The 461373-nt window shown below is 38.6% G+C and carries 408 protein-coding genes, 4 tRNA genes, 6 rRNA genes, 4 pseudogenes and 1 riboswitch (2 of these 423 only partly in view); of the genes and pseudogenes, 270 read left to right on the forward strand and 152 right to left on the reverse strand.

Translation table 11 applies throughout. From position 1 onward, the window contains the following. Both LKF16_RS07820 and LKF16_RS07825 read right to left on the reverse strand, forming a co-directional pair. Positions 1-81: the beginning of an alpha/beta hydrolase gene (locus LKF16_RS07820; RefSeq protein WP_291470237.1), read on the reverse strand. 777 nt of this gene lie to the left of the window's left edge; 81 of the gene's 858 nt are visible here — the first part of the coding sequence; it begins with the start codon at positions 79-81; its stop codon lies beyond the left edge, outside the window. Between the two features lie 13 nt (positions 82-94). Beyond that, positions 95-1132: an NAD-dependent epimerase/dehydratase family protein gene (locus LKF16_RS07825; protein WP_291470238.1), complete on the reverse strand. Its 1038-nt coding sequence runs from the start codon at positions 1130-1132 to the stop codon at positions 95-97. A 188-nt stretch (positions 1133-1320) separates the two neighbouring features. On the opposite strand from LKF16_RS07825, the gene LKF16_RS07830 reads away from it, so the two are divergent. From LKF16_RS07830 to LKF16_RS07845, 4 genes are read left to right on the forward strand one after another with little or no spacing between them, the layout of a single operon-like run. Next, positions 1321-2208 (forward strand): ABC transporter ATP-binding protein, encoded by an 888-nt coding sequence (locus LKF16_RS07830; protein ID WP_291470239.1) that lies wholly within the window; start codon positions 1321-1323, stop codon positions 2206-2208. Then, positions 2205-3062: an ABC transporter permease gene (locus LKF16_RS07835; RefSeq protein WP_291470240.1), complete on the forward strand. Its 858-nt coding sequence runs from the start codon at positions 2205-2207 to the stop codon at positions 3060-3062. Before LKF16_RS07830 ends, LKF16_RS07835 begins: the two co-directional genes overlap by 4 nt. A 9-nt stretch (positions 3063-3071) precedes the next feature. Further along, complete coding sequence (locus tag LKF16_RS07840) at positions 3072-3530, forward strand: LytTR family DNA-binding domain-containing protein (protein ID WP_291470242.1); 459 nt, start codon at positions 3072-3074, stop codon at positions 3528-3530. A gap of 2 nt (positions 3531-3532) precedes the next feature. Then, on the forward strand, positions 3533-3928 hold the full coding sequence (locus tag LKF16_RS07845; protein WP_291470244.1) for a DUF3021 domain-containing protein: 396 nt from the start codon (positions 3533-3535) through the stop codon (positions 3926-3928). Between the two features lie 198 nt (positions 3929-4126). On the opposite strand, the gene LKF16_RS07850 is transcribed toward LKF16_RS07845, so the two are convergent. The 5 genes from LKF16_RS07850 to LKF16_RS07870 all read right to left on the reverse strand — a co-directional run bounded on the left by LKF16_RS07850 (position 4127) and on the right by LKF16_RS07870 (position 9819). Next, complete coding sequence (locus LKF16_RS07850) at positions 4127-4777, reverse strand: nitroreductase family protein (protein ID WP_291470246.1); 651 nt, start codon at positions 4775-4777, stop codon at positions 4127-4129. A gap of 135 nt (positions 4778-4912) precedes the next feature. Further along, positions 4913-5338, reverse strand: coding sequence for a MarR family winged helix-turn-helix transcriptional regulator (locus tag LKF16_RS07855; protein WP_291470248.1), 426 nt, complete (start codon positions 5336-5338; stop codon positions 4913-4915). Positions 5339-5463: 125 nt separating this feature from the next. Continuing rightward, entirely contained in the window at positions 5464-7065 is a 1602-nt protein-coding gene (locus tag LKF16_RS07860) for a cation:proton antiporter (RefSeq protein WP_291470250.1), read from the reverse strand. A gap of 128 nt (positions 7066-7193) precedes the next feature. Beyond that, positions 7194-8615 (reverse strand): NAD-dependent succinate-semialdehyde dehydrogenase, encoded by a 1422-nt coding sequence (locus tag LKF16_RS07865; protein WP_291470251.1) that lies wholly within the window; start codon positions 8613-8615, stop codon positions 7194-7196. A gap of 361 nt (positions 8616-8976) precedes the next feature. Continuing rightward, entirely contained in the window at positions 8977-9819 is an 843-nt protein-coding gene (locus LKF16_RS07870; protein ID WP_291470252.1) for an aldo/keto reductase, read from the reverse strand. A 180-nt stretch (positions 9820-9999) separates the two neighbouring features. On the opposite strand from LKF16_RS07870, the gene LKF16_RS07875 reads away from it, so the two are divergent. Both LKF16_RS07875 and LKF16_RS07880 read left to right on the forward strand, forming a co-directional pair. Next, positions 10000-10353 carry a winged helix-turn-helix transcriptional regulator gene (locus tag LKF16_RS07875; RefSeq protein WP_291470254.1) on the forward strand — a complete coding sequence of 118 codons (354 nt, stop codon included), beginning with the start codon at positions 10000-10002 and terminating at the stop codon, positions 10351-10353. A 119-nt stretch (positions 10354-10472) separates the two neighbouring features. Next, positions 10473-11378, forward strand: a complete 906-nt coding sequence (locus tag LKF16_RS07880; RefSeq protein WP_291470256.1) for a PhzF family isomerase — start codon at positions 10473-10475, stop codon at positions 11376-11378. A gap of 169 nt (positions 11379-11547) precedes the next feature. On the opposite strand, the gene mmuM is transcribed toward LKF16_RS07880, so the two are convergent. Then, positions 11548-12501, reverse strand: coding sequence for a homocysteine S-methyltransferase (gene mmuM, locus LKF16_RS07885; protein ID WP_291470258.1), 954 nt, complete (start codon positions 12499-12501; stop codon positions 11548-11550). Positions 12502-12621: 120 nt separating this feature from the next. On the opposite strand from mmuM, the gene LKF16_RS07890 reads away from it, so the two are divergent. Continuing rightward, entirely contained in the window at positions 12622-14019 is a 1398-nt protein-coding gene (locus tag LKF16_RS07890) for an amino acid permease (protein WP_291470260.1), read from the forward strand. Positions 14020-14099: 80 nt separating this feature from the next. Here the strand turns inward: LKF16_RS07890 and LKF16_RS07895 are convergent, their stop codons facing one another. The 8 genes from LKF16_RS07895 to LKF16_RS07930 all read right to left on the reverse strand — a co-directional run bounded on the left by LKF16_RS07895 (position 14100) and on the right by LKF16_RS07930 (position 21694). Continuing rightward, positions 14100-14957 carry an aldo/keto reductase gene (locus LKF16_RS07895; RefSeq protein WP_291470262.1) on the reverse strand — a complete coding sequence of 286 codons (858 nt, stop codon included), beginning with the start codon at positions 14955-14957 and terminating at the stop codon, positions 14100-14102. A 12-nt stretch (positions 14958-14969) separates the two neighbouring features. Next, a complete protein-coding gene (locus LKF16_RS07900) occupies positions 14970-15569 on the reverse strand; it encodes an NAD(P)H-binding protein (RefSeq protein WP_291470264.1) in 600 nt (199 codons plus the stop codon). 20 nt (positions 15570-15589) lie between these two features. Continuing rightward, on the reverse strand, positions 15590-16030 hold the full coding sequence (locus LKF16_RS07905; RefSeq protein ID WP_291470267.1) for a nuclear transport factor 2 family protein: 441 nt from the start codon (positions 16028-16030) through the stop codon (positions 15590-15592). A 137-nt stretch (positions 16031-16167) separates the two neighbouring features. Continuing rightward, positions 16168-17622: an MFS transporter gene (locus LKF16_RS07910; RefSeq protein WP_291470269.1), complete on the reverse strand. Its 1455-nt coding sequence runs from the start codon at positions 17620-17622 to the stop codon at positions 16168-16170. 15 nt (positions 17623-17637) lie between these two features. Then, a complete protein-coding gene (locus tag LKF16_RS07915; protein ID WP_291470270.1) occupies positions 17638-18015 on the reverse strand; it encodes a nuclear transport factor 2 family protein in 378 nt (125 codons plus the stop codon). Positions 18016-18200: 185 nt separating this feature from the next. Continuing rightward, entirely contained in the window at positions 18201-18785 is a 585-nt protein-coding gene (locus tag LKF16_RS07920) for a TetR/AcrR family transcriptional regulator (RefSeq protein WP_291470272.1), read from the reverse strand. A gap of 130 nt (positions 18786-18915) precedes the next feature. Then, positions 18916-19191 (reverse strand): metal-sensitive transcriptional regulator, encoded by a 276-nt coding sequence (locus tag LKF16_RS07925; RefSeq protein ID WP_291470275.1) that lies wholly within the window; start codon positions 19189-19191, stop codon positions 18916-18918. Positions 19192-19213: 22 nt separating this feature from the next. Next, a complete protein-coding gene (locus LKF16_RS07930; protein ID WP_291470277.1) occupies positions 19214-21694 on the reverse strand; it encodes an FAD-dependent oxidoreductase in 2481 nt (826 codons plus the stop codon). A 256-nt stretch (positions 21695-21950) separates the two neighbouring features. Here LKF16_RS07930 and LKF16_RS07935 point away from each other — a divergent pair, with 256 nt between their 5' ends. Next, complete coding sequence (locus tag LKF16_RS07935) at positions 21951-22232, forward strand: putative quinol monooxygenase (protein ID WP_291470279.1); 282 nt, start codon at positions 21951-21953, stop codon at positions 22230-22232. A gap of 59 nt (positions 22233-22291) precedes the next feature. Here LKF16_RS07935 and LKF16_RS07940 read toward each other — a convergent pair whose 3' ends face one another. Further along, positions 22292-23956 carry an FAD-dependent oxidoreductase gene (locus LKF16_RS07940; RefSeq protein WP_291470280.1) on the reverse strand — a complete coding sequence of 555 codons (1665 nt, stop codon included), beginning with the start codon at positions 23954-23956 and terminating at the stop codon, positions 22292-22294. Between the two features lie 133 nt (positions 23957-24089). On the opposite strand from LKF16_RS07940, the gene LKF16_RS07945 reads away from it, so the two are divergent. The 7 genes from LKF16_RS07945 to spxB all read left to right on the forward strand — a co-directional run bounded on the left by LKF16_RS07945 (position 24090) and on the right by spxB (position 32292). Continuing rightward, complete coding sequence (locus LKF16_RS07945) at positions 24090-25028, forward strand: DMT family transporter (RefSeq protein WP_291470281.1); 939 nt, start codon at positions 24090-24092, stop codon at positions 25026-25028. 227 nt (positions 25029-25255) lie between these two features. Beyond that, a complete protein-coding gene (locus LKF16_RS07950) occupies positions 25256-26620 on the forward strand; it encodes a Na+/H+ antiporter NhaC family protein (RefSeq protein WP_291470282.1) in 1365 nt (454 codons plus the stop codon). 73 nt (positions 26621-26693) lie between these two features. Then, entirely contained in the window at positions 26694-27842 is a 1149-nt protein-coding gene (locus LKF16_RS07955) for an acyl-CoA dehydrogenase family protein (RefSeq protein WP_291470284.1), read from the forward strand. Between the two features lie 43 nt (positions 27843-27885). Beyond that, entirely contained in the window at positions 27886-28704 is an 819-nt protein-coding gene (locus LKF16_RS07960; protein ID WP_291470285.1) for a phosphate/phosphite/phosphonate ABC transporter substrate-binding protein, read from the forward strand. 4 nt (positions 28705-28708) lie between these two features. Further along, positions 28709-29899 (forward strand): cobalamin-independent methionine synthase II family protein, encoded by a 1191-nt coding sequence (locus tag LKF16_RS07965; RefSeq protein WP_291470287.1) that lies wholly within the window; start codon positions 28709-28711, stop codon positions 29897-29899. 7 nt (positions 29900-29906) lie between these two features. Continuing rightward, positions 29907-30377, forward strand: coding sequence for a hypothetical protein (locus LKF16_RS07970; RefSeq protein ID WP_291470288.1), 471 nt, complete (start codon positions 29907-29909; stop codon positions 30375-30377). Positions 30378-30531: 154 nt separating this feature from the next. Beyond that, positions 30532-32292 carry a pyruvate oxidase gene (gene spxB / locus LKF16_RS07975; RefSeq protein WP_291470289.1) on the forward strand — a complete coding sequence of 587 codons (1761 nt, stop codon included), beginning with the start codon at positions 30532-30534 and terminating at the stop codon, positions 32290-32292. A gap of 82 nt (positions 32293-32374) precedes the next feature. Here the strand turns inward: spxB and LKF16_RS07980 are convergent, their stop codons facing one another. From LKF16_RS07980 to rpmH, 6 genes are all read right to left on the reverse strand, one after another. Next, a complete protein-coding gene (locus LKF16_RS07980; RefSeq protein ID WP_291470291.1) occupies positions 32375-32956 on the reverse strand; it encodes an SLAP domain-containing protein in 582 nt (193 codons plus the stop codon). Positions 32957-33079: 123 nt separating this feature from the next. Beyond that, positions 33080-34984 (reverse strand): tRNA uridine-5-carboxymethylaminomethyl(34) synthesis enzyme MnmG, encoded by a 1905-nt coding sequence (gene mnmG, locus LKF16_RS07985; protein WP_291470293.1) that lies wholly within the window; start codon positions 34982-34984, stop codon positions 33080-33082. A 19-nt stretch (positions 34985-35003) separates the two neighbouring features. After that, complete coding sequence (gene mnmE / locus LKF16_RS07990) at positions 35004-36392, reverse strand: tRNA uridine-5-carboxymethylaminomethyl(34) synthesis GTPase MnmE (RefSeq protein ID WP_291470295.1); 1389 nt, start codon at positions 36390-36392, stop codon at positions 35004-35006. A 417-nt stretch (positions 36393-36809) separates the two neighbouring features. Next, on the reverse strand, positions 36810-37649 hold the full coding sequence (locus LKF16_RS07995; protein ID WP_291470297.1) for a YidC/Oxa1 family membrane protein insertase: 840 nt from the start codon (positions 37647-37649) through the stop codon (positions 36810-36812). 28 nt (positions 37650-37677) lie between these two features. Further along, positions 37678-38022, reverse strand: coding sequence for a ribonuclease P protein component (gene rnpA / locus LKF16_RS08000; RefSeq protein ID WP_291470299.1), 345 nt, complete (start codon positions 38020-38022; stop codon positions 37678-37680). A 70-nt stretch (positions 38023-38092) separates the two neighbouring features. Then, positions 38093-38233: a 50S ribosomal protein L34 gene (gene rpmH / locus LKF16_RS08005; protein ID WP_025085419.1), complete on the reverse strand. Its 141-nt coding sequence runs from the start codon at positions 38231-38233 to the stop codon at positions 38093-38095. 509 nt (positions 38234-38742) lie between these two features. On the opposite strand from rpmH, the gene dnaA reads away from it, so the two are divergent. The 13 genes from dnaA to LKF16_RS08070 all read left to right on the forward strand — a co-directional run bounded on the left by dnaA (position 38743) and on the right by LKF16_RS08070 (position 54516). Continuing rightward, positions 38743-40125: a chromosomal replication initiator protein DnaA gene (gene dnaA, locus LKF16_RS08010; protein WP_434735164.1), complete on the forward strand. Its 1383-nt coding sequence runs from the start codon at positions 38743-38745 to the stop codon at positions 40123-40125. 159 nt (positions 40126-40284) lie between these two features. After that, positions 40285-41421, forward strand: a complete 1137-nt coding sequence (gene dnaN / locus LKF16_RS08015) for a DNA polymerase III subunit beta (protein ID WP_291470322.1) — start codon at positions 40285-40287, stop codon at positions 41419-41421. A 376-nt stretch (positions 41422-41797) separates the two neighbouring features. Beyond that, entirely contained in the window at positions 41798-42007 is a 210-nt protein-coding gene (gene yaaA, locus LKF16_RS08020; RefSeq protein WP_291470323.1) for a S4 domain-containing protein YaaA, read from the forward strand. Between the two features lie 6 nt (positions 42008-42013). After that, positions 42014-43135: a DNA replication/repair protein RecF gene (gene recF, locus LKF16_RS08025; protein ID WP_291470325.1), complete on the forward strand. Its 1122-nt coding sequence runs from the start codon at positions 42014-42016 to the stop codon at positions 43133-43135. Next, a complete protein-coding gene (gene gyrB / locus LKF16_RS08030) occupies positions 43135-45087 on the forward strand; it encodes a DNA topoisomerase (ATP-hydrolyzing) subunit B (protein WP_291470327.1) in 1953 nt (650 codons plus the stop codon). Before recF ends, gyrB begins: the two co-directional genes overlap by 1 nt. Before the next feature lie 21 nt (positions 45088-45108). Continuing rightward, complete coding sequence (gene gyrA / locus LKF16_RS08035; protein WP_291470329.1) at positions 45109-47688, forward strand: DNA gyrase subunit A; 2580 nt, start codon at positions 45109-45111, stop codon at positions 47686-47688. Between the two features lie 204 nt (positions 47689-47892). Beyond that, complete coding sequence (gene rpsF, locus LKF16_RS08040) at positions 47893-48183, forward strand: 30S ribosomal protein S6 (protein ID WP_291470331.1); 291 nt, start codon at positions 47893-47895, stop codon at positions 48181-48183. A 36-nt stretch (positions 48184-48219) separates the two neighbouring features. Continuing rightward, positions 48220-48789 (forward strand): single-stranded DNA-binding protein, encoded by a 570-nt coding sequence (gene ssb, locus LKF16_RS08045; RefSeq protein WP_291470333.1) that lies wholly within the window; start codon positions 48220-48222, stop codon positions 48787-48789. A 21-nt stretch (positions 48790-48810) separates the two neighbouring features. Further along, on the forward strand, positions 48811-49047 hold the full coding sequence (rpsR, locus tag LKF16_RS08050) for a 30S ribosomal protein S18 (RefSeq protein ID WP_057738857.1): 237 nt from the start codon (positions 48811-48813) through the stop codon (positions 49045-49047). Positions 49048-49337: 290 nt separating this feature from the next. After that, on the forward strand, positions 49338-51359 hold the full coding sequence (locus LKF16_RS08055) for a DHH family phosphoesterase (RefSeq protein ID WP_291470338.1): 2022 nt from the start codon (positions 49338-49340) through the stop codon (positions 51357-51359). A gap of 14 nt (positions 51360-51373) precedes the next feature. After that, complete coding sequence (gene rplI, locus LKF16_RS08060) at positions 51374-51829, forward strand: 50S ribosomal protein L9 (protein ID WP_291470340.1); 456 nt, start codon at positions 51374-51376, stop codon at positions 51827-51829. 7 nt (positions 51830-51836) lie between these two features. Beyond that, positions 51837-53213, forward strand: a complete 1377-nt coding sequence (gene dnaB, locus LKF16_RS08065; RefSeq protein WP_291470342.1) for a replicative DNA helicase — start codon at positions 51837-51839, stop codon at positions 53211-53213. A gap of 19 nt (positions 53214-53232) precedes the next feature. Next, on the forward strand, positions 53233-54516 hold the full coding sequence (locus LKF16_RS08070; RefSeq protein ID WP_291470344.1) for an adenylosuccinate synthase: 1284 nt from the start codon (positions 53233-53235) through the stop codon (positions 54514-54516). Between the two features lie 52 nt (positions 54517-54568). On the opposite strand, the gene LKF16_RS08075 is transcribed toward LKF16_RS08070, so the two are convergent. Beyond that, positions 54569-55495 carry a hypothetical protein gene (locus LKF16_RS08075; protein ID WP_291470346.1) on the reverse strand — a complete coding sequence of 309 codons (927 nt, stop codon included), beginning with the start codon at positions 55493-55495 and terminating at the stop codon, positions 54569-54571. Between the two features lie 75 nt (positions 55496-55570). On the opposite strand from LKF16_RS08075, the gene LKF16_RS08080 reads away from it, so the two are divergent. Both LKF16_RS08080 and LKF16_RS08085 read left to right on the forward strand, forming a co-directional pair. After that, the gene (locus LKF16_RS08080; protein ID WP_291470348.1) at positions 55571-56869 is read left to right on the forward strand and encodes a hypothetical protein; all 1299 of its coding nucleotides are present in this window, start codon (positions 55571-55573) and stop codon (positions 56867-56869) included. A gap of 8 nt (positions 56870-56877) precedes the next feature. Beyond that, a complete protein-coding gene (locus LKF16_RS08085) occupies positions 56878-59502 on the forward strand; it encodes a transglycosylase domain-containing protein (RefSeq protein WP_291470350.1) in 2625 nt (874 codons plus the stop codon). A 27-nt stretch (positions 59503-59529) separates the two neighbouring features. Here LKF16_RS08085 and LKF16_RS08090 read toward each other — a convergent pair whose 3' ends face one another. Both LKF16_RS08090 and LKF16_RS08095 read right to left on the reverse strand, forming a co-directional pair. Then, positions 59530-59979: a threonine/serine exporter family protein gene (locus tag LKF16_RS08090; RefSeq protein ID WP_291470352.1), complete on the reverse strand. Its 450-nt coding sequence runs from the start codon at positions 59977-59979 to the stop codon at positions 59530-59532. A 9-nt stretch (positions 59980-59988) separates the two neighbouring features. Then, the gene (locus LKF16_RS08095; protein WP_291470354.1) at positions 59989-60747 is read right to left on the reverse strand and encodes a threonine/serine exporter family protein; all 759 of its coding nucleotides are present in this window, start codon (positions 60745-60747) and stop codon (positions 59989-59991) included. A gap of 247 nt (positions 60748-60994) precedes the next feature. Between LKF16_RS08095 and LKF16_RS08100 the strand changes: the two genes are divergently transcribed. From LKF16_RS08100 to LKF16_RS08205, 22 genes are all read left to right on the forward strand, one after another. Beyond that, positions 60995-62152: an LCP family glycopolymer transferase gene (locus LKF16_RS08100; protein ID WP_291470357.1), complete on the forward strand. Its 1158-nt coding sequence runs from the start codon at positions 60995-60997 to the stop codon at positions 62150-62152. A gap of 64 nt (positions 62153-62216) precedes the next feature. Then, positions 62217-63758 carry an ABC-F family ATP-binding cassette domain-containing protein gene (locus LKF16_RS08105; RefSeq protein WP_291470358.1) on the forward strand — a complete coding sequence of 514 codons (1542 nt, stop codon included), beginning with the start codon at positions 62217-62219 and terminating at the stop codon, positions 63756-63758. 332 nt (positions 63759-64090) lie between these two features. Next, positions 64091-65664: ribosomal RNA gene (locus tag LKF16_RS08110) — 16S ribosomal RNA — on the forward strand. Between the two features lie 85 nt (positions 65665-65749). Then, positions 65750-65824 (forward strand) — tRNA-Ile (locus LKF16_RS08115). Positions 65825-65855: 31 nt separating this feature from the next. Beyond that, a tRNA-Ala gene (locus tag LKF16_RS08120) sits at positions 65856-65928 on the forward strand. A gap of 137 nt (positions 65929-66065) precedes the next feature. Further along, positions 66066-68983: ribosomal RNA gene (locus tag LKF16_RS08125) — 23S ribosomal RNA — on the forward strand. Positions 68984-69058: 75 nt separating this feature from the next. Continuing rightward, positions 69059-69175, forward strand: a 5S ribosomal RNA gene (rrf, locus tag LKF16_RS08130). Together the 16S, 23S and 5S rRNA genes with 2 tRNA genes alongside form the textbook arrangement of a ribosomal RNA operon. A 178-nt stretch (positions 69176-69353) precedes the next feature. Further along, entirely contained in the window at positions 69354-70505 is a 1152-nt protein-coding gene (locus tag LKF16_RS08135) for a transposase (protein ID WP_291711006.1), read from the forward strand. Between the two features lie 706 nt (positions 70506-71211). Next, positions 71212-72785: ribosomal RNA gene (locus LKF16_RS08140) — 16S ribosomal RNA — on the forward strand. A gap of 85 nt (positions 72786-72870) precedes the next feature. After that, positions 72871-72945 (forward strand) — tRNA-Ile (locus tag LKF16_RS08145). A 31-nt stretch (positions 72946-72976) separates the two neighbouring features. Next, positions 72977-73049, forward strand: a tRNA-Ala gene (locus LKF16_RS08150). Positions 73050-73186: 137 nt separating this feature from the next. Continuing rightward, positions 73187-76104: ribosomal RNA gene (locus LKF16_RS08155) — 23S ribosomal RNA — on the forward strand. Between the two features lie 75 nt (positions 76105-76179). Further along, positions 76180-76296, forward strand: a 5S ribosomal RNA gene (rrf, locus tag LKF16_RS08160). Between the two features lie 3495 nt (positions 76297-79791). Beyond that, complete coding sequence (locus tag LKF16_RS08165) at positions 79792-80841, forward strand: hypothetical protein (RefSeq protein WP_291470387.1); 1050 nt, start codon at positions 79792-79794, stop codon at positions 80839-80841. 285 nt (positions 80842-81126) lie between these two features. Further along, a complete protein-coding gene (locus tag LKF16_RS08170; protein WP_291470388.1) occupies positions 81127-83754 on the forward strand; it encodes a hypothetical protein in 2628 nt (875 codons plus the stop codon). 27 nt (positions 83755-83781) lie between these two features. Beyond that, complete coding sequence (locus LKF16_RS08175) at positions 83782-98688, forward strand: hypothetical protein (protein ID WP_291470389.1); 14907 nt, start codon at positions 83782-83784, stop codon at positions 98686-98688. 496 nt (positions 98689-99184) lie between these two features. Then, positions 99185-100801, forward strand: a complete 1617-nt coding sequence (locus LKF16_RS08180; protein ID WP_291470390.1) for a helix-turn-helix domain-containing protein — start codon at positions 99185-99187, stop codon at positions 100799-100801. 236 nt (positions 100802-101037) lie between these two features. Continuing rightward, positions 101038-102231 carry an MFS transporter gene (locus tag LKF16_RS08185; RefSeq protein ID WP_291470392.1) on the forward strand — a complete coding sequence of 398 codons (1194 nt, stop codon included), beginning with the start codon at positions 101038-101040 and terminating at the stop codon, positions 102229-102231. A 9-nt stretch (positions 102232-102240) separates the two neighbouring features. Next, the gene (locus tag LKF16_RS08190) at positions 102241-103146 is read left to right on the forward strand and encodes an alpha/beta hydrolase (protein WP_291470394.1); all 906 of its coding nucleotides are present in this window, start codon (positions 102241-102243) and stop codon (positions 103144-103146) included. 9 nt (positions 103147-103155) lie between these two features. Continuing rightward, positions 103156-103632 (forward strand): hypothetical protein, encoded by a 477-nt coding sequence (locus LKF16_RS08195; RefSeq protein ID WP_291470396.1) that lies wholly within the window; start codon positions 103156-103158, stop codon positions 103630-103632. After that, a complete protein-coding gene (locus LKF16_RS08200; RefSeq protein ID WP_291470398.1) occupies positions 103633-104478 on the forward strand; it encodes a sulfite exporter TauE/SafE family protein in 846 nt (281 codons plus the stop codon). Next, positions 104478-104837, forward strand: coding sequence for a DUF1634 domain-containing protein (locus LKF16_RS08205; RefSeq protein WP_291470401.1), 360 nt, complete (start codon positions 104478-104480; stop codon positions 104835-104837). The genes LKF16_RS08200 and LKF16_RS08205 overlap by 1 nt, the downstream gene beginning before the upstream one ends. Positions 104838-105000: 163 nt before the next feature. Here LKF16_RS08205 and LKF16_RS08210 read toward each other — a convergent pair whose 3' ends face one another. Both LKF16_RS08210 and LKF16_RS08215 read right to left on the reverse strand, forming a co-directional pair. Further along, positions 105001-105381: a hypothetical protein gene (locus LKF16_RS08210; protein WP_291470404.1), complete on the reverse strand. Its 381-nt coding sequence runs from the start codon at positions 105379-105381 to the stop codon at positions 105001-105003. Positions 105382-105412: 31 nt separating this feature from the next. After that, positions 105413-105799, reverse strand: coding sequence for a hypothetical protein (locus tag LKF16_RS08215; protein ID WP_291470406.1), 387 nt, complete (start codon positions 105797-105799; stop codon positions 105413-105415). A 176-nt stretch (positions 105800-105975) separates the two neighbouring features. On the opposite strand from LKF16_RS08215, the gene LKF16_RS08220 reads away from it, so the two are divergent. The 8 genes from LKF16_RS08220 (at position 105976) to LKF16_RS08255 (ending at position 110507) form a co-directional block, all read left to right on the forward strand. After that, the gene (locus tag LKF16_RS08220; protein WP_291470408.1) at positions 105976-106602 is read left to right on the forward strand and encodes a matrixin family metalloprotease; all 627 of its coding nucleotides are present in this window, start codon (positions 105976-105978) and stop codon (positions 106600-106602) included. A gap of 291 nt (positions 106603-106893) precedes the next feature. Then, the gene (locus LKF16_RS08225) at positions 106894-107172 is read left to right on the forward strand and encodes a WXG100 family type VII secretion target (protein WP_291471068.1); all 279 of its coding nucleotides are present in this window, start codon (positions 106894-106896) and stop codon (positions 107170-107172) included. Between the two features lie 68 nt (positions 107173-107240). Further along, entirely contained in the window at positions 107241-107558 is a 318-nt protein-coding gene (locus tag LKF16_RS08230) for a hypothetical protein (protein WP_291470410.1), read from the forward strand. After that, the gene (locus tag LKF16_RS08235) at positions 107555-107833 is read left to right on the forward strand and encodes a hypothetical protein (RefSeq protein WP_291470411.1); all 279 of its coding nucleotides are present in this window, start codon (positions 107555-107557) and stop codon (positions 107831-107833) included. Before LKF16_RS08230 ends, LKF16_RS08235 begins: the two co-directional genes overlap by 4 nt. 16 nt (positions 107834-107849) lie before the next feature. Continuing rightward, positions 107850-109271: a hypothetical protein gene (locus LKF16_RS08240; protein WP_291470413.1), complete on the forward strand. Its 1422-nt coding sequence runs from the start codon at positions 107850-107852 to the stop codon at positions 109269-109271. Beyond that, a complete protein-coding gene (locus LKF16_RS08245; protein WP_291470415.1) occupies positions 109268-109936 on the forward strand; it encodes a hypothetical protein in 669 nt (222 codons plus the stop codon). Before LKF16_RS08240 ends, LKF16_RS08245 begins: the two co-directional genes overlap by 4 nt. Positions 109937-109951: 15 nt before the next feature. Continuing rightward, the gene (locus tag LKF16_RS08250; protein WP_291470416.1) at positions 109952-110173 is read left to right on the forward strand and encodes a hypothetical protein; all 222 of its coding nucleotides are present in this window, start codon (positions 109952-109954) and stop codon (positions 110171-110173) included. Beyond that, positions 110139-110507, forward strand: coding sequence for a class A sortase (locus tag LKF16_RS08255; protein WP_291471070.1), 369 nt, complete (start codon positions 110139-110141; stop codon positions 110505-110507). The genes LKF16_RS08250 and LKF16_RS08255 overlap by 35 nt, the downstream gene beginning before the upstream one ends. An 816-nt stretch (positions 110508-111323) precedes the next feature. Here the strand turns inward: LKF16_RS08255 and LKF16_RS08260 are convergent. Beyond that, positions 111324-111638 (reverse strand): hypothetical protein, encoded by a 315-nt coding sequence (locus LKF16_RS08260; RefSeq protein WP_291470418.1) that lies wholly within the window; start codon positions 111636-111638, stop codon positions 111324-111326. Between the two features lie 350 nt (positions 111639-111988). On the opposite strand from LKF16_RS08260, the gene LKF16_RS08265 reads away from it, so the two are divergent. The 3 genes from LKF16_RS08265 to LKF16_RS08275 are packed head-to-tail and all read left to right on the forward strand — an operon-like array spanning position 111989 to position 115987. Then, complete coding sequence (locus tag LKF16_RS08265) at positions 111989-114361, forward strand: ATP-dependent DNA helicase (RefSeq protein ID WP_291470419.1); 2373 nt, start codon at positions 111989-111991, stop codon at positions 114359-114361. Next, the gene (locus LKF16_RS08270) at positions 114351-115067 is read left to right on the forward strand and encodes a hypothetical protein (protein ID WP_291470420.1); all 717 of its coding nucleotides are present in this window, start codon (positions 114351-114353) and stop codon (positions 115065-115067) included. The genes LKF16_RS08265 and LKF16_RS08270 overlap by 11 nt, the downstream gene beginning before the upstream one ends. Beyond that, positions 115064-115987: a sce7725 family protein gene (locus tag LKF16_RS08275; RefSeq protein ID WP_291470421.1), complete on the forward strand. Its 924-nt coding sequence runs from the start codon at positions 115064-115066 to the stop codon at positions 115985-115987. The genes LKF16_RS08270 and LKF16_RS08275 overlap by 4 nt, the downstream gene beginning before the upstream one ends. Before the next feature lie 1281 nt (positions 115988-117268). Here LKF16_RS08275 and LKF16_RS08280 read toward each other — a convergent pair. From LKF16_RS08280 to nrdH, 11 genes are all read right to left on the reverse strand, one after another. Next, positions 117269-119617 carry a hypothetical protein gene (locus LKF16_RS08280; protein ID WP_291470423.1) on the reverse strand — a complete coding sequence of 783 codons (2349 nt, stop codon included), beginning with the start codon at positions 119615-119617 and terminating at the stop codon, positions 117269-117271. Positions 119618-119896: 279 nt separating this feature from the next. Further along, complete coding sequence (locus tag LKF16_RS08285; RefSeq protein ID WP_291470425.1) at positions 119897-121909, reverse strand: Ig-like domain-containing protein; 2013 nt, start codon at positions 121907-121909, stop codon at positions 119897-119899. 161 nt (positions 121910-122070) lie between these two features. Beyond that, positions 122071-124209, reverse strand: coding sequence for a hypothetical protein (locus LKF16_RS08290; protein ID WP_291470426.1), 2139 nt, complete (start codon positions 124207-124209; stop codon positions 122071-122073). Between the two features lie 390 nt (positions 124210-124599). Beyond that, a complete protein-coding gene (locus LKF16_RS08295; RefSeq protein WP_291470428.1) occupies positions 124600-125637 on the reverse strand; it encodes an alpha/beta hydrolase in 1038 nt (345 codons plus the stop codon). Positions 125638-125776: 139 nt separating this feature from the next. After that, the gene (locus tag LKF16_RS08300) at positions 125777-127975 is read right to left on the reverse strand and encodes a glycoside hydrolase family 65 protein (RefSeq protein ID WP_291470430.1); all 2199 of its coding nucleotides are present in this window, start codon (positions 127973-127975) and stop codon (positions 125777-125779) included. A 195-nt stretch (positions 127976-128170) separates the two neighbouring features. Then, positions 128171-129025 (reverse strand): AraC family transcriptional regulator, encoded by an 855-nt coding sequence (locus tag LKF16_RS08305; RefSeq protein ID WP_291470432.1) that lies wholly within the window; start codon positions 129023-129025, stop codon positions 128171-128173. A 219-nt stretch (positions 129026-129244) separates the two neighbouring features. Further along, positions 129245-130267 (reverse strand): alpha/beta hydrolase, encoded by a 1023-nt coding sequence (locus tag LKF16_RS08310; protein WP_291470434.1) that lies wholly within the window; start codon positions 130265-130267, stop codon positions 129245-129247. A gap of 213 nt (positions 130268-130480) precedes the next feature. Continuing rightward, on the reverse strand, positions 130481-131458 hold the full coding sequence (nrdF, locus tag LKF16_RS08315; protein WP_291470436.1) for a class 1b ribonucleoside-diphosphate reductase subunit beta: 978 nt from the start codon (positions 131456-131458) through the stop codon (positions 130481-130483). A gap of 75 nt (positions 131459-131533) precedes the next feature. Continuing rightward, positions 131534-133699, reverse strand: coding sequence for a class 1b ribonucleoside-diphosphate reductase subunit alpha (gene nrdE / locus LKF16_RS08320; protein ID WP_291470438.1), 2166 nt, complete (start codon positions 133697-133699; stop codon positions 131534-131536). Beyond that, the gene (gene nrdI, locus LKF16_RS08325) at positions 133686-134060 is read right to left on the reverse strand and encodes a class Ib ribonucleoside-diphosphate reductase assembly flavoprotein NrdI (protein WP_291470440.1); all 375 of its coding nucleotides are present in this window, start codon (positions 134058-134060) and stop codon (positions 133686-133688) included. The genes nrdE and nrdI overlap by 14 nt, the downstream gene beginning before the upstream one ends. A 4-nt stretch (positions 134061-134064) precedes the next feature. Then, entirely contained in the window at positions 134065-134295 is a 231-nt protein-coding gene (gene nrdH / locus LKF16_RS08330; RefSeq protein ID WP_010624751.1) for a glutaredoxin-like protein NrdH, read from the reverse strand. A 263-nt stretch (positions 134296-134558) separates the two neighbouring features. Between nrdH and LKF16_RS08335 the strand changes: the two genes are divergently transcribed. Further along, positions 134559-135185, forward strand: coding sequence for an LVIS_2131 family protein (locus tag LKF16_RS08335; protein ID WP_291470444.1), 627 nt, complete (start codon positions 134559-134561; stop codon positions 135183-135185). Positions 135186-135280: 95 nt separating this feature from the next. Here the strand turns inward: LKF16_RS08335 and LKF16_RS08340 are convergent, their stop codons facing one another. Next, on the reverse strand, positions 135281-135490 hold the full coding sequence (locus LKF16_RS08340; protein ID WP_291470446.1) for a DUF2187 domain-containing protein: 210 nt from the start codon (positions 135488-135490) through the stop codon (positions 135281-135283). A gap of 90 nt (positions 135491-135580) precedes the next feature. Here LKF16_RS08340 and LKF16_RS08345 point away from each other — a divergent pair, with 90 nt between their 5' ends. The 3 genes from LKF16_RS08345 (at position 135581) to LKF16_RS08355 (ending at position 138497) form a co-directional block, all read left to right on the forward strand. After that, positions 135581-136132 carry a guanylate kinase gene (locus LKF16_RS08345; protein ID WP_291470448.1) on the forward strand — a complete coding sequence of 184 codons (552 nt, stop codon included), beginning with the start codon at positions 135581-135583 and terminating at the stop codon, positions 136130-136132. A gap of 216 nt (positions 136133-136348) precedes the next feature. Beyond that, positions 136349-137077, forward strand: coding sequence for a C40 family peptidase (locus LKF16_RS08350; RefSeq protein WP_291470450.1), 729 nt, complete (start codon positions 136349-136351; stop codon positions 137075-137077). A 772-nt stretch (positions 137078-137849) separates the two neighbouring features. After that, positions 137850-138497 carry a DNA-3-methyladenine glycosylase gene (locus tag LKF16_RS08355; protein ID WP_291470452.1) on the forward strand — a complete coding sequence of 216 codons (648 nt, stop codon included), beginning with the start codon at positions 137850-137852 and terminating at the stop codon, positions 138495-138497. Here LKF16_RS08355 and LKF16_RS08360 read toward each other — a convergent pair. Further along, positions 138494-139462: an agmatine deiminase family protein gene (locus LKF16_RS08360; RefSeq protein ID WP_291470454.1), complete on the reverse strand. Its 969-nt coding sequence runs from the start codon at positions 139460-139462 to the stop codon at positions 138494-138496. The two genes, LKF16_RS08355 and LKF16_RS08360, sit on opposite strands and share 4 nt — an antisense overlap. Before the next feature lie 188 nt (positions 139463-139650). On the opposite strand from LKF16_RS08360, the gene LKF16_RS08365 reads away from it, so the two are divergent. Continuing rightward, positions 139651-139878, forward strand: a complete 228-nt coding sequence (locus LKF16_RS08365) for a hypothetical protein (protein WP_291470456.1) — start codon at positions 139651-139653, stop codon at positions 139876-139878. A gap of 50 nt (positions 139879-139928) precedes the next feature. On the opposite strand, the gene LKF16_RS08370 is transcribed toward LKF16_RS08365, so the two are convergent. Together LKF16_RS08370 and LKF16_RS08375 are read right to left on the reverse strand one after the other, a co-directional pair. After that, the gene (locus tag LKF16_RS08370; protein WP_291470458.1) at positions 139929-141254 is read right to left on the reverse strand and encodes an MFS transporter; all 1326 of its coding nucleotides are present in this window, start codon (positions 141252-141254) and stop codon (positions 139929-139931) included. A gap of 3 nt (positions 141255-141257) precedes the next feature. After that, positions 141258-141770 (reverse strand): DUF1440 domain-containing protein, encoded by a 513-nt coding sequence (locus tag LKF16_RS08375; protein WP_291470460.1) that lies wholly within the window; start codon positions 141768-141770, stop codon positions 141258-141260. Positions 141771-142539: 769 nt separating this feature from the next. On the opposite strand from LKF16_RS08375, the gene LKF16_RS08380 reads away from it, so the two are divergent. The 7 genes from LKF16_RS08380 to LKF16_RS08410 all read left to right on the forward strand — a co-directional run bounded on the left by LKF16_RS08380 (position 142540) and on the right by LKF16_RS08410 (position 149165). Beyond that, entirely contained in the window at positions 142540-143961 is a 1422-nt protein-coding gene (locus LKF16_RS08380; protein ID WP_291470462.1) for an MmgE/PrpD family protein, read from the forward strand. Further along, positions 143961-144494 carry a GNAT family N-acetyltransferase gene (locus tag LKF16_RS08385; RefSeq protein ID WP_291470464.1) on the forward strand — a complete coding sequence of 178 codons (534 nt, stop codon included), beginning with the start codon at positions 143961-143963 and terminating at the stop codon, positions 144492-144494. The genes LKF16_RS08380 and LKF16_RS08385 overlap by 1 nt, the downstream gene beginning before the upstream one ends. 19 nt (positions 144495-144513) lie before the next feature. After that, positions 144514-145257, forward strand: coding sequence for an amino acid ABC transporter permease (locus LKF16_RS08390; protein WP_291470466.1), 744 nt, complete (start codon positions 144514-144516; stop codon positions 145255-145257). Beyond that, the gene (locus LKF16_RS08395; RefSeq protein WP_291470468.1) at positions 145190-145930 is read left to right on the forward strand and encodes an amino acid ABC transporter ATP-binding protein; all 741 of its coding nucleotides are present in this window, start codon (positions 145190-145192) and stop codon (positions 145928-145930) included. The genes LKF16_RS08390 and LKF16_RS08395 overlap by 68 nt, the downstream gene beginning before the upstream one ends. Positions 145931-145957: 27 nt before the next feature. Then, entirely contained in the window at positions 145958-147337 is a 1380-nt protein-coding gene (locus tag LKF16_RS08400; protein ID WP_291470469.1) for a class-II fumarase/aspartase family protein, read from the forward strand. Positions 147338-147349: 12 nt separating this feature from the next. Beyond that, positions 147350-148129, forward strand: coding sequence for a transporter substrate-binding domain-containing protein (locus LKF16_RS08405; RefSeq protein ID WP_291470470.1), 780 nt, complete (start codon positions 147350-147352; stop codon positions 148127-148129). A 67-nt stretch (positions 148130-148196) separates the two neighbouring features. Next, complete coding sequence (locus LKF16_RS08410) at positions 148197-149165, forward strand: 2-hydroxyacid dehydrogenase family protein (protein ID WP_291470472.1); 969 nt, start codon at positions 148197-148199, stop codon at positions 149163-149165. A 35-nt stretch (positions 149166-149200) separates the two neighbouring features. On the opposite strand, the gene LKF16_RS08415 is transcribed toward LKF16_RS08410, so the two are convergent. Further along, positions 149201-150604 (reverse strand): aminotransferase-like domain-containing protein, encoded by a 1404-nt coding sequence (locus LKF16_RS08415; RefSeq protein WP_291470474.1) that lies wholly within the window; start codon positions 150602-150604, stop codon positions 149201-149203. Positions 150605-150721: 117 nt separating this feature from the next. On the opposite strand from LKF16_RS08415, the gene thiD reads away from it, so the two are divergent. The 4 genes from thiD to LKF16_RS08435 all read left to right on the forward strand — a co-directional run bounded on the left by thiD (position 150722) and on the right by LKF16_RS08435 (position 154041). Further along, positions 150722-151531 carry a bifunctional hydroxymethylpyrimidine kinase/phosphomethylpyrimidine kinase gene (gene thiD, locus LKF16_RS08420; protein ID WP_291470475.1) on the forward strand — a complete coding sequence of 270 codons (810 nt, stop codon included), beginning with the start codon at positions 150722-150724 and terminating at the stop codon, positions 151529-151531. Next, on the forward strand, positions 151512-152018 hold the full coding sequence (locus LKF16_RS08425; RefSeq protein ID WP_291470477.1) for an ECF transporter S component: 507 nt from the start codon (positions 151512-151514) through the stop codon (positions 152016-152018). The genes thiD and LKF16_RS08425 overlap by 20 nt, the downstream gene beginning before the upstream one ends. 6 nt (positions 152019-152024) lie before the next feature. Next, the gene (locus tag LKF16_RS08430; RefSeq protein ID WP_291470479.1) at positions 152025-152603 is read left to right on the forward strand and encodes a TIGR01440 family protein; all 579 of its coding nucleotides are present in this window, start codon (positions 152025-152027) and stop codon (positions 152601-152603) included. A gap of 211 nt (positions 152604-152814) precedes the next feature. Next, the gene (locus LKF16_RS08435) at positions 152815-154041 is read left to right on the forward strand and encodes a hypothetical protein (protein ID WP_291470481.1); all 1227 of its coding nucleotides are present in this window, start codon (positions 152815-152817) and stop codon (positions 154039-154041) included. 214 nt (positions 154042-154255) lie between these two features. Here the strand turns inward: LKF16_RS08435 and LKF16_RS08440 are convergent, their stop codons facing one another. The 7 genes from LKF16_RS08440 to hflX all read right to left on the reverse strand — a co-directional run bounded on the left by LKF16_RS08440 (position 154256) and on the right by hflX (position 162354). Next, a complete protein-coding gene (locus LKF16_RS08440; protein ID WP_291470483.1) occupies positions 154256-155221 on the reverse strand; it encodes a hypothetical protein in 966 nt (321 codons plus the stop codon). Positions 155222-155331: 110 nt separating this feature from the next. Then, positions 155332-156255 carry an ABC transporter ATP-binding protein gene (locus LKF16_RS08445; RefSeq protein WP_291470485.1) on the reverse strand — a complete coding sequence of 308 codons (924 nt, stop codon included), beginning with the start codon at positions 156253-156255 and terminating at the stop codon, positions 155332-155334. Beyond that, positions 156255-157304 (reverse strand): ABC transporter ATP-binding protein, encoded by a 1050-nt coding sequence (locus LKF16_RS08450; protein WP_291470487.1) that lies wholly within the window; start codon positions 157302-157304, stop codon positions 156255-156257. Before LKF16_RS08450 ends, LKF16_RS08445 begins: the two co-directional genes overlap by 1 nt. Positions 157305-157315: 11 nt before the next feature. Further along, a complete protein-coding gene (locus LKF16_RS08455; protein ID WP_291470489.1) occupies positions 157316-158338 on the reverse strand; it encodes an ABC transporter permease in 1023 nt (340 codons plus the stop codon). After that, the gene (gene opp3b / locus LKF16_RS08460; protein ID WP_291470491.1) at positions 158338-159270 is read right to left on the reverse strand and encodes an oligopeptide ABC transporter permease; all 933 of its coding nucleotides are present in this window, start codon (positions 159268-159270) and stop codon (positions 158338-158340) included. Before opp3b ends, LKF16_RS08455 begins: the two co-directional genes overlap by 1 nt. A 20-nt stretch (positions 159271-159290) precedes the next feature. After that, positions 159291-160925 carry a peptide ABC transporter substrate-binding protein gene (locus tag LKF16_RS08465; protein WP_291470492.1) on the reverse strand — a complete coding sequence of 545 codons (1635 nt, stop codon included), beginning with the start codon at positions 160923-160925 and terminating at the stop codon, positions 159291-159293. Positions 160926-161067: 142 nt separating this feature from the next. After that, entirely contained in the window at positions 161068-162354 is a 1287-nt protein-coding gene (hflX, locus tag LKF16_RS08470; RefSeq protein WP_291470494.1) for a GTPase HflX, read from the reverse strand. A gap of 287 nt (positions 162355-162641) precedes the next feature. On the opposite strand from hflX, the gene LKF16_RS08475 reads away from it, so the two are divergent. The 3 genes from LKF16_RS08475 to LKF16_RS08485 all read left to right on the forward strand — a co-directional run bounded on the left by LKF16_RS08475 (position 162642) and on the right by LKF16_RS08485 (position 164486). Next, the gene (locus tag LKF16_RS08475; RefSeq protein ID WP_291470496.1) at positions 162642-163307 is read left to right on the forward strand and encodes an HAD family hydrolase; all 666 of its coding nucleotides are present in this window, start codon (positions 162642-162644) and stop codon (positions 163305-163307) included. A 67-nt stretch (positions 163308-163374) separates the two neighbouring features. Then, complete coding sequence (locus tag LKF16_RS08480) at positions 163375-164040, forward strand: HAD-IA family hydrolase (protein ID WP_291470498.1); 666 nt, start codon at positions 163375-163377, stop codon at positions 164038-164040. A 50-nt stretch (positions 164041-164090) separates the two neighbouring features. Next, entirely contained in the window at positions 164091-164486 is a 396-nt protein-coding gene (locus LKF16_RS08485) for a tautomerase family protein (RefSeq protein WP_291470500.1), read from the forward strand. On the opposite strand, the gene LKF16_RS08490 is transcribed toward LKF16_RS08485, so the two are convergent. Continuing rightward, complete coding sequence (locus LKF16_RS08490; RefSeq protein ID WP_291470502.1) at positions 164483-164995, reverse strand: acyl-CoA thioesterase; 513 nt, start codon at positions 164993-164995, stop codon at positions 164483-164485. The two genes, LKF16_RS08485 and LKF16_RS08490, sit on opposite strands and share 4 nt — an antisense overlap. Positions 164996-165149: 154 nt before the next feature. On the opposite strand from LKF16_RS08490, the gene LKF16_RS08495 reads away from it, so the two are divergent. Together LKF16_RS08495 and LKF16_RS08500 are read left to right on the forward strand one after the other, a co-directional pair. Next, positions 165150-166280 carry a glycerol dehydrogenase gene (locus LKF16_RS08495; RefSeq protein WP_291470504.1) on the forward strand — a complete coding sequence of 377 codons (1131 nt, stop codon included), beginning with the start codon at positions 165150-165152 and terminating at the stop codon, positions 166278-166280. 59 nt (positions 166281-166339) lie between these two features. Continuing rightward, complete coding sequence (locus LKF16_RS08500) at positions 166340-167332, forward strand: dihydroxyacetone kinase subunit DhaK (protein WP_291470506.1); 993 nt, start codon at positions 166340-166342, stop codon at positions 167330-167332. Here the strand turns inward: LKF16_RS08500 and dhaS are convergent, their stop codons facing one another. Then, positions 167333-167890: a dihydroxyacetone kinase transcriptional activator DhaS gene (dhaS, locus tag LKF16_RS08505; protein WP_291470508.1), complete on the reverse strand. Its 558-nt coding sequence runs from the start codon at positions 167888-167890 to the stop codon at positions 167333-167335. Positions 167891-168187: 297 nt separating this feature from the next. On the opposite strand from dhaS, the gene dhaL reads away from it, so the two are divergent. Continuing rightward, entirely contained in the window at positions 168188-168784 is a 597-nt protein-coding gene (dhaL, locus tag LKF16_RS08510; protein WP_291470510.1) for a dihydroxyacetone kinase subunit DhaL, read from the forward strand. Between the two features lie 11 nt (positions 168785-168795). Further along, positions 168796-169788, forward strand: coding sequence for a dihydroxyacetone kinase subunit DhaK (gene dhaK / locus LKF16_RS08515; RefSeq protein WP_291470512.1), 993 nt, complete (start codon positions 168796-168798; stop codon positions 169786-169788). A 24-nt stretch (positions 169789-169812) separates the two neighbouring features. Here dhaK and LKF16_RS08520 read toward each other — a convergent pair whose 3' ends face one another. The 3 genes from LKF16_RS08520 to LKF16_RS08530 all read right to left on the reverse strand — a co-directional run bounded on the left by LKF16_RS08520 (position 169813) and on the right by LKF16_RS08530 (position 172401). Further along, positions 169813-170367, reverse strand: a complete 555-nt coding sequence (locus LKF16_RS08520) for a bifunctional transcriptional activator/DNA repair enzyme AdaA (RefSeq protein ID WP_291470514.1) — start codon at positions 170365-170367, stop codon at positions 169813-169815. 11 nt (positions 170368-170378) lie between these two features. Beyond that, entirely contained in the window at positions 170379-170903 is a 525-nt protein-coding gene (locus LKF16_RS08525) for a methylated-DNA--[protein]-cysteine S-methyltransferase (RefSeq protein ID WP_291470515.1), read from the reverse strand. 112 nt (positions 170904-171015) lie between these two features. Continuing rightward, positions 171016-172401 (reverse strand): APC family permease, encoded by a 1386-nt coding sequence (locus tag LKF16_RS08530; RefSeq protein WP_363305570.1) that lies wholly within the window; start codon positions 172399-172401, stop codon positions 171016-171018. A gap of 1374 nt (positions 172402-173775) precedes the next feature. Between LKF16_RS08530 and LKF16_RS08535 the strand changes: the two genes are divergently transcribed. The 15 genes from LKF16_RS08535 (at position 173776) to LKF16_RS08605 (ending at position 194853) form a co-directional block, all read left to right on the forward strand. Continuing rightward, positions 173776-174528, forward strand: a complete 753-nt coding sequence (locus LKF16_RS08535) for an ABC transporter ATP-binding protein (protein WP_291470519.1) — start codon at positions 173776-173778, stop codon at positions 174526-174528. Between the two features lie 11 nt (positions 174529-174539). Further along, positions 174540-176327, forward strand: coding sequence for an FtsX-like permease family protein (locus LKF16_RS08540; protein ID WP_291470520.1), 1788 nt, complete (start codon positions 174540-174542; stop codon positions 176325-176327). 327 nt (positions 176328-176654) lie between these two features. After that, the gene (locus tag LKF16_RS08545) at positions 176655-177392 is read left to right on the forward strand and encodes an amino acid ABC transporter ATP-binding protein (RefSeq protein ID WP_291470522.1); all 738 of its coding nucleotides are present in this window, start codon (positions 176655-176657) and stop codon (positions 177390-177392) included. 20 nt (positions 177393-177412) lie between these two features. Then, a complete protein-coding gene (locus LKF16_RS08550) occupies positions 177413-178237 on the forward strand; it encodes a glutamate ABC transporter substrate-binding protein (protein ID WP_291470524.1) in 825 nt (274 codons plus the stop codon). Further along, complete coding sequence (locus LKF16_RS08555) at positions 178237-178875, forward strand: amino acid ABC transporter permease (RefSeq protein WP_291470526.1); 639 nt, start codon at positions 178237-178239, stop codon at positions 178873-178875. Before LKF16_RS08550 ends, LKF16_RS08555 begins: the two co-directional genes overlap by 1 nt. 16 nt (positions 178876-178891) lie before the next feature. Then, positions 178892-179545, forward strand: a complete 654-nt coding sequence (locus tag LKF16_RS08560; protein WP_291470528.1) for an amino acid ABC transporter permease — start codon at positions 178892-178894, stop codon at positions 179543-179545. A 315-nt stretch (positions 179546-179860) separates the two neighbouring features. Continuing rightward, positions 179861-181246 (forward strand): Na+/H+ antiporter NhaC, encoded by a 1386-nt coding sequence (gene nhaC / locus LKF16_RS08565; protein WP_291470530.1) that lies wholly within the window; start codon positions 179861-179863, stop codon positions 181244-181246. Positions 181247-182010: 764 nt separating this feature from the next. After that, on the forward strand, positions 182011-182949 hold the full coding sequence (locus tag LKF16_RS08570; protein ID WP_291470532.1) for an Abi family protein: 939 nt from the start codon (positions 182011-182013) through the stop codon (positions 182947-182949). A 300-nt stretch (positions 182950-183249) separates the two neighbouring features. After that, positions 183250-184212, forward strand: coding sequence for a hypothetical protein (locus LKF16_RS08575; RefSeq protein ID WP_291470534.1), 963 nt, complete (start codon positions 183250-183252; stop codon positions 184210-184212). Between the two features lie 513 nt (positions 184213-184725). Beyond that, positions 184726-185691, forward strand: coding sequence for a hypothetical protein (locus LKF16_RS08580; protein ID WP_291470536.1), 966 nt, complete (start codon positions 184726-184728; stop codon positions 185689-185691). Between the two features lie 24 nt (positions 185692-185715). Next, positions 185716-188577, forward strand: a complete 2862-nt coding sequence (locus tag LKF16_RS08585) for a glycoside hydrolase family 3 protein (RefSeq protein ID WP_291470538.1) — start codon at positions 185716-185718, stop codon at positions 188575-188577. 435 nt (positions 188578-189012) lie between these two features. Next, entirely contained in the window at positions 189013-190059 is a 1047-nt protein-coding gene (locus LKF16_RS08590) for a hypothetical protein (protein ID WP_291470540.1), read from the forward strand. Between the two features lie 589 nt (positions 190060-190648). Then, positions 190649-191110: a phage tail protein gene (locus LKF16_RS08595; protein WP_291470541.1), complete on the forward strand. Its 462-nt coding sequence runs from the start codon at positions 190649-190651 to the stop codon at positions 191108-191110. 87 nt (positions 191111-191197) lie between these two features. Further along, positions 191198-191734, forward strand: coding sequence for a TetR/AcrR family transcriptional regulator (locus tag LKF16_RS08600; RefSeq protein ID WP_291470543.1), 537 nt, complete (start codon positions 191198-191200; stop codon positions 191732-191734). A gap of 239 nt (positions 191735-191973) precedes the next feature. Beyond that, positions 191974-194853 carry a glycoside hydrolase family 3 protein gene (locus tag LKF16_RS08605; protein WP_291470544.1) on the forward strand — a complete coding sequence of 960 codons (2880 nt, stop codon included), beginning with the start codon at positions 191974-191976 and terminating at the stop codon, positions 194851-194853. A gap of 407 nt (positions 194854-195260) precedes the next feature. On the opposite strand, the gene LKF16_RS08610 is transcribed toward LKF16_RS08605, so the two are convergent. The 3 genes from LKF16_RS08610 to LKF16_RS08620 all read right to left on the reverse strand — a co-directional run bounded on the left by LKF16_RS08610 (position 195261) and on the right by LKF16_RS08620 (position 199369). Further along, complete coding sequence (locus tag LKF16_RS08610) at positions 195261-196052, reverse strand: alpha/beta hydrolase (protein ID WP_291470546.1); 792 nt, start codon at positions 196050-196052, stop codon at positions 195261-195263. Between the two features lie 241 nt (positions 196053-196293). Next, the gene (locus LKF16_RS08615) at positions 196294-197985 is read right to left on the reverse strand and encodes a phosphoenolpyruvate carboxykinase (RefSeq protein WP_291470548.1); all 1692 of its coding nucleotides are present in this window, start codon (positions 197983-197985) and stop codon (positions 196294-196296) included. Between the two features lie 610 nt (positions 197986-198595). Beyond that, the gene (locus LKF16_RS08620) at positions 198596-199369 is read right to left on the reverse strand and encodes a class II aldolase/adducin family protein (protein WP_434735165.1); all 774 of its coding nucleotides are present in this window, start codon (positions 199367-199369) and stop codon (positions 198596-198598) included. Between the two features lie 198 nt (positions 199370-199567). On the opposite strand from LKF16_RS08620, the gene LKF16_RS08625 reads away from it, so the two are divergent. The 5 genes from LKF16_RS08625 (at position 199568) to LKF16_RS08645 (ending at position 205586) form a co-directional block, all read left to right on the forward strand. Next, positions 199568-200338: a DeoR/GlpR family DNA-binding transcription regulator gene (locus LKF16_RS08625; RefSeq protein ID WP_291470552.1), complete on the forward strand. Its 771-nt coding sequence runs from the start codon at positions 199568-199570 to the stop codon at positions 200336-200338. 134 nt (positions 200339-200472) lie between these two features. Further along, on the forward strand, positions 200473-202260 hold the full coding sequence (locus tag LKF16_RS08630; protein WP_291470554.1) for an L-fucose isomerase: 1788 nt from the start codon (positions 200473-200475) through the stop codon (positions 202258-202260). Between the two features lie 23 nt (positions 202261-202283). After that, positions 202284-203786: a rhamnulokinase gene (locus tag LKF16_RS08635; protein WP_291470555.1), complete on the forward strand. Its 1503-nt coding sequence runs from the start codon at positions 202284-202286 to the stop codon at positions 203784-203786. Positions 203787-203800: 14 nt separating this feature from the next. Next, complete coding sequence (locus LKF16_RS08640; RefSeq protein WP_291470556.1) at positions 203801-205165, forward strand: sugar porter family MFS transporter; 1365 nt, start codon at positions 203801-203803, stop codon at positions 205163-205165. After that, positions 205158-205586 (forward strand): RbsD/FucU family protein, encoded by a 429-nt coding sequence (locus LKF16_RS08645; protein ID WP_291470558.1) that lies wholly within the window; start codon positions 205158-205160, stop codon positions 205584-205586. The genes LKF16_RS08640 and LKF16_RS08645 overlap by 8 nt, the downstream gene beginning before the upstream one ends. Before the next feature lie 505 nt (positions 205587-206091). Here the strand turns inward: LKF16_RS08645 and LKF16_RS08650 are convergent. Together LKF16_RS08650 and LKF16_RS08655 are read right to left on the reverse strand one after the other, a co-directional pair. Next, entirely contained in the window at positions 206092-206751 is a 660-nt protein-coding gene (locus LKF16_RS08650) for a histidine phosphatase family protein (RefSeq protein ID WP_291470560.1), read from the reverse strand. Positions 206752-206823: 72 nt separating this feature from the next. After that, entirely contained in the window at positions 206824-207477 is a 654-nt protein-coding gene (locus LKF16_RS08655; protein ID WP_291470562.1) for a histidine phosphatase family protein, read from the reverse strand. A gap of 224 nt (positions 207478-207701) precedes the next feature. On the opposite strand from LKF16_RS08655, the gene folB reads away from it, so the two are divergent. The 11 genes and pseudogenes from folB to LKF16_RS08710 all read left to right on the forward strand — a co-directional run bounded on the left by folB (position 207702) and on the right by LKF16_RS08710 (position 215136). Next, on the forward strand, positions 207702-208067 hold the full coding sequence (folB, locus tag LKF16_RS08660) for a dihydroneopterin aldolase (RefSeq protein ID WP_291470564.1): 366 nt from the start codon (positions 207702-207704) through the stop codon (positions 208065-208067). Next, positions 208067-208552, forward strand: coding sequence for a 2-amino-4-hydroxy-6-hydroxymethyldihydropteridine diphosphokinase (gene folK, locus LKF16_RS08665; RefSeq protein WP_291470566.1), 486 nt, complete (start codon positions 208067-208069; stop codon positions 208550-208552). The genes folB and folK overlap by 1 nt, the downstream gene beginning before the upstream one ends. 12 nt (positions 208553-208564) lie before the next feature. Further along, on the forward strand, positions 208565-209137 hold the full coding sequence (folE, locus tag LKF16_RS08670) for a GTP cyclohydrolase I FolE (RefSeq protein ID WP_291470568.1): 573 nt from the start codon (positions 208565-208567) through the stop codon (positions 209135-209137). 11 nt (positions 209138-209148) lie between these two features. After that, a complete protein-coding gene (locus LKF16_RS08675) occupies positions 209149-210483 on the forward strand; it encodes a bifunctional folylpolyglutamate synthase/dihydrofolate synthase (protein WP_291470570.1) in 1335 nt (444 codons plus the stop codon). Between the two features lie 4 nt (positions 210484-210487). Beyond that, positions 210488-211084 carry a non-canonical purine NTP pyrophosphatase gene (locus LKF16_RS08680; RefSeq protein ID WP_291470572.1) on the forward strand — a complete coding sequence of 199 codons (597 nt, stop codon included), beginning with the start codon at positions 210488-210490 and terminating at the stop codon, positions 211082-211084. Next, positions 211085-212239, forward strand: coding sequence for a dihydropteroate synthase (folP, locus tag LKF16_RS08685; protein ID WP_291470573.1), 1155 nt, complete (start codon positions 211085-211087; stop codon positions 212237-212239). A gap of 58 nt (positions 212240-212297) precedes the next feature. After that, the gene (locus LKF16_RS08690) at positions 212298-212918 is read left to right on the forward strand and encodes an NAD(P)-dependent oxidoreductase (protein ID WP_291470575.1); all 621 of its coding nucleotides are present in this window, start codon (positions 212298-212300) and stop codon (positions 212916-212918) included. A gap of 8 nt (positions 212919-212926) precedes the next feature. Beyond that, positions 212927-213373, forward strand: a complete 447-nt coding sequence (locus LKF16_RS08695) for a flavodoxin domain-containing protein (protein WP_291470577.1) — start codon at positions 212927-212929, stop codon at positions 213371-213373. A gap of 112 nt (positions 213374-213485) precedes the next feature. Beyond that, complete coding sequence (locus tag LKF16_RS08700; protein WP_291470579.1) at positions 213486-213752, forward strand: hypothetical protein; 267 nt, start codon at positions 213486-213488, stop codon at positions 213750-213752. A 404-nt stretch (positions 213753-214156) separates the two neighbouring features. Then, positions 214157-214291 (forward strand): annotated as a pseudogene (locus LKF16_RS13125) (sunset domain-containing protein); the annotation flags it as partial. Further along, entirely contained in the window at positions 214291-215136 is an 846-nt protein-coding gene (locus LKF16_RS08710; RefSeq protein ID WP_291470583.1) for a DNA/RNA non-specific endonuclease, read from the forward strand. The pseudogene LKF16_RS13125 and the gene LKF16_RS08710, both read left to right, overlap by 1 nt. A gap of 44 nt (positions 215137-215180) precedes the next feature. Here the strand turns inward: LKF16_RS08710 and LKF16_RS08715 are convergent, their stop codons facing one another. Then, positions 215181-215540 (reverse strand): winged helix-turn-helix transcriptional regulator, encoded by a 360-nt coding sequence (locus tag LKF16_RS08715; RefSeq protein ID WP_291470585.1) that lies wholly within the window; start codon positions 215538-215540, stop codon positions 215181-215183. A gap of 136 nt (positions 215541-215676) precedes the next feature. Between LKF16_RS08715 and LKF16_RS08720 the strand changes: the two genes are divergently transcribed. Next, positions 215677-216405, forward strand: coding sequence for an SDR family oxidoreductase (locus LKF16_RS08720; protein ID WP_291470587.1), 729 nt, complete (start codon positions 215677-215679; stop codon positions 216403-216405). A 30-nt stretch (positions 216406-216435) separates the two neighbouring features. Here LKF16_RS08720 and LKF16_RS08725 read toward each other — a convergent pair whose 3' ends face one another. Continuing rightward, entirely contained in the window at positions 216436-217341 is a 906-nt protein-coding gene (locus tag LKF16_RS08725) for a proline-specific peptidase family protein (protein WP_291470589.1), read from the reverse strand. Between the two features lie 174 nt (positions 217342-217515). Here LKF16_RS08725 and LKF16_RS08730 point away from each other — a divergent pair, with 174 nt between their 5' ends. Next, positions 217516-218835 carry an NEAT domain-containing protein gene (locus tag LKF16_RS08730; protein ID WP_291470591.1) on the forward strand — a complete coding sequence of 440 codons (1320 nt, stop codon included), beginning with the start codon at positions 217516-217518 and terminating at the stop codon, positions 218833-218835. A 188-nt stretch (positions 218836-219023) separates the two neighbouring features. Continuing rightward, positions 219024-219281, forward strand: coding sequence for a type II toxin-antitoxin system HicB family antitoxin (locus LKF16_RS08735; RefSeq protein WP_291470593.1), 258 nt, complete (start codon positions 219024-219026; stop codon positions 219279-219281). A 42-nt stretch (positions 219282-219323) separates the two neighbouring features. Here the strand turns inward: LKF16_RS08735 and LKF16_RS08740 are convergent, their stop codons facing one another. Continuing rightward, positions 219324-220076: a winged helix-turn-helix transcriptional regulator gene (locus LKF16_RS08740; protein ID WP_291470595.1), complete on the reverse strand. Its 753-nt coding sequence runs from the start codon at positions 220074-220076 to the stop codon at positions 219324-219326. Between the two features lie 294 nt (positions 220077-220370). Here LKF16_RS08740 and LKF16_RS08745 point away from each other — a divergent pair, with 294 nt between their 5' ends. The 5 genes from LKF16_RS08745 (at position 220371) to phoU (ending at position 224757) form a co-directional block, all read left to right on the forward strand. Then, positions 220371-221276, forward strand: a complete 906-nt coding sequence (locus tag LKF16_RS08745; protein WP_291470597.1) for a phosphate ABC transporter substrate-binding protein — start codon at positions 220371-220373, stop codon at positions 221274-221276. Positions 221277-221434: 158 nt separating this feature from the next. Then, a complete protein-coding gene (gene pstC / locus LKF16_RS08750) occupies positions 221435-222301 on the forward strand; it encodes a phosphate ABC transporter permease subunit PstC (protein WP_434735181.1) in 867 nt (288 codons plus the stop codon). After that, positions 222298-223185: a phosphate ABC transporter permease PstA gene (gene pstA, locus LKF16_RS08755; RefSeq protein ID WP_291470600.1), complete on the forward strand. Its 888-nt coding sequence runs from the start codon at positions 222298-222300 to the stop codon at positions 223183-223185. Before pstC ends, pstA begins: the two co-directional genes overlap by 4 nt. A 6-nt stretch (positions 223186-223191) precedes the next feature. Next, positions 223192-223986: a phosphate ABC transporter ATP-binding protein PstB gene (gene pstB / locus LKF16_RS08760; RefSeq protein ID WP_291470602.1), complete on the forward strand. Its 795-nt coding sequence runs from the start codon at positions 223192-223194 to the stop codon at positions 223984-223986. A 54-nt stretch (positions 223987-224040) separates the two neighbouring features. Further along, complete coding sequence (gene phoU, locus LKF16_RS08765) at positions 224041-224757, forward strand: phosphate signaling complex protein PhoU (protein WP_291470603.1); 717 nt, start codon at positions 224041-224043, stop codon at positions 224755-224757. A 12-nt stretch (positions 224758-224769) separates the two neighbouring features. Here the strand turns inward: phoU and LKF16_RS08770 are convergent, their stop codons facing one another. From LKF16_RS08770 to aroC, 10 genes are all read right to left on the reverse strand, one after another. Further along, complete coding sequence (locus tag LKF16_RS08770; RefSeq protein WP_291470605.1) at positions 224770-224916, reverse strand: hypothetical protein; 147 nt, start codon at positions 224914-224916, stop codon at positions 224770-224772. A gap of 15 nt (positions 224917-224931) precedes the next feature. Continuing rightward, the gene (locus LKF16_RS08775; protein WP_291470607.1) at positions 224932-225498 is read right to left on the reverse strand and encodes a helix-turn-helix domain-containing protein; all 567 of its coding nucleotides are present in this window, start codon (positions 225496-225498) and stop codon (positions 224932-224934) included. Between the two features lie 168 nt (positions 225499-225666). Continuing rightward, positions 225667-226449, reverse strand: a complete 783-nt coding sequence (locus LKF16_RS08780; protein WP_291470609.1) for a shikimate kinase — start codon at positions 226447-226449, stop codon at positions 225667-225669. Further along, positions 226442-227284 carry a prephenate dehydrogenase gene (locus LKF16_RS08785; RefSeq protein WP_291470610.1) on the reverse strand — a complete coding sequence of 281 codons (843 nt, stop codon included), beginning with the start codon at positions 227282-227284 and terminating at the stop codon, positions 226442-226444. The genes LKF16_RS08780 and LKF16_RS08785 overlap by 8 nt, the downstream gene beginning before the upstream one ends. A 2-nt stretch (positions 227285-227286) precedes the next feature. Next, positions 227287-228570 carry a 3-phosphoshikimate 1-carboxyvinyltransferase gene (gene aroA, locus LKF16_RS08790; protein ID WP_291470611.1) on the reverse strand — a complete coding sequence of 428 codons (1284 nt, stop codon included), beginning with the start codon at positions 228568-228570 and terminating at the stop codon, positions 227287-227289. Between the two features lie 25 nt (positions 228571-228595). Further along, complete coding sequence (gene aroB, locus LKF16_RS08795) at positions 228596-229666, reverse strand: 3-dehydroquinate synthase (RefSeq protein WP_291470612.1); 1071 nt, start codon at positions 229664-229666, stop codon at positions 228596-228598. Continuing rightward, on the reverse strand, positions 229666-230658 hold the full coding sequence (aroF, locus tag LKF16_RS08800) for a 3-deoxy-7-phosphoheptulonate synthase (RefSeq protein WP_291470614.1): 993 nt from the start codon (positions 230656-230658) through the stop codon (positions 229666-229668). Before aroF ends, aroB begins: the two co-directional genes overlap by 1 nt. 28 nt (positions 230659-230686) lie before the next feature. After that, entirely contained in the window at positions 230687-231490 is an 804-nt protein-coding gene (gene aroE / locus LKF16_RS08805) for a shikimate dehydrogenase (protein ID WP_291470616.1), read from the reverse strand. Between the two features lies 1 nt (position 231491). Further along, complete coding sequence (gene tkt / locus LKF16_RS08810) at positions 231492-233462, reverse strand: transketolase (protein WP_291470617.1); 1971 nt, start codon at positions 233460-233462, stop codon at positions 231492-231494. A 14-nt stretch (positions 233463-233476) separates the two neighbouring features. Continuing rightward, positions 233477-234655, reverse strand: a complete 1179-nt coding sequence (aroC, locus tag LKF16_RS08815) for a chorismate synthase (protein WP_291470618.1) — start codon at positions 234653-234655, stop codon at positions 233477-233479. Positions 234656-235362: 707 nt separating this feature from the next. On the opposite strand from aroC, the gene LKF16_RS08820 reads away from it, so the two are divergent. The 10 genes and pseudogenes from LKF16_RS08820 (at position 235363) to LKF16_RS08865 (ending at position 246053) form a co-directional block, all read left to right on the forward strand. Then, positions 235363-235593 carry a heavy-metal-associated domain-containing protein gene (locus tag LKF16_RS08820; RefSeq protein ID WP_291470619.1) on the forward strand — a complete coding sequence of 77 codons (231 nt, stop codon included), beginning with the start codon at positions 235363-235365 and terminating at the stop codon, positions 235591-235593. Between the two features lie 77 nt (positions 235594-235670). Beyond that, positions 235671-236345, forward strand: a complete 675-nt coding sequence (locus LKF16_RS08825) for a Crp/Fnr family transcriptional regulator (protein WP_291470621.1) — start codon at positions 235671-235673, stop codon at positions 236343-236345. Positions 236346-236464: 119 nt separating this feature from the next. Then, the gene (locus tag LKF16_RS08830; RefSeq protein WP_291470623.1) at positions 236465-237265 is read left to right on the forward strand and encodes a hypothetical protein; all 801 of its coding nucleotides are present in this window, start codon (positions 236465-236467) and stop codon (positions 237263-237265) included. 439 nt (positions 237266-237704) lie between these two features. After that, a pseudogene (locus LKF16_RS08835) lies at positions 237705-238880 on the forward strand (trans-sulfuration enzyme family protein). Between the two features lie 259 nt (positions 238881-239139). Next, entirely contained in the window at positions 239140-240186 is a 1047-nt protein-coding gene (locus tag LKF16_RS08840) for an ABC transporter substrate-binding protein (protein WP_291470625.1), read from the forward strand. A gap of 15 nt (positions 240187-240201) precedes the next feature. Continuing rightward, positions 240202-241221 (forward strand): ABC transporter permease, encoded by a 1020-nt coding sequence (locus LKF16_RS08845; protein ID WP_291471072.1) that lies wholly within the window; start codon positions 240202-240204, stop codon positions 241219-241221. A 14-nt stretch (positions 241222-241235) separates the two neighbouring features. Further along, a complete protein-coding gene (locus LKF16_RS08850; RefSeq protein ID WP_291470627.1) occupies positions 241236-241991 on the forward strand; it encodes an ABC transporter ATP-binding protein in 756 nt (251 codons plus the stop codon). A gap of 18 nt (positions 241992-242009) precedes the next feature. Next, entirely contained in the window at positions 242010-243317 is a 1308-nt protein-coding gene (locus LKF16_RS08855) for an O-acetylhomoserine aminocarboxypropyltransferase/cysteine synthase family protein (RefSeq protein ID WP_291470629.1), read from the forward strand. A gap of 8 nt (positions 243318-243325) precedes the next feature. After that, on the forward strand, positions 243326-244483 hold the full coding sequence (locus LKF16_RS08860) for an amidohydrolase (RefSeq protein WP_291470631.1): 1158 nt from the start codon (positions 243326-243328) through the stop codon (positions 244481-244483). A gap of 194 nt (positions 244484-244677) precedes the next feature. After that, positions 244678-246053: pseudogene (locus LKF16_RS08865) on the forward strand (Nramp family divalent metal transporter). An 867-nt stretch (positions 246054-246920) separates the two neighbouring features. Here LKF16_RS08865 and LKF16_RS08870 read toward each other — a convergent pair. After that, a complete protein-coding gene (locus LKF16_RS08870) occupies positions 246921-249518 on the reverse strand; it encodes a YhgE/Pip domain-containing protein (protein ID WP_291470633.1) in 2598 nt (865 codons plus the stop codon). Positions 249519-249660: 142 nt separating this feature from the next. Between LKF16_RS08870 and LKF16_RS08875 the strand changes: the two genes are divergently transcribed. From LKF16_RS08875 to LKF16_RS08910, 8 genes are all read left to right on the forward strand, one after another. Further along, positions 249661-250227, forward strand: coding sequence for a TetR/AcrR family transcriptional regulator (locus LKF16_RS08875; RefSeq protein WP_291470634.1), 567 nt, complete (start codon positions 249661-249663; stop codon positions 250225-250227). A 241-nt stretch (positions 250228-250468) separates the two neighbouring features. Next, positions 250469-251203: a 5-oxoprolinase subunit PxpB gene (gene pxpB, locus LKF16_RS08880; RefSeq protein ID WP_291470636.1), complete on the forward strand. Its 735-nt coding sequence runs from the start codon at positions 250469-250471 to the stop codon at positions 251201-251203. Further along, positions 251196-252212, forward strand: a complete 1017-nt coding sequence (locus LKF16_RS08885) for a biotin-dependent carboxyltransferase family protein (protein WP_291470638.1) — start codon at positions 251196-251198, stop codon at positions 252210-252212. Before pxpB ends, LKF16_RS08885 begins: the two co-directional genes overlap by 8 nt. A gap of 14 nt (positions 252213-252226) precedes the next feature. Next, complete coding sequence (locus LKF16_RS08890; RefSeq protein WP_291470640.1) at positions 252227-252631, forward strand: acetyl-CoA carboxylase biotin carboxyl carrier protein; 405 nt, start codon at positions 252227-252229, stop codon at positions 252629-252631. 8 nt (positions 252632-252639) lie between these two features. Next, a complete protein-coding gene (locus LKF16_RS08895; RefSeq protein ID WP_291470641.1) occupies positions 252640-253947 on the forward strand; it encodes an acetyl-CoA carboxylase biotin carboxylase subunit in 1308 nt (435 codons plus the stop codon). Positions 253948-253965: 18 nt separating this feature from the next. Next, complete coding sequence (locus LKF16_RS08900; RefSeq protein ID WP_291470643.1) at positions 253966-254760, forward strand: putative hydro-lyase; 795 nt, start codon at positions 253966-253968, stop codon at positions 254758-254760. A 13-nt stretch (positions 254761-254773) separates the two neighbouring features. After that, a complete protein-coding gene (locus LKF16_RS08905; RefSeq protein ID WP_291470645.1) occupies positions 254774-255523 on the forward strand; it encodes a LamB/YcsF family protein in 750 nt (249 codons plus the stop codon). Positions 255524-255550: 27 nt separating this feature from the next. Next, complete coding sequence (locus LKF16_RS08910) at positions 255551-256786, forward strand: NRAMP family divalent metal transporter (protein ID WP_434735166.1); 1236 nt, start codon at positions 255551-255553, stop codon at positions 256784-256786. Here LKF16_RS08910 and LKF16_RS08915 read toward each other — a convergent pair. From LKF16_RS08915 to LKF16_RS08925, 3 genes are all read right to left on the reverse strand, one after another. Further along, positions 256778-257557 (reverse strand): biotin--[acetyl-CoA-carboxylase] ligase, encoded by a 780-nt coding sequence (locus tag LKF16_RS08915; RefSeq protein WP_291470647.1) that lies wholly within the window; start codon positions 257555-257557, stop codon positions 256778-256780. The two genes, LKF16_RS08910 and LKF16_RS08915, sit on opposite strands and share 9 nt — an antisense overlap. A 104-nt stretch (positions 257558-257661) precedes the next feature. Further along, complete coding sequence (locus tag LKF16_RS13130; protein ID WP_291470649.1) at positions 257662-259332, reverse strand: zinc ribbon domain-containing protein; 1671 nt, start codon at positions 259330-259332, stop codon at positions 257662-257664. A 10-nt stretch (positions 259333-259342) separates the two neighbouring features. Then, complete coding sequence (locus LKF16_RS08925; RefSeq protein WP_291470651.1) at positions 259343-260161, reverse strand: SGNH/GDSL hydrolase family protein; 819 nt, start codon at positions 260159-260161, stop codon at positions 259343-259345. A 341-nt stretch (positions 260162-260502) separates the two neighbouring features. Here LKF16_RS08925 and helD point away from each other — a divergent pair, with 341 nt between their 5' ends. The 3 genes from helD to LKF16_RS08940 all read left to right on the forward strand — a co-directional run bounded on the left by helD (position 260503) and on the right by LKF16_RS08940 (position 264969). Beyond that, positions 260503-262821, forward strand: coding sequence for an RNA polymerase recycling motor HelD (gene helD / locus LKF16_RS08930; RefSeq protein ID WP_291470653.1), 2319 nt, complete (start codon positions 260503-260505; stop codon positions 262819-262821). A gap of 136 nt (positions 262822-262957) precedes the next feature. Beyond that, positions 262958-263962: a tRNA dihydrouridine synthase gene (locus LKF16_RS08935; protein WP_291470655.1), complete on the forward strand. Its 1005-nt coding sequence runs from the start codon at positions 262958-262960 to the stop codon at positions 263960-263962. 119 nt (positions 263963-264081) lie between these two features. After that, on the forward strand, positions 264082-264969 hold the full coding sequence (locus tag LKF16_RS08940) for an NmrA family NAD(P)-binding protein (protein WP_291470656.1): 888 nt from the start codon (positions 264082-264084) through the stop codon (positions 264967-264969). A 35-nt stretch (positions 264970-265004) separates the two neighbouring features. Here the strand turns inward: LKF16_RS08940 and LKF16_RS08945 are convergent, their stop codons facing one another. Then, on the reverse strand, positions 265005-266114 hold the full coding sequence (locus LKF16_RS08945) for a YdcF family protein (RefSeq protein ID WP_291470657.1): 1110 nt from the start codon (positions 266112-266114) through the stop codon (positions 265005-265007). Positions 266115-266294: 180 nt separating this feature from the next. On the opposite strand from LKF16_RS08945, the gene galE reads away from it, so the two are divergent. Further along, a complete protein-coding gene (gene galE, locus LKF16_RS08950; RefSeq protein WP_291470658.1) occupies positions 266295-267275 on the forward strand; it encodes a UDP-glucose 4-epimerase GalE in 981 nt (326 codons plus the stop codon). A 15-nt stretch (positions 267276-267290) separates the two neighbouring features. Here galE and LKF16_RS08955 read toward each other — a convergent pair whose 3' ends face one another. The 5 genes from LKF16_RS08955 to LKF16_RS08975 are packed head-to-tail and all read right to left on the reverse strand — an operon-like array spanning position 267291 to position 269410. Continuing rightward, on the reverse strand, positions 267291-267539 hold the full coding sequence (locus LKF16_RS08955; protein ID WP_291470660.1) for a bacteriocin immunity protein: 249 nt from the start codon (positions 267537-267539) through the stop codon (positions 267291-267293). A gap of 2 nt (positions 267540-267541) precedes the next feature. Continuing rightward, positions 267542-267847, reverse strand: coding sequence for a bacteriocin immunity protein (locus LKF16_RS08960; RefSeq protein WP_291470662.1), 306 nt, complete (start codon positions 267845-267847; stop codon positions 267542-267544). A gap of 14 nt (positions 267848-267861) precedes the next feature. Beyond that, the gene (locus LKF16_RS08965) at positions 267862-268167 is read right to left on the reverse strand and encodes a bacteriocin immunity protein (protein WP_291470664.1); all 306 of its coding nucleotides are present in this window, start codon (positions 268165-268167) and stop codon (positions 267862-267864) included. Positions 268168-268180: 13 nt separating this feature from the next. After that, complete coding sequence (locus tag LKF16_RS08970) at positions 268181-268816, reverse strand: GPP34 family phosphoprotein (protein WP_291470666.1); 636 nt, start codon at positions 268814-268816, stop codon at positions 268181-268183. A gap of 12 nt (positions 268817-268828) precedes the next feature. Further along, positions 268829-269410 (reverse strand): SGNH/GDSL hydrolase family protein, encoded by a 582-nt coding sequence (locus LKF16_RS08975; RefSeq protein ID WP_291470667.1) that lies wholly within the window; start codon positions 269408-269410, stop codon positions 268829-268831. Between the two features lie 95 nt (positions 269411-269505). Between LKF16_RS08975 and coaA the strand changes: the two genes are divergently transcribed. Continuing rightward, complete coding sequence (coaA, locus tag LKF16_RS08980; protein ID WP_291470668.1) at positions 269506-270432, forward strand: type I pantothenate kinase; 927 nt, start codon at positions 269506-269508, stop codon at positions 270430-270432. Positions 270433-270509: 77 nt separating this feature from the next. Beyond that, the gene (guaA, locus tag LKF16_RS08985) at positions 270510-272060 is read left to right on the forward strand and encodes a glutamine-hydrolyzing GMP synthase (protein WP_291470669.1); all 1551 of its coding nucleotides are present in this window, start codon (positions 270510-270512) and stop codon (positions 272058-272060) included. A gap of 321 nt (positions 272061-272381) precedes the next feature. Here the strand turns inward: guaA and LKF16_RS08990 are convergent, their stop codons facing one another. Together LKF16_RS08990 and LKF16_RS08995 are read right to left on the reverse strand one after the other, a co-directional pair. Next, complete coding sequence (locus LKF16_RS08990) at positions 272382-272945, reverse strand: hypothetical protein (protein ID WP_291470671.1); 564 nt, start codon at positions 272943-272945, stop codon at positions 272382-272384. A 101-nt stretch (positions 272946-273046) separates the two neighbouring features. Continuing rightward, positions 273047-273982, reverse strand: a complete 936-nt coding sequence (locus tag LKF16_RS08995; protein WP_291470673.1) for a hypothetical protein — start codon at positions 273980-273982, stop codon at positions 273047-273049. Positions 273983-274129: 147 nt separating this feature from the next. On the opposite strand from LKF16_RS08995, the gene LKF16_RS09000 reads away from it, so the two are divergent. From LKF16_RS09000 to LKF16_RS09035, 8 genes are all read left to right on the forward strand, one after another. After that, complete coding sequence (locus LKF16_RS09000) at positions 274130-274516, forward strand: hypothetical protein (RefSeq protein WP_291470675.1); 387 nt, start codon at positions 274130-274132, stop codon at positions 274514-274516. Between the two features lie 58 nt (positions 274517-274574). Next, the gene (locus LKF16_RS09005; RefSeq protein ID WP_291470676.1) at positions 274575-275837 is read left to right on the forward strand and encodes an FtsK/SpoIIIE domain-containing protein; all 1263 of its coding nucleotides are present in this window, start codon (positions 274575-274577) and stop codon (positions 275835-275837) included. 2 nt (positions 275838-275839) lie between these two features. Continuing rightward, complete coding sequence (locus tag LKF16_RS09010) at positions 275840-275995, forward strand: hypothetical protein (RefSeq protein WP_291470678.1); 156 nt, start codon at positions 275840-275842, stop codon at positions 275993-275995. Positions 275996-276065: 70 nt separating this feature from the next. Beyond that, on the forward strand, positions 276066-276992 hold the full coding sequence (locus tag LKF16_RS09015) for a replication initiation factor domain-containing protein (protein WP_291470679.1): 927 nt from the start codon (positions 276066-276068) through the stop codon (positions 276990-276992). A 3-nt stretch (positions 276993-276995) separates the two neighbouring features. Further along, on the forward strand, positions 276996-277199 hold the full coding sequence (locus LKF16_RS09020) for a DUF3173 domain-containing protein (RefSeq protein WP_291470681.1): 204 nt from the start codon (positions 276996-276998) through the stop codon (positions 277197-277199). Then, on the forward strand, positions 277192-278415 hold the full coding sequence (locus LKF16_RS09025) for a tyrosine-type recombinase/integrase (RefSeq protein ID WP_291470683.1): 1224 nt from the start codon (positions 277192-277194) through the stop codon (positions 278413-278415). The genes LKF16_RS09020 and LKF16_RS09025 overlap by 8 nt, the downstream gene beginning before the upstream one ends. Positions 278416-278590: 175 nt before the next feature. Then, positions 278591-279451: a hypothetical protein gene (locus tag LKF16_RS09030; RefSeq protein WP_291470685.1), complete on the forward strand. Its 861-nt coding sequence runs from the start codon at positions 278591-278593 to the stop codon at positions 279449-279451. Continuing rightward, positions 279444-282446, forward strand: coding sequence for a DEAD/DEAH box helicase (locus tag LKF16_RS09035; RefSeq protein WP_291470687.1), 3003 nt, complete (start codon positions 279444-279446; stop codon positions 282444-282446). Before LKF16_RS09030 ends, LKF16_RS09035 begins: the two co-directional genes overlap by 8 nt. Before the next feature lie 194 nt (positions 282447-282640). Here LKF16_RS09035 and LKF16_RS09040 read toward each other — a convergent pair whose 3' ends face one another. Then, a complete protein-coding gene (locus tag LKF16_RS09040; RefSeq protein WP_291471076.1) occupies positions 282641-283195 on the reverse strand; it encodes a TetR/AcrR family transcriptional regulator in 555 nt (184 codons plus the stop codon). A 118-nt stretch (positions 283196-283313) separates the two neighbouring features. Between LKF16_RS09040 and LKF16_RS09045 the strand changes: the two genes are divergently transcribed. The 3 genes from LKF16_RS09045 to LKF16_RS09055 all read left to right on the forward strand — a co-directional run bounded on the left by LKF16_RS09045 (position 283314) and on the right by LKF16_RS09055 (position 285897). After that, positions 283314-284051, forward strand: a complete 738-nt coding sequence (locus tag LKF16_RS09045) for a sulfite exporter TauE/SafE family protein (RefSeq protein ID WP_291470688.1) — start codon at positions 283314-283316, stop codon at positions 284049-284051. 146 nt (positions 284052-284197) lie between these two features. Next, the gene (locus LKF16_RS09050; protein ID WP_291470690.1) at positions 284198-285166 is read left to right on the forward strand and encodes an Lreu_0056 family protein; all 969 of its coding nucleotides are present in this window, start codon (positions 284198-284200) and stop codon (positions 285164-285166) included. 134 nt (positions 285167-285300) lie between these two features. Continuing rightward, positions 285301-285897 (forward strand): TMEM175 family protein, encoded by a 597-nt coding sequence (locus tag LKF16_RS09055; RefSeq protein ID WP_291470692.1) that lies wholly within the window; start codon positions 285301-285303, stop codon positions 285895-285897. Positions 285898-286027: 130 nt separating this feature from the next. On the opposite strand, the gene LKF16_RS09060 is transcribed toward LKF16_RS09055, so the two are convergent. The 6 genes from LKF16_RS09060 to LKF16_RS09085 all read right to left on the reverse strand — a co-directional run bounded on the left by LKF16_RS09060 (position 286028) and on the right by LKF16_RS09085 (position 290775). After that, positions 286028-286990 carry a Gfo/Idh/MocA family protein gene (locus tag LKF16_RS09060; protein ID WP_291471078.1) on the reverse strand — a complete coding sequence of 321 codons (963 nt, stop codon included), beginning with the start codon at positions 286988-286990 and terminating at the stop codon, positions 286028-286030. 38 nt (positions 286991-287028) lie between these two features. Then, a complete protein-coding gene (locus LKF16_RS09065; RefSeq protein ID WP_291470694.1) occupies positions 287029-287502 on the reverse strand; it encodes a VOC family protein in 474 nt (157 codons plus the stop codon). Between the two features lie 32 nt (positions 287503-287534). After that, on the reverse strand, positions 287535-288377 hold the full coding sequence (locus LKF16_RS09070) for an aldo/keto reductase (protein ID WP_291470696.1): 843 nt from the start codon (positions 288375-288377) through the stop codon (positions 287535-287537). Between the two features lie 24 nt (positions 288378-288401). Then, positions 288402-289253 carry a GRP family sugar transporter gene (locus LKF16_RS09075; protein ID WP_291470697.1) on the reverse strand — a complete coding sequence of 284 codons (852 nt, stop codon included), beginning with the start codon at positions 289251-289253 and terminating at the stop codon, positions 288402-288404. Positions 289254-289280: 27 nt separating this feature from the next. Beyond that, a complete protein-coding gene (locus tag LKF16_RS09080) occupies positions 289281-290066 on the reverse strand; it encodes a glucose-1-dehydrogenase (protein WP_291470698.1) in 786 nt (261 codons plus the stop codon). Positions 290067-290415: 349 nt separating this feature from the next. Next, complete coding sequence (locus LKF16_RS09085; RefSeq protein ID WP_291470700.1) at positions 290416-290775, reverse strand: winged helix-turn-helix transcriptional regulator; 360 nt, start codon at positions 290773-290775, stop codon at positions 290416-290418. Between the two features lie 170 nt (positions 290776-290945). Between LKF16_RS09085 and LKF16_RS09090 the strand changes: the two genes are divergently transcribed. After that, the gene (locus LKF16_RS09090; RefSeq protein WP_291470702.1) at positions 290946-291419 is read left to right on the forward strand and encodes a VOC family protein; all 474 of its coding nucleotides are present in this window, start codon (positions 290946-290948) and stop codon (positions 291417-291419) included. Positions 291420-291537: 118 nt separating this feature from the next. Next, a complete protein-coding gene (locus LKF16_RS09095; RefSeq protein ID WP_291470704.1) occupies positions 291538-293115 on the forward strand; it encodes a hypothetical protein in 1578 nt (525 codons plus the stop codon). Between the two features lie 91 nt (positions 293116-293206). On the opposite strand, the gene LKF16_RS09100 is transcribed toward LKF16_RS09095, so the two are convergent. After that, positions 293207-294004 (reverse strand): DUF1828 domain-containing protein, encoded by a 798-nt coding sequence (locus LKF16_RS09100; RefSeq protein ID WP_291470706.1) that lies wholly within the window; start codon positions 294002-294004, stop codon positions 293207-293209. Between the two features lie 160 nt (positions 294005-294164). Then, on the reverse strand, positions 294165-294992 hold the full coding sequence (locus LKF16_RS09105) for a MerR family transcriptional regulator (RefSeq protein ID WP_291470708.1): 828 nt from the start codon (positions 294990-294992) through the stop codon (positions 294165-294167). Positions 294993-295065: 73 nt separating this feature from the next. On the opposite strand from LKF16_RS09105, the gene LKF16_RS09110 reads away from it, so the two are divergent. The 4 genes from LKF16_RS09110 to LKF16_RS09125 all read left to right on the forward strand — a co-directional run bounded on the left by LKF16_RS09110 (position 295066) and on the right by LKF16_RS09125 (position 298656). Beyond that, positions 295066-295926 carry an arginase family protein gene (locus LKF16_RS09110; RefSeq protein ID WP_291470710.1) on the forward strand — a complete coding sequence of 287 codons (861 nt, stop codon included), beginning with the start codon at positions 295066-295068 and terminating at the stop codon, positions 295924-295926. Between the two features lie 119 nt (positions 295927-296045). Further along, positions 296046-297023: an Lreu_0056 family protein gene (locus LKF16_RS13100; RefSeq protein ID WP_363305523.1), complete on the forward strand. Its 978-nt coding sequence runs from the start codon at positions 296046-296048 to the stop codon at positions 297021-297023. A 187-nt stretch (positions 297024-297210) separates the two neighbouring features. Further along, complete coding sequence (locus LKF16_RS09120) at positions 297211-298083, forward strand: aldo/keto reductase (RefSeq protein ID WP_291470712.1); 873 nt, start codon at positions 297211-297213, stop codon at positions 298081-298083. Positions 298084-298206: 123 nt separating this feature from the next. Beyond that, on the forward strand, positions 298207-298656 hold the full coding sequence (locus tag LKF16_RS09125) for a macro domain-containing protein (protein WP_291470714.1): 450 nt from the start codon (positions 298207-298209) through the stop codon (positions 298654-298656). 36 nt (positions 298657-298692) lie between these two features. Here the strand turns inward: LKF16_RS09125 and thiE are convergent, their stop codons facing one another. From thiE to thiW, 3 genes are read right to left on the reverse strand one after another with little or no spacing between them, the layout of a single operon-like run. Then, the gene (gene thiE, locus LKF16_RS09130) at positions 298693-299301 is read right to left on the reverse strand and encodes a thiamine phosphate synthase (RefSeq protein ID WP_291470716.1); all 609 of its coding nucleotides are present in this window, start codon (positions 299299-299301) and stop codon (positions 298693-298695) included. Then, the gene (locus LKF16_RS09135) at positions 299294-300136 is read right to left on the reverse strand and encodes a hydroxyethylthiazole kinase (protein ID WP_291470718.1); all 843 of its coding nucleotides are present in this window, start codon (positions 300134-300136) and stop codon (positions 299294-299296) included. Before LKF16_RS09135 ends, thiE begins: the two co-directional genes overlap by 8 nt. Then, on the reverse strand, positions 300114-300647 hold the full coding sequence (thiW, locus tag LKF16_RS09140) for an energy coupling factor transporter S component ThiW (protein ID WP_291471079.1): 534 nt from the start codon (positions 300645-300647) through the stop codon (positions 300114-300116). The genes LKF16_RS09135 and thiW overlap by 23 nt, the downstream gene beginning before the upstream one ends. A 99-nt stretch (positions 300648-300746) precedes the next feature. Next, a riboswitch (TPP riboswitch) is annotated at positions 300747-300836 on the reverse strand. Between the two features lie 152 nt (positions 300837-300988). On the opposite strand from thiW, the gene LKF16_RS09145 reads away from it, so the two are divergent. After that, on the forward strand, positions 300989-301741 hold the full coding sequence (locus LKF16_RS09145; RefSeq protein WP_291470720.1) for an alpha/beta hydrolase: 753 nt from the start codon (positions 300989-300991) through the stop codon (positions 301739-301741). Positions 301742-301816: 75 nt separating this feature from the next. Further along, complete coding sequence (locus tag LKF16_RS09150; protein ID WP_291470722.1) at positions 301817-302059, forward strand: hypothetical protein; 243 nt, start codon at positions 301817-301819, stop codon at positions 302057-302059. 31 nt (positions 302060-302090) lie between these two features. Here the strand turns inward: LKF16_RS09150 and LKF16_RS09155 are convergent, their stop codons facing one another. Continuing rightward, positions 302091-302927 carry a hypothetical protein gene (locus tag LKF16_RS09155; RefSeq protein WP_291470724.1) on the reverse strand — a complete coding sequence of 279 codons (837 nt, stop codon included), beginning with the start codon at positions 302925-302927 and terminating at the stop codon, positions 302091-302093. Next, a complete protein-coding gene (locus tag LKF16_RS09160) occupies positions 302917-303258 on the reverse strand; it encodes a PadR family transcriptional regulator (RefSeq protein ID WP_291470725.1) in 342 nt (113 codons plus the stop codon). The genes LKF16_RS09155 and LKF16_RS09160 overlap by 11 nt, the downstream gene beginning before the upstream one ends. Before the next feature lie 135 nt (positions 303259-303393). On the opposite strand from LKF16_RS09160, the gene LKF16_RS09165 reads away from it, so the two are divergent. Then, positions 303394-304377 (forward strand): aldo/keto reductase, encoded by a 984-nt coding sequence (locus LKF16_RS09165; protein WP_291470728.1) that lies wholly within the window; start codon positions 303394-303396, stop codon positions 304375-304377. A gap of 33 nt (positions 304378-304410) precedes the next feature. Here LKF16_RS09165 and LKF16_RS09170 read toward each other — a convergent pair whose 3' ends face one another. Further along, complete coding sequence (locus LKF16_RS09170; RefSeq protein ID WP_291470730.1) at positions 304411-305304, reverse strand: LysR family transcriptional regulator; 894 nt, start codon at positions 305302-305304, stop codon at positions 304411-304413. A gap of 119 nt (positions 305305-305423) precedes the next feature. On the opposite strand from LKF16_RS09170, the gene LKF16_RS09175 reads away from it, so the two are divergent. The 8 genes from LKF16_RS09175 (at position 305424) to LKF16_RS09210 (ending at position 314080) form a co-directional block, all read left to right on the forward strand. Then, the gene (locus LKF16_RS09175) at positions 305424-306152 is read left to right on the forward strand and encodes a DUF554 domain-containing protein (protein ID WP_291470732.1); all 729 of its coding nucleotides are present in this window, start codon (positions 305424-305426) and stop codon (positions 306150-306152) included. Between the two features lie 178 nt (positions 306153-306330). After that, positions 306331-307143 (forward strand): oxidoreductase, encoded by an 813-nt coding sequence (locus LKF16_RS09180; RefSeq protein WP_291470734.1) that lies wholly within the window; start codon positions 306331-306333, stop codon positions 307141-307143. Positions 307144-307180: 37 nt separating this feature from the next. Continuing rightward, on the forward strand, positions 307181-308155 hold the full coding sequence (locus LKF16_RS09185) for a helix-turn-helix domain-containing protein (protein WP_291470736.1): 975 nt from the start codon (positions 307181-307183) through the stop codon (positions 308153-308155). Between the two features lie 79 nt (positions 308156-308234). Beyond that, positions 308235-308636 carry a hypothetical protein gene (locus LKF16_RS09190; protein ID WP_291470738.1) on the forward strand — a complete coding sequence of 134 codons (402 nt, stop codon included), beginning with the start codon at positions 308235-308237 and terminating at the stop codon, positions 308634-308636. Between the two features lie 179 nt (positions 308637-308815). After that, on the forward strand, positions 308816-310642 hold the full coding sequence (locus LKF16_RS09195; protein WP_291470740.1) for an FAD-dependent oxidoreductase: 1827 nt from the start codon (positions 308816-308818) through the stop codon (positions 310640-310642). Positions 310643-310853: 211 nt separating this feature from the next. Beyond that, on the forward strand, positions 310854-311414 hold the full coding sequence (locus LKF16_RS09200; RefSeq protein WP_291470742.1) for a 5-formyltetrahydrofolate cyclo-ligase: 561 nt from the start codon (positions 310854-310856) through the stop codon (positions 311412-311414). A gap of 90 nt (positions 311415-311504) precedes the next feature. Continuing rightward, positions 311505-313043, forward strand: coding sequence for a multicopper oxidase family protein (locus tag LKF16_RS09205; RefSeq protein ID WP_291470744.1), 1539 nt, complete (start codon positions 311505-311507; stop codon positions 313041-313043). 434 nt (positions 313044-313477) lie between these two features. Beyond that, positions 313478-314080, forward strand: coding sequence for a sugar O-acetyltransferase (locus LKF16_RS09210; RefSeq protein WP_291470760.1), 603 nt, complete (start codon positions 313478-313480; stop codon positions 314078-314080). 18 nt (positions 314081-314098) lie between these two features. Here the strand turns inward: LKF16_RS09210 and LKF16_RS09215 are convergent, their stop codons facing one another. Further along, positions 314099-314980 (reverse strand): LysR family transcriptional regulator, encoded by an 882-nt coding sequence (locus LKF16_RS09215; protein WP_291470762.1) that lies wholly within the window; start codon positions 314978-314980, stop codon positions 314099-314101. 132 nt (positions 314981-315112) lie between these two features. Here LKF16_RS09215 and LKF16_RS09220 point away from each other — a divergent pair, with 132 nt between their 5' ends. From LKF16_RS09220 to LKF16_RS09250, 7 genes are all read left to right on the forward strand, one after another. Beyond that, the gene (locus LKF16_RS09220) at positions 315113-316111 is read left to right on the forward strand and encodes an alpha/beta hydrolase (protein ID WP_291470764.1); all 999 of its coding nucleotides are present in this window, start codon (positions 315113-315115) and stop codon (positions 316109-316111) included. Positions 316112-316126: 15 nt separating this feature from the next. Further along, complete coding sequence (locus tag LKF16_RS09225; RefSeq protein ID WP_291470766.1) at positions 316127-316768, forward strand: NAD(P)H-binding protein; 642 nt, start codon at positions 316127-316129, stop codon at positions 316766-316768. An 8-nt stretch (positions 316769-316776) separates the two neighbouring features. Further along, a complete protein-coding gene (locus tag LKF16_RS09230) occupies positions 316777-317313 on the forward strand; it encodes a sugar O-acetyltransferase (protein WP_291470768.1) in 537 nt (178 codons plus the stop codon). Between the two features lie 3 nt (positions 317314-317316). After that, positions 317317-318066, forward strand: a complete 750-nt coding sequence (locus LKF16_RS09235) for an SDR family oxidoreductase (protein WP_291470770.1) — start codon at positions 317317-317319, stop codon at positions 318064-318066. Positions 318067-318189: 123 nt separating this feature from the next. Further along, complete coding sequence (locus LKF16_RS09240; protein ID WP_291470771.1) at positions 318190-318696, forward strand: DUF2798 domain-containing protein; 507 nt, start codon at positions 318190-318192, stop codon at positions 318694-318696. Between the two features lie 77 nt (positions 318697-318773). Beyond that, positions 318774-319640: an aldo/keto reductase gene (locus tag LKF16_RS09245; RefSeq protein ID WP_291470772.1), complete on the forward strand. Its 867-nt coding sequence runs from the start codon at positions 318774-318776 to the stop codon at positions 319638-319640. Positions 319641-319998: 358 nt separating this feature from the next. Further along, on the forward strand, positions 319999-320550 hold the full coding sequence (locus tag LKF16_RS09250; protein WP_291470774.1) for a GNAT family N-acetyltransferase: 552 nt from the start codon (positions 319999-320001) through the stop codon (positions 320548-320550). A 709-nt stretch (positions 320551-321259) separates the two neighbouring features. On the opposite strand, the gene LKF16_RS09255 is transcribed toward LKF16_RS09250, so the two are convergent. Then, complete coding sequence (locus LKF16_RS09255; protein WP_291470776.1) at positions 321260-322507, reverse strand: RNA-guided endonuclease InsQ/TnpB family protein; 1248 nt, start codon at positions 322505-322507, stop codon at positions 321260-321262. 298 nt (positions 322508-322805) lie between these two features. Between LKF16_RS09255 and LKF16_RS09260 the strand changes: the two genes are divergently transcribed. The 5 genes from LKF16_RS09260 (at position 322806) to LKF16_RS09280 (ending at position 327982) form a co-directional block, all read left to right on the forward strand. Continuing rightward, on the forward strand, positions 322806-324119 hold the full coding sequence (locus LKF16_RS09260; protein ID WP_291470777.1) for a PTS transporter subunit EIIC: 1314 nt from the start codon (positions 322806-322808) through the stop codon (positions 324117-324119). Then, positions 324106-324996 carry an alpha/beta hydrolase gene (locus LKF16_RS09265; RefSeq protein ID WP_291470778.1) on the forward strand — a complete coding sequence of 297 codons (891 nt, stop codon included), beginning with the start codon at positions 324106-324108 and terminating at the stop codon, positions 324994-324996. The genes LKF16_RS09260 and LKF16_RS09265 overlap by 14 nt, the downstream gene beginning before the upstream one ends. Before the next feature lie 156 nt (positions 324997-325152). Then, on the forward strand, positions 325153-327051 hold the full coding sequence (locus LKF16_RS09270; protein ID WP_291470779.1) for a heavy metal translocating P-type ATPase: 1899 nt from the start codon (positions 325153-325155) through the stop codon (positions 327049-327051). Between the two features lie 143 nt (positions 327052-327194). Continuing rightward, positions 327195-327425 carry a heavy-metal-associated domain-containing protein gene (locus LKF16_RS09275; RefSeq protein ID WP_291470780.1) on the forward strand — a complete coding sequence of 77 codons (231 nt, stop codon included), beginning with the start codon at positions 327195-327197 and terminating at the stop codon, positions 327423-327425. Continuing rightward, positions 327425-327982, forward strand: a complete 558-nt coding sequence (locus tag LKF16_RS09280; RefSeq protein ID WP_291470781.1) for a ferritin-like domain-containing protein — start codon at positions 327425-327427, stop codon at positions 327980-327982. The genes LKF16_RS09275 and LKF16_RS09280 overlap by 1 nt, the downstream gene beginning before the upstream one ends. Before the next feature lie 60 nt (positions 327983-328042). On the opposite strand, the gene LKF16_RS09285 is transcribed toward LKF16_RS09280, so the two are convergent. Beyond that, positions 328043-329449: an APC family permease gene (locus LKF16_RS09285; RefSeq protein WP_291470783.1), complete on the reverse strand. Its 1407-nt coding sequence runs from the start codon at positions 329447-329449 to the stop codon at positions 328043-328045. Between the two features lie 221 nt (positions 329450-329670). On the opposite strand from LKF16_RS09285, the gene LKF16_RS09290 reads away from it, so the two are divergent. The 3 genes from LKF16_RS09290 to LKF16_RS09300 all read left to right on the forward strand — a co-directional run bounded on the left by LKF16_RS09290 (position 329671) and on the right by LKF16_RS09300 (position 334255). Beyond that, complete coding sequence (locus LKF16_RS09290; RefSeq protein WP_291470785.1) at positions 329671-330153, forward strand: GNAT family N-acetyltransferase; 483 nt, start codon at positions 329671-329673, stop codon at positions 330151-330153. A gap of 243 nt (positions 330154-330396) precedes the next feature. After that, positions 330397-333411, forward strand: a complete 3015-nt coding sequence (locus LKF16_RS09295; protein ID WP_291470786.1) for a hypothetical protein — start codon at positions 330397-330399, stop codon at positions 333409-333411. Positions 333412-333505: 94 nt separating this feature from the next. Next, the gene (locus tag LKF16_RS09300) at positions 333506-334255 is read left to right on the forward strand and encodes an alpha/beta hydrolase family protein (RefSeq protein WP_291470788.1); all 750 of its coding nucleotides are present in this window, start codon (positions 333506-333508) and stop codon (positions 334253-334255) included. A 37-nt stretch (positions 334256-334292) separates the two neighbouring features. Here the strand turns inward: LKF16_RS09300 and LKF16_RS09305 are convergent, their stop codons facing one another. Both LKF16_RS09305 and LKF16_RS09310 read right to left on the reverse strand, forming a co-directional pair. Beyond that, entirely contained in the window at positions 334293-335723 is a 1431-nt protein-coding gene (locus LKF16_RS09305; protein ID WP_291470790.1) for an MFS transporter, read from the reverse strand. Positions 335724-335800: 77 nt separating this feature from the next. Then, a complete protein-coding gene (locus LKF16_RS09310; RefSeq protein WP_291470792.1) occupies positions 335801-336259 on the reverse strand; it encodes a nitroreductase family protein in 459 nt (152 codons plus the stop codon). Between the two features lie 172 nt (positions 336260-336431). On the opposite strand from LKF16_RS09310, the gene LKF16_RS09315 reads away from it, so the two are divergent. Further along, positions 336432-337472 (forward strand): zinc-dependent alcohol dehydrogenase family protein, encoded by a 1041-nt coding sequence (locus LKF16_RS09315; RefSeq protein WP_291470794.1) that lies wholly within the window; start codon positions 336432-336434, stop codon positions 337470-337472. A gap of 49 nt (positions 337473-337521) precedes the next feature. On the opposite strand, the gene LKF16_RS09320 is transcribed toward LKF16_RS09315, so the two are convergent. Then, positions 337522-338388: a LysR family transcriptional regulator gene (locus LKF16_RS09320; RefSeq protein ID WP_291470795.1), complete on the reverse strand. Its 867-nt coding sequence runs from the start codon at positions 338386-338388 to the stop codon at positions 337522-337524. A 114-nt stretch (positions 338389-338502) separates the two neighbouring features. Between LKF16_RS09320 and LKF16_RS09325 the strand changes: the two genes are divergently transcribed. From LKF16_RS09325 to LKF16_RS09350, 6 genes are all read left to right on the forward strand, one after another. Beyond that, on the forward strand, positions 338503-339360 hold the full coding sequence (locus tag LKF16_RS09325) for an aldo/keto reductase (protein WP_291470797.1): 858 nt from the start codon (positions 338503-338505) through the stop codon (positions 339358-339360). A 20-nt stretch (positions 339361-339380) separates the two neighbouring features. Further along, positions 339381-340241, forward strand: a complete 861-nt coding sequence (locus LKF16_RS09330; RefSeq protein ID WP_291470799.1) for an aldo/keto reductase — start codon at positions 339381-339383, stop codon at positions 340239-340241. 26 nt (positions 340242-340267) lie between these two features. Beyond that, positions 340268-340915, forward strand: a complete 648-nt coding sequence (locus LKF16_RS09335; RefSeq protein ID WP_291470800.1) for an NAD(P)H-binding protein — start codon at positions 340268-340270, stop codon at positions 340913-340915. A 182-nt stretch (positions 340916-341097) separates the two neighbouring features. After that, a complete protein-coding gene (locus LKF16_RS09340; protein WP_291470801.1) occupies positions 341098-342138 on the forward strand; it encodes a zinc-dependent alcohol dehydrogenase family protein in 1041 nt (346 codons plus the stop codon). A gap of 24 nt (positions 342139-342162) precedes the next feature. Then, the gene (locus LKF16_RS09345) at positions 342163-342762 is read left to right on the forward strand and encodes an NAD(P)H-binding protein (RefSeq protein WP_291470803.1); all 600 of its coding nucleotides are present in this window, start codon (positions 342163-342165) and stop codon (positions 342760-342762) included. 173 nt (positions 342763-342935) lie between these two features. Beyond that, positions 342936-343529, forward strand: a complete 594-nt coding sequence (locus LKF16_RS09350) for an NAD(P)H-binding protein (RefSeq protein ID WP_291470805.1) — start codon at positions 342936-342938, stop codon at positions 343527-343529. Between the two features lie 42 nt (positions 343530-343571). Here LKF16_RS09350 and LKF16_RS09355 read toward each other — a convergent pair whose 3' ends face one another. Further along, positions 343572-344501 (reverse strand): helix-turn-helix transcriptional regulator, encoded by a 930-nt coding sequence (locus LKF16_RS09355; RefSeq protein WP_291470807.1) that lies wholly within the window; start codon positions 344499-344501, stop codon positions 343572-343574. A gap of 93 nt (positions 344502-344594) precedes the next feature. On the opposite strand from LKF16_RS09355, the gene LKF16_RS09360 reads away from it, so the two are divergent. Both LKF16_RS09360 and LKF16_RS09365 read left to right on the forward strand, forming a co-directional pair. Then, complete coding sequence (locus LKF16_RS09360) at positions 344595-345239, forward strand: FMN-dependent NADH-azoreductase (protein WP_291470809.1); 645 nt, start codon at positions 344595-344597, stop codon at positions 345237-345239. Positions 345240-345316: 77 nt separating this feature from the next. Further along, entirely contained in the window at positions 345317-345553 is a 237-nt protein-coding gene (locus LKF16_RS09365) for a cytochrome b5 domain-containing protein (protein ID WP_291470810.1), read from the forward strand. 318 nt (positions 345554-345871) lie between these two features. On the opposite strand, the gene LKF16_RS09370 is transcribed toward LKF16_RS09365, so the two are convergent. From LKF16_RS09370 to LKF16_RS09390, 5 genes are all read right to left on the reverse strand, one after another. Next, on the reverse strand, positions 345872-346558 hold the full coding sequence (locus tag LKF16_RS09370; protein WP_291470812.1) for a type 1 glutamine amidotransferase domain-containing protein: 687 nt from the start codon (positions 346556-346558) through the stop codon (positions 345872-345874). A gap of 13 nt (positions 346559-346571) precedes the next feature. Continuing rightward, positions 346572-347786, reverse strand: coding sequence for an NADH:flavin oxidoreductase/NADH oxidase family protein (locus tag LKF16_RS09375; RefSeq protein ID WP_291470814.1), 1215 nt, complete (start codon positions 347784-347786; stop codon positions 346572-346574). Positions 347787-347853: 67 nt separating this feature from the next. Beyond that, a complete protein-coding gene (locus LKF16_RS09380; RefSeq protein WP_291470816.1) occupies positions 347854-348159 on the reverse strand; it encodes an ArsR/SmtB family transcription factor in 306 nt (101 codons plus the stop codon). Positions 348160-348278: 119 nt separating this feature from the next. Continuing rightward, positions 348279-349100: a CAP domain-containing protein gene (locus LKF16_RS09385; RefSeq protein ID WP_291470818.1), complete on the reverse strand. Its 822-nt coding sequence runs from the start codon at positions 349098-349100 to the stop codon at positions 348279-348281. Between the two features lie 117 nt (positions 349101-349217). Next, on the reverse strand, positions 349218-349880 hold the full coding sequence (locus LKF16_RS09390) for an NUDIX hydrolase (RefSeq protein ID WP_291470820.1): 663 nt from the start codon (positions 349878-349880) through the stop codon (positions 349218-349220). Between the two features lie 136 nt (positions 349881-350016). On the opposite strand from LKF16_RS09390, the gene LKF16_RS09395 reads away from it, so the two are divergent. Then, positions 350017-352551 (forward strand): M1 family metallopeptidase, encoded by a 2535-nt coding sequence (locus LKF16_RS09395; protein ID WP_291470821.1) that lies wholly within the window; start codon positions 350017-350019, stop codon positions 352549-352551. A gap of 42 nt (positions 352552-352593) precedes the next feature. On the opposite strand, the gene LKF16_RS09400 is transcribed toward LKF16_RS09395, so the two are convergent. Continuing rightward, entirely contained in the window at positions 352594-353151 is a 558-nt protein-coding gene (locus tag LKF16_RS09400) for a TMEM175 family protein (RefSeq protein ID WP_291470823.1), read from the reverse strand. Positions 353152-353231: 80 nt separating this feature from the next. Between LKF16_RS09400 and LKF16_RS09405 the strand changes: the two genes are divergently transcribed. Next, positions 353232-353411 (forward strand): hypothetical protein, encoded by a 180-nt coding sequence (locus LKF16_RS09405; RefSeq protein WP_291470825.1) that lies wholly within the window; start codon positions 353232-353234, stop codon positions 353409-353411. 48 nt (positions 353412-353459) lie between these two features. Here LKF16_RS09405 and LKF16_RS09410 read toward each other — a convergent pair whose 3' ends face one another. Then, positions 353460-354659, reverse strand: a complete 1200-nt coding sequence (locus tag LKF16_RS09410; protein ID WP_291470827.1) for a hypothetical protein — start codon at positions 354657-354659, stop codon at positions 353460-353462. 175 nt (positions 354660-354834) lie between these two features. On the opposite strand from LKF16_RS09410, the gene LKF16_RS09415 reads away from it, so the two are divergent. The 9 genes from LKF16_RS09415 to trxA all read left to right on the forward strand — a co-directional run bounded on the left by LKF16_RS09415 (position 354835) and on the right by trxA (position 361892). Next, the gene (locus tag LKF16_RS09415) at positions 354835-355146 is read left to right on the forward strand and encodes a PTS sugar transporter subunit IIB (protein WP_291470829.1); all 312 of its coding nucleotides are present in this window, start codon (positions 354835-354837) and stop codon (positions 355144-355146) included. 64 nt (positions 355147-355210) lie between these two features. Beyond that, positions 355211-355501: a PTS lactose/cellobiose transporter subunit IIA gene (locus LKF16_RS09420; RefSeq protein ID WP_291470831.1), complete on the forward strand. Its 291-nt coding sequence runs from the start codon at positions 355211-355213 to the stop codon at positions 355499-355501. Position 355502: 1 nt separating this feature from the next. Beyond that, positions 355503-356750: a PTS sugar transporter subunit IIC gene (locus LKF16_RS09425; RefSeq protein WP_291470833.1), complete on the forward strand. Its 1248-nt coding sequence runs from the start codon at positions 355503-355505 to the stop codon at positions 356748-356750. After that, positions 356750-358204 carry a glycoside hydrolase family 1 protein gene (locus LKF16_RS09430; RefSeq protein ID WP_291470836.1) on the forward strand — a complete coding sequence of 485 codons (1455 nt, stop codon included), beginning with the start codon at positions 356750-356752 and terminating at the stop codon, positions 358202-358204. The genes LKF16_RS09425 and LKF16_RS09430 overlap by 1 nt, the downstream gene beginning before the upstream one ends. A gap of 198 nt (positions 358205-358402) precedes the next feature. Beyond that, positions 358403-359179 carry a hypothetical protein gene (locus LKF16_RS09435; RefSeq protein WP_291470838.1) on the forward strand — a complete coding sequence of 259 codons (777 nt, stop codon included), beginning with the start codon at positions 358403-358405 and terminating at the stop codon, positions 359177-359179. A 28-nt stretch (positions 359180-359207) separates the two neighbouring features. Further along, the gene (locus LKF16_RS09440) at positions 359208-359744 is read left to right on the forward strand and encodes a dihydrofolate reductase family protein (protein ID WP_291470840.1); all 537 of its coding nucleotides are present in this window, start codon (positions 359208-359210) and stop codon (positions 359742-359744) included. Positions 359745-359821: 77 nt separating this feature from the next. Continuing rightward, positions 359822-360481, forward strand: a complete 660-nt coding sequence (locus tag LKF16_RS09445) for an ArsR/SmtB family transcription factor (RefSeq protein ID WP_291470842.1) — start codon at positions 359822-359824, stop codon at positions 360479-360481. A gap of 134 nt (positions 360482-360615) precedes the next feature. Further along, a complete protein-coding gene (trxB, locus tag LKF16_RS09450; RefSeq protein WP_291470844.1) occupies positions 360616-361560 on the forward strand; it encodes a thioredoxin-disulfide reductase in 945 nt (314 codons plus the stop codon). 17 nt (positions 361561-361577) lie between these two features. Continuing rightward, entirely contained in the window at positions 361578-361892 is a 315-nt protein-coding gene (gene trxA, locus LKF16_RS09455) for a thioredoxin (protein WP_291470846.1), read from the forward strand. Positions 361893-361982: 90 nt separating this feature from the next. Here the strand turns inward: trxA and LKF16_RS09460 are convergent, their stop codons facing one another. Both LKF16_RS09460 and LKF16_RS09465 read right to left on the reverse strand, forming a co-directional pair. Beyond that, positions 361983-362681, reverse strand: coding sequence for a Bax inhibitor-1/YccA family protein (locus LKF16_RS09460; RefSeq protein WP_291470848.1), 699 nt, complete (start codon positions 362679-362681; stop codon positions 361983-361985). Between the two features lie 132 nt (positions 362682-362813). Next, positions 362814-363395: a hypothetical protein gene (locus LKF16_RS09465; RefSeq protein ID WP_291470850.1), complete on the reverse strand. Its 582-nt coding sequence runs from the start codon at positions 363393-363395 to the stop codon at positions 362814-362816. A gap of 125 nt (positions 363396-363520) precedes the next feature. Here LKF16_RS09465 and LKF16_RS09470 point away from each other — a divergent pair, with 125 nt between their 5' ends. After that, the gene (locus tag LKF16_RS09470; protein WP_291470852.1) at positions 363521-364465 is read left to right on the forward strand and encodes a hypothetical protein; all 945 of its coding nucleotides are present in this window, start codon (positions 363521-363523) and stop codon (positions 364463-364465) included. An 11-nt stretch (positions 364466-364476) separates the two neighbouring features. On the opposite strand, the gene LKF16_RS09475 is transcribed toward LKF16_RS09470, so the two are convergent. Further along, a complete protein-coding gene (locus LKF16_RS09475; RefSeq protein ID WP_291470854.1) occupies positions 364477-365022 on the reverse strand; it encodes an Ltp family lipoprotein in 546 nt (181 codons plus the stop codon). Positions 365023-365138: 116 nt separating this feature from the next. Beyond that, positions 365139-365663, reverse strand: coding sequence for a hypothetical protein (locus LKF16_RS09480; protein WP_291470856.1), 525 nt, complete (start codon positions 365661-365663; stop codon positions 365139-365141). A gap of 132 nt (positions 365664-365795) precedes the next feature. Here LKF16_RS09480 and LKF16_RS09485 point away from each other — a divergent pair, with 132 nt between their 5' ends. Together LKF16_RS09485 and LKF16_RS09490 are read left to right on the forward strand one after the other, a co-directional pair. Next, on the forward strand, positions 365796-366260 hold the full coding sequence (locus LKF16_RS09485; RefSeq protein ID WP_291470858.1) for a hypothetical protein: 465 nt from the start codon (positions 365796-365798) through the stop codon (positions 366258-366260). A gap of 92 nt (positions 366261-366352) precedes the next feature. Continuing rightward, on the forward strand, positions 366353-366697 hold the full coding sequence (locus LKF16_RS09490) for a hypothetical protein (RefSeq protein WP_291470860.1): 345 nt from the start codon (positions 366353-366355) through the stop codon (positions 366695-366697). Positions 366698-366783: 86 nt separating this feature from the next. On the opposite strand, the gene asnA is transcribed toward LKF16_RS09490, so the two are convergent. The 3 genes from asnA to LKF16_RS09505 form a co-directional block, all read right to left on the reverse strand. Continuing rightward, the gene (gene asnA / locus LKF16_RS09495) at positions 366784-367791 is read right to left on the reverse strand and encodes an aspartate--ammonia ligase (RefSeq protein WP_291470862.1); all 1008 of its coding nucleotides are present in this window, start codon (positions 367789-367791) and stop codon (positions 366784-366786) included. Positions 367792-368676: 885 nt separating this feature from the next. Then, the gene (locus LKF16_RS09500) at positions 368677-369240 is read right to left on the reverse strand and encodes a TetR family transcriptional regulator (RefSeq protein ID WP_291470864.1); all 564 of its coding nucleotides are present in this window, start codon (positions 369238-369240) and stop codon (positions 368677-368679) included. A gap of 95 nt (positions 369241-369335) precedes the next feature. Next, a complete protein-coding gene (locus tag LKF16_RS09505) occupies positions 369336-371192 on the reverse strand; it encodes an FAD-binding protein (RefSeq protein WP_291470866.1) in 1857 nt (618 codons plus the stop codon). 168 nt (positions 371193-371360) lie between these two features. On the opposite strand from LKF16_RS09505, the gene LKF16_RS09510 reads away from it, so the two are divergent. The 3 genes and pseudogenes from LKF16_RS09510 (at position 371361) to LKF16_RS09520 (ending at position 374294) form a co-directional block, all read left to right on the forward strand. Further along, positions 371361-372293 (forward strand): FAD:protein FMN transferase, encoded by a 933-nt coding sequence (locus LKF16_RS09510; RefSeq protein WP_291470868.1) that lies wholly within the window; start codon positions 371361-371363, stop codon positions 372291-372293. Positions 372294-372399: 106 nt separating this feature from the next. Beyond that, the gene (locus tag LKF16_RS09515) at positions 372400-373011 is read left to right on the forward strand and encodes an NADPH-dependent FMN reductase (protein ID WP_291470870.1); all 612 of its coding nucleotides are present in this window, start codon (positions 372400-372402) and stop codon (positions 373009-373011) included. Between the two features lie 15 nt (positions 373012-373026). Next, a pseudogene (locus LKF16_RS09520) lies at positions 373027-374294 on the forward strand (NAD(P)H-dependent oxidoreductase). Positions 374295-374327: 33 nt separating this feature from the next. Here the strand turns inward: LKF16_RS09520 and LKF16_RS09525 are convergent. Further along, on the reverse strand, positions 374328-374513 hold the full coding sequence (locus LKF16_RS09525) for a hypothetical protein (protein WP_291470872.1): 186 nt from the start codon (positions 374511-374513) through the stop codon (positions 374328-374330). 168 nt (positions 374514-374681) lie between these two features. On the opposite strand from LKF16_RS09525, the gene LKF16_RS09530 reads away from it, so the two are divergent. After that, the gene (locus LKF16_RS09530) at positions 374682-375017 is read left to right on the forward strand and encodes a hypothetical protein (RefSeq protein ID WP_291470874.1); all 336 of its coding nucleotides are present in this window, start codon (positions 374682-374684) and stop codon (positions 375015-375017) included. Positions 375018-375062: 45 nt separating this feature from the next. Here LKF16_RS09530 and LKF16_RS09535 read toward each other — a convergent pair whose 3' ends face one another. The 5 genes from LKF16_RS09535 to LKF16_RS09555 form a co-directional block, all read right to left on the reverse strand. Then, positions 375063-375551, reverse strand: a complete 489-nt coding sequence (locus LKF16_RS09535) for a GNAT family N-acetyltransferase (RefSeq protein ID WP_291470875.1) — start codon at positions 375549-375551, stop codon at positions 375063-375065. A gap of 109 nt (positions 375552-375660) precedes the next feature. Then, entirely contained in the window at positions 375661-376347 is a 687-nt protein-coding gene (locus LKF16_RS09540; protein WP_291470878.1) for a YjjG family noncanonical pyrimidine nucleotidase, read from the reverse strand. A 130-nt stretch (positions 376348-376477) separates the two neighbouring features. After that, complete coding sequence (locus tag LKF16_RS09545) at positions 376478-379366, reverse strand: DUF3427 domain-containing protein (protein WP_291470880.1); 2889 nt, start codon at positions 379364-379366, stop codon at positions 376478-376480. Continuing rightward, positions 379356-379763: a (deoxy)nucleoside triphosphate pyrophosphohydrolase gene (locus LKF16_RS09550; protein WP_291470882.1), complete on the reverse strand. Its 408-nt coding sequence runs from the start codon at positions 379761-379763 to the stop codon at positions 379356-379358. The genes LKF16_RS09545 and LKF16_RS09550 overlap by 11 nt, the downstream gene beginning before the upstream one ends. A 118-nt stretch (positions 379764-379881) precedes the next feature. After that, positions 379882-380496, reverse strand: a complete 615-nt coding sequence (locus LKF16_RS09555) for a LysE/ArgO family amino acid transporter (protein WP_291470884.1) — start codon at positions 380494-380496, stop codon at positions 379882-379884. A gap of 112 nt (positions 380497-380608) precedes the next feature. Between LKF16_RS09555 and LKF16_RS09560 the strand changes: the two genes are divergently transcribed. The 8 genes from LKF16_RS09560 (at position 380609) to LKF16_RS09595 (ending at position 389234) form a co-directional block, all read left to right on the forward strand. Then, a complete protein-coding gene (locus LKF16_RS09560; protein ID WP_291470886.1) occupies positions 380609-382060 on the forward strand; it encodes an aminotransferase-like domain-containing protein in 1452 nt (483 codons plus the stop codon). Further along, positions 382048-382605: a Crp/Fnr family transcriptional regulator gene (locus LKF16_RS09565; protein ID WP_291470889.1), complete on the forward strand. Its 558-nt coding sequence runs from the start codon at positions 382048-382050 to the stop codon at positions 382603-382605. The genes LKF16_RS09560 and LKF16_RS09565 overlap by 13 nt, the downstream gene beginning before the upstream one ends. A gap of 73 nt (positions 382606-382678) precedes the next feature. After that, the gene (locus LKF16_RS09570; protein WP_291470891.1) at positions 382679-383260 is read left to right on the forward strand and encodes an NAD(P)H-dependent oxidoreductase; all 582 of its coding nucleotides are present in this window, start codon (positions 382679-382681) and stop codon (positions 383258-383260) included. 241 nt (positions 383261-383501) lie between these two features. Next, complete coding sequence (locus LKF16_RS09575; protein WP_291470893.1) at positions 383502-384716, forward strand: hypothetical protein; 1215 nt, start codon at positions 383502-383504, stop codon at positions 384714-384716. A 325-nt stretch (positions 384717-385041) separates the two neighbouring features. Continuing rightward, positions 385042-386814, forward strand: coding sequence for a DUF2075 domain-containing protein (locus LKF16_RS09580; protein WP_291470895.1), 1773 nt, complete (start codon positions 385042-385044; stop codon positions 386812-386814). Then, complete coding sequence (locus LKF16_RS09585; protein ID WP_291470897.1) at positions 386814-387149, forward strand: nucleotide pyrophosphohydrolase; 336 nt, start codon at positions 386814-386816, stop codon at positions 387147-387149. The genes LKF16_RS09580 and LKF16_RS09585 overlap by 1 nt, the downstream gene beginning before the upstream one ends. A 196-nt stretch (positions 387150-387345) precedes the next feature. Continuing rightward, on the forward strand, positions 387346-388368 hold the full coding sequence (locus LKF16_RS09590) for an AbiH family protein (protein WP_291470899.1): 1023 nt from the start codon (positions 387346-387348) through the stop codon (positions 388366-388368). A 335-nt stretch (positions 388369-388703) separates the two neighbouring features. Next, entirely contained in the window at positions 388704-389234 is a 531-nt protein-coding gene (locus tag LKF16_RS09595) for an amino acid biosynthesis protein (RefSeq protein ID WP_291470901.1), read from the forward strand. Between the two features lie 25 nt (positions 389235-389259). Here LKF16_RS09595 and LKF16_RS09600 read toward each other — a convergent pair whose 3' ends face one another. Next, positions 389260-390186: a CAP domain-containing protein gene (locus tag LKF16_RS09600; protein WP_291470903.1), complete on the reverse strand. Its 927-nt coding sequence runs from the start codon at positions 390184-390186 to the stop codon at positions 389260-389262. 181 nt (positions 390187-390367) lie between these two features. Between LKF16_RS09600 and LKF16_RS09605 the strand changes: the two genes are divergently transcribed. Continuing rightward, on the forward strand, positions 390368-390727 hold the full coding sequence (locus LKF16_RS09605) for a hypothetical protein (RefSeq protein ID WP_291470905.1): 360 nt from the start codon (positions 390368-390370) through the stop codon (positions 390725-390727). A 70-nt stretch (positions 390728-390797) separates the two neighbouring features. Here the strand turns inward: LKF16_RS09605 and LKF16_RS09610 are convergent, their stop codons facing one another. The 3 genes from LKF16_RS09610 to LKF16_RS09620 are packed head-to-tail and all read right to left on the reverse strand — an operon-like array spanning position 390798 to position 395582. Continuing rightward, positions 390798-393956: an AAA family ATPase gene (locus LKF16_RS09610; protein WP_291470907.1), complete on the reverse strand. Its 3159-nt coding sequence runs from the start codon at positions 393954-393956 to the stop codon at positions 390798-390800. 2 nt (positions 393957-393958) lie between these two features. Continuing rightward, on the reverse strand, positions 393959-395140 hold the full coding sequence (locus tag LKF16_RS09615; protein WP_291470909.1) for an exonuclease SbcCD subunit D: 1182 nt from the start codon (positions 395138-395140) through the stop codon (positions 393959-393961). 1 nt (position 395141) lies between these two features. Further along, complete coding sequence (locus LKF16_RS09620) at positions 395142-395582, reverse strand: MerR family transcriptional regulator (RefSeq protein WP_291470911.1); 441 nt, start codon at positions 395580-395582, stop codon at positions 395142-395144. Between the two features lie 111 nt (positions 395583-395693). Between LKF16_RS09620 and LKF16_RS09625 the strand changes: the two genes are divergently transcribed. Beyond that, a complete protein-coding gene (locus LKF16_RS09625; RefSeq protein WP_291470913.1) occupies positions 395694-396722 on the forward strand; it encodes an SDR family oxidoreductase in 1029 nt (342 codons plus the stop codon). Between the two features lie 11 nt (positions 396723-396733). Here LKF16_RS09625 and LKF16_RS09630 read toward each other — a convergent pair whose 3' ends face one another. Further along, the gene (locus tag LKF16_RS09630; RefSeq protein WP_291470915.1) at positions 396734-396892 is read right to left on the reverse strand and encodes a hypothetical protein; all 159 of its coding nucleotides are present in this window, start codon (positions 396890-396892) and stop codon (positions 396734-396736) included. 480 nt (positions 396893-397372) lie between these two features. On the opposite strand from LKF16_RS09630, the gene LKF16_RS09635 reads away from it, so the two are divergent. Together LKF16_RS09635 and LKF16_RS09640 are read left to right on the forward strand one after the other, a co-directional pair. Then, positions 397373-398245: an SHOCT domain-containing protein gene (locus LKF16_RS09635; protein ID WP_291470917.1), complete on the forward strand. Its 873-nt coding sequence runs from the start codon at positions 397373-397375 to the stop codon at positions 398243-398245. 229 nt (positions 398246-398474) lie between these two features. Continuing rightward, on the forward strand, positions 398475-398606 hold the full coding sequence (locus tag LKF16_RS09640; RefSeq protein ID WP_291470919.1) for a hypothetical protein: 132 nt from the start codon (positions 398475-398477) through the stop codon (positions 398604-398606). 242 nt (positions 398607-398848) lie between these two features. On the opposite strand, the gene LKF16_RS09645 is transcribed toward LKF16_RS09640, so the two are convergent. Further along, a complete protein-coding gene (locus LKF16_RS09645; protein WP_291470921.1) occupies positions 398849-400261 on the reverse strand; it encodes a C69 family dipeptidase in 1413 nt (470 codons plus the stop codon). Between the two features lie 141 nt (positions 400262-400402). Here LKF16_RS09645 and LKF16_RS09650 point away from each other — a divergent pair, with 141 nt between their 5' ends. From LKF16_RS09650 to LKF16_RS09685, 8 genes are all read left to right on the forward strand, one after another. After that, positions 400403-400759, forward strand: a complete 357-nt coding sequence (locus LKF16_RS09650) for a YrdB family protein (protein ID WP_291470922.1) — start codon at positions 400403-400405, stop codon at positions 400757-400759. A gap of 175 nt (positions 400760-400934) precedes the next feature. Next, positions 400935-401867 (forward strand): TerB N-terminal domain-containing protein, encoded by a 933-nt coding sequence (locus LKF16_RS09655; protein ID WP_291470924.1) that lies wholly within the window; start codon positions 400935-400937, stop codon positions 401865-401867. A 124-nt stretch (positions 401868-401991) separates the two neighbouring features. Next, a complete protein-coding gene (locus LKF16_RS09660; protein ID WP_291470926.1) occupies positions 401992-402855 on the forward strand; it encodes an ROK family protein in 864 nt (287 codons plus the stop codon). A 152-nt stretch (positions 402856-403007) separates the two neighbouring features. Then, positions 403008-403547: an Ltp family lipoprotein gene (locus LKF16_RS09665; protein ID WP_291470928.1), complete on the forward strand. Its 540-nt coding sequence runs from the start codon at positions 403008-403010 to the stop codon at positions 403545-403547. A 28-nt stretch (positions 403548-403575) separates the two neighbouring features. Further along, entirely contained in the window at positions 403576-404220 is a 645-nt protein-coding gene (locus LKF16_RS09670; RefSeq protein ID WP_291470930.1) for a DUF4352 domain-containing protein, read from the forward strand. A gap of 118 nt (positions 404221-404338) precedes the next feature. Further along, positions 404339-404533 carry a hypothetical protein gene (locus LKF16_RS09675; RefSeq protein ID WP_291470932.1) on the forward strand — a complete coding sequence of 65 codons (195 nt, stop codon included), beginning with the start codon at positions 404339-404341 and terminating at the stop codon, positions 404531-404533. A 160-nt stretch (positions 404534-404693) separates the two neighbouring features. After that, positions 404694-405137: a hypothetical protein gene (locus LKF16_RS09680; RefSeq protein ID WP_291470934.1), complete on the forward strand. Its 444-nt coding sequence runs from the start codon at positions 404694-404696 to the stop codon at positions 405135-405137. A gap of 84 nt (positions 405138-405221) precedes the next feature. Beyond that, positions 405222-406061: a hypothetical protein gene (locus LKF16_RS09685; protein WP_291470936.1), complete on the forward strand. Its 840-nt coding sequence runs from the start codon at positions 405222-405224 to the stop codon at positions 406059-406061. 548 nt (positions 406062-406609) lie between these two features. Here LKF16_RS09685 and LKF16_RS09690 read toward each other — a convergent pair. Together LKF16_RS09690 and LKF16_RS09695 are read right to left on the reverse strand one after the other, a co-directional pair. Continuing rightward, positions 406610-407044, reverse strand: coding sequence for a universal stress protein (locus LKF16_RS09690; RefSeq protein WP_291470937.1), 435 nt, complete (start codon positions 407042-407044; stop codon positions 406610-406612). A 22-nt stretch (positions 407045-407066) separates the two neighbouring features. Continuing rightward, positions 407067-408641, reverse strand: coding sequence for an Nramp family divalent metal transporter (locus tag LKF16_RS09695; RefSeq protein WP_291470938.1), 1575 nt, complete (start codon positions 408639-408641; stop codon positions 407067-407069). A 262-nt stretch (positions 408642-408903) separates the two neighbouring features. On the opposite strand from LKF16_RS09695, the gene LKF16_RS09700 reads away from it, so the two are divergent. The 4 genes from LKF16_RS09700 to LKF16_RS09715 all read left to right on the forward strand — a co-directional run bounded on the left by LKF16_RS09700 (position 408904) and on the right by LKF16_RS09715 (position 412364). Then, on the forward strand, positions 408904-409281 hold the full coding sequence (locus LKF16_RS09700) for a hypothetical protein (RefSeq protein ID WP_291470939.1): 378 nt from the start codon (positions 408904-408906) through the stop codon (positions 409279-409281). A 148-nt stretch (positions 409282-409429) separates the two neighbouring features. Further along, positions 409430-410314: a helix-turn-helix transcriptional regulator gene (locus LKF16_RS09705; RefSeq protein ID WP_291470940.1), complete on the forward strand. Its 885-nt coding sequence runs from the start codon at positions 409430-409432 to the stop codon at positions 410312-410314. Between the two features lie 238 nt (positions 410315-410552). Continuing rightward, the gene (locus LKF16_RS09710; RefSeq protein WP_291470941.1) at positions 410553-411812 is read left to right on the forward strand and encodes an MFS transporter; all 1260 of its coding nucleotides are present in this window, start codon (positions 410553-410555) and stop codon (positions 411810-411812) included. A 57-nt stretch (positions 411813-411869) separates the two neighbouring features. After that, positions 411870-412364 carry a GNAT family N-acetyltransferase gene (locus tag LKF16_RS09715; protein WP_291470942.1) on the forward strand — a complete coding sequence of 165 codons (495 nt, stop codon included), beginning with the start codon at positions 411870-411872 and terminating at the stop codon, positions 412362-412364. Here the strand turns inward: LKF16_RS09715 and LKF16_RS09720 are convergent. Further along, entirely contained in the window at positions 412354-413220 is an 867-nt protein-coding gene (locus LKF16_RS09720; protein WP_291470943.1) for a LysR family transcriptional regulator, read from the reverse strand. The two genes, LKF16_RS09715 and LKF16_RS09720, sit on opposite strands and share 11 nt — an antisense overlap. A gap of 104 nt (positions 413221-413324) precedes the next feature. Here LKF16_RS09720 and LKF16_RS09725 point away from each other — a divergent pair, with 104 nt between their 5' ends. The 4 genes from LKF16_RS09725 to LKF16_RS09740 all read left to right on the forward strand — a co-directional run bounded on the left by LKF16_RS09725 (position 413325) and on the right by LKF16_RS09740 (position 417341). Next, positions 413325-414347, forward strand: coding sequence for a YeiH family protein (locus tag LKF16_RS09725; RefSeq protein WP_434735167.1), 1023 nt, complete (start codon positions 413325-413327; stop codon positions 414345-414347). A gap of 89 nt (positions 414348-414436) precedes the next feature. Continuing rightward, positions 414437-414892 carry a hypothetical protein gene (locus LKF16_RS09730; RefSeq protein WP_291470946.1) on the forward strand — a complete coding sequence of 152 codons (456 nt, stop codon included), beginning with the start codon at positions 414437-414439 and terminating at the stop codon, positions 414890-414892. Between the two features lie 769 nt (positions 414893-415661). Further along, a complete protein-coding gene (locus LKF16_RS09735) occupies positions 415662-416249 on the forward strand; it encodes a peptidylprolyl isomerase (RefSeq protein ID WP_291470948.1) in 588 nt (195 codons plus the stop codon). A gap of 231 nt (positions 416250-416480) precedes the next feature. Continuing rightward, entirely contained in the window at positions 416481-417341 is an 861-nt protein-coding gene (locus LKF16_RS09740; protein ID WP_291470950.1) for a GRP family sugar transporter, read from the forward strand. Between the two features lie 423 nt (positions 417342-417764). Here the strand turns inward: LKF16_RS09740 and LKF16_RS09745 are convergent, their stop codons facing one another. Next, positions 417765-419102 carry an APC family permease gene (locus LKF16_RS09745; RefSeq protein WP_291470952.1) on the reverse strand — a complete coding sequence of 446 codons (1338 nt, stop codon included), beginning with the start codon at positions 419100-419102 and terminating at the stop codon, positions 417765-417767. 352 nt (positions 419103-419454) lie between these two features. Here LKF16_RS09745 and LKF16_RS09750 point away from each other — a divergent pair, with 352 nt between their 5' ends. The 10 genes from LKF16_RS09750 to LKF16_RS09795 all read left to right on the forward strand — a co-directional run bounded on the left by LKF16_RS09750 (position 419455) and on the right by LKF16_RS09795 (position 430416). Then, on the forward strand, positions 419455-420810 hold the full coding sequence (locus LKF16_RS09750; protein ID WP_291470953.1) for an APC family permease: 1356 nt from the start codon (positions 419455-419457) through the stop codon (positions 420808-420810). A gap of 471 nt (positions 420811-421281) precedes the next feature. Continuing rightward, positions 421282-421668, forward strand: coding sequence for a GrdX family protein (locus tag LKF16_RS09755; RefSeq protein WP_291470955.1), 387 nt, complete (start codon positions 421282-421284; stop codon positions 421666-421668). Between the two features lie 39 nt (positions 421669-421707). Beyond that, the gene (trxB, locus tag LKF16_RS09760; protein ID WP_291470957.1) at positions 421708-422961 is read left to right on the forward strand and encodes a thioredoxin-disulfide reductase; all 1254 of its coding nucleotides are present in this window, start codon (positions 421708-421710) and stop codon (positions 422959-422961) included. 36 nt (positions 422962-422997) lie between these two features. After that, positions 422998-423336 carry a thioredoxin family protein gene (locus LKF16_RS09765; RefSeq protein ID WP_291470959.1) on the forward strand — a complete coding sequence of 113 codons (339 nt, stop codon included), beginning with the start codon at positions 422998-423000 and terminating at the stop codon, positions 423334-423336. A 48-nt stretch (positions 423337-423384) separates the two neighbouring features. Continuing rightward, entirely contained in the window at positions 423385-424674 is a 1290-nt protein-coding gene (locus tag LKF16_RS09770) for a glycine/sarcosine/betaine reductase component B subunit (protein WP_291470961.1), read from the forward strand. Between the two features lie 53 nt (positions 424675-424727). After that, positions 424728-425177 carry a glycine/sarcosine/betaine reductase complex selenoprotein A gene (grdA, locus tag LKF16_RS09775; RefSeq protein ID WP_291470963.1) on the forward strand — a complete coding sequence of 150 codons (450 nt, stop codon included), beginning with the start codon at positions 424728-424730 and terminating at the stop codon, positions 425175-425177. Positions 425178-425218: 41 nt separating this feature from the next. Next, positions 425219-426517 (forward strand): glycine reductase complex selenoprotein B, encoded by a 1299-nt coding sequence (gene grdB, locus LKF16_RS09780; protein ID WP_291470964.1) that lies wholly within the window; start codon positions 425219-425221, stop codon positions 426515-426517. Positions 426518-426621: 104 nt separating this feature from the next. Next, positions 426622-428163 carry a glycine/sarcosine/betaine reductase complex component C subunit beta gene (gene grdC / locus LKF16_RS09785; protein WP_291470966.1) on the forward strand — a complete coding sequence of 514 codons (1542 nt, stop codon included), beginning with the start codon at positions 426622-426624 and terminating at the stop codon, positions 428161-428163. A gap of 29 nt (positions 428164-428192) precedes the next feature. Continuing rightward, positions 428193-429350: a glycine/sarcosine/betaine reductase complex component C subunit alpha gene (grdD, locus tag LKF16_RS09790; protein WP_291470968.1), complete on the forward strand. Its 1158-nt coding sequence runs from the start codon at positions 428193-428195 to the stop codon at positions 429348-429350. A gap of 715 nt (positions 429351-430065) precedes the next feature. Next, complete coding sequence (locus LKF16_RS09795) at positions 430066-430416, forward strand: DUF1516 family protein (protein ID WP_291470969.1); 351 nt, start codon at positions 430066-430068, stop codon at positions 430414-430416. A 146-nt stretch (positions 430417-430562) separates the two neighbouring features. Here LKF16_RS09795 and LKF16_RS09800 read toward each other — a convergent pair whose 3' ends face one another. From LKF16_RS09800 to LKF16_RS09810, 3 genes are all read right to left on the reverse strand, one after another. After that, positions 430563-431990 carry a hypothetical protein gene (locus LKF16_RS09800; protein WP_291470971.1) on the reverse strand — a complete coding sequence of 476 codons (1428 nt, stop codon included), beginning with the start codon at positions 431988-431990 and terminating at the stop codon, positions 430563-430565. A gap of 236 nt (positions 431991-432226) precedes the next feature. Further along, complete coding sequence (locus tag LKF16_RS09805; RefSeq protein ID WP_363305573.1) at positions 432227-433039, reverse strand: HAD family hydrolase; 813 nt, start codon at positions 433037-433039, stop codon at positions 432227-432229. A gap of 64 nt (positions 433040-433103) precedes the next feature. Next, positions 433104-433745, reverse strand: a complete 642-nt coding sequence (locus tag LKF16_RS09810) for a TetR/AcrR family transcriptional regulator (RefSeq protein WP_291470976.1) — start codon at positions 433743-433745, stop codon at positions 433104-433106. Between the two features lie 94 nt (positions 433746-433839). Between LKF16_RS09810 and LKF16_RS09815 the strand changes: the two genes are divergently transcribed. The 4 genes from LKF16_RS09815 (at position 433840) to icd (ending at position 440027) form a co-directional block, all read left to right on the forward strand. Beyond that, entirely contained in the window at positions 433840-434844 is a 1005-nt protein-coding gene (locus tag LKF16_RS09815) for an NAD-dependent epimerase/dehydratase family protein (RefSeq protein ID WP_291470978.1), read from the forward strand. A gap of 144 nt (positions 434845-434988) precedes the next feature. Beyond that, positions 434989-437601 carry an aconitate hydratase AcnA gene (acnA, locus tag LKF16_RS09820; protein WP_291470980.1) on the forward strand — a complete coding sequence of 871 codons (2613 nt, stop codon included), beginning with the start codon at positions 434989-434991 and terminating at the stop codon, positions 437599-437601. A gap of 45 nt (positions 437602-437646) precedes the next feature. After that, positions 437647-438756, forward strand: a complete 1110-nt coding sequence (locus LKF16_RS09825; RefSeq protein ID WP_291470982.1) for a citrate/2-methylcitrate synthase — start codon at positions 437647-437649, stop codon at positions 438754-438756. Further along, on the forward strand, positions 438756-440027 hold the full coding sequence (icd, locus tag LKF16_RS09830; protein WP_291470984.1) for an NADP-dependent isocitrate dehydrogenase: 1272 nt from the start codon (positions 438756-438758) through the stop codon (positions 440025-440027). Before LKF16_RS09825 ends, icd begins: the two co-directional genes overlap by 1 nt. A gap of 44 nt (positions 440028-440071) precedes the next feature. Here the strand turns inward: icd and LKF16_RS09835 are convergent, their stop codons facing one another. Continuing rightward, positions 440072-442402, reverse strand: a complete 2331-nt coding sequence (locus tag LKF16_RS09835) for an ABC transporter ATP-binding protein/permease (RefSeq protein ID WP_291470986.1) — start codon at positions 442400-442402, stop codon at positions 440072-440074. Between the two features lie 187 nt (positions 442403-442589). On the opposite strand from LKF16_RS09835, the gene LKF16_RS09840 reads away from it, so the two are divergent. Beyond that, the gene (locus LKF16_RS09840) at positions 442590-443141 is read left to right on the forward strand and encodes a TetR/AcrR family transcriptional regulator (RefSeq protein WP_291470987.1); all 552 of its coding nucleotides are present in this window, start codon (positions 442590-442592) and stop codon (positions 443139-443141) included. Between the two features lie 27 nt (positions 443142-443168). On the opposite strand, the gene cobT is transcribed toward LKF16_RS09840, so the two are convergent. Then, positions 443169-444206: a nicotinate-nucleotide--dimethylbenzimidazole phosphoribosyltransferase gene (cobT, locus tag LKF16_RS09845; RefSeq protein WP_291470989.1), complete on the reverse strand. Its 1038-nt coding sequence runs from the start codon at positions 444204-444206 to the stop codon at positions 443169-443171. Between the two features lie 301 nt (positions 444207-444507). Between cobT and LKF16_RS09850 the strand changes: the two genes are divergently transcribed. Continuing rightward, the gene (locus LKF16_RS09850; protein ID WP_291470991.1) at positions 444508-444921 is read left to right on the forward strand and encodes a hypothetical protein; all 414 of its coding nucleotides are present in this window, start codon (positions 444508-444510) and stop codon (positions 444919-444921) included. Positions 444922-444948: 27 nt separating this feature from the next. Here LKF16_RS09850 and LKF16_RS09855 read toward each other — a convergent pair whose 3' ends face one another. After that, a complete protein-coding gene (locus tag LKF16_RS09855) occupies positions 444949-446595 on the reverse strand; it encodes a hypothetical protein (RefSeq protein WP_291470992.1) in 1647 nt (548 codons plus the stop codon). 166 nt (positions 446596-446761) lie between these two features. Continuing rightward, positions 446762-447505: an SDR family oxidoreductase gene (locus LKF16_RS09860; protein WP_291470994.1), complete on the reverse strand. Its 744-nt coding sequence runs from the start codon at positions 447503-447505 to the stop codon at positions 446762-446764. Between the two features lie 174 nt (positions 447506-447679). On the opposite strand from LKF16_RS09860, the gene LKF16_RS09865 reads away from it, so the two are divergent. Continuing rightward, the gene (locus LKF16_RS09865; RefSeq protein WP_291470996.1) at positions 447680-448012 is read left to right on the forward strand and encodes a YbjQ family protein; all 333 of its coding nucleotides are present in this window, start codon (positions 447680-447682) and stop codon (positions 448010-448012) included. 55 nt (positions 448013-448067) lie between these two features. Here LKF16_RS09865 and LKF16_RS09870 read toward each other — a convergent pair whose 3' ends face one another. Continuing rightward, positions 448068-449909 carry an FAD-binding protein gene (locus LKF16_RS09870; protein ID WP_291470998.1) on the reverse strand — a complete coding sequence of 614 codons (1842 nt, stop codon included), beginning with the start codon at positions 449907-449909 and terminating at the stop codon, positions 448068-448070. Positions 449910-450099: 190 nt separating this feature from the next. On the opposite strand from LKF16_RS09870, the gene LKF16_RS09875 reads away from it, so the two are divergent. Both LKF16_RS09875 and LKF16_RS09880 read left to right on the forward strand, forming a co-directional pair. Further along, positions 450100-450960, forward strand: a complete 861-nt coding sequence (locus LKF16_RS09875; protein WP_291471000.1) for an aldo/keto reductase — start codon at positions 450100-450102, stop codon at positions 450958-450960. A gap of 305 nt (positions 450961-451265) precedes the next feature. Beyond that, positions 451266-452051: a glucose-1-dehydrogenase gene (locus LKF16_RS09880; RefSeq protein ID WP_291471002.1), complete on the forward strand. Its 786-nt coding sequence runs from the start codon at positions 451266-451268 to the stop codon at positions 452049-452051. Between the two features lie 363 nt (positions 452052-452414). On the opposite strand, the gene LKF16_RS09885 is transcribed toward LKF16_RS09880, so the two are convergent. The 3 genes from LKF16_RS09885 to LKF16_RS09895 all read right to left on the reverse strand — a co-directional run bounded on the left by LKF16_RS09885 (position 452415) and on the right by LKF16_RS09895 (position 455677). Next, complete coding sequence (locus LKF16_RS09885; RefSeq protein WP_291471004.1) at positions 452415-453323, reverse strand: Gfo/Idh/MocA family protein; 909 nt, start codon at positions 453321-453323, stop codon at positions 452415-452417. A 114-nt stretch (positions 453324-453437) separates the two neighbouring features. Beyond that, positions 453438-454961 (reverse strand): glucosaminidase domain-containing protein, encoded by a 1524-nt coding sequence (locus LKF16_RS09890; protein ID WP_291471006.1) that lies wholly within the window; start codon positions 454959-454961, stop codon positions 453438-453440. 278 nt (positions 454962-455239) lie between these two features. Then, positions 455240-455677 (reverse strand): MerR family transcriptional regulator, encoded by a 438-nt coding sequence (locus LKF16_RS09895; protein WP_291471008.1) that lies wholly within the window; start codon positions 455675-455677, stop codon positions 455240-455242. 201 nt (positions 455678-455878) lie between these two features. On the opposite strand from LKF16_RS09895, the gene LKF16_RS09900 reads away from it, so the two are divergent. After that, positions 455879-456685, forward strand: a complete 807-nt coding sequence (locus tag LKF16_RS09900) for an SDR family NAD(P)-dependent oxidoreductase (RefSeq protein ID WP_291471010.1) — start codon at positions 455879-455881, stop codon at positions 456683-456685. Positions 456686-456712: 27 nt separating this feature from the next. Here LKF16_RS09900 and LKF16_RS09905 read toward each other — a convergent pair whose 3' ends face one another. Beyond that, positions 456713-457735 (reverse strand): LCP family protein, encoded by a 1023-nt coding sequence (locus LKF16_RS09905; protein ID WP_291471013.1) that lies wholly within the window; start codon positions 457733-457735, stop codon positions 456713-456715. A gap of 711 nt (positions 457736-458446) precedes the next feature. Next, positions 458447-458911 (reverse strand): Fur family transcriptional regulator, encoded by a 465-nt coding sequence (locus tag LKF16_RS09910; RefSeq protein WP_291471015.1) that lies wholly within the window; start codon positions 458909-458911, stop codon positions 458447-458449. A gap of 250 nt (positions 458912-459161) precedes the next feature. Here LKF16_RS09910 and LKF16_RS09915 point away from each other — a divergent pair, with 250 nt between their 5' ends. From LKF16_RS09915 to LKF16_RS09925, 3 genes are all read left to right on the forward strand, one after another. Then, positions 459162-459851 (forward strand): VIT1/CCC1 transporter family protein, encoded by a 690-nt coding sequence (locus LKF16_RS09915; RefSeq protein ID WP_291471017.1) that lies wholly within the window; start codon positions 459162-459164, stop codon positions 459849-459851. 18 nt (positions 459852-459869) lie between these two features. Beyond that, positions 459870-460574: a VIT1/CCC1 transporter family protein gene (locus LKF16_RS09920; RefSeq protein WP_291471081.1), complete on the forward strand. Its 705-nt coding sequence runs from the start codon at positions 459870-459872 to the stop codon at positions 460572-460574. A gap of 157 nt (positions 460575-460731) precedes the next feature. Next, positions 460732-461373, forward strand: the 5' portion of a protein-coding gene (locus tag LKF16_RS09925; protein ID WP_291471019.1) for a phosphatase PAP2 family protein. 36 nt of this gene lie beyond the right edge of the window; 642 of the gene's 678 nt are visible here — the first part of the coding sequence; the start codon lies at positions 460732-460734; its stop codon lies off the right edge, out of view.

The raw sequence follows: 461373 nt of genomic DNA on the forward strand, positions 1-461373 counted from the left end.
AGAATTAGAGCAAGCAACCGTTACGACCGTTGTAATCAACAATAAAGTCATCAAAAAAATCCATTTTATCAACTTACGCATGTGATAGTCATCCCTATTTCATTTTGTTACGTGTGTCTGCTAACATCTTGTCGACTGCTTCGTAGACCGTGGTATGTGGATCAGTATATTGATATTGATAGACATCCGGATACTTAGTCTCTAAACGAACTTTATCCAGCATACGGGGAACAAAGTCTCGATAATATTGAGTATCCGAAACTGGGGCTAAAATCGCCGCAGCTTCTTCACCAGGAATTACCTTCACAACACTTCCAAAGACTGTCTTTAACTCATCATCTGAATAGTGTTCACGAACCATACTTTCTAATTGCGAAAGCATCAATTTCATTCCAGAACCCAAATATCTTTTTCCAGACGTATTCGGATCATTCATTAAGGTTATTTCCATGTTGGCAAGATCTCTAACATCTACACTATACATCTGACTCTCTGCGATGTAGCCATCATTTGCAAGGTAAGCGTAAATCATATCGTGTTGCCATGGGGTTACGCTAGGCCCAATGATACTAGTCGGATGTAAAACTGTTAGTTTCATTCCAGAGCCATTTTTATCATCGTTAGCAATGAAATCATCAGCAGCTTTTTCTTCGTATGGCTTGATGATCATGAAAATGTCAGCCAAACCTGGTGTCTTTGGATCAGTCCAGTCATCCTCATTAAATACCGTCTTATTAGGATCAGTATTGCCATAAGAGACCCCACCTTCGGAACCTAACTGAACGATTTTTTCAACAGTTCCTGCCTCGTTAGCAAACTGATAAAGTCGTTCTACGGCATTGACCTTAGTCTGTGAAATTTCCTCAGTTGTCTGGTCATTAGGATCAAAGGTGGCCGAATTATTAAAGATCCATTTAGCATCCCTTGTCGCCTCTGCCCAGTTATCATCAGTCAATAAATCAGCCTTGATGAAAGTGGCATCTGGATACTTTTCCTTCATATAATCCGCTTTTTCTTCGCTGCGGTAAGTACCGGTGATATTAGTAAAACCTAGTCCTGATAATGTATCAATCAGCCAAGCACCCGTATAGCCAGTTGCTCCAACAACCAAAACTTTATCTGTAGTCTTCATTTTTACTATCTCCTAATTAAGTTGAAAGTAGTGTACTACCTTATAGTAGGTGTAAGGCAAGAGATTTCCTGAAAAAATTTTAGAATTCAATTTTATCCACTTAAGCATTAATTTTGACCACTCATCTACATTCTTGATACGCCAAATGCTATCCGCCCTATACTTGCATCAGCTTAGGAGGTAGAGCAATGCAATTATCCGTTAAAAATTTATCGAAAAAATTTGACCATAAACTAGTCGTTAATAATATCGACTTAACTATTAATGAAGGAGATTTAGTCGCATTTCTAGGACCTAATGGGGCTGGAAAATCCACTACCATCAATATGTTAACAGGGTTGATCCCTCAAACATCCGGCGAGATCGCCATTGATGATCTAAAACCAACTGATACCAAATACCATCAACAGATCGGCGTTGTTTTTCAAAAGAGCGTTCTAGATGACGACCTAACAGTGAAACAAAATTTGCAGAGTCGTTATGGAATGTATCGAAATCACACTAACAATCTAAGAAAATGGATCAAGCTTTTTCAATTGGAACCGCTAATGAATCAAAAATACAAAACACTTTCTGGTGGACAAAAACGTTGCGTTGATATTGCACGAGCTTTGATCCATAATCCCAAGATTCTGTTTCTGGATGAGCCCACGACGGGACTAGATATTCAAACTAGATCATTGATCTGGGATGTATTAAATCAGCTTCGTAAAAATCAAAATTTAACCATAATTTTAACGACTCATTATTTAGAAGAAGCAGAATTAGCTAATTTTGTCTATGTCATCGATCACGGACAGATCATCGCAGCAGACACGGTCAACAATCTAAAACAGGATTTTGCGCAGAACGTTTTAACTTTGCAACTAGATTCAAAAAATGACCTGCCACAACAAGTCAAAAATTTTCAATATCAAATCAATGCTGATGACGTTTCTGTTTTTATACCTACTAAAAATGATGCTATTAATTTATTGGATTCATTAAAACAAGAAATACAAGGATTCGAATATCGCCGTGGAAATATGGATGATATTTTTCTAAAATTAACGGGAAATCGGGGAAATTCAAAATGATAAGTTTGATAAATCGTAATTTAAAACTGTTTTTTAGCAGTAAAAGTAAGGTGTTCTTTTCATTACTGGGGGCTCTGATCTCATTTGTACTCTACTTAGTTTTTTTGAAGCAAAACATGGTGACTAGTTGGGTAACTCTCAAGGATGCACATGTATTACTTGATCAATGGCTTATCGGCGGAACCTTGACCGTTACTGCCATTACCACCACAGGTAGTGCTTTGGGACAAATGGTCAAAGACCGCGAAGGTAGCCGTTTATCAGACTTGATTCTGACGGACCTTTCGTACAATAAGATACATTTAAGCTATTTATTCAGTGCCTGGATCATTGGTATGTTAATGCAAATTGCCATGTTTATCGTTATGCAATTATATTTTCAAACTCAAGATTCATTGCCATTTGATACTAATATTATTTTGCCCGTCTTAGGAATAATGGCCTTAAGCAGTTTAGTCTGGAGCGCCTTTAATATGGTGTTGTTCACATTAGTAAAAAGCGTTGATACCGTTGGTCACATCAATTCAATCATCAGTGCTGCATCAGGATTTTTTGCTGGAGTTTATATGCCCTTAGGAGTACTCCCAACTTTTGCCCAAAATTTAATGAAATTGACGCCTGCACCGTACAACGCAGCCCTGTTTAGACAGATACTAATGAAAAAACAAATCAATTCTGACTTCCATAATCTTCCAAATTATTCCTTACTCAAATTCAAACAAAACTTAGGTATTGTCGTAGAAACAAATTTTTCAAATGATTTAAAAATATTATTGTGGTCATTTTTAATTCTATTAGTCTTAATTTTGGTTCTTTATCGATATAATAGGAAAATAGTAATTAACAAGATTTAAGGGATGAATATGAAAATAAACGTCAATTATCAACAAAATAACATTCTATCTGAAGGCCAAATTGAAGTTACAGTATCAGCTAAACAACTATCTGATGATGTCCAAAAGCTAGTCAACTCAATTTCTGATCTTGATAATCATTTTGGGGTCGTTCCATTATCGATCAACGATAAAGTGATTATGGTACCAACTGAAGAGATCATTGCAATCGAAGTTTATGAAAATGAATTGACTGTTTACACTATCACGGATAATTATCAACTCAAAGGTAAATTAAAGACGATGTTGCAACGATTGACAAACGATGATTTTTTGCAAATATCAAAAAATGCCATCATTAACCTGAATTATTTATTGTCATTAGAAGCTTCATTTTCAGGAAATATGACGGCTTTTTTGAAAAACAATTTAAAAATGACTGTTAGCCGCAAATATTTATCAGAATTAAAAGAAAACTTGGGGATGTAATTATGTTGAAAAAAATGTGTAGATATACCTTAATTGGTTTACTGATCGGTTCTTTAACCTATCTGATCCTACTAGCAACTCAAGGAAATAGTCATATGATAACTAGGACTAATATCATTAGCGTTTTAATTATGAGTGCCTTGATCGGATTAGTCTCAAGCATATTTGAATTGGACTGGAACCCTCTCATAACTCGCTCACTGCATTTGATCGTAACTTTCGGTCTAGTTACAATAACCAGTATATTCAATCAGTGGTGGCCAAATTTTAACAAAAATCTAATAGCAAGTTTCTTCGGATTCTTGATCATATATATCTTAGTCTGGGTCGGACTATACGTCGCAGATTGGGCAGATGCAAAAAGGATGAACCAAAAATTGAGAACCCGTAACAAATAAGAGCGATAAAGGCCACGTTTTGAAACCGGTACATAAGGTGAGCCAATACGTAGCTGGCCAGTGGAGTGTTGGCTCATCTTATGTCGTAGGTTTCAGTGAATTTTATCGCGTTTCCGCTCAATAAGAGCGAAAGAAGGCATGTCCTGACACAAAAAAGCGATGACCTCATCAGAGATCATCGCTATTATTATGTCTATTTTAGATAAAATCAGTAACTTCTTTAACGCTATAACGTACTGACTTAGTATATTCTTCGTCTGGTTTACCAATAGCAATGGCTGTTACCGGAATAAATCTATCGCTATCAAGATCAAATGTTGAAGCTACTTTGTCGAAGAAGTAGCCTGACATTGGATTTGCTTCGTAGCCGTGTGCACGAGCTAGCAATAATAGTTGCATGGCCACCATGCTACCGTCCAAAGTTGCATCTTTTTCCAAGAAACTTCGGTCCGCATGTTCATAGAGTGGCAAGAATGTCTTGAATACCTTGTCACGTTCTTCAACGGTGATTTGACCATTTTCTGCGGCCTTGTTCCAAACATCACGGTACTTGTAATGCGATTGTGTGTCACCAAGGATAAAGATAACTGTCGAAGCTGAGTCTACTTGTGGGTAGTTGAATGGCATCATAACTGAATGAGCCTTTTCCTTTGCTTCTGGTGTGTTGCAGACTACAAAATGCCATGATTGCAAATTACATGCTGAAGGTGCTGAGATAGCCTCTTCTAACATTTCTGAAATTTCCTCATTTGAGATCTTAACGTCTTTTTTGAATTTTCTGTATGAGTGACGATTCAACATAATATCTGAAAAATCATTATTTACTAAATTCTTTTTTGTGGCATCCATAATAAGTATCTCCTCAAAATTTATAATTATTTATAATTGACATATCAATTGTTGACACGTCAATCGTACATCAACAGATTAACTTTGTAAATACATTCACAATCTATTTTTTAAAAAAAGAGTTCATCCCTGAACTCAATTTATTTTTAGATCACTTAATTTTTGTAATAATTTGGATAATTGTACAATTTCATCATTAGAGAATTTTTCGTTAAATTCAGAAACTAATTCTTTATCTTCAGGAGTATGCCCACAGTTGGCGACAGTCTTTTTTGCAAAGTCTGTCAACTCAACCATCACTTCACGATTATTCTCTGGGTTACGCGAACGGCTAACATACCCTTTATCTTCAAGGTCTTTGAGATGCCGAGAAATTGCTGATCCGTTAATTTGAAGTTCTTTTTGAATATCTGTCTGGGTCATTTCACCATGTCGATTTAGAAACAGCAACAAAACGTATCGAGTTAAATTAATATCTTTTTGGTTTTTAAAAATTTCGCTCACGTTTAAATCAGCAATCTTCAACCGATACAATAACGTGATCAATTCTTCAATTTCCATTCTCTGACACCCCCATTCCCTTTAATTATGTGAATACATGAACTATTATACATCAATTTCAAAAATTAATATTTCTGTGTTTTTTTATTTGTGACCCATAACCGTTAGTTATAGGATACCGGTTGTTAATCCTCAGTCTTTTCTTCCTGTTCTGGAGCAACGGTATTTGGCTCGATGATCAGTGTCTCCGCCAACAGCACTTCGTTATACAGTTGCAAGACGTAGTTTTGATACTTTACTTCACTCTGGGAGATTATATCTAAGTAGTCTCTCTCGACTGACAAAGCGTTCATGAAGGCACGCATTTCCAGTTCTTTTTCCGGTCCAGTGAATTCTGGATGTCGAACTACTTCAAGCCAAGCTCGCGTAAAGTCTCGTGCCCTAGTCCGCTGCTTTTGGGTCATTAAATCAAATTTAACGGACTTTTTGACACGGTCGGGTAAATACATCTTATCGACAGCAGCGAGAGCCCTATGGACCATCTCGACTCGAATTTTATCAAGTTCTTTATCCGCGTCTTCATCAGTAACGTCTTTATCCAAGATAAAGCGAAAGGCAAAGGTAGGAACTAACAAGCTCAAAATGATCAAAACGCAGGCAGCCATCAAGACAAGATTAAAATCTCCACTCTTAACATGAAATTCTGCCAACGTATATGCCAATGCAAGTGTGACTGCTCCATGGACTCCACCAAGCGAAAATATCCAAGCAGAGCGATTACTGAACTTCAAACGTATTCTTCCATAAATATATCTGACCAACACGTCGATCACATAAATTGTGAAACCAATTAGGACCCAGTTGAGTGAATTAAGACTAAGTCGTTCTGTTTCCATGATCCGAACAAACATAAATCCTAAAATAACAAAAACAATACTGTTAAAAATTTCGGTAATCAGTGAGATAAGGTCAAAGCCTAAATGAATTTGTGAGGCGTTCAATAATTTACTGCGCTGTGCTTCAGCATTGTGGACTAATCCAGCACAGACGACTGCAATGATTCCGGAAACGTGGATCTGTTCTGAAAAGAAATATAAAACAAATGGCGTCATTACATACAAGAACATTTGTGCATTCAATGAGTTGTACGATGTCCGCATCAAAATTTGTCTAAACATCACCATGACCCAAGCGACAGCAAATCCAAATAAGACTCCGCCGACGGCTGAAATGAGAAAGTCGATCAAAGTCTCTCCATAATTGATGTAGCCATTTACATACCAAAGGATAGCCATATTCAATAAAATAATACCTGTAGCATCATTGAACAACGATTCCATTTTTAAAAAGGTGCCTTCGTTTTGTGGCACTTTTAAACCGTTCGTGACTGAATCCATAGCGGTCGCATCGGTCGGAGTTGCGACAGCAGCAAGGATGAATGCTAGTGGCAACGCAATTCCCCCGACTAGTGCCACGCCAAATCCAGAAACGATCATACAAACTACCACTAAAATGACCGCTGTTTGAATAATGTGGCGAATTTCCTTACCTACGGAATTTAACGGCGTTGCCTGCCCCTCAAAAAACAGCAACGGAGCAACCACTAACCCGATGAATAATTCCGAGCTAAATGAATCAGATCGATCGCCCATCATTGGAAAAAACGAAATAATCCCTCCGGCAATCATCGCAATATAACTGACAGAAATTTTTGGAAATATTTGCGATATGAACATACTAATAACGGCTGCTAAAACTAAGATGAAAGTCGAGATCATCAGAGTCAAAAGAGTCACATCCCCTCAATGTGATTAAAATATTAATTTAAATATAGCACAACAAAAAATCCTCTCTGAATATTTTGCATCCAGAGAGGATTTTTGGTTATTAATTGTTTTATTTCATTTATCTATTATTACTTGCCGCCAAATACTGCTAGTCCACCGGCTGGATTCTTCCAGTCTGGGTCTTGGGCTGTTACGACTAGTTTTTCATTTGTAAAGGCAGTGAGGCCTAGAGCACTCATTTCACGTCCATAACCTGAACCCTTTACACCACCGAATGGCAATTCTGGCAATGATACTAAGAACGAGTTTACAAAGACCATACCTGTTTCGATTTTTTCAGCAACGGCTTTACCGTGTTGTGGGTCTTCAGAAACAACGATTCCACCTAAACCTAATTCTGAATCGTTAGCCAATTCGATGGCTTCCTCATCAGAACCTACTTTGAATACTTGGGCAACTGGTCCAAACATTTCATCGTAAAATTCAGGGTTATCTTTGTCGATATCAGTCAAAATTATTGGTTGTAAGAATTGTCCTGGCAAGTCGATTGGTTCGTTACCATAGTAAACTTTAGCACCACCGGCAACGGCTTTGTCAATTTGTCCTTGCAACTTCTCTTTGGCACGTTTTGAGTTCATTGGAGCGATAGTTGTCTTAGGATCCATTGGGTCGCCTGGGACCAACTTTTCAAAGTTAGCCTTCAACTTCTTCAAAAATTCGTCGTACAAGTTGTCGGCAACGATGAATCTCTTATCTGAAGTACATACTTGTCCAGCATTGTAGATACGAACTCTCCAAGCTAGATCAACAGCCTTGTCAACATCAGCGTCAGATAAGACAACAAAGGCATCAGAACCACCGAGCTCCATTGAGTTCTTCTTCAAATTTTTACCAGCATTTTCAGCAACTGATTGACCACCACGTTTTGAACCTGTCAAAGCTACGCCTTGAACACGTGGATCAGCAATAATATCAGATACTTGATCGTAACTAGCGAACAAGTTAGTTAACGAACCATCTGGAGCACCAGCATCTTGAACAACTTTTTCAAAAGCTGCAGCTGATCCTGGAGTGTTTGATGCATGCTTCAAGACCATTGGATTACCAACCATGAAGTTAGGTGCAAACACACGCATGATTTGATAATAAGGGAAGTTCCAAGGTTCAACCATCATCAAGACACCAGTAGCTTGGTGCAAGATCTCAGCATCACCTGTATTGCGACTAGAAATTGGCGTTGGTTTCAACATTTCTGCGCCATGATCTGCGTAGTAGTCCGCAATAATAGCACAAAGTTCAACTTCGCCTTTTGATTCTCCATATAATTTACCCATGTCGATCGTGGCAATTTTAGCTAATTCGTCTTCATTTTTTCTCAATAAATCAGCAATTTTATGTAGGGTTGCTGCACGACTTTCAACTGGTTCGTTATACCATTTTTTATATAATGCGTATCCTGTACTCAAAGCCTTTTCGATTTCTTCGGAAGTTGCATTTGGGTATTCCTTTACAAGTTCGTTGTTATAAGGATTAACTGTCTTATAAGCCATACTAATTCCTCCTAAATCCTATCCAAAATAAAATATCTGTTGAGTCCAAAGTTACAAAATCATTGTAGACTAACGATTTATTTTTACAATTATTTCAACTCAAACGCTTTCATTTGTCAATCAAATAATTAGAAAATTTTTAAAAAAATAAGTCTTTTTCAAATATTAAAGTGACGTAATCATTGTCTTGACAACGTTTATAACGTATAGACCAATCAAAATATTTTTTGTGAATTATTTTAAAAAAATCTTTATAAAGTCTATTATAACAGAAATCGATTGTTCACAATTTAACAATCTTTTTAATAGACCTTTTCTCTAAAAACGTTTCTTAAATCTCGGCGGCATCGTTACGTAACGTCTAATCAAAGTCGTATTCGTCTGGGTCGGGGCCAACTCGAAGCGACTCATCCATCCCATTCAGCTTCTTCATATCTTCAGAATCCAAGCTAAAGTCAAACACATCAGCATTATCGATCATTCTTTGTTGATGGACTGACTTAACGTTCAATAAAATATCTTGTTGAATATCCCAACGTAAGATCACTTGGGCAGCTGACTTACCATGCTTTTGGGCAATTTCCAAAATTATTTCATCCTGTAAAAGCTTGCCCTGCATTAATGGTGACCAAGCTTGGATCTTAATATCGTGTTCAGCGGCATATGCACGCAATTCTTTTTGAGCCAACCTAGGATGTAATTCCACTTGATTCAAAACTGGGACTACTTCAGCAAATGACAACAAGTTTTCCAGGTGATGAACTTCAAAATTGCTGACGCCGATAGCCTTGATTTTTCCATCCTTATACAATTTTTCTAAAGCCTTATATGAATCTTCATAAGCATCGTTTCCTGGCCAATGAATCAAATATAAGTCCAAATAATCAAGTTGGAGTTTTTCCAAACTTTCGTTATAGGCTGCGATCGTTTCATCGTATGTGAGGTGATCATTCCACACCTTAGATGTTACAAATAGATCTTCTCGCTTCAGTCCTGTTGATTTTAAACCAGCTTTAATACCTTCGCCTGTGGCAGTTTCATTTCCATAAATATGGGCCGTATCAATCAAGCGGTAGCCATTTTCGATCGCCGTCTTAACGACATCTGCTGTATCGTCATTTTCGATTTGAAAAACGCCTAACCCTAATCCTGGAATACTTGTTCCGTTATTTAACTTAACTCTGTCTTGTAATGATTCGATCATGTTGATTTCTCTTTTCTTATAAGTAGTGACAATTTGCAACTAACGCTTTATTTCTTACAAATCGCCGTGCATGATGTATCTTATAAGCATATGTCTTCATATGGAAGTACCCACTTTGATGTATCATAAGCACCAAAAAGTAAGTATTGAGAATTAGCAACGATTAGCGAGGTAAAAATTTTGACTAGAAAAACATACAACATCGGCGTAGAGATGACGATGGAAGTCATGGGTGGAAAATGGAAACCAGTCATCCTCTGCCACTTACGCCACGGAGCAAAACGCCCCAGCGACCTAAAAAGATTGATCCCTGACATCAGTCAAAAAATGTTGACTCAAGAATTACGGGAATTGGAAAAGATCCATATTATTGACCGTAAAGTTTACAACCAAGTCCCACCCAAAGTAGTCTACTCACTGAGCGATTATGGAGAAACTTTAGGACCAGTACTCGACAGCCTCTGTACTTGGGGAACAAACCATATTAATAATTTGCAAAAAGCTGGTTACGATATAACTTTGCGCGAAGAATAACCTAAGTAAGTGCCTCCTTTCGCTAGCAACTACACCCTAGTGCTTCGAGTGCACTCTAAGTCAATAGGATTTTTAAAAAAGTGTAGTCAATATCAATATTTATCAAACGGAGTTATCTTATGACCAAAAAATATCACGTCTATCAAATCGATTCTTTCACTAAAAATATTTTTTCAGGCAATCCGGCTGGTGTCGTCACCAACGCTGACGGTTTAACTGACCAACAAATGCAGCAGATTGCTCGTGAATTGAATAATTCAGAAACTGCTTTTGTCTTGCCAGCGTCTGACCCCTTAGCTGACATCCAAGTTCGTTTTTTTACGCCAACGACTGAGGTTCCAATCTGCGGTCACGCTACGATTGCAGCTCATTATGCTTTGGCCACTGAAAATAATTGGGATACTCGAAAAACTATTCAACAAACTAAAGCTGGAAACGTCCCCGTAAATGTTATCAAGCAAGATGATGGCTACAAAGTCATCATGACTCAGGGAAAAATTGAGATCAGCCAGCCACTAGATCTGCCAATCCAATACCAGATCATTGATGCCTTGGGATTATCAGTTGCCCAAATGAATCGCTTCTGTCCAATTGAAATTGCCTCCACAGGACACTCGAAAGTTATGGTCGGGATCAATAGTCTTGACGACTTAAACAAGCTTGAGCCTGATTTAGACAAATTGTCCAAAATCAGCCAAGAAATAAAATGCAATGGTTTTTATGCTTTCACCGTTGACCCAAATGAAACACCCTTAATACACGGCCGAATGTTTGCACCTGCTATTGGCGTCAATGAAGATCCCGTAACGGGTAACGCCAACGGACCGTTAGGAGCCTACCTAGTTCAAAATCAAGTTGTTCCTGTAAAAAATCGACGTTCGTTTGGTTTTCAAATTGCACAGGGTGAAAAAATCAACCGTCCTGGTTCAATGGTCGTCCGTGTTTCAATCGATAACGGTCGGCCTACTAAAGTTAAAATCATTGGTGATGCTGTCATCGCATTTTCAACTGAAATAGAGTTGTAAACCACCGCTGTTTTTCTTTGTTTTCACAGCTTTGAGAGCGATTGTTTCACATGGAACATATTGTGGGAACATACAATCACGACACCATATATTGTATTGGTAAGAGTTTACATTCTACAAATTGTGGTACTAAAAAAACATCCATTTTCATGGATGTTTTTTTTACAGTCTATTTTTCATTTATTATTTGGGCGATCTCTTTGATATCTTTTGGCGTTGTTCGACAACATCCTCCGATCAGTTGTGCACCAGCTGCCATCCACTTTGGGACTAAATTGCTAAATGTATCCGATTGTGGATTCGGTGTCCAAGTTTTGGTTTTAGGATCATAAATGTCACCATTGTTAGGATAAACCACAATTGGCTTGTCGGTGACTGCTCTGATCGTCTTAACAGAACCTTCAATGTTCTCTAAAGTCGTACAGTTAACTCCTACGGCAGAGATTTGATCAAAAACATTGAAGTACTTCACCGCTGATTGCAATGGCGTGCCATCGCAGAGTGTCTTTTCATCCTTGATACTAAATGAAAGCCATGCATGTTGGTCAGGAAATTCCAATTTCAGCAAATCCACTAAGGCCTTAGTTTCGGAAAAATTAGGCATTGTCTCGAAGGCAAATAAGTCGACGCCAGCTTGGTTTATCAGTTCCATTCTTGAACGATGAAAGTCCATATATTCTTTTTCACTCAGGTCATAATCGCCCCGATATTCGCTGCCGTCAGCTAAATAAGCACCATAAGGTCCAACGCTTCCAGCAATCAATGGATATTTTGCTCTTTTATCTCTTTGTTCCTTATTTAAACTTCCATAATAGTCGTCTCGAGCTTTAACTGCTAAATCAACTGCTTTAACGATCAAATTCTTGCTAGCTTTTTTACTCAAGCCCATTTTAATAAACTTGTCGACATTTGCTTGATAGGTATTGGTGATTGCTACATCAGCACCAGCTTGAAAATAACTTTTGTGAACGGCTGTAATTGCCTCAGGATTTTCAATCAGGGCAGTTGCCGACCAAAGGTCGTTATCAGTATCAACACCATATTTCTCTAGTTCTGTAGCCATCGCACCATCGATCACCAGTCCAGATCTATTTTGTAGATTTTCTGAAATTAAATCAGCCATGTTCACATCTCCTTTAAGGATATTAATATCTTGCGATATATATTCATGTAGTTTACAGTAAATATTATTAAACTTTTTTAATGATATTCTAATCAGAATTTTTATGCAAGGTGGTCGCCCATGGGGAACGAAAATAAAGAACATGTTAGTTTAAAAAGAAATATGGAATCGCGCCACCTATTAATGATCTCCTTAGGTGGAGTTATCGGAACCGGGCTATTTCTAAGCTCCGGATATACCATTCATGAAGCTGGTCCGATCGGGACGATCCTCGCCTATGCCATCGGTGCCATTGTAGTCTATTTAGTAATGTTGTGTTTAGGAGAGCTCTCGGTAGCAATGCCAGAAACTGGCTCGTTTCATGTCTATGCTGATAAATATATCGGACCAGGCACTGGATTCACGGTTGCCATTCTCTATTGGCTGACCTGGACGGTGGCTTTGGGTTCGGAATTTACCGCTGCCGGATTAATCATGCAGCAGTGGTTCCCGCACTCGCCTACTTGGGCTTGGAGCGCACTGTTTATGATCGTGATCTTTGTCTCCAACGCCCTCTCAGTAAAATTTTTTGCTGAAACAGAATTTTGGTTTTCAAGCATCAAAGTTATCGCCATCGTATTATTCATTGTCGTAGGATTTTTAGCAATCTTTGGCGCTATTCACATCAAAGGCTATTCTCACGCACCAATGTTTACTAACCTATATAAAGATGGAATTTTTCCAAATGGTTTCAAAGCTGTTTTCACTACTATGCTGACCGTTAACTTTGCCTTTTCAGGAACTGAGTTAATTGGCGTTACAGCTGGTGAAACTAAGGATCCTGCTAAGAACATCCCTCGAGCAATCCACACGACGCTTTTACGACTAGTCATCTTCTTTATCGGAAGTATCGTGGTCATGTCATCGCTGATTCCTTGGCAAAAAGCCGGAGTTGACCAAAGCCCATTTGTTCTAGTCTTTAAGAGTATTGGCTTGCCATTTGCTGGGGACTTAATGAATTTCGTTGTTTTAACGGCCATCCTTTCTGCCGCAAACTCTGGACTCTACGCTTCAACCAGAATGCTCTGGTCGCTGGCTCACGAAGGTATGATCCCTTTGAAATATGCCAAAACCAATCGTCGTGGCGTCCCAATGATTGCTCTCTGCTTGAGCATGCTAGGTGGAATTCTCGCCTTAGTATCAAGTGTGGTCGCCGCCTCAACAGTATACCTAGTTCTAGTGTCGATTTCGGGACTAGCTGTTGTCATCGTCTGGATGGCAATCGCCTTATCCGAGATCAACTTCAGACGTCAATTCGTCAAATCAGGACACAAAGTATCAGAACTAAAATTCAAGACTCCATGGTATCCAGTCGTACCTTGGGCAGCATTTATCATGAGTTTCTTATCCTGCGTCTTGATAATTTTTGATCCAAACCAACGCACGGCACTGTTCTATATGATTCCATTCTTGCTTCTCTGTTATGGAGTTTATTACGGAAAGGAATACTTAAAACGTCGTCAACAAGTCCAAGAATAGTTGTAATAAAAAAGCGGATAACCAATTATTTTAGTTATCCACTAATTTTTAAAAGCCTCCCTCGGGAGGCTTTTTATTTTCTAATTGATATTAAAAGTTGCTCCACCTAATTGTTTAACAGTAGCTGGATCATGCATATTTCCAAATAAACTTACTCCATCATCTAAAGTACTCATTTGTTTCATTTCTTCGTCAGTTAAATTAAAGTCAAAAATTTGTGAATTCTCAATGATCCTAGCTTCGTGGACAGACTTAGGTATCACAACAATATTTCGTTGATTCAACCATCTTAAAATAACTTGTCCATTAGTTTTATTGTATTCATCAGCAATTTCTTTAATCGTGGGATTGGTAAAAATCCCTTTCTTGCCTTCAGCAAATGGTCCCCAAGCTTCAGGGACAATATCGTTATCCAATAACCATTGAACTCGTTCTGATTGAGCAAAAAATGGATGTAATTCAATTTGATCAACAGTTGGTTTGATTTCGTTGTGCATCATCAAATCTTGTAGGCGATCGTTTTCAAAATTAGCAACACCCAAAGCTTTTAACTTGCCAGCCTTATAGGCATCTTCCATGGCTCTCCATGAACCATAAACATCACCAAGTGGTTGGTGGATCAAATATAGGTCGATATAATCCAAACCTAACCTTGATAATGAAGCCTCAATTGCTTTTTGAGTATTCTCATAACCAGCATCTTGAACCCAAAGCTTGGTTGTTACAAATATATCCTTACGGTCAACGCCGCTCTCTTTAATAGCTTCGCCAACTGCGCGTTCATTCAAATATGCTGCGGCTGTATCGATCAAACGATAGCCATTATTCAAAGCCTCTAAAACGGACTTTTTACATTCATCAAAATCAGGAATTTGAAAGACTCCGAATCCTAAAGTGGGCATTTCAATTCCATTATTCAAAGTAATTTCTTTATCCATAATTTCTCCTTATTATGCTTCGTTAATTCCAACACTTGACTTGTTATCTAAATCAGTTTGTTGAGTCAATTTAACGACGTAATCGGCAATACTATTTCTTGAAACATCGTGACCGCCAAATGGTTCTCCTTTTTGAGTAATTTGATAATTCACTGGACCGTTGGTGTACCAGCCTGGGCGAATGATCGTATAGTTTAGATCTGAATTTTCGATCAGATCAGCAGCTTCTCTAAAAGGTTTTAAAATTCCATTACTATAAGGTTCTGGCGAATCTCCTAACCATGATGGTATCTCTTGATAAATACCCATAGTGGTAATAAACGCCAAGCGTTTTACTTGTTCTTTATCCATTGCTTTAATAATGTGTACTGCAAAACTTTTCATGTCGCCACTGAGTGCAACGAAGACAAAATCTTGACCTTTGATTGCTGAACTTAATACTGCATCATCTGTTACATTACCTGAAACGGCTTGTTCTCTAGTATCATCCAGCTTTAATCTATCTGCTCTGCGAGAAAACAAGGTTAGTTGAGCATCCGTAGCCTGTAAAAACATTTGTCGAACCGCGTTGCCGATTGATCCAGTTGCTCCAATAATTAATACTTTTTTCATAAAACAATCTTCCAATCTATTTATTTAATATCTTCTGTATGCCAGATAAAGTTTGAATTACGTTCAGCAATTAGCCATTTACCTGCAACTTTTTCATACTTATCTTGATATCTAACGCCTTCGTTGGTTGTAACAACTTTGTTGTTCTCATCGGTTTTAACTAAAACAACATAGTTATATGCCACACCTGTAGCATGGGTGTCATCAACAAATTCTACAGTCTGTTGTCCACTCATATGAAAGACTGATGAATATTCATCCATTGATGAACTAAATGCATTAAAAATTTCTTTTCTGCCGTTGAGAGTAAAACTCACTTTACCGTCATTGATAATATTGACTACGCCGTCCTCAGTAAACAGCGCAATTTGTTTGTCATTTTCCTTAGTGTCTGAGTAATTTGAAAATAAATCTACTAATTCCTTTAATTCGATACGATCTGAAATTTCTTGTGTGTTCATTATATAAATCTCCTCTGTTTTTAAACTTCATTTGTTTACAAGCTTTATTATGAGATCTGATTATTCATAAAAAAATGGTCGATATTTATTATTTGGTTACTTATGCCACTCATTTTTGGTAACCGTGACATTAAATTTTATCGAGGTTGTTTAACAGGTTCTTTTCTCGTGAAATTAATAATGATAGCAACGATCACTAAGATGAAACCAATCAACATAATGGTATGCATACCATTAAATAAAATTGTCCGTAATTGCGGTAATAGATCCTGTGGCAAAGTCTTGGCTGTTGATGCATCTGTAAGTTTATTGATCATTCGCCCAGTAATTCTGCTGTTAACTTGACTCGCAGTGCTGATACTCAAAACTGCACCAAAGATAGCTGACATAAATGTTTGACCTAAAGTTCTAAACAATAATCCAAATGTAGTTGATACACTAATAAATTCTTTTTTTACGCCGTCTTGCAGTGAAACTTGCATAGGTGTAAATGAAAGACCCATACCAAATCCTTCAAAGGCACCGCTGACTAGTAACCACCAGTACGGAGCATTCTTTGTTGCTAAAACCATGGCCAGCGCAGAAATCAAAATGCTGCCACTACCAATCATTACAATGTTTTTGTATGACATCTTTGGCATTAATCTAGCTGTTAAACGAGTTCCTAATAGTAAAAGAACTGAACCACCAATTTGGGTCAAACCACCATAAGTAGCGTTAGTGCCCAGCAAACCTTGTGACCACATTGGGGCGTAAACACTGTATCCAATAAAGAATCCATTGATCAAAAACATAATTACGTTTTGAGACTGGATCCGCCAATTTTTCAACAATTCCGTTGGTACTAAAGGATTCTTTTTTGATGATTCGATTCGGTAAAAAGTAACCATCAAAATTAACCCGATCACTAATAAAATAATTGTTCTAGTCATACTTGAAGCAATTGAATCGCTGGCAAATAACAATACGACTAAGGTAAAAATCAACATTCCTGACCCTAAATAATCAAATGATCTGTCGGTTGTTTCACTACGATTCTCTTTATATGCAAATTGGAGCATTAGTAGTGAAATAATTCCAATTGGTAAATTGATAAAGAATACCCAGTGCCATGAAAGTGCGTCAACTAACCAACCACCAATCAGCGGTCCGACAACTGTTGATAGTGTGTATGATGCTGTGACCCAGCCAAGAGCTCGAGCGCGCTCAGAAGGATTGGGATAAAGATCTGCGTATATAATGAATGGAATAGAAACCATTCCACCTGCACCAATACCCATGAAAGCACGAGCAATAATCAGCATGATCATATTAGTCGACATTCCACCCACAACCGAACTAACTACAAATAATAGTACGGAAATTTGGAAGGTTAACTTTTTCCCAATGATCTCGCCAACTCGTCCCCACAAAACAGTTGTAACAGCTGTTCCTAGTAAGAAAATCGAACTGATCCAACCTATTAGTCTTATGCCATTTAAATCACTGGTAATGGCAGGTAAAGCAGTATTAACGATGGTAGCATCTAAGCCACCCATGAAATTAGCAACTAACAAAGCAATTGTTGCAATTGCCATTCTTCTCTTTGTCATAATTCTTTTCTTCTCCTAATACATTTTGGCTTGTGACTTTACGATCTGCCATTGGCCATTTTCTTTTCTTAATTCTGTTCTTGACTGAAGTGGCCAAGTATTGCGAAATCCGTAAATCCTAGCATCTAATTCATTTCTAGAAATGACTTGAGCAACGTCTCCATTGACCTCAACTTGCATCAACTTTTCTTTACTGCCGAAGTAATGCATCCGTCCCATTTTTATTTGTTTTAGCCATTCTGCTTTAGTTTGGTCTGTTCCCGTAATATGAATAAAATGTGCTTGCGGTGAGATTACTTTATTTAAAATATTCAGGTCTCCGTCGATCATCCCTTGAACTTGTTGACGAACGATTGAAGCGACTTTTTCTTCTTCACTAATCTTTGTTGTCATTGCTATGCCTCGTTGTTTTCCTTTGCGATGAGTTCATTATGCAATGGATTATTTTGCAAAAAAATGGGCAGTATTTTTGAATGAGTGACATAAGTAACCTTTTTTCAAAAACAGTGTCATAAAGTTAGCAGATTTGAAAAAAAGGCAGCAAAAAAGCAGATATTTGCTTGAAATATCTGCTTTCGTTATTTATTTTGTTTTAGAAAATTATCAACTCCACCTTGCATTAAGAGGATAGCAGACTCGATTACTTTTTCCAGTGGTTCGTGTTTTCCTTGATTGACCCACTGTTTATAAATATTTAATCCTGTTTGCTCAACAAAATTCAGTAAAACTGTTTTTTGCCAATCTTCCATTAAATTAAATTCTCTAGACTCGCCCCAGGTCGAATTCATTACATTATCGATCATTTGTTGCCGAATGCCAACATAACCGCCACCCGCACTAGAGGTTATCCTATCGTAGGCCTTGCCCTGACTAGCTGAATACGTAAAGAATGTCCTAACGCTTTTAGCTAAATCCCGAGGATACTGAAATTCTTTGACTTCTTCTAAATAAGCCTCAGCGTATTTTGCTTGCATCTCGGTCAATAAATCATCGAGCGTTGGATAATAACGATAAAATGTTTTCTTATTTATTTGGGCTAATTCAGAAAGTTCTTTGACCGTTATTTTTGAATATTCTTTTTCACAAATCAACTGTTCAAAAGCCTTATAAATGCTCGAAATCGTCCTCTGAACACGTAGATCCTCATATCCACTTATCTTCATTTTCCATACCCCGCTTATAAATTAACCTAATGTAATTTTAATACATTTAGTAATTTCTAGTTAGGAAAACTAAAATAACTGACGACGATTGGATTCCACCTTGGAAAAAAATTGAATGGAAGTGGCTTTTTTATTTGCGTACGATCATATTAATTGCTTGTTCCAATTTCTTCGACTGTTCAGCTGGATCTACATCGGGATTTTCGACGCATTCTTTCAAATTAGTCGCTACTACCATGCCCATCACACGGTCAATGCTAGAACGGACCGCACTCAATTGAGTCATGATATCCATACAGTCTTTGTCGTCATCGATCATTTTTTGGATACCACGAATTTGGCCTTCAGTTCGTTTTAAACGATTGATAACTTTCTTTTGTTGTTCTAGGTCACGGCTAGTGCTCATAATAATCCTCTTTCATACTTAATTAAATAAATAGATTTAAGTTAGCTTGCTCAGTATCGCCAAGATAAGTTGCTACGCCGCCAAAGTTGACGAAATCGTACAATTCTTCTTTTTCGATGCCCATGATGTCCATGCTCATTGTACATGCTACGAATTTAACGCCGAGATCATTGGCTTTTTTCAGCATAACTGGCAATGGATCAACATTTTTCTGTTTCATAACAGATTTTATCATTTTTGATCCGGCGCCGCCCATATTCATTGTCGAGATCGGCAATTTATCAGCATTTGATGGCAACATTACATCAAACATTTTTGCCAGACCATGCTTCTTGATCTTTCTCTTCTTGAGAATGTTCAAGCCCCAGAAGGTGAAGAAAATCGTAACTTTTTTACCCATAGCAGCTGCTCCGGTTGCGATGATCATCGATGCCAAGGCTTTATCCATATCGCCATCAAATACGACCATGGTTGCTCCTTCTTTAGTTTCATGAAGGACACCCTCTTGCATCGGAACTTTAACGTCCGTATTAGTTTCGACAACTGACGTATCGCTACTGTCACCCTTTGCGACTGTTGCAACGACAGTATCACCTTCGATGTTGTTTGATAAGACAGTGTTACCAGTGTTTTTAGCCCAAGATTCGATGTCTGAACTAAATCCAAAGTCACTAGCTTTAACGACCATCTTTTGACCATCAGACATCGTATCCATATGTTGCTTAACTTTTAAAATAGGACCAGGGCATTGCAGACCACTGGCATCCACTTCAATCGTCTTTAAGTTTTCATCGCTCGTTTGAGCAACCGGAGTTGTGCTTGTAGCTGATTGGTTATTTTTAAAAGGCTTGTTATTGATTTGATACTTGGCGATCTTATAAGTCTTAAATCCACCGTCAATATTGACCACATCAAAGCCCTCATTTTCCAAAATCCTAGCGGCATTGTAGCCTCTTAAACCGACTTGGCAATATACATAGATAGTCTTGTCTTTTGGCAATGAGTGCAAGTTTTGACGAATTTGATTCAGTGGGATCAAGGTACTGTTCTCGATTTTTCCAGTCGCTAATTCGAAATCCTCACGGACATCAAGAATGAAGGCACCATCTTCAACCAATTTATCAATTTCTGTCCACTCGATCGTCTTAACGCGACCGTTCATCATGTTGTCAGCAACATAGCCTAAGTAGTTCACAGGATCTTTCGCACTTGAATAAGGTGGTGCATAAGCTAGTTCAAATCCTGCTAGGTCAGTTACCTTAGCCTTTAATTTCATGGCCGTAGCGATGACGTCAATTCGCTTATCGACACCTTTAGTTCCAACTGCTTGAGCACCCAAGATCCTACCCGCATCGTTAAAAAGCAGTTTCAAATTAATTGGACTAGCACCAGGATAATATCCCGCACTGGAATTAGGATGAATGTGGATCACATGATATTTGATACCCTGTTTATTGAGCGTTTTTTCATTATCGCCAGTGGAAGCTGCCGTTAGTTCAAATACTTTTGCGACTGAAGTTCCTTGAGTTCCAAGATATTCAGCTGGGATACCATTGATAACGTCGGCTACTAATCTACCTTGACGATTTGCAGGCCAAGCTAATGGAATATTAGTCTCCGTGTGGTCAACTAAATTAGTCACCTCAATCACGTCTCCGATAGCGTAAACGTGTGGGAAATTAGTTTGTAAGTGGTCATTGACCTTGATGGAATTTTTCACGCCTAGTTCAATTCCACAATCTTTAGCTAAATCGCTAGCTGGAGTAATACCGATCGATAAGATCGTCAGATCTGACTGTAATTTTTGACCACTTTGCAAAACTAGTTCTTGGCCATGATTTTGAAATTCAGCTAATCCGTCATTCAAGTATAAATTCACATTGTGCAAGTTGATCTGCGAATGAAGTTGTTGGGCCATTTCAAAGTCAAGATTAGGCATGACTTGATTGGACATCTCAACTAATTGAACATCTAAGTTCAACTTTTTCAAATTGTCGATCATTTCTAGGCCAATAAATCCCCCACCTATCACAGTCGCTGTTTGAACATTATTTTTAGAAATATAATCCTTGATCTGATCCATGTCAGGAATATTTCTCAATGAAAAAACGTTGTTAGCCTCGTTTAAGCCTTTGATTGGTGGAACAATTGGTTTTGCTCCAGTCGAGATGATTAGGTCATCGAATGATTCGTCGTATTCTTCACCCGTCTTGAGATTTTTGACCGTAACTTTTTTACCCTCTGGGTCGATCGAAGTTACTTCAGAAAAATTGCGAATGTCCAAACCATATTGTTTCGACATTCCTTCAACTGTTTGGACCATCAAGCTGTCACTCTCTTTGATCTCACCGCCGACATAGTATGGTAATCCACAGTTTGCAAATGAAATGTATTCTCCTTTTTCAAAAAGAATGATCTCATCTTCTTCATTCAAACGACGTAATCTGGTTGCAGCCGTAGCTCCACCAGCAACGCCTCCAATGATCAATATTTTCTTAGCCATTTCGCTCGCCCCTTTGTTTGTTATTTCACAAAGAAATATACCCCCTGGGGTTTATTTAGTCAATAGTAAATTTATAGAATGTGACAACTTCAACGTATATTAGCTGTTGAATATTAAAAAACAATTTAGAAAAACAATAGAATTATGACAATATTCTGATATGTTAATTAGTAATACCCCCGCCGTGTATTCAAAGGGCCGGCTCGAATGTCACTAAGCTGGGATATACTATAATTAAACGAAAAGGAGACACATCATGAAAGTAATCAACGTAAGTTTAACTGTTCAACCTGGCAAACAAGTTGACTATGAAGCCTTTGTAGCAAAACTTGTTGCTGGTTCACTAGCAGAAGCTGGCAACCTTGACTATGGCCACTTCAAAAAAATCGGTTCTGACAACGAATATGAAATCGTCGAACACTGGAAAGACGCTGACGCAGTTGAATCTCACAACAATACGCCACACTTCCAAGAATTCTTAAATCACATCGGAGACTATGTTACTAAAGACCCTGAGATCATCAGAATGGATAACTAATTTAATGTTTACATGCAAAAGGGATGAGAACTTTCACACGAGTTCTCATCCCTTTTTGTTTAAAATTTATGATTTTTGATTTGATAGTGCGCTGCTTCATAAGTTAAATATCCACCGTCAATATTGACTACATCGAATCCATTGTTCAATAGGATCTTGGCACCGATATATCCTCGAAGACCTGCTCGACAATAGACGTAGATCGTTTGATCTTTCGGCAATTCGTCTAAGTGATCTCTCAATGTATTCAAATTAACTAAATGACTGCCTTTAATATGGCCATCCGAATACTCCATATCTTCACGGACATCCAGCAAGTACTTGCCCTCGTCTACTAATTGGTCGACTTCTGACCATTGAATCGTTTTAACTCCATCGTTGATCATGTCATCAGCCACATATCCTAAAAAGTTGACTGGGTCTTTGGCACTTGAATAAGGTGGCGCATATGACAATTCAATTTCTGCTAATTGATCTGCCTTAGCACCAAATTTAATTGCCGTCGAAATGACATCGATCCTTTTTTCAGCATATTTTTCTCCAACCGCTTGAGCACCTAAAATGCGTCCATCATTGCCATAGATCAGTTTCAGATCGAGTGGTTTTGAGTCTGGGTAATAGCTAGCGTTGGATTCAGGATGGATGTGTATAACGTTATGATCAATGCCCAATCTCGTCAGAGTTTTTTCATTATCACCTGTGGACGCAGCGGTCGTATCGAACACTTTAACCACTGAGGTTCCTTGTATACCGGGATATTTTGTCGGTATTCCATTAATAACGTCAGCGACTAGTCTACCTTGACGATTAGCTGGTCCAGCTAGTGGGATATTAGTTTCTGAATGGTCGATCAAGTTTTCTACTTGGATAACGTCGCCAATCGCAAAGATATTTGAAAAATTAGTCTGGAACTTGTCATTGACCTTGATGGTGTTCTTAACGCCTAATTCGATACCCGCTTGTTGAGCTAATTCGCTCGCAGGCTGTACGCCAATTGCTAAAATCGTCAGGTCGGAATCTAATACCGTACCATCTTGCAAGACTAATTTTTGACCAGTTTGTTGAAATTCTTTTAAGCCATTATTCAAATATAAGTTGACGCCCTTGCGATTGATCTCAGCATGCAGTAGTTGTGCCATTTCAAAGTCTAAACTTGGCATCACTTGATCAGATGCTTCAACCAACTGAACATTCAAACCTAAATGTCTGAGGTTGTCCATCATCTCTAGTCCGATGAATCCTCCACCAACGACAGTTGCAGTCTTAACATTTTCGTCAGCGAGATAATTTTTGATCTGGTCAGTATCGGGAATGTTTCTCAACGTGAATACATTTGTGGCTGAAGCTAAGCCAGGAATGTTGGGTACGATTGGTTTAGCTCCAGTAGAAATGACTAGATCGTCAAAATTTTCAGTATAAGTTTCGTTTGTCTTGTGGTTAATCACGGTAACTTGATTATTTTGGGGATCGATCTTAGTTACCTCGGATAAATTGCGAATGTCGAGGTTGTACCTGGCTGACATCCCTGCCACTGTTTGCACCATCAAATTATTTCGGCTAGTGATCTTATCGCCGATGTAATAAGGCATCCCGCAGTTTGCAAATGAGATGTATTCGCCTTTTTCGATCATGATGATCTTATCATCTTCGTTCAGTCGACGCAGTCTAGTTGCTGCAGTAGCTCCACCAGCGACGCCACCTATGATTACGATTTTTTTAGCCATATTTACCTCCTTATTTACTTGTCTGTCACAGTTAATATACCTTATTGGCAAATATACAACCAGAGCATATCTGGAAATAAATTAAAGATATGTTGTACTATAAATTTGAACAAAGCGAATAGGAGATTTTGTAATGCTTGCAATATTGATTGGTATCGTAATTGGTATTGGCTTGCCAATGCAAACTAGTATCAACTCACGTTTAAAAGTAGCTGTGGGTTCCCCATTTGTCGCTTCTTTGACGTCATTTACACTGGGAACGATTTTTCTGGCAATTATCACTTTGATCATGGATCACAGCTTATTATTTTCTAGCAAATTATTTGCCACTCAACCGATTTGGCTATGGATCGGTGGGTTTCTTGGAGTTATTTATTTAACTTCGAATATTTTGCTATTTCCAAAATTAGGCAGCGTCCAAACGGTGATCTTTCCAATTTTAGGACAGATCATCATGGGACTAGCTATCGACAACTTTGGTTTATTTGATTCAATCCAAAAGCCACTCAGTTTGACAAGATTTTTTGGTGCCCTTTTGGTCATCAGTGGTGTCGTCTGTGCAGTCGCAATGGACAACATAATTCGTAAATTTCACAAGACAAATCTAGATGAACCTAAATCATCTGGATTAATTATTTGGAGAACTTTAGGTATCGTTGCCGGAATGTTAGGTGCCTCACAGACTGCTATCAACGGACATTTAGGCGTTGTTCTCAAATCATCCGTTAAAGCAGCATTTATCTCATTTTTAGTCGGGACGATTGCCTTGATCGTCATAGTTTTGATCCTGCATCCTTCAATAAAACTCACCACTCAAAACGGTAAGAGCAATCCTTGGTGGATGTGGATTGGTGGTGTCATTGGTGCACTATTCGTCTTTGGAAACGCCTATCTAGTACCTATCATAGGCACTGGGCTAGCTGTTGTAATAATCTTGGTTGGTCAGATGACCGGCAGTTTGCTCGTTGACCAGTTCGGATTATTAGAATCAAACAAGAATCCTGTAACGCCCATTCAGATAGTCGGGATTTTAATTATGATTGCGGGAGTTGCCTTAATTCGGCTCTTTTAAATTAGTAAAAAATAAGTTTATTAGAATTAAAGCGGATACATTAGAAAATGTATCCGCTTTTTTTAATTTAAATGTTATCGCTAACATTATTAATATAATTATTGATTGCATGATTAATCAAAGTACTTTACGCTTAATTGTGAAATATATTTCAATCACAAAAATCTTGGGGGAAACGTCTTGTTTGCATTTTCGCAATTGCATGTAAGCAGTTACGTAATTTTGTTATGAAAAACAAAAAATCTACGTGGACATCTATCCTGCCGTTTTTAATTTTCGTTGGTTTATACCTCTTTGTCGGTATTTTCCTAACAGCAATCGGAAATAAAAAGGGCTTTTATGCGATGCCTGCATCTATTTCAGTTATTGTTGGTATTATTTTTGCATTCTTGATCTACAGGGGCACGATCGATGAGAAGTTCAATAGTTTGATTGCCGGATGCGGCGACAACAATATCATCATCATGTGTCTAATTTTCCTTTTAGCTGGGGCTTTTGGAAGCGTTACTGAAAAAATCGGAGGGGTTGAATCAACCGTTAATTTGGGCCTCCGTTTAATTCCGAGCCAATTCATAGTTCCTGGTATGTTTTTAATCGCTTGTTTCGTCTGTTTAGCGATCGGAACTAGCATGGGTACTATCGCTACGATCGGACCTATTTGTATCACCCTAGCAGCAAAAACTGGTATCAATCCAGCCTTGCTATTAGGCGCTTTGCTTGGTGGGGCAATGTTTGGTAACAACATGTCGATCATTGCTGATACTGGGATCGCTATTACTAGAATCCTGGATATTCCAATCAAAGAAAAATTCAAGTTGAACCTTAGAACTACTGGTTTAGCAGTAATTGGGACTGTTATCTTGTACTTCTTCTTTGGTAACACGGGAGCTACTACTATCACTGATATTGGTGGCTACAACTTGATCAAGATTCTACCTTACATTGCTGTGTTGGTAGTATCGCTGATGGGTGTTAACGTCTTTGTCGTCTTAACGATGGGGATCATTTTAGCCGGTGGTATCGGTATTTATTACGGAAGCTTTGATATCTTAGGCTTTACCGGCAGTATTCAAACCGGTTTTCTAAATATGTTTGATGTTCTTATTTTTTCGTTATTAATTGGTGGTTTAGCTGCTATGGTCAAAGACGCTGGCGGTATTGAATGGCTCAACCAAAAGCTTCGTAAGATCATTGTCGGTCAAAAATCTGCTAAGTTCGTTGCCATGCTATTGCCCGGTGCCGTTGACGCTTCATTAGCTAACGATACAGTAACCTGTGTTGTTACTGGCCCAATCATTAAAGAGATTTCTGACGACTATCACATCGACCGTCGAAAGAGTGGTTCTTTGATGCATACGACCGTCTGCGTTCTGCAAAGCATCTTGCCTTATGGAGCCCAGATCTTATTAGCAACTAGTCTTACAGGTGGAAAAGTTTCGCCGATTGCAATCATCCCATATCTCTGGTATGGCTTCTTAGCACTTGGAATCTCAATTTTGACTATCTTCATTCCATTTGACGAACGAAAAAAGGACCGTGTCAAAGATCCAGCCGTCAAATCCGACGTCAAAACCGAATTACAAGCCAATTAACAAAAAATTTTTTTCGATTAAATTTTCAGAATTATTTATTAACAATTAACTAACTTTCAGGGGAGAATTCAAAATGTCTAATACTTATTATGAAAACGCCAAAGAATTTGGTGAAAAATATTTAAAACCTTACGCTGCTGACATCGACGAAAAAGGTCGTTTTCCTAGCGAATCAATCAAAGAACTCCGCAAGAACGGCTACTTTGGACTAGTTATTCCTAAAGAATACGGCGGCCAAGGAAAAGGCGTTGAAGAGCACGCTCAAGTATGTACTGGACTTGCAGAAAGCTGTGCTTCAGCATCCCTTTGCTACATGATGAGTAACGTTGGTGCTTACTGTCTATCGCTTTACGCTTCAGAAGATCTGAAAAAAGAAATTCTTCCTAAGGTTGCCAGTGGCGAGATCATCTTGGGACTCGCTTACTCAGAAACAGGAACTGGTACTCACTTCTATCTTCCAGAAATGACAGAAGACCAAAAAGACGGCTACGCAATCTTGAATGGTCGCAAGAGTTTCGTTACCACAGCTAGAGAAGCTGACTACTACTTAACGATTGCTCACAACCCAGAATCTGGTGAAAATAACCTTTGGTTAGTACCTGGCGACAGCGAAGGACTTTCATTCGACTCATACTGGAACGGCGTTGGCCTTCGTGGTAATGCTTCTGTTCCAATGATTCTTGACAATACTAAGGTTGATAACTTCTACAAGATTGAAGGAAATGGCGATGGCGACCGTTTGATTTTCATCGTTGGTTTAGCTTCAGCTTGTGCCGGAATTGCCATGGGAATCGCTAATGAAACTGCAACTTACGTTAAAAAGAGAACTTACTCAGGTGGTACATCACTAGGTGAGATCGAATCAGTTGAAACTGGTCTAGCAAATCTTTACACACGTGGTTATGCAGCTCGTGAAACATTGTTTGCTGCCGCACGTAGCGTTGACCGCGAAGACGACGATGCCTTCCAAAACGCAATCGCTGCTCGTGTCAACTCAACTAAAGCTGCTGTTGCCAATGGCTCAGAAGGTATGAAACTCTTCGGTGGTATCGGATATGTCCGCAACAAGGAACCAATGGAAAGATTAATGAGAGATTCACTAGCTGGACAAGTAATGGCACCAGGAATCGATGTTCTACGTATTTGGTTAGGTAGATTACAAGTGCAATTACCTTACATGAGACCAGAAGTTGCTGAAGAAACAACTAGCGTTAAAGAATAATTTTTCAAACGAATCGTGCATTTAAAAATAGGGGGAAATTTCAATGAGTAACAGCAAAATTAAATTAGGTGCAGTTTTATATTCACCACAAGTAACCGTAGTTTGGGGCATCATCGCTAAATATTTCGAATCACAAGGTATCGACTTGGATACTGTGTTTTACAAAGACTATCGTAAACAAGTTAAAGACTTGGTTGACGGAAACATTGACGTTGCTTGGAACTCGCCATTGGCTTATGTTGAAGCAAAGATCAGATCAAACGACACTTGTGGCTACAGCTACATGCGTGACACAGACCGCGATCGTAAGAGTACTTTCTTAGTTAAAAAAGACAGTGGTATCAAGAGTGTTGAAGACCTACGTGGCAAGACAATTGGCTTTGGTGCCATCGATTCGCCACAAGCACGTTTGATCCCAATGGAATACTTACATGAAAATGGCTTAGAACCAGGCAAAGATTACGTTGAAAAAACTTTTGACGTTGATGTCGGTCTTGATGGAGATCACGAAGGTGGAGAAGTTGATGCCTTGAAAGCACTTAAAGCAGGGGATGTTGATGTTTCTGTAACTACTGAAATCAACCGTAAAAACTGGACAATGGATGGAACAATTGATGAAAATCAAATCGTTGTAGCCGCATTAACTGGCTTATATGACCACTGCATCTTCTCAACACGTCCAGACTTCCCAGAAGACCTCAAGGAACAATTTGAAACAGCTTTAGGCAACATGGACTACAACAATCCAGAACACAAAGAAATGATGGATCTTGAAGGCTTGAAGAAGTGGATCCCAGGCAGAACTAGCGGATTCCAACTACTTGAAAAAGCCGTTGACTACTTAGATTTTTTTAAGGAGTAATACTATGACAAAATCATACCCTCTATTTCCAACGACCTTAATCGGAAGTTGGCCCAGAAGCAGGGAAGTACTGTTAGCGCTTCGTAAGCATCGCAATGGCCAAATGTCAGACGATGACTTCAATGAGTTGATCGAAAATGAAACCGCTCGGATCATCAAGCTTCAAGAAAAATTAGGGTTAGATTTCATCGTTTCTGGCGAACTTTCAAGAGACAACTACTGTTCGTTCGTTGCTGACCGTATCGGCGGCGTTGATTTATTATCAATGAACGACGTGATCGACTACGTGCCTGACAAGCAGTCGTTTGAAGATATTTTAAGCACTTTAGACGTTCCTTCGATTGCAATCAGAAACGCCATTTGTACTGGCAAATTGGAATATCATCCAATCGCCGTCAATGAATTGAAAATGTTGAAGAAATACACTGACAAGCCAGTTAAGATCACTTTGCCAGGACCATATCTACTAACTCGTTCAATGTGGCTTTCTAAGCTTTCAGGAAAAGCTTACGATAGCAAAGAAGATCTTGGTAAAGACGTTGTAAAGATCCTTCAACAAGAGATCGATAACTTGCAAAAAATCGGCGTAGATATCATCCAATTCGACGAGCCAGTTTTAACGGAAGTAGTGTTCACTGAAGGTAAGACTAGATCCTTCATGTGTGCTGCTTTAGCTGAAAAGAAAGATCCAACTGACGAATTAGAGTTTGCTAAATCATTATTGAAACCAGTTATGGACCATATCGACCGCAACAAGTCGATTGCCTCCATGCACGTCTGTCGTGGAAACTGGAGCAACGATGAAAGCATCTTGCTGACAGGTGCTTACACGCCATTGTTGGACTTATTCGAATATGTGGACCCAGACTTATTGACCTTAGAGTACTCAACTCCACGTGCCGGAGACTTCAGTACTTTGATGGCTTCTGATCAAATCAGAAACAACGACATTATCGGCTTAGGCGTCGAAAATCCTCGTTTATACGATGCTGAATCAGTTGATTTCATCAAAGATAAGGTCAAAGATGCCTTGCAGTATCTACCTGCAGATCGAATTTTTATCAATCCTGACTGTGGTTTTGCGACCTTCTCCAATCGCCCAGTCAACAAAGAAGAATTCATCACTAACAAGATTAATTCACTAGTTGAAGCATCTCATCAACTTCGCCAAGAATACAGTACCGTTCAGGAGTAAAGATCAAATGGAAAGACTATTAAAAGAGAGTAAATACTACAACATCGACTTACGTACAGTTGGTCAAAATGACGATAGCAATAAGATTTACATTGACAATACCTCCTATACCATTGCCAAAGAGATCAGTTTCGATTCTGAAAATACCGAAGCTACTAGCATGACGCATTTTGCTGACTCGATTGCCAGTTCAGTGATTTTTTCGATCACCAATTACGATAAAAAACATGACGAACTTGTCGATGAAATTGAAGGTAAATTTTCTTTTCAATTAGTAAATCCACTATCTTACATCGGTGTCATCGGATACGATGGCGAACCAAAGATAGATGAGATCACGATGGTCCTGTACATTGTATCTGTTGCTGAAGAAGACGAGTTGAAAGAGTTATGCGATAAAGCAATGAAAAACTCATTGATCCTTAACTCGATCAAAGGCAGTATTAAGATTAATACCCGCGTTAAACTAGTTTATTAAACATTAAAGCCGCCAATTATGGCGGCTTTTTTGATGTCCGAGAACAATCATTTGACTATTTTGAGGTTTAGATTGAATATGATCACGTTGTTACAAATATTTTTTTATTTTTCGCATCAAGATTTTATATAACTTGAAAGAAGGACAAGATATTATGACAAAAATGATTGCTGGACAAGCTTTAGTTAAAGTGTTGGAAGATTGGGATGTCGACCACGTTTACGGTATCCCAGGAGGTTCGATCAACCATACAGTTGAGGGACTTTACTTAGAAAAAGACAAGGTCAAATACATTCAGGTACGTCACGAGGAAGTTGGTGCAATTGCCGCATCAGCTGACGCTAAATTCACTGGAAAAATCGGTGTTGCGTTTGGATCAGCTGGTCCTGGTGCAACTCATTTATTCAACGGACTTTATGATGCCAAAATGGACCACGTTCCTGTCTTAGCCATCGTTGGTCAAGTACCACAAGCAACGATGAATACTAACTATTTCCAAGAAATGGATGAAACACCTATGTTTAGCGATGTAGCAGTTTATAACCGGACTGTTACGACTGCTGAACAGATTCCTTACGTCATCAATCAAGCGATTCGTGAAGCTTATCGACAAAAGGGCGTTGCGGTCGTAACCATTCCAGAAGACCTTAGTTCAACGGAAATCGACTATCAAGCACCAAAGACACCTAAGGTAGTCGAGAATAATTTTTCACAAGTCATCAATCCTGAAGATGTCGAAAATACACTCAAGATGATCAAAGAGTCTAAACATCCTTTGATCTATGCTGGACGTGGTTTACTAGGTGCAAAAGACACTTTGACTAAATTCTCTGAGCAATTCAATATTCCAGTCATGAATACAGTGCCGGCTACAGGGGTAATTAGCACTGACCATCCTAATTTTATCGGCACTTTCGGACGTCTTGGCAGCAAGTCTGGATTTGAGGCTTTACAACATACTGACCTGATCTTGTTCTTAGGCTCAGAATTCCCATTTGCGGGCTTTTGGCCAAAGGACTTAAAGATTATCGAAGTTAACAATAATCCATACGACATCGGCAAAACAGTCGATGTAGACTATGCTGTGATCTCTGATGCCCAAAGTTATTTGCAAGCTTTGATCGATACCAAAGAAACGCTTCCTGCTACTGATTGGCTCAAAGCTAACCAAGAAAATAAGGCCAATTGGGACAAGTGGTTGGCAGGCCTTGCTAAAGACGACAGCAATGGTCTTAATCCAGAAACGATCACTGCAAAAATTGCTGAAATGGCTGGTCCAAACGATACTTATGGCGTTGATACCGGAAACGTGTCAGAGTGGGGCGTTCGTGGACTGCCAATAAATCATAATCAACGTTTCGCTATCTCTGGACTTTTTGCAACAATGGGCTTTGGACTTCCTGCGGGTCTAGCGGGTGCATTAAGCGTCCCTGACGCTCAAGCCTGGTCTTTATCAGGTGATGGTGGATTTTCTATGGTCGCTCCTGATATCATCACAGAAGCTCGCTACGGCCTTCCAGTCATCAACGTCGTCTTTGCTAACGAGAGACTCGGCTTCATTTACAACGAACAAGTTGTTACCAAGCAACACCTTTACGGAGTCGACTTAACTGGCGCCGACTGGGCAAAGGTTGCTGAAGGTTTAGGCGGGATCGGATTTACTGTAACTTCAATCAAAGAAGCCGACGAAGTCTTTGCTAAGATCAAAAAATTGCAAGCTTCTGGCAACAAGAAACCAATCGTCATCAATGCCGTCATCAAACAAGATGACCCAATCACGACTGCATTTATGCCACTTGATCCAAAACTATACGGTCAAGATACAGTTGATCAATATGCTAAGCAATATGGAATCGATACTAAAGAACAACCATCCCTCGGAGAACTACTTCGTGCTAAGGGTGATGAAAAATAAGTTATCCACATGTGAATAACTTTTGAAATTAAAAATAGGCAATCGACCTGTTGAAAAAGTCGATTGCCTATTTGTTTTATTATTAAGCGTTTGTTCCAGTGATGTGTGAAATATCGTTTGAACTGACATAGCGATTAGGTGAGATCTGGTAGTAGATAACGCCTGAATCGATATTTACAGCCTGTTGGTTAGTAAACCAAGCCGAGTTTCCAGCCACTGATACTTGATTGATGGCATTGCCATTTCCATCGTATAACTGGATCTGATCGTTATTCACAGTGTGAATAACCGCTTTGTAGTTAGTGATGGCAATATTTTTAATACCTGAAAGAACTTCATTGGCACTCAAATATTGATTGTCGCCAATCTTGTAAAATACTTCTTTAGTGGCAGCATTCTTATGTAATTGCGATGTCGCAAAATCTTGATTGGCTGGAGCATTTTGGTGTTCGATAATTTGACCATTTTGGTCATAGATTGGTAAACCAATCAAATTTTTAGTATGGATAGTAATGTTGATCGTAGTATCTGTCCATGTTGCGGAAACTGCAGCATTAGCTGGTGCGTTGTTTGCTGCAGATGCTGTTGATGTGCTGAAACTACCTAGCAATGCAGGCGAGATCAACGCTACAGCTAAGACTAAACTCAATTTCTTATGGCTCATTTTTAAACCCCCATTATTACAACTATAATAACATTATATATATATTTAATATAAAATTTCAAATTTGTATCATTTGTGCAAAAAAAATCGTCCAATTCCGTTGAGGGATGGGCGATTTATTGTTTATTGAGGTATTTTAGCAATCTTTCCTTGTTCGATATAAACACTCAAGATTCCGATATCAGCTGGATTTACACCACTGATACGACTAGCTTGGGCAATCGTTTCAGGATTGATCTTACTTAACTTTTGGACAGCTTCAGTAGCTAAACCATTGACCTTCGTGTAATCAAGACGTTCTGGGATCTTCTTTGATTCCATCTTCTTGAGACGGTCGATTTTCATTTGTTCTTTGGCAATGTATCCTTCGTACTTGATCTGGATCTCAACTTGTTCCTTAACGCGACGGTCAACATCAGCTCCGCCTTCACCGATCATGTCGATGATATCTTGATAGTGGACCTCAGGTCTTCTCAAGAAACGACCAGCTAAGATGCCGTCTTTAAGGCCCTTCAAGTTGTGAACACTCAAGAATGGCTCAGCCATCTTAGGTGTGATCATAGTAGTTTCAAGGCGTTTTTTCTCTGCAGCAACTGCTTCCCACTTGCGTGTGAAACGGTCGTATCGGTCATCGCTAATAAGTCCAAGGTCATGTCCCTTACCAGTTAGACGCTCGTCAGCATTATCATGACGCAAAATCAAACGATATTCGGCACGACTTGTCAAAAGACGATAAGGTTCGTTAGTTCCTTTAGTTACGAGATCATCGATCAAAACGCCGATATACGCTTCATCCCTACGTAAAATAAATGGATCCTTGCCTTGTGCACGAAGGGCAGCATTGATACCAGCCATGATTCCTTGTCCAGCAGCTTCTTCATATCCAGAAGTTCCGTTCATTTGACCAGCAGTAAATAGGTTTTTAACAACTTTGGTTTCCAAATTTAACTTCAATTGCCAAGGTTCAACCACGTCATATTCGATTGCATATCCTGGACGCATCAACTTGGCGTTCTCAAGTCCAGCAACTGAGTGAACCATCTTCAATTGAATTTCTTCAGGCATTGAAGTCGAGAAATCCCCGACGTAATACTCTTGAGTATCACGACCTTCTGGCTCTAAGAAAATTTGGTGACGTGGCTTGTCGGCAAAACGTACGACCTTATCTTCGATCGAAGGGCAGTAACGAGGTCCAACACCTTCGATAACACCTGAAAACATTGGTGCACGGTCAAGATTGTCACGAATGATCTTATGTGTTGTGGCATTCGTATAAGTCATCCAGCAAGAGATTTGATCCTTTAAGTATTGGGCATCACGTGTCTCAAATGAGAAGTGATTAGGCTCTGGATCGCCAGGTTGTTCTTCGGTTTTTGAAAAGTCGATCGAATTCTTGTTCACACGAGGTGGTGTACCTGTCTTAAAACGAGTCAGCTTGAAACCATTTTTTTCAAGATTTTCTGACAACTTGATTGATGGAATCGAGTTGTTAGGACCTGAAGAATACATCAACTCGCCAATAATGATTTTTCCACGTGAAGCTGTTCCCGCTGTAAGGACGACTGTCTTAGCGTGATACTTTGCGCCAGTACCAGTTACGACACCTTTACAAATTCCATCTTCAACAATAAGTTTTTCTACGATTCCTTGGCGTAATGTAAGATTAGGTTCATTTTCGAGCGTATCCTTCATCACACGATGATACATGTTCTTGTCAGCTTGCGCACGAAGGGCACGAACGGCTGGACCTTTTCCTGTATTCAACATTCTCATTTGAATGTATGTTTTATCGATGTTCTTTCCCATTTGACCACCAAGTGCATCGATCTCACGGACAACGATACCCTTAGCAGGTCCACCAACTGATGGATTACATGGCATAAAAGCTACCATGTCTAAATTGATCGTGATCAAAAGGGTGTTTTGGCCCATTCTAGCTGCTGCAAGAGCTGCTTCTGAACCAGCATGTCCAGCACCGACAACGATCACGTCATATGTTTCTGAATCAAATTCTTTAACTTCTACCATGTATGTTTTCCACCTATATCTATTTTCCTAAACAGAATTGCGAGAATAGCTGCGTGATCAATTCATCTGGGTAGCTATCACCTGTGATCTCGCCTAATTTATCCCAACAAGAAGTCATATCGATCTGCACGAGGTCGATTGGCATCCCTGCTTCAATTCCTGAAATAACGTCATTTAAGCTTTGTTTTGCTTGTCTCAAGAGTCCTGCTTGTCGAGCACTCGTGATAATGACGTTGCTGCTGCTGTCTTCGATACCAGCATTGAATAGCTTGCCGACGGTATCTTTGATCTGTTCGATACCGTCATTTTTAATGGCAGATGTGAGCAAAATAATATCGTCTGCCTTTAATTGTTTAACTTCGATTGGATGCAAGACTGGCGTTAAATCGTTCTTGTTAAAAATTACGATTCTACGTTTATCTTTGGTAGCATCCAATAATTGAATATCTTCATCTTCAAGTGGGCGACTAGAATCCAACACTAAGATGATCAAGTCAGCTTCGTTGATTGCCTTGAGCGAACGTTCGACACCGATTTTTTCAACCTTGTCTTCGGTATCTCGGATACCTGCAGTATCGATCAGCTTCAGTGGAACACCATCAATATTGACATATTGTTCAACAATATCACGCGTTGTACCTGCAACGTCCGTTACAATCGCTTTGTCCTCATCGAGCAAACGATTCAAAAGACTTGATTTACCAACGTTTGGCTTACCGATGATGGCAGTAGCCAGACCGTGTTGCAAGATCTCGCCAGAGTCGGCTGTCTTGAGTAATTGGTCAATACTTACGCCAACTGTCTTTGCTTTTTCCAATAACATGTTGGTAGTCATTTGTTCTGTATCGTATTCTGGATAGTCGATATTAACTTCGACTTGAGCCAAAACATCGAGAATCTCTTGACGCAAACTATTGATCAAATGTTCCAAATTACCATCAAGTTGATTGACAGCTACTTGCATAGCTTTGTCAGTTTTAGCACGAATCAAATCCATAACTGATTCAGCTTGGGTCAGATCCAAACGTCCATTCAAAAAGGCACGTTTAGTAAATTCTCCAGGTTCAGCCATTCTGGCACCAGCACCGATCAATAGTTGCAGCACCTTGTTAGTAGGGACGATTCCACCGTGAGTATTGACTTCAATGACGTCCTCACGTGTGTAAGTCTTAGGTGCACGCATAACTGAGACCATGACTTCATCAACTAAATCGTTAGTTGTCGGATCAACGATATGACCATAATTAATAGTGTGAGTAGCAACTTTAGCCAAGTCTTTACCCTTGAACACCTTTTTGACGATATTGATAGCTTGATCTCCAGAAACACGGACGATCGAGATACCACCTTCCCCAGGTGGTGTTGAAATAGCAGCAATCGTGTCGTATTCAGTTACTGTACTAGGCATGATGATTCCTCCTTGTTGGATTATTTATTAAGTAGTCGTTTGTTTTTATCGATTTGACAATTATTTGCTGGTCGCCACTATTTTTGTAGCAAAAACGCGTAATTTATCACTGGAACCGATTGAATAAACGTGAAATTTTGCGACCTTATCCGAAACGCGCAAATATTTCACTGTGACCTACTGTATAAGGAGAATAAACGCTGCGAGCGCTTGACGAGCGCCACTCCGCATTTCTTCTCCTTATACTCCGGTCCCAAACCGTGAAATTTTGCGCTCTTATAATGATTTTTGGCACAAAAAAAGTGCATAATCCGTCCACACTAATAGTTGAACGGAAAAGCACTTTGACTACTTTTCAGTATTTAATTTAATTTCTAAGACATCTTAACGACATTTTTCTTAAATGTCAATTATTTATTATCGATGCTTATAAGCACGTTTTTTAGCTTTTCTGATCTTACGTTGCTTCTCACGCTCTGCTTCTTCTTTTTCACGTTGTTTGCGACGATATCTAAATGGATTTTGGAAAGCCAATGTCTGAAGAACTTGGAACGCATTAGTTACTACCCAGTAAAGAGTAATAGCTGATGGGAATGTCAATGCTGGTACAAAGATGAAGATTGGCATGATCCAAGTCATCATCTTAGTTGTAGCATTTTGTTGCGGATTGGAAATACTTGAAATGTAAGTGGATAAGAATGTAAATAGGGCAGCTAAAACAGCCATGATGTAATATGGATCAGGCTTTCCTAATTGCATCCAAAGGAAGGAACCATTTCTCAATTCTGCTGTCTTATAGATTGCTTGATAAAGAGCAAACATAACTGGCAACTGAATCAATAATGGCAAACATCCCGCCACCGGATTAACTCCGGCCTCACGATATAACTTTTGAGTTTCCTCACGAAGTTTTTGTTGGGTGTCAGTATCTTTAGCAGAGTACTTGTCTTGCAAAGCCTTCATTTGAGGCTGAATTTCCATCTGCTTGTTCATACTGCGGATCTGGAACCAGTTTAATGGCAAGAGAATGACCCTGATGATAATGGTGAAGAGGACGATTGCCCAGCCGGCACTGTTACCAGCGATTGAACCTAACCACAAGATAAATCTTGAGAAGTTCCACAAAACAATGTGGTCCCAAAAACCAGTACTGTTACTAGTAATAGGTTCATTAAGATTAGAACATCCAGCTAACACCAGAACGACACTAAGTAATAGTGCGATACCTATGTATTTCTTTAACCTTTTTTTATTCACTTTTGCACCTATATTGATATATTTTGATTTAATCTACTATTATTTTACCTAATTTTAGAAGATGTACGACATTTTTCTTTGTTTCGGGCATATCTAAATTAACGGCAGGCTTTCTTGCGATTATCAAAAAATCCAGCTCAGCAGGTAACTCAGGTTTTAATTCTAGTAGAGATTGACGAACGTATCGTTTGATCCGATTACGTCCAACAGCTGTATGTGAAACTTTCTTACCTACGGAAAGACCAACGCGAAAGTGTTTTTGTCCTGGTTTTTCGATCTTGTAGAGGACAAAATTACGATTTGCGACTGATTGGCCCTTTGAGTAGACATATTGATACTCATTTTCTTTTTTAATTCGATAGCTTTTTCTCATATGTCACCAGACTAATCTCTCGAGTTTTGTATATAAAAAAAGACCACCAAAAATTAGTGATCCTTCAAAACTAAGCTGATAATACTTTTCTGCCTTTTTTGCGACGTCTTGCAAGAACCTTGCGACCATTACTTGTACTCATTCTTTTCATGAAACCATGGACGCGTTCGCGATGACGCTTCTTTGGTTGATATGTTCTTTTTGTAGTCATCAATCAAACCTCCTGAATTAATTTTCACTTCTCCAGACAATTGCTTAAATATCTTATCATGTTTGTCAAAAAAATTAAACAGCAAATTTAAATCTTTCATTAGTAGATAGGAAAACATCCCTGTGAGTTGTGAACAAAAGGGACCTGTGGATAATTTGTGGACAGAAGTTATTAACATAGTTATCAACAGGGTAGTATACAGAGTTGTCCGCCGTAAAAATTTACTGTGCATTAGTTTTCCACAGGTTTTGATTTCTTGTTGTAAAGTCTTCGCAAGTCCAGTAGAATAGGACTTTCACTTGTTGATAACTGTGGATAACTATGTGAATAAGTCGAATTCTTAACATTAATCCACAGTTTTCTTACGATTCTTTTAACAAGTTGTTAAGTAAAAATAAATTAAACATACGTTCTGTGGAAAACTATTTTATTGAATGATAAACTTTATTTTGTCTTTTTAGGGGAAAAAACTTATCCACAGATAAAATTTGCAAGATTGGAGGGATTTTTTGCAAGAACCGAATAACTCATCTACTAAAGAATTGAACGATTTTTGGGATTACTTTACTAGTAAGATCAAAAAAGAGATCACGCCAACTAGTTATTCAACTTGGGTCGAAAGTGCAAAACCACTGTATATGGATGGAAATGACATTCACATCTCAGTTGAATCAAAATTGCATCAAGAATATTGGCAACGCAACTATGTTAAAAACATTGTTGCCGATTCGTATGCTTTTAATGGCGTTGAACTCAATCCGATCATTGAAAATGAAGATGACCGTAAAGAACAACCGAACTTAACCGTTGCTTCTACTCAAAATAACGATTCAAACGAAGATTTAAATGGATCTGCACCTGTTTTTCAAAATTCTCATTTGAATCCTAAGTACACTTTTGAATCATTTATTATTGGTGGAGCTAACAAAATGGCCCACGCTGCAGCTGTTGCCGCTGCAGGTGAGCCGGGTCAGATCTACAATCCACTGTTTATTTATGGTGGCGTTGGTTTAGGAAAAACTCACTTGATGCAAGCCATCGGACATGAAATGTTGAAAAACAATCCAAATGCTCGTGTTAAATATGTTACTAGTGAAACTTTCGCTAATGACTTCATTAATTCCATCCAAACTCGGACTCAAGAAGAGTTTAGAAAAGAATATCGCAGCGTAGATCTTCTACTTATTGATGATATTCAATTCTTCGCTGAAAAAGAGGGGACTCAGGAAGAATTTTTCCACACCTTCAATAAGCTGCACGAAAATAATAAACAGATCGTTTTGACTTCTGATCGTTTACCAAATGAAATACCTAAGCTTCAAGAACGACTAGTTTCTCGTTTCAAATGGGGCTTATCCGTTGATATCACTGCACCCGATCTCGAAACCAGAATTGCCATCTTGCGCAACAAGGCAAAAGCTGAAAACTTAGAGATCCCGGATGACACACTTTCCTATATTGCTGAACAGATCAACACCAACGTTCGTGAATTGGAAGGCGCATTATTGAGAGTTCAGGCCTACTCAACAATGAAAAATGCTGATATCAATAAGTCGATCGCCGCTGATGCTTTGAAAGCCTTGAAGCTATCGCGTGCCAAAAACGGATTGACCGTAGCAAACATTCAAAACAAAGTAGCTAAGTATTACCATGTTTCAATTGCTGATCTTAAAGGTAAAAAACGTGTTAAAACCATCGTTTTGCCGCGTCAGATTGCAATGTATTTATCCAGAGAATTAACTGACCGTTCACTTCCTCAAATCGGAATGGAATTTGGCGGCAAGGACCATACAACAGTCATGCACTCGTGTGATAAAATAACCGAGTTAGCTTTAAAAAATGATGATATTAAACAAGCCATCGGCGAATTACGCGATGAGTTGAAAAATTAACATGTGCAAAACTTTTTAAAAAAGCAGAAGTTATCCACAGCTGTTAATAACATGATTTTTTCAACAGCTTCATGACGTTAAGTTAGTTTTCCACAGAATCAACAGGTCCTACTACTGCTTCTATCTATATATTAATTAATTAAAAGGGGAAGTTAGATAATGAAATTCTCAATCGATCGTACTAAATTCATTAATCAGACTAATAATGTTCAACGTGCTATCTCTAGTAAAACAACTATTCCTATACTTACCGGAATGAAACTAGACCTAGCTGATAATGGATTAACTATTACTGGTAGTAATTCAGATATTTCAATCACTGCATTCATCTCTAAAGAAGACGCAGACAATGATCTGAATATTGAAAGTACTGGTTCAATTGTTTTACCAGCCAAATTTTTTAATGAAATCATTAAGAAGTTACCTGGGGATAACTTTAATTTAGAAGTTTTAGACAATAATCAGACCTTGATCAAATCAGGCGTTTCTGAATTTACTATTAATGGGTTAGATGCAAATAACTATCCACACCTTCCTGAAGTTGAAACTGAGAACCAATTAGTTTTTCCAACTGATCTTTTTAAAGAAGTTGTTGGTCAAACTGTTATCGCTGTTTCAAACCAAGAAAGTCGTCCTGTCTTGACTGGTGTTAATTTTGTCATCAACTCTGACGGATTAACTTCAGTTGCGACTGATAGTCACCGTTTAGCTCAGAGAAAAATTGATATCACTAGCGATGAAGAGTACAACTTGATCATTCCTGGTAAGAGTTTGACTGAATTAGTCAGAACTATTAACGATTCAGTTAAAGAAATCTCAATGTCGATCTCTGAAAACCAAGTATTGTTCAGTTTTGACAATGTTATGTTCTATTCACGTTTATTGGATGGAAGATATCCAGAAACTGACCGTTTGATCCCTGATGAATCAAATACAACTTTGACTTTTGATTCATCGAACTTATTGGCTTCAGTTGAACGTGCTTCGCTTCTTTCTCATGAAAGTCGAAACAACGTCATCAAGCTAGTTATCAAAGCAGCTGAAAACACAGCAACTCTATTCGGTAACTCACCTGAGGTCGGAACTGTTGAAGAAGTACTAGACTGCAAGAGTCTTGAGGGTGAAGACCTAGATATTTCCTTTAATCCAGATTACTTAAAAGACGCCCTTCGTTCATTTGGCGGCAATACTGAGATCGAGATCAGTTTCACCTCAGCTTTGCACCCATTTACGATCAGACCAATTGAAAACAAAGATAATTTCGTTCAATTGATCACACCAGTTAGAACATTTTAAAAAATGAATCACGAAAAAAATCAGCCTAGATGGGCTGATTTTTTATTTGGAGCTTATTTGGCTATATTCAGTTATCAGACATGATGAATTGATAACTGAATATAGCTTTTTTGTTCAAATTACGTAATGAATTCACGGATTACCGAAAAATAACCAAAATCATTTCGGTTTTACGTAATTTTTACATGACATTTAAATATGAGCCGTATATTTTTTGCTCTGCGTGTTTTTTGACTGATTTTAATATCCCAGTACTAAGATCGCTTAAAACAGCTCTAATCGTCCAAAATTTGCCTTTTGGTTTGTTTTTTAGACTTAAAACCACTATAATATCAGTATGTCATTAATGGATAAATCTAATAAATAGGGTGTTAAAATGTCGCAAAAAATAACAATTAAGACCGAATTTATTACTGTAGGACAATTCCTGAAAGAGGTTGGCATCATTGCAACTGGCGGTCAGGCTAAATGGTATTTGCAGGAAAACTCGATCACTGTCAACGGCGAACCTGAAAATCGTCGAGGAAAGAAACTTCACAAGGGCGATAAGGTTATTGCTGAGGGTCAAACTTTTGAAATTGCATAACGCTTTTTGTTCGTAAAAGAACTTGAGCTTCAAAATTATCGCAATTATGAATCTTTAAAGATTGATTTTTCGCCAAACATCAATGTTTTTTTGGGACGCAATGCCCAGGGTAAGACCAACTTATTAGAGGCTATGTATTTTTTAGCTTTGACCAGAAGCCATAGAACGTCCAATGACAAGGATTTAATTAGATGGGGAAGTGATTTTGCCAGAATTTCGGGCACGGTTATCAAAGATAATGCCAGTCGTTTAAAGATGAACCTGATTATCAGTAAATCCGGGAAAAAAGCTAAATTGAACAATTTGGAACAACGTAAATTGTCGAGTTACATCGGTAATTTAAACGTTGTCTTGTTTTCTCCAGAGGATTTATCGATCGTTAAGGGCAATCCGACTGTCAGACGTAAATTTGTCGATATGGAATTTGGTCAAATTTCATCGCAATATCTCAAAACTGTTAGTCAGTTTAGATCTGTTCTTAAACAACGCAACGTCTATTTGAAAAAATTACAGCATCATGAAACAAAGGATCTAGTATATCTAGATGTTTTATCTGATCAACTTGCAGCTTATTGTGCAGAAGTGACGCAGACACGCTTAACTTTTTTACATCGGCTGCAAATTTTTATTCAAAAGATCCACGCTAAGATCACAGATAACCAAGAAGTGTTAAAGCTTCAGTACAGTAGTTTTTTTAAAGCTGAAGGTATGGACGTTGAAGCTATTTACAACTTATACAAAGACACCTTCAAAAAGAACTATCGCAAAGAAATTCAACGCGGAGTCACTTTATATGGCCCGCACAGGGATGATATTAAATTCTTAGTTAATGATAAAAACGTTCAGGACTTTGGCTCGCAGGGACAGCAGCGCTCGGTTGCTTTGAGTCTGAAATTGGCTGAGGTCGAATTGATCAAGGAAGAAGTAGGGGATTATCCGATCTTGCTATTGGATGATGTGTTATCCGAGTTAGACCAGAAACGGCAAACTCATCTCTTGTCGTCGATTGGACAGGACATTCAAACCTTTATCACTACGACGTCGCTTGACGATGTTGATCAAACTTTGATCAAGGATCCTAATGTTTTACAGATTGTTGACGGAAAAATCAAACAGGAGGAAATTTAATGGCTGAAAACAGCAAAGAAGAAGAATTAGAGAAAAAAGAAAAACTAGCTGAAGAATATGATGCCAGTCAAATCCAAGTCCTCGAAGGACTTGAAGCTGTTCGTAAAAGACCTGGTATGTATATCGGATCTACTAGTAGCCAAGGTCTCCACCATCTTGTCTGGGAAATTATCGATAATGGTATCGATGAAGCTTTAGCAGGATTTGCTACGAAGATCGAAGTCACGGTTGAACCTGACAACTCGATCACTGTTACTGATGATGGACGTGGTATCCCAGTCGATATTCAAAAGAAGACTGGTAAACCAGCTCTTGAAACTGTTTATACTATCTTGCATGCCGGTGGTAAATTCGGCGGCGGCGGATACAAGGTTTCTGGTGGACTTCACGGTGTTGGTGCTTCAGTTGTTAATGCCTTGAGTAGTGAGTTGGACGTAGTTGTTACCCGTGGCGGCAAACAATACGGAATCGACTTTGAAAAAGGTAAAGTTAAGCATCCAATGCACGTGGTTGGCGATGCCGGAGAATTTGATCATGGTACTCGTGTTCATTTCGTGCCGGATCCAGATATTTTTACTGAAACTACTGTTTATGATGATAAAGTTCTGACAACAAGAATCCGTGAACTAGCTTTCTTGAACAAAGGCTTAAAACTTACATTTACCGATAAACGTAAAGATACCGCTGAAAAACTTGTCTTCCACTACGAGGGTGGAATCAAGAGTTACGTCGAATTTTTGAACAAGGGTAAAGAGGTCCTCTTTGACGATCCAATTTATCTTGAAGGCGTTCAAGATGGCGTAACTGTCGAAGTTGCTTTGCAATATATCGACGAATACCATACCAATCTATTAACATTCGCTAATAATATTCACACGTACGAAGGTGGTACTCACGAAGTTGGGTTCAAGACTGCCTTAACGCGTGTGATCAATGACTATGCCCACAAGAACAAATTGATGAAAGATAACGAGAAGTTATCCGGTGAAGATGTCCGTGAAGGGATGACTGCGGTCGTTTCTGTTAAGCATCCAGATCCACAATTTGAAGGACAGACTAAGACTAAGTTAGGAAACTCCGATGCTAGAACTATCACTGATCGTTTATTCAGTGAGCATTTCATGAAGTTCTTGATGGAAAATCCTAATACAGCTAAGAAGATCATTGAAAAAGGTACTTTGGCAACTAAGGCTAGACTTGCTGCTAAACGTGCCCGTGAAGTTACACGTAAGCAAAATGGTCTTGAGATCAGCAATTTACCTGGTAAGTTGGCTGATAACTCAAGTAAAGATCCTGAAATTTCAGAATTATTCATCGTCGAGGGTGATTCAGCCGGCGGTTCTGCTAAGACTGGTCGTTCACGTTTGACTCAAGCTATTTTGCCTATTAGAGGTAAGATCTTAAACGTTGAAAAAGCTTCAATGGATAAGATTTTAGCTAACGAAGAAATCAGAACTTTGTTCACTGCTATGGGAACAGGTTTTGGTGAGGAATTCGATATTTCAAAAGCTCGTTATCATAAAGTTATTATTATGACCGATGCCGATGTCGATGGTGCTCATATTAGAACATTGCTGTTGACTTTGCTCTACAGATATATGAGGCCAATCGTTGATGCAGGCTATGTCTACATCGCTAAGCCACCTTTGTATCAAGTTCGCCAAGGTAAGATCATGGAATATCTTGATACTGATAAAGAAAAAGATGACTTCATTTCCCAACTTCCAGCAAAACCTGAACCAAAGATCCAACGTTACAAGGGTCTTGGTGAAATGGATGCTGACCAATTATGGGAAACAACTATGGACCCAGAAAAGAGAAGACTTGACCGTGTCGAGCTCGATGACGCAGCCGGCGCCGATCAAATTTTTTCAATGTTGATGGGTGACAAGGTTGCTCCTAGACGTGAATTCATTGAAGAAAATGCTCGCTATGCCGAAGTTGACTATTAGAAGGGGAGGGGACTAATTTAAATGGACGATCGAAGAATTGAAAATGTTAATTTGACGGAAGTTATGAAAAAATCTTTCGTTGATTATGCTGCCAGTGTTATCGTATCTCGTGCTCTTCCTGATGTACGTGATGGTCTAAAACCTGTTCATCGTCGTATTTTATACGGTATGAATGAATTAGGTGTTACACCTGACAAGCCATACAAGAAGAGTGCTCGTTTCGTTGGGGATATCATGGGTAAGTATCACCCCCATGGTGACTCAGCTATTTACGAATCAATGGTTAGAATGGCCCAGGACTTTAGTTATCGTTATCCATTAGTTGATGGACATGGTAACTTTGGTTCTATCGATGGTGATCCGCCTGCTGCTATGCGTTATACAGAAGCTCGTATGAGTAAGATGGCGGTGGAAATGCTCCGCGATATCAATAAAGATACCGTTGATCTTGTTCCTAACTACGATGGTGAAGAAAAAGAACCTATGGTTCTTCCAGCCAGATTCCCTAACTTATTAGTCAATGGTGCGACTGGTATTGCTGTTGGTATGACTACCAACATTCCATCGCATAACTTAAAAGAAGTTATCGATGCTTTGCATATTTTGATGAGAAACAAAGATGCCACTCTGATGGACTTGATGAAAGTATTGCCTGGACCTGATTTTGCGACCGGTGGTATTATAATGGGTCGTTCAGGTATCAGACGTGCTTATGAATCTGGTAAAGGTACGATCACTTTAAGAGCTAAGGTTGATGTTGTGACTAAGAAGAGTGGCGCAGAACAAATTATTGTTACTGAGCTTCCTTATATGGTCAACAAAGCAACGTTAGTTGAAAGAATCGCCGAGCTTGCTCGTGATAAAAAACTTGAAGGTATCACTGATTTGAATGATGAGTCTGACCGTGAAGGGATGAGAATCGTTATCGATATCCGTCGCGACATGTCAGCCTCAGTCGTCTTGAACAACCTTTATAAGTTGACTCAATTGCAAATTTCATATGGTATCAACATGGTTGCTATCGTTGGCAAGACTCCTAAGGTCCTTTCTCTAAAAGAAGTCTTACTTGAATACTTGAAGCATCAAGAAGTAGTTATTCGTAGAAGAACTGAATATGATTTGAAACGTGCTGAAGCTCGTGCTCATATCCTTGAAGGTTTGAGAATTGCTTTGGACCACATCGATGAGATCATCAAGATCATCCGTGGTTCGCAAACTTCAGCGATTGCTAAACAAACTTTGATGGACAATTTCAAGTTATCTGACAAACAATCACAAGCTATCTTGGATATGCGTTTGGTTCGTTTGACAGGTTTGGAACGTGAAAAAGTCGAATCAGAGTATCAAGAATTGTTAGTTAAGATTGCCGATTACAAAGACATCTTGGCTAAACCAGAACGTGTCGATAAGATCATCTATGATGAATTGTTAGAGATCCAAGACAAGTTTGGCGACGAACGTCGTACAGAAATTCGTGCCTCTGAGATCACTAACATCGAAGATGAAGACTTGATTGAAGAAGAAAACATCCTAGTTGTTCTGACTCACAATGGATACATCAAACGCCTTTCCGCTGATGAATTTAGAGTTCAAAATCGTGGTGGACGTGGTATTCAAGGGATGGGTGTTCATGATGACGACTTCATTGAACAAATGATCTATACGTCAACTCATGACCGTCTATTGTTCTTTACTAATACTGGTAAAGTTTATCGGACTAAAGGATATGAAGTTCCTGAATATGGACGTACTGCTAAAGGTATTCCGGTTATTAACTTATTGAACATTGAAAAGGGCGAAAAGATCCAAACAGTTATCAACGTTGATAAAGACGTCGACCTCGATAACTCCTTCCTATTCTTTGTTACTAAGTTTGGTACAGTTAAGCGTACAGCCGTTTCAGACTTTGCTAATATCAGACACTCAGGCTTACGTGCAATCGCTCTGAGGGATGAAGATGAGCTAATTAACGTCTTTATGACAGACGGCAATAAAGTTATCTTTATCGGTACTCACAAGGGTTATGCCGTAACCTTCAAAGAGACTGACGTTCGTCCAATGGGAAGAACTGCAGCCGGTGTTAGAGGTATTAAGCTACGTGAACAAGATTATGTAGTTGGTTCATCAATCTTAGAACCAGAACAAGAAGTCTTAACGATTTCTGAGAATGGTTATGGTAAGAGAACTGCTGCTAGCGAATATCCAGTTAAAGGTCGTGGCGGTAAAGGTATCAAGACCGCAAACGTTACTGAAAAGAACGGACCAATCGCTGGTATTGCAGCAGTAAATACTGACGAAGATATTATGTTAGTAACTAACACAGGGGTCATGATCAGATTTGATGTAAACAATGTTTCGCAAACTGGTCGTGCAACCTTGGGTGTTAGATTGATCAAGGTAGACGACGATGCAATCGTTTCTACTATGACCAAGATTGCTCATGAAGATGAGGAAGAAGATCAAACAGATGATCCTTCAACTGATTCAACAGATGGCAACACAGATCCAACAGACAATGCAACTCCTGATTCATCGGACACAACTCCAGACGAAGATGAGACAGACAATAATTCTTCAGATTCAGACAATTCGGAAGAATAAAATAAAATAAATCGTTTCTGCGTAATTTTTAAGTGTATCGGTTTGGTACACGTCAGGCAGAAACGATTTTTTATTTGTAAAAAAACAGCTAGATATCAGGAGGGATTTATGATAAACTCTTACCTTGTGAGTATAAAATTTAGACAATTTATGCTCCTTGTCCCTTAACTGGGACCATTAGACCATAAGGAGGTGCACAGTCACATGGCACATTACGAAATTACATACATCATCAAGCCAGACATCGAAGAAGATGCAAAGAAGGCTGTTATTGATCGTTACAACAAGATCCTTACAGACAACGGTGCGAAGAATGTTGAGTCAAAAGACTGGGAAAAGAAACGTTTAGCATACGAAATTGCTAACTATAAAGAAGGTATCTATCACATCATTACTTTAGATACTGACGATGACGCAGCTTTAAACGAATTTGACCGTCTTTCAAAGATCGACGACAATATCTTGCGTCACATGATCATCAGACGTGAAGCTTAATTTGTTTCACGTGAAACAATTTGAGGAGGCAGATATATGATTAACCGAGTAGTTTTAGTCGGACGCCTGACGCGTGACCCTGAACTTAGATATACTGCTAACGGTGCTGCAGTTGCATCATTTACTGTTGCTGTTAACAGACAATTTACTAATTCTCAAGGTGAACGTGAAGCTGACTTCATTAACTGTGTTATTTGGAGAAAAGCTGCTGAGAACTTCTCAAACTTCACACATAAAGGTTCACTAGTTGGTGTTGATGGACGTGTTCAAACTCGTTCATACGATAACCAACAAGGAAACCGTGTTTATGTAACAGAAGTAGTTGTAGAAAACTTCTCACTTTTGGAATCAAGATCTGAAAGTGAAAGAAGAGCTGCAAATGAGAATAGTAACGGTGGTAATGGTTTTAACAACCAAAACCAACAAGCTCCAGCTCAACCATCAAGCAATCAAAATACTCAGTCTCCATTTAGCAACAATAATCAATCTAACAATAACAACAATCAAAATAATAATTCAGGTAACAATTCAAATACGAATAATCAAGATCCGTTTGCTGACAACAGCAAGCCAATTGATATTTCAGATGATGACTTACCTTTCTAAATTAAGAAGGGAGAATTCACTATGGCCCAACAAAGAAGAGGCGGACGTAGAAGACGTAAAGTTGACTTCATCGCTGCTAACCATATCGAATACATCGATTACAAAGACACAGACTTACTAAAGAGATTTATCTCAGAACGTGGTAAGATCTTGCCAAGACGTGTTACAGGTACAAGTGCAAAGAATCAAAGAAAGCTTACAATTGCTATCAAGAGAGCAAGAATTATGGCTCTTCTACCATTCGTTGCAGAAGACTAATATTTATTAAAGACCACGAGAAGTGGTCTTTTTTTGTGCCGTTTTTTTGATGAGTGATGGCATCTGCTGCTGATCGACAAATGAGATGAGCCTGTGATTCAATTTTTTTCACGAGGCACTTCAATCAAAAAAATGGATTCTCTGGATGAGTTGATGGATAATGCTTCATTGCAGCAATCGGATACAATATCAGAAAACTCGATATATTACTCGATGCCAATCTGGAATAAACAGTGAGGTAAGGGCCTAGCTGTGATAAAATTAGAGGGTATATTAAAAGGGGAATTGATATGAAAAATATAAAATCTAACCTTCGATATTTCCTCTCAAGAGTTGATCATTCAACTCAATTAACAGGTGCTTCGTTAATTGTTATGCTGATTTCAATTTTTATAGTAGGTATCATTCACGGACATGTGAGTGGCTACATACAAGCCTTATTAGTAGTAATATCTTTAACGCTATTTATATACTTGTTCTTACTATTAGGGGAGAAAGCCGGAAAATATACTACAGATCTACAATACCGGATCAATCGTGGGACTGATAACAGTTTTGTCGAGTATCCATTAGGTATCTTGCTTTATGATGAAGATCAACAAGTTCAATGGGTGAATCCTTACTTCGTTGAAAAAACTGGACTGGAACCGATTTATAGTATGAATATTGCTGACATCTCTCCAGAACTGCTTTCGTTTGTCACGACTGACGAGGAAGAAGATTCTGAACATGGTAGCAGCAAGACAATCAAGATTGGTCATAAATACTATTTGGTTCAAGTTCAACGTGAACTAAGAGTCATCTACCTATTTGAAATAACGCACTATTCAGAAATGGAAAGTCGTTACGAAAATAACCGTTCAGTTATCGGTCAAGTTTATCTTGATAACTATGCTGAAATAACTCAGTCAATGAGTGATCGAGATATTTCCAATTTGGATAACTACATAACTAATGAGTTAACCAACTGGGCGACACGTGGAAAAATGTTTTTGAAGCGGATCGACGATGACCATTTCTTCATCTTGGCATATTCAGGTAAACTCTTTGAATCAGAGCAACGTGGATTTAAAGTTCTCGATACGATTCGTGAATATACTTCTCAACAAAATGTTCCATTAACATTGAGTATGGGATTTGCTTACGGTGTCGACGACTTATCCGTATTGAGTGAAGAAGCTCAAAAGAACCTGAACCTGGCCTTAGGTCGTGGTGGTGATCAAGTTGTTGTTCGTGGAATTGGCGAAAAAGCTCGTTTCTACGGTGGTAATACTGATCCGATGGAGAAGAGAACTAGAGTTAGAGCACGTATGATCAGTGAAGCTCTACAAGAGCTTTTAAAGGATAGCGACCAAGTAATAGTTATGGGTCACAATCACCCTGACATGGACGTTATCGGCTCCTCATTGGGTATTAGAAGAATCGCTGCTATGAACAACACTCCATGTAAGATTGTTGTTGATAAGAAGTCGCTTCACACTGACGTAGCCCGTTTGATTGGCCTGATTCAAAAAGAGGATCCAGAAGCTAATCAAGATATTATTTCATCTGATGAGTCGAACAACATCGTGACGCCTAATACGCTGATCGTGATGGTCGACCATTCTAAACAAAGCATTTCGATCAATCCAAAGCTGTTTGAACAAAACAGCGAAAAGATTGTGGTTATCGATCACCACAGACGTGGCGAGGAATTCCCCGAGAATCCTATGCTGATATATATCGAACCTTACGCATCATCGACTAGTGAGTTGATCACTGAGATGCTTGAGTATCAACCTAAGAATAAGAAGTCGATCGATAAGATCGAAGCTACAGCATTATTAGCTGGTATCACAGTTGATACAAAGTCATTTTCTCTTCGTACTGGTACGAGAACTTTCGATGCTGCCAGTTACTTGAGATCAGTGGGTGCTGACGAGACTTTGATCCAAGAAATTCTCAAAGAAAATGTAAATTCATTTATTGAACGTAACCATTTGATTGAATCGATCACAATGGTCGGCAACAACATGGCAGTTTGTTTTGGTGAAGAAGACAAGACATATGATCCAGTTATTGTTGCTCAAGCAGCCGATACATTGCTATCATTAAATGGTGTCGAAGCATCATTTGTTATTAGCAAACGTCCAGATGGCCGTGTTGGTATTTCCGCACGTAGTTTAGGAAAGATCAACGTTCAAGTTATCATGGAAAAGATGGGTGGCGGAGGCCACTTGTCAGACGCTGCCACGCAGATCTCAGATTCAACAGTTGAGGAATCTAAAGATCAATTAATCGAAGTGTTAACAGATATGCAAAATAAAAAATAACGGAGGTAATGACTGTGAAGGTTATTTTTACAGAGGATGTAAGAGGAAAGGGCAAACGTGGCGAAGTTAAAAATGTCGCAGACGGATATGCTCAAAACTTTTTAATCAAAAATCATAAGGCAATTGAAGCTACTAAATCTAACATGGCTCAATTAACAGCTGAACAAAATCGTGAAGAAAAAGATTATGAGGCTGAACTTGCTGAAGCCAAAGTTGTTAAAGGTCAAATCGAAGACGATAAAACTGTTGTTGAGATTTCCGCCAAGGCTGGAACAGATGGCCGTTTGTTTGGTTCTGTGACAACTAAGAAAATTGCTGAAGAACTGAAAAAGCAATACAACATTACCGTTGATAAACATAAGATGAGTTTAGGTGAAGGCGCAAAAGCATTAGGATTCGTTAATGTGCCAGCCAAAATTTTTGACACTGTTGAAGCCACGATAAGAGTACATATTGTTGAAAAGAAGTAGGTAGTAAATGAATAATGATATGACTAGAATACCGCCAAATGACAAGAATGCTGAGCAGGCTGTCTTAGGGGCGGTTTTTCTAAGTAAAGATGCATTGACTGAGGCGATGGAATATCTGGAGCCTGGCGATTTTTATCAGCATGCTAACCAACTGATTTTTCAAGCCATGGTCAATATCAATGAACAAAATGATGGTCCAGTCGATATTGTTACGATCCAAGATGAATTAAATCGTAGCAATCAACTAGAAGATGCAGGTGGCATTGCCTATTTAGCAGAGCTTGCTAACGCAGTTCCAACTGCAGCTAATACTGAATATTACGCTAAGATCGTTAGTCAAAAGTCGGTCCTGCGTAGTTTGATCAATGCTGCGACCAATATCGTTAATCGAAGCTTTGATGAAAACGAAGACTTAGATTCGATCATCGATTCATCAGAACGTGACATCATGGACGTTTCCGAGAATCGAAATCATAAAGGTTTTCGAAAAATCAGTGATGTAGTTAAGTCGTCTTTTGCCGAAATAGATAAGTTGTATGAGGAAGGTAGCGATGTTACTGGACTATCAACTGGTTATAAAGATCTTGATGCAATGACGACTGGTCTGCACGCAGATGAATTAGTCATTTTAGCAGCCCGTCCTGGTGTTGGTAAAACTGCCTTCGCATTGAATTTGATCGAGAATGCTGCGGTCAAGGACAATGCAACAGTCGCAATGTTCTCTTTGGAAATGAGTGCGGAGTCATTGGTCAACCGTATGCTATGTTCCACAGGCTCGATTGATGCTAATTCATTAAGAACTGGACAACTAGATGAAAATCAGTGGAACAGTTTGATCGTTGCCATGGGTAGTTTGTCGAATACAAATGTATATATCGATGACACTCCTGGTATTAAGATGGCTGAGATCCGTTCCAAATGCCGTCGACTTGAAAAAGAACAAGGTCAAGTTGATCTAGTTGTGGTCGATTACTTGCAGCTGATCGAAGGTACCGGTCAAGAAAACAGACAACAAGAAGTCTCAGTAATTTCTCGTAACATGAAAAAATTAGCCAAGGAATTACATTGTCCGATCATTGCATTGTCACAGCTATCTCGTGGGGTGGAAGCTCGACAAGACAAACGTCCAATGCTTTCTGACTTGAGAGAATCAGGATCAATCGAACAGGATGCTGATATCGTATCCTTCCTTTATCGTGATGATTACTATCGAGATGAGGATGAGGATGGCAACAGTGAACCACAGGACCAAGAGGATCAAGATGTAGGTGAAGTAGAAGTAATTATCGCGAAGAACCGTTCAGGACCTCGTGGTACGGCAAAACTCTTATTTGTAAAGTCGTACAACAAGTTTTCTTCGATCGCGAATATTCCAGAAAATTAATAGTATAGGTGGATAAGAAATGACAACAGTTGTAGTAGTAGGTACCCAATGGGGTGACGAAGGTAAAGGTAAGATTACTGATTACTTTAGTGGCGAAGCAAACATTATTGCCCGTTATCAAGGTGGAGATAATGCGGGTCATACTTTAAATATCGATGGCAATGTTTATAAATTAAGATCTGTTCCATCAGGTATTTTATATTCAGACAAAGTAAGTATTATCGGAAATGGTGTCGTATTAAATATTGAATCCTTGTTGGAAGAATTAAAACGCTTACATGAACAAGGAGTCGATACATCAAATTTACGAATTTCTAACCGTGCTCATCTGATCATGCCATATCATATCCAATTAGATAAATTACAAGAAGCTTCTAAGGGAGATTCTAAGGTCGGTACGACTAATAGAGGTATAGGTCCTACTTATATGGACAAATCAGCGCGCGTAGGAATCAGAATGGCTGATATCCTTGATAAAGAGCTATTTAGAGACCTTTTGAAATCCAATTTGGATGCAAAAAATGAATTATTCACTAAAATTTATAATGCAGAGCCAATGAGCTTTGATGATATGTTTGAAAAATATTACGAACTTGGTCAACAATTAAAAGATCGTGTAATCGATACTTCAGCATATTTGAACAAAGAATTAAAGGCTGGCAAGAATGTATTATTTGAAGGTGCTCAAGGAATCATGTTGGATATTGACCACGGAACATATCCTTATGTAACTTCATCTAATCCAGCTGGTGGTGTAACAACAGGTGCAGGTGTCGGTGCTCCGTTGATCGACAAAGTAATTGGCGTTGTTAAAGCTTATACGTCACGTGTTGGTGCTGGTCCATTCCCAACTGAACAAGACAACGAGACAGGCGATTTCTTACGCGAAGCGGGACATGAATATGGAACAGTTACACATCGTCCAAGACGTGTTGGCTGGTTAGATACTGTTGTGCTAAAACATTCATGTAATGTATCAGGAGTAACTCATCTTTCACTTAACTGTTTAGATGTTTTGACTGGCTTGAAAGAAATTAAAGTTTGTGTAGGATATGATTACAACGGTAAACAAATTGATGAATATCCAGCCAACTTAAACATGCTTGCAAAATGCAAACCAGTATATAAAACATTCAATGGTTGGGACGAAGATATTACTCAAGCTAAGAGTATTGATGAATTACCAGATGCAGCAAAAGCATATCTTGAATTCTTGAAAGAAGAATTAGATGTTGAATATGCAACTGTTTCTGTTGGCCCTGATAGAGATCAAACAATTATTGTTAATGATGTGTGGAAATAAATAACATTATTTCCCGGGAAATATAAAAAGCATCCTCAAAAGAGGATGCTTTTTATTTTGTCATTCGATTGGAAATTATATTTTTCTGGAGAGAAGTGAAATTGGATGTGTTCCGATTGTAGGTTAACGTATAATAATAATTAACGTTCTTGTCGATTTGTTTGATATAGATTTGACTGCTTCTAGGAACATCTGAGATCTCATATCCCGTAATAGCAAAGTTAGTTAATCTTGAATTGGCATGTTTGGTCAGGGTATATAATCCCTTATTGCTTTTGTCACTGTTCAGACCAATGTTATTAGCGATTTGATTAAAGTCTCCAGGGATAATATCGTTGTTCGAGATGAGACCAGAATTGATAATTGCAGTTCTTATTTCTTGCATATAGGTTTTGGATTCTTTAATGCCGTTGTCACCAACATTTATACCATCCAAGGTGAATTCAGGAGGATAGGTATTCTTAGTTGCTCCAATATATTTCGAGGTTTTAATTTGATCTCCCTGATAGTGTAAAATATATCGATAACTAACAATGGTTTTGGTGTCATTATATTGATTACAACTGATGGTGAAATAATCTCCACTGTAATCACGTCCAAAATTTAACAACGTGATCGAGTAGATATATTGGTGAGGTTGCTTTGAAATTTTTTGTTTCAAATCAGTTTGCTGTTGCTTTGATAAGAAAAAAAGTTTCTTATCATCTTTATAGGATGTATTAATATTATCGACTAATGATTGAATATGATTTTTTTCAGAATTCAAATCTTTAACATTGGTGCTAATTGATTTAGGTGTGACACCTTCATCAATGTTATTTGGATTCACAATCAGATTAAATGGAATAGTTATTTGTGAGATTGCATCGGTTGTTTTGGTTCTGATTTTACAGGTATTGCTTGCAAAGATAAAAACCAAAACAATTAATAGTGAAATCCAAATAATTCGTCGAATTTGTTTTTTGGTTAAATTTTTCAAAATGTACCACCTTTATGCGCTCAATCTTTTAATATATATCATATACGAAATGTAACTAATTTAATGGGGGAAATGATGAAAGATAAAAAAGTCTTACGAAAAAATACCAAGACAACTAATCATCTGATGATCATTGCTAAAGTGGCCGCAATAGTCACTGCGGTAGTTTTTTTACTTGCCCTTTTATATGGGACTGCCAATGCTGCAGTTTCAAAAGAATTATCCAATCAATATCAGGATGAACAACTAGGAGTCCTTAAAAAGAATACTAATAATAAAACGTTGGATTTCATTGGGGCTCTGATAAAAGTCAGTGATGGAAAAATCATCACTGGGGATAATGTGACTAAATATCGTAAGATCCAAAATCAATTAGCGATTCGCCAGAAACAAGTTAAGTTAGTTACTGGCTTATATGATGGTAAAAACTATTATCAAAACACGGTCACCAAAAAAAGATTGGATGATATCGACAAACAATTGTTGAAAGAAAAAAATCAAGATGTCTACCAGGTACAAAAGAATAAGCTCGATACTATTCGGATTTGGTTTGAGCAAACTAACGATGCAATCAAGTATATTGATGAAATTTGGAATGAATACAATGATGATAAGTCATCACTGTCGATCAAGAACATATCTTTGGTTAATACATACGCGAAGTTGATAAAGAATAAACAAGTTAAGCGTGATTTGGATTATAAAATTCAGGAACTTAATAAATATTATAAAGCTCATTCAAATGATGATATCAAAGTCAAAGATGCTAAAGCTAAATTGACTGCTTTGAAAAACTCACCACTGACAATGAAGTACACACCAGCTAACGTCGATATCATCTCTGATTTGGACAATTCATCTAAGGCGACTGATGAATTGTCTAGTGCAGGAATTACAGCTAAACATGTCTTATATTATGACAAGAGTAAAGGTCGTATCTCGTATATGACATTAACGGATGGTAACTATGTTTCCGATGGTTCAGACATAAGCGTTACTTCGGGTAATGTGGCATCAGGACAATATCAGATCAAAGCTATTATAGACTCAGCATCAGATAATGCGGCAATCATAACTGATAGTTCGTCTGGATCATTTGGAAAATATCTAAGTAATGCATCTGATGATACTCTCAGTAATTTAGGTATCACGAATGCGGATAATAGTACTGCAAATTATAATCAAGCATCGCCAGTCTTTTGGTTCAAAAATAACCCTTCGTTGGAGAATTCAATTTACTTTGGCGATTCAAGTACTATTGGATTCATTTCGAGCGGCGGTTCGAGTTATCAAAATGGAGTCAAGATATCAACTGGTGATTTAAGCACGATCAAATCAAAAGTTTCAACAGGAACAGTTTTCTATGTTAAATAGGAGAGAATATGCGTGAAACAACAAAAAGGAAAACAATAAAACGAAGGCGAAAATGGCCTAAGGTACTTTTAGCTATACTGGCAGTGTTAGTGATTTTAATTGCGATTACTTGGCTAAAATTCGGCTCTCAAATAAAGACGTCAATTGCTGATGGGTATGCCTATAGTAGTCATCTAGATGCAAAAGATTTCTATCCAAAAAATTCGACTGTAGTCTATGATAAGAATGGTAAACAACTAGCTAAATTTTCGAGATCAGATGCCAGCTATACTAAAGAGAAAGATATCAATCCTCTGATCAGCAAAGGCCTAGTTGATGTGGAAGATAGTCGTTTTTATATTCATCATGGAGTTGATATGTATGCCATACTACGTTCAATTGGTTCTAGAGTGATCCAGCATCGGGTTCAAGGAGGGTCGACTCTAACACAACAATTAGTTAAGAACGTTGTATTGAAGGATCAATCTCAGACTATGTCCAGAAAAATCAAAGAGATGGTTATTGCCCAGGAAATAGAAAAGAAATTCAGTAAAAAGGATATTCTTGAATTCTATATTAATGATGTCTACATGGGACACGCTAGCTATGGATTTAGTAGTGCGGCTAAGTATTATTTTTCAAAGGATCAAAACGATTTGAGCTTGGATCAGATTGCGATGTTAATTGGTATTCCAAATAACCCTGTGTATTATGATCCAGTGTCTTATCCTGAACGTTCAGTTAAACGTCGCAATATGGTTTTAAACATCATGAATAAACGTGGGTTGATCTCACACAAAGAATATATGTCTGCTCGAAAGAAACCATTAGGTCTGAAAGTTAATCAACATTCATTCGACAATGACATTTCTAAAAATTATGCAGTCAATTATGCAGTCTTTAGTGCGACTGAGGAATTAATGAAATCATCAGGATTCTCTATGAAGTATAACTTCAAAAATAATGATGAACGAAATGCTTACTATAAATCATATGGCCAAGCTTTTGATATTGCTCAAGGACAATTATTGAACGGTGGATACAGTATTAGAACCTCAATCGATCCAGGATTACAAGCAAAGGTTGAACAGTTAGTTGAACAAACCTATGCTGATAATTCTGTTAAAGATAAGGATGGCAAATTACAACCACAAGTATCTAGTACAGTGATCGACAACAAAACAGGAAATGTCCTAGCTATCGTTGGTGGTCGAGGTACTGAGTATGATCAGTTGAATCGGGCTATCAATGGATACCGTCAGCCAGGTTCTGCTGCTAAGCCTTTAGTTGCCTATGCTCCAGCATTCGAACGAGGATACTTGCCTCAGAGCTCGGTTACGGACTCTGCAGTTGGTTCAATTACGAACTGGTACTCAGGATTCACGGGACAGACAACTGTCAGACACGCTCTAGAAAATTCAATCAATACTGTTGCCTATAAACTGGCTTCTCAAGATAAGCAAAAAAGCTACTACAATGATCTAGCAAAGATGGAATTCGCTCGTCTGTCTCCAAATGACCGAAATCCAATCTTGGCTTTAGGAGCATTTACATACGGAACAACGACAACTGAAATGGCATCTGGTTACAGTAGCTTTTCTCGAAGTGGTAATTTTATTCATCCCAGTAACGTCTCTAGTATTTATGACGAATCAAATGAACGTATGATCTACGAGAATCGTCACCTACCAAAAAAGGTTTACGCAGCTGATGCTAGTTATCTGATGCTCAATACAATGCAGTCTGTTATTACAAGCGGTTTGGGTAAAGCAGCTAGTTTAGATAACTTTAAATATACAGCTGGTAAGACGGGTACAACTGATGATTACAAGGATAGTTATTTTGTCGGCATGACTCCCGATTTTACGATCGCAAATTGGACAGGTAACGATCATGGCAATTCATTAACTGGTGGTCAGGAGGGATTGCCGATGGCAACCTTTAAGGCGGAAGGTCAGTACTTGGTCGATTACTTAAAGGAGAAACAACAGAACTTTAAAAAGCCTAGCACAGTCAAAGTGTCAGGCAGCAATTTGTCGATCGATGAAAGCAAAAGGAAACAGACTATTCAGGATATAATCGACTTAAACTTTAATGACTTTAAGACGACACAAGAAAAGCAAAACCAAGAACGACTTTTTAATATGGATTACCGGATCATTTATCATCTTTCTAAAAAGGAAGAATTCAAACGTGAAGCTAAGGTACAGCGAGCAATTGATAAGTACAATGATTCACCGATGGTCAAGGAATCAGATTATTCTAAGAAGTTAGATGAGCTACAGAATATCCGTTATTTAAACATTAACGTTAAACGTCAAAAGGCTAAGAATAAATTCACTGATCAAATTGCTGATATGCAGAAGCAATTGAATTTGCAGCAGGCAACATTAGCAGCAGAAAAAGAGAACGGAAAACTAGCTAAATACAATACTGAAAAGCGTCAGATAGAATCCCAGCGTGCTACCGATCGTAAGAAGATGGTCGACAAGCTGATGCCACAGTATAACGAACAAGTCCAAAAGGTCAAAGAAGCATATAAAAACAATGACTCTGACAAAGAGGACCAGAAACAAGAACTGATCAACTTAATGAATGAGATCAGAAGTTATGGCGGAACAGTACCTGATTTAAAACTTTATATCAATAACTAAAAAAGCAGCCTCCGACAGGAGACTGCTTTATTTTTTCGCACGAATCATTTTTAATCGTTTTACTGATGCTGCCGTATATGGTGTGGTGAATAATCCAATTGCTAAAAACGACGCAATCAAGAAAGTTTGGAATCCTTGGTTGATCGAACCAGAGTAATTGTTTTGGACCATGTATAAGATAGTCCGATAAGCATTACCCCCGGGAACAAGATTAACTAAGCAAGGGATAACGATAATATTTTCTGGCAAACGATATCTTCTGGCCAGAAAGTATGCCATTACTCCGATGATCAAAGCTCCAATATAATTGGCGATCAGTACGTTCATATGAAAGTAATTTTTTAATAGATAAAAGACGGTCCAACTCATTGCTCCAGTTAATCCGATGATTCCGGCTGCTCGTCTTGGGGCATTGGTTATCAATGAAAATCCAATTGCCGATAGAGCACCTAATAGAATATTTAAAAAGATATCCATGATAGCCTCCTAAAAAATAATTAAAGCGGTTGCAATGCCGAAACCAATGCTGCTAGCCACTAGTAATGAATCGAGAAATTTGACGGAACTACTCAGAGCGTGCCGCATAACTAATTCCCGAATAGCATTAGTGATTGCTACCCCAGGAACTAACGGCATGATTGCTCCAATGATGATCGTGTGGTATTGGGTCACTAAACCGATTCGTTTGAGCATTATCGCCGATAAGGCAATTACGAATCCAGCAATAAATAAATCGGCGTATGGAAGCATTGATAGTTGCGACAAGTAAGAAGAGATCGTATAGCCGATCACTCCAACGACGAAACAGTAGAGGAAGTAATACAATGGCATTTCGAATAATAGCATCGGCGCCATCGAAACTAATCCTGCACCAAAGGCTTTTAATAGAAATGGAAAATCAGCTGTCCGCTTGTACTTATATAGATGGTTGATGTGTCGCGTAAAACCATCGATCGAAATGGTCTTATTTGCTAGTTGCCTGGACATGGTATTGATCTCATCGATCATCTGCAAGTTGGTACCGCCTAAGCGAGATTTAATAAATTTAAAATTCTGATGATTGATTTCGATGAAGATAGCTGTTACGGTTACGTAGCATTTGACCTCAAAACCTAAAGATTGTCCGATACGTTCAACAGTATCTTCAACACGGTAAGTTTCAGCACCGCCGTTAACTAGTAGATAAGCTGTTTTAAGGCAAAGCGCAGACAAGTCGTTTTTGCTAATAGTTTCGATGTTTTCCATTTGATCACCTGCTTTGATGGGGATAGAATTTGACAGAAGATATGAATCTTTTATAATTATTTGAGGTACTTAACGGGAATGACTATCAATCAATCATATATGAAAAAATTGATAGCGGCTCCTATTAATAATTTATGTTTACGTTTAATATATAACAAATATACTGACGGTAACTATAGTTAAGCTGTATAATACAACTTTATTAAAGATTTCCGCTCGAAAGTATTTAAACTCACGGAGTTAATTCATGAATAATAATAACAACAACATGTCTAGACAGAGACGTAAGCTTACGCATAACAATGCTTTAGCTTCCAACAACTCAGGTCCAGTCAACAAAGCTTTTTTAAAGATATTAGGTTTAGTTTTGCTGATAGCGATATTTGTTACTGGCGCCTATGGATTTAGACTATATGCTCAAGCTCAAGGCTCATTGGATAAGACCTTTAAGCCTTTATCAGGCAAGCCAACCTCAACTAAGATCGCAGACAGTCAGCCAGTTTCTATCTTGCTTCTAGGTGTAGATACTACCGATAACGGGGTCAGAGATACGGAGACCAACTATAAAGGTAATTCAGACACGATGATCGTTGTCACAGTCAATCCTAAGACTAAGAAGACTACAATGATGTCTATTCCTCGTGATACTATGACTCAGATCTGGAAGAATGAAGATAACAATACGAGAAAGATCCAGAAGATCAACTCAGCTTACAATATTGGTACAGAAAACAGTGCGGTCGTAACGACGGAAAAACTGATCAATGTACCGATAGATTACTACGTTAAGGTCGATTTCAACTCGCTTGAAAAAATCGTTAATAGTGTCGGTGGAGTAGATGTTAACGTTCCGTTTAGTTTTTCATATGGTGACGTTGGCGAAACTCCATCTAACTTCACTAAGGGTGAGATGCACCTTAATGGTAAACAGGCTCTAGATTACGCTCGTATGCGCCATGATGACCCTAACGGTGATTATGGACGTCAACAACGACAAAGACAGATCATTTCTGCCATTATCAAGAGTGCAGCTAGTGCTAAGACGTTTACCCACTTTAAAGATGTGTTAGACAGTATTTCGGATTCAATGACAACTAACTTGAGCTTTAATGATATGCAGACGATGTTCTTTAATTATCGTGACGCATCTAAGAGCATTGCATCTGATCATTTACAAGGGTATGGTCAAATGGTCGGAGACGTTTCATACGAGTTAGCTCCAACTAAGGAGATCCAGCGTGTATCTAACAAGTTAAGAAAACAACTTGAGTTGCCTCACGAAACTATCAATAACGAGGAAACCAAGCTCAATCGATTAAATGAACGACAAGGCTTCTCATTTGATTACGATGGGGACCAAGAACAGACGTATAAGATATTTAAAAACAATCAAACGTCAGAATAAATAATGTTTGAGGCTGAGGCAATCGAATTGTCTTAGCCTCTTATTATGTAGAGGATAAAATTTTATGAGTGTTTTAGAAGTGCAACATCTCACGCAACAATTTTTAGATAAGCGGTTGTATGATGATGCCAATTTACAAGTTAATAAAGAAGACCATTTAGGTATTACTGGTCAAAACGGTGTGGGTAAGAGTACCTTCATCAAAATACTGACAGGACAGCTGGAACCAGATGAAGGAAAGATCACTTGGCAAAAACATTTAACAGTTGGCTATTTGGATCAGCAAGCTAAGCTTACCGAAGGGATGACTATCCGTGAGTATCTAAAGACAGCTTATTCCAATTTATATGAAGCAAACGACAAGTTGACTGAGATCTATATGAATGATCCAGACGATGACGACTTGGAACAAGCTGGTAAATTGCAGGAATTGTTAGATGCTAATGATTTTTACGAAATAGATACTAAGATCGACCAAGTTGCTACCGGACTAGGATTAGATGCAATTGGTTATGATCACGATGTTTCTAAATTATCAGGTGGACAACGTTCAAAGATCATCTTGGCAAAAATCTTACTAGAGAGTCCTGACATGATCCTATTGGATGAGCCAACTAACTATTTGGATACTAACCATATCGAATGGCTATCGGATTATCTCAATAACTTTGAGGGCGCATTTATCGTAATTTCCCATGATTACGGCTTTTTAGATAAGATCGTTAACTGTATTGCTGACATCGAATTTGGCAAGATCACTAAGTATACGGGTAGCTTGAAACAAGTTATGAAGCAAAAGGCTGCTAATAAAGAAACCTATATGAAGGCCTACACTAAGCAACAAGAAAAAATCGCTAAGACGAAAGCTTATATTAGAAAATTTAAAGCTGGTTCTCGTTCAAAGAGTGCTAAGAGTAGAGAGAAACAACTCTCACATATGGATGTCTTGACGCCACCTGGTAATAAGACTATCGCTAGCTTTAATTTCCCATATAAGGAAATTCCAAGTTCACGAATGGTATTGGAAGTAAATGACTTAAAAATCGGTTACGACAAGCCTTTGTTTGATCAGGAGCTTAATTTCTCACTAGTAAGTGGGGAAAAGATGGTCATTAAAGGATTCAATGGTATCGGTAAGTCTACTTTGATCAAAACCTTATTAGGGATGATTGAGCCCAAAGCCGGTAACTTTGATTTTTCAGAAGTCGTTAAGGTTGGTTACTTTAAACAGGACTTAGTGTGGAAGAGTAACTTGGAAACACCATTTAAGGTAGTAAGTGAAGACCATCCAGAGTCGGATAACAAAGAAGTTCGTCAGCTATTAGCTAGAACTGGACTCACTAACCAACAAATCATGTCGCCACTTAGATCGCTATCCGGTGGGGAGCAGACTAAAGTTAAATTGGCTGACTTGATGTTTGAGCCAACGAACTTTCTATTTATGGATGAGCCAACGAACCATTTGGATGATGAGAGTAAAGCATCGCTACGTAAAGGATTAAGAAACTACCCAGGGACTATGATCTTAGTAACCCATGAGGAGGATTTTTATAGTAGCGATTGGATAGATAAAGTACTGGATATTGAGCAAATTAAAAAGAATTAAATTAATTGCAAAAAAGTACTTGCAAAGGTCGAATTAAACTTGTATAGTATTATTTGTTGTCGCGACAGAGTGGCAACGAAGTCAAGCGAGACAAGCGATAGCGAGTCGAGTTTGAAAAATTACTTTAAAAAAGTTGTTGACATCATGTTGATATCTTGATATAGTAATTAAGTTACTTGTTAAGCGCATTTCGTTCTTAACAAGTGGGTAGACCTTTGAAAACTGAACAAAGTTTTAACGCAAATTGTGTAGGCCTTAAGAGATTAAGGTAAACAAAGCAATAAATAACGAAGTCAGTTCGTTAGTAATAATAAATGAGTCACAAACAATCAAAATATGAGAGTTTGATCCTGGCTCAGGATGAACGCTGGCGGCGTGCCTAATACATGCAAGTCGAGCGAACTCTGGTAACTGAATGAAGGTGCTTGCACCTGAGTGATGATACATTTGAGTGAGCGGCGGATGGGTGAGTAACACGTGGGTAACCTGCCCTAAAGTGGGGGATAACATCTGGAAACAGGTGCTAATACCGCATAACAACACATTCCACATGGAGAGTGTTTGAAAGATGGTTCTGCTATCGCTTTAGGATGGACCCGCGGCGTATTAGTTAGTTGGTGAGGTAACGGCTCACCAAGACGATGATACGTAGCCGACCTGAGAGGGTAATCGGCCACATTGGGACTGAGACACGGCCCAAACTCCTACGGGAGGCAGCAGTAGGGAATCTTCCACAATGGACGAAAGTCTGATGGAGCAACGCCGCGTGAGTGAAGAAGGTTTTCGGATCGTAAAACTCTGTTGTTGAAGAAGAACATGCGTGATAGTAACTGATCATGTATTGACGGTATTCAACCAGAAAGCCACGGCTAACTACGTGCCAGCAGCCGCGGTAATACGTAGGTGGCAAGCGTTATCCGGATTTATTGGGCGTAAAGCGAGTGCAGGCGGTTTATTAGGTCTGATGTGAAAGCCCTCGGCTCAACCGAGGAAGTGCATCGGAAACCGGTAAACTTGAGTGCAGAAGAGGAGAGTGGAACTCCATGTGTAGCGGTGGAATGCGTAGATATATGGAAGAACACCAGTGGCGAAGGCGGCTCTCTGGTCTGTAACTGACGCTGAGGCTCGAAAGCGTGGGTAGCAAACAGGATTAGATACCCTGGTAGTCCACGCCGTAAACGATGAGTGCTAAGTGTTGGAGGGTTTCCGCCCTTCAGTGCTGCAGCTAACGCATTAAGCACTCCGCCTGGGGAGTACGACCGCAAGGTTGAAACTCAAAGGAATTGACGGGGGCCCGCACAAGCGGTGGAGCATGTGGTTTAATTCGAAGCAACGCGAAGAACCTTACCAGGTCTTGACATACCATGAAAAGCTAAGAGATTAGTCTTTCCCTTCGGGGACATGGATACAGGTGGTGCATGGTTGTCGTCAGCTCGTGTCGTGAGATGTTGGGTTAAGTCCCGCAACGAGCGCAACCCTTATTATCAGTTGCCAGCATTAAGTTGGGCACTCTGGTGAGACTGCCGGTGACAAACCGGAGGAAGGTGGGGACGACGTCAAATCATCATGCCCCTTATGACCTGGGCTACACACGTGCTACAATGGTCGGTACAACGTGTTGCGAACTCGCGAGGGCAAGCAAATCACTTAAAACCGATCTCAGTTCGGATTGTAGGCTGCAACTCGCCTACATGAAGCTGGAATCGCTAGTAATCGCGGATCAGCATGCCGCGGTGAATACGTTCCCGGGCCTTGTACACACCGCCCGTCACACCATGAGAGTTTGTAACACCCAAAGCCGGTGGGGTAACCTTTTAGGAGCTAGCCGTCTAAGGTGGGACAAATGATTAGGGTGAAGTCGTAACAAGGTAGCCGTAGGAGAACCTGCGGCTGGATCACCTCCTTTCTAAGGATAGGTACTTAGGTACCACGGAATACACAAGTTAAAACTTTGTTTAGTTTTGAGAGGTCTACTCTCGACAAGGCTTATTGGGCCTATAGCTCAGCTGGTTTAGAGCGCACGCCTGATAAGCGTGAGGTCGATGGTTCAAGTCCATTTAGGCCCATAAAGAATGAAAACATAATATAAAGCACCATGGGGGTTTAGCTCAGCTGGGAGAGCACCTGCTTTGCAAGCAGGAGGTCATCGGTTCGATCCCGTTAACCTCCATCGGTGGAAATTTCTGACAGAAGTTTCCACCACCTCGTACCTTGAAAACTGGATATTAAGAAATAATGAATTAGAGAAACACCGAAAACTGCGGACAGAGTAAAATCTGTCAAAAAAGAATTACCTTTGTAATTTAAGGTTAAGTTATAAAGGGCGCACGGTGGATGCCTAGGCACTAGGAGCCGAAGAAGGACGTAACTAACGACGATACGCCTCGGGGAGCTGTAAGTAAGCTATGATCCGGGGATTTCCGAATGGGGGAACCCAATCATCGTAATGGATGATTACTTGCAAGTGAATACATAGCTTGTAAGAGGAAGACGCAATGAACTGAAACATCTAAGTAGTTGCAGGAAGAGAAAGAAAAATCGATTCCCTGAGTAGCGGCGAGCGAAACGGGAACAGCCCAAACCAGAGAGCTTGCTCTTTGGGGTTGTAGGACTGATGTAGTGAGAACAAAAGGCAAGGATAGTAGAATCAGTTGGAAAGCTGAGCCAAAGAGAGTGAAAGCCTCGTAAATGAAATCCGAACCACTCCAATCAGTATCCTGAGTACGGCGGGACACGAGAAACCCCGTCGGAATCTGGGAGGACCATCTCCCAAGGCTAAATACTCCCTAGTGACCGATAGTGAACCAGTACCGTGAGGGAAAGGTGAAAAGAACCCCGGAAGGGGAGTGAAATAGATCCTGAAACCGTGTGCCTACAAGTAGTCAAAGCCCGTTAAGGGGTGATGGCGTGCCTTTTGTAGAATGAACCGGCGAGTTACGTTAACATGCAAGGTTAAGATGAAGAGTCGGAGCCGGAGCGAAAGCGAGTCTGAATAGGGCGACTAAGTATGTTGATGTAGACCCGAAACCAAGTGACCTACCCATGTCCAGGTTGAAGATGCGGTAAAACGCATTGGAGGACCGAACCCATGTATGTTGAAAAATGCTGGGATGAGGTGTGGGTAGCGGTGAAATTCCAAACGAACTTGGAGATAGCTGGTTCTCTCCGAAATAGCTTTAGGGTTAGCCTCGGGGAAAAGGATCGTGGAGGTAGAGCACTGTTTGGACTAGGGGCCCGTCTTGGGTTACTGAATTCAGATAAACTCCGAATGCCATAGATCTATACCCGGGAGTCAGACGGTGAGTGATAAGATCCATCGTCGAAAGGGAAACAGCCCAGATCACCAGTTAAGGTCCCAAAATTCATGCTAAGTGGAAAAGGATGTGGAAATGCACAGACAACTAGGATGTTGGCTTAGAAGCAGCCATTCATTCAAAGAGTGCGTAATAGCTCACTAGTCGAGTGATTCTGCGCCGAAAATGTACCGGGGCTAAGCATGATACCGAAACTGTGGATGTATCGTAAGATACGTGGTAGGAGAGCGTTGTAAGAGCATTGAAGCTGTACCGTGAGGAGCAGTGGAGTTCTTAGAAGTGAGAATGCCGGTATGAGTAGCGAAAGATCAGTGAGAATCTGATCGGCCGAAAGACTAAGGTTTCCTGGGGAAGGCTCGTCCTCCCAGGGTTAGTCGGGACCTAAGATGAGACCGAGAGGTGTAATCGATGGAAAACAGGTTGAGATTCCTGTACTAGTTTATATTGTTTGAACGATGGAAGGACGCAGGAGGATGATGTGTGCATACGGCTGGAAAAGTATGTTCAAGCAGAAAGTCTTGGAAAGAGTCAAATGCTTTTACCTATAAGGACAATCTGTGATGAGGAGCGAAATTTAAGTAGCGAAGCACAATAACTCACACTGCCGAGAAAAGTTTCTAGTTAGATATAAACTACCCGTACCGCAAACCGACACAGGTAGTCGAGGAGAGAATCCTAAGGTCAGCGAGTGAACTCTCGTTAAGGAACTCGGCAAAATGACCCCGTAACTTCGGGAGAAGGGGTGCTGGTGTAACAGCCAGCCGCAGTGAATAGGCCCAAACAACTGTTTATCAAAAACACAGGTCTATGCTAAATCGTAAGATGACGTATATGGGCTGACGCCTGCCCGGTGCTGGAAGGTTAAGAGGATCAGTTAGCTTATGCGAAGCTGAGAATTGAAGCCCCAGTAAACGGCGGCCGTAACTATAACGGTCCTAAGGTAGCGAAATTCCTTGTCGGGTAAGTTCCGACCCGCACGAAAGGCGTAATGATTTGGGCACTGTCTCAACGAGAGACTCGGTGAAATTATAATACCCGTGAAGATGCGGGTTACCCGCGACAGGACGGAAAGACCCCATGGAGCTTTACTGTAGCTTGATATTGAGTTTTTGTGTGACATGTACAGGATAGGTAGGAGCCATTGAATTCGGAACGCTAGTTTCGAAGGAGGCGTTGGTGGGATACTACCCTTGTTATATGAAGGCTCTAACCTACACCAATAATCGTGGTGAGGGACAGTGTCTGGTGGGCAGTTTGACTGGGGCGGTCGCCTCCTAAAAAGTAACGGAGGCGCTCAAAGGTTCGCTCAGAATGGTTGGAAATCATTCGCAGAGTGTAAACGTATAAGCGAGCTTGACTGCGAGACTGACAAGTCGAGCAGGGACGAAAGTCGGAGTTAGTGATCCGGTGGTACCGAATGGAAGGGCCATCGCTCAACGGATAAAAGCTACCCTGGGGATAACAGGCTTATCTCCCCCAAGAGTTCACATCGACGGGGAGGTTTGGCACCTCGATGTCGGCTCATCGCATCCTGGGGCTGTAGTCGGTCCCAAGGGTTGGGCTGTTCGCCCATTAAAGCGGTACGCGAGCTGGGTTCAGAACGTCGTGAGACAGTTCGGTCCCTATCCGTCGCGGGCGTAGGAAATTTGAGAGGAGCTGTCCTTAGTACGAGAGGACCGGGATGGACATACCTCTGGTGTACCAGTTGTTCTGCCAAGAGCATCGCTGGGTAGCTACGTATGGACGGGATAAACGCTGAAAGCATCTAAGTGTGAAGCCCCCCTCGAGATGAGATTTCCCATTCCGTTAAGGAAGTAAGATCCGTTAAAGAATATGACGTAGATAGGCTGCGGGTGGAAGAGTAGTGATACTTGGAGCTGAGCAGTACTAATAGATCGAGGACTTAACCGCAGTCAGCAGTAAGTAAGAGTTTGTTTAATCATTATAATTAATATCTAGTTTTGAAGGTACGAGGGAACACCAAAGTGTGGTGGCGATAGCAAGAAGGATACACCTGTTCCCATGCCGAACACAGAAGTTAAGCTTCTTCACGCCGAAAGTAGTTGGTGGGAAACTACCCGCGAGGATAGGTAGTTGCCACGCAAGGTGAAAGAGAGCGATGAGAGAGATCTCGTTGCTCTCTTTTTTTGTCCTGTTTTTTCAATTGATAAACTCTTATGATTAGGATATAACATCAATTTTTACGAAAATGACAAACAAATGAAACTAGTTGCTAGTTGTAGGAATCAGCATCAATGCTCAATAAATGAATGTTGCGATTATGTCGCCCGACAGTGACGACTTCATCTTTCAAGACTCGTTTTCAAGCAATCTAAATGGCGTCGATCAAGTTAAGGATCAGATCATAAATCTTTGCAGTACCAAAACGATTGATTCTATCATCGTCGGCCAAGAATTTATTCGTTTTTATCAATTCAGCCCGGCAGTCATACTCCAAAATTCTACCGAACTTTCTGATTATGAGATCGAACTCGTCAGGGTCAATTCCAACGAGATCATCAAATTCAACGATGGCGGATCTAGGTCAGATGCATACTACATCGCCGAACTTCTCAAATCAGATGGACACTCGGAAAACGTTTTGCAAAACGAGAAATATTTAGCCTTGCAGCGACTGACTCGCTTACGCTGCGATTTGGTTTTTTCCATGGTCAGAGCTAAGAAATGTTTTATCAATGATCTCTTTTACAAAGTAAATCAGTCTTCTGAAACTGATGATTTAATGTCGAATTCCAGGATCATTGCGATTATAACGGAAGACCTGACCTCCGAAGGGATAATGAAAATGTCTATCGATGAGTTGCTGTCTTATGCCAACAATCACGGAGAGGGATCAATTGATTTAAAAAATTTTGCTCGATCGATAAAAGATGTTAAGCATCACGCGTATGTCTTGGATCAATCAAACAATAATTCTTTAGACATCGTTTTGTCAGTCTATTATAAAGCGATTCGGACTTATCAAAAAACTCTTCGTGAGCTTGATGACAGTATTGAACATATTCTGAATTCATTATTCGAAGTAGATATTTTAAAATCATTGCCAGGAGTCGATTACGTATACGCTGCCGGAATCATTGCCGAAACCGGAAATGTAGAAAGATTTGATAAGGAATCACAGATTGCAAGTTACGCCAAGCTAGGAGGAAACAATCGATCATCTTCGGTAAATTTAGATAGTACCTCACGACCGCATTCAAGAGACATGTACCTGCATCAGTATTTAGTTGAAGCGACAAATCAGTTGATAGTACATGATCAGATGTTTGCCGATTATTTTGAAAGACAAAAGCAAAAAGCTCTCACTAATCCAAGAAGACGGGCACTGACTCTTGCGACCAGAAAATTCGTCCGAGTACTAGATTACTTGCTTAGAGAGCATCAGACTTTTGATCCTAGCAAACAAGGTTAAGAATGACAATATCGTCAGAGTAGTTCTGTCTTTTAATAGCCATAGGTAGCAAATAATGTCGATTTGAATCAATCTGTCGAGTGATTGCATCAAATACGCGTTTGTTGATACAGTTTCTTCAGTGGAGTTATACTGTTTAATTCATAGGGGTAAGGAACAACTAGTATAAGTCTGCAAAGAAGTATTGATGTTTGAAAAAAAATTTTCATGAAGTAAAATGAGAATAAATGCTGGTATAACAATGTTTTTTGATCATTAAATCTTGCATGTCATGAATTTATTTTGAAAATGTAATATTTAATAGTGACAAATGGAATTTCGTAATATATACTAAGTATCTAGATATTTCCAGTAGGTAATGTATACCAATAATGAATTTGGATTTCTGATTCAAAGAATTATGTAGTGAGCATTTGCTGATGTGGGAAACATAGCGTTGCAAGTGATGCAACACCCGTAAGGGTTCTGAGTAACTGTTAAATGAATTTTGAAAAAAAGTTTCAAAAGTTCTTGACTTAAGTTAACTTGGTTGTTATGATTATCTAGTTGCTTGTTGAGACACATAAATGTCTAACAAGTGGGTAGACCTTTGAAAACTGAACAAAGTTTTAACGCAAATTGTGTAGGCCTTAAGAGATTAAGGTAAACAAAGCAATAAATAACGAAGTCAGTTCGTTAGTAATAATAAATGAGTCACAAACAATCAAAATATGAGAGTTTGATCCTGGCTCAGGATGAACGCTGGCGGCGTGCCTAATACATGCAAGTCGAGCGAACTCTGGTAACTGAATGAAGGTGCTTGCACCTGAGTGATGATACATTTGAGTGAGCGGCGGATGGGTGAGTAACACGTGGGTAACCTGCCCTAAAGTGGGGGATAACATCTGGAAACAGGTGCTAATACCGCATAACAACACATTCCACATGGAGAGTGTTTGAAAGATGGTTCTGCTATCGCTTTAGGATGGACCCGCGGCGTATTAGTTAGTTGGTGAGGTAACGGCTCACCAAGACGATGATACGTAGCCGACCTGAGAGGGTAATCGGCCACATTGGGACTGAGACACGGCCCAAACTCCTACGGGAGGCAGCAGTAGGGAATCTTCCACAATGGACGAAAGTCTGATGGAGCAACGCCGCGTGAGTGAAGAAGGTTTTCGGATCGTAAAACTCTGTTGTTGAAGAAGAACATGCGTGATAGTAACTGATCATGTATTGACGGTATTCAACCAGAAAGCCACGGCTAACTACGTGCCAGCAGCCGCGGTAATACGTAGGTGGCAAGCGTTATCCGGATTTATTGGGCGTAAAGCGAGTGCAGGCGGTTTATTAGGTCTGATGTGAAAGCCCTCGGCTCAACCGAGGAAGTGCATCGGAAACCGGTAAACTTGAGTGCAGAAGAGGAGAGTGGAACTCCATGTGTAGCGGTGGAATGCGTAGATATATGGAAGAACACCAGTGGCGAAGGCGGCTCTCTGGTCTGTAACTGACGCTGAGGCTCGAAAGCGTGGGTAGCAAACAGGATTAGATACCCTGGTAGTCCACGCCGTAAACGATGAGTGCTAAGTGTTGGAGGGTTTCCGCCCTTCAGTGCTGCAGCTAACGCATTAAGCACTCCGCCTGGGGAGTACGACCGCAAGGTTGAAACTCAAAGGAATTGACGGGGGCCCGCACAAGCGGTGGAGCATGTGGTTTAATTCGAAGCAACGCGAAGAACCTTACCAGGTCTTGACATACCATGAAAAGCTAAGAGATTAGTCTTTCCCTTCGGGGACATGGATACAGGTGGTGCATGGTTGTCGTCAGCTCGTGTCGTGAGATGTTGGGTTAAGTCCCGCAACGAGCGCAACCCTTATTATCAGTTGCCAGCATTAAGTTGGGCACTCTGGTGAGACTGCCGGTGACAAACCGGAGGAAGGTGGGGACGACGTCAAATCATCATGCCCCTTATGACCTGGGCTACACACGTGCTACAATGGTCGGTACAACGTGTTGCGAACTCGCGAGGGCAAGCAAATCACTTAAAACCGATCTCAGTTCGGATTGTAGGCTGCAACTCGCCTACATGAAGCTGGAATCGCTAGTAATCGCGGATCAGCATGCCGCGGTGAATACGTTCCCGGGCCTTGTACACACCGCCCGTCACACCATGAGAGTTTGTAACACCCAAAGCCGGTGGGGTAACCTTTTAGGAGCTAGCCGTCTAAGGTGGGACAAATGATTAGGGTGAAGTCGTAACAAGGTAGCCGTAGGAGAACCTGCGGCTGGATCACCTCCTTTCTAAGGATAGGTACTTAGGTACCACGGAATACACAAGTTAAAACTTTGTTTAGTTTTGAGAGGTCTACTCTCGACAAGGCTTATTGGGCCTATAGCTCAGCTGGTTTAGAGCGCACGCCTGATAAGCGTGAGGTCGATGGTTCAAGTCCATTTAGGCCCATAAAGAATGAAAACATAATATAAAGCACCATGGGGGTTTAGCTCAGCTGGGAGAGCACCTGCTTTGCAAGCAGGAGGTCATCGGTTCGATCCCGTTAACCTCCATCGGTGGAAATTTCTGACAGAAGTTTCCACCACCTCGTACCTTGAAAACTGGATATTAAGAAATAATGAATTAGAGAAACACCGAAAACTGCGGACAGAGTAAAATCTGTCAAAAAAGAATTACCTTTGTAATTTAAGGTTAAGTTATAAAGGGCGCACGGTGGATGCCTAGGCACTAGGAGCCGAAGAAGGACGTAACTAACGACGATACGCCTCGGGGAGCTGTAAGTAAGCTATGATCCGGGGATTTCCGAATGGGGGAACCCAATCATCGTAATGGATGATTACTTGCAAGTGAATACATAGCTTGTAAGAGGAAGACGCAATGAACTGAAACATCTAAGTAGTTGCAGGAAGAGAAAGAAAAATCGATTCCCTGAGTAGCGGCGAGCGAAACGGGAACAGCCCAAACCAGAGAGCTTGCTCTTTGGGGTTGTAGGACTGATGTAGTGAGAACAAAAGGCAAGGATAGTAGAATCAGTTGGAAAGCTGAGCCAAAGAGAGTGAAAGCCTCGTAAATGAAATCCGAACCACTCCAATCAGTATCCTGAGTACGGCGGGACACGAGAAACCCCGTCGGAATCTGGGAGGACCATCTCCCAAGGCTAAATACTCCCTAGTGACCGATAGTGAACCAGTACCGTGAGGGAAAGGTGAAAAGAACCCCGGAAGGGGAGTGAAATAGATCCTGAAACCGTGTGCCTACAAGTAGTCAAAGCCCGTTAAGGGGTGATGGCGTGCCTTTTGTAGAATGAACCGGCGAGTTACGTTAACATGCAAGGTTAAGATGAAGAGTCGGAGCCGGAGCGAAAGCGAGTCTGAATAGGGCGACTAAGTATGTTGATGTAGACCCGAAACCAAGTGACCTACCCATGTCCAGGTTGAAGATGCGGTAAAACGCATTGGAGGACCGAACCCATGTATGTTGAAAAATGCTGGGATGAGGTGTGGGTAGCGGTGAAATTCCAAACGAACTTGGAGATAGCTGGTTCTCTCCGAAATAGCTTTAGGGTTAGCCTCGGGGAAAAGGATCGTGGAGGTAGAGCACTGTTTGGACTAGGGGCCCGTCTTGGGTTACTGAATTCAGATAAACTCCGAATGCCATAGATCTATACCCGGGAGTCAGACGGTGAGTGATAAGATCCATCGTCGAAAGGGAAACAGCCCAGATCACCAGTTAAGGTCCCAAAATTCATGCTAAGTGGAAAAGGATGTGGAAATGCACAGACAACTAGGATGTTGGCTTAGAAGCAGCCATTCATTCAAAGAGTGCGTAATAGCTCACTAGTCGAGTGATTCTGCGCCGAAAATGTACCGGGGCTAAGCATGATACCGAAACTGTGGATGTATCGTAAGATACGTGGTAGGAGAGCGTTGTAAGAGCATTGAAGCTGTACCGTGAGGAGCAGTGGAGTTCTTAGAAGTGAGAATGCCGGTATGAGTAGCGAAAGATCAGTGAGAATCTGATCGGCCGAAAGACTAAGGTTTCCTGGGGAAGGCTCGTCCTCCCAGGGTTAGTCGGGACCTAAGATGAGACCGAGAGGTGTAATCGATGGAAAACAGGTTGAGATTCCTGTACTAGTTTATATTGTTTGAACGATGGAAGGACGCAGGAGGATGATGTGTGCATACGGCTGGAAAAGTATGTTCAAGCAGAAAGTCTTGGAAAGAGTCAAATGCTTTTACCTATAAGGACAATCTGTGATGAGGAGCGAAATTTAAGTAGCGAAGCACAATAACTCACACTGCCGAGAAAAGTTTCTAGTTAGATATAAACTACCCGTACCGCAAACCGACACAGGTAGTCGAGGAGAGAATCCTAAGGTCAGCGAGTGAACTCTCGTTAAGGAACTCGGCAAAATGACCCCGTAACTTCGGGAGAAGGGGTGCTGGTGTAACAGCCAGCCGCAGTGAATAGGCCCAAACAACTGTTTATCAAAAACACAGGTCTATGCTAAATCGTAAGATGACGTATATGGGCTGACGCCTGCCCGGTGCTGGAAGGTTAAGAGGATCAGTTAGCTTATGCGAAGCTGAGAATTGAAGCCCCAGTAAACGGCGGCCGTAACTATAACGGTCCTAAGGTAGCGAAATTCCTTGTCGGGTAAGTTCCGACCCGCACGAAAGGCGTAATGATTTGGGCACTGTCTCAACGAGAGACTCGGTGAAATTATAATACCCGTGAAGATGCGGGTTACCCGCGACAGGACGGAAAGACCCCATGGAGCTTTACTGTAGCTTGATATTGAGTTTTTGTGTGACATGTACAGGATAGGTAGGAGCCATTGAATTCGGAACGCTAGTTTCGAAGGAGGCGTTGGTGGGATACTACCCTTGTTATATGAAGGCTCTAACCTACACCAATAATCGTGGTGAGGGACAGTGTCTGGTGGGCAGTTTGACTGGGGCGGTCGCCTCCTAAAAAGTAACGGAGGCGCTCAAAGGTTCGCTCAGAATGGTTGGAAATCATTCGCAGAGTGTAAACGTATAAGCGAGCTTGACTGCGAGACTGACAAGTCGAGCAGGGACGAAAGTCGGAGTTAGTGATCCGGTGGTACCGAATGGAAGGGCCATCGCTCAACGGATAAAAGCTACCCTGGGGATAACAGGCTTATCTCCCCCAAGAGTTCACATCGACGGGGAGGTTTGGCACCTCGATGTCGGCTCATCGCATCCTGGGGCTGTAGTCGGTCCCAAGGGTTGGGCTGTTCGCCCATTAAAGCGGTACGCGAGCTGGGTTCAGAACGTCGTGAGACAGTTCGGTCCCTATCCGTCGCGGGCGTAGGAAATTTGAGAGGAGCTGTCCTTAGTACGAGAGGACCGGGATGGACATACCTCTGGTGTACCAGTTGTTCTGCCAAGAGCATCGCTGGGTAGCTACGTATGGACGGGATAAACGCTGAAAGCATCTAAGTGTGAAGCCCCCCTCGAGATGAGATTTCCCATTCCGTTAAGGAAGTAAGATCCGTTAAAGAATATGACGTAGATAGGCTGCGGGTGGAAGAGTAGTGATACTTGGAGCTGAGCAGTACTAATAGATCGAGGACTTAACCGCAGTCAGCAGTAAGTAAGAGTTTGTTTAATCATTATAATTAATATCTAGTTTTGAAGGTACGAGGGAACACCAAAGTGTGGTGGCGATAGCAAGAAGGATACACCTGTTCCCATGCCGAACACAGAAGTTAAGCTTCTTCACGCCGAAAGTAGTTGGTGGGAAACTACCCGCGAGGATAGGTAGTTGCCACGCAAGGTGAAAGAGAGCGATGAGAGAGATCTCGTTGCTCTCTTTTTTGTCCTGTTTATGTTGAAATTAACACTCCTAAATTCAAGTAATGGCTTAAGAACAGTGATAACAGGAGAATAATTTGATGTAATCATTAATTTAACGCATTCATATAATTGGTGGTCTTAAACATTGAACAAGTCTTTAGAATACGCATCTCAGCATTAGGACAATAATAATAATTTTAAGTTCTGTTGATAAGAACTGAGTTAATAAATAAGAGTGGTTTGACCTAAGAAGGAATATTTTGATTAAATGTGAGATTGCCTATGGAAGTAAAATGTCAATTAAAAAAACGTACTTGCACAATGCGATACTTATGAAATCAAAGGGGGATTATACAAACAAGAAGGAAGAACAATTTCATGTTTTAAAAGAAGTCTCGTGATCAGGTGCAGTTCGAGACAGTATAAAAACATGTAGCTTTGAAAATACACTTATGATGACAACGATAATAATTTTGCATAAAGGACAAAATGAATGGTAGAACTAGTGGTGCAAATAATTGTATTTTTGTGAATAACATACGATGAATAATAACAAACGCGCAAATAAATTATTTCCTGGGAAATGTCGAATCAAATGTCACTTGGTAATTTGATGAGTGCAGCAAAATTTCCCGGGAAATAGTTTTACTTAGTTATTAAAAGTAATCCGTATTTGAATGAAGCCTTAAATATCTACCAAAGTCTCTGAATAAATCAATTGTGCACAAAAGAATATCTGAGATATTAGGTACTCTTGAATTCTGAATTAAAATTGCAAATGCATGTTTTATGATGTTACTTGTGAGTGATTAGATTATAAAAGATGCAATTGACGTTTGATTATAAAACCAAGCCTGCTACGAACGTTTTCAACAATTCAACATAAGTACAACAGACATGTCGAAATTGGATAGAATTCGATTTCGATGATTAACTAATCATACAATCAAATCATATTGATTTTTGATGTACATATACTTATACACTTGCATTCAATTCTCTGAGTTCAAATAAACATGAATCGGAGTTGAATGATGATTTATATCTAATCGAATTGATTGAAGTTTGCAAAAGGGTGATTTGAATTAGTGAGATTTGTATTACTCTAATTTTTATAACATGCTTTCATTATTAAAATGCCACGACTTGAATTTTTACTTTTAAGGCTTCGTACTTGAATACAGTCAATGACTGTTTACTTTGATTGATCAATACGTTTTGAATATCATTAATTCCTAAAAATACGATTGTTATACATTAACACTTTTATCGGCTGTTTTTAAATTCGTAAATCTAAGTATACTTATTCAGGATTATTTCAAAACAACAGGGAATCAAAATCACTTGAAATTTTGATTTTAAGAAGTCCTTTAACATTGATTCTTACATCTCCTTTATTCAGTTTGTTTTTGAAAAAACATTTCTCAGTTTTAAATGTATGTCTAGTTATAGATCCGATGATATTGATTGCTAGTTTTTTAAACATAAGTTTATTTCATATCAGTTTAATTATCGTTTGATTCCTTCAATTGAGTTGAAAAAATTAGTGATTCATTTGTTTATCTACTATATGTGTCTTTCAAAACAAAACGCTTAAAAACTTCATTGCAACAAAGTTTACTTTGATACATAATTATCCATTAACTCATAATCATTTTAAATGTGTTATAACTTTTACAATTCAGAGTTGATTAAATATATGTTCTGCAACTATGCACTATTGATCTGCTAATCTACTTATGTTGTTTAAGAATCAACATATCAATTCATGCTTTGATTCATTCCTTACAAAACAAAAAAACACTTCCGGATAAATTGAGGAAGTGTTTTTTAATACATTGATAGTAAGGTGCTTATTGCAACGGTCCAAATTGTTATTTTAAATGAAAATTTTACCTAAGACTACAATTATGGGTTTCACGCAAAAACGTCTTATTTAACCGATTTGGTTGATTTTAGATATAGATATAACCATCTTAAAACGAAAGCCGGCTTTTAAATGATCACTTAATACGTGTTCCCTAAATATAATCTATTTAGTTTCTTAGTTCTTTTATGGAACGGATACATTATGATTTGCTTTTCGTTATGCCTCATTAAAATGCTAAGTTGCTCCATATTTTCCTAATTTAAAATTCTATCTTTATAGTACATTTTTCCTAGTTAGAAGTGGGTACATTTATGCAAAATTTAGGATTTGTTTTTACATCAATTTTTAACTTAAAAACGTGTCCAGTTAAACTAAAAATTCAGTGAATTTAGTCTGTTTAAGATGGATTGTAATGTTCAGCGCAATATGAAATGTAGATATTTTTATCAGCTTTCTTACTGTTCAACTTTAACTGTTTAAAAGGCTTGGCGGTAAAAACTCTGTTCATTAGTAGATCAACAAATTTAACTAAATTATCACCGCGGTTGATAAGCTACAGAACTATATTCAGAGTTCAAATGATTATCGACATACATTGACTGCTCTTACCACTTACCAGTGTGTTAAATACTTTGCATACTTTTACTGCAAACATTACCGAAATGTTTTGCCTTTTATATGATCAACTTTTAATACCGTACGTTCTATATTTGTTCAATAAATGATGAAAGACTCATTTTGATATTCGTCACTTTGTACTATTAAGCAGATTGGCTATTACTTTCTTAAATATCAAAATCATCCTGAATAGTTCGTTTGAATTCATGAGTCGTGTTTTCTCAATTCAGCCTATCCTTGATTAGATATTTACGAACGTGGTCTTAGAACGCGCGTGATTTTTTGATTATGTGTGTCCAAATACCTCGTTGTTGAGCCGATTGATTGTAATATTTGATTCGTTTTTTTACCGAACTAATACGTTTAAACTTTGAAATGATGACACTGCTTGTATTCATTTATTAAAAATAGTGGTGTAAAGACTTTATTCTTTAAACAAGAGTATATGTTCTGACCCAAACGGACTTGTTGTTAATATCAGGTAAATAAAATTACTCATTTCAGGAACATGATTTCTTATCAATGTAATTCTCAGTTCTTTGTGTTGCTTCTTCATATAGTAGACAGATAATTCATATTTTTTGAATAATGATGCTACTTATTGAATGTTTTATAGCTTAGTATGGGACATCCATTGAGACATTGAGAATCTTTGTTATACCACATGATTGCCGTTGTAGAGCCTTTGAATGATTTTTTTAAAAGAATTTCAAATTACTTTATCATTGGATAAACGTACAAATATCAATGTTTTAATTAATATTTAAATAAAAGCCAATGTATTAATTGATAAAAATTGTCAAATTGCTCTTGATATTATTATTTTTATGAACTAGTATTGAAACATAACTTATACGGCGGACATGTATTACCTTTGTATGTGGATACTGGGATTCACATTACAAACTGTCAAATACAGTTGATCACTGGGGTTCAGCTAGATTTGATGATGTTGCGCATATCAATTATGGGGAGTTTCACATTATGAGTACACTATTTGGCGAAGGTTCACTCATTAAAAAAATTATCACATGGATTTCAGCAATTGTGCTGATATCACCTATAGTAGCTTATTCAACCGTGGAGGTTGCGCAAGCCGCGCAATACAACAACATAGGTAACGTCAAGGATGTCGATCCTAGCGTTCCGTTAAAGACAACAACGAGAAATCCGGATAACATCGTCGGACTTTCAATGACCGAGAAAAAGGGCGTCCCAATTATGAGGATGAACATATCGGCATCGAATCACGATGTGATCAAGAAGGGTGATAAACTTGATATCACGTTCAATAAGAAGAACGTTGATACAAGTAAAATCAAAGAGCTGGCTTCTCAAGACAACAACAGCTTATATGACATTACCAAAAAAGGTAACGATCTAGTCGTTAACTTCAAGAAAGATGCCACAAGTGGTAACTATCAAGAAGTATTCGCAATCGCTACTAAGAATGTCAAAGCTGATACAAAAGCTTCAGCTTCCTTCGCCGGTAAATCTATAAAGATTGATAACAACAATATCAATTCAACTTATAGAGCTCCTCAAAAACAACAACAAACAAATCAACCACAAAAGGTTGCAAATAATTCAAACAGTAATTCACAACAATCAACAAATGGTGCTCAACAAGCATCAACACAATCAGCATCATCAAACGATGGCGAATCACAGGCGACAACATCAAATGGACAGACTAGCCAACAAGTACAACAAAACCAAGCAACACAAAATGGTGGAACAACAACACAACAACAAGCTAACCAATCGGATAGCCAAAATGTAAATCCATCATTCTCACAAGCTGAAGATGCAGTTAATACAAGAACAACTATTCAAGTAACAGGAACTGCAACTTCAGATCCAACCGCAAATGAAAGTCAAGAAGCAAGCAACGCAGTTGCCGCTTCAAATGGCACACAAACTACAGCAACTAACAGCAGTACAACAACTGCCGCTACAACTACAACACCAGCAACAACTGAAACACAAACATCAGCTAACGTTGCTAGTGATGCACAAGCAACACAAAGTTAGACTACACAACAACCAGCTGCTGCAACAACTACAACACCAGCTACAACTGTTGCACCTAGTCAAACTACAACTTATGAAAACAACAGTGCAACTACAAGCACACAACCAACAACAAATGTACCAGCTACTACAACAACACAAGTAGCTCAAAGTACATTTGAACCTCAAGAAGTAACTGCACCAGCTACACAAGCTAGTGACGATTCAGGTTACATTGAGATTGCAAACCAAGGTTATGTTTCACCAAAGACTACCTTGGATAATTATCTAACATCAGACCAAGATTTGGATAACACAGAAAATGCATCTGATGAAGATAACTATGAAGATAACTCTCAATTTGAGGCTATCTATGGACACGTACAACAAAAGGCCCAAGGTGCAACGACTGAAGAAGTCAATGAGATCACTAAAGACCTTCCAAGTATGTGGAACTATATCGGAAAGAACGATTCCGATAGCGACACACAAGGACAAGTATGGAGATTCCACTCTGTACTATCCACAGGAAGAGATCTGTTCGTCACAATTGATGGAACAGCTCAACCAGATAGTACTGATGCTCTTCAACAGCAGATGCCTAAGCTATTGAGAGCTATGGGTTCAAGTATCGAACCCGGTGCTCTTAATGAGGCTGTCGACATTGACGCCTTGAAGAGATCAGACATCTATCAAGACTATGTCGATGGCAAATATGCTGGACCTAATGCTGATAATACAGCAAGTACAGCAGACGCAGTTGCTTCATTGTTGAAGCACACAACCATCAGTCTTGACAAGCCTACAAATGGCGCTGACATTACGCAATTGCCAGACGTTGCTAAGGTTGATCCAACTACTTTGTTGAATTTAGCAAAAGAAAATGCGCAAAATAGTGATCAAACCAACTCAACAACTTCAAACGATGCTGACAGTCAAGCTGTTTATGATGCCATCAAACAAGATACATACAGCAAGATGACACCATGGGCTTCAGATGACGAAAAAGCTGAAATGCTCAAATCTGTTCCTTCTATTTGGAATGATGCATCATCTAAGACAACTAAAGATGATAAAGTAGGACAATTCTACAATTATGTCCTCAATACTTCTGATGGAAGACCAGTATACTATACAATTGATGGTCGCGTTATCCCTAACGGTAACAAATACGAACAACAATTGCCAAATATCATTATTTCGCTTGGTAAGAACATGACAAGTGGAGAATTTGATCCTTCTGTTAATAATGACATTTTAAAGAATTCACAAGCATATAAAGATTACACTTCACAACAAAACGGCCAAGGTAACGCCGCTACAACCGCTGCTACAACGGCTGCAACCGCCGCACCTGCAGCAGCCGGTGGTCTTGGTGGCTTAGGATTATTGCCTATGCTTCTACCTGTACTTGGTGCTCCATTGTTATTAGGTGGATTATTATTAGGCTTGCCTGCCACAGGACTTGCTCTTGCTACATTACCAGTAGCATTAACACTTGGATTACCAGTAGCATTGCCTGCAATTTTAGGTGCTCCAATCGCACTTTCATTGCCAATTGTTTTACCAGCTCTAGCTATTGGCGTTCCATTATTACTGGGTGCTAAGTTACTCAGCTTGCCAATTAAACTTTTAAACAACTTATTATTAAGCACTATTGGTGCTGTATTGTTAACAGCTCCAATCACTCTATTTAACACTGTTGTTGGCGTTGGACTAGGTCTAGTTAACACATTGATTGGTTCGATCCCACTAGCAATCTTCGACTTCGTTGCTCCTTTAGTTGTCAACTTCTTGATTATTAGAGCAGTGAGTCACTTAGTACAATTGACATTATTTAATGTCTTATTACTCTCAACCCTTGCCAAAGCATTAATCAATGGCGCTATCGATTTGGCATTAGCTTTATCATTCATTGGTTTGCCAATCGCATTACTTAAGGGTCTATTCGATCTTGCTAAACTTGGACTAGGTTTGATCAATGCATTCTTACTCCCTGTATTAGCTGGAATCGGAACATTCTTGTTATTAGCTCCACTTGCATTGTTTAACACAATCGCATTAACGTTATTTAATAGCTCAATTCCATTATTGTTAGGATTCTTAACTGCATTATTATTAAGTAACTTAGTTTCTGCATTAACATTCTTCACATTACTTGGAATTAAACTATTCAACGATTTATTGAGAAATGGATTCCAGTTACTTATCAGACTATTAGCTGCTGGAACAATCCTCGTAGGACTTCCACTATTAATCATTGCTGCACAAGTATTGAATTTCTTCTTATTGCTTGTTGCAACAGCTGTAGGTGGATTGATTCTATGGAATCTTCTCACATTAGCTATGACTTTGATGCTAGCCGGATTAGGCATTGCATTATTCTCACTTCCACTTGCTGGTCAATTCTTGATCAACACAATTGTTAAGTGGAGTATCAGAGCATTGATCCACATCTTCAGATTCTTCTTAGGACTATTCAAAGTAGGTGCTAGATTAGTACTTTCATTCGTATTAGGACTATTGAACGCAATTGCCGGAGTGGCAAAAGCAGCTTCAGTAATTACAGCTGTAGTAAGTGGAATCGCCGCAGCTCTAACAGCATTAATTCCAGTTGTTGGACCGGTCCTTGCTCTATTACCATTACTAATTTCATTATTATCAATCGCAAATGCATTGATCCTTACACCAATTAAATTGGTACTTGGATTATTAAACTTATTAGTATTAGGACTAAACTTATTAGCATTACCTGTTTACCTATTTATCAGACCATTGGTTACAATCGGATTGGCACTAGGCGCAGGATTGTTATCAGATATCTTGATGCCATTGCTCACATTGCCATTAGTACTATTTAATCAATTGACATTGTTCAACCTGGTGTTCTTACCATTATTGTTGTTCAACTTGCTAAATACATTCTTAATTTAACCAATCGTATTAGCTGGTCTAGGTCTATTGAACGCATTAGCACTTCCATTCATCTTTGCACTTTCTGCACTTGGATTAGTTGCATTACTAGGATTGTTGTTATTGTCAATCAGACTTCCATTGATTGCATTAGCACTATTAGCATTACCAAGCTTCATTCCATTCTTTAACTTAATTATGGATACGATCTTCTTAGCACCATTAGTAACAATGGTTCTTTCAGTATTGAACTTATTTATTGGTTTACCACTAATGATGTTAATTGATACAATTATTGATTTAACTGTTCCATTCTTAGTATTCCTTGCTGGTTTACTACTTTTGGCACCAGTATTTGGACCATTGGCATTCTTGAATCCATTAACATGGATCAACTTGCCACTAGTAACATTAATTGGAACATACTTAACGAAGTTGGCCCTTAAACTTATTTCATTGCCAGTTATTTTCTTCTTCAACGGTTTGATTAGTTTAATTCCAGCAGCAATTGTCGCATTCTTCGTTGGATTGTTACGTGCATTGTTCGGCGGACTTCCATTCATGTTACTAGCACCATTATTCTTATTGCCAATTGTCCTTAACGGATTCTTGACAGCATTAGTACCAGGATTGAACTTATTCACAGTTCCTGCAGCATTGATAGCTGGTCTTATCGGCTTGCCACTTGCATTAGCTGGTCTATTGAATAATGTTCTTGGAAGATTGATTTGGAGAGTTCTTTCATTCGTAACAGCATACTTAGCATCAAACGTATTGAAAGACTTGTTAGCATTGATTGGCGTTCCATTAACGATCAACTTGTTAACACCACTTATCTTCATCAACAAATTCTTAACAACACAATTCTTGATTTTCCCAGCTCTATGGCTTGGATTACCATTGTTAGCACAATTGTTAACTTCTGGATTATTGTGGGGAATTACATTCATCAAAGGCTTTGCACAAGTTGCATTAGATCTATTCAACATTGGTGCAACACTTCTTACATTGCCACTATGGACTATCCTTCCTGGACTTAACTTATTAAGAAGATTGGCATTAGCATTTGTTGCTTTTGTAAGTCTTCCACTTAGATTACTAAAGAACATCTTACATTTCGTAAGAGCAATCGTTGAAATCGGTGCTATTTTGGCACTTCCATTACTAGTTGGTTTACCAGCATTCTTGCTTCTACTACCAATTACAACATTCAACTTCTTTGCATTGAAACTATTGAATGTCTTAATTCCATTACTATTATCATTGTTCAACGCTTTGGCATTGTCATTGATAGTTGCTGGAATCACATTCATCGCATTACTCGCAATTCACTTATTAAACAAATTCTTATCATTAGCTGCTAAGTTGTTGGCATTAGGTGCAATTACACTTCTAATTCTTGGTGCATTACCAATCTTATTAGGTGCAGCATTATTGAACTTCTTGTTATTAGCTGGCTTGAATGCATTTATTGGATTCAATGCATGGTTGATCACAACATTAATCAATAACTTATTAATCGGAGCATTACTATTAGGTCTTGCATTATTACCATTAGTAAGTCAATTGATCATCAACACAGTAGTTAAATGGACAATCAGAGCAGTCGTACACTTGATCAGATTCTTTGTAGGATTGTTCAGATTAGGTGCTAGATTAGTACTTCAATTCATTATTGGATTAACTAACTTAGTACTTGGAGTCGCAAAGGCTATCTCTGTAGTAGCTGCCGTAACAAACTTGTTATTAGCACCTATTTCATTATTAGTTCCTGTCGTCGGCCCAATCCTATTCTTATTACACTTATTAAGAGCTGGATTAGCAGGAATCAACTTCTTGATCCTACTACCACTCAAATTGTTAGCTGGTTTGATTAACTTCTTAACACTAGGCGGATTGTTATTATCAATTCCATACTGGTTATTCATCAGACCATTAACATCAGTATTATTAGCTATCGGTGCCGGAATCATCTCAGACATCGTTATGACATTATTGACATTGCCATTAGTATTATTTAATACATTGACATTGTTCAATCTTGTAGGAATTCCAGCCTTACTACTTAAAGCATTCAACAACTTAGTAGTATTGCCATTATTAATCAACGGAATCGGCTTATTATTAGCTCTTGGCTTACCACTAGCATTATTGCTTGGTGCATTAGGTCTATTGAATCTATTGGCATTAGGTCTATTAGGACTTAACTTCCCATTGATTGCATTGATCTTATTGTCATTGCCAAACTTGATTCCATTCTTAGACTTGATCATGGTAGCTATGAACCTCATCGGTTTAGCAAGCTTGCTTCTAAACGGATTGAAACTATTGTTATTACCAATCAAGATTCTAGGAGACTTGTTCAATGACTTCCTTATTCCAGCATTAGTAGCAGGATTAACATTCTTACTATTATTACCATTGCTTGGTGTAATCACATTCTTGAACCCACTAAGATGGTTGAACTTAGGTATCCTTTCAGCTATCGGAACATTCTTAGCAAAACTATTGTTAGGATTGCTCGCAATTCCATTTATCCTTGTTAAGAACTTATTAACAAGCTTGATCCCAGCTGTATTAGCAGGATTATTAGTAGGACTACTCAGAGCATTATTCGGTGGACTACCATTCTTACTATTAGCACTTGGATTGTTATTACCATTGATCCTTAATGGATTATTAACAGCCTTGATCCCTGGATTGAACTTATTAACAGTTCCACTAGGACTCTTAGCATTATTAGCAGGATTACCACTAGTAACATTAGGTATCCTAAATAACTTACTCAAACAACTTGTATGGACAGTCTTAGGAACAATCCTTACACAATTAGCTCTCAACTTAGCTAAAGACTTGTTAGACTTGCTTCTATGGTTACCATTACAATTATTACTTGCATTACCATTGTTCTTATTGAACTTAGCATTGAATGCATTATTATTAAGACCATTGTTGTTATTCGGACTACCATTGTTGGCAGCACTATTAACACAAATCGCCTTAACATTGTTCAATTTGATCAGAAGAGGTCTAGAATTAATCGCTGAATTGTTAACATTAGGAGCAACTCTTCTAACGTTGCCTCTATGGACAATTCTTCCAGGAATCAATTTCTTAAGAAGACTACTTAAGACCGCAATGATCTTTAGAATTCTAAGAAATATCCTTGTAGGATTACTTAAGATGGGTATCCTTATTGGACTTCCATTTCTAAATGGATTATTCGCAATTCCATTAGCACTCTTCAATGCTGTTGTTGCATTTATTTTGACCAAACTATTCTTTGCAGTACTCGCCGTTATCCTCGGTGCTGTATTTACAGCAATTGAAATGTTGCTATTGAAAGCATTACTATTGCCTTTGATCTTATTGAATAGTGCATTACTTGCATTAATCCCTTCATTGCTCAATGGTCTCATCGTAGGATTACTTAGATTATTCTTTGGTGGATTGCCATTCTTCACATTAGCTAGATTGTTTGTTATCGTTCCAATGATTTTAATTGGATTACTAACAGCATTAATTCCTGGCTTGAACCTATTGACACTTCCACTAGGATTATTGGCATTATTAGTATTATTGCCACTTTCAATCTTAGGTACAATTTGGAACATTTTGATTAGTCTACTTGCTGGTAATTGGGCAAGATTGATTAGTAAACTTCTACTCAATGCATTTAATGATATTGCCGCAGTCGAGTTAGCATTAGCTGGACTTCCAATTCTATTATTGCTTGCACCAATTATCCCATTAGTACTATTGATTCCTGCATTGATCATCATGCTTGGATCACTTCCATTTATTCTATTATCAATGCTATTGTTGCTACCAATTTCATTACCAATCTTAATCTTCAACTTATTGTTGATTCTTCCTGTATTGGTATTTGGACTTCCACAACTTTATACATTGTTATGGTTCTTCGGATCAGCATTCTTGGTTCTTACAACAGATCCATTGGAAGATTTGAAAGCATTCATCGTATTGATGTACACAATGGTTACAGAACCAGTACTATACTGGGCATTTAACCTAATCATGATTCCAATAACTATTGGAACATTTATCGGATCATTTACAAACTGGTTGAATCCACTCAACTGGCTAAACAAAGCAATTACTGCATTCGCATTATTTGCTGCTCCAATTGCTTCACTTCTAGCATTACTAAATATTGACTTATTAAGATTTGGAATTCTATTAACATCAATTCCACTATTAAGTATTCCAGCATTCATTGTATTAACAATTGCAAAACGCTTAATGTTATTACTTTCTGGAATCTTCTTCCTTAATTCGTTTATTGCATCAGCACCTGTTGTTATTGAACCATGGGTTGCATTGCTAATTATCTTCATTGATGACTTAGTAGGTGGTATCTTATCACTTGGTATCAGTGTTCCTGATGTACTTCTTACATGGGGTATGTTAGTTCCAGCTGTTGCATTCCCAGTATTCTTCGCCGTTGGTGGAGTTGGCTTGATGCTCAGTCTAGATAGTATTGCTGTTGCACTATTGTTGCCAATAATCACTATCGTATTGAACATTGGTCTTGTATTATCCGCTATTGCAAACCCAATAACAGCTCTAATTGCTATTAATCTATTTGCCACGATCGGATTAGCATCAATTGTTGCCGGACTTGCCGGAGCATTCATGTTAGCTTACGTATGGATGCCATTCGCATTTAACTTGCTACCATTCTTGCAATATCTAATCTTTGCAAATCCTGCATTCTATGCAATTATTGAAGGTTCACTTGTTCCTGCTATTGGTGCAATTGGACTAATCATTGGTGGTGTTATCTACTGGATCTTAGGTAACTTTGGTTCTGGTATGTTAACAGCTACATCATTCGGAATATTTGTTCACTTACTATTCCCATTAGTCTTAAACGTTGTATTCGGAATTGCTGAATTATTGTCAGTACTACCAGTATTATTACTAGTTCTTCCATTGGCATTGATTCAATCAACAATTCTTCTCGGATTAATTAATTTACCAATCATCATTTTCAACATTTTAAATGTATTACCTGTATTAGTTATTGGTGTTCCAGCATTAATTTCAATCTTCTGGTTGTTTGGTTCAGTATTCTTACAACTTCTTACAAACCCTGTTGAAGATATCAAAGCATTCTTTGTTCTCTTATACACAATGGTTGAAGAACCAGTATTCTACTGGGCATGGAATTACATTACAATTCCTATGACAATCGCAACATTCGTTGGAATGTTTACTAACTGGGTAAATCCATTTAACTGGTTAAACAAGGCAATCTCTGCCGTACCACTATTGGGTATTCCATTAGTATTAATCGGTTTGTTGTTAACAATTGATATTCTTAGAGTCATTTCACTCGTTGCTACTATTCCATTGTTGAATATTCCAACGTTGATCTTATTGACAATTGCTAAACTTACAACACTTACGTTCTTAACATTACTAGTATTGAACTCATTTGTAGCCACAGTACCAGTTGTATTAGAACCATGGGCAGCTCTAGTAATCATCTTTATCGATGATTTAGTCGGAGGTATTTTATCACTTGGTATCAGTGTTCCTGATGTTCTTCTTACATGGGGAATGATGATCATGGCGGTTGTTGCTCCAATTCTATTCGCTGTTCAAGGCTTAAACGCAATGTTGAGCTTAGATATTATTGCAGCACTCATCCTTATGCCTATCGTTGCAGTAAGTCTTAATTTAGGATTGTTATCAATGGCATTTACACATCCATTTGCAGTAATTATTGCTATCAATAATCTTGCAGCAATGGGTATCACATCATTGGTACTTCTTGTATTAGGAATCTTCATGTTGGCATATACATGGTTGCCAATAACATTTAATGATTTAGCATTCTTACAATTCTTTATCTTTGGTAATCCTGGATTCTATGCAATCATCATGGGATCACTAGTACCTGCAATTGGTGCTATCGGACTTATCATTGCTGGTGTATTATTCTGGATCTTTGGTAACTTTGGTTCAGGTTTGATTACAGCTAACTCATTTGCATTGTTCGTACACGTAATGTTCCCACTAGTATTCTCAATGCTCATCGGTGTTGCTGCACTTGCATCAGTATTACCAGTATTATTAGTTGCATTACCAGCAGCCTTAATTAAGACATTGTTGTTCTTTGCACTAATTAATATTCCTATTATCTTATTTAACCTTCTAATCCTTATTCCAGTTGCTCTTATTGGTACAGCATCATTAATTACCATCTTCTGGTTCTTTGGATCAGCATTCTTCCAACTACTAACAAATCCTCTTGAAGATTTGAAGACATTCATTGTTCTACTTTACACAATGGTTACAGAACCAGTATTCTACTGGGCATTTAACTTAATCACTGTTCCAATGACAATTTCTTCATTTATCGGAACATTTGTTAACTGGTTGAATCCATTTAATTGGTTAAACTTAGCAATTACTTCATTCGTAATCTTAGGATTACCTATTACTGATTTATTAATTATCCTTAATGTTGATATCTTGAGATTTGCAATCCTATTCACTTCATTGCCAATCTTCAGCATTCCTGCATTCTTTGTTCTTGGATTAGCCAAGAAGGAACTATTGTTAATGTTTGTCTTGTACTTCTTGAATTCATTCGTTGCATCAGTTCCAGTTGTTCTAGAACCTTGGGTTGCATTGTTAATCATCTTTATTGATGATCTTGTAGGTGGAATTCTTTCACTTGGTATCAGTGTTCCTGATGTTCTTGTAACTTGGGTAATGTTAATTCCTGCAATTACATTCCCTGTAATCTTCGCTGTTGTTGGTGTTGGACTTATGCTCAGTCTTGATGCATTTGTTACTGCACTTGCATATCCAATCCTAATTACAACATTGAATATCGGACTTGTATTATCAGTTCTTTCAAATCCATTGGTTGCATTATTGGGAATCAACGCATTTGCTACGATCGGTCTCGTATCAATCGTGCTTGGTGTACTTGGAATCTTCATGTTAGCTTACACATGGATGCCAGCTTCATTTAACTTATTAGCATTCTTACAATATCTAATCTTTGCTAACCCTGGTTTCTATGCAATTATTGAAGGTTCGCTTGTACCAGCTATTGGTGCTATTGGACTAATCATCGGTGGTGTTATCTACTGGATCTTTGGTAACTTTGGTTCCGGATTAATCACTGCTAACTCATTTGCACTATTTGTCCACACAATGTTCCCATTGGTACTCAATACATTACTTGGTGTTGCAGAGCTATTATCAATACTTCCTGTATTGTTACTCGCATTGCCAGTTGCATTGATTCAAGCAGCATTATTATTAGGATTATTCGCATTACCAGTTGTCATCTTTAATGTACTTAACTTGTTACCTGCATTAATCGTTGGTCTATCTTCATTGATCATCATCAATTGGTTCTTCGGATCAGTTGCTTTCCAACTATTAACAAATCCTATCGAAGATCTTAAGACATTCATTGTTCTCCTATATACAATGGTTACAGAACCAGTATTCTACTGGGCATTCATTTGGATTACATTACCAATGACAATCGGTGCCTTCTTAGGTGCATTCGTTAACTGGTTGAATCCATTGAATTGGATCTTCAAAGCAATTTCTGCATTTACAATCATTGGCATTCCAATCACAGTATTGTTGTCAATTCTTGATATCGATATTATTAGAGTCCTAGCATTGCTTACAACTCTTCCAATCGTTGGTATCCCAGTTGCTGCATTACTTGGAATTGCTAAACTATTATTATTGAACTTAATCAATATTTACTTCTTGAATTCATTTATTGCATCTCTACCTGTTGTAATCGAACCTTGGGTTGCTCTATTGATCATCTTTATTGATGATTTGGTAGGTGGAATCTTATCACTTGGTATTAGTGTTCCAGATATTCTATTAACATGGGGCATGTTAATTCCAGCAATCGCATTCCCAGTATTGTTCGTTGTATTAGGCTTAACAATTATGTTATCTCTTGATGCAGTCGTAACATTACTTGCAATTCCATTGATTGCACCATTGATTAATATTTCATTATTAATCTTGGCACTTGGTTTCAACCCATTACTTGCATTAATCGGAGTAAATCTATTTACTACAATCGGTATCACTTCAATTGTGTTAGCAATAGCAGGTCTATTCACTCTTGCTTACACATGGATGCCATTCTCATTTAACGCATTAGCATTCCTTGTTTACTTCATCTTTGTAAACCCAGGATTCTATGCAATTATCCAAGGATCATTAGTTCCAGCCATCGGTGCTATCGGACTAATAATCGGAGGTGTCCTTCACTGGATCATTGGTAACTTTGGTACAGGATTGATTACTGCTAACTCATTTGCAATCTTTGCACATGTTGCATTTACTGCTGTTCTTTCATTAGCTATTGGTGTTATTGAATTAATCTCAGTATTGCCAGTCGCATTGATCGCATTGCCATTAGCAATCATTCAAAGCTTGTTGTTACTCGGTTTGTTCGCATTGCCAGTTGTATTATTCAACTTAGCAATCTTCTTGCCAGCATTGATCATCGGTGCCGCAGGTATGTTGGCTGCATTCTGGTTCTTCGGATCAGCATTCTTCCAGCTATTAACAAATCCTATTCAAGATTTGAAAGCACTTGTTGTATTAGTTTACACAATGATCACTGAACCAATATTCTATTGGGGCTTCCAATTCATTACGATTCCAATGACATTTGGAGCATTTATTGGAACATTCCTCAATTGGGTAAATCCATTGAATTATATCTTCAAAGCAATTTCTGCATTTGCCATTCTTGGTACACCAATTGTTGAATTGAATTCATTCTTAGCACTTGAACTTCTAAGATTTGGTTCATTGTTAACATTATTACCAATCTTTGGTATTCCAGCATTCCTTGGCTTGACTATCGCTAAACGCATGTTGGTAAGATTGCTTGTATTATTTGTACTAAACACATTCCTTGCAACAGTTCCAGTTGTCTTAGAACCATGGGTTGCATTACTAATTATCGTCATTGACGATGTTGTTGGTGGAATTCTATCACTTGGTATTAGTGTTCCAGACATCTTGCTTACATGGGGTATGTTGATCCCTGCAATTGCATTCCCAGTATTATTCGCTGTACAAGGCGTCGGAATCATGCTCGGATTTGATATCATTGATATCTTAATCTTTGCTCCATTAATTCTAATACCTATGATTTTCGGATTGTTTAATGCAATCCTTGCAAATCCATTACTTGCAATAATTACTAAACTATTCTTTGACTTCCAAGGAATCGTTTCAATTGGTCTATTGTTAGCTGGTATCTTTACACTTTCATATATCTGGCTACCAATGACATTTAATGGTTTAGCATTTGCAATTTACTTCATCTTTGGAAACCCAGGATTCTATGCAATTATTCAAGGATCCTTAGTTCCAGCAATTGGTGCAATTGGTTTGATCATCGCTGGTATCCTACACTGGGTAATTGGTAACTTCGGTACAGGATTAGTTACAGCTAACTCATTTGCATTGTTCGTACACTTGATGTTCCCACTTGTCCTAACAACAGTTATCGGCATTTTGGAATTAGTATCATCACTTGCACTTTCAATCTTTGCACCATTGCTTCCATTGATTGCACTTGGAGTACTTGGACTAGTTGTACTTCCATTAGTTCTAAGTATCTACGCTGCATTTAAGGCATTCCAGACATTATTGATTTTGATTTCATTGGCACCATTCTTGATTCCATTAGTTGGATTAACATTGGGTCTATTGGCTCCAATCTTCCCACTATTGTTATTGATTTTGATCCCATTGCAATTATTGTTTGATGTCGGCGTTTGGTTATTATTCAGAGGCTTGAATAACCTATTATCATTATTGAACGGATTGATTAAACAAATTGTTGTTAATACAATTGGATCATTCATTCCAACATTATTGATGAAACTAGCATTGTTGAATTCATTGATGCTACATCTATTTGCCGGATTGATGAACTTGATCCCTGGACTATTACATAAATTGTTCACAATTCCACTATGGTTATTAAGCGGATTAAGATTCTTAACAAGTCTATTGACAGTTCCAGTCTTATTATTAGACATGCTAAACAACTTTATCGCTAGCCTAGTTTGGAACTTCATTACAAGTCTTGCTTCATTCTTAATCAAGAACTTGATTTGGATCAAACTCTTTAAGCTTTTGAACAAATTAGTTGGTTTATTATTAAGACCAATCTTACTAGTTATCAATATTGCAATTCCATTGCTTGCTTTGCCTATCATTAAGTTCATCAAAGCTTTAAGAAATGCAATTATAGCAGGATTATTATCATTCTTAATTCCATTTATCGGTGCTTTCTTAATTATTCCAACAGCAATTCTTGATGGATTAAGATTCATAATTGACGATGTAATCTTAGGATTGTTATTACTACCTGGACTAATTCCATTTAGAAATCTCTTATTAGATGCATTGTTCTTAATTCCAGCACTATTGAACTTTATAGCTCTCAACAACTTATTGAGAACGCCATTGAAGTGGATCCACGACTTGTTCTGGCAATTAGCATTACCATTAGCTGTATTAGCCATAACATTCGCAATCTTGATTCCATTCTTCGGATTGATCTCATTATTGAATCCACTTAAGTGGCTCAGAATGGCATTGTTATCAGCATTGACAACATTTAATGTTCAGTTGTTGACAACCTTGATCGTATTGCCATTGAAACTATTGAATAATAAGCTATTGAGCTTATTACCAGCATTATTGAACGGCTTACTATTAGGCTTCTTGAGAAATATCTTAGGTGGATTGCCACTAGATGTTCTTGGATTATTAGCATTACCATTGCTTAATATCCTTGGATTGATTGGTACATTAACACCAGGATTGAGATTATTAGGATTACCATTATTACTACTAACTCAATTACTTGGATTGCCACTATTATTAGATTCATTGAGAAACTTAATTGCACCACTTCTTTGGGGCTTATTAGCAGGATTGTTAACATATCCACTTGTAAAACTAGCTAAGAATGTAATTGATATTGCATTGTTGCCATTACTTGGATTGTTATCGACATTGCCAATCTTCCTATTGAAGTTATTCAATAAAGCATTTGTATTACGTCCATTGTTATTATTCGGCTTACCATTGTTAGCTCAATTATTAACAGGATTAGCATTACCACTATTCAACTTGATCAGAAGAGCTATCAAGCTTGGCTTGAACTTGTTGAAGGGTGCAATCGCATTATTGACAATGCCATTGTGGCTTGGACTTCCAGCCTTGAATCTATTGAGAGAAGCATTAATCTTACCAGTATTGTTATTAACATTACTCAGAGGATTAAGAAATATCTTCCGTCTACTTGGATTCCCATTGTTGTTATTAGCTCTACCATTATTGGCCGGCTTAGCAACATTGCTTCTAGGACTTCCATTGATCACATTGCTCAACATGTTATTATCAATGCCATTATTAGCATTGCTTCTACCATTGTTAGCAGCATTACCAATCTTGCCAATCAAGATCTTATTAGATCTATTGTTATTACCACTTGTATTATTAGGTAACAAACTTCTAGGATTGCCAGCAGCACTTCTAGCAGGATTATTACTACCATTACTATTGGGCAGAATGATCAGACACTTGATCAAGTTGCCATTAGACCTTCTTAAGTTAGCCGGTTTGGTATTGTTCAACTTATTGTTGCCATTCATTCCATTCCTCAACTTATTGACACCATTACTATGGCCATTAGGATTACTCCTACAACCATTAGCATTGGCAGATGTATTAAGAGATCTTCTTGGAAACTTACCATTCGATCTATTGAACTTGTTATTGATCCTTCCATTAGCACAAATCTTGAGTACACTTGCAATGTTAATTCCTGGATTAGGATTGCTTCTAATTCCATTCTTATTACCATTGAAACTATTCAACAGATTTATCGCTATCCCATTAGCATTAGTAAGAACATTAGGTGACTTAGCTAAAGCATTATTGCTTGGCTTACCACTAGCATTGTTAGGTACATTATTGGCATTCCCATTAATCAACCTATTGAACGACATCTTGAGCTTGGCATTATTACCATTACTCACAGGTCTTCTAACATTGCCATTGTTCTTATTGAACCTTGGACTATTAACATTATTGACATTCCCAATTGCCAAGGGTGTATTACCATTCTTGATCGCAAACGGATTGTCAGCATTAGTCGCAAACTTCTTACCAGTATTAGCTGGCTTACTATTGAACCCAGTTATCGTATTGGCAAACGGAATCAGATTGCTCAAGGATCTTATCAAGACAATCAATAAGTTCATCTTATTAGGACTTCTTGCATTGCCAGGATTGATCCCATTCAGAAACTTGATATTAAACGGATTATTCTTAATCCCAGCATTGATCAATGGATTATCATTATTGAATTTATTGAGCTTGCCATTCAAGTTCTTGAGAGACTTATTGAAGAACAATATCCTTCCATTGTTAGTAGCAGGATTAACAAATCTATTGTTATTACCAATCTTTGGACCATTGCAATTCCTTAACCCAATCAACTGGATCTTAGTACCAGCATTAGCAGCATTGAGAACATTTAATACTAAGTTATTAGCTAAATTGTTCTTAGTACCTGGATTGATCTTATTAAACTTATTAACAAGCTTGATTCCAGCTACATTAGCTGCAATCGTTGTACCATTGCTCAGAAGCCTATTAGGTGGCTTACCTCTAGACATTCTCGGATTGCTTGGCTTACCATTGCTCAACTTAGCAGCATTGATTGGTTCATTTATTCCAGGAATCAGATTGTTAGCTCTACCATTGTTGTTATTAACTCAATTACTAGGACTACCATTATTACTAGACACATTAAGAAACTTGATCGCACCACTTCTATGGGGCAACTTAGCAGGATTGTTGACATACCCAATCGCAAACTTAGTTAAAGATGCATTAGCACTTCTAGGATTGCCATTGTTAGACTTGTTAACATTCTTACCAAGATTTGGCTTCAAGCTATTACGCAACGTATTATTAGGTAACTTGTTGCATCTAGGATTGCCATTACTTGCACAAGCATTGACATTCTTAGCACTAGTACCATTGAACTTATTAAGAGCTGGATTGAAGTTGTTGAGAAACATCTTGCCATTAGCACTTGCCTTATTGACAATGCCATTATGGTTCAACTTGCCATTACTCAACATCATCAGAAGAGTAGCCTTCTGGTTACTACTTGGATTAGAGTTATTGACTCTACCATTCAAGCTATTGAGAAATATCTTGAGAACATTTGTCGGCTTACCATTATTGATGTTAGGTCTTCCATTGTTAGCAGGATTGCTCAACTTCTTGTTCATCTTGCCACTTGTAACACTTGCATCAATGTTGTTAGCATTGCCATTACCATTGACATTGTTATTACCATTGCTCGCATTATTAGGCAACTTGCCAATCAAGCTATTAACAGATCTATTATTATTACCATTGATGTTCTTGACCAACGGATTGCTTGCATTACCATTAGCAGGAATCTTAGGCAATATCTTGCCATTAGTATTAGGAGCATTGAACGGATTGATCAAATTGCCATTCGATCTACTTGGTTTGTTAGGTCTACCATTGTTGTTAGGTCTTCTAGACTTAGGTAAATTGATTGCATTATTCAACCCATTACTATGGCCATTACTACCAATTCTCAACATCCTCAGAAATGTATTGAGAATGATGATTCCATTCAAGTTGGCAGACTTCTTGAAGGATATCCTCGGACCATTGTCAGCATTGCCAATCGACAACTTATTGGCATTAGCAATTCCAGCACTTGGATTATTAACATTGTTAACAATGCTTAACCCAATCTTCTGGCCATTGCTTCCAGTATTATTGCCATTAGCATTGACACTTGGTTTAGTAGGAACACCAATCGCATTATTCAGAGTTCTAAAAGACTTATTGAAACTCGCACTTCCTGTATTGGCAACAATGTTATTGTTCCCAATCATTCATACAGGAATGAACATTCTCGGATTATTGGCATTGCCATTAATCAGTGGATTGTTAACATTACCATTGTTCTTATTGAACTTAGGTCTTAAGACCTTGATCACGTTACCAATCGTTAAAGGATTATTGCCATTCTTGATCAATCTTGGCATCGTGTTAGCCCTCGCTAACATTCCAGCCTTGATCATGTTGCCAGTAATTGTATTGCGTAATTTGGTCAAAGGATTGAGATTAATAGGCGACGCATTAGCAATTCTCTTGGCATTACCAGGAGTACTCAAAGACATATTTGATTTAGTAATCCTCCCTCTAAAGATCCTGATCAAACCTCTATTAGTACTCGGTTTACCATTGATTGCAAATGTATTGACATTCTTAGCATTGACACCATTGATGTTATTGAATAACTTGTTAGCACATCTAATCAAATTGCCATTGCTTGGCTTAATAGGATTAGGCAACGCATTACTACCATTGTTAGTACCATTATTGTTCATGAATATGTTGGTTCGTCCGTTAATTACTCTTGGACTAATGTTACTCAATGGAGTGGTCTTACCAGGACTATTGAAACTAGCATTAGCAATTCCATTAATCGGATTGTTAGCATTACCATTCATTATCAGCTTGCTTGGATTACCATTGTTCTTATTGAGCTTACCAATTCCATTATTCAATATGGGACTACAACTACTCAGCTTAGGCATGATTATTCCAGGATTAGCAATGACGATCATGGGCGTGGTAGCATTACCATTTGGATTGAGCGGATTGCTTGGCGGTGGAACTGGAACACCAGGTACAACAGTACCAGGCATACCAGGAACACCGGGCGATAACGGAAACTTGGTTCCAGAACAACCAGGTATCAACGTACTTCGTCGTATCCCATCAGTTGGATTCTGGGTACACAACGACCCATTAGTATTATCACAATATTAATGAAGTGAGTTGTACGTGGAAGAAAACCACAGCAAGTTAGGTCATGTTTAGGAATTGAGTTTAGGAATTGGTGTGGAAGCCAGCCTAGATTCAAACCCAGCGGATGGAAACATCTGATTCTTAAAATGGCAAATAACTTCAAATAAATTGATACTTAGGATTCATCAAGTCGCATACCAACAAGGATTCAAAGATCATTGATAAATATGCGAAATGTAAATAGCCACAAAAAATAGTCATCCGAAAGGGTGGCTATTTTTTTGTCATTAAAATGTAATATTTCGGTTGAGTGCTTATAAACTATAGCAAGTGATTTTCTGTAAACACTTGTAAATCTCTACACCATGGTATTTTGGGGGCATCAGCGTTGTGAAAATAAGCGAAAAATAGTATCGAGAATTGTACCTGAGATTATTTAAATATGATTTTTTTTAACATCAATTTAGTAAAAAAATAATACCGTGATATAATCTATATGACTCGGGAGGTGATACTATTGGATAGTTTTACTGATTTATTCTTGTCTAAATCTGAGGTAGAAAAGATTCAGTTATTCAATAAAATAAAGTTAATACGTACGGACCAGTTAGCTAGTGCCAATTTGATCGAAACTTATCGTCAAAGACACATAACTGTTAAAGATATCAACTTGCGTAAAGCTGCATATCAAATGAACAAAAGTTACGGAAGTGTCTACAATACCTTTTTAGGTATTCAAGACGACTTCAAAGAAATACTCAAAAAAGATGACTATAAGATCGAAGAAATGTTTGCCGTATCGAGGGACGGCTACCACGCATTTTTAACAACTAGATCAGATGGTTATCGTTTTTTGGATGCAATTGTGAAAGGGAAAGAAAGTTCCTTTAGACAATTCTATACAGACTTAAATACTAGTAAAGCGACTGTTCTAAGACACTTGAAACCGGTAAGGGGATACCTCAAGCGTTTTGGCGTTAGAATCGCTTATGAACCAATGCGCTTTGTCGGAAACGAAGAATCGATTCGTTTGGCAATTGCTGCTTTGTATTGGAATGCTACTAGGGGATACGTTTGGCCTTTTGAGTTGTACTCAAAGGAAACAGCCTTCAGAGTTGTTAATATTGCATTAGAGAAATATCGTTTGCAACCTATTAATACCATTACAAAATTGTTTTATGCTTACGTTGTCATGGCACATTCTTACCGTATTCTGGGCGGTAACCATATGCAAAACATCGAAGCTTTGAGTGTTATTAATTATCCATTCCCTAATATTTTTGAGGGAACAACGCCATTGTTTGAAGAATCAAATAATGATTCTGCACAAGTTCAAGAGTTGAGAAAGTCGATCGAATCGATCAGCTATGAAGAGCAAATGTTCCAATCTGCTGATTTTTACATTCTATTGATGTGTGTTTCAACTACGTTTGAAGTTTCAGAAGAATATCTTCAAACAGTTTCAAGACAACTCGTTAAATATAATCCGCTTTTTGCCAACTTTATAGACGATTTCTTGGACCTTATTCCTTATGACGTGGAACAGACTGTTTCTGATTTTGCGTTGTCACACAAGGAATTTATGCGTTATAAGTACAATCTAACTACTTGTATCATTGGTGTACTTGCTTTGGACCAAAACTTTATCGAGATGCTTAACTTATTCTCTGGTTTTGGCGATGCCATGAGTAGCTTGACTGACGAAAACTTGAAGACAAAAATTGGATCAACAGTTCAACATTTAATGAGACGTGACAAGTACAGTTCATTGAAAGGTAAGTCAAAACTTATCTCTGATGCACTTTATGCAATTGCATATCGTTTCTTCTCACTTTACAATGAATCGATCCAAGTCCACGTATATTTGGAATTGGAGTCATTCTTCTTGGTATATTCTGACTTAGCTATTACTTTGGAAGCTTTGCCATATGTATCGATCGTAAGCGATTCTAAGGACGCTGATATCGTGGTTACTGCTAATAGCTCCAACTTGCCTGAAGATGAAGTCAAAGACGACGTCTGCGTTTATCGCTGGATGTACAATGGGGTCGACGGTCAGATGGGTGGACTGCTCAACCTTATTTACAAGATTTGGACTGATGAAAAGGTTGCTGGAACTAAGACAATTAATTAGTTGAATTTTTTAAAAAAATAGATTAGTATTACTGTATGCGATGAGTCGAGAGACGACGAATTTGGTCGTCACTTGAGGTAGGATATCAAGAACCACTCACCGGATATTTGTGAGCGATATCTTCAGCGGTTGTGTGAACCAACTTAGCTGATTACTCAATTGAGTACTACCAAAGAAGCCATGGTTTGATGACCATGGCTTTTTTTCTGGAAAAAATAGGGACGGGAAGTGAAAAAATGCGATCACAAAAATTATGGTTATTGACCTTAAATGCGACCTTTAATATGGTAATGGGATTTATTTTGCCTGTGAATATGATTTTTATTAAGCAGAACCTGCATCAGACTCAAAATATGGCGGGATTTGCGCTTATGGTGTATTCGGCGTTAATGATGGTAGGAAATTACTTAGGTGGAATATTATTCGATAAGCTGTCTAAGAAATGGACGCTTCAAATCGGCTATATTATTGCGGTTATCTCGCTTTTAGGGATGACGTTCCATCATGTTTGGCCTAGCTACTTGTTCATGCTGGTTATGCTTGGATTTGGAATGGGCATCTCCTACACTGCTATCAATGGCTATACTGCCTTCGTGGCTGAAGAAACTATTGGGGACAGCCGAGTGTTGTTCAATAATATGTATTTAGCAGCCAACTTGGGGATTGCTGTCGGGTCAACGGCAGTAGGATTTATATTTGAGTGGAGCATCTTTTTCACATTCTTTATCCCAGTAATCTTTTTTGTATTATGCTTGTTGATCGTGTTCTTTAAAGCTTCGGTGCTTGATGCTACTAATGAAGCAGCCGAGAAGACTCACGAGTACAAGATGGACTCTGAAGAAGTTGATCCAAAGGTTGCCATTGGCGAAAAGCGTTTCCGTTTGAACTTGATCATCTTGAGTTTAGGCGTGTTCATCATGTGGATGGGCTACACGCAGTGGGACAGCAATATGTCGCTGTACATGCTAGGCAACGGCTTCTCCAAGAAAGAATATAGTATCGTCTTTACGATCAATGCGGCGTCACTGTTGCTGATCCAGCCTGTGATGAACCGGATCATGTCCAAGATCTTCAAACTGTTAAAAAATCAAATCTTGGTCGGAATTGTGATCATGGGTCTGTCATTCTTACTACTTCCGGGAGCTAATCAGTACTGGATGTTCGTTGTCAGCATGTTGATCCTGACAGTCGGCGAATCAATGGTCTTCCCAACGATCCCGGCTTTATTGAACAAAATGTCGACTAATCAAAATCGTGGGAACTTGCAAAGTTTATACACGATCATGGGTTCTTTAGGTCGAGCTGTCGGGCCATATGCCGGTAGTTTGATTGTTACGGCTCTATCTTTTGCCAATTTATTTTATGGTATTACCGCAGCGATGATATTAGTTGCGGTATCATTAAAGGGTGTCAAAGAATTAGAAATCTGAGGTTAAATTATGACAATAGCTATTATCATTATTATAGTGTTGCTGCTGATAGTTCTAATTTTGAACGCTCTTTTTTTATATTTACAAAAAAGAAATAGCAATGCGCTAGGTTCAGATGCTCCAGCGGTGACTCGAGATCCGGGATTAGATGAAGCTACCACAGCCTATTTGAAGCAGCCCCGTGAGGAGTGGACAATTACTTCAAATAGTAATAAGTTATATGGATGGTTCGTTAAATCGAAATCACCCTCAGATGTCACGGTGATCGTGGTGCATGGCTTTGCAGTCGACCACAAATCATTGGACATCCACGCTCAGCTTTTTAATACGCTTGGTTACAACGTTTTGCAGATCGACAATCAGGCTGCAGGTAAGAGCGAAGGTAAGTATCAAGGCTTTGGATATCTGGAAAGTATCGACCTTGAGGCTTGGATCAATGAGCTTTTAAAAAGGCGACCTAACGATGAAATTGTTTTGTTTGGCGCTTCAATGGGAGCGGCTACGGTAATGATGACGGCTGGCAAGAAATTGCCTGACAATGTCAAAGCGGTCATTGAGGACTCTGGCTATACTTCAATGGAAGATGTAGTCAACTTCCACTTTAAGCAACGCTATAAGTTCTCAGGACGATTCGTCTTGAAGATGATCTCATTAGTAGCCAAAGTCAGATCCGGCTTTTTCTACGGTCAGGCTGATTGTACTAAGGCTTTACAAAACTGCCACTTACCGATTTTATTCATGCATGGGCAGGCTGATGAAGCGGTGCCTTATTATATGAGGGATGAATTGACCAAATACGGTGATTTTCCGAAGGAGACCTACGCTAAAGACAGCGGCGTCCACATACGTAGTTACTACGTTGATTCGAAGAATTATCAGGCTAAAGTTGCGGACTTTTTGAAAAAGTATCTCTAGGAGTTAATTATGAAAATTACGATGAATGAATTTAAAGAACGAATTGAAAATGGCGACTTCAAACAAACTAGTTTGGACATTAGTAAGGATGACTTGTTGCAAGAAGACCTCTGGTCGATCAACAAAGCTAGCGAGCAGTTGAAGACTGACCTTGCTGCCGGCAAGCTTTCGCAAACTATGATCCACGTGGTTGACGCAGAGTTTCCAATTGACTTTTATCTCGAATCTGACATTATCAACTTGCCATTTGATGATGCTAAAAAAGTTATTCACTTTTTTGAAGATGGTCAAGAGGTTGAGACAAAAGTTTATCTCTCAACTCGTTGCGACTACTTGAACGCATCAAAATTCCACATCGACCTTATCTCTGATGGGGATGTCACTGATGCTCAAGCTAAGAATGCGATGGCAATCATGCGTGCAAACTATGAGACATCGCTAGAAATGTTCAACAAGAAAGATGAAGCAGAAAAAGAGGCTAAGTAAATGAATACTTCGATGATCATCTTCATCGTTATCGGTTTATTTGCTGGAACTCTTGGGGCAGTTTTAGGTATTGGTGGCGGTATGATCATCACGCCGATCCTAACCGTAATGATGGGATTAGATATTAAATATGCGATTGGAGCTAGTATCATCTCGGTTATTGCTACTAGTTCAGGGGCCACTATTGCCTATTTGAAGGATGATATGCTGAACCTTCGTGTGGCGATGTTTTTGGAAATTGCGACAACTGTCGGTGCAATCATGGGTGCTCTGCTAGTCGGAGCCTTCTCAAGTACCTTCTTGTTCGTCTTATTCGGCTTTTTCCTACTGTATTCTACTTATAATATGGTTCGTAAACTCTTCAGTAAGAAGGGTGAGGCAGTTTATACGGAACAAGGTCCAACCGTTCAAAAATTACGCTTGGCTGATAGTTACTACGATAAGGCTGAGAAAAAACAAGTTGATTATTCAATGAAAAATATCCCTGGTGGATTCATCATGATGTGGGCTGCTGGTTTGGCCAGTGGTTTGCTCGGTATTGGTAGTGGTGCCTTCAAGGTTATCGCTATGGATACAATCATGAAGATGCCACTTAAACCATCAAGTGCAACTTCAAACTTGATGATGGGAGTTACTGCGGCTGCCAGTGCGACTGTCTACTTTTTCAACGGGTCGATTCGTCCGGATATTGCCGGACCGTTGGCGATTGGAGTTTTAGTCGGCGCCACGATTGGTGCGCGTTTGATGCAAGTGTTGAAACCAAGACTGATCAGAATGATTTTCGTCCCAATTATTTTTTACATGGGATTGCAAATGGTTCTTAAAGGATTTGGGGTGAACATCTAATGAAAAAAGAAGAAATGCGCGATGTTGAACTCATAATCGGAAAAATTTTACGAGTCGGAGTTATCGTTTCGGCAGCGGTCATCATCTTAGGCGTAGTCTTGTATTTCATTAACGGTGGAACAGGCTATGCGGACGGCGAGTGGCCACGAAGATTTGGAATGATCTTTTCCGGTATAGCTCACGGCAAGTCATACGCTGTGATCATGTTAGGCATCTTCTTGTTGATCCTAACGCCCGTTTTGCGAGTCGTCGTATCAATTTATGCGTTCGCAAAAGAACACGACAGACTGTACGTATACATCACCACAGCAGTGTTGATCATTTTGATCATCGCAATGGTGTTTGGATATAATGGATAAACAAATTATTATTTTAAAGAATTAAGGGATGCTCGTTTTCCGATGAGTGACGGGTGTTTATCAAAACATAGAATATTACTCGAATGAATGGAATATTTTAGAAACGCAAAAAGGTTGAACTTTAATTAGTTCAACCTTTTTTGTGTGATTTTTTGGTTAGTTGTTAAACTATTTCCACATCGTCAGGGCTTACCCAAGAATATAAATAAGTTGATGGGTCATTGATTAAATACATATAGTGATCAGTTACAGAATCATAATATAGTGAGCCTGTAAGATTTGTACGATCGCCATATTGGTTGGCAATAAGTCCGACTGTTCCATCAAATTCAGTTCCTGCCATGATTGCATGTTTGGTTCTTAAGTTTACACTGTCAGACACACGATGCGCATTTACATAAACATCAGTCCCATATTTTGTATGAACCGAAGTCCTATAAGTGTCTGGAAAATTTGTTGCTGCGTTTGAAACTGAAGTTGATAAAGTGCCTCCAGCTAGTAATAAAGCAAAACTTGTGACTACTGCTATGATTGATTTTTTCATAATTAATTTCATCCTTAGTTTAAAATTGAATTTAGATAACTTTTACTGAGTTTGGATTTACCCAAGATTGCCAATATGTTGATGGGTCGTTGATAAGATATCTGAAAGTATTTGTAGTTGCATCATAATATAATGATCCTTTTAGGCTTGCACCAGAACCATATGTGTTAGCAATCAAATTTCCGCTACCATCATATGAAGCCCATCCCCAAGTGGATACCTGAGAAGTAACTCTTAATGAGACGTCTTTTGCTATTAGTTGTGGATGTATCTTGGTGGCTGGAGCATTTTCATGATAAATATATGTTTCCACGGTGTCAGGTGCTGCAGTAGATGCACTTGCAACGGAAGCAGTTAATGAACTGCCAGCTAGTAATAAAGTAAAACTTGTTATTGCTATTGCGATTGTTTTTTTCATTTCTGTAAATCCCCTTCGTTTGTTTATGATTTCATCATATGAGTTTTGACTTAAAATCCTAGATTCAAACATGTTACATTGGGAGATTTGTCCGCTATAACGCATAAAAATATTTATATTAAGTCCTTTTTTCAATCAGTTAAGACGGTTATAATTCAGTTATACAGGGGATGCTTATGAAAAAAATTAAATTAGTGACACTTGCAGCTGCATTGTTGATATCTGTTTCGACTTTTTCAAGTGTTGGTACAGTCTTTGCTGCTTCAACTAACAATAAAAATCAGACTACAAAGGTAGGGAAGTCATCGATTCCCACTAAATATTTGAACGAAATGTTAACGGGATTAAAATCACGTTCAACGACACTTAACATCTTCATTGAGCCTAATAACCCGATTGGAATTCAACAGGATATCAAATGGGCAGTTAATGACTGGTCGAAATCAACTGACAAAGTAAAGTTTAAGATTGTTAATGATCGTAATATCGCTAATGTAAGATTTACTACTGGTCAAATTTCTCAATTACGTGTTGCCATGACTTTTAAAGATCAATCTACGACGGGGAATCAAACCTATATTGATCGAGCAACGATTAAAATCGATCCTGCTAATTTTGATAAAACTAAAATTTCCAATGGGGGAATCCGTGTAGCCGAACATGAACTCGGCCATGCAATGGGATTAGCCGATATTCACGATACTAATCTCAAATATTCAACTATTATGTGGTACTTGGATCCTAATACTGGAATTACTCAGTATGATAGGGATGCTATCAGATATTTATACCAAATCAAATAAGTATTAAATAAGCTGTGCGTATGAAATAAAAATTTAAAAGTCCAATTTTTGTGTTGCACTTCATTCCTCACTGTATTTATGGCTCTCCTTTATTATTTTGAATTTATAAAAAGGATACTGTTTATAGAAGCTGAATCATACGGCGAATATGATATAAAATTTTATATATCATGATTGAAATTTGGAAGTAACACTTTAGAACCCTTGTGAAATATGTAATTCATTGATATATTAATAACGTGATTTATATATATTAAATATTTTGTTAAAAATGTTAAAATTGAAGGATAAATTGCCGTTACACCTGACGAGTTCAGATCACAAGCAACACAATATACAAAGGGCGCAGATAACGTAGATAGCGTATTGAGCGACTTGAAGAGTATGCAAGAACAAATTAGATCAGAGTGGAAAGGTAACGCTTTCGATAAATACGATAGTAAATTCCAAGAACTTTCTGGTAAAGTACAAGAATTCTCACAATTATTGAGAGAAATCAAATCACAACTTGATAAGTCAGCACAAGGAATGGAAGATGCCGATAACCAAATTGGTCAATCTTGGAGCTAAAGAAATAAAAACGACCTCTTTATTTTCCGAAATAAAGAGGTCAATTTTTTTGTTAGGGGGTAATGTATATGGGCGCAGTAGGAACATCAATGGAAGCACAACAGATTGCAGCCTTAGAAACGGCCGTCAAAGTAATGCAAGCAGCCAAACCAGGATTAAGTGCTGTTGGAACAACATTACTACAAGATAAGTCTTCAGTTTTCGATTCAGAGTGGAGTGGCGACACAAGAAATAAATTTGATCAACGTATAGACAAAGCGATAGCTGACAATAAAAAAGATAAATCAAGAAACAGTAAGAATATAGCTGTGTCAAAGGCAAGAATAGCCAAATTAAAGGCTAAGGAGGCGTCTGACCTCGCTAAGGCAGCCACATTAGTGATATGACAAAGATATCTATCGATCCATCAGCGTTTCAAAACAGTATTTCAAGTGCTAAAGGTTCAGTAAGTAGTCTTCAAGGCAATAAGTTAACAGCAACGGATCTTAATGGAACTACCTTGAATCCATTTGTTCAATTGATCCAAGTAGAGAAAGAAATAGATTCAAAAATAAGTGTTTATGTGAATGTCGCTCAAAATGATACGAATCAGTTTGACATAACACAACAGAAAGTTTTGGAAGCTGACAACATAATTAGCGGTGGTTTCAATAATATGTAGTTAAGGAGGGAAACTTATGGGGAAATTAGATTCGATCAGTCGTAATGTGTTGAGTGGATTGGCAGATCCAATGAATACACATCAATCATCTAGTGGTACGTTTTCTTCAGGATCATCTTCGGTAGGATCCGCATCATTTCCAGCCGGTGGCGGCTTGCCAATGATAAATGTTGCTAATCTTATTTCAACAAATAATATGTTGAAGAGTCAATCCAATGCAATGAAAAACGCACTCGGTGAAACGGGGCAGAAAATGAATTCCGTTCCTGATGCCAATGGCTTTTCTGGGAATATGCAAAAGCAAATGAAAGGCTATACTGAGGAGACACATATTGGAGATACTCAAAAGTTATCCAGTAATCTGGATGTCTTAACAGCGGAGTTTGATTCACTTTTGAGTGTCTTCAAAGGTGTTGATGGAAGTGACAGTGCAATAATCAAGAATTCACTACTTGAAGATCTGATCGGACAATTATCAGGAGTACCTTCACAGAATGATTCAGCGGTATCAGCAGCTAATAAAGGTGCCAAGATGGCTGAGAATGCGTTTGCCGAAGTAACAATGCTAAGCAAAAGTACTAGTACGGCGATCAATGATACAAAGAAACATGTGATTAAAGTAAAAGAACAAATGGAAGAATTCAATGGACTTGGAGTCAATTTGAATCCAACACAGATATCTAATGACTGGAAGAACGTGCATGTATCGATCACAGTTAACCAGATGAAGAACAAGAAGAGTAAGAAGGTCAAACTTAATGGTAAGTCTAAGACCAATAAATCAAATAGTAAAAAGAAAGATAAACGTACTGTTATCCAAAGAGGTCTGGATGATTATTTGAAAAAAATGGATGTTACTCGAACTAAAAAAGAAAAGAAGATAATAATAAAACAAATTAGAATTGCGATGAAGGGTAAAAATATTAAGGGAAAGAAGTTAACAAGTCTGATCCAAAATACGTATGATAAATGGGCAAATTCAATCCTTATTAATAAAAGAAATAAGGCAGTTTATGATGGTATTGCCGACGATTTTTTCATTAAAGCTGCAGGAAAGATGGTTTCAACTTTCAAGAATCCTAAATCTGGATCGGGATTTGAGAATGTAATGACGGCAATAAAAACGTCAAAAGAAACACTAGATATGTACAATGATAATAGACAATATTTTAGTCCTCAAAGGTCGGCATGGAGAACAACAGATGCAACAATAATTGCGGCATATGGTGCACCGGTGGCAACGGCAATAGGAACAAGATTTCATATACCAATTACAACTGGTGCCGCAGCTGTTGTTGGTTTAGAGAACATGTCTGACAATAAGGATGTCGAACCAGGAACATACGTTTCGGGTAAAAAGGCATATATTCAAACAATGAAGACATATAATGAGCAAGTTGAACACATGTATCCAAATATGGAGGGGAACACTAAGTGATAAACAGTAAAATTATTCAAGAAGATTTATCAGATAGACACTGGATAATGCCGTTTCCTAAGATATTTAGGATTGATGATGATTTATATATTGTGGATTTTTTATCAAATTGGAAAACTTATTTTTTTCCATTTTTTGTTTGGCACATGAATAGTTTTAAGTGTACAAAAGTTTCGTTAACGGATAATCCAAATTTTATTATACAGTTTGGAAAAGCCAATCAAAAATATATGCCTGTGCTTACCATATTTTATTATATTTGTCAGTTTATGGTTTTACGAATGATTGGTCAATTTGGATATGCAATATCAATAGATGGAGAGGAACAAACTTATTGGGTTCCGTTTGTCTTGATTATTATTGGAATACCTCTGTTTTCAGTGACAAACAAGATATTTATATCATTATTGTCTTACTTTTGGGGAGTGAAAAAGGTTGGAGAAACTATAAGAATCAAACTCAAACCGATAAACTACACTATTGCTAATCCAATAAATGTAGCACTTGGAACTTTGATTATGACTGGGACAGTGTATTATTTGATGATGTCAAATGGAGCAGGAACGGATACACTTTTATACATTTTATCTGCATTGATTATTTCATCTGGTTGTATACTTGTTGATGTGCATTCCAATACCGTCAGTATTCAAGAAATTAATTAAGGCAAAAGGGAATTTATGAGCAATAAAGTATTCACACGTGTCATCTATGGCCTCTTAGTTGTAGTTGGACTCTCATTCATTGCCCTTGGTATTCTCAATACTTCTTGGGGACACTCAGTACTCATGGGCCACTATGTTGACTCTACAGAAGATATTTCTAAGTCTAAGTTGAAATCTAACAAGAAGATACCAACTAGTTTTGATGCTTCAAAAAGTAAAAGCAGTATCTACCAGTGATCTCTTAGCTTCTTATCGCGGGGATAAAAACGTTATCGGATTTATGTCAATTCCAAGTAGAAAAATAAAGAATCAGATTTATAACGGTTATGGTGATAACGGTCAAAACATGCTTTACGAGGTCTCAACAATGAAACCTGAACAAGTAATGGGCGCAGGTAATTATGCTTCGGCGGTACATTACATGGATGGGAACACAGTTTTTCATAATTTACACAACGTAAACTTTGGTGACATGGTCTACTTAACTGATCTGAACCTTATCTATAAATATAGGGTCACTAAGAAGATCGGTAAGAAGTCACCATATAATACTGATGTGATCAAGGATTGACCGGGAGAACAGACAGTGACGATGATCACATGTGCTGACTATGACAATGGTATCCAGCACGGGTCTATGCGAACGAAGGTCCAAGCTGAATTAGTTTCCACTTCTACCAGTTCTATCCAACAGCTCAAAAAACATCATTTATATAAATACTAATCTAAAAATTCAGAAATAAACATACTAAATTTAATAGGAAACCATAATCCCGTCGGATTAAGATTTCCTATTATGGTTAGTTTGTTTAATTAGGTGTTCGGATTAATTTTACAATTTATAATAATATATAAAGCGAATAAACGTATTTAGTTTTCATCACATATAATAAACTGAATATGTATATATTTTTTTGATGATGCATAAAACAATAAAGATTAACTAGTTTTTGAAAAATAATATGTGCAATGGGCAAGCAGGAGGATGATAAATATGAATGACCAAAATATACAAAATTCAGTGCTAAATGTGATTGTGGCCATACTCAAGCCGATATTAAGTCCATCAGGATTACCGAGCAATTGATTAACGAATGTTGTTTATTGATTCCGGAAAGCTAAAAATTTGGTTGTATTATTAATTCTCTTTGCTGAAAAATCTTTGGTTTTTTATTGATTGTTTTAATTGTAATTTAAGGCGAAAAGGGTAACAAATTAAATCAAAATGATAATATGATTTTTGTAAAACGGTATTTATAGAAAATCGTTTACATTTACGAATTAACCAAAATAGACGACATTTCAAACATGTGTCGTCTATTTTAATAAAAATGAAAGGATATTCTATTGTAAAATTCAATATGTCTGTTTTTTGATAAGCACTAGATTAGTGATTAGCAACAGAGTTTGAAATGAAATTCCACTCATTATCTATTTTCTGATTTTCTGTGGTGGACGTGTTCTTTGCATCAAAATCATATGCGATTTTTGCAGCATTAAAATGTTCATTACTGTAATCAGTAGGAAGCTCATTTTTATCGTAATTTAACGTTCCCCAATACAATAAGTTTGATGCCTGTTGAAAGTCTCCGGTTAACTTATTATTACTAGATGAAGCCTTAACTGACGACGCTGATGATACGGACAAAAACAGTAAAATTGAAAGTGTTCCCAATAAAAAGGAGACTCTTATTCTTTTCATATTTTTTCTCCCTGTTCAAATAGTCTATGTAGATTGTCTTTTTTGATAAATAATAGCTTCGAAATTGTTGTTGTGCGAATTATTTGTCAAATTAAATATTAATTAAATAGTGATGGTTGAAGACAATATGCCTCTGAACCACCTACGGTAAGACATGAATAATAAATAGTTGCTGCATTATCTAAAGAATTTACATACATGGATAAATCTCCCCCCCTTGTTTATTTATAAAATTATGATAACCCTTTTTCCGATTCGTGTCATTTAGTAGCAGTTTTTAGTCCAATCAGCAGACAAAATCGAACACATGTTTTACAATGTTACATGCATGTGAAAGGTGGTGGGTCGAATTGGCTACTAAAATTGGTATTCGGACTTTAGTTGAATTTGTTTTGCGTAGTGGCGACTTGGTGGAGTCCAAGGGTGGTCAAAATACGGCCTTAATGGGTGCTAAGATCCATCGCCGGATTCAGGGAACACGTTCAGAGAACTACGAAAGCGAAGTTTATCTGAAAAAAACTGTCACGATGAATGGTCAAGATTACGACGTGTCAGGTCGTGCTGACGGGATTTTGATTGAAGATGGTCAAGCGATGATCGAGGAGATCAAAACGTCTGATCAAAAGTTCGCCGACATCAGCGACAACACGATGGAACTGTACTGGGGTCAGGTCAAAGTATACGGCCACATCTTGCTCGAGGACCATCCGGAGTTTGACGATGTCACTCTAGAACTAACTTACATTCAAGTCGACGAAGAAAAGACTACCCAAGTTGAAAAAACTTTTTCGCGTGAAGAACTAGCTAAATTTTTTGAAAAATTAATTACTGAGTATGAATTTTGGCTGAAATTACGTGCTGATATGCGCAAGACTCGCAATGAGTCGATCGTACCGATGCCATTTCCATTTCCAGAATTTCGAACCGGGCAGCATGAGCTTGCGGCTGCAGTGTACAAGACGATTTGTCTGAAAAAACGTTTGTTTGTTGAAGCGCCAACGGGAACCGGTAAGACTATCTCGACTCTGTTTCCTGCCGTCAAGGCAATGGGTGAGGACCGAATCGAGCGATTGTTTTACTTAACGGCCAAGCAAAGCACGCGCCACGTGGCTGAAGAAGCTATCGAATTGATGAGCGAAAAAGGTTTGAAGTTAAAGAGCATCACTTTGACTGCCAAGGAGCAGATCAGATTTCCGGAAGAAAAAGATCTGTTGCCGGAAAAAAATCCTTACATGATTGGCTACTATGACCGATTGAAGCCAGCTTTGAAGGACATCTTAGTTCATGAAAACAGCATCACCCGACCGGTGATTGAGCGATACGCTAAAAAACATACGTTGGATCCATTTGAATTCTCGTTGGATACTTCGCTTTTTTGCGATGTCATTATTTGTGACTACAATTATTTGTTCGATCCGTTGGTCTACTTGCAACGATTTTTCACTGAAAAAGACGACGACAATTTCTTCTTGATTGATGAGGTCCACAACTTGGTCAGCCGTTCGCGGGACATGTATTCTGCCGAGGTAACTAACGTTGGGATAGATGAGTTGCTGAAGCAGGCTGCTGCTCAGAAGAAAGGGACTAAACGTCTGCAAACGCAGCTGAAAAAAGTCGATAAAGCCTTTAGCGACATTAAGGTCACGCTTGAGATTTTGCATAAGACGGACTTAGTGACAGCTGACGTACCGAAAGATTTGATCAAGATCCTCAATAAGTTTAATGAGTTCATTACTGACTGGTTAAAAGACCGAGAGCAGACTGATTTTGTCAAAGCTGTTCGCGATTACTTTTTTGCGTGTCTGCAATTCGTTAAGATCAATGGATTTTATGACGATACTTATCAAACACGGATCGTTGTCGACGGCGACAAGGTTTCAATCAAACAGATCTGTTTAGATCCGAGTTATTTCTTGGATCAGTCAATGAAATTAGGTTCCGGTGCCGTGCTGTTTTCAGCCACGTTGTCGCCAATGGACTATTATCAAAACGTGTTGGGTGGTATCGACAATAGTTTGGCGTATCAGTTGCCATCGCCATTTCCAACCAACAATCAAGAAATTTTGGTCACGCAATTTATTCAAACGACTTATTATCAACGCGAAAGCAATGAACCTTATATCGTGGCAAGTTTATACGACTTGATCAAGGCTAAACAGGGCAATTATCTATTCTTTTTCCCATCATATGGTTATTTGAGACAGATCAGGACTACTTTTGAAAAAGAGCATCCAGAGGTCGAAACGATTGCCCAAGAATCTGCCATGGATGCGCAAGCTCGACAGGACTTCTTAGATAAGTTTCAAAAAGATCCCGACCAAACGTTAGTTGGATTTGCTGTATTAGGTGGAATCTTTTCTGAAGGTATCGACCTGCGTGGAGACCGTCTGATCGGCGTAGCGGTTGTTAGTGTCGGGTTGCCTGGATTGAGTGCCGAGAATAACTTATTGAAAGAATATTATGACAATGAAAACGGACAAGGATTTGCTTATGCCTACCAGTTGCCAGGGATGAACAATGTTTTGCAGGCTGCCGGTAGATTAATTAGAAGCGCCCAGGATGTGGGCATAATCTTGTTGCTCGACCAGCGTTTTGCCAGCCAACGTTACGTTCAACTTTTTCCACAGCACTGGCACGGGTTCAAACGGATCTCATCCTTGAAGAGATTGAACGAAGAGATCAACAACTTTTGGAAAAATCGAGGTGAGTCGCATGAAGACTAAATTGACGAAAAATTTGGAGAGTACGCTGTATCAATATTGTTACGAACAACAAGCATATGTGGTCGAAGAGGTGTCGATGCCTGATAAAAAAGGAATCGTCGATACTTTGAGCTATCAGCAATTGCCGGATGGTTCGATCGAGTGGCGTTGCTACGAATTAAAGGTCACTAAATCTGATTTTCATTCTAAGGCTAAGCTGTCGTTTATCGGCAATTACAACTATTTCGTGCTCCCGCAAAAATTATATGAAGAGGTTGCCGATGAAATCCCCAGTCATATTGGCGTTTTGATCTATCGTGAATTCGATAAAAAAGCGATGGATCTAGCACCGCAGACTTTGCGTGCTCCTGGATTTTTAACGGTGGCTAAAAAAGCTCAGTATCAAGACTTACAGGTGGATGAAAAACAATTGACTAGTCACTTTGTGGCCTCGCTTTTTCGAGAAGTTGACAAGGCTAAGAAGGTTGAAAAAGGTCTGCAATTATATTCAGATGACAAGTTGTTCAAGGAACTGAAGAAACGCGCCAAAAAGGGCTATGACATCTATAAACCAGATCACAACTTGTACGACCGCTTTATCGATGACACGCAAACGGATGCCGTGGATGCCTTACAAGAAGAGCTCGATGCCAGAAATGCTGAGTATCAGGAGTTAAAACTCAAGTACGAGGAACTGGTTCACCCTAATTTGGAGGGTAAAGTATGAGTTATTATCCATATTTACGCGGCCGGATGTATGACCTGCTGGCCTTACGGGAAGCTTGCGAGGAGGGCGACTTGGGCCAAGACATTATTCCAGTTATTGAACCGGTCAGAGACTCTAAGGAGTTACAGCAGACAGTCCAAGTTTTGATTGACCACGAACAGCCATTTAGCGTCGTTGCAAACCCTCAAGTCAGCGTTTATGGTCTCAACGATACCAAGCTGTATCCACTGCCAGACTTGACTCAGTATCCATTTTTCCATCCGAGCGCTATTCTGGCACCGGATTTCAGTAGCGAGTTTCTTGCTGCAAGTGAAGGTCAGACTAGTTTTTTAATAGCGAAGAATTACGAACTGCTTAAAGCTTATGAGAACTCACGCATTTTGAAAAAAGTTAGCGGAGTCATGATTCCGGAAGTTGCTCGACTGCATCAAATTGTCGGGTCTAAGGCAATCTCGCTGACTGATCCACTTGCGTTTGTTCCGCATGTAGAAGATTACGCAGAAATTGACGATGAATTTTTCGAATCTGCCAATTGGTACCAACAAATCGATAATTACCAAGGATTTGGCGATTACTCGATGGTCGGCAGCGTCTATTTCGACAAGGGATTCGCTTCTCGGGCGATAGCTCTGCACATTATTTACGTCACTAAAGACGGCAGTTTGCGGATCCATCACTTCGTGTCTGACAGTAACGAAACGATGAGTGGCCAGAAAGATAAATTTTTCGAAGCTTTGAAAAAATTAGTCTTGTGGGCGCCTGACAACTTGAAGGGATTAAACGACACGACGGCGTTACGTGAATTGTTAGCCTACGACCAGCAGACGAAGTTCCCCGGACTGGGCAAAGTTAAGAAACTTTCGCTCAAGCATCATTTCCAATTAATGCATCGATTATTCGAATTGAAGGCAAACAAATAACCCAACCTTGCGGTTGGGCTATTTTTGTAAGCAGAGCTTATTTACCAGGGTGCCAGATCTTTTGGTCCAATGGAGCTTGGCCATTTGGAGCAGGTTTAGCAGCTTGTTGTACAGCTTCGTGGAATTGGTTTGGGAAATTGTTCATGTTAGTTACCTCGTTTTATATTTTTGATTGTTTTGTTTAAAGTTTTAGTTTGGAATTTAAATTAAGAATTGTAAGTGTTCAGTCTGACTATATATGTGGGTGTTCAAATGACACTTACGGCCTCTTAAAATTATTTACCAGGGTGTAGCAATTTTTGGTCGATTGGAGCTTGACCGTTTGGAGCAGGTTTTACAGCTTGTTGTAGTGCTTCGTGGAATTGGTTAGGAAAGTTATTCATAGTTAGTTACCTCGTTTTATTTTTATTATTAACGCAATGGGCGTGTAAATTTTTGATCTAATGGAGCTTGGTGGTTTGGTTGTGGCTTTGCAGCTTGTTGTACAGCTTCGTGAAATTCATTTGGGAAATTATTCATAGGATTATCTTCTTTCGGTTTTTTATCTAGGGGAGGGGGAATGCATTATCTATCTTTTAAGTTAGGGCGTTTTGAAAAAATTATTTACCAGGGTGCAATAGCTTTTGGTCGATTGGAGCTTGACCGTTTGGAGCAGGTTTTACAGCTTGTTGTAATGCTTCGTGGAATTGGTTAGGAAAGTTATTCATAATTTATATCCTTCTTCGTTTTTATTTTGTGGGTTTATGAGCTTGAGGGGAAATGCTATCTATCACGATATGTTAATTATTTACCAGGGTGCCAAATCTTTTGGTCCAATGGGGCTTGACCATTTGGTGCAGGCTTTACTGCTTGATTTAATGCTTGGTGGAATTGGTTAGGAAAGTTATTCATATTGATTACCTCGATTTATTTTTTTTAATAGTTGTTTAAATATCTCTGTATCTAATTAACGTTTGATGATTATTTGTTGCTGAAGTATTTTGATTCTTTGATTAATGCAATTGTTGCAGTTGGGAATGATTTGAATGATTCTGTTTCATATGTTGTTTTGTCAAAATCTGGATAAGTCTGTTTCATAATGTTTCTCCTTGTTTGATGTAATTATTTTTTAAAAGTAAGTTTAATATCATTTTTAGTAGCAAGTGGTTTGTTGTTTCCTCCTTGCTATGTGTTACATTATTGCGTCTGAAGCTTTAAAGTCCCTTAAAATGATGTAGACATTTTGTGAAGATGATGTGAATAAAAAAACAGCCATCAAGAGATGGCTGTTTTGAAGGTAATTTATAGTGACCAAGTAAAGTTCCAAGATATTTTTGCATGATAATTACCATTATTAATACTTACCCCGGTTGTTTTTAGTCTCAGACCTTGACCAATTTTCCATTGAATCGGGTTAGGGGAATCTCCATATTTGATGGTTTCAATTGGAATGGAATTACCGTGATTAGTTTCAAGTTCGTTATGCTTGTCATAATAAACAAAAGACATTGGCAATCCAGGTTCGAATTTTTTGTTTTTATAAAAAGCATTAGAAAATGAGAACGATAATTTAAATCCAGTCCTATCTTTAGGCTCACGATCATCTTTAAAATCTAGAACAGTCCCCATATCTTGTGGACTATATCGATTAATTAATTGGGGAAATGCGATGTTAAAGATTTTAAACCGTAATTCCTTAGCTTTAGCGATAAGAGTTTTGACGGTTGGTTTAGAATCAGGCTTAAAAGTCGCAGTATTTTTCATAAAATTGACTTTAAAATCATCGTCTTTATCTTGATATTTATTGATTTTATAGACAGGATTATATTCAGCCGAAACATCCGATTCGTCAACGTGATTTACTTTATCATAAATATCAATGCTATCCTTATAGTTATTATCTAATGCCCGGTTGATAGTTATGGTTTGTCGGCCATTTGAATCTTGAATGACTGAGTAAGTATTATTTTTGTCGGTAACTTTAGCTACTTCTTTTAATATAATTGATGATGCATTTGGTTTTTGTGTAACAAGGGAAATATGGTCTAAGGATTCATTACTGGATGTTGTAAAAGTAAGATATCCCAAATTATTAAGCTTTGTTACGTTATCTGTTGACTGATTTTGCAAAGTTAAGTGATGAATCAATGTGTCCCCCTTAATGACGTCTTTTACTTTTACGGCGTCCTCGTCAGTACTGCTATCTTGAATTACTTTGTTTCCGTTTCGTTGAAGTTCGATTGATTGGGTACCATTTATTTCTGGATAGGAATTAATCAAGTTGAATAGAGCCTTATTTGTAAGATATTGATAGTAATGATTTCCTTTGCTATCAGTGAATCTTCTGGCAAGAAAAAGCGATCCTGGGTCGGGCCATTTTTTAATAGCCTTTGCATAAGATTTAATGGTTAGCCCACTAACAGTGACAACGGAGTTATTGATTACATGAACACTACCAGGACTCAAAGTTAATGGTCCACTATCTGCACCAATATCTAAACACCAAAATAAGTTGGTATGAATGTCATTGAGTTCTTTTTTCAGTGAATCCATTTGATCCAATATAGGACCTTGTAAATAGAAATAAGCATCTTGTCCGATAAATAGATGCGATGGTCCTGTTAAATTTTTTGAAATTGTAAAAATTAAGGGAGTCGATTTAACTGTCTCCTTTCCCTCATCATCTACATACGTATATACTTGAAATTGACCATTTTCTGCTTGGTTATTTACCGATAAAGTACCATTTTGATCAATAGATACGTATTTATAGTCATTACCAGTATATTCGGTTCCGTTACCATTATATTGGCGGACTTTAAATTTAATGTTCGGATAGTCAGTAGCTTCGTCGGGAAGATATGTGCTATTAATATGAAATTGCTGATTATCAGTAGGACCATCGGTATAGATATGTTGACTATCTTCCGATCCAATCGAGAGTGATTGAATATTAATAGGAGTACCTTCTATTCTGATAGTTGCAACGTTAGACCAAAGTGTTCCACCACTAACAGGAAGATCACATTCTTCTTGGTAGTAAAGTGTTTTAGGTTTAGTAGAAGGGTTAATCTGTAAATTTGGGGGATTAGGAGTATTCGAAGACGTTGCTGCGATTGACCAGTGATTTCCGTTGTCGCTAGTCACATACCAAGTAAAGGTTGGATACTTATATATGTTTATACTGGTATGATAAACCGGCTTTATGCCGGGAAGTGTAATAGATTCGTTTAAACCAATGGTTCGATCTTGAGGTTGATCTTTAAATCCTGGACGAAATATAACTGTTCCGAAAGCTGTCGATATTGGTTCAGGAGAAGGAATTCTGCCTTTAGGCAGGATAACACCTTCAGGAACACCATTAATACTATCGCGGTTGGTCCAGGTTGATTGATTCCTAATGAAGTTATTTTCAAAATTGCTCTTATAGTGGACAGCTGATTGTAATTCATTAGTGGAATCAACATTTGAGTCATTGTTTGATGAATATTCATTTTTCCTTTTCCGACTATTATTTCTTGAGGCGTTTTTTTGTGGATTTGGAATCGCTGTTGCCATACTGCTAGACGAGGGAGATAGTACACCTCCTAAAATTAGCAAAATGATGATTCCGTATTTAATCAATTTGGCATCATCAATTCGGATATTCATCAAAAAACACCACCTTTCGTCATATATAAATACAAATTCAGTATAGAATTGATATAAAGAAATAAAAGGTGGATTTTTGTATAATTCAATATTAATAAAACGATAAAAAGAAAGCCTTAATAACGTGAGACACCTCATAGTTGTTAGATAACTATCTGACGATTGTGAGGATTTTTTGAATGAACATGAAAAAAGCCACATCATTTCTGATGTGACAAATAACTTAATGCTGTAATGTTTGATTAAACGATTTTGTTGATTGCCTAATGATTTCAATTATTAAACAGAGTCTGAATAGGTCCATGTTAGTTGCGATGAGTACGTTCCGCTTGGGAGGGTTCCTTCGCCAACTTGTAGCTGCAGGCCTTGGGTTTTCTTCCATTTGATCGGCTGCAAGTCCTCGCCATTTTCGGTTTGTTCCAAAATCACTTTGTGATCAGCAGAAGGGACTAGCTCGTGATTCCCGTCAAAAAATTCAAATGAGAGCGGGAGCTTGATGGGATTGTTATCCTTATCTAGAAAATTGTTGGAGTAATCTAACGAAATTGTGATGCCGGATTTCTCTTTTCTAGTATCCACGAAGGTCAAAACGTCTTGATTGCTAGCTGGAGTGACTCTGGAGATCGACTTTTTAGAAAAGTTGTTGATGGTTCCATAATCAAGATTTTGGGGATGCAATTCCAACGATTCCTCGGAATTCCCACCAGTCGGGTCAGGTAAGAAGGTCGCCTTGACGGGTAAAAAGTCGACTGAGTAATGTTTTGAAACGAATTCGTCGATTATATAGGTAGGTTTGTATTCAAAAGATGGTACTTTGTACGCTCCAACGTCAGTCGTGACTTCAACTGTGACCGGATTGGTGTCGGACAACGTTAATGGAATCTGGATATCGTTTTGGCCAGCTGATTGCGTGATCTGTAAATCACTTTGTGGCACCACTTTGTCGCCAATTTTTACTTCGTTGACAGTTTCTTGTGGAGCCAGTGGAATATCAAGATGTCCAAGTTTGCCGAATTCTTTGGCATCCGGAGATTTGTTAGTCAGCGTATATTTGTGCGATAATTTATCGCCCTTTACAACGTTAGTGGCCTGTGAATCGTTAGTCAAACCAGTACTGCTGTTGGATTCCTTAGAAATTGTCTGCTTGGCGTCAATGACTGGCATACCCTTGATAATATTAAAAACTAGATGGTTAGATTCAATCGTTTTAGGATGCTTAGGGTCAGCAGGTTTTGTTTCAGTGACTGTCGCATAAATAATTGCTCCATCATTGATCATATATACGTAGTGCGGCGGCAAGTTGCAGACAGTCCCGAAGTTCTCGGTTAAAGGAATCGTGATACCTTTTGAGATCAAGAACCACTTTACTTTATAGTCCTGAGAATTCTTCGCATCGCCATGCAGCTCAAAGATGGCATTTTGGCCTGGAAAAATATATTCAGGACCAGTCAACATTTTTTTAACATAGATAGTTTTAGAACTGGAAACATTATTGATGGTCGCTGTGACGTCAAATTGACCCGTTTTTGCCTGTCCATTCACGGTTATTTCACCAGTGACTGGATCGACTTTCCCCATGCTAGGATCACTGGAAGACCAGCGAATATTGTTGATGTCAGTGGCATCGTTTGGAGTAACCGTCGCATGAGCAAAAATCGACTGATCCTCATCTTTTTCATTAACGTAAACAGTATCTTCGTCAGTATCGACCTTCAAACCAGTCGTTGGAACTTCTTTTCCGGTGAAGTGGACGGCGGCAACGGTAGAAAATAGCAGTGGATTGAGATCTTTGGGCATTACCTGGCAAGTATCTTGGAAATACACCGTTTTTGGAGTTTCAGAGCTCACCGTTAAGTCAGGAGAGTTGCTATTATCGACGGGATTCCAATGTTGACCCTCATCCTCAGAGTAGAACCACTGATGCTCATCGTGTCCATACAAGTCACTGGCACTATTTCGAGCCACCGTAGTATGAATCGTAACTTTCTGATTTAACTCAGCGTAATAGTCGGGCTTTGGTTCCAGTTGAAAGCCCGCTTTGAAATACCACCCCAGAACTGGAAAAACTTGTTCGGAAGGCTTTCCATATGGTCGCACTTCTGAAGATGATAGTTTGCGCTCAGTAATAGGAGAGTCGCCGACATTTTGCGTCTGTACAGTACCTTGATCAGGAACGGTAATATCAGTGGCATCGCCTAGTAATACTGGGATTGAAAGAAAGAATAACGTTAAAACTGGTAGAAATTTTAGACTACAAATCCGTTTGAGAAATCCCCAAATGTGGTTAAACATGAAGTATCCCCCTCATATCTGATTACTTTAGCTGATTTGTAGTATAGGCTTAGTTCAATGATGATGGTATGTCGAAATATTTGTATTGGAATATTCCGCTTGAAAATAAATATTTATAAATATGTACAACAATTATTAATAATGATTATTTTTACCAAATTTCAAACAGAATAAGCAATAGTCCATGATAATACAGCTTTATACGAACCATTTAAGATCTTGGTGTCATCTATTGCTAATTTCAGACCGTTTGATTTTGACCAATGTATTGAAGAAAGCGGCTCTCCCAATTTAGTTTCTATGATTGTTTCGGGTTGATCAGTCACGGGTGTATGATTTTTAAAAAAAATCATATGCATCGGTGCAATTATTTTTGAATTATTTTGATTAACAAATTTTCCAGAATAATCTAATAATAATTTAACAGGTTGTTTGTCTTTTCTTTCATCATTGAAACCAATGATTTCATCAGTGTCATCAGGTGATTTACGCTCAAAAATCGCTTTTTTGTATGGTAATATTTTTCCAAAATCGATTGGATGAGTTATTATTTTTAAATCTGGAGAAGCCAGAGAATCTCCGAAATATGCATACGTTTTTGGAAAATCAATATCGTGCGGTTCAATTGAATTTATGCTTTGTAATTTATTCGCTGGAACACTCAACATTGATTTATATTCAAATTTATTTTTAACAGGATCGATGTACTTGATTTTCGTTTTAACTTTTATAGTATGGAAATCATTCTTATTCATTTCCTCTTCAGGAATTGTGATTTTAAACTGCAGTAGATTGTTTTCATCGGGGTTCCAGTGTTTTTCAACAGTATCAAATGATCCCGTAATTACGGACTCATTGGGAGATAATGGTAAGGTGATAAAAGCGTCAGTTTTACCATACAAGCTTTGGATAGGACTTTTATTTTTAAATTGAAGTGTGTGAGTTAAAGTATCGTCTTTTTTTACATGAATTACTTCATTGTTTGAAAAATTAGATTCCTGATTATCATTTGAAATTTTTTGAGTGGTAGCAAAGAGCGGGTAAATAGGAGTTATGTGTAAGGTTAATGGATTAGATTTGAACGAATTATTATATTCATGAACATTATTATGTTCGTCTGTATAATGTTCAGTTGTTTTATCAATGAATTCTACATAAATTTGTCCATTATTCAACTCATACGGAAACGTCAATGTAATATCCTTTAAATCGTCTGTACCTGGTATAATCTCATCGTCTGAGTTTTTGAGAGTATGCCACCGGACTTTGTATTGACTTGGATCATATTTAAATGAATCGTTAATCTTTAAATTTACTGGTTGGTCCTCAAAAATGGAATCAGTATTGCCATCCAAAATCCGGCTTATATAAAAAGTTTTCTTTTTGCGTATTTTAGTATTAGGTAACTCAGCTGTGACGTCTATTGGTCCTATTTTATTATTGTCATTAATTGTTAGATTTCCGGAAATTGGATCAATCGTGGCCAAATCATTGTCGTCTAATTTCCATCTAATATCATCTGTATTAGTGGCTCCTTCAGGATCTGTGATTACTTCAGGAAAATGAGATTGATTTTTAAATGCATCGTCTGTGAATAGTGAATTATTATAATTAAAATCAGTTATTTTTTTAATTCTTTGTTCGTCATTTACGACGTCTATTCTTGCAACGTTTGACCAAAGAGGTTCGTTGAAGTTCCTTGGCCAGACTTGTGCTTGCTGTTGAATATATAATGTTCCAGTTGTATTTGGAGCAGTAAATGTTAAATTTGGACCATCTTCATATTGATTTGTACTGTCTGAACCATCGCTTTTTGGAACTATATTCCAAGTTTTACCGTTATCTGCTGTGTACCACCATAAATATTTGTTTGGAATAAAACTGGCATCATTTTTTAATATACTTGTTTTTATTGTTAGTTGTTTTTTCTTTTGAACTATGTAAAGAGGTTTCGGCTGTAATTCGTAACCTGCTTTAAAATACCAAAAACCGTTTGCAATGGAAAATGCAGGTTTTGATGGTTTAACCTTCTGAACTGGCTTTTCTTTACCATGTTTTTTGGGATAGTATTTTATGATAACATCTGTAATAGTATCCACAATACTACCTCGTGTCTGATAATTCATATAAGGGTTATCAATGGTTGATGATCTCCAGTTGGATTCTTTGATATTTCCAGTTGCAACGTTTGAATTTTGAAGAAATGTTGTGCAAATAGTAATTAAGCATATGAATATCAAAATATTTAATTTAAATATTAAGCTATGCCTGAATTTGGTCCAAAATTGTTTTAAAGACATTTAGACACCACCAAATAACTAGAATAATTTGCTTTAAATTATAAATAAAGAACAAAAAATATAACATGGCTTATTTGGTATAAACCAATATCAAAAAAATTTTACAAAAAAAGAACCGATCCTCTCGGACCGGCTCTTTACCTGGGGTTGTTTATATAAATGAATGTTTATTAGTTAAGGTAAACTTGTGATTAATAACGTGTAACGTTATCAAAGAATTGTCCAACAGCTTGCACATCGTTTGCTGCTGTATGGATACCTGTACTAATACCTGCGCGTAATGAGTTTAAAATAATCATTGATTTGTTCCTCCTTCATTTGAACAAGTTCTATTATGCCGTTGGTTTCATAAACGAACCTTAAAAATGTGGAGTGTTCAAAAATTATTTTTTAAATTGATTTAATGAACTGGGCCATCTCTTCGGCTGAGTCGTCTGCTTGAGGCAGAACTCCGACTTGTGGCGCGAAGGCGTGGGCCATTCCGTTATATTGTACGAATCTGATATTGGTACCGTTGTCTTGGAGTTTCTGTGCGTACGATTCATCCTGAAGGCGGAAAAAGTCGTATTCTCCAACGATCATCAAGGTACTTGGTTTCTTTGAACTGGTGTCTGAATATAGTGGTGAAATCAGTCCATATCTCGGATCTTCATCATGTTGTAAATAGAATTGTCTCATGACCTGGTTTAGTTGCATAAAGAATTCACGGTAGTTATTACGGATAAAAATCTGGTCTTTCTTGATGGGATAAGCGTTAAGATCCCAGAGATCTTTAGTCTCATCATCATCTAAGGTAACAACGGGATATAGGAGCACATTTCCAACTGGAGCATTGTAGCCAAAGTAATTCATCATGTTGTTGACGGCCAAGGCGATGTTGCCTCCGGCTGAGTCTCCTCCAAGAATTACTTGGTCAACGCCGAGTTGTTTTTGAAAATATAAACAGACTGCAACACCATCTAAGATCCCCGACGGGTAGGGATGTTCAGGTGCAAGGTGGTAGTTAACATTTATAACTTGTGTATGGCTTTTTTCAGCTACCAACTTAAGCATGTCGCCGACGTCTCCAGTACTGCCTCCATAAAATGATCCACCATGGAAGTAGATGAAGGCTTTTTTTGGATCAGCATTTTGCGGGATTAGCTGTTCCATTGAAACGTCGCGGCCCCAGTACTCGATCTTCCGTTGAACATTCAATACGTCTTCGGTAGTCAAATCCTTAGAAGCTACACCGTTCCCAGAGCGTAGTTGTGCTAAATCTTCGGTCAAATCAGAAGCTTTTTTGAATTTTGCCAAGTCTGGCAACAACAATGGACTGTATTGTCCACCGGTTATGCCAGTGCTGACGGGTTTGACAAATTTTCTTAATTGACCATCAAATTCAGTGGTTGATCTTTTTAAGGCGTTAATAGTTTGTACGTATGACATATTCATTTCTCCTTTGATCGATTAACATTATCTTAGTAGAAATTATAATTATTTTTAATAGCTTATTTTGCCAAGAAAGTTACCTTTTTTAACCACGCAAAAACCCTTTACGACGGCGTTTATATCGTAAAGGGTTATTTTAGTTCAATATTTTTTGATCATTATGAGTTCGAGTGATTTCTCTCCATTTGCCGTCTATCATGACGTTGGCGCTGGTTCCTTCAAGCAGTTTTACGTCGATGTCATTTTTGGTAAGTTCGATGGCAAAAAGGTTATCTTGGAGCCGGATGCGGAATTTTAAGGCTTTCCATTGTTGAGGAAGGTTGTTGATCAGGTGCAATTTACCTTCTTCAAATGTCATGCCGGCAAATCCGGCAGTTAGTGCTAGCCAGCTTCCGCCAAGGTTCGACAAGTGCAAACCGTCTTCGGTGTTTCCTTGCAAGTCGACCAGATCCATTTTGGCAGTGGTCATGAAGTAATCGTAAGCTTGCTTAGAATCGTGCAGGCGGGCTGCAATCATACTAAAGACTGAACGCGAGAGCGATGAATCATGCGTGGTGATCGATTCATAGTAATCATACTCACGTTGGAGTTGATCTTTACCGACGTCTTGTGGGAAGAGAAACTCAGCTAGGATCGTATCAGCTTGTTTGGCAACTTGGTAACGATAGATCGTTAGCGGATGGAAATGCAGCAAGAGTGGATATTGGTCTTTTTTAGTAGTCTTAAATGGCCAGATTGGCTTGTTGAAAAAGCTGTCGTCCTGGGCATTGACTTGGTGCTGCTGATTATATGGCAGGTAAATAACGTCTGCAATATTTTCGAATTTTTCCAATTCTTCGTCAGTTACGTGTAATTCCTTTAACTTGTTGGGATCAACCTCAGACACGATTTTGGCCAATCTAACGGCTAGATGCAAGTTGTGTTTAGCGATTCGGTTGGTGTAATAGTTGTTATCGACCATAACTGTATATTCGTTAGGACCAGTTACACCGTAAAATTCAAATCGATTTTTCCCATCGACCTCGTGGAAATGGCCAAAATGAGACCAAAATCTAGCTGTCTCGAGAATTAGTTCGTAACCTTTTTCAACGAGCCAGTCGCGGTCGTTAGTGGCTTCATAGTACCGATTTGCGGCGTAGGCAATATCGCCGTCGATATGGTATTGAGCAGTTCCAGCTGGATAATAGGCTGAAGCTTCTTCACCATTGATCGTTCTCCATGGAAATAGTGCACCTTCAGACACTCCGAGCGTTTTGGCTTGCTGTTTAGCAATGTCGAGCGTGTTGTATCTGAAATCGAGTAATTTTTTTGCGATCATCGGCGTGCTGTAAGTAAAGTAAGGCATCAAGTACATTTCGGTGTCCCAGAAGTAATGACCTTCATAGCCTGTGCCACTGAGTCCTTTAGCTGAGATATTAGTCTTACCATCACGTCCAGCAGATTGATTCAACTGGAATAAGTTGTAGCGGATAGCTTGAGTTAGGCGATCATCGCCATCGATCTCAATTTGGCTACTGTTCCAGATCGTCTGCCAATAATTTTTCGAATCTGCGATAACTTGTTCAAAAGTCACATCTTTTAAGTCGGCAGTGGGTGGCGTCAACTCGTTAGCAAAGTCGGAAACGCAAACTAGATATCTGGCGACTGCGGGTCCCTTGGCTAAATCAAAACTCTGTTCGAGTAAAGTTCCATCTAAAGCTTTCAAACGCATAGCAACTGCCAATTTGCTGTTTTGAGTCTCAATCAACAATTCCTTTTGGTCGTTAGAATCAACGGTTGTTGTGATGTCTAGACTCGTGATCTGACGGGCTTTTCTAGGATCGTCGCTTTCAGTAACGGTGGCGTTGAAGGCGAGGGATTTGCCGATGGTTATCTGACCATTATAAGTACCGGCGGTAAATTCATATTTTAAAGCGCCAGCTTTTTGGTCAGCTTGATCGACAATGCTGTCAAAAGTCAGCGTAATATTTTTGCCAGTGGGGTTGGTCAATTTGTACGACTGACTCAAAATTCCAGTTTGAAAATCCAAGTTCGAAGTTAGTAGTTCGCTTTTTGCAAAAAGTGCACCATCGGAATCGCTCACTTTGATCTTTCTCAGATCTGGTAAGTTGACGATAGTTTGATGATTTTCAGCATAGCCAACAGCCCGCTCACCATATGTGATCGGACTGCTTTCGTAAAATCCATTAACTAAAGTGCCGCTAGTTGAACTTGGGGCCACGGGGTCGCTGGCACGGATGCCGAAGTGGCCATTAGCGATTGAAAAAATTGTTTCCAAGTAGGCAATGCGGTGATTGTCTAAGTCGGTTAATTGTAAGTTATTCAAACTAACCATAAGAAATACCCCCTTGGGATCATCTTGTTTATTAATTTACGAATATAACTATAATAATACAATCCAGGATACATTCGAAAATATTACCTTTTTGAACCTCAGTTCATTTATAGTAGTCGCTTTTTTCAAAAAAACAACTCCTATCAATAAATCACGTCATATATGACCGACTTGAAATATTAATAAGAGTTTTGGTTAAACGGTATTTTTTTGACGATATTCTTTTGGCGTCATCTGATACTTTTTGCGGAACAAAACAAAGAAGTTTTTCGGCGATCCAAAGCCGGTATCAGACGATATTTCTTCAATTGAAGACTCTGTTTGTCGCAACATTCTGGCGGCTTCTGCCAATCTGATCTGGATCAGATAGCTTTTTGGAGAAACGCCAACGTATTTTTTAAAAACTCGGATCAGATGTGCTTCTGAAATATGATTTTCAGCGCTGAGTTCGCTGATGGTCAGATTATCTTGATAATTGTTCTGCATTTTAGACATCATTTGCTGGATCATCAACGGCGAGCCTAATTCAAGTGCATTGGCTGGCGATAGTCTGACGGAACTGTTCTGGGTCAAGACAAAGGCTGCAATGTAGTGCAGAGCGGCAACAGCGGTGACTTGTTGCTCCAGTCCAATCTTAGTGCTGCGTTTATATTCGAGAACGTTGTTTAAAGCCTCGTAAAAAATGCGATTTTTTTCAGCCTTAACATCGATTGGTCCTATGTCGAACTGGATCTCGTTGAAGTCGTTGATTTGATCGGTCAGCCATTCCAGCGGTATCAGCAAGGTCAACACTTCGTCTTTTCTGGTGATGATCGAATCAAAACTGTGAATGACGTTTGGTCCGATAACGTAGGCGTTATCAGCCTCTAATTCAAATGATTCGCCGTTGATCCGCCCAGTCCCAGGGTGTCCGTCGATGACGTAACAAATCTCGATCGAATTATGCCAGTGCGATAATGCGACCTTCTTCCTCCAGCCAGGATTACTGTGGAGGATCACCTTGACTGGCAATTTATCATCAAAAATCAAATTTTCATGAAATGCTGCCATTTTCATCAATCTCCTCTGAATAATTTTTATAAAAAATCCAATTGATTGTATATAAAAATAGTATAGCATCGTTGTTTTAAGCGATTACATCAATCCAGAAAAGATTACCTTTATTAATCTGAAATATATTTTTTAAATAAAAATGGTAATAAAATAGCGTCCTTCATGAAAAAAGGACGCTCGGATTCGCTTATTATTCATAAGTTTTGATGTTGTTTCTCAGAGTTTGCCGATGAATTTGGCCATTTCGTCTGCGGTGTCGTCAGCCTGGGGAAGGATTCCGACCATTGGTGCATAGGCGTGAGCCATACCGTTGTACTGAATGTAAGTCACGTTGCTGCCATTTCGAGCTAGCATTTCGGCAAATGCTTCATCTTGAAGCCGGAAAAAATCGAATTCTCCAGAGACCACCAAAGTTGTTGGCTTTTTAAAAGTTGAATCTGAATATAATGGCGATACTAGGCCGTGGATAGAGTTTTCGTCATTTCGCAAATAGTATTCACGCATGATGCCATTAAGTTGCTGAAAGACTGCTAAATAGTTGTCTCGAATCTTTTTTTGGTCTTCTCTGATCGGATATTGTTTGAGGTCCCAATATTTTGAAGTATCATCGTCAGCCAATGTCACGACTGGGTACAAGACGATACTGCCGACTGTTAGTTTGTAGCCGAATTGATGCAGCATCTCGTTAACGCCCAGACTGATATTTCCACCAGCTGAATCTCCACCTAAAATAAGTTCTTCAAAGTTCAAAACTTTTTTAGCATAGATCGAGACGGCAACGCCATCTAGAATTGCTGAAGGGAAGGGAGATTCTGGTGCGAGACCATAATCAACATTGATGATAGTCAGATTGCTTTTTTCAGCTACTAATTTCAGTAAGTTTTGGGCATCTTGAATGTGCCCACCATAAAAAGAACCACCGTGAAAATAAATCAAGACCCGTTTTAAACTAGCATTTTCAGGCGTAATGGTTTGAATATGGACTTCACGGTCAAACGAGTTGATTGTTTCGTCTTTGATCTCAATATTCGTGGTGGTTAAATCTTTAGAATCAGGGACTTTGTTGCCGGCACGTAATTCCTCTAAATTATCGTATAACTCTGACTTAGTTCTGAATGACTCAATGTATGGTAGCAGCTGCTCGCTGTATTCGCCTCCAGAAACTGTGTCAGAAATAGGCTTGACGAGTTTTCGCAACTTGTCGTTGACTAATGTTTCAGAATAATTTGAACTTGGCATATTATCGTACCCCCTCGATTTGATTTTTAGGCTATATATATTATTTTTACATATTTATTGCGTTGAACTATTCCAATAATAATAAAAAATATTCGTAAATTTAATTCCCAAACTTGTTGCTTTTATAACCTAAATGAACATTTTTAAAGACTAAATTGCAAAAAAAGTCACCACTGACAAATACCGGTCAGAAGTGACTTGATTGAGTTTTAATTATTTTTCGTCTTTACGGCCAATGTTGTAGTCATCATCTTTCATGGCTTCAACTTTACCCATTAGATAACCATTACCAACTTGTGAGAAGAAGTCATGGTTGCTAGTACCAGTACTGATACCATTCATAACGATCGGGTTAACGTCTTCAGCGTTTCCATCTGGGAACAAGGGACTTTGACCTAAGTTCATCAAAGCCTTGTTGGCATTGTAACGTAGGAATACGAGGACTTCATCAGTCCAGCCGATATCATCGTACAAGGTGTGAGTGTATTTTTCTTCATTGTCATAGAGTTTGTACAACAAGTCATACATCCAATCTTGCATCTTGCTTTGTTCTTCTTCGGATAGCTCGTTGTAGCCTAATTGGAATTTGTATCCGATGTAAGTTCCGTGAACTGACTCGTCACGGATGATCAACTTGATGATCTCAGCAACGTTAGCAAGTTTGTTATTACCTAAGTAATAAAGCGGTGTGTAAAAACCTGAATAGAACAAGAATGTTTCTAGGAAAACACTGGCAACCTTTTTCTCAAGGCCAGTTCCGTTTTGATAGATTTCGTTGATGTATTCAGCTTTCTTTTGAAGATATTCGTTGTGGTCAGTCCAGTCAAAGATCTCTTCAATTTCTTCAGCAGTGTTTAAAGTACTGAAAATTGATGAATAACTCTTAGCGTGAACTGATTCCATAAATTGAATATTGTTAAAAACGGCTGTTTCAGCTTGGGTACGGACATCTTTTCTGATCTCTTCGATACCGTCTTGTGATTGGAGCGTATCAAGCAGCGTTAAGCCACCAAAGACGTGTCCAACCAAAGTATGTTCTGTTTCGTTTAAAGTACGCCAGTCATCAATATCGTTTGATAATGGGATACGTGTGTCTAACCAAAATTGTGAAGTCAACTTTTCCCAAGTAGCTTTATCTACTTGATCTTCGATCTTGTTCCAATTAATGGCTTTGTAGTATGTGTCAACCATTCTAAAATAGCCCTCCGAATCATAGGTAACCACCTATACATTCATTGGGCTACCTACAGAATATATATATTTTAACTAAATTGAGCAGCTTTCGCACTCATTACTTCCAATTTCATCGTTGTTCTCAGTGAAAGTTCTAACGTAATAAAGTGACTTAATACCTTGGTAATAAGCGTAGTTACGTAAAATACTGAGATCACGAGTAGTTTGCTTAGTATCTGTCTTCCATTCGTAGATGCCTTCAGGGATCTCTGAACGCATGAACAATGTCAAACTCATACCCTGATCAACATGCTTTTGAGCAGCTGCATAAATATCGATAACTTTACGCATATCAGTATCGTAGGCTGACTTGTAGTATTTGATCGTGTCGTTGCTTAGAAGTGGAGCAGGGAAGTATAACTTACCGTTTTTCTTCTCTTGTCTTTCTTCAACTAGACGTGTGATAGGTTGCAAACTAGCAGAAGTATTGTTGACGTAAGAAATTGAACCTGTTGGAGCAACAGCTAAACGGTATTCGTTATAAAGACCGTACTTTTGAATACTGTCTTTAAGTGCTTGCCAGTCTTCCTTATTAGGAATGTGAATGTCAGCAAAAATTTCTTGAACGTGATCAAGCTTTGGTGCCCAATCTTGGTTCAAATACTTATCGAAGTAAGTTCCATTCGCATAGTCTGACTTTTCAAAGTTGTAGAAGCTTTCGCCACGTTCTTTAGCGATTTGGTTACTTTCAAACAATGTCCAATAGTTCAACAAGTAGAAGTAAACGCCAGTAAATTCGATAGATTCAGGTGAACCGTATTCGATATGATTCTTAGCAAGGAACGTATGCAAGCCCATGGCACCTAAACCAACTGAATGGCTCAACTTGTTACCATGTGCGACTGAAGGAACGGCCACAATGTTTGAAGCGTCAGAAACATAAGTCAAAGCACGCATCATTGAACGAACTGACTTACCAAAATCAGGACTCTTCATCATATTCAAAATGTTAGTTGAACCAAGGTTACAACTAACGTCTGTTCCCATTTTGACGTATTCTTGTGCATCGTTGATCTCTGAAGGAACTTGTACTTGTTGGATCTCAGTACATAAGTTACTCATGATGATCTTACCGTCGATCGGATTTTCACGGTTAACCGTATCGATGTTCAAGACGTAAGGATAGCCAGATTCTTGTTGTAATTTACTGATCTCGTCTTCAAGTTCACGAGCTTCGATCTTGTATTTCTTGATACGGTCATCTTTGACCATGTCGTCGTATTCTTTAGTAATATCAACGTATGAGAAAGGTACACCGTAAACGCGTTCGACAGAGTATGGACTGAATAAGTACATATCTTTGTTCTCACGAACTAATTCGTAATACTTATCAGGTACGATCACACCTAGGGATAAAGTCTTAACACGGATTTTTTCATCAGCATTTTCTTTCTTAGCTGATAAAAAGTCGATAATATCTGGATGGAAAACGTTCAAGTAGACGGCACCAGCACCTTGACGTTGGCCAAGTTGGTTACTGTAACTAAATGAATCTTCCAATAACTTCATAACTGGCAAGACACCGGATGATGAGTTGTCGATCCCCTTGATAGGTGAACCAGATTCACGCAAGTTTGAAAGTGTGATCCCGACACCACCACCGATACGTGATAGTTGAAGTGCACTGTTAACGGTCCGTCCGATACTGTTCATATCATCGGTAACTTGCAATAGGAAACAAGATACGTATTCACCACGACGTTTACGTCCAGCATTCAAAAATGAAGGAGTAGCTGGTTGATAACGTTGAGCAATCATTTCAGTTGCTAATGATTTGGCGAGATCTTGATCTCCGTGAGCAAATAATAGGGCGTTAAAAAGGATTCTCATTTCATAGTTTTCAAGGTACAAGTCGCCATCGTTAGTCTTGATAACGTATTGGTTATAAAACTTGTAGGCTGCCATGAATGATTTGAATTGGAAATGTTGATCTAATAAATAGTTGTAGAGGTCTTCGATAAAATCAAATGGATATTCATCAACGACTTCTCTTTCAATAAAGTCCCCGTCTAACAAATAGTCGATATGGTCTTTGAATGAATCGAACTTCTTAGTGTTAGGGTTAACGTTTTCGTCAAAAAAAGCTTTGATAGCTTCTTGGTCTTTATTTAATGGAATCTTGTCATCAACAGGGATGTTGATCTCATTGTTTAATTTGAAATAATTTACTTTCTCAATGTCTAGGTTATTTAGCCCCAACTTCGTTCACTACTTTCTTGAAATTTTCTACGTCTTTGTCAGTACCGTTGAATTCGAATTCGAAGACAACAGGTACGTTTAATCCTTTAGCGATGTCTCTTGCTGTGTGATTATACAATGTATTGAAATTACGATTTCCGCCGCCTGCTACGCCGACGCAATTCTTAGCATTGTCTTTGTATTGAAGGAAATCAATTACAGGGTCCATCATATCATCATCGTATGCGGGTACGATGAGAATAAACGACCGACCCATTTCGTGAAACGGGTCGGCGTCATTGATTTGATATGCGTCCAAACCGGTTTTCTTGACGAATCGAACGGTTTGACCTGTAATTGAATAAAATGCGATGTCTACCATCGAGTTAGCCTACAAGTCCTTTTAGGCTATCTGGACGAAATCCGACGATTGGATCACTGTCAGCAGGCATAACTACAGGAACACTTTGATATCCTTGTTGTTTTAAATAATCAAGATATTGTGGTTGTTGGTTGATGTTACGTTCTTCAAATTGTACGTTATGTTCTTTTAAGTATCTCTTTGTCATTTTGCATTGCATGCAATTGTTTTTACTATATACGATTACGTTGTTCATAATGGTGGTCCCCTTTTGTTGAATGTTTCAAAGACTAGTATAAAACAATTAAAATGAAATGTAACGAGAAATATACTATATATTGTGGTCTACCTATTTTTTAATACACTATAAGGTGTGTCAAAATGCGTAAGGTCGCTATTTATAGCCTGATAAAAAAATTTCAATTTCGTAAATTGTCTGCCGTTTCGTGTTAGAATTATCTTATCAATTAGTAAGCAGCTTTTTATGAATAAATAACCAACGGATTTGAGGAGAAAATAATGAACGGATGGAACTTTATAGGGATACTCGCTTGGATTATTGTCATCGCTCTGTTATTCCTTGTTGTATTTAATATTAGAAATAGACATCTCAAAATTTTAGTCGAACACAAGACTAAAATCACCTGGAAGACTGTTTGTTTAGACGCATTGGAAATTCTAGTCGTCATAGTAGCCGTGATCGGAATGCTCTATGTTTCATTGTTTTCGAGAGTGGACTTGAACAACAAACAGGATATTGCCGTTAGTTACAAGTTTGAACCAATGATCATGCAAACGACTAAAGATGGTCAAGGCTATTACATCAAGATCGATAAGAACAGTTCAAATGGTTCGAATAATGTCTACCAATACTGGTTAGATAATTCGAAGTATTCTGTCTCTAGTCGTGAGGCTTCAATTTCGGATGGTACCTTGCCATTTAACGTATCTGGCGTTCACTTGAACTGGCCAATGAAGAAAATCAGCAAGATGGACCAGAAGTATCAATATGCTTACGTTGTTACGGCTGAAGCCAAATACAAGAGCAACTTCATTAATGGACTAGGGATGCGTGCTGGACATTATGCTTCTGAGTATCGTGTCTTGAGAGTTCCTGCTAGATCATTTATTAATTACGCAAAATAGAGCGTCTTAATTGTCATACTGCGATAATTTTGTATAATCAAAATAACAACAAAAAGAGGGCTAAATCAGCAATGATTTAGCCCTTTGTTTCCAAGTTATTTAGCTTTTGACATTTTCTTGGCACTAACAACGATCTTGTTGTTAAGTTCCATTTTGTTTGGATCGTCTTTTGGATCGTTTTTAACGATTTCAACTAGGGCAGAGTGTTCGTAGACTTTCTCAACTTTTCCCTGGAAGGCGTAATCCATATCCTCATCAACTTTACAGTCGTATGTTTCACCTATTTTAATATCTTCAATTTTCATAATTAAACTCCTAGAGTTATTTACTTAACAGATTAGTATCATAATATAGTAGTAAAGATTTTTCAAATCAAACGCAACAGGATGAACATCATGAACAATAAAATTATTGTAATAACTGGTGCTAGTGGCACTGGCAAAACCACGATCAGTCGATATTTAGAAGAAAAATACCACATTCCACACGTTGTGACTCATACAACCAGGCTTCCACGAGCTGGAGAGGTCAACGGAGTGGATTATTATTTCGAAACAGACGAAAGCTTTGAAAAAAATCATTTTTTGGAGCGAGTTGAATACAGCGGCAACAAGTATGGCTCGTCTGAAGAAGGATTAGAAGAAGCTTGGAAGAAGTCGCCGATTGCTTCAATTGTGTTGGATACTAAGGGTGCAGTCGCCTATCGGGAAAAATACGGCGATGATGCGGTCATCCTTTTTATGAAAGTAGATCCCAAGGTTTTGGCCGATCGTCTCAAGAAACGTGGCGATGCCCAGGAGCGATTGACGCAGCGCCTGTCTAGTGAAGAAAATCGCAGAGACTACCAAATTCCTAAGGAATTATATAGAAAACATTATGAAATCATTAACAAAGACATAAAAAAAACTAAAGAATGCATCGATAGCATCATAAAAGACATCAAATAAGACATAAATACCCAAGGATCGATTAAACAAAAACGCCGGTTTAATCGTATTCTTGGGTATTTATTTTTTGATTTTTCAAAGTGTAACATTCTTATACTACTCTTGTAACAATTATGAAATATTCAGAGAGTATAGTATTCATCGTTGAGTGATAAAAATAATTTATAAAATTTAAAACTAATTAATAAACAAACCATTTACGGGGGAAATTTAATTTTGAATATCAAAAAGAGTCTTGTTACATTTACAGCCGCTGCGTCACTTGCAGTTACAGGTTTAGGAATTTCTAATCTTACAAATACATCATCAGAATCACACGTTGCACATGCTGCAACAACAGATTCAGACATGCCATCAGTTGTTCGTGCTAACTCAATGGTTAAGCTTTATACAGCTGCAGACAATAACTCAAAACTTGCTGGACGTTCATTAGCTGAAGGTTCTGACTGGGCAGTTCTTGGTCAAGAAACAGATGCTGCTGGTAACCTTTGGTACGCATTAGGTGGTAACCAATGGGTTAAAGCTGCTGAAATGACAGCCAACCCTACAACAGAAGAAGCAACTACACAAGCACCTTCAACACAATCAGCTGTTGAAAACTTGATCAACACAGCCAAAGCATACGTTGGAACACCTTATGTATGGGGTGGAAAGACACCTTCAGGATTTGACTGCTCAGGTTTCACATCATACGTATACCAAGAAGCAACTGGTAAGAGTATCGGTGGTTACACAGTAGCCCAAGAATCAGCTGGACAACATGAATCAGTTCAATCAGCATCAGCTGGTGACTTATTATTCTGGGGTAGCGAAGGTTCAACTTACCACGTAGGTATCTACTTAGGTAACAACCAATACATCGCTGCACCACAACCAGGCGAAAACGTGAAGATTGCAAGTATCTCAAGTTACTTCATGCCTTCATTCGCTGTTAAAGTTCTATAATATATAGACAATAACAACTAGGAATCGAATACCACAAAACAAAAATTAAATACTACCCGTAATGACCACATCCGAGGATGTGGTCTTTTTGTATCCCAAAAATTAAAGCTAGAGTAAACTATCTCACGGTTAATTGAGTTGCTAGCCGATTTGAATTATATCAGGCATTGGCAAATGCGAGATCAGCCTGGATATCCATAAAAAATATTGATTAATACACCTGATGTTAGACGGAGGGGAGAAAACGACACAGTGCTAATCCTGAAATTGTCGTTAGCGTTTGAAAAACGCTTAGGACAAGCCACGAACTATGTGGATTGGCTTCAAGTTGAGGCCATGGCGTCACAGTCGCCTGAGGCGTTTTTACTCCGGAATCGAGAATAATGCTCCGAACCATCATTGAACTTGATTATTTTTTTTATAATTGATGATACATATTGTTAATTTTTAATCAGAAACCCCGAGTAGTATGGTAAACTAATTAGGCAGCAAACAAGCTGCACTGTAGAGAGTGACTCTATAGAAAACTTATTGAATTGCTGAAACAAGCAATCCACTAATTAAGTATAGTTGAACGTAATTCAACTATTTGTAACATTATGAAGAGGATCCAGACAAGAGACGAGAATCTTGTCTGAAAGAGACTATTTGGAAGTCCGAGAATACTTCCAGGTGGCCTCTTTTTATTTTGCTAACTTTTTTATAGAATGACGGAGAAATCTAGCCAAAGTTTCGTAGTTTAATTAAGTAGTATAAAAAACGAGGTGTGACTATGAATCAATTTGATGAATTGTTTTCTTTAAATGATACAGACGAGATCGGCAGACAACTATTAGGAGTAGAACTTGTCCATAAAACTCCTGAAGGACTCGCTGGCGGCTACATCGTTGAAGATGAGACCTATTTTGGCGTTGAGGATCCCAGTTCATTTGCTTATCAAGGAGTTAACAATCAGAAGAGCAAGCATCTGTATGATGAGAGTGGATCAATTTTTATTTACCGGATGTACGGATCCTTCATGATTGACATTGCTGTTCAACCTAAGGGAACTCCACATGGTATCTTGATTCGAGCTATTCAACCCAGTCGTGGTCTTGGTATTCTGGAAGATAATCGGCCCATCAATGGAAAAAATCAGACTAATGGTCCAGGCAAATTGAGTCAGGCTATTGGAATTCATGACTTGTCATTAAATGGTCAATCCTTTAGTGGCAATCAATTGTTTTTAGATTTTACCAACGCATTGAAACCAAACGAGATCCTAACGTTGCCAAGAATGGGTTCAAAAAATGACCACTCTGAAAATAAAATTGGCAATCGTTTTGCAGTCGCAGGAAATCCATATGTCTCTAGCATTAAAAATAAGGAGACAGATAATGAGATGTTTGGGTGGAAGGATACGTCAATCGCCACTAATTAACGATTGAATTTGTTAGATGGAACTTCCCAAGTAAGGCAATGAATTGATCCGCCGGTTGTTGATAACTTAGAAATATTGATGGGGATAACTTTTTTCGTAGTATATCTTTCCACAATTTTCATCGCTTGATGATCATTTTTTAAATTATATTGTGGAAAATAAATTGCATCTTTAGTTTCCAGCATGTTGATGTATAACCCTCTGGCTGATGCAATTTTTGAATCATATTGTCCCTTATCAGTGTACGAAGAAGGCAGTACGATAAATTTTATCTCTGGACATTCTTGAAGTATTTCATGTTCGACCTTCTTCCGAAATCCTGGCTCATAGCTAAAATCATTAATGAATAGTTTGTGCTTTGCAATGAACTTGACCATTCCATCACTGTGGCCAAGGATGTCACCAGGTTCTTTAGAGATGATAATAACGTGTTTAACGGATAGTTTATCTTTTAATTCGTCAATGATCTCAGATTTTGACCATTCACGATTATCAAGTAAGACTTGTTTAGTCAAGATGATTGTATCGCCGCCATTCCATTGGACATTGCCACCATCTAAAACTAAATTAGATTTGTCGAAGCGATAACGTCTTTTTAAAAATTTGTTGAAACGGCGATTGAGGTATTTGCTGTCTGACTTTGGCAAGTAGTTAGGTGAATATTTGAATTTGACCATCTTTGAAGTGATGACTGGTGCAACGTCACGGATCCAAATGTCAGGATAGTAAAAATTTGTCGTCGTGAAATCTGCATTCTCATAAGTTAGGCTAGTGAAATGGTCCGATGATGACGCAGATATTTGCAAATCTTGATTGAATTTCTCAATGACGTCTGAATAGTGCAGATAATATGTATCTTTCGGGTCAGGCAAACTAGCGTAAATTGTTGTTGCGGAAGCAACATTTGCTCCCGTTGAAAATAATGTAAATCCTATTAGTAAACTTGCGATAATTACTTTTTTCATACTCACATTCCTCGTTTCGAGAAGAGTATAACAGCAGCTTTTCTATATATATTTAATAAAAAATATAAAGCCGAGTTGACGGGATAAATTCATTATTGACAGAGTTTGGATATATTTAAAATAATTATTGAATAGTTATTCTTATTGGATTTATATTAGCTTTATCAAAAGTACGGAGGATTTGGGAAATGGTCAAGATTGTCGAACTTAGAAAGTTAGGAAATGATTTAGTTTTGACAGCTCCATCCGATATGAATGATAAGGTTGGGGAAAAATATCTAGTTAATACAGATGTTAACGGGGTTATTACATATGAACCCAGTCATCATAAAAATATCTTTTCGGATCCAGAGTGGAGAGATTACGACTATCAAAAAGCTATGCGAGAAGATCCAGAGTTGAGAAATTTATTTTAACAGCGAAAATCTAAAAAAGCTGCAGACCATTTCTGATCTGCAGCTTATTTTTAATTCGTATTCTTTTTAATTGCGGTATTGATCTTAGTTTCGTTATAAAGCAATAAGACTAAGAACATGATTACGTAAAGTGCTAAAGGGATTAGTGCGTAATTTAAATTAATGGCAGAAATGGCATTGGCACTTTGGGCTTGGTTGGATGAGTATCCAGAAACATCTAAGGAACCGGCGGTGATCAGGCCACCTAATCCGAGTCCCAGGTTTACTCCAAAGTCATCTGTTGATGCTAAGACACCTTCAGCTTGAATTCCCATCGAAGTCCCGTATCGAATCGTATCGGCAATCATGATCGAAACTAGTCCGATGATGAAGCCGTTACCGATCGAGTTGATGAAGACTCCGGTAAATATCGTTGGGATGTGCTCGGTGTAAGCCCCAATTGAGATGATGACTTGTCCGATAAATCCGGTAACGATTCCTAGCAACATAGTATTCTTTTTGCCGAGTTTAGCAGAGACGAAGTAAATGGCGACGACACCGATAAGGGCGGTGAATGTGAAACCATTTGCCCAAGATACTAAATTTTCGTCTTTTATGACGTATTTGAAGTAATAAATAGTTGTTTGATTTTTAATTGACGTCGTTAACCAATATAAAAAGATCACAACTGAGATGACCATCCAAGGCTTGTTCTGCTTTAACATATTCCAAACGCTTTTGACAGGTTGATGACTGATAGTTTTATCGGTGAACCGCTCTCTGACGTGGAAGAAGGTGTTCAAGATCAAGGCTAAGGAAATTATCCCAAAAAGGATTATCGTTCCTAAGAAGCCCTTTTGTTGGTCGCCACGACCAAACAGAGCAACTAAGGGAATGGTGAATGTTCCGACGATGATCTGTACAGAAGAGCCAAAGAATTGTCTGATAACTCCAAGCAAAGTTGTTTCCTGCTCGTTATCGGTCATAGTTGGCAAAATCGACGTAATTGGCAAATTAACGGCAGTGTAAAGAAAGCCCAGAGCTAAGTAAGTTACATAAGCCCAGACTAATTTTCCACTATGCGGTAAAAAGTTTGGCGTAACAAAAGTCAAAATGGCAAAGATGACATAAGGGAAGGCATACCAAAGAAAGAAGGGACGGCTTTTGCCCCATTTCGAATGGGTGTTATCGATCATGACACCGATGATCAGACTTTCAAAAACGTCAGCGACTCGAGCGACCACAAACAGGACCGCTACTTCGCTAGCTGTTAATCCAAAAACATCCGTGTAAAAGAAAAGCAGATAAGTAGTCATCATTTGGAAAACTAGATTATCTGCGGCATCACTTAAACCATAACTGATACGTTCAGTTAGAGAAGTGCGCCATCTGTTCATGGGCTATTTCTTCTCTGTTAAACGACGGTAGATTTCATGTCCGACCAAATCATTAGTCCACATCCAAGCAATGTGTCCTAGTGCTTCTGAGATGTGTTCTTCAGTAGGTTGATCCTTACCTGCAGGAACAGTACCCATATAAGGCATGATTCCTAAGTGGAAAGCTACCCAAATAGCTAAGCCAAAAATCGTGCTAGAAGTACCTCTAAGATACTTTTTGTTCTCGAACAATACTTCATAAATGATTGCAAAAGAAGTTGAGAAACCAAAATGCATCAAATAGCTGACCCAAGGAAGTTGATGTCCAGAATAAGTATAAGTAGCATGTGTAACTTTTTCAGGGACACCGAATTGTTGGAGCAATTTCTGTGGTGGGTTAGTAGAATCACGTTCCGCAGTACGTGGTGGTAGAATGTTTTCCCAGCCAAGTTTGACTAAACCAGAAAAGATCCCCGCAGCTGTACCAGCAATAACAGCATCTTTTAAGTTAAGCTTTTGTTTCTTGTTCAAACGCATATGATGAATACCTCCTCAACAGTATTTGGTTTCATTATAGAACAAGCTTATTAATTAAGCCCGTCATTGATATTCAAATAAGACATAATTTCTTCACAATTTATTTAATTTTTATTCTCAGTTAGCTAACTGATTATTCATAAAGTAACGTTATTCTTTATACATAGTCAAATAGCAAAGAGGTGACCGGATGGATCAAGGCTTTCTTCAAAATTAATCCCTAAACACATTTTTTCATAAATTACTTACACAACTTATTAAATATAAATAATCCCTAAATTTGAATAATATTCCCCCCCTATAAATATTACTCAACCCCTAAATTAAATATATAACCCCATATATATTAAGTAACGTCCACCTGTCAGTGGGCGTTTTTATTTTGCAAAAAAGAGAAAATATATTAAAAAATATTAATTTATTCAAAAATTTTGAAAAATATTTTGTTTTTTGAAAGTCCAATACCAGCAAACGATTCAGCCGGATTACGGGTGATTTATAATAAAAACACCATTGACAAAATATAATTAAGGATTTAATTTATTAAACATAATTTAATAACATTAAATACGTTGATGAGAAGAGTAGGTTACTCAGTAGATACAAAGCGATCGTCGTTAGTGAAAGGGCGAAATCAAACCGTAACTGAAGATGAGCTCGGAGTTTTTAGGCAAGCAGTGCAAGCTGTCAGCCCGTTTGGATGCGATACTATCCTAGACATCAATAGGTGTTGAAGAGTTATAGGCAGCAATGTCTGTAAAAATAACGGGTGGTACCACGAAGGCTTTCGTCCTGTGCATTAATTTGCGCAGGGCGGAGGTCTTTTTTTTACAAAATTCTCACTGGGACAAAGGAGGAGATTATTATCGCAAACAATACTGATATCGTAAGTAAATTATTATTAACTCAATCAACTGAAGCAGAACGGGAACAACTTTTTCCAATTGCTCGAAGGGCTTTGATCGATTATCTGGGCTGTTACTCGTTAGCCTTAAACGAAAAAGCTGTTATCAATTTAGCGAAGACTTTGCAGATCAATCAAACAACATCTGATCTGGAGGCCAATCGTCCAGCATCTCAACTAGCATTGTTCAATGGATTCACTGCACATTATTTAGACATCGATGATGTTCAAGCAAATTTTCGGGGACATCCTAGTGCGGTGATTTATTCAGCATTATTAGCTATCAGCGATTCATCTGATAAAATTTCGGATCTCCTCTGGGCTTATGTTCAAGGTGTTGAGTTAGCTGGAAAGCTTGGGCGAATCCTTAATCCAGTACACGCTGGCAATGGGTGGCATTCAACTGGGACGATCGGGACTATTGCGGCTGCCGCAGCAGTCGGCGTTTATAAAAAAGTTGATGTGAAAAAACTTTCGCAGATCATCTCGCTAGCTACTACGCAGGCTTCTGGACAAATAGCGCAAGAGGGAAGCGATGGGAAACCTTTGAATGCCGGCTTTGCAGCCAGAAACGCAGTCACCGCCTATGAGCTGATTGAAACTGGATTAACTGCAAACGATGATCCGTTTGATTCAGTCAACGGTTGGACTGCAGTTATTACCGATGAATATTTTGTTATTAATGATTTGATCGATGATTGGCTAAAACCAGCAGAGATTCTTAATCCGGGACTCTGGTTTAAAGAACGTCCGATTTGTTCAGCCGCATTGTCTGGATATAACGCAGCAAAAAAAGCCTGGCAAGCAGGTGTTCGCTTTTCTGAGTGCGACCAGATAATTTGTCACTATCCACGATCAGGCGATTTGGCCTTGAAACAAACTAATCCTCAAAGTGGGATGGCGGGAAAGTTTTCGATCGAGTACATTGTATGGCTAGTTCTAAATCGAGGAGACGTTGAAAATAGCGACTTCTTCAATCGTCCGGTAGATGAACGATTCACGGAATCAGTTGGAAAAATCAAACGCGTGCATGATTTGCAGGTGTCTGATCGAAACAAACGCCCAATTGAAATTGAAATCGTCCAAGGAAATGAACATCAATTTTTTAAAGTGGAGATTCCGCATGGTTCTCCAGAGGATCCTTTGACTGATCACGAAATTGTTAAAAAAGCTGTTGCTGGACTCGGTGGACCAATTATTGAAATTCTAAGTAAATTGACCGATACAAAAGGATATCTTCAAGAATTAGGCAATCTGTGGCAAATCGATCTAAGGAGGTTTTCCTAATGGATTTTTCGCGAGTGACTGATTTTAAGGATATTCAACAATTAACTAATTTATTGCACCGGGCTTATCAAGCTGATGAAAAATTGCAGATTCATTTTAAAGCTGCCAATATCACGGACGAACAAGTCCGACAGCATGTTCAGACAACCCCAACATTCGCAATAAAAAGCAACGACCGAATCGTTGCTACAGCATCGGTTCGCTTACCTTGGTCCACTAATCCAGGACCCTTTGACCTGCCGCACCTAGGTTGGATTGCGACCGATCCCGAGTTTCAACATCAGGGATTAGCCAAAAAAATTATTCAGTTTGTCATCGACGATTTTGCCATTCAACAGTTGTCAGCTCCGGCAATCAGTTTAGGAACTGCGGTGGAGCATCCTTGGCTACAAGCTGCTTATCGATCATTAGGATTTAAGCAGGTCGATACGGTCCGAATGTTTAGCGACCATCAAACAGTGTTTATGATCAAGGTTCTTAATGATCAAGCTATCAAAACAGTTAACGATACATATTTACAGTCAGTAATTTAAAAACAATGAGGTGAAATCTATGAATTTTGATTGGAGCTACTTTTTTACATTATTTGGGCATTTATCAGGATATATCCCGATCACATTAGCGATGGCAGTTGGAGCAATGGCCTTGGCAATCGTACTAGGCGGTATTTTGACATCATTTCAATTGTCTAATTTTAAACCACTGAAATACTTTGCTAATGTTTATATTTCACTGTTTCGTGGAATGCCAACATTAGTACAGCTATTTTTGATTTTTTACGGATTGCCACAGCTTTTCCCTTCATTAAGAGGGATGCCCGCAGTCGGAGCTGCCATATTTGGATTAGGTTTTAAAGAAGCTTCATATTTAGCAGAAATTTTTCGAGCAGCAGCTACTTCAGTTGACCACGGGCAAATTGAAGCGGGACAAGCACTTAACATCTCTCGTCCAAAATTGTTTTTCCACGTAGTTTTGCCACAGGCGACAATCAACGCGCTGCCAGCAACAGGAAATACCTTTGTTAGTTTGCTGAAAGAGACATCTTTAGCCTTTACCTTAGGACTGACGGAATTATTCGGCGATGGAAAGATGTTAGCTGGAGAATCATTTAAGTATTTTGAAACTTATTTAGCAGTAGGCCTGATGTACTGGGCTCTGATCGTAATTTATACCTGGATTCAAAATCGCGTCGAAGTTTCATTAAGTCGACCATACAGGAGGGATCTCAATGTCATTCATCGAAGTAAACGATTTATCAGTAACGATTTCAAAGAAACCAGTCTTGAAACACATTAATTTGCAGGTTGAAGAAGGAACGGTCACGGCATTTGTAGGTCCCAGTGGCTCAGGAAAAACAACTCTATTGAGAACGCTCAATTTATTGCAAGAACCTAGCGACGGGGCAGTCTCAATTGCCGGCATTACAGCTGAAGCAAAAAATATTACTAAGAAAAAGATTCAGTTGTTACGCCAAAATTCAGCCATGGTATTTCAACAATTTAACTTATTTAAAAATATGACCGTCAGACAAAACGTCGTTTCACCATTAGTTTTTAATGGTTTAGCCTCAAAGAAAGAAGCTGAAAAACGAGCTGAAAAAGTTATCCAACAAGTTGGTCTACAAGAGGTCATCGACCAGTATCCAGTTACTTTATCTGGGGGACAGCAACAACGTGTTTCAATAGCTAGAGCAATTGCCGTCAAACCAAAAGTGATCTTATTGGACGAACCGACCTCAGCACTTGATCCCGAATTGGTCGAAAGCGTCTTAAAGACAATTGCCGCTTTAGCGTCTCAACATATCACCATGGTTTTGGTGACTCACGAAATGGAATTTGCTCGTCAAATCGCTGATAATGCCGTTTTTATTGAAGATGGTCAGATCGTTGACCAAGGACCGGCTAAGGATATTTTGTCAGGCGAAGGGAATGGACGGATCAGTTCATTCGTAAATTCATTAGCATCATAATTTTTTAATAGAGAAAGTAGGGATCAAATGACTGACGTATTGGATTCACAATTATTACAAAATAATTTTAGTACTGAAAAAATGCGTTCGATTTGGAACGACAACAATAAAATCACTCAACAATTAAAGATCGAAGCCGCGTTATCAAAAATTGAAGGACAGTTACAAGTGATCCCGCAATCTGCAGCCGATAAGATAGTTGCACAAGCAAAGATTGAAAACTTTGACATTGAAGAGTTAGCAAAAGAAAGTGCTAAAAAGAGACACTCACTGATTGCTTTGATCAATCACTTGCAAGCATTGGCAGGACCTGAGGCCGGGGAGTTCGTTCATTATGGAGCTACTACCCAGGACATCGTTGATACTGGAACCATGCTGCAAACTAAACAAGCTTATGAATTGTTGCGAGAACATGGAAGACAGCTAATAAAAACGTTAAAATATCAGACTCAGCGATATCGTTCGACCTTGATGATTGGACGAACTCATGGGATTCAAGCTATTCCTATCACCTTTGGATTTAAATTAGCTATCTGGCTTGATGAGTTGATCCGGGATCAAAAGAGACTAGATCAATTAGCTGAGGAAGATATCTTTGTTGGAAGTTTAAATGGTGCCGTGGGAACATATGCTGCTTTTGGTCCTAAGGGACCGGAAATTGAAAGACTAGCCTTGGGTGAGATTGGTTTACAAGTTCCTAGTATTTCTTGGCAGCCATCGCGGGATCGCTTTTCGGAGTTTGCTTCAGTTTTAGGAATATATTCAGGAACTTTAGGAAAAATTGGGCATGAACTTTATAACTTAATGAGGACTGAGGTCAATGAAATTAATGAACCGTTTGTCAAAGGTGAAGTAGGATCATCGACTATGCCTCAAAAACGTAATCCAGCTCTGATCGAGGGATTAACTAGTTTGACTCAACCGATTTTTAAGGATGTTGGTCTAATGTTGGAATCAATGTTGATTGAGGGTGAGCGTGACGCCATTCATTGGCGAAATGAATGGGTAGTTTTACCAGAGATCACGAATTATCTAGACGCTCAGTTGACGAATGCTAACTATATTATTGAAGGTTTAAAAGTTAATGAACAGCAGATGTTTGATAATATTCAGCTTCAAAATGGTCTGCCATTTGCTGAAAGGATCATGTTCCAATTGGGCACTGTCGTTGGCAAGCAAACAGCACATAAATTGGTTTACGACAGTGCAATGGCCGCAATTGAACAGAATAAGAATTTTATTGATGTTTTATATTTAGAAAATGAAGTAAATTCGAATTTTTCAAAAGACGAAGTTATCGCTTGGACAGATGCCAAACAAGATATTGGCAGTATTGAAGAAAAAATCGATCAAGTCTTGCAAAAAACAGACAGCGTCTTTCAGACGACAGAAAATGTTCCAGCATAGGGGGAAAAATTAATGAAACGAAAACGTTTATTAGGTTATTTAGCAATTATTTTTACATTAGGGATAGTTTTGACGGGATGCTCAAATAAAGCTAGTGGCGATACTGATAAGACAATCAAAATTGTGACAACAGGAGTGAGTTTTCCAGGATCGTATAAGGAGAACAACCAATTAAAAGGATTCGACGTTGAAGTAGCTAAAGCCGCCGCTAAAAAAATTGGTTACAAGGTTCAATTCACAACAACTAGTTTCGATGGATTGTTTGGTCAATTGCAAAGCGGCAAAGTCGACGCCATCGCTAGCAATGTGACAGTTACACCAGAAAGAGAAAAACAATTTTATTTCTCAAAGCCTTATGGATATTTTAGTTCAGCAGTAGCAGTAAATAAATCTGCTGATATCAATGACATTAAAGATTTAAAGGGCAAGACGATTGCTGCCACAGTCGGTTCGATCCAAGTTCAACAAATGAAAGATTTAGGAATCGACGTTAAGGCCAAGACTTACGATGACCGTGAAGGCGCAATGAATGCCGTTATTAACAAGCAAACTGACGGCTATTCAAACGCTAAGCCAATTTTAGCTGCAGTTATCAAACAAAAGAATTTGCCATTGAAGATAGTAAAAGGAGAATTTTCTCCATCGACTATTGCCATTACATTCAATAAGGATAGTAATGGTAAGGAATTGCAAAAGAAATTCAATAAAGCAATCGATGAACTACAAGCAGACGGAACAATTTCGAAGTTATCCAAGGAATATTTTGCCGGAATCGATGTCAGCTCTAAGTAGAATCCACTTGCGTCTTTTGTAAAACAGCTCATACTGAAGTCATAGAACAACAAAAAGGAGTGGTTTTGTGGCTAAAGTATTTATTGCTGGAGAAATTCCAGAACACGCTTTGGATCTATTGAAAAAAACTGATTTGGATATCGATGTCTTTCACGGAGATAAATTGATCGACCATGATACTTTGAAAAAAGGTGTCAGTGACGTAGATTATTTGATCACGCCGTTATCAACTAAGGTGGACCAAGACATTTTGGATAGTGCTCCTAAATTGAAATTGATTGCTAATTTCGGTGTTGGAACTAGCAATATCGATGTCGAATACGCTGCTTCAAAGGGTATTCCAGTAACTAACACACCATTTGTATCGGCGGTATCAACAGCCGAAGTTACTACAGCCTTGATCATCAGTCTGTTGCACCGCGTTGTTGAAGGAGACCAAGTGATGAGAACCACTGGATTCAACGGCTGGGCTCCACTATTTTTCTTAGGCCACGAATTAAGTGGCAAGACCCTAGGAATAATCGGTATGGGACAAATTGGTCAAGAAGTGGCCAAGAGAATGCATGCTTTCGACATGCCGATCCTCTATACGCAACGTCACCAACTGCCAACAGCTAAAGAAGTTGAATTGGGAGCAACATTCGTTACTAAGGAAGAGCTTTTGAAAAAATCCGACGTGATCTCAATTCATATCCCAGATACTCCACAAACGCATCATTATATTGGAGTCGATGAATATAAAATGATGAAATCTTCAGCAGTTTTGGTCAATGCCGCACGAGGTCCGGTGATCGACGAATTAGGATTGCTGGATGCACTCAATCAGAAGGAAATCGCTGGTGCTGCCTTGGATGTGTACGAAAAGGAGCCTCATGTGGATGATGGATTCAAGAAGCTAAAAAACGTTATCTTAACTCCGCATATTGGTAATGCTACAGTCGAAGCCAGAAATGCTATGGCAGAAATTGTCGCTAATAATACCATTGCAGCTTTGAATGGTGAATCAATTAAATATATCGTTAATGGAGTAGAATAATAAAATCTCCCTTGGTGAATTCCAAGGGAGATTTTTTAGACTAAAGTTTGTAATCGATCTGCTAGTTGATCCAGACGTTCATCATTTAAACGGGCAACATTGAATCTAAACGCTTTACGGTCAGCCCCATAAATAGTGCCAGGCTTCACCAGAATATTTTTTTCCAGCAATTGGTTAAAAATATCGGGATTGTCCTGTGTGACCCACAGATAAAAGCCACCTTCGGGAATTGAGAATTGCCAATCAGGTCGATACTTATGGAAAATTTTAGCAACTGCTAAGCGTCTTTTTTGCAATATGGTCGTTAGGCGACTAAGCTCGGGCATAAAACTAGGTGTGGTCAAAGCCATGTTGACCATTTCTTGTGCGAGCATGCTTGGGATCATGTCTAGTTGACGCTGGACTTGCAACAATCGTTGACTAATAGCACGAGGTGCAATGATCCAGCCAATTCGAGTTCCTTTTCCCAAAAGTTTTGACATGGAGCTGATATAGATCACGTTTTCTGGTGCTAACGATTTTAAAGTCGGAACATTTGAATCTGCCGTGCTTAACCAGCCGAAGACATCATCTTCAATGATCGGCACTTGATATTTTTGACAGAGATCGATGATCTGTTGGCGCTGTTCTAAGGTCAAGGTTTCGCCAGTTGGATTTTCGAAGGTAGGATTTAGGATCAACAGTTTGATGCGATGCTTCAAAATGTTGTCTTCTAATTCGGCAAGATTAAAATTGCTGTTGATCAATGGGACAGGATAAGTGTGAATGCTCAAAGTATCGAACACGGCGGTCGCATTAAAATATGATGGAGTAGCGAAGGCAACTGCATCACCGGGACTTAATAGACTACTCAAAACTAGCAACAGGGATTGGGCAGCACCACCAGAGACCACGATGTTTTGCTGATCTAACGAGATCTTTTGGCTGAGTTGCTGTTGATGACTGAGCGTGTCGATCAATGGCTGATAAGCAGTCGATGCATACTTATGATTTTCCAAATGCGTCTGCCAGTTGAATTGAAAAGTTTCCAAACTCGGAATCAGGTCAGCTGGCAATTCGTCGGCAGCCCCATCGATCAAGTCGCCTTTATTGAGGATTCGTGCCTGCATCAGCTGGTCTTGAATATTATCGTTCACCGTTACCACCGGGTCGAGCAACGATTGCCAATTAATATTGATCGACAGCGGTTTGATGTGTGGAGTCTGCGAGACAAAAGTTCCGCTGCCGCGCTTTTTAAAAACTAGATCTTGAGCAGTTAGTTCGCTTAGTGCTCGTGTCACAGTTGAACGGTCAACTTGCAACCAACGCGCTAGACTGCGTTCGGAGGGTAACTTTTGACCCGGCAACAGTTGGTCAGATTGGATCAAATTTTTAACTAATTGAATGATTGCTAAGTATTTTGGTTTGATATCGGGTAGATCTTTGGACCAATTGATCATGACTAATCCTCCATATATAACTGTTAGTATACTAATTGGCTGGATTAAAAACAAACCAATTGGATGTTGCTCAATCAACCTTTTAACGGGAAAATGGAAAAATTAGGAGGTAATCATATGCAGAACGTTTTAACCATCGCTGGTTCAGATAGTTTAGCAGGTGGTGGTCTGCAAGCTGATTTAAAGACCTTTGAAGAATTGAATGTCTTTGGGCTAAGTGCCACCACGAGCATAGCTAATATTTTTCCAGACGACGTTTCGATCAAAGTTTTGGATCCAGAGCTGGTAAAAGAACAATTGGATTCAGTCTTGACCCAAGTGCCCATCGCTTATGCAAAGACGGGACTTTTGGGTTCGGTAGCGATGATCGAGTTAGTCAAACAAGAATTGGAAGAAAACAATTTACCATTAGTAGTTGATCCGGTACTCGTTTTTAAAGAGGGCGAGACTGCTGAAGAGGTGGATTATCTAGCTGCCATGAAAAATGACTTGTTGCCGTTAGCTAGTGTGACAACGCCTAACCTAACAGAAGCTGAGCAATTGAGTGGTTTAAAGATCGAATCGATCGGACAACTTCCTCAAGCTGCCCAAAGAATTCAAGACTTAGGTTGTCCAAATGTCATCATCAAAGGTGGCAGTCGCTTGTCAGGAAACGAAGCAGTTGATTACTTGTTAACCGAAAAACAAGGGTATTGGTTCCGCAACAACAAAATTGATACGGCAATCACAAATGGTGCCGGATGTACATTTTCAGCTGCTATCACCGCTTTTTTAGCACAAGAAAAGTCGGTCGTAGATGCTGTTAAAATGGCGAAAGAATTTGTTAGATTGGCAATAATTCATGGCGTCACGATTGGTGATTCCGGAAGCGTTTGGCAAGGAGCAACCCGTCAACAGGAGGATCATCATGCAAAAAAATCGAATTAGACAGGAAGTCTTAGCCGCAGTTTTGACTGCGTTGACCGTAGCAATGTCGATCTTAGTGGTCATTCCTGTTCCAGCTACCCACGGACTCGTTACATTGTGTGAGGTGGGTATTTATACTAGTGCAATTTTATTTGGAAATCCCGTCGGGGTCGTCGTTGGCGGTGCGAGCGGATTCTTGATCGATATCATTTCTGGATATCCGGTCTGGTGTTTGTTCTCACTAGTTATTCACGGACTTCAAGGATTTACCGTCGCTTATATGACGAAGAACCGCAAATTAGCAATTCGTAACTTGCTACTACCACTTTTAGCCGGCAGTACTATTATGGTCGTCGGTTACTACCTCGCAACAAGCTTACTATTTGGATGGCCTGCTGGTTTAGCATCAGTTCCAGGAAACTTAGTTCAAGTAGGATTCGGGATAGCCGTAACTGTTTTAGTTGTCGGCAGTTTGACCAAGATAAAACCAAATTGGGTGAAGGGATGAAATATTATGGAGTTAGAGAACTTAGAAACTGATTTAACAAAGATGGTTCAAGAAGTATTGGATGCAGCTAAATTGCGACCTAATGATCTATTCGTTTTAGGTTGTTCAACGAGTGAGATCGTTGGTGGCCATATTGGTAAAGCATCTGATCCTAAAGTTGGCGAACGTATTATTCACACTTTGCGTTCGATTTTGAAACCATTAGGCATTCATTTAGCAGTTCAAGGTTGCGAACACATTAACCGCAGTGTTGTGGTCGAACGCTCAGTTGCAGAAGCTAAAGGCTTTGAAATTGTCTCAGTCGTTCCCGCAATGCATGCCGGTGGTGCTTGTTCAGTTGCTGCCTTTGAACAGTTCGATGATCCAGTTGAAGTTGAACATATCGTTGCCCAAGCCGGGATCGATATTGGCGATACTTCTATTGGAATGCATGTTAAATTCGTTCAAGTTCCTGTCCGTCCCACTCAAAAAGAACTCGGTGCAGCTCATGTGACCGCATTACGCTCACGTCCTAAGTACGTCGGAGGACCAAGAGCAAATTATGAGCCAATCGAACATAAAGAATTTGTTGAACAAAATAATTAAATCAAAAAGGCAGTTAAACGCGTAATATCGTTTAACTGCCTTTTTATATCATAAATTTATTTTTTTATATTTATAAATAACAATCTAATGATAATCAAACAGCATTTTTTAAAATTCAAAATGTAGACTATTTATTTCATGCAAATACAAATTTAATTTAATTTGTTATAGTATTAATATAAATATAATTATGTATTTATGGGGGTTAACAATGGGTGAAGTGATGAATGTTCACAGGACAAAAGAAGATGTCCGTTTAAAAGCTGAAAAACTACTTCAAAGTGATTATAGATGGAATAATCCAAAATATACATGGGATATTGAAAGTACTAAACATCTATCTAGAATGGGCGTCGATGAACTAGATTTACATTTAAAAATGATGATTGGGGCTAAATTATCTATTGATGAATTGAGGATGAAGTATCAAGATCAACTAAATCAATTAGATAATGAGAATAAATCATCAATTAAAAATAATAATATCAAGTTCTCAAAATTCAAGAATTTAAGTATGCATCCAAATGAATTATCTTATAGGCAGAAGCATGGTGGGGGAATGCCAAAAGCACGACCGTTAAATATCAATGTGAGATTTCTGTGGATAGTTTTTATAATTATTGCAATAATTATCTGGGCTAAACTCAAAGGGTGGGAGATAATGAATACCGGATCTATTCCACTAAATACCATGCTCATTTATTTACGACAAGATGGAATTAAGTTTTTCGGTTGGATGGTATGGATTGGTATACTTCTTTTTATCTTATCGTGGTTTGTTGGCGTGATAGCTGATCCTATTGGTACCTATAAGAATAAAAAGCGGGAAAATAAATATTCTAAAATTATAAAGTCAGATACCGATTATTGTGAATCAAATAATATAAATGATGATACCCTTAAGACTAAATTTAAATTTAATGAAAGTATCGATATTATCAATCGTATGTATATTGATAATATTAATATTGCTATTGAATCAACAGAATACGAATTAAATCATTATTATGAAACTCTATCTAATCATATATATTATTTTCCAATTGAAGATACTAAAAATATGGCTCATATGCTCAGAATATATGAACAAATATTAAAAGGATCAGAATCATATCATGAGGCTGATACATTTGTTAGTCATTCTGAACAATTGAATAGAATGGAAAGAAATTTGACAGATGAGATTAGAAACGCAAATATATCTATAACGAATTCTATCAGGGATTCTCAAGTAAGTCTAAGTGGGAGCATTCAAAAATACAATGACAATGTCTCAAACAATATAATTAGTATCAATAAGAATGTTAATGGTCTAAATAATAAAATTGCACAGCAAACAAATAGACTAAAGGATCTAGATGAAAGACAATCTAAGAATAATATTTATCAAACAAATAAGATTAATGAAATAAATGCCAGTATAAAATCCATAAATTAATGATTGATATAAAAGTTGATTATTAAATACCCAATGATAAAAATTATTTCATAATATCGTTTTGACTCACTCCATCAAAGTTAGAACAACTTTGATGGTTATTTTATGATTAAAATTACAGCAGATAAGAAAATTGAAATCATTGAGTAACAAAAAAAAGGCTTAGTTTAATGACATAATTGTCAAAACTAAGCCTTTTTTGTTTAAGTGGTTATTAGTTGACCTGATAAGGAAGGCCAGTAACCCAACCATTTGTTGATACTTGATAATATGGTACACCAAATTGATCAAATGCCATTAAAGTAATTAACCAACTGGTATTCTTTGGTAATGTAAAATCATAAACTGTTCCATCGTCACTAATTACGTGAGTTTCTTGTCCGTATGTTGAAAAAGTGTTTATATCGGGTACACCTGCAATACGGTTGCTAAGTCTGATACCAGAATCTCCATTTGTTTTAATAGTAGCGTTTTTAAGCCATTCAGAAGTTGAAACACGATACAAATACTCTGAGAATGTATTATCATATTTAACTTTATCGGTACGCCAATCAGTGTTTGCAGCGACTCCACGATTGGATTGAGCATTTTCGGAATCAATGAGTGGTGTCACACCATCATTACTTGAAGTTGCCACACCGTTAGCAGGTGATGGATCACTGTATCCTTTATACGATGAATAGTCGTAGGGAATCACTTTGGTTGCAATCGTTTGTCCATTGTAAATTGCGTCAACATAAATATTAATAGGACTTGGACCGCCACCTAGTCCGGTTTGCCAGAAAGAAGTCCAAGTTTGCATTGCGGGCATACCTGAATCGGTCCAACGAGAGAAGTAATACTTGAATTGGACATCACGCAAATTTTTAGCGTAATCAAGAACAGTGAAGTTTTTGAAGATATATTTTGAAACGATTGGTATCTTGATAAAGTCACTCAATGAAAATGATTGTCCATAGGTTGGACGAGTTGATGTTTTTGAAACACTGGAATCTTGAACTGAAACTTTCGCCTGGGTCTGATTATTGAGCAGATCGGTTACGGAACTTGAAACGTTAGCAGGAACAGCTGTCTGAACAGTATTCTCGGTGGTGTCTGCTAAAGCTGTTCCGGTTATGCTAGAACTAGCCACCGTGGTAATTGAAATTGCAGTTAACAAAACAATTGTCGATTTTTTCATGTAAAAACCCTCCCTATGTACTTAACTCTAATTATACAAGTCATTAATTAGTTATGATGTAAGTTACTAAAAAAAGACATTTCTGTATACAATCAGAAATGTCTTTTTTATTATTCTTTATATTTAGCTGCCTCTTCGTCATCGCAGTACAACCAATGTCCTGGCAGTACTTCTTGAAGATGTTGATTATCTTTGAAGTGCTTGGTGTGGTCAAAATCAATTCTCTGACGGTGTTTTTCAACTTCAGGGTCAGGAACTGGGATGGCCGACAAAAGACTCTTAGTGTAGGGATGAAGCGGGTGGTTGTAAATGTCGTCTGAGCTAGCTAGTTCGACGATCTTGCCGCTATACATAACTGCGATACGGTCACTAATGTATTTCACCATTGAAAGGTCATGGGCAATAAACATATAAGTTAGTCCACGTTGCTTTTGGATGTCTTGCAACAAGTTAACGACTTGAGCTTGGATCGACACATCAAGAGCTGAAATAGGTTCATCGGCGATAATAAATTGTGGATCAACGGCTAAAGCACGGGCGATACCAATTCTTTGACGTTGACCACCAGAGAATTCGTAAGGATAACGTGTCATATGTTCAGGGTTTAAATGAACCATGTTCAATAACTCTTCAACACGTTGAGTCCGTTCATCGTCGTTTTTAGTCAGATTGTTGATGTCTAGGCCTTCAGCGATGATGTCCTTAACTTTCATTCTTGGATTCAATGAGGCGTAAGGATCTTGGAAGATCATCTGCATTTGACGACGGAACTTCTTCATATCAGCACTACGATTTTTGATCTTGCTGATGTCCTCGCCATTAAAAAGGATTTCGCCACTAGTAGGATTGTACAAGCGGATAATACTGCGTCCGGTCGTACTCTTACCTGAACCAGATTCTCCAACTAATCCAAAGGTTTCGCCTTGATAAATATCGAAGGAAATATCATCAACAGCCTTAACTTCGTTAGGTTTACCAATATTGAAATATTGTTTGAGATGTTTAACTTGAACGATTTTTTTCGCATCTGCCATTATTTAACATTGCCTCCTAACATTTCTTGATATTTTTGATATCTTTGCTTGATCGATTCTGGTGGATCTACCTTTGGTGCGTCAGGATGCAAGAGCCAAGTTGCGGCATAATGAGTTTTGCTGACTTTGAAAAATGGTGGTTGTTCTTCTTCATCGATTTCCATTGCGTAGGCATTTCTTGGTGCAAATGCGTCGCCCTTTGGTGGATTCAATAAGTTTGGTGGCGTACCTGGAATTGAATGCAAACGATTTTGTTCAGAAGTGTCCAAAGTAGGCATTGAATCTAGCAATCCCCAAGTATAGGGATGTTGTGGATTGTAGAATATTTCGTCGACGCTGCCGTATTCAACGAACTTACCAGCGTACATAACGGCCACTCGATTAGCAATACCTGCAACAACACCTAAATCGTGGGTGATGAAGATAATCGAGGTACCAATTTTTGTTTGTAATTCATTCAATAGATCAATGATCTGTGCTTGAACGGTAACATCCAAAGCTGTCGTAGGTTCATCAGCAATCAAGATCTCAGGATAGTCAACGATAGCAATCGCAATGACGATTCTTTGACGTTGACCTCCGGAAAATTGATGAGGATAATCTTTCATTCTAGCTTTGGGATTAGGGATACCAACTAAACGTAAAACTTCTTCGGCACGTTTTAAGGCGTCAGCTTTTGACACTTTGTTGTGGATCAAAAGTGGTTCAGCAACTTGCTTCCCAATTGTCATTGTTGGATCAAGCGATGTCATTGGGTCTTGGAAGATCATTGAGATCTTATTACCACGAATGGCATCCATTTCTTTATTCGATTTTTTCAAAAGGTCTTCGCCGTGATACAAGATCTCGCCTTGAGAAATTGTGGCGTTCTTAGCTAATAATTGTAAAACTGAACGAACTGTAACTGATTTACCTGAACCAGACTCACCAACGATGGCTAAGGTCTCGTCAGCGTTTAAATGAAAGTCAACGCCACGAATAGCTTGGACAGTACCGTTATAGGTTTTGAAGTCGACGTGTAAGTTTTTAACATCTAATATTTTTTCCATAACTATTCTCCTTAGTCTGATGATTGTGGATCAAAGGCATCACGAAGTCCATCACCGAGTAGGTTAGTGGCGATCATGATGATCGATAAGATAATTGCGGGTGCCCACATTTGGTAAGGCAAGAATCTGAAGGCTTTTTGACCATCAGATAGTAGTGTACCTAATGAGGCGTTTGGTGCAGGGATACCAATACCAATGAAACTTAGGAAAGCTTCGAAGAAAATGGCATTAGGAATCGTAAACATAGTTTGAATAATGATTGTTGACGATAAGTTAGGAATTAAATGCTTAGTAGCAATCTTAGTGGATGATTCACCCAACGTTCTAGCTGCCAAAACATATTCTTGTTCTTTGAGCTGGAACGTTTGAGCACGGATCAGTCTGGCCATCGTGACCCAATCGGTTAAGGCAATGGCGATAACGATCGAAGTAAGTCCGGGTTTTAAGATGATCATCATTAAGATAACCACGATCAAGTTAGGGATAGATGAAACGATTTCGATGATACGTTGTAAGAATGTATCGACTTTTCCACCTTTCCAACCGGAAACGATACCGTAAGGCAATCCGATGATCAGATCGACTAAGGTTGCTAGAACGGCAACGACTAGTGAAAGACGTGTTCCGTAGATGATTCTTGATAAGAGGTCACGTCCAAGATAGTCAGTACCGAGAATGTAGTAGGTACCTTTAGGTGCGCCAACAGCCTTATAAGCATCGACAACTTTTCCACCCATGTTTTGCATACCGTTGAATCCAGGGATGTCCAAGTTGCCCAATTTAGGTGGCAAGTTAGAGTATTGAACTTGTTGAGCATTAGGATTGTGAGGTGCAACAATTGGAGCAAATATTGAGATCAAGACGATAATACCTAGCAGCCAGAGACAAACCGTAGCGACCTTGTTTGAAAAAAGCCGACGTCTGACATCTTGAAGGTAAGTAAGTGATGGAGTTCCAAGACTTTCTTGTTCTTGATTGTCTTCATGATGAAGTAATTTAAATTTTTCCTTCGGAATCTTTGGTGCTTGCTCCATTATTCTTTCCCTCCATTTCCTAATCTAATTCTTGGATCAATGAGTCCGTATAAAATATCGACAATCAAGATTACTAGGATCAATAGGAATGAATAGAAAATAGTAAGTCCCATGATTGTAGGGTAATCGTTAGTTGTGATCGACTTGACGAATTGTTCACCAATACCAGGAATTGAGAAGATGTTTTCAACAACCATTGAACCAGTCATAACGGCAACAGCCATTGGACCGATGATGGTAACAACTGGGATCAATGAGTTTCTCAAAGCGTGTTTAGTTACGACTTGCCAGCTTGAATTACCTTTTGATTTGGCTAATTCAATGTAGTCGCTACTCATAACGTCGACCATTTCAGTTCTCATAAATCGAGCCACATTACCTAAAGGAAGAGCCGCCAAAGCTAGTGTTGGTAGAACACTGGATTGGAAGTTATCCCAGAGTGCAACTGGGTAAATGTGCCATTTGAATGCAAGATAGAACTGCAATAAAACAGCCAACACGAATGAAGGGATGGATAATCCGAGGATCGAGATGAAAGTTGCTAAGGTATCGACCCAAGTGTTTTTTCTAATAGCGGCAACTGCACCGAGTAAAATACCTAGAACAGTACCTAAGATCATAGCTTGGGCACCAATTTGCATTGATGGAGCAAGTCTTTGACCAATTAATTGTGTTACAGGTTCATTGTTAAATTGGAAAGAAGTACCAAGGTTTCCCTGGACTAAGCCTCCCATATAACGGATATATTGAATGAATACTGGTTGATCCAATCCATATTGCGCTTTAACGATCTTCAATTGTTCCGGTGAAAGACGGTTTTCGTTCGTAAACGGAGTACCGGGTAGTAACTTCATCAAAAAGAAGGTGACTGAAGCAATAATGAATAGGGTCAAGAAGAGATAAAGTATTCTTCTGAGAATATATTTAGTCATTTTGTCCCCCAACTCCCTAATTATTTTTTATAAACAGTAACCATGTTGTATGCACCATTTGGCGATACTCGGTAGTTCTTAACATTTTCTCTAGTTAAGTTAGCTTGATAATATTGATACAACGGAATAACACCTTGTTGTTCAGTCAAGATCTTCGTAGCTTGCAACATATCGTTCCAACGTGCTTGTTCATCGTTGGCATCAGTAGTTGCACTACGTGTTACGAGACGATCGAACTCAGGATCAGTCCATTTACTGTTGTTTTGGGCATTACCCTTCATGAATAATTGCAAGAATGAATAAGGATCAGGGTAATCAGCATTCCAAGCAGTGATAACTAAGTCAAAATCACCAGTTTCTGATTTATTAAGACGTGACTTAAATGGAACGTTGCTCAAAGTCAGATTTAAACCAGGTAGGTTTTTCTCCATTTGACCTTGGATGTACTCGTTTTGCTTCTTAGCTTGATCAGTATCATCACCAAGCAGCGTGAAGTTGAGATTCTTTTGACCAGTTTCTTTGATTCCTTCTTTCCAAAGCTTTTTAGCAAGTTTTGGATTGTAAGAACTATATTTTTCAACTGATTTAATTGGAGCTTCTTCTGTAAAGTCCACGTGAGTCTTTGGATTGTCAGACATTCCGGCAGGAACAACAGAAGTAGTCCAACCAGTCGTCTTACCATTGATGTTGTCATTCATTTGGTCACGATTGATCGAATAAGAAATGGCGCGACGGATCTTTTCATTTCTAAAGAATGCGTATTTTTCCTCGTTTGGTTCCATGTAGAAAGTTGAAGCAAATTTATCCTTTGAAAAAGTTGGATAGTTGGAAACTTGTCGAGCAGTATCCCCACTGATTTTTTCAAGACGATTGATCCGGTTAGAATCGTATAAGTTGAGACCTGTATTAGGGTCTTTGGTTACATAATATTCAACCTTGTTTAACTTGACCTTATCGGCTGCCCAGTAGTTTTTATTCTTAACTTCAGTCCAGTTGTTGTCAGATACGTGCCAGTTGACTAGTTTGAACGGACCATTGAAGACCATTCCGTCACTCTTCAAACCGTATTGCTTACCGGCTTTTTCAACAGATGGCTTATAAAGTGGGAAGAAGGTCGAATTAGCCATCAGCTTGTCGAAGTAAGGAATTGGATCAGACAATGTTACTTCTAGTTTATAGTCCCCTAAGGCCTTAATACCAAGGGTGTCAGGCGACTTTTTGCCAGCACTGATTTCTTTGGCATTTTCAATTCCTTCATATATATAAGCATATTGAGAAGCTGTCTTAGGATCGACAGTTCGTCTCCAAGCATAGACAAAGTCGTGGGAGGTAACTGGTTTACCATTTGACCACTTGGAATGTCTCAAATTAAAGGTATAAGTTTTACCATTATTAGTTGGTTTAACTACCTTTGTAGCCAGACCTGGTACCAATGTTTTCCCATCAAATCGGTACAAGCCTTCCATAGTGTTATCTAAATTTTGACCACCGATAGTATCAGTGTTAAGTGAAGAGTCCATGGTAGCAATAACATCACTTGAACTGATGGCTAGGGTAGTTTTGCTATCCTTTTCTGTAGCCGAGCCACATCCAGATAGGATAAGCGCTATACCAATGAGCGGTATCAGCCCTAATAAATACTTCCTAACTTTCATACTTACCTCCCTGTAACATACAATACTTATTAGAATACTCTCCTCAAAGTTAATCACAATACTTTTTGATTAAAATATTTTTAATTGTTTGCCAATATATATTGTAGCTAAATACAATTTAAAATACAAAACAAAAAAGCCCCTATTCAGGGGCTTTTTCTTGAATGAATTCATTGTAACGATTGATTTCATCAGGACTTAATTTTGCTTTGATAGAAGTTCCGTCGTTTGTGAAATCTTTGGAAATTATTTGAGAATTTCTAAGGATTTCCTCAGCTATTTTTTGACTCTTATAAGGAATCAATAGCGTTACTTCTTCATAGTTAGCATAAAGTTTGATTTTAATCAGCTCGACCAATTTCTCAATTGATTCTTTATCGAGAGCGGAGTAGTAAATGTTGTCTCCTTCAATCGATGGGAACTGTTGTCCTGGCTTTAAATCGGCTTTATTGAAGGCATAGATCATTGGTTTTCCTTTGACGCCAACCTCATTTAAAGTCTTTTCAGTGACTTCAAGCATATTTCGCCAATGTTCGTCAGAAACGTCGATCACTTGAACTAGCAAGTCGGCATCGGCAGCTTCTTTCAAGGTAGTCTTGAATGATTCGATCAAGTTATGTGGCAATTTGCTAACAAAACCAACTGTATCAGATAGTAGGAAACTAGTATTATCCTCAAGGTCGATTTTTCTAACACTAGTATCCAAGGTCGCAAAGAGCATATCTTTTTCAAAAACTTTGCGGTCTTGCGAATCGTCCTTGTTAACGTTCAACAAACCGTTCATAGTCGTTGATTTACCAGCGTTAGTATAACCAACTAACGAAACTAATGGCAACGAAGTGTTGGTGCGACGATGACTTTGAACATCGATAGTCTTGTCGACTGATTTTAATTGATTTCTCAAATAGTCGATACGTTTTCTGATCACACGACGATCGAGTTCTAGTTTAGTTTCACCGGCACCACGGTTAGCCAAACCACCGGATGAAGATTGTTGATCCAGTGGATTACCTGATGGGTGAATTCTGGGAAGTTGATACTGTAATTTGGCAATCTCAACTTGCAACTTGGCTTGTTTAGTATGAGCACGGTTAGAAAAGACTTGTAAAATCAATTCGGTCCGGTCCATAAAGGAAAGCTTAGTGCTTTTTTCCAAATTTCTGATCTGCGATGGCGTAAGTTCATCGTTTAATACGATAGTCGTTACATCATCAGCGTTAGCAATTTGTGCGATCTCGGTAACTTTACCACTACCAAAGTAAGTGGCACCGCTGACTGAATCTGCGTTTTGCTTGATAACGTCAGCGACTTCCATGTTATTTGCGACTACTAATGAACAAAGTTCTTCCATTGTATAGTCAAAGTCTTCTTGTAAGTGGCTAACACCAGCCACGATCACTCGTTCTTTTTTAATATTTAAGTCTTCCAAATTTTCCTCCTGGCGGCACTAAATACACCAGGGTAATTTAATGCCAGTAAGTTATTTGTATGCAGTAGTACTTACTTTTCTCAAGCGCAAAAAACGCATGGCAATCAAATCCTTTCGTTTAAGTTAGTTACCATGATAACACGATTTAGGTTAGATACGGTAATGGACAGTGCTAGTTGATGCGTTGGGTCTTAATTGTTGTCCCAGCAAAAGATAGTTAAAATATTCACAAAATGGTACAATTGGCGTATAAGTACAATTATATCGGCAATTGTGAGGCGAAAATTATGGAAAAATTTTTAACGTTTGATTGTTATGGAACTTTGCTCAATGAAGATACGATGTACAGTCGGATTGAAGAAATCGGCAATGAATTGGGCGTCGATGGCAAGGATGCACTGCGACGCTTTGTTAAATATCGTCAGGATCCATCAAATGTACATCCATACGTCGACTATGACCTGTTTACTCGCAACAATTTGATCAACTTGGATTTTCAATTTGGATTAGATCATAAGTTTGAAGAATACTACGTTGATGTGCTTGAAGCTCATCGAGATCTCAAGCCATTTCCAGAAGTAGTTGATACTTTGAAAAAATTTATTTCCATGGATTATAAATTGATCATGATGTCTAATTCAGCCTGGAGTTTGATGAGAAATAATTCTGCAGCTCTCGAAGTTCCATTCGATGTCTGGACGGCTGAAGACGTTCATGCACACAAACCTGATCTCCATTTTTTCAAGGAAGTTCAAGAACACTATAATTTCACTCCTGAAAATCATATCCACATCGCTCAAGGCTATGGCTACGATATTGTGCCATGTGCCCAAATGAAGTGGCCATCAATCTGGGTCAATCGCGATAACGACCAGCCAACTGAATCAGCTCGTCCAACTCATGAAGTCAAAACATTAGACGAGGTATTGCCATACTTAGAAGTGGAAGTCTAAAGGCTCCACTTTTTTTTGATTTTTCGGCAATGGTACAATGAATTTGCAAACATGTGGGGTGAAGGAAATGGATAAATTTTTAACGTTTGATTGTTACGGGACCTTGTTAAATGAAGCTGGACTATACGATAAAGTCGAAGAGATCGCAGAAGACATTGGCGTCGACGGAAAGTCAGCGCGTCAGCGATTCATAAAGTATCAAGATGATAGGTCAAATATGCATCCTTACGTTGACTACGATCTGTTGACTCGGAACAATTTAATCAACTTGGACTTTCAATTTGGGCTCGAACACAAATTTGAAAAGTACTACGTTGAAGTACTGCAAGCTCATCGAGATTTGAAGCCATTTCCAGAAGTGATCGATACCTTGGAAAAATTCGTCTCGCTCAGATATAAACTGATCATGATGTCCAATTCATCGTGGAGTATCATTCCGCAAAATGTGGAGACGTTAGAAGTGCCATTTGACGTTTGGACGGCTGAAAACGTTCATGCGTATAAACCTGATTTGAAATTTTTCAGAGCGGTTGAGCAGAATTATGGATTAACGCCAGAAAATCATATTCATATTGCCCGAGGCTATGCTAGCGATATTGTTCCAGCTGACGCACTAGATTGGCCATCGATTTGGGTCAATCGCGATAGCGACAAGCCAACTGATTTGGCTCGTCCAACTCATGAAGTAAATAAATTAGATGAAATTTTGCCAATATTAAAAGCGGACGCCTAAGGGTCCGCTTTTTTGGTATTATTGACGTAAATGTTGAAAGGGGAAACATTATGCCACTTATGAGAATTGATATGATCAAGGGTAGCTTTGACGAAAGTCAGATCAAACAGATTCTTGATCTCTCTTACGAAGTTATGAAGGAATCTTTTGATGCACCAGAGGGGGATCGTTACCAATTAGTAACTCAACACGAACCTTACGAAATGCAAATTTTGGATACAGGATTAGGATTCAAACGTAGCAACAAGGTTTTGGTGTTCAGTTTAACTACTAGACCCAGAACGAAAGACCAAAAGGTCGAGTTTTACGAACGACTAGTCCAAGAGTTGAATAACCACTTAGACCAACGACCAGAAGACGTCATGGTCAACTTAACTGTGAACTCAGATGAGGACTGGAGTTTTGGTCTAGGTCGTGGACAATTTATGACCGGCGAACTGAATTAATGTTCTTGGTCCCAAGGAAAGTCGAGCGTCATGTGCTTATTTAATTCGACTTGTTCTTTAAGTTTTTCGCCACGTTCAATTTTACGTTGCTTATAACCTGCACAAACATATTTTTCTTCTTGACTGACGGGTATGATTTCTGGAAGTTCGATATTTTTTTCAATCAGAACAAAGGTTGAAAAACATGTCAAACCGAGGAATCTCTCGCCAGTTTTTAAATGCTCGCCAATAATTTTGGTGAAGACTTCGATCGATGATTTTCCGATTCCCGTAACGTATGATTCGACACATCGTGAATCCTCTAAAACAAATGGATGCATGAAGTTGACTTGGTCAACTGAAGCAGTGACCGTTTCGATCCGAGCAGCTCTTGAAGCAGCAATTGAAGAATTGTTGTCGATTGCCGATAAAATTTGACCGCCAAAAACGGTGTCGTGTTCGTTCAAATCAGAAGCAAACACACGGTGGTTAGTGATTGATAGAGTATCCTTACATTTCATTGATTTCATGGTTAGCCATCCTTTGGAATGATTTATTAGTATGATAATTTTACGATACTTAAATAAAAATGGACAGAGAAGACAATTTGTCCGTTCTAAATATGTAAGCGTTTTTATATAGTTTATCTGTAAAACGAACCAAATTAAAGGAGATAGTTCTAATATGGATAAATTATTTGTAAGTCCAGATACATATGTTCAAGGATCAGACTTGTTGAATCACAGTGCTGAATATATTCAAAAATTAGGCAAGCATTTGTTGATCATGGCTGACGAGATCGTTTGGTCAATTGCTGGTGACAAGTTTGTTGAATACCTAGAAAAAAATGATTTTACGATTGAAAAAGTCATTTTTAATGGTGAAGCTTCAGTGGAAGAAATCAACCGTATTACTGATATTGCTAAGGAAAAAAACGTTGATGTCGTTGTTGGTCTTGGTGGTGGTAAAACACTTGATACTTCTAAGGGTATTGCTTATGAAGCTGGAACAAAATTGATCATTGCGCCAACTTCTGCTTCAGCTGATGCTCCAACTGCTGGATTGTCAGTTCTTTATACAGAAGATGGTGTATTTGACCGTTACATGTTCTATCCTAAACATTCTGACCTTGTTTTGATGGATACTAAGGTTATTGCTAATGCTCCAGTCAGAATGTTAGTTTCAGGCATTTCAGACGCGATGGCAACTAATATAGAAGCCAAAGCTACCGCAATCAAGCATGGTACCACTATGGGTAATGGTGCTGCTACATTTGCCGGAAAAGCTATTGCTGCTGAATGTGAACGCGTTTTATGGAATCATGCTTATGAAGCAGTTGAATCTAACAAGAATGGATTAGTTACACCTGCTTTAGACGCAATCGTTGAAGCAAACACACTCCTATCAGGACTTGGTTTTGAAAATGCGGGGCTAGCTGCTGCTCACGCAATTCATAATGGATTCACAGCTGTTAAAGGGGATATCCATCATCTAACACATGGCGAAAAAGTTGCCTTTGGCGCAATGGTCGAATTAGTACTTGAAGATACTCCACATGAAATTATGGACAAGTACATCGAATTTTGGCTAACGCTCGGATTGCCAATTACAATGAAAGATACTCATCTTGACAAACTTTCAGAAGATGAGTTAATTAAAATAGGAACATTGGCAACAGCACCTGATGAAACTATGAAAAATATGCCTTTTGCAGTGACTCCAGAAATGGTCGTAAATGCAATGAAGGCTGCTTCAGCATATGTTGATGCATTTAAGAAGCAACATCAGATCATTCCAATTTTTGAAAACAAATAATTATTAGCAATTAAAGAGGCTGGGACATTTGTCTCAGCCTTTTTGTACGGGAGAATAACATGCGAAATTTGATCGATGACCACGAAGATAGACTAGTTGTTTCCAAAATGCTCAAGGGAGCCGTCATGGCACACCCGAATTTAAAAAAATTAGATCACGTTAATAGCGTGGTCAGTTCACCAAATGATCGTCAAGTTGTCCTGATATCAGGAGGGGGCAGTGGACATGAACCGCTTGATTTAGGTTATGTCGGTGCCGGTGCCCTTGATGCGGCAATTGTGGGAGATATCTTTATACCACCCAGTGCAGAACAAATAGTCCAAACAGTCCAGTACTTTGGTAATAAAAGACCAATCTTATTTATCGTGAAGAATTTTGCAGCTGATCGAAATAATTTTTTAAAAGCTAGCGAAGTATTGAGGGAACAAGGATATGTCGTGGAAATTTTGATAGTGGATGACGACCGTTCAGTTGATCCAGAAACCAAGGAGCCGCGAAGACGTGGAGTTGCTGGAACAATTTTTATCCACAAACTATTAGGAGCAGCAGCTGATAAGGACTACAGCATGGCGCAACTTTTAGAATTGGGAAAAAAGGCAATCGCAAATCTGTCGACCTTAGGCGTAGCGTTAAGCGGTGCGGAGATTCCTAACCGCCAACTTGAGTCATTTCAATTAAACTCTGACGAGATAGCGTATGGGATCGGTATCCATGGTGAGAAAGGCTACCGAACTGAGAAATATCAATCATTTGAGAGACTTTCTAGAGAGTTGGTCAATAAGTTGTATGCTGTTTCAGGCTCAGAATCCGGAACTAGTATAGCAATCTTGGTGAATGGACTCGGAACGCTCCCACTCATGGATCAATTTGTTTTTACTAGAAGCGTCGTTAATTTGTTCGAACTCAAAGGACTACATCCGGAATTAGTAAAAACCGGCAATTATTTGACTTCATATAATATGACAGGGATTTCAATTACTTTATTCAAAATTGAAGATCCCAATTGGATAAAATTATTGAATTACGATACAACAGCCTTTGCTTGGCAATGATCAGCCGACTTTTAAAAGCAGTCCATTGATGACGTCTTCAATATACATTTTGATCAATCGAGATTCGTCTCCAATGGTTCGTGTATTTTCTACAGTAATCCAATTTTTGATCTCTGCTAATAATGAATTAGCCAAAAGGCTCGTGTAAAAAGTTATCGTAGCAGCTTTTGTGCGAAGTTTGTTCTTTATTTTAAGATCATCAATAATTGTTAGAATGAATTCTTCAAGCTGTTGTTCAATAATGTTGTCGAGGCTGTTTTGACCAGAGTCAGTCAGAACGATTTTGTAGAACTTTCGATTGTTGAAAAAGTAGGCACATAAATAGTCGACAATGTTGACCCACTTCTCGTAGTTTAAATTATCAGAAACAATTTCAGAGATCTCATCTTGATATAACCAAGCTAACAGATCGTACTTATCCAGGAAATAATCATAAAACGTTTGTCGTCTCATATTTGCAGAAGACATAATTTTGGTAATGCTGACGGCATCAAGACCATTTTCTACAACTAAATCTTTTGTTAAATTAGCTATCATTTTCTTCTTTGTATAGGACATCAATAACCTCGAACTTTTCTCCTGATATTTGGCAGATCATAGCAAAAATGTATTCGTTTACATCGCTTGAGTAGGTCTAGTTTCCTATATTTCTCAAAAAAATACAACAAATATTAGTGTCATTATTATGTGTTTTTTGATAACAAATAACACCAAATTAATTAAGCCGATTTGAGTTTTATACTCAGACCGGCTTTTTTATAAAAGCAGTGGGGACAAACAAAAAGATTTGTCCATTATTAATAAAACGCTTTCATTATATGATTTTGTTATCGAAAAAACAGAGAGGTATTAAAAATGCTTACAGTTGAAAATTCTAAACAATGGATGAAAAATTATGCTCAAAAGATTGACGATCAAAAGAGTGAACTCAGTCGAATCGACAGTATTGTTGGTGATGGAGATCATGGGAACAATATGAGTCGAGGGATGCACGAGGTTATCGAACAACTCGAGATTCAAGATCCCAAGAGCATCACAGAGGTATTCAAAGTAACAGCAATGTCGATCATGAATAAAGTTGGTGGAGCTTCCGGAGCTTTGTATGGAACTGCTTTTCTTGAGATTGCCAAAGCTAGTCGTCATACCGAGAATCTTGCTGAAATGTTAGATTCCTCAATCATGAAACTCGAGACTCGAGGTGGTGCAAAGCTCGGCGACAAAACTATGTTGGATACATGGATTCCGGCTACATTGGCTATCCACAAAAATATTTTGAATAAAGAAATTATTCAAAATGCGGTTGATAAGACTAAAGAAATCACTGCTTCGAAGGGACGCTCTTCATACATTGGCGACCGTTCGATTGGATATCCAGATCTTGGTGCTCTATCAAGTGGATACTTATTTGAAAGTCTTTTAGAAACAGATGGAATTTTAGAACAAGCAAATTAAGGATGAGATGAATGAAAAAAATTATTAATGCTCCAGAAGATATTTTGCCAGAAATGGTAGATGGATTAGTACGTAGTTATCCAAACTTATTAAAACAAGTTGATGGAACATTTGTCGTTGCACGAAATGATGACAATATTTCTAAAAAGGTCGGTATCATTTCCGGTGGTGGAAGTGGTCATGAGCCATTACATGCAGGTTTCGTCGGCCAAGGCATGCTTGATGCCGCGGTTTGTGGACAAGTATTTACATCGCCAACTCCAAATGAAGTCTTGGCAGCAATTAAAGAAGCAGATCAAGGCGAAGGTGTGTTGATGATCGTCAAAAATTACGCTGGAGATGTGATGAATTTCGATATTGCTCGTGATCTAGCAGATTTAGAAAATATTAAAGTTGAACAAATCATTGTTGATGACGATATTTCGGTTGAAAATAGCGAACACACTCAAGGACGTCGAGGTGTTGCAGGAACGATCCTAGTAGAAAAAATCGTTGGCGCGGCAGCCGAGAAAGGTTATACCCTTGATCAATTAGTTGATTTAGGGAATCGTGTCATCAAGAAAACCAAAACCATTGGCGTTGGGTTAGAACCTGCCATTGTACCTGAAGTGGGAAAACCGGGATTTGAAATTGCTGATGACGAGATCGAATATGGCATTGGAATTCACGGCGAGGCAGGATATAAGCGTCAAAAATTAGTTCCGTCAAAGGAATTGGTAGAAGAAATTTTTGGAAAGCTTGAGGCAGATTTCGGTTCGGTCAAATATAAAAAATTTGCCGTGTTAGTGAACGGACTTGGTGGGACACCATTAATGGAACAATTTATCTTCATGCATGATGTCTTAGATAAATTAGCTGAAAAAAATGTTCGAGTTGTCTTCAGTAAAGTTGGTACTTTCGTTACAGCAATCGAAATGGCCGGAGTCTCTTTAACATTGCTTGAGATTCAAGAAGACAGTTGGTCTGAATATCTACACTCAGATGTCAAAACAACTAATTGGTAAAAAATAACAGCTAACTCCTCACGGTTAGCTGTTATTTTTTTGCTGCAATTTTCGATATTCATTTGGTGTGGTGCCAAATTTTTGCCTAAATCTGCGGATGAAATAATTTGTGCTGTCGAAGCCACATGATCTGCTGATGACATTAACTGGCTCGTTGCTGGATAGCAGTTGCTCTTTCGCCAGATTCAAACGTAATTCTAAAATTGTTTGTTGGGGAGTTTGGCCAGTTTGTTTCTTATAGACGTGTCTCAAATAAGATTGAGAACCGTGCAATGACTGGGAAAGATCTTCCAAAGTAATATTTTGCTGGAAATTATTTTTTAAAAAATCGTTGATCTCTTCGACCCAAACTTGATTGGACACGAAGCTATCAAGTGGCCGGCATCTTTTACAAGGACGAAAGCCCATTTGCAAAATTTCCTGCGGGTCGTGAAAAATTTGAATATTTTCCCGTTTTGGCCGTCTTGAAGGACATGATGGCTTACAAAATATCTTGGTAGTTTTGACGGCATACCAAAACTTTCCATCAAAGCTGTGATCGTTATTCTTGATGGCGTTCCATTCAGCATTTGAGACCATAATTCCACTTCCTAAATGTGATATTTTATTAAATTGTCGTGGCTGAAACCTTCTAATTCTAGTAAGGCGATTTTTCGATCAATTCCGCCAGCATAACCAGTCAGATTGCCGTCACTTCCGACGACTCGGTGGCAGGGAATGATGATAGAGATTGGATTGTGTCCGACCGCTCCACCGACGGCACGAGCTGAAGTTTGGTGAGTTTGACGCTGATTCAATTTTTCGGCAATTTGTTTGTAAGTCCAAACTTGCCCGTAAGGAATTTGTTGCAGGATAGTTGAAACTGATCGACGATACGGCGTGACTTTAGGATCGACTGGAATACTTGTGGCGTCTGGTTGATGACCTGCAAAATAAGCATCCAGCCAAGCAATAACTTTTTTACCAATAACGTTGGTTTGATTAGTTGCTTCATCCAGATTGAACTTGGCTCCAAAATACTTCTGGGCAGTGAACCAGAGGCCTAACAGCGATTTTTCGTTGGTCAAAATAGTGATCTCTTTTAATGGCGAATCGTATGTGGTTTTAAAAAGCAAGGTTTCGACCTCCTTTGTTCACTTGAGTATAACAATTTTGGATAGAACAATCTGGCTTTTTAATCTGGATACAAAAAATCCCACTATCTAAAAAGATAATGGGATCAATTTTTTAAGCTAAATCATTACGTCTTTGAATTCTGGCGATTACTGGCAAGATGATACCAATTGCGACCATGATCAATGGCTCAATGATATTTAATGCGAGTACGTGATACCAAGTTCCGGTACCATAAGCTTCATCAACAGGTAAGATTCCCATTGTTGCAGCTACGAAAGTGATCAAGAAACACCATGCACCGACTAATACGGCGAGCTTTTGGTTCTTGATATACGTGAAGTCAGATGGGAACTTGTCAGGATGAAGTCGAACTAAAATGAAGGAACTGAATACGAAACAAGTTACGTATGGCGAAACGATCCCATTCAAGTTCAATAGTTGATTAAAGATCGAATTCATATTTGGCAAAGTAGCACTCAAGACCATGATGATCGTACAGATCCCAGTCGTGAGCCAATAACCGTTGATGGGAAGACCACGTGAATCGGTCTTGGTCAAACGTTTTGGTAAGTAGGCTTTGGCTGTATCTGATAAGAACATTCTGGTTGATGCATCGATCAAAACGGCTAATTGAGCCATCATATAAATCGCTTGAGTAATGGCGAATAAGTATAGGAAGAAATGTCCCATTCCAAAGTCATTACCCATAGCTTGAAAGGCGTAGTAAGAACCGTTCATCTTTAAATCATGAGGTAAATGGTGAGCGTTGAAGAATACTCCCAGTGAGAATGATCCAAAGACGGTCAAGAATCCAGTCATAATTGCTAGCATCCACATGGCCTTTGGAAAGTCACGTTTACCATTTTTCATTTCAGTAACGTATGGCGAAGCTAGTTCGGCACCGTTCATGGCAAAAATTACTAGTCCGAAAGTTGATAAGTAGTGAAGATCGAACTTAGGGATGAATGACTTGATAGTAAATGGTGAAGTATGTGGAGCGTTGCCTTGACTCAAGTAAACGATAGTCATAATAGCGTAAAGAATAGTTACAACAAACATCGCACCACCACCAATGATCGATAACCATTGAAGTGAATTTTTCAAATGATGTTGAATAAAAATGAAGACTGTAAAAATAACCGCTGTGAGTAAGGCAAACATACTGTTTGTCATCGTATCAGACATCTTATTGTTACCGTTGATCAACCAGCCGAATGAGATCAGCATGGAGTTGGCAACATCGACAATGTAAGGAAGTCCGGCGACCCAATAAGTCCAGGCACAAATATATCCCCAGACGTTGCCGCCTGTACCACGGACCCAAGAAGTCATTCCGCCTCCTTCATGACTGAAGGCTGATCCTAAGTGACCAACCATCATTTCATAAGGTACAACGAATAAAAATAGCATTATGATCCAGGTGAAGACGATTCCTAGACCTTGGTTTTGGAAATTATAGATAATGTCGTCGAAGCCGATTACGGTAACGAAGTCCATTAGGGCAACGACGGGCCAACTGATGTACGACTTTTTAGAGTCGAGTTGTGGCAATTTATCCCCCAAGATTAACACCCCTATATAATTTGATTTTTTGGAACTTAGTTATTATATCGTAAATTGTGTATCTAATAGAGAGATAAATCAAACTAAATTGTTGGGGGAGGTTCACTGCCGGTTGTGATGTGGGGGCGCCTTCTTGTCTGGAACATGGAGGACACAACTTGGAGCTTTTTGCATAGACCGCAAAAATCTTCAAGCTTGGTCTTGTCCTAACCCGGTGTCGTCACCGGCTAAGGACAACTTCTCCATTGAGCCAGAGCGCCCCCACATCACAACCTAGTGTGGTGGTAGATTGCAGTGTTATGCGCTCCCCTTTTTGTTTTTGTACCCCTTGAACACAAAATCCATACGCACTTTTCCCTTTGTTGGATTGTTCACTTTGGTACGAAGGCGGCTTCGCCTTCTTCTCTGTTCCGATGCGGCATTGTTCTTAGATACTGAATAGTTGTGGGGTTTTTGATTTGTGGGAATTGGAAAATCTTTTGAATGATGGTAATATAAATTCGTAACTAAGAGCAAGGGACAAAAAGAACACCCAGAATTTTCTGGATGCTTGAAAAAATTTATTTGTCCTTACCGTTTTTAAAACAGATTTAACTATGATTTAAAAGGGCCAGACATGGTGGTGTCTAGCTCTTTTTTTGTCGCCTATTTTTTCACGGCAACTACTAGTAGCAAGATCACTACTAGTATGACAATAACTTCTGTCAAAATGAGAGCCTTTCTTACCATTGTGAGCTCTCATACATGGCTTCCAGCTCCTTTGCGTTTCATTAATAAATAAAACAACGGTAAGGACACCTTAAAATTTTTTACTTTTTAAGTATAAACTACTTGTTCTTTCAATTAATAATCAGACGTACTAGTTGATAGGACATTGATCGATATTTAAAAAAATCAATTAATCAATTTAACAACTATTTATAAATTTACTTAATAAAGAGGATAGTAGACAATTCTTAATCCTAGGCAAGTACTGCCGGCATACCATCTTTCAAAAAAATAGTGTTTTGATTTAACTCTGTTTAGGCACCGGGGTGGCGTCACGTTCGGCCTAAGCCGTGAAATTCCTCTTAGCAATGCGAAGCAGTGCTTAGTGGAAGGTGCAGCTTGGAAATTGTTGCGGTCTTTGCAATAAGTTTCAAGTGTACCCACAGCGTTCCAGCGCCGATTCAGTGACGCCACCCCGGTGCCGGGTCTCATACCGCCTAAATCAAAGGCTTACAAAACTGTAAGCATATGTAATATAAATCGAACGACTAAATACAACATTCCTCATATGATAGATATATCAGATGGAGGGACACATAAATGACAAAAATAGTCGAAGTAAATAATATCGAAAAAATCTATGGTAAAGCCAATGAAAAACAATTCAAAGCTTTATCAGATGTAAACTTTGAAGTTCAACCCGGCGAATTCGTTGGGATCATGGGAGCTTCAGGTTCAGGAAAAACTACCTTATTAAACATCCTATCAACATTGGATACACCAACAAGTGGCGAAGTTAAAATCGCCGGAGAAGACATCACCAAATTGAACAACAATGAAATGGCCGACTTTCGTGCCAACAAGATCGGATTTATCTTCCAAGACTTCAACTTGCTAGAAAACTTAACAGCCTACGAAAATATCGCTTTGCCATTGGCACTCCAAAACCGTAAGCCTAGCGAGATCAAACCAGCAGTTATGAGTATTTCTGAAAAACTCGGTTTGACTGACATTTTAAATCACTATCCAACCGAATTGTCAGGTGGTCAAAAACAACGTGTAGCTGCAGCTCGTGCCTTAGTCCACGGACCAGAAATCATTTTTGGAGACGAACCAACAGGAGCTTTAGACTCAAAGAGTGCTCGTGCTTTGATGGACACGATGACTAAAATCAACCACGAAGATAATGTTTCTATCCTATTAGTAACGCATGATCCATTTTCTGCTAGTTTCTGCGACCGTATCTTATTCATTAAAGACGGAGAGATCGGCCAAGAATTGAAAAACGAGGAACATTCTCGTGGAGAATTCTATCAAGAAATCTTAGATTCACTGGGAACATTTGCTGAATAGGAGGGGAAATTATGCTTAACAAATTAGCACTGAGTGGCATCAAGCATCGTTTTAGAGATTACAGCGTGCTGTTTTCTGGCTTGATGATTGCTGCCGCAATCTTTTATATGTTTATGTCGTTGGCGATGAATCAACAATTCTTGAAATCTAATTCGCCAGCCGCTGCAACATCGTTCATTTTTGCATTCGGAGTCATTTTATTAGCTATCATAACTATTGTTTATATTAACTATGCCAATAAGTTCTTGCTTAGCATGAGGCAAAAAGAGTATGGGATGTTCATGATGCTTGGAGCCAAAAGCAGCAAGGTTTCGCGAATGATTTTTGTGGAGACATTTACCATCGGTGCGATTGCCTCAATCATTGGTATCGCGATCGGAATTTTTGCTACTGGCTTTGTCGGACAATTATTAATGAAAAATTTGGATATTCCGGCTAAACATTTTTCAAGTTTCTACATGCCAGCATTACTGGCCACATTAGCTTTTTTCATTATCATCTTTATCTTTTCAGCTTTAAGAAATTCAATCTCTCTGCGTCGGACTAAGGTTCTTACGTTATTGCACATTGACAGTCAACCAACGCGATTGAAACGTAATTCAGCTTGGACGGTTATTCAATCGATCCTCGGGATCGCCTTTTTAGTAATTGGTTATTTTGCCATGTTCTACATGGGTAAAAATGCTGCATTCATTTTCTTAGGTGTACCAGTTGCCTTAGTAACTATTATTATTGGAACATATTTTGTGATCAATTCATTAACGACGACGATCATCAATGCTTTGAAGCGTAACAAGAATTTTTCTCAAAAAGGTTTGAACAACTTCACCTTGTCGCAATTGAACTTTAGAATTGGTGACTACACAAGAATCCTTTCAATGGTTGCGATGATGTTTGCTTTAGCACTTGGTGCCATCACAGTTGGTTTAGGATTCCGTCAACAGATCAGTACCGTTGTTGAAGGTCAAAATTATTACGACTCAACGATGATCAATCCTGGCGATAAAGAACGTGCTCAGATCGACAAGATCCATGATAAGAAAGTTACGGAATATAATTTTAAAACAACTAACGATGCAACTTATTATCGTGCCAGCGACTTTAAAGAGACACCTTTCCATTATGTTAAATTCAATACTAATAATATGTCGAACAAGCAATTGACTACGACTGATCCTACTAAAGGACAGGCTGCGTTTACTTTGACTAGTTCCTTGCTTCCAAAAAATCGAACAGCGCCAGCTAAATTAGTTAGCGATGCCGAATTTGCGAAGGTCAATGTCAAAGAAAATAATTTGACGTTCGTTAAAACGAAATCGTTCAATGGCAACTTAAAAGAGATCAAGAAAATCTCCGAGATTCAAAAAGACCGCTACAATCTGGCAGGGATGTCTTCAAGCGATAAATACTCTGCTTATGTCTTGGTCAATGGCTTTTACTCCGGGTTAGAATTCATGGGATTCTTCTTGGGAATCGCCTTTCTAGCTATGCTAGCTAGTTGCTTGATGTTTAAGATCTTATCAGGTGCTGCCGGCGACGTTAAACGTTACAACATGCTTTATAAGATTGGAACACGTGAAAAGACTTTGCATCAATCGATCAACAAAGAAATTGCCGTCTTGTTCGCGGTTCCTGGAATTTTGGGAATCGTCCATGTTCTGGCTGGGCTACAAATGTTTAAAGCCTTGTTAGTTCACCCATACAGTGGGATTTACATTCCATTCCTGATTTTCCTTGTGCTTTATCTAGGTTATTACTTGTTGACGAGATATCTATACAAACAAATCGTCTTGAAGTAGTAGCAGTTTCACCCCCGTAAACTATTTATCCTCAACAAATAATTAGTTTGGACGCCTTCGGGCGTCTTTTTTTTATTAGAGAATGTAACCGTTTTCGTAAAATAACCAAAATAATTTTTTGAAAAATTACTAAAAAGCGTTTTTAACCGCTAAAGGTAGCGGTATTATTGAGGTGTTAATTTTTTAAAATTGAAAGTTAACTTACAGAGAAATGTGTTTTTGATTGCCAAATCAATTTAAAAATATTAAAATTTCTCTAATAGTCTTTTTTGATGAGTTGCAATATGGATTTATCTTTTAGACAGGGATATGAAGGGAGAAAGTTTTATGTCGATGATCGAGTTCCGCGACGTGCAAAAGTATTATGGTAAATTTCACGCATTAAAAGACATTAACTTAGAGATTGATAAAGGGGAAACCGTTGTTTTGATCGGACCTTCTGGATCTGGGAAGAGTACCCTAGCTAGAAGTGTTAATGGTCTTGAAAAAATTCAAGAAGGCCAATTGATCGTTAATGGTCGTGATATTGCTGACAAGAATACGGATATCAACCGTATCCGGACTGATGTGGGAATGGTATTCCAGCATTTTAATTTATATGCGAATAAAGACGTTCTCGAAAACGTTATGATTGCTCCAAGAATCGTCTTAAAAATGAACGAAGATGAAAATAAAAAGGCTGCGATGGCTTTGCTTGACCAAGTTGGTTTGGCTGATAAAGCTCACAATATGCCTTCACAAATTTCTGGTGGACAAGCTCAACGTGTGGCAATCGCTAGATCTCTAGCTATGAAGCCACGTTGTATGCTTTTTGATGAACCAACTAGTGCGCTAGATCCTGAAATGATCGATGATGTTTTGAAAGTTATCAAATACGTTACTAGTCAAGGTGAAATGACTTCTTTGATCGTTACCCACGAAATGGGCTTTGCTCAAGAAGTTGCTAACCGTGTTATTTTCATGGCTGATGGCCAAATTTTGGAAGATGATAAGACGAAAGACTTTTTCGAACATCCTACAAATGAACGTGCAAGACAGTTCTTAAGCAAGATCATTAAGCACTAACAGAGGGGAAGGGGACTACCATGAAAAAACTTAAATATTTTTTGGTATTGATGATGTCTGTGCTCCTCGCTGTAGTGTCAGTCGGCTGTGGTTCTAAGCCACTTTCCGCACAAGATGTTTTGCACAATGCAAAAGATTCCAACACACTCACCTGGGGTGTTAAAGCAGATACGAAATTAATGGGATTGATCGATGTTAAGGATGGCCAAGAAAAAGGTTTCGAAATTGATATGGCCAAAGCTTTGACAAAGAAGATCCTTGGTAAAAACGGTAAGGCTAAGTTCGTAACTGTAACATCGCAATCACGTATTCCATTGTTGAAGAATGGAAATATTGATGCAATTATTGCCACAATGACGATTAATGCTGAACGTAAAAAAGTAATTGATTTTTCTGATTCTTATTTTGACGCTGGACAAGCTATCTTGGTCAAAGATGGCTCGCCAGTCAAGAGCGTTAAGGATTTGAACAACAAGACGGTTATTGGTGTTGTGGGTTCAAACTCAGTTGAAAATGTTAAAAAATATGCTCCAAAAGCCCGAGTATTGCAATTGCAAGATTACGCTCAAGCTTTAGTTGCTCTAAAATCTGGTCAAGGCGATGCTTTGACAACTGATAACGTTATCCTTGCTGGTATGGCGGTTGAAAATCCTGGCTACCACGTTCAAGGTAGTGCCTTTACAACTGAGCCTTATGGTATTGGTATCAATAAAGGCCAACCTGCATTAAGACACGCTTTGAATAAAGCAATCAAAGAGACTGAAAAAGATGGTACATATAACAAACTGATCAAGAAGTGGTTTGGTAATGTTCCAGGCTTCAACTACAGGGAGGTGCTACGCTAATGGCTAGTTTATTTGCAAACAATTGGCAAGACTTCCTGACCGGATTTGGCTGGACGATTTTATCCAGTATTATCGCGTTAGTTGCTAGTTTGATCATTGGTTCATTATTTGCCATTTTGGAAGTTGTGCCGAATAAAGTTTTACGTGTTATCGGTAATGTCTACGTAGAAATTTTCCGTAACATTCCGCTACTAGTTATCACAATGTTTTTCTATTTAGTTATTCCGTTGTACTTCGTTAAGATCAATGGATTTACTGCCGGTACGATTGGATTGACGATTTATACATCAGCCTTTATCGCTGAAACTGTTCGTTCAGGTATCAACTCAGTTGATGTTGGACAAATGGAAGCTTCACGTGCAATGGGGATGACCTTCTGGCAAGCTATGCGCTACATCGTTTTGCCACAGGCCTTCAAGTTAGTTATCCCACCATTGGGTAACCAATTCATTAACTTGGTCAAAAATTCATCAGTCCTAGCTTTCGTTGCTGGATTTGACTTGATGTACCAAGGTAATGCAATTGCATCACAAACTTTTGATACTGTTAATACATACATAATTGTTGGTTTGTTCTACTTAGTTATCACCTTGCCAATCAGTTATTACATGCAGCATCTAGAAAAGAATCTGGCTTAGAGGGGGAGTTTGAATTATGCAAAATTGGATCAATGCTTATTCAGCAGTTAATCTAAGATTCCTTCTCCAAGGACTCTGGGTCACTGTTGAAATTTCCGCAATTTCAGTTGTATTTAGTATGATCTTAGGATCAATCTTAGGAATTATTCGTTATACCAAAATTCCTTACTTATCCAAAATCATTGGTTTCATCATTGATATCATCCGTAACTTGCCACTACTTTTGATCATCTTCTTCGTCTACTTTGGTTTGCCATCCTTAGGATTCAAACCGGATACGATTCCAGCTGCCATTTTAGCAATGTCAGTCTTTGAATCGATGATGGTTGCCGAGATCATTCGTTCTGGTATCCAAGCAGTTGATGTCGGACAAATGGAAGCCGCTCGAGCAATGGGGATGCACTATACGCAAGCTATGTGGCACATTATTTTGCCTCAGGCTTATAAAAAGATGATCCCAGCATTAGTTTCGCAATTGATCTCGTTGATCAAGGATACTTCATTGACAACGATCATCGTGGTTCCTGAATTAATGCAACATGCTCAAGTTATTTACGGACAAAACGCTAACTATATTGTGCCAATGTACTTAGCTTTAGCTATTTTGTACTTTATCGTATGTTATGCACTATCGCTTATTTCCAAAGTGATCGACAGACGAATGGCATAGTCATTAAAAATTAGGTTGACGGTAATAAAAATAGTTGTTATGATTCACTACATTGAAGTGTTTGATTAGATACCTTGTATCTATTGAGAAGTAACGTGGCATCTGTGCGTAAGAAAGCCGGTGGTTGATGCGAACCGGTCAGGGTGTTCATGGATAAATACCAAACATGACTTGGTTTCCCAAGCGGAGTAGAGTGCCGTTATCGCTCAGAGTGGAGGTCTATTTGCGACCTCAAGTTGGGTGGTACCACGGTTACGTCAAATCGTCCCTGTTGCAGAAGCAGCAGGGGCGATTTTTTTATGGGAGAAAACATTTATGAGGGAAAAAGTAAGTTTTAGAGAATCGATCATCATCTTGCTAGTTATGCTGATCGTCCTAGGAACTGGAGTAATTGGCTTTGGCTTGTCACCACAGACGCCAGTTTTATTAGTTATCGGACTAATAATTGTCTGGGCAAAAATTCGCAGGAAGAGCTGGGATGAAATTCATGATGGTATCATGGATGGAGTAAAAAATGGTATCGTGCCGATTTTTATATTTATTCTGATTGGTGCCCTGATTGGAACTTGGATCGCAGCCGGTGTGATCCCATCAATGATGGTGGCTGGATTTCATCTGATCTCGGCTCAATGGTTCGTTCCATCAGTCTTTCTTGTTTGTGCTTTGATTGGTACATCGATTGGTTCGGCTTTTACGATCGTATCAACGATTGGAATCGCACTATTTGGAATGGGAACAACAATGGGAGTTAATCCGGCATTAGTCGCTGGTGCGATCATTTCCGGAGCTATCTTTGGCGATAAGACTTCGCCACTGTCAGATTCAACTAACTTAGCAGCAGCAATTGCTGGATCAGACCTTTTTGCTCATATTAAAAATTTGATGTGGACAACTATTCCAGCATTCATCATTTCATTTATCTTGTACTGGATTCTGGGATTAGGTGAATCTGGCGCTAAATTGACTAATATTCAACCAACTTTACATACATTAACTACTAACTTTGCAGTTTCTTGGTGGGCAATTTTGCCGATCATCTTATTATTTGTTTGTGCGATCATGAAGATCCCTGCTATTGCGACTTTGTTATTGAACATTGCAGTCGCAATCGTGATGATCTTCGTACAAGTTCCTGGAACAACGATTCCAAAGGTTGCTGGATTTGTTGAGAATGGCTTTGTTTCAAAAACTGGTAATGCTAACGTTGATGCCTTGTTGACTCGTGGTGGTATTACTTCAATGATGGGTACGATCTCGTTGATCTTTTTAACCTTGTCATTGGGTGGTTTGTTGATGAAATTTGATATTATTCAAACGGCGATTGAACCTTTGGCTAAGCGTTTGAAGTCGCCGGGTTCTGTGGTCACGGCTACGATTTTGTCTGGTATTGGCGTTAACATTTTCGTTGGTGAGCAGTACTTATCTGTTATCTTGCCTGGTAAAGCGTTTAAGGATACTTACCGCAAGCGTGGGCTGGATAATCTGGCCTTGAGTCGAGTGCTTGAGGATGGGGGTACTGTGATCAATTACTTGATTCCTTGGGGTGTTGCTGGGGCTTTTGCTGCCAATACTCTTGGTGTTTCTACTTTGGCGTTTTTGCCGTTTTGTTTCTTTAGTTTGTTGTCGCCTGTTTTGTCTATTATTAGTGGGTTTACTGGTATTGGATTGAAGAGGTTGTCTAAGTTTAGTGTTGCTAAGTAGGGCTTGGCTTTTGACTATGGTTTTTGTAGTTGGAAGCCTTTTTTTTGTGCGGTATGCGGGCCGACTCCGGACGGCATCCTTGATTGTTCGTTGGCGTAGCCAACATTTTCAGCAGTAGCGCACGCGCCAAAGGCGACGTACGTTCCATTAGTTATTTCCCCATGGGGGCCGGGGCATCGATTTCCGTCCTCCGTCTAAATAGTATTAGATCAAAATCCCCTTTTGTTGTTTGAAATAAGGTATGCGACTTTTGTTTGTAAAGGATTGGAGTTTGTCGGCTCACTTCAGTTTTAACCATGTTCGGTTGGGCTTTGCCCAGCCTCATATCTCACTTGTTCCTCGTGAGATACCATTGGTTCACTCTAGTTTGGGTGGCTCGTCGGGCTTTGCCCAACATCGCATCTAACTAGTATCAAATAATATAAGTTTGGCTGACTCTCGTTTGGGCTCGTTGAGCTTTGCCCAACATCGCATCTAACTAGTATCAAATAATATAAATTTGGTTGATTCTCGTTTGGGCTCGTTGGGCTTTGCCCAACATCGTATCTCCTTGTGAGTTGCTTATTGTATATTTATTAATTTAATTGAATTGTTTTATATCAAAATACAATAATATATTTTTAGTAAATAGTTGTAATAAATTATCTCAAGGGTTCAAAATAAGGTTGTGGGTAGATTTTTTTACCTCTATAAACGGTGCATATTCTGATTATTTTTTATACTTGAAGTTTTATTATTTATACCGATAATGATTGAAGGTGTATATGGTGCATAGTCCTAAGCAACTCACATATGAGGAGCAACTGAATCTTTTTGCTAAGCGTGGTATGAAACTGAATCCTGATATGCGCGAGAAGAATCTCAATGCTATTGAGGCTATTGGGTACTATACTTTGAAGCAATTCGCATATCCGTTTGCTTACCGAGATGGTTACAATACTCCTGATTATGATGGTTTGTCCTTCGACTTTGTTGTTAAGCGTTATTACCAAGACAAGAATTTGCGGATCAACTTGTTGCATGCAATTGAAGATATTGAAGTCTCAATGAATAGTTTGATCTCGCATGTTTTGGGTGATAAATATGGGCCTTTTGGCTATCTTGAATTCTCCAATTGGGCTGATAGCAGTATTTCTACCTATAGCCTGGAAGAAAAACAATTTTACTTCAAAAAGTCTTTATTGCGGCAAGCATATAATTCAAATATTTTAGATTTAGATTATCGCGAAAATTTGAATAGCGATAATTTTCCAACTGTTTGGTTGATGACTAATTTATTAACATTTGAAACTACTTCTAGTTTGATTAGGCTGATGTCGGCCGATAATGTGCGACACTTTACTGATTATTTTCATTGCAGCAGGGATGAATTGGTTTCCTGGCTCGAATGTCTCAATTTTGTGAGAAATATTTGTTGCCACAATTCTAATTTGTTAGATATCACATTATCCACTGATGCTTTGGCTCCGAAGGATTACCAACAATATCTCTGGTTCAAGAATATCAATGGGACGACTAGTTATACTAATAAGATTGCCTTGGTGATCGTGATCGTAGTTCATATGATGTATGCAATTAATCCTAAATATCGTTTTGACAACATTAAAAGGTCATTTACGAGTATCACTCGTGATATCGACGGATCCATCGAAAAACTCGGATTTAAGGACATGGATTCTTTTTATAATATTTTTAGAAAATAGTCTCAGATTGAGGCTATTTTTTTATTGTCAAAAAACAAGTTATTAAAATCCGTTATTTGCATGATTGTTATATAAATATCATTATATGTCGTTCTGACAGTGATTTGTGACTATTTTTAAATATGTCCAAATCAATAATATCTAAATAAAATGCTCTAAAATATAAAATTTAACTTTAAATATAAAAAATATGATGTATAATACAGAACATGTATGCTACCGATATCATAAAATATTTAATATAAAATTTGAGCATACGGGGATTTTACAAATATTGTTTATATAAAAGGGGACTATCACATGAAGTTTAATAAAGTATTGCTTTCATCATCACTAGCTATTACTGCTGCTTTAGCAGGTATCTCAATTGCTCAAGGATCAGCTCACGCTGAGACTACCACAGACAACTCTGCTGATGTTGAACAAGTTGCTTCAACGCAAGCATCAGCTCAAGCAGATGCAGCTTCAACACAAGCAACATCTAACGATTCAGCAGAAATAACTTCAACAACTGCTGTAAATACTGATCAAGCAGCTACAACTGATCAAACAAACGAAACAGCGCAAGTTTCTGCTACTCAAGCTTCAGCAGATCAACCAGCTGTTCAAGCTTCAACTGATGACGCTACTACTGAATCAGTTATTCCATCAACACCACAAGGTATTTTTGCTGATGTCGTGGGTAACCACATTGTTGCACCAGTTACAGAAACTGCCTTGGCTGCGGTTAAGCCAATTTCAAGTATTTATGCTGGTGGTTCAGGTTTAGTTAATCCATCATCAAACGTTGCTGGTCGAGTAACTAAAGACCTTCAAAATGCTGGTATCAATATTGTTGGCGATACATTAGGCGCACTTCCAAAGAAAATCCTTCAAGATATCCAACCATATGATCTAACTGCAAATAATGTTGCGGGCGTCTACGGACTTGTAACTGGTAGAAATGACACAATTCCTAACAAAGTTGGACAAGACGTTACTGATCGAATCAATGGAGTTTCAACAGATGAAGATGTTCCTGATACAACACCTGTAGACAACACACCAGTTGTTTCGTATAGCAACGAATCAAGTGTTGGAACAGTAACAACTAACAAACTTGCTCCATTGTTTACAGCAAATGGCGATCAAGCAAGTCGTTCTTTAGCAGCTGGTTCAGATTGGTATACTGATATTCTCAGAACTAACAATGCAACTGGACAACAATATTTCCGTGTTTCAACTAACGAATATGTTCGTGCTCAAGATGTAACTTTTAATTAATAAACAAATTGTTTAACGTCTCAATTTTATTGAGGCGTTTTTATTTTGTAAAAAATCAAGCTGGCAGCCGAATGCACTACCATGTTTGATCATCTTGATATTTGATTTTTTTGAAATTAAGTTTGGGGAAAATAACGAAATAATAAATCAATTATTAGTGATAAAAATCATCTGAATTTTTCGATGAATTCTATAACCTATGTATAGAGCCGGATAGGAGACGTTATAACACTAATTCGATTTTTTAAATATCAACAATATAGATAATTGGTGATTTATATTTTAATCAATATAACCAAATTTTGATTTAAGTGTTGTATAATTTATCTTGATTTGGAAACGATGTCATTAAAATGTCAACTAAACAAACTAACACATCTTTTTGGGAGGATTGATGGGTTAGTCTTTTTTGGTTGAGGCTACTAAGGGAGGAGCCGATGTTGTTTGTAAATTGAATTTTGTTCTACAAAAGGGATCTTTTTTTTCAAATTAAAAGGGGGAATCATTATAATTATGAAATTAAAGAAAATTTTGCTTTCAACAACTTTAGCAATTACTTCTGTTTTGGCTGGGTTCACGATTGCTACTAGTTCAGCACAAGCTGATACTACTAGTGACGCTGATACTACTCAAACAGAGCAAGTTGCACCACAAGTTTCAAATACTGACGCAACATCAGATGTAACAACTGCTGCTGCAACTGCGGATACAGCAACTGATGTTGCCGTAACTGATGACAGTGCCACAACACAAGTTCAAGCTTCAACAGATACAACTGCTGATGCTCAAACAGCAACAACACCAGTTGCAACTGCTGCATCAACAACAACTACTACAGATTCAACTCAAGATAAAATTTTAACAACAGTTAAAAATGCTGCCAAAGACAAGGCTGCAGATATTGTCGGTAACGACATCGTTGCACCTGTTACTGGAAGCGTCCTTTCAAAAGTTAAACCACTTTCAAATGTTTATGCTGGTGCTACTGGCTTTGTAGATCCAACATCAAACGTACTTGGTAAAGTTTCACATGATATTCAAGATGCCGCAATTGATGTTGTTGGCAACTTACCTGGTGGAAAGATTCCATCATTATTAATGAAATTAGCTCAACCATTCGATTTGACAGATAACAACATCGGCGGTCTTTACGGATTAGCAACAGGCGAAAATGACTTGATCCCTAATGCTGTCGGCAACAAAGTTACAGAAGCTATCAAAGGTACTAAAGAAACTACTAAGACAACCGCCAAAACTGATTATTCAGATGGCTACAAGAACAACCGTATCAACAACACAGTTACAACAACTACTCAAGCACCATTATTCAATGTTATGGAACAACCCGTAAGCCGTTCATTACAAGCTGGTACTAATTGGTTTACAGATATTCAACGTGTAAATACTAAGACCGGTGCTACTTACTACCGTGTTTCAACTAACGAATACGTTCGTGCTTCAGACGTTCAATTAGGCTAATCAAAAAATTAATGAGGTGAGAAAATGAAACATTCTCAATCGAAACTCATGACAGTATTGACTAGTTTGATTGCAACATTTGTCTTTGGACTTGTTGGTTATTCTAACGATACTGTTGACGCTGCGACGACGGATGCAACACCAGTTGAACAAACTACAACAACTGATGTTCCTTCGACGCAAGTCTCAAATGAAGTTTCCGATACACCTGTTGCCCAAACTGATGCTGTTTCTACTGATCAAAATCAGACTTCAGCACCAGTTGACGTAACAGCTGCTAATACTCAAGCAGACACAACCTCAGACGGTCAGCCAAATGCTCAAGAAATTGCGAACTCGCAATTATCAACATCTGCTGCCGAAGATGGTATGGTCTTGCTTCAGAATAAAGATAATTCATTGCCAATCTCAACTGACCAATCAATCGCACTTTTTGGTGCCGGAGCTTACGGAACTGTTAAAGGCGGAACTGGTTCAGGAAACGTTAATCCTAGACAAACGATCAATATCTGGGATGGACTTAAAGATGCTGGCTACACGGTCACATCAACAGATTGGTTAAACAATATTGCTGCTGACTATAATAAGAAGGAAGCAGCCTTCAATAAAACAGCCGTTTTATTGAGTACATTTAATTACTCAGATCCAGAAATTACACAAGCTGAATTCGATGCTGCACCTGCTGATGTTGGTATCTATGTAGTTTCACGTAATGCTGGTGAAGGTTCAGATCGTAAAAATGCTAAAGGCGATTATCTTTTATCAGATAACGAATTAGCTAATATCAAAAATATTTCTAACATCTATAACAACAGTGTGCTGTTATTAAATGTTGGTGCTCCAATCGATATGAATTTCTTAAAAGAAGTTCCTAATTTAAAAAGTATTTTATTAGTTTCTCAAGGCGGTCAAAATACTGGTTTAGCTGCTGCTGATTTAATCAGTGGTGCGGTTACTCCTTCAGGTAAGTTGGCTGACACTTGGGCAGTAAACTATTCTGACTATCCATCTTCAGCAACTTTTGCCGAAAACGATGGAAATTCAATCACTGAACCATATAATGAAGGAATCTACGTTGGCTATCGTTATTTCGATTCTTACAATGTAACTCCACAATATGAGTTCGGTTATGGCCAATCTTATACGACTTTCAACATCAATCCTTATAAGACTTATGTTGATGGAACTAATTTGGTAACTGAAGTGACTGTTACAAATACTGGAGACACTTATTCAGGACGTGAAGTCGTTCAAGAATATTATTCTGCTCCAGCTGGAACAGTTGACAAGGCTTTCCAAAACTTAGCAGCTTATGCTAAGACAGATACATTAGCACCAGGTCAAAGCCAGACTTTGACATTGTCATTCCCAATTTACAATATGGCTAGTTACGACACTAATTCTGCAAGCTACATCATGGATGCCGGCGATTACATTATCAGAGTCGGTAATAGCTCAAGGAATACACATGTAGCAACTGTTTTGAACTTACCTGAAAAAGTTACAACAGAACAACTTGCTAACGAAATGATGCCTGATTCTGATCCAACACAATTGCACGGCAATACTAGTACCTTTGTGCCAGCTGACCAAGCTGCAGAATTAGCATCTGCATCTGTGATCGAACTCGATCCTTCAACTCTTAATGGAGTTTTAGGCGACCAGTCATCACCATATGATCCAAACAGAGTCACAACGATTGTTAATGATGGCAGTTCTGAAGTCCTTGCAAACAATGGTTTGACTCAAGATATTCAAAAGGTCACACCAGCACCTGGTTCAACTTTGTTTGATGTCTATACAGGCAAAATAACTATGGACCAATTCGTTGCTAGTTTATCTACTAAAGAATTAAGTAAGATCGTTAACGGTAATCTGGATTTAAATGCTGAAGGATTTGAGGCCTTGAAAAACCAAGCAGGCCTTGGTCAATCAAGCAATTCAGTTATCGTTGGTGGAGCTTCAACAATCGTTCCTGGAGCCGCTGGACAAACTACTTCGGCACTCTTAGACAAGGGAGTTCCAGTTTCAGTTAATTCTGACGGACCTGCTGGTTTAAGACTTACACCAGTTGGAACCGTTAATGGAAAAACTGTTTATCAATATGCTACTGCATGGCCAATTGGAACTTTGATGGCCCAAACTTGGGATCCATTGATGATCTATAGTGTCGGCAATGCTGTTGGTAAAGAAATGATTGAAATGGGTATCGATACTTGGTTAGCTCCAGGTATGAATATTCACCGTAATCCATTAAATGGACGTAATTTTGAGTATTACTCAGAAGATCCATTAGTAGCAGGTATTTCAGCTGCTGCCGAAACTAAGGGTGTTCAATCAAATCCCGGTGTCGGAACAACTATTAAACACTTTGCTGCAAATAATGAAGAAACAAATCGTTTTGTTACTAACTCAGTAATTGGCGAACAAGCTCTTAGAGAAATTTATCTCAAAGGTTTCCAAATCGCTATTGAAGACTCACAACCACAATACGTAATGTCATCGTACAACCGTGTTAACGGCACTTATAGTGCAGCTAACTATGATATGCTGACTAACATTTTACGTGGCGAATGGGGCTACAAAGGTGGAGTTATGACAGACTGGTTTAGTTTCAAGAGTTTGACAGATTCACCTGCAGTTATCCACGCCGGTAATGACTTGATCATGCCTGGTGGAACACAAATCCCACTTCAAGTTGCTGCTTCAACTTTACCAATCGGCGGAAACAAACTTGACCTTGGTGATTTGCAACAAGCTGCCAAACGTGTTTTGACTTCAATTATGAATACAAACACATTTGCAAAAACTTATAATGTCCCAGTTGATTCATTTACACCAAATGACGTTGCAACAACAATGTCAATTAATGGTCAAAACTGGTAAAAGGAGAGATTTATTATGGGAAATATCGATTTAGGAAGCATTTTTCATACAGTCGGCGAATATATTCAAAATTTGCCAGAGATCTTGAACGCATTATTCAAAGATGATCAACAATAATAATTACGCCCAATTCAAAAAGAATTGGGTGTTTTTTTTATTTTTTTCGATAACTATCTAGTGAATTATTGAACTTTAATATCAATTATTTCTAAATAATGTAACTGAAATTGAAATATTAACCGTTATAATGACCGTGATATTGGAAAGCATTAAAAAATCCAGTATTAATTTTTATTTTATAAACCAAAACATTTCTATTTTTTAAAAAATATTATTCACATTATTCAGAAATGTTGTATAATTAATTTAAATTTGATAGCGCTCTCATTTATTGGGAATGAAAGAGGCTATTGCTACAGGGAAAAGGGGATTTTTATGGAATATAAGAAAGTTCTACTATCATCATCATTTGCCATTGCCTTAACACTTACCGGTGTTGCTGCGGTTCAAGGTACTGCAAATGCTGATACAACCACAGATACTAATAATGCAGCTACAGAACAAGTTGCTCAAACAGGTACTACTGCTGAAGTTGGCAAGACGGCCGAAGTTGGCGTAGCCGCACCAAAGGCTGACGTTGCACAAACTGCAGCTACAGCAGACAATGGTGATCAAACAACTATTCCTGCTACTGAATTACAACCAGCTCAAGAAGTAACTGCAGCTACTGCAGGAACAGCTGCTACTGCTGGTACAGCCGGAACTGCCGCAACCGCAGGTACTGCAGCAACAGGTGCCACAACAGAACAATCTGCTAATACTCAAGCTACAGCTACAGAAGAGTCAGACTTTGCAACTTCAAGAACAGGCGATTCAACTGTTGCTTCTACAAAAGCAGGAGACACTACAACAGCACCAGCTGGTACTTCAAATCCAACATATGATGTTGATTACATTGGTACAACTATCAAAGATGCTGAAACAGTTCCAGTTGTCGCAAACGTCGTTGCTGGAACGACTGGCTTAGTTGCTCCAACTACTAACAAATGGGGCAATGCTGTTCACAACTTCCAAAACAAAGCTATCGATACAGTAAGCAACATTCCATTAGTTGGTGGCGTTGCTTCAACTATTATGAAGATCGCACAACCTTTGGATATCGTTGATAACGTTGTTGGTGGTGCTTATGGTCTTGTTACTGGCAAGAGCGATATGATTCCTGACGCTACAAATGACGACTCAGAAACTATCACACCTGTTCAATCTGGCGTTTCATATACTAACAACCAGATAAAGAAGACTTTGACTACTCTTACTCAAGCTCCTCTATACGATCAAGTTCAACAACTTCAAAGTCGTTCATTGGGTGCTGGTACTGACTGGTTCACTGATCTTGTTCGTGTAAACAACAGTACTGGTGAAACTTATTACCGTGTATCTACTAATGAGTATGTAAATGCTAAAGATGTTCAAGTAAACTAATTTTTTGAATCCTCCTCAATATTCTAAAAATTATAATGAAGTGGCGACTTTGGTTGCTGCTTCATTTTTGGTTTTGATGGGGGGTGTTCACTGTCGGCTTCGGACGGAAAGTGATTGCCCTTATCGGCCGGAACATGGTGAAGACACTTTGAGCTTTTTTCAAAGCCCGAAAAAATCTCAAAGCTGCCTTTTTATGTAAGCCGCCGTCATCGCCGGCCAACATAAAACTCCACCATTGGGCCGGGGCATCACTTTCTGTCCTCCGCCTAGACAGAGTTAAGTCAAAATCTCCTCTGTTTGTTTAAAGAGGGTATGCGGGCGGTTTCTGGATAAACATTTAGTTTAGTTACTAAACCTTATTGTTTGGATCTTAGGAAATAGTGGCTTGTTGGCTTCGCCAACTCCGCGCCTTCATTTTTCTCTTGCTTGTTGGCTTTCTGCCAACTCCGCGTTCGCCTTCTTGCTCTCTGGCTCTTCGCCAGCTCGCACTTTTACGTTCGATGGAATTATTGTTATATTTTTCATTCTGATTGTTACCGTTTTCAATGAGTGCTATGCTTAATTCATTCTGAATCTTGTGAGGTTAGCTATGTCATATAAAGTTGATTTTAAAGATGTTTCTACTGTTGGTCTGGAGAGTTCTCCTGTTGCTGATGCTTTGGCTGGTTTGCGGGCTAATGAAGCTCGTTACTACTGGAATAAGTTTAAGCATGAGTTTGTTACTTATACTCCTGAGGAGGATCCTGAGACTCTTCCTTGGATTGAGAAGATTTTGGCTGAACGTGATATGAAGTTTGGCTATAAGCCGCTTGAGGTTACTCATTTTGAGGCTGATGGTATTAAATTTGCTTATGTCTTCTACGAAAATGGCTTGGCTGTCAATGTCATGTATGCTCTTGATGATGGTGGCAAGCGGGCTGTTGGCTTTAAACTTTCTGACGGGATGGAGATTCCTCAGGAGTTTGAAGGTAAATTCAAGTTTGCTCGTCAACGTTCTAAGTTGGCTGGCACTATTCGTGGGTCATTTTTTGTTATTAAAGGTGAGTATTAAGATTCCATCAAAAAAGAGCTGGGGATGTGTTCCCGAGCTCTCTTTTTTACAAAACTGTGAATTATCTTTTTGAAAGTAGGTGAAATAATGGATAAGCGTGTCTTGAAAACTAAAACTGCCTTGACTGATGCTTTATTTGAATTGTTGGAGACTAAAGAAATTGCTGATATTTCGGTGACGGAGCTCTGTGAAAAAGCTGACGTGAATCGCCGGACATTTTATATTCATTATTCCAATGTTGACGATATTTTTGAGGATTACGAAAATGAGCTATCGGAGCAAGTTTATCAGACAATGAAAAGCGCCAATGGCGACATTGAAACGTTATTGGATACCTTTGATAATATTTTGTCTTCCAACTTTCAAGGATTCAAGCAGCTTTGTTTAAATCAAAAGCACCACGCCTTGATTGATCGATTACAACGAATGCTTTTTCATACCTTGGAGGACTCGTTGTTGGTGGATAATCCATCGGCTAATGATCAATTAGTATTGCAATATCTGTCTTCTGGTTTGATCAATTCGTATATCTATTGGTTCGAACATCCTGATAAGATGAGTTATCAAGAACTGGCGATTATCAATAAAGAAATTATTCAAGCAAATTTAACTATATTGAAGTAGTGAAAATCCATGACGAAAGTTGTGGATTTTTTTGTGGTCTCATCAGATTTGAAAAAGGTTGAATTACTGCATGATGGCGACAATGGTTCAGACCGGTTTTCATATAATTCAATGAAAATAAGCTAAGAAATGAAAAATTTCATATGATTTATGTTACACAATTGTAATATTAGGTTTATAATAATCAACATGGTAACGTTTTCACAAAACGTTATACATTTATATTTAGGGGTGATTGGATGGATAGAAAGCAGAAGAAGATCGTCGTTCTTCTGACTAGTGTTGTTGCTTTATTGCTAGTAAGTTTGTTCGCTTATTTTGGCAACGCTCGTGCAGATACGACATCTGACTCTGAGGTTTCAGAAACTACTGTTTCTCAAGCAAATACACAGGCATCTGAATCAAATCAAAACTCCACAGATACTGGTACTACGGGGACAACTAATACTGCCAACGTAGTCGCTAATACTGCGTCGACTTCTTCAGATAGCTCGGCTACCTCGAGTTTTAATCCTAATCAGACTGAGATTGCCAATTCAAAATTGTCGACCTCAGCAGCTGAAGACGGCATGGTCTTATTGCAAAACAATGATCAGACCTTACCTATTTCAACTGATAACTCTGTAGCCTTATTTGGTGCAGGAGCTTATGGAACAGTGAAAGGAGGAACAGGTTCTGGTAATGTTAACCCTCGTAACGTCGTCAATATCTGGGATGGACTAAAGGATGCAGGTTATCAAATCACATCTGACGACTGGCTTTCTAAGACAGCCAAAGATTATGATGAAGAAAATGCTGCATTTACTAAGTCTCATCCAATGATGGGAACATTCAACTACACTGACAAGCAGATCTCACAAAGCGACTTTGATGCTGCTCCGGCCGATGTTGGTATTTATGTTCTTTCCAGAAACGCTGGTGAAGGTACTGACCGGACTGATACTAAAGGCGATTATGAAATCACGGATGCTGAATTCAACAATATTAAGAATTTAGCAGCTAACTATAAGAAGAGTATTTTGCTTCTAAACGTTGGTGGACAGATCGATACGAAATTTATCGACGAGATCCCTGATCTTGATAGCGTCCTACTAGTCTCACAAGGTGGTCAAAACACTGGTGTTGCGGTTGCCGACTTATTTAGTGGTAAAGTTACACCTTCAGGTAAGTTAGTTGATTCATGGGCTTATAACTATTCAGATTATCCATCAGCTTCAACTTTTGGAAATGCTGGTAATCCTGAAAAACAATATTATAGCGAAGGAATTTACGTAGGATATCGTTATTTCGATACTTACAACGTTGATCCACACTATGAATTTGGTTATGGTCTTTCATACACCGACTTCTCTGAAAAAACTGACTCAGTTCAAGTTGTTGGCAACAACTTAGTTACTAAAGTTACTGTTACTAACACTGGGGACCAATATTCAGGACGCGAAGTTGTCCAAGAATATTATTCAGCACCTAAGGGTACTGTCGATAAAGCTTTCCAAAACTTGGCAGCTTATGCTAAGACAAACGTTTTAGCACCAGGCGAAAGCCAAACTTTGACTTTATCATTCCCACTTTACAACATGGCTAGTTACGACACTGCTACAAGTAGCTATATTCTTGATGCAGGTAAGTACATTATCCGTGTCGGTAATAGCTCACGTAACACTGACGTTGCTGCAGTTTTGAATCTACCTACTAAAGTTACTACTGAACAACTTTCTCCAGAAGTAGTGCCAAGTACAGATCCAACAACTTATCATGGCAGCGACGATACATACGTTCCAGCTAACCAAGCTGCAGAACTAGATACAGCACCACAGATCAATTTAAATGCTAATTCATTGAATATGGTTGTTGGTAACAACGCTTCAACTTATAACAGCAATGACGTTAGAACTGTTGTCGATGAAAAATTAAATCTGATCTTACCAGAAACAGATTTGAATCAAACAGTTGATTACGTTCAAGCTGCTGACGGTTCAACTTTGAAAGATGTTTACGATGGCAAAGTAACAATGGATCAATTTATTGCTAGTTTGACACCAGAACAACTTTCACAAATCGTTAATGGTAGTTTATCAATGACTGCTGCACAACTTGCTACAACATACAACGTTATGAAAAACGGTGTTGATAGCATGTTAGATGGAAGCACTAACGATTCTGCTTCACAAGAAGCTTTATCGATCATCGGAAACGTATCAACTTTGGTACCTGGTGCTGCTGGTCAAACTACTTCTGAATTAACTAACCGCGGAATTCCTGCTTCAGTTAATTCAGATGGTCCTGCTGGACTTCGTTTGACACCATATACTATTAAAAATGGTAATGCCAGATATCAATATGCTACTGCTTGGCCTATCGGAACCTTGTTAGCTCAAGCTTGGGATCCTCAAATGATGTATCAAGTTGGGGATGCTGTTGGTAAAGAAATGAAGGAATTCGATGTTGATACTTGGTTGGCTCCAGGTATGAATATTCACCGTGATCCATTAAATGGTCGTAATTTTGAGTATTACTCAGAAGATCCACTAATTGCTGGAGTTTCTGCTACAGCTATCACTAAGGGTGTTCAATCAAATCCTGGCGTTGGTACGACTATCAAACACTTCTTTGCAAACAACCAAGAAACAAATCGTCAAACTATGGACGATGAAATTGGCGAACAAGCAATGAGAGAAATTTATCTCAAAGGCTTCGAAACTGTTATCAAAGATGCACAACCTGAATACGTAATGTCTTCATATAACCAAGTAAATGGTCAATACAATGCCGCTAACTACGACTTATTGACAAATATTCTACGAGGCGAATGGGGCTTCAAGGGTACAGTTATGACAGATTGGTATAACTTGAAGAGTCTTTCTGAACCTTGGACTTTGATGCATGCTGGTAATGACTTGATCATGCCAGGTGGTACTCAAGGCGCATTACAACAAGCTGTAACAAATTCTGCTGATGGAAACAAGTTAGCCTTAGGCGATTTGCAAAAATCAGCTGCACGCGTCTTAGAAACAATTATGCAAACTTATACCTTTGCAAAAGATAATAATATCCAAGCAAAATCATTAACTCCAAGTGACGTTTCAACAATCATGACAGCTAATGGTCAAAGCTGGTAAAATTATTAATCATTTTCAATCTGAATATTCCTCCCAAGGGAATAAAATCACGTCTTAAAAAAGGCGTGATTTTTTTTACACAAAAGGAGGCCGCGACCTATTAATAGTTGCGACCTCCTGATGTTTTTAAAATTCATTATCGATTTTAAAATCGTTCAAGTGCTTATCGATCAAGGGCATAATGGTCTTATTTTTGAATCTTACCCAGTTCGAACCATTATGTTTATTATTGTTTGTCAATTGAATTATACGAACCGTCCCATCCGGTAGTGTATGTAATTCGAGGAATATATCACCTTGGTCGTACAGATGTAATGAACCCATTCATTACACCTATAAGTTATCACTATATTAGTGATAATTATTACCGTTAATCTTTAATTATATTTGTAAAGATTGAAAATGAATTATAATGCTAAATTATCCTGCAAGATCTGTGCGAATTGAGCACTTTCGATCTGGTTAGGATGAAGAGCATCATTTCCACTCAAATAAAGATTTTTAAATGAACCAACATTGCCGATGAAAATGTTTCTACCGGCCATAGCACTATCACGGGATACGACACTATCAGTAGAAGGGTCATCAAGCGTACGTCCGATCACGTTAATAACGTTCATGTTATGGTTCAAACGGTCTCCGCCAGCTGCCAAATTGATCAGCATATCTGTAGGAGGTTGACCATTAGTTGCTCTCATATTGAATGGAGTACCAGTGGTAATGAAGTTATTGAACTTGACTGATGAGTTGATCTCCATGTATCTAGTGGCTACGACACCTCCCATGGATTGACCAACGATATCAGCGCTGTTGAAAGGACTTTGTCTTCTATATGCATCGATTCCGTTTATCAAACCTGCAGAATTTTGATAAACAGCGTCGTCATTCCAAAGAATGTTCTGGCAAAAAATTGTTACAAATGGACGTTCGCCAGTATTAGGCGTTCTGACATTTGTTCTAGAAACGTTGCCATACTCGTCAACATATATTTTAACGATTGGATGAACCTGATAAGGATCGAGTCGTTCATACATCTTATCCCATGAGTCGATATTTGAATATGATCCGGGGATGAAGAAAACTGGATCGCTATTGTTGGTGGCTGCTTGAGTAGTTTTTTCGGTAACTTGCTGTGAAATAAAAATAAGTGAAACTAATGAAATAACCGTAATTATTAATTTTGTTATTTTGTTTTTCATAATGGACACCCGCTGTTATGCGTGAGCCTCATCACGATTAAAAAATATCATCTTTTTAATATATTGATTATTCAAATTATAGTATTTTATTTTATTGGAAATGAAAACGTTGATATATCAGGTGATTGAAATTTAATTTTTCATTTTAGACAAAAAAATCTCTCCTAATTAATTACTGAAAATTGATTAGGAGAGATTTTTGTTTATATTTTAAATAAAATAATTGATTGAAATTTATTTTTTAATTGTTCATCAATTGGTCGAGCAACTCTTTGGCAGATTCTTTCAAACTGTCTTTAGACTTGTCGTTACCAAGGTGAGTATAAATTTCACCGACGTAAATGTTGTCTTTATATAGCTTGTTGAAGACTTGGTCGATAATTGGACGAGTTCTCTTTTCTTCTTGAACAGGTCCAAATGGGTTAGCAAAGAAGGTAGTACTCATACCAACTTCATCAGTGGTACCCAAGGCTTTTCTCTTACCGGCGATGAATGTAGCCTTTGCAGCTTCTTCATCAGGGAATTGGTGCAAGCCGATTTCTGAATCGTAGTTGTTTGCGTATACCCACATATCGATCGTGTGATGTTGAACGACACGCTTGTATGAGTTAGCAGGCAAGATAACACGAGCATTCTTCAATTCAGGGTTCAAGTAGATACCACGGTCCATGTTATTGAAGGCAACAGCAGAACTTAGGTCATCCAAACGAACGAAGGCACCAGTTTCTGTACCTTGTGCGTAGATATTGCCATCGTCGTCAAAGGCAAAACTACCCATGTCATCAAAAATTGTTTCAATGTCAACAATCTTATCATCAGCAATCTCTTGCAAAGCTTCAATAGATTCTGACTTTCCGGCACCTGAGTCACCGAAGAAGACAACAGTCTTAACTTTACCATTTGAGAATGTGATCTTAACCATTGAACCATGGATTGGCAATCTGTTTTCGTAGATCATGTGAAGGTTATGCAATGTTAAGCACATCTTCTTCATGTAACCAAAGTAAGTAGTCTTATCATTATAAGGAACTTCGCCGACCCAAATGTCGTTAGCTTCATCATGGAAGTAGTGACATACGTCGCCTTCAGTTTCGGGAAGACCAAATAGCAAGATCTCATCAGGCTTCTTGCCGCGTACTTCTTCTTCAGAAGCAACTTCAAACAAGTTACCTAAAGCAATACCACTAACGAAATAATCACGTTGGAAGTAAATATAAGCTAAACTTTCACCGATCTTAGCAGGGAAGCAGTACCATTCGTCACGGTCACCGGCAAATTTTTTGATAGGGTTGTCAGGAACGGCATCAAAGACACCTTCACGTTTGTTACTCTTTGTGTGCATCATCATTGGTGGACGAAGCATCAAAGTATCGATGAAACGAATGTTTTCAAGCTTTTCGTAGCCCTTAGGTGCTGGCCATTGAATTGATTGAACAATGGCACTGGCATTAGTACCAGCATTGATTTGACGATATGTGTGGTTAGTAAATCCTTGAAGTTTCTCTTCGATCGCACGGTATAGGTCAATGACAACTTCGTTGAAGTGGTTATCAACATCCATGAAACTACCCTTGATAACGGCGTTGTTATGCTTGTTGATCAAAGATACTCTAAAGTATGAACGGTAGTAAGAATATAGATCTTCAACACTTTGAAGAAGTTTTTCTTTATCAAAAATGGCATAGCCTTTTGTATTATTTGTAAGTATTGCTTTTAAAACGTCAACGTATTGTTTTGGTGTAACTTGAACAACAGCATTGTTTTCATTGGTTTGGTCGTCTAAGTATAATTTAACTAAACTTAGTAGACCCTCGCTATTAATTAATTGGAAAACATCTTGAATATAGCCTTCACTATAGTTGATTACAGATACGTTTGAATCAGGATTGATATAAAACGCAGGAGTGTCAACTGGTTGTAATGATTGAGACATTAAAATTTCTCCTTTCAAATTACGTGTATCACTATTCTAAAACAAAATGAGAAGAATGTATATATATTAAATTAAACTTTCATTAGAAAGATTACAATTTTTTAATTTTTGTAAGCGTTTTGCTGATTATATTGAGATTGTTTATTAGAAAATGGAGTATTAATGCCGGTGGAGGGGTGGGAGTTCACTGCCGGCTCCGGACGGAAAGTGATTGCCTTGTCGTCTGGAACGTAGTGAATCCACTTTGAGCTTTTTTCAAAGCCCGAAAAAATCTCAAAGCTGAATTTGATTGTAAGCCGCCGTCATCGCCGGCAAACAATCACCCCACTACTGAGCCGGGCATCACTTTCCGTCCTCCGCCTAAATAGAATAAAATCAAAATCTCTTTGTATTTTGAAAAAGGGTATGCGACTTATGTTTGAAAAAAATCTAATCGAGTCGGATCACTGCCACTCGTGAATACATCACTACGCTAGATTTGAATCAACTCAAAAATCCCATCAGATAAAATGTCTGATGGGATTTTGAATTAATTTAAAAAACATATATCGGATTTTGAAGAAAGCGATGTCATTGTTTTTTAAATTATAAATCTAATATATGTAATTAGTTAATACACCTCCTCGTTTGGACGAACGATCTTTTCAGGGAAGGGATGTTCGTAGGCTACTTTATTGATGCCTGGTAAGGCGATGTCTGGTAATGCTCCTTCTGGAAGTGGATCTTTGTAGTTTGCACCACAGGATTGATAGTCTGGAAGTAATCCTAATTTGATGAAAATCATTTGTTTATAGGCAATCTCTGCATTCCATTCAACTGTTTCCATAACACGTGTTGCAACGTGCAAATCAGTTGCTGTTATCAGAATCCCATGACTATTCAATAAGAAAATATTTTCCATTGCTTTGTCGCCAATTTTTGTTAAGGCATCATAAACTGTATCAGCTAGTGCTTGGGAACATGCTGGTGCAAATGGTAAACATTTGATTTCGCCTAGCTCACGTGTAACTTCAGTCACGTTAGGCATGTCTAGACCGGATGTTGCCCAGAACATTGCTTGTGGTGCGTGTGAATGATAAACACATCTAATTCCAGGATGTGCAGTGTAGGCTCTTTCATGCATGTTAACTTCACGGGTAACGTCACCAACACCGTCGATTTTTTCATAAGTTTCTCCGTCAATTACCAAAATTTGTGCGGGTGATAATTCGGCGAAAAATGTTTCTGACATGAATGTTGGTGTTAACAAAATATAGGGATGATCATCTTTATCGAAAACTTTCATCGACATATTTCCACCAGCAATATTGGTATCTTTTCTGTCAAACATTTTTCTGACAGTATATGCTAAATCTTCTCTTTCGGTCTGAAACATCATTTTCATAATAAATAGCTCCTTCATGCATTAGTAAATAATATTGATATAACGCTGTAGATAAAGCATGAATTATTTAATTCATCATGAGTATATCGTTAAATAACCAAATAGTAAGCGCTGTCTGGTAAAATTGAATTATGTTCACAATGTCACATGGCATCTGTTCATAATTGTTCAAATATATTCAAATGGGGAAGACTAAAAATGTATAAAACTGAACGTTTAGGAAACATAATGGATATTTTAAACCAGAAAAAAGTCGTCAATATGAGAACGTTAGAGAATCTGACTTTTGAGAGTCGTTCAACTTTAAGGAGAGATCTGATTGTCCTTGAAGGAGAGCATAAAATAAGAAGAAAATTTGGACAGGTCGAATTAGTAAATGGAAATAATATGGAATTCGGCTATCATACACGATCAAGTGAAAATAAAAATTCTAAGAAAATAATTGCTGAACTTGCTTCTGATTTTATTGGAAACAATCAAGCATTGATTATTGATTCAAGTACAACCGCAGCATATTTAGAACCGTATTTAAATGAGAAGAATAACCTAATAGTCATTACGAATGGCTTACAGCTAGCAATGAAGATTAATTCTAATCCTGAAATTAAGACTTACATTGCTGGTGGCAAATTGCGCCCATTTTCAGGCTCAATCGTAGGAGATACTGCGCGAGAGTTCTTAGGAGATTTTCATGCGGATACAGCATTTATTTCTTGTGAGGGAATAAATGCAGATGGAGTATATATGGCTAGTGATGAACAGACTGCAATTAAAAAACAGATGATAAATCAAGCCGAACATGTCATTTTGCTCTGTGACCATACGAAGATTAATAAGTCTGATTATTATCGGATGTGCGATCATACATCTATAGATATGATTATTACTGACGTGAAACCAACGGATGCATTTGTTCAAAGCATGGAGCAGACGGGCGTTGAGGTTGTCTATGAAAATGAACAGATTTAAACAAAATGTGAATTAGTTGCATGCTCATTTGTGAATAATGTTCAAAAGATTTGGATTCTGTTGCCTTCCAAATGTAAGCGTTTTATAGTTTTGATTGTAGATAAAGAACGTGAATAAAATTTGGAGGGTTTACAATGTTAAAAACAGAATTTCCTAAATTAGCTATTCGTCCTACAATCGATGGTCGTAGACGTGGTATTCGTGAATCACTTGAAGAGCAGACAATGCAAATGGCAAAATCTGCTGCTGCTTTAATTGAAAGTACATTGAAATATCCAGATGGAACTCCAGTTAAAACAGTTATTGCTGACACAACAATCGGTGGTGTTCATGAAGCAGCAATGGCTAAGGAAAAATTCGATAAAGAAAATGTTTGTGGTACTTTAACAGTTACACCTTGCTGGTGCTATGGTAGTGAAACTATGGACATGACGCCAGATATGCCACATGCCATTTGGGGATTTAACGGAACAGAACGTCCAGGGGCTGTATATCTAGCAGCTGTCCTAGCAGCACATACTCAAAAAGGAATTCCTGCATTTGGTATTTATGGAAAAGATGTTCAAGATGCTGATGACACAACAATTCCGGCAGACGTTGAAGAAAAAATTATTCGCTATGCAAAAGCAGCATTTGCTGTAGGAATCATGCACAACAAAGCTTATCTATCAATTGGTAATGTTGCCATGGGTATTGGTGGATCAATGGTTGATGCAGACTTCTTCCAAGAATACTTAGGTATGCGTAATGAATATGTTGATATGTCAGAAATTATTCGTCGTTGGGATGAAAAGATTTATGACGAAAAGGAATTTGAAAAAGCACTTGCTTGGGCTAAAGAATATACACCAGTTGGAACAGATGTATATAACGATGATGATCCAAACAAGTTTACAGATGAAGAAAAAGAAGCTCAATTAGAAAAATGCGTCAAGATGTATATGATCGCTAAAGATTTGATGGATGGTAACACAACACTTGAAGAACTTGGGTTCAAAGAAGAATCTGAAGGACATTATGCTATTGCTGCCGGATTCCAAGGACAACGTCAATGGACAGATCACTTCCCTAATGGTGATTACATGGAAACAATGATGAATTCTCAATATGATTGGAACGGAATTCATGCACCACACGTATTTGCTACTGAAAACGACAGTTTGAATGGTGCTTCTATGTTGTTCAACTACTTGTTAACAAATACACCACAAATTTTTGCCGATGTTCGTACATTCTGGAGTCCAGAAGCAATTGAAAGAGTTTCAGGAACAAAACTTGAGGGACTTGCTAAGAATGGTTTCTTACATCTTTCAAATTCAGGTGCACAAACACTTGATGCAACTGGTGAAGAAAAGATTGACGGTAAACCAGCAATCAAACCATTCTATGAACTTGAAGAAGATGAAGCAAAAGCTAACTTGAAAAATACTCGTTGGGTACCAGCTAATATTGGCTACTTCCGTGGTGGTGGTTTCTCAAGTAATTATGTAACTAAAGGTGGACCTGAAGGTATGCCTGTAACAATGTCACGTATCAACTTAGTTAAGGGTGTTGGCCCAGAACTACAAATTGCTGAAGGGTATGCAATTGATTTGCCAGAAAATGTATTCAACGTAGTTAACGATCGTACAGATCCAGGTTGGCCATCAACATTCTTCGCACCAACATTAACAGGTAAGGGTGCATTTAAGTCAGTTTATGACGTAATGAATAACTGGGGTGCAAATCATGGTGCTATCAGTTACGGACATATTGGTGCAGACTTAATCACATTGGCTTCAGTACTACGTATCCCTGTAAATATGCATAACGTTGATGAAGATAAAATCTTCAGACCTCGTTCATGGGCTTCATTAGGAACGGAGAACCTTGAAGCTGCTGATTTCAACGCATGTAAGACATTTGGTCCACTATACGACTAATTAAAGAATGGGATGTGTATCTAATGAAACATAATGTGATTGCAGTTGATTTGGGTGCAAGTTCAGGAAGGATTATTTCTTCAACACTGGAAGATGAAAAATTGGAACTTAAGGAACAATTCCGTTTTTCTAACCAGCCCATAAATATTACAAATTCACTTTATTGGGATTATTTGAAAATATTCCAAGAAATCAAATACGGATTAGCAATTGCTCAACGTGATTTGGAAAAAATCCAGAGCCTAAGTGTAGACACTTGGGGTGTTGATTATGGATTTGTAGGGCATGACGGGAATTTATTAGCTACTCCTCATAGCTATCGTGATACTCGCGTGAAAAAGTATGAAGATGATCTTCATGAAATATCAACTCCACGGGAAATGTTCAATGAAACTGGAGTTCAACCTAGTTTAATCAATTCAAATTATCAGTTATTTGCAGATATGAAACTTCATCCATATCTTCAAGATGAAATATCACATATTATGTTCATGCCAAACTTAGTTGAATATTTCTTCAGCGGAAAGGTCTCAAATGAATTTACGATTGCTTCAACAAGCGGTTTATTGGATGGAAAGAGTCGTGAACTCAGTACCGAGACATTAGATCAATTAGGTTTAAAGAAAGAATGGTTTGGTGATATTTCAAAAGGTGGAAAAGTGCTTGGCAATATTTTGCCAGCCATCGCCACTGAAATGCATCTTGATCCAGATATCCAAATCATTAACGGTATTGGACACGATACTGGTGCCGCAGTTTACTCACTACCAATGAAAAAAGATGAGGCTAAGAATTCAGCCTTCATTAGTTGTGGGACTTGGTCAATAGTTGGTCAACAGACTGATGAACCAGTGATAACATCAGATGCTTATGAAGCAGGTTTAACAAATGAAGGTTGTATAGATGGAAGCAACCGTCTTTTGAAAAACATCACAGGCCTTTGGATTGTTCAAGAATTACAAAAAGAATGGTCGTTCAAAGGTGAAATGGTCGAATTTGGAGAGATGGTCAAAGAAGCTGAACAAGCTAACCATATTGGTAGTTACATCAATCCTAATGCAGCATGTTTTTCTGAACCTAGTGATATGGAAGAAAGAATCATTGAGTTTTTAAAACAAACAAATCAAACTTTGCCTGAGACTCGTGGCGAGTTGCTATTAATTGTTTTTGAAAGTTTAGCACTAAGTTATCATCAAACAATTGTTGAATTAGAGAAGGCTACAAATGAATCAATCGATACAATTTATATGTTTGGAGGGGGAACGAAGAACAGCTTACTCGTACAATTGACAGCCAATTTCTGTCAAACGAATGTTGTTATCGGACCGACTGAAGCTAGTGTTCTTGGAAATGTTCTTTCACAATATAAAACATTGGGATTAATTAAGAATGAAGATGATCGTATCAACATTTTGAATAATTCCTTTGAGAGCAAATGTGTAACCCCACAAAATCTTAATTCAATTAATTTAGATGAAAGAACTAGAGATTTTGAAAATATACTTCATAACTATGAAGTGGAATAGTGGAGGTTACGAATGTGGAAATTAACGAACAAGAAACTACAAAAGTTGATCAGAAACCGAAAACAGCGCCAATAGTTTATATCTTTGCAATTCTGGGTGGATTTGCTGGATTACTCTATGGTTACGATTCAGGTGCGATTTCATTGGCACTCCCTTCAATGACGCCAGAATTCGGTTTAAATGCCACTACAAAAGGATTGGTTGTAAGTTTCCTATTGTTTGGTGCCTTGCCGGCCATTGTAGTGTTTACAGGATTAGAGAAAAAGATTGAAAGACGTAACGTCCTAATTATTGGTGGTCTTGTGTTTATCGTCGGAAGTTTGTTATCGGCGTTTGCCACATCAACTGCTTATATAATGGCTGCTAGATTTATTTTAGGTATTGCAGCTGGTATCGCCAATATGTATGGATTAATTTATCTATCAGAATTAGCTCCAAAGCACATTCGTGGATTGATGTCTTCTCTGTACCAGTTGAGTGTTAACGTTGGTATCCTTATCGCATACGGCGTTGGTGCATACAACTTGGCAAATAATGATTGGAGATGGACATTAGGACTTGGAGTTGTTCCTGCAGCTATTTTTACAATTGGTATGTTCTGCAGTCCTCAAAGTCCACGTTGGCTGATTAGAGATAAGCAAGTTGATAAAGCAAGAAAGATTTTGAAAAAAGTTCGTGTATCCAATACTGAGGTTGAAACAGAAATCTCAGATATTCAAAACAGTTTGAAAACCAAAGAAGCTGGATTGGGTGAACTATTTGGTACATTTAGACCTGTTCTAATGTTGTTATTCGTTCTAACGATTTTCCAAGTATTTACCGGAATTAATGTGGCGGTTTATTATGCACCTGAAATATTCCATAATTTAGGATTAGCAAATGCCGCAATTATTGCTGACTTCGGTGTCGGTGGTGCATTGGTTATTTCAACATTAGTTTCATTACCATTTATTGATCGCTTGGGTCGTAAAAAATTACTTGAGATTAGTCTTGGAGGACAAGTTCTACCAGCCATTGCCCTATGTATTTGGTCAAGTAACGCAACCGTTGCGGTTATCTCGATTTTCCTATACGTATTTATGTTTGGATTTGGACTCGGTCCAGTATTCTGGTCATATGTTCCAGAAATTTTACCTCTTAAAGCAAGAGCTTTGGGAATGGGTGTTATTACCTTTACGCAATACTTACTCAACGCAATCTTTTCATTGATTTTCCCAATTGTACTTGAAGCAATTGGAATCAATATATTCTATTTCTTCGCTGCACTTTCTGCCTTTGCAGTTTGGTACATTCATAAATATGTTCTAGAAACAAAAGGTAAATCACTTGAAGATATTGAATCTTATTGGGAAACAAAAGGAGAAAAGACAAATGCTTAATAACATTCCAAAAGAATTATCACCTGAATTAGTTAAGTGTCTCATGGAGATGGGGCACGGAGATGAGATTTTGATTGCAGACGGTAATTATCCTGCAATGACCAACAGTCAACGAGTAATACGTGCTGATGGAATCGGAGTACCTGCTTTGTTAGAAGGTATCCTCCAATTGATGCCATTAGATTCATATTCTGATTACCAAGCAATATTAATGGAGACTGTTGAAGGAGATCCTAGACCCACCATCTGGGATACCTACAAAAAGGATATTGAAAAAGCTTATCCAGGGTACAACATCAAAACAATTGAAAGACAAAACTTCTACAAGTACTCACGTGATTGCTTTGCAATTATCCAATCTGGAGAAACTGCACTTTATGGGAACTTAATCCTTAAAAAAGGTGTTGTTATTCCAGAATAGTATCTGAAATACCTCTTATTAACGATGTAGCATTTCCCTGAACAAGAAATGTAATGTCAGTATCATATGTATTTATCCCCTAAATATGTATGTTCCCACCAAAAAGGTCCGTCACGATTGTGACGGACCTTTTAAGTTGAACTGTTTTATGAGAATCCAAAACAATTTTTAGACTAGCCATAATTTTTCGCGAACAAAAATTGCATTCCTTATTTAAAATATATTTAGAGAATTTGACTTAACTCTATTTAGACGGAGGACGGTTATTGATGCCCGGCTCAGTAGTGGAGTGATTGTTTGCCGGCGATGACGGCGGCTTACAATCAAATTCAGCTTTGAGATTTTTTCGGGCTTTGAAAAAAGCTCAAAGTGAATTCACTACGTTCCAGACGAAAGGCAATCGATAACCGTCCGGAGTCGGCCCGCATACCGCCTATAAGAAAATTATGTCACGGCTCTCATACCACCACTAAAAAAGTCTGTCACGACAAGCGACAGACTTTTTTTAATTCAACATTTTATTATAGGTTGTCACTTTTCTCTCGCCATCGTCCACTTCCATAATGGTTAAACTGGAATTTCGTGGACTCACTGTGATGTCGAAATTGCCCGCATTGTAGCGGTCAGTGATCGAACGAATCGTTGTTCCGTGCGATACCAAAAGAATCTTATCACCATCTTTTGCGATGTCGTCAATTTGTTTGAAACCTTTGTTAACACGGTTCCAATACTCTTCCGCATTTTCTGCATCGTGGAATGGGTCGGCCTCTTTTAAGTAGTCCTTGCTCTTGTCCATTCCAACTTTAGTAACTAATTCGCCAAAGGTCTCGGCACCATGTGGTTGACCAACGATGAACCAAGTTTCGTGCGAATTGTTCCCCTCGAAGTAACCGTAGAATTCTTCACGGAAAGCTGGAAGTTTATGTGGCGTGATCTTGTCGTGGTTCTTATTTTCGTCGACGATGATCTTGCAAGTGTCGATTGCACGTCTGGCATCTGATGAAAAGGCAGCTGCAAAGTCCACGTCTTTAAGGGCTTCGGCTGCTTGATTTGCTACTTCAACACCATCAGGTGCTAGTGGCGAATCAGACCATCCTTGCATTTTGTCGTAACGATTAAACCAGGTCTTGCCATGTCGTACAAGGTAAACTTGATATTTTGTCATGTTTTCCTCCTAAAATATTTAGAAAAATATTTATTAACTGTAATTATTATAGCAAATCAAACTTTTTAAAAATTAGCCTAGTACCTTATTGTAAGTAGTCACAGAATTGACGCCGTCCTCGCGTTCAAGAATCGTCAAACTGGAATTCTTAGGCGTTTCAGTAACGGCTAATTCTGGTACGTGATACCTTAAAGCTAGAGAGTAGATTGTGGTGCTGTGCGAAACTAATAAGATCTTGTCGCCATCTTTTGCGACCTGGTCTAATTTTTCAAAGCCACGATCCAATCTGCTCCAGAATTCTTCAGAATTTTCTGCATAGTCGAAGGGGTCAGCTTCCTTTAAGAAATTAAACGTTGAATCTAGACCGTATTTGTCGACGATGCCTAAATATGAAGGTGTGCCATGTTTTTGACCGGCTACGAGCCAAGTTTCATATGCGAAACGTCCTTCAAATGATCCGTAGAATTGTTCACGGAATTCAGGGATTTGATGGTGATTTAGGTCGTTTTTGTTGGCATCCATGATGATGTTAGCTGTGTCGACTGCACGACCAGTATTCGTCGAGTAGGCTAGGTTAAAGTCAACGTCTTGAAGTGCTTTAGCAGCTGACTTTGCTACTTCGATCCCTTCTGGCAATAGTGGCGAGTCGCACCAGCCTTGCATCTTGTGTAATTTGTTAAAAAATGTTCGTCCATGTCGTACAAAGTAGATTTGATATTTTGTCATTGTCAATCTCCTTATCAGTATATTAAGTTTACTACATACAAGGGCAGTAGCGGAACCTGTAAAAGATATTGGCTGTAAGAAAACTCTAGATTTCTATTTAATGAAGTCACGTGGTAGAATTTATATACCACTAAATAGGAACTAATCTAGCTGATATAAAAATAATATTCGGATTTTATAAATCATCTATATCAGAATCGACTTTTTGAAAGGGGAAGCTGCATTTGCTAAAAATAAAACTTAATGAGATGCAATTCCATGCTCACATCGGGGTTTACGAAGAGGAGCGCAAAATTGGCCAGGATGTCGTGATCAATATTACCTTGGTTGCTAAACAATACGATCCTCAGAAAATGTTGGAGGATAAATTAGAAAACACGATTAATTATGGTCCGATTTACCGTTCCGTAAAAGAAATTGTTTCACGTCCAGATATCAAGTTGATCGAAACGCTTGCAACGTTAATTTTGACTGATATTACTGAGTCTTATCGTAATCAATTGGACAATGTGATCGTTAGCGTCAAGAAGAAAAACCTACCTATTGATGGCATCATCGATAGTGCCGAAGTGGAAGTGTCGAATAAATAATGCCAGAAACCATTGCTTATGTAGGTATTGGCAGCAACTTGGGGAAATCAGAAGATATTGTTGCTAATGCAATTGCTGATCTGAAAAAGCTGCCAGGAATAAATGAGGTTGTCAGTTCATCTTATTATTTGACCGATCCCGTCGGGGGCGTTGAACAGGACCAATTTATCAATGCGGTCATGCGCGTCAAGACTACCTTAGACGCTGAAGAATTGCTGAAGGTTTTAAACCAGCTAGAGAAAAAGTACAAACGTGTTCGAACTATCCGCTGGGGTCCGCGGACGCTTGATCTAGATATTGAGCTGTTCGGCAATCAAACGATCCATTCAAATGACCTGACAGTACCTCATCAAGAGATGTTTAACCGACTTTTTGTATTAGTGCCGCTACTGGAGATTATCGAACCTGATAATCCATATATAGAATCTATAAATAAAGCGGTCGAAACATTAGCGGGAAGCCAATACATCCAAAAAATTAATTAAGGAAGCACAATTATGAGTCCTGAAAATAAACAGATAATCGAAGACAGCGTTAAGAACATTCTTAAGGCTGTCGGAGACGACCCGAATAGAGAAGGGTTAATCGAAACGCCTGCACGTGTTGCAAGAATGTACGCTGAAGTGTTCAGTTCCTTGGACCAAAAAGAATTTACCGATTCCAAAGTTTTTCATACAACAGATCTAGTCAATGGCGAAAATGTCATTGTCAAAGATATCCCGTTTTATTCAATGTGCGAGCATCATTTATTGCCATTTTTTGGAACAGTCACAGTTGGCTATGAACCTAAAGATGGCAAGATCATTGGTTTGAGCAAGATCCCTAGACTAGTGGACTTTGTTGCTAGAAAACCTAGCGTTCAAGAAAATATCACTAGTCAAATCGGGACTAAGCTCAATGAACTATTGTCGCCACAAGGAGTGGCTGTGATCGTAACTGCTAGACACATGTGCGTTGAAATGCGTGGCGTGCAAAAGACTAACAGTCAAACGACGACTACTTTTTACAGTGGCGTCTTTCGTGACAAGGATAAGAAGATGGAATTTTTACAAGAAGTCAAATATAACTAGGAGATCTTGAAATGACGGACAAAATTCAGTTCGACAAAATAATTTCTGATATACCTACTACTATGAAATACGATGACAACGGTTTGCGGATTCCTTTATTGAGGAAAGTTTTAGATGCATTAGGTTCGCCTGATGAAAAATTTAAAACGATTCACATTTGCGGTACCAATGGTAAGGGATCGACTTCGGCGATGGTCTATGGCTTGCTGCAAGGAGCTGGCTATAAAGTTGGCGTGTTCTCAAGTCCACCAATGTATGACGACCGCGAACAAATTCAGTTTGATCAAGAATTGATTTCTTATGCAGATTTTATCGCTTGTTACCAAGAGCTAAGTCAGGCTTTTGCTAAAGTTGACCTGAGTCAAAACGATATCTCGATTTTTGAAACGTGGTATCTAGTCTCGACGATTTATTTTGCCAAAAAGTCAGCTGATTATGTTGTTTATGAGTGTGGCTTGGGTGGAGAACTCGATGCAACTAATGCCACCAGAAACGTTAAGTACGATATTTTCACCAAGATCGACATGGATCATATGAGAATCTTAGGCTCGACGATTGAAGAGATTGCGACGACGAAATCGAAGATCATTCGTGAAGGTATCAAGGTCGTTAGCTATCCTAAACAGTCGTCAAAAGTTGAACCGATAATTATGCATCAAGCAGACTTGATGAACGCAAAAGTGTTCAATTCTAGCGACAACAACGTTGCTCTAGGTGAAGAACACTTGTCGTATTCGATCATCAGTCTGTATTTTCAAGGACAGCAGATCGATGGGCTTTACTTTAATCTAGGTGGCTTGTATCAGATCACTAACCTGCAAAATGTACTGAATTGGGTCGCAGTTTTTAACGATGATCATAAGCATAAGATCACATTGGATAATGTCAAAAATATTATTCAGACGGTGACGTTGCCTGGTCGAATGGAACTGATCCAAAAGGAGCCGAAGACGTTGATCGATGGGGCTCATAATATCAATGCAATTAATGGGTTAGTCGATACGATCGATCGTTTGCATACTGGTAAAAAATTGATTTTTGTCATGGGATTTTTGGCCGACAAGCAGTATCAAAAGTGCGTCGATCGACTATTGGATCTTCCGGCAACTTTTATTATTACTAGTCCTAAGCATCCTGAACGTGCCTTGCCGGCACCAGAGCTGATGAAAATTTTTAAAAATGATCCCGAAGGTGTTAATGATGACTTGGTTCTAGCTGAATCTATCCCAGATGCTGTTGAACAAGCACGCCAATTACAAAAACAAAGTGGTGCAACAGTTATTTTTGCTGGATCATTTTACTTGATCAACCAGATCAAACCATTATGGGACCAGAACAGAAGGTGAAATTTTGACAAAGTGGTTAATCGCTTCAAATAACAAATATAAAACCATCGATCTCCAAAAAGATTTAGAGTACTTTGACCTAGATGCTGAACAGTACACTGATTTTTTTGAAGCAGTCGAATTTCCTGATGAGAGTACTAATAGTTATAAGGACAATGCTGTCAAAAAGGCGACATTTCTGTCCAACAAGATTTTACGTCCGGTTATCAGCGATGATAGCGGGATCGAAATCCCAGCGTTGCCAAATGATTTAGGTGTGACGACCAAACGGGATCTTCATAAGGACCAAACTAAAAGCGACAATCAAACGCTTTTGGAATTATTAAAGGATATGCCTGACGATAAGCGGCAAGCTAAGATGATAACTTATTTAGCTGCCGTGGATCTTGAAGGACGCGTAATTACTGCCAAGGGAGAAGTGAATGGACTAATTGCTCATGAGGATGTAGGCGATTATTCCAGTGGATTCGATAAGATCTTTTACTTACCAGAATTGCACAAAACGCTAGCACAAATACCTGATGAAAAACGAATACCACTGACTCATCGCGGTCGTGCGGCGCAAAACTTAATTAAACTAATAAAACACGAGGCCGAATAAATGCGTATTCAAGAAATCACTGACACATTAAAGCAAGATGCTAGTTTTAATAGCCAGGCACTTCTCAAAATTGCTCAACAACAAAACTCTTTATTGGTAGAGTTTTCAGATTTAACAGATGACGATGTTTCTAAATTGACCGCTCTGATCAGCCAATTAGACTGTTTCGTTCAAAGCGACTCGCAAAAAGTCCAAGCTCTGATCAGCTTACGAGCATTCCAACAGTTGATCGCTGTCTGGAATAAATTTTTTGCAGAAGACGTTGACCAACTGCAAGCTATCTTTGACCAGCATAAAATGATCTGGAAAACTGGTTCATTCGAATATGACTTGACCAATACTGCGATGATTTATGGCATCATGAATAATACGCCGGATTCTTTTTACGATGGCGGACGCTATCAAGGCAGCACTGCTTTGTTGAACCATGTTGAGGAAATGATCAACAGCGGAGCGGACGTGATCGAAGTCAACGGTCAAACCACTCGTCCAGGATTTACTGAGGTGACGCCTGAAGTCGAAATGGAACGGACGATTCCATTGATCAAGGATATCAAGAAACACTTCCCCGAGGTCAACATCGCGATCGATACTTACAAGTTGCCGGTTATGAAGGCAGCTTTAGATGAAGGCGTATCGATCATTAATGACGTCAATGCTTTCACTGACGACCCTGGCAAACTGGAATTATTAGCTGACAGCAACGCTGGACTATTAACGATGCACAGCAGTCGTGGTCACGAGTATCACAACCTGACCACAGGGATGCACGACTTTTTTGTAAAAAATATTCATGATTTAAATGCCGCTGGAATCGATTCTGATCGAATTGCCATCGATCAAGGTATCGGTTATTCCAAAGTCGTTCACGGCGCGCAAGATTATTCAATGATCAGAAATCTGGACCAGTTTAATGATTTAAAGCGTCCGATGATGGTGGCGATTTCTCGCAAAGGCTTTTTCGGAGACCTACTGGGAATTGCTAAGGACGATCGTTTGCCAATGACTTTAGTGACTGAAGCCGCTATGTATCTTGAAGGTGGTCGAATTCTAAGGGTTCACGACGTTAAGGAGACTCAACAGTTAGTTACATTGCTTGATCAAGTTCAGAATAGTTTCTGGATCAAGGGCGTGGGTAATTCCGCAAATATTTAAATCCGTCGGCAATCTTCACATTTCTTGTGTACACTAATCATGTACAGGAGGTGTGCACATGAAAATTGCTGTTATAGGTGCTAATGGAAAAGAAGGTTCTTTGATCGTTAAAGAAGCTGTGAAACGAGGACATGACGTTACTTCGATCGTCAGATCGGCTGACAAAGCCCAAACTAAAGATTATTTAGTCAGGGATGTCTACGAAATTACTAAAGCAGATGTTGAGCCATTTGACGTCGTTGTTGATGCGTTAGGATTTTTTGGACCTAAAGTTACGGAATATGTTCCGGCTACTAAACATTTGATCGACATTTTATCTGGGACAAAGATACGTTTATTTGTCGTTGGTGGTGCAGGTTCGCTTTACTTAGACGATTCGCATACGACCAAGCTTTATCAACAAAAAGGATTTCCAGATGAAGTTAAACCATTGAGTGAAGAGATGGGTAAGTCGCTAGATGTTTTACGTCAAAGCGATATTAACTGGACATTCATTAGCCCGGCGGCAGATTTTGATGCAAAAGCAGAGCGAACGGGCAAGTATGTCCTTTCCGGCGAAGTTTTGACTTTCGATAACCAGGGTATCAGCAAGATCAGTTATGCTGACTTTGCGATTGCCTTAGTTGACGAGATCGAAAATGCACAACACAACAAAGAACGTATTAGCGTTAGATGGTAGGTTATTAAATGAGTAAAATATTGATTTCATATACAAGTATGACTGGTCATAATGAAAAAATTGCTGAGCACTTAAATCAGTATTTAACAGATAAAGGTGAAGACGTCACGCTTGAGCAATTAGTCGATAGCGATGCTTACAGTTTACCTGACTATGATGCAGTCATCATTGCCACATACACTTATCACGATGGTGAAGTACCTGACGAAGCACAAGATTTTTATGAAGACTTACAGGACGTTGACTTAGACCGGACTAAGTTTGCTGTCGTTGGCTCAAGTTCGAAGGGGCATGTTCACTTTGGACGTGCGGTCGATTACTTCACAATGCAATTGAATTCAAGCAACGGTGAACAAGTTGCCGATTCAGTTAAGATCAATCAAGAACCGGACGAAGACGATTTTAAACGAGTTGACCAATTAGCTGACTACGTAATAAAAAGTTTAAATAAATAGAGCTTGCTGAGCAGGCTCTTTTTTTAATGATTTCAGCGTGACGCTTTTTTTATCAGCTAAAATTTTGTAAGATTAAAGTTGGGTTTAAATCTGTAAAATCGAGGAAAACAAAATGGTAATCGCTTTGATCGTTATTTCCATTTTCTGGGCACTTTTTACAATTATTATCCGGCGTACGGGACGCAAGAACAGCAAACTGTACTTTAAAATTCAATTGGTGTTCTTAATTTTGTTCACGATCGCAGGAATCTCATTGATCAATGATCTTTCCTTTGATACGGGAACAGCAGATCCAACTGAACAGACAACCAAGAAACATCAAGAATCCAATATAATTTCGAATCGCTTCTATGAAGTGATCAACATCGAGGAAAGTTAATGCAAAAATCTTCAATTTCTAAATTCATAAAGGTTATCGGCCCGATTTTTTTAACGATATTTATCGTTATTTTTATGCAGGCCTGCGACAGTGGCGACAACAATACTTCTGGAAGCAATAGCAACGAGATAACTAAGACTCAATATAATGCTGCGAAAAAAGAACACAGTAATCTGGTTGCTACGAACAAAAAGTTGGATCAAGAATTAAAAGATACCAACAAACAACGCCAAGACATCGAATCTCAACAGTCTAACGTTGAAGATCAAGCAGCTCAAGAAGTGATCGATGAACAGGGCGGTTCTCAATCAAATCCTGCCGATAATAATCAATCGACAAATTCAGATGGAACTAACAATGCCGATTCTGGAGATCAGACCATCAGTGGCAATTCATCGCAATACATTATTGGTAATGTTAATTCTCATGTCTATCATTTGCCAGGACAACGAGGGTATACGATGAAATCCAAGAATGCGGTCTACTTTAACTCTGAACAAGAAGCAATCAATGCTGGATATAGGAAGGCTAAACAATAATGAAAAAACGAATTCAAACTATCGTCATTCTGTTTTTAGGATTATTTGTTATCGCTGGAGTAGGAGTCGATAATGTTGCAACTGCTGGCTCTAGCAATGCACAATCTAGTTTTCAGCAAAAAGCTTCGGCTTTGTTGAAGAGCAATAAAAAGCTCAAGAAGCAAATCGAAACTAAGCAAAAAAAGATTGCTGACAATCAAGACTACATTAGTAAGCATCAGACTAGTCAATCTGCTAAGTCAGAAACGACTACTGACAATTCGAGCGACTCTAAGCTAGCTGATTTAAATTACGAAGGAAAACAAGAAATTACCGTCAATAATAACAATCCGCAATTTGATAGTAATGATTTGAGTACAGCAAATGGTCCTTGGCAAAAATATGGTAATTTGGACAATCTAAATCGTGTCACAGCTGCCAATGCATTGTTGAACAAGTCTTTGATGCCAACAGCCAAACGTGAAAGATTGTTCGTAAATCCAACTGGCTGGCACAATAAGAAGACTAGTTCTGGTTGGCTGTATAACCGCAGTCACTTGATCGGTTACCAATTTACAGGTCAAAATAATAATATTAAGAATTTAATGACCGGAACGGCCTCATTGAACAGTCCTGAAATGCAGGCTCACGAAATGGACGTTGCCTATTATTTGAAGGGCAATTCAAATCGTTATGTCCGTTATCGGATCACTCCAATTTTTAGAGGCAATGAACTATTAGCCAGAGGAGTTCAAATGGAGGCTCAATCAGTCGGAAATGATGCCATCCACTTTAACGTCTATATTTTCAATGTTGAAAAAGGCTACAATCTAAATTACAACGATGGTACTAGTACGGTCGGTTAACAAATACAAAAATCCCGCTATTTCAGACGAAATAGCGGGATTTATTATTCATCGCACAGAGTCCGTTCTAACAAACTGTGGTCAATATGGGTGTCGCCCCAAGTACAAATGTCGTCTAAGATGGGGAACAACGATTTTCCATTGTCTGTTAATTGATACTCAACGTGAGGTTGAGCTGTCCCAAAATCGTGGCGGCTGATCAGTCCATCATTTTCTAGTTCACGTAATTGAACCGTAAGCGTCTTATGGGAAACGTCTTGAATGTGTTTTTGAATATCCGCAAATCGAACGTTTTCAGATTCTGCCAGCTGATACATGATCATTATTTTCCACTTACCCTGGATCATTTTCATGGTGGCGTCGAACTCGTTTAAATAGAGTGGTTGAGTTTTTTTCTCCAACATAGTTATACCTCCAATGTTTCTCGTAGTTACCTAAATGTGCGTACTTGTATTGAATTATTACGGCAATTATACTTTAAAACGTTGAAAAAAGCTTTTTAAAAAACATCATTTTAGATAAGTATATAAGAGGTAATTTATGAAAAATTTAGTTGTAATAACAGGTGCAAGTTCCGGCTTTGGTGCTGAAATTGCTAAAATATTCAATGCTGACGGATATCCACTTTTGTTGTTGGGCCGTCGAGAAGAGAAGTTAGCTGAGGTTGCCAAAAACTTTGACAACGTCATGACTGATACGGTCGATGTGACGAACTATGAACAGTTTGAAAAGGCTATTCGTAAGGCTGAAGCAAAATACGGCAAGACAGATCTATTAGTTAATAACGCTGGCGTCATGTTATTGGGAAATGTGCAAAATCAAGACCCTAAAGAGTGGCAAACGATGATGGATACCAATGTTATGGGTGTATTAAATGGTACCCAAATCGTTTTAAACGATATGCGTGAACGTGAACACGGAACAATTTTGAATATGTCATCGATTGCTGGTAAAAAGACTTTCGTTAATCATGCAGCTTATGTGGCTTCTAAATTTGGAGTTCATGGACTATCTGAAACTATCCGTGAAGAAAGTGCTCCCAAGAATGTTCGAATCATGATGGTTGCTCCAGGAGCTGCTGAGACAGAGTTGTTGACGCATGTGACTAGCAAATCAGCTCTAAACGATTATGAAGCTTGGAAAGATACTATGGGCGGAATCACGCTTGACCCTAAGCATGTCGCTGAAACCGTTAAATTCATGTACGATATGCCACAGGAAGTAAATATCCGAGAAGTAGATATCGCTGCTACAAAGCAAGATTCGTAAAAAAAAGCATCCTCAATTTGAGGATGCTTTTTAATCGTTAAAATTATCGTTTTCAACATCTTTAATAAATTTCTTTAGATGTGCGAAGTATACGTCTGGATTATCGATCATGTGATGATGTCCACCGTTTGGGGTTGTTTCCAATCTTGCATGAGGGATTTCCTTTTGCATGATCTTAGCTGTAGAGATTGGCATACTTTCATGTTCTCCAAATGTGATCAAAGTTGGAACAGTGATTTCTTTAAGGTGTTTTCTGAAGTGCCAGTCCTTTAATTTACCAGTGATAACAAACTCGTTGTTACCTTGGAATGCACCGTAAACGTCAGTATCAGTTGTGTCGATCAAATGTCTGATGGCTGTTGGTTGCTTGCGGTCGATATATTGAGCATTAAGAACGTCAACGTAGCTTTGGTAAGTTGCATCATCAAGGTCGTTTTCAGCTTCTTTTTGTTCCATATATTTAACTTTGTCAGGACCGAGAGCATCCATACGACATTTGTTGATATTAACAACGTAGTCGTCAATTTCGTCGACCATGCTTGAAATGATGGCACCCTTAAGGTGTTGGCCATATTTTGCAGCGTACATTTGAACTAGAGCGCCACCCCATGATTGACCAATTAGGTAAAAATTATCTAAGCCTAATTTTTGTCTAACTTCTTCAACTTCTTCTAAAAAGTAGTCGTAAGTCAAATATTTATCGGCAATTTCAGGATCATTGTAATCAGGATGGTCTGAATACCATGAACCTAATTGGTCGTACATTGAAACTTGAACACCTAAATCGGCAAGCTTTTCACCAAAATTTTCCCAGTATTCGTGATTTCCACCGGGTCCACCGTGTAGACAGAGTAATTGGATGTCGCCTTGGCCTTGAGTGTTAGTCCAAAGGTGATAGCCGTTATCTAAAGTAATAATAGTTGTACCTTGCTTCATAAATGTTGCCTCCAAAAAATTGAGTAGTAGTTACAGTATATATCTTCAATTTTTAGTGTCAAAATATATGATGAAATTCATTTCACAAAAACATTTATCAGAATGTATAATTCGATAAGTATGTTTATGAGATATATGATATTATTGACCTATATATATTGAGGGGGCATCACAATGAAGAAAAGCATTGTCAAAATTTTAGCCGTCGGAATGTTGCTCGGGGGGGCAATTGTTCCTGCCACAGTGGCTAATGTCGGACTACCACAAGTGACAACAACACAGACAGCCAAAGCTGCCACAAATGATCAAGCACAAACAATTTCATATAAAGTTTTAAAAACTGGAACTAGTGAATCTTCACTTTCTGCCAAATATTTTACGAACACTGCTAAAGTAACACCTAATGGCGATGGTACTTACAAAGTAACGCTTCAAGTTGAGATCCCATCAATTGCCAGTGTTGATATCCAAACAATGAACGGCAATCCGGTTTCTGATTCAGATACTTATTCAGAAGGTGGAAAGTCTTATAAAGATATCAGCTTTAATGTTAACAAGCTATCCGATTTAGATAATAAAATGAACAGTCAAATGTCTATTAAGGTTTTAGGGTTAGGATTAATGAATCCAACTGCCGACTTTGTCTTTGATACTAGTAGTTTAAAGGACCAACCTGCAGATAAAGATTCTGTTAAAACTGATCCAGCTAAGGATACAAAAACAGATGACGAAACACCGCTTTTGCCTGATGCTGCTAAAGATCCAACTGGTACGATTGCTGGCTCAGACAACTTGCTAGGTACCGCCGATTCCAACAACAGTGGAACAGAAGGTACTAACGTTGTTATTGGAACTCCTGTAACAACATCTGGTTCAACGACAGCGACGGAACAAGATATTCCTTATCAAGTGTTAAAAGCTGATGCATCACAAGGCGAATCAGTCTCAACACAATTTTTTACAGGAACAGCTAAGGTAACTCCAAATGACGATGGAACTTATAAGGTTTCCATGACTATGGTTTATCCAACTTCATTTGGAACTGAACCAGTAACAATCGATTCAATCAATGGCGGTTCGATCACAAGTAAAAATACTTATTCTCAAGGTGACCAAAACTACATGGACTTTACCTTCAACGTCAATAGTCTAAGTGATTTGAACCAATTGGTACCATGTACGATGACAATTGATGTATCAAATCTTGGCTTTAATTCAACTGAGAGCGTCAACTTCAAGTTTAACGCTACATCATCAGGTGTTGCGGGTACTAGCGCTGTAACAACGCCTAGCACTAGCGGAACTGGCGTGTATGGTTCAACCTCAGGTTGGCCAACATCCGGTTCAACAAGTACTCCAAGTTCTTCAACTGGAAATACTACTTTGCCACAAACAGGCAATACGACAAACTCGATTATTTTGACAATCATGGGAGTCGCAGTTGCTTCAATGACAGTAGTTTTGTTTAAGAAGACATCAGGATTCAGAGCTTAATTTTAAAAAAGAGATCTAGTTCATTAATTTGAATTAGGTCTCTTTTACTTTGCAAAAATAAAATGATATTTTAGTTATCTCAAAATCAGAAAAAATATTTTGTGAATTATAGAGGCAACGTTTACACAAATAGTTGTATAAATAATGTGGATGATAAATATATTAATTATATAAATGGAGTGATAACCATGTTAACAAAACTCACATATCCTGCAGTACTAAGCAAAAACCAATATGAAGACCAAATTTTATATAATGTAACTTTTCCTGATATTTCAACCGCCAATACATATGGTACTAATATAAAAGATGCGCGGACTAATGCCGAGACATTGTTAAAAATTTTGATCAGTGATAAAGACAAGCTGCCTGAATCATCAACAATGGTAAAAATTCAGGATAACTATCCTGACAGTATTGTTTCATTAATTACAATTTCAATTTAATGCACAATAAAAGGGACTCAGTAAAATGAGTCCCTTTTATTTTTACATGCTCTCGGCAATTAATGGATATGAATTGTCTAGTATATAGCCGAATCCTCTGACAGTCTTGATCCAAGTGGGATCTTGGGGATTGGTTTCCAATTTGTCTCTTAAATGACTGATATGAATATCAATTATCCGTGAAGAACCAATGGAATCATAACCCCAAACACCTTCTAACAGTTGATCTCGACTGAGGACTTGCCCACGGTGTTTCATTAAATACCAGAGTAAGCTAAATTCTTTGGGCGTCAATCCTAGGTCGACGCCACCATTGGTAACACGATATTGTTTGAAATCAATTTCCAAATTATCGCATTTAACTGAAGCATGGTCACTACGATGTGCGCTGGCGGGGCTAGTAGTGATGCTATCCGCTGAATTATTAGCTCGATTATAAACCCACAATAATTGTTTGAGCCGGGCAACTAACTCAACGTAATCTAAGGGTTCGATCATATAGGCATCGATGTTTAATCCGTAGCAAGAAATTCTCTCGTCATGATTTTCTTCGGGTGCAAAAACCATTATCGGACCATCGATGTTTTTTCTGATTAATTTCATTTCACTCATATATTGTTTTAGTGGGGCAGCAGACAGATCCCAGATCAATCCAGAAACTTCTTCATCCTGGACTAAATCAAGCGTTTTACGAGGATCAGTCATGTTACTGATAAACCAGCCTTGATCATTACAATGGCGGTTAATCTCAATGAATAATGATAGGTTGTTGCTTAACAAAACTAAGGGTTTCATTAATTCATTTCGCCTCCACATAAATAGTTAACATCTCGCTCTGATATCCATTGAAAGTATACCAACTGACATATATATATGTCCTTACAGAACGTCCGTGTTTGCATTGTTATTTGGTATAAAAAAAAACAAAAATATCGGTCAACCTATTTATAAAAATGCCCCATCTTGTAACACAAAATTTACACGTTATTTACAATTGATAAACAATAAATTTACATTCACCAAGTACAGTATAGGCAGACTTAAAGATTAGCTAAGAGCTAATTTAAATATATTAAGGGGTCCTAGTTTATGAAAAAGAGAAATATTTTCTCAACTTTATTGATGTTAGGTGCTGTAGGTGCTGTTTTAACTGGTTGTGGTTCTAACAATGCTTCATCTACAAACACAAATGGAAGTTCAAGTGCCAGCGAACATGCTGGTAAAGTTACCGCTGTTGGTTCAACAGCTCTTCAACCATTGGTTGAAAAGGCTGCTGGTCAATTCCAAAACGATAACAAGAAGATCAGTATCACTGTTCAAGGTGGAGGTTCTGGTACAGGATTGAGCCAAGTTCAAGACGGTGCCGTTCAAATCGGTGATTCTGATATCTTTGCTGAATCTAAGCAAGGAATCGATGCAAGTAAACTTGAAGACCACAAGGTAGCTGTAGTTGGTATGGCACCGGTTGTTAACAAAGACGCTGGCGTTGAAAATGTTTCAATGGCTCAATTAAAAGACATCTTTACAGGAAAGATCACTAACTGGAAAGAAGTCGGCGGTAAAGACGAAAAGATCACAGTTGTTAACCGTGCTGAAGGTTCAGGTACACGTGCAACATTTGAAGATGCCGTTCTTAAAGGTGACAAGGCTGTTAAGTCACAAGAACAAGATTCAAACGGTACTGTTCAAAAGATTGTTTCATCAACACCAGGTGCTATCAGTTATCTAGCATTCTCATATTTGAACGATTCAGTTAAACCATTGTCAATTGACAAGGTAAAGCCAACTGATGAAAATGTTGAATCAAACAAGTGGAAGATCTGGTCATACGAACACATGTATACAAAGGGCAAAGCAAAGACTGCTACTGCTGACTTCTTGAAGTACATGGATTCTAAAGACGTCCAAGACAACTTGGTTAAGAAAATGGGTTACATCAGCATTCATAATATGAAAGTTCAAAAGGATTCAAAAGGTAACGTTACTAACAAGTAATTAATACCTTTTCTATAATTTAAAACTTTGACCGAATTAGGGGGAGATTTTGTCAAACTAATTGGTTGAAGTTTTTTTTTGTTAATTTTTGGAGGATTTAAATGAAAGAGATTCAAAACAGGTTGCTACAAAAGTCAAAAGCAACCCGTGAAGATCATATGGGCCGTGCAATTTGTTATTTTTGCATTGGTTTGATCATTGCTCTTGTGGTATGTATTTTGTACTTTATCACGTCACGGGGAATAGCAACCTTTACACAAAATCATGTTAATGTTTGGGGATTTTTAACAGGTTCTGATTGGAATCCGGGAGCAGTCGATGCTCATGGAAATCCCGAAGTTGGAGCATTGCCAATGATCGTTACATCTTTTGCGGTAACGATACTATCAGCTTTATTGGCAACTCCATTTGCTCTAGGAATGGCTATCTTTATGTCAGAAATTGCTGGTAAAAAGGGTACGAAGTTCTTGCAACCAGTAATTGAATTGTTAGTCGGTATCCCATCAGTTGTCTATGGTTTTATTGGACTGACTGTGGTGGTACCAATCATTAGAAAAGTATTTGGCGGTACTGGATTTGGTATTTTAGCCGGTACGATCGTACTTTTTGTAATGGTATTACCAACTATCACATCATTGTCTGTTGATAGTTTAAAAGCTGTACCATTAAGTTATCGTCAAGCTTCTTTAGCACTAGGTGCTAATCGCTGGCAAACAATTTACAAAGTTATTTTGAGAACCGCCGCACCTGGTATTTTGACAGCTGTCATCTTTGGTATGGCTCGTGCCTTCGGTGAAGCTTTAGCTGTTCAAATGGTTATCGGAAATGCCATTTTGATGCCTAAAGGCTTAGTTTCACCTGCATCGACTTTGACTAGTAAATTAACCACTGATGTTGGAAATACAGTTATGGGGACTTTGCCTAACAACGCACTTTGGTCATTGGCCTTGATTCTCTTGTTCATGTCACTATTTTTCAACTTGCTAGTTAGATTTATTGGTAAGAAAGGCAGTATTAAAAAATGAATCCAAAACGTACAAATAATATCGCAACAGGAATCATTTATGCTCTAGTTGGCATTGTTGTTTTAATCCTGTTATTTCTTATTGGCTATATCTTATTTAACGGTGTGCCAAATATCTCGTGGAGATTTTTAACATCGCCAGCACAGGCATTTAGCGCCGGTGGTGGTATCAGAGATCAGCTTTTTAATTCCTTGTATCTCTTAGTATTAACATTGTTAATATCATTTCCAATTGCTCTAGGCTCAGGTATTTATTTAGCTGAATACGCAGCGGACAACTGGGTAACGCATTTGATCAGAACGACCATCGAAGTATTGAGTTCATTACCTTCCGTGGTTGTCGGTCTGTTCGGATACTTGTTCTTAGTTATTCAACTAAAACTTAGTTTCTCGATCCTTTCTGGAGCAATTGCCTTAACATTCTTCAACTTGCCATTATTGACAAGAAGTATTGAAGAATCATTGAGTAGTGTTTCTGATTTGCAAAAACAAGCTGGTATGTCATTAGGATTATCAGATTGGAGAACTATTACGAGAATTATCTTGCCAGTAGCGTTACCAGGTATTTTAACTGGTGTTATCTTGAGTGCTGGTCGTGTATTCGGTGAAGCTGCTGCCTTGATCTATACGGCGGGACAAAGTGCACCTTCAGTTGACTATGGAAACTGGAACATTTTCGATCCAGCAAGTTTCTTAAATCCAATGCGCCCAGCCGAAACCTTAGCTGTTCACATTTGGAAAGTTAATACTGAAAGTGTTACTCCAGATGCTCACTTGATCTCAAGTGCATCATCTGCGGTTTTGATCATCGTTATTTTAGTATTCAACCTGGGAGCCAGATTCATTGGAAATTGGCTTTACAAGAAGATGACGGCTACGAGGTAAATAATTATGAAAACATATGATTTAACAGAACATAAGATTGTACCTATTAAAGATGAAATCGAAATTTCGTCAGACAACTTACAAGTTTATTACGGTAACAGTCACGCGATTTTTGATGCTACGTTGCAATTTCCTAAAAATCAAATCACTTCTTTGATTGGAGCATCAGGATCGGGTAAGTCAACGTATTTACGTTGTTTAAATCGAATGAACGATAAAATTGCCCGCGTTGAAGGAAAAATTATGTACGAAGGTACTGATTTGAATTCTTCGAAGGTCAATGTTTACGAAGTTCGAAAAGAAATTGGCATGGTGTTTCAAATGCCTAATCCATTTGCTAAGTCGATTCGAGAGAATATTCTCTTTGGATTAAAAAGCAATGGGATCAAAGATAAAAACATTTTAGAAGAACGTTTAGAAACTAGCTTAAAAGAAGCTGCTTTGTGGGATGAAGTTAAAGATGAGCTCGATAAGAGTGCTTTGGCTTTGTCAGGTGGACAAGCACAACGTTTATGTATTGCAAGATCAATTGCAATGAGACCTAAAGTCTTATTATTGGATGAACCTGCTAGTGCACTAGATCCAATCTCAACTTCAAAAATTGAGGACACGTTGACCGAACTGAAGGAAAAATACACCATCATTATTGTTACGCATAACATGTCTCAAGCTACACGTATCAGTAATTACACAGCCTTTTTCCACTTAGGCCACATTGTCGAATACGATAAGACCAAGAATATTTTTATGAATCCGTCAATGCCGGCGACATCTGATTATATTTCAGGTGCGTTTGGTTAAAATTCGACGATACAGGTCACGTCAATAGGCGGATCCTGAACCGGAGGACACAATATGCGAAAGCTTTTTTCAAGCGAACTAAACCAGCTGCATGACCAATTTATGCAGATGGGCATTAATACGAGCGAGCAAATTTATCAAGCAACTAAGGCATTTACGATGCATGATAATAATTTAGCTAAGGAAGTAATCGAAAATGATCAGAACACGAATGGAGAGGAAGTACACCTCGAAAAAGAGGCTTTTGATTTCATTGCGTTACAACAACCTGTGGCAACAGATCTACGAATTATCATGGTTATTTTAAAAGCTAGTTCTGACTTGGAACGAATCGGCGATCATGCCGTCAGTATTGCTCAAGAAACAATTCGGGGGGAGTCCGATCGACGTTTACCGATCGTAGAAAAAAATATCGCTGATATGACTGCACAAATTAGGACGATGCTCGAACAGGCGTTGGATTCATATGTCAGAAATGACGTGGAATTAGCTCGTTCAGTTGCCAAAGAAGATCTCAAGGTGGATAAGTCATACATCTTAACGAGATCATTGGTAACTGATTCGATCCAAGATGGCTATGTTACGGCGCACATGGGTTCTAGTTATTTAATGGTCGATCGAATGTTAGAAAGAATCGGCGACCATATCGTAAATTTGGCCGAATGGACAGTTTACGTTGCAACCGGGGAAATGGTTGAGCTTAATCAGGGCAAACATAATGGGGATATGCTTGAAGAAATGATGAGACAAGCTCACCATGGTACAAAATAAAAGACGAAACCGTCAGGCTTCGTCTTTTTTTATTTTCTGTTCCTCTTTTACATCAAAATGAATGATTTGTTCCATTGATTCTTTATTGACGATGCTTCCTAGCATCTTGGAAATCTGGCTGTATTGTCGCATTAAGTAGTCCTTATCCTCTAAGCCCATAATGATCCTCCGATATTATAAGACGTGTAGAACAAAGTGGAAAATTAGCCAAATGATCAGTAATCCTAATGCCAGACCGATCACGAGGCCAATCAATGTCTGAACGATGGTCTGTTTTTTCGAACGGGTGACTGGCTGGCTTGGCTTTCCGTTAACGTAGTCGACCACCTGACGAAATGTCTTGAGATTTGCTGAATTGATGACTTTTGAAAAATAATAAATCATAACTAGTCCCAAGACAGTCGTGGCGCCAACTAATAATGACCCTAAAGATACTGACCATTTCAACACTAATAAACAGAGATAGGTTAGGATGATAACACTGATTGAACCGATGGCTAATAATCTAATCTGTGTTTGTTTGATTTCATTTTTCATTAGCGGGAGGTCCTCCTTAACTAGATTATCTAAGGAGACTGCAAAAATATCAGACAGCATCACCAAACTATTGATGTCAGGATAAGTTCGGTCATTTTCCCAATTTGAAATAGTCTGGCGGCTAACGTGAAGTTTCACGCTTAAATCGTCCTGACTAAAATTTTTCATTTGGCGAAGGGTGGATATTCTTTTTCCAATATTCATTGTTCGTCTCCTCAACTCTATTAAGGACTATGGGCGTTAAATTATCTGCCAAAAGTCTTTTACATGCAAAAAATATAACGGCGTAATAACTGTTAGCTTTAGTATATCTGTTCATGAATGCAAAAAGAACTCGAATAACCTGAATACAGGGAATTCGAGTTCTTTAATTTAGCCAATCATTTTCTTTTCTTTATCGATTGCAGTTGATGTAAGTAAGTCGACTAGTTCATCGATCAATTCATCAGAAACATTCGGGTTATGACTGAATTCGTCTTTTAATTCCAAACGAATCTGATCCATTCGATCGTTTTGAACCACTGACATGCCAGTTTGCTTCTTGACGTTAGCTACTTCTTTGACAACGTTAACTCGTTCAGAAATTAGATGTAGAATTTGACGATCAAGACTGTCGATCTGACTGCGTAATGAAACTAGTGAATTGTCTGGTAAAGCCAACATATTAGTCAGTTCGCTGACAATCTTATGTGGCTCTTTGCCATTAGTCATGATCACTGAATCCGCCGCCTCATTGTAGAGTGGCTGACGAAATTCCCAGCGGTCGAGCAATTCTTTCATTGATAGCTGGCGCAATAGGGGACGGTCAGTATCTGAGGATAAACGTTGTAAGACAGTCGCAAAGTCAGCTTGTAAAAAGATGACCGTTGCATCGCTATTTTCAATGATCTTACGATTTACGTCAGATTCAATTATTCCACCGCCAGTGCTAATAACACCAGGGCTTTGCAGTCTATTTTCTAAAACCTTCGTTTCCATTTCACGAAAGCCACTTTCGCCGTGAGCCTCCATAAAATCGCTGATCGAAGATCCAGTTTCTTTCACGAATTCATCATCTAAATCTAAAAATTTTTGATTAGTAGCTTGAGCGAGCTGCTGTCCAACGGTAGTTTTACCAGCGCCCATGAAGCCAATTAGCATAACAGTGTCAGCCATTTTTAGACTCACCTACCTTTTTTCTAATTTCTTGAGCTTTTGATATTTTCTTATTTAATGATTCAGTATCGCCGTTTTCTAAGTCATGACGATAGTCTGATAGTGTATTGATCATGTCATCTAATCCTTCAAGGATCTGTTGCTTGTTTGACATGATGATATCTGTCCAAAGACTTGGGTTAGATTTTGCGATACGGGTAGTGTCTGAAAAGCCACCTGCAACGCGATTTTGCCAATTAAGTTTGTTTTCTGGCAACATTTTATCGACCGAGTCAGTTAGGGCATAGGCCACTAGATGTGGCAAAGCACTAATTGCTGCAGTCAAATAGTCATGTTCTTTAGCTGATAATTGTTGAAAATCAGAACCTAAAGGAGCTAATAGTTTTTCAACTTTAGCTGCTAGCGAGTCATCGCCAATCAAGAAAAATGGCGTACCCTTGAACATATTTTTATCACGACCGACGATACCTTTACGCTCGGTACCGATCATTGGATGTCCACCAATAAAGTTATTTAAACCAGCTGCGGCTTGGAGAATTTCTCCCTTGGTCGAGCCAATGTCCATGATGATCGTATCGGGATTCAAATGTAATTGTTTTAAAGTATTGATTTGTTTAATGATCACTGAAACAGGTGTGCAAAGTATGATTAAATCAGCATCTTTGACTGTTTCAGCATCCAAATGTCCAATTTCATTAACTACATTTTCAGATAAAGCAATTTGGGTTGTAGATGGATTATCATCTATTCCAACTACATAATAATTGTTGCTTTCTAATTGCTCGGCTAAAGAACTACCCATTGAGCCAAGTCCGTCTACGATTACTTTTGTCATGATTACACGATTCCTTCCAGGTTATTAAAAAATGTTGGATAAGAGATTTTGACACTCTCATCGTCATCTAAAATAATAGTACCATTGGTGACCAAAGCTGCAATACTTAGCATCATTGCAATTCGATGATCAGCGTGTCCGGAAACGTGTGTGTCTTGTGCCACTAACTGTTTGCCACCTTTGATAATAAATCCATCTTCGGTTGGCGTAACATCCGCATTTAACTTGTTTAACTCTTCTTGTACAGTTTCGATTCGGTCGGTTTCTTTGACTTTCAACTCGGCAGCATCTTTGATAACGGTAGTGCCGGTTGCTTGAGTGGCAGCTAAAACGATCATCGGTATTTCATCAATTAAGGAAGGAATGATGTCTCCGCCAACTACAACTCCATGAAGCTGACTAGTTTTTACCGTAATATCAGCAATTGGTTCACCGATATCATCTTTTTGATTGATCGTAATGTCGCCACCCATCTGTTGAAGGACGGTTAGAAGTCCGATTCGAGTTGGATTTACTCCGACATTTTTGATTGTTAGTTCACTGTTTGGAGTAATTAGCCCAGCAACTATCCAGTAAGCAGCTGACGAAATATCGCCAGGGACTTCAACCTCAGCAGGTTGCAAGTTTTGATTAGCTGGGATATGGATGGTGTCGCCCTTGATATCGACCTTTACGCCGAATTTTGGAAGCATTTGTTCGGTGTGATTTCGAGTATGGAAGGGGTCGGTAACAAAGGTGTCAGATCCAGCAGCTAATCCGGCCAAGAGGATAGCACTTTTAACTTGAGCAGAGCCGACGTGTAAAGTTTGCTTGATAGTTGAACTGAGTGTAGATTTTTGAACCGTCAATGGTAGATGCCCATGATCAGATGTGAATTTGCCGCCAATTTCAGAAAGGGGATCGATAACTCGATCCATTGGACGTTTTGACAAGCTGGAGTCACCGGTTATCGTTGCCTGTAAACCGGCTCCAGTAATCAGACCAGTTAGTAATCTAGTCGAAGTTCCTGAATTACCCATATCTAGGTCAACTGTGGGATCTTTAAGACCAGAAACGCCTGTCCCGATAACTTCGGTGATGTCGTTGTCCAATTCAGTGATTTTTGCTCCTAAGGATCGTAAAACGCTGATGGTACTTGATACATCAGCAGAATCTAGACGTCTGAGAACTTTGGTTGTGCCGTTTGCCATGGCTCCAAACATTAGAGCTCGATGGGAGATACTTTTATCTCCAGGTACGACGATCGTCCCGTGCAATCCGTTTTCTGTTGTTGGTAGTTGTTTCATAGTTTTACTTCTCCTTATGATGCAATTATTTCTGATTCAGAGGTGCAATAAAGTCAGGCATTTCAGTTAGTTTAGTAGGAACGATGACGGGTTCGCCAATGTTTTTTAAAGCGACTAGATTCAAAGTTCCGTGGTCATTTTTTTTGTCGTTTTTTAAGTGGTCAAAGAATTCTGGAGTACCGATCAAGTTTGATGAGGTGGGAAGTCCGACTGCATCTAAACGAGATTTTATTTCAGAAGTGACGGTTTCTGGAGTGACATTGGTAGCTTCAAAACACTTAGAAATTGTCACCATTCCAATCGCAACAGCCTCGCCATGCATCAATTTTCCGTTAGCTAATAATTCAATGGCGTGACCTAACGTATGACCGAAGTTAAGGATCCGACGCAAGTTGCTTTCTTTTTCGTCTTTCATAACCACATTGGCTTTGAAATTAACTGAACGTTCAATCAATTCGGTGGCATTAGCTAAAATGTCATCGATTTTTTTTATTTTGCCGGTAAGTTCGAAGAAGTCGCCGCCTTCAAGGGCACTGCATTTAACGACTTCGCCGTAACCTTCGACTAAGTTACGTTCTGATAAGCTATTTAAAAAAATTGGATCGATCAAGACTAAGTCTGGTTGGTAGAACGAACCGATAATATTTTTGACTTGTCCTAAATTAACAGCAGTTTTGCCACCAACGCTAGAATCGACCATTGCAGTCATTGAAGTTGCGATTTGAATAAATGCGATCCCGCGCATGTATAAACTTGCGACGGTACCAGATAAGTCGCCGACAACTCCACCTCCAAGTGCAATGACGCCATCGCCACGAGTGAATCCATTGTCAGCCATCGTTTGAATGATCTCGCCAACAAACTTTAGACTTTTCGATTTTTCGCCCACAGGAACGGTAGCGGTAATGACATCGAAATCAGCCTTTTTCAATTCGGAAATTGTCGTATGTAGATATAAGTCGCCAACCTGTTCGTCAGTAATGACGATAACTTTTCGTTTTGACCAAACTTGTTGGACAGATTCGCCGATTTTTCGACCAAGACCCATTTCGATTTTTACGTCATATGTTTTATTAGGTAGAGTTACGGTTATCATTATTTTTCTTCTTTCACTAGGTTATGAATATCAGTTGCAACCTTTGCTAAATGATCGAATTGTTTAGGAGTTAAAGCTTGTTTACCATCAACAAAGGCTTCTGAAGGATGATTATGAATTTCGACCATCAAACCATCGGCACCGGCAGCAGCGGCAGCAAGACCAATTGGTTCAACGAATTTAGTAACGCCAGCAGCGTGTGATGGGTCACCGATTACTGGGTAATGTGTTAAGTCTTTCAAAACAGGGATAGCTGAAACGTCGAAAGTATTACGTGTGTACTTGTTGTCAAAGGTTCTGATACCACGTTCCATCAAGATAATTTGGTGATTTCCACCAGCAGCGATGTATTCTGAAGCGTTCAATAAATCGTCAATTGTTGCTGACATACCACGTTTTAAGACAACTGGTTTGTTAGTTTTACCAACGGCTTTTAACAAGGCGAAGTTTTGCATGTTACGAGTTCCGATTTGGAACATGTCAGTGTATTTGTCGATCATTTCCAAGTCTCTGGTATCCATGATCTCTGTGACCATGTCCATGCCTAATTTGTCGGCAGCTTCACGATGCCATTTGAGTCCTTCTTCACCCAAACCTTGGAATGAGTATGGGTTTGTTCTAGGTTTAAATGAGCCACCACGCAAGAGTGTTGCACCAGATTCTTTAACGTCTTTACCCATCAATTGGATGTGTTCTTCAGATTCAATTGAGTCAGGACCGGCAATCAATGAGAAACTGCCATCGCCAATTGTGCTGTGTTCAGTTTTGATTACGGTATTTTCTGGGTGGAACAAACGACTAGCTTGGATTGCGGCCGGATGTTCAGTAATAACTTGTTCAACGTCTTTGATTTCAAAAGGCACGTCGCCTAATGCTTTTTGGTCAACAAAACCGATACGGTTCTTATGTTGGAAAACGTGTTCTAACTTCTTATCGTTAGCTTGCTCCATTACTTTGTTAGCTGCTGTTTCATCTTTTAATTCAATAATCATATTTATTCATCCTTTTGTATTAGTTTTTTTAGCTATGAACCATTTCGGTCATTAATTCTTCTGGTGCATTTTGCCCGAACCAGAATTGGAAACTAAGAACGCCTTGAGCTATCAACATGTTCTCGCCATTTTCAGCTGTTAAACCGGCTGATCTGGCATTTTCCATAAACTTAGTTGGGAAGTCGCGGTAGATAATATCAACCACGTGAGCAGTATTTTTTGCCTGTAAAAAGTCTTGCTCGGTTAAGACGCTTTCGTTGTCTCGCATACCGGCATTAGTGGCATTGATGATCAAATCAGCATCTTGTAGGTCTTTGTCGATCTCAGAAAGCTTTTGTAACTCGATCCCGAACAGGTCTTTCATCTGTTGCTGATGTTCAGGAAAACGTCTCGAATTGCGATTGAAGACGGAAAGCTTGATTCCATTGGGCTTACTAGAAATGATGGCTCTTGCAGCTCCGCCTGTACCAATCAAGACGACTTTTTGAGGGTCATTCTTGATTGTGTGCCAAAATCCGGGACCGTCAGTCGATGTGCCTACCCATTTGTCGTTGATTTTTTTAACTGTGTTGACTGACTGCAACTTTTTAGCAACGGGGTCAACTTCGTCAAGGTAATCAATAATGGCTTTTTTGTAAGGCATGGTGACGTTAAAACCATGAATGTTACGAAGCTTCAACTTTTGGATCTCTTCATTCATCTTGGTAGGTGCAAACTCGAAGGCTTGATACATGGCATCGAGTTGGAGATCTTGCATAGCGGCATTTTGCATGCGTGGAGATTTTGAATGCATTGCTGGGTATCCGATCAACCCGTATAAAGCTTTTGCCATGTTATCCCACCTTTTCCATTTTGAATAGAAGATTTTTCACTGATGATACGACGTTGTCAATATTGAAATCGAAATCGTCGATCACTTCATCAGGTGTTGCTGATTCACCGAACGTTTCAGTTCCGATGATCTTGCCGTCTAAGCCAACGATGTTAGCCCAGCCCAGTGGACTAGCCATTTCAATTGCGATCCGACGACGTTGATTGTTAGGAAGAACTGATTCGCGGTAGAGGATATCTTGTTGTAAAAATTTAGCTTGGTCTGGCATTGAGACTACTCGGGTGAAGATATTGTCTTTTTCGAGTTCTGCCTGAGCAGCTTTAGCTAATTCTAGTTCAGTACCTGTTGCTAACAAGATTGCTGATAATTTGCCTTTTTCAAAGTTTGCTACGTAGCCGCCACGTTTTTCTAGTAGGCTGGCATTGTTGTCTGAAGGCAATTCTTGAATATCTTGTCTGCTTAAGAACATAACTGTTGGACGATTAGTTGATTCGATGGCCATCTTCCAAGCGGAAACGATTTCGTTAGGACTTCCTGGTCTAACTACGTTTAAGTTAGGGATGCTTTGCAGTCCAGCTAATTGTTCGATTGGTTGATGAGTTGGTCCATCTTGTCCAACGGCGATGGAATCATGGGTGAAGACGTAGATGACTGGTAATTTTTGTAAAGCACTCAATCTGATACCAGCTTTTAAGTAGTCTGAGAAGACTGCGAAAGTTGAGCCGAAGACCTTGAGTCCACCGTGTAAGGCGATACCATTCATGATCGTACTCATTCCGAATTCATGAACGCCGAAAGGAATATTTTTACCTAATGGATTGTCAGCTGAGAAGGTACCAGCATCGTCAATTTCTGTTTTTGTTGATGAAGCCAAGTCGGCAGCTCCACCGATTAAGTTAGGAACTTGTTTAGCAATGTCGTTCATTGCTGTGTGACCAACTTTTCTTCCGGCATTCTTGTCGCCAGGCTTAAAGGTAGTCAATTTTGAAGCATCGATTGAAACTGGTACTTCAAAGTCACGTAAGATTTCTGCTCGATCAGTTGAATCAGCTAATTCTTGTTCCCACTTAGCATGAGCTTGTTGACCACGGATCATAACTTTTTCACGGAATGATTCTTCAACGTCGGTTGGGACTGTGAATGGTGCTTCATGCCAGTCAAGATTGTTTCTCAAGACGTCGAGACCATTTTCATCAAGTGGGGCACCGTGGATCTTATTAGTTCCTTCATTAGGAGTGCCTTCGCCGATGATAGTTCTAATTTCGATGAAAGCTGGATTTGGTGAAGCTTTAGCTTTGGTGATTGCTTCATCGATTGCTTCGATATCGTCGCCATTTTCAACTAGGAAAGTATCGAATCCGTAAGCTGAAAAACGGTCTCTTTGATTAGTCTTGAATGAACGACTAGTTGGTCCATCTAATGAAACATAATTTGAATCGTATAAGATCACTAGTTTATTCAAATTGTTGACGCCGGCAAATTCAGCTGCTTCGTGAGAAATTCCTTCCATTAAATCGCCGTCGCCGACAATTGCAAAGGTATTGTGATCCATCAAATCGCCAAATTTTGCTTCAAGTCTTTTTTGAGCTACAGCCATTCCGACTGCCATACCAACACCTTGTCCAAGGGGACCAGTTGTGGCATCAACACCAGGCGTTGCACCAAATTCGGGATGTCCGGGAGTTTTGGAACCGCGTTGTCTGAAACGTTTCAAGTCATCGATGCTGACGTCGAATCCTGATAGATGAAGATGGCTGTATAGAAGTGCTGAGCCATGTCCAGCTGATAAGACTAAGCGATCACGATTGATCCATTGAGGATTTTCAGGATCAACGACTAAATGTCTAGTTGCTAGGGTGTAGAGCATAGGTGCCACACTTAAAACGATTCCGGGATGTCCCGAATTTGCGTTTGAGATTGCTTCAACGGCTAACATTTTCATTGCGTGAATATTTCTAATATCTTCATCCATAATAATCTTCTCCTTTAGAATTCTTTGATTTCTTCTTTGTAAGTTTTGAGTTGTTCTTGTAATCTTCCTAAGTTGTCGCTATCGAATTTATCAAGAATAGCTTTGGCTAATTCAATTGCGACCATGCTTTCAGCAATGACTGCTGCGGCAGTAACTGCAGTTGTATCAGATCTTTCGATGCTAGCTTTGTGATCCTCGTGCGTGTCGATATCGACTGAATGCATTGGACGATAAAGCGTTGGAATTGGTTTAACGACTCCTCTGACTTTGATCATTTCGCCGGTAGTCATGCCGCCTTCGAAACCACCTAAGTTATCTGAGCCACGGTAGAAACCTTTGTCTTCTGACCAGAAGATCTCATCCATCACTTCGCTACCAAATTTTTCAGCGTTGTCAAAACCGCCTCCGAAGTCAACGCCCTTAAACGCATTGATTCCGACAATTGCTCGGGCAATTTTGGCATCGAGTTTGTCGTCGGCAGTTACATAAGAACCAAGTCCGGCAGGAACTCCAGTTGCAAAAACTTGAACGGTGCCGCCAACGGTGTTACCTTCTTTTTTTGCCTTGTCGATAACGGCTTGCATTTCTTTATCGGTTTCTTCATCTAGCGTTCTAGTTGAAAAGCTTTCGGATACTTCTCGTAGATCATTTAAAGTCTTATAATTTTCTAATTTTTCTAATTTAGTTTTAGCTGGCCCAATGTTTAAAACAAATCCATGAACGTCGATGCCTAACTGTTTCAGTAGTTGTTTAGCTACGGCTCCAACAGCAACTCTCATGACTGTTTCTCGAGCTGATGATCTTTCCAAAACATTTCTGAGATCTTTAAAGTGACGATATTTCATGCCACCGACGAGATCGGCATGTCCTGGTCTTGGTCTCATAACTTTTCTGACTGAATTCTCATCAGTTTCGATATCGTTAGGTGCCATGATGCTGGCCCAATGATTGTGGTCGTCGTTATGAACGTTCAAGGTGATTGGTGAACCTAGCGTTTCTTGATGTCTAACGCCAGATAGGAATTTGACTGTGTCGCTTTCAATGACTTGGCGTTGTCCACGTCCATAACCATGTTGGCGACGAGCTAATTCTTTGTTGATGTCTTCTTCTGAAATGTGCAATCCGGAAGGGATTCCCTCGATAATTGCGATTTCTTCTGGTCCGTGGCTTTCTCCTGCTGTCATGTATTTCATTAATGTATTGCTCCCATCTTATGCGTTTTAAAAAACAAAAAAGCGGTCGATCAAGTGTAGAAATACACTTGGTCGACCGCTAAACAAACAGAAGTCAATGATAATTGTCCTACTTAACCAAGTGTAATTTTTGTATAATCACTCGATCAAGTAAACACGTTAAAAATCTACTTTATCGAATGTGCCGTGACCGACACACCCGAAGGTCGCGATCACTCGTTGATAAAGTAGTAATACCATGAAGAAGATATATGATTTAACGTATTGCTTTTGACTGACAACTTCATTTTCTAATCCTGCTTTCATAAATTTAATTAATTTTTAATTTAGAAATACAATAGCACATGATTTTTCCGGTTGCAACAGTCAAACTTCATTTTCATGAAAAAAATCGAGTGTTCGTGATGGATCAATAGTGCGATAATCCCTTTTATTATATAGTCTAAGTAGGAGTTTGTTTTATTCGAGATTTTTGTAAAAAAAATTATCAAATTTATTTATAAACTTGATGGTAATCAATTTTTTACATCCAAAACCAACGTAGAATGGTGTTTGTAAGTTAGTTAGAGACCGGATAGATTCCAGTCGGACAGCTACAACGATATTATTAGAAAAATTTTTTAAAACTTGACCGATATCAAGTTAATCAATCAACAATCAGAATATGATGGTAGTTGTAGAGAAGAAAAACACGGAGGTAAGAGAAAATGGCAAGAGTTACATTACAATTGGGCGATTTAACTTGCCCTTCATGTATGACAAAAATTCAAAAGGCGGTTGAAAACCAAAAGGGCGTTTCTGACGTTAAGGTTATGTTCAACGCCGCAAAAGTTAAAGCAAATATCGATGAAGACATCACTAGTGGCGACAAGTTGTCAGATGTTATTACTGAACTAGGATATGAAGTTAAAAAGGTTAGAGTTAAGGAAAACGCCTAAGATCCAGTTTAATTAATCGTTTTTAGGTTACATTTATTGTATAAGCCATAGCAGAGTTTGATTAAGGAGTGATTTAAATGGTCCATGAGCATACGCATGAAGATTGTCTATTATTAGTACCAATTTTTAAAACATTGCCTGAAAAAGACTTGGAGACGTTATCGCAAGTTGTTTCGGAACATCGTTACCAAAGCGGCGAGTTTCTTTATCATGCTGGCGACGAAGCTGATGCGCTGCAAATTATCGCCCATGGACAAGCCAAGGTTTTTCAAATTGCTCCAAATGGCAAGGAACAAATGATCAGAATCTTGCAGACTGGCGATTTCGACGGTGAAGCAGCACTTTTCGAGACTAAGGAACGTGCAAGTTTTGCACAAGCCTTGATGGAAACTCACGTTTGTTCGATTTCTCGAAGTGATTTCCAAAAATTAATGGTCAATTCACCGGAATTAGCCATTAACTTGGTCAACGCCTTTGGTCAAAGGATCACGCAATTAGAGCAACAAAATACTGAGGTAACGACTTCAAACGTTGAAAGTCGTTTGGCAAATTACTTATTGGAAACCAGCGCCGGACTAAACCAGACTAGTTTTACCTTGCCATTAAAGAAGAAGGATATTGCAACTTACCTCGGAACGACACCAGAAACGATCAGTCGCAAGCTGACGAAATTGGCCAGTGACAACTTATTAGAAAATAAAGGCTTAAGGGTCAAGATCCTCGATTCAGATGGATTGTCGATGCTGATTTAAGTCAATATATGTAAAAAGCTGAATCTCGTGGGATTCGGCTTTTTTAGTTGAATAAGGTTTCGTTTGGTATTTTGTTCAATTTAATTTAAACTGTTTCTAGACGCATTTGGAGGTAAGAAATGAGCAACGGATCAGTTGGCAAAGAACAAATTAAAAAAGTACTCGATTTATTCAAAATTGAATATCAAACGCAAACTACTTTTGACGACCTGCGGTCTGGAAAATTTGATTCCTTGATACCAGTGGATTTTAGTTTTGCAATTAACAAAACTACTGCTCTGATCGAATTTTCAGATGAAAATGTGCAACCGGATCAATTAAATGCAATTTTAAATTTTGCACAAAAGTCGGGCTATTCATTATTGATCGTTGATAGTCGCGATATTCAAAACATTCAAGCGACTGTTTCCAAGTTTATCGATAGTGTTCGAACTGATTCGCAGCATGCTACTCAAAATTATCCAGATTATTCGACCGGATACTTTTTCAAAAGTAAGGTTAAAAAGTCTACTGAAAAAACTACTAAAGCTTCTAATACCAGTGTTTCTGATGAGACCTATCAGAAGTTAGTCCGTGAAAATGAAAATTATAAAAGCGAGTTAGCAAATTATCGTCGTTTATTCGATGACTTTGCTGCTCAAATAAAAGAACTTAACCAGAAAGTTTTGGATAATAGTCAACGGATAGTTGATATTCAATCAGGGGAATTGACTGAAAAATTCACTGGTGATTTCCGAGTCCATGGTTCAAAGACCGGTCACTTAACTGAACCGGCAAAGCGTTTAGTCTTAGTCGTGACAATGAATTTGGATTGCAATTGGACCGAGATCCAGCGTTATTTTAAGAATAATTATGATGAAGATATTTCAATCAGTACGATCAAAAGAATTTACAAAAATAATCAGGCTGCCAACGAATAATCGCTGGTAGTTTTTTTGTGTTTTCAAATTTTTTTAAACTAATTTTAATCATGCAAACTGCTTTTAATACTGGTATTTTGGATATAAATTTGTTTTTTATTAAAAATATCCTGTTGACTTTCAGAAAAAGAAAAATTATTATACGAGTTAATCAAATACTTGTGTTGACGAGAAGAGTAGAAAAATTAGTCGAGTTGAATAGCGACCATCGTTGGTGAAAGGATGGACTTAAACATTTTTCGAACATGAGCTCTGAGCAAATACCAATAGTGCAAGCTTGCGGTACGTGGGGATCACGATAAAATCCCGGGCATGATTGTGCCTTTGAGGTTTAGTCGGCAACGGCTAAACGAATTTGGGTGGTAACACGATTAATAGTCGTCCCTGTGCAGGTGAATTCTGCGCAGGGGCGATTTTTTTTTGGAAGGAGAAGATTGCTATGTCTGAATTTGATACGAAATTGGTTCATGGAAAACCACAAAATGATAATAATACTGGTGCGGTCAACGTGCCGATCTATAACTCATCGACTTATATTTATCCCAAAGTCGATGCCAAGGTTAATTTTGATTATGCACGCTCTGGGAATCCAACGCGTCAATATTTGGAAGACCAAATCGCATCGCTAGAAAATGGCGTTAGAGGATTTGCTTTTTCATCTGGAATTGCAGCAATTCATTCAGTGCTAGCAATTTTCTCAGCTGGAGACCACATCATCATTGGAAAAGAGATCTACGGCGGCACTTTCAGATTGATCAATCAATTTTTTAAACGGTGGAACTTGGAATTCACTTTAGTCGATACGCAAAATCTTGACGAGATCGAAGCAGCTATCAAACCTAATACCAAGGCGATTTATTTTGAAAGCTTTACGAATCCATTGCTCAAGGTCACCAGCGTCAAGGCTGTTTCAAAAATTGCCAAAGAGCATAACTTGTTAACAATCGTCGACAATACGTTCTTGACGCCATATTTACAAAGACCGTTGGACTTAGGCGCTGACGTCGTGCTTCACTCAGCTACCAAGTATTTAGGAGGACACTCGGATGTCATTGCTGGTTTAGCAGTTGCCAAGGATAAAGATATTGCCGATCAAATTTACTTTAATCAAAACAGTATTGGTTCAGTTTTGTCGCCAGAAGATTCCAGCCTGATCAGACGAGGTATTCAAACCTTAGCAGTTAGAATGGATCGTCATTTAAGCAACGCTGATAAGATCGTCGAATTTTTACAAGGACGTCCCGAAATCGCTAAGATTTATTATCCTGGCATCGAAGGTTCTAAGGACCACGAGATTGCTAAAGATGAGACGGATGGCTACGGTGGTATTGTTTCGTTTGAACTTCAAGCGGGACTTGATGCAACTAAGTTTGTCGAACATCTTGACTTGATTCAATTAGCAGTGAGTTTAGGAGCTGTCGAAAGCTTGATCTAGTTGCCTTACAAGATGAGTCACGCTGAACTTTCCGAAGCTGATTTGAAAAAAGCTGGCATTAGCCATCAACTACTGAGATTGTCGATTGGTATCGAAGATCCTAAGGATTTGATCAAAGATCTGGCTGCTAGCTTAAATGTTTTAACTGATCATAAAAATTTAATTTCAACGAATGAGTAAATAACCTGCGAGATCACAGAGAGCCGTGTTGAGTGAGAATCGGTATTGAACAGCTATTGAATATGGTTCGCGTTTACAAATCGTATCGAACAGTTAGATGCGGTCGGATACCTCCGTTATCAGGTATGAGAAATTTAATTTCTTATTAAGGAGCATTCCGTGAGGGATGCTTGAATAAAGGTGGTAACACGTCAATAACGTCCTTATGTCGAGAGACATTGGGGCGTATTTTTTTGGAATTTTTGAGGGGGAGAATTACATGAATTACAAAAAATTGTTAGGAATCATCGTCGGAGTTTTAGCTCTGACCTTTACATTAGCGGGCTGCGGGAACAGTTCAGCCAGTCAAAATGGTAATAAGGAGTATAAGTATGGGTCGATAACTGTCCCTGCAAAAGACGGATCAGTTTGTAACGCACCAAACTATATTGCTTATGAAAAAGGCTTTTTTAAGAAAAATGGTATCAAGGCTAATATCGTTGCCAATCCACGTGATATCAGTGATCTAGAGGCAGGATTCGCCAGTGGCAAGTACGATGCACAAAACGGCGATTTCCAATATTTGCCAGCAATTCAAAATGGTGCCCAGATCAAGGCCGCTGGTGGTATTCACCAAGGTTGTATCAAACTTCTAGTACCAAAGGATTCAAACATCACTAGCGTAAAAGATTTGAAGGGTAAGACAATTGGTATTCCAGCTCAAGGTTCAACGCCACAATACGTTACATCTATCGCTTTGCAACACGCTGGACTAGATCCAAAGAAGGATGTTACTTGGAAAGTCTTCAGTACTGATCTGTTAGCTAAGGCTGCTGAAAAAGGCCAAGTAGACGCCATCGGTACCGTTGATCCATATGCATATCAAGCACAACAAGAAAACGGATTTAAAGCAATTATTGATAACAACAACTCGGATGGAAATCAAAAGATGGCCAACATGGGTATGAAGAAGATGGGTTCATGCTGCTACTTGTACATCTCAAATAAATTGATCCAATCTAACGAACCAAAAGCCAAAGCTATCGTGAAGTCTTATCAAGAAGCAGCCGAATGGATCAACAAGCATCCAGAAGAAACGGCTCACATTGAATTAAGCAAAGGCTACGTTTCAAAGACTAAATTCATTAATGAAAAAAATGTTACTCAGATCTTAAAAGACGAGCATTTCCACTTGAACTTGGATAAGGGTAAAGAAGATATGAACTACTACATTACCCAATTGAAGAAGGCTGGTTATTTGAAGAAAGATACCAACAATTCACAATTGCTCAAACAAGCATATTGGAATCCAAATGAGAAAAATTAGGATGGGGGAGAAATGATGCTAGAGTCTGTCACATCATCAAATAAGGACATTCCTGAATCACCAAATGAAGAGACAAATCAAACGACTTACTGGAAGTCATTCAGCCAAACTTGGAACGTCATCAGTTTGCTAACAGTCGTCGTCGCTTTTTTAGAAAATTTATTTGTACCGGCACAAGAATTCGTTAATAATCGTGCCTACACTTGGTTTTTGATCGCATATTTTGCGTATTTAGTAATTGTGTACGGAATTGGGACCTTCGTTCATGGAAAAATTCGTCTGTACAGCGGCCACTTTGCCCAGCTGAACGCATCGATTGGAATATTATTGATCGTTCAAGATTTACTCACTGAAAAATTTGCCGTGATCAAGTTGCCATTTTTCGCTAGTTTCGCTCAGATCCTCGACCAAATGTGGACTGACCATGCACTATTGTGGGCATCCACTTGGTCTTCCTTAGGATTGTGGCTGATCAGTTTCGTTATCGGAACTGTTATCGGTGTAATCCTCGGATTATTCATGGGACGTTATCGTCAATTCAACTACTGGGCTTTTCCATATTTAAAGGTAATTGGTATTATTCCAGCTGCCGCTTGGATGCCACTAACAATGGTGATTTTCCCAACTAGTTATATGGCTGAAATTTTCTTGATAGCCTTTGCCGTCTGGTTCCCAGTCGCATTTATGACTATCGGTGGCGTTCAAAGTATTTCCAGCGATTACTTTGAGTCAGCCAAAACGCTAGGTTTTTCAGAGTCGCAAATTTTGCGCAAAGTCGTGATCCCTGGGGCCTTGCCAAATATCTTTATCGGAATTTATACAGCCATGGGCTTGTCATTTACGATGTTAGTAATTTCTGAAATGATCGGCGCCAAAGTTGGTTTAGGCTGGTACATCAACTGGGCCAAAGGTGTCGGAAACTATACGCAAGTCTATGCCGCTATCGTCATCATGGCGATCTTATTCTCAGTCATTTTTAGTTTATTAAACAAAATTCAAGGCTACGTCCTACGTTGGCGCGACCAGTCTAATTAGAGAGGGAGTTAATTATGGTTCAACTAGATATTGCAAACGTCGACCGAATTTTGCACGACAATAATGGTCAAAAAATCAACGTGCTGCAAGATATTAATTTAAACGTTGGCTCAGGCGAGTTCATCTCGATCATCGGACCATCAGGCTGTGGCAAAACTACATTGTTGAGACTCATCTCAGGACTGGATACTCCTGAACATGGGCAGGTCACGGTAGACGACAAACTTGTCACTCAGCCAGATGTTTCAAGAGGATATGTTTTTCAGCACGGAAGTTTGTTCCCTTGGGAAACGATCAGAGAAAATATCAGCTCTGGTTTAAAAGCAACTCATGGAAAAAATTATGACCGTGATTTAGTCGACCAATATATCGACTTAATGGGACTAAAAGGGTTCGAGAATGCTTATCCTCATCAAGTCTCAGGTGGTATGGCACAACGTGCAGCTTTGGCAAGATCAATTGTCTTGAAACCCGAGTTATTGCTCTTAGACGAGCCAATGGGAGCTCTGGACGCATTTACACGAGCAGATGTCCAGGATGTTATTCAACGAGTTTGGAAAAAGACTCAGACAACGATGATCTTGGTTACCCACGATATTGATGAAGCAATTTATTTAGGAACTAGGATCGTTGTTATGACGCCTAGACCTGGAAAAATCAAAGAGATAGTGGAGAATCCGCTCGATTTTCCTCGAGAAAGAACTAGCGATGAATTTTTACAATTTAGACGTGAGATCCAAGACAAGTTGAATTTTGGCGTCACTGAATAATTAAGGAGTGAATGAGATTTGAGCGAAGATAAATTTGATACTTTAAGAATCCACGGCGGATTTAATCCCGAAGAACATGAGAATGCTGCCCAGATCCCAATTTACCAAAGTGCGGCTTTTACATTAGGAACAGCCGTGCAAGGGGATGCCATTGCTTCAGGCGTGGTGACTGGGTCATACACTTATTCTCGTGTTGGTAATCCAACCGTCAATACTTTAGAAAAAAGAATTGCGGCATTAGACGGTGGTGTTGATGCGGTCGCTGTCGGATCAGGTATGGCTGCGATCACCTACGCAATTTTGAATGTTGCTGAAGGTGGTGGCCGCATCATCGCACCTTATGACATTTACGGTGCAGCCCTAGATGAATTTGAGACGCTGTTTCCTAAATATGGAATCAATTTTGATTTAGTTGAAAACGTCAATGACTTTGAAAAAATTCAGAGTTTGCTCCAGCCTGATACCAAGGCGATATACGTCGAAAGCGTCTCGAACCCGACTACAGAAATTGCTGACATCGAAAAACTAGCTGAAATTGCTCATCAAGCAAATATCCCGTTGATCGTCGATAATACTTTTTCAACGCCGTATTTACTTCGACCTATCGAATTCGGTGCCGATATCGTTGTCTATTCTTCAACCAAAGGTATCAGTGGACATGGCAATGTCGTGTCAGGTTTGATTGTTGACGGTGGAAACTTTGATTGGGCTAACGGCAAATACCCGCAATTTCAAGAAAACGAATATAGTTTAAAAAATGTTAACTTTCCTAAGAACTACAGTTTCTCCAACGTTTTTGGAAAACAGGCCTTTATCAAACGGATCCGCATGAAATACGTTCGTTTAATGGGAGCTGTTTTAGGCCCAGTCGATGCCTATTTAGAGCTATTAGGTCTCGAAACGATCACAGAACGTTTGGATAAAGAAGTGGCAACTAGTTTAAAGATCGCCAAGTTTTTAGAAAAAAATCCTCATGTCAAAAAGGTTTACTACAGTGCTTTGCCAGATTCGCCGCAATATGATCTAGCAACCAAGTATTTTCCAAAAGGAATCGGGACAGTGCTGTCGTTTGAACTAGATGGAACTCCGGAACAAACTGACCAGGTGATCGATGCTACGCATGTATTTTTGTATTTGCCTAATGTGGGCGATAGTCGGTCATTGATCGTCAATCCAAGTAAGATCACTCATCGTGAAATACCAGAAGAACGACGTTTGAAGAGTCATATTACTGATCAACTCTTACGATTATCAATTGGTTTGGAAGACAGCGACGATCTCATCAATGACCTAGAAGGAGCAATCAATTCAGCATTTAATAAGTAGGTGAGAAAATGGATACCGTAAAAACAAGTTTAGTCGATGAAATAGTTTCATTGCGTCATCAATTCCATCAATATCCAGAATTGTCGAACCAAGAATTCGCAACGACGGAAAAAATCAAACAGATCTTAACTGATTGGAACATTCCGATAGTCGATACAGAATTGGATACGGGATTATTAGCAGAGATACGTGGCAATGAAGCAGGAGCAACAATTGCGCTGCGTGCTGATATCGATGCGTTACCTGTTACCGAGCAAACCAACCTTCCTTATAAATCGAAAAATGATGGAGTCATGCATGCTTGTGGACACGATATTCATTTCAGCAGTCTTTTAGGTGCCGCCTATTTGCTGAATCAGCAAAAAGATTCGTTAAAGGGCACGGTGAGACTGCTTTTTCAACCAGCTGAAGAAGCAGGACATGGTGGAGATCAAGTGTTGAATAAGCATGTGTTAAATGGCGTTCAAGCAATCGCCGGCTTTCACAACAACCCAACGATGCCAGTTGGCCAAATTGCATTGGATCAAGGACCCTTGATGGCGGGATGTTATCGCTTTGTCGTGAAAATTCAAGGCAATGGAACTCACGGTGCACAGCCACAAAAGGGCACTGATCCGATAGTCACTCAGGCCGCAATCATTTCGCAGCTGCAAACCATTGTCAGTCGCAACAATGATCCGTTCCATGCGGTAGTGGTCAGCGTGACGAAAGTTAATGCCGGCAAGACTTGGAACGTGATACCAGAGACAGCGGCTTTTGAAGGGACTGCCCGCACATTTTATGAAGAAGATACTGAGTTAGTGAAACGAAGATTTTTTGAAATCGTAAATAATACTGCGCAAGCCTTTGGTCAAAAAGCCGAAATTGATTGGACTACGGGTGCGTTGCCCATCGATAATGATCCAGAGATCACTCAAGTAGTCGCATCGGGATTGTCCCAGCCAGTTGTTAAACCTGTTTTGACAATGACTGCTGAAGATTTTGCTACCTTTGAGGCAAAAATACCAGGGACCTTTGCCTTTATCGGATCAAATGGTGCTAAAGACGCTGCCGATTTACACGATCCACGCTATGTCGGCTCTGATAAAACCATTCCAGTCGCAATCAACTATTTCGTCGAGACGGCGCACAGCTTGTTAAATCACTTCAATAATTTAGAAAAATAGCCTTTGTAGAGGAGTTGATTCATACAGAAATTAGCTCCTCTTTCTTTGTGTAAAAATATTTAGAAATAAATTTCTCAAAGTAAGAAAAAACATAGCATGAGTAGTATTATTTATGTTGATGATTATTTATTGAATATATTATGTTAAATGTTTTTACATCTTAGCAAAACTCAACGAAAAGGAGAGCTTTTGTCATGAACAAAGAGACAAAGGATGACGAGAAGTTCATCGGGGGAACTGGTGATGAACGAAAAAGTCTCGATGAAATTAATGGGACCATTGATGTACCGGAAAATAAGGGTTATTTCCGAACGCTGATGGCCTACACCGGACCGGGTGCACTGATCGCGGTCGGGTACATGGATCCTGGTAACTGGATCACATCTATCGGTGGTGGGGTGGTGGTGCTCAATTTAAGTACACGCTACTGAGTGTCGTATTGCTATCAAGTTTGATCGCGATGCTATTGCAGGCTATGTCAGCCAGATTAGGTATCGTAACCGGACGAGATCTCGCACAATTGACTAGAGATCGAACCTCTAAATGGGCAGGATTGATTCTCTGGGTCATTACCGAATTAGCCATCATGGCGACTGATGTGGCCGAGATCATTGGTTCAGGTATTGCCTTAAAACTATTATTCGGTTTTCCATTGATTGTCGGTATTACCATTACCGCATTTGATGTTTTATTACTGCTATTCTTAATGCGTTTAGGCTTCCACAAAATCGAAGCTATCGTAGCGACATTAGTCGCAGTTATCCTATTAGTATTCGCCTATGAAGTTTATCTAGCTAAGCCAGATGCTTTAGGAATTATCGATGGATACGTTCCAAAGGTGGATATTTTAACTAATCAACCTATGCTATACATGGCTTTAGGTATCGTTGGTGCTACGGTTATGCCACATGATCTGTATTTAGGTTCATCAATTTCTCAGACCCGTAAGTACGACATCAATGATGAAAAATCTGTTAAAAAAACAATCAAGTTTACCGTTGCTGATTCCAATATCCAATTGACTATTGCCTTTGTTGTTAACAGTTTGCTCTTAATTTTAGGTGCTGCACTGTTTTATGGAACAAAGAGTGACTTAGGTCGTTTCGTTGACTTGTTCAATGCCTTGAGCGATTCAAAGATCGTTGGTGCTATTGCCAGTCCAATGCTCAGTATGCTTTTTGCCATCGCACTGTTGGCATCTGGTCAAAGTTCAACTATCACTGGTACGCTAGCTGGTCAGTTGATCATGGAAGGATTTATCCATTTGAGAATGCCTTTGTGGGCACAAAGACTATTGACTCGTCTGATTTCGATCACGCCTGTGCTTGGGTTTGCGATTTACTACCACGGAAACGAAGCAAAGATCGAAAGTTTGCTGACGTTCTCGCAGGTGTTCTTGTCAATCGCATTGCCATTCGCGATGATTCCGCTGATCATGTTTACCAGCAATAAAGATCTGATGGGAAGATTTGTTAATAGACCATGGGTCAAGTATCTTTCCTGGATAATTGCCGTAGTCCTAATAATCCTAAACATCCAACTAATTTGGAGTACGTTGGCGCAATTGTAAAAGTTAAAGCTAAAATTCAAGTTCAAACCTTTTGTGGGTTTGGACTTTTTTTGTTGCCGTATGAGGGCCGGTGCAGGGTGAAAATCGATTACCTCTGGCCGGAACAATGTGGAGACACTTTGAGCTATTTTCACAAACCGAAAACATCTCAAAGCTGCCTCTTATTGTAAGCCGGCGTCATCGCCGGCCAACAATAATATCACATTTGGGCCAGTCATCGATTTTCACCCTGCACCTAAACAGAGTCAGTTCAAGAACTCGAAAAATGGCAGTTGAAGCTTGTTTTTAATTTTACAAGAGGCCACCTAACTCAGATATTTTGATGTTGGATGAGTTATTGGGACACTCTTTGTTGAAATCGGAAGTATGTAATTTTGGTGGTCACGAAAATTTGAAGGGAGCACAAATAATCAAGTTTTCTAATATTGACTCCAAACTAGTTTGGCGGCCGAGAGGCCTTTTCTGCGAGTGAAACACGCAGAAAAAACCACCTCGACCGCAAAGATGGGACTACCAAATAAGTTTATTGAAGAATAGGTTGCATACCTTATTTCAACAAATACTTATGGAGTTTGACCTAACTCATACTAGGTGGAGGGCGGAAAGCGATGCCCGGCTCAGTAGTGGGGTGATTGTTTGCCGGCGATGACGACGGCTTACAATCAAATTCAGCTTTGAGATTTTTTCGGGCTTTGAAAAAAGCTCAAAGTGGATTCACTACGTTCCAGACGAAAGGCAATCGCTTTCCGCCCGGAACCAGCAGTGAACCGACTACCCTAAATCAAAAACGAACACAAAAAAGGAGCTACGATATAAATCGCAGCTCCAATATAAAGGTCTTGAACTTAATAACTTGAACTAAGGAACTTATACCAATGAATGCTCCTCAGCTTCCTTAGTAAAATCAATCTTCTTAATACGTGAACGTCTTCTAATATAGAACAACATAGTCAATCCCATAAAGACAAGCATGATAGCTAATAAAATCAACATCTCAGGCCATGCCGAATTTCCAGTCATCAACGAATCTCTCAAACCAGAAACAGAATATGACATCGGCAACCAAGGATTGATAGCGTTAAAGAATCCGTCCGACAATTGGATCGGATACGTTCCGGCTGATCCACCAAGTTGTAGAACCAGTAAGATCATACTCAAGAACGCACCGACTTTTCCGAAGACTAAGTTCAGCCAGGAGACTATCTCCATAAAGGTCAAACCAGTCAGGAAGATAACTAATAAGGTTGCAAATGGGTGAATTGGATCTAATCCATCGATCAATCTTAATAGTAAGTAAACGGTGATACTTTCTAGAGCTGCAAAGCCTGTCTTAAGTGAGGCTTTACTTGCCCACCAAGCCATACCGCTGTGTGGGTATTTTCTTGGTGTATAAAGGTCAAACATCAAGTTAAATGCTAAAGCACCAACGAATAATGATACAGAGATCATATAAGGAGCCATACCAGTACCATTGTTTGGTGCGTGGTCACGCTCTGTATGCGAAGTCTTAGTTGGATTAGCAACTTGTGCGTAGGTCAACTTAGTTGGATCTACTTTCGACTTTTTCGCACCGTTCGCTAATTGGGTCGTTAATTCAGTTGTACCGTCATTTAATTGTGTTAAACCTGTGCCCATTTGAGTTGAGCCAGATTGCAATTGTGAGGCACCACTTGAAATTTGTGTAGCGCCACTAGCTAATTGGCTAGCACCTGAAGTGATAGTCGAGCCATTGGCATCTAATTGTGCTAAGCCAGAATTTAATTGGTTAGCACCTGTACTTAATTGTGAGATACCACTAGTTAAGGTAGGTACTTGGCTATTTAACTGAGCTAGTCCACTATTCAAGGAACCTGCACCGCTATTTAAGGCGGCTGAGTTGTTCATCAAAGCAATTGTTCCAGCTGAAACTTGGCCAGCACCACTGGCTAATTCATTGCTGCTTGATTGTAAGCTGTTGATACCAGTTGTTAGTTGACCCATTCCAGCGTTTGCTTGTTGGATAGAACCAGTCAATTGAGCTGAAGCAGCAGCTAATTGTTGAATAACAGTAGTCATATCTGATGACGCACCGCTACGACTAGTTGTAGTCGTTTGAGTTGTTTGACCAGATATCAAGTCATTTAGGTCAGCACTTAAAGTATTTGCGGAACTCTTTAGAGCACTGTTATCTGTAGTAGTTGTCGTATTGCCAGTTGAAGAACTGTCGACAGCTGCTAGGATGGCTGCTTTTTGATCAGCAGTTAAGCCTTGTTGATCTGCCGCAGCAGCAACATTTTCTCTGACGTTTGAAGTCGAGGAACTAGTCGTTGAACCACTTTGGTTATCGATCTCTTGTTGCAACTGTGCTAGATCAGCTTTTACAGTTGCAGCTTGCGATGAGCTATTGCCATCTAATTGGCTGGAAACTGTATTGATGGTGTCACTAGTACTATTTAATTGACTAGCGCTGGTACTGCCATTTGCCAATGCCTGCAACTGTTCAGTCAATTGGTTGCTGGCATTGTAAATTTGTCCCATGCCACCATTTAAAGTGGCTGCACTATCTGCTAAAGTGCCTGCACCGTTAGCAAGTTGCGTGCTACCGGAACTTAAAGATGAAGCTCCAGAGTTAACTTGACTAACGCCGTTAGTGTAACTAGAAATTCCTGAAGCTAAAGTACTGCTTCCAGATGCTAGCTGTCCGACGCCACTTGAAAGGGTGCCGGTACTGCTGTTTAATTGGTTCAATCCAGTGGCCAGAGTTTGGCTACCGGAAGCAGCGGAAGAAACGCCGCTGATATAAGTACTTAACCCACTATTTAAAGTGTTAGCTCCATCTTCAAAAGTTAAAGTACTTGATGCTAACTGATCTAGGCCTGTAGTCATCTGATCATTAGCTGAGGACAATTGGGTTGCCCCGTTGCCTAATTTCTTACTTCCGTTTGAAGCTGTCTTCATACCATTGCTTAATTGTTTGATTGAAGAAAACATTGTTTTAGCGTAGGTATTAGTAACTTGTTCGGAAACGTTTCGAGCCACTGTTGCAGCGGCTGACGAAGTCATTTTTGAAGCCACGTAGTTGTGACCAGCACTTGTTTCATAATTTAAAACCATTTTCTTAGGTTTCTTATTTAACAAGGTAGTCGCATTTTTAGAAAAGCCCTTTGGTATCGTGATGACCATGTAATACTTACCAGTATTTAGACCATCGTGGGCTTTTTTCGAATCCACAATTTGAAAGTCCATTGCATCGGATTTTTTCAAGTTCTTGGTTAGATCTTTCCCGACATCTAACTTAGTTCCTTGATATTTGACTGACTTGTCGTAATTGACCACAGCCACGGGGATATTGTTCAACTCTCCATATGGATCCCACATGGATTTGAGGAACGTAACCGCATATATAGAAGGAATGAAAACAATCGCAATGAGGACAATCGTCATGAATCGGTGCTTTTTCAGGTATTCCCATTCTGCACGGATCATAAAAAAATTCCTCTTTTTCTCAAAAATATAATACACATAGTGTGTAGTAATGATAATATAAGGTATATCAATAAATTTCAACCACAAATATATGAAATTTGGTAATTAAAATTATTTTTCTAATATAGGAGCTGTGCAAATCATGACAGTTGATAAAAGAGTTATTAGAACTGATAAAGCTTTAAAGAATGCGTTCCGCGATTTAGCCAAGACGACGAGCTATCAAGAATTGACAGTTAAAAAGTTGACTGAGACCGCTGGTATCAACCGAAAGACGTTCTATTTGCATTACGATTCGATCGAAGATTTCATGAATACTTTCGTTGATGAATTATCTGATGAGTTGTTGAGATTGATAACAGTTCATCCTTTCACTAACGATGAAGCAGGTCATGGAGAAATATTTGATTCATTGTTTAATTTATTTTCACAGTCACGAGAATTTTTCACCTTCATTCTGACTTCAGATGAATATAGCTTTTTATCGAGAAAGGTAGAAAACAAAGTTGCCGTTGGTTTTTCAGAAGCAATCGAAAAATCCTTCAGCATTTCTCACGATGAAGCCTTCATCTGTGCTAGTTTTATGATTCGAAATGTAACGATGCTGTTTAGAATGTATGACCGCGGACAAGTTGGTCTAACAAAACAAGAGTTCAAGGACTATCTAGTCCGTTTGGATCACAGTGGTCTACAAACATTTCTGAAGTAAACGACTGATATAACTAATAATAATTATAACCCGGCTATCTAATGATATATACATTAGATAGCTTTTTTAATGAAATCAATTTTAATTTTTTTAAAATATATTTTTTATACCTGCTCTAAAGCCTATGCCAAATAGTGGTGGAAGCCTTATTGGTATGGTTGGTAAATTTCTATCATTGAATGATGGTAAAAATAATATTACAATTAATTTAATTTATTTCTAATTTTAGGAGGAAACAGTAATGGATTATTCTTATTTTCAAATAAGCGAGCAGTCTTTGGAAGTCGAGTTCCCCGAACAGATCAACGTTGAAGAAAATAAAATAATTCAATCTGTAGCTCGTGAAATGATTGCCGAAAAGGCAGTCGGGGTCACGGGCGTCATACCTGCCTATCACACGTTAACTATTAACTATGATTTCGACTTAACTTCTTACAAAGATTTAGTGGATCAAGTTGATGAGATTATTGCTAATTTAAATGAACAACCAAAAACGGGCAGAACAATTATTGAGCTGCCCGTTTGTTATATCCAAAAATTCGGTCCAGACCTACAAGATGTGGCTGATTTTGGAAAAATGAGCGTCGACGAATTGATCAAAATGCATTCTGAAACTGATTACTTCATATATATGATGGGATTTTTGCCAGGGTTTGCCTACATGGGTTCGGTTCCCAAACAAATTGCTATGCCGAGATTAAAAATCCCGAGAAAAAGTATTGCTCCTGGAAGTGTCGGCATTGCGGGTGAACAAACGGGGATGTATCCCGTTGAATCTCCTGGTGGATGGCGCCTGTTAGGTAGAACGCCGGTCAAATTGTATGACCCCGCTTTACCGACATTGAAATATCAGTCTGGAGATTATGTTCGATTTGTTCCGATCGATGAATCAGATTATGAACGAATTCAAAAGCTGGATGCAGCTGGTAAGTATCAACTAAATGTGATCAAGGAAGGTGGCAAGAACAATGGCTAATTTTGCAAAAGTAATTAACCCCGGACTTTCGACCACTGTTCAAGACCTTGGTCGACCTGCACATCAGATCGAAGGTTTTCCTGAATCTGGTGCGATGGATAAATTCAATTACAAACTCGGCAACTTGTTAGTCAATAATCATCGTAATTCAGCTTCACTGGAGTTTGTTTTAATGGGACCGACCTTAAAATTCAACTGCGATTCATTTATTGCAATTACTGGTGGAAAAGTTGACGCCAAGCTAAATGACAAAGTTATTCCGCAAAATGAAGTCGTGGAAGTCGCTGCCGGATCAATTTTAGAGATTGGCCCACTATCAACCGGAAACTACGGCTATTTAGCTTTTTCAAATGGTGGGGTAATTAGTCAACCAGTCCTCGATAGTCGCTCTACGACGCTGAGAACGGAAATGGGCGGTATTGATGGACGGGCATTGCAAGCTGGTGACAATATTCCGATTCGCGATAGCGTTGTGATGCCGAGTCTTCAAACTAGGAAAATTGATTATCGATTCGAACCGATCAATGAGATTCGTTTTGTTAAAGGACCCCATTGGGAGATGTTTTCTAAAAAAGCTCAGGAACAGTTCGTTTCTCAGCAGTATCAAATTTCTGAACAGATCGATCGTATGGGTTACCGCTTAAATGGCGAGTCGCTGGAAGTTCCTAGTCAAAGCTTATTATCCGAAGGAACTGTTTTTGGAAATATTCAGATCACGCGTGATGGCAGTCCAATCGTGTTATTGGCCGACCGCCAAACGACTGGTGGCTATCCAGTGATTGGAACTGTTATTCGTGCGGATCTAAATCGATTCGTGCAATTCAAATCAGGACGTAATTTTAAATTTATTGAAACAGACATGGAATCAGCTACTAAAGCGTTAGTTGAGCAACAAAAGGTTTTAAATGATACCTATGAAAAATGGTATGCCGGTCGCTACGTTGAACCGATCGGACCAATTAGAAGAGATGCAATTAAAATCGCTCGCTTGATTCGAGCTAACAAGTAGAAGGGATGAACACAATGGAATTAGATAGAGTTAAAGAACTGATCAAGTTGTTAAATGAGTCAGAGTTAAGTCATTTGGAGATCGATGACAAGCAGGGACACATTATTTTGGAAAAAAATCTTACCGTCGCTGCTTCTGAACCTGCTCCAGTAGCTGAAACTCAGGTCAAGTCAACTGATGACGCCAAAGTTATCAAGGCGCCATTTGTTGGGACTTTCTACACTTCTGAACAACCTGATAAAGCTCCACTGATTCAACCTGGAGATACGGTTAAAAAGGGTCAAGCTGTTGGTATTATTGAAGCGATGAAGATGATGAATGAAGTTAAATCAGATGTCGACGGAGTGATCGATAAAATTTTGGTAACTAATGGTGATGCTGTTGAGTATGATCAACCATTATTCACCTTGAAAGACTGAGGTGCACAATGAAAAAAATATTGATTGCTAATCGTGGCGAAATTGCGGTCAGAATTATTCGAGCCTGCAAGATCTTAGATATCTTGAGCGTGGCAGTTTATTCGACCGCTGACAAATCGGCGATGCATGTAGCAATGGCTGACGAGGCGGTCTGCATTGGTGGACCAAATCCGGAAGATAGTTACTTGAACCAAGACAGCATTATCGCGGCTGCCCAAATAACGCATGCTGATGCGATTCATCCTGGATACGGCTTTTTATCAGAGAATGCGGATTTTGCTAAGTTATGCGAGGACCAAGGTATTAAATTCATTGGCCCCAGTTCAGAAGTGATCTCGATGATGGGTGAAAAAGAATCAGCTCGAAAAACTATGATCAAGGCTGGAGTTCCCGTTATTCCTGGTTCGGCATCAGACTTTTTACAATTTTCTGACGCTAAAAAAGCCGCCGAGGAGATTGGCTATCCAGTCATGCTGAAAGCCAGTGCCGGTGGTGGCGGTAAAGGGATGCGAGTGATTAAATCTGCTCAAGAATTCGAAAACCAATTCGACTTGGCTCAAGCTGAGGCCCAAAGTGCTTTTGGCGACGGTCATATGTATGTTGAAAGATATCTAGAACATCCACGACACATTGAAGTTCAGGTTGCTGCTGACCAATATGGCAATGCGATTGCGATTGGCGAACGTGATTGTTCGTTGCAGCAACGTCATCAAAAGGTGATCGAAGAGGCGCCAGCTAGTACGTTAGACGACAAGACGAGACAAGAGATGTACGAAGTGTCCGTTAAAGCTGCTCAAGACATTGAGTATGAAGGCTTGGGAACAATGGAGTTTCTCTTTGATGGCCCAGAAGAATTTTACTTTATGGAAATGAATACCCGGGTCCAAGTGGAACATCCGATCACTGAATTGACTAGTGATGTGGATTTGGTGGATCTACAGATCAAAATCGCTCAAGGTGAACCAATCCCGTTTGCTGAGATCGACAAGCATAATTTTGCCTTAGAGTGTCGGATCAATGCTAAAACTGCTGGTAAGATCGACGCTTTGCATTTGCCCGCTGGTCACGGGATCAGAACCGACAGTGCACTTTATCAGGGCTACTTTGTTCCTAGTAACTACGATTCCATGATTGCGAAGATCATTTCATTTGCGCCTGATCGAGAGGCTGCCATCAAACAAATGTCTGAAGCATTAGAAGAAACCGTCATTGGCGGCATCAAGACTAATCTCGACTTTTTGACCCAGGTGATCGATGAACCTGATTACAAGATCAATCACACTGATATTAGTTGGTTAGATAAATTAGCAAATTAGAGACGGGAGGTCTTTGATATGTTGGAACCATTGCAAAATCTTAGTCCGGTGCAATTGCGCCACTTGATCAGAAAAGGCGAATACACTGGGGATACTAGTGGATTGGCTGCAGGTTATACGCAGGCCAATTTGGTTATTTTGCCAAAAGATTTGGCATACGACTTTCTATTATTTACACAGCGCAACCCTAAGCCTTGTCCAGTGCTTGAGGTAAGCGATGCTGGTAGTAAAAAATTGACAGAGATGGCGACAGATGTTGATATCGCCAATGATTTTCCAAAATATCGGATCTACCGACATGGACAATTAGCTGAAGAAGTAACTAGCATTGATGATTACTGGCGTGAAGATCTAGTTAGTTTTATTATCGGGTGCAGTTTTTCGTTCGAATCTGAATTGTTAGCTGCCGGTATGGAAGTTAGAAATATTACGGAGGGCGTTAACGTTCCAATGTATGACACTAACATTCCACTAAAATCGGCGGGAGAATTTCACGGAAATATGGTCGTTAGCATGCGTCCGATTCCAGAAGACCAAGTTGTCGAAGCAGTTAAAGTCACTAATTCGATGCCAAAGGTTCACGGTGCTCCAATCCAAATCGGAAATCCGGAACACATTGGGATTTCAGATATTAACCAACCTGATTATGGGGATGCCGTTACGATCAAAGATGGTGAAATACCAGTCTTTTGGCCCTGCGGCGTTACGCCTCAAAATGTGATCATGCAAACTAAACCAGATTTCGTGATCACGCATGCTCCAGGTCATATGTTAGTGACCGACATTAAGAATACAGCTTTGAAATATATGTAAATGGGGGACTATCATGACAAAAATTGATTTGAATAGTGATTTAGGGGAAAGTTTTGGTAGATACAGTTTAGGAAACGATGCCGAAATTATTCCATTAGTTAGTTCAGTAAATATCGCTTGTGGCTACCACGCAGGCGATCCAGATGTAATGGCAAAGACCGTTGCATTAGCTGAAAAAGCTGGTATCGGTGTCGGAGCTCATCCAGGATTTCCTGATCTGCAAGGATTCGGTCGTCGAAAGATGGCAATGAAACCTGCTGAAGTTAAGAACATGATTACTTATCAAGTAGGCGCACTACAAGGTTTTACGGCTGATAAGAAATTGCAGCACGTTAAACCACATGGTGCTTTGTACAACATGGCCGCATCAGACCATGATCTAGCCGTAGCAATTTGCGAGGGTATCAAGCAAGTTGATCCCGAATTGCCAATTTATGGATTAGCCAATAGCGAATTGATCAAAGCCGCCAAAGAAGTGGGCATTCCATATGCTCAAGAAGCTTTTGGGGATAGAAATTACAATGCGGATGGGACTTTAGTCAGCCGTAGTTTACCGAATGCCGTTATCAAAGATCCTAAAGAAGTTGCCAAAAGAGTTAAAGAAATGATCGAAAATGAGGAGATCATCGCACTCGATGGCACCAAGATCTCGTTGAAACCAGATTCAATCTGCGTTCATGGCGATAATCAGGCAGCCTTAGATATTGTTTCAGAGTTAAGAAAAACTCTTACAGAAGCCGGGATCGATATCGTTCCCTTTTAAAAAATCTAAGAAAAGGTAAATTCAAATATGAAAGATAAACAAAAAGAAACGGAATTTGCAGATAGCAGTATGACTAAGCCTCGTTCAGCTCGTAGCATTGCCATGGGTGCAGCCTTTTTGATGGCAATGGCCGCAGTTGGACCAGGATTTTTGACCCAGACGGCCACCTTTACTGGTCAGATGGGAGCTAACTTTGGATTTGCCATCTTACTTTGTATCATTGTCGATTTAGTCGTCCAAATGAACGTTTGGCGAATCATCGTAGTTAGTGGAAAACGTGCTCAGGTGATTGCTAATGAAGTATTGCCAGGATTAGGGTACGTGCTGTCATTTCTAGTGGCAGTCGGCGGACTACTTTTTAACATAGGTAATATTGGCGGTGCCGGTTTAGGACTAAACGTTCTATTCGGCATCTCGCCTGAAAATGGGGCCGTGATTGCCGCCTGTATTGCAATCGCAGTTTTTGTAGCCAAGAATGCGATGACGGTCATGGATCGGACAGTCCAAGTTTTGGCCGTGGTCAAAATTGCTATTTTGATCTACATCATTTGTGTTATGGCAGTACCGTATAAGGCAGCTGTGACGCATACCTTCATGCCAACCGATATTAACTTTTATTCAATCGTAACGATCATCGGTGGTACTGTGGGTGGATATATTTCCTTCTCTGGTGGTCACCGTTTGATCGAAGGTGGCATGGAAGGTGAAAAAGAGCTTAAATACGTTAATGAAGGTGCTTTAACTGGAATCGGCGTGGCCTCATTGATTCGAATTTTGCTTTTCTTAGCCGGACTAGCCGTGGTCACAACTGGTTACAAACTTGATCCAACTAACCCTGCAGCTTCGATCTTCAAGTATGCTGCCGGAAACTTCGGTTATAAGTTCTTCGGAATTCTGCTTTTTGCAGCTGGTATGACTTCGACTTTGGGTTCGACCTTTACTTCAATATCATTCTTGAATTATACGAAAAAAGTCCGTTCAGAAGTGAAGATGGCACGTTATAATCGAATCTTCGTAATGGCCTTCATCATTTTCTCAACGGCAATCTTTTATTTCATCGGCCAACCTGCAAAAATTTTGGTCGTCGTTGGTGCAATCAATGGATTTATCCTGCCAATTTCACTAGCAATCTTGTTGATAGCAGCGATGAAGAAAAAAATCGTTGGTAGCTATCATCATCCATGGATTTTGACCGTGACTGGTTGGTTTGTTGTTTTATTCATGCTTTACGCCAGCATCCAAGCAGTCATCAAATTAATTTAAATAAATTTTTGTAACTTCGCCACTGTTGATTCGGTGGCGATTTTTGTTGTCGTCAATTAGGACTAGGGAACCATCGTCTGCAATCTCGAAGGCTTTGCCAACGATTGTTTGATTGCCATTAACCACTTGGACAGTTTTTCCAAGCGTTGAGCAGTAGGTTCGATAGTCGCTCAGAAAATCATTATCAGTAAGGTCCAATTTGAAAAAATTGTTGAGGATCTGACTGATGGTTGTATTCCTGTCTAAGTCTTTGTCGTCGGAGATGTTAGTTGCAATGTTTTCTAATTCTTCAGGGAATTCCAAAGTGTTGATATTCAAGCCGATACCAACGATGACTTTAGAAATTTTGCCGTGGCTGTCGCTGATTGATTCAGTCAAAATGCCACCGCATTTTTTGTCATGGATCAAAATATCGTTGACCCACTTTAAATTGATCAATTGGCTGTTCGTCATTTCTCTTAATGCAGAGACCACTGCAACGCCAGTTGCTAGGGTCAATAAACTCGGATCATCGATGTTATTTATGGGCAAAACCAGACTCAGATAGATTCCAGTATCTTTCGGAGAAAAGAAACCACGTTTAAAACGGCCGTACCCAGCAGTCTGCTGGTCAGCAATTATCAAAGTGGGATGAGTATTTGAGAATTCATCAGAATGATTTTTGGCATAGGTGTTGGTGGAATCCAGTGTGGTGAATGATAGGATGTCGATTTTTTCTAGAGTAGTTATATGATTCTGAATCTCGTTCGGATTGATTTCATTATTAGCCATAGTTTTACCTCGTGTTTGTAGCTTATCACAACGTTATTTCATGAATATAAAAAAATCCCGATTCGAAAGAATCGAGATTTTTGTGTTTAAAGATGTTTATTTGATTAACGTGTAAAGTTGACGCCATCGCTATTTGTCATATCATCGCTGTCATCAAATGTAAATGTTGTTGACCAACCATTTGATTGACCGCCATCAGAATTAAAGTTGACGGAGATTTGATCACCGTGAACGGATGTGACTTTCCAAGTACCACTGTCTAGTCCGTCGCCACTATATGAACCGTCTGAGTTGAAGTGGAAGGCATTACCGTCATCGTCAGTCCAGCTACCAATCAAATTACTTCTTGAAGCTGCACTTGAAGATGAACTACTTGAACTATCGCTGTCGCTACTTGAGCTTCTGCTTGAACTATCGTTTGAATCAACATCATCATCTGAAGATGAGTCATCTACGGTAGTTGTTTCTTTAGCGGCTTTTTTAGAATGCTTGACGTTGATTGTCTTGTATTCTGGATTGCCAGCTAAAGGAACGGTGATTTCTTTGGTAGCAGTTTTGCTGCCTTCAGAAACTTTAACTTTATGAACGCCAGGTAGTTGGTTAGCTACCTTATAAGTACTGCCGCTCTTAGTAAATGAAGAATTATTGCCGTCGACTGAGATGGCAGGACTTTTGGCGTTGGTACCGATACGTAATTCTTGTCCTTTGATCTGGACACGATATTTAGGATAGATTCCTAAGAATTTACCAGCTTGAACGACTTTGAAGTTAGTGTCAGAACCTGAGTCCTCGCTGACAGCTGCTTGAGCATCGCCGTTACCGTTTTGGATGATTCGCTTGATTTGAGTTTTGCTGCTTGGAGATTTTAAGAATAGGGCACTTAATTCCTCTAAGTCTTGAGAGTTAAGGCTGTCGCCATTTTCGTCAACTGATGCTGCTGCCATTTGATCAGTATCGCCACTGCTCAAACTAGTTGCTAATGCATCTACTTGATGAGGTTTGCTGTAATATTGTGAGCCACCGAAGTATCCGCCGACTAAAATAATGACCACGATGGCAATTGCAATCAAGCCAACATGTTTCTTTTTCTTCTTAGGCTTTGCCGTTGCCATGTTTTGTTGTTGAGCAGCTTGGTTTTGGTTAGGCATTTGAGGATTGCCATTTTGAGGCATACCAGGTTGGTTTGGATTAGGACGTCCGTTTGGTTGCATGTTAGCTGGGCCTTGATTAGGACCGGCATTTTGTGGACGACTGTTTTGTTGCATATTAGCTTGATTTTGGTTGGGACGACCATTTTGAGGATGGTTGCCCGGTTGCATATTTTGATTTTGAACCGGATGGTTATTTTGTGGAGCTTCAGCATGGCTTTGAGCGTTAGCGACTTGACCATGGTTGTTTGCTGGCTTTTGTACCGGAGCCTGTTTTGGAGCTGGTCCGTTTACTGGATTTTGATTAGTGGTAGCGGCTTGAGCTGTTTGTGGCTCGGTAGCTTTATTCTCACTGGTAGGATTTGGTGCTACTACTGGAGCTGGTTTCTTAGACGTAACTGGTTTTTTAACAGTATCCTTTGGAGCTTCAGCCTTAGCAGGTTGAGCTGATTTTGCAGCCTGATTGTTACTTGGCTTTTGTGGTGCAGGTTGTTGATTGGCTGACTTTGATCCATCGTCATATGATGCATTGAACTTTCGTAGATCGAATCCACAGTTGGGACAAAAAACGTCCCCACTAGTTACTTTTGTCCCACAATTAGGACAAAATAATGTTTTTTCACTCATAATATTCCCCTTATTTATCGATTGGTTCGTTGATAGTCTTAGTTAAAGCCTTGGCAATTGCATCGTGACCTTTTTGATTAGGATGCATTTTGTCAGCAGGTTTTCCCCAAACTGGTTCAGTGATGCTAGCAGGAGCTCCGGTAAAGCTTGGATTCTTTTGCCAGATCGATTCCAAATTAACGACTGGAACGTTGTGTTTCTTTCCCAGATCAGTCAAAGCTTTGTCAAAACGTAGATAGTTTTGAGCATAAGGACCATCTGGAGCTGACCAACTCGTGATCAAAATGATCTTGGCCTTAGTTTTACTTTGAAGTTGAGTCAAAATCTGGTCGATCGAGTTTTGATAATCCGGTAGAGCCTGTGGATTATTTACATCAGCACCATCGTTGGTACCAAATTCGACTGTCACCAAATCAGGCTTTTGATCAATGATCGTCTGGACGTTTGGCAAGCCAAAGTTAGTTGCAGTTTTCCCAGTTTCTGCAGCACCTTCTTCAGTCACCTTTTTCCCAGTTTCCTTTGCTAAAGTTCTAGCAAATTGGCTCGAAAAACGGTCGTGAACTGAATTGGACATCAATCCAACTGAGATCGAATCACCCAAAGGTGAATAGACTAATTGTTTCTTGGAAGAATTTTTCAACTCAGTCGCAATTGTCTTCTTCGATTTGGCTTTGGTCTTAGCTTTATTCTTGGACTTAGATTTTGTTTGTTCAGTTTTAGTATTCGATTGTTTTGTCGTCTTCTCATGCGTTGAGCAGGCTGACAACGAAACAACTACTAATAGCAGCGTCAAACAAAGCAGCCATCGATAATGTTTTCTTTTCCCCATAACAACTTCCAACATATATATTTTAAAAAATAACAAATATAGTATATCAAATATAAATATTGTTATTTCAATCAATTTCAAGTTTTCTTTAAATGAAGCAAAGAAATATCCATTTTCCAAAAAGATTTTTTTGAATAGTCAGATAAAATTTCTTCCTATAATGCTGGTATAATGTTAAAAATAAAATTTTAATATACATAAAATAATTGATATCTACATCAGATCCATGCGGAGCACAAATCGCTATATCATGGCTTTTGTTCACTATGAAACCGATGTTATGTTTTGAATAATTAAGTTAATAATGTTAACATTATATAACTTAAATTTACGAGGTTACTATGGCTAACAAATCTGAAATCGAACATTTAGACGAAAAGAAAATCGAACAAAATCATCTTGATGACGTGATCGATATTGTCAAGACGACCGAAAAGAAACTACAAGAACACATTGATATTGCTGAACAAGACTTGGAAGTTATCAATGATGCATTTGATGACATTCACGTGGGAATGGACGGCGATGCAATTTCGTTTGACGCAGCCTTATCGATCCACCAGCAACAACAGATGTTGGATGAACGTAATAACAGTTGGCAACAAAATCGTCAACGACTGGGCATTTTAAAGCGCCTTGAAAAAACACCTTACTTTGCCAGATTGGATTTTCAGGAAAAGGGCGAGCCAAAACGTGAAACGATTTATATTGGTATGAGTTCTTTGACTGACCAAGATGACCATTTCTTGATCTATGACTGGAGAGCTCCAATTTCTTCAATTTACTATGAAGGAAACCTAGGTGAGGTTCATTATCAATCACCAGACGGCGACCAAGAAGTTAACTTATTCTTGAAACGTCAATTCTTGATTGAAAATGGCAAGATCGCATCATTCTTCGATACTCAGGAAACCATCGGAGACCAAATGTTGCTGGAAGTGTTGGACGAAAAGTCATCAACGCACATGAAGGGTATCGTTAAGACGATTCAAAAGGAACAAAACAAGATCATTCGTAATACCAAGGCGAAGTTGTTGTTTGTTCAAGGTGCCGCAGGTTCTGGTAAGACTTCCGCAATTCTGCAACGAATTGCTTATTTGCTTTATCGTTACCGTGGCAATTTGACTTCTAGTCAAGTGGTGATGTTTTCGCCAAATATGCTGTTTAACGACTATATCAAGGACGTTCTTCCAGAAATGGGTGAGCAAAACATGGTTCAGATGACCTTTATTCAATACGTTGCCCGTCGTCTGCCACACTTGAGCGTTGAGTCGTTATCTGAAAAATTCGAGCATGACGATAATCAAAAACGCAAACAGTTATCGAAGTTTGTCTCTGACTCCGAATTTTTCAAAGTGTTAACTAATTACAGTAATTTATTGAACCAAAGCGGCATGAGTTTCCGTGATCTGAAATTCCAAGGCAAAGTCTTTATTCCTAAGGAAAAAATTGCTGAGATCTATTATGGCTTTGGTCCTCAATACAATCTGGGCAATCGTTTGGATGCAACAGTCGACCGACTAGTCAAGATGCTTCATCGCAAGATCGGCGCCGAGATGCGTTCGAAGTGGGTGGCTGAAAAAGTCGAAAACTTGAGCCAAGAAGAATTGCAAGAAATGTATCGGACTGCTGATCAAGAATTCAAGAATGGCGATCAAGAGCAGAAGTTCTTAGCCCGCCAGATTGTCACCAAGCTGATGCAAAAAGTTTATAAGCAGATCATCCATTTCCGTTTCATTAATATCTCAGCCAACTATCTCAACTTTTTAAAGGCTGTGCCTAAGATTGCTGACCTGAATGAATTTGGCGTTTCAGAACAAGAGTGGAATGAATATGCTCAAGAGTTCGTAACTGATTTGAATAATAAGAAAATCTCGATCAACAATATCACGCCTTACTTGTACTTGTATGATCTCGTCAGCGGCAAGCATGGCGAACTCGATATGAAGTTTGTCTTTATCGATGAGATCCAAGATTATACGCCGTTCCAATTGGCATACTTAAAGTACAATTTCCCACGTGCTCGCTACACAATGCTTGGAGATTTGAACCAGTCGATCTTTACCAAGAAGAACAGTCAAACCTTGTTATCTGAGGTTCAAAAAATGTTTAATCCTGAAGATACGAAGGTCGTTCAACTAACTCATTCATATCGTTCGACCAAACAGATCACGAACTATACCAAGTCGATTTTGACTAATGGTCAGAAAATAGAACCATTCAATCGTGATGGCGATTTGCCAAATGTTGTTTTAGCTGACAACGTGCAAAGTTCAGTTAAGCAAGTCGTTAGTCAACTAAAGAAAAACGATGAGAAGAACTATACAACAGCTATCATCACTAAGTCGCTGGACGAAGCAGTTGATTTGCAAAAATTATTGGCTGACGATGGCACTGCCACAACCTTGATCAAATCAGAAAATCAACGCTTGGCCGCTGGTACGATCGTGCTACCTTCATACTTAGCTAAGGGTCTTGAGTTCGATGCCGTTATCGTTTGGGATGCATCAAAGGATAAGTTTGATGAAGATGAACAACAATTGATCTACACGATCACATCCAGAGCGATGCATCGCTTGACTATTACAGCTATCGGCGAGTTGTCGCAGTTATTGCAACGGGTGCCAGATAAGTACTACACAATTGAACAGACAGTTTAATTAAATCTCCTCGATGAGGAGATTTTTTGTGTTTTCGACTAGCTATTTTGATATAGTAGATAGGCTTAAGACTTGCAAATTTTTTTAAAAAATAGAAAAATGACTAGTATTGATTTTTAGAAATGGAGATGAAGATTTGACCCAGTCAGAATATTGGAATCGAATCACTAATAAAGCTAAATCAGAGGATCGACCTTTCTTTAGTTTGGCACCAATGGAAGCTGTCACTGGTTCAGTCTTTCGTCGCGTGGTCGCCAAAGCCTGTGCGCCAGATGTTTTTTACACGGAATTCACTAATGCTTTGAGTATCACTCATCCAATTGCCAAAAAGACGACTAAGGGTCGTCTCTACATCGATCCCTTAGAAAATCCCAAGCCGATCATTCAATTGTGGGGCAACAATAAAGAAGACTTTGCCAAAGCTGTAGCTGAAGTTGAAAAAGATGGCTATGAAGCTATCGACCTTAACATGGGTTGTCCTGATATTGCCGTAATCAAAAATCACAGCGGCAGCGACTTGATCAGACATTTTGACACTGCTCAAGAAGTTATTGACGGTGCTCGTGAAACTGATTTGCCAGTGACGATCAAAACTCGACTTGGCTATAGCGAAGTTGATGAATATAAAACTTGGCTACCATTTTTATTGAAACAACAAGCTCCCGTTTTGACCGTTCACTTGCGAACTCGCGAAGAGATGAGTAAAGTGCCAGCTCACTATGAGCTGATCGATGAAATCGTCAAAATGCGTGACGAACTTGCACCAGACACGTTATTGCAGATCAATGGCGATATCATGGACTATCAACAAGGGATGCAACTATACAAGGAACATCCTGGCGTTGACGGCATTATGATTGGCAGAGGGATTTTTCAAAATCCGTTTGCGTTTGAAAAAGAACCGAAAGAACACTCTAGTGAAGAATTATTAGAACTATTGCGTTATCAATTAGACTTGTACGATGAATTTGTTGCAAAGGGTATTCCAGGACATTTTGCACCGCTACAAAGATTTTTCAAAATTTATGTCCGTGGTATGAAACACGCCGCAGAAATCAGAAATGACTTGATGTCGACCAAGACGACTGATGATGCACGTGCCATCATCGATAAAATTGAATCAAATGGATACGACAATTAACAACAGCCATGTGGAAACTACTGAAAAGTAGGATCTGCGTGGCTGTTTTTGACTTTGACAAAGGGTGTCGGTATCTCTATTATTGGTGGCATATAAACAAATATTTGTGGGGGTAAATAATGAAATTTGTATTAACTGGTTCATTAGGCCATATTGGCTTGCCTTTAACGAAAAGATTAGTCGCTGACGGCCACGAAGTCGTCGTAATTAGCAGTAGCGAGAAGCGAATCCCAGCAATTGAAAAACTTGGTGCCACCGCTAAGATCGGCAACATGTTGGATGAAAAATTTTTGACCCAAGCTTTGACAGGTGCTGCCGGAGCTTACTTGATGACTTCGTTTGCCCACGCAGCTGACTTGGGTACGCCTGAACAGATCTCAAAAATCGTTGGCGGGACTTACGCTCGAGCCGTCAAAAGAAGTGGTGTGAAAAACATCGTCAACTTGAGTAGCGTTGGAGCCGACCAAGGCCCAGAAGTCGGGACTCTGCACATGTACCAAAATATTGAACAAATGCTAAATGAAGTTGATGACATCAGTTTGACGCACATCAGACCAACCTCGATGTACTACAACTTATTCGGCCACATTGCTTCGATCAAACAATCGGGTGCAATTTATGAAAACTATTCAGGGGATGTCTTTAATTCATACGTTTCGCCAGATGACATCGCGCCAGTTATCGCAGACCGTTTGGAAAATCCCGAATTTGGCACTAATGTTGAATACGTCGCAAGCGATGAAAAAACTGGCAATCAACTAGCTGAGATTTTAGGAAACGCAATTTGTAAAAAGGTCGAGTGGGTTCAAATAAGCGATAGTCAAAAGTTGCAAGGATTGACTAACTCCGGTATCCCAGAGACATTAGCAACAGGCTTGACACAAATGGGAGCAGCACACATGCTCAACAGCTTCTACCACGATTACAAAGAAAATCGACCAATCTTAGGAAAGACCAAGCTGACCGATTTTGCTCAAAATGAATTTTTAACAGCATATAACAAATAAACGCACCACTCGGAGGAGTGATGCGTTTTTGCTTGCTATTTAAAATGTGGCTGCATTCCGTTATACATCGAGAAGAATGTCAGTCCTAAAATAACCACTAAGATCAGTGACATCAAGATAAAATGGCGTTTCTTGTGCATCAAGAAAACGGCGATGAACTCACGGATCAAAGCGTTTGGCAAAAAGTAGAATTTAGTTTTTGAGCCAATCCCGTTAGCTTTTAATCCAGCAAGCCGTGCGTAAAGTCCGGCACGGAAAATGTGGTAGTTGTTGCTGAAAAATTTAACCCGATAGTCTTCGTCAGCATGATCAGCTAGGATCAATTTTTTCGAAAAGGTCATGTTTTGATAAGTGTTTCGAGATTGGTCTTCCAACAAAACCTGTTCGGGGTCCAAACCGTGATCGATGGCGTATTTTGACATTGCGGAAGCTTCAGATAACTTTTCGTCAGGACCTTGGCCTCCTGAAAAAATAATTTTGGGAGCCGGACGTCCCGTCTTGATTTGCTTATTAGAATAGGCAATTGCTCGGTCGATTCGGCTTCCCAATAAACGTGATACTTTATCGCCGTCGATCAGACCGGCACCTAACACTATCAAGTAGTCGTCGCGATAACGTCGAGGCGTGAATTGGTAAAGCCAGTCGCTGATCAAAAAATTAAAGGCAGCAAACGATAAGTAAATGCCTAGCAATGGGATGTTGGACAAGAAGACGTTAAGCCAAGGCGGCAAGAACTGCGAGTGGTCGGCGACAAAGAAGTTGGCGACCCAGATGATCAATAAAACAAACGCCAAGACTAACGTCAGCATGTTCGACATCGTGTGGCTCTCGCGTCTCCAAACGACGATGGCATTCCACAATAGGAGTACCCAAGCTAGCGCCAAAATCAGTAGGATGATCACCATTAGGATAATGAAGATGACACCCATGATGAAGATGAATTGCAGATTGCCCGTGCTAAAGATCATCAAGGCAAGTTCAGCTAAAAGAGCCAGCACAAAGATTGAAAAAGTCGTGCCATTTAACAATCGACGCGGTTCACGCAAAAATAGCACCAGAAATATTATCAACAAAACGACAGTGACGATTCCCCAATACGCCATCGAGACTCTGGATAAGTGGATGAAATAGTCTAAGTTATGCATCGTACCCCTCATTTTTGAAAAAAATTTTCTATCGATAGTTTCAGTATAGTGGAAAATCATTATTTTTAAATAATAATTACGATTAACTAAAATACAAGCTATCTGCAGTTTTCCATGTTAAGATTAATTGAAAATAAGTATAGGTATCTTCAATTTTTTGAATTATCAGGGGGTTGCGTCTTGAACGTACTAATTACAGGTGGCGCTGGCTACATCGGAACAAATATTTATCTAGCTTTATTTAATCATGGTTACAATCCAATTATTGTCGACAATTTCTCGACATCAGACAAACGTCGTATCAACGAACTAGAGAAACTTACAGGTCAAAACGTTGACTATTACACTTGCGATATTCAGGACATTGATAAAATGGTCCCAATTTTAAAGGATAACGACATCGCTGCCGTGATTGATGCAGCTGGTTACAAGGTAACAGCTGAGTCAGTTACAAATCCATTGAAGTATTATCAAAATAACACATCTGGCGTCGTCAACTTGTTGATGGCAATGCAAAAGGCTAATGTTAAAAAGATCGTTTTCAGTTCTTCTGCGAGTGTTTATGGCGACCCTGAAATTTTGCCCGTTGAAGAGACTTCAGAAACCATCCCAGTTAGTCCTTACGGAACAACTAAATTGCAAAGCGAACAGATCATTCGTGACGTTGTGATCTCAGACCCTGAATGGAGTGCAATTTCATTGCGTTACTTCAATCCGATTGGCCAAGATGAATCTGGTCTGTTGGACGATTACAGCAACGTTATGACTAACAACGTCTATGATTCGATCTTAGAAGTACTCAATGGTACCCGCGATCACTTGGACGTTTATGGTAGTGACTATGATACTAAGGATGGTACTCCAGTCCGCGACTATATCCACATCACTGATTTAGCCGACGGCCACATTTCTGCGTTAGACCGCGTGCTGAAATCAAGCAACAACTTTGAGATCTTCAACTTAGGCTGTGGCAATGGCGTCACAGTACTCGAGTTGATCGATATCTTCGAACATCACACAGGAAAGAAGATCCCGCATGAATTGAAGGGGCGTCGAATCGGCGATGCACCAGTCAGTTATGCTGATATCACTAAAGCAGAGAAGATCCTCGGTTGGACACCAAAGAGAAGCTTGTCTGGCGAAAAAATTGAATCTAAATAGCAAAAATCACCCTTCTTACGAAGAGTGATTTTTTAGTGTGACAATAAGTTTATTTAATGTTGACGATTGACTCAAAGAATCTGCCAATGACAATGATTTGAAGTATTTATTGATTATTAGCTCAATATCCTTTGACTGTTCCAGATCGGCAGCCACCGTCTGTAAAAGATTTTTCAAACTAGGATTTCTTTGAACTTGTGGGTCTGAATAAGTTTGGCCCAGTAAGTCCAGCAGTTGATTGATTTCTTGATTGTTGTCGTTCATAGCTAAAACACAACTGGCAACATGATTGCTGCTAAAGCAGTGCTGTCGTATTTCATTCGGCGTTGGCTGATTTGATTGAATAAGTCGACAGCTGCTCTCGGAAATTCCTTCTTATGGCTCAAGTAATAAATTGTCATCTTTTTCGAAAGACGAGAAGAAACTAAGTCGACATTGCCATTTTTCTCTAACTCGGTGGCAGCTTTAAAAATAAGATCCTTAAGTTCAGAATACTTTTTGACCTCGGGGTCTGAAAAAGCAGTACTGAGTTGATTCATCATTTCGTCAACTTTTTCTTGATTCGTTTTCATGATAAGGCTTCTTTCTATTCAAACCAATTTGGCATGATCGAGTGATAAGAATTGGCAGCGGTATAATCGGATGCCGTGTTTTTCAGCTGGTCAAACAATGTTATCGCAGCTTTAGGAAAGGTGTTCTTATTTCCAGTGTAGGCTAGCGTAATATTTTTACAAACAATCGACGCTGTTAATTCGGTGTCGCGTTTGTCCTCTAATACTTTGGCACCGTGCATGATGCCGTTAGCTAAAGTCGGGTTCTGTTTTACTTCCGGATCTGAATAAGCGGTACTCAGTTGATTAAGCATGGTAGTTACTTGTTCATCGGTTGACAAAGTAATCTTCTTCCTAGCCTAGAACAGTTAAGACGACCATATTCAGACGCTTCGATAATGAGATCAACTTATCATAGGTCGGGTCGACTGAGGCTTCTTTTATTTTATGGTGAAGCTGTTTCTGTTCAAATGGTGTAAAAAATGTCTTGAGATCGTGATTGCCGTAAAGCGTCGATACGACCGCGAAGGTGTCTGGCGAGATTCGGTCAGCGTTCAAGATTTCTTTACGCATATCAGCGACTAGATCCTTTTTAACTTGATAATTAGGGATGTAATTATTAGTCTTTTTGATCACGCCAGTGACAGCTTTTGTGACGTCGACTTTATCGACTAGTGAGTCGCCAATTTCATTATAAATCTGTTGAGTGATTTTTTCCTTAGTAGCCATTGCACGCAAAACGTGAGTGACGCTCTTTCCTTGATTCTTGTTGATAATTTGGAAAAATTCGTTCAAATAAGCCTTGTCATCTGGCAATAGCTTGTTGATAATGACACTATTATCCGTTAGATCGATAATGTCATTCAAAGCCAAGTCAAAAAAAGAGGCTTCAGCTAAGAAAGCTCTGCGGCGCGTGTTCTTGAAGATACGCACGCTACCTTTTTCATTACATGATAAAATAAAATACTTTTGCGGGATGTTTAAGTCCATAAGTACTCCTTTTTAGTTGGAAACAAGTGCGTTTTGCTTAGTTACGGCATCTTGGATCATTGGCACTAGTGCTTCTTCCAATAAGTCATAGCCTTGGCTCGAAAAATGCAAGCCATCGTGTTGCAACAAGTCGTTAACGTTAGCTTGAGCTGCCATTTTGTGCAAAAGGTCAATGTAGGGAACGTTTAATTCCTTACCTAAATGTTCTGTGACCAGTTCGAATTGCAACTGTCTGGTCCAAGGACGTGTTGGATTTCTGTGCCAATCAGTGTAAGGTGGCGAAATGAGGATCGACTTTTTGCAGCCGATTTCTTCTAATATATAGGTTAGATTAGCCGCAAATTTGCCAGGCTTGACCTCGTCGGTGGTTGAAATATCGTTGGCGCCTAGTCCGACGACACAAATATCAGGCTTTAACTTAGTTACCTTTTTAATAACTGCTACGCCGTTGCTTGTTTTATATCCAGCTACTGAAACGTTTATAATTTTGTCTGCAGGAAAGGCATGTCTAATGCGATTGGTCAACTCGCTGCTGACCATTCCATCATGAAATCCTGCCATGATAGAGTCACCAAATAATACGATTCTTTTCATTTTAATCTAAGTTCCTCTAGAAGTTGTTATACTATATACTAGAATACCAGAAAAACAATAAAAGTTAATTAACATTCAATAAGTAGGTCTAAAATATGCAAGATTTGTCCAATTATTATCAATTCTCTCGTAATGAGTGGCAAGACTTTCATGGTGAACACCATAACCAAGCAATCACAGATGCGGAACTGCGCAAAATCAAATCGCTCGATGATGAGATCTCAATCGATGACGTGAAAGTGATTTATGCACCGATCCGCCACCTTTTGCATGTCTATCTGAAAAATTATCGCAAGCTCGTTAAGCTCAAAAATGAATTTATCGAGGTCGATAATAAGAAGGTGCCATTTATCATTGGCGTCTCAGGTTCGGTTGCAGTTGGTAAGAGCACCACGGCTAGACTGTTAAAAATCATGCTGGAAAGAGCCTATCCACAATACAACGTAGGTCAAATGACGACCGACGGCTTTTTATATCCTAGCAAGGTCTTGAAGGAAAAGGGCTTAATGGATAAAAAAGGCTTTCCAGAGACGTATGATATGCCGAAATTGATCCAATTTCTCAGTGATGTTAAGACTAAGACTGGTCCAATCAAATATCCGCTTTATTCGCACAATATCTATGACATAATTCCCGACCAATACGAAGAGGTCAATAATCCTGATATTCTGATCGTCGAAGGTATCAATGTCTTGCAGCTTCCGCAAAACACCAACATCTACGTGAGTGATTTCTTTGACTTCTCGATCTTTATTGACGCACACGCCAACGATATCGAAAAATGGTTCTTGAATCGCTTTTCGAAATTACTCGATATGGCCAAAGATGATCCTGATAGTTACTACTACCAGTTTACTCAGATTCCACGTCAAAAAGCTATTGATATGGCTAAGGATGTTTGGAACGAGATCAACTATCCTAACTTGCAGGATTATATTGAACCAACTAGAAACCGTGCGAATATAATTTTGCACAAATCGACAGAACACAAGATCGACACCGTCTTTTTGCGTAAATATTAGAAAGTAACCCTTGAGGGTTGTACTGAAAACGATTTATCATATACAATAGTATAAATTAAAAAAAAGGGGATTGTGATTTGAGCAAACAGTGGCCAGATGCTGACGGTATCGTCGTACTCGATTATGGTAGTCAATACAATCAATTGATTACTCGTCGAATCCGTGACTTCGGAATTTATTCTGAACTCATGCCTAACACGATTACTGCAGCTGAAATTAAAGAAATCAATCCTAAAGGTATTATTTTGTCAGGTGGACCAAACTCCGTTTATGACAAAGATGCCTTTTCAATTGATCAAGATATTTACAAATTAGGCATTCCTATTTTAGGTATTTGCTACGGTATGCAACTAATGTCATACAACCTTGGTGGCAAAGTTGAATCTGCTGATAACCGTGAATACGGCCGTGCTGACATCGAAGTAACTGACGATTCAGCCGTACTATTCAAAGGATTACCTAAGAACCAATTTGTTTGGATGTCTCACGGTGACTTAGTTCGTGAAGCTCCAGAAGGCTTTAAAGTAGTAGCTACAAGTAAGAACGCACCAATCTCATCAATTGCTAACGATGAAAAGAAGATGTACGGAATCCAATTCCATGCCGAAGTTCGTAACACAGAATTCGGTTTAGACATCTTGAAGAAATTTGCCTTTGACGTTTGTGGCGCAACAGCCAACTGGTCAATGGACGATTTCATCGACCAACAAATTGAGAAGATCCGTGCTGAAGTCGGCGACAAGAAAGTTCTTTTGGGACTTTCAGGTGGTGTTGACTCATCAGTTGTTGGCGTATTGCTACACAAGGCAATCGGTACACAATTAACTAGTATCTTCGTTGACCATGGCTTACTTCGTAAAGGCGAAGCTGACCAAGTTATGGACAGCTTGAAGGGCAAGTTTGGTCTTAACATTATCAAAGTAGACGCTCAAAAGCGTTTCTTAGATAAACTTGAAGGCGTAACTGATCCCGAAAAGAAACGTAAGATCATCGGTAACGAATTTATCCAAGTGTTCAATGACGAAGCTCAAAAGTTAGATGGAATCGACTTTTTAGCCCAAGGAACGCTTTATACTGACGTTATCGAAAGTGGAACAAGCACAGCTCAAACAATCAAATCTCATCACAACGTTGGTGGACTTCCAGAAGACATGCACTTCAAGTTGATCGAACCATTACGTACGTTGTTTAAAGATGAAACACGTGAACTTGGCGAAAAATTAGGCATGCCACATGACCTAGTTTGGAGACAACCATTCCCAGGACCAGGTCTTGGAATTCGTGTTATCGGTGCAATCACCGAACCTAAGCTACAAATCGTTCGCGATTCTGATTTAATCTTACGAGAAGAAATCAAGAAAGCCGGACTAGAAAAGGATATTTGGCAATACTTCACAGTCTTACCAGGTATCAAGTCAGTTGGTGTCATGGGTGACGGAAGAACTTACGACTACACAGTCGGAATCCGTGCCGTAACGTCAATCGATGGAATGACAGCTGACTTCGCAAAGATCCCTTGGGATGTTCTTCAAAAGATCTCAGTAAGAATCGTAAACGAAGTAGATCATGTCAACCGTATAGTGTATGACATAACATCTAAGCCGCCATCAACAATAGAGTGGGAATAAAAATAATAGAAAAGTAGAATGTAGAATCCCGTTTTAAAAGTATTTTGAGATGAGATAAAAAGGATAAAACCGTTTAAAATTAATTGGTTCCCTGCCAACGTTCCTGCCAAAAGATCTCCATTAGTTTTTAATAACTAAAGGAGGTCTTTTTTTTATAAATATCACGATTTTCAGTATCATCGTGGGAATATTTTACGTTTCCAACGTTATTAGATTTTTTAAATAAACTCATTCAAATCAGTACCCCCTTTTAATTTTATAAATATAATTATAAATCATCGATGACAACAAAAAAACTACCAACATATGTTGGTAGTTATACTAGTCTGCATTATCAATAGTTTTGTAATTTGGATCACCAGGTTGATTATGTTCTAACTTATTGATTAAATCGAAATAAGATTGATATGAACCCTTGTACAGAAGGATATTTTCATATCGTAAATAAACATTTTTGCTCAATAATCCAAGTTGGGCAGTACCATGGCCAGAAATAATATCTTTCAATGTCTTAGTAGAATGACTTTTAACTATTTGAGAACCATGTGAATTGGTAGGATAACCTTCAGTATTGTTCCAATCATCCATGCCATCACTGACCATCCAGCAATTATTATAAAATCGGATATTTTTAGAAGTATTATTATGAATGGTTACATTAAATCGCATAGAAGGACCACCATTATCCAAAGGGGCTTTAGGATCATAATCCAAATCTTTAGCACGTTTAAGATCAAATTTAAATTTTACATTTTTTCGATCAGCTTTACTCAACTGTCTAAATTCAATTGGCTTTGATTCAGTACTAGATGAATTATTGGAAGAACAAGCTACTAAAGTAAATGATAATATTATCCCCAAAAATAATATACCTAATTTTTTCATTTAAAATGCTCCCTATAACATTATATTTATATCTAAATAGTAATATAAATTATCTAATAAAGCACTATTAAGACAACAATTAGTAAAAAAACATACAATTTTCAGTGCTTATTTGATTCAAACATTAGTGGATAAAATATGTTCTGTTGTTGTATTAGTTTGTTACATTTTTTGAAATCATCTTCCCAGTTTTTTTCTTCAAACGGATCTTTTCCTCTCATTGCAGACGTGGCACTCTTGGGTATTCTATCGTCTAATCGTTGTTCCTTCAACTTTTGCTCGTAAACTTCATTCATAATTTCTTTGACTTGGAAACCTAGCGACATTTTTCTGTTCTTGTGCAAATTTGAATTTTCACCTGTAATGATTTTGATTAAGTCATGGTTTATCCATGTAGTAATTCGATAATTAAAATTCTTCAAAGAAATAAAATTGTGTAAACCATGATAATCTGATAAAAATGTATTTCTAAAGCTCTTTTCAATTTGTTCTTTACTAAAATTATATAAGTCTTCAATTGTTTTAAGCCATAATTCGGTCGAATATTTATTGAGAGAAATATAATTACTACTACTATCATTCAATGACTGAATTTTCGCTTCATACCAACATTTAGAAAATTCACCTCGGAAGAATAAACACTCAGTAATAGCATTTGTACACTTAAGTATTTGATCATCTTGCTGAATCAAGTAATAGCTACAAATAAGATTCGTGGTTTCAATTTGTTTTATATTAATCGCAGTGTCAAAAAATATTTCTTTAATGTAACCATCAAAATTAGAATTGTTTCCAAATATGATAGTCGTTGTATCTTGTTGTAAGGATGAACAAATATTTGCGAGTGCGGAATCTGGAATATATGTTTTGTTGCCTTTTTTGACTACCCCATCTTCAATGCATTTCGTAAGTTTTGAATCTCCAGTTAAATCTTCTAACGAAATCCCCATTTTGTTATTAAGTGGGTTGATCTTAATTGTTCTAAGGATTTGTATTCGTTTTGATATCGATGGTACTAATGTTTTTAAGTAATCCATTTGAATGCCTCTTTTAGAAAATGTCAAGGATATTTTGTATGAATTTAATTATATTATATCCTGGGTTGTAACTGAAACAACTTATATCATTAATGTATAGATTAGCTGCAGCGATTATCTATAACATTACTTTTTGGAGGTAACATTATGGCACTTACAAATGCGTTTGAATTTAGTAAAACTGAAATTGATTATCAAAAATTATTAAATGGTTTTCATAATCAATTTAGACTGGTTTCACAACGGCCGTATCAAAGCAGGAAAGTGGAAAATGATAATGGAGTTATTCTAACTTTACAAGTAATTAAAGATGATATCGATTATGGAATTGATAAAAAAACAAGTCGAAAGCGAGATAGCAATCTGTTTAATACGTTTGATGTAACAATTTTGAATCACAAGGATTACATACCTATCAAGAAAGGTGAGTATGTTGCTTTAAAGAATTTTATACCTGACAAGAGTTTTGCAATTGGCTTTGATTTAATACTTAGATTTGAGGAAGTTGTGAAATTAAATGTTAAATCTAAATAAACATAAAACACAGAGAATTATCAATGGTATAACGTTTGTTGTCATAGAGATAATAATCTTGGTTGCTATAGTTCTAAATACTAAAATTAGTAATCTTAGTTTCATCAATTATGATCCATTAATGTTTAATATTGTTTTAAGTATTATGGCTTGTATCGTCTTACTCTTTGAGATTGTTCCATGGATTGTCAGAAATAAATTATGTACTGACCCTAAGAACAGTATTCTCCATTATTCATTAATAAAAAGGGTTCGCTCCGCTTGTTTAAATAGTGGAATCTACACTTTAAGTTCTTCGGATATTGCTAATATTCCAATAATAAAATTGAAAATTAGCAATGATAAATCAAGAGCAACTTTAAAGATTCGTAATTCAGTAGATATTGAAAAAAAATTGGAAAATGTTAATTTTTCCAGTGTTCTGGGAAAATATGTTGTTGTTAATCAAGGGAAAACCAGGGATGAGGATTGGTACAAATATGAACTTGAGGATCGTTCGGTAAATCCCAAAATGATTTTTAACTCGGCAAACTCATTTAAGAAGTTCAATCAGAACTATACGGAAGACGAGATTTTTATTGATAACAGTCATGCCATTAAAATGCAATCTGCTTTAATTGTTGGTCAGACAGGCTCTGGGAAAACGTATTCGTTATATGCGTTTATTCTTCAAATGATTATGCGAGAGAATGAATATGACGTTTTTATTGCTGACCCAAAGAAGTCAGGCCTATATGTGTTTGGTAAAAAGCTCAATAATCAAAGAGTAGCCACTTCTTTTGAAGAGATTGAATCCATGATTAAAGAATTCTATGGAAATATGACAGAAAGAAAAAAAGAGCTTGGACAAAAGATGGAGAATGATCTCAATTCAACTTATTTAGACTTTGGATACCCTCCTTCCGTATTGATAATTGATGAATTCGCTTTGTTTAAAAGTATCTTGGATACAAAAAAGAAGGATGAGAGAGACAAAATTCAGTCAATGCTAAATCAAATTATTTGGCAGGGTAGACAGCTGGGTGTATTCATTTGGATAGCTATGCAAAAATCTGGATCAGATAGTATCCCAACATCATTACGTGAGAACTTGCCATTTAAGTTAGTGCTAGGTAATGCCGAGCCACAAACATATGTGACAGCCTTTGGAACTGGTGTTAAGGTTCCAAATCAATTCCTAAATCTGGGTGAAGGTTTATTTATATGTCCAGGTGTAGCAAATACCCCTCAAATTTGTTCGATTCCAACACTGAATTTTAATCCTTTAGATGGCATAGGAAGCGCCGGTAATGTAATTACCGGCGCTCCACCGGAGAAATAAATATGGATAGGATATTAGACGTTGGTATAGATGAGTTTACGGTTGTGTTTCAAGGAGACAAGAATCGTATTAAAAAAATTGATGATTGGGAAAAATATGCCTTGATTATAGCCAATGAAGTTTCAAGTAAATTAAAGCTCTTTGATCTATTTTGGTGATTATGAACTGTTAGAAAAGGTTCCACAGGGATATAAGAAGGGGTTTACGTATGGAGAGAATCCATTTTATTTGGGAATTGCTTATCATCCGTTGTTTATGAATATGGGTGTGGTTTTAAAATTTTCCGCATCAGCTTGGAAAGAATTTCAAAATAGATGGTCAATAAAGTATGAAAAGGATATCTTGATTTCTGATGTATTAGAGGATTTAAATAGTAAAAATTATTCAGTGAGACTAAGTAGAATTGATTTTACAGCAGATTATTTTAATTATCCGATGACCGTAAATACATTATATGAAGAAATGAACGGTCCGAATCCACAAGCAGTTTTAGTTGATTCAAGAATGCGAGAAAGTATTTCTAAACGTTCAGCTATTATTACTGATGGTCGAATAAATACATTTTATTTAGGTTCCAGAAAGGCTAATGTTGATTCATTCATGCGGGTATATAACAAAAAAGACGAGCAATTAAATTCCTTTGGGAAATATTACAATATTGCCATTGATTCAGATAGTTGGATAAGGTTCGAGGTAGTCTTTAGAGGCAAATATGCTCATCAACTTACAGACATGGTTAAAAGTTGTAAAGATAGCAAACAGCTATCTAGTTTGATATCTGATAAAATCACAGAAAAATTTCAATTTTGGAATATTGATAAGACGAAACCCTTAGATATTACGAATGATTTATTAGAATTAGTGAATCAAAAGTTTCCAAAACTATCAAAAATATCTCCAAGAGATAACGACTTAGCAAGATCGGTATCATACTTACGAAATGGTTCGGGATTATATCCGGTGTTTTATAAGATTGAACAATTGTGGGGATATGATTCTCTGGAGAAATTTTTTATAAAGATTGAGCAAGACTATTTACAGGGATATTCACCTAATGAAGACACGCTAATGTGGTTAAAGAAACACGCTAATCAAATGAAAAATGTAAGCGTAGAGGATTTGTTCTTAGTTCAGTACAAGAAAGAAGATGATTAAAAAATGCGCTCAACAATAGATAAAAATGGATTGATGGAAATGGGATTAAAGGAACACACTGCTTCAACGGTCATTCGACAATCAAAACGAATTATGGTACAAAGGGGTTATCCTTTTTATCTTAATCGAAGACTATCGTTTGTCCCAATAAGCGTTGTTGAAGAAATACTAGGATTCTCATTAGTTGAAGGAATTGATGATGAGTAAAACAAAGTATGTTGGAGTTTATTTGGATAAGAAGGGTTCCTATTTTTATCAAACAGAATTAGGGACCGATGAAATTACAGGAAAAAGAATACAAAAGAAATCACGGTATGATTCTTTAGGACGTCAGTTCAATTCTGCGCATTCCGCCTATGAAGAATTGACAAGGGTTAAGCGTGACTATCAAATAAATAACGGTTATTCCAATTATGACCTAAATTATGTTGATTTCATTGATACTTTTTTCTTGCCATTTTACAAATCTAGCGTTGAGAAAAGCACTTATCAATCTCACATTTATGCACTAAACCTGGCAAAGAATTATTTTAAAAGAATAAAGGTCAGAGAAATCAAGATTGCAGATTGTGAAAGGTATAGGCTTTGGCTAATCAATAAAAGTGGATTTTCGCTTGCGTATAGTTCTCTTGTGTATGGTAAATTTCGACAAAGTTTGAATTATGCTGTAACTATGCAATTTTTAAGCAAAAATGTTTCTAAAAACACTTTGTCAATTCCAAAAAAGAAGTCAATTGTCCCATTTTGGACAAGGCACCAGTTTGAACAAGTGTTATCAACTTTCTGCGTTGACGATTTTTATGATCATATGTGTTTTGTAATGATTTGGTTTTATTACATGACTGGCGTACGAGTGAGTGAAGGATTGGCTTTAAATTGGTCAGATATTGACTTTACTCATAAGAAGGCGAGAATTCATCATACATTAGAAATGAAAAACCATTCCAATTTTGTAAGAAAGCCTTATACGAAGACTTACGCGGGATTGAGAACAATCAGTTTGGATGATGATACGATTCATATTTTAAGAGATTGGAAACAGGAACAAGAGAGTCACGGAATAACTCATTACATAATGAGTATTAACGATTTACCACTATATCGATCAACTGTTAGTAGAACCATTCATAGGCATGCAAAACTTGCTCATGTACCCGAAATTCAAGGGAAAGGGTTAAGACACTCTCACGTGAGTTATTTGATCAATGAGTTTAATGCCAGTGTTTTATTAGTTTCAAAAAGACTGGGTCATTCTAGTCCGGAAATAACCCTAAAACATTATGCTCATTTGTGGAGTAGAAATGATGAAGAGTTGGCAGAAATGATGACAGGGAATATTCACTATACAACGGCAGAAAAACCAATTAATAAATTCAACGGGAATCAATCAATAAAGTTCCCTGCCAATAACCTGCCAAAGTAATTGTGAATCGTTGTTTACCCCTGTATAATAAGGGTTATCAATTTATTACCACTATTGAGTGGGAATAAAAGTTTAAGAGTGTAAAAGTGAAGAGAGGACACATATTTGTGTTCTCTTTTTTATTTATACTAATAAATTTTCATAGAAAATTTCATAAAATATGGAGGGTTATCAAATGGATACTCGCGGATTTCGATTTTTTGCGGATTTTTTCATACAAAAAGATGACATGAAGACTGATGATGGTCATGTTGTTCGAAATGTTAACTTAGATATTCCGATGAGCAATCATGGTGTCTTAACTGAATGGGCACAAGATTTTAGAAGAAGATATATCGAAGACGATGATCTTAAGGAAGAAGTAGAATCAACAGGGTCTAGTAATGCAATCGAATATCTAGATAACTACATTTATCCTGACAAAACATCGGTGAGTAGAAACGTACGCACAGGAGATTTTGGAGAGATTATGGTTGCAGATTATTTGATGTATGTCAGGAGATTTTGGGTTCCAAGTTTAATCGATAGATATCAGGGAAAACATAATAAAAACAAATCTACTATGGGTGCTGACTTATTAGCAATAAAGATTGTGAAATCAGATGAATTCAATGAGAATGATGAATTATGTGTTTGTGAAGTGAAAAGTGGCCTTTCCAAAAGTACCCGAGTCAATGAACGTTTACAACAAGCGGTGGATGATGTTAGTCAAGATGATGTTGAAACAAAAAATGCACGAACAAGTGTTACTTTATCTGCAACAAAAATGAGACTAAAAAAGAATAGGAACGTTCCCAAAAACGAATACAAAAAAATAACTCGGTTTGAAAATATACTAGAAAAACCGTTCAAAATAACTTATTTAGCGGCGGCAGTTGTTGACAGCACAAAAAACAAAAGAGATGCCATTAATAAAGTCGTATTAAACAATTCACCACATGGGGATAAGCTTAAATTATTAATACTTCACGGAAGCGATTTTGATGGCTTGAAAAATATTTTATATAGCGAACTAGGAGCAACTTGTGATGAATGAAAATGAAAAAGTTTTAAAGAAAATGTGGTTAAATGAAAAATATGGTGATTTAAGCGAAAAGAGAAGCAATATTGATATTGGAACATGGAGTGAGCTCTTTTATTTTGTCATGGGTTCATTGACCAACTTTTTAATAGGGGATCCGATAGATTCAAATGACCTACAATTTTCTGCAAAATATTTAGATTTGTTAACTTCAGTAGAAGATACAAAGAATAAATTCTACATGGATTCCAAATTGTGTTTATATGGAGCTGTTCTGTATTATCTGGCAGGTTATCCGGGTGCTTCCAATGTATTACTTAAAAATGTAAATGATTCTAAGTTGTCATATTATGAATTGATATTACTTGAAGTGTTATCAAACGACTCAAAGCAAAAACATAAAGAAACTGAAATTGGGAATCAGACAATGAAATTTCTAAACGGGGAAATTGAGAAAAATGAATTATTTGACATAATTTCAGATGAAATGAATAAAGCATACCAAAATGGAACTGATGATGATGTCATTGCAATTGAATCAATCTTTGGTGTTATAAAAAAGGAGATTGAGTATGCGACGATCGAACTATTGCCACATTTTTCCAATTCGTCCAAGGATTTCTGGATTGATGAAGTTAGATCTAACAAGGTTGTTCCATTGTTATGGTCTTCTCAAAAGAAATTAGGAGAGGCAGGAGTTTTTGACAATAAATCCGCAGTCATTCAAATGCCAACAGGAACCGGCAAAACTGCATCCATTTCTTTGATTTTACGTTCTAAAATGGCACAAGGTAAGCTGAAAACAGCTATCGTGGTTGTTCCATTTAAATCAATACGGGACGAGATATTTAATAAATTAAAACATGATTTCAACGATGATAAAGTAAACATTAATAAGTTAAACGAAGAAATGAATGATGACTACTTTTCAAAAAATTCACGGAATGATTTGCCAAGCGTTTTAATTGTCACTCCAGAGAAATTAATGTTTTTGATTCATGTAGAAGAAAACATTCTCGATGATGTATCAACGATAATATTTGATGAGGCACATCAATTAGATGCTGGAGAGCGAGGTGTAACGTTTGAATTGCTACAGGCAACATTGGATAGACTTGTCGATCCCAAAATTCAGAGACTATTTATCTCAGCAGTAATTGGTAATCCACAAACAATATCAGAATGGTTTAACTCAGGTAAAAACATCGCAATCTCCAGTGTTAAAGCTAAAAGATATTCTAATACGTACGGATTTGCAAAATGGGATTCCAAAAATAATTTTGGAAATTTATTTTTGATTCGCCAGGAAGATGCATTTGATGATGGTTGGGTTAAAATAAAAAATATTATTCAACCAAAAAGAATAACAAAAAATAAAACTGAACCGAATTTTAAACGAGCTAATAAAAGTACTGCCCTAAGATGGGAAACAGTTCTTTTAACAGAAAAGTTTTCCGGCAAAGGGATGGTTGCAGTTTTTGTTCCAAGAAAAGATTCATTGAAAAATTTAGCCAATGAATTTGTCACTTATGCAGATTCTAATCAGAAATTTGAAAAAAACATTTTAAATGATACTTTGATATCTGAAAAAGAGAAAATATCGATGCTTCTTCAACTCAATTTTGGTAGTGATAATGTATTTGTTCAAGCGTTTAAATACGGGGTTTTTGTTCATGATCGAGACATCCCTTTGGGCATAAGAAATTCAATTGAATATGCTGCTCGAAAAAAACACATAGGACTATTACTATGTACAACAACCTTATCACAGGGGGTTAACTTACCCATAAAAACAATGATTGTCACTTCCTTGGGTAATGGAAAACTGCAACTAAAATCTAGAGATATCAATAATTTGATCGGTCGTGTTGGGAGATCAGGTATTGTTAACGAGGGAAATACAATTTTTGTTGAAAATAATAGTAAAACGTCAAATACAAAAATTAAAACTGCAATCATAACAATCATGAATAACATGAAGATAGAAAATTTAGGCAGCTCATTGCTAGATTTGTTTGTGGAAAAACCCGTAAATGAATTTGATTATAATTCTCACATATTGACAATTGATGAATGGTTTAACAATGATTTTTTAGATGATCCAAATCTATGGATACGTATTAATATTAAGGAAAGTCAAAGATTTTTAGAAAAGGCATATCTGGAAAAGGCTCAAACAATTGAAAAGATTGAAAACTTTTTAATGAGTTTTTGGGAAATAATTCAACTTGGTGATATTGCTGATAACGTAGATGACATTGCCAAAAACACGTATGCGTATCACATAGCAAATGAAAAGAAAAAAGAGTTACTAATTGAGTTATTTCACCGATTATATGACAAACTAGTAAAATATAACGTAAATTCAACCTCGGCTAAACTGTTCAGTAGGACATTGTGTGGAATAAATGATTCAATTCATATGAACAAATGGGTCAGCGAAAATATTGATAATATTTTGTACTCAGATGATATCAATATTAATCTTGTAACTATTTGGCCGTACATCATTCTAAGAGATACCATTTTACAAGATGAAGATCAACAAACAGTGTTAGAGTTACTAAAAGCTTGGATAAATGGTGAGTCATATGAACTGTTGGTAACCAGATGGAAAGGATTTGGCGATGTTAAGATACATAATAAAAGAGCTTCCATTGAAAGTGTGGTAAGTATATGTGAACAAGATTTTCAATATAACTTTTCTATGTATTTGTCATCATTATCTGAAATGATTGATGATCCTGTTAAGAAAAATAGATTAATACAACTACAGGAATCAGTTAGCGTGGGATTGGCCAAGAAAAGTGAAAAAATAGTATTCGGACTTGGAATAAACGATCGATATCTGGCAAGAAAAATATCAGAATATATTGGTAATGAAGATTATGAGACGAATGAAATCATAAATTGGATTCAGGACAATAAAAGTATTTTAAAACAGCAATTGAATGGATTTCTGCCAGCGTATTTTACTAATATTATCGATGGATTAAAATCAATAGTTTAATTTCTAACTATGAAATGTTATGGAATGATTTTTGTGATTAAATCAGATGTAATTGGTAGATAGATTCATTTGAGCAGCCCATTGTACTTTTAAACGGTTATGAGAGTTTGGATACCGCTAGAAGTACAGCAGGTTCGAATGATTTTGTGAAAATACTGAAATATTAGGAAAAATCAATTATACGATACTTTCTACTACTTAAATAACTTAACTATATTATCCAACAACTCACCTTGCGATAGTCCTCGGTAAGTTCTCTCAAACGAATAAATATCGCTCTTCAACATGGCGATTAACATGTCGGCTTTAAAAGTCAGTTCTTGATTAGTTAAATCAGGGCTGACTTTTTTAATTGTGCCTTTAAATAGGTTGACTAGTTCCTGGTAAATGTCGCTTTGGTAAAAAATTGTTCCTTGCTGAGAGTCATTTTCTACGCTGTTGAGCAATTGCATGTTCTTTTCACGAAAGTTTAAATAGCTCATTAGGATAGTTTTGAATTGATCAACGCCGGTTAAGGTTTTGTCGGCAAGCGCATTAGAATTTTTTTCAATAAAAGTTTCCATATCATCATAGACAAGCGCCATTGACAAGGCACTTTTATTTTCATAATTGCGATAAAGCGTGCCGATACCGATTCCTGCAGCGTCCGAAATTTCTTTCATACCAATTGAATCGATATCTTGTTTTTCAAATAATTTTCGGGAGATATTTAAAATCTTTTGCCGATTTTCTAAAGCATCTTTCCGCATCACAATAGTCCTTTACGTGTTTTCTAATAACATAGCCTAATTAACTATATTTGACAAGTGGAATATAATCCGTTTATTATATGCAAATGGAATCAATTCCGGTTATAGGAGGGAATCAATGTTAGTTGTTATTTATGGATTTTTAATTGGAGCATTTGTTAGTTTGATCGGTGGCGGTGGTGCATCGCTATATTTAGGGGTTCTGACTAGTCAACTTCATATCCCAGCACCAATTGCCGCTCCAACGTCGCTCTTTATTGCTTTGCCAGCGTTGTTCTTCGGCTTTTTAACGCAACTGAAGGTAAAAAATGTCGAATTCAAAATTGGCAATAAAATGATCTTGTCGGCAATTCCTGGGATTGTTATTGGAACAGTATCGGCTAAGTACATACCTTTGAATGTGTACAACTGGATTGTTGGACTGATCTTAATGGTCATGGGGATTATTGTGCTGATCAAATTTTTCCGCCATACAGAAAGCGACAATAATAAAAAAGATAGCAATTGGTTAGCTATAAGTTTGGGATTATTAAGTGGCTTGATGGTAGGAATCGGTGGGCTTAGCGGTGGTGCAACAACTGTTGGAGGATTAACTATTATGGGACTTGGTGCAGTTGAGGCCGCAGGTACGACAACCTATGTGCTATGGGTAATGTCGTTGATCGGATTTATCTCCCATTTATTCACCAGTCAATTTGCTTGGACCGCGGGCTTAGGTTTGATGGTTGGTGCAATCGTTGGTTCAGTGATCACTCCACTTGTCCTGAAAAAAATGAATTATGTCAAAATAAATACTTTTTTAACGCCATTATTGGGAGTTATCATCTTTTACTTTGGAATTAAAATGATTTTGTAAAACTTGTCGATGATGAACATGTATTAATTCTTACATTACTCAGACTTTTCATAAATATTTTAATAATAAAATTGAATTAAAAATCGCATAAGAATAGACTTAAATTATGCTTTAGGGGGAAATATTTACAAAGGGGAAGATATTTCATGCAGCATAATAACTGGAAGAAAATTGCAATACTTTCTATTCTTATCATTGCGATAACGGGGTGTAGCAATAATAGTTCGAAAAAACAAAGCAGTTCGCAAACTAAGACTGAACAAACTCAGCCTAAGAAGGCTGCGCCACTTTGGAACAACTCAAAAGATAAGAAATTGGGATCATATATGAAGGCTCTTGGTTGGTCTTGGAATACTGCGTTTAAGGAATATAGTGGTCATGGATCAATGGTGACCTCAATTGGCGCAACATTTCCTAAAGATTTTTCAAAAGCAACTGTAGAAGATTCTAAAGATAGCATTGGTTGGAGCAAAACGGGAAACGGCTCGAAAGATTATAACGTGGTTGCAATCTATGATTACGACAATCAAAACGCAGCCATCGAAGGTCATCAGACTTTCTTCTTCGCTTTCCACAAGAAACAACCAGTTGTTTTGGTCAGCGACACGCAGAATGCAAAGCCGATCATCAAGAAATCGACTCGTAAAGAATTGAATACAGCTTTTACAAACATGGCTCAAAACAAAAAGGTGACATTCCCAAGTGTCGGCAATATGAAGGATGTTCATCCACAAGCAGATTCCACGCAAAAATCAGACGACAATGATGATGCTGAAGTTACAGTGACCGATCCAAAGACAGTAGGAATTATGGTTTATCAGAATGCAGCATCATTCTATGATCCTTCGACATTTTCAGAAGGATTGCATCTTTACACATTGGATGATGGAAAGTATGAATTAGACACTGGAACTGCTGCTTCAGAAATCACGTATCAAATCCAAGGTGACACAGTCCATTACTGGACACTAGATCCTGATAGTGGAGAAAGTATCGCTGAACAAACTAAGAAGGAATCGACGATTCCATTAAAAGAATTGGTATCTAAGTACTATTCAACTTCTGATCAAAAACAGGCCGTACAGCACGCGGTATCATTACTTCAAGAACAATAAATTATCGCATATTACAATGATATTTAATTACCACCTGGAATGATTGATCCAGGTGGCTTTTTCGTGTCAAAATGCTTTTCATAATAAATGACTTGTGGGCATAATAATACTGATATTTTTCAGGGGGCGATTTGATGAAGAAGGGTCGTATTGAGGCTTTTAGTGATGGGGTATTGGCAATTATTATTACCATTATGATTTTGGAGATCAAAACGCCAGAGTCAGGTCATGCACGTGCAATGTTTGGGATGATTCCGTATTTTGTTTCCTTTGTTGTTAGCTTTATCTTGGTTTGTATCGGCTGGTACAATCAGCACTATGTTATATCAGTGACAAAGTGGTTCTCACGTCGAGCATTTTGGGCAAATAGCGTTTGGTTATTCGTAATGGCATTTTTACCGGTCGCCACTGCTTGGGTCAGTGAGTTTTGGTGGATGCGTGCACCGGAAATGTTTTATCTGATTGTTTATTCGTGTTGGAATATCACATTTCATATTTTTATTGCAGTGTTATACAGGGATCATAAAGATAAGTATCCAAAAGTTTCCAAGAAATTAGCTGAAACCAGAGCCGGTCAAAAGAAATTTATGTGGTTTCATGTGATATTGTTTACGATTGGATTTATTTTGACTTATTTCTGGCCAATGATGAGTATTGCGATTATCTTTATTGAATCAGTTATTTGGTTCGGGAATGTTCCACGCAAACGTGGAGATCAATTTGAAATTTAATAGCTCAATTAAAATTTGTTACTTTGGAAAAATAATTTCTAAGGTAACATTTTTTTTAAAAGAACGAAAATTTGATTGTAAAAAAAATAATCCTCAGACTTTAAGTGGAAGTGAGAGGATTATGATTTTATTATAGATTTTTATGTGCTTGTTCTAGAACTTTTAACACCTGTTGACTATGGTCTAAACGTTTTTTGACAAATTCTGGATCAGGTTTTGCTACTAGTTCTGCAAACTGAACAAACTCAGCATGCATGCGGTGATGGTTATCGTCTGGTGCAAGCCTAATTGAACCTTTATTACGCAATGTTAATTCTACTGAGCCCAATGTATTTGGAGCTCCGTTCACTTTTAAACGACCATTGGTACCTTCTATGATCAAGCTGCTGTCGCCATCTGCATCCTTTGCTGCGATTGCCAAGGCTTGTAGTTTAGGATATGAAAGCGAAACAATTCCCGATGTATCAATGTTTTCATCTATATTTGGACGATATTGGATATTAGCAGGTTTTCCGAATAAGCCGATAATCAAGTGTAGATTATAAATATTCAGATCCATTAGTGCACCGCCACCTTTTGTGGGGTCGAATGCTGGGGAAATTTTGCCTGCTTTGAACGCATCATATCGTGATGAATATTGAGAGTAATTGGCAATAACTAATTTGATATCGCCTAACTTAGCAAGATTGTCTTTGACAACCTGATAATTAGGTAAATATTGGTTCGTGATTGCTTCAACTAACAATAAGCTCTTTTCTTTTGCAATTGCACGTAATTCGATTAACTGGTCAACTGTTTCAACAAATGGTTTTTCACTGATAACGTTCTTACCGGCCAACAAACTCTTTTTTGCAAAATCGAAGTGCAAGCTATTTGGCAAAGCAACATAAACTGTGTCAATGCCATCGTCAGATAACAGTTCGTCTAAATCCGTATAAATTTTTTCAATGTTGTATTTGTTTTGCATCTCAAGCAATTTTTCTTTACTACGAGGTGTAGCAAAAATTGCTGCTAATTGAATGTCTGGAACGGCTGAAATGACTGGTAATGCTTCGGTAACTATTTTCCCCGCTCCAAGAATTCCTAATCTCATCATCAACATCCTCCTTAATAGATTTTGTCATTAAATACTTATCCGCGTTGGAATGGACCTTTTGGTTCGATCAATTCTAAGTGGGCGCCATCTGGGTCTTTGAAGTATACAACGCCTGTTCCAAAGCCTGACTTCAAACCATCAGCTTCTTCAAAAAACATTGGTTCGCCTTCTGGCTCGATTCCTAGTTCTTTCAAACGAGCAACGGCTGCTTTAATGTCATCTACTTCAAAACACATGTGCATTGCACTTACTTGTTCATTTGAATATGAAGCATCTGTGGATTTAGGCTCGTCGTATTCCAAGATATCAATATTGATGTTATCCAAATGGACGTTAGCATATTTGATCAATGTATCGTCTAATCCTTGTACGGCAGCCATACGCTTACCGCCAAGTTCATCAACGTTAGAAACTTTAACGCCGAATAAAGCTTCGTAAAATGGAATAGCTTTATCCAAATTTTTTACCGTGATACCTACGTGATTTACTACTGAAAATCCTTTAGTCATAATAAATTACCTCTGATATTAAATTTTTAAAATTATTCGAAATCAAATTCATCTGGTTCTGGACCAACACGTAAATTTTGGTTTAAGTCATTTATTGCTTTGATATCTTCTTTGTCTAAATTAAAATCAAAGACATTTGCATTGGCGGCCATTCTCTCAGGACGAACCGACTTAACTACTAGCATTACATCACGTTGAATGTCCCAACGTAAAATTACTTGTGCAACTGATTTGTTATACTTATCAGCAATTTTTTGCAAAGTTTCATTTTTTAAAATTTGACCTTGCATTAATGGAGACCAAGCTTGGATCTTAATGTCATTAGCTACAGCATATTTGCGTAACTCATCTTGGCTCATACGAGGATGTGATTCAACTTGGTTCAAGACAGGGGTAACAGAGGCGTCTTCAGCCAATTCTTTCAGGTGGTGGATCTCAAAGTTACTTACGCCAATTGCTTTGATTTTTCCGGCTTTATACAAGTCTTCTAATGCACGATATGATTCTTTGAAAGAATTATCGCCAGGCCAGTGGATCAGATATAAATCTAGATAATCCAATTCTAATTTTTCTAGACTGTTGTTATATTGTTCGATTGTTTCATCATAAGTTAGGTGATTATTCCAAACTTTTGAAGTAACAAACAAATCTTCACGGTTTAAACCTGTTTCAGCAAGTGCTTCTTTGATACCTTTTCCAGTACCTGATTCGTTACCATAAATTTGTGCAGTATCAATCAAACGATAGCCAGCTTTAATTCCATCGGCAACGACTTTTGCTGTATCTTCATCAGGAATTTGGTAAACACCAAGTCCCAATCCTGGCATTCTTATGCCGTTATTTAATGTGATACGGTCATTTAATGAGTTGATCATATTTAACTTCTCCTATTATTTATCTTATAAAAATACGGTTATTACGCTTCCAACAACGATAAGTATCAATCCCAGTAGCGTAAAAATTAATTCCTTATGTGTTTTGGACTCTTTTAGAATCAGCAAACCACCTAATGTTGCTACAACAACGTTCAGTTGTGTCATGATAAAGGCGGTTACTACACCATTTGCTTGAGCTGCGAAAATGTACGCTAAAGCAGATATGCTAAAGGTTAATCCAATTACAACCAATTTCCAGCTGACGGTTGCTTTAAAAGCGCTTCGATTTGAAAATAATGTATAGACAGTGGCTCCAATAAATACTCCTAACATTTGTGGAAAGAAAATTGACAATCCAGATGCATTAACCATTTTTGGCAATGCACTGTAAATCCAATAACCAACACTAGTTAAAACTAAGATCATTAAACCTTTATAAAAGGTATCTTTAGATGTATTTTTTTCAGAGAATGAAGTTAGAACTGCTCCAATAATTAATAGTAGGATAGCAAAGGTGCCGCCAATTTTACTAATACTTGAAGCCCACTCTCCAAAAAAGATGATACTGATGATCGATGTTCCAATTAATTGCAAGCCGGTCGTAAGAGGCATAGTTTTTGATACACCAATCAATTTTAGGGCTTTATATTGTCCAACTTGACCAATCACCCAGAAAATGCCTGAGAGTAAACTAATTAGAAACACCTTTGTTGGAATTGCACTGGGTGACATCGTAAAGTTGATAATTAAGCCAACAATCAACGCTCCAATACCTGTTCCTAAAATTTGATTTGAAGGCTTCCCACCAATTTTTCCTAAAATTATCGGTTGAATTCCCCAACCTAAAGCCGGAATCAAAGCAATTAAAATATTCATTTCACACCTCTATTTATAGATAAATTATTATCCTTGGCCACCTTGGAAAGCAGGATAAAGAGTCATTCCGCCATCAACGAATAATGTAATACCTGTAACATAGCTTGATTGGTCTGATGCTAACCAAGCAGCAGCTGATGCAACTTCGCTAGGATCACCAATTCTTTGCATTGGCACCATCTTAGTTGTGTTAGCCAATTGCTCTGGATCAGCAAATTTTTTTGCATTGATCGGAGTATTGATGGCACCAGGTCCAATACTATTTACACGCACATTTCTGGCAGCATATTCCATTGCAATTGTTTCAGTAAACAACTTAACTCCACCTTTTGAGGCTGCATAATGAGCAAAAGTTGGCCATGGAATTTGTTCGTGAACGGATGACATGTTAATAATATTGCCTTTTTTATTGTTCTTAACGAAGTAATTCAATGCAGCTTTTGAACCTAGAAAAACGCCAGTCAAATTAACGTTGATGACTTTTTCCCAATCTTGCAATGATAATTCATGAGTTTCATGCTGGTTTTCCATACCGGCATTATTTACCCAAACGTCAACTGTTCCAAAGTTATCAACGGCTGCGTTGATCAATTTTTGAACGCCTTCTTCAGTTCCAATATTTGCTTGAACGGCTATACCTTGACCACCAGCTTTTTTAATTTCCTCTACAGCGGCTTCGGCACCATTAGCGTCAGAATTGTAATTAACAACGACGCTCATTTTTTCTTCACCGAAACGTTTTGAGATTGCAGTTCCAATTCCCTTTGAACCACCAGTGATAACAGCAACTTTATTGTTTAAGTCCTTATACATGATTAAAATCTCCTTGTTATTTAATGATTTGTTTTTGTTTAACTAAAAGCATGTGGATAATATATATCCTTTTGTTTATAAAGAACAGTAGCCACTTTTTTGTTCGGTACGCACTAAAAAGTATGAATTGGGTCGTACCAATGAATTAAATGGTTGAATTTTTTATTTTATTTTTTAAATTCAAAATCCTACATAGAATCAATCTATGAGTGCGTTAAGCAAAATACCGCAAGTAAAAAAACTGGGGTTCCTTGGATATGTTTGATCATCCAAGAAACCCCAGTTTATATTTAATGTATAAATTATTGTATATATAGGAAAATGATTGTTACAACTTTTGAAAACTTAATTAAATCTCTTTTTCTAACAGTTCGATATTTTTGCCTTCGCTTTCGAGGGTTTGAGCATGCATGGTTCCCCAATCGCATAGGTCAGTTAAAATAGTTCCCAACGTCTGTCCATAATCACTTAATGAATAAACCACTTTTAATGGAACTTGATTGTAAACTGTCCGATCCACGATGTTATCTTGCTGTAATTCTTTTAATTCTTGATTTAGCATTTTTTGACTTATGTTAGGGATCAAATGCAATAGTTCACTAGGGCGTTTTTCACCGTGGCGTAAATTGCATAATATAATAGGTTTCCACTTTCCACCAATAACATCCATGGTAACTTCAACGCCAATGTTATAAATTTTTTTCTCCATGTTTCTCCCCTAAGCTGTTGATTTATTACAACGCATACTTTTAGTTTCCTACGTACGAAAAAGTGCGTACTCTTTAATTACAATTCAATATTGTATACTAAATTTGGATTAGGTTAAAGAAGGCTTGATGTTGACCTAAATATAATAACGTAGGGTTGGAGGAACTAATTATGGCAAAAGGATTTTCAGTAGTAAATCATGTAGGTATCACTGTTAAGAATTTGGATAAGGCTATCCCATTTTATGAGGCATTATTCGGTGTCAAAGTTTCTAACATCGATGAACTTGGTGGCAAGCGTATGGCTGCTGTTCAAGGCTTGGACGATACGTTGATTAAATACGCTAATGTCCATTTGGATAATATCAATATTGATATCTTGGAATACGATGAGCCTAAGTCAACTGAGGCAAAGTATTCAAATGAACAAGTAAGTGCAATGCACATGTGTTTTGAAGTAGATGACATTAAAGCAGCCGTTGCTCGTTTGAAAGAATTAGGAATTGAGCCAGAAGGCGAACCAATGTTTTTTGAAGAAGCTGATGGTTTGAAGTCAGGCTTTGGAACAGGCGTTGTATACTTCAAAGACCCAGATGGCGCTCACTTGGAATTGATTGAACCAAAAGGTCCATTCCAACGAGGATAATAATTAATAGAAAAAAGTCAAACGTGTTGGTGGATTAAGTCTACTAACACTTTTTTTCTGCAATCCCTTCTTTTGATACGTTAAACTAGAATCAATGAATAACAACGGGGGTCATCAAATGGACTACGAAACCGAAGTAAAAACTGCCTGGGAAAAATTTTCTAAGAGTAATGAGATTCAAAGCTTACACAATTATCCTAAGCCAATGGTCAAAGAAATTGTTTTTGCATTCGCAGAATTGATTGGTTCCGCTGGATTTAAAACATTAAAATCGTGGAACGAGGATATATTGCTTGATGCTCTAACATCGCTTTTGGAAGAGGCGGAAAAAGATGATAGTCCGGATTCTACAGAAGCTATGCTTTATTTCTATTTTATTATTCGGGCATTTCTGAATTTTGCTGCCTGGGATGGAGATTTAAGCTTATCTTCTGACGACTTAAAGACGTTAATTTACGAATTTGAAGAGGGCACCGGTTTAGCTGGGCCTCCAATTCCGTACATTAAGCATGAAATGCCTGAACCTGAAATGCCGTTTGAAGATCCTAATCTCCCGCAATGGCAAGAACACACTTATCGAGACATCATGTCCTACACACAAGCTTGGGTAGACTCCTACGTAGAAAGTCCAGCTTGGAAAAAGCGAACTAAGGGTGCTACTGAGTTCATTTTATCGACTTCACTCTCACTTCTAACTGAAGCTGCCTACGGTGCCTTTAGAAAGACTCCTAAATCTTGGACGAAAAAAGCAATTACTAGCATCATGGCGAATGAATTCGTTGCTAAATTAAGCCTCGATGATGACGAATTTAAACTAATTGTTCCGGCAATATCTGGATTATTGGACTATGTTTCTGACAATGGCTGGTTGAATAAAACGCGTTCCGAAAACTTCAAACGCTACTTAGCAGCTGGGGAACCAGAGATGCTCAAGTTGGCTAAAAATCCTGAAAATTATGGGCCGGCCAAACTTGTAGGTCGTGAGCTGATCAAAAATGGAATCGATCTCTCCGATAAAAAAGCGGTTGATGATTTTATCCAAGAAATAAACGCGAACGGTGGAATCGACAGTTTATTGGGAGATGCCAACCCGTTTGATGACGATGAATTCGATGATGATTTTGATGCAGGTCCAATTAACTTTTTAAATGACGAAGAAGATGAAAATCAGGGATTAGAAGGAGTCATAAATGATCCTCAAAAATTAGGTGCCGTTGCCGAACTTTATGATGTTGATAAAGAAAAACATTATTTAGATGAACCACGTATTGATGAGAATGGTTCGTTAAGGTGGAGCCAAAGCGTTGCTGAAAACACTCATAATTTAGGAGTTCAATATGGATTGTCTCTATGGCTTCAAAGAGACAAATACCATTTCAGCGACAAGTTTGATGCACCGGATGTTACTCGAACTATTTCTGAAGTTGTCGACGTCTTATATGCACAGACTTTAGAAACTCCGGATATTTGGAGTGTTTCTAATATTGAACATTTCGGAGCCTGGGTCAGAAAAAATCAGTCACCAGAAGATGCTCAACTGATAAGCAATATGCTAAAAATGATCGGAGATAACGGTACGTATACTACTAAGAAAGCTAACGATTTGATTGCAGCATTCAAAGGTAAAGTAGTCTCGCTTGATCGAGTTAGAAAATCAAAAGGTAAGCTACGTAAGAAGAAAAAGAGAAAGAAGTAAAATAAGGTGTCTCACATGTCGGTTGATATGCGAGACACCTTTTTACATTAATAAATTGTGCATTAGTTGGTTTAAAAATGATTATAAGCAGTCATTCAGCAAGCTCTTCTACAAAATCATTTCTTTCAGAAAAAGGAATAGGAGTGATATTTTCGGAATTAAACAAATTAATTATTTTTGAATCAATATCATCTTTTGAATCATTGATAATGATGTAGAAATTCGTTGTATTTTTAAGTACAGGCTTAGTCAGCCTTACATCGGTTGCTAGTGCTTTTGCATAATATTCATTTCTAGGAGAATTCATTACTTTGATCAATTTATCTGGTATGTCTTTTCTTCTTAGACCGGCGATTGAGAAATCGAATTTATGAGTCATTCCGGATGTACCAACAAAATTGGGATCTTCAAATGTACGTATGTTATTTTCTTCGAAAAATCGCTCGACATCAGATTTGAAGATTTCACCAACAGTATTAGAAGATAAAACAAACATATCATTTACAAACAACATCGCCTGAATAAGTAAATTTTGTGACTGTGCAAAGTCTTCAATGTTTTTGTTTATAACAAAAAGCTCGTTGTTTTCTTCATTAAGTTGAACGGAATATGAGTTTATTTGTGATTTGAGAATTGCTTTCCTTTTTTTGGACCTGGAGATATAAATCCCGTCAGTTTCTAAATCATCAAGGATATAACCACCGTCGGTAATAATATATTGGTCGCCAATTTTTTTGGCGTAAATGATTAGTGAGTCATTGTGTCGATCGAAAAAAGGGGTATCAACCCTGAGATAAGACGAATCATCAATATCATTGACTGAAAAAGATTTTGAGTAGAAATCTTTGATGTTTTGTTCTAACTTTGTTATTTCCAAATTATTGCCCATCGCTGATACCTCCTTTTATTCATTCGGCTTCCTTACGTAATTATATTGGCAGAGATAGCTTAATTCAAATATAAATTCAATTCATATTTATAGGAATATACACATCAAATTAATTCATGAAAAAATAGATTTGATATTTATTTATTTTTATAGGGGAATTCTAAGACATCTGCACTCGCAACTCACAAATAAAATCATTCTCTCCTCGGTATCCATAACGGTCGACGGAAGAAATTTCGTATACCGTACCGATGTTATTTGGATGTTTTTGAGTGAATTCTTGTTTTAGCTTTTGATAGTAATTTAAGTATTTTTTCCGACTCCAATAAAACGCAATACACAAGTAGTCGCCATCTGGGATCGATTCTAGATGGCTTTTTAGTTCGGAAATATCAGTGGTAAAAACTTGCGTGAGTATTTGCGTGTAATGTATCTCATTTAAGTTCTGATAATTTTTTAAAGGATAGCTGAATCCGTATTGCAGGTTGCCAATCGTCCCGTTTTTAATCAACAATTCATCCAATTCACTCATCTCTTTATCGGGATAATCCATGGGCGTAATTGTCTGCTGAGCAGGAATTTGAATGATCGATTGTTGCTCGATATGCCGTTGATAAACCTTTCCTAAGGGATGCTTCTGAATTTCATTCAAATCAGATAATTGTTCGATTTGACCGTTGATCAGTTGCTGACTACGTTGAAGTCGGCGAATCTGATCATCAATTTCAAGAGATTGCTGATGTAAAAAGTTAGCTAGGTCGTTGCCGGTCAAATCTAGCGACTTTCTGATTTCTTCAATCGATAACCCAGAGTACTGAAGATACTTAATGATATTGATTTGGAATACTTGACTGATTAAATAATAGCGATAGTTATTTTCGGGATTACGAGCGGCTGGTTTGATTAAATTTATCTTGTCATAATAACGCAGCGTTTGAATTGAAACGTTACAAATTTTGGCCATTTCGCCGATAGAAATATTTTTCATCATATCCTCCTTGACCCTATTGTTAGTATAGACTTTATGATTATTTCAATAAATAAATATCGAGGTAATGATTATGACAAAAACAATTAGAATAATGATTCCCGACTGGCAATCAGGCGATAATCCAGTTTATTTCTTTGGAGCCCAATTATTAAATTGGTTAGCTCCTGAAAATCCTGATCAAAAGCTGATCAAAGTTCCAGTTGCTGCACCGAAAAAGAATCAGGAACACTTGGAAAAAGAAAATGGCGTTGCTGCTCAATCTACTGTCATTGATAATGTTAAAAAAGCTCAACAAGCAATCGATACTGAATTGCCAGACAAAATTATTACGCTGGGTGGAAATTGCATGGTCTCACAAGCACCGTTTTCATATTTGCACGACAAGTATGGCGACGATTTGGGCGTGATTTGGATCGATGCTCATCCTGATATTTCCAATCCTCAAATTTTTCCAAATGAACATGCCATGGTTTTGGCGAACTTGATGGGCAAGGGCGATCCCGCAGTGTCTAAGATAGTAAAAAATTCAATTTCCAGTGATTCAATTTTGTATGTTGGCTTACAAGAACCTACAGATGATGAGAAGAAATTGCTGCCCGAATTGGGATTAAAGTATCAAGTTGAGGACAACAATCAGGTCGATATTCAAAAAATTCAAGCGTGGATCAATCAACATCATTTTTCAAAGATTGCAATTCACTTTGACATCGATGTCCTAGATAGAAATCTCTTTTTTGACCAATACTTTGATGAACCAGGTGTCACAGACTATGAAGTGTCCGGCGGAAAGCTTGATCCAGACAAGGCAATTACAATTCTCAATCAACTTGGATCTGACAATGATTTAGTGGGATTGACGATTGCCGAATATTTGCCATGGAGTGCTTTGAAATTACGCAAATTAATGGAGAACATCTCTATATTTAATTAAATTGTTGAATCATTTTGATGAACGCCTTTTTATATAAATATATTTATATTGTGAACTGAAAACTTTTGGCATAAACTTTAACTGTAGCAATTCAAAATACTGAGGGGACAGTTAATAGTATGAAAATTAGGGGATTAAGTTTAATCACACTTTTTGCAACAGGTGTATTGCTGTTATCTGGTTGTGGAAATCACAACTCGAATTCAAGCAGCAGTCCACAGACCAAAACGTCAGTTAGCAAGAGTTCTAAGAGCTCATCAGACAAGGATTCAAAGGCTCTTTGGAATGATTCAAAAGATGCACAGTTAAAGAAATTTATCGATGATTGGGCACCAACAATGCACCAGTCTTATCAAAAATTTGACGGAGAGCATACGATCAAAACATCGACTGGTATGGTTTATCCAGACGACTTGACCAAAGTTAGCGTCGATGGCTCAAATTCCTCAATTGGTTGGAGCAAGTCAGGTAAGGGCCACTATGCTTACAACGTAGTTGCCATTTATAATTACAACGGTTCACCAAACCACATCACATATTTCTTCGCCTTCCACGATGGCCAACCAGTCGCATTAGTTGACCAAAGTAGCGGTGGTACACCAGATCTAACACCAACTAAGAATAATGATGTGCAATCAACATTTGAAAGTATTGCAGGTGGAAGCAGTGCAAGTTCAAGTAGTAGTGCATCGGCAAATAATTCTAATGAAAACACTGGTAGTAGCGAAAAGAAGAATAGTTCTGACTCTGTTGTTACCGATAACGATACCATTGCCGTTATGGTCTATGAAAAGGGATTTAATGTTGAAGATGATCTTGCAAATATTCCAATTACCATTGGAGTAAACAAGGAAATGGGTAGATATGTCCTTGGAAGTGGCGGAACTGGTGCGACAACAATGACTTATTCAGCAAGTGGAAGTACTATTACGTATTGGACAAATGATTACGAGAATAGAAATTCTACTGGTGGTCCTGGTGAGAAGGAACATACAACAACAGTTCAAGAATTACAAAGGGAATTTTATGCAACCTCAAGTCAAAAGCAAGCAGTCAATGATGCTGCGTCAAGAATAAAACATATGTCTGATTTTTAGAAAACAACAAATATAATAATGGTATTGATTGTTTTCTAACTACCTATAACACTGATATTTAATTCGATTCATCAACATTCCATATAGCAAATGTTTGTATTCAATATAAAAAAGAACTAGTTTATCCATGTAAAAAATAACTATAAATTTTTTACATGGATTTTTTTTACAAGGAGTGTATACATATATGGATGAAATTAGCGCAACTAAAGCAGGTACATATGAATTTGACAAGGACTTCGTTGTTAACCGTCTAGGCTATGGTACGATGCAACTTACAGGCCCTGGCACTTGGGGTCCTTACAAGGACGGTGACCAAGCGGTCGACGTGATCAAGCATGCATTTGATCTAGGTGTCAACTTTGTTGATACAGCTGACTCTTATGGCCCTTGGAATGCGGATAATTATTTGGCAAAAGCTTTGAAAGAATATCCGGATTCAGACAAGATCTTTATTTCTGATAAGGTCGGTCAAGTTCGTGTTGGACCTAATGGTTGGGTACCAGTTGGTGCACCCGCATTTCTCCGTCAAGAAGTAGAACTTTCATTACGTAAATTTAATCGTGATCATGAAGACTTGTTGTTCTTGCATAGAATCGATTCACATTATCCAATCGAGGACCAAATCGGCGAATTGAAGAAGATGCAAGATGAGGGCAAGATTAAGCATATTGGTATCAGTCAAGTAACTATGGATGAATTGAAGTCGGCACAAAAGGTTGCCAAAATTGATGCCGTTGAAAACATGTATAACGTTGGACATCATACTGGCGACGATGCAATTGTCGATTATTGCAAGGAACAAGGAATTGCCTTCTTGCCTTGGTTCCCTCTAGATACTGGTAATTTGGCAAAACCAGACAGTCCATTGAACAGTATTGCTGAAAAATATGGCGTCAGTTCTGCTCAAATTGCTTTGGCATGGCTGTTGAAGCGTTCAGACAATATCTTGCCAATTCCAGGTACTAGTTCGGTTGAACATTTGAAGGACAATGTTAGTGCAGCCAATGTTCAATTAAGCGATGAGGATTTTAACAAGTTATCTGGCTTACAAAAATAATAAGGATTAAATATTGAGGTGCGTCCCGATAGGATGCATCTTTTTTTTGAAAAAATTTTGGAAATGGAATACGTAATTTAACTGTGTAATAAACAAATAGTTTTAATAAAAATGGAGGAAAATATGCCGCTAGAATATGTTGATCAAAATTTACTCGATAGTCCAGCACAAGTTATAGTCAACACAGTTAATACTGTTGGTGTCATGGGCAAGGGAATTGCATTGGAATGTAAAAAAACGTATCCAGATATGTTCACTAAATATAAGCAATACTGTGAAGATGGAAGCCTGACTGTGGGCAAGTTGTATCTTTATAAATCTGATGACAAGTGGATCTTAAATTTCCCAACGAAAAAGAATTGGCGCAGTAAATCTAAAATCAAATACTTGGAACTAGGTTTGCAAAAATTTGTCGAGACTTATAAACAAAAAGAGATAGAGTCGATTTCCTTTCCACAATTAGGTGCCGGAAATGGTGGCCTCAATTGGGATAAACAAGTTAAACCCTTAATGGAAAAGTATTTGGCAGACTTACCGATCAAAGTTTATATTCATATTTATCAGGAGAAATAATAAAAGGTGTGACCTACAATTGGCCACACCTTTGCTCTATCGATTTAATAATTCTTGAACAGTTTCTTCAACGTTATCAACCTTCATAATTCCACTAACCACTGCCACTCCAGCAATGGGGATGTCATGAAAGGCTTGCACATTAGTAGTCTTGATCCCGCCGATGGCAACGACAGGGATGTTGACGTTTTGTGCAATTTCATTGAGGGTTGTTATTTCAGTATGTTTAGTGATGACCTTAGTTTGTGTCGGAAAGATGGCTCCAGTTCCTAAATAATCAGCTCCTAGTTGTTCAGCTTTTTTAGCACGTGCTAAAGTTTTGGCCGAAACACCTAGAATTTTATTTGGACCGAGTAACTTTCGAGAAATTCCAATTGGCATTTCGTTGTCTCCAATGTGTACTCCTGAGGCATCGACTGCTAAACAAATATCAATCCGATCGTCAATTATCAGGGGGATTTGATAAGAATCGGTAATTTGTTTAACTTTTAAGGCTAATTCAAAAATTTCTCTAGTGGTCGCATTTTTCTCTCGCAATTGGACCATTGTCACGCCAGCACGACAAGCTTCATTGATGATCCGTAAAAATTTTTCATCAGAATAATCGTATCGAGCAGTGACTAAATAAAGACTCAGATCAAGCATGGACTGCACCTCTGATTGCTTCAAACCAATAGTCATTGTTCATTAAAAGAGATAGTTGATTGAGAGTTTGTTGACGGAAGTCAGCCAAGCCCTCGGTGATTTGACTGGCATTTTCCGCACAGATATTAAGATAACTGATGGCACTGATTCCAGCCGCCAATCCTTCGTGATTGTTCTTGATCAAGGCTGCCATCATTGCACCAACGATATCTCCAGTACCAGTAAAACGGTCGAGTTCCGGGACACCGTTATGTAGCTCAAAGCAACTGCCGTCGCAAACGACCAAATCAGTTTCACCAGTAGCAATAAAAGTAGTTTCTGGATGACGACTAGCCAGACCTTTCATGGCGTGCAACAGTTCGTCAATTGCAGCATCTGCCTGGTCTTCAATTGAGGCATCGACGCCGCGTGCTTCACTATCTAAGTTGCAAAAAGCTCTCATTTCAGAAGTATTTCCCTTAATGATCGTTGGAGCCAGTTCCGATAGTTTAAATGCCAAATTGTATCTAATTGTAGAAGATGCAATTCCCACTAGATCAACAACAAAGGGCGTATCGGTCTCATCTGCCATTTTTCCAGCTTGAAAAAGTGTCTCCTCTCGTTCTGGTGAAATGTGTCCTAGATTCAAAAATAGGCTATCAGTTTGGCTGAAAAAGTCTGAAAATTCACGGGTGTCAGAAGCCATTACTGGTTTAGCATTGATATATAACAAGGCATTAGCGACTGACTCTTCAGTGATCTCGTTGGTAATGCAGTGAACTAATGTTGCATTTTGAATTGGAAAGCTGTCTTTAACAAATTGAGTAAAAAAGTTATTTCGACTGTAATTTTCCATGTTTGGCCTCTTGGAATAAGGATTGAACACGTAGGAATGTACGCGTGTCTTTTAACTTGTACAAAACTAGAAACGCAATGATCGAACCAGAGATTGCACCACCAAAGAATCTTGGTGTATATAAGAACCAATACATACCGTTTGAATTGCCAGTGAACCATACCATGACAGGGAATGATGCCAATGAACCAATCAAACCGGTTCCGATGATTTCTCCGAGCATTGCACCCCAAATCTTATGAGTATAGCGATAGCCGATCCCAGCCAATAGGGCTCCAAAGAAGGCACCGGTTAAGGCTAGTGGTGGGATTCCCATCATCGTCATACGGATAATGGCACAAACTAATGCCATGATAGCTACATAATAAGGTCCTAACATGGCAGCACCAATGACGTTTAAAACACTAGACATAGGTGCCATACCTTCGATTCGAAAAATTGGAGAAAGTACAACATCCAAAGCAATCATCATTGCCAGGATAGTTAACTTTTGAGTCTTGGAAGAATTGATCATAAGAAACTCCTTAATAAAATTTTGAATCGAAAATTCGGGGAGCTTGACCAATAAAAAATGCCTGTCATTAATCTAATGACGGGCACAAAAAGACCATAAAATGGTTTCACATTTTCCTTCGCCGGTGTTGGCCGTGTCAGGTTCAATGGGTATAATCTCAGCGTTTGTGCACCCCAAATGTTTCGTATTCAATTGTGATTTCAGTATAGCATAAATTTTGTATATCTCATGACATTTCCACACTTATTAAAAACTTGTTAGGTTTGATATTAATAAGTTGATTCTCATATTATAATGGAATCATAGAGAACGCTTACAATCACATGAGGATGGTAAAAATGAAAGTAGAAATAACTAGAGACGGATTAACGTTACGCGGAATTTTTAATAAACCAGATACTGACAAGTTTGATTTGGTGATTCTAATGCACGGTTTCATGGGCAATAAAGGTGATTTCCCTAGTACTTTGTTGTATCAATTAGCCGAAAGTTTCGAAGACAAAGGTATGGCAACTTTGCGTTGCGACTTTGATGGACATGGCCAAAGCGACGGCCGCTTCCAAGATATGACGGTCATGAGTGAATTGGCTGATGCTCAAGCAATTTATGAATACGCCCAAAAAGTCGAAGGCGTGCAAAATATTTATTTAGTCGGTCACTCTCAAGGTGGCGTCGTCGCAAGTATGTTTGCCGGCTACTATCCAGATAAGGTCGCAAAATTGATTTTGCTCTCACCAGCAGCAACGCTTAAATCTGATGCCGAAAAGGGCGAAGTACTGGGAGTTAAGTACGACCCGGTCAATGTTCCAGACGAATTGCATGACTTTGGCAGCAAGGTCGTTGGTGGATTTTACCTGCGTACAAACAAGAGCTTGCCGATTTATGAAGTTTCAAAGCTGTATCAGGGGCCAGTTTGTCTGATCCATGGGACTGATGATAAGATTGTCGATCCAAGTGCTTCTGAAAAATATGACGAGATCTATCAAAACAGTACCCTGCATCTGTTGCCACAAGGAGACCACGTCTACACCGTTGGCAATAGCCAGCAAAGAGCAGTGAAAATCGCGACTGACTTTTTGCTAAAGAATTAAACAATTCAATTATTTTTAGTTATTCGATAATCAAATTATAATGACTTTGAAGTCAATAAAAGGAGATGTCTAATCATGATGGGTTCAACATTTTGTTCAGGTTTATTCGGTTCTGGAATGGGCTTCATGGGCGGTGGAATGTTTATCACCGGTCTAGCAGTATTAATGATCATCTTTGCGTTCGTCTACTTTTTCAGTGGCGATCATACTAAGTTAGCTAAACAAAAGAATGCCTTAGAAATTTTAAAAGAAGAATATGCTAAGGGTAATATGACCGACGACGAGTATCAAAGACGCAAGCATAATTTAGAAGGTTAAAAAAATGGAATACCAGCTGGTATTCCATTTTTTATTTCTTATTATCTTGTTGAGTTGAGTGCCAAAAGACGGCGCCAAACCAGAAGATCCCGAGAATCAATAAGATGATTGCAATCGTTGAAACTTGTTTAATAACGTAATAAGGCAAGCCAAAAGTTTTGATGATGTTCAATAGGGTGATGATCAAAATTACTGGCATTGCGGCAATCAGAATCTGTTCGTAAGTATCTGGTAAAAAGTAGATTCCAACCAAGCAGGCAACAATCACGATAACATTGACGAAGACGATACCGCCATTGTTGATGCTGAAACTCATAAATGATGGCGTGATGAATAAAATTCCGGCGAAGATAGCAATCACCACGACTCCAAAAATCCCGGCAGCGGTATATTCGATTTTTTTATTGTCGAATAGCTTGCGATAGGTAGTTTGGTGAACGAACCACATCATACCAGCGGTTAAGGCAATCATGAAGACACCGTTTAAGATAAATGGCATTAGATTGATCTCGTGATTAGAACTGCTGAATTGCGTGATCAGAGTCCAGATAACACTGATACCAAAGAGCAGGCCAATGAATTTAACACGTTCAAAAAGGCTGATCTTAGTATAGTTAGCAATCAATTCGTCGGCGACTTCAGATGGATTTTTCCCCAGATATTCTTCGGCATTTTTATAATCTTTTTGCGCATCAATGATGTCCTTGAGAATTTCCAGCAAGCTACTTTCGACTTCGTTGTCGTCATAGAAAAATCCTGCTGACCTAACGTAGATCAGTAATTTTTCATAATATTCTTTATTTTGGTCATTTAATTGCTGGCGCAATTGATTGTTTTCGTCGATTATTTTTGAAACTTTATTTGCCATTGTCGTCACCGTCTTTTGTCGAGATTATTTGATTTACTACAGTTTCAAGAGCTTGCCACTGGTCAATGAATTCGCCGATCTGGTCACGTCCTTGTTGGGTAATTGAATAGTATTTCCTGGTTGGTCCCTCAGAAGATGCCTTGCGAACGCTAGTTAATTGACCATTCTTTTCCAATTTTTGCAGGAGCGGATAAACGGTCCCGCCGATAATATCGGTGAAGCCCAGTTCTTGCAGCCGTTGGACTAACTCGTATCCGTAGACGTCTTTTTTTGAGATAACCATTAGGACGCATCCTTGCAGGACGCCCTTTAGCAATTGGGAATTATTCATGATTATTTCCTCACTAGTATGTAATACATATTAGCACTGATGAACTATTGTGTAAAGCCTACTAGTAAAAAATTTGACTTCGACTATGCTCTAACGAGTATGCTTAGTTCAATTAATACTTCTAAGGAGACTACCATGAAATATCGTAGATTTGGAAAAACTAACTTTAATGCATCTGAAGTATCGTTGGGTACTTGGCAATTAGGTTCAAAATGGGGCGACCCATTTTCAGAAGACGATGCTCAAAAGACACTTGAAGCTGCCTGGGACAACGGCGTCAACTTTTTTGACACAGCCGATGTTTATCAAGATGGCGAAAGCCAACGTGCTTTGGCAAAATTCATCAAGGGAAAAGGCGACAAGGTCTTTGTTTCCACTAAAGTCGGTCGCCGTTTAGATCCGCATGTTGCAGAAGGCTACAACGAAAAGAACTTGACGAAGTTTGTTGAAGACTGCCTCACAAATCTTGACGTTGATGCCTTGGACAACGTTTTGCTGCACTGTCCACCAACACCTGTTTTTTATGAACCAGAAGTATTTTTCACGATGGACAAGTTGAAAAAAGAAGGTAAGATCAAGAACTACGGCGTTTCAGTTGAAAAAGTAGAAGAAGCTATGAAGGCTTTGGATTACGACATTTCTTCAGTTGAAATCATCTATAACATGTTCCGTTTACGTCCAGCCGATAATTTCTTCAGAATGGCTAAAGAGCATGACGTCGGTATCATTGCCCGTGTGCCACTTGCTAGTGGGTTGTTGAGTGGTAAATACACGATGAATACAACATTCGGCAAAAACGATCACCGCACGACCAACCGTCATGGTGAAGAATTCGATGCCGGCGAAACCTTCTCTGGTGTAGATTACGCAACTGGTGTCAAAGCAGCTCAAGAGTTGGATGCTAAATTAGGCGCCGGCGACAAGCTGGCTCAAATGGCACTGAGATATATCTTGATGTCAGATGCTGTTAGCACGGTAATTCCAGGTGCATCAAAGCCTGAACAAATTGAAAAAAATGTTGCCGCAGCAGACTTGCCAGCCTTCACCCATGAACAAATGGGTATCGTCCGTGATATTTACGACAAATATATGAAGAATCCTGTGCAATATAAGTGGTAGTAAGTAGCGTCTTAAGAGAAATCTTAGGGCGTTTTATTTTGCAAAAAATTGATGCGTTTGTTCTTCAAGGAATTTCCAAAACAGCGATACTACGGCCGATGTATTGTCACGTTGTTTCATAAACGCCAAATGATTTTTAATTTTTGGTTCCAGTGGCACCGCCTTGATCTGCGGATAATCGGTGAGGTCAACCGAACCATTCATTGCGACTGAAACGCCAATGTTTTGATTGATCATATCGAGGATCAATCCTTTTTGCTGACCATCGTATGAAATTTTTGCAGACGCACAAATGTCTTGCAACTCATTATAAACAGGATTAGATTTACTGATTCCATCTTTAAAAAGCAACAATGGTTGAGTTTTTAGTTGGTCGATAGTGACACTAACCTGTTGGGATAACGAATTGTCTTTCGACATCAAGACGACTAGTTCATCGGTCTCGTTTTTCAGTAGGTTGTAGGCGGGAAAATTATTATGAAAAATGCGTGTGAAGACAACGTCAACATTTTTTTGATCTAAAGCATGTTCTAGTTGGTCGACGTTATTCTCACTGAATTTAATTTTTATTTGGGGATATTCTGCCATAAAGTTTGCCACCATCTGTGACCCTTGATAATGCGAAAATGACGGCAATTCTTGGATTATTAGCGGACGTTCTGTCAGCCAAACTTGGTCTTCAATCATTTGCTGCAGGTCGTTGGACTGTTCGAGCACTTTCTTTACTTTAGGCAAGAGCAGTTTTCCAGCGCTAGTAAGTTTTACTTGTCGATGAACCCTAATGAAGAGTTTGACGTCCCATTCTTTTTCCAAGGACATAATGTGTTTAGAAATAGTTGACTGTGACAGAAACATTCTTTCAGCTGTTCGGCTATAATTTTGCGTTTCTGCCAGATCGTTAAAAATTGCCAATTTCCGAGTATCCATAATAATCCCCCAACTATTCATAATCTGAATAGTTTAGCACTAAAACTGAATTGTTCTCTGTTTTTTGGACAATTAGACTATTGTCTGTAGTGATTTTTAGACAGCGGGGAGTTTTAGAAATGCCGATTGGCGTCATTGTTAACGTATTTTCAATTTTTTTCGGAGGACTAGGGGGTGCTCTGATTGGTCACATCATGTCCGATGAGTTTAAAAATGGATTAAACATGGCTTTTAGTATTTGTTCGATCACCATGGGAATTTACGCCATTGCTCCGATGAAAAATTTGGCAGCAGTAATTTTTGCAGTCGTGATTGGAACTGGTTTAGGTATTATTTGCCATTTTGGAAAAGCTATCAATCGTGGTGCACAAGGTATGCAACAGTTGGTATCGCACTTTTTGAGCGTTCCTAACAAAATGGACCAAGAGTTATTTGATACGACTTTAGTTACAATCATTGTTCTCTTTTGTGCTAGTGGAACAGGAATATACGGTACTTTGACTGAAGGTATCAGTGGCGATGCCACGATCTTGATTTCAAAATCGATCTTAGATTTTTTCTGTGCCTTTATTTTTGGTGCCAGCTTAGGGGCTGTCGTTAGCTTGATTGCAGTACCGCAATTTATTATTTTGATGGTGATTTTTTCACTTGCACAAGTGATTGTCCCATTGACGACACCTGATATGATTCTTGATTTCAAAGCCGCTGGTGGCGTATTGATGCTAGCCAGCGGGTTTAGAATTGCCAAGATAAAAATGTTTCCGACCGCGGATATGATCCCGATAATGCTAGTGATCATGCCAATTTCGTCATTGTGGGAAAAATTTGTCATGCCGTTGCTTCATTAATGACTTATTTGAATCGATTAAATGTCTTGGAAAAAAGTCCAAGGCATTTTTTACATGACCGTTGGCACGATTTGCTAGTAGTGTGTCACTTCATATCATTCAGAATGTCATGTTTTGACGTTACTATATATTTATCAACTAACAACAAAACAATGTTTCATTCATGGAGGATATAAATATGTCAGTTATTTTAATTACAGGTGCAAGTAGTGGTATTGGTTATCAAACAGCAGAAGTTTTAGCAAAAGAAGGCCATGTAGTGTATGGAGCTGCCAGACGTCTGGACAAATTGAATACCTTAAAGCAGTACGGTGTTAAACCAATTTCATTGGATGTTACAAACGACGAGTCAATGGAAAAAGCTGTCTCGGAGATTATCAAGCAAGAAGGTCGCATTGATGTTTTGATCAATAATGCTGGTTATGGTTCATATGGTGCAGTTGAAGATGTCGACCTAGAAGAAGCTAAGCGTCAATTTGATGTTAATCTTTTTGGAATGGCCCGTTTAACACAACTAGTTCTTCCTTATATGAGAGCACAACAAAGCGGACGCATCATCAACACTTCATCAATGGGTGGTCGAATCGTCAGCTACATGGGAGCTTGGTACCATGCTACAAAATATGCAGTTGAAGCATTTAGTGATGCATTACGTATGGAAACAGCCGACTTTGGTATCAAAGTTTCTTTGATCGAACCAGGTGGCATCAAAACTAATTGGGGCTTTATTGCGGCTGATCATTTGGAAGAATCAGCTAAAGGTGGAGCTTACGAACAACAAGCTGATAAGGCAGCAAATGGCATGAGAAAACAATATTCTTCAAACATGATGTCTGATCCAAAGATTATTTCAAAGGCAATGTCAAAGGCAGTTAATTCAAGACACCCTAGACCAAGATATCTAATTGGAATGGGTGCTAAACCTTTAGTTTTTGCAAAAACGATTTTACCGACCAGAGCATTCGATTTTATTATGAAACATGCAAGCTAAGATATAATGAAACTAATCAATAGATATAGGTGATAATATGCGGATAATGATTTCAGACCAATTTCAAGATTTTATGAAGAGTCTAGGGATCGACTTAAATGACACCTTGCAACGGGGTGGAGTTAATAAGGTCATTTGGAAAGAAAATATCGAGTTAAATGACAGCGAGTATTGGAAATTGATGAATGAATTGGATAATGAGCTGTCTGATGAAACAATCGTAAACTTCTCTGATATTAAAAAAATTAATAGTTTAATGCCATCATTTTTCGCCGCCTTATCTGCGAGAAATGGTGCCGAGGCAATTCAACGATTGGCTGATTACAAAGCTTTGGTCGGTCCTGTAAAACTCAATATAACGAAAAGCCAAACGACGACTAGTGTTCAAATTGTTGGGAATGGTATAGATTTTGAAGTGCCTAGATTCACTGTGATGACTGAACAATTGCTGTTGTTAAGTTTATTGAGAGTGGGAACTTCGGAAGATGTCAAACCAGTGCAAGTCGCTAGTAAATATCAATATGGCAAAATTTCTAACGAATTTGGAATCGAGCCGCTCATGGCCAAACAAAATACAATCGAATTTTTAAATGAAGATCTTCAAAAGAACTTCATCTCTGCAAATAATGTGATGTGGGAATTTATTCGACCAGAATTGGATCGGCGAAAACTGGAAATACAGAGCCACAAATCTTTAGTGGAGAATTTACAGGCATTGCTTTTAAAAAAGATTCCTAGTGGTGAATTTGGAATTGATGAGATTGCTGATTCTTTGAATATTAGCCGTAGGACATTACAACGAAGCCTGAAGAATTTAAATACATCATTCACGGAACAAGTCAAAATTGCTCGGCAGAGTTTGATCGAACCATTCATGAAAGATGCGTCGCTAGATTTGGTGGACGTCAGTTACTTATTGGGATATTCAGATCCAGAGTCGTTTTCACGAGCATTCAAATCATGGTATGAGCAAAGTCCATCAGCCTATCGAAAACAATTGATAACTAAATAATATTTCAAGAAAATTTCAAAATTTAATTAGCTTTCCGTATAATTAACTCATTAAATGATTTATGATTCGGGGGGGTTCCATGGTTTACGTACGTAGGGATGTTGGTAAAGCAATCGTTTTAGCATTGCGAAATATTGGTGGCAATGCGACTGCTGCTGATATCAAAAAAGAAATTGGCGACCAACAAATCGATGGTCTAACGGCTGAAGATATTAGTTATACGAAAACTAATGATCAAGGTGAATATTCGCCGTTTAATGCTGACTTTGATTTTTGCATCGACAATATGACCTCGTTAGGATACCTTGCAAAGGAAACTGCCAATCACGAATTTGTCTTAACTGAGTTAGGAAAAACCAATGATATATCAAACTTTCCCACTCCTGAACAAACTGACCAATTAAATAAGTATTGGAAAGAAAAGTATCGCGGGCATAAACCTAGCCGAGGGTTAAAAAAAGCCACTAAAGTTAAAAAATAAGATTATAGACGTTACTTGAAAGTAGCGTCTATTTTTTATATTTAGAAAAAATCTCAATTAATTAAAATTATTTAATCTTAAATTAGTCATTTACAATTAATTTATTGATTTATATTTCGACATTATGATTTATGTGCTAGTATTTCAGTAAACGCTTTCAAAGAATGGAGGGTAAGTTTATGACAAATACTAAAACATTTACAGGTAGTGCTCAAAGTTTTCACGGTCCAGTCACGGCAGTTGTGACAATCACCGATGGGAAGATCACTAACGTTGAGAGTGAAAATGTTGCTCCAAATACACCTGGCGAATTGGCTATCGATCGTATGAAAGACCAAATGGCCGAGCAACAAACAGCCGATGTTGATGCCGTTACTGGTGCATCGATCAATACGACTAACTTTAAAAAAGCTGTTCGCAAAGCACTGGCAGTCTATCGTGGCGAAATGACGAAGAAGGCCGCTTTAGACTCTAAGACGCCAGTTCCAAATGATGAAGAAAATTATGATGAGTTAAATCAACCAAAAGAATCACCAGCTAGACAACCAATTTATTACAGTGAAGGGATCCATTTCAATCATAGCTACGACATTGTCGTTGTAGGTTCTGGTGGTGCAGGATTAGCCGCTGCCGCCCAAGCTTCTCAAGATGGTCTATCAGTTTTGGTTTGTGAAAAAGCCGGTATTCCTGGTGGGACAACTAATTATTCTGGCGGCGTTATTCAAGCTGCTGGCACTAAGTATCAAAAGGAATTTACCGATTACCAAGATGATACTCCTGAAAAACACGCTAATTTGTGGATCAAAGCAGGAGAACATCGCGTAGATCATAAACTTGTCCGAGATTTAGCTTCAAACGCTCCGAAGAATATTGCTTGGCTAGCTCGTCAGGGAATCGAGTGGGAGTCTGTCTACGGTCACAACCATATTCCTTATGTCAGCGATGAAGATTTTGCTGACAGAATCCATGTATATAAAAATGGAGGCGGTATGGGTGACGGTATTATTCTCACTCAAGCTTTGTTAAAGACTGCTTTAAACAATGGTGCTGAGATTCGTTACGAATCTCCGGTAGTCTCATTGATCCAAGTTCCTGGTACTAAAGAAGTTAAAGGAGTCTGCATCAACACTAAAGAATCTGGCGACATTTATATTGAAGCCCGCGAAGGAGTTATTTTGGCGACTGCTAGCATCGACCACAACGAGCGCATGGCTCGAGACCTTAATGCTCAGCAGTATCATGACTTAAAAGATAAAGCTTGTCTTTCAATGGTGACCGATACCGGAGACGGAATTTATCTTGGGCAAATGTCAGGAGCTGGACTGGCCGGAATGGGCGGCGTGATCGACTTTGACAGTAAAACTGGTAATGCCACTGATAATCGTGTGCCAACGATGCAGTCGATATTTGTTAATAGCCAAGGTCTTCGTTTCGTATGCGAAGACGCCACATATGCCTACACTTATCGGGCAATTTTCCAACAAGAATCGCAACTTGGCGGATCGACTTACATGATTTTTGATGACGATTCAATCAAAGCTAAAGGTAGCGTTTGGACCGATGAGTCACTGAAACAAGACCTCGACAAGAACGTTGTGCAAAAAGCCGATTCAGTCGTTGACTTGGCAACTTTACTGGATGTTCCAGAAAGCAACTTGCAGAATACGTTGGACGTTTGGAACAAGAATGCTGCAAAGAAGGTCGACCCTGAATTTGGTCGTCTGACTGGGATTCATCCTTTGAAGGCTCCATTCTACGTTCATGAAAATCGTGAAGCTAACTTGGGTTCTATTGGTGGTCTCAAGATCAATACTAACTGCCAAGTTTTGGATAACAATGAACGTACTATCAAAGGTTTGTATGCTGCAGGATTGAATGCCGGAGGGTGGATCGGACCTTATTATCCAGGTTCAGGAACAGCTATTTCGGGAATCATTCATCAAGGTAGAAAAGCTGCTCAATACATTGCTGTCAAAGCACGTGTAGACGCAATGTACGACGAATAATATTAGAGATCCTCTATAAAAAAATATGCAGCGTAAACGCGTTACAAAACGCAGATTTCTCCGCTTAAAAGCAATAGGTATCTAATTCAAACTGCGAATTAGATACCTATTTACATTAATGCTCAAAATCTATTCGCATTTTGTAACGTTCTTTTTTGCATATCAATTTACTTAATTAGCTATTACCTCTATGATATTAGTACATTATTGCTTGGAGGGGATCGTTATCGATAAGAAGGAATTGCGCAAACAACAGATCAAGAATTTGCAAAAGGCTAAGAAACAGACTGTGGCTGATGGAGAAGTTTTGTTGGATAAATTACAACAGACTCCAGAGTGGCAGAATGCTGAATCGATTGCTACTACTGTCAGCAATCTTTTTGAAGTCCCAACTAAGCCCATCATCGAGGCTGCAATCCATGATGGTAAAACAGTCTATCTCCCAAAAACTATGCCACATCGGCAAATGGCCTTTTTACCATTCACAGATTATGATCAATTGATCACCAGTGCTTATGGAATCCCCGAGCCAGAATACAATGAAGAATTAGTCAATCAAGAGCCTGACTTAGTTTTGGTCCCAGGAGTCGCTTTTGCGAAAGATAGCAATTATCGACTGGGCTTTGGCGGTGGCTATTACGACCGCTATTTGAAGAAATATCAGGGTCCAACGATTGCCTTAGTGCCATCTGTGATGGAATATGAAACTGCTGAGTGGGGCGTGGACGATTTCGACGTTAAAATCGACCAATTGATCCTGGTGGAAGACTAATTTTTTCAAATAAATCATTTAATAGTGAAAAATGTATCAAACAAATAAATCGGTGCTAAACTGGAATTGAACTGTAGAGGAGGACTCGAAATGTCAAATCAAGTTTATACCGATTATTTTTTTGATAAAAAAGCTTTTGATAATCAAGATGGGGCTTATATTCCGCTGGAAACTTCGGATGCACCGGAGAAGCCATTGTTGGTCCCACCATTATTGAAGCCTGATAAAGAGACGGATGACGATATTTATTACACCGTTACCGCTCAAGCAGGAGAGACCCAAATCTTACCTGGTGAAAAAACTAAAACGTGGGGATACAATAACAGTATTTTAGGACAGACCATCGTTTATCCTGTTGGCAAACATGTCCACGTTACTTTGCAAAATCATTTGCCAGAATTAACCACTTTTCACTGGCATGGATTGATTGTTACCGGACCTTACGTTGACGGTGGGTGCCATGCTCCAGTTTATCCTGGTGAGGAAAAGAAAATTGATTTCACATTGGATCAACCTGCAGCAACTACTTGGCTGCACGCACATCCTTGTCCATCGACTGCTGAACAAGTTTGGCATGGCTTGGCAACAATGGTTTTGGTAACGGATGAACACATTAAAGATTTGCCGATTCCACAAAATTACGGTGTCGACGATATCCCAATCGTTTTGCAAGACCGTCATTTCCACGAACATAATCAGTTAGATTATCGTGCCGATTACAACCCTGACGGCGTTACTGGTCCAACAGTAATGGTCAATGGAACTGTGAACCCATACTTCGATGTCACAACTCAAAAGTTACGTTTGCGGATTCTTGATGGGGCCAATCGTCGTGAATGGAGATTGCATTTGAGCGATGACTTGCCATTTACGCAAATTGCTGGTGACAGTAGCTTGCTGCCAGAACCTGTAGAAATGACGAAATTAATGCTGACATGTGCTGAACGTGCTGAGATTGTGATTGATTTTAAGGACTATCATGATGGGGATGTAGTCACATTGTACTCAGATGACACACCATTAGTTAAGTTCAAGATTCACCAATTTGCACCAGACAACTCAGTTTTGCCAGATAAACTTTTTGACGTAAAGGCACCTAAAGTTGATCCAAAGATACCGATTAGAAAAGTTGTCATGAGCGGTATGGACGAAGGCGTCATGATCGATGGCAAGAAATTCCAAATGGGCAGAATTGACGCTACGCAACCAGTTGGACAGGCTGAATACTGGGATATTGTAAATTCAAACGACCCACAACACGGCATGGTCCATCCATTCCACATGCACGGGACTGAATTCCTAATTATTAGTAGAGACGGCAAAGAGCCATATCCTAATGAACATGGATTCAAGGATACAGTCGGCGTAAATCCTGGAGAAACTGTCAGAATATTAGTAAGGTTCGATTTGCCAGGATTATACATGTATCACTGTCACATAATAGAGCACGAGGACGGTGGCATGATGGCGCAGATCCAAGCCTACGAACCAGGCAAGCCAATGCCAAAGTACAAGTTAATGGATATGGATACATTAATGAACGCCTTCGCAAAAGAAAGAGGCATCAAGCCAGAAGACCTATGGATGGCAGGAATGGATTCTTACGAAAAGATGGGAATGAAGATGTAAACCATGGTTTGTTTCAATCAGGGCTTGACCCTTGTAAGATGCCTTTTACCTAGATGTTCATGAATAGAATTAAACCTTGGGGTGTTTCAATCAGGGCTTGACCATAGTAAGATGCACTCTACCGAGATGTTTTCTGAATCTGTTTTTAAAATCAGAATACTTCTGATTGCCCAAATAACAGACGTCACCTTGATGTTCACGAACAAGTTTGTTTCAGTCAGGGCTTGACCTTGACTCTAGTACAATGCACTCTACCGAGATGTTTGCTGAATCTGTTTTTAAAATCAGAATACTTCTGATAGATAAATAACAGACAATACTAGATTTTCATGACCGATCCAGTTTTAATCTCTTATCTCTCAAAAAAACGAAGTATATAATAGTACTAAATTATTAATCCATGCTGATTGCATGGATTTTTTCGTGAGGTAAACATGGACTATTTAAAATTAATGCAGTCTGATCAATCGTTTGTTTCTAGTCAATTCGAGATGCCAACTGAAAAGCAAATGGTCGCTAAAGAATTATGTTGGGAAATGAATAACCTTCGTCCTAGCGAGACTGAGAAAAAAGCTGAGTTGGTGAAAAAACTATTCGGCGATTCAACTGACTTAACTTTCATTGAATCAAATTTTCACTGTGATTACGGCTTTAACATTCACTTTGGTGGATTAGCAGTGGTCAATTACAACTGCACAATGTTGGATACGTCACCAATCCATATCGGAGCAGGCGCCTTTATTGCACCCAACGTTGTTCTAGCCTGTGCAGGACATTCGTTAGATGCAAAACAACGAACTGAAGAAGGTATCGGATCAAGTGCTCCCATTACTCTAAAAAATAATGTCTGGCTCGGTGCCAACGTATCAGTCCTTGCAGGAGTGACAATCGGTGAAAATTCGGTCATCGGTGCCGGCAGCGTTGTGACTGAAGATATCCCAGATAACGTTGTAGCAATGGGCAGCCCATGTCGGGTAGTCAGAAAGATAACTGAAAAAGATAGATTAGAACTGAAAAAAGCTAACGACAAATTTTAAAAACTGTCGTTAGCTTTTTTATTTCATAAATTGAATCGATGACTTTATTTGTTTAAGAAATTCGATTGCAGAGTCTGACATTGGTGATTTCTTAGACCAAATCAAACTTACACCGGCTGTTTGTGCCGGAGATAAAGGTACAAAAGTCAGATTTGTTCCGTTCAAATTTATTACGCCATCAATACAAAAGGCATATCCAAGCCCTGATCTGACGAGAACGATAGCATTTGTTAATAAATTATATGTTGCCACAATGTTGTAGTCATCGAGATTATGACCTAGCCATTTCTCTAAGTCTCCGGTGACACCGCCTTGTTGGGAAATGATGAGACTAATATTTTTCAAGTCCTCAGGTTTAATCGCTTTTTGTGTCGCCAGTTTGGATGATTTTGGCATAATCAATCCCCAAGTAGCCTGACCAGGTAATTTTAAAAAATTGTAATCCCCATTATTTGAGGGATCAAGCACGATGCCGAAGTCTAATAGCCCAGAATCAATTTGTTTGTGAACCTCGTCAGCATTTTCACTAATAATATTCGTGATTATTTTCGGATATTTGTCATGCAGTTGTGTAACGGCACGTCCGATAGATCGCATGTTTTGTGTTTCGGCACCACCAATAAATAAAGAACCCTCAATTTCATGTGATTGATGCAAGTTGTTTACAGTCTTGTTTGCTAAGGTCAAAATTTGCCTTGCTTGGTTGAGTAGGTATTCCCCATCTTTAGTCAGAGTTATCTCACGATTTCCTCGCGTGAATAGTTTTGTTCCTAATTCTTCTTCGAGGTCTTTTAATTGTCTAGAAATAGTAGGTTGGGAAACGTGTAATCGTTCAGAAGCATTGCTAATGTTCTTTTCCTGAGCAACTGCTAAGAAGTAATTTAAAACTCTCAGATCCATGATTCACACATAACTAAAACGTATAGTTATCCTTTCACTTTAAGTATTAGACATAGTAGGAATTCAATTTTATTATAATCATTGTTAATTGATATTTGAAACGTTAATTGCAAAATTTTGGAGGGATTTGTTATGGAAGACACAAGAGTTTTTGAAATTTACCCAGAAATTGAGATGCAACCTGTCACATTCAAAAATAGATTTGGAATTACTTTAGCAGGACATTTGTATTTGCCAACGGATTATAAAAATAAACAATCTGCTGCAATTGTAGTAAGTGGACCATTCGGAGCAGTTAAAGAACAATCATCAGGTCTCTATGCACAAGAATTTGCCAAAATGGGATTTGTATCTGTCGCATTTGATCCATCTTATACTGGTGAGAGTTCTGGAAGTCCTAGAAACGTTGCTTCACCAGATATTTCGACTGAGGATTTTAGTGCCGGTGTAGACTTTCTAGGTCTACTGGACTATGTCGATCGTGAACGAATTGGCGTTATGGCCATTTGTGGATTAAGTGGCATGGCTTTAACTGCTGCCGGAACGGACAAGCGAATCAAAGCAATTGCGACTGCCTCAATGTACGACATGTCAAGAAGCGTTAGCCGTGGTTATCAAGATAGTTATACCAAGGCAGAACGAGATAAAATCATGAACTATATTAGTCAACAAAGATGGGAAGATGCTGAAAGTGGCACTTATGCCGTAGGACCTCATGAAGTAATGTTTGATCCTGATGGCAACGTAATTAAAAGTAAGGGTCTTCCTGAAAAATTAACTCCAGAAATTGATAATCCAATCTTGCATGGTTTCTATGAATACTACAAAACTCCTCGTGGGTATCATCCAAGATCAATCAATTCAACGACTGCCTGGACAGCAATAACCCCATTTTCTTTCTTCAATTTTCCATTAATGACGAATATCAAAGAAATTTCACCACGTCCGATCATGTTGATTGCAGGTGAGAATGCACATTCCCTCTATTATTCAGAAGATGCATACAAAGCTGCTGATGAACCGAAAGAATTAGTCGTTGTACCTGGAGCAGACCATTGTGCTTTATATGATCAAAAAGACAAAATACCATTTGAAAAACTAGATGAATTTTTTACAAAGAATTTGAAGTAATTGGAGGAAATTGAATTGTCAAAAATCATTATCATCGGTGCCCACGGTGGTACCGCAAGGATCGTAACTGAGAGATTGTTGTCGGAAACTTCTGATGAATTGGTTTTGTTCCTCAGAAACTCTTCTCGTTTAAGTCAATACAAAGACAACCCTCGAGTGACTCTGGTTGAAGGGGATGTCTTAAACACTGAGGACTTGGCTAGATCTATGTCAGATGCTGACATCGTTTATTCTAATGTGGGTGGAACTGACCTTGAGAAACAAACAGCAAGCATCATCAAAGCCATGGACCAAACTGGGAAGAAACGTTTACTTTTCATCAGTGCCTTAGGAGCACGTCATGAGGTCCCTGGAAAATTTGGCGAATGGAACGAACAGGCTATCAGTGCCTTTTTGCCAGGATTTAGAGCTTCTGCCAAATTGCTCGATGACTCAGATATTGATTTTACCGAGATTCGTCCAGCTTGGTTGACGGACAATCAAGAAATCAAATATGAAACAACAGATGAAACTGAAAAATTTAAAGGAACGGAAGTTTCCAGAGCTAGTGTCGCTGACTTCGTCATTAATGTAATTGCTGATCCGGCTCAATATGAACGAGCAAGCGTGGGATTAGATAAACCAGGAACAGAAGGCGACAAACCTAGCTGGACTTAGGAGAATATATGCCAGAAAAAATTGATTTGAATTCGAAACAATATCAAGAGATCCAAAAAGTGATCGATAAAAACTTGGAGTTAGTCCAAGAGTTAAATTCAATTCCACATACAATAGATGAAACTCGCAAAATCGTTAGTGAGATCATTGGTGAAAAAATCGATGACTCGGTAGAAATTAGATTGCCATTTCAAACTGATTTTGGTGCCAATCTACATATCGGTAAGAATGTTTATATCAACAATGGTTCGATGTTTACCGACATGGGTGGAATTTATTTAGATGATAACGTGCTGATTGGACCCAATGTGACCATTGCATCAGTCAATCATCACATAGAACCTGATCAAAGAAGAAACCTGGTCTTAAAGCCAGTCCATATCGGAAAAAATGCTTGGCTTGGTGCCGGAGTTATCGTCACACCGGGCGTCACGATTGGTGAAAATGCAGTAGTAGGTGCTGGCGCAGTTGTCACTAAAGATGTTGAAAAAAATACCATCGTTGCTGGAGTTCCAGCAAAACAAATCAAAAAAATCGAGGAATAATATATGTCCATAAAAGATAAAGTGGTTGTAATTATGGGAGCTTCAAGTGGTATTGGTGAAGCAACGGCTAATTTATTAGCTCAAAAAGGTGCTAAATTAACTATTGCTGCTCGTAGAATGAATCGCTTAGAAGAAATCGTTCAACACAATGTTGGTGCAGAAATTTTGCCGGTCGAAGCTGATGTTTCAAGGGCTGATGAAGTTCAAAATGTGATTGACAAAACAGTCGAGAAATATGGCCGTGTTGATGTTATGTTCAACAATGCCGGAATTATGCCTGTTAATAATTTAGCTGAAATAGCTCGTGATGAATGGCAAAATATCGCCGATATCAATGTGAAAGGTGTCTTAAATGGGATTGCATCAGTACTCCCAGTTATGAAAAAACAGAAGAGTGGTCATGTGATCACAACTTCATCAGTTTTGGGATATGAAGTGTTACCTGGATATGCAGCTTATTCAGGCAGTAAATATGCAGTTCGTGCAATTATGGAAGGTCTACGTCAAGAAGAACGAAGCAATAACATCAAGACAACGGTAATTGCCCCAGGTACTGTCAAAACCGAATTGTTCAACTCAATCAATAATCAAGAAATCAAGGAACAATTGGAAAGTATGTCCGATATGCCAGGCGCCGATATGCAAGCTATGCAGCCAGAAGAAATTGCTCAAGCCGTTGCTTTTGTGATCGATACGCCAGCCAATATGGCCGTGAATGAAATGGTCATCAGACCAACCGGACAAGAAGTTTAATCTGAGTGTACTTTTTATCGAAAATTGCAAGCGTTTTATAAAATGTAATCAAATTGTAACTTATGAAAAAATTTTTAACATGCTACATTTAAATCCTGTGATAAAAATAGGAGTGTGTTAAAAATGCCACGTAATTTAAAAGAAGAAATCGTATTTACCGCCATTATGGCCGGATTAATGGTACTAGTAATGACAGGGTACAACGTTGCCATGTCTCAAGGAATCAGCAGCGAATTGCCAATGGCAATCTTGAGTGCCTATCCGCTAGGACTCGGAGTAGCTATCATCTTGGATCTATTGATTGTTGGACCAATCGCTAAAGGATTGGCTTTCAAATATATCATCAATGATTATATGAAGAAAAAGACTGTTTTGATTGGTATTACAATCTCAGTATTGATGGTTCTAGGAATGGTGACTTTGATGTCATTATTCGGAATTGCTGTTGAAGGTAAGTTGACTCAAGGACATGTCTTAGCAACATATGGACATACTTGGATCTTTAACTTGATTGTAGCCTTGCCATTACAACTATTGATTGTCGGACCAATTGCACGTGAAGTGTTGGGCAGAATGCAAAAGGCATCTGCAAAGGCAGAAGAAAAGAAACAAATCGAAGAAGAAATTTAAAATAGCACTTGTCTTAAACCGTACTCTAAGGTTTATCATGCAAGTGTTAGATAAACTAGCGAGAAGGAGAGATGCACATGTCTATCTTTGATGAAAAAATTAAATTGAACAATGGTTTAGAAATCCCTAAGCTTGCTTTAGGTGTTTGGGAAATCGATGACGACAAAGTCGCTGACGCAGTTAAGAGTGCCGTTGACATTGGCTATCGTCATATCGATACAGCCCAAGCTTATGGCAATGAACGAGGAGTTGGCGAAGGAGTTAGAAATGCTAGCGTTCCCCGTGACCAAATTTTTGTAAATTCCAAAGTTGCTGCAGAGCATAAAGATTATGATTCTGCCGCAAAGTCAATCGATGAAACTTTAAGCAAGATGAAGTTGGATTACTTGGATATGATGATCATTCATAATCCACAACCATGGAAAGAAGTTAACCAATCAAATGACCGTCACTTTGAAGGAAACTTGGAAGCATGGCGTGCATTGGAAGATGCCGTTAAAGCTGGTAAGTTAAAGACTATCGGTGTTTCGAGTTTTGAAAAAGACGATCTGGATAACTTGATCAAGAATAGTGACACAAAGCCTGCTGTCAACCAAGTTCAAGTTCATATCGGTGATACTCCAATGGATATTATCAAGTATTCTCAAGATAACGACATTGCAGTAGAAGCATTCTCTCCAGTAGCCCACGGTGCTGCAATGAATGATCCACAAATTAAGAAGATGGCTGAAAAGTACAATGTCAGCGTCCCACAATTATGTATCAGATATGACTGGCAACTGAATACAATCGTATTGCCAAAATCAGCTAACCCTGATCACATGAAAGCTAATGCCGAAATTGATTTTGAAATTTCCGCAGAAGATATGAAGACACTAGAGCAAATCAACCAAATGGATTACGGAGACGCATCAGTGTTCCCAGTATTTGGTGGTAAACTCTAAAAGAAAGTAAGCCGAGAGGCTTATTTTTTTTCTTAAAATCATGAAATTATTGAGAAATTGGCAGCTTTGGAGCATACGATGTGAAGTGCATGGAACGTAAGTGTCAACTTGATGGATGAAATATATTGGTGGATGAGACACTTGCGCCACTGTCGTAAAGGTGTCTACGCCACCGAACGATCAAGGATGCCAGCTCCAAAACGTTTACCATGGAGTCGGCAGTGACCCACAAACATAATCAAAAAAATAATAATTTTTACTCTAAAAAAAGGCTCTTTTTTTTGAAAAAATAGGATGCCATTTCTCTATAAATTGATATATAATACTTTTCTATATTTTAATTTTAGAGGATATGCATATGTTAAGAACAAGGTTAGCAACCAGGGCGGATGCTAAAGAATTATTAGCAATCTACGCCCCATATGTAACTGATACAACAATCACTTTCGAATATGAAGTTCCAACCGAATTGGAATTCGAGGAACGTATCGAAAGTACCTTAAAGGACTATCCTTATATCGTCGCCGAAACAGAGGACGGCACGATTGTTGGATATGCCTACGCGCATCGAATGCGAGAACGACGTGCCTATGACTGGACAGTTGAAGCCAGCATTTATGTCGACCAACAAGCCCGGGGACTTGGAACAGGCAGAGTATTATATACGGCACTCGAGAAAGAATTGCGAGCACAAAATATCGTCAACATGGCAGTTTGCGTCACTGGAAAAAATCAAAACAGCGTCGACTTCCATGAACATCTTGGATATCAAAAGGTCGGGGCATTTGAAAACTTCGGTTTCAAATTTGGCCAATGGATCGATGTCATCTGGCTACAAAAGCGGATCAGTGATCCAATTGAACCACAACAATTTATACCGTACTCACAATTGATCGGAGTAATGCACTAAATTAGGTCAGAAATTCAATTTCCGCTTTTTTAAAAATTTGATTCTTGAATAACTATTAGGCATTAGCTATAATGTCTTTGTAATCGAAAAGAGACTGCAGGAATTAGGCTCCTACAGTCTCAATCATAAGTCGAATAGATTTCTGTGTTAGCTAACCCTAGTGGTTAGCTTTTTTATACGTCAGATTTGCTTATTGAACAAATCTATAGCATTAGCTATAATGTCTTTGTAATCGAAAAGAGACTGTCGGAATTTGCCTCCTACAGTCTCAATCATAAGTCGAATAGATTTCTGTGTTAGCTAACCCTAGTGGTTAGCTTTTTTTATTATCCAATATGCTGTTGCAAATAAAATGCAAGCCATTCCCAGTTGGACAACGGATTCCGCGAAGGTGATCACGTCCACACTCCATTCTATCCTTCAAATTCATAGTCATAACCTCCGTTTCGAGAGTAACCGAGGGGTTTGCACTATTCATTTTCAAACTTACTAGGCAAAAAGGTAGCAACTCCCTTGAAACTTTGCCATGATTTTATTATGTCAACTACCACGGACTAAAGTCCATGGCTTGTAAGTGATCAATGAACCTTTCCATTGCTCAGCTACAATTTGCATAGATACAGCTTTGCATATCATCCGTAGACGATACGTCTTACGTGCTAATTACCAATGCCTTTTGAGTCCGCAAGTTGCCAAACGGACATTTTTATTAGGATACCTCTTTGAGTCCCTTGTTAAGAATATTGATAGCAGCGTTGTGATCTCTGATGTGGTGTTTCTGACAATTAGGGCAGCCCCATTGTCTATCAGCGAGCGTCAGTTTCTCTTCGCCATTCATCACATGACCGCATTCAGAACAAGTTTGTGTAGTGTATTTAGGATCAATGGTAAGGAACGTTTTACCGTACATATCTGCTTTATAAGTGAGCATTTGCAGGAAGGCTCTCCATCCAACGTCACTGATACTCATTGCCAAGGCGTGGTTTTTCAACATATTTGAACTTCTTAATTCTTCGGCTACTACTAGATCGTGGTTTTTGATCAATGAAGTAGACAAGTTATTTAAGAAGTTTTTTCTTTGAGAAAATACTTTGGCTTGAATACGTGCAACTAAAAGGCGTTGTTTTTGATAATTCTTACAGTCGGATAGCTTGCGATGTTCTGCTTTGGCACGTCTCCCTCTGCGAGAGAGCTTTCGTTGTTCTCTTGCTAATCTATTTTTGATGGTTCGATAGTATCTAGGATTGCCGACAACAGCACCTGTGCTTTCAGTTAAGAAATTCTCAGTATTAAGATCAATGCCTACTGATTGTCCATTTTTCTTGGAAGTATTCACGAATGGTTCATCAGACCCCAACTGCATAGAAACAAAATATCTATCTAAATTATCTTTGGACACTGTTGTGGTGCCAATCTTAATATAATTACCGTTATTAAGCAGTCTTTTGTGACTTCCTGACACTTTTAGAACACCTAATTTTGGCAATTTTACATGATTCTGATCTACAAAGCATAGATTTCCTTTAAACATAGTAGCCACTTTGTCTTTATTACAGTAGTGCCCATTAGTTTGATAGGTTTGAGTGTAATTCTTTTTGTGGAATTTAGGTGTGCCGGTTTTATGTACTTTTCTAAATTGTTTCCAAGCTTTATTGTAATTAGTTATAGCTGCTGCCTTAGCTTGGCTGTCTATTTCGCTATCGTTTAAAAAAATAAAATGGTTTGAAAGCTGACGTACAGTTTTGCGTTTTCTTAACTGACTAATACGGTCGCTTACTAAAGCTATTTTGATTCCTATTTTTGACAATATGTACAACTCTTTATCTATTCCGACCATCTGATTGTATATAAATCTACTAGCATCAGAATTCAATTTAATGATTCTTTTTTGTTCATTATTAGGAAATACTCTAACCTTCAAACCGTAATGATATTTCAGTTCTGACATTGATTTCATATTCTCACCACCTTTTGTATATCATGATATATTATATACCAAACGTCAGTTCGATAAAACAAAAAAACGATGCATTCCTCCCCTGACTAAAGTCAGGGGTTTCTTGCAATAAATCAATTAATGAAATTTGTTTTCAGAAAACGAGTAAAACAATAAATCGGAGTAGGTAGGGAATCATTCTGACTTGTGATCCTATGCTCCGCATTCAAACCATGTTTTCTCTCGCTCTGTTCTTAAATGCGTTATGATTAATTCGAAATCATCACGTGTTTATTTCATCAAATGGGAGTGATGTTAGTTGAATAATCTTGTTAATAGCTTAGTTTGGGTTCGTCGAAAGATTTTTATTCGAGCTAGTGCCGATACGATGGCTGCTATTTTGCCATTTCTTGTTATTGGTGTCTTTGCTGAAGTTATTTCCAGCGCCTTTTTATCCACCAAGGGATTCGGTGCTGATATCTTGCACATCAACGCCTGGGTCAAGGAGATCCCACAAGTTCAGCGAGTTTTCATGCAGGTGACTGGTTTAACGACAGGATTACTGGCCTTGTTTGCTGCTTACAAGAATGCTGAATTCACGACCTATTTGAAAAAATCGGAGTCGCATTTTGCTGGATTGACCGCAATGATCTCATATTTACTATTGATCAGCTTGCCAAGTCATGCAGCACCGTTTAATTTTTCCATGGAAAAAACTGGTATCTCAGCTGACAATGGTCTATTTGGCATCCAAGGTCTATTATTTGGCTTGATTGTCGGCTATATTGTCGGACTGATCTTTGCACGTTTTGAAAAAATCACGACTCGCAATGTTTCTCTAGCGGATGGTCGAAGCTACCAAGTTCTTCTTCCAATTTTTATGTCGCTACTACTAGTGACGTTTATCGGCTTGATCTTGTCGTTATTGACCGATCTAGGAGTCTTTGACTGGATCGTTACTTCAATTAGAAGCTATTCGTCGCAAAAAAATAGTTTCTTGATGACTCTGTTAGGTTCGTTCATAACTGGCATTCTCAATTGGCTCGGGTTAAGCGGGCCATTTGACTATTCGACTGCCACGCAAGATTCGATCATGGCATCATCGAATGCCCTGTATGCCTTGCAGCATCACAGTATTTGGAACATCCCTTATCCATATTCAGAATTATCCCTCTATCATAGTTACGCCACGTTTGGGGGAGTCGGCGCCACTTTAGCGTTGATTATCGCTATCGTCATCGTGTCAAAAAATAGTCGTGACTTGACCACAGTTAGATGGGGCTTATTTCCAGCCTTGTTCAACAACAACTCGATTCTGATGTTAGGTGTACCAGTATTTTTTAACGTCATTTATCTGATACCATTTCTCCTAGTTCCAATCATCAATATGCTAGTGGTCAGTGTCTTGATTTATTTTCACATTACGCCACCAGTGCCGTTTCCAGTACCCATCGGAACGCCTGGGCCACTAGTTGGCTTGATCGGGACAGGTGGAAATATTGCCGCCTTATTCACGGGCCTATTAGTATTCGTACTCGACATTTTTCTTTATATCCCATTTGTTAAGGTCAATGATCGAGTAAACGATGCTTATGTCGAGACGAAGGAGGTTGCCCTAGATGAAACGCATTAAGAATAAAAGATCGTTAGTTACGATAATTTCGATAATCTTAGTCGTATTCGCCGGTCTAGCAATTCCTTCCTATATTTGGGCTAAAGACAACGTGAAGTATTTGCGGACCGTATATACCTCTAAAATGTCGCCGATCATCATGATACCAGGAAGTTCAGCCTCGCAATATCGTTTCGATAAGTTGGTCACCCAATTGAATAAAAAATATGGCTATCAACATAGTCTATTGAGACTGAAAGTTTATAATGATGGAAAAATTTCTTATTCAGGAACGATGAGAAGTCAGGATACTGAGCCGATAATTGTCGTTGGATTTGAGAATAACCACGATGGCTATGACAATATTAAAAAGCAGGCCAAGATGTTCAGCGATGCTTTAACAGTTTTACAAGACAAGTATCACTTCAATAACTTCAAAGCTATCGGCCACTCAAATGGTGGCTTGATCTACACGGCTTTTATCGAGCAGTACTTGTCTAAACATGACATTAAGATGAAAAAATTGATGACAATCGGGTCTCCATATAACTTCTCGGAAGACTCAACAACCAACAAGACTGAGATGTTAGCTGACTTCATCAAAAATCGTGAGAAGATACCAAAGAGCTTGACTGTCTATTCGATTGCTGGAACTGAGAATTACACTTCTGACGGCCTAGTCCCCGAAAGCAGCGTTCGAGCTGGTAAGTATATTTATCAGAACCAAGTTAAGCATTTTACCGAAATGACGGTGACGGGTGACGATGCTCAGCATTCAGACTTGCCTCAAAATAGCGAGATCATCCGAGTCATTCAAGACTACATCGTCCAAAATCACGTTCGTCCAAATAATAACAATCGAACACGCCGTCAGCCTAAGGCCGATCAAGATGAATAATTGAATCAAAACACCACAAACAAAGCCAATTGTTCGTGGTGTTTTTTTACCCCAAAAATGATTTTGAATTAAATTACTAAACTTGATGCTTATCAAGTTGGAAAGTCATCTTACCAGCTAGAATATGTCTTGTAAGTTACGGAAGGGGTATACAAGATGACGAAATTAAATACATGGATCAATAAGCATCAAAATAAAATCACCGCATCCATCGCAATTTTGATTGGATTAAGCCTTATTTCAAAATACGCTTTGAATGTTGAACTTGCCGCAACCATCTTTATGATCGTTGCCAGTATCATCGGAGCTATTCCAGTTGCACTACATGCAATATCAGCCTTAATGAATAAAGTTATTAGTATTGAACTATTAGTTACCATCGCAGTTATCGGAGCCTTCATTATTGGAGAATATGAAGAATCAGCTGTCGTAACGTTCCTATTTCTTTTTGGTAGCTACTTGGAACAAAAGACTCTGGAGAAGACACGTTCTTCAGTAAAAAGCTTGACGCAAATGGCTCCAACCACAGCTGAATTAGTTAACGAAGACGGCTCGATCGAAACAGTCGACGTTGACGATTTAGACGAAGGCGACCACGTTTTGGTTAAGCCAGGTGGCCAGATCCCAGTTGATGGCAAGATCATCGACGGAACCGGTTATATGAATGAAGCCTCAATTACAGGTGAATCAACTCCTGTTAAAAAAGGAATCGGCGATAAAGTTTTTGCCGGATCATTAACTGATAACGGAACTATTACCGTTGAAACCACTTCAGTTGGTGAAGATACTACCTTTGGTAAGATCATTGAATTAGTTGAAGAAGCTCAAGATAGCCAATCTCCAGCTGCTCGTTTTATTGATAAATTTGCTACATATTACACACCTGCAGTCCTAGTTATCGGGATCCTCGTTTGGATCATCACGCAAAACTTCCCATTAGCTATCACTGTCCTAGTTCTCGGATGCCCTGGTGCCTTGGTTATCGGAGCTCCAGTTTCTAACGTTGCCGGAATCGGTAATGGTGCTAAAAACGGTATTTTGATGAAAGGTGGAAATGCTGTTAATAGTTTTTCGAAAGTTGATACATTGGTACTCGACAAAACTGGTACTTTGACGACCGGTAAGATGTCCGTTACTGGCGTTGAAAACTTTGGCGACCAAAACGCTAACTTAGCACTATTGTCAGAAGTTGAAAAAACTTCTGATCATCCACTAGGTCAAGCTATCGTAAAATACGTTGCCGATAAAGACATTACTGAAACACCAGCATTACCAGAGTTAGATACCGTTAAGGGTCAAGGATTAGTCGGAGCAAACGACGACTTCAAGATCTTAGTCGGAAACGAACGTTTGATGAAAGCTAACTCAGTTAACATTTCTAAAGAACAACGTGCGGCAATCGACAAACATATGCATGACGGAGACTCAGTTGTCTTGATGGCAGTGGATCAAGAACTACGTTTGGTCGTTGGTGTAAACGACCAATTAAGACCTGATGCTAGAGAAGGATTACAAGCTCTAAAAGACGCTGGGCTCAGAAGAATCGTAATGCTAACAGGTGACAATAAGCTAGCCGCTCAACGTGTGGCAGAACGTTTGCCAATCGATGAAGTTCACGCCGAATTATTGCCAGAAGATAAAGTTAAATTTGTTAAGAAGTTCCAAGAACAAGGAAGCACCGTAGCCTTTGTTGGGGATGGTATCAACGATAGTCCATCGCTTGCTACAGCAGATATCGGAATTGGTATGGGAACTGGTACTGATGTTGCCATTGAAACTGCTGATATCATCTTAGTTAAATCAAGTTTTGACGCTTTAGCACATGCTTATGTCTTAGCTAAGAAGACAGTCGCAAACACGAAAGAAAATATCGTTATCGCTGTCGGCACAGTGGCTCTACTATTGATCGGATTGATCGTTGGCGTTATCCACATGGGTAGTGGAATGTTCGTTCACGAAATCAGTATCTTAGTAGTTATCTTTAACGCAATGAGATTAATTGGAAATAAACGTAAGAAAGTTGATACAAATCAAGTTTTAAATCCAGCAAACTAATTAAGATAGTCTTTGTAAGTCAGATGCAAGTGATCTTCAAATCGCTTGCGAGCTGTAAGTGCTTCAACTTGAAACATTTACAGCTCGTGGGTATTTGAAACTTCACTAGCATAAGTTTTTTAGAAAGATGGAGGAATTTATTTATGGCAAAAGCAGTTTTACAATTAGGAGAATTAACTTGCCCATCATGTATGACAAAGATCCAAAAGGCCGTTGCTAATCAAGACGGCGTTTCAGATGTTAAAGTCCTCTTCAATGCTGGTAAGGTCAAAGCAGATTTTGACGAAAGCAAGACATCAGCTGACCATTTAGCTGATGTGATCAAAGAACTAGGGTATGAAGTATTAAAAGTTAAAGTTAAGGAGCTCGCCTAATGACAGAATTAACAATTGATGAAAAATTTGCAGCTGAACAAAAACAAGCTGATGCAGATCACCACAAACCAACTGCCGGTGCAATGACTGGACATATCGTTTCAAATCATTTCTTATTGAATATCAAGTTGCACCAGATCAAGTGGTTCGTCAAGGGTCCAAATGCCGAAAATTATAAAGGTGTGTTGAACCAAACTATTGATGAAAACAACGCTTGGTATGATAAGATTGCGGATCAATTATTGGACGAAGGCGAATTGCCTCCTTCAACAATGAAAGAATATGCTGAATACGCCATGATCGAAGAAGATGGCAAGAACAAGTACTTGGATGCTGAAAACATGCTTCAAACTGTAGTTGACGACTTCAATACAGACAACATGTTCGTAACACGTGCAATCAAGTTAGCTGAAAAAGAAGACCGTCCATTTATGGCTCAAGTATTAGTTCAACTTTTAGGCTTTAACAATCATCAGATCAGAATTTATCAAGCACTGCTTGGTAAAACTGCTCGTGAAGGCTTCGAAGAAGAAGACGATGATGACGATGAAGATTAATATTAGATAGACAAAAGGCCCAGAAATCTCAGTGATTTCTGGGTCTTTTTTTGAAAAAATTTAATTTAAATCATTTTGTAGTTTAGAGTGTTGCAAACCGTAGATGAAGTAGAAAATGATTCCTAGGATCAGCCAAGCTGAAACGGAAATTTTTGTCAAGTTTGGCAACATGACGATAAAGTAGACACTCAACAATCCAGATAAGATTGGTAAAAATGGATAGAGTGGCATCTTGAAACCATCGTTGACGATATCTTTACGACGTCTTAGCGGGATGATCCCAAATGAGATAAATGCGAAAGCTAATAGCGTTCCAGCATTGATCAATGAAGCTAGTTGAGTCAATGGAACTAAACCAGCAAAGAATGTTTGGATGATAGTTGCGATAATAATGGCGTTCGTTGGCACAGCATGCTTGCCGTCGACTTTACCCATGAATTTAGGTAAAAGTCCGTCACGGCCAAGCGCGTACACTAGACGCGAGCCACCAAAGAACATCGTAACCATGGCAGTAAAGATACCAATCAAAGCACCAATCGTGATGATCTTGTTCCAAGCTCCTAAGTGGATAACTTGTAAGGCATAAGCAGCTGGGTCATCAACGTTTAACTTGGTATAGTTGACCATTCCTGTTAGTACAAATGAGAAGGCCACGTATAAGATAACTGCCACGACCACTGTTCCCATAATACCCTTAACAACATTTTTTCCAGGATCGACTGTTTCAGCGGAGTTAGAAGCTAAAGCATCAAACCCGATGAATGCAAAAAAGACAGTTGCAGCAGCAGTTGAGATACCGCCTAATCCCCAAGGGGATGTTTGGAATTTCTTCGGATAAAAAGGAACATAGTTGCTAGATTTAATATAGAAGACACCAACAATGATGAACAAAATGATGATGGCTACTTTGATAACAACGGCGACGTTTTCGATACGCTTAGACAAGTCAACACCGTGGAAAATGATTACGGCAACAATCAGTACGATCAGACTGGCAGTCAAATTGATCACGCCACCTTCAAGCGGCCCAGCCTGTAAAGCTTTTGGCAAGTTGATGCCAATTGATGCCAAGATATTGTTGTTAAAATACGAGGCAAATCCTGTCGCTTCAGCTGAAACGGCTAGGAAGTATTCCAGTATCAAGGCCCAACCTAACAGCCAACCGACGAATTCCCCATAGATCACCGATCCAAACGAATAGGCTGAACCAGCAACTGGCATAGCTGATGAGAATTCTGCGTAGGCCATACCGACCATCCCGGAAACTAGGGCGGCGACTAAGAAGGCAATAGTAACTGCTGGTCCCGCGTGTAGGGCAGCTTCGTGTCCTGGCAAAATGAAGATACCAGTTCCGATAACTGCACCGATCCCCAAAGCAACCAAATCCTTAGCGTGTAAGGTCCGAACTAGATGCGAGTCAGCCTTAACGTAGTTTTCGACGCTTTCTTTTTTAAAAATATTTTTCATATATATAACCCTAAATTTCTTGAAAAACTAATTTCAGATTTCTGAAAAGCATTTTTCCATTATCATATAAATGAAGTTTAATAACAACCGCTATATTAATTAAATTATAAAATTGTTAGATTATGGCAATTTTGATGAGAAATTGTCATTTTTGAGCTGTAGAGACTCTTCGTCTTATATGTTAAGATTTGGGCAATGTCAAAGACTGGGGGTAATTAAAGATGGAAATCAAACACGTGACAATGCAAGATCTACCGGATATTTTGCGGATCGAAAAGAGCGGCTTTACTGACGCAGAAGCAGGTACTGAAAGCCAATATAAAGACCGGATCAAGACTATCCCTGATACCTTTTTAACTGCCAAACAAGACGGCAAGTTAGTTGGTTACGTTGTGGGACCAGCTGTGAATGAAGAATACGTTGATGACGAAATGTTCGCCAAAAGCGTGCCCAATCTTCCAGAAGGTGGCAATCAAATTATTTTGTCGATTGCAATCGATCCTCAATCTCGTGGTTACGGAATAGGAAGTCAACTGCTAGATGCCTTTGAAAAGCTAGCTAAAGAGTCCAATCGAAAGACGGTATCATTGACCAGCTTAGATAAAAACGTTCCGTTTTACGAAAAGAATGGCTACGTCAACAAAGGCGTAGCTGACTCTGAACATGCCAACGAGACTTGGTACAATTTGGTGAAAACAATCTAGAAATGCGGCTAATTCATGATGGATTAGCCTTTTTTGTTGTCATAGAAAAAGTTTATGAAAGTTGTTGCATAATTTTTTAAATAGAGTAATTATGATGCGAGCATAAAAATTTGAAAAAATAATTCATTAGAATCTGTCCTATTTTATATACGAAATCAAACGAGTTTTAACCCAAATCAATGAGAGTCGACTGATAAAATCAATACTTATGAGAAAACGCTAACAAAGGAGTCGTTCATAAGTATGAGAAAAACATATGCAGCAATTGTATTGATAATCTCGTTGTGTGCTTTGGCAGTAGTGACAGGATTCACAGCTAAAACTACCCTAACTAAAGCCCAGAACGAGATCGTTAATACAGTCAAAGTGGCCAGTACGAAGACTACTAAAACAGGCAGTAAGAACTTGATCAAATACCAATTGGATGTGAATAAACCAATTCTAACTATCACTTCTCCGCAATTTAAAAATATTGATGTTGAAGCATTGAAGAAGGAAATCGGTAAAGATCATGTCGGCGTTGATAGCAAGCATCAGAAGCTTCATTTAAACATGAAGGATAATATCGACCAAGACGGCAAGGGTTCGTTCTCGATCGTAACGACCAATGACCAGAGGATGATCATTGATTTCTCTGATATTAATGAAGAACAACTATTGATGACATTGCTAAATTCTGATGGAAAGGATGCAATTTTGGACACCGAAGAAAAAATCGATGATCCAGGTGTAGGTTCCGAAGAACATCTTTCGACGGAATCTTCAGAATCTAAAGATAAAACAGCACGAAAAGGCGTCGATGAGGATGATAACGGGGATGAAGATGGTGACGATGACGATGATGGTGTTGATGAGGATGCAAATATCCATGAAGACGAAGATGATCCGTCTAAAGGATGGATCCGGTCCGAAAATATGATGGTTACGCCAGGTCATGACGTTACCAATTCTGATGGTTCAAAACGTGTACCAGTGCTATATTTTGGAGCGTTGAACTATGCCCTTGAGGGATTAAGCGTAAGGAGATCTGTGGCTGGACGACCGCTGAGAAGCGGTCTTCTAGGTGCTGTTGGAAGGACGTCGATTGGTACTGGACGAATGAACAACGTTACTGCAGCCAATTCAGCGATTATCTACGTGCCCCAAAATGGTAATTTAAATGCAGTACAAACAAATAATGAGAAGAAACGAAAAAATTCATTCTATACGAATACTTTTGGAGATGGGAAGTTGCCACCTCCAAAGCAAATCTTTGGATCAGGTGCGTATAAGGCCGGGGACAAAGTGTATCGTGGTTCACAGAGAAATTTTGTGACAACAAATATCTTTGACTATTATGGAGACGGTTCTGGAGATATTACCAAGCCAAAATTATTTGGTCCAGATGCTAAGAACATCGGTGATTATACCGGTTTAGTTAAGAAGCAAACGAGATTGTATTACAAAACATATAAAGATCCTGTCACGGATCAAGTCTCGACCATGCAACGTTTAATTTTTTACCAAAAGATTGATGGCTATCAAGTCCGAGTGAAAATCACCCAACGATTTGATGCCGACAACGGTGTGATTATCAATCATGAATTTACCAATGTTGGTACACGTTATATGGATAATTTTACTGGTTATGTATTCCGTGATATTACATTTATGAGAAATCACAATATGAAAACATCTGACCAATCTAACGTCTTAAGATCCTTAGGTCATCACAAGGGAATCTATGCTGCTCAGGCCGATAGCGATTCCAAGATTGAAATGCAATTATCTGGGTATGAAGATTCGCCATACGCATGGTCAGGAAGAGGAACCAAATCGACTTTCTTCGAAGCTGATAAGAAAGATCATTTTCCTTGGAGCTATGATGGAACAATAAAGAAACCCAATGCCTTTGTAGACGTCAATGACGTTGGTGATAAAGATACCGAACCAGGTTTTGCCAATAGTTGGATTGCAGATACGATTGAGTATGATGGTGGCATATCGATGCATACGAAAAATCAATCTTTAGCACCAAATCAAACAGTCACGATGAGTTATGCTACTAATTTAGTACCAATTCCTGAAAAACCTGAATTATACATTGATGATGCTAAGAAAAAAGACGACCCAGCAACGATGCAGCCAGAAGATAAGACGATTAAAATAGATGGGAAATGGATGTCTGCCAAGAGCAACAATGTGATGGTCAAATATCTAGTTCGTCCGGCACAGGATGAGAATAATGCTAAGAAAGACAAAATAGAACTGCTTGAAAAGGGAATTAAAATTACGAATGGTTTTCAAAACCAAAATGATAAAGAAAAAAAAGCAGTTGTTCCACACAATTGGTCAACCGAAGTAAAACTCGACCAACTTAACACTGGTATTAATGAGTTTTATGCAATTGCAATTGATAAAGAAGGAAGAACTTCAAAAATTAAAAGGACCTATATCAACCTTCGAAACCGTGATGAACAACAGGCTGAACCGGCAATCACTATTAGATCCCCACAAGAAGGTACTGAAAAATTACTACCCTATGATCCAAGAACTGATTTGAATTTTATCGATAAGATCAACATTTCTGGAAAAAGTTATAGCCCGAGTGGAAATTTTGAAATCAAGTATTTTGTCGACAATGATTTTGAAGGTATACCGTTAGTTTCAGAAGAGAATTATGGGGTAACCAAATTATATGATTGGGAATTAAAAGATTTTTCACTCAAGCCATATATGAATGACTCGTCACCGCATCATGTAACCTTCAGGATTTATAGTAAGGAAAAAGACGGAGAAGGAAATGAAATAACCAAGGAACATTTTGATGATTTCTGGTTCCAGATGGGTGAAAAGGGTCCAGAACCTCAAAATGATGGTTCTTTGAATATCATTGCACCTTCGACTATGGATTTTGGTACTTTGCACATAGCTTCAAACAGCGAGAAAAAAGCTAAACCTAATTTTGATGGTCATTTCTTTGTCGATGACCATCGAAAAAAAGATCAGAGATCTAATCCGATTAAGGTGACACTAACCTCAGAAGATTTTACCAAGGATCGCAAAAAGCAAGAGAAGTTAGAAACGGAATTACTTTGGGGAAAAGGCAAGGTTGATGAAAAACGACCATATATTATCCAGAGTGATGAGTTATCTAATCGCGTTGTTTTAACTGATGTAGTTAAAAAGAATTTAAAACTAAAAATCAAACGAGATCAAAAAGTTAAAGATGGGCAATATGGTAGCGTATTTACCTGGACAGCGTGTGACTGCCCATAGCCTAACATAAAAAAGACCGCTAAGGTCTTTTTTTGTTCTGGAAAATTTGATGGCAGTGTTATCATAATCAGATAACTAAAAAGGGATGAACAAAATGGAAGTTGAAATCAAACGTGATGGTTTGACTCTTCATGGAACGTTGACTAAGCCTGATCAAGACAACTTTAACTTAGTGATTTTGATGCACGGCTTTACTGCCAATCGAAACACTGAATTATTGAATAAACTGTCTGAAAAATTTGAAAACTTGGGTATGGCTACGTTGAGATTTGACTTTAACGGTCATGGTCAAAGCGATGGCGACTTCGAAGATATGACCGTATTAAATGAAATTGCTGACGGAAAAAGTATTTTGGATTATGCTAGATCGATTTCTGGCGTAAAGAAAATTTATCTTCTAGGACACTCTCAAGGAGGAGTGGTTGCCAGCATGTTAGCTGGGTATTACCACGATAAAATCGACAAGCTTGTCTTGATGGCTCCAGCTGCCACATTAAAAGATGATGCTATTAAAGGCAGCACTAGAGGGATGACTTATGATCCTAATAGTATTCCAGATGAGCTTGATATGGGCAATGGCCTGATTTTAGGTGGAATGTATCTCAGAACTGCTCAATCTCTGCCAATTTATGAAATTTCAAAATTGTTTACTGGTCCAGTTTGCTTGATCCACGGGACTGACGATAAAGTTGTCAACGACATCGCGTCAAAACGATATGACGAAGCGTACCAAGATGATGAATTACATTTGTTAGATGGAGTAGATCATCGATTTAGCGAACCAGAAAAACGCCAAAAAGCGATTGATCTGGTCGCAGAATTTTTAACAAAAAAGGGTAACTAATTCAGTTTGAATTAGCTACCCTTTTATAATGCAAAAATTATTTTTTATGGTAAAAGAAATTGAATCCTGACACGACTGTTGCTATCAAACAGATGATCATCGATACCAAGAATGTTGTATGCATTCCGGAGATGAAGTATTCAGGATGAGCTGGCACATAAGTGGTTACCTTGTAGCCAGCGGTGTGACTCATAGAAGCAAACAGCACGGTTGTTGCTAGAGAAATCCCGATGACCATCCCTAGTTCACGGGCTAGAGCATTGATCGAGCCGGCAACGCCGAGGTCTTTAGTTTCAACGGCGCTCATGATCAAGGTGTTGTTAGGAGCCATGAAGACACCATTTCCTAAACCAACGAGTCCGATAAAGAACATAAATAGCCAAAGTGGCGTATCCAAGGTGGTGATCATGTAGCCAATCTGCGAAATTGAGATCATGATCAATCCTACGAATGTCAGCAAGTGACGTCCAATCTTATCTGACCAGCCACCGATAATTGGTGAAACGATACCTTGAATCAACGGCATGATCATCAAGGCATATCCGGCGTAGTTGGCTGCCATACCACGAGCATTTTCGAGATAAAATGGTGAAACTACGTTGAAGAAGAATCCGGTGATAAAAATCAATAAGGCACAGAAAATGTTGATTGAAAAGCCTAAATTTTTGAACAGCGATAGCGACAGAATTGGGTTATCGACATGGGTCTCGATGTAAATAAAGGTAATAATTGAAATCACAGCGATTGCAAAAAGTATTAATATACTAGGCTTGCCAAATCCAATCTCCTGACCTAGGAAGACGCCGATAAACAGCGATAGCATAAAAATCGCAAACATCGTCGAGCCAAGATGGTCGATTTTTTCATTAGCAACGCTGATGTCTTTGGGCAAGATGAATTGTCCAATAATTATTCCGATAATACCAATTGGAATATTGATCCAGAAAATGTAAGTCCAGTCTAAGTGGGCTAGGATGATACCGCCAAGACCAGGTCCGGCGATTGCACCTAAGGCAACGAAGGAACCAATCGTCCCAAGTGCCCGGCCACGTTCATTGAATGGAAAAATCTCGGTGATGATACCGTTGTTGGTACTCATCGTCATTGCCGCACCGATAGCCTGAATAGCACGGGCAATCAGCAAGGGGATAAGTCCTAAATTGATTCCACAAAGTAGTGAGCCGATGGTGAATAGGATCGCACCAAGTTTAAAAATTTTAATCTTACCAAAGTTGTCACCTAGTTTTCCAAATAGCAACAACAAGGCACATATGACGATCAGGTAGATCGACACGACCCATTCAGATTGGTTCATGGGTATCTTCATATCCTTGCTCATGACTGGCAAAGCAATGTTGACAATGCTTCCGTCAAGAACGGACATGAAGGTAAAAAGAGAAACAGCAAACATGATCCACCAACGATTTTTTTGAATCTTGGGATCATCTGTAAAAGAATTTTTTTTCATTTTAATACTCCTCGTCAATATTAAAAGTATAAAACAAAAAAACTGAATAAGTCATGAAAACTTATTCAGCAATTCAATTATTTAACGATATTAGTTTTGATGCGGTCATTGGGAATAGTGCGAGGTGCGAAATGTTGATCGGTTAATCCCAACGTTACGGCAAATACTGGGTCAAATCCATCAGGGATGACGCCTGAAGGAATCGAAGCTATTGAAGCCATATTAAAGTTTGAACCGATGCCTTCGTTTTCTGCTGCTAATTCGATGTTTTGTGCGATGGCTCCAGCAGAAACATATTCCATTTTACCTGGGTCTTGGACTGAAATTACGAGAACTGTTGATGCGTCATAAATGCCGTTCATCTGCGATAAGATCTTCGGATCTTGAATGGCAGTCAGACGGTAGTCGGTATAAGTTCCCATGCCAACTGGACCAGCATTAGCTGCCAAAATCAGCGTTTGTAGTTGTTCATCAGAAATTTGACCAGTATAGTGGCGAATGGCTTTTCGAGACTTGATCATATCTAAAGTTTCCATAATAGGTAGACCTCCAATTGTGTTCTTATTCACATGATAGTTCATTTCAAATATGAATGCATAGTAATTTCAAATGAGAAAATTTCCACTTGTTATATTCGAAAAATATTTCGATTTTTTAGATGAAATAATGAATTTATATAATAATTCTAATTTGAATGGAGATTTAACTATGAAAGCTGCAATATTTGTTGAACCTGGAAAAATGGAAATCAGAGAGGTTCCTAAGCCTACGATCCAAGAACCAGGAGATGCCATTATTCGAATAGTTCGAACTTGCGTCTGTGGATCTGACTTGTGGTGGTATCGTGGTATTTTACATCATGATCACAATGCCCAAGTTGGTCATGAAGCTATTGGCATTGTGGAGTCGGTCGGTTCAAGCGTTAAGGACATTAAGTCAGGTGACTTTGTAATTGCTCCATTTACTCACGGCTGTGGTAAATGTGCTGCCTGTAAAGCTGGATTTGATGGGAATTGTCCTTATTATAAAGTTGGTAGTGCAGAACAATATCAAGCGGAATTTTTACGTTATCCTCAAGCTGATTGGGCTTTAGTCAAAGTTCCTGGTAAACCACAAGATTATACCAGTGATATGCTGAACAACTTTTTAACATTAGCTGATGTTATGGCTACTGGGTATCATTCTGCCAGGACTGCTGAAGTTAAAGAAGGCGATACAGTCGTAGTCATGGGTGACGGCGCCGTTGGCTTATGCGGGATCATTTCTGCAAAACTCCGTCATGCTAAACGGATCATCGCGATGAGTAAACACCCTGATCGTCAAAAATTAGCCAAAGAATTCGGTGCCACAGATATCGTGCCAGAACGAGGCGATGACGCTGTGAAAAAAGTAATGGAGCTGACTGATATGGGTGCCGATGCTGTCCTAGAATGTGTTGGTACTAAGCTATCAATCGATACTGCCCTAAAAGTTGCTCGTCCTGGGGCAGTCGTTGGTCGTGTGGGAATTGCCCAAAAGCCAGTCATGGATACTAACGATTTGTTCTTCAATAATACTGGGTTGCGGGGCGGAATCGCTGCCGTAACCACATATGATAAGAAAATCCTACTAGATGCAGTCTTATCTAATCAGATCGATCCCGGTAAAGTATTTACAAAAGAGTTCGATCTAGAACATATTCAAGAAGCATACGAAGCAATGGATAAGCGTGAAGCAATTAAGTCACTGATCGTTATCAGCGACAAATAAATCAAATAAAGCCATAAAGACCTTAGTATAAAAAGTCTTTATGGCTTTATTAGTGCCAGTTGGCACTGATTTTTTCAATTGTTGGTTCAACGAGCTTCTTATTATCCTTCAAATATACAGCATAGAAGTCAACTTTACTTGCATCATCAGAAATCGCTACGTTGACACGATCATCGTCATTCAAAGACGGATGAAAATTTTCGAATCTAGTGATATTAGTACTGAAATATGGGAAATTCGAATATTTGGTTATCTCGTTAAATGAGTCCACTTGTGGCTGATACATGAACTTGGCATCGGGGATGTTTTGTTGAATGATATCTTTCCAGATTCCAATTTGGTCGATAACGATAAAGCTCAAACCCTTCAACTCTGAAAAAGTTACTGAGTTTTTATTTGCGAGATAGGTGAATTTATCTAGATTGATCGATAATTTTTCAGTCCCGATAAAACGTGACTCGATCTCATCAGTCATGATCTCTTGATTGCTGACGATGAAGGAATAATTGTTGTCTTGAAGGTTAGTGATCACTTCATTGGGATTCAATAGATCATTGGATGCATGTACTTTATCGGTCAACTCATTTTTTAACTTATCGATCACGATCAGTGGACCTGGTGCGACACTAGCAATTTTGATCAACTGGTGACTATTTTCGTATTGTTGAACAGATTCAACGAATAATTCATTCTGACGCAAGGCCTTTTTCGCCTCAGACACAGCAAGCTTCCCAGTATCGGTCAAAGAAATATTGTTGGGCTGACGGTCAAATAGCTTTACTTGTAACTCGTCTTCAAGCTTTTGTAAACCACGTGTCACCGTTGGTTGAGTCACCATTAAATGGTCGGCAGTGGCAGCCAGAGTTCCATATTGGTCAAACGCTACTAATTCTTCTAGTAAATAGTTGTCGATCATCTTATCACCTCAAGAGTATACCTCACACGTATACTAGCATTCTCATTTGGTACTATTCAAGTCTTTATTCAGGGACTATTCTGTATTCACGAATTAATAAAGCGAGGTAATCACATGGATACAGTGAAATTAAATAACGGCGTTGAAATTCCACAACTAGGATTTGGCGTTTTTCAAGTAACCGACTTAAAGCAATGCAAGCAAGCAGTTCTTGATGCAATTAACTCAGGATACAGATTGATCGATACGGCAGCAGCTTATCAGAACGAAACAGCTGTTGGCGAAGCTATCAAAGAGAGTGGTGTTGATCAAAAGGACCTATTTATCACATCTAAACTTTGGGTTTCAGACATGAATTATGAACGTGCCAAGAAGGGTATCGAAACTTCTTTAAACAATTTAGGTTTGGATTATTTGGATATGTACTTGTTGCACCAACCTTATGGCGATACTAACGGAGCTTGGCGTGCACTGACAGAAGCATATAAGGCTGGAAAAATTCGAGCTATCGGCGTTTCGAATTTTTACGCTGACCAATTAAAGGATTTGGAACTTTCTAGTGAAGTTAAACCAGTTGTCAATCAAATCGAGGTAAATCCTTGGTATCAACAAAAACAAGAAGTTGCATTCAATCAAGGTGAAGACGTTAAAGTTGAAGCCTGGGCACCATTCGCAGAAGGCAAGCACGATATTTTCACTAACGAAACAATTGCTGAAATTGGTAAAAAATATAACAAGTCAAACGGTCAAGTAATGCTCAGATGGTTGCTGCAAAGAGGAATCATCGTCATTCCTAAGTCAGTGCATCAACAAAGAATGATCGAGAACTTTGATGTCTTTGACTTCAAACTCACTGATGATGAAATGAAGACCATGGCAACTTTGGATAAAAACGAGAGTCAATTTTTTGACCACCGTGATCCAACTACAATTGAACAAATTTTTGGCTCAAGCTTGGCACAACTAAAATAATTTTGTAGAGGAGAAACATAATGGTAGAAAGAATTAAATTAAATGATGGTAATGAAATTCCCGCAATTGGCTTTGGCGTATTCTTGATACCTGCTGACGGCTCAACTTACAAAGCAGTCATGAATGCTCTAAAGGTTGGTTATCGTCACATTGATACAGCAGTTGCTTACTTTAATGAAGCAGAAGTTGGACGTGCAATCAAAGACAGTGGCATTCCTCGTGATGAAATTTTTGTCACCAGCAAACTTTGGCTCCAAGATTATGGCTATGAACCTGCTAAGAAGGGAATCGCTACTTCTTTGAAAAAATTAGGCTTGGACTATATCGACCTATACTTGATCCACCAACCTTATGGGGATGTTCCCGGTGCTTGGAAAGCTATGGAAGAAGCTCAAAAAGCCGGTCAACTCAAGTCGATTGGTATCAGTAACGCCACTCCAAAAATTTGGAATCAATTTGAGGATTCATTCAACGTGATTCCAGCAGTTAACCAAGTTGAATACAATCCCTATTCTCAACAAAAAGAACTTCGTAAGATCTTAGATCCACTAGATGTAAAGCTTGAAGCTTGGGGTCCATTGGGTCAAGGCAATGCTGATTTATTTGCAGAACCAATCATCAAACAATTGAGCGAAAAGTATCATAAAGATGCTGGTCAAATTATCCTTCGTTTTGAAAATCAAGAAGGCGTTATCGTCTTGCCAAAATCTACCCACGAATCCAGAATGATTTCCAATAAAGACATTTTTGACTTTGAACTAACAGAAGATGAAATGGAACAAATGCGTTCACTCGATAAGGGTCACGGTTCACATAACCCTGATGATCCCGGTGTTGAACAAATGTTGCTATCAGCTTTTGATGTACACGCAAATGACTAATTTTTACTAATAGGAGAAAGAATATTATGACAAAAGTATTGATTTTAGGTGCTAACGGACAAGTTGCTAGAATCGTTGAAGAACGTTTGATGGCAGAAAATCCGGATGACAAGCTAACTTTATTTTTAAGAAATAGTTCACGTTTGAATAACTTAGAAGGACACAAGAATGTCACGATCGTTGATGGCGATATTACTGACTTTGATGATGTTAACAACGTAATGAAGGGTCAAGATATTGTTTATGTATCAATGGTTGACCATACTCCTGATAATGTCATCACTAACAACGTAGTCAAAGCTATGAAAGAAAATAACGTGCAACGCGTTGTTGAAACTAGTTTGCTCGGACTTTATAACGAGGTTCCTGGTGAATATGGACTTTGGAACTACGAACAAGTTAAAAGTGGACTTCCAGCAGCAATCAACGCTGATAAAATTTTATCTGAATCAGGACTTACTTATACGACACTACGTTTTCCATGGTTAAATGACCGTGATGAAGTTAAGTATGTTGTGACACACAAGAATGAAGAATACGTTGGAGTTTCAGGCTCACGTCAAAGTATGGCTGATGTAATTGTTAAAATTATCAATGACCCTACATATTTGGAGAATGATTCAGTTGGTATCGCTGATAAAGATACTCAAAAGGAAACACGACCAGTTTATTAATCTGCTATTTTGAACATCTAACTAATTGGTTAGATGTTTTTATATGAAGTGACTGATAAGTAAAACTTATCAATCATCTCTGAAACTGAAATTGGTTAAACTCTCTGTAGCTTGTATCATAGGTTTCGAAAGTTAAATACGAGTGACAAAGTAAACAAATTTTTTAAAAGGGAGAAATTAATATGAAAGCAGCTTTATTTGTAAAACCAGGAGAAATGACAACAACCGAAGTTGATAAACCAGTTCTTGAAAAACCAACTGATGCTGTCATAAAAGTACTTAGAGCTTGTGTCTGTGGATCTGACTTGTGGTGGTACCGTGGAATTTCCAAGCGCAATCCTAATTCACTTGCCGGACACGAAGCTATTGGTATCGTTGACGAAGTTGGTTCAGATTTAAAAAATATTAAAAAGGGCGACTTCGTAATCGTACCGTTCACCCATGGTTGTGGTCACTGTGCAGCCTGTCTAGCAGGATTTGACGGAGATTGTTTAAACGCTCAACCAGGCGGCAATGGCTACCAAGCTGAATACGTTCGTTACGAAAATGCTGACTGGGGCTTAGTCAAGATCCCTGGAAAACCAGCCGATTACTCTGATGAAATGCTAAATAACTTTTTAGCCTTGGCAGATGTTATGGCTACTGGTTACCACGCCGCAGCTAGTGCTGAAGTTAAAGAAGGCGACACAACTGTAGTCTTTGGAGATGGGGCTGTTGGTCTAGCAGGTGTTTTATCAGCTAAATTACGTGGGGCAAAGCGCATTATTGCAATGAGTCGTCACGAAGATAGACAAAAGTTAGCTAAAGAATTTGGTGCAACTGATATCATTCCAGAACGTGGCGATGAAGCTGTTGAAAAAGTTATGGAATTGACTGACGGCAACGGTGCTGATTCAATTCTTGAATGTGTCGGAACTGAACAATCAGTAGATACAGCAGTTAAAGTCGGACGTCCTGGTGCAATCGTTGGACGTGTTGGCGTTCCTCAAAAAGCTGAAATGAATACTAACAACTTATTCTGGAAAAACATTGGTCTTCGTGGAGGAATTGCCTCAGTTATAACTGATGACAGAAATGTACTTCTAGACGCGGTTTTAAGCGGTAAGATTGAACCAGGTAAAGTATTTACTAAGAGATTTGACCTTGGTCATATTGAAGATGCTTACGATGCCATGGACAAACGTACGGCTATCAAGTCATTATTGATCATTGCTGATAAATAGATGGATGAAAAAGGGTGAAATATTATGACAAATGTATTGATTATTGGAGCAACAGGAACAATTGGCGGTGCAGTCCGCCAAACCTTATTAAAAAATACAAACGACAATTTAACTTTGTTTGCACGTGGAGCTGGCCGTTTAACTGTTAGTGACCGTGAGACTTTGATTGCTGGAGACGTTACTAGCGACGCCGACCTTGACAAAGCTATGGCAAACCAAGATGCAGTCTTTGTTGCATTGAGTGGTAATTTGGGCAAGTTTGCCGAAAAAATCGTTGCTGCTATGGATCGTAATGAAGTACAAAGATTGTTGTTTATTACGTCAATGGGAATTTACAATGAAATTCCAGCATCTCTTGGTGGGGGTAATTTGAATGAAAATTCAATGTTGCAATCATATCGTGATGCTGCAGACGTTATTGAAGCTTCAGATCTAAATTACACAGTCATTCGCCCAGGTTGGTTCAACAATGGACCAGTTGACTATGAAGTAACTACAAAGGGTGAACTATTTGGCGGACATGATGTTTCCATCAGTTCAATCGCCGACATGGTTCAAAGATTGGTCGAAGATAATAATTTGTATTCAAGTGATAGTATCGGATTGAACACTCCCGAATCATAGGATAAATTAAAAAGCAGACTCTTAACGAGCCTGCTTTTTTAATGGCTTCAGTCATTTTAGGAATGTAAATCTATTCGAAGTTAAAAAACACCAAGTTTAATAGCAACTATAATGAAAATGATGACGGAAATACAAAATATTCTCATATCGACTTTTTGGAAAGGATGAATATTATGTCAAATGTATTAATTATTGGTGCCACTGGAAAAATTGGTGGAGCTGTACGTCAGACGTTGCTAAAAGAAACTGAAGATGAGCTGACATTGTTTTCAAAAGATGCTGCTCAATTAACTACCGAACCTAGCGAGACTGCCTTTGCTGGCGATATCAACAATGAAGCTGAACTAGACCGTGCCATGAAAGACAAAGATGTTGTAGTCGTTGCGGTGTCAGATCAAGTTGATGAAGCTGCTCAAAACGTAATTAAGGCGATGGACAAAAACAAAGTGTCTCGGCTGATTTTTATCACCACAATGGGTATTTATAATGAAATTCCGAAATCAATGGGTGTTGAAAATCTCAAAGATAATCCTGACTTGCAAAGCTATCGCGATGCGGCAGACTTGGTTGAACAATCAGATTTGGATTACACCATCGTTAGACCTGGCAAGCTCACGAATGGATCCGTCAATTATGAAATCACCAAGAAGGGCGAACCATTCGGCGCTCGTGATGTCTCGATGAACTCGATTGCCGACTTCGTCAAAACAGCCATTCATAATGACCAGTACTACGCACAAGAGAGCGTTGGTCTAAGTACAATTTAACTTTATATAGAGAAAAAGAACTGATCATCTGGTCAGTTCTTTTTAGTATCTATCGATAATTTTGTGCAATTCACTCAAATAGGCATCCCGTAACTCCTTTGGGTATTCGATTATTGCGTTGGTACCCAGGGAAATCGCATAGTGGACCATATAGTCGAACTCTGTCTGATTGTATCCACCGCGGATATAATTTTGCCCGTCGATCTGCTTGAAGTGCATGTTAGGATAATGATTTTTTAAAAAAGTTTCGGTCCCAGCTTGATTTAATTTGATGCTGAAAGGGATGTTGTGATAGTTCTTCTCGTATTCGATGCCGAATTGCTGCAACTGCTGGCGGGTGTATGTTTCAGTGATGTCTTGATTGATGACACAAGTTTTGAATCGGTCGCAACGATAGGTTCCCCATTGTTTTTGATTGATATTATAGGCACTGCAGAGCCAGACGCCGTTTCGATAAAAGAGGTCGTAAACTTGAATCTGTTCATCTGGTCGGTTATTGGTAAATGAGACATCGATAACTTTTTCATCCAAAATGGCTTCTAGAATCAGGTTCAGAAATTTCGGAGAACTGATCGTGGTCGCATTGTAATAGCTAATAACTTGCTGCTGTTTGGCAATGTTTTCCTGTTGCTGCTGGGGTAAACTAGCCATCAACTTGTCATAAATGTGCGAATATGATTTTTCAAACGGCGTAGCAGAAAGAATTTTGAGTGCCTTGAGGGCAAAGAAAATTGCGTTAACTTCTTCCAAGTTGAAAGTGATTGGGATCAGCAGTTCTTTATTCAATAAATGATAGCCACCCGCACGACCACTCTCAACATAAAAGGACAGTCCCATTTGTTCAAGTTCACTGATATCGCGCAGAGCAGTACGCTTTGAAATATGAAATTCAGTCATTAAATCATTAATTTGAAAAAAATTTTTGAAGTTGAGAAAAATCAACTCTTGGTTTAGACGTTCAGCTTTATTCATAATTTTTCAACTTTCTTGATAAAGGTGCCATGTATTGTCACCTTTTAATTGTATGATGAACTCATCAAGAAATAAAGCCGAGGGATTTAAAATATGAAAACTTTGATTATTAATGCACATCCAGATTTTAGAAATGAAGCACACTACTCAGTTCAAATGGAAAAAATGTTTTTGCAAAAGCATCAAGCTGCTTTTCCAGGTGAAACTGTCGATGTTCTAAACTTGTATGACACTGAAATTCCGGTGATCTCGAATGATGAACTATTGGGAATTTGGGATAAGCAAGCTAAAGGCGTTACTTTGAATGAAGAAGAACAACGTATTTTCGCCTTGAATCAAAAATTATTGGATCAATTTAAATCACACCATCGAATCGTGATCGTATCGCCAGTTCACAACTTTAACGTGACCGCTAAGATGAAGGATTATATCGACAACGTTTTAATTGCTCGTCAAACGTTCCGTTATACCGAAAGCGGGTCAGTTGGTCTCATGACTGACGATTATCGTGTGATGTTATTGCAAGCTAGTGGTTCTGTTTATACCAACAACGATCGTTACACACCATTAGAATTTCAAAGAACTTATTTAGATGCCATGTTTGTTGAAATGATGGGCTTTGACAGTTTCCAAATCGTTCGTTTACAGGGAACTCAAACTAGTGGAGTGGATATCAATGACGCAATTCAGTCAGCAAAACACCAATTAGATGTAGAATTCGATAAATTCTACGAATAATTATTTGCTCTGTTTATAGGTTGATAAACGTGTCATAATGGGAGTATATACAAATATTTTTTAAGAGGAGAGATCTTATGGCAGACAAAGAATTTACAGTTGCAGATTTGAAGAAGTTTGATGGCACAAATGGAAACCCAGCTTACGTGGCAATCGACGACATCGTTTACGACGTGACCGACGTAGACCCATGGGCCGGCGGCAAACACCACGGCAATACAGCCGGAAACAATTTGTCGGAAGCCATCATGAAATCGCCACATAAAAAATCAGTGCTAGCAAAATTAAATGAAGTCGGAAAGCTAGTAAAATAGAGCGAGAAGAAAAACGAATTGAGGGCGGAGCATAAGAACAGAAAGACGGAGGGGCCCGTTTGGCCCCGTAATCTTTTTGTTCTTATGCAGTAGCCCTCAGTTTTTCTCTCTCGCGTTTCCGCTATAAATATAGAAGCAACTAACAAAAGTAGAAGCGACCAACAAATCAATAAAACAAAAAAAGCCTGAAGCCAAAATGTAGTACCTTAAAAATGTTAGACATAAATCTAACGTTTATGAGGCAATTCAAACAGCTTCAGGTTTTTGCGTATAATCATATTTTTAAGAAATACTGATTTAGTTTAGACATCTCAATATTTATTTACTCTGTTTCAATTGGTGCACCAACATCTTACCAACTGCTCGTGCTGAAAAAGGATTTTGTCCGGTGATCAATTGTCCGTCTTGGACTGCATATGACTTGTATGCGCGTTTTTTACGGAAGATTGCACCGTGATCACTGGCTACTTTCTGATTTAAGAAGGGAACGACTTTTCTTTTGTTAGCTAGGATCTCTTCACTAGTTGTGAAACCCGTGATTTCTTTTCCCTTGATGAGATAGTCGCCCTTAGCAGTTTTAACGTTCAACAAACCAGCAATACCGTGGCAGACGGAAGTAACGTATCCGCCTTGATTGTAGATATCCATCGTGATCTTTTGTAGCTCGTGATTGTTAGGGAAGTCCCACATTACACCGTGACCACCAGTGTAGTAAATGGCAGCATACTCTTTTGAGTCGATCTGCGATGGGTTCATTGAATTCATCAAAGCACGATTTTGAAAATCTGAACTTTCGTAAATTTTCATGTCGGATTCAGCAACGTATTTCATGCTACGTGGGTCCAGCGGAACAAAGCCACCTTTTGGACTGACGTAATCAACGTCAAATCCAGCTTTGGTAACTTCGTCAACGAATTCAGTTGCTTCACCAAGCCAAAGTCCGGTTGGGTCAGTCGTTCCGTGGTATCTAGTTGTATTGGTTAAAACTACTAAGATTTTTGTCATTTTCCTTACCTCGTTATCCTCTTTGTGGTATCAAAGCCGAAAGGCCTTGTCGTTTAAATGAAAATCCTAAAGCACCCCAGGCATTTTCAGTATCGCGTTGGGTAGATTTGCCGTGGGCAGTACGGTCCATCTGTTGCTGATAAAAAGATAGTCCAACTAATGATCCGACTTTTTTATCTAAAGGCTTTAAGCCAGTTGATAGGTAGTGCAAGTCGATTTTGTGGAATCTGCCCGCCTTCATCAAGTTTGGAATATCAGGCATCATAACTAGTGGTCGTGCTAAGCCTACTATATCTGTACCATCAGAATCAATAGCATTTTCCATTCCCTCGGCAGTTGAAAAGCCACCAGTTACGGCAATTGGAGCATCGATCATTTGTTTGATTTTTTTAGCGTAATCGATAAAGAATGCACCTTTACCAATTCCCTGTACTAGTGGATTTTCATAGTTACCACCAGATATTTCGATTAAGTCGATTCCTAGCTGGTCCATCTTTTGAATAACTTTGATCGAATCGGCTTCAGAAAAACCGTCAGCACTTAGATCAGAAGAGTTGATCTTCAAAGCAATTGGGAAGTCAGCGCCGACTTTTTCACGCATGCCCAAATAAATTTCTTCAAGGATTCTCATGCGGTTTTCAAGCGAGCCACCGTATTCATCAACTCGACGGTTATCGTGTGGCGATAAGAATTGATTGAGTAGATATCCGTGAGCTGCATGAATTTCAACCCCTGAAAAACCTGCTTTTTGTGCAACCACGGCGGCGTTGATAAATTTTTGGACGATGTCTTTAATTTCAGAGCGATTTAAAGCACGGGGATTGTTGAAAGCAAATGCGTTTGATCCTTCCATTGGAACGACACTAGGTGCAACAGGCGTTTTGCTCATTGTTCTTGGAGATTGTTTACCAGGATGATTGAGTTGCATGAAGATTGCACCGTCATTGTCAGTAACGGAACTAGCCCAATTTTTTAAAGCTCGTAGATCGCGGTCATCTTCGACTACCACATTTCCGAATTCACCTTTAGCAGTGTCGTCGACCATAACGTTTCCGGTAATGATTAGTCCGGTGCCACCTTTAGCCCAGGTGCGATAAAGGTTATTGAGTGGAGGAGTTGGACGATTGTCGGCACTTCCCAAAGTTTCACTAGTAGCAGCTTTCATAAAACGATTTTTGATTTCGAAGCCATTCTTTAATTTTAGTGGTGTGAATAATGTAGTAGTCATAAGTTTTCTCCTTAGAATAATATGTTTAAACATTTAAACCTATCTTGCAAAAAATAAATTTCACCTATTAAGATGAAATACTATTTTCGAGTGAAATGGTAAGTTGCTTTAATAAATCGACTGTTTCTTCCAAAGAAACGCTGTAGTAACGTTCTTTTCCTTGTTTGTTAACAGTGATAACGCCAGCGTCTAACATCAATTTAAGGTGATGCGAGACGGCTGGTCTTGAGAGATCCAACTGATCAGTGATCTGATTAACAGTTAGCTCTTTGTTTTTGCACAGCAAGGTGATGATCTTTTGACGATTCTCATCTTGAAAAATTGAAAAAATCGGCATGCCCTTTTTGAAAAGGTCCATAGTTTCTTCTGCCATAAGATCCCTCCAATCAATTTTTAATATGTTTAAATGTTTAAACGTATTGTATTATCATTTTTTTGATCTGTCAACACCAAAATAAAAAGACTCACCGAAGTGAGTCTAAAATTTAAATATTAATAGCCACCAATGAAGTCTTCAGAAACATACAATGCTTGGTTGGTTGGATTGTAATAAACGCCGACGCCAAGAAGTGAAACGTCTGATGACATAACATTTGTGTAATGACTTGGAGTATAATTTTCGGCTCTAAAAGAGTCCATGATATCCGAAGCTAATGTTGTAGCGCTTCCGCCGTAAATACTTGCGGAACCCATGTAAATATTTTCTTCAGAAGAACCCTTAGTGCCTGATGGGAATGCTGACCAAGTTGAGCTACCATCGGGTCTTGTGTGACTAAACGATGTCGCAATTTCTTTCGCACGTGTCATAGCTGTTTGATTCATTTTTGAATCCAAACTTAGTGGTGCAATTCCCTTGGATGCTCTTTCGCTATTGATCGAGTTAAGAATTGCTTGTTGAACTGACTCAGTGGATGGAACCAATGAATTAGTAGTTTGAGAACTATTATTGGAATTATTATTTGCTGATCCATTGTCCTTGTATCCGGCTAAACCAAAGTTTGCAATATATTCAGGCTGTCCAGGCAATTTGTTGATATATAGACGACTAGCATCGACGTATTCGTGAGTTGAAACTTGGAAAAATACTTCACCCTGTGAGTTTTCAATCTGTCTACCTAATGCCCAAGCTGATCCATCAGCTAATGAGCGGTTCGATGCATGACCTAAATCGTCACGATAAAGTGGAGCCATACCGCCATTGATTGTTCCAACATACCCCGTGTCAGCATGTACATCATTTTGAGAAACTAGAAAAGTCCCAGTTGCTGTCAAAGTGATGGCTGCTAGCAAGGTAACTAATTTTGATAACTTCATACATAATCCCCCCAGAAAAAATTGTCTTATAGTATAGTTACAACTTGATTCTAGGTTTACTTGAAGTTTAATTCAACAAATTCTTGAATAATATTATCAATAATTTGATACGCAGGATTAGCCGAGTCCATGCCCGTTGTAATGCGTGTCGACCTGATCAAAATAAGCATTCCAGTTAGGATCTGCGTGGGCAGCAAATAACATTTCGATATCCTCGGGGATATTTCGCCCAACGGAAAGATTCAAGTTCATGGCTTCTTTTTTAGTAAAGTATTTGGCATTAGAAGTTTCAACACCGCCATGGAGGTCATCTTCTAAAGGCTCGCATTCAAAAAATAGTTTGTAGATGTAACTGAGATTGTGTTTGTGGTAGGGGTTTTTCTGCATATCTTTGATGCCGACCAAACGTTTGACGTCGACGTTGATGCCAGCTTCTTCAAAGGTTTCCTTGTCAGCAATTTCTGCTGGTGAAAAACCAATGTCAGCCCAGCCACCAGGTAAGGACCAAACTTGTTCGCGTTTTTCTTCAACTAATAAAATCTTATCGTCTTTAAATGTGGCAGCACGGACGTCAACTTTAGGCGTTACGTAGCCAACATCGGAATCGAAGAACAGCGTTAAATTCTCACGAGTCGGATTATCGACTAATTGAGCTGTTAATTTTTTTGAGATACGCTCTAATTGTTCGTATCTTTCGCGGTCAAACACGTCTTTTCCGTAATGCATCCCGCTTTGAGCGATAGCTTGTAATTGTTGGATCAGTAAGTTTACATCTTCCATTTTGTCACCTTCTCTTGTTCAAAGTATAACATGTGGGCGGTTTTCCTTTTGGTGGTCGAGTGTCAAATTCCAACGTTTTGATTCGAAAGGGTATAATGGAAAATGAATATACTTATCAAAAATTACGGAGGCGTTTATGGCTACAATTACACGTTTTTTGGAAACTTTTGAACCATCTCACTATGATGTATATATCGATGTAAACCGTGGTACTAAAGAAATTAGCGGTAAATCGACGATCACTGGCGTTGCACATACTAAACCAGTTTATATCCATCAAAAAAACATGGAGATCGAATCTGTTCAAGCTAATGGAAACGACGTTCCATTCACAGCTGACAACAAGACAGAGTCGATCAAAATTGAAGTACCAGAAATGGGCGAGACTACTTTAGCCATCACTTATAAGGCACCTTTGACTGACTCAATGATGGGAATTTATCCTTCATATTATGAAGTTAATGGCGAAAAGAAAGAGCTGATCGGAACACAATTCGAAACTACTTTTGCCCGTCAAGCCTTCCCATGTGTCGATGAACCTGCTGCTAAGGCTAAGTTTGATCTGGCTATCAAGTTTGACGAAAAGCCTGGCGAAACTATCTTAGCCAACATGCCAGAAGTTCGTGAAGAAAACGGCGTACACTTCTTTGACACGACCGTCCGGATGTCGACTTACTTGATTGCTTTTGCATTTGGCGACCTTCAAAGTAAAAAAACTAAGACTAAATCTGGCGTCGAGGTTGGTGTTTTTTCAACTAAAGCTCACGAACCAAAAGAACTCGATTTTGCTTTAGACATTGCTAAACGTTCAATCGAATTTTACGAAGACTTCTACCAAACACCTTATCCACTTCCACATTCATGGCAATTAGCTCTACCTGATTTTTCAGCTGGTGCTATGGAGAACTGGGGCTTAGTAACTTATCGTGAAGCCTACTTGTTGCTAGATCCTGACAACACAGCTTTGGATACTAAACAATTAGTTGCAACGGTTATTTCTCACGAACTAGCTCACCAATGGTTCGGTGACTTAGTTACGATGCAGTGGTGGGACGATTTATGGCTCAACGAAAGTTTTGCTAACATGATGGAATACGTTGCTATCGATGCCATCGAACCTGACTGGAACGTTTGGGAATTGTTCCAAACTTCAGACGTACCAGCTGCTTTACAACGTGATGCTACAGACGGCGTTCAATCAGTCCACGTTAATGTTGAAAACCCAGCCGAGATCGATGCCTTATTCGACTCAGCTATCGTTTACGCAAAGGGTGCTCGGATGCTAGTTATGATGAGAGCTTTAGTAGGAGACGATGCCTTACGTAAAGGTTTGAAGAACTACTTTGCCGCTCATCAATATGGCAATGCCAAGGGTGCGGACTTGTGGAATGCAGTTGGTGATGCTGCCGGCATGGACGTTGCCTCAATTATGAATACTTGGTTGGAACAACCAGGATATCCATTAGTAACTGCCAAAGTTGTTGATGGAAAATTGACCTTATCGCAACAACAATTTTTCATCGGCGAAGGCAAAGATGCTGGTCGTTCATGGAAGATTCCATTGAACAGCAACTATGATGCTGCACCAAAGATTTTTGAAGATAAAGAAATTGTTTTAGGCGATTATGAGCAATTGCGTAAGGAAAACGGCAAGCCATTCCGCGTTAATGTTGGCAACAATTCTCACTTTATCGTTAAATATGACAAGACGTTGTTGATGGATATCTTGGATAACCTCGACACAGTCGACTCGATCTCGCAAATGGGTATCTTGCAAGACTTGCGCTTGTTAGCTGAAGCACGTCAAATGTCATACGCTGCTGTAGTTCCATTGTTGAAGAGATTTGCTAACAACCACTCAACTGTTGTGAATGCTGCGATTTACCGGATTGCTTACAACTTGCGTAAGTTTGTCACTCCAAATACTGATGAGGAAAAAGCTTTGAAAGCCTTGTATGGTCAATTGAGTACTGAACAATATGAACGTTTGGATTGGATGCCAAAAGACGGCGAATCGATTGATGACCAATTGACACGTCCAACTATCTTAAACGCTGCTTTGTATGCCGAGAACCCAAGTGCTCAAGCTAAAGCACATAAGCTTTTTGAAGAAAACAAGAACGACTTAGCTTCGCTTTCTGCTGACATTCGTATCTTTGTCTTGAGAAATGAAGTTAAGAACTACGGCAGCCAAGAACTCATCACTGACTTGCTTGAACAATATCGTCAATCGACTGACCCAAGCTACAAGTCAGACCTTTCAGTTGCCATCACAAGTACCAAAGACTCGAAGATGATCAGCCTTTTGATCGAGAAGTTTGAAGATGCTGACACGATCAAGCCACAAGACTTGCGTGCATGGTTCCGTGGCGTTTTGGACAACTCAGCTGGAGAACAAGCAGCCTGGGATTGGATCAGAAACGATTGGGATTGGCTTGAAAAAACAGTCGGAGGAGACATGGAATTCACAACCTATATCACAGTTGTAACCAGCGTCTTCAGAACACCAGAAAGACTGGCAGAATTCAAAGCCTTCTTCGATCCAAAAATCAATACTCCAGGATTAACACGTGAGATCACGATGGATAAGAGCATCATCGAAACACGCGTGAACTTGATCCAAGATGAAAAAGCTGAAATAAATGCAGCTATTAAGAAAGTTACAGAATAATTTATCCACAATAAAAGCCCATCTCGAAAGAGATGGACTTTTTTAGTCTAATTGAATTGGAATAACCCAAAGTAATCCATTACAAAATGTAGCGATTAGCACAAATGGTGGGAAGAAATATGAAATGAATACTGCTGCGATATTTACAATTAAAGATAATATACTCAGAAAATTGAAACGTCGTTTGTTCCTGGTGGCATTAGCTTTCTCATCAGCTTTTTCAACGCAGTGATTTAGCCAAAGAAATGCTAAGTTAAAGAATATTACGATAACTGCAAATAAGACGCCAGCCTCTGGTGAAAAGACATTTCGTCCATACCATCCAGCCGCAACGGGTATCAGTGAGAGCCAGAATAATAAGATGATATTGGCCCACAATACTTGTCCATTAATTTTTTTAACTTTTAAAAACATTTGATGATGTTGATTCCAGATCATTGCGACCAACAAAAAACTTGCAATATAGGTAATGAATTGCATTTTTGCATCCCATAAAACAGACCAGCTATATTTGTCTGGCAATTTAATATCCAAGACTAAGATGGTTAAAATAATAGCCATTACACCATCTGAAAAAGCTTCAAGACGACTTTTCGACATGTTGATTCCCCCTCGATAAATACTCGATTTAAGTCAATTATAACTTTTTAAATATTAATAATAGTCAGTTTATTTTTTTAATGAAGTTAAGAATTACGGCAGCCAAGAAATCATCACTGACTTGGTTTAACAATACCGTCAAGCTACAAGTCAGATTTGTCAGTTGCAACACAAGTGCCGAAGATTCAAAGATGATCAGTCTCTTGATCCAAGATGAAAAATCTGAAATTAATGCAGCTATTAAGAAAGTTACAGAATAATTTAGATATAACGAAAGCCCATCTCGAAAGAGATGGGCTTTTTGGCGATTATTGAATATTGAAATCAATTACATTACTACCGGTTGAATAAGTTTTGACGTTGTTTAGATTTTTGTCAGTGATCTCATCATTTGAATCTGGTATCGTAACTGCACCATCAAAGATGTCAGCTTTTTCAATGTCGTCATCTTCATATTTGAGAGTGTTGTTCTTTAATTTAACATCTTGAAGTTCAAGTGTGTAGTAGTCGTTTGCCTTGGCTTTATAGATAAGTTCTAAAGTATCCTCACTTTTATCTAAAAATGCTTTAACAAGCGTTAAGTTAGGATCTTCTGTACTATCTTCATCGTCATCATCATCATCATCGTCTTTATTGAAATCATGGAAATGGGCGAGTAACTTTTCGTTGAACGCATTCAAGTTGGTAGGTGTAGTGGAACCATCTTTTAAACCAGAAACTTTAATAATAACGTTCTTACCTTTGTGATAAGTAAACTTGATACTTGGTTCATAGCGATCAAGTAGAGTCGCAAGGTCTTTTTGTGATGCCTTTACAGTGTCTCCGTTTGAATAGTCGAAATCATGTTTTAAATTAAAGACTTGATCTAATTGCATGGTTTTAACATTGAGACTAGGTGTGGATTTTTTAGAAATTAACATTTGTACTTCACCGTGATGATTGTATCCAGAACCCTTAGCTTTAGTATATTGTTCCAATTCATCCATGCTAATAGTTGGTTGCTTTTTCAATCCTGAAACCGTATAAGTCTTAGTCTTCATTTTGAAGTATGGGTCAGGTGATTGATCATAAATAGATATTTGGATTTTTTGACCATTCTTCAATCCGGTACTTTGACTGATTTTCATATAGGTCGTTCTCATGTGGCGCAAGTAGGTTTGAACTTTGACTAAATCATCGCCACTCATGGTATCAGTGCCCCATTTGTCTTCCGAAGTTAAATCTTCTGGAGACTCGGCAGTATCAACAATAGTATTTAACATATCTTTGTTGACCTTAGCCTTTTTCCCTTCGTAGCGAGCAATTTTTTTACTTACTGCCATTACACTACCATTTGCCCAATCCGCTGTACCATGATTGTTGTAGCCGTTAAATTCGATCTTAACTTCTTTAAAAAAATCGGCAGCTTCATGATTGCGATAGCCGATAAATCCCCCAATTAAGATGACTACCACAATGATGGCCGCAATTACTTTCTTATTCTTCAAATTTTCTAGTTTGAATTTCATTCTTTCCCCCAAGTATATAAAAATTATGCAATAAACAGTTTATCATAAATAAATTTATAGAAATATATCCAATTATTGTTCATAAGATAAAGTTATGGTACGAATAAGAAATAACTGATAATATAAAACCCGTACGATTTTTATACTTTAATTAGTTTTTGGGGGATTTATACGAATGACCAAACAAGTTTTACTAACCTGTGGCGCTGGTGCTTCATCCGGCTTCATGGCTGCTGCAGCAAGAAAAGCTGCTAAGTCGATGACGGCGGATCTTGAATTCAGAGCGAAGAGTGAATCTGAAGTTGAAGATGCAATGCCGAACATTGACTTATTATTGATCGCACCGCATTTGAAATATATGTTGGCTGAGGTCAAAGATCTGTCGGCTGAAAACAACGTCAAATGTGCCATCATTCCACAACAAATCTATGGAATGCTCGATGGAAAAGGTTTAGTTGAGCTGGCATTGAAAGAATTGGCGGTGTAAGTATGTTTTCTGAACATCCAGAGATCATCGACCCATCGACCGTGACGAATTAGCGTCGATTGCAATGCAAGTGATCTTACATGCTGGCGATGCACGTGAAAAAATTTTTCAAGCGGTTGATGAAGCTTCTAATGGTGAATTTGAAGCTGCCAAAATTTTGATGGGCGAAGCTAACACTGAACTACTCAAAGCACATCAAGCACAGACTAATACGTTGCAGTTGGAAGCTGAAGGCATCAACATTCCGTATTCAACATTATTCAGTCATGCGCAAGATACTTTGATGACGGTGAAGACTGAACAAAATTTGATCAAACAAATGATCAAACTATACAAGAAATTAGGGGAGAAATAACTTGGACATATTTATGAATTGGATGACAGACAGTTTTGCTCCAAAAGTGAACAAGATTGCCAGAAATCCGTGGATGGATTCGATCCAACAAGCAATTTTATCAGGCATGCCATTGATCCTGATCGGCTCATTTGCGACTATTTTGGGACTGATCAAAGACTACGTGCCAACATTTCCAGATTTTTCATTACTAAATACCTTTTCTTTAGGACTTTTTTCGTTATTTTTAGCTTATCTGATTCCGGAATCAGTTATGAAACATAAGAAACACACTGAAGTATCCAAACAAGCTGGCCTTGCCGGTATCGCATTTTTCCTAATGTTGATTTTTCCAAAGATCAATGCTGCTTCTGGAAAAATCACTTTCGACATGAGTTCATTAGGAACAGCAGGAATGATTGCTGCCTTAGTTTCGGGATTATTTGTCGGATTCGTGATGAACTTGTTTGCTAACTTCAAACTAGTCAAAGAGGATTCAGCGATTCCCGATTTTGTGGCAGTTTGGTTCAACACGATTTTTCCAATGATCACGATTCTTTTAGTCGGTTGGCTATTCACTTTCCAGCTCAAGATCAATCTGTCGTCAGTGATCAACGCTGCCTTTAGTCCACTGACTGCGTTAGGTCAGAGTTTCTGGGGATTATTGATCTTGACCTTCTTATCATTTGGATTCCTATATTCATTTGGTATCTCAACGTGGGTCTTAACGCCAATCATGTATGCAATCGAACTTCCAGCGATGGCTCAAAATCATGCGGCCTTTGTGGCGGGACGTCCAGCTGCCAATGTCTTCACGGTTGAAGCAGTTGCTTTGACGTTGATCGGTGGCGGTGGTTTAACACTATCGTTATGTTTGATGTTAGCTTTTATGGCAAAGTCAGAACGACTTAGAATTATTGGCAAAGCATCATTAGTTCCAGCTATTTTCAACATTAACGAACCATTAGTATTTGGTGCTCCCGTAGCGTTTAACCCGATTTTGATGATTCCAATGTGGATCAATACTTTAGTAGCGCCAATCTTGTTGTGGCTGACGATGAAAACGAATTTAGTGCCGATTCCACATTCGCCATTCCAATTGTGGTACACGCCATCGCCGATCATGGGTTGGGTCGTGACTAAATCAGTCATGGGCTTGTTGTTTGTTCTGATTTTATTTGCAATTTCATGGGCAATCTACTATCCATTCTTTAAAGTTTATGACCGTCAAGCGGTTGAACAAGATGCCAGTTTAGCTGGGGAAGAGTAATGCGCAACAATAAATATCCGTATTTCCCAGAAAACTTTTTATGGGCAGGGGCTCAGGCCGCTAGTCAAGCAGACGGAGCTTACGGCGTTGAGGGTAAAAAGGCGAACTTGTCTGACTTGCAGCCATTTCAAGCAGGACTGACTAACAGCGAGATTCAGCAGTTGGAACAAGACGGGATGTCGTTACAAGAGATTCAAAATAATCTTGAAGATGAACAACACTTTTTTCCCAAGCGACACGGAATCGATTTTTATCATACCTATGAAACTGACTTAGAACTATTGGCAAAAGCAGGGTTGAAGGCGTTTCGGACTTCGATCGATTGGTCGCGGGTATTTCCTAACGGCGATGATAAACAACCCAATGAGGTGGCTTTAAAGCATTACGATAAAATGATCAACAAGATGATCGACTTAGGAATTGAGCCGATCATTACGATGATGCATTATGAAATGCCAATCAATTTAACGTTGAATTATGGCGGCTGGGTCAATAAAAATGTCATTACGATGTTCGTTAAATACGGCGAAGTCTTGCTGGACCGTTTCGGCGACCGCGTTAAATATTGGTTGTTGATCAATCAGATCAATATGATCCAAGTTGAGCCTTATTTGTCATTAGGAATCGCGAGCGACCAGTATGAAAATGTCGAAGAAGCTCAGTATCAAGCGGTCCATAATCAGTTGGTCGCTTGTGCGCAGATTCAGCAATACGCCAAGGCAAAACATGACTCACAGTTAAAAATTGGGACCATGGTGGCTGACGGAACAGCGTATCCGCATTCTTGCAAACCTGACGACGTGGTTTTAGCCATGTGGCACAATCGGATGCAGTACTACTTTACTGACGTTGCCTTTCGTGGCGAATATCCGAAGTATGTCTTGAACTACTTTGCTGAAAAAAAGCTGCGGATCAATATTACTGAAGAAGAGCGTCTATTATTAAAAAACAATACCCTAGATTATATGGGCATTTCATATTATTTTTCACAGATGGTCAATGCTTCCAAGAATGACAAGATTCCTTATTCAGTCACTGATAATCCGAATTTAGATGCGACTCCTTGGGGTTGGAACATTGATCCACAAGGGTTGTACAACACATTGTCGCAGTATTGGGATAGGTATCAAAAACCAATCTTGATTGCTGAAAATGGATTTGGCAACTACGATAAATTAGAAGATGGACAAGTTCATGACCAGTATCGGTCTGATTATTTGTCGGCTCATATTGAACAAGTTGGACGAGCTATATACGATGGCGCTGACATTATCGGCTATTGCATGTGGGCACCGATCGATATCATCAGTTGCTCATCGCAACAAATGTCCAAACGCTACGGAATAATTTATGTCGATATCAATGACGAAGGTAAGGGATCACGCAAACGTTACTTGAAAGACAGTTATAAGTGGTATCGTCAAGTTATCACATCAAATGGTTCAAAAATATAAAAAATCGATGTCTGTAGGCATCGATTTTTTTGTATATGAGAAAAACAGTCATATTTGATATTACAAATTGGACAAAATACTTTTATTGAAAATAATTTACATTAAAATGGTTGTATAAACATTTTTTGCTAATCGAGGGGATCTGCCTGCTTCAGAGAAACTGAAACAGGTTTTTGTATCTAATAGGGGGATGTTTTCATGCTCAAAACTAATCGAATAGTGCTCGAGGTCAATGGCAAGACTGTTGAACCAGAGACAATACACAACTGGGAATTTAAACGTTTAGTCAAAGCACACAGACTGTTAACTAATATATACGGTGTTAGATTCAGCGATAATTTCAGTCAATGGGTCAAAACTAAAGATGTGGATGCACTGCAAAACGAGATCTTACGCGTCAAGATGCATGCTGGTGCTGATGCCATGAAAGACATGCTCAAGTCGAAGTATGACATGGGTAATGCCAGTTTAATGATGGCCGAAAAAGTGTCTGGTGGCAGACATAAATTTAGTACGGCTGAAATTGTTGTGCCTGAAAGTTCATTGTCTGTCGATGAGATCAAACAACAATTGTTAGATACTTTGCTGACAGATAACAACATTTATACTAAAGCGAACTTAGCAGCCGAGCCTGACCACTTTGTTTTTCAACAATCTGACGAAAACGTTCAAGAAGTTTTAGAGATAATTGGAAAATCCCCATTTCCAACCCATTACTTTGTCCACTTTAATGACTTAGCAGGCGTACATTCTCCAAAATCAGCAGGTTATGAAGATATCTTGGCGGGGACGTTAAGACTGTCTAACGGCAGCATTATCGGTGGCGTCCACCATCAGATCAAGCCTGAAAAAGCTGGCTTTAGAATCAAAGCAACTGTCGAATTTCCAACTATGACGCCATTGAGTTTGATCCATTCCCACCAAATTCACTTAGCTTGCGAATTTGGGTATTGGATATCAGATATTTTGGACTAGAATGGTGATAAGTTCAGGAGGTAATCTGATGACACGAAAAGTAATTCTTTTTATCGCACAATCGCTCGACGGATACATTGCCAAACGTAACGGCAGCGTCGATTTTTTAAATCATGACAATGGCTATGCACTTGATGTTGACCGCCAGTACGACAAGTTGACTGAACACATCGACACGGTGATCATGGGACGGACGACCTATGACCAAGTAGTCAATGAATTGTCGCCTGATGCGTATCCTTACGTGGATTATCAGTCGTATATTTTGACATCGCATGAGTTGCCAGATACCGAGCACATCCATTTTGTAAATGATGACGTAACTGATTTGGTAACACGTCTAAAGGCTCAACCTTCCAAAAAAGATATTTGGATCATTGGCGGCAGCACCGTGGTCAATCCACTGATGAACGCTAATTTGATCGACACTTTGCAAATTGGGATCGTTCCAGTAGTGTTAGGCTCAGGAATCCCGCTGTTTAACGAGACTGTAGACCCTAAGCGTTTGACTCTGGTCGAGGCGAAAAAAGTGAACAACATTGCCTATCTAGAATATCGCCCATAAGTGTATTAGTTGACGCACAAAATTTTTGCGGTTAAACTATTCAACAAATAAATTGAATAGATTGTGAGGGACTAGATATGCTTGATGAAAAGATGATGAACTATAAAGATAGTCTCTATTCAGAATTAGCTAAGATCGGCAAAAGTCTTTCCAGCGACCGCAGACTAGAGATCATGGACCTTTTGACGCAGGGACCAAAGACCGTCGAGTCCATCGCTAACAATACTGGACTAAGCATTGCCAATACGTCGCGTCACTTGCAGATCTTGCGTGAAGGTAACTTGGTCAAACGTACCAAAGATAAGAATTACGTCGTTTATGCACTAGCTAGTCCTAAGATCATTGAACTAGTCTACTTGCTGCGTGACGTTGGTGAAGACCAGCTTTCAGCAATCAAACAAATTCAAGACGATTATAATGAGTCGGAAAATGTTTATACTCTAACGCTGGAACAAGCCTTTGAAAAAATGCAGAATCAAAATGTAGAATTGTTAGACGTTCGCCCGAAGGATGAATACGATGCTGGACACATCGATCGAGCTAAGAATATTCCAATCGATGACCTAGAATCAGAAGTTAATCGAATTCCTAAAGATAAAGACATTATCGTCTATTGTCGAGGTCACTTATGTGCCTATACTAACCAGGCAACGCACATCTTAAATCAATCCGGACGCAAAGCATATAGTTTGAATGAGAGCTACTACGACTGGAAAAAATATATCGAAGCTAAGTAAAGTCATCGCATCTGCGGTGGCTTTTTTCAGTGGTTAGGATTTTGAGCAAAACCATTGACGAAATTTTAAAACATGTTATCATTTAACTATTCAATAAAGTAGTTGAATAGATACTGACCAAGGGGGCAGACATTTTGGCAGACAAATATGATGTAGTTGTAATTGGTGCCGGTCCTGCAGGAATGACTGCAGCACTTTACGCATCACGTGCAAATTTAAAAGTAGCAATGTTAGACCGTGGGATCTACGGCGGTCAAATGAACAATACAGCTGAGATCGAGAATTATCCCGGATTTAAATCGATCCTCGGACCAGATCTATCCGAAGAAATGTATCAAAGCTCGACTCAATTTGGTGCTGAATATGTCTATGGGACTGTCGAATCAGTCACAGTTGACTCGGATGGCATCAAACATATTCAGACTGATCAAGGCGAGTTGACTGCACCAGCAGTTATCATCGCCACAGGTTCAGAAAGTCGTAAACTTGGCGTTCTCGGCGAAGAAGAATTCAGTGGAAAAGGCGTATCTTACTGTGCCGTCTGTGATGGTGCTTTTTACAAGGACCGTGACGTTGCTGTTATCGGTGGCGGAGATTCTGCCATTGAAGAAGGCATGTATCTAGCAAACTTGGCTAAATCAGTCACAGTTATCCACCGTCGTGACCAATTGCGTGCCCAAAAGATCTTGCAAAGCAGAGCTTTTGCTAACAAAAACATGCATTTCATTTGGGATACAGTAGCTACAGAGATCGTCGGAACAGACCGTAAGATCACAGGTCTCAAATTACACAACAAGAAGACAGGCGAAGATAGTCAAATGGATGTCGACGGCGTATTCATATACGTTGGTGCAAATCCAATGACTGAATCATTTACCGATTTAGGAATCACCAATGAAGCGGGTTGGATCCCAACAAACGACCGCATGGAAACTAACATTCCCGGAATTTATGCAATAGGGGATGTCCGTGACAAAACTTTGCGTCAAATCACCACAGCAGTTGGAGATGCAGGTATTGCAGGTCAAGAAGTATTCTCATACATTTCAAGTTTAAACGACAAAGAATTAGTAAAATAAATCAAAGAGGTGCAATTATGGTTGTAGATATTACCGATAAGACATTTGAAGATGAAACATCAAAGGGCGTAACGCTAACAGATTTTTGGGCAACTTGGTGTCCTCCATGTAAGATGCAAGGACCTATCCTTGACCAATTAGATCAAGAAATTGGCGATAAGGTTAAGTTCACAAAGATGGACGTTGATGCAAACCCAGCAACACCAACAGGTTTTGGTATCATGTCAATTCCAACCTTGATCATTAAAAAAGATGGCCAAGTAGTTGAAAAGTTAGTTGGACTACATCAAAAGGCTCAATTGAAAGAAGTTTTAGCAAAATATCGTGACTAATATCAAAAGACGGACAAACGCATAATACTGCGATGTCCGTCTTTTTTGCATCAAAAAACTCCATCTCAGTTCAGAAATGGAGTTATGAGTTTAATTGTTGTTACCGAAGATTGAAAGTAGACTCAACAATACGTTGATGAAGTCGAGTACTAAGTTGATCGAAGCAACTAGTGCGATGGCACCAAGCGTTTCTGAACCTTGAGCTTGTTCGTAGATACGTTTGATGTTTTGAGCATCAAAGGCGATGTAGAACAAGAATACTACGATAACGGCGATGTTGATACCTAGCATCAAGAGTGAACTCTTGAAGAAGACTAAGTTGATAATTGAAACGGCGATAATTGAGATCAAGCCGATCAATAAAGTTCTGCTCCAAGTTGTTAAGTCCTTCTTAGTGAAGTAACCGAACAATGATGAAACGATGAAGATCACTGAAGTAACAACTAACGCTTGAGTAATGCTTTGGGCTGAGTAAGCGTAGAAAATCGGAATACCGAATACAGCAAATGTCGTTAAGAACAACACGTAACTGATAAAGGTCATAAAGTACGACCGAGTCGCAAAGGCATTAGCCATACTAATGAATCCAAATGCAACAGCCATGATCACGATTGAAAAAATTACCGGATGCGATACCATTCCGCTCATGACCACTTTTGACAATGCAGCATTTCTGGCGATGGCGTTAGCAACTAACAACCAGAATGCCACACCCAATCCAGTGTACAAGTACACCAGTGAAGTGAAACGAGCTAAGCCATTAGCTCTAGATTTATCTATTGTTTGCATAACGTCCTCCTTTTGGTATTGAATAGTATAACAAATTTGATAAGTAGTAACAGTATTTAGATTTGAATTACACAGAAAAACCACGAATGATTCAAGATTATTGATTAAAAATTTTTGATAAACAAAATAGATTTATTTAATAAAAATATCTTTAACAAATCCTCTAAAATTTTGAGTAAATTTAACATCTTGCTTGTTATCTGCAATCGAACCGTATCGAAGGTTAGAATTTATAGGTTGATAATAATATTTAGCATCAAAATTTATTTTAACTGAATAAGCAGGTAGGTTTTCAGTTGTTGCTAAAGAGAAAGCTATATATTCATTTGCTGAAAGATTAAATGAATATTTGCCGTCCATATTTTTTGAAGCTTTTTTTAGATAGTTTTGATTATGTCGATACTTATTGGGAGTTTCGGGATCAATTAATAACAAAGTTATTTGACACGAATTATTTGGAACTCCGAAAATCCAAACAAAATTTTGTGTTGATGTATTAGTTTCTTTATATGCTAAAGAACATGGATAAGATTTAGAAAATCTATTAAATCCGTCCATATCTGTTCTCGTTATTAATACTTTTTGATATGTATAACGTTTGTCTGAAAACCATATGAAAAACAAAAAAATAAGCGGAATAATAATAAAAATAACATTCCAACCCAAGCCTTGAATATCAAAAAGTTCTGAAAAAATTGTATCGCTATGTGGCATTAATATACTCCTTAAGAATGATCGTTATTGAAATTAAATTTTAACCAGTTTGTACAGACTTTTTCAACCAAAGAAATTTTGTTATAATAAACTGTATACAATATACAATTTATGTGGAGAACATTATGCAAGACTACACTGAAGAACTAAATAATCCTGAAACCAACTACTTTGTACTAGATTCAGGATCGAACGTAAATCATGATGACATAGACTTTAAAGCCTACAGCTGGCGAAAAGATCTTAATAAAAAAATCAAAGCTGGTGACTTGTTCATTTACAGACGATCCGGTGGAGGTTCTGAATTTTCAAATCTCTTCTACCTATTTGGTACAGGCAAAATTGGGCAGACGTTAGTCGGTAGTGATACTAAAACAAGAGCTTTAGTCCGAGTCGAAAAACCATACGTATTCAATAGGAAGTTAATGAAACCTGAACTAACGACCTTTCCATGGCATTTCAAGAAATATAAGGGTAAGTGGAGTAATTTTTTTAACATGAATGGTGTTACTTTTATTGATAAAGAAGATTTTGTTAACTTGCTCCAATTCCAAAATGACCTGTGTGGGGAAGTCCCCCAATTAACTGATGTTCAAGAAAAACTTGCTGCGTATATTTATGCCGATATGAAGATGGAGAATTACTTTGTTGAGGATAAAATCGGCGTCATGGACACTCGAGTCCCTGCAGATAAGATTTTTAACGATGAGGTCCGAGGAAGCTATCGTTATAAATGTCCGGTAACAAGTACTGTCGATCCAGCTGATTTGAAAGTCGTCAGAATCGTGCCTTGGGAAGATAACAAGAACACCCGCATGGATCCGAAAAACGGTTTGATGTTTGAAACTTGGTTAGCAGTTGCATTTGAACAAGGATACGTGTCTTATTCAGATGAAGGGCGGATGGTCGTCTCACAGGACGTGGTTCATAATGAAGAACTGTTTTCTAAAGTAGAACGTTATCGCAAAATTAAATTACGCATGAATCGTAAATTCTCACCGAAAAAAGAATATTTTGCTTATCATCGAGAACATATATTTAGAGACCAAAAAAACCATCTATTAATTTAGATGGCTTTTTGTTACTTCGCTAAATGTTCTATTGCGTAATTGGCCTCTTCTGGTGTGAATTTTTCACCGTAATCCGATGTAAGCTGGTCTCTTATGGCATCTGGAGACATGGACATGTGATCTTGATAAGATTTTGCTTTTTTCAAAGCATTTTCGTTATAGTCAGCGTTTAGATTATCAACGGCATAATTTGCAGCTTCTTCAGAAAATTTTTCACCATATTCTGAAGTTAGTTGGTCAAAAATCCTTTTTTTAGACATGTGCATTAATGATGAGTAAGATTTTGCTTTTGTTAACGCAGAACTATATTCTACAGGTACTGAAGGTTTTGATTCCTTAGTTTGTTGGCTAACCTTATTGTCTGCATTTTCAGTGTTTTTACTACTATTATCTTTAGCTTTGTTGCTGCCTGATTGGGCAACTTTTGCATGTTCACCGTTTGACTCAGTTTTTGATGATGTGTTTACGGCATAGGTAATGATTCCGAATAAGATAATTAGCCAGAACCACCATCTTTTATATATTTTTTTCTTTGGCTTCTCGTTTTGTGAATTCATATTTAAATTCCCCCTTAAAACATTGATCATTAAATCATACAGGGATTTTTCGTAAATTCTATTTCTTTATCGGATTGTATTTATGTTTAGAATTGGCCAAAATTGGATGAATGTTTTTATGATTTTGTATTAATAAATTCCGATACCTTTGCGGTGGGGTGCTTGATGTACTTAATTACTTTGGAATCTTGCTCTACTGCGTACAGCTGAACTTCTGGATCTGGTTCTTCAATGTACTTAATGTTTTCCGGTTCGTCGTCTATGACGTACATCTGCATATCTAAGGTTGGATAATCCCATTCGCTGATTTTCTCAGGATGATAAAAGACGGCTGCGTTGTCGATTTTTTCATCTGGATATTTCACTGTCCAAAGATTATCGAAGTCATATCTCACGGCTTCAATCGACACTTCTACATTCGGATTTTTAATGAATTGATAAAGTGTTGAATCATTTTCGAGCATGCTGATTTGTTCGTCCGGAGAGACAAGATCGACGAGCTTCTGATCGGGTAAATCCAGTGAACGTATCAAATTAGGACTGGGGCTATATATATAATGAAGATTCGTGATGTCTTGCTTTACCAAGGCAATCTGCTCTTTTTCAGTCATTGTATTTAATAGAAGATATTTATTTGTCATCAGGTCCTCCAATGAATTCGATCTATTATTGATCGAACTGACTCGCAAATCAATTAGAAATAAAAATTATTATGCATTGTCGGTCAATGCCATTTATAATATTTACTATGAAGATATTTGGAGGAGTAATACATGACTGACTCAAACAACACTCACTTACACATGGACCACAATCCTAAAAATTCACCTTTGGCTGACATTGTCGATAACACGCTCAGCTTTTTCGAAGAATACTTAGATCTTGAAAATTTTGTTTCTGGAGCAACTCATACGTTGCCTGTCACATATGTGATCAAAAGCAAGATTGCACGTTTAGAACCGGATACTAGCTATCAACTTGATGAAGCGGACGACGATAAGGATATCGCCATTGTTGATGAATTTTTAACCTCGCGCGACTTTGCCAACTTCCGCCTATTATCGAACGGTGAACATTTCTACATGGTCGACGATACAGTGGGGGATGTCCCTAGAATCTTAGCAGCCAATGGCGACAATCAACTAGTCGAATTGACTGATTTGACGACGGTTGATGATAGTCAGGACCGCGATGTTCAATACTTCTACATGGCTGAAAAAGCTAATGAGAATAAGTAAACTTTTTGCTAGTTCAATACTTTGTGAAACTTTCTGATATCAGTTAAAATGAAGTTGGTAGCATATAAATATTCTTATAGGAGGGCTTTGTGATGAAGAAACTCTTTTATAGTTTATTTTTTGTGGCGCTAATGTCGTTGAATAGTTTGTTTACACTTAATGCAGTTGCTGAAGCCCAAACCTGTTGGGACGGAACAGAGCGGCAGTGCGATGGTTCAATGGCTCGACAAGGATATGGACGCGGACAGCATCATCGGATAAATGCTAACTCGCAACCTCGATATAACATGATGAACAACGTAGACACGAACGCTGATCAAAATGTTTTTCGAGGACCAGGTTTCATGCAGCAAGGATATAAATATAATCACTCTGAATTTTTGACTAATTGTGTTAGGATGAATAATCCTAATTACTTAATGCAAGGACAACCGTAACACGATCGAATAGATATGCTACCTTACTTGTAATTGGTCAAAACAAAAAGCCGTCGAATTTTCGACGGCTTTTTGCGTATCTAATATTATAGGATATGAATGTTGTACTTAGCGCAATCTTTGATATATTCTTCTGGCCAAACGCTGGCTTGTACTTCGCCGACATGAGCTTTACCAAGAAGTAACATACATAGACGTGATTGACCGATACCACCACCGATAGTGAATGGAAGTTCTTCAGACATGATCATCTTGTGATATGGCAATTCTAGTCTTTGTTCTTCACCTGTGATCTTCAATTGTTCTGCCATTGATTTAGCATCAACACGAACACCCATTGAAGAAATTTCGATAGCTTGTTGCAATGGTTCGTACCAGAACATGATGTCACCGTTTAGTTTCCAGTCATCGTAATCAGGGGCACGTAAGTCATGAGGCTTGCCACTCTTTAGAGCACCACCGATTTGTTCGATGAAGACGCATCCGAGTTCCTTAGTAATGGCGTTTTCACGTTCTCTAGGTGTCTTGTCTGGCCATCTGTCTTCAAGTTCTTGTGATGTTACGAAGTGAATTTCATCAGGTAAGTGGTGAACTGCTTCGGGGAACTTGTACCAAACTTCGTGTTCCATATGCTTGATAACTTTGAAAATTTCTTTAACAGTAGCTTCAAGCGTTTCTTTTGTACGATCTTCTTTTTTGATAACTTTTTCCCAGTCCCATTGGTCAACGTAGATTGAGTGGAAGTTGTCGAGGTCTTCGTCTTTTCTGATGGCATTCATGTTAGTGTAAAGACCTTCGCCTAGTTGGAAGTCGTAATGTTTCAAAGCCCAGCGTTTCCACTTAGCAAGTGAGTGGACGATTTCGATTGTTTTACCTGGCATGTCTTTCATTTCAAAGGATACAGGTTTTTCAACACCGTTAAGGTTATCATTTAGACCAGTGTCCTTTTCAAGAAACATTGGTGCAGAAATACGTGAAAGGTTCAATTCTTTACCGAATTCATCTTGGAATGTTTCACGAATGAAACGAATTGCAGCTTGTGTTTGTTTCGTTGTTAATTTTGGTTCGTAGTCCTTCGGTTTAATAATATGCATGATAACTCTCCTTTAAAAATTTTTTTAGATAAATCCGATCGAAATGGAGGTAATAAAAAAAGCCTTCCATCCCTAATAAAAGGGACGAAAGACTTTTCGCGGTACCACCCAGTTTGCTTATCCGAAAATAAGCCACCTTAATAAGAGTACTAACATACTCCACTGGCTGATAACGTCCCAGTCACACGTCCAAACCTAATTTGAAAAATCATTTCAGTTGGAAACATTTAGAAAGTGTTATTCAGAAATCTCTGCTCTGTTCGGGTTCTCACCATTCCCGATTCACTGTCAGATTGAGAAAACTTACTCCTCTTTCGTACGTCTTTATCTTGTTGATGTAATTTATACTAGCATTATTTTTGCAGTTGTAAACCCTAAAATTAAAAAAATTCAAATATGAACTAATAATCATAAACAATAGATCATCGATAAACGCTATTCTAATAGGGGTTGATTTGATAATTATGAACTTTGAAAAAATTAATTTTAATAATATTAAAATGGCTGTCGTGAATTAGAGTGGGGGATTCAAATATAATTGGTACATCTGAATTATCGATCAATAAATGATATTTTTAACGTTTTACAGCAATAAATTGAAAATTAATTTAGGTCAAACCACAAATAATCGAAAAATTATATAAATAATAAACAAATTTGTAAAAAAATCTCCCAAAATGTTACATAGCGACTCTCATAGCGGTATACTACCAGTAGTTGTTGCGATGAGATAAAACTTTTTTTGGAAATTTTGCGTGAATTGTCTGGGACTCACGTTCAGTTTTATTGAGTAACCAAATATGGGATAGATGAAGGTTCAATCCTTTCTATACACGTAAAAAGAGATAATGCCATACTGGGTTTTGGCATTATCTCTTTTTTTATTTATTCTGCTTTGATCGATGATTTAAATAAAAAGATGATCAAGTTCGTCATATCCGTATCCGACAAATTATTGTCGGTAAACAGCCATTGATTGATCAAGTATTCTAATTCCTTGAAATATACTGTGATCAGCCATGGTGCAATCGTCATCGCAGTATCTTTGTCGAATTTCCCAGTTGAGATCAGAAATTCGGTGAAGTCAGTTTTACGTTCTGAAATCGCCACGTGTAAAAATTCGTCTGAGTCATCCTTTAGGATGCTAATCAATTCATGATTGTCGCGTGCAAAATTCAGGAACTCTTTGATGTAATCGTTGTTCAGTTCACCATTTTCATCAACAGGCGGTATGAAAACATCTTTGAATTTTTCGACCATATATTTCCGTAATGAAAAAATCAGCTGGTCGATACTTGAGTAACGATTGTAAAAAGTTTTGCGACTGATACCTGCCGCTTGTGCTAAAGCTGTGATCGTTATTTTGTTTAGGGGATGCGTTCTCGCCAAGATAATAAACGCATCTAATATAGCATCGTTAGTCTTAGTAATTCGTTTATCCAATGACATCTGATTAGCCCCCTAACTGTTTCTATATTTATTTTAACATACAAAAAACAAAAATATCGTTAGGATATTTTGACCTAACGATATTTCATAAATTACTATTCAGTTACTTCATTAGCTTGTTTTAAAGCGTTAGAAACAGCCTCTTTAACAGCCTTGCTTGAAGCGGAAGCACCAGAAATTGAATCGACATCGACGCTGTTTTTAGCCACGATCTCTTTAGGTAATTCTTTGATTGCTTTTAATCCATAATCTTCAGATTCACTTTCCTTCAAGACTTCAACATTTTTGATGTTTTGGTCGTCATCGACTGTGACACGAACGACGACTTCGTTGCCCATGCCTGCAGTTGACTTGCCGATAAATTGATTTTTGCCAGTTTCGAATTTTTCATCGCCGGCATCTGAACCAAGACCTCCAGCATTAGTTGTGCCAGCTGATTTAGATGCACTGGCAGTAGCGTCAGTTTGACTGGCTGGTTCAACGACTTGAGCCTTGACCTTGGCAGCTTCTTCACCAGCAATCTTACCAAAGACTAAGTCTTCAGCTAAGTTGCTGCCGCCATTGTATTTACGTCCCATCAAACTGCCGAGTTCGCCGACAGCATATAGGTGAGGGATGACGTTGCCATCTGGATCTAAGACTTCAGTCTTCTTATTGTGGACTGGACCACCTTGAGTGTTCAAGAGCCCTTGGACCATTGGAAGTGCGTAGTATGGACCATCTGAGTTGAATGGAGTCAAAGTATCGCCATCACGATGGAAAGCAGCATCGTAGCCTTTTTTAGCAAAGCGGTTGAAGTCTTTGATCGTGTTCTTCAAAACTTTGTTAGAAACGCCCATGACTTTCGACAATGCCTTCAAAGTATCGACCTTGATAACTTGTTTCATAAATTCTGGATATGGAGCTTCGGTGTCATTGACCAATTCATCGTATTTCTTCTCGTCGAAGATCACGTAAGGATGAATTTGGGCATTAGGGATCCGCCATTGGCCGTGATTTTGAATGTGTCCGTGACGGTGCATTTCATTTTCATCGAAGTAACGAGTTCCATCGTCGCCAACGACCATCAAGCTGCCTTGATGGAAGGCAGGCCAGTCGAATGGCAAAAATTGGGAACGTTGACCAGCTTCTGGTTTTGGAGTTAGTCCATGGAAAATACCATATGATTCGTAGTTTGCCATGTTGTAAAGCTTTGCACCCACATCTTCAGCCATTTTGACGCCGGCACCTTTGTTGTAGAGCGAACCAATAGGATTCAAGCTAGTCTCGCCTAAATAGTTTTCGACCATTTCGGGATTATTCTCAAATCCACCAGTTGCCATAACGACACCGTTATTAGCCTTAACATTCAACAGTTTGCCATCACGTTTGATTTCAACGCCAATGACAGACTTGATGTATGGGTCTTGGAAAATGTGTTCAGCCGGAGTTTCGTACAAGACGTCGATCGAATCAGCACGGTCGAGCACTTGTTGACGTAGATTCTTCCACAAAGCAGAATCAGCAACACCTTCGTGAACGGCGACTAAGTCATGCGTTCCTTGTCCACGTAATTCTGGGTATTCGTGGCGCATGAACCACAAAGCCTGTGAGACGTCAGAATCAGGATGGTCAGCCATCACAAAAGGCTTAACGCCTAAATATTTTTTCAAAAAGTTTGGCATGTCGTAGAGACCCTGCACGTATGTTTCCATTAAATCTTTATCGTAATGAAGCGGATCAGCTAGATCATCGTAGTAATCGCGCAAGTCTTGCAAGTTGCTACCAGTAGAGATAACTTGACCGGCGTATCTAGTATTTCCTCCTTCATGTCCTTCAGGAGCGGAATCGACGATCAATACTTTGGATCCATTGTCAGCTGCAAAACGAGCTGCAGTTGCACCAGCACCACCGAAACCTAAAACGACAACATCATAAGTTGCGTCCCAGTTTGAATTAACGCTCTTAAACATAATGTTCACTCCTTTAAAATTAACCTTATTGATTAATATAACTCTTTTGAATAAATAATGCGGATTTTCTTGTGAAAAACTGTTCAAAATTGCCCCTAACAGCAGGATAATATATGTGTTAGATTAGCATTGAAAAGTTTATAAATAAAAACGAGGGAAGAGTTGCCAATGGGAATGATCAATAAAAAGTATTATGCCTTAGGTACAGTGATAAATCTGTCAGTCGCACCGCCGGCAACAGAGAAGGACTTGGATTCAGCCTATCAATTGATCCAACACTACGAGGACAAGTTGACGGTCAATCGAGCTGAATCAGAAGTAATGTCAGTCAATCACAATGCCGGAATCAAGGCAGTTTCGGTACCAGAAGACACATACGACCTGATCAAAAAGGCCGTCGTTGTTAGTCAAAGACATTTAGGCTTTAATGTGGCGATCGGTCCACTGGTCAAGCTGTGGAAAATTGGTTTCAAGGGTGCTAATAAACCAGCGGATTCCGACATCAGACAACGTTTGACCGAGATCGACCCGTTTCAGATCGAATTAAACGATTCCGACCAGTCAGTTTTTTTGAAAAAAACTGGCATGGAAATCGACTTAGGTGGTATTGCTAAAGGCTGGATAGCCGACCGTATCAAAGAACTTTGGGAAAAATCTGGCGTTAAATCTGGCATCATCGATCTCGGTGGAAACATTTTGCTAGTCGGTAAGAGTTTACGTCCAGATTCACAGTGGCGGATCGGCATCCAAAATCCAGTCGAAAAAAGAAACGTCCCATTAGGAGTATTGCAAACAGCTGCCAAATCAATTGGAACGTCAGGAATTTATGAACGGAAACTAGTCATTTACGGACACTCGTATCATCACATGTTCGATTCGTTGACCGGCTATCCGATCGACAACAATTTAGCTTCAGTGACGATCATTTCTGATCGTTCAGTCGATGGCGAGATCTGGTCAACGATTGGCTTTTATCAAGGGATGAAAAAGGGCTTGGCACTCTTAGAAACAGAGCCAGGGATCGAAGCAATTTTTATCACCAGAGATCTAGAAGTAAAAACAACCAGTGGTCTGAAAAACACTTTTTCGGTCGTTGGCTAAATAAAAATGTAAACGTTTTAAAACTTTGATTGATTTATCACAAGATTATATTTAAAATATATAATATAGGAATATTAAAGGTTTAATTGAAAGGATGGATAACTTAATGAAGAAGTTTATCGCCATAGTTGGTTCTAACTCAAAAAATTCTACTAACCGTAAATTATTACAATTCATGCAAAAACATTTTAGTAAAGAGGCTGATATTGAATTAGTCGAAATCAAGGACTTGCCAATTTTTAAGAAGAGTCCTGAAAAGACTGTTCCTGAATATGCCATTCAAGTTGCTAACAAAATTGAAGCAGCTGACGGTGTTATCATCGGAACTCCAGAATACGATCACTCGATCCCAGCCGCACTTTCAAGTGCCTTAGCTTGGTTATCATATGGACAACATCCATTTGTCGACAAGCCAGTTATGATCACCGGTGCATCATATGGTTCACTGGGCTCATCACGTGCTCAAGCACAATTGCGTCAGATCTTAGATTCACCAGAGATTAAGGCACGTATCATGCCTAGTTCAGAATTCTTATTAGGTCACTCGCTACAAGCCTTTGACGACAACGGCGACTTGAAAGACAAGGATACGCTTAAACAATTGGATGGATTGTTTGAAGACTTTTTAAAGTTTGTTGGTATCTCAGAACAATTGGGTGACGCTACAGCAGCCAACATGGAAAAAGCTGAAAACTTCAATTGGGAAGATAATAAGTAGAGGGAGAAATAAAATATGAAATTAGTCGGTATTGCAGGTTCGATGCAGATCAATCATATAACCGTATGCTATTAAAATTTATTGCTACACATTTCAGTAGCCAAGTAGATGTTGAAATTTTGGATATCAACGATATCCCAATGTTTAATCAAGATGAAGACATCTCAGATGGGGATGCTATCCAATACATCTCAAACAAGATCAAACAAGCTGACGGTGTGATCATCGCTACGCCAGAACATAACCACACAGTTCCAGCTGCTTTGAAGAGTTTGATTGAATGGCTTTCATTCAGCATTCATCCACTAGATGGCAAACCAGTCTTGATCGTTGGTGCTAGTTACTATACACAAGGTTCATCACGTGCACAATTGCATCTCAGACAAATCTTGGAAGCACCTGGCGTTAATGCTGTTTGTTTACCAGGAAACGAAGTCCTTTTGGGCAATGTTAAAGAAGCCTTTGATGACAAGGGCAACTTGAAAGACCAAGGAACGATCGACTTTATTCATGGAACACTAAACAAGTTCATCAAGTTCGTTAAAGTTATCAACCAAGTTGACCAACAAGACGACAGTTCTTATGAAGAAGAAGACCTTGATGCCAACAATCCAGTTGACACAACCGTTACAAATGTTGATATGAACGCTAAAGATTGGGTCGAACAAGCAGCAGTTAAGACAAATGCTACAGACGGCAAGGGCTACGTTAAACTTGATCGTGGACTTTTGACAGTCGATCAAATCAACTGGTTCTTACGCACAATGCCAATGGAATTAACTTACGTTGACGACAACAACCAATTCATTTATTACAACAAGACAGGCGAAGGCAAGAGCATGTTAGCCGGACGTACACCAGACCAAGTTGGTGACAAGATGACTGATGTTCACCCACCACGTGCTATTCCTAACGTTAAGAGAGTTATCCACGCCTTACGTACTGGCAAGACTGACCTAGTTTCAATGCCAGTTCCAGGAAATAACGATACTAAACATATCATGCATTACTACAAAGCTATGCATGACGAACAAGGCAACTACCGTGGCGTTAACGAATGGGTTTTAGACTTATGGCCAATCGTTGAGTCATACCTCAAGCAAACAGGTAAAAAGTTAGTTGCAGATCCAAATGCTAAGGTAGACGCAAACGCCGGAGCATCACAAAGTTCAGACAGTGCTGCAGCAGATACAGATGCCAATGCAGGTGCATCAGAAGATGCTAGTCCAGCACCAGAACCAACACCAGATGTAGATGCAAATTCTGGAGCTTCAGAACATTAATAGATTACGAAAAAAGGATCGAGAAATTTTTTCTCAATCCTTTTTATTTGGGTTTCCACATGTAAAGTCAACGAAGAATCGTCTTCTGTCGGCGATTAGATCATCTAATTCATTCAAGTCGTCTAAAGTAGCTTGAGTTCGAATGAATTTTTTGATTTCAGAAAGTTCGTTTTGGCTTTCATTGAGTGTTTCTGGTTGATTATTTTTAACATTATCCATAAATATCACCACTTACTATTTTTTGTGAGTAAATTAAGTATAAGATGTTTCAACAAATACTGATAATATAATGCTTGTGGGTGCGTTTACAGTAATTATTGCTTTACATTCTGAAAATAAAGAACTATGATTTAATTTATATTTTCAGAAAACAATTGGAGGCACTAAATGATGCAACTGAAGAAGTTAGCAACAGGTGTTGTAGTTGTTTTAGCGATGTTCCTTTTCGCATTTACTGTAAACAATACAAATGCCGGAAATAAAGAAGCATACGCAACGACAACTGTGGCCCACAAATCAACAGTTAAAAAGACTGATCTTAAGAACTCTGGACAAGCTAGAGATTTCTTAACTAACAAGTATGGCGACGAAGGTTGGGAAGCAATCAACTACAATAAGAACAAAGATTATTGGACATTCGTAGCCTCAAAAGATAGTCAAAATGGACTCGTCAAAGCAGGACATACCTTATATGTACATGCAGATGGGACAATCGTATATTAGTCAAAGAAAAGCTCATCGAAAGATGGGCTTTTTGAGTACAGTTAATTATTTTAGATCTAGTTGGAAAAACTTGGAATTGCTATGCGGATATGACCAACTCACAGTTAATTCGTCTTCTGTAACTTCTTTAAAACCTTGATTGCGATAAAAATGATGAGCACGTTTTTGGCTGCCTGGCGAATCCAATACGATGGTTTTAAAGTTATGTTCTTTAGCAAATTCAATGAATTCTTCATAGAGTTTTTTTCCTAAATACTCAGGTTCTCCACGGAAATCAGGGTAGGTGAAAAACTTCTTCAAGACTGCTGTGTCAGAATTCAACGGCAACAAAGAAATCGTCCCGACAACTTTATCGTCTTCGATGGCTGTCCAAAATTGTCCACCAATTTTTTGATAATGATTTTCAATCTCAAACAAATCGTATTGCTCAGCCATTGTGATACCAAGCCCGGCTTCAATATTTTGACAAAAGTTAACTAGATCAACGATTTCCGCCGTAGTCTTCGGATTAGATTTGTAGGTAGTAATTTTCATAATGAATCCTCTTTTGATGTAATTGAGTATAATTGTACAATTCTTTTTTTAATTTGAAAGATTAAATCGAAAAGCAGCATCTCCTCAATTAAATGAGAAGATGCTGCTTCTATTTGTTCAAAATCGATTCGATTTTTAGTAGATTATCAACTTCATAAGTTGGTTCAAAATTAGTCTTATTTTGTGAGTTTTGAGGATTGAACCAAACACTGTCGATATTAGCTTCAACGGCGCCGGCTATATCAGCTGTCAAAGAGTCACCGACAATCAACATGTCTGATCTGTTAGCATTTGGTATTTGTTTCTCCATCTCTTCAAAGAAACGAATGTCAGGCTTTTGGAAACCAATATCTTCAGATAAGATAACTTTTTCAAAGTAGTCGCCAATACCAGCACCAGAAATTTGGGCGTGTTGCTTAAATTTAGTACCGTTTGAAATCACAAACATACGATGATCGGAATCTAAGTCGGCCAATAATTCTTTAGCATGAGGAATCAGTTCATGTTCATTTGCAAAAAGTTGAATGTACTCATCTTGGAAGTCGCTAGTATCAACGTCAATTCCAAAATGTTCAAAGTAGCGAGCAAAACGTTGATCAAGCAACTCTTGACGAGTGATCTGCTTGTCTTCAAATTGTTGCCACAAGTTATTGTTCAAAACATGCCAATAAGCAATTTGTGAGTCATCAAAAGCAAAAGAAGAAGCAATCGACATCTCATGCAAAGCCTTCTCAGCATTTTTTTCAGTGTCTAAAAGAGTGCTGTCTAAGTCGAATAGGATAATAGGGTATTTCATTGTAGAGCTCCCTTATGGTTTTTATAAAGCTTAGCATAATTCCCACGTTTATTGAATTGCCCTTAGTCGGGGGATTAAGGCAAAAAAATGAAGAACAACATAATGCTGTTCTTCTAACATTTAGCAGTAATTAGTTTTCTACCAGTGCTCTATATAAACTTAAATCGACTTCATGTTCTAAACGGATGATGAAGCGAATTAACTTAATCTTTTTCCCGTCAGCGTTTTCTTCAATTGTATCATCAGCTTTCAAAACCTTTGCGGATCCTAAGTAATAGAAATCATTACCCTCACGCTTATCGTCGTCTGACTTCTTAACGAATAATTGAATCATACCGAATCCTTTGTGATCAATAACTTGACGCTCAGTGTTGCTTGAAGTTGATCGCCCACTTTTGGAGAACCATTTCATTGTGGAACGATCGAGGAATTCATCTTCATAAGCCATTTTGTTCTGAAATTTCTCGGTTTTTTCCAAGGCTATAAAAACTGGGAGAAATTTTGCATCTGGACGCATGATGTAACCACCAACGTTTTGAGCATTTTGTTCTTTTTTCCAGTTTAAAAGCTTAATAACATCAGCACGATAATATTTCTGGCCGATAATAAAACGATCATCATATGATGCTGGTGATTCATGTAATTGCCATAAGTTGGCGTCAATTGCGTCATCGACATATCTGTGAAAGTCTGGTGATTGCAATTCAGATTGGAAAATAGTTGTTAACTTCCATTCTTTGTCTGTTCGTTGAACTAATGGATTATCTCCATACTTCTCACGATTTTTATTCATGAAGTAAGACAAATCAAGTATGGCAGCTGCATTGTCCAATGATTCTTTGTCACAAAAAATATTTTGAGATTTGAGATCTGACAATATAGTTTTGTCATTTAAAGTATTGTTATTAAATAATTGTTTTAGGATCCAAGCTTCAATTGGTCGTTTTGAAACAACTATTTCTCTTGAAATAAAATCTAGAAATGAGTACTGAACTTTGTTGAATTGCGGTAATGGATTGTCCTCGAATTTAGTTTGCATATCATAAATAGTTTTGAATTTATGGACAATGTCGGACACGTCGATGTTACCCATTTTTTCGAAATCGACAAGCATCGGTATTTCACGACCATTTTTATCTTTTAGGTTCTGATAGGCAGTTTTGAATCGCTTCATGTCATTTAGTCGAGCTTTGGAGACTGCTTTTAGCACACGATTACGGGCAACTTCTTCAAAGTTAATGGTTGAAACGCCTGAAATACTGGGACTAATAATTTGTTTGCGTATTTTTTCCTTATTACTAGTGTTAGAACGATCAAAAGCCATTGGAATCATATAGTTTTCATCATAATTACCAATAAAATCTAAAATAGTGACAGATTCTTTATCCTTGTACTTTCGCAAACCTCGACCTAATTGTTGTAAAAAGATGATGCTTGACTTGGTTGGTCTCATCATGACTATTTGATTGAGACAAGGAATATCAACACCTTCGTTGAAAATATCAACCGTGATGATATATGATAACGCACCATTTTCTAATTCTTTGACTGCTGTTTCACGATCTTCAACTTTATCTGCCGCAGAGACAAATCTAGCATTAATTCCTCTTTGGTTGAGTTTTGTTTCTAACTCTTGTCCTTCGGATACTCTACTAACAAATATGAGACCATGAACATTCTTGTTTCTTGGACCATAGTAGTTGGTTTTAGAAATAATGTAATCGACACGCTCGTCAGAAACGAGATGTTGTAGGCTGGTTTTATCATCAATTACTTCACCATCCTTTTCATAATCAGTTACGCCGATGTAATGAAAGGGTGCAAGTAAATCGTGATCAAGTGAATCCAACAGTGAAATTTCGTAAGCGAGGTTGTAACCGAAATATTCATATACGTTTGTTCCATCAGTACGTTCAGGAGTTGCTGTCATTCCTAACAGGAAATTTGGTTTATAGAAATTCAATAATTTTTGATACATTGATTGAGTTTCTCCACCTTGATTTTGTCCAACCCGATGTGCTTCATCAATGATGATGTAATCAAATGCAGTTGAACCAAATCGTTCTTGAATTGATGATTTGGACACCATATTAACTGTTGCAAAAATATAGCGAGCATTAAAATTTTTATGATTACCACTTAGAATTCCATAATCGCTGTCAGGTCCTCCTAAGATCTCTTGAAAGCTGTCTTTTGCCTTTCGTAAAATCTGTTCCCGATGTACTACAAACAATACTCGTTTGGGATTTACTTGTTGAACATCAAATGCTGCTAAATATGTTTTACCAGTTCCGGTAGCAGCAACTATCAATCCCTTGTCTGCATGTTTAACATTACGGAGATCGTTTAATGCTTCTAGAGCGGGTATTTGCATTTTGTTGGGAACAATTTGACGCGGTTCAGCAATTTTGGATTTAAGTTCTGGACTTGGGTAAACTACGGGTTGCCATTTAATACGATAATTTTCCACCCACATTGGAGTAAGTGGAGTGGCTTCAGTCCATAAACTATCCAGTTCACTTTTGACACTATTAACAATATCTCCGCGTTCTGTTGATGTTACGCGAAGATTCCATTCAAAATTCTTCTTTAAAGCATTCTGTGTCAGATTTGCGCTACCTATCAAAATGCTTTCGTAATCATCATGATTGAAATAATATGCTTTTGTATGGAAACCATCTTGATGAAGAACCCGTACATCTAGATTTGGTATTTGTAACAAATCGTCAAATACATCTGGGTGATTAAAACTCAAATAGGTTGAGGTAATAAGTCTTCCTGATACACCATGATTTGCAATATCAGCAAGTGTACTCTTTAGGTCCAATAGTCCACCAAGCGTGACAAAAGCGACAGCAATCGTGAATGAATTTGCGCTACGTAATTCATCTTCTAATGTATCTAAAACAGTTCCATTATGATTGGTTACTAAAGCTGGTTGATATCGATCTAAAGCTTGAGTTGAATTGTCAACAAAACCAAAATTTACGCCGTTAATTATTTCGTCATTAATAGTCATAGTTAAATCCTGTTTCTGCTAAAGCTTTAATGACTGCAACGTCACTTGGAGCCCAAGTTAATTTTAGAGACTCTTCTGGTGTTACCCATCGTAGTTCATCGTGTGCAATTGTTTTGGTAATGTTACTTTCTAATCGTACGTAATAACAATGAAGAATCACCTTACCAAACTTTAATTCTGCATCACCATCAATGGAAAATTTGCCAAATACTGTTGCTTTGGCACCAAATTCTTCTTTAAGTTCTCGAGCCATGGCTTGTTCTGGTGTCTCCATAGGTTCAATTTTGCCACCAGGGAATTCCCAGTTCTCCCCTAAGACGCGATTGGATGCCCGTTTGGCAGCAAGTAACTTGTTGTTCTTGATAATAATTGCACCAACGACTTGAATCTCACTCATATTTCTCACTCCTATAAAAGATGTCTCAATAGGATCAGTATATCAGAAGAAAACCCGGATATATTGAAGATAAGAATTACGATACATTCGGAAAATAATTTATAATTTCAAAAATAAATCACATAATTTTCGTAAGAAATGTAATTAGTAATTTTATTCCATACAACATGATTACGATCCCACAAACAACATTAATCCATCGTAAGGTTTTTTCATTAAACAAGTTCTTAAACGACGAAATAATCAATGTTAGTGTACTAAACCAGATCACTGATGCCATGGCTACTCCTGAGATGAATGGAGTGGCTCCACTGGCTGGATTGGAGACGTTGAATGCTGCTAACATCATAGTTCCATCCATGATTGCTTGAGGGTTGCACCAAGTTACGACGAAGGCTGTGGTGATGGTTTTCCAAAGTGTGGTTGGGACTTCTGATTTAGTTTCGGTGTCGTCAGGCTTTGCCCTTAGTAGTCCGACTCCGATGTACATGACGATCAGGCTTCCGAAGAATAGCATGCCCATTTGTAGCCACTGGAACTTGTGCATCAAGGCACCGATTCCAAAGAAACAGCTTAGTGATAATGCGATGTCAAAAAGTATTACGATTAAGGCGGTCAGAAATGCCCGTCTTTTTGTGTGCTCCAGTGATGAATTGATGACGAATAAATTTTGTAATCCGATGGGCGCAACGTATGCTAATCCCATAGTTAATCCTTGTAAAAGAAAATTCATAATCCTACCTCATACCAACCAAATTTGTATTAATATGGTGATTATAGAGAGTATGAGTTCACTTGTAACCAACCAAGTGACAAATTATTGACCAACCAAATTAGGAGTTACTATGAATATTCAAATTGATTGGAAGCCTGACAAATCAAGTCAGATACCGGTATACAAACAAATAGTCGAATATATTAGTCAAAAAATCGGTCAGGGAGAATGGCCGATTGGCACACGCTTGCCTTCACAACGGGCAATGGCTGAGCAGTTTGAGGTCAATCGCAGTACGATCACTTCAGCAATTGAGGAACTGACTTCATACAGCATTATTGCGGGAAAACACGGAGCTGGAACTCAGGTTATCAGCAATACTTGGTCGTTGATGTTGCCGGTGACGCAAGACTGGAATCGATTTATTTCAAACGGTTTTTTTGAAGCTAACAATCGGGTTGTTCAAACTATCAACAACATGGAATTTGCCCCAGACATTTTACGACTGGGAACGGGCGAACTGGACCACCATCTTTTTGATAAAAAGCAGTGGAAGAAAGTCCTACAATCAGTTGGTTCAAAAATTGATTCACTCGGATACCTTGAACCGTTAGGGTTATTGGAGTTGCGTCAAGCGTTGTCGAAACATCTTCAGAGACAAGGAATGGACGTTTCTCCTAACCAGATTTTGATCACTTCTGGTGCATTGCAAGCACTGCAACTGATTTCGTCAAGCTTGTTGCAACAGGGGACAACGGTGTTCACCGAGGAACAGAGTTATTTGAAATCCTTGCAGATGTTTCAGTCAACGGGAATGTATTTGTCAGGCGTACCAATGGATGACGAGGGATTGCAGTATTGGAAGATTCCAGTTAAAAAGCGTGAGAATAGCATTCTTTACACTATTCCAACGAATCAAAATCCTACTGGGATAACGATGTCCGAGAAAAGACGTCATGACTTGTTAGACTTCTGTGACAAGAATGGTCTGCCAGTCATTGAGGACGGTGCTTATCAAGAGTTGATCTATGATCAAGAGACACCCATGCCGCTACAGGCTATCGACGACAATGGCATGGTGATTTATTTAGGCAGTGCTTCAAAGACATTGGCTCCTGGCTTGCGTCTAGGTTGGTTGATTGCTCCAGAACCGATTGTCCAACGTTTGGGGGACGTTAAAATGCAAATGGATTATGGTGCTAGCTCATTGTCGCAGTGGGCACTGACCGAATTTTTAAATAGCGGTGCCTATGACGAAAATTTAGCTAGTTTAAAAGAAGAACTGAAGAGTCGTCGCGACAATGCATTACGTGTGTTAGATGAACATTTTAAGGATATTGCGACCTGGAAAAAGCCTGCAGGTGGATTCTACATTTGGCTGACCTTTAACGACAAGATCAACGTGGAAAAACTATTTAAAGTTGCTGTGAAAAAACATGTCTTGCTAAATCCCGGCGACATTTATGGCTTTAAACAGAATCGGTCATTACGGATCTCGTTTGCATATTTGAACAAAACGCAATTTGAATTGGCGATTGGCATCTTATCGGGGATAGTACGGGGGAAATCATGGAAAAAATAGACGTGAATAAATTTCATTTTAAAAATTTTGATATCAGCGATTTAAAGCAACATTTGACGACAAAGACGGTGCCTGCTAAGACGACTTTGTTGTATCAAGGAGATGTTGCAGAAAATGTTTATATCGTTGAACAAGGCTTGCTACGACTTTGGAACAACGACGATGGTCGAGACATTACCTTTCAATTTTTCTTCGAGAATCAGATGGTGTCGTCATTTGAAAGCTTGTATTTGAACCAGCCAAGTAATTTTTCGATTGAAAGCTTAGAAGATACGACTGTTCAAGTTTTATCCAAGAAATCATTTGAAGAGATACTGGATTCGCATGAAGATGTCAGACAATTTTTTACCCAGACGATCTGTAAAAGATTTATCGATTATACGCATTATTTCCTGTCGCGGATCAAGGAGAATCCGCAGGACCGCTATGAAGAATTAGTCGAAACTGAACCAGAAATTTTAAAAAGAGTGCCGCAATATTATATTGCCTCATACCTTGGTATTACGCCGGTTTCGCTCAGTCGGATCAGAAACAAAGCTAAGTAAATTAACAATTGTTAATGAGGGATTTTGAACGTGAAACTATGCTGTATTCATCAAGTGTTTTAGGAGGCACGTTATGAATAAATTAGTAGTTTACTGTCATCCATATGAAGGCAGCTTTTGTCACGCAATTTTACAGCATCTAGAACTCGGAGCAAAGAACGCCGGCAAGCAATTGGACGTCATTGATCTATACAAGGACAACTTCAATCCAGTCATGTCCGGACGTGACCTATTAGGATTCGTTAAGCATCAAGCAGTCGATGACCAAGCCATCGAATACGCCGACAAATTAAAAAAAGCCGATCATCTGATACTGGTATTCCCAATCTGGTGGGAACTAATGCCAGCAATGATGAAAGGCTTTATCGATAAAGTTATTTTTCCAGGCCAAACTTATGAATATACCAAGTCCGGATTAGGGATGATCTCAAGTTTGCCAAATTTGAAGTCGACCACCGTGATCACAACCATGAATACACCGAAGCTGCTGTATAAGTTTAGATACGGAAATGCCGTTAAGAAGGCGTTGATCAACGGAACCTTCAAAAAAGGTGGATTCAAGCATGTTAAGTGGAGAAGCTTTAACATGGTGAAGATGGTGTCAGATAAGAAGAGGAGTAGTTGGTTGAATTCGGTGGAGGATATAGTTGATTGATTATTTATACGTATTTTAGTTAAATTCTAGGTTGGTAATTAAATTTAAAATATTAAATGTCAGTTAATGTCACAAAAAAGGTGTGCTGCTATTTTTAGCAGCACATATTTTTTTGAAAATATATAACTAAATATTGACTATTATGTGAATTTGATGCAATATAATAAATGTGCTGCATAAGATGATGCGAATGCTAATTATTAGAAAAATCTTGCAGCAACATTATATTAGGGGATTTTATATGAGTACCAAGCAATTTGAAAAAATTTTAAATACAATTAATATTGATCCAACGAAAAATACTGAAACAGCGTCAATATTACAAATGTGCAAAGACATTGAAAGCCAACAATATCTTTTGCCTATTTATCAAACGTTTGTACGCTGGACCGCAGAAAAACAGGTTGCGTTATTTCAATATCAATTTTCTGGGAAAGCTCCAGTATCAGCAATTTCTGTAAATAGAATTGATCATAATTTTAAACAAGATAACGTCCGGCAAGTACAGTTCTATTCAAGAAAACAAATTGATGACTATAAAAATATTGTTGGTAAAGACTCGGTTACAGATGGTCAGCAACGTCTGACGACAAATTATTTGGCATATATCGGTGATGTTAGTTTAGGCGGTATTGTTTTAGATATTAATAAAGCCAAATTCCTTGAAGTGGATAAAAATGATGTCAAGCCATACCAGATTCCAGTTACTGTTCTCTATAACAAGGAAGATAATATATACGAATATGTTGAAAAAAATATGAAATACTCCGGAAAGGATTTACTGTATGTTGCAAGTGCTTTAGATAAGGTAAGAACAAAATGGCAAAAATACTACTATTCAATTAATCGAGCATTAAACATGAATGTTAAAGAACAAGAAGAATGGTTTAATATCTTGAATTTAGCAGGTAGTTCGGTTACTAAGGACATGGTCTTTCTAAGTCGATTACAAAATAAAGGAATTGACTTTTACACGGAGTATGCAAATAAATATACTTCTATTATTAAAGACGAGGGATTGATTGATTTATATCCAAAAAAGTCAACTGAAGTATCGATTCCACTGGCATCATTAAATGCGGCTTTTGAGAAAGTTACTAATGCAAAAACACATGTATTAAATATGTCACCTTTGCCATCAGACACGAAACCAAAACAAATTGCACAACTCAGTGAAAAGCAAATAAGATACATATTCACAATTACTCTTGAAGCATTAAGAGAGTCGATAAGATATTACAAAGAGTTCAAACAAATGGATATCGATAGAATGGATTACATTACCAATGTAATTGGATACATAGTTCTTTCTCAATCAAGAAAACTTGATGGAAAGGCTATTAGTGATATTAATGATTGGGTGGAAATAGACCTATTCACCAATGAATCTAATGGAACTAGACGGGTTATTTACCAAGATTTAATATTAAGAACGCAAAATATTAATGTTAAATAATGTAATTCCTATAAAATGCTGTAAATAATGGTATTCAACTCGTTTTAAAATATTGTTTTCCATCAATTTAATTTAGTGAGGGCAATCAATGATGTTAATCGATGAATGAAACGTGGCCATAGTCTTATATTTTTACAATGATTTATATATAGCTTATTGATTACAGTTGATAACAGTTAGTCAATGAAATCACATCTCAAGGGTGTGATTTTTTGTTCTCTGGATAATAAATAAATGTGTCTGAAATATAAATAAACCACGCTTTTATTAGCACATTTGAACCTGTATCATTAAATATGAATACAACCGCTTGGAGACAATAAAATTGGAAAAAATATCCGCACCAATAGTCAAAAAAATCGAATATGGCAAGAAGTCGATTGAAGAGATGGACCAACAATTTGCTGATTTTGGACAGAATGATCTGATTCTGAATTATCCAACTGTGTATATTGTTGAAGATAAATCGTCTCACAATGCTTATTCAGTATATGTTGGTGAAACTACTGATATTAAGCGAAGGTCATTGGAGCATCTGAAAAACGATGTCGGTGCTGGAACGGATAATGATACGGCTTCTCAAAAATTTTGGGAGAAAATAGACAAATCTAAAACTTCCGAAATGTACATTATTGGACATGATCACTTTAATAAATCATTGACCTTAGACATAGAAAATAAGTTGATCCATTACATGTCTAGCATCGATTCCGTTAAGTTGGATAATGGCAGGACCAATCCGCAGAACAGCTATTATACCGAAGATGAATTGAATGCCATCTTCAGTAAGATTTGGAAAAAATTGCGTAATGATAACAAAGAACTTTTTCCATTGGAACGAGTTATTCAGGATTCCGCAATTTTTAAAGCCTCGCCATTTCATAAGCTGACAGTCGAGCAGCTACGTGCAAAAGATGAGATCTTGATGAAAATTGAAGAAGCATTGAACCGTGACAAGTCAGGACAACTGATTTTGATCAATGGGAGTGCAGGAACCGGGAAAACCGTATTATTGAGTAGCCTATTTTTTGAATTGGCTAAGTCCTCTCAAACTGATGATAACAAGATCCTTGAAGGGTCGAATAATTATCTGTTAGTTAATCATGACCAACAATTGAAGGTGTATCAACAAATTGCCGAAAAATTAGATTTAAAAGGCGATGGAACGGTAGTCTCGAAACCCACAAAATTTATCAATGATCATACTGAAGATGAAAAAGCCGATGTGGTTTTAATCGATGAGGCGCATCTGTTGTGGACACAAGGAAAGCAGTCTTATCGAGGAAAAAATCAATTGCAGGATATCTTGAATCGTGCCAAAGTTGTTGTCGCCGTGTTTGATGAACGTCAAATTTTGTCGCGTGAACAATACATGGATTCAGAAGACATGCATAAATTAGTTCTAGGTACGCAGATTGAGGGAAATTACATCAAGCTACACAATCAAATGAGGATTAATGCCAACTCTGATACAGTCAATTGGATTCGAAATCTTATCGATAACCAAGTCGTGACTAATATTCCTAGGGATGATAAGTACGAACTTAAGGTGTTTGATAATCCAGAGAACATGTATGAAGCCATCAAGGAAAAATCTAAAGATGTCGAAAATGGTATCTCCAGGATGTTGGCAACTTTTGATTGGCCATATGTAGACGCCAAGAAACCAGATGATAGTCAATATTGGAACGTGACTATTGGAGATTTTTCAATGCCATGGAACTTGCAGTTGCCAAGGATACGAGATCGTAAAATCAACTACAAGAATTTATCGTGGGCTGAACAGCAACAAACAATAGATGAAGTAGGGTCAACTTTTACTATTCAGGGATTTGATTTGAATTACGCTGCTGTAATCATTGGACCATCCGTGAAATATCGAAATGGCAAAGTTGTTTTTGATAGAACGGCTAGTCAAAACAAGAAAGCCATTCAAAAAAGGACCTACAAAGGCGAGAAAATCGATGCCTCAGAGGACCTTTTAAAAAATGAGTTAAATGTCTTAATCACCAGAGGTGTCAATGGATTATACGTTTATGCGGTTGATGAACAATTGCAAGACGCCTTACTAAAAGCACAAAAAGGGGATATAAACTAATGACTGAAAAAACTACCATGCAAAAGATCAACAAATTCAGAGATGATCGAGATTGGCGAAAATTTCATAACGAAAAGGATCTAGCTATTTCAATCTCACTCGAAGCATCAGAGTTACTAGAGTTATTCCAATGGAAAAAATCTGATGAAGTAGTAGCCAAGAAAAAAGAAAGACTGGAAGAAGAATTAGCAGATGTCTTAGTATACAGTTACATGATGGCAGATAACCTCGGAGTTGATGTAGATGAAATTATCGATAGCAAACTTAAGAAGGATATCGCTAAGTATCCGGTGGAGAAGAGTAAGGGGAATAATAAGAAATATAACGAATTTTAAATAATTGACAATATTTAATCGTGAGATAACTGCATTGTTGTGGATACTGCTTTTACAAAATCATAATTTTTTAGTTTAATATTATTTGAATAAATTTTGAAATCACAACTGAAAATTTTACACACCTTAAATTTTTTGATTTATTCAAATAAATGATATAAAAAATAGACCTATCATGATAATCGGGGGAGACTAGATGAATTTAACTTTTCTTGTTGGTAATGGTTTTGATATTGCAAATGGATTACCAACTAGATATGTAGATTTTTTTAATGGATTTCAGCACAATCCGGATAACAAATTATATGAAATAATAGATAATGATGTTGAAAAATGGTCAGATTTTGAAATTAATTTGGGGGAATTTACAAAAACTGACAAATTTAAATTATTATATGAACAAAATAATAAAAATTTTAATACAGATATCAACGAGATAATTTCAAATTTAAATGATTACTTGATTGAATGTGAGGATAGTGTGAACTTTCATGAAAGTGATGATTTTCTTGAGAAAAGGAATGATGATTTGATGAACTTCACAAGAGATCTCAAACCGATTCAATCCCAAAAAATTGATGATTTGATATTTAGTTCAAATGTAACTAATGTTAATTTTGTCAATTTTAACTTCACAACATTGTTGGATAAAATATTTGATGATATTTCGGATTTTCCAGTTGTTGATAATGCTAATGAAAAGAAAACGATATTTAAAATTGGAAGTGTGGTTCATCCACACGGAGAGATTCAATTATATCCGCTTATTGGAGTGAATGATGAAAGCCAGATTGAAATTTCAGAATTAGATGAGCTAGCTAAAAAAATATTAATAAAACCAGTGGCGGTTGAAAATATTGGAAATGGCATTGTTCAGAAAATTGAAAATGGAATTAATAGGAGTGATGTGATATATATATTTGGGATGTCTCTAGGAGAAACTGATAAAATTTGGTGGGAAAAAATCCTCCATTGGATGATAGAGGATAAGAAACATATACTTATTGTATCTAATTATTCTCCTGATTTTAGTTATGTAAATTTGATGGATATGTTAGTTAATGAGGGAGAAATCAAATCTAAGTTAATCAGATATTTATCAGATAAAAGTAACGAAGATATTTTTGATAATCAATTATTTGTTGTAAATAATCCATCAATATTTGAATATAAGAAATACATACAGAAAAAGAAAGATGAAATATCTGTCAAAGATTAAAAAATTAACATTGATTTAATCAAATAATAATGTTTTAATATTCACAATTATTCAAGAAAGGAAAAGACAAATGACATATAATTATACGCCAGCTAAATCTCAAGCCTTTTTCGGCTTTGCAAACTTTAGGTAGCGTCCGTATTGATCCTAGATGCGGACGTCCCACACGTTCGTGTCTAAGGTTAGCGAAGTCAACTTTGTCTTGGCCAGCTAGACACGTGAAGTCTAACTGGCATAATTCCTTTAATTGAAAACTCGTCAATTAAATAAGCCAGCTAGATTTCTAATCTAGTTGGCTTTTTGTTTTCCTTAATTTAATTGAAGAGGCGGATATCATGAAAATTCATACATTAGGACCAAGTGCTACAGATAGCTATGCGGCAGCAACTCAGTACAATAAAGAAGAATTGCTAGGTAAGGCGAAAATTATTGGTCATCCAAGTTTCGAAAATATTCTCACTAATCTAAACGCATATTCACGCGATTATTTATTGATTCCAGCAGCATTCAAGTCACCCAAGCTTCAAGAAAGTTGGGGCGATATTCATTATGAAAAACTCGATCAAATGGAGTTGGAGAATTGCTTCATGACAAATCTAGATCCATTAGTGGTAGTTAAGAATACTGATGTCGACAACGGCATCGGCTACACGCATGCAGCCACCAAACAACTTCTAGAACAAACTGTCGGCAACGGAATTGAAGTCATGACAGCACCAAGCAAATACGATGCGTATCAACGATATTTGGCGAACGATGCAGAATACGTCTTGACGAATGAAAAGAATGTCACGCTAAATAGCAATGAAAAAATCATCAAGAGACTAACGCCCTCGATGGTATGGTGTCTTTATCAAATAGCATAAAAAAATCGTCCCGAAGGACGATGATTTAATGGAAAGCTATGTCTGAAGTACGTTTTACCCATTCATCAGTAGAAACTCTAAAGTATTGGTTCCCTTGAGGATCGATGGCAACTTTGTCAGTGTACCAGCTAGTATTGCTTCCGAGCATACGATTTGAAACTTTACCTGTTTGACTATAAAGAGCTTGATTGTTTGATACAACATCTAAGGTGTGGTAACCAGATAACGTTGCGATATCAAGTAGCCATATGTGTGAGGTATTGGAATCAGGAACATTGACATCAGCTAATCCTGATTTTTCATCCCAAGAATATTTGGCATATGAACCTAATCCAGCACCATTAAAATCTGGAGCGTATTGCTTATAGTAAAAATCAGAGTTTTGTGCAACTAATGCATCCAAACTAGATTTATCGATTCCAGTTTCAATAACCACAACGTAATTTTCTGTACCGGGTTGTTGTGCGACGCCTGCCCCAATGGAATCAACAAATGCATCTAGAATGGTTTTTCTATGACCATAGTTTGCAATACCAGTATCTTCCCACCAAGTAGTGACTGCTTCGTTAGATATGGCCTGTACGCTTTTATTTGATCGATTGCCCATAGGAAGCATGGCTAAATTCTCAGAACTAACTGCATTGTAAGGCACAATTCGAGATTCATCTTTGCCGGCATGATGGTCAAGGTGACCTAAATTGGCCAGATATTCAGCTCTTTCTTGAGCATAACTGTCCAATGTTGAGTTTTCATTGAATGCAGGAAGACCGTTGCTAGTTCTGATTGTATTAATCGTGTTGATATTACTTTTGCGATAAGCACTAATATCAAGATTAGAATCTGCCTGGACTTCTTGTGTTCCCCCTAATGATCCAACTGGACTAACAACTGAAGACACTCCCAAAATTGCTGAAGCTGATAGTGCTAGTAATGCTATTTTTCCAAATTTCATAATATGATATATTCCCCTCAAAATATAATTTTAATAATAATTATATCAGAACTTAAAGTTAAGAATATGTATACTTCAAGAATTAATTTTTCATCATTTTTCATAATTATTTCGAGGTTGAACCTATCCCACAACGGAATTACGATTAGTTTGAAATGACTATGATGGGATGGTGATTTAAATGGATATTGAAGAAGCTACTGGCAACAAGATCTTGAGGCTGAATAATGGCCACTTTGTTCCTTACGGAATGGTGCCGTCTAAGTTTATTTTGAATGGTGAGGAGTTTGCTGTGGAATCCTGGGTGGACGTCTTTGTCACATCGCTAGATTATATTACGGAAAATGATCCGCATTTATTTCACAACTTGATGAGCGACAAGGTATTGTTCAAGGATGATCCAAGCCGATTCGTTGAACCAATCACTTTAAAAAATGGGTTGACCGTAGAAACTCATTTTGGCACTGACGATATTTTTAGCAAGATCAAATCAATCTTACAGAGTACTCGTTGGGATTATGAAATTCAAATTGCATTGTAAAAATAAAAAAGCCATCCATGGCAATTTCTCAAGCTAATGTGCTTGAGTGAATGTCATTGGGTGGCTTTTATTATTTACTTATCATTTGCACGGTACTGCGACCATCGCCCAACTTCTTGATATATACTTGTTGGCCGATGGTGTTTTTCATCGAATCGATATGGCTGATGACCCCGACCATGCGGTTTTCACCAATGGTTTCGAGTGCTTCCATTGCTTTATCGAGCGTTTCATGGTCCAGTGAACCGAATCCTTCATCAACGAACAAGGCATCAATTTTTACGCCGTCTGAAGATGATTGAACGACTTCACTTAATGACAATGCAATCGATAGGGCAGCAATAAATGTTTCGCCACCCGAAAGAGTATTAGATGAACGTGAACGTCCAGTTTCGTTATCGAAAACGTTGATATCTAACCCATGGTCAGTCCGTTTGTCTGACGCCTCATCGGACAATTCAAAGGTATAGCGATTGTTCGATAGCAAATTGATAAAGTGGTCGTTGGCGTAATTCAGAACTCGTTGTAAGTAGTTTTGAACCACGTAAGTTTCTAACTTAAGCTTGCTGTCGTTGCCGTCCTTTCCAGTCACGATGTTGTACAGGCTAGTGATCTCTCCAAATTTCTTAGCAAAAGTACCTTGGCTCTTGATGATTTTTTTAACTGCTTGGAAACTTTGCTTGGCATCATCTAAAACTTTCTTAGCGTAGGTAACTTTACTGATGATAGCCTCTTTTTGCTCGTTCGCTTGGTTCAAGGCTGTTTGTAACTTGTCCATGTCAGGCTTTTCTGTATCTTTTAAGTCAGTCTGCAACTGTTTGATTTCCTTATCCAAACGAGTTTTGTTTTGTTGATAATTGGAAATAGCAACTTGCAGTTGCGATAAGGCATCGTGGTTGATCTCGTCGATCCAGCTACGTAAAATTGCTTCATCATTGGTCTTAGCATCGGCAGCTTCTAAGGCCTCCGTTGAACGTTCAGTCAACTGCTTGATTGTTTTGTGTTGCTTTGCCAGTTGTTCCGACAGATCCTTCAGGCTAGTCTTGCTTTGCGACAAAATGAGGTTGGCATCTTGCATATTCTTTTGTGCAGTTTGCAAGTCAGTCTGAAATTTCTGGTAACTTTGTTCAAGCTTCGATTTTTCTGCAGTTAGCTCGGCGCTAGTATTATCAGTAGCAACATCTTGCTGTTCGAGGTCGCTCTGTAGATTATCCAACTCAGTCTTTTTAGCAGTCAATTGTAGGTTCAGCTGATTGACCTTGTCGTTGCTAGTCTTGAGTTGCGTCTCTAAGTCGGCTATCTCTTTGGCAGTCTGGTTACCCGCAGCCATTTGGTCATCGACATTTTTGATTTGTTTGTCAAAGGCTAGTTTGATTTTTTCCATTGAAAAAGTTTTCGGGAGGTCAAATTCGATATCTCCACTCAACTCTTGATACTTGTCTGCTAAATTTTTATCAGCAACTTGAACTTCTTGGGTCAGCTTTTGTAAGTCGGCCTTAGCAGTCTTCAAGTCGGCAGAGACTGTTTCAAAAGCCTTGGTAGCTGAAGCTAAATTGTTTTGTGCTTGATCGACTTCATCCATCGCTTTCTTCAATTCGGTCTCATCGGCATCAATCGTGTGGACCATATTTGAATGGTCAGTTGCACCACAGACAACGCAAGGTTGTCCATCGACTAATTCCTTTTGTAATTGTGCAATCATCAAGTCCTGACGACGTGTGATCTGTTGACCATAAATCGTTTGTGCTTTTTTAACATCTGCTTGAGTAGTTTTAAAACGAGCCTGCAATTGTGCAACTTTATCTTGAGTTTGAGCAAGTTGTTGATGAGCATTCTTAGTTTCATTTTCCAAGGGCGACAAGGTCTCAACGAACAATTGTCGATGGACAGTCAATGAATTGCGGGTTCGATTGAGTGCTTCGCCAGAAACTTGCGTCTGCTTTTTCTGATCGATCTGACTAGCAAGTTCTTTGACGACCACATTCTGCTGGTCAAATTGCTTTTGAAATTCTACCAATTGTGGTTTTCCTAAAGCTAACTTTTGTTTGATTGATTCAAGGTTTTCAACCTTAGGAATCAAGCCGGCTAGTTCTTGGCTGCGTTTGTTCTGCTTTTCAAAATCAGCAGTCTGCTTGGTCAATTCATCGACTTGTGACTTAGACTTTGAAAAACTTTGTTCCGCAATCGAAACCTTGTCAGTTAGCTCGGTCTGTTGTTTGAGATTCTGCGAATATTCATTAGTTTTATTGTCTAAATCCCGAATCGTATCTTGCAACAACTGCGCCCATCGCAATTCTGACAAGTGAGCTTGTTGCTTTTGATATTCGTCTTCTTTTTCAATAATATTAGTCTGATAGTCGGTCTTAAATTTCGCCAAGTCGGTAAATTTCTTTTCTAGATCCTTGCCAGCTTGAAAATCTTTGTCGGTGCTGGCTACGGCTGCATCCACGACAGTTTTCTGCTTATTTAATGAGGCAAGATTAGTTTCGCGTTCGCCAACGTATTGTTTGAGCAAGACGACTTTTTGCGTCGTAGCTTCCTTTGCCAAAGCAGCTTTTTCCTCATCAGTCCAAGCAGTCGACTCCAACTGGATCTTCAAGTCAGTATCGAAACTCTCATTCTTTTTCCGAGCAGAATCGTACTTATCTTTTAATTCCTGAGTGAATTTGGTAAACAGCTGCGTCCCAAAGATTTTTTTCAAAATCGGTTCTTTATCATTGGTATTTGATTTCAAAAATTCGGAGAAATCGTTTTGCGGCAGGAGGATGATCTTCTTGAACTGATCCGCAGTCAGATTGAGGATACTGTCGACTTCATTGGCAACGTCGACTGGCTTAGTAGCGATACTAGAAATTTCTGTGCCACCAACTTCGTCAACGATGGCAAGCTTTGCGGTGGCGGTATTCTTAGTTGTTCCAGTACCACGTTTCTTGGCGAGAAATTGTTCGGGTGTGCGGATGATTCGATACAGCTGATTGCCTTGTTCAAAGTAAAAGGTCACGCTAGTTTTTTCATCAGCTGGTGCGAATTGGCTCCGCAGTTCTTTAGCATTGCGGTCGCCCGTTGTCGTACCAAATAGGGCATAGGTCATGGCATCAAATATGGTCGATTTTCCGGCACCGGTATCGCCGCCAATTAGGAAAATCGGTGCTTCTTCGAGTTCACGAAAATCGATCACTGAGTCCTCGTGAGGACCGAAATAATGCATTTGTAAGTAAACTGGTTTCACGACTAATCTTCCTTTCTTAAGTCGACGAAGATGCCATCGACAAGTTCTTTTTGGTCCTTAGTTAGGTCATTGCCAGTAATGGTTTTAAAAAATTGGTCAACGATATTATCCGGACTGAGTTCGCTGAGATTTTGTTGAGCCACGTCAGGTCTGTCTTCACGTTTGACGTTTTCGTAATCGAGTTCAACCACGGTCCCGTAAATTTCTTGAAGTTTAGCCCGAACGTTGATGTGCTTGCTACGGTCGAAGTCCTTGACGGTGATGGCGAACCAAGCCTGGTCGATCGGTTGCGTCTTGTAAAAAGTCGGATCAAGCAAAGTATCCCAATTTTCTTCCAATACTACTAAATCAGTTTTTGGCTGAATCTCAAAAAAAGTCCGTTCGATTTTGTCAGAGGTCACTTCAACAATATCGACTCCTTTTCCTTGATTAGCCATCTTAGCTTCTTTAACGTTGAATTTTACGGGACTTCCAGCATAGCGGACATTTTCAGCAGGTGAAGCATTGCGTGTGTGGATGTGGCCCAGCATTACATAGTCGAATTTTTCAAATTGTTGTGCAGTCAGGGTTGCTAGTCCACCGACTTTTGACGTGGTTTCACTGGTGAGCTCAATTTCTTGATCGGCACTAGGAGAGACGGCAAAGTGGCTGATCAACACGTGTTTTTTGTTGGGGTCGAACAATTTCTCCATGTCAGGCAAAACTAGATTCATCGCATCAGTGATCGTGTGGATATTTTTAACTTGGTCAGCATCTAAACCTTGTTCTTGGTAGTAAACGCGAGCGTCCATGGGGTCAAAAAACGGCAGCATGAAAATTTGGACTTCCGGAGTTTCGACTGGCGAAAAAGCTTCGTCTAACAAAGTAGTCAGGTGAAAGTCGCTTTTTTCCATCCACTCGTTGGCGAAGTTTAATCGTTTGGCTCCATCGTGATTGCCAGAGATTGCATAGATGGGCAGTGAGTGCTCGAGGTTGATCTCCTGCAGCATGCTGTCCAAAGTCGTGACGGCGTTGGTGCTAGGAATGGCACGGTCATAAATGTCGCCAGCGATGACGACTGCGTCAACTTGTTGGTCGATAGCAATTTGCAGCATTTCCTTGAAGGCGTGCTTTTGTTCGTCCAACAGCGAATAGCCATTGAGCGTGCGTCCGATATGCCAGTCGGCTGAGTGTAAAAATTTCATACTAGTCCTCCGTATTCTTGGTATTTAAAGTTTTCTTTTCATTGGTCAGATATTGGAATTCCGCACCGACAATTTCTTCCGCTTTAGGTGAATTGTAGCGGTCAAGTTTGAAGTCGATCTCCTTTAAGTTTTCCGTCAGCATTTGTTGCTTTTGTAAAACCTCACGCTTATGTTTTTTCAACAGCGTTTTGCGATGCTCGATCGAACTAGGACCTTGCATGACGTCTTCGATGTAAGAACGAATGTCCTTGATCGCCATGCCAGTATTTTTGAGGCAGACGATAGTTTTGATCAAATTCAAATCCGCATCGGTAAAAATTCGATATCCAGCGTCGTTTTTTGCCACGAAAGGCAATAGTCCTTTCTTGTCGTAATAACGGATTGTCGAGATCGACAGGTCGAAGTCTTCGGCGACTTCTTTAATTGTGTAAGTTTTGATCATCAGACCACCTCAATTTTTTTAAAAAACGTTCTTGCCCTAAACCATGGTTTAGAGTTTACACTCTTGTTATTCGATAGTTAAGAACATTTTCGATTCAATGGAGGAAATATTATGACAGAAACAGTTTTGGTGACCGGTGGCAGTGGATTTCTCGGTCTGCACATCATTGACCAATTATTAAATCAAAATTATCAGGTGAAGACGACTGTCCGTTCTTTGAAGAAGCAGGATAGCATTCTTAATACATTACGCAATAATCAGACGAAAAATCTCGATCAACTAACTTTTTATGAAGCGGATCTTTCAAGTGACCAGGGTTGGGATGAAGCGATGAGTGGGACTGACTTTGTCATGAGCGTAGCTTCGCCAGTGTTTTTCGATCAGCCCAAGAATGAAGCTGATGCGATCCGTCCAGCAGTTGAGGGAATAATCCGCGTGCTTCAGGCTGCCAATCGGGCACAAGTTAAGCGAGTAGTAATGACTTCAAACTTTGGTGCAGTTGGGTTCAGCCGTAAAAAGTCGAATCGTCCAACGACTGAAGCGGATTGGACCGATGTTGATCAGAAGGGAATTTCTTTGTACGAAAAATCCAAGTTGATCGCGGAAATGAAGGCCTGGGACTATATCGATCGGCCTGAGGTCAATTTGGAATTTGCGACCGTCAATCCAGTTGCTATGCTTGGTCCATCATTAAATGGCCACGTTTCGGGAAGCTTTGATATCTTGAAGGGTCTGTTCGATGGCTCGCAGAAACGATACGTTGATTTACCGCTGAATATCGTTGACGTTCGTGACGTTGCCGACATTCATATCAAAGCCATGCAGACTCCAATAGCCAACGGTCAACGATTTATTGCAAGTGCCGATGGTGAAATTTCAATCGGTGAGATGATCCAGCTTATTAAGAAGCAACGTCCAGAATTGTCTGATAAAATAATCGACAAGAAATTGCCAAATTGGCTGATCAATTTAGCTGCAATCTTCAATAAGCAAGCTCAAGGTGGCAAATTATTTATAGATATGAACCGCAACGTTTCTAATCAAAAAGCTAAAGAAACGTTAGATTGGCATCCGCTTGCTAACAATGAAGAAATCGTGCTGAGTTCGATCGACACGATGAAAAAAGCCGAGATCATCTAAGATCTCAGCTCTTAATCGTATAAACCGAATTCGATATCGCGTTTTAAGTTGTCGTTAAAATCATCGGATTCATCTTCATCGAAATCGTCGTCAGAAAAGTTGGGCGACCAAGTCCATTCGCCGTCTTCATCGATCAAACCATGTTCGAAGTCAAAAATATCATCGTCCATCGGATGGATCCTCCTTTTTTCTTTTAATTTTAGCAAGGAAGAAGGCCAAACCCTAATTTAAGTTTTTATAATATTCAACAAAAAAATCGTCTTTTTAACGGACGATTTTTTGTATTTATTTAAATGTATTATTTGTTATTTAGAAGAAGTAGCTTTTGAAACCGGAGACCATGTCCAGTCACCTTTTTTATTCATATCTGCTTGCTCTAAAACTGCTACATTGGAATTTTGTGTCATGGATGTACCTCCTTTATTTCTTATTCCATTGTAACAATACGGTCAAATATAATGGTTTAATTTAGAAAAAAATTGATATTAATTAATGGGAATAAAAATATGAGATCTATTTGGAGATAGAATTTCTTCCTAACAAATGTAATACTGCTGTATTTGATTTTTTAATAGACATAATTTAAAGTTAACTTTAAATACGATGGATTTAAAACTTTTTAGGGAAAACAGAATTTTGGGAGACTAAATATGTTCAAGAAATGCTCTATTTGCGGGAAGAGTTCGACTTTTTTGAAGGGGAGTGTCGAACTTCTCGATGGAAATGTTTGTAAGGATTGCCTTAGAAAATCTGGATTGAATGAGATACGGGCTAAGTCGATGTATGTTGCTGAATTTTCTAAACACATCCAGGCTGCACCGGTTGTTCCGACAACGATTAGTCGAAGTGATATTCGAAAAGCTAATCGCAAAGAAAAGGAACAGAAAAGATTAAAGGCTCGTAATGATGCCAAGCAGGAACGGATTGCTCAAAAGGAAGAGTATCAAACTATTTTGGCCAACATGAAGTCTCATGATGCGGTCAGTATTGAAAAACTATTGTTCGATGATACTACTTCAAAAATGTTGATCAAGAAGTCATTGTTGACGCCATATCGTCTAGTCGACTATTCGGAAATAGTTGGTTTTCGAGAAAATGTTCAAGGCAGTCAAAAGAGTAAGCATCATCGGATCACCCGCGGAGCTGTTGGTGGAGTTCTACTTGGTGGACCAGGGATGGTCATTGGAGCTTTAACTGGCGGAAAAGATTTTCAAGTCGTTAACCATTTAGGAGTTGTGATCACTTTTTCCGATGGTACCAACTATGAGGCCAAAATTATTAATAGCGAAACTAAAACACAAGGCTTCATATACAATGGTCTGATAAAAATTGAACAGCAACTGCAAAGTAAGCTTCAATCTATTATTGATCAGCCAAAGCGGATCGATGCGCAGACACAAGGTTTAACGACCAATTTTGAACAAGAAAAACGTGAATTGCTGGAGTTGAAAGAATTGGTCGATGCTGGAGTTATCACGGAAGAAGAATTCCAGTTGAAAAAGAAGAAAGTACTCGGTATCTAAAATATTTTAGAAAATTCAAAAAGGACACGCTCCCGACAAATGTGGGAAGCGTGTCCTTTTCGTTTTGAATGCGTTGGAATATGAATATTTAAATAGATAATTTTTTTAAAAAAAGGATATTATCTAATTAGGTTGTGCGAAGGGAGTAATTACCCCTTCATAGCGACTTAGCAAGTCAAACGAATGATACGTACCCCTCGAATAAATGAAACTTGTGGAGGTATTGATCATGAAAAATTTGGAAGAGATGGAGTTGGAGGATACGGTTAATATTGCCGTGGCTATCTACGTTTTGTCAGTAGCAGGGGTAAACTTTGCACGGGCATACGCAGAAATGAAAAAGGCTAACCGCAAAGGTTAGCCTGATCTCCATCGTTCTGAAGCTTGTGTTGAAGTCATCAATCTCACACATCGATGGCTTCTTTTCGTTTGTAATTATAACAGATTGTTTTAAAAAATGGAACGTACGTCGCCCGAGGCGCGTGCGCTACTGTCTGAAGTGTTGGCTGCGCCAACGAACGACTAAGGATGGGAACGTACGTCGCCTGAGGCGCATGCGCTACCGTTTAAAGTGTTGGCTGCGCCAACGAGCATTCAGGGATGTTAGTCATTCAAATTATATCTTAGCTTCATGTGTTCTGATCCAAAGATCACCATGTCGCCGAGTAGTTTCGTTTGACGTTTTAATGAATCCTCAGCTAGCTTGTTGTTTGCTTCTTCAAGATATTTTTGAATGTTGGCACTGCTTTGTTTCTTGATGTCAGCATCTGTGTCGTGTTGGATCTTGCGATATGAACCCATAGCTTCGAGTTCGAAGGTATTTCTGAAGTCAACGTACAAGTCGTAATCAGTGTCGCCTAGTAGGGCAGTTGTACAACTTAACCAGTACATGTTGTTGAGGTTAAATTCGTCGTCAGCGTCTTTATAAGTAGCAGGGGTGTCGTTAACGTTTGCGTAGAATGGCACAACTGAGTTGAAGGTATTAGCACCGAATGCTAACCAGTGGATACCAGCAATTTCGTCGGGAACGTTATTTCTGATTTGCAAGATGTGAACATCGTGGTTTCTGTTGATACCGATTGGACGGAATTTAGTCTTGTCTGATTCGGAACCGTCGCCATAGACATCATATTTAGTGTTTTCGTAATGTGAACTCAAAACGAACTTAACGTCTTCGATTGAGATCTTACGGTTAGCGTGGCAGATGAATGGCAAGTCTTGTTCCATTGGGTCTTGTTCTGCATCTGGAGTGAAATATTTTTGACCAAACCAAGCACGAGGGTTGTTGTAAACAGTATCTTTAATGCTTGCACTACCAAAAATGTGACGTAGGTTGTAAATGTTTTCGTCCGGATTCAAATTATTTTTTTCAATGAAATCTTGTAGGTCTGCTGAAGCTAAAGTATCAGCTGAATCAAAGTCGAAGACATCGATGTTCATGCGGTTAGGGGCTACAACGTAGGCATCGTCAGGGATACGAACGGCTGCCCAATGGTGTCCACCAATAGTTTCAAGCCACCAAACGCTGTCTTTATCAGAAAAAGCGATTCCGTTTGGTTCGTAAGTTCCGTATTCTTCAAGAAGTGAGCCAAGACGTTCGACACCTTCTTTAGCGCTGTGGATGTAAGGAAGTACTAGTGTAACTAAGTCTTCTTCACCAATTCCACCTTCGACGTAAGGGTCGAGTCCTAAGATGCGTGAGTTAGTTGTGATGGTTTCGGTAGCTGACATTGCAATGTTTTCACTGTTGATACCAGCAGCAGGCCAAATACCATTAGTCAAAATTGAGTTAGGAATTGAAGTGTAACGTAGGGGATTGTCAGGAAGTTCAACCTTAACCTTGCTAATAACTGATTGGTAGTGTTTAGGTTGGTCTTCAGGATTGACCACTACAAAACGTTCAGGATCTAGAGCTTCATGACCATCATCATTTCTAGAAATAATGGTTGAGCCGTCGATCGAAGCCTTTTTACCAACTAAAATTGATGTACATGAGCCTTTAATTCTTTTTGTCATTTTCAGAGATACTCCTTTATTCATATTACGAACATTATAACGTTTTTCGCCAAGGTTCTAAATGTTCAACCCGCTTTAGGCAAGATATTTAACTATCGAGTTAGCTTGATGTTATATTTTTCGTGAAAAGAGGGTGATACCGTGCGGTATTTTAGCGACTCTTTGCGTATTTTTCTAGAGAGCTTCTCAGTTATCTTATTGATCATTAACGGAACCATGATGCCGACAGTACTGGGAAAAATTTTATTCGTTCTAGTGCTACCTCTTTTGATCGTCTTATATTGGGCCGAGTTCATGGCACCTAAGTCAAAAAATCGAGTGAACGAGTTTACCCGTTTGATCTCAGAAATCGTCATCTTTGGTGGTCTGACCATCGAAACATTCGGCTTGGATAATCGTGTCTTTGCGATTTCATATCTTATTCTAGTAATAATTAGTGAGTTATTCGAACATACAACTTCAAGAGTATTTTTCAAAAAGCATCATCGTGTTTCATAATTAAATATATTCTCTAAAAGTATTGAAATTAAAGCTTTTTAGAGAATATATTTTTTGTTTAAGTTACAAAATATTCGTTACCAAATCTCCCTTCATATATGATAAATTTGAAATGGATAGATAAGAATCAATCTTTTTAAAGCGCTTACAATATATTAACTTGGGGAGAATAGAGATGAGTTTTTTAGCAACAATATTTGGTAGGGATGTTTTGTCGCACGATTTAGCTGATGCACATGCTAATCATTCGTTGCAACACTTGCGTGTGGGGTCGCATACTTTTAATATTTCGACTGAGATCTTAGATTTGCTTTGGTTTGGGGACGGCCGTCGCAAGAATACTGAGGAATTTGAGGGCGATTCGATTTCTGAGCCATCAGAGATCATGACTCGTTCACAAGTTTATAAGGAAGATATCGACAATGTCGGTAACTATCCGGAGTTTCGCAATCTGACTCCAGGACAGAAGTATCGTTTCTTGACTTGGCTAGAAGATATCGAGCAAAAAGAAGATATTGGATTTGCCTATTTATTGCTATACGCTTTGGAACGTCGCATCTGCATGGGCAGCATGGTCGAGCCGGCAGTCAATTTGATCTGCAAATTGCATCAACAAATTGAAGACGAAGAGTTCGTTCGCCAATCTTCTGATGCATTGGTATGGGCAGCCTATAAGTATAAGCGAGTCGAATTTTTAAACTGCTTGAAACTCGACAGCATGCCAGATGAGACACAAACGCTGGTAAAATTATATACGCACGGCCATTTGAACGGGCACGACATCATGTTGATCTCCGAGAAGATTGGACTAGATGATCAACGTTATGTGACCGGTAAGCCACGTTTGTTTGAAAAAATTTTGAATGATAAGTTGGCTAAGAAATACGAAGAAGGCAATTTTTCTATTAAGCACATTGATCATGCCGGCAAATGCAACGTCAATGTCTTGCTGTCGAATTTCTCTTTGCCAAAGGATGAACGTAAGATCAAGGTTCCTAATTTACTGGAAAATAAGAACGTTCGTAAGCCATTGCTGAAGATGCTAGAAGAAACTAGCGAGGCAGTTAAAATCGAATTAGTTGGACATTATAAAAGTTATTACTCATAAAATGTAGGTCAGCCACGAGGCTGGCTTTTTTGTATAGGGTCAAATTTGGTTAAACAATATCATTTATATTAATGAATTAAACCGATGATAATCAAATATAATGATGTTAAGGTAGGTGACTGTGATGAAAAAATTAGTAGTGATCGACGTGGGCGGAACATCAATCAAATATGCTTTGTGGAATCAACAGACTCAGGAATTAACTAACAAATCAAAAGTTGATACACCTAGGACCTTGAAAAATTTTTACCTGAAGCTGGAGGACATTGTTGCCGAATTTGACGGCGAAGAGTTAGATGGAGTATCCATTGCTATACCAGGTGCAGTAAATCAGAGAACTGGCGTGATCGGTGGTATTTCAGCATTACCTTATTTGCATAACTTCCTGATTAAATCGGAAATCGAGAAGCGACTAAATTTAAAAGTCAAAATGGAAAATGATGCTAACTCTGCTGCATTAGCAGAAATGAAGTCCGGTGCCGGAAAAAACTTTCATAACGTGATTTTCTTTGTCATTGGCACAGGTGTTGGCGGTTCAGTCGTGCTTGATCGAAAAATTGTTCACGGCACGCATTTGTTGGGTGGCGAATTTGGCATGACCGCTTCGCATCATAACAAGCGGCTCAGCCACGTTGCCACGCTAGTGCATATGGCCGAACTGTATAACGAACAATACAAAAAGAACCTGACGGGACGTCAGGTTTTAGAACGTGCTCATAAAGGTGACGAAGGTGCACTGCGGTTAGTTAACTTAATGTATCACAATCTAGCCAGTGCTATATATAATGCTCAATTTTCGATTGATCCCGAAGTGATTATCATTGGGGGAGGCGTATCCGCCAATCCCATCTTCATCAATGATTTGAACTTCGCCATCCGTGACCTCACCAACAGAATCGGCCAAGTGCCAATGGTCCCACAAGTAATCGCAGCAAAGTATCATAATGATGCTAATTTGATCGGGGCAGCTTATAATTTTTATGATTAATAGTCCTCTTTTTGAATACATAACCAGACAGACAATCAAAAAGGTTGTCTTTTTTAATCTGTAATCTAACTTTAATTGTTTGTACACGTTTACATAACAATGATTTTATACAATAAAATTGGTGTATAAATTTTTTTTTAGGGGTGAAAATTATGGAAAGTCGCAGTACAAGAAATTCACGAAATAACAATAATCAAAATCAGGGGAAGACTAAGAAACCTTTTTACAAGAAATGGTGGTTTTGGATCTTAGTAGTTATCGTTATTGTAATATTCGGTAGCACTCAGTCTCATGGCAACAGCGATAAAGAGGCCAAGACTGATTCAACTAAGTCTGAAAAAGTCGATAAGAAGAGTACTTCATCGAATTCATCTGCAAATAAAGTTCCAGCGGACTATACTTCGGCTTTGAACAAGGCCAAAACATATTCAAGTATGATGCACATGTCTAAGCAAGGCATTTACGACCAGTTATCTTCAGATTCAGGGGAAAAATTTTCCGCGGAAGCATCACAATATGCAGTCGATAATTTGAAGGCTGACTATAACAAGAACGCTTTAGAAAAAGCTAAATCATATCAAAAGGATATGTCTATGTCGCCAGATGCAATCAAAGACCAACTAACATCGTCTTATGGTGAGAAGTTTACTGAAGACGAAGCAAATTATGCTATTCAACATTTAAACGATTAGGTCAATTGATAAGAATATGGGGATATAAATGGATACTCGAAGATCGAGACAATCAAGAAATTCAAGAAAGCATAGTCAAAGAAAACCACCTTTTTATAAAGATGTCTGGTTTTGGCTATTTATAGTTGCAGTACTATTTTTATTTGTTCCAGTAATCGTTCCTGGAAGTAGCGATGACACAGGAACTGGGCATACTAAGATTAGCCAAACAGCGTCGTCAAAACCGTCTACTAAATCAGACGATGCTGATGATTCTTCGGATTCAGGGGATGACTCTGATTACGACTCCGATGATTCAGATGAAGACACTTCAAGTGATACCGGGAAGACATCATTTGGCGAATCGATGGAATTTCAATCTGGTGAAAAAGTTACAGTTGAATCCGCCGAAGATGATAATTCAATCGAGTTGTTGGATGCAAAAGATGGCGAACATCCAGTAGCGGTAAAAGTCACAGTTGAAAATACGAAATCCTCACCATTGGATTTCAATCCAAATAGTTTTGACTTATACGATAGTCAAAATGAGATAGCCGAATTGAATGCTGAAACCTATGATAACAACATTCCGGATAGCATAGCAGCTGGAAAACAGGCAACAATGGTCTTTTATTACGGTGCCAAAGGTTCTGGACCATATAGTGTTACTTTTGGAAATGCTACCTGGGAATAAACCAACCTTATCGATAAAATGTCTATTTGTAATCGAACCTTAATTATTTAAACACAGTCCGATAATACAAAACTCCTACAATGAAAGCGTTACATGGATTTTTCTGGGGAGGAGAATTATGGACAATAGTAATTGGAGGAGATCGCATCAAATAAGCTTTTTAAAACGCCGTGCGCCATCAAAAGTTTTTTATCAAGCATGGTGGTTTTGGACAGTGGTCGTAATGGCTGCTCTCATACTTTCAAATAAGCAATATCGCACGATGATCATTCATGAATTTTATGCAATCGGACGCGCGGTAGGTGTGGTTTAAAACAGAATAATATTGCAGATTTAACTACTTGCAATCAATCAGGACCTCTCATAAGAGGTTCTTTTTTTATGCCTAGGTATCATAAGAAATCCTAATAATGAAATTACTGAAAACTGAGTATTTTAGTAATGCATGATGATATTATTCAGAGGAGAACAAGATGCCAAGTACAGAATCAGAAAATGAGCTGATCTATCCACCCATTCCAAATTCAAGTGATGGAGGTAATGGTTTCATGGGTAATTATGTTACCAAAGATGAATTCAAAGCAGCTGAAGACAATTTAGACAAACGCTTCGATGCAATTGATATGAAATTTGAAGAAGTCAATAAACGATTCGATCAGGTGGATCAAAAGTTTAAAAGAATAGATGAGCGATTCGACAAAATTGATTTTAAGTTTCAAAAAATTGTTGCAAGGTTTGATCATTTGGATGCAGAGATCAGTTTAATAAAGGAAAAATTCAAATTTACCGATGATCGGTTCGATTTGTTGGGTCAAAGAGTAGATTATTTGGAGAAAACGGTAATCGTATATTTAGGCATGATGACAATTATGATTGCAATTCTAGCAATTATGACAATTATCAGGATATATTTTTAGATAAACTTTGAACTTAAATCATAAAGTTGGAATCAATTCAATTGCGTAATTTAACAGTAAATTACGTTTTAATTGGAGGGATCTATGATGGAGTTCGATGAAAATCAATTACCAAAACCGGTTGAAGGGGGAACAATAATCATGAGCGATAAATACGTTTCGCACGATCAGCAAAAAGATTTTGAAAAAAGCATGAATCTTAGATTCGACACAGTTGATGGCAAGTTAAATAACTTGAATGATAAAGTTGATATCAAAATTGGCAATTTGTCAGATAAATTTGATATTAAGATGAATGACTTGTCAGACAAAGTTGACACAAAGATAGATGGATTGTCAGATAGAGTTGATACCAAGATTGACGATTTGAGCGAGAGAGTAGATATTAGGATTCATAGTTTGTCAGATAAAGTTGATCTTAAATTTAATAATTTATCAGACAACTTTGATAATAAATTGAATAAAATGCAATCCAAAACTAACTTCAAGTTAGATAATCTCAATAGTAAATTCGATAACAATTTAAGCAGTATGAAAACTGAAACAAACATGAAATTCGATAAACTCGATAATAAGTTAGATACCAAATTTGAGAGCATGCAAGCAGAAAATAGTTTTAAATTCGATAAACTAAACACGAAATTTGACAGCATGCAAACAGGGACAAATCTGAAGTTTGACAAGCTTAATGATAAATTCGATACCAAATTTGAGAGCATGCAAGCAGAAAATAGTTTTAAATTTGATAAGCTAAACACGAAATTTGAATCATTACGCAACGAATTCGTTAGTTTAAAAGATGATATATCGCGTGAATCTATTCATAGAGATAAACAGGAAAAACATTTAAGAACATCAAATAACTGGACAGTTGTATTCATGTCGTCAATTCTCTTGTTGATTTTAGGGAAATTGTTTATATGATGCATATCCAATGAATAAACTGGTGGGCTTGAATAAGAACTTATCGATGTTGGGGGAACCCCAACGAGTAGATGTTGATATATCTCATTAGGAACTAGTGAGTTGTGATGTTGGGCAAAGCTCAACGAGCCCTTTAAGCCAGAGTGAACCAATAGTATCTCACGAGGAACAAGTGAGATATGAAGTTGGGTGAAACCCAACGAACCCACTCAAAACCAGAGTGAACTGACTACCCCAAATCTTTGGCAAGAAAAAGTCGCATTCCTTCTTTCAAACAACAAAAGGGGATTTTGATTTAAACCAGATTAGACGGAGGACGGAAATCGCGTGGGGACCAAATGCTGAGATTATCCTTAGCAATTTATTGCTTAGGATAAGACCAAGCTTGAAGACAAGCCGTCACGCAGTGACACTTGGCTTCAAGTTGTGTCCAGCATGTCACGGATCCCCGAAAGCGATTTTCGTCCGGAGTCGGACCGCATACCGCATATAAAATATATAACGAAATATAAAAAAAGCCCATGATCCAACGACCATGGGCGTAAATACTATCTAAATATCATCACTGATATATCGGCATACTTTGCCATATAAGATGCTTGAGAACCAAAATGCTTTCTAACACCCTTACGAGCTTCTGAACCAATAACCAATAAATCAGGATTAAATGCAGGAATGACAGACTTGATGATAGTTTCACCAGGAGCACCCTCGTCAACAACAGCAGAAACATTATTGACCCCAGCGTCCTCAGCTAACTTTTTATATTGGAGAACGTGCTTTTCAAGATCTTTACGTTCACCATGGATATAATCCTTACTCAAAGCCTCATATACGTTCATCGTATTGTCTTCAAGAATTGATGCGATGATCAATTCTGAGTCATCCTCTTTGGCAGTATGAATTGCATATTTTAAAGCTAAGAGTGAATCTTCGGAGTCATCGACACCGACCAATATTCTTTTAAAAACATTATCACTCATAATTTTCTCCCCCAGATGGTAATTATTCAGCGTCAGCTTCTAAATTTTGTTGTTCAGCATAACGTTTATTACCACGATATAGTTCAAAGATTGTCCAAATCAACAATGCAACAACAGCAACAATTAAGATATATGCAATTGTATGTGCAATTTGTGTTTGCATAGCAGTAGGCTTGTCACCGAAGAATGCTTCGATAGCATCTGGTAAACCTAGCATGTTAAGGAATGTTAATCCGACAACGGAGATCCAACCTAAACCTTGAATCCACCAACTATTTTTGAAACGGTTACCCATTTCCACTTTGCTGTCAGTCATCAATAGCAATGGCAACATTGAGAATGGAAGGGCGAAGGCCAAGAAGACCTGAGAGTTATTCATTAAATTATTTAAAGCAATGTGTTCTTCAACGGCAGATTTACCACTGAACATAACCACACAGATAAGAACTGGTACGACTGAGATCAAACGTGTTACTAAACGACGTAGCCAAAGTGGCATTCTCATGTGGACGAAACCTTCCATGATAACTTGACCAGTCAAAGTACCTGTAATAGTTGAGTTTTGACCTGATGCCAATAGGGCAACGGCGAATAATGTAGCTAGAACACCTGACTTAGCAACACCGATCAATACGGGGTTACTTAATGTTGATGTATCTTTTAAAGCATCATATAGACCGAAGAATGAAGGGTCTTGAACGGCACCATTCTTAAATACGGCCACACCCATAACTAATAGTAGGGCGTTAACGAAGAAAGCAGCTGTTAATTGGATATTTGAATCCCAAGCTGAGAAACGAACGGCTGTAGCAACGTCTTCTTCATCGTTGTGATCAACAGCTCTTGTTTGTGAAATAGCAGAATGCAAGTAAAGATTATGAGGCATAACAGTAGCACCGATGATACCTAATGCACCTGAAAGTGGTGTCATACCGTTAACAGAATGTCCACTGGCAAAAGTATCAGCTGATGGAACTAAACCTCTAACTACGGCTCCCCAGTTAGGATCTGATAGAGCAACTTGATATGCGAAAACGAAAATAATAACAAGAATCAAAGCAACAACGATAGCTTCGATTTTTCTAAAACCAATCTTTGTAAGTAAAAGAAGTAACAGAACATCAAGTACGGTGATAAATACGGCTACTACCAAAGGAATATTGAATAGCAGGTATAAAGCAATCGCCGCACCGATTACTTCGGCGATATCTGTGGCCATGATGGCCAACTCGGTTAGAATCCACAGAACGATTCCCAAGGATTTACTAGTTCTAGCTCTAATAGCTTGAGCCAAATCCATTTGAGTCACGATTCCTAGTTTAGCCGCCATGTATTGCAAAAGCATCGCAACCAAACTCGAAATTAGGATTACTGACATTAGTAGGTACTGGAAGTTTTGACCACCGGTAATAGATGTTGACCAGTTACCTGGATCCATGTAACCAACGGCTACGAGGGCACCGGGACCTGAATAAGCTAAAAGTGTTTTCCAGAATCCCTTGCCCTTTGGTACTTTAACGGTACCATTGATTTCTTCCAAAGATGGGCCATTTGCGTATTGGATCAACCCGCCCTTAGATTTCTTATTATCTGACATATATATAATTCCCCTTTCTCTTGTCGTATACATTCTAAAGCATCACTTAGCATATGTGAACCATAAAATTAGGCAAGGCTAACTGACCACTTATACCACATAAACATATTGAAACCGCTTTAAACATTGGCAATACAATGTTCGTAATGTTGTACATTTGGAAAAAATTAGTCTAAAATAAAATAATAAATATTTTTAGATGCAAACAAACAATAAGAATGTTGATTGATAGTCAAATAATTTAAAAAAAGTGAGGTAGATAATGGTGAAAGTCATTGTTGCAATGGACTTATCCGACGTTCCCATCGTGGACAGCGAGACAGAAATTTATACGGTTTTAAGTAAAAATAATAAAAAGTGGGCAAATGATCACAAGGGCGTTGGAATCCAATTTATTAAGATGCCAGCGTATATTAAAGTTGGCGATAAAGTAGTAAATACCTTTGTGCAAAAGGCTTTAAAGATCAAAGATAATTACAACGATATGCTGAGATTCGTTTACTTTTCACATTTAGTTTCCTATTATATTTCGCAAAGAAAATTTGATTTAGTGGTGTTTGAAAATCAATACCTTTGTGAAAAAGTGTTAATGCAGTTTAATAATTCAGAACGTTATCAAGACCAAGTTGAGATATTGTAGTAAAAAAGCGAAAATCTTTGGATTTTCGCTTTTTATGTAGTGAGGAATCGATTTTTTCAAAAAGACTTTCAAAAGTCTGGACCATTCCATATAGTAGTATTTAGGAACTGAAATTTTCAAACTTAAATAATAATATGGGAGCTAAGTCATGGAATTAAACCACGTAATGGCCGTTGTTTTTCGATTGTTAGAAGCTGAAAAAGAAAGTCGCACGGAACTATGTAAAATTTTGGATTGTCAGCCTGAAGAAATTTCTGACATCATTACGCTACTCAAAAAGTTAAATTTTGATATCAAAGTTAGTTCTGGACGGTATCCAACCTATGCGTTGAACACGCAGATCGTGATGTTCAGACGATTTGTGCGACTAAATCAATTTTTGGCATTGAATCAAGCCATTACTAATAAATCGATTCCCATGAACAAACGCTCCCTTGCGAATTTTGTGAAAAAATTAATGGATGAAGCTGACCGTTTGCCTTATGGCACTTTATCATACCCAGATTTGCACGAAGCTGCCCATCTGATTAATCTAGACATCGCTTCAAACGCAGCCCAAGCGTATCTAGCTAGTCAGAAACATCGGGTCTTAAATATTCAGTATTACGATACCAAGGGTGTCTTCACGACACGCGATATTGAACCGATGGAAGTGTTCTATCAAGACCACGAGTGGTATATTTGGGCATTTTGTCGTTTGCGTAATGACCTCCGGATTTTTAAAGTCGAATCCATTTATGAGTTAGAAACCACGCGAACCAAGTTTATTCGCAAACCATTTGACTTAAAAAACGGAACCGAAGATCCGCGGTCGTTTCGAGATCGTTATCTAGTCAATCTAGAATTCAATCCATCACAACATGCATTTGTTAATAAGACGTTTAAACGTGATAAAGTAGTAAACCTGCCAGACAGAATCTTAGTGCTGGAAAAAGATTTTTATAATGAAGAATTTGCAATCAAGTGGCTACAGACAGTCAAACAAAAGTTTAAAGTTCAGTCGCCCAAGGCATTGCAGAAAAAATTGCAATAACAATAAATAGAAGTAAAAAGGTCAATTCAGTTGAATTGGCCTTTTTACCAGGATAATTCTGTGAAATTGCGTTATTTTGTTCTCTAATTCTACTTTCATACCGTAAACTTCAAAACATCTAGCAATTAATTGTCGATGATGCTTAAATCAAGTTAGTGATGAATTTTACAAGTGATTCTTGACTTACCAACCTCCAGATGAAGATCAGGTCTTGGTTAAGAAGAATGGAGGTGAATCGATGCCAGAACAATTTTCTGCTGTAAAAAATTGGCGGTTAAATATATATTCATTTTTGACCGGTCAATTTGTTTCCGGGATAACTAGTATGATCGTCCAATACGCTATCATCTGGTATTTGACCAAACGGACTGGTTCAGCCACGATTTTGAGTGCTGCAACCTTAGTTGGTATGCTGCCAATGGTCTTGCTGAGCCCTTTAGTCGGCCCCTTCGTTGACCGTCATAATAAAAAAGCTTTACTGATCATACCAGATATTGTTTCCGCATTAGCCGCGATTTTACTGAGTATTGCCGGCTTTATCGATCACAATATACCAATCTGGATAATTTTTGTTGTGCTATTCATTCGGTCAGTTGCTCAGACTTTCCAGATGCCGACGATCCAATCAATGATGCCGACCATGGTGCCACAAGATCAACTGACTAGGGTGAATGGACAACTAGGCGTGGTCCAAAACTCCAATTTGATAATCGCCCCAGCCTTGGGTGCATTGTTATTTGCTATCATACCGCTACCAATTTTAGTATTGCTAGATCCACTAGGGGCAATGTTTGCGACACCGATCAACCTCTGGATCAAGATTCCCGAAAGACCGATTTTTAATGAAAAAATTAAATTGTTGGCAGACGTCAAATTTGGTCTGACTAAGTTAAAAAGTAAACGTGGCTTATGGATGCTGACGTTGTTGGGAACGTTGTATACGCTATTTTTCATGCCAGCAACCACGATGTATCCTTTGATGACGATGTCATATTTTCACGGGACAGTCGGTGAAGCCGGAATCATTGAAGGAATCTTTTCAGCCGGAATGTTGCTGGGTGGAGGCATCATTGGCTTATTTGGAAAGTGGAAAGATCGAGTGACTCCGATCCTTTGGTCAATGCTTTTTCTAGGAGTAGCCTTTATCTTCAGTGGCAATCTACCAGGCAACTTTCGTGGATTGATCTGGTTTGGCATCCTCAATGCAATAGCCGGAATAGCGTCGCCATTTTTCAGTACCTTATTGATAGCGATGCTTCAACAAAGCTATCCTTCAGAGATCCTGGGACGGATCATGGGAATATTTAATTCATTGATGAATCTATCAGGTCCCGTCGGACTGATTTTTGCCGGACCTTTAGCCGATTCAATTGGGGTCAACAACTTGTTTGTCGTATCCGGAATTGGTACGCTACTTTGTGGATTACTAGTTTTGACAGTGCCACTCGCCAGAAGATACGATGCACAATTGCAAGAAACAATTGATGAGGAAAAATGAGGTGTTAGTATTCTAACTAAAAAGATAATTACTAGACATTCAAATGACTATCAACTGATGAAAAAAATGTATTTTGAAGCATTCCCCAAAGAAGAACGTGTTCCTTGGATGTGGTTAATGATGCAGTCTAGAAAGCAATTTATCGAATTTATTGCTTTTTACGATGACGACCAATTTGTTGGTTTTGCCTATATCATCAGTCGTCAAAAACTGACGTACATCTTCTATTTAGCAGTCAATTCTGAATTACGCGGTGGAGGATATGGTAGTAAGATCCTTCAAGACATTTTTAAAATGTATGAGGGCCAACACTTTGCAATCAGTGTCGAACCAATCGATGATACCGCCGACAATGCAGCACAACGTCGCAGTCGGGTGAAGTTTTATGAACGAAATGGCTTTACAATGTCATCAAAATTGGCACTGGAACAAGGCGTTAAGTATTCGATGATGTATCACAATGGCGACTTTGAAAAACAAGACTACATTGATCTTATTGCCTATTATGCTGGGATCTTCTCAGGCATCTTCAAAACGGAATTTATCGATTAAGCACCGTGTCAGCGAGTTGTTGATACGTATCAGTAAAATAACTATTTTTTAAAAAGACTAGGTTGATCGGATGAGAAATATTAAATCCGTTGAGATCGAGTCTTTTTAGTTTGCCGTCATTTATTTCAGTTTCCACCAATGATTCATAAATAAAACTGATGCCAGGAGACTGCTGCAATAGTTGCACGATGACCGATGGACTAGCGATTTCGATAATATGCTTGAAGTCATTGATCGAAAAATTTTGCGTGCCAAGCCAATGTTCTAAAATTTCGCGACTACCCGAGCCAATTTCACGGACGTAAAGATTTTTATCGAACAAGTCGACAATGTTCTTTGAGTCGAAATTAAGAGCAGGATTGCTGACGCCAATGAAGTTCTCATTTTGTAAAAAAATCGAGTCGAACTCTGACTTGTTAAAATTGCCTTCAATCAAGCCAAAGTCGATCCTGCCATCACGAATATTTTGAAGGATGTGAGTTGTGTTATTGATTTCCGAAGTTAAAATATGAAACTTGCTGGAAAGATTTTGGATGAATTTTGGCAACAGAGTAGTGCTCAAACTCAAGGTGCAGCCCATCTTCAATCGATTTTGGTCTGCGTTAGTTTGCATAGTCTGAATGACCTTGCTAGTTTCAATGTCGATCTGCTTAGCAAGTTCAGCAAGTTTGACTCCTTGTTCAGTCAATTCGATCCGGTGGCCGTTATTATTGACGAGATGGAGATGTAATTCGGTCTCCAGTGAACTAATTTGCTGAGAAACAGCCGGTTGCGTGATAAAAAGCTGCTTTGCAGTTGCTGTGTAAGATCCCGTGTTTTCAAGGATAATCAAGGTTTGATAACGTTTATCTAGCATATTCGACCTCCGGTATAAGTAAAACTTATGATGTAGCAAGAAATACTAATTTTTACTTATGATACTTTTATATTACTATTTAAATTACGCAAAGGGGGATGAATATGTACGTAAAATTTTTCGAACGTGGATTTATTTATGCATTTTTAATGACTTTGATTTGTTCAATCATTGGAACGCTGCTAGGTGGACTGCCATACTTGTCGATCATTGGTGCCTTAGTTATTTCATTGATTTTAGGGATGCTATTTCAAGTTTATCGACCAGCTATTGAAAAAGCCGAAGTTGGAATTGGCTTTATTTCTAACAAATTTTTGAGACTAGGAATTATTCTCTTAGGATTCAAACTCAACTTGGTAGATCTGGCTCATGCAGGAGTTAAAACAATCTTGGTCGCTGCCGTTGTTGTGACAGGTGTGATCATTTTGACATACAATATTGCGCGTAAGTTAGGTGTCAACAAACGCTTGGCAATTTTGACAGCCAGTGGAACAGGAATTTGTGGAGCCGCCGCCGTGATGGGCGTGTCGCCACAGATCAAAGTTGATAAAGACCAGGAACATAAAAAAAGAAACGAAGAAGTTTTGGCGGTCGCTATCGTCGCAATTTTAGGAACAGTCTTCACCTTGATCGAGATTTCGATCAAGCCATTGTTGCATATGTCTCCTTCACAATTTGGTGTAATGGCAGGTGGGTCATTGCACGAAATCGCCCATGCCATCGCAACCGGTGGAGCTGGCGGTCCGGTCAGCCTTGACGCAGCCATCATTACCAAACTTTCAAGAGTGTTGCTATTAGCTCCAGCTGCTTTGATCATTGGAATCTGGTATCAACATTCTGAGAAAAAAGCTGATGATGCTACTAAACAAAAATTGCCGATACCTTGGTTCATGGCGGGATTCTTAGCTGCCAGTGTGATCGGTACCTTCGTACCAATGACAGCCAACGTTTTAGACTTCTTAGTTAAGCTCGCTTATCTAGTACTAGGGATGGCGATGGCAGCTTTAGGTATGACAGTCAATTTCAAAGCTTTCGTTAGCAGTGGGAAAAATGCAGTTCTAGTTGCATTGAGTTCATCAGTAATTTTGTTACTATTTATGATTGTGGTAAGTAAAACTTTTTTCTAAAGTAATAATTTATCGAAATTTCTATGAAAATTCATAATTTAGGACTAAAATCTAGGCTTACGGAAAACCTAAATGTGAGGTAATTAATTTTGAAGAGATTTTCGATTCAACAAATCAAGAGTAAATGGATCTTATTGATCTCGATCGCAATATTTTTTATTACCTATCTAATAGACTTGATGAGTCCTCGAGATAAAATAATCAGTTTCTTTGTAGTTGGGACAGTACTGGCTACATTAGTCGCAGCCATCTGGGCAATTGTCAATTACGTGGGACACCTGCAAGTGAACCCACTTTATAAGACGGAGACAGACATCAACAAGCATCAGCCAATCTTTCAGGTGCACAATCATCAGTATTTGTTTTTCTGGGGGTCGCTTGCAGTTCTAATTGGAATGATCTTGTTCATCGTCGAGTTCTTGGTCCCAAGCTTTCGAACAGTGATAATGGTCGATATCGGCGTAACACTAGTGTGTTACGGAGTCGGTTTTTATCTGACGTTTTTCATGTATTTGTTACTAGATAAGTTATTGGCAAACAAGTAGAGCCACTTCTAAACGGAGGTGGTTTTTTTGTTGGTCGTGTGAGACCCGACTCCGGACGGAAATCGATTGCCTTTCGTCTGGAACGTAGGGGAGACACTTTGAGCTATTTTCAAAAACCGAAAACATCTCAAAGCTGCCTCTTATTGTAAGCCGGCGTCATCGCCGACCAACAATAACTTCCCTACTGAGCCGGGCATCGATTTTCGTCCTCCGTCTAAATAGAGTCAAGTCAAAGTCCCTAAATATATTTGAAATAAGGAATGCGACATTTACTTGTATAAACTTGAAGTTAGTCGACCAAATGAAAGTTTTTGCCTGATTTTGAACAATGGAGGAGTAACCGCGACGCCATCAGAATCAAATAGAATCGAGATTCAATTCAAAGTTATAGGTGAACTAGAGTGAACAGACAAGTCCTCGGTAATTTCTAACACTGCCGACATACCTTCTTTCTATAAGGGGGGAGATTTGATGATATTTAGACGGAGGGGTGGTGGAGCGCTCGGCCTCAGTAGTGAAATAAATTATGGAACGTACGTCGCCTTTGGCGCGTGCGCCACTGTCTAAAATGTTGGCTACGCCAACGAACAATCAAGGATGCCAGAGCCGAAAGAGCGGAACCACCCCGGAGTCGGCCCGCATACCGCATTAAAAGTAGTTTAGGAAAGTCTTATACAACCACAATTCAAATCACTGGTATACACATCCAAAGTGACGTATTATGCTACTATTGTCTCAAGACTAATTAGGTATAAGAGAGGGTTTATTAATGTCATATCCACAATTAGATTTAGAAAATGCAACTGGCAGCAAAGTTACTATCAAAACAAATCATGGCGACATCAAAATTCAACTATTTGACGACCTAGCTCCAAAGACTGTCAAAAACTTCATCGGCTTGGCTGAAAAAGGCTATTACAATGGTGTTATTTTCCACCGTGTCATTCCTGATTTCATGATCCAAGGTGGCGATCCTACTGGTACAGGTGCTGGTGGCGAAAGTATTTATGGTGGTCAATTTGAGGATGAGTTCTCAAATGAACTTTTTAACCTTAATGGTGCCTTATCAATGGCTAACGCTGGTCCTAACACTAATGGCAGTCAATTCTTCATCGTATCAAACGAGAACATGCCTAAACGTATGTTGAAGGACATGGCTTCGGCTGGTTATCCTGAAGAGATCATAGCTGAATACAAAAAGGGTGGTACTCCATGGCTTGACCACAGACACACTGTTTTTGGGCAAGTTATCGAAGGCTTGGACGTTGTCAAAGAAATCAGTAAAGTTAAACGTAACAATAATGACAAGCCAAACGAGGATGTTGTTATGGAAGAAGTTACTGTTGAAAAAGCTTAATAGAGCAAGATTAAGATCTGACGATGTCAGGTCTTTTTTTTGAGTGAAATTGTTTGCAAATATCTCAAATGTGATTTAGTCTAATCAGAATTGTTATGATTTCAAACAAAGTTTTTACTATTTAAAAAATCTGTAATGATGTCACCTTGTTTGTAGTATGATAACTATTGGTCTAGACAAATACAGTCTTTAGTAAAAAATACAATTTTAGATAGAAAAGAGTGATTTATTGTGGGAGTCTTATTAGCACTGATTCCAGCCATTGGTTATGGTGTTCAACCGCTGATTGCAACTAAAGTCGGAGGAAGTCCTTCTAACCAAATTTTTGGAACTGGATTTGGTGCCGCCATCGTCGGAGTAATCATGTGGGCGATTTTTGGAACCGCTAGCGGATCTGGATTTTGGTGGGCATTTCTAGCTGGAGCTTTATGGTCATTGGCTCAAGCAGGACAATACGTGGCCTTTACCCAAATTGGCGTTACTAGAACGATGCCAATCTCAACTGGATTGCAAGTTGTCGGTACATCGTTGATCGGTATTTTAATTTTTGGCGAATGGAACAAATCTTATTCCAAATGGGTCGGAGCAATTGCTATCTTGCTAGTTGTTATCGGTGTTGCATTAACAGCTATCACTGATAAAAAAGAAGGCAATTCAGCCAGTGCGTCAATTGGACGTGGCTTAGCAGTTTTGGTTCCAACAACAATTGGATATTGGGCTTACAGTGCCTTGCCAAAAGCATTAGACTCAGTTTCAGGAACACATCTACTTTTTCCAGAAATGTTAGGAATCTTTGTGGGAGCAATCATCTACAACTTAGTTAGAACCAAAGGGAAGAGCTTCGCACAAAAGGAAAGCTGGCAAAACGGAATCATCGGAATAGTGTTCGGAATTTCATCGCTAGCCTACATTTTCGCGGCAAAAGATGCCGGAGTAGCAACGTCATTCGTAATCACCCAAATGAACGTAGTAGTATCAACCTTAGGAGGCCTATTCATACTCCACGAAAGCAAGACCCCAAGGGAAATGAAATTCACCCTGTCAGGCTTAGCCTTAATAGTAGTTGGAAGCGTCATGACAGCATTCCTATAAAATCCATTGGAATATGAATGAACAAAAATGGATAAATTGCATCATTGAAATCGTAAGTGACGCATAGCGTCGCTGAGAAAAGCAATATGGTTTTTACAGCAAGTTTAGGATAATTAGCTCGCATACCTTCTTTCAACATACGAGGAGATCTTGACTTAACTCTGTTTAGGCGGAGGACGGAAATCGCGTGGGGACCAAATGCTGAAATCATCCTTAGCAATTTATTGCTTAGGATGAGGCCAAGCTTTAAGACAAGCCGTCACGCAGTGACACTTGGCTTAAAGTTGTGCCCAGCATGTCACGGATCCTCGAAAGCGATTTCCGTCCGGAGCCGGCAATACAACGCAAACCAACCCAAAATAAAAAGCAATCTCACGAGTCGCTCGAAACTCGAAGATTGCTTTTTTTTATGGCTCAGACGTCCTATTTAAGTTCGTCTGTCTTGCCATAATGATGTCTAGCATAAGCATAAAATGGAAGGCCAAGAAGTGTTACAGCCAAACCAAGCAATGCCAAACCAGTTTGTGTGAAGATAGTTGAAACGACGATGAAGATACCACCCAGGATCGCAATAATTGGTGTTACTGGATACCAGAGAGCCTTGTAAGGACGTTTCATTTCAGGTTCACGTTTTCTTAAAATGATTGTAGCAGCGAATGTCATTGTGTAGAAGATCCAAATTACGAATACCAACATGTCTGTTAGTGTATTGAAATCTCCGATAAATACCATGACACAAGCAATAGCTAATTGTACCAATGCAGCAACGAATGGAATTCCGTATTTTGAAACTTTCGAAAGTTTTTCGCTGAATGGTAAAGTCTTGTCTTTAGCCATTGCGTAAGGGATACGAAGTCCAGTCATAGTGTAACCGTTAATTGCACCGTAGACTGAGATCAAAATACCGATAGTAACTAATCTACCACCGAAGTCACCAAAGATTACTTTGGCAGCGTCAGCAGCTGTACTTTCGTTACCGATGATACTTGCAAGTGGTAATGTCTTCAAGAATACAAAATTAATAAAGACGTAAATTAAAGTGATACCAAGGAGACCGAAGATAATAGCACGTGGCAGATCGCGCTTAGGGTTCTTCAATTCTCCAGCGATATTACCAACTTGAATCCAACCATCGTAAGCAAACATGGTAGCTAGAAGTCCATGACCTAAACCAGTCATGAAGTTGATATCGTGACCTGCTTGAATAGGGAAGAGTGGAACGGGTGCTCCGTCCTTAGCAAACAAACCAACGATGATGATTAAACCGATCGGGATCAATTTGAAGACAGTTGTAAATGTCTGGAAGTTACCAGCAAATTTAGCTCCCATCAAATTAATTCCTGTAATTGAGAATGCAACCAATAATGCTACGGGGATTGACCAACTGCGGTCAACGCCGAGCAAATGGAGCAATTGAGTACTGAAAACAATCGATAACGCGGATATATTAGCGGGGAAGTAAATAACCATTTCAGCCCAACCAATCATAAAGGCTGAGGTTTTTCCGTAGGTGTGATGGATGTATTCCACCATACCACCGGTTTCTGGAATAGCAGCTGAAAGTTCAGCTGTTGTCAAACCAGCGGCAATGGTGATCAATCCACCGATCAACCAAGCCAGAAGGGTCATATTAGCTGATCCGGTTACTTGCGTTACAACGGGGGTCTTAAAGAAAACTCCTCCTCCGATCGACGTTCCGATAACTGTTGAAAGGGCTGCCCAAAAGCCAACATTTCTTTTGAGCTGTGCGTCTTCGCCCATCGTTAATTCCTCCTATGTCCGGAATTGATTGAGAATGTTTTCACAATCATTCTAACAAAAATAAAAAAATTTAAAAGGGCAAAAAATGATTTTTGTCTAAGTTGTAAGCAAAGTTTTCAAAAAAACAAATTGGATATACCACTGTAAAGGGTGACACAGTAAGCTACGCAGAGTTTTGTCATGATATTTACCATTTGGCATGAAAATAATCAAATTTGTTTTACCGAAAATTAATTTAGGAAAATTTTTGTTAAAATAATCACAAATTTACTGAAAGTTTCTACGAAATAGTGATATCATATACATTGATGAAAGCGATTACAAAACATAAAAGCTTGGAGTAGGGACTATCATGCGACGAAAATCGATTGACGATTTAATGTGTGACTCAAAGAGTAAGCCCAAAACATTAGGGCTTTTCGATCTAACTATTATGGGAATAGGAGCTATCATCGGAACTGGTATTTTGGTACTGACAGGTATTGTTGCTGCCACGGATGCTGGTCCTGCGGTAATCTTCTCATTCTTAATCGCTGCATTGGCAAGCGCACTGATTGGACTTTGCTATTCAGAATTAACGACCACGATTCCTAGTTCTGGAAGTGCGTATGTCTATTCTTGGATTACTATGGGCGAACAAATTGCCTTCTTCTCCGGTTGGACACTTGTTGGAGTTTACATTACAACTACAGCAACGGTTGCAACTGGTTGGACAGGTTATGTAGATTCTTTCTTAAGAGAATTAGGCGTTCATATACCAAGAATTTTGACGGCGGATCCATTTAACGGAGGATTAATAAATTTACCAGCCGTTATTATCGTCTTGTTAATAACCTTGTTATTGACTAGAGGGATGAGCGAAAGTAAAACTATCAACAATATTTTGGTTCTGGTTAAATTAGGAATCATTATTTTATTTATTGTTGTTGGTGCACTTAATATCAATCCTTCAAACTGGAATCCATTTTTACCATTTGGAGTTAGAGGTATTTTTACCGGAGCTTCAACGGTATTTTTCTCATTCTTAGGGTTTGATGCGTTGGCAACATCGGCCGAAGATTGTAAGAATGTTCAGAAAAACTTGCCAATTGCAATTATTGCATCACTAGTAATTTCAACGATCTTTTATATCGTGGTCAGTTTAGTAATGACGGGAGATGTGAAATATAACCTATTAAACGTTCCAGAAGCAATGGCGTTCGTATTGATCACAATTCATCATCCAGGTGTCGCTCAAGTTGTTTCAGCCGGTGCGATCCTTGGTATCTTGGCGGTTATCTTAGCATTTATCTATGCTGCTTCAAATATTGCTATGTCAATGAGTCGTGGAGGATTTTTACCACCTTCAATTAGCAAATTAAGCAAGAAGAGCCACACGCCAAACAAATCATTGTGGATGATTGGATTGATCACCGCAACTTGTTCAGGATTTTTCGATATTAAAAAATTAGCAACGTTTGCTAATGTTGGATCATTATGTATTTTCTTCATTATTTCAATAGCAGTGATCCTATTGAGAAAGCAACATCCTGAATTGAAACGCTCATTCAAAGTGCCATTTGGCAATGTGATCCCAATTGCATCAGCTGTGGTATGTGTGATTTTACTATTTAATTTACCTGGTACAGCCTGGTTAAGCTATATTGGCTGGTTAGCAATTGGTGCAGTATTGTACTTTGCGTATTCGAAAAAACATGTTATCTATTGATTTTTTTTGACGTTATTTGTGAAAACATTAGTTATCTAATCAATGAACACATGTCTATTTTATGAATACATTCATGAAAATGGTTTCCAAGTTATGGAAAACGTTTATCAATTGATAACAAAATTTGGTTAATTTATTTTTATTTTTCAAAAAAGTTTGTTCCTCAAAAATCTAATTTATTTTCTGAGAGAAAGAGATATGAATTTGATATTTTGGAAAAAATATTATATTGGAAAAAGATATGATCTACAAAACGGAAAATCGCTTTCATCAGTAGCAAATTGATAAAAAAGAGATATTTTATTTCAATATTTTGTTATTAAAATATATTTGAAAATTAGATAATTTCTAACTATATTTTAAATAAAATAATTAATTATAATTTACGGAAAACGCTTGCAATACTTGATTTTTTAAGATATATTCAGTGTGTAAGTAAAGTGAAAAATTTAACAAAGAGAGCTCGAAACAATGGCAAATTTTTATATTTTAACTAACAATCCGATGGTCAAAGATAAATATTCTGAAATCACTCATTTTGACGAAAATTTAACAGTTGCAGATATTTTTACCCACGGCCGGGATGCCATTCATCTTGGAGCAAATTTGATAAATCATCCACTAGCTGGCAGCATCAAACCGAATCAAAGTCCTTACAAAAGTTTAGTCTTAAGTGACCGCGAAGGAGACCTCGATATGTTTTCATTAACTTTGATCGAAGGAGCGATTCAAGTTCTGAAAAAACTTCGTCCAAGAGATCAAGGATACAGTGAAAGCACATTAGAAGATTTTCAAGTTATCGATTTAGATTTGCTTGATTCTGCCATTGAGAGTTTACCTTACGAGTACCACGAGTAAACGGACTGCAGATGTCTGCGTATGGAAGGAGAAAACTTTATGTCTGAGTTATATGATCTTTTGATTGTCGGTGCTGGACCTGGCGGACTTGCAGCAGGGATTTATGGAAGCCGTGCTAAATTAAAAACCGCGGTAGTAGATAAGAACGCTGAACCAGGTGGACAAGCAGCAACAACCGAAGAAATGGAAAATTATCCTGGGTTCTTTGAAGGTTCGACCGGTCCAGGAATTATGAAGAAATTTGCTGATCATGCTAAATATTTCGGAACAGAATTCATCAGAGGAAACGTTGATGAAGTTGATTTCTCAGGACCAGTAAAGAAAGTTCATACACAACAAGGCGATACTTTTGAATCTAAAGTAGTTGTATTGTCACCAGGTGCTACACCTAGAAAAATTGGAGTTAAGGGCGAAGCTGAATTAAGTGGTCAAGGCGTTAGTTATTGTGCCACATGCGATGCTGATTTCTTCGTTGACCTAGATGTTGTAGTTGTTGGTAATGGTGATGCCGCTATTGAAGAAGCAGAGTATCTTACAAAGTTTGCTGAAACTGTAACAGTTATCGTTATCCACGAAGAAGGAAATCTTGACTGCAACAAGGCAAGTGCTGAAAAAGCAATGAAGAATCCTAAACTCAAATGGGTATGGAACTCAACCGTTCAAGAAATTGCCGGTGATGGATTAGTTGAAAAGGTAGTGCTAAAGAATATTAACACTGGTGAATTAACAGATTATCCAACAAATGGTGTCTTCGTATTTATTGGTACAGAACCACATACAAACTTCCTTAAAGGAAAAGTTGAATTAGACGATCGTGGTTATCTAGTTACTAACGATATGATGGAAACTAACGTTCCTGGCGTTTATGCAGTTGGGGATGCAAGAGTTAAATACCTACGTCAAGTTGTTACCGCAGCTTCAGATGGTGCAATCGCAGCATCAGCAGCTGAAAAGTACTTGTCAGAATTACAAACATTACAAAATGATGTTCTTGATGCAAGTAAAGAAAAACCAACTATCTTGGCATTCTGGGCTCCACAAATTCAAGAAAGTATTGATTCTATCGCTTCTGTTGAAAAAGCAGTTGAAGAAAAAGATGATGCAGTTGGCTTAGTTAAGTTAGATACATACAGAGCTAAGAAGACAGCCACACAATACAACATTACAGAAATCCCAAGTATCGTCTTATTCAAAGATGGTAAAGACGTTGCCCGTCTAGAAGGCGTAAAGAATATCACTCCCGAAGCAGTTGAAGATTTAGTAAAACCTTACGTACAAGATTTAGTTAAGTAACACAAAATATAAACCCCTTGAGGGGAGGTGAAAATTATGATGGAACATTTAACAAAAGAAAACTTAGAAAGCACAATCGCAGACACAAAAGGACTAATTATGATCGACTTCTTCAGTCCAAAATGTGTACCATGCATGGCTTTGATGCCAGATGTTGAAAAATTAGCTGAAGAGAAAAAAGACGAAGCTACATTCTTTGCATTTGATACAACAGGCAACATGAGAACTGCTATGAAACAAAAGGTTATGGGTATCCCTGCATATTTGTTCTACAGAGATGGTGAAAAAGTTGCTACTCTTGGCAAAGATATTCTTGAAGACAAGGGAATGGCAGCTGTTACAGAAAAATTAGATGAATTAACAGCAAAAGCTTAAATTCAAATAGTTCTGTGATCATCATCAATATGCTTAAGGAGGGATATTATGCGACTAACAATCGGCAACGTCATCATTAACGATATTGAATTCGGCGACAAGACCGAAGTTAAAGATGGCACATTGTTCGTTAATAAAGACGAACTGATCGAAGCAGCTATCGGCGGAGATGAAAGAATCAAATCACTGGAAGTTTACCTTGCTAAACCAGGTGATAACACTCGGATCATTCCTGTTAAGGATGTCATCGAACCACGTGTTAAGGTCGACGGCCAAGGCGGTATCTTCCCAGGTATCGTAAACAACGTTGACCAAGTAGGTTCAGGACAAACAAATGTACTTAAAGGTGCAGCAATTGTTACAACAGGTAAGATTGTTGGATTCCAAGAAGGAATCATCGACATGAGTGGAGAAGGTGCTAAATATACACCATTCTCAAAGACAAACAACATTGTCTTAAAGATGGAACCACAAGATTCAATCAAACAACACGAACATGAAGAAGTTCTACGTTTGCTTGGATTTAGAGCATCTAACTATATTGGAGAAGTAGCTAAGGATCTTAAACCTGACAATGAAGAAGTTTATGAAACAAAACCTCTCTTGGAACAAGTTAAAGAATATCCAGATCTTCCAAAAGTAGTTTACGTATATGCTCTACAAACACAAGGCTTGATGCATAACACATTCTATTATGGCGCTGACGCTATGAAGATCGTTCCTACATTTATGTATCCTACAGAAGCCTTTGATGGAGCTATTGCAAGTGGTAACTGTGTTTCAGCTTGTGATAAGAACCCATCATATGTTCATTTGAACAGTCCTGTTATTAAAGACTTATATTCGAAACATGGTAAAGATATTAACTTTATCGGATGTGTCATTACCAATGAGAACGTGACATTGCAAGACAAGAAACGTTCATCAAATATGACTGCTAAATTAGTAGAAATGCTTGGCGCAGATGCAGCAATCATCTCAGAAGAAGGATTTGGTAATCCTGATGCTGACTTAGTTATGAACTGTAACAACCTTGAAAACAAAGGTATCAAGACAGTTCTTGTAACTGATGAATATGCTGGACAAGATGGTGCCAGTCAATCATTAGCTGATTCAACACCTAAAGGTGACGCTGTTGTAACTGCAGGTAACGCTAACGTTGTTGTTAACCTACCAGTTATGAAGACAGTTATTGGTCATCCAGAAGCCGCAAACGTTATTGCTGGTGCTTGGGATGGAAGTTTGCATGACGATGGAAGCATCGAAGCAGAAATCCAAGTTATCACAGGTGCAACAAACGAATTAGGTTTCAACACACTATCAGCTAAGACTATTTAGTCAGTTAGTTAGTAAACATTAATTTAATAAAAAATAGAGAAGGAGAGAGCATTATGGGTATTCTTGAAAACAAAAAAGTTGCCATTTTAGGCGACCGTGATGGAATTCCTGGTATGGCTATCGAGGCTTGTGTCAAAACAGCAGGCGCAGAAGTTGTATTTTCAACTACTGAATGCTTCGTTTGAACGAGCGCCGGTGCTATGGACTTGGAAAACCAACAAAGAATTAAAGATCTAGCAGACAAATACGGAAAAGACGATCTAGTAGTAGTACTAGGTGGTGGAGAGGCCGAAGCTTGTGGCTTGGCTGCTGAAACCGTATCAACTGGTGATCCAACATTCGCAGGTCCATTAGCAGGAGTTCAGTTAGGACTCGGTGCATATCACATGTTTGAACTAAAGGATGAAGTTGATCCCGCAGTATACGAAGAACAAGTATCAATGATGGAAATGGTATTGGATAAAGATGCCATTATTAAAGAAGTCAAAGAATATCGCGCATAGGAATTCGCTACTTCCCAAACCTTTGTAAAGGAGGAACTAAGATGGGCAAAAAAAGAATTGTTCATTATATAAATCAATTCTTTGCCGGGATTGGTGGTGAAGAAAAGGCCGAAGTTAAACCAGAAAAACGTGACGGTGTTGCGGGACCTGGTATGGCTTTCAAGGCTCAACTAAGCGATGTGGCTGATATCGTTGGTACAGTTATCTGTGGTGATAGCTACTTCAATGAAAATGAAGAAGAAGCTTCAGAAACTGTTCTTGAAATGATTAAAAGTTACGATCCAGACTTAGTTATCGTAGGACCAAGCTTTAACGCTGGTCGTTACGGTGTCGCCGCTGGTGCAGTTGCCAAATTGGTAGATGAGAACTTACACTTACCAGTTGTTGGTGGAATGTATCCAGAAAACCCTGGTTTTGAATTGTACAAGAAACATGGATATTTCGTAGAGGTAGGTAACAGTGCCGCTACAATGAGGAAAGCTATTCCAGATATGGTAAGTGTTGTAAAACAAGTACTTGATGGAAAAGACGAAATCACAGGCTACATGCCAAAAGGTATCCGTGAAAATGTATTCAGACAAGAACGTGGTTCAAAACGTGCAGTTGAAATGCTCGTAAATAAAATTCAAGGCAAGGAATTCACAACTGAATATCCTATGCCTACCTTCGACCGTGTCGATCCAGCACCAGCCGTAAAGGATATTACGAAAGCAAGAATTGCTTTGGTATCATCTGGTGGTCCAGTTCCGAAAGGAAATCCAGACCACATCGAATCATCAAGTGCATCTAAGTATGGTAAATATAGCTTAGAGGGTATCGATGACTTCACACCAGAAAATGGTGAAACGGCTCACGGTGGATATGATCCAGTCTATGCAAATGAAGACTTGGATCGTGTATTGCCAGTCGACGTTGTTAAAGAGATGCTTGCTAACGGTGAAATTGGGTCATTGCACCCATATTGGTACGCTACCGTTGGTAATGGTACATCTGTAGCAAATGCTAAGAAATTTGGTACAGAGATTGGAAAACAACTTAAAGAAGACGGCGTAGATGCTGTTATTCTTACATCCACCTGAGGAACATGTACTCGTTGCGGTGCAACGATGGTTAAAGCTATTGAAGCTCAAGGACTACCAATTGTTCACATGTGTACAATTGTTCCTATTTCTAAGACAGTTGGAGCAAATAGAATTGTTCCTACAGTCGCAATTCCTTATCCACTTGGTAATCCTGAATTGGATCCTAAAGAGGAAAAAGAATTACGTAGAAAACTAGTCAGAAAAGCTCTTAAAGCTCTTGAAACACCTGTTACTGAACAAACAGTGTTTGACAGTTAGAGGAGCTCAAGAGATAAACAACTAGGAGCCGAAAATAATTTTCGACTCCTTTTTATATGAAAAAAAGTATTAGTTCCAATTAATTATTTTTGGAGGTGCATCGTATGACTTTCCCAGTACTTAAAGGAAGCTCTTATACATTAGTCCATACACCAGATGTTTTAGTACATGAAGGTAAATTGCAGGAAAGCGAAATGAGAAATAATCCCGATTCAGATTATCTCAAAGCTATTCCAGATCATTTACGGTCATTCGAAGACGTTGTAGGGTACGGTCCTAATCAAGCTTATATAGGTAATATTCATCCTCGTGATTTAAATAATATCGAAAAACCATGGTATGACCATCCAATGAAAGACGCATCAAAAGATGGTAAATTTGGTTCGATCATGAATGAAGATGAATTCTATGGCTGCATGAAGGCTGTAGATATGTTTGAATTAGTAGTTTTGGAAAAAAGTTTTCAAGAAAAAGTTGCCCAAGAAATGCAAGACGACCCCGTTATTGGAAAATATTGGGTAACACTAGATAAATTAAACGAAAATCCTGCTACTATCGAAGAAATTACGGAATTGATCTCCGACAAAGATGCAAAACCTTTGTATTTCAACAATGAACTAGTGGGATGCGTTAAGAGAGCTCATGAGTTTGATGCTGCCTTGACTAGTGATGTTATGTTCGAAAACTTAGTAAGTAAAGCTTCAGGTGCATATGCACTAGCAGAACTTTTTGCAAAAAATGATATTAAACCTGAAGATATTGATTACTTGATTGAATGTTCTGAAGAGGGATGTGGTGACATGTTCCAACGTGCTGGTGGTAATTACGCTAAGTCAATTGGTGAAATTTGCGGATGCGTAAACGCTACTGGTTCAGATACTCGTAGTTTCTGTGCTGCACCAGCTCACTCAATGGTTGAAGCTGCAGCATTAGTTAAAGCTGGAGTATACAAAAATGTTGTTGTACTTGCTGGTGGGTCATCAGCTAAGTTAGGAATGAATGGTAAAGATCACGTCAAAAAAGATCAACCGCTGATCGAAGATTGCCTCGGTGCATTCGCTGTTTACGTTGGCGAAAATGACGGTAAATCACCAGTCATCAGAACTGATATCGTTGGTAAACATAAGATTGGCAGTGGTGCTGCACCACAAGCTATTATGCAAGCTATTGTTTCAGATCCATTGGAACATGCAGGATTATCAATCAAAGACGTTGATGTATTCTCTGCTGAAATGCAAAACCCTGAAATTACTGTACCCGCAGGTGCAGGTGATATCCCAGCAGCTAACTACAAGATGATTGCTGCTTTAGGTATCATGAAAAAAGTGTTCGAAAAGAGCGAATTAAACTCTGTGGTTGAAAAAATCGGAATGCCTGGATTTGTGCCAACCCAAGGACACATTCCTTCAGGTATCCCATTCTTAGGACATGCTAAAGAAATGATCGAAAATGGAGACATCCATAGAACCATGATCATTGGTAAAGGTAGCTTGTTCTTAGGTAGACTAACTAACCTCTTTGATGGTATTTCGTTTATTGTTGAAGCAAATGACGGTCACGTTGATGACGATTCTGGTGTAGACAAAGACACAATTCGTCAAATGATCGCAGAATCAATGAAACAATTCGCTGATACGCTCAAATAATGAAAAACCATCCTAAAGGAGGGAGAAAAATGGAAAATAACGTACAAAACACAATTGCTGATGTGTTCGATGAAATCGCCCAAGGACTAGAAGACGGTAATTTCGGTTCTAGACCTCGTGTTGGTGTTACATTACTTGGCAGCGAACATGGCGAAGAAGAAATCCTTCGTGGTGCAGAACTTGCTCAAGCTAATGATCCCTCTATTCAAGTTGTTGTGATCGGTACATTGACTGATACAAAACTTGAAACAGTTGCTGCAACTGATCCAGAAGATGCCCATGATAAGATGGACAAAATGCTAGAAGATGGTAGCTTGGATGCCGCTGTAACCATGCATTACACCTTCCCAATAGGTGTTTCAACAGTTGGACATGCAACTACTCCTGGTATTGGTAAAGGGATGTTTATCGCAAATACCACCGGTACTTCTGATATGGAAAGAATTAGCGCAATGGTCAAAAATACTATTTCAGGTATTGGTGTGGCTAAAGCTAACGGAATCGCAAATCCAACAGTCGGAATTTTGAATATCGATGGTGCACATCAAGTTGAAAAATCATTAAGAAAATTAAAAGACAAAGGTTATAACATCAACTTTACGCAAAGCAACCGTGCAGACGGTGGCGTAGAGATGCGTGGAAATGACCTACTTCAAGGTGTTCCTGACATCATGGTCATGGACAGTTTGACTGGTAATATTGTTATGAAAGTTATGAGTTCATTCTTAACCGGCGGTAGCTATGAATCTGTTGGTGCAGGTTATGGCCCTGGTGCTGGTAAAGGATATAACAAGATCATCAATATCATTAGTCGTGCTTCCGGTGCCAACGTTGTTGCTGGCGCATTAAGCTATGCTGGTAAATGTGCTAAAGGGAACATGCAAGCTAAAATAGATGCCGAATACGATGTTGCTGAAAAAGCTGGATTGGCAGAAGTACTAGATGGCCTTACTGCCGCTCCCAAGAAAGATGATTCAGTAGAAGAAGTTAAAGAACCAGCCAAGAAGGCTGTTTCAGAAGCTATTTTAGGTATTGATATTTTAGTACTTGAAGAAGCTGTTACGGAATTATGGAAGGCCAACATCTATGCCACAAGTGGTATGGGATGTACTGGTCCGGTTGTTATGGTGGCACCAGAGGACGAAGATCACGCTCGCGAAGTTCTTCAAGCTGCCGACTACTTATAAAAATAATGGAATACAATTGAGAATGTTTTCTGGCTTGTCAAGTCAAGTCTGAGGAGCCCCTTAAGTATTAGATGCTGTCTAATATTTAGGGGGCTTTTCGTTTGGACGAGGGGAGGTTGCTTGTCGGCTCTGGAACGCTGTGGGTACACTTGAAACTTATTGCAAAGACCGCAACAATTTCCAAGCTGCACCTTCCACTAAGCACTGCTTCGCATTGCTAAGAGGAATTTCACGGCTGAGGCCGAACGCAACCTCCCCTCGGAGCCTAAAAACGTTCAACCCTCGCTTTTTTGTTTTAATGAGGAAGTATGCAGCTATTTGCGTTTTGCTTAGGTTTTAAGGGATCTAACAATTTTTTGCTTAACTAGAAATAGTGATAATTGCTCTAGATTAGAGTTTTATCGACTACTTTTGATTTTTTTCTAACAAAGGTCACATTCCTTCTTTCAAAATATGAGGGGAATTTGACTCAACTCTATTTAGGCGGAGGACGGTTATCGATGCCCGGCTCAGTAGGGAGATAAATAATGGAACGTACGTCGCCTTTGGCGCGTGCGCAACCGTTTAAAATGTTGGCTACGCCAACGAACGAACCAAGGATGCCAGACGAAAGGCAATCGATAACCGTCCGGAGCCGGCAGTGAACTTTAACCAAGCATTGTTCTTCTAGAACATAAATAATGTTATGATTATGTATAAGCAGGAGGGGTTATTTATGGCAATTGTTTGGACACATTTAATCACATGGATAGTTATTACTATCACTACTTTGCTTGGTTTATTGGCTAAATCTCACAACAAGGTTTACCAAATGATCACGCGGGTCGGTTATCTAGTTATTATTGGTACAGGTATTTTATTATTCGGTCACGCATGGACTGTTGAGCCAACTTTATTGATCGTTAAAGTTATCCTAGCTTTCATCTTGATTGCATTGATCGAGATCGGGTTTGCTCGTAAGAACACTAACCGTTTGACCACACAAGCTGTTTGGTCTGTAATTATCTTCCTGATTGTCGTTGCCATTATTGGCTTCGGTCTTTCTGGTTGGTATCCATTTAAATAGAAGTAAAATAGCACGAAAAAAGCATCGACTTGAAATTTCAGGTCGATGCTTTTCTGTTTTCCGATTTATTTATCGAAGAACATAGTTTTTGTGTACAAATTACCAACATATAGTTTGTCGCTAAATCAATTTTTTAAAAAAGTTAATTAGCTAAAGTTTACACCGTTTCCGGCTTGAATCCATTCGTCAGTAGATACACGGTAGTATGTATTTCCTGCGGCATCTTGTGCTGTCTTATCAGTAATCCAAGCTGTATCTCCGGCTAAGCCACGAGTAGCGGCTGTTCCATCACTCTTGAATAGTTGATATACAAATCCTGAAGGTCCATCAAGTGTTACAACGTGACCTGGTTCAAGATCTTGGATGTTTGTTAAGCCGTCTGTAGTCTTATCGTTTTCAGCAAAAGTTACAGAAGATGCAGATACCCATTCGTGAGTAGATACACGATATTGAACTTCACCAGTTTGACTATTTACTCTCTTTTGGTCAGTTAGCCAAGGAGTATTTGGAGCTAATGAACGTGTTGCTACAACGTCTCCGGCGTCATTACATAATGGAGCAATTGATGATCCAACGGTTACGACACCTGATACAGGAGTTGTTGTCCAGTTGTCAGCTTGTCCAACTTTGATTGATCTTAAGTAAGTCAAAGTATTGTTTGTGGTATTTACGTTAGCATTAACAGCATCGTTTCCGTTAATAGTTACTGAACCACCAGTACCTGCTTGCATGCTGCTGTAAATTGTACTTAGGTTAGCAGATGAAGGTAACGTTACAGTTACTTTTTGATAGTATGTTGCGCCAGGTGTACTGAAGGTGTTGCCTGTAAATGTAGCTCCAGAAGCAGTTGAGCTACCCCAAGCTGCATCAGCAGAAGTATATAGGGTACCATCTGGAGTTGGATTTGTTACCGCAATAGTATTGCCGTCTCCATCTTGTACAGTGGCATCCACACTAGTTGTGTATAGTGGTTGGTCAGAACCTGAGTTTAAAGCAACTTGCATTGGATCAGTGTAGGTAAGGGCCAATGTGTTATTAGCTTGGGTTGCAGGTGTATTAGTAAAGGTTAAGTCCTTTGTGCCAACGGCAGCACCTGTACTATCGTAAGCTGTAATACGTAAGGTTACGCTATCGCCAGGGTTAGCAGCAGCGGTTTTAACATAAGTGTTGAAGTCAGAAACATTGGAAAGAACACTACCATCTCTGACACCTTGAACACCAAATGTTACGGCGTCAAGATTGGTAACGTCAGCTGGTAAAATTGTTGATTGCATTGCTTGAGCTACACTAGTTAAGGCAATCAATTGTGTGTATGTTAGTTTGGTGCTTCCATAGTTAGTTCCGATATCAGTGAAACTAGGGAATGGATTGGTGGTTGAAGATGGGTTTGATGCTTGCAATACACCAAAGAATTTATTTAATGATGCTGTTTGTGCATCGGTTAGATTTCCGTTTGTGGTTGCAGCTTGTGCTGTGTTTACATTTGAAATTGAATTCACTGCAGGCGCAGCTGCGGGTGCAATTAATAATAGAGCGGCGGTGGCTAGTCCTGCGTATTTGATATTTTTCTTCATTACTGTAATTCCTCCTGAAAATTAAAAAATTTAGATTTGTATTTAGTAATTCAAATTTAATCTCAAAAGCATTTCGCATTACTTAAATGCACGACAAATATATCATGGTGTTCAGGGGGTCAAAACTTCAGAAAATAAAAATATAATTTACAAAGGATAATACAGGCCAACAGCGACAAGTGATTAATTGAACTTAATTTTTGATAAAAAAGCAAAATACTTGACGATTTTTTACATTAAATGGTTTTTAAATACGTTTTCATTGCATAGCCTACGCCATTGTCTTCATTGGATTTGGTAATAAATTTACCGACTTTTAGAATGTCAGGCAAAGCATTTTGCATTACGACTGGATAATCGACCATCTCAAGCATGGGGAGATCGTTATGACCGTCGCCAAATGCCATCATTTCATTGCGATGAAGATTTTCGTGGTCGATGATGTATTGAATCCCGCGAGACTTCAGCGCTTTGTCGCTAGTGATCTCCAAATAAGTGTCGCTAGATTGCTGAATGCTGACGCCTGGCAGATTTTGTTCATTCAAATATTGTTTCAGATCATGCATCGTCTGCTTGTCGAATAAGATCATCATTAATTTGAAAACGGTGGCGTTTTTCTGTGCAAAAAAGTTATCAGCAGACATCAACGTGGCATCACGATTAGTATAATTTCGTTCTAGTTTAATGCCGTCGTCGATTCGTTCAGAATACCAATGATTAAGGTCATACCAACTGAGGCTGACCGAGTTGAATTTGTCTTGGATGATTTCGAAAACTCTTTTGGCAACTGATAAATCAATTGGTTGAGCATCGATGACTTTGATATCGTTGTTCAATTTTTCAAAAATCAGTCCGCCATTGAATCCGATTTGTGGCGTCTTTAAATCTAATTTGTCCATTGCTTCGCTCATTTCCATCGGTGCACGTGCAGACACCAGCGTAAATGGGATGTTAGCTTTTTTAATGATTGAGGCATTTTCGTCTGAGACATAGCCAGCATTATTCAAGATAGTTCCGTCCATGTCGGAAAAAATATGTTTGATCATCAGTTAATCCTTTCGTCGTTAAATAATTTAATTATAAAAAATGAAACGGGTTTTAGGTCAAGTATGATTATGAAATTAGGGAGTAGGTTGCCCGAAACTCTGACAGTATTTTGTCACGAAAAGACTGAATCGAATCTAGGTCGATCGACTGGTGTGCCTTTGGTGTCAGTATCCCCAATAACTGCAGATCAAAATAATTATTTAAAAAGCCTTCAGCTTGCGTCAAAGATAATTCATGCTTCAAAACAGCCTTTAAGACTGAACGAATTCCAGTCCGATTTTCAAAAATGAGAAAGTCAGGACTGAACTTGTTATCGATGAAATTAGCATCTATTGCCGCTTGATAATACCGATTTAGCTCAGTGAAATATTGTTGAAACGAATTCTCAAATTTTACGTACAATTCGGGATAGTTCTTCTTTAATTCAGAGGTAAAAGTTTCAGTTGTCGAACCGAATAGCAGCAATGAGTTAATGATCGTTTGCAAAAAATTATCTGGTTGAAAGTTAGGAATAGGGTTCTTTTTGATAAATTCAAAATGCCGATCAACGACTGATTCAACTATTTCATCTTTATTTTTAAAGTAGATATAAAGAGTTGCTCTAGAGACGTTGATAGATTCGGCCAATTTAGCCATCGACATAGTTTGAAATCCCTTGATCAAAATAACGTGGTTCAAGGCAATTGCGAGTTCTTCTTTAGTATTCATAGAATTTCCTCCAAAAATATTATAATACATATTTACAAATTAGACAATTGGTTGTATTATTTGTCTAGAAATTATGAAACAAAGAGGAAATATCATGAAAAAAGTTATTGTAACGGGTGGTTCAGGATTTGTAGCTAGTTGGGTGATCAAAGAATTCTTGGATAATGGATACGCAGTTTCAACTAGTTTACGTTCGATGAAGAAATCTGACATGATCAAAGAGGAACTGAGTCATTACGTGGATGATGACAAGTTAGCTAACTTAAGTTTTTTTGAAGCGGATTTAACTAGCCCTGAAGGTTGGGTCGATGCAATGAAGGGTAGCGATGGAGTGATTCATGTTGCATCTCCTATGGGGAACGGAACTCAATCTGTTGCCGAACTAGTCAACGTTGCTAAAAACGGTGCCTTAAACATCTTAAAAGCAGCACATGAAGCCGGCGTCGATCGCGTTGTTATGACGTCATCGCAGGCAGCTTCGACTGATAAAACTGGCAGCACTGCTTTGTTGGATGAATCTTTCTGGACAGACATCACGAATCCAGATTTGGATCCATATCGAATCTCAAAGGTCGCTTCTGAAAAAGCTGCCTGGGATTATGCCAATAAGAATAACTTAAAGTTGACGACTATATTACCTGGTGCTATTTTTGGACCAGCCATGAGCAGTAAGACAGTCAGCTCGAACGGAATGTTGGAACAAATTATGAAGGGACAACCAATGCTTCCACGAGTTCCAATGGAAATTAGTGACGTCCGTGATTTGGCAAACCTTCATCGTTTGGCATTTGAAAATGATCAAGCTATTGGCAAACGTTATTTAGCTGCATCTCAGGAACTGACAATGGTCCAAATTGCTCAGATTTATCAGGATGCATTTCCAGATTTAGCAATCAAAGCAAGAGTCGCACCAAACTGGTTGACCAAATTTGTCGCAAAATTTGTTCCAAGTCTTAGAGCAGTCGTGCCAATGCTTGATCGTAAGACTAGACACACTACTAAGGCCGCCGAGACTGATTTAGGTTGGAAACAAACCGCTCCAGAGACTACAGTTGTCGACGCTGGTGAAGCTTTGATCAATTTAGGATTAGTTGAATAATTTTTAAATCTTAGTCTAGTGCTGATGCACTAGGCTTTTTTTATATTTAAAATAGTCTAGATTTTGATTTCACTCTACCGAAAAAATTAAAAAGGTGTTAGACTTATTAGAAATTATTTAATCAAATAAGAATGAGGTGCGAATATGGAAAATAATTACGAAAAACAGTTCCATGCTAATGGGAAAAATTATTCCTATTACGATATTGCGGGATATCTAGCCGAGCATCAGCAGCAGGTGGCTGAAATGCCGTATTCTATCCGAGTTCTTTTGGAGCTGACTTTGCGTCACAGTGCCGAAAAACCAGCCATTAAACAATTCTTAGATTCATTTATTGACTGGGACGATAAGCATGATGAAGATGTAGCTTATAAGCCAGAACGTGTTATCTTGCAAGATTTCACCGGGGTACCCGCATTAGTCGACTTAGCAGCCATGCGTGATGAAGTTAAAAAACGCGGTGGCGATCCTGAAAAAATCAATCCCGATGTACCAGTTCATTTAGTCATTGACCATTCGGTTCAAGTCGATATGGCAGCCAATGACGAAGCGTTCGACTTTAACGTCAAGCAAGAATTTAAACGTAATCATGAACGTTACACCTTTTTAAAATGGGCCCAAAATAGCTTTGATAACTTGACGATCATTCCACCAGACACAGGAATCATTCACCAAGTTAATTTGGAGTATCTATCGCAAGTTATCCGCCAGAAAAAAATTGACGACCAAACGGTTGCCTTTCCGGATACTTTAGTCGGTACGGATTCTCATACGACGATGATCAATGGCCTGGGAGTTCTCGGCTGGGGTGTTGGTGGCATTGAAGCTGAAGCCAGCATGTTAGGTGAAGAATCATACTTCCCAATGCCAAAAGTAGTTGGCGTGAAATTGACTGGCAAGTTGCCAGAAACAGCAACGGCGACTGACTTAGCTTTGACGATCACGAACTTATTAAGAAAGCACAACGTAGTCGGTAAGTTCGTTGAATTTTATGGACCTGGATTAAAGGATTTGCCATTGGCTAATCGGGCAACGATTGCTAATATGGCTCCCGAATATGGTGCTACTTGTGGTTTCTTCCCAATTGACGACCAAACTTTGGCATATTTGAAGTTGACTGACAGAAGTGCTGAACAAATCGAATTTGTTAAACAATATGCTAAGACCAATCATTTCTTCTATGACGAAAATGACGATGCAGTTAGACATTATTCTGAAGACGAGGAATTAGATTTAAGCACAGTTCAAAGTAGCCTGGCTGGTCCTAAACGTCCCCAAGATTTGATCTACTTAAAGGATATGCCAAGCCATTTCAGACAATACGATGAACTACCAGATTTTCCAGTAAATGTTGAAAAAACCGATTTTGACCTTCGTCCAGGAGACTTAGGTATCGCAGCCATTACTAGCTGTACTAACACTTCTAATCCAGAAGTCTTGATTGCGGCTGGATTATTGGCTAAGAAGGCGGTCGAAAAGGGTCTGCAAGTTCCAAAATATGTTAAAACATCATTTGCCCCAGGTTCTCGAGTAGTTACGAAATACTTAGAGATCTCTGACCTGCAAAAATATTTAGACAACTTAGGATTTAATATCGTAGGTTATGGCTGCACGACTTGTATCGGAAATTCCGGTAAGTTAAAAGAAAATCTGCAGAGTAAGCTTGCTGAAAAAGACTATCCAATCGCTGCCATTGAAAGTGGTAACCGTAACTTCGAAGGTCGGGTCAATCCATTGACGAAAGACACGTTCTTAGCTTCGCCACCATTAGTAGTGGCTTATGCTTTGGCAGGCACAGTTGACATTGATATCACTAAAGATCCACTTGGCAAAGATCAAGACGGTCAACCAGTCTATTTCAAGGACTTGTGGCCTGATGCTACTGAAGTCAGTGAAGTTATCCATAAATACTTGAGCCCACAATTATTCTCAACTAATTACGCCAATATTTTTGACCAAAATAAGACTTGGAATGAGTTGAAGTCATCTAAATCAACGACGTATCCTTGGGATGAAAAATCGACTTATATTGCCGATCCACCATTGTTTGAAAACACTGAGACCAGCGATTTGCAGGATATGCGAGTTTTAGCAAAATTAGGTGATTCAATTACTACTGACCACATTTCACCAGCTGGATTTATTGGCAAAACTTCTCCAGCAGGTCAATATTTATTGGCTCATGGAGTCAGTCAACAAGACTTTAATTCATACGGTTCACGTCGTGGCAATCACGAAGTCATGATGCGAGGAACGTTAGGCAACGTTCGTTTGCAAAATCAACTAACACCTGACAAACGTGGCGGATTTACTAAGTCATGGTTAACCGGTCAAGAGACGACAATTTATGACGCAGCCATGGATTATCAGAAACATCATGTTGATACGGTGATCTTAGCCGGCAAGGACTATGGCATGGGTTCTTCTCGTGACTGGGCTGCTAAGGGCGTTGAACTATTAGGCGTTAAAGCTGTTATTGCTGAAAGCTTCGAACGTATCCACCGTTCTAACTTAGTCATGATGGGAGTTTTGCCATTGCAGTACTTACCAGGTGACAACGCAGAAAAATTAGGTTTAACTGGAGATGAAAAATTCTCAATCACACGTGATGACAATACGGCACATGTGATTGCAGAAGATGAAGATCACCGGGTAGAATTCGATGTCAAAGTCAGATTCGATGCACCAATCGACAGCGAATACTATCAGGCACACGGAATTTTGCCAATGGTGATCGATAATAAATTGAACGCATAGAATAAATTTTTATAGAAAAAGATTTTTAACAAGGAGGTATTTGAGATGGATCATCCTAGAGGACTAGCCGGGATTGTTGTTGACGAAACCAACATCAGTTCTACCAAAAATGAAAAACTGACTTACGCGGGTTATTCGGTCGAAGAAATGGCCAAAGCTCACGCTAGTTTCGAAGAAGTTGCTTTCTTGCTCTGGAAGACGCGACTTCCTAGCAAGCAAGAACTAGACGATTTTCGTAAAGACTTGGTAAGCAAAATGGTGTTGCCGGCTGAGACAATTAGACTTTTGCTATACATCGCTAAGGAACCGCAGCATCCAATGAGTATTTTGCGGACTACGACATCGCTTTTGGGTACGACGAATGATGTTGACCACGATGAACCGCCAAAGATCTTGGCGAAAATGTTGACGGCGATTGCTGACATTATCAGAATTCGTGACGACGAACCGTTCCTCGAAGTTGATCCTAACCTTGGCGTAGCCGATAACTTCTTGTACATGATGACTGGTAAAAAGCCAGACGCAGAACTCTCGCAAATGTTTAACACGGTGATGATCTTGCATGCTGACCATGAATTTAATGCTTCGACATTTACTGCTCGAGTAGTAGCTTCGACTTTTTCAGATTATTACTCATGTTTGACGGCTGCTGTTTGTGCCCTAAAGGGACCACTTCACGGCGGTGCCAACGAACGAGTTTTTGAAATGTTGATGGATATTGTTGATAACGATGAAGACCCAATTGATTTCGTTAAATCAGAGATTGCACGCGGTCGTAAGATCATGGGCTTTGGACACCGAATCTATAAGCATGGTGACCCCCGTGCTTATATTTTGAAGGGTATTGCCGAAAGATTGGCTGAACAGACTGACAATATGGGACTTTATAATATTCAGCAACAAATCGCTGACTACATGTTAGAAACGACTGGATTGCATCCAAACGTTGATTACTACACAGCTTTGATCTATCACTGTTTGGGTCTTGAAAAAGAAACGTTCACCTTGGTATTTGCAGCTTGTCGTACATCCGGCTGGCTTGCACACGTCATGGAACAACGCCGTGAAAAAACTTTGATCCGTCCGAATTCAGTTTATGTTGGACCAACTGACCGTAGTTATATTGAAGATACCTGTGTAAAGGAGGCACTCTAGTGGCTGCAGAAAAAATCACTAAACAAAATGGTAAGTTGCAAGTTCCCGATAACCCAATAATTCCCTTTATTGCAGGGGATGGGATTGGACCAGAGATCTGGGCTGCTGCAAAAGATGTCTTCGACAGTGCAGTTCAAAAAGCTTATCACGGTAAGAAAAAAGTTGAATGGAAACAATTATTAGCCGGCGAAGCAGCTTTTGATAAGACTGGCGAATGGTTGCCACAGGAAACGGTTGATACTTTGATTGATAACTTAGTTGCTATCAAAGGTCCTTTGACGACGCCAATCGGTAAAGGTCACCGTTCGATCAACGTAACATTGCGTCAAAAATTAGACTTGTATGCTTGCTATCGTCCAGTGAAATATTTCGATGGTTCACCTTCACCAGTGGTGCATCCAGAACGTGTCGATATTGATGTATTCCGAGAAAATACTGAGGATATCTACGCGGGGATCGACTTTGTTTCCGGCAGTAAGGAAGCCGAAGGTTTGTTGAAATTGTTAGACGAAAACGGTCAGCTAGATAAAGTTCGTTTTCCTAAGACATCTAACTTTGCCATCAAACCCGTGTCTGAAGAAGGTTCCAAACGAATTATTCACGCTGCGATCGAGTATGCTTTTGATCACAACTTGCAGCACGTGACGCTAGTTCATAAGGGCAATATCATGAAGAAGACCGAAGGCAGCTTTAAACAGTGGGGCTATGAAGAAGCCGCCACTTATGGCGATAAGATTTTTTCAATGAATACTTATGACCAGATCAAAGCCGATAAGGGGAAAAAAGCGGCCGACGATGCACTGACCGCTGCTGAGTATTCTGGTCGTTTGATCGTAAACGATGTGATCACTGATAATTTCTTCCAGCAGTCATTATTGCACCCGGAAAACTTTGACGTGGTCGTAACTATGAACTTGAATGGAGATTACATCTCTGACGCTTTAGCTGCTCAAGTTGGTGGTATCGGGATTTCTCCTGGTGGCAATATCAATTACGAAACTGGACAAGCAATTTTTGAAGCAACGCACGGTACTGCACCTCAATTTGCTGGTCAAAATAAGTTGAATCCAACTTCGTTGATCTTGTCAGGTGCGATGATGTTCGCTTATATTGGTTGGAATGAAGTCGCTGATTTGATTCAAAAAGCTATCGCAGAAGCCATCAAGGGTAAGCATGTAACGCTCGACTTTGCTCGCCAGTTACCAGGTTCAGAAGAACTTAGCACTAGTGAGTATGGTAATTTTATTTCAAAAACAATTGAAGGATACTAAAAAACTTCCAGAATTTTTTCTGGAAGTTTTTTCTTTTGTAAATTTTACTCAGAACGCAATGCGGTTGCGGCATCTTTTTTAGCTGCCATTCTTGCAGGGATGTGACCACCTAGCACTGTTAAGACAGTACTGATGATGATCAAGATGATTGCGTGGACTGGATTTAATTGAGCGACGTTTGATAAGTCGGTCATACTCTTCAATAGCATATTAATTGGGAAAGTTGCCAGCCAGGCGATGATGACACCAAGTAGTCCAGATGAAACACCTAAGATAGTGGTTTCAGCATCGAAGACTCTGGTGATATCTTTTTTACGGGCACCTAAGGCCTTTAAGATACCGATTTCTTTAGTTCTTTCAAGTACGGATGTGTAAGTGATGATTGCAATCATGATCATACTTGTGACTAGAGAAATTCCGGCAAAGGCTACTAGGACGTAAGTGATAGCATCCATTAGACCACCAGTTAAGTTAGAAACTTGACCAGCTAAGTCAGTGTAGATAACTTTGTCTGAGCTAGATTTACCCTTGTTATATTTATCAAGGTAACTCAAGACCTTATCTTTGTTCTTGAAAGTATTAGGGTAGATCAAAATACTTGCCGGTTTAGTTGAGCCACCAAGGTAACTAACTAAACTGTCTTTAGTAGTTTTGTCGACTGAAGCGTTAGTTAAGACATTAGTTTCGCTGTCTTTTTGAGCCTTAACGATATCAGAATTCTTATTATCTTGAATGACGTCTTGAGTCAGCTTGTCGCTATAAGCGATTCCTGAAGACAAGATATTTTCAGAAGATTTTGATTTAACACGGAGGATACCGGAGATTTTAACTGTCCGGTTGTTATTGTTGTTGTAAAGCTCAGACAAGTTGGTATTTGGTGCATAAGTACCTGAACCTGTTGATTTGTAGTAGTCATTGTTATTAACGATTTTCAGCTGCGTACCAACGATTTTGTTGAAGTCGAGCTTTTGATTATTTTTAACGTTGATGCCAATATTTTTCAAAGCGTTGATGTTAGTCGAGTTGTCGCGGTCAACGATCAAGACGATATCATTTTCATTCTTAGGCATTGAACCTGATAGAACCGAGTAATGCTTCTTTAAAAAGCTAGTTCCACCGTCATTTGATGATGGGTATACCGACACGCCAACACCAGTCGATGATGCCATGGCTGCTTGCATGCCACTCATACTGTTGCTAGATGAAGTGTCAGCATTTGAGAATTGAGCAGTTTTGACTTTGCCATTTTCTTTGCTGAGTAAGTTCATACCGGTTGTATAAGTGTAAGTCACGTTTTTAGCCAGATCTGGATCCATGTTCTTGATGTACTTCTGATAGTTGGAGGTGATCTTGTTAGTATGCGTAGCTTTTTCTTGCTCGCTTAATTTAGCAGTAACTTGTTTAGATTTGGAAACTTTTTTCTCTTTGGTAGCTTGAGCTGATTGCTTTGTCACAGTTTGAGAAATTGTGACCGGAAATTGAGCCAAGGTATTGCTTTGCGTCTTGTCGATCTGCTTTTGAAAACCTGACGACAGCGCTAAAACAATAGCAATACTGATGATACCAATACTGGAAGCAAAGGCTGTTAAAGCAGTCCGAGCTTTTTTAGTTTTCAAGTTAGTAAATGATAGCTTCAAAGCAGTCCAGAAGGTCATCTTAGTTTTTTTCAATTCAAAGTGGTCTTCGATTTCATCTTCTGTGAACGGATTAGAATCGTTTTGAATCTTACCGTCAGCGAAGTTGATGATCCGGTCTGCATATTCTTTAGCCAAAGTAGGGTTGTGAGTAACCATGATAACTAGACGTTCTTCAGACAGTTCTTTGATCAATTTCATGATCTCTTCACTAGTCTCAGTATCTAGGGCACCAGTTGGTTCGTCACATAAAAGGATTTCTGGGTCATTGGCGATGGCACGAGCGATTGCCACACGCTGCATTTGTCCACCTGATAGTTGGTTAGGACGTTTGTGGATGTGTGGACCTAAGCCGACACGTTCCAAAGCAGCAATTGCTTTTTGCTTCTTCTCATCGTTTCCGACACCGGATAAAGTCATTCCCATTTCAACGTTATCAAGGATACTTAAGTGTCCGATAATGTTGTAGCTTTGGAAAATAAAACCAACTGAATTATTTCGATATGCGTCCCAGTCAGCTTCTGTAAAGTCTTTTGTAGATTTTCCTTTGATGACTAAATCGCCGGAATCATAAATATCTAAGCCACCGATCCCATTAAGCATGGTAGTTTTTCCGGAACCACTAGGTCCTAGGATCGCGACGAATTCTTGTTTTCGAAAAGATACTGATACGTCATCTAGTGCTTTGGTAACGGAGTCGCCGACGTAATAGTATTTTTTGATATGTTTTAATTCAAGCATTCAGAAAATTACCTCTAGTTTAAAAATTTTGTTGGTGTTAAACTCTTCTCTATTAACTTCTCATTGTTGCAACACCTTGTTGTATATATTAGAGCTTTAAAGAAATTGTGCAATCATCACATTTAAACAGTCTGTTGTGATTGAGACATTTTTGATAAATATGTTGTATAAAAGGGGAACAAAAATAATGGTCGGGATCAAAAATAATCGCCGGACACAGTATACTAAAAAAGTTATTAAAGAAGCGGTCCTATCACTTTTAGAGGATAATTCGCCAGAGACAATTACCGTGATTGATGTCTGTAAAATTGCCGATGTTAACCGGTCGACTTTTTACAGATATTACGATGATATTTATGCTTGCATTGATGAAATTGAGGGCGAATTTATCGATGACCTGAAAATTCCAGACAATATGACTCCAATGGAGGGATTGCGAGCATTACTTGAAGCATTTTATAAAAATCCGATTCTGAGCAATCTGGCCTTCGTTGAAGGTAAGACTAAGCTATTAGAAAGATTACATGACGCAATCGATAAAAATCATCCAACACCTAAACATCAACTGATTTTGACTCCTTATACAGAAATCTACGTGATGACTGGTATGCAAGGCGTTTTACGCAAGTGGGTCAAAGGTGGCTTGAAAGAAACGCCAGCTGAATTAACTCAGATTATTTGGAAATTGTTCTTTGCTGAGGATGTTCGTGAGTTGTTTGATATTGAGGATATAAAATAAGAACCCAACTCCATTGGAGTTGAGTCCTTATTTTGTAAAATGCACATTCAAATTTTTCAAAGTAGTCATGTTTTTTAACAGATTGTCGATTGCATCTAACCAAGGCAACAGTAAAGCTGCACCTGAACCTTCGCCGACTGCTAGATCCAAATTGTAGTTGGCTTCCAGATTCAAAGCCTTTAGGGCGATTTGAGTTCCTAGTTCGTGCGAGGCATGAGATGCAATGACATGCTTTCCAATATCAGGGATGAATTTCTGGGCTAAGATGCAGGAAGAGTAGGTCAAGAATCCGTCTAGAATAATTGGAACGCCAGCATTAGCAGCAGCAATGATAGCACCAGCCATCGCTCCGATTTCAAATCCACCGACTTGGCTTAAAATATCTAGCGCGTCATCTTTAGCGGGTTTTCGATCAGCTAAAGCTTTTTGAACTATTTCAGTTTTGTGGATCAATCTTTGATCAGAAATGTTTGATCCACGACCGACGACTTTTTCAGCAGGAACGTCTAAAGCGGCTGCGATGATTGCACTGGCTGAACTCGTATTAGCAATTCCCAATTCGCCGATCAAAAGAACATCGTTTCCTTCCTCAATTGCTTGCTCAGCAATCTCCATGCCGATTTTGATCGAAAGCTCAGCTTGCTGTCTAGTCATGGCAGATTCATGGACCATATTCTTTGTTCCGTAGGCAATTTTTCGGTCGATAATACGTGGATCATTGAAGTCGTAATCAACGCCAACGTCGGTCACCTTTAAATCGCAGTTGAACAATTTGGTTAGAACGCCAATGGTAGTCGTCCGGTCGACTGAATTGATGGACTGCAATGCTGTGACTTGCTTAGGAGTTGCGGAAACTTCTTCTTCAACCACACCGTGATCGGCCGAAAAAAGTAGACAGCATCGTTTACTTACTTTTATGTCGATAGTTTGTTGAATTCCGGCCAGTTTGACGGCTAAGGATTCCAAATTTCCTAAGCCAGCAATCGGTTTAGCGAGTTTATCTAACTTTGTTTGCATATCCAGTTCAGCTTGATGAGAAATAGTGGCAGGTGAGATCGGTATCATAAGAATCCTTTCGAAAGCGCTTTAATGCTTACTAGTATATGTCAGAAAACACCCAAAATTCTCTTTGGAACAACATGTGGCAAGATAGTGATTGAATAAGATATATGATTGAAAATGAGTGATTTTCTGCAAAAAATAGATTTAGAATTTGGTTTGTTTTACTGTAATTAATTTTTAAATAATTATAAATAACAATAACGTTTGTAATAATTTTTTATGCGTATGAGAGCATTTTCTATGGTATACACCACCTGATTGAGCTGTTATTCTGATGTCAGAAAATAGTAAGGGGGATACTATTATGATCAAATCCGTTGGCAATCTAATGACGATTGTCGCAACGATTTTTTTACCAGCTGTCGTAATAGTTTATGTTTTAGGGGTGCCGCCGATCGTGCAAATCGCGTTGATCGCGGTATATGCATATTGTTTGTACAAGATTATGAAGAATTATTTTTTGGCAAAAATCATGGTCTGGAATGGCTATTGCTATTGGTACGTCAAAAGTTTATTAACTGATGACGAGTTCAAAACAGTCGTTTACCATTTAAATTATCAAGACCATTTACGCCTGCAGTCAAAGATTTCAACAACAGAATACAACTTTGTTTTGTCGCAGTTGTCAGTTGCGGACCAAACTGCCATCAAGAATATGAACAAGAAACATTTTCAACTGGCAAACAGATTATTCATGTATACACACAAAAGAGCTTAGATACGGGGGGTATCTAAGCTCTTTTTACTAATCGATCGATTGACGTCTTCGCCAAATCAAATATCCACAATAACCAGCTGTTGCAAGGGAAACAGCAAGCCCAATTTTTTGAATTGTTGTGTAATGATATTGCACAACAACGGTACCGGAACCGGATAGTTTGATCTGAGCGTATCCATTTTGTTTATTCAAGGCTGGGACAGTGGAATGACCATCTCCAGAAACGTTAGCTTGATAGCCTTTGTAATAGAACAATGGCAAGACTACTTTCGATTTATTTTTCGCGTCGAACTTGAATTTGATGATATTCTTAGTAATCTTTTGATTGCTAATTTTTATTTGCTTGGAATCATAGTCGAGAGTTCGAGCTTTATTTTCTTTGACATCATCATAATTGACTTCGCTAGGTAAATATTCGTGACCAGCACCAATCAAATAACTACTGATCTGGTTATAAGACTGGTATGAATTGATCCGCCAAGGGGATGCCTGAACCGTGAATTGACCAAGAGCAAAACTGAGAATCAGCATGCCAATCAATAAGACTGGCGTCGTGTATTTGATGTCGAAGATGTGCAAGTCATCGTTGGCAATGAAGTAGGCGACGATCAGTGAAATGACTGAGAAGAATCTCCAAGGAAATTGGAAGGCCGAAAATAAAGTGTCACGAAGTTGATACCATGGGAACCAATCGGAACAGCTAATGAACATGAACAAAGCAATCAGCGTTAAACTAATATTTTTTCGCTTTATAAGGTTGTAAATCGAATAGACAACTAACCCTACAAAAACAACGAAACCAACATTTACAGTACTTGCGTGGAAGACTTGGTTTGAGAATGAGTGGGAGACTAAATCAGTAAAGGATTGTGTCTGTTGATAGATGAAAATCAACGGGTCAGTCTTTAGAGTAAATTGCTGATCTGCCATTTGTTCTAGAATTGGCGCATAAAATCCAAATACTAGTCCAATCGAAACTATGGCAGCTTTGACAATGGCCATAATTCGGTCTTTATCCCAGAAATATTTAAGATTTAAAATCACGTACATGGCTGCAAAACACACCATCATGAATAATGAAATAATGTGCGACAGACCAATGCCGACCATGGCAAAGGTCAAGACGTACCATTCTTTAGTATTGCCTTTTTTCAAATTGATCAATTCTGACAGTACGAGCGGGAAGAAAATCATGCCCATCAGCTCGCCAATGTCGTGTCTGCTGTAGAGAACTTGCAATCGATATGAACTGAGAACATAGACGAAAGTAAAAATCAGATTATTTTTGGTTGAGAAGTGCAATCTTTTTCCGGCTAAGAAAGTCACAGTTAGTGTTAAAAAGTTGATCCCAACTTGCGTCAGCAAATAAGTTACAACTATCGGCACGCCGAGAACTCTGAGAATTGCTGCGGGATATAGGAATAGATCCGGATAGAAGAGACTAGAAGCGTAGCCCAAGCCGCCACTGAAAAATTCATCAACTTTTGGTAAAAAGTTAAAGTGCTGAATAGCTGTTGCTAAAGCTTCAATCCGATTGATGTGATAACGGTAATCGCCAGTCGCAAAGACGAATCCAGGACGTAAGTTAACGAATAGGACTATCAGAATACTGATGATCAGAAATAAAGTATAGAGATATTTTCGTTGGTGTAATTTTTTTGTTAGATTATGCATGTTATATCCTAGCGTTTTGTATTAATTGATTTGTTTTAAAAAATAATCAACATATATATCACATCTTAACTGATTTAAGGGGACTTTTGGCGACAAAATCAAAATTTGGACAATAAGCCATAAAAGTGCAAAAAAAAGATACCCGCAGGCATCTTCAGCAATTAGATTATTGTTGGCTAGTTGGACGAATGACAATCTCATTCATGGCAGTGTCAGCTGGTGCATCGATTGCATAGGCGATTGCACTGGCGACGCGGTCCGCACTGACTGCATAGTCAGCATAGAATTTATCTAGATTTGCTTTTGTTTCGGGATCTTTAACGTGGTCGGTCAATTCAGTTGCGATTGCTCCTGGAGAAATAACCGTGATACGAATATTGCTTTTTGCAGCAGCTTCTTCTTTACGAAGTCCTTCGCTGATGGCACGGACAGCAAATTTGGTTGCTGAATAAACACTGGAGCCAATGCTGACGGCATGTCCAGCAACGGAAGCAATGTTGATGATCTGTCCGAACTTTTGCTTACGCATCATTGGCAAGACAGCATCGATACCATATAAAGTACCTTTGATATTAACATCGATCATCTTGTCCCATTCATCGACACGTCCCTTGATCAATTCAGAACGTGGCATGAGACCGGCGTTATTCATCCAAACATCGATCCGACCATATTTTTCAATTGCAGCATCGGCTAATTGTTGAACGTCAGTTAAAACAGTCACGTCAGTGACTTGATAAATGGCCGAACCACCTGCGTCTTCGATATCTTTAACGATTTCTTTTAAGCGATTCTCACGTCTTGCGCCAAGGACCAATTCGTTGCCTTGACTAGCTAAAAGTTTGGCAGTATTTTCACCAATACCACTGGATGCTCCAGTGATGACAATAACTTTTTTATCTTCAGTCATAATTGACCTCCTTCAAACACAGTATAAAAATTATATGGTCAGAATAACACTATTTTGATTTGATTTTATTAGATGCAAATCTATTACCAATATAATTTTTAGAAAATAATTCAACACTCGTAAATGATTATTTGTATACTTGGGGTAATCAAAGATTGATCGGAGGTTCCTCAAATGAAAATCTATACGATGGATCGAATTCCAAATATGGAAATAACCGAAGCTAAGGGTGCAGTCCTGAATGAACAAGTTTTTTCAGTTGATATTGTAACTGACACGCTTAGTGGGTTAGGTAGTATATTTGGCGGACATTCCTCATCCTATACCGATGAATATCGCAAGGGACGAGAAGCTGTAGTCAAGGGACTCGAGGAAAAAGCAGAGAAGATGGGTGCTAATGCAATCGTCGGCTTGAAAGTTCAATATGGACAGTTTATTAATTCGGAAATCATGATTATCACGGTTGCCGCCAATGGCACCGCTGTTGTAATAGAACCGTTAAAATAAAAAAACTGGTACTTATCTGTTTAAAAGATGAGTACCAGTTTTCTTTTTAAAGCTATTATGCAGGTTGTCCAACTTTTGTCATTGCGTCTTTAACGGCGTCTTTAATAGCACGACTTGAAGCAGAAGCACCAGAAACTGAATCAACGTCATAAGTGTTTTTTTCAACGATTCGTTTTGGAAGTTCTGCTAAGGCATCAGAAGCTACATCGTCACTTTCGCTTTGTTGCAAGATCTCAACATTCTTGATGTTTTGATTGTCATCAACGGTTACACGAACGACGACTTCGCCACCCATACCGGAATTGCTTTTTCCAAGATATTGGTTGTCGGCAGTTGTAAATTCTTTGTCAGAATCGGCATTGTCGCTACCAAGATTACTTGTAGGAGCAGCTTCAACTGGGACAGATGTTTGTTCTAATGGAGTTGATAGTTGTGAAGTTGCCTTTGGAACAGCAGCATTTTCACCAGCAATCTTACCGAAAATCAAGCATTCTGCTAAGTTTTGTCCACCTTGATATTCATTAGCGTTGATACCACCGAATTCACCAGCACTGTATAGGTGTGGGATCAAATCGCCATTAGGGTCCAAGACCTCACAGTGAGTATTACGACGAGCTCCACCTTGAGTATTCAAGACGTCATGTGTAAGTGGTGCAGCGTAGAATGGTCCATTTTCGAGTGGACTCATAGTCTTAGGATCACGGCCAAAGGCATAGTCTTCGCCATCTTTAGCAAACTTGTTGAAATCTTTGACAGTCTTGTTCAAAGTCTTAGGGTCAACATCGATTGCTTTAGCTAAATCTTTGATTGAATCAGCCTTAGTTAGGACTTTGAAAAAGTCTTTGTAAGGTAATTCTTCTTTATTCTTGATGGCATCATATTGTGCTTGATCAAAAATCAAATAAGGATGAACGTTAGTTTCGGGAACGTTCCAGTGGCCGTTTTGGAAAATGTGGCCGTGACGATTATTTTCACTTTCATTGAAGTAACGTGAACCATCATCACCAACAGTGATAATACTTCCAGTAAAGACTTCAGGGAAGTCCAAAATCAATTGAGCACGTTCTCCTTCTGGAACATCGAATGCGAGACCATGCAACATGCCTAGTGCTTCATAGTTACGCATGTGCCACATGTCAGCTCCGACTTCTTCGGCCATGTGGATACCGTCACCCTTATTGTAAATTGAACCAAGTGGGGCAGCCTTGTAGGCACCAGTGTAGTCTTGCATCATTTGTTTGTTATTTTCAAATCCACCCATAGTCATAACCACACCATTTTTGGCACGGATGTTTCTGATCACGTGTTCACGTTCGATTTGAACACCAATGATCTCTTGAGTGATTGGATCTTGAATCAAATGCTTAGCAGGTGACTTGAACCAAACGTCGATTTTGTCTGAACGGTCCATGACTTGTTGACGAAGATTCTTCCACAATGCAGCGTCCCAAATACCTTTGTGCATCATTAAGACGTCGTTAGTTTGCCCACCATCATATTCTGGATACTCCCAAAGTACAGGCTTATAAATTGGGCTGTCGCCAAACAGTTCTTTACCACTAGTTGGTTCGTCCACGCCTAAATATTTTTTCATGTAGTTAGGCATGTCGACCATACCTTCTACATAAGTGTCGATCATATCTTCATCGAGGTCCATAGGGCCAGTCAGGTGTTTGTAATACTTCTTTTCCTCGTCGAAATCTTTACCAGTATTGATCAATTGAGCGGCATAACGCGTGTTTCCACCTTCATGTCCCTCTGGTGCTGAATCAACGAGCAATACCTTTGCTCCATCGTCGGCAGCGAAACGTGCAGCAGTTGCACCGGCACCACCGAAACCGAGAACTACAACGTCATAAGTTGCGTCCCAGCGTGCAATATTATGTTGACTAACCATGAATAATTCCTCCTAATTTTTAAAAAACCTAAGTTTGTGAAAACCTTTACATTGATAATTTTACTCTTTGTTGATAAAAATTAAAGATTCGATAAACAAATATCTTCAAAATTTTTTAAAATAAATGGTTGCGTTAGAGTGTGGTCGAAGGTATAAATTAATCCTTGAAATAACGAGAGAAGGTTAATAAATGACAAAATTAGATGAAACCTATACTTTAAATAACGGTATTAAGATTCCTAAGGTAGCTTTCGGTACATGGCAAATGCCAGCTGAAAAGACACGCCAATCAGTTTTGGATGCACTTCAAGCCGGATATCGTCACATCGATACAGCTTTAGCTTATGGCAATGAAAAAGAAGTTGGTCAAGCGGTTCGTGATTCAGGAATTCCTCGTGACCAAATTTACGTTACGTCAAAATTACCTGGCGAAACTAAGACATATGAAGGCGCTAAAAAAGATTTTGAAGAAACCTTCAACAATTTGGACATCGATTACCTAGACTTGTACTTAGTCCACGCACCATTCCCATGGGCAGAAATGGGCAAGTCTGAAAATATTGAAAAATATGATAAGGCTAACCAAGAAATTTGGAAGGCACTTGAAGAGATTCAGGCATCTGGAAAAGTTAAGTCGATTGGTGTTTCAAACTTTAATGTTCATGATCTAGAAAGCTTGCTATCAACTGCCAAAGTAACGCCTGCAGTTGATCAAATTCAATATTATGTCGGTTACACAGAACCTAAGATCACTAAGTTTGCTACAGACAAGGACATTTTGATTGAAGCTTACTCACCATTGGCAACAGGTAGAATGTTGAGTAACCCAACAGTTGAAAGAATCGCAGAAAAATATGATGCCAGTGTTGCCCAATTAGCTATTGAGTTTGTTGTCCAAAACGGTGCTTTACCACTACCAAAGGCAACTCAAAAAGCTCATATCTTAGACAATGCCAAGTTAGATTTTGAAATCTCAGCTGAAGATATGGAAAAATTGAACAGTCTAAAAGATACAGCAGTCGATATGTATCACCATGGAAGACAAGAGTAAAAGATCAAGAGAGCGTCAAAAACGGGTAGACTCTGAGCATTGCTCAGGATATGACTTATTGCGGATTGTGCAATCAGTTATATCCGTGGCAAGCGGAAGAGTCTGTTTTTGAAAGCTCATTTCAGATCAAGAGAGCGTCAAAAACAAAATTCCATTACAATCAAGTTTATTTCTGAAATAAGGTCAGTTTTCTGATCTTATTTTTTTCAGGCAATTGGGTAAGGAATTGTATTTGATTGACAATTGAATAATCAAGGAATGTAATGGACGTGTATTAAGAAATTCATGAGAAATGAGGTAACATTATGTACTCAGATTTGAATGGAAAAGTTGCCGTCGTAACTGGCGGATCGAAAGGAATCGGCAATGCTATCGCTAAGCGTTTTGGCGGCGAACATATGTCGGTCGTAATCAATTATCATACTGATGAGGTAGGTGCTCAAAAGGCTGCCAAGGTCGTTGAAGATGAAGGTGGACGTGCAGCCATTGTGCAAGCTGATATCAGTACTGAAGAAGGAAACAAAAAGTTGTTGGACACAGCTATTCATGAATTTGGTGGACTAGATGTGTGGGTCAACAATGCCGGAATGGAAATCAAGTCTCCAACTCACAAGGTTTCTTTGGAAGATTGGGACAAAGTAATTGCAGTTGACCAACGAGGCGTCTTTTTAGGATCAAAGACAGCTTTGGATTACTTTGTATCTAACGACAAGAAGGGCAATATCATCAATATGTCTTCAGTCCACGAACAAATTCCTTGGCCAACATTTGCTAGTTATGCAGCAGCTAAAGGCGGAGTAAAACTATTTACGAAGACAATCGCTATGGAATATGCGAACCAAAATGTCAGAGTAAATGCCATCGGACCAGGAGCAATCAACACACCAATCAACGCTGAAAAATTTGCCGATAAGAAACAATACGACAAGACAGTCTCAATGATCCCAATGGACAGAATCGGAACACCAGAAGAAGTAGCAGCAGGAGCAGCCTGGCTAGCATCAGACGAATCCAGCTACGTAACCGGAATAACATTATTCATAGACGGAGGAATGACACTATACCCAGCATTTAAAGATGGGGAAGGCTAAATCAGAGCGTACTTTGTCATGAACTGATTCCGGAGTAGAAGGGCATAATTGTGGAGATGGCAAAGCCATCGCAGCAATTATGCCCTTCTACAGTAGGAATCAATGACAAAGTGCGCGTTTCCAATCCTTAACAAGCGTAATCACGAAGTAGCGAAGCTAACGATAGTGATGGAGCTAAGTGAGAAAAGCTCAAAGCACGAAGAACAGTAATCCAATACTTTTGTATCAAAACAGTGAAGGTTAGCGTGTTTCCAATCCTTCACAAAAACATTCACGAAGTAGCACATCTAACGATAATGGTAAATATGAACAGTACCTGAATAAAAAAATAAGCCATCATGACCGAGATCATGATGGCTTATTTTAGATATCTTTCAATGATTCCGTACAAATCCGATGCGACAATATCGCTGACTCAGGTGAGATTGGGTTCTCGGTCTTCCCGGTCACAGCTGATAAAAATGCCATGATCATTGGTTCAAATCCTCTTGTATACAAGGTATCTTCCCAATCTGGACGATGGAATTGTTGGATCGAATCGCTTTGATATTTTTCTAATAGGTTCAAATTAATCACACTGGCACGCTCTGTTGTAGATTGAACAGTGCTTTTTTCAAGATTGACGCCACTCTCCATATTAGTAGTGACGTTAATCCGAGTGTTTTCAGCATCAATCGTTAAATAGTACTGGGCTAAATTTCCTTCAGAATCTGTAACGATTCGTGTCTGAGTTGAGTCGATTTTCTGATCGTCTAGCAAGTACAAAGCGGTATCGACTGAGTGAATTGCTAAATCAAAAATGGCATCTTTTGGCTTCTGTAAAACTTTGGTCCGAGTCTTTTCAACTGTGATCGTACGCTTATCGGTTAAATCCTTTAAGTCGTCGTTAAAAGGGGCAAAGCGGCGATTAAATCCACAAGTCAGCATTAATCCCTTTGATTTAGCTAAGTCATATAAGTGGATGACTTCATCCAGGTCGTCAGAAACGGGTTTGTCGACAAACACATTAATACCAGCGTCTAACAACTGTTCGATGATCTTGGCATGAGTCTTTGTTGGAGTATGGACAAAAACGGCTAGGGGATGCTCAGCAATTAGTTCGTCAAGTGTTTGATGGTGATGCGAAAAACCATATTTTTGAGTCAATTCAGCACCCTTTTCAGGATTACGTGTGGTTAAATGCCACTCAAATTTATCCTGAAGACGTGCCATTACAGGTAAATAAGCCTTTTGTGCAATATTGCCTAATCCGATTACGCCAATTTTTTCCATAGTGATCCTCTCGATGTTTACATATTTAAACGTTACTGAAATGATAATACAAATAACTTTGATTAACCAAAATTATGCATAAAAAATAGGCAAATTGCTTTGCCCATTAATTGATTATTTAACTTTAGCGTGGCTGTCTAATACCCATTCGTTTGTAGAAACGCGGTAATAGTTGTGACCATTGAATTCTCTAGTTTCGTCAGTTAGCCAGTCAGTACCGTTAGCTAATCCACGATTTGCTGTTTCAGCTTTGCCGTTGTCTTTAAATTTAAGTAGCGGAACAACGTCACCATCTGGATTTTGAGCAGTGATAACTTTAGTAACTGATTTTAGACGAACGTCTTCAGCTTTGATAAATTCTTTGGCTGAAACTTGGTAGTAAGTTTGACCGTTTTCGGCAACTGACTTACCAATGATCTTCCAATCAGAGTTAGTTTTTAATGTACGTCTTGATTGGTGATTAGGATCAGCTTGTAGATAAACCTTAGCACCAGTCGCATTTGTGATCGTACCAATATCGTCGACTGGGGACCAAGTACCATTTAATGTCAGTGAGTCTGACTTAACAGAGACATCAGAGGCCTTGATATATTCGTTAGCGGAAACTCGGTAATAAACTTCACCATTCTTAGTGATACATTTACCAGTGATTTCCCAGTCAGTGCCTTTTGAAAGCATGCCACGAACAGGACGGTCAGGGTTAGCTTGTTCAAAAAGTTGAGCTCCCTTTTCGTTTGAGATCGTAGCGATATCGCTCATATCGTAAAAAGTACCGTTTAATGGAGCTTCGGCAGCAGCGTTAGTATTTCCACCTTGTGGAGCAGAATCAAATCTAGTTAAGTTGTAAGTTGCGATTGTATTGTTCAAGACGGCTGCATAGTTAGGTGCTGTAGCATAACGTCCTTGAAGCCAGGCAGTAGCATCCCGGTATGAACGTGTATTTTCTTTCCAAGTACCACGATAGAAGCTACCCATGTTGTAACGAAGCAAAGCACCGTTGTCATCAAATGATTGTTCATAACTAGGGTACTTACGGAAAGCGGCATTGATATAGTACCAGCCATAGCTAGGACTGTATTCAGCAGTCTTCATATAAACAGATTGACCATTGTAGCTACCTTTGATACCAAACAAGTTGTAGTTTGGTGCCATTGAAAGAGTTGAGCCACCCCAACCTGATTCGATAATAGCTTGAGCCATCATAACTGATGCATAAACGCCGTATCTGTTAGCTGATCTTTGAGCCATTGGTCCGGCTAAATTGATGAAGGCACTAGGTGCCATTCTTGACATTGGTGCAGGCATTGCTTGGTCGTCGCCTAGATCAGAGATGTCTGTCGAATGAGCGATGTTTGAATCTGGTGTATCTGACTTTGAGCCTTTAAGAATTTCGGCTTTTTGTTCATTATTATTTGCTGTCATTTCAACATTTTCGTTGTCTGCTGAAATTTCTGGTGCTGCTGATTCTTGAGTATTTTCGTTAGTTGCTTGAGTATCTTGTTGAGCTTTGACTGCTTGCTCAGTTGTATTTGTGTCTGTGTTTGCATCGGCTGTTGCAGCGGATACCACTGTAGGTACGGCAACTGAAGCCATTGTATTTAAAATTGCAACACTTGTGAATAATAGTTTCTTTCGCATTAAAAATTTCCTCCTGCGTTTTACGTGCTCGTATAGAGTATAAAAATTTAAAGTGGGCTTCAAGAGAATCCGATGTATTGTAAAGAGTTGTTTACATGGTTGTAATTTATTATGGATGTTATAAAAATATACTTATAAATAAATGTATGAAGCTATTTGTGAAAAGGTGAATATCATGTCTTGAATCCCTACATAGAAGCATCCAAACACTGATTAAATAGGTCGAGTTCACAAAAAATAAGCCACCTCCTAATTGGAAGTGACTTATCGTATTTAAATTATTTGCTATCAACTTTTGCTTTATTAGCTTCTTTTTCACGAATATTTGATGGCTCGAAAGAATCAGGCTCATGGCTTTTCATGATGTCAGCATAGTGATCGACCTTAAAGTTGATCGTATTTAGATGCTGTTGTAATTCCTGGATTTCATCAAGTGTTTTCTTTTGTTGGTCAAGCATGATTTGATAGCGTTCAGGAACAGTTTCTTCGCCATCAATTACTAAATCAAAGTAGTGTTTGATTTGATCAAGTGGCATTCCGGTCGAACGAAGGCAGGTGATCATTTTCAACCATTCAAGGTCGACATCGTCGAAGACACGGTTGTTATTTTTATCGCGTTTTACGAATGGCAGTAAGCCATGGTCATGGTAGTAACGAACGGTATAACTAGTTAAACCCATCTTTTTAGCAACTTGTTGAACAGTATAATTTGCCAAGAGAATTCCTTCTTTCTATGGGGTTATAGTAACTCTAAAGTGACATCCATTTTACACCGATTTATAGATAAATCAATAATTTAAAACCCGTATAATTAATAAAAAGGTTGTTTTCTGGTAGATGTTAGTTTATTCTGAGCTCAAATTGAATACAGCAGTCTAGACGATTACTAGGTTGTTCCACATTATGGAGGAAAAAACATGACAAAAGTTGCTATTATTACCGGAATCTCATCAGGAATGGGCCACGCAGCTGCACTCCTATTTAAACAAAATGGATTTGAAGTATATGGTGGTGCTCGTCGGCTAGATCGAATGCAGGATTTGATCGAACAAGGAATTCATGCACAAGAGCTGGATATGACCGATAAAATTTCCATGCGAGCTTTGGTTGACCATGTGGTCAAAGAAGAAGGTCAAATTGACGTCTTAATTAACAACGCAGGTTACGGCGAATATGGTCCGCTCGAGGAAATTCCAGTTGAAAATGCTAAGAAGCAATTCGAGGTTAATTTGTTCGGTGCTGACCAAATCACTCAATTGGTGTTGCCAACTATGCGTCGTCAACATTCTGGACGGATCGTTAATATTTCATCAATCGGTGGGGATGTTTATACTCCATTAGGTGGTTGGTATCATGCAACCAAGGCTGGCGTTGATATGTGGAGCGATGTGCTAGACTTAGAAGTTAAAAAATTCGGCATTCGTTCTACTGTAGTTCAACCTGGCGGGACAGACACTGAATGGGCAACGGTTGCCCTAGACAATGCTCGTAAAAATTTGAAGGAAGATTCACCTTACGAACCACTTGTTGATAAGGTAGACAAGCTTTTTGGACAAATGGGATTCACCGCTACTGCTGAAGATTTGGCAAAGGTTTTCTATAAAGCAGCTACTGACAAAAAGCCAAAACGTCGCTACTTTAATTCAGCCAGTGATCATGCAATGGTTATCGCTGCTAGATCAATGCCTAATCTCTATAAGTTCATTATTTCAAAATTAGTCTAAAAAAAACGAAGCCGAGGCTTCGCTTTTTTAATAGGTATTATTAGTGTAATAAGTAGTATCGAGACCACGATCATCATAGTCAGTATCGTCAGGATCTGAGAAAAACTTCTTATTATATTTATTCAATTTTGTTTCAGTGTTATTAACTGTGCTTGTTGGCAGATCCAATGATTTTCTCAAGGTATCTGATGCCTTTTGTAATTCTGCAGTTGAGGCAACTTGGTAAGAACTGCCGTTGATCCAAGCTGTTTGTTCCTTGATCTGTTTAGATTCAAAGTTGTTTCCAACTGAATAGTATTTGAATGGCAACGAGTTCATTTGTTTATCAGTCATATCTGTGATCACTTCAGGACCAACAGTACTGATCAATTTTGGCATCTTAGAAAGATACTTAGGTTGTTTCAACTTAGAAATGACAGCTTGTAGAACTTGTTGTTGTCTTAATTGACGTCCGTAGTCTCCACGAGGATCTCCGTATCTCATTCTGGCATAAGTTAGGGCTTCTTTACCATTTAAATGATGAGTTCCTTTGGGAACGGTAATGCCATCGTAACTAACTTTCATTGGTGATTTAATCGTTACGCCATCAACGAAATCAACGGTTTTTTCAAGAGCTTTCATATTGATAGTAACGGTGTAGTGGATTGGAACGTTTAATAATGCACTGACTGATGCTTTGGCCATTTTGTTTGAGCCAATGGCATAAGCAGCGTTGATTTTTTCAACACTCTTTGGCTTTTTACCAACCATTTCGGCTAAGGTGTCACGTGGGATTGAGTACATTAATGCTTTTTTAGTTTTGGGATTTACGGTGATGACCATGATGGTATCGGAATTACCGCGGTCGATTCGGCCATCGGTTCCGGTATCTGCTCCTAATAATAGAATGGAGAAGGGTTTTGCGTTGTCGATGCGGTCGGATACGCTGGTTTGCGTATTGTGGATCGACTTTAGGGCGTTGGTGTTGGCTTTGTAAAAAGCGAAGCCGCCGCCGGCTAGGATTACCAGTAAAACTAATAGGACGATTAGAACTCGTTTTAAGATTTTCATATTAAACTCCAGGTTATTTCATGTGGTATCAACCCATTATAAAAGAATTAATTGGTGTTTTACAAATTGAATACACTTTCATGGGGGTAAGGATTTTATTTTGGTGGTATGAGGGCCGGCTCCGGATGGAAATTGCTTCTGGGGATCCGTGACATGCTGGGCACAACTTTAAGCCAAGTGTCACTGCGTGACGGCTTGTCTTAAAGCTTGGCCTCATCCTAAGCAATAAATTGCTAAGGATGATTTCAGCATTTGGTCCCCACGCAATTTCCATCCTCCGCCTAAACATAGTTAGTTCAAAATCTCTCTGCTTTATGAAAAAGGGTATGCTTGCTGTGTTTACTTTATACTTGAAAATTGTCTATCTACTTTGGGTTAGTAAATTTCTTTAAGTTAGTAGATTGCCAAAATTCTGGTTTAAAACCTCTCATATCTTTTGAAGAAGGAATGCGATTTTTTTATTATGTAACTCTAGTTATAGATCATCAGCGGTAAGGCTTTGCCTTTCCTGTTTATAAAACAAAATATCTAGAAGAGCATCAGCAGGCACTCTTCGCCTTCCATGCTTTTAAATCTAAATTCAAACATTAGACTACTTCTCTCATTTACTTAAATATATTTGAATTTGGTAACAAAAAATGGTCGACAACGATATTGTTGTTGACCATTTTTGATTTATTGTTATCGCAATGATTCTTATGAATCATTTTATTAATCTGCTCGTTTGATTCCTAATTTGATCTGACATTCTGGGCATAAGCCATAAACTTCCATGTGGTTGCCTGAAATCATATAGCCTGATAGATCGGCGGTGCGCTTTTCAAATGCTTTTTCGTCCTTACCAAATCCCTCATATGTTACGTCAACGATTTTACCGCAGTTTGTACAGATTGCGTGGTAGTGTGGGGAACCGAAATAGTCGTAATGCGTACTTCCGTCTCCGTTTTGCAATTCTACGACTAATCCTCTTTCTACAAACGTATTTAACGTGTTGTAAATGGTTGATGCACCTAAATTGGGAAGATCTTTACTTAAGGCAGCATGAATCGTGTCTACTGATGGGTGATTATGGTGACTGGCCAAATAAGATAAGATCACATGGCGCTGTGGTGTTACTCGCAATTTGTTATCTTTTAAAACTTTTAAAGTTTCATCTGCAACATTCTTCGTAGCCATAAGAGTACTTCCTTTCTAATATTTCAACTTATATTAAAACATCTTTCTGATAATCATTACAAGGTAATTATACTTCCTAGATAGAATTGAGTACAATAAATTGATTTTTGATAGATAAAATCTTTTTAAAACCGATGACTTATAGTTTACTTTTATAATTTATAGGGTTATTATGTACTCGTTAGCAAGCAAGAATGATTCCAATCTAGCGATTAAACATTTTAGTAGTCCGCAAAAAGGAGCGAAGATTATGCAAAAAGCTAAGAAAAATAGAAGTTTAGCTGAAAAAATCAATGTCATGCGTGCCAGTGTCATGGGCGCTAACGACGGTATCGTTTCAGTTGCCGGTATTGTTATCGGTGTTGCGGGAGCGACAAATAGTAATTACGCCATCTTCCTAGCTGGGATCGCCGGTATGCTAGCCGGTACGATTTCAATGGCGATGGGTGAGTGGGTCTCTGTTTCCACTCAAAGAGATACTGAACGAATGGCGATTGCCAAAGAGTCAGCTAAACTTGATAAGAATTATGATGAAGAGTTCGAATTTATCAAGAACAAGTATCAAGCTACTGGTATTACCGAAGAGTTGGCAGTTAAAGCTACTAACGAAATGATGGCAGGGGATGCAATCGATACTGCTGTCAGAGAAAGATATGGCTTCAATCCGAAAGAAAAGACTAGTGCTATTGCAGCTGCTTTAGCATCAATGATCTCATTTCCAACTGGATCGCTTTTGCCACTTCTTTCCATTACATTGTTCCCTGAAAATATTAAATTGATCTCGACTGTGATTGCGGTCGTTATCGCTTTAGTTGTCACAGGATATACAGCTGCAGCCTTGGGTAATGCTAATAAATTGAAGGCTGTCATTAGAAACGTCGTCTCTGGTCTATTGACCATGGTCGTAACATACGGAATTGGATTGTTATTTGCACACTAATAGGAGGGATAAACGTTGATGAAATCTATGAGTATTCAAAAGCCAAAGAAACAAAAGCAGACAATGGCTGAACGTTCTAACACCCTTCGTGCTGGTGTCTTAGGATCAAATGACGGTATTTTGACCGTTGTTGGTGTCTTGTTCTCTGTTGCTGTTGCAACAACGAACCATTTTACAATTTTTATTGCTGGTCTATCTGACCTATTAGCTTGTGCCTTTTCAATGGCATCAGGTGAATATGCTTCAGTTAGTTCGCAAAAGGATACTGAAAAAGCTGTCGTTGAAAAAGAACGTGAGTTATTGAAGACTGATTTTGAAAGTGAGATTGATGCAGTAGCTAACTTCTATATCAACCGTGGAGTTACCAAAGCAACATCCTATAACATTGCAAAAGATTTAATGAAAAAGGATGCTTTGGGTACAGTTGTCAGAGTCAAATATGACTTGGAACTAGGACACTATATGAGTCCTTGGAACGCCGCTTTTTCATCACTAGTTGCCGCAGCTTCAGGTGGTATTTTCCCACTTGCTGCTATGACCTTGTTGCCAGTCGGCATGCAATGGCCTGGAACAATCTTAGCTGTTATTGCTTCAGTTGGATTGACTGGCTTTCTAAGTGCTAAATTAGGTGATGGTGAAGTCAAAACCGCCATTATCAGAAATATTATTGTTGGTATTATAACGATGATCATTCACTATTCTGTAGGTATTTTATTAAAATAATTCTCTTAAAAAAATTAAACTTGTCTGACATATAGGACGATTCCGGCGGGAATCGCCTTTTTTTATTTCAAAATAATATCATTATCATATTTACAATTTATTTTTTAAAACCTATACTTAAGTTTCATTTAATCAAGTAAGTTGTGGAAGTGAAAATGTGATATTTCAGCGAAAAGAAAATCGAGGCATAGTTAGTTTTAGTAACTTTTTGATCTTTTTCCTATTGTTATTGGCGGTCGCACTCAAAGCTAGTTGGCTGTTTGATATTGATAAAATGATTCAAAATATTACTACGATTCAACCAGATTCAGCCACTGCAAAAATTTTTCAAGCAGTAACATTTATTGGCAGTCCCGCGGTGGTATTGATCATCAGCACTATCATGATCGTTTATTTCATTTTTCAAAAACAACGTATCACGTCATTGTGGATTGCATTTACGATCTTAGGTGGCGATGCGGTGGCATTTGCCTTCAAACAGCTAGTCAAACGACCTCGTCCTAGTGATATTATCGGTGCAGCTCACGGATATAGTTTTCCTAGCGGTCATGTTTTTGGAACGACAATCTTAGTATTGTTCGTAATCGTGATCTGCGTTCCTCGTGTGGCTGAAGCTTCCAGTAGATTTTGGATCCAAGTATTCATGTGGGTCTGGCTGATCATTATCGTAATATCAAGAGTATATCTACGTTCGCATTATCCATCAGACGTGTTAGGCAGTTTGCTATTAGCTGCCAGTTGGTGGCAACTATCGACAATGCTGTATTTCAGATTTTATGCGGCAGCTAACAAAGTTTTA

Origin of the sequence: Companilactobacillus sp. (assembly GCF_022484265.1) — a bacterium.
GTDB lineage: Bacteria > Bacillota > Bacilli > Lactobacillales > Lactobacillaceae > Companilactobacillus.

Coding starts and splice junctions, on each gene's coding strand:
- LKF16_RS07825 (WP_291470238.1), bottom strand. CDS start 1,132: ATGAAGACTACAGATAAAGTTTTGGTTGTTGGAGCAACTGGCTATACG.
- LKF16_RS07830 (WP_291470239.1), top strand. CDS start 1,321: ATGCAATTATCCGTTAAAAATTTATCGAAAAAATTTGACCATAAACTA.
- LKF16_RS07835 (WP_291470240.1), top strand. CDS start 2,205: ATGATAAGTTTGATAAATCGTAATTTAAAACTGTTTTTTAGCAGTAAA.
- LKF16_RS07840 (WP_291470242.1), top strand. CDS start 3,072: ATGAAAATAAACGTCAATTATCAACAAAATAACATTCTATCTGAAGGC.
- LKF16_RS07845 (WP_291470244.1), top strand. CDS start 3,533: ATGTTGAAAAAAATGTGTAGATATACCTTAATTGGTTTACTGATCGGT.
- LKF16_RS07850 (WP_291470246.1), bottom strand. CDS start 4,777: ATGGATGCCACAAAAAAGAATTTAGTAAATAATGATTTTTCAGATATT.
- LKF16_RS07855 (WP_291470248.1), bottom strand. CDS start 5,338: ATGGAAATTGAAGAATTGATCACGTTATTGTATCGGTTGAAGATTGCT.
- LKF16_RS07865 (WP_291470251.1), bottom strand. CDS start 8,615: ATGGCTTATAAGACAGTTAATCCTTATAACAACGAACTTGTAAAGGAA.
- LKF16_RS07870 (WP_291470252.1), bottom strand. CDS start 9,819: ATGATCGAATCATTACAAGACAGAGTTAAGTTAAATAACGGAACAAGT.
- LKF16_RS07880 (WP_291470256.1), top strand. CDS start 10,473: ATGACCAAAAAATATCACGTCTATCAAATCGATTCTTTCACTAAAAAT.
- mmuM (WP_291470258.1), bottom strand. CDS start 12,501: ATGGCTGATTTAATTTCAGAAAATCTACAAAATAGATCTGGACTGGTG.
- LKF16_RS07890 (WP_291470260.1), top strand. CDS start 12,622: ATGGGGAACGAAAATAAAGAACATGTTAGTTTAAAAAGAAATATGGAA.
- LKF16_RS07895 (WP_291470262.1), bottom strand. CDS start 14,957: ATGGATAAAGAAATTACTTTGAATAATGGAATTGAAATGCCCACTTTA.
- LKF16_RS07900 (WP_291470264.1), bottom strand. CDS start 15,569: ATGAAAAAAGTATTAATTATTGGAGCAACTGGATCAATCGGCAACGCG.
- LKF16_RS07905 (WP_291470267.1), bottom strand. CDS start 16,030: ATGAACACACAAGAAATTTCAGATCGTATCGAATTAAAGGAATTAGTA.
- LKF16_RS07910 (WP_291470269.1), bottom strand. CDS start 17,622: ATGACAAAGAGAAGAATGGCAATTGCAACAATTGCTTTGTTAGTTGCT.
- LKF16_RS07915 (WP_291470270.1), bottom strand. CDS start 18,015: ATGACAACAAAGATTAGTGAAGAAGAAAAAGTCGCTTCAATCGTTCGT.
- LKF16_RS07920 (WP_291470272.1), bottom strand. CDS start 18,785: ATGAAGATAAGTGGATATGAGGATCTACGTGTTCAGAGGACGATTTCG.
- LKF16_RS07925 (WP_291470275.1), bottom strand. CDS start 19,191: ATGAGCACTAGCCGTGACCTAGAACAACAAAAGAAAGTTATCAATCGT.
- LKF16_RS07930 (WP_291470277.1), bottom strand. CDS start 21,694: ATGGCTAAGAAAATATTGATCATTGGAGGCGTTGCTGGTGGAGCTACG.
- LKF16_RS07935 (WP_291470279.1), top strand. CDS start 21,951: ATGAAAGTAATCAACGTAAGTTTAACTGTTCAACCTGGCAAACAAGTT.
- LKF16_RS07940 (WP_291470280.1), bottom strand. CDS start 23,956: ATGGCTAAAAAAATCGTAATCATAGGTGGCGTCGCTGGTGGAGCTACT.
- LKF16_RS07945 (WP_291470281.1), top strand. CDS start 24,090: ATGCTTGCAATATTGATTGGTATCGTAATTGGTATTGGCTTGCCAATG.
- LKF16_RS07950 (WP_291470282.1), top strand. CDS start 25,256: ATGAAAAACAAAAAATCTACGTGGACATCTATCCTGCCGTTTTTAATT.
- LKF16_RS07955 (WP_291470284.1), top strand. CDS start 26,694: ATGTCTAATACTTATTATGAAAACGCCAAAGAATTTGGTGAAAAATAT.
- LKF16_RS07960 (WP_291470285.1), top strand. CDS start 27,886: ATGAGTAACAGCAAAATTAAATTAGGTGCAGTTTTATATTCACCACAA.
- LKF16_RS07965 (WP_291470287.1), top strand. CDS start 28,709: ATGACAAAATCATACCCTCTATTTCCAACGACCTTAATCGGAAGTTGG.
- LKF16_RS07970 (WP_291470288.1), top strand. CDS start 29,907: ATGGAAAGACTATTAAAAGAGAGTAAATACTACAACATCGACTTACGT.
- spxB (WP_291470289.1), top strand. CDS start 30,532: ATGACAAAAATGATTGCTGGACAAGCTTTAGTTAAAGTGTTGGAAGAT.
- LKF16_RS07980 (WP_291470291.1), bottom strand. CDS start 32,956: ATGAGCCATAAGAAATTGAGTTTAGTCTTAGCTGTAGCGTTGATCTCG.
- mnmG (WP_291470293.1), bottom strand. CDS start 34,984: ATGGTAGAAGTTAAAGAATTTGATTCAGAAACATATGACGTGATCGTT.
- mnmE (WP_291470295.1), bottom strand. CDS start 36,392: ATGCCTAGTACAGTAACTGAATACGACACGATTGCTGCTATTTCAACA.
- rnpA (WP_291470299.1), bottom strand. CDS start 38,022: ATGAGAAAAAGCTATCGAATTAAAAAAGAAAATGAGTATCAATATGTC.
- rpmH (WP_025085419.1), bottom strand. CDS start 38,233: ATGACTACAAAAAGAACATATCAACCAAAGAAGCGTCATCGCGAACGC.
- dnaN (WP_291470322.1), top strand. CDS start 40,285: ATGAAATTCTCAATCGATCGTACTAAATTCATTAATCAGACTAATAAT.
- yaaA (WP_291470323.1), top strand. CDS start 41,798: ATGTCGCAAAAAATAACAATTAAGACCGAATTTATTACTGTAGGACAA.
- gyrB (WP_291470327.1), top strand. CDS start 43,135: ATGGCTGAAAACAGCAAAGAAGAAGAATTAGAGAAAAAAGAAAAACTA.
- gyrA (WP_291470329.1), top strand. CDS start 45,109: ATGGACGATCGAAGAATTGAAAATGTTAATTTGACGGAAGTTATGAAA.
- rpsF (WP_291470331.1), top strand. CDS start 47,893: ATGGCACATTACGAAATTACATACATCATCAAGCCAGACATCGAAGAA.
- ssb (WP_291470333.1), top strand. CDS start 48,220: ATGATTAACCGAGTAGTTTTAGTCGGACGCCTGACGCGTGACCCTGAA.
- rpsR (WP_057738857.1), top strand. CDS start 48,811: ATGGCCCAACAAAGAAGAGGCGGACGTAGAAGACGTAAAGTTGACTTC.
- LKF16_RS08055 (WP_291470338.1), top strand. CDS start 49,338: ATGAAAAATATAAAATCTAACCTTCGATATTTCCTCTCAAGAGTTGAT.
- dnaB (WP_291470342.1), top strand. CDS start 51,837: ATGAATAATGATATGACTAGAATACCGCCAAATGACAAGAATGCTGAG.
- LKF16_RS08070 (WP_291470344.1), top strand. CDS start 53,233: ATGACAACAGTTGTAGTAGTAGGTACCCAATGGGGTGACGAAGGTAAA.
- LKF16_RS08080 (WP_291470348.1), top strand. CDS start 55,571: ATGAAAGATAAAAAAGTCTTACGAAAAAATACCAAGACAACTAATCAT.
- LKF16_RS08085 (WP_291470350.1), top strand. CDS start 56,878: ATGCGTGAAACAACAAAAAGGAAAACAATAAAACGAAGGCGAAAATGG.
- LKF16_RS08090 (WP_291470352.1), bottom strand. CDS start 59,979: ATGGATATCTTTTTAAATATTCTATTAGGTGCTCTATCGGCAATTGGA.
- LKF16_RS08095 (WP_291470354.1), bottom strand. CDS start 60,747: ATGGAAAACATCGAAACTATTAGCAAAAACGACTTGTCTGCGCTTTGC.
- LKF16_RS08100 (WP_291470357.1), top strand. CDS start 60,995: ATGAATAATAATAACAACAACATGTCTAGACAGAGACGTAAGCTTACG.
- LKF16_RS08105 (WP_291470358.1), top strand. CDS start 62,217: ATGAGTGTTTTAGAAGTGCAACATCTCACGCAACAATTTTTAGATAAG.
- LKF16_RS08135 (WP_291711006.1), top strand. CDS start 69,354: ATGTCGCCCGACAGTGACGACTTCATCTTTCAAGACTCGTTTTCAAGC.
- LKF16_RS08165 (WP_291470387.1), top strand. CDS start 79,792: ATGAGTACACTATTTGGCGAAGGTTCACTCATTAAAAAAATTATCACA.
- LKF16_RS08185 (WP_291470392.1), top strand. CDS start 101,038: ATGCGATCACAAAAATTATGGTTATTGACCTTAAATGCGACCTTTAAT.
- LKF16_RS08190 (WP_291470394.1), top strand. CDS start 102,241: ATGACAATAGCTATTATCATTATTATAGTGTTGCTGCTGATAGTTCTA.
- LKF16_RS08195 (WP_291470396.1), top strand. CDS start 103,156: ATGAAAATTACGATGAATGAATTTAAAGAACGAATTGAAAATGGCGAC.
- LKF16_RS08200 (WP_291470398.1), top strand. CDS start 103,633: ATGAATACTTCGATGATCATCTTCATCGTTATCGGTTTATTTGCTGGA.
- LKF16_RS08205 (WP_291470401.1), top strand. CDS start 104,478: ATGAAAAAAGAAGAAATGCGCGATGTTGAACTCATAATCGGAAAAATT.
- LKF16_RS08210 (WP_291470404.1), bottom strand. CDS start 105,381: ATGAAAAAATCAATCATAGCAGTAGTCACAAGTTTTGCTTTATTACTA.
- LKF16_RS08215 (WP_291470406.1), bottom strand. CDS start 105,799: ATGAAAAAAACAATCGCAATAGCAATAACAAGTTTTACTTTATTACTA.
- LKF16_RS08220 (WP_291470408.1), top strand. CDS start 105,976: ATGAAAAAAATTAAATTAGTGACACTTGCAGCTGCATTGTTGATATCT.
- LKF16_RS08230 (WP_291470410.1), top strand. CDS start 107,241: ATGGGCGCAGTAGGAACATCAATGGAAGCACAACAGATTGCAGCCTTA.
- LKF16_RS08235 (WP_291470411.1), top strand. CDS start 107,555: ATGACAAAGATATCTATCGATCCATCAGCGTTTCAAAACAGTATTTCA.
- LKF16_RS08240 (WP_291470413.1), top strand. CDS start 107,850: ATGGGGAAATTAGATTCGATCAGTCGTAATGTGTTGAGTGGATTGGCA.
- LKF16_RS08250 (WP_291470416.1), top strand. CDS start 109,952: ATGAGCAATAAAGTATTCACACGTGTCATCTATGGCCTCTTAGTTGTA.
- LKF16_RS08255 (WP_291471070.1), top strand. CDS start 110,139: ATGCTTCAAAAAGTAAAAGCAGTATCTACCAGTGATCTCTTAGCTTCT.
- LKF16_RS08260 (WP_291470418.1), bottom strand. CDS start 111,638: ATGAAAAGAATAAGAGTCTCCTTTTTATTGGGAACACTTTCAATTTTA.
- LKF16_RS08270 (WP_291470420.1), top strand. CDS start 114,351: ATGAAGACTAAATTGACGAAAAATTTGGAGAGTACGCTGTATCAATAT.
- LKF16_RS08275 (WP_291470421.1), top strand. CDS start 115,064: ATGAGTTATTATCCATATTTACGCGGCCGGATGTATGACCTGCTGGCC.
- LKF16_RS08280 (WP_291470423.1), bottom strand. CDS start 119,617: ATGAATATCCGAATTGATGATGCCAAATTGATTAAATACGGAATCATC.
- LKF16_RS08285 (WP_291470425.1), bottom strand. CDS start 121,909: ATGTTTAACCACATTTGGGGATTTCTCAAACGGATTTGTAGTCTAAAA.
- LKF16_RS08290 (WP_291470426.1), bottom strand. CDS start 124,209: ATGTCTTTAAAACAATTTTGGACCAAATTCAGGCATAGCTTAATATTT.
- LKF16_RS08295 (WP_291470428.1), bottom strand. CDS start 125,637: ATGTCATACGTACAAACTATTAACGCCTTAAAAAGATCAACCACTGAA.
- LKF16_RS08300 (WP_291470430.1), bottom strand. CDS start 127,975: ATGGTTAGTTTGAATAACTTACAATTAACCGACTTAGACAATCACCGC.
- LKF16_RS08305 (WP_291470432.1), bottom strand. CDS start 129,025: ATGGCAGCATTTCATGAAAATTTGATTTTTGATGATAAATTGCCAGTC.
- LKF16_RS08310 (WP_291470434.1), bottom strand. CDS start 130,267: ATGCCAAGTTCAAATTATTCTGAAACATTAGTCAACGACAAGTTGCGA.
- nrdF (WP_291470436.1), bottom strand. CDS start 131,458: ATGGTTGACACATACTACAAAGCCATTAATTGGAACAAGATCGAAGAT.
- nrdI (WP_291470440.1), bottom strand. CDS start 134,060: ATGGTAGACATCGCATTTTATTCAATTACAGGTCAAACCGTTCGATTC.
- nrdH (WP_010624751.1), bottom strand. CDS start 134,295: ATGAACAACGTAATCGTATATAGTAAAAACAATTGCATGCAATGCAAA.
- LKF16_RS08335 (WP_291470444.1), top strand. CDS start 134,559: ATGAACGGATGGAACTTTATAGGGATACTCGCTTGGATTATTGTCATC.
- LKF16_RS08340 (WP_291470446.1), bottom strand. CDS start 135,490: ATGAAAATTGAAGATATTAAAATAGGTGAAACATACGACTGTAAAGTT.
- LKF16_RS08345 (WP_291470448.1), top strand. CDS start 135,581: ATGAACAATAAAATTATTGTAATAACTGGTGCTAGTGGCACTGGCAAA.
- LKF16_RS08355 (WP_291470452.1), top strand. CDS start 137,850: ATGAATCAATTTGATGAATTGTTTTCTTTAAATGATACAGACGAGATC.
- LKF16_RS08360 (WP_291470454.1), bottom strand. CDS start 139,462: ATGAAAAAAGTAATTATCGCAAGTTTACTAATAGGATTTACATTATTT.
- LKF16_RS08365 (WP_291470456.1), top strand. CDS start 139,651: ATGGTCAAGATTGTCGAACTTAGAAAGTTAGGAAATGATTTAGTTTTG.
- LKF16_RS08370 (WP_291470458.1), bottom strand. CDS start 141,254: ATGAACAGATGGCGCACTTCTCTAACTGAACGTATCAGTTATGGTTTA.
- LKF16_RS08375 (WP_291470460.1), bottom strand. CDS start 141,770: ATGCGTTTGAACAAGAAACAAAAGCTTAACTTAAAAGATGCTGTTATT.
- LKF16_RS08385 (WP_291470464.1), top strand. CDS start 143,961: ATGGATTTTTCGCGAGTGACTGATTTTAAGGATATTCAACAATTAACT.
- LKF16_RS08390 (WP_291470466.1), top strand. CDS start 144,514: ATGAATTTTGATTGGAGCTACTTTTTTACATTATTTGGGCATTTATCA.
- LKF16_RS08395 (WP_291470468.1), top strand. CDS start 145,190: ATGTCATTCATCGAAGTAAACGATTTATCAGTAACGATTTCAAAGAAA.
- LKF16_RS08400 (WP_291470469.1), top strand. CDS start 145,958: ATGACTGACGTATTGGATTCACAATTATTACAAAATAATTTTAGTACT.
- LKF16_RS08405 (WP_291470470.1), top strand. CDS start 147,350: ATGAAACGAAAACGTTTATTAGGTTATTTAGCAATTATTTTTACATTA.
- LKF16_RS08415 (WP_291470474.1), bottom strand. CDS start 150,604: ATGATCAATTGGTCCAAAGATCTACCCGATATCAAACCAAAATACTTA.
- thiD (WP_291470475.1), top strand. CDS start 150,722: ATGCAGAACGTTTTAACCATCGCTGGTTCAGATAGTTTAGCAGGTGGT.
- LKF16_RS08425 (WP_291470477.1), top strand. CDS start 151,512: ATGCAAAAAAATCGAATTAGACAGGAAGTCTTAGCCGCAGTTTTGACT.
- LKF16_RS08430 (WP_291470479.1), top strand. CDS start 152,025: ATGGAGTTAGAGAACTTAGAAACTGATTTAACAAAGATGGTTCAAGAA.
- LKF16_RS08435 (WP_291470481.1), top strand. CDS start 152,815: ATGGGTGAAGTGATGAATGTTCACAGGACAAAAGAAGATGTCCGTTTA.
- LKF16_RS08440 (WP_291470483.1), bottom strand. CDS start 155,221: ATGAAAAAATCGACAATTGTTTTGTTAACTGCAATTTCAATTACCACG.
- LKF16_RS08445 (WP_291470485.1), bottom strand. CDS start 156,255: ATGGCAGATGCGAAAAAAATCGTTCAAGTTAAACATCTCAAACAATAT.
- LKF16_RS08450 (WP_291470487.1), bottom strand. CDS start 157,304: ATGGAAAAAATATTAGATGTTAAAAACTTACACGTCGACTTCAAAACC.
- LKF16_RS08455 (WP_291470489.1), bottom strand. CDS start 158,338: ATGGAGCAAGCACCAAAGATTCCGAAGGAAAAATTTAAATTACTTCAT.
- opp3b (WP_291470491.1), bottom strand. CDS start 159,270: ATGACTAAATATATTCTCAGAAGAATACTTTATCTCTTCTTGACCCTA.
- LKF16_RS08465 (WP_291470492.1), bottom strand. CDS start 160,925: ATGAAAGTTAGGAAGTATTTATTAGGGCTGATACCGCTCATTGGTATA.
- LKF16_RS08475 (WP_291470496.1), top strand. CDS start 162,642: ATGGAAAAATTTTTAACGTTTGATTGTTATGGAACTTTGCTCAATGAA.
- LKF16_RS08480 (WP_291470498.1), top strand. CDS start 163,375: ATGGATAAATTTTTAACGTTTGATTGTTACGGGACCTTGTTAAATGAA.
- LKF16_RS08485 (WP_291470500.1), top strand. CDS start 164,091: ATGCCACTTATGAGAATTGATATGATCAAGGGTAGCTTTGACGAAAGT.
- LKF16_RS08490 (WP_291470502.1), bottom strand. CDS start 164,995: ATGAAATCAATGAAATGTAAGGATACTCTATCAATCACTAACCACCGT.
- LKF16_RS08495 (WP_291470504.1), top strand. CDS start 165,150: ATGGATAAATTATTTGTAAGTCCAGATACATATGTTCAAGGATCAGAC.
- LKF16_RS08500 (WP_291470506.1), top strand. CDS start 166,340: ATGCGAAATTTGATCGATGACCACGAAGATAGACTAGTTGTTTCCAAA.
- dhaS (WP_291470508.1), bottom strand. CDS start 167,890: ATGTCCTATACAAAGAAGAAAATGATAGCTAATTTAACAAAAGATTTA.
- dhaL (WP_291470510.1), top strand. CDS start 168,188: ATGCTTACAGTTGAAAATTCTAAACAATGGATGAAAAATTATGCTCAA.
- dhaK (WP_291470512.1), top strand. CDS start 168,796: ATGAAAAAAATTATTAATGCTCCAGAAGATATTTTGCCAGAAATGGTA.
- LKF16_RS08520 (WP_291470514.1), bottom strand. CDS start 170,367: ATGGTCTCAAATGCTGAATGGAACGCCATCAAGAATAACGATCACAGC.
- LKF16_RS08530 (WP_363305570.1), bottom strand. CDS start 172,401: ATGGACTTCGTTACCGTAATCGGCTTCGACGACATTATCTATAATTTC.
- LKF16_RS08535 (WP_291470519.1), top strand. CDS start 173,776: ATGACAAAAATAGTCGAAGTAAATAATATCGAAAAAATCTATGGTAAA.
- LKF16_RS08540 (WP_291470520.1), top strand. CDS start 174,540: ATGCTTAACAAATTAGCACTGAGTGGCATCAAGCATCGTTTTAGAGAT.
- LKF16_RS08545 (WP_291470522.1), top strand. CDS start 176,655: ATGTCGATGATCGAGTTCCGCGACGTGCAAAAGTATTATGGTAAATTT.
- LKF16_RS08550 (WP_291470524.1), top strand. CDS start 177,413: ATGAAAAAACTTAAATATTTTTTGGTATTGATGATGTCTGTGCTCCTC.
- LKF16_RS08555 (WP_291470526.1), top strand. CDS start 178,237: ATGGCTAGTTTATTTGCAAACAATTGGCAAGACTTCCTGACCGGATTT.
- LKF16_RS08560 (WP_291470528.1), top strand. CDS start 178,892: ATGCAAAATTGGATCAATGCTTATTCAGCAGTTAATCTAAGATTCCTT.
- nhaC (WP_291470530.1), top strand. CDS start 179,861: ATGAGGGAAAAAGTAAGTTTTAGAGAATCGATCATCATCTTGCTAGTT.
- LKF16_RS08570 (WP_291470532.1), top strand. CDS start 182,011: ATGGTGCATAGTCCTAAGCAACTCACATATGAGGAGCAACTGAATCTT.
- LKF16_RS08575 (WP_291470534.1), top strand. CDS start 183,250: ATGAAGTTTAATAAAGTATTGCTTTCATCATCACTAGCTATTACTGCT.
- LKF16_RS08580 (WP_291470536.1), top strand. CDS start 184,726: ATGAAATTAAAGAAAATTTTGCTTTCAACAACTTTAGCAATTACTTCT.
- LKF16_RS08585 (WP_291470538.1), top strand. CDS start 185,716: ATGAAACATTCTCAATCGAAACTCATGACAGTATTGACTAGTTTGATT.
- LKF16_RS08590 (WP_291470540.1), top strand. CDS start 189,013: ATGGAATATAAGAAAGTTCTACTATCATCATCATTTGCCATTGCCTTA.
- LKF16_RS08595 (WP_291470541.1), top strand. CDS start 190,649: ATGTCATATAAAGTTGATTTTAAAGATGTTTCTACTGTTGGTCTGGAG.
- LKF16_RS08600 (WP_291470543.1), top strand. CDS start 191,198: ATGGATAAGCGTGTCTTGAAAACTAAAACTGCCTTGACTGATGCTTTA.
- LKF16_RS08605 (WP_291470544.1), top strand. CDS start 191,974: ATGGATAGAAAGCAGAAGAAGATCGTCGTTCTTCTGACTAGTGTTGTT.
- LKF16_RS08610 (WP_291470546.1), bottom strand. CDS start 196,052: ATGAAAAACAAAATAACAAAATTAATAATTACGGTTATTTCATTAGTT.
- LKF16_RS08615 (WP_291470548.1), bottom strand. CDS start 197,985: ATGTCTCAATCATTACAACCAGTTGACACTCCTGCGTTTTATATCAAT.
- LKF16_RS08620 (WP_434735165.1), bottom strand. CDS start 199,369: ATGAAAATGATGTTTCAGACCGAAAGAGAAGATTTAGCATATACTGTC.
- LKF16_RS08625 (WP_291470552.1), top strand. CDS start 199,568: ATGTATAAAACTGAACGTTTAGGAAACATAATGGATATTTTAAACCAG.
- LKF16_RS08630 (WP_291470554.1), top strand. CDS start 200,473: ATGTTAAAAACAGAATTTCCTAAATTAGCTATTCGTCCTACAATCGAT.
- LKF16_RS08635 (WP_291470555.1), top strand. CDS start 202,284: ATGAAACATAATGTGATTGCAGTTGATTTGGGTGCAAGTTCAGGAAGG.
- LKF16_RS08645 (WP_291470558.1), top strand. CDS start 205,158: ATGCTTAATAACATTCCAAAAGAATTATCACCTGAATTAGTTAAGTGT.
- LKF16_RS08650 (WP_291470560.1), bottom strand. CDS start 206,751: ATGACAAAATATCAAGTTTACCTTGTACGACATGGCAAGACCTGGTTT.
- LKF16_RS08655 (WP_291470562.1), bottom strand. CDS start 207,477: ATGACAAAATATCAAATCTACTTTGTACGACATGGACGAACATTTTTT.
- folK (WP_291470566.1), top strand. CDS start 208,067: ATGCCAGAAACCATTGCTTATGTAGGTATTGGCAGCAACTTGGGGAAA.
- folE (WP_291470568.1), top strand. CDS start 208,565: ATGAGTCCTGAAAATAAACAGATAATCGAAGACAGCGTTAAGAACATT.
- LKF16_RS08675 (WP_291470570.1), top strand. CDS start 209,149: ATGACGGACAAAATTCAGTTCGACAAAATAATTTCTGATATACCTACT.
- folP (WP_291470573.1), top strand. CDS start 211,085: ATGCGTATTCAAGAAATCACTGACACATTAAAGCAAGATGCTAGTTTT.
- LKF16_RS08690 (WP_291470575.1), top strand. CDS start 212,298: ATGAAAATTGCTGTTATAGGTGCTAATGGAAAAGAAGGTTCTTTGATC.
- LKF16_RS08695 (WP_291470577.1), top strand. CDS start 212,927: ATGAGTAAAATATTGATTTCATATACAAGTATGACTGGTCATAATGAA.
- LKF16_RS08700 (WP_291470579.1), top strand. CDS start 213,486: ATGGTAATCGCTTTGATCGTTATTTCCATTTTCTGGGCACTTTTTACA.
- LKF16_RS08710 (WP_291470583.1), top strand. CDS start 214,291: ATGAAAAAACGAATTCAAACTATCGTCATTCTGTTTTTAGGATTATTT.
- LKF16_RS08715 (WP_291470585.1), bottom strand. CDS start 215,540: ATGTTGGAGAAAAAAACTCAACCACTCTATTTAAACGAGTTCGACGCC.
- LKF16_RS08720 (WP_291470587.1), top strand. CDS start 215,677: ATGAAAAATTTAGTTGTAATAACAGGTGCAAGTTCCGGCTTTGGTGCT.
- LKF16_RS08725 (WP_291470589.1), bottom strand. CDS start 217,341: ATGAAGCAAGGTACAACTATTATTACTTTAGATAACGGCTATCACCTT.
- LKF16_RS08730 (WP_291470591.1), top strand. CDS start 217,516: ATGAAGAAAAGCATTGTCAAAATTTTAGCCGTCGGAATGTTGCTCGGG.
- LKF16_RS08735 (WP_291470593.1), top strand. CDS start 219,024: ATGTTAACAAAACTCACATATCCTGCAGTACTAAGCAAAAACCAATAT.
- LKF16_RS08740 (WP_291470595.1), bottom strand. CDS start 220,076: ATGAAACCCTTAGTTTTGTTAAGCAACAACCTATCATTATTCATTGAG.
- LKF16_RS08745 (WP_291470597.1), top strand. CDS start 220,371: ATGAAAAAGAGAAATATTTTCTCAACTTTATTGATGTTAGGTGCTGTA.
- pstC (WP_434735181.1), top strand. CDS start 221,435: ATGGGCCGTGCAATTTGTTATTTTTGCATTGGTTTGATCATTGCTCTT.
- pstA (WP_291470600.1), top strand. CDS start 222,298: ATGAATCCAAAACGTACAAATAATATCGCAACAGGAATCATTTATGCT.
- pstB (WP_291470602.1), top strand. CDS start 223,192: ATGAAAACATATGATTTAACAGAACATAAGATTGTACCTATTAAAGAT.
- phoU (WP_291470603.1), top strand. CDS start 224,041: ATGCGAAAGCTTTTTTCAAGCGAACTAAACCAGCTGCATGACCAATTT.
- LKF16_RS08770 (WP_291470605.1), bottom strand. CDS start 224,916: ATGGGCTTAGAGGATAAGGACTACTTAATGCGACAATACAGCCAGATT.
- LKF16_RS08775 (WP_291470607.1), bottom strand. CDS start 225,498: ATGAATATTGGAAAAAGAATATCCACCCTTCGCCAAATGAAAAATTTT.
- LKF16_RS08780 (WP_291470609.1), bottom strand. CDS start 226,449: ATGGCTGACACTGTTATGCTAATTGGCTTCATGGGCGCTGGTAAAACT.
- LKF16_RS08785 (WP_291470610.1), bottom strand. CDS start 227,284: ATGACAAAAGTAATCGTAGACGGACTTGGCTCAATGGGTAGTTCTTTA.
- aroA (WP_291470611.1), bottom strand. CDS start 228,570: ATGAAACAACTACCAACAACAGAAAACGGATTGCACGGGACGATCGTC.
- aroB (WP_291470612.1), bottom strand. CDS start 229,666: ATGATAACCGTAACTCTACCTAATAAAACATATGACGTAAAAATCGAA.
- aroF (WP_291470614.1), bottom strand. CDS start 230,658: ATGATTATTGAATTAAAAGATGAAACAGCAGCTAACAAAGTAATGGAG.
- aroE (WP_291470616.1), bottom strand. CDS start 231,490: ATGGCAAAAGCTTTATACGGGTTGATCGGATACCCAGCAATGCATTCA.
- tkt (WP_291470617.1), bottom strand. CDS start 233,462: ATGGATGAAGATATTAGAAATATTCACGCAATGAAAATGTTAGCCGTT.
- aroC (WP_291470618.1), bottom strand. CDS start 234,655: ATGAAATACATGACAGCAGGAGAAAGCCACGGACCAGAAGAAATCGCA.
- LKF16_RS08820 (WP_291470619.1), top strand. CDS start 235,363: ATGGCAAGAGTTACATTACAATTGGGCGATTTAACTTGCCCTTCATGT.
- LKF16_RS08825 (WP_291470621.1), top strand. CDS start 235,671: ATGGTCCATGAGCATACGCATGAAGATTGTCTATTATTAGTACCAATT.
- LKF16_RS08830 (WP_291470623.1), top strand. CDS start 236,465: ATGAGCAACGGATCAGTTGGCAAAGAACAAATTAAAAAAGTACTCGAT.
- LKF16_RS08840 (WP_291470625.1), top strand. CDS start 239,140: ATGAATTACAAAAAATTGTTAGGAATCATCGTCGGAGTTTTAGCTCTG.
- LKF16_RS08845 (WP_291471072.1), top strand. CDS start 240,202: ATGCTAGAGTCTGTCACATCATCAAATAAGGACATTCCTGAATCACCA.
- LKF16_RS08850 (WP_291470627.1), top strand. CDS start 241,236: ATGGTTCAACTAGATATTGCAAACGTCGACCGAATTTTGCACGACAAT.
- LKF16_RS08860 (WP_291470631.1), top strand. CDS start 243,326: ATGGATACCGTAAAAACAAGTTTAGTCGATGAAATAGTTTCATTGCGT.
- LKF16_RS08870 (WP_291470633.1), bottom strand. CDS start 249,518: ATGATCCGTGCAGAATGGGAATACCTGAAAAAGCACCGATTCATGACG.
- LKF16_RS08875 (WP_291470634.1), top strand. CDS start 249,661: ATGACAGTTGATAAAAGAGTTATTAGAACTGATAAAGCTTTAAAGAAT.
- pxpB (WP_291470636.1), top strand. CDS start 250,469: ATGGATTATTCTTATTTTCAAATAAGCGAGCAGTCTTTGGAAGTCGAG.
- LKF16_RS08885 (WP_291470638.1), top strand. CDS start 251,196: ATGGCTAATTTTGCAAAAGTAATTAACCCCGGACTTTCGACCACTGTT.
- LKF16_RS08890 (WP_291470640.1), top strand. CDS start 252,227: ATGGAATTAGATAGAGTTAAAGAACTGATCAAGTTGTTAAATGAGTCA.
- LKF16_RS08895 (WP_291470641.1), top strand. CDS start 252,640: ATGAAAAAAATATTGATTGCTAATCGTGGCGAAATTGCGGTCAGAATT.
- LKF16_RS08900 (WP_291470643.1), top strand. CDS start 253,966: ATGTTGGAACCATTGCAAAATCTTAGTCCGGTGCAATTGCGCCACTTG.
- LKF16_RS08905 (WP_291470645.1), top strand. CDS start 254,774: ATGACAAAAATTGATTTGAATAGTGATTTAGGGGAAAGTTTTGGTAGA.
- LKF16_RS08910 (WP_434735166.1), top strand. CDS start 255,551: ATGAAAGATAAACAAAAAGAAACGGAATTTGCAGATAGCAGTATGACT.
- LKF16_RS08915 (WP_291470647.1), bottom strand. CDS start 257,557: ATGGCTAATAATGAAATCAATCCGAACGAGATTCAGAATCATATAACT.
- LKF16_RS13130 (WP_291470649.1), bottom strand. CDS start 259,332: ATGAGTGAAAAAACATTATTTTGTCCTAATTGTGGGACAAAAGTAACT.
- LKF16_RS08925 (WP_291470651.1), bottom strand. CDS start 260,161: ATGGGGAAAAGAAAACATTATCGATGGCTGCTTTGTTTGACGCTGCTA.
- helD (WP_291470653.1), top strand. CDS start 260,503: ATGGCTAACAAATCTGAAATCGAACATTTAGACGAAAAGAAAATCGAA.
- LKF16_RS08940 (WP_291470656.1), top strand. CDS start 264,082: ATGAAATTTGTATTAACTGGTTCATTAGGCCATATTGGCTTGCCTTTA.
- LKF16_RS08945 (WP_291470657.1), bottom strand. CDS start 266,114: ATGCATAACTTAGACTATTTCATCCACTTATCCAGAGTCTCGATGGCG.
- LKF16_RS08955 (WP_291470660.1), bottom strand. CDS start 267,539: ATGAACGACAACAATCAAGAAATCAATCAACTGCTGGACTTACTGGGC.
- LKF16_RS08960 (WP_291470662.1), bottom strand. CDS start 267,847: ATGAAAACGAATCAAGAAAAAGTTGACGAAATGATGAATCAACTCAGT.
- LKF16_RS08970 (WP_291470666.1), bottom strand. CDS start 268,816: ATGGACTTAAACATCCCGCAAAAGTATTTTATTTTATCATGTAATGAA.
- LKF16_RS08975 (WP_291470667.1), bottom strand. CDS start 269,410: ATGAAAAGAATCGTATTATTTGGTGACTCTATCATGGCAGGATTTCAT.
- coaA (WP_291470668.1), top strand. CDS start 269,506: ATGCAAGATTTGTCCAATTATTATCAATTCTCTCGTAATGAGTGGCAA.
- LKF16_RS08990 (WP_291470671.1), bottom strand. CDS start 272,945: ATGAAAAAATTAGGTATATTATTTTTGGGGATAATATTATCATTTACT.
- LKF16_RS08995 (WP_291470673.1), bottom strand. CDS start 273,982: ATGGATTACTTAAAAACATTAGTACCATCGATATCAAAACGAATACAA.
- LKF16_RS09000 (WP_291470675.1), top strand. CDS start 274,130: ATGGCACTTACAAATGCGTTTGAATTTAGTAAAACTGAAATTGATTAT.
- LKF16_RS09010 (WP_291470678.1), top strand. CDS start 275,840: ATGGATAGGATATTAGACGTTGGTATAGATGAGTTTACGGTTGTGTTT.
- LKF16_RS09020 (WP_291470681.1), top strand. CDS start 276,996: ATGCGCTCAACAATAGATAAAAATGGATTGATGGAAATGGGATTAAAG.
- LKF16_RS09025 (WP_291470683.1), top strand. CDS start 277,192: ATGAGTAAAACAAAGTATGTTGGAGTTTATTTGGATAAGAAGGGTTCC.
- LKF16_RS09030 (WP_291470685.1), top strand. CDS start 278,591: ATGGATACTCGCGGATTTCGATTTTTTGCGGATTTTTTCATACAAAAA.
- LKF16_RS09035 (WP_291470687.1), top strand. CDS start 279,444: ATGAATGAAAATGAAAAAGTTTTAAAGAAAATGTGGTTAAATGAAAAA.
- LKF16_RS09040 (WP_291471076.1), bottom strand. CDS start 283,195: ATGCGGAAAGATGCTTTAGAAAATCGGCAAAAGATTTTAAATATCTCC.
- LKF16_RS09045 (WP_291470688.1), top strand. CDS start 283,314: ATGTTAGTTGTTATTTATGGATTTTTAATTGGAGCATTTGTTAGTTTG.
- LKF16_RS09050 (WP_291470690.1), top strand. CDS start 284,198: ATGCAGCATAATAACTGGAAGAAAATTGCAATACTTTCTATTCTTATC.
- LKF16_RS09055 (WP_291470692.1), top strand. CDS start 285,301: ATGAAGAAGGGTCGTATTGAGGCTTTTAGTGATGGGGTATTGGCAATT.
- LKF16_RS09060 (WP_291471078.1), bottom strand. CDS start 286,990: ATGAGATTAGGAATTCTTGGAGCGGGGAAAATAGTTACCGAAGCATTA.
- LKF16_RS09065 (WP_291470694.1), bottom strand. CDS start 287,502: ATGACTAAAGGATTTTCAGTAGTAAATCACGTAGGTATCACGGTAAAA.
- LKF16_RS09070 (WP_291470696.1), bottom strand. CDS start 288,377: ATGATCAACTCATTAAATGACCGTATCACATTAAATAACGGCATAAGA.
- LKF16_RS09075 (WP_291470697.1), bottom strand. CDS start 289,253: ATGAATATTTTAATTGCTTTGATTCCGGCTTTAGGTTGGGGAATTCAA.
- LKF16_RS09080 (WP_291470698.1), bottom strand. CDS start 290,066: ATGTATAAGGACTTAAACAATAAAGTTGCTGTTATCACTGGTGGTTCA.
- LKF16_RS09085 (WP_291470700.1), bottom strand. CDS start 290,775: ATGGAGAAAAAAATTTATAACATTGGCGTTGAAGTTACCATGGATGTT.
- LKF16_RS09090 (WP_291470702.1), top strand. CDS start 290,946: ATGGCAAAAGGATTTTCAGTAGTAAATCATGTAGGTATCACTGTTAAG.
- LKF16_RS09095 (WP_291470704.1), top strand. CDS start 291,538: ATGGACTACGAAACCGAAGTAAAAACTGCCTGGGAAAAATTTTCTAAG.
- LKF16_RS09100 (WP_291470706.1), bottom strand. CDS start 294,004: ATGGGCAATAATTTGGAAATAACAAAGTTAGAACAAAACATCAAAGAT.
- LKF16_RS09105 (WP_291470708.1), bottom strand. CDS start 294,992: ATGAAAAATATTTCTATCGGCGAAATGGCCAAAATTTGTAACGTTTCA.
- LKF16_RS09110 (WP_291470710.1), top strand. CDS start 295,066: ATGACAAAAACAATTAGAATAATGATTCCCGACTGGCAATCAGGCGAT.
- LKF16_RS13100 (WP_363305523.1), top strand. CDS start 296,046: ATGAAAATTAGGGGATTAAGTTTAATCACACTTTTTGCAACAGGTGTA.
- LKF16_RS09120 (WP_291470712.1), top strand. CDS start 297,211: ATGGATGAAATTAGCGCAACTAAAGCAGGTACATATGAATTTGACAAG.
- LKF16_RS09125 (WP_291470714.1), top strand. CDS start 298,207: ATGCCGCTAGAATATGTTGATCAAAATTTACTCGATAGTCCAGCACAA.
- thiE (WP_291470716.1), bottom strand. CDS start 299,301: ATGCTTGATCTGAGTCTTTATTTAGTCACTGCTCGATACGATTATTCT.
- LKF16_RS09135 (WP_291470718.1), bottom strand. CDS start 300,136: ATGGAAAATTACAGTCGAAATAACTTTTTTACTCAATTTGTTAAAGAC.
- LKF16_RS09145 (WP_291470720.1), top strand. CDS start 300,989: ATGAAAGTAGAAATAACTAGAGACGGATTAACGTTACGCGGAATTTTT.
- LKF16_RS09150 (WP_291470722.1), top strand. CDS start 301,817: ATGATGGGTTCAACATTTTGTTCAGGTTTATTCGGTTCTGGAATGGGC.
- LKF16_RS09155 (WP_291470724.1), bottom strand. CDS start 302,927: ATGGCAAATAAAGTTTCAAAAATAATCGACGAAAACAATCAATTGCGC.
- LKF16_RS09160 (WP_291470725.1), bottom strand. CDS start 303,258: ATGAATAATTCCCAATTGCTAAAGGGCGTCCTGCAAGGATGCGTCCTA.
- LKF16_RS09165 (WP_291470728.1), top strand. CDS start 303,394: ATGAAATATCGTAGATTTGGAAAAACTAACTTTAATGCATCTGAAGTA.
- LKF16_RS09170 (WP_291470730.1), bottom strand. CDS start 305,304: ATGGATACTCGGAAATTGGCAATTTTTAACGATCTGGCAGAAACGCAA.
- LKF16_RS09175 (WP_291470732.1), top strand. CDS start 305,424: ATGCCGATTGGCGTCATTGTTAACGTATTTTCAATTTTTTTCGGAGGA.
- LKF16_RS09180 (WP_291470734.1), top strand. CDS start 306,331: ATGTCAGTTATTTTAATTACAGGTGCAAGTAGTGGTATTGGTTATCAA.
- LKF16_RS09185 (WP_291470736.1), top strand. CDS start 307,181: ATGCGGATAATGATTTCAGACCAATTTCAAGATTTTATGAAGAGTCTA.
- LKF16_RS09190 (WP_291470738.1), top strand. CDS start 308,235: ATGGTTTACGTACGTAGGGATGTTGGTAAAGCAATCGTTTTAGCATTG.
- LKF16_RS09195 (WP_291470740.1), top strand. CDS start 308,816: ATGACAAATACTAAAACATTTACAGGTAGTGCTCAAAGTTTTCACGGT.
- LKF16_RS09205 (WP_291470744.1), top strand. CDS start 311,505: ATGTCAAATCAAGTTTATACCGATTATTTTTTTGATAAAAAAGCTTTT.
- LKF16_RS09210 (WP_291470760.1), top strand. CDS start 313,478: ATGGACTATTTAAAATTAATGCAGTCTGATCAATCGTTTGTTTCTAGT.
- LKF16_RS09215 (WP_291470762.1), bottom strand. CDS start 314,980: ATGGATCTGAGAGTTTTAAATTACTTCTTAGCAGTTGCTCAGGAAAAG.
- LKF16_RS09220 (WP_291470764.1), top strand. CDS start 315,113: ATGGAAGACACAAGAGTTTTTGAAATTTACCCAGAAATTGAGATGCAA.
- LKF16_RS09230 (WP_291470768.1), top strand. CDS start 316,777: ATGCCAGAAAAAATTGATTTGAATTCGAAACAATATCAAGAGATCCAA.
- LKF16_RS09235 (WP_291470770.1), top strand. CDS start 317,317: ATGTCCATAAAAGATAAAGTGGTTGTAATTATGGGAGCTTCAAGTGGT.
- LKF16_RS09240 (WP_291470771.1), top strand. CDS start 318,190: ATGCCACGTAATTTAAAAGAAGAAATCGTATTTACCGCCATTATGGCC.
- LKF16_RS09245 (WP_291470772.1), top strand. CDS start 318,774: ATGTCTATCTTTGATGAAAAAATTAAATTGAACAATGGTTTAGAAATC.
- LKF16_RS09250 (WP_291470774.1), top strand. CDS start 319,999: ATGTTAAGAACAAGGTTAGCAACCAGGGCGGATGCTAAAGAATTATTA.
- LKF16_RS09255 (WP_291470776.1), bottom strand. CDS start 322,507: ATGAAATCAATGTCAGAACTGAAATATCATTACGGTTTGAAGGTTAGA.
- LKF16_RS09265 (WP_291470778.1), top strand. CDS start 324,106: ATGAAACGCATTAAGAATAAAAGATCGTTAGTTACGATAATTTCGATA.
- LKF16_RS09270 (WP_291470779.1), top strand. CDS start 325,153: ATGACGAAATTAAATACATGGATCAATAAGCATCAAAATAAAATCACC.
- LKF16_RS09275 (WP_291470780.1), top strand. CDS start 327,195: ATGGCAAAAGCAGTTTTACAATTAGGAGAATTAACTTGCCCATCATGT.
- LKF16_RS09280 (WP_291470781.1), top strand. CDS start 327,425: ATGACAGAATTAACAATTGATGAAAAATTTGCAGCTGAACAAAAACAA.
- LKF16_RS09285 (WP_291470783.1), bottom strand. CDS start 329,449: ATGAAAAATATTTTTAAAAAAGAAAGCGTCGAAAACTACGTTAAGGCT.
- LKF16_RS09290 (WP_291470785.1), top strand. CDS start 329,671: ATGGAAATCAAACACGTGACAATGCAAGATCTACCGGATATTTTGCGG.
- LKF16_RS09295 (WP_291470786.1), top strand. CDS start 330,397: ATGAGAAAAACATATGCAGCAATTGTATTGATAATCTCGTTGTGTGCT.
- LKF16_RS09300 (WP_291470788.1), top strand. CDS start 333,506: ATGGAAGTTGAAATCAAACGTGATGGTTTGACTCTTCATGGAACGTTG.
- LKF16_RS09305 (WP_291470790.1), bottom strand. CDS start 335,723: ATGAAAAAAAATTCTTTTACAGATGATCCCAAGATTCAAAAAAATCGT.
- LKF16_RS09310 (WP_291470792.1), bottom strand. CDS start 336,259: ATGGAAACTTTAGATATGATCAAGTCTCGAAAAGCCATTCGCCACTAT.
- LKF16_RS09315 (WP_291470794.1), top strand. CDS start 336,432: ATGAAAGCTGCAATATTTGTTGAACCTGGAAAAATGGAAATCAGAGAG.
- LKF16_RS09320 (WP_291470795.1), bottom strand. CDS start 338,388: ATGATCGACAACTATTTACTAGAAGAATTAGTAGCGTTTGACCAATAT.
- LKF16_RS09325 (WP_291470797.1), top strand. CDS start 338,503: ATGGATACAGTGAAATTAAATAACGGCGTTGAAATTCCACAACTAGGA.
- LKF16_RS09330 (WP_291470799.1), top strand. CDS start 339,381: ATGGTAGAAAGAATTAAATTAAATGATGGTAATGAAATTCCCGCAATT.
- LKF16_RS09335 (WP_291470800.1), top strand. CDS start 340,268: ATGACAAAAGTATTGATTTTAGGTGCTAACGGACAAGTTGCTAGAATC.
- LKF16_RS09340 (WP_291470801.1), top strand. CDS start 341,098: ATGAAAGCAGCTTTATTTGTAAAACCAGGAGAAATGACAACAACCGAA.
- LKF16_RS09345 (WP_291470803.1), top strand. CDS start 342,163: ATGACAAATGTATTGATTATTGGAGCAACAGGAACAATTGGCGGTGCA.
- LKF16_RS09350 (WP_291470805.1), top strand. CDS start 342,936: ATGTCAAATGTATTAATTATTGGTGCCACTGGAAAAATTGGTGGAGCT.
- LKF16_RS09355 (WP_291470807.1), bottom strand. CDS start 344,501: ATGAATAAAGCTGAACGTCTAAACCAAGAGTTGATTTTTCTCAACTTC.
- LKF16_RS09360 (WP_291470809.1), top strand. CDS start 344,595: ATGAAAACTTTGATTATTAATGCACATCCAGATTTTAGAAATGAAGCA.
- LKF16_RS09365 (WP_291470810.1), top strand. CDS start 345,317: ATGGCAGACAAAGAATTTACAGTTGCAGATTTGAAGAAGTTTGATGGC.
- LKF16_RS09370 (WP_291470812.1), bottom strand. CDS start 346,558: ATGACAAAAATCTTAGTAGTTTTAACCAATACAACTAGATACCACGGA.
- LKF16_RS09375 (WP_291470814.1), bottom strand. CDS start 347,786: ATGACTACTACATTATTCACACCACTAAAATTAAAGAATGGCTTCGAA.
- LKF16_RS09380 (WP_291470816.1), bottom strand. CDS start 348,159: ATGGCAGAAGAAACTATGGACCTTTTCAAAAAGGGCATGCCGATTTTT.
- LKF16_RS09385 (WP_291470818.1), bottom strand. CDS start 349,100: ATGAAGTTATCAAAATTAGTTACCTTGCTAGCAGCCATCACTTTGACA.
- LKF16_RS09390 (WP_291470820.1), bottom strand. CDS start 349,880: ATGGAAGATGTAAACTTACTGATCCAACAATTACAAGCTATCGCTCAA.
- LKF16_RS09395 (WP_291470821.1), top strand. CDS start 350,017: ATGGCTACAATTACACGTTTTTTGGAAACTTTTGAACCATCTCACTAT.
- LKF16_RS09400 (WP_291470823.1), bottom strand. CDS start 353,151: ATGTCGAAAAGTCGTCTTGAAGCTTTTTCAGATGGTGTAATGGCTATT.
- LKF16_RS09405 (WP_291470825.1), top strand. CDS start 353,232: ATGAAGTTAAGAATTACGGCAGCCAAGAAATCATCACTGACTTGGTTT.
- LKF16_RS09410 (WP_291470827.1), bottom strand. CDS start 354,659: ATGAAATTCAAACTAGAAAATTTGAAGAATAAGAAAGTAATTGCGGCC.
- LKF16_RS09415 (WP_291470829.1), top strand. CDS start 354,835: ATGACCAAACAAGTTTTACTAACCTGTGGCGCTGGTGCTTCATCCGGC.
- LKF16_RS09420 (WP_291470831.1), top strand. CDS start 355,211: ATGCAAGTGATCTTACATGCTGGCGATGCACGTGAAAAAATTTTTCAA.
- LKF16_RS09430 (WP_291470836.1), top strand. CDS start 356,750: ATGCGCAACAATAAATATCCGTATTTCCCAGAAAACTTTTTATGGGCA.
- LKF16_RS09435 (WP_291470838.1), top strand. CDS start 358,403: ATGCTCAAAACTAATCGAATAGTGCTCGAGGTCAATGGCAAGACTGTT.
- LKF16_RS09440 (WP_291470840.1), top strand. CDS start 359,208: ATGACACGAAAAGTAATTCTTTTTATCGCACAATCGCTCGACGGATAC.
- LKF16_RS09445 (WP_291470842.1), top strand. CDS start 359,822: ATGCTTGATGAAAAGATGATGAACTATAAAGATAGTCTCTATTCAGAA.
- trxA (WP_291470846.1), top strand. CDS start 361,578: ATGGTTGTAGATATTACCGATAAGACATTTGAAGATGAAACATCAAAG.
- LKF16_RS09460 (WP_291470848.1), bottom strand. CDS start 362,681: ATGCAAACAATAGATAAATCTAGAGCTAATGGCTTAGCTCGTTTCACT.
- LKF16_RS09465 (WP_291470850.1), bottom strand. CDS start 363,395: ATGCCACATAGCGATACAATTTTTTCAGAACTTTTTGATATTCAAGGC.
- LKF16_RS09470 (WP_291470852.1), top strand. CDS start 363,521: ATGCAAGACTACACTGAAGAACTAAATAATCCTGAAACCAACTACTTT.
- LKF16_RS09475 (WP_291470854.1), bottom strand. CDS start 365,022: ATGAATTCACAAAACGAGAAGCCAAAGAAAAAAATATATAAAAGATGG.
- LKF16_RS09480 (WP_291470856.1), bottom strand. CDS start 365,663: ATGACAAATAAATATCTTCTATTAAATACAATGACTGAAAAAGAGCAG.
- LKF16_RS09485 (WP_291470858.1), top strand. CDS start 365,796: ATGACTGACTCAAACAACACTCACTTACACATGGACCACAATCCTAAA.
- LKF16_RS09490 (WP_291470860.1), top strand. CDS start 366,353: ATGAAGAAACTCTTTTATAGTTTATTTTTTGTGGCGCTAATGTCGTTG.
- asnA (WP_291470862.1), bottom strand. CDS start 367,791: ATGCATATTATTAAACCGAAGGACTACGAACCAAAATTAACAACGAAA.
- LKF16_RS09500 (WP_291470864.1), bottom strand. CDS start 369,240: ATGTCATTGGATAAACGAATTACTAAGACTAACGATGCTATATTAGAT.
- LKF16_RS09505 (WP_291470866.1), bottom strand. CDS start 371,192: ATGTTTAAGAGCGTTAATTCAAACTGGGACGCAACTTATGATGTTGTC.
- LKF16_RS09510 (WP_291470868.1), top strand. CDS start 371,361: ATGGGAATGATCAATAAAAAGTATTATGCCTTAGGTACAGTGATAAAT.
- LKF16_RS09515 (WP_291470870.1), top strand. CDS start 372,400: ATGAAGAAGTTTATCGCCATAGTTGGTTCTAACTCAAAAAATTCTACT.
- LKF16_RS09525 (WP_291470872.1), bottom strand. CDS start 374,513: ATGGATAATGTTAAAAATAATCAACCAGAAACACTCAATGAAAGCCAA.
- LKF16_RS09530 (WP_291470874.1), top strand. CDS start 374,682: ATGATGCAACTGAAGAAGTTAGCAACAGGTGTTGTAGTTGTTTTAGCG.
- LKF16_RS09535 (WP_291470875.1), bottom strand. CDS start 375,551: ATGAAAATTACTACCTACAAATCTAATCCGAAGACTACGGCGGAAATC.
- LKF16_RS09540 (WP_291470878.1), bottom strand. CDS start 376,347: ATGAAATACCCTATTATCCTATTCGACTTAGACAGCACTCTTTTAGAC.
- LKF16_RS09545 (WP_291470880.1), bottom strand. CDS start 379,366: ATGACTATTAATGACGAAATAATTAACGGCGTAAATTTTGGTTTTGTT.
- LKF16_RS09550 (WP_291470882.1), bottom strand. CDS start 379,763: ATGAGTGAGATTCAAGTCGTTGGTGCAATTATTATCAAGAACAACAAG.
- LKF16_RS09555 (WP_291470884.1), bottom strand. CDS start 380,496: ATGAATTTTCTTTTACAAGGATTAACTATGGGATTAGCATACGTTGCG.
- LKF16_RS09560 (WP_291470886.1), top strand. CDS start 380,609: ATGAATATTCAAATTGATTGGAAGCCTGACAAATCAAGTCAGATACCG.
- LKF16_RS09565 (WP_291470889.1), top strand. CDS start 382,048: ATGGAAAAAATAGACGTGAATAAATTTCATTTTAAAAATTTTGATATC.
- LKF16_RS09570 (WP_291470891.1), top strand. CDS start 382,679: ATGAATAAATTAGTAGTTTACTGTCATCCATATGAAGGCAGCTTTTGT.
- LKF16_RS09575 (WP_291470893.1), top strand. CDS start 383,502: ATGAGTACCAAGCAATTTGAAAAAATTTTAAATACAATTAATATTGAT.
- LKF16_RS09585 (WP_291470897.1), top strand. CDS start 386,814: ATGACTGAAAAAACTACCATGCAAAAGATCAACAAATTCAGAGATGAT.
- LKF16_RS09590 (WP_291470899.1), top strand. CDS start 387,346: ATGAATTTAACTTTTCTTGTTGGTAATGGTTTTGATATTGCAAATGGA.
- LKF16_RS09595 (WP_291470901.1), top strand. CDS start 388,704: ATGAAAATTCATACATTAGGACCAAGTGCTACAGATAGCTATGCGGCA.
- LKF16_RS09600 (WP_291470903.1), bottom strand. CDS start 390,186: ATGAAATTTGGAAAAATAGCATTACTAGCACTATCAGCTTCAGCAATT.
- LKF16_RS09605 (WP_291470905.1), top strand. CDS start 390,368: ATGGATATTGAAGAAGCTACTGGCAACAAGATCTTGAGGCTGAATAAT.
- LKF16_RS09615 (WP_291470909.1), bottom strand. CDS start 395,140: ATGAAATTTTTACACTCAGCCGACTGGCATATCGGACGCACGCTCAAT.
- LKF16_RS09620 (WP_291470911.1), bottom strand. CDS start 395,582: ATGATCAAAACTTACACAATTAAAGAAGTCGCCGAAGACTTCGACCTG.
- LKF16_RS09625 (WP_291470913.1), top strand. CDS start 395,694: ATGACAGAAACAGTTTTGGTGACCGGTGGCAGTGGATTTCTCGGTCTG.
- LKF16_RS09630 (WP_291470915.1), bottom strand. CDS start 396,892: ATGGACGATGATATTTTTGACTTCGAACATGGTTTGATCGATGAAGAC.
- LKF16_RS09635 (WP_291470917.1), top strand. CDS start 397,373: ATGTTCAAGAAATGCTCTATTTGCGGGAAGAGTTCGACTTTTTTGAAG.
- LKF16_RS09640 (WP_291470919.1), top strand. CDS start 398,475: ATGAAAAATTTGGAAGAGATGGAGTTGGAGGATACGGTTAATATTGCC.
- LKF16_RS09645 (WP_291470921.1), bottom strand. CDS start 400,261: ATGACAAAAAGAATTAAAGGCTCATGTACATCAATTTTAGTTGGTAAA.
- LKF16_RS09655 (WP_291470924.1), top strand. CDS start 400,935: ATGAGTTTTTTAGCAACAATATTTGGTAGGGATGTTTTGTCGCACGAT.
- LKF16_RS09660 (WP_291470926.1), top strand. CDS start 401,992: ATGAAAAAATTAGTAGTGATCGACGTGGGCGGAACATCAATCAAATAT.
- LKF16_RS09665 (WP_291470928.1), top strand. CDS start 403,008: ATGGAAAGTCGCAGTACAAGAAATTCACGAAATAACAATAATCAAAAT.
- LKF16_RS09670 (WP_291470930.1), top strand. CDS start 403,576: ATGGATACTCGAAGATCGAGACAATCAAGAAATTCAAGAAAGCATAGT.
- LKF16_RS09675 (WP_291470932.1), top strand. CDS start 404,339: ATGGACAATAGTAATTGGAGGAGATCGCATCAAATAAGCTTTTTAAAA.
- LKF16_RS09680 (WP_291470934.1), top strand. CDS start 404,694: ATGCCAAGTACAGAATCAGAAAATGAGCTGATCTATCCACCCATTCCA.
- LKF16_RS09685 (WP_291470936.1), top strand. CDS start 405,222: ATGATGGAGTTCGATGAAAATCAATTACCAAAACCGGTTGAAGGGGGA.
- LKF16_RS09690 (WP_291470937.1), bottom strand. CDS start 407,044: ATGAGTGATAATGTTTTTAAAAGAATATTGGTCGGTGTCGATGACTCC.
- LKF16_RS09695 (WP_291470938.1), bottom strand. CDS start 408,641: ATGTCAGATAATAAGAAATCTAAGGGCGGGTTGATCCAATACGCAAAT.
- LKF16_RS09700 (WP_291470939.1), top strand. CDS start 408,904: ATGGTGAAAGTCATTGTTGCAATGGACTTATCCGACGTTCCCATCGTG.
- LKF16_RS09705 (WP_291470940.1), top strand. CDS start 409,430: ATGGAATTAAACCACGTAATGGCCGTTGTTTTTCGATTGTTAGAAGCT.
- LKF16_RS09710 (WP_291470941.1), top strand. CDS start 410,553: ATGCCAGAACAATTTTCTGCTGTAAAAAATTGGCGGTTAAATATATAT.
- LKF16_RS09715 (WP_291470942.1), top strand. CDS start 411,870: ATGAAAAAAATGTATTTTGAAGCATTCCCCAAAGAAGAACGTGTTCCT.
- LKF16_RS09720 (WP_291470943.1), bottom strand. CDS start 413,220: ATGCTAGATAAACGTTATCAAACCTTGATTATCCTTGAAAACACGGGA.
- LKF16_RS09725 (WP_434735167.1), top strand. CDS start 413,325: ATGTACGTAAAATTTTTCGAACGTGGATTTATTTATGCATTTTTAATG.
- LKF16_RS09735 (WP_291470948.1), top strand. CDS start 415,662: ATGTCATATCCACAATTAGATTTAGAAAATGCAACTGGCAGCAAAGTT.
- LKF16_RS09745 (WP_291470952.1), bottom strand. CDS start 419,102: ATGGGCGAAGACGCACAGCTCAAAAGAAATGTTGGCTTTTGGGCAGCC.
- LKF16_RS09750 (WP_291470953.1), top strand. CDS start 419,455: ATGCGACGAAAATCGATTGACGATTTAATGTGTGACTCAAAGAGTAAG.
- LKF16_RS09755 (WP_291470955.1), top strand. CDS start 421,282: ATGGCAAATTTTTATATTTTAACTAACAATCCGATGGTCAAAGATAAA.
- trxB (WP_291470957.1), top strand. CDS start 421,708: ATGTCTGAGTTATATGATCTTTTGATTGTCGGTGCTGGACCTGGCGGA.
- LKF16_RS09765 (WP_291470959.1), top strand. CDS start 422,998: ATGATGGAACATTTAACAAAAGAAAACTTAGAAAGCACAATCGCAGAC.
- LKF16_RS09770 (WP_291470961.1), top strand. CDS start 423,385: ATGCGACTAACAATCGGCAACGTCATCATTAACGATATTGAATTCGGC.
- grdC (WP_291470966.1), top strand. CDS start 426,622: ATGACTTTCCCAGTACTTAAAGGAAGCTCTTATACATTAGTCCATACA.
- grdD (WP_291470968.1), top strand. CDS start 428,193: ATGGAAAATAACGTACAAAACACAATTGCTGATGTGTTCGATGAAATC.
- LKF16_RS09795 (WP_291470969.1), top strand. CDS start 430,066: ATGGCAATTGTTTGGACACATTTAATCACATGGATAGTTATTACTATC.
- LKF16_RS09800 (WP_291470971.1), bottom strand. CDS start 431,990: ATGAAGAAAAATATCAAATACGCAGGACTAGCCACCGCCGCTCTATTA.
- LKF16_RS09810 (WP_291470976.1), bottom strand. CDS start 433,745: ATGAATACTAAAGAAGAACTCGCAATTGCCTTGAACCACGTTATTTTG.
- LKF16_RS09815 (WP_291470978.1), top strand. CDS start 433,840: ATGAAAAAAGTTATTGTAACGGGTGGTTCAGGATTTGTAGCTAGTTGG.
- acnA (WP_291470980.1), top strand. CDS start 434,989: ATGGAAAATAATTACGAAAAACAGTTCCATGCTAATGGGAAAAATTAT.
- LKF16_RS09825 (WP_291470982.1), top strand. CDS start 437,647: ATGGATCATCCTAGAGGACTAGCCGGGATTGTTGTTGACGAAACCAAC.
- LKF16_RS09835 (WP_291470986.1), bottom strand. CDS start 442,402: ATGCTTGAATTAAAACATATCAAAAAATACTATTACGTCGGCGACTCC.
- LKF16_RS09840 (WP_291470987.1), top strand. CDS start 442,590: ATGGTCGGGATCAAAAATAATCGCCGGACACAGTATACTAAAAAAGTT.
- cobT (WP_291470989.1), bottom strand. CDS start 444,206: ATGATACCGATCTCACCTGCCACTATTTCTCATCAAGCTGAACTGGAT.
- LKF16_RS09850 (WP_291470991.1), top strand. CDS start 444,508: ATGATCAAATCCGTTGGCAATCTAATGACGATTGTCGCAACGATTTTT.
- LKF16_RS09855 (WP_291470992.1), bottom strand. CDS start 446,595: ATGCATAATCTAACAAAAAAATTACACCAACGAAAATATCTCTATACT.
- LKF16_RS09860 (WP_291470994.1), bottom strand. CDS start 447,505: ATGACTGAAGATAAAAAAGTTATTGTCATCACTGGAGCATCCAGTGGT.
- LKF16_RS09865 (WP_291470996.1), top strand. CDS start 447,680: ATGAAAATCTATACGATGGATCGAATTCCAAATATGGAAATAACCGAA.
- LKF16_RS09870 (WP_291470998.1), bottom strand. CDS start 449,909: ATGGTTAGTCAACATAATATTGCACGCTGGGACGCAACTTATGACGTT.
- LKF16_RS09875 (WP_291471000.1), top strand. CDS start 450,100: ATGACAAAATTAGATGAAACCTATACTTTAAATAACGGTATTAAGATT.
- LKF16_RS09880 (WP_291471002.1), top strand. CDS start 451,266: ATGTACTCAGATTTGAATGGAAAAGTTGCCGTCGTAACTGGCGGATCG.
- LKF16_RS09885 (WP_291471004.1), bottom strand. CDS start 453,323: ATGGAAAAAATTGGCGTAATCGGATTAGGCAATATTGCACAAAAGGCT.
- LKF16_RS09890 (WP_291471006.1), bottom strand. CDS start 454,961: ATGCGAAAGAAACTATTATTCACAAGTGTTGCAATTTTAAATACAATG.
- LKF16_RS09900 (WP_291471010.1), top strand. CDS start 455,879: ATGACAAAAGTTGCTATTATTACCGGAATCTCATCAGGAATGGGCCAC.
- LKF16_RS09905 (WP_291471013.1), bottom strand. CDS start 457,735: ATGAAAATCTTAAAACGAGTTCTAATCGTCCTATTAGTTTTACTGGTA.
- LKF16_RS09910 (WP_291471015.1), bottom strand. CDS start 458,911: ATGGCTACGAAGAATGTTGCAGATGAAACTTTAAAAGTTTTAAAAGAT.
- LKF16_RS09915 (WP_291471017.1), top strand. CDS start 459,162: ATGCAAAAAGCTAAGAAAAATAGAAGTTTAGCTGAAAAAATCAATGTC.
- LKF16_RS09920 (WP_291471081.1), top strand. CDS start 459,870: ATGAAATCTATGAGTATTCAAAAGCCAAAGAAACAAAAGCAGACAATG.